This is a genomic window from Thermosynechococcus sp. QS41 (assembly GCF_031583515.1).
Taxonomy (GTDB): Bacteria; Cyanobacteriota; Cyanobacteriia; order Thermosynechococcales; family Thermosynechococcaceae; genus Thermosynechococcus.
On sequence record NZ_CP134181.1, the window covers coordinates 916,362 to 1,370,201 of the forward strand.

Genomic DNA, 453,840 nt, shown 5'->3' on the forward strand with positions numbered 1-453,840 from the left:
ACTGGGCAGCAGTTAATCTGAATCGATGCCCCACAGTGCAAACAGGTGAGGTAGTGTTGATCCTGCTGCACGAGGCTATAGACCAATTCGCCACTGGGCAACGCCCGTGCTTGCACCTCACCATTGATGCGCAGACTATCGAGGGTGCGATAAACCGTTGCCAGTCCTAGGGGAGTTTGCCGCTGCCGTAGTTCCAAAAATAGTTCCTGTGCCGAGAGCGCTCGGCCACTGGCTCTAAGGGCATCGAGAATAATGACTTGGCTACGGGTGCGTCGCGGCGGCATAGCAATAGGACAACATTACCTTGATTTTACCGTTCCGCTCCGGTGGCAGATGGCAAAAAATAGCAATCATCCCATCCCACGCATTTTCACCAAGGTCAACATCCCGCAGATCGCAGTGATTAGGTAGTAATGGCGACTCCCCGTTCTTGAGCAAGGCGCTGGGCTTTCGCCAGTCCTAGGCATCCCCAGCCGTGACGGCATATCCCTGTTGGGCAAGATAGACGGCATTACGCCCTTCCCCTTCGGCGAGGGAGAGAATTTGCCCTTGGGGCACAAAGTCATGGGCATGGGCTTTGAGGAAATCGTTTGGCTCTGTGCCGTAGAAATAAGTGTCTCCTTGAAAGCGAGTGTCCCACATCAATTATGAGTTCTTTCCCAAAACGCCAGCAATTAAGTAAAGGGAGCCACAGACCACACAGCGATCGCCTGCCCTATCGAGTGCCTCAGTCACCTCCTTAAAAAGACGGCATTCCCCTAACTCAGGGCAACAGGTGTAGGCAAGTGCCTTCAAGTCCTCTAAGTCAGCGCTAGCGTGATCCGGTACGGGTACCAACCACAGGCGATCGCCCCCTCGCAGGAGATGTTTGAGAATCCCCTCATGATCCTTATTGGCGAGCATCCCCACCACCCATGTCACCTCTGTCCAGCCCAGTTGATCCACGTATTGCCGTAGGTAGGCGGCGGCAGGAGCATTGTGGGCACCATCAATGAGCAGTTTGCGCCCTTGCCACTGTAACCATTGCAGTCGTCCCGGCCAGCGGGTTTGTGCCATTCCCTGTTGAATCGCTTCTCGGGAAATCTGCCAGCCTTGAGATTGTAACTGTTGTAGCGTGGCGATCGCGATCGCTGAATTGACCAACTGCATTTCTCCAGCCAAGGGCAAGGGGTACTCCATCCCCCTCCAAATCGCCCATCCCGGCCGCTTTGCACACCACTGCGCTGGTTCTGGCCAGATCGCTGGGCACCCCAAAGCTTCCAAACGCTGCGCAATCACCGCCTCTGCCTCGGGGGGAACAGGGCCAATGACGGCTGGCACGCCCGGCTTGAGAATACCTGCTTTTTCGCCAGCGATCGCCCCCAAGGTATTGCCCAACCGCTGCCAATGATCCCAACCGATGGAGGTAATCACACTCACCAAAGGGGGCTGACATACATTGGTCGCGTCCAAGCGCCCCCCCAAGCCCACCTCTATCACCGCCACATCCACCCGCTGCTGGGCAAAATACAACCATGCCGCCGCCGTGATCACTTCAAACTGACTGGGGGGATAAGCCACCTGTGGCAGTACCGCTTCAATGTGTTGAATCAAGGTCAAAAAGACCTCAGGGGCAATGGGTTCACCATCGACACAAATGCGCTCACACCAACTCAACAGATGGGGTGAAGTATAACGCCCCGTGCGATAGCCCGCCGCCCGCAAAACACTATCCAAATAGGCACACACCGACCCTTTGCCATTTGTCCCCGCAACGTGGATCAAGGGCACCTGTAACTGGGGAGACCCCAAAGCACTCAGCAGCGCTTGGATGGGTTCAAGGCCAAGGCGCACCCCAAAGCGGGCGTAGGGACTTAGCGCCGCCGTCAGCGGATCACTCACAGCCTGATTGAAGCAGATTAGCGGGGTTCGCGGCGACCATTGCGCCATGTGGCCACAATGCGGGAGCCATCTGGTAGCGTAAAGACCCCCTGTCCTTCAAATAAGCCATTGCGAAACTGTCCGGCATAGCTTGTGCCATCTCCGAAGGAGAGCGTTCCAGTTCCATGATACTTGCCCGCTAGAAACTGCCCCTCATAGCGGGTACCGTCGGGAAAGGTGAGCACCCCCTCCCCATGGTATTGACCATTGAGAAACGTGCCCTCGTAGCGTTGACCATTGGCCAGTTGGAGAGTGCCCTTGCCATTGAAGATGCCATCCACAAACCCCCCTTCGTAGCGTCCCCCATCGGCATAGGTGAGCACCCCCTGACCGTGGTAGCGGCCATTGCGAAATTCCCCTTCATAGCGGTTGCCATTGGCCATTGTGAGGATACCTTGGCCATTAAAGCGACCATTGAGCAATTCCCCTTTGTAGGTGCTGCCGTCGGGAAGTGTCATGGTAACATCCCCGGTGACACGCCGCCCTTCATAGACGGCAATTTGGGCAGTTACAGGAGCTAAGTGCAGGGTTGCACATCCTAAACCAACAAGGCAAGAACTCATCACCCAGCGGTAAATAACAGCAGGATTTGGGTTGTACAGATGAGTCATTACTGGACACTCCACAAGGGTGGACAATTGCAACTTCTCTAACTGGCACAGCTTGTCTCCTATGCAAACTTGGGGAGGAAACTCAAAGCTTTGTCTTGGAATCGGTCTCTGTGCCTGCAGCACCTTGAATAAGCAAGTCCTCAGGAGGGTGGTCAAACACTGTCTTGCGAGACGCAAAGGGTGGTATAGTGCTCCCTTGATAGCGTCTTGAGCAAAATCTTGATTGCAAGGATGTCCTCAAGCGCCCTCCCAACCCCCTGAGTGGGGCAGATCAATCTCTATGAAAGGGGGAAGGAGAATGTACCTCACTGGCAGTTAAAGCAGGGATGAGGGAGAATTGGACATGCAGCTCTCAAGAGGCTGGCTTTCCGAAGGGCGCAGGGTTTTGTTTGGGGAGCGGAAGGTTGTGGATGGGCTGAAACGGCTCTTGGGCAGGGGTCACTCCTTGGGGTTGACCCTAGTATTGACATTGGGGGCGTTGCTGGTTCTCAGCCCCCTACTGGTGGTGCTCTGTACGTCGGGCTGGCCACCGGGAACCCTACCTACCCAATTGTTGCCACCCCAAGGCTGGACATGGCAGAGCTATCAGGCAGCATGGCAGCAGGGACACTTTATCTTGGCCTTTGCCAACTCAACGTTTGTGGCTTTAGCGGTAACGGCGCTCCAGTTGGTGACCTCAGCCCTAGCGGGTTACGCCCTTGCGCGACTTTCGTTTCCGGGGCAACAGACGATTTTGCTGCTGATGCTGGCAACCCTAGTGATCCCATTTCAACTTTTGGTGATCCCAATTTTCCTCATCCTCAAGGCGGGTCATCTGATCAATACCTATGGCGCCTTGATCTTGCCGACGGCGGCCAATGGCTTTGGCGTCTTTTTGATGCGGCAGTTTTTTCTCACATTGCCCGTTGCCCTTGAGGAGGCAGCCCTCTTGGATGGGGCAAATCGCTGGCAAGTCCTCTGGCATATTCTCTTGCCCCTGAGCCGACCGGCCTTGGTCACACTCTTTATCTTTACCTTTATTGGGGAGTGGAATGACCTCTTTAAGCCCTTGGTCTTTACCACTAAGCCAGAACTGATCACAGTGCAGCTTTCCTTGGCCAGTTTTCAGGAGCAGTTCACCAATGATTGGCCGTTGATGATGGCGGCGGCGGTGATTGCCACTGTGCCGGTGATGATTTTGTTTATTTTGGGTCAGCGGCAACTGATTCGCGGCATTGCCACGACGGGACTAAAGAGCTAAAGTTCCGTTCGGAAAACCGTACTGCAACAGGAGTTGCGATCGCCAACCGTCTCTCGCTACATTAGCACTCGAAGGGTGAGAGTGCTAAACAACTGCAAGTGATGCTCTTGCCCCCCAAAAACTGCGCGATGAGCCGTGCAGTGAGTGCTATCAATCCATACTCTTACAATTGGGAGAACAGTACGCTATGGCAGCCGTATCTCTAAGCGTTTCAACTGTGAAGCCGTTGGGCGATCGCATTTTTGTCAAAGTCAGCGAAAGTGAAGAACGTACCGCAGGGGGCATCCTCCTGCCCGACAACGCCCGTGAAAAACCCCAAGTGGGCGAAGTGACCGCCGTCGGTCCTGGCAAACTCACTGAAGACGGCAAGCGTCAGCCCATGGATGTGAAAGTGGGGGACAAAGTGCTGTACTCCAAATATGCCGGTACTGAAGTGAAACTGGCGGGCGAAGACTACGTTCTCCTCTCGGAAAAAGACATCTTGGCCATTGTTGGCTAAGTCGCTGACACTCCTTACATTTCTGTGCGATTTTTCATCACTGTTGAACGATTGAGGTAGGAAACACCTATGGCGAAGCGCATTATCTACAACGAAAATGCTCGTCGTGCCCTCGAAAAAGGGATGGACATCTTGGCTGAATCCGTGGCCGTGACCCTTGGTCCTAAAGGACGGAACGTAGTTCTGGAGAAAAAATTTGGCGCTCCCCAAATTGTCAACGACGGGGTGACGATCGCCAAAGAAATTGAACTGGAAGATCACATTGAAAATACCGGTGTGGCGCTGATCCGCCAAGCCGCCTCGAAAACCAATGATGCTGCCGGTGACGGTACGACTACGGCAACGGTTCTTGCCCATGCCATGGTGAAAGAGGGGCTGCGCAACGTGGCTGCCGGTGCTAACCCCATTGCCCTGAAACGCGGGATTGACAAAGCCACCCACTTCCTTGTGGAAAAAATTGCTGAACATGCCCGTCCGGTGGAAGATTCCAAAGCCATTGCCCAAGTGGCAGCGATCTCTGCCGGTAACGATGAAGAAGTGGGTCGGATGATTGCCGATGCCATGGACAAAGTGGGCAAAGAAGGCGTGATCTCCCTCGAAGAAGGCAAATCCATGACCACCGAACTCGAGGTCACTGAGGGGATGCGCTTTGACAAGGGCTACATCTCCCCCTACTTTGCCACCGACACCGAGCGCATGGAAGCGGTGCTTGATGAACCCTTCGTGCTGATCACCGACAAGAAAATCACCTTAGTGCAAGATCTGGTGCCGATCCTCGAACAAGTGGCTCGCGCCGGTAAACCGCTGGTGATCATTGCTGAAGACATCGAGAAAGAAGCCTTGGCGACCCTCGTGGTCAACCGTCTGCGCGGTGTCTTGAATGTGGCTGCGGTGAAAGCTCCCGGCTTTGGCGATCGCCGTAAAGCAATGCTCGAAGATATTGCCGTCCTCACAGCGGGTCAAGTGATCACCGAAGATGCCGGTCTGAAGCTGGAAAATACGAAGCTGGATATGCTCGGTAAAGCTCGCCGCATCACCATCACCAAAGATCACACCACGATTGTGGCCGAAGGCAATGAAAAAGCCGTCAAAGCTCGCTGCGAGCAAATCCGTCGCCAAATCGAAGAAACCGACTCCAGCTATGACAAAGAAAAACTGCAGGAGCGGTTGGCCAAACTGGCCGGTGGTGTGGCCGTGATTAAAGTCGGTGCTGCCACTGAAACCGAAATGAAAGATCGCAAACTCCGTCTGGAAGATGCGATTAACGCCACCAAAGCCGCTGTTGAAGAGGGGATTGTCCCCGGCGGTGGTACCACCTTGGTGCACTTGGCGCCTGAGTTGAGCAACTGGGCGGCTGAGCACCTGACGGGTGAAGAACTGATTGGTGCCAACATTGTTGAGCGTGCCCTTAGCGCTCCCCTGCGTCGCATCGCTGAAAACGCGGGTCAAAACGGTGCCATCATTGTCGAACGGGTGAAAGAAAAACCCTTCGATGTGGGTTATGATGCTGCCAAAGATGAATATGTCAACATGTTCGATGCTGGTATCGTTGACCCTGCCAAAGTCACCCGCTCGGCTCTGCAAAATGCGGCCTCTATTGCCGGTATGGTGCTGACCACCGAGTGCATCATCGTTGACAAACCCGAACCCAAGGACAACAATCCTGCGGGTGCCAGTGCCGGCATGGGCGGTGACTTCGACTACTAAGCCCAACCCGTCGGTGAATCCTTCAGACTCACTGGGTTCACCGCAAGTAACCTAAGTCACACTCACAGCGGGGAAACCACACCCCGCTTTTTTATTGCGTGGCGCCAAACGGGTCTGGCCGCGTTGCTATAATAACGCTCAATGTAACGTTTTTTAACATTCGCAGTTTGCAGCATGGGCGATCCAGTGCCTACGGGTGAAATTCGGGTTCGGGGTGCACGGCAGCATAATCTGAAAAACATTGACCTCGATCTGCCCCGCGATCGCCTGATTGTGATGACAGGGGTTTCTGGTTCCGGTAAGTCCTCTCTGGCCTTTGACACGATTTTTGCTGAAGGGCAACGCCGCTATGTGGAGTCCCTGAGTGCCTATGCACGGCAATTCCTCGGTCAGTTGGATAAGCCGGATGTGGATGCCATTGAGGGGCTGAGTCCAGCGATTTCCATTGATCAAAAGTCCACTTCCCACAATCCTCGCTCGACGGTGGGCACGGTGACGGAAATCTATGATTACCTGCGGCTGCTCTATGGCCGTGCGGGTGAACCCCATTGCCCCCATTGCGATCGCTCGATTCGCCCCCAAACCATTGATGAAATGGTGGATCAGGTGATGCAGTTGCCCCCTCAGACGCGCTTTCAAGTTCTAGCTCCTATTGTCAAGGGGAAAAAGGGCACGCATAAAAAACTGCTGTCGAGTCTTGCTAGTGAAGGCTTTGTGCGGGTTCGCATTAATGGCGAGGTGCGCGACCTCAGTGATGCCATTGAACTGGATAAAAACCATGCCCACACGATTGAAATTGTTGTCGATCGCCTTGTGCTGAAGCCGGGGATTGAGGAACGCTTAGCGGACTCGCTGCGAACTGCCTTGCACCATGCCAATGGTACGGCAATGGTCAGTGTGGTACCCCGCGAGGGTGAGGCTGAGGGTCAAACGCTCCTATTTTCCGAAAATTTTGCCTGTCCGGAGCATGGGGCAGTGATGGATGAGCTATCGCCGCGGCTCTTTTCCTTTAACTCCCCCTACGGTGCCTGTCCAGAGTGTCATGGCTTGGGCTATTTGCGCAAATTTAGCCCGGAGTTGATTGTCCCCAATCCTGAACTACCGGTCTATCTGGCGATCGCCCCCTGGGCCGAGAAAGAACACGACTACTACCTTGCTCTCCTCTGTGGCATTGCTGAGGCCTTTGGCTTTGACATCAATACACCGTGGTACCGCCTCACGGAGTTGCAACGGGAAATTATCCTCTACGGCACCGATACCCCAATTCTGGTTCCTGCCGATTCCCGCTATCGCAAACGGGACTACTACCGCCAATTTCAAGGGGTGATCCCAATTCTAGAGCGGCAGTACCGCGAGACCACCTCCGAAGCCTACAAGCAAAAATTGGAAGAGTACCAAGTCAATCAAACCTGCCCCGCCTGTGGTGGTCAACGCCTAAAACCCGCCGCCCTAGCAGTGCGCTTGGGGCAATATCGCCTCACGGATCTCACCAGTGTCTCGATTCGCGAGTGTTTAGCACGGCTGCGATCGCTCCAACTGAGTGCCCGCCAACAGCAGATTGCGGAGCTGGCTCTGCGGGAAGTGACCGCGCGATTACAGTTTCTCGTGGATGTGGGGCTAGATTACCTGACGCTGGATCGCAGTGCGGCCACCCTCTCTGGTGGTGAAGCCCAACGCATTCGCTTGGCCACTCAAATTGGCTCTGGCCTGACGGGAGTGCTCTATGTCCTCGATGAACCCAGTATTGGCTTGCATCAGCGGGATAATGATCGCCTCCTGCAAACACTGTTTCGCCTGCGGGACTTGGGGAATACGCTGATTGTGGTCGAACACGATGAGGACACGATCCGCGCTGCCGATCACATTGTTGATATTGGCCCAGGGGCGGGGATCTACGGCGGCCAGATTGTGGCTCAAGGCAGCCTAGAGGCGATTCTCAATCATCCCGACTCCCTGACGGGGGCTTATCTGTCGGGGCGCAAGCGCATTGAAACTCCCAGCGATCGCCGGCCGGGGAATGGTCAATCCCTGATTCTCAAACAGGTATCTCGCAATAATCTCAAGAACATCACCGTAGAAATTCCCCTCGGTAAGCTGGTGTGTCTGACGGGGGTATCGGGGTCGGGGAAATCCACCCTCATGCACGAAGTCCTCTATCCTGCCCTGCAGCACCATCTTGGTCACAGTGTGCCGCTCCCCAAGGGACTTGGCGAGATTGAAGGCTTAAATGCCATTGACAAGGTGATTGTCATTGACCAGTCTCCCATTGGTCGTACCCCCCGCTCGAACCCTGCCACCTACATTGGGGTGTTTGATGTTATCCGTGAGGTCTTTAGCCAAACCGTGGAGGCCAAGGCACGGGGCTATAAACCAGGGCAATTTTCCTTCAATATCAAGGGCGGACGCTGTGAAGCCTGCGCTGGCCAAGGGGTCAATGTGATTGAGATGAACTTTTTGCCCGATGTCTATGTGCAGTGTGAAGTGTGCAAGGGGGCACGCTACAATCGCGATACCCTGCAAGTGAAGTACAAAGGCTGCTCGATCGCCGACGTTTTGGATATGACCGCCGAGACGGCACTGGCCTTTTTTGAAAATATCCCCAAGGCAGTGAGCAAGCTGCAAACCCTCGTGGATGTGGGCTTGGGCTATCTCAAACTAGGGCAAACGGCACCGACCCTCTCTGGGGGCGAAGCCCAACGCCTCAAATTGGCGGCTGAACTGTCGCGGCGTGCCACGGGCAAAACGCTCTACTTGATTGATGAACCCACCACCGGTCTGTCCTTCTACGATGTGCATAAACTCCTCGATGTATTGCAGCGTCTCGTGGACAAAGGCAACTCGATTTTGGTGATTGAGCACAATCTGGATGTGATTCGCTGTGCCGATTGGATTATTGACCTTGGACCAGAGGGGGGCGATCGCGGCGGAGAGGTGGTTGCCGTCGGCACCCCTGAAGCGGTGGCACTGGTGCCCCAATCCTACACAGGGCAGTACCTCGCCAAGGTGTTAAATCGCGCCGCCAGTCCTCAGCAGTAGTAGAATACAGGTTGCTCTGCCTTGCTTTATTCCCTTTATTCCTATGTCCATGCCCACCATGACCCTCTGCATTTCCTGTCCTGATCAGCGGGGGTTAGTGGCCAAGTTGGCGCAGTTTGTCTATCGCTACAACGGTAACATTGTTCATGCTGATCACCACACGGATGCTGTCGCGGGCATTTTTCTCTCCCGCCTCGAGTGGGAACTAGAGGACTTTGAAATCCCCCGCGATCAGATTGCTGCCACATTTATCAACTATGCACAGCGGGAAAAAGTCTTTGCCAGTTGGCAAGGGGTGCGCTGGCAGTTGCGGGCGTCGGATATTCCCTATCGCTTGGCCATTTGGGTGAGCCGCCAAGATCATTGCCTGTGGGATTTGCTGCTGCGGCAGCGAGCGGGGGATCTCTTTGCGGAAATTCCCCTGATTATCAGTAACCATGAGCATTTACGTCCCATTGCCGAACAGTTTGGCATTGACTTTCACTATATCCCCGTGACACCAGAGACCAAGCCCCTTGCCGAAGCCAAGCAGCTGCAACTGCTCAAGGACTACAACATCGATCTGGTGGTGCTGGCCAAGTATATGCAGGTACTCAGTCCAGAATTTATTGAGGCCTTTCCCCAAGTGATCAACATTCACCATTCATTTTTGCCTGCCTTTGCGGGGGCGAATCCTTACCACCGTGCCTATGAGCGGGGGGTAAAAATCATTGGTGCCACGGCCCACTATGCTACAGCGGATTTGGATGAAGGACCGATTATTGAGCAGGCAGTTGTGCACATTAGCCATCGCGATACGGTGGCAGATCTGATTCGCAAGGGCAAGGATTTAGAACGGGTGGTCTTGGCACGGGCAGTACGGCTGCATTTGCAAAATCGGATTCTGGTGTATGGCAATCGCACGGCAGTCTTTGCCTAGGCGCTAATCAGGGGGCAGTTGCCTTTTTGCTGAGGAGCTTGAACTTTGGAAGCTGTTGGACAATCTGGAGCGTTTCGACGCTCACTCGCACCACGCGCTTCAGTAAGTCAATAATGTAGCGGGGATCTGCTGACCAGTCGTTGGGGTCATTGCGAATTTGGCTGTCTTTATCCACAGTGACTTGATAGCGATCCATCACCCACTCGATGGCAGGCTTGCCATTCACCACATATAGCTATTCCAATAAAAAATGAGATATCATCCAGCACAATACTTGCGAATCACTTCATCAATCGAACTGTTTGACCCTGCATACATCCGCGCTCGCTTCAGCGCACTGAAGTCGTGCTCAATCACATTCAAATCAGGAGAGTATTTCGGTAAAAATAACACCTCGTGACCCGCCGCTTTCACCACTGCCTGAATCGCCCCTTTTGGATGAATCGGTGCATTATCCATCATCAACAACGACGGTCTCTTTAACGCCGGCAAACAGTACTGACTCAGCCAGCTCACAAACCCTACCGCATTCAAGTATCCGCAAAACAGCATTGGGGCGATGAAGTCTTTCTGGTGTCTATACCGTCCTGCGACTCAACTCTCTCTTTTCTGACGCTTCCCCGCTCGCTCTCCATCAATCGGGATGGGCAGCAACATCGGCTGCTAAGGCCGCCCAATCCAGTTTCCAAGGACGACGGGGGACAACCGTGGGCGCTAAGTCCTCTCGCTTCAGCCAGCGATGGATAGTGGCGCGACTGACCTGGAAGATTTGAGTTGCTTCACTGATTTTGCCACCTTGCTGGATATAGGAGACAACCCGCTCTCGTCAGTCCAAGCTATAGCTCATATTCTTGAGTAAGATTCATGACGCTTTGAGTATAGCCTATGCCTCTTGAAAATATCTCACTCCCTTTCGAAATAGCTATAAATCTTCAATTGACAAGGCAGGGATGTATATCTTTGATCGCAAGGTGAATTTTTATGCACGTCACCCCCAACGCCAAATTGACCGTAAAATCGTGATTTCGCCAATGGTAGATGATCGGGCACGACCGGTTGCCGCAGCATTGGGAATAGAAATTTATCGCTATGCCGATGCCGTAGAGGGTCGATAGGCTCTCCCGGACACTAACAAGGGGAAGAGGGGGGCACAGAGTCATCGTGGGGATCGGGTACAGGGTCATAGCCGCCGGCGGCAAAGGGATGGCAGCGCAAAATACGACGAATAGCTAAATAGGTTCCCTTGACTGCTCCAAATCGGGCGATCGCCTCAATCGCATAGACAGAACAAGTGGGCCTATAGCGACAGGTGGGCAAAAATAAGGGCGAAATCCAATGCTGATAAGCGCGAATCAAAAAGATCAGTGCTTTGCTTAGCCAGTTGTCCACAGCCTTTGCCTACAAGGTATCCCAATTATACGCAGGTTAATGGGGGCGAAATAGATGGTGATGTTCTGGACTATAGAGGCAGGAGCGCAATGAGCCATGGCCTTGATGTTGTACTGCCAGTGCTGGACTGATCAGGTAAAGGGTGGTGCGCGTCAAGCGCTGCTGCTGACTAAACGCCGCCATTTCAGCCAAGGGAACCAGCCACAACTGCTCATCGGGCCATCCCAAGCGGTAGCCCACAGCAACTGGGGTTTCGGGTGGATAGTGCTGAAGCAAATCTCGCTGGGCACGGTGGACACAATTCGCACTCAGGTAGAGGCAAAGGCTGGCTTTGTGGGCGGCTAGACTGGCCAATTCTTCTGTTGGTGGGACGCGTGTACGGCCACTGGCACGGGTGAGGATAATTGTCTGTACCAATTCGGGTAGGGTGAGTTCGGCATTGAGGCGGGCGGCGGCCAATTGATAGGCACTGATGCCGGGGACAACTTCAACGGTAATGCCTGCTTCGGTGAGGCGGGCAATCTGCTCGTGAATGGCACTGTAGAGGCTCGGATCTCCCGATTGCAACCGTACCACTTTTTTACCCGCTTGGACTGCTTCAACCATCAGCGGAATCATTTCTTCAAGAGTCATTGCGGCTGTGGGAATACAGGTGGCACTCGGCGGTGCAAACTGCAAAATCCCCGTCGGCACAAGAGAATCGGCATAGAAAATCACATCGGCCTCTTGGATCAGCCGTTGTCCCTTGAGGGTGAGTAATTCTGGATCACCGGGGCCAGCACCCACAAAGTAAACCCCAGCCGAGGTCTGTCTTTTTAGCACTACACTGCACCTGATTATTCCCCTTACTAAGATTAACTTTTGCCGGTAACACAAGTTATGTCAGGATCAAGACAGGTCAGTTTAAGAGGCAGCGAATCATGAGCGGCAAACGGATTCTCATGCTTGTGGGTGACTATGTGGAAGATTACGAAGTGATGGTGCCGTTCCAAGCCCTCCAAATGGTGGGTCATACCGTGCATGCTGTCTGCCCTGATAAAGTCGCTGGGGACATTGTTCGCACGGCAGTTCACGATTTTGAGGGGGATCAAACCTATAGTGAAAAGCGGGGACATAACTTTACCCTCAATGCCACTTTTGCAGAGATTGACCCCGTTACCTACGATGCACTAGTGGTGCCGGGGGGTCGTGCCCCAGAGTATTTGCGCCTCAATCCACGGGTCCTAGAAATCACCAAGCACTTCGGCGAGACCCAAAAACCGATTGCAGCCATTTGTCACGGCCTCCAACTGTTGGCGGCAGCAGGCGTTATTGCGGGCAAAACCTGTACGGCCTATCCGGCCTGTGGCCCTGAGGTCGTGAGTGCTGGGGGTAACTTTACCAGTGTGGCAGTGGATGCAGTCGTAGTGGATGGCAATCTGGTCACGGCGCCCGCTTGGCCTGCCCATCCCCAGTGGTTGGCGGCATTTTTAGAGATTTTGGGAACAACGATTAGCCACCAACCCTTGGCAGCAGTGTAGGATCACCGTGGCATGGCGATCGCCCTCAGCCAAATTGCCCAATATCTCCAACGGCACCAACTGAACTATCGGTTGAATGCGGCCAACCACCAAATTATTACGGGCGTCAACGGTGATCACCTTGAGCGATTTATCGTCGTCATTGAGCTAGATGAGGGAGGCGAGTTTTTTAAGCTTTATGCCCCCAATCTTTTGCCGGGGATTAAAACCCACCAGTTTCGTGATGCCATTTTGCAAACGCTACTGTGCATTTCGTGGCAGACAAAAATGTTGCAGTGGGAGTACGACCCCAATGAGGGTGAAGTGCGTGCCATGATTGAATTCCCCATTGAGGACAGCACCCTCACCGAACGGCAATTTTTTCGCTGCTTGGGGGCACTCGTGGAAATCGTTGACAATACAGTGCCGCGACTGCGAGAGTTGGTTGAACACGAGCCTCCGCCGCTCGACGCGGATCTGGCCATGGGCGAACGCCTATTGCTGACGATTCAGGAAGAAGCACCGGGGCTATTGGATCTCATTGCCCAAGCTCTTGAAGCCCGTCGCCAACGGGGTCGGGTCAGTTTGAATTTAGAGAATTTAGACACCTAAGTCAGACATCTAGAGTTCTGTTTAGATTCAGATTCAAGACGAGGGGGGTGCAGGGGGCGTTTGCCGCGCGTAGAAGCGGCCATTCTTCATTTCAATCAACCCTTGACACTTTTCACAACTAAAGCGCCACAGCTTACCGACCGGAACTTTCAGCGGGTGATGACAATGGGGACACTCGCCACTCCATACCTCCTCATCCCCAAGCATCCACATACTGCCCACGACCATCGGCAGACCGATGATGGTTCCTAATCCCGTGGCACAAAAGCCCAGACCCATGACTATGCCGGCAAGACCTGCCACCTTTGATTGATGATCGCGGGGGACTTTTTCAATGGTGGGAATGGTGTAAATCTCGGATTCAGAGGGGGGCTGGGGGGGTTCTGTGGCGGTTTCAGGGGGTGGTGGGGGTTCTTGTGTCTTATCTGCCTGAACCGGTGGCTCAGGCTCGGCCTCTAACCAAGGATCCCGTAGGGGAGGATAGTTGGCGGCTTCTTGGTGTTGGGGAAGGGCAGAAGATTCTGAAGGAACTGGGGGTGCAGTGGGCAACATGTCTGAGACTGCCCAAGGATCCTCAACAACAGAGGCAGCGTCTGGGGCGATCGCCCCCTCAGGCGAGGATTCAGCTTCAGCCGTCATCTCAGCAGTCATGGCGGGCTGGGGGTCGATCTCCGCCTCTAAGGCTTCTAGGGCGGCAATATCCTCAGTCGTCGGTTCAGGGAAGTCGTATGCTTCAAGGGTCGGTTGCTCTAGGGTAGCTTCAGAGAGTTCGGGTGCTGGTTCAGGGATCTCAGCAATACTGTCTTGGGCTTCTGGTGTTGCAATGCTCTCTTCTATGGACTCAGAAGCTTCTGGAGGTGGTTCAGCAGCGACTTCGAGGACTGGCAATTCCCATTCCCCTGAGAACCCCCCAACGGTACTGGCTTCAATGTGTTCTTCTTGCAGCGAGGGCGACTCAGATGGAGATTCTTCACGGTCAGTATTGGGTTCTGGTGAGGGTGGGTTGGGGTCAAAGGCGGCAGCTAAATCTGCCAAACTAATGTCCTCATCAGGATCGATTTCTGGAATCTCATCTAGGAAACGCTCTTGCGGCTCACTGATGGGTTCTGCCCCTGTTCCATTCTCAGTGACTTGCTCTAGGGGAGGAGCTACATCCCCATATTCAGGTGTGCTCTCTACTGGAATCGGGTGTTCCTTCTCTTCGGGCGATCGCGCCACAGCATCCTGACTTTCAGGTGTGGCAGGTACCTCGGAGGTCATAAAAGCAGACATTAAATCCAGCAGCGTGGGTTCAGGGGAGGGTGGCTCAGTCGCTGCCGTTTCGGTGCCCCATGGATCCTCGACCACGTCTCGATGGGGTTGGGTGGGTGGCAGGACTTGGAGCTGAAAATGACTTTCCCAGAGAGGGACGCCCAACACCCGTGACTCAATGAAAACCCGTTGAATCTCTGGCAAGTGCAATTTTTCTAAGGCAGTGCGGATCAAGGTTACGGCTGCCCCCTGATTGAGTATTTTTTCTGAATGCAGCGTGATCATTAACTCCTCGGCCTGACGTACCACAGTGGCCTTTACCCGCTTTGGCAGGAGGACAGCATTCAGCAGCGTACCAATGGCACGGGGGTCGCCCTGCCGCGCAATATCCAGCAAACGGGAATCACTCATAAACCGATCAATAGAATGGAACGGGGTGCCGCTAGTTCTAGCCTACTGCGATTTCAAAAGAGTGATAGGGAGCGGGTGGCGATCGCTTGACTATCCTACGTATCAACGACCAAGCTAACCTACACCCTAAGTTTAGAGCGGTTGAGAAGCTTGGAAAAAATCCCTTCGGCATCAAGGACATCCATACCATTTTCTGAAGCGGCGGCTACAGGATCCTTGATTTGTGCGTTACCCTTTCGGCGTAACTTACCTTTTCGGGGATTTCAGTGGGGCTATGCGGGGGATTAATAGCCCGAACTACCTTTAGTGTAGCTAAGGGATGGCCAGATGACAACTCCCTAAAGCGTGTAAATTGTTACAAACAATTACAAGCACCCACTAGACTGGGAAAAAGGATGTTCACAAATTTCAGCAGGGCATGACAGCGGCAACACGCTCCACGGATTGGCAACTTTTGCAACGACTGATTCCTTACCTCAAGCCCTATCGCTGGGGACTGGTGGGAAGTGGCTTGCTCTTGATTCCCTTGGCGGCAGCAGCAGCATTACAACCGATCATCATTGGTCAGGCGATCGCCTTCCTCAAAGGCGAAGAAAGTACCTATAGCTTTTTGAAACCTTTGACCCTGACCCAAGGGATTGATCTACTGAGCATTGCACTGCTGATTACCGTGGTGCTGCGCTTTGGGGTGCAGGCGGTGCAGGGGTACTGGATTCAAAAAATTGGCCAAAACATTACTGCCGATATTCGCCATGACTTATTTGACCACGTGCTCCGGTTATCGTCGCGCTTTTTTGACCGCACCCCCGTCGGTAAGCTCATTACCCGCTTGACCAGTGATGTGGATGCTCTGGGGGATGTGTTTGCCACTGGCGCCGTGGGGGTTCTCAGCGATGTCTTCTCAATGCTGGTGGTCATCCTGACAATGTTTTTCATTGACCGCCTCCTAGCAACGCTGCTGCTGGCCTTGGTACTGCCGATCACTGCCCTGATTATCTATTTTCAACATCGCTACCGCGTGGCCAACTACAAATCCCGCGAGGAGCTGTCGCTACTGAATGCCGATCTTCAGGAAAACATCGTTGGCATTACCGTGGTGCAACTGTTTCGCCGTGAGGCCTTTAATAGCCAACTGTTTCGGCGGCGCAATCAACGCTACATCAAAGAGGTGGATCGGACGATTTTCTACGATTCGGCAGTATCAGCAACGTTGGAGTGGATTGCCTTTGTGGCGATCGCGGGGGTTCTCTGGCTGGGCGGTGCCTTGGTGGAGCAGCGCACGATTGACTTTGGCACTTTGGCCACGTTTATTCTCTTTTCCCAGCGCGTTTTTGATCCGCTGCGGCAGTTGGCGGAGAAATTTACCACGGTGCAAGCGGGCTTAACCGCCATTGAGCGCATCCATGATCTGCTCTCAGAACCGATTGAAATTCAGGATCCCGATCGCACCTTTTTGCGTTTGCCCAAGCCAGAAAATACAGCCGCTGCCGTTGAGTTTCGCGATGTCTGGCTGGCCTACAAAGACGATGACTATGTCCTCAAGCAACTTTCCTTTCAGATCCATGCTGGCGAAAAGGTGGCGATTGTTGGTCCTACGGGTGCAGGTAAAAGTTCAATTATTCGCTTGCTTTGTCGCCTCTATGATCCAACGCGCGGTGAAGTCCTTGTTAGTGGTCGCAATGTCCGCGACTTTACCCAAGCAGAACTGCGGCAGCACATTGGCGTGATTTTGCAGGATAGCTTTCTCTTTTCAGGGGATGTGAAAAGCAACATTGCCCTCGGTGACAACTACACCCTTGCCGAAATTCAGCGGGTGGCCGCCGAAATGAACATTGCCGACTTCATTGAGCAGTTGCCCCAAGGCTATGACACTCCCCTGCGGCAGCGGGGCACGAATCTATCAGCGGGGCAGCGACAACTTTTAGCCTTTGCGCGGGTAGCGATTCGCAATCCAGAAATCCTTGTCCTTGATGAGGCAACCGCCAATTTGGATGTGGGTACAGAGGTAATGATTCAGGAGGCCTTGAACCGCCTGTTGGTGAATCGAACCGCCATTATGATTGCCCACCGCCTCGCCACGATTCGCCATGTGGATCGCATTTTTGTGCTCAAACGGGGACAACTGGTGGAGCAGGGCACCCACAGTGAACTCTTGGCCCGCAATGGGGTGTATGCCCATCTCTACCGGTTGCAAGCACTCGCTGAAGAAGCAGCCCCTAAGCAGGATGCCTCGCCCCTTGCCTAATCCACAATAACAGTGGCAGCCCTAGCAGTTGTAGCCCTACCGACACCAATACTAACAGCCCCAAGGAGCGATCGTAGAGCACTCCCATGAGGAAACTGCCGAGAAACCACGCTAAGCCATAACCAGTGCTAAAGATGCCATAGGCTGACCCCCGCCGCTCTGGGGGGACGAGGTTGGCGACGATCGCCCGCACAATGGATTCTTGGGCACCCATGCCAATACCCCACAGCACCATGCCCCAAATCACCGCAGAACTGAGGAAGACCAAGGGAGCAAAGCCTACCGACAGCACAACCGCAAGGATCAAGGCCATGATGCCAATGCGATCCAGTAAGTACCCAAAGAGCAGCGCAGCCACGGCATCAACCCCCATCGCCAAGGCGTAGAGCAGCGGGATTTGGCTCGTTTGCAGACTGTCTCCCTGCTGTAAATGAAAAGCAATCAAGGGGAAATCCACATAACCGGCGCCCAGAAAGGCCACGGCCAATAGATAAATCCAAAACAGTGTTGGTAGTCTTTTGGTATTCAGATCCTGCACCACCGTTTCAAAGTCCCGTGGCTCTGGGTACCGCCGCTGCGTCACCAATAAAACGACCAGCCCCATCAGGGCAGGGATGGCGAGGACGGCAAAACTCCATTGATAGTGCTGGGTGAGGGCAAAGACGCCGGCCACCATCAGCGGCCCAACAACGGCACCAATTTGATCCATCGCCTCATGGAGACCAAAGCCAAAGCCGCGACCCACTTGGCGAGCACCGTAGGAGAGCAACACATCGCGGGGGGGTGTACGAATCGCTTTACCGGTGCGCTCAGCAATCATGAATCCCGCTAGGACTTCCCAACGATGGGTCAAGGCCATGAGGGGCACAGCTAAGGTATTGATGGCATAACCAAGGGTGGTAATGCGCCAATAGGCACGGGTACGATCGCTGAGATAGCCAATCCCAAGGCGTAGACCATAGCCGATGAATTCCCCCAAACCCGCTACGAGGCCGACAACGGTACCACTGGCACCCAATACTCCTAAATAGACCCCCGTAAGACTGCGGGCGCCTTCATAGGTGGCGTCGGCACAGAGGGAGACCACCCCTAGGAGCACGACAAACCTGAGGGCGGAGCCTTTTTGGCAAACCATGACTCAACTCCTGTATTTAGGAATTTAGGAATGTCCACAGTATATTGAGTGGAGAATCGTTAAGGGCGATCGCAATGGCGGATGCACTCAGCGCAGCTAGCCCCTTAGTCATTTGGACAAGTCTGGGGTTCATCTGTGGCCGTTGGTTGCCGGCAGTGATTCCCCAATGGTTGGGACGCGGCCTCTATTGGGTCGGAGTACCCATTCAAATTTTTGCTTTGGTGCGGCAAACCAACTTCGCGGGGTTAATTTGGTTGGCACCGGTGCTGGCCTTTGTGGCGCTCATTGTCGGCTATACCCTTGCCCAAGGCCTTTACTATTGGCAGCAACGCTACTTTCAGCCCCAATGGCTCCAATATACTCCTCCCTTCCTGACAAGTACAGTTCCCGAAGGAGAAAGTCGCCGCTTTCAGGGGAGCTATCTGATTGCCAGCATTCTCGGCAATACGGGCTTTGTCGGTTTGGGGGTCACGATTCCTCTCCTGAGTGCCACGGCATTGCCCTGGGCAGCCTTCTATGCCATTACCCAAAATGCCCTCGGCACCTATGGATTGGGTTCATTTCTCGGTCAGTACTACGGTAAGGGCAATGATCAACCTTGGTGGCGCGCCTTGGCGGTGATTCCAACCGTGCCGACCCTTTGGGCCTCCATGGCCGGCTTTGCGACCCATGATCTTTCCTTTCCCGAGGCGATTGAAAAGTTGTGTGAGATGGATATTCACTTGGTGATTCCCTTTGCCTTTGTCCTCACTGGAATTCGTTTGAGTCGGCTCCCCGGCTGGCAAAGTTTTCGTATGGGGTTGCTGCCTATGTTAGTGAAGACGTTGTTGCTGCCATTGACGATGATGGCGATCGCCTATGGTTTGGGCTTGCGGGGCGATACGTTGCTGGCGATCGCGATTATGACTGGTACGCCCACCGCCTTTGCCGCGCTAATTTTGGCAGAGGAATACGAACTCAATACCGAACTGCCACCGGCGGTGATTGCTCTGAGTACCCTGAGCTTTGTGGGGGTGTTACCGCTGTGGGTGTTCCTGTGCCGCCAAGTTTTAACATAACGCTAACGACTGCTCTCCTTTTCCAAGAACAGTGGCACACTGAAAATACCTGATCCATTGCTAGCCCTCTCACGAGTTTCCCTATGACGAATCCCCAAAGTCCTCCTCCTCCACCGCCACGTGTTCCCAATTCACCCCCGATGCCACCGCCCCGGCCGCCAATGGGGGCGGGTGTTCCGCCGCTGCCTCCCCAACCGGGAATGGCGCCTCCCCGTCCTGCTGCCCCCCCACCGCCTCCCCAAGGGATGCCCCCACAGCCCGGCATGCCGCCTCGACCCATGCCACCACAACCGGGGATGCCGCCACGACCAATGCCGCCGCAGCCGGGAATGCCCCAACAGGCAGTACCGACCCAACCGATGCCCACACCAGCCGCGCGGATCTCTGGCCCGACAATGGAACAACTGGTGCGGGAGGCTTTTGAGCACGGCTATTCCGATATTCATGTTGGGGTTGGCGAAGCGCCGCGCTTTCGCGATCGCGGACGTTTAGAAATTACCAACTATCCCGTTACTGATGAGGAAACCTTTAACTACTGGCTGAATGAACTGCTGACCCCCCAACAAATTGAGCAGTTTCGCACCCACCTTGAATACGATGGTGCCTATCAGTACGAAGGGCTATGCCGTGTGCGGATCAACATCTTTGTCGCCCTCAAAGGCCCCGCCATGGTGCTGCGCTTGATTCCGGTGAAGATTCTGACCCTAGAGCAATTGAATTTGCCGCCGGTCTTCAAGGATCTCTGCCACTACCACAAGGGTCTGATTCTGGTGACAGGGCCAACGGGTTCCGGGAAATCCACCACCCTTGCGGCAATGGTGGACTATATCAATACCGAAATGCCGAAGCACATTATCTCCATTGAAGACCCGATTGAGTTTGTGCACCAAAGTCGCCGTGCCCTGATCCGCCAGCGGGAGGTGGGTATCCATACACTGAAGTTTGACAATGCTCTGAAGGCGTCATTGCGGGAAGACCCCGATATTATTCTGATTGGGGAGATGCGCGATCGCGAGACAGTGAATACAGCCCTAAAAGCAGCGCAAACGGGTCACTTGGTCTTTGGTACGTTGCACACCAACAGTGCCGTGAAAACGATTGAGCGGATCCTCAACCTCTACAACCCCGATGAACAAGGACCGATGCGGATGCAGGTGGCGGAGTCGCTGGTGGCAGTCATTGCCCAAGCCCTTGTGCGTACGACGGATGGTAAGCGGGCAGCGATTCACGAGATCATGATCAACACCGATGCCATCAAGGACTACATTTTGCGGGGTGAAGTGGAGGAAATTGAGGCGATTATTCCGCAGTGTCGGTATGACGGCATGTGCACGATGAACCAATGCCTCTACGAACTCTATGAGGCGGGGCGCATTGATGAGGAAACCGCCATCGAAAACTCCCCCAAACCCAACGAAATGGCGCAAATTCTACGGGGTCGTGTCTAGGGCAATGGTTGGCCTCAAGCCTGTCTTATACAAGGGGTTGGCCCTCTTTACACCGGGGGAGGATGTGGTCTTTTGCCGTGACCCATCAAAACAGGGGCATTGGCATCAGTCGCTTTGTCAAGCCCTGCAACAACTGTTGGATTTGGAGGAGCCGCCCCTTTTCCTATCCCCCTGCTACACAGCGGCGGTAGATTACTGGTTTGATGAGGAGCAGCAATGCCTGCGAGTGGCGGCGGAGGTCTATCCCTTGGCATGGCCCCATCGTCCCCTATTGAATGCCCTCTTTGCCCCTGCTCATCAGCCCACATTGCCGTGGCAGTTGGTACAGGATCCGCAGCATCCCTGCGATGTCCAAGCCCTAGAGGCCTACCGCAGCAGCTTTCCCCAACTGTGGGAGCATCACCAACTGATCTATGATTTGCAGGAAGCCACCCCCCTGAGCAGTTTTGCACCGCGTCCTTCGGAACCCGATCGCTATGTCTTTCGCCTCTATGTGCGTGGAGAAACCCATGCCACGGAACTTGCCCTGAAGAATCTCCATGACTTGCTGAGTCGCTTCCTCAAGGTGCCCTATACGCTCAAAGTGGTGGATGTCACCAAGCAACCCGATCTGGCGGAGGAGGATCAAGTGCAGGCCACGCCAACCTTAGTGCGGGTCTATCCCCAGCCGGTGCGCCGCCTTGTGGGACACTTGGATAATCGCGATCGCCTGCAACGTTTGTTAAGCCCTTAGACCGATGCCAAATTCTGCTAAAGATCTGCTCGCGGCTGCTGCTGTGGAGCGAATGGCGGGAACTCGTGATGCCTATGTGCCCTATCTGCGCCAAGTCTTTGCCGATGTGGTGGGGGCGGATGACGCGGTCAGTGAAACCCGTGGTGGCTTAGCAGCAGCCCAAGAGCGTTTGGCCAAGATACAGCCTCTACGGTATGGCAAAAGTCGCAACTTTTTGGCGGGGGCAGTAACGGGGCTTTCGGCCTATTTGCGCCATGGGGTGATTAGTTTGGCAACTGTGCGCGATCGCCTGCGGGAAGTGGTGTCTCACCCCCATCAAGCGGAAGCCTTACTGCAACAACTGGCGTGGCGAGACTATTGGCAGCGCCTCTATGCCCGTTGGGGCGATCGCCTGTGGCAGGACATCGAACCCTATAAAACGGGTTGGCAAGCAACCGATTATCAAACCGACTTACCTCCTGCACTCATCGCAGCGGAAACGGGACTGGCCTGTATGGATGCCTTTAGTGCCGACCTACAACGAATGGGCTACTTGCATAACCATGCGCGGTTATGGTTGGCGGCCTATGTGGTGCATTGGTGTCGGGTGCGCTGGCAGGCGGGAGCCGCTTGGTTTTTGCAGCATCTCCTCGATGGCGATCCGGCCAGTAATAACCTCTCGTGGCAGTGGGTGGCCAGTACCTTTAGCCACAAGCCCTACTTTTTTAACCGTCAAAACCTCGAGCGCTATAGCGATGGCAAATACTGTCGCCAGTGTGCGATGGGCGATCGCTGTCCCTTTGATGCCACCTACGAGGAATTGGCAGCCCGCCTTTTCCCCCACAAGGAATAGGGTTATTGGGGAGTCGGCTTCACGGTTTTGCGCAGAATCAAACAGTTACCCGTATTGCCCACGCGCTGATAGTCCAATTCATCCATGATGGTTGCCAAGAGGCGTAGGCCGCGTCCCCCTTCGGCATCGAGGGCAATTTGGCTGGGGAGTGTTGCCAGTTTGGCCATCAAATCAAAGGGATCCCCTTGATCCCAAATGCGCAATTCAATCACAGTGTCTGCAAGGGAGAGATCAATGCGAATGGGGGTATCGCTGGCGCGATCGCGATGGGCATGGCGCACAGCATTGGTAAACCCCTCGGCAAGGGCGAGTTCCAATTTCAACCACTCTTCGATGGGCAGCGTCGTGGGGCGATATTGATTGAACCATGCCAAGAGAGCCTCCAGTTGGGTCAGGTCACTGGTCAGGGTTAGGGAAACCGTGGTGAAGGGAGGCGTCATAGGCTGAGTTGTCCTTGCTGGGGTGGAATCAGTTGCAGAGCTTTAGGATCGGATACCAAGAGGTCAAAAACAGCTCCGCAGCTCGCCCTGCCCACTGAATGTAAAGGATGCAAATGGAGCCATGACGAATAGACGTTTCGCCGCTGGAGGGCTGCTGAGATGGGCTGCAGGAGAAAGAGGGTTCAATGGGGCAACGCAGATGGGACATGAAGCAGCCAAATGCAGGAGGCCTGATTACATTTTCCTCGTTTTGTTGCCCAATAGGGTGCACCAGAGCGATCGCCAGTTGGGAGGCTGGCACAACCCCTGGGGAAAGAACCGTGTGCCGAGGATAATCAGCAACCCATAGAGCATCAGACGGCCATCGCGGAAAAAAGTGGCCACTGCCACTGGCAAATAGGGTTGATCGGCGAGTCCCCGCAGGAGTTCAGGCAGAGCTGTAAAGAGCATACCGCCAGCGATCGCCCCCACAAACGTGCGATTGCCCCCCACCAGCACTGCTGTCAGTGCCAACACCCCCATATCAAACGTGCCCTGACGCGGATTCCAAGTATTCAAAAGATGGGCCGCCAAAACTCCCGCCACCCCCGCTAGAATTGCCCCCAAGACAAAACCCAAAACCTTGTAGCGAGTGGTATCAATACCGAGGGTCTGTGCCACCAATTCATCGGCACGAATGGCCTGCATCGCCTTGCCCGCACGGGTCTGTTCCAAGCGACCGATGGCGATCGCCACCATGACCAGCAAGGGCAGCGTCAGCCACAAATAGCCCAAGGGTGTACTAAAGGGTTGGGGAATGCCAAAGATGCCGATCGCCCCCCCGGTCACCTCCAGATTGAGTGCCAACACCCGCAGCACCTCAGAGAAAGCAATCGTGGCAATGGCAAAATAAATGCCCCGTAACCGCAGCACCGGCACCCCCAAGCCCCAGCCCACCACACCACAGACCACAGCCGCCAACACCATTTCCCCCAGCACCAAGGGCACGGGATAGGGGTTCAGGTCAGGAAAAAGACGGGTTGAGACCAAGGCAGCAATATAGCCACCCATGGCATAAAACGCTGGACTCGCAAGGGAGAGTTGGCCACTCATCAGAGGCAAATAGAGCGACAAGGCCAGCATCGCCCCCAAGGTCATTGAAACCAGTAGGAAGTCGTACGTGCCGAGCCAACCCGCCATAATTACTGCTAAGCATCCATTGCACAGGCCGGCACGCTGGCCGCAGCAAGCTGCTGCAACTCCGCAATAATGGCTGCTTCGAGGGCGTTATCCCCAAGGCGAATCGTCAGACGCGACAGCCGCAGGGAGGCCGTAATCCGACCGCTAGGGAAATCGAGCCACACCAACTGTTGAAATTGGCGACAGCGACCACCATGGCGCTGGGCAAGGGTAGTGAGTTCCTCGTTGGTGGGCGATCGCCCCAGATCCACATCAACCACCCATGTACCGCCACATTCCCGCCGTTTAGAGAGTTGAATTGGCATTCTCAGAACTGAACTTATAGGCGTTGAGCATAAAATTCACACCAAGGATCGCCCTTTTCCCGCGCCTTCACCTCTGCCCCTTGAAACACACCGCCCCGTTGAAAGAGACGATTGTAAAACGCCTCATCTAAGACAGGCTTCTGTTGAATGCGCCCGTTATAGACAATGTTCATCATTGCCGGTACCGCCCCTTGGGCAAAATAGCAGGCCGGTTGGGCAGCATGGGGATAAGAGGCTAAGAAGTAGTTGGTTTCGTAGTTGCCATCAATCGCCACCCGACAGGATTCATTCCCGACCACCTCTAGGGCTTGCCAACGCCCCCATCCCAAACTACTGGCAACAGCATACCCCCCGTGAATCCAATCGGTATCGGTTTTTAACATCGGGCCAACGACTGTTTCCCACTCCAAAGACTCCATGATATTGCCAAAGGTGTAAAAGACACAAACATGGCCTGATTCACGGATCAAGGCCTGCCCCACCTCTAGAAGCTGCGGATCTACCTTTTGCAGCTCATCAAGGAAACGGTACTGAATGCGGTTGTAGTAGTTGGCGGGCATGCGCGTCAGCAGCACATTAAAGGCACGAATTTGACCATTCGCATCCCCTTCCAGGGGCAGTCCCCAGAGGGCTTCGTTCACCGCATCGTAGTCCACACTGGTTTCTGGCTGCGGCAGGGGCGCCAGTTGATCAATGAGCTTGCCCATTTGCGGACTCGGTGTTAGGGAGCGGCGCACCGGTGCTTTGGTCACATGGATCATGCAGTGATCCTGCCGCGTCACCGCCATACAACTGGTTTCTTCAGCCACATAGGTACCCAACGCCGCAAAGGTGGCATCTAGGGCTGCGGCCACATAACCCACCGCCAAGTGATCAATGGGTTTCGTGCGGCTCACCTGCTCACCGTATTTTCCAAGCCAGCCCTCTGCATAGTGGGAGTGGGTTAATTCCACTTCACCCCCCTCTTCTGTCACCTCAAAGTTGAGGCGGCCGAAGCCCAAAAAGCTAAAAATCTGGGCGGCGGTGGCAAGGCGTTCCGCTGGCGTTTGCACTCCCAACGTATTAAAGGCATTGGCGAGCAAGCTATAGAAAATCTCTTGGGCTGAGGTCTGTAGGATACTGACGCCATCAATCCAGTCGGGGTCTTCAATGGTTTGCTGGAGAAATAGGTTGTAGTGGTGGCAGTGGAAAATCACTGGTTCGTCAAAAAAAGCCACCAGCTTGCGGGGGCGATCGATACGGAGATGCTCAAACATAGGGCCAATCTTTTGTTAAATGGTGAAGGGTGAGTCAAATCAACCTAGGGAAGGGCAACCGGCAGGCGTTCCACACCCAAGATATCGGCCACGCCCTTGTAGAGAATGCGCACTTCCCGTTCATCCAACTGGCCTTTTTCCAATCGCTCGCGGTGCAAGCCCGTTTTCAACGACAGCCGCAGCGCCACAAAGTTGGGATCCGGCGCATAGCGACGGGCATAGCTAAGCAGCAGTTGAGCGACGGAGGTGGTGTTGTCTTGGACAGGCGGCAACAGGGGCTTGCCATCCGCCAAGATCGCCTTGATCCGCTCAAAGACCAGCTTCAGGTTCGTGCTACCCTTGGTGAGAAAGAGGACAAAGTAGGGAGTTTTGCTAAAGGCTTTGATGACCAATCGCACCTCTGCCGAACCCGCTAGCAGATAGTCTGCCTCTGAGGCCGGATCCACCACTTGGCACACGCGATTGTTGGCTCGCAGCAGATCGCTGGCATAGGCACCCAAAGAACTCAAGGACTCATTTTCAAGGCTATTGCCACTGTAGTTAATTTCGGCAATGGTTGCTCCATCCGTCGTGCGGCCAATTAACACAGCTAACACGCCCGGGACTCCGGCAATATGTTGCTCTAAAACACTCTTGAGTGTACGCACCAGCATTGCGAATTTCCCAATCAAGATTAAGCTTTGACTAACTCTACTTTATAGAGGTAATCAATTGTTGCGCATCCGTAGAATTTCTGATATTCTAGACTTTTATTAAAAATTAACAATTGTATCCAAAAATACTTTTTACACTATTTTGCAGCGGGTCTGCAGCGGATCCCTTGCCTATGGCGCCGATCAAAGAACTGCCTATCCCCGATTTTTTTGATGCCACTAAGGTTGCTCAAGTGTGGCGCGTTCCCTACCAAGAGCGAGCAGTGCAGGCGCGGCAATGGGCACAGCAGTATCAAATTCCCCCTGCCGCTGAGGATCGGCAGCGTACGATCCTTTTGCTCATTGATGTGCAAAACACCTTTTGCCTACCCGACTTTGAGCTATTTGTCCAAGGGGCGGTTGCGGATAATCAACGCCTCTGCCGCTTTATCTACACCCACCTTGCCCACATTAGCGAGATTATTGTTACCCTCGATACCCATACCGCCAGTCAAATTTTTCATCCCCTCTTTTGGAGAGATGCTACCGGGGAACCGCCGCCACCTCTAACCACGATTACCGTTGACGATGTTGAGCGGGGGCGATGGCAACCCAATCCCCATCTGCTAACCTCCCTCGGCATGACTGATCAAGAGAGTTTGCAGGCCTATGCCTGGCACTACGTTGCCCAGTTAGCCGCCAAAGGCAAATTTCCGTTGACGATTTGGCCTTACCACTCGATGCTGGGGGGGATTGGCCATGCACTGGTGTCTGCTGTGGAGGAGGCCTGTTTCTTTCATACTGTGGCGCGACAGCAGCAAACCCGCATCGAACTCAAGGGGAGCCACCCCCTGACGGAGAATTATTCGGTGTTGCGTCCAGAGGTGAGCCATGACCTCCAAGGGCGTCCTTTAGTGGCGGTGAATAGCGCTTTGATTGAGCATCTGCTGGCGGGCGATCGCCTGATCATTGCCGGTCAAGCCAAAAGTCACTGTGTTGCTTGGACGGTGGCCGACCTGCTCAGTGAAATTCAGCAGCGCGATCCCCAACTCGCCCAGCGGGTCTATCTCCTTGAGGATTGTATGTCCCCTGTGGTGGTGCCGGGGGTCGTGGACTTTAGCGAAACTGCCAATGCAACCTTTGCCGAGTTTGCTGCTGCCGGCATGCACCGGATCACCACTAGCAGTGCTCCTTGGAATCTTTAGTTGATCTAAAGACTTACCACTTCTGAAAAGAGACAGTTTAGGATCGGGGCTAGATGCATCCTCACTAGGGAGGGGCTATGACTGATTTTGCAGCCCACGAACAAGCCCTCGATCGCGATTGTTTGACCCTATCTCGGCACGTTCTCCAGCAACTCCAAAGCTTTGACGCCGCTGCCCAAGACCTGAGTGCCCTAATGAATCGCATTGCCCTTGCTGGCAAGCTCATTGCCCGCCGTTTGAGTCGAGCGGGTCTCATGGAGGGGGTGTTGGGCTTTACAGGGGCAGTGAACATCCAAGGGGAAGACGTCAAAAAAATGGATGTCTATGCCAATGAAGTCTTTATTGCGGCCTTCAAGCAAAGTGGCTTGGTGTGTCGCCTTGCTTCTGAGGAAATGGAGAAACCCTATTACATTCCCGAAAACTGCCCCATTGGCCGCTACACGCTGCTTTACGATCCCCTCGATGGTTCCTCCAATGTGGACATTAACCTGAACGTAGGCTCCATTTTTGCGATTCGCCAGCAGGAGGGCACTGATCTAGACGGCACCGCTGCTGATCTTCTACAAGATGGCCACAAGCAAATTGCCGCGGGCTATATTCTCTATGGCCCTAGTACGATGCTGGTCTATTCCCTGGGCAGGGGCACCCATGTTTTTGTCCTTGACCCTAGCCTCGGCGAGTTTATTCTGGCGATCGAGAACCTGCAAATTCCCGCTAGTGGCTCCATCTACAGTGTCAACGAAGGCAACTTCTGGGCATGGGAAGAATCCATTCGTAACTATGTCCGCCATGTCCATCGCCAGCCCGGCTACAGTGCCCGCTACAGTGGTGCCCTTGTCGGCGATATTCACCGCATCCTCATGCAGGGGGGGGTCTTTCTCTATCCGGGCACCCAGAAAAATCCCGCGGGGAAGTTGCGTCTACTCTACGAAGCGGCACCGATCGCCTTCCTCGTGGAACAGGCCGGTGGCAAAGCCAGTACCGGCACCCAACCCCTCCTCGATGTCGTGCCTGATCATCTGCACATGCGCACACCACTCATTATTGGCAGCCCTGAGAACGTTGCCCTTGTGGAATCCTTTATTCAGCCTACCCCTGCCAACGCAACTGTGACACAGGTGTAACCCATGGTAATCCTATTTGAAAATCCCCTGCGGGTCGGATTACGCCAAGAGCGCACCCCAGAACCACTGATTCTAGTGATCTTTGGTGCCAGTGGAGATCTCACCCAGCGCAAGCTCATTCCCTCCATTTATCAACTGAAACTGGAACGCCGTCTGCCCCCAGAACTCACGATTGTTGGTGTGGCGCGTCGCGACTGGAGTGATGACTATTTTCGCGAGCATCTGCGCCAAGGGGTCGAGGAATTTGGCGGTGGCATTCAGGCGGAACCCCTGTGGCAGGAATTTGCCCAAGGCCTGTTTTACTGCTCTGGCAATATGGATGATCCCGCCGCCTACACCAAGCTGAAAACCCTGCTGGCTGAGCTGGATGAAAAGCGCCAAACTCGCGGCAATCGCGTCTTTTACCTTGCGGTCGCACCGAACTTTTTCGTTGAAGCGATTCAACAACTAGGGGCAGCCGGTCTATTGAGTGATCCCCAAAAGCATCGCCTCGTCATTGAAAAGCCCTTTGGCCGCGATCTCACCTCTGCCCAAGCCCTCAATGAAGTGGTGCAGTCGGTGTGCAAAGAGGAGCAGGTTTACCGTATTGACCACTACCTCGGCAAAGAAACCGTTCAAAACCTGATGGTGTTTCGCTTTGCTAATGCTATTTTTGAACCCCTCTGGAACCGCCAGTACGTAGATCATGTGCAGATTACCGTTGCCGAAACCGTGGGGGTTGAAGACCGCGCGGGCTACTATGAAACTTCGGGTGCTCTGCGGGACATGGTGCAAAACCACATCCTTCAGTTATTGGCCTTGACCGCCATGGAACCCCCCAATGCCCTCGATGCCGATAGTCTGCGCAACGAAAAGGTGAAGGTGCTCCAAGCCACCCGTTTAGCAGATTTGGATAATCTCGATGCCTGTGCTGTCCGCGGCCAATACCGAGCCGGCTGGATGAAGGGCAAACCTGTGGTGGGTTACCGCGAAGAACCGGGGGTGAGTCCCACCTCCACCACGCCCACCTATGTGGCACTCAAACTGGTGATTGATAACTGGCGCTGGCAGGGGGTGCCCTTTTATTTGCGCACGGGTAAACGCTTGGCAAAAAAAGTGACGGAAATCTCGATTCAGTTTCGCGATGTGCCCCTGCTGATTTTCCAGTCGGCCGCCCGCCAAACCAACCCCAATATTCTAACAATGCGTATCCAGCCGAATGAGGGGATTGCCCTGCGCTTTGAGGCAAAGATGCCCGGTGCAGATCTGCGCACGCGCACGGTGGAAATGGACTTTAGCTACGGCTCCTCCTTTGGAATGGCAACGGCGGATGCCTATGCGCGGCTCTTGCTGGACTGCATGCTCGGGGATCAAACCCTGTTTACCCGGGCGGATGAGGTGGAAGCGGCTTGGCGGGTGGTGATGCCGGTGCTCAGTGCTTGGGATGCCCCTACGGATCCAGACACGATTCCCACCTATGAAGCGGGGACATGGGATCCCGATGCCGCAGAAGCGATGATTAATGCCGATGGTCGGCGGTGGCGGCGACTGTGATCTTTATCCATCATGGGAAGAGATGGGAATCAAGGCCGAACTTCATTCACAGATAGGTACCTAGGTATGGCAACTGAATCAACTCCCCTCGTAGCGCTCCAAGATCCCGTGGATGTCTCATTAGATGATATTGAGCAAAGTTTGCGGCAAATTTGGCTCAGCCATGGCGGGGATGGTACGGCGCCAGCAGCAGTGCGGGCAACCACCTTTACCCTAGTTGTCTATGAGGCGGATGATACCCAACAATTGCTAGCGGCCTTGGGCTACTACACAGGCCCCATTGATGGTATTCTTGGCCCCCGCATGCAGTCGGCGATTCGTGCTGCTGAAAAGAATCACAACTTGCCCTTGACGGGTCGAGTCACGCCCCAACTGCGGCAGGCCTTGCAGGCAGAATATGCTCAGGGAACCCCTCGGAGCGATCGCTATGCCGTGGATATGCGCGGTAGTGGCATTGCTGACGCGATCGCCAGCCAAAATCCCTGTCGGGTGATTGCCCTGTGTCCTACCCTTGGCGAAGATACGGGAATTACTGCTCAGGTGGCGGCCTACTGCCCGATCAACAAAAAGATGCGCAGTTCCCTCGTTTGCTGTGAATACATTACCCTCAAGGGCACCCATAGCGCCTTCCAGCGGGTGGAACCCCTGTTGCAGTCTTTAATCATTCGCGAACTCCCCCGCTTTTTGTGGTGGAAGGGGGACTTGTTCAATAACTTTGAGTTGTTTCAAACCCTTGCGCCCCAATTTAGCCGCGTGATTGTGGATTCCAGTGAATTTCTCGATCCGCTGCGGGGCTTGCGGGCAATTGCCCCCCTCCTTGAACAACCGCTTCCCCTAACAGATCTAAACTGGCGCCGTCTGGGGGCATGGCAAGAACTGGCCGCCGAAGCCTTTGATCCCCCCGAACGCCGTTTGGCCATTCAGGAAATTGATCAGGTGGTCATTGACTACGAAAAGGGCAATCCCGCCCAAGCTTTAATGTACCTTGGCTGGTTAGCTTCCCGGCTTCAGTGGCAGCCGCGCCAGATCCGCCACGAGTGCGGTGACTATGATGTCTATCACGTGGAACTGGTGGCCTCCGATCAACGGTTGATTAAGGCAGAATTAGCAGGCATTCCCACGGGTGATGCTGGCCTCGTGCTGGGGGATTTAATTGACCTCAAACTCACCTCCTCCAATCTCCAAGCCGATTGCTGTACAATCATTTGCTCAGAAACCCGTGGCTGTATGCGCATGGAGGCCGGGGGCAGTGCCCAATTGTGTCGCACCTATCATGTGTCTCCCCTGAGTGATCTCACGGCTGAGATCCTCTTGAGTCAGGAGCTGCAACGCTGGGGACAAGACTTCCTCTACAGTGAGAGTTTTGCCGTTGTGGCTCAGATGCTAGCCTTGATGCCCTAGCATGAGATCCCATGACTGAAGATTTTCGCCTTGTCATTGACCTCAGTGTGGTACTGGGGGCAGCGGCAGTGGGGGGTGTGTTGGCGGCTTTGCTGCGACAACCGATCCTGCTGGGCTACCTTTTGGCCGGTATGTTGGTCGGGCCAACGGGCTTGGGACTCCTCAAGGAAGTACCTCAAGTGGAAGGTTTGGCACAACTGGGGGTGGCCCTTTTGCTCTTTGCCCTAGGGGTGAGCTTCTCCCTCGGTGAAATTCGCAAAGTTCAAGGGGTTAGCTTGGGGGGCAGTGCCCTGCAAATTCTCCTGACCATTGCAGTTACAACGCTCATTTCCGTTGGGGTTGGCTGGGTAAGTTCCCCCAATCAGGGGATTTTCCTCGGTGCTGTCCTCTCCCTCTCTTCAACAGCAGTGGTGCTGCGCAGCCTCATGGATCGCAATGAGCTGGAGTCGATCCAAGGGCAAATTATGCTGGGCATCTTGGTGGTGCAGGATCTGGCGGTGGGCTTGATGATTGCCGTCTTACCCGCCCTGAACAAACCCCCAGAGGAGTTGGGACTTGCCCTCGGCCAAGCAGTCTTGACCATTGCTTTGATTGCCGTGGGGGCGATCGCCGCTGGGATGTGGTTGCTGCCCCCCTTGCTACGGCTACTGGCCAAAACAGAAAGTCGTGAGCTTTTCCTTTTAGGCGTCGTTGCCCTCTGTTTGGGAATTGCCCTGCTGACCCAGTATTTGGGGCTTTCAATTGAGATTGGTGCCTTTATTGCCGGTCTGATGATCTCCGAGGTGGAGTATGCCGATCAAACCCTCGATTACGTGGAATCGATCCGCGATGTCTTTACCACGCTCTTTTTTGCTTCCATTGGTATGCTCATTGATCCAGTATTTCTCTGGCAGCACTTGGATCGCATTATTGAACTGGTCAGCCTAGTGATTCTGGGTAAATTCCTGATCACCACCCCCATAGTCAAGCTCTTTGGCTATTCGTGGAAAACGTCATTACTGGCGGGGATTGGGCTGGCTCAGATTGGGGAATTTTCCTTTGTGCTGCTGACGGCAGGGCGGGGCTTGGGATTGGTGTCCCAACAAGTTTATCTGCTCACCCTCGGCACGACAGCAGTGACGTTGCTGGTGACGCCCTTTTTGTTAAAGCTGGTGCCTGTGCTGTTGGAACTGCCCCTACTGCGCCGCATCCTCAAGGAAGATGAAATCCTCGACATGGATTTAACGGGGTTGCCGCAGCGGAATCATGTGATTGTCTGTGGCTATGGTCGGGTCGGCAAGAGTGTGGTGAAACTCCTCCAAAAACAAAATTATCCCGTGTTGGTCATTGAGCAAAGTGAAACGGTGATTAACGAAGTGCGCGATGCCCAACTGCCCTACATTTACGGCAATGCCGCTAGTACCACCATTCTGGCCAAAGCAGGCGTCGATCAAGCCCTTGGTATGGCGATCGCCCTCTCGGATAGTATGAGTACCCGCCTCTGTCTCAAGCGTGCCCTAGAGTTTGCCCCGGAACTGGATGTCATTGTGCGCGCCAATAGCGATCGCGACATTGAGTTGCTTTATCAACTGGGGGCACGGGAGGTGGTGCAGCCCGAGTTTGAAGCCAGTCTGGAGTTGGCCGCTCATCTATTCTTTACGCTAGGCATGGGTGAACGCCACATTCAGCAGCAGGTACAACAGGTGCGCGACAGCCACTACGCCAATTTGCGCGGCGATACTCCCCCTGAGGGAACCGCCCGTCTCCTGCGGCAAGCAGCTCAGGATATGAATAGTCGCTGGCTGACCGTCCCTGAGGATTCCCCCATTCGGGGCATGAGTCTTGCGGAAATTCAACTGCGCCAGTTGACGGGGGTGACTCTGTTGGCCATTGTCCGTGCCGATGGTACTGAGGTGGATTATCCCAGTGGTGAAACCTGTCTTGAGGGGGGCGATCGCCTCCTGATTGTTGGTCAGCCAGCAGAGTTTGCAGCTTGTGAAGCCCTGATCAATGGCCGTGTCAGTGTGCCCCAAGGGGAAACCTTATTTCTTTGGATCATGTTGCCCAAAGAGATTGGCGAACAACATCGCACCATTGCCGATCTGCATCTGCCTGAGACCGTCACCATCCGTGCCCTGCGGCGAGAGGGAACGCTGCTCTTGGAACCCAAGGAGGACTGTCCCCTAATGGCGGGCGATCGCCTCCTCCTCACTGGCTCTATGGCTGCCCTACAGCGCATTGGCGATCAACTGCAAGCGCGATCCACTCCGCTGCCACCGTGAGCACGCAGTAGCCAGCACTGTAGAGATACTAATGATCCTTGACTATAGACTATAGCTAGAAAACTCACCCCGACGTGCCCCAAATGATCTTCTGTTCAGCCACAATCTCACTGCTAGGAGCATAGATCCAACTCTTGGATCATTTTCAGACCCAACAGTACCGCCAATGTCATTTGCCCAAACTTAATAAACTCTATTACTAACCAAATTAGCTTTAGCTTCTGTTAATAAGAATCAGCGCCTAGTATAATCTTAGACGAAGAATTATTCCTCCTCTAAAAACGGATATACAAGAAGTCATGCTACTAAATCAATCTTTGTCAAGAGGGATTGAGAAAACGATCAGGGCTATTAGACTGTTTCTGATTGCACCTGCAAGAAACCCAATTACAAAACTTGAGTCTTACCTATATTTGCCCTACATAGAAAAGAATGCAAACATACTTCAGTTTGACCGGGATATTAATATCGTAGATATCCCTATGAGAATTTGCTATCACTTAGTTCCGGAAGAATTTTCACAAAACTCACTCTATGGTATATCCAAAATAATCAAGCATTACGTTGGCATTCAGCCTAAAAAAAAGCTTCTGGCGCCTATCGAACATGGTTGCTATCTAGATGATTCCGGAGCACCTGACGATGATCCCTTTGCAAGGGCAATTATTACATTCAGTGAGTTTAGAAAAGAAGTTATTTTAAAGTATACAGAGAGGAAAGTATTACCTATAGGGCCATATATACATTACGCAGAGTTAATCGATATTGAAACACTAAAGGATTACAAGAAAAAACTTGGAAAAACGCTACTATTTTTCCCTGCACACTCAACCCATCTAATTAAAACTTCATTCAATCATTTACAGGCTATCGAATGGCTTAGAAGAGTATCAAAGGATGATCAGTTTGAATCAGTACTTATTTGTTTTTACTGGAAAGATTGCCGTCCTGAAATTGTAGAACTCTACCTGAATGCAGGGTTTCACTGCACAACAGCAGGTCACATTTATGATTGGAATTTTCTGAATCGTCTTAAATCAATCATCTGGCTGTCAGATGTCACTGCTTCTAACGCTATTGGTACTCACATTGGGTACTGTATTTACATGAATAAACCCCATTGGCTATTTGAACAACAGATAATCTGTACAGCAGATGTTCTGATCAACATTCCCTTGAAAATCAGGGTAGAGAATGGTATAAAATCTTATCAAGAAAGAAAAACATATCAATCAATTTCATCACATTTAACGAATTTATTTCGCGATATCTCACTGAGTGTTACACATGATCAGTATGAAGCCTGTAACTATTTTTGGGGATTTAACTGTATCAAGACAGCAGAAGAAATGAAAAGAGAATTGACTCCATTAATTGAATAAAACTGAGTAACCCCGATAGTGACAAACGATTGTTTCTTTTTCTTTTCTTGAGGTAGCCATTCCAAAACAGCGTCATCGGCAAGATAGTAGTGGATTGTTTCTTCCACAGGGATTTGGGCACGACCATAGACCTTGGCGGCGGTAGCCGCTGTCAACCATCCACTCCGCTGCCACCGTGAGCACGCAGTAGCCAATGCAACTGATAAACATATCGCGCGGTCGTTGCCACTTCTCGGGCAAATTGTTCGCTTTCCAGAACCCCCAAAGCAGTGCCAATCACGGGGATCAACTCGCCACTCAATTCTTCGCTCAACATCACTAATGCGCGACTCAACACCGCCTCCACCGTGTTGTCGGTAAAAACTTCAAAGGCACTGTCTTCCAAGAGGCCGGCGATCGCCCCCCGTTCACTGTCCTCAGAAGGATGCAGCAAACTCAACAATAGATGCTGACGTTCCTTGGCAGTGCCGGCAAAACTGATCCCCAATGCGCCCCAGATGATGTGCTGTTCAACTGTGGTCTCACTGCCAAAGCCATAGCACAAGCCCACCGCTTGAATGGTTTTGAGACCCAATAGCAGAGTCAACCCCACATCCACCAGTTCGCCCAGAAAGTCAAAGGGAGCAGTGATCAGGGCTTCCAAGGCAGCGTTGGTCAAGGCCGCACCGGCAACCCTAGCTTGCAGGCGATCGCACACCTCTAGGGGTTGATCCTTGAGATCCTGCCAATGATCGACTGGCATCCGAGTGTTCCCCAATCGCTGTTTCAGGTGTTGCCAAGCCTGATCACTATTGGCTAGTAGGCGATCGCCCGCCTTACGCAGAATCGCTAGATGTTCAGGGGACAACATCCGACTGACATGACGCTCGACTGTGGCATTGACCGATTGCACCGCCTGTTGCAGAGGGTTCGTTTCTTCCCGCAGCCAAGCACTGATTTTTTGAATTTGTTGCCGCTCATAATCCGTAAGAGCAAGATTGCGGGTCATCGTGGCCACACCCGGGAATAACAAACCGTAAGATGAAAACCTTGCTCCTGCCGCAGCAATTGCCAAGCCGCCACAAACCAGCGCCATAATTCCCCCATAGAGTAACCGCGATAGCGACAAACCACTCCACGAATCAGGGCACTGACCTAGGGCGCGCCAAGCCTCGACACTCATGCTGGGGAAGGGCAGTACGAACGGCAGAGCCGTCCTATAATAGAGAATCCCTAATCCCAAATCAAGGTGAAATCCATTACAAAGTTAGGCAACAGGGGCTCTCCTGAAAGACAAGGGGGATGTTCCAAAACCTGCACAGCTTGCCCAGATCGATAACAGTAAACCTGTCGCATTTCGGGATCAACTAACCAACCCAGTTGGGCACCATTGTCCACATACTCCTGCATCTTGACTTGGAGAGCAGCCAAATCATCCGTTGGCGACTTGAGTTCCAACACAAAATCAGGACAGAGGGGGGCAAAGCGGCGCCGTTGCTCAGGGGTGAGGCGTTGCCAGCGACTTTTTTCAATCCAAGCAGCATCAGGGGAGCGAATGGCGCCATTGGGTAAACGAAAACCAGCGGAGGAGTCAAAGGCTACACCCAGCTTTGTTTGTTGGTTCCAGTGCCATAACTGGGCACTGAGACTGAGGTTTTGACGGCTACTTTCACTGCCGGCAGGCGCCATGGCAATCAATTCTCCCTGAGCGCTACGCTCTAGCCGTAGCTCAGGGTTACTACGGCAAAGTTGCTCGAAGGCTTCATCAGTTAATTCAATCGTGGGACGCAGGTTCAGAGCAATCATGGGTTTGTTTTGCAAAAAAGGGAGCTTTTGGCCAAGGGAGATGCTTGCTCGCTTCCCCAACTGGGTTGCCAGAAGTATACAGGGGAGCTTGATGTCTGACATAGGACAACTCTAGTTCAGCCGGCCACACGGTTCTAGCTCCCCACCGCCGTTAGGGATTGCCGCTGCTGTTGCACTTGGAGATAGACCAAAAGGGCATTAATATCTGCCGGGTTGACCCCACCAATACGGCTGGCTTGACCAATGGTGAGGGGGCGGATGGTACTGAGTTTTTCCCGTGCTTCCATTGAAAGGGTGGGGATGGCAAAGTAATCCAAATCCGCAGGGAGCGGACGCTGGTCTTGACGGGCAATCTGCTCAATTTCCCGTTGCTGCCGTTCAATGTAGCCGGCGTATTTAATGGCAATTTCAACCGCCTCTTTCTCTTGGGGAGTCAGATCGGGATTGCCAAGGCCATGGCGATCCAGTAGGTCGTAATGTACCCCCGATCGCCGCAGCAACTCATCAAGGGCAATGGCACTCTTAATCGCTTGACCCGTCGCGGCCACAATCGCTTCGCCCACGGGTTCATGGGCTTTAATGCGCGTCATTTGCAGGCGTTGGGTCTCCGCCGCAAGGCGCTGTTGCTTTGCTTGAAACACTTGCCACTGGGCTTCACTCACCAAGCCAATCTCGTGCCCCAAGGGGGTGAGCCGCTGGTCAGCATTGTCCGATCGCAACACCAAGCGATATTCCGAGCGGCTGGTGAGCATGCGGTAGGGTTCCCGCAGTTCCTTCGTGCACAGATCATCAATCAGGGTGCCGATGTAGCTCTCTTGGCGTGGGAAGGTGATCATCGGTTTCCCCTGAACAAAGCGAGCCGCATTGATCCCGGCCACAATCCCTTGGGCGGCGGCCTCCTCATAGCCGGTGGTACCGTTGATTTGTCCGGCACAAAACAGCCCCTGAATCTTTTTCGTCATCAGGGTGGGAAAGCACTGGGTTGCCGGCAAGTAGTCGTATTCCACTGCATAGGCCGGACGCAGCATGATGCAGTTTTCTAGCCCCGGCAGGGTGCGCAACAGTTGCAATTGCAGCGGTTCCGGTAGCCCCGTGGAAAAGCCTTGGATATAGAGTTCTGGTGTATCGCGGCCTTCGGGTTCAATGAAAATTTGATGGCTTTCTTTGTCAGCAAAGCGGACAATTTTATCCTCAATACTGGGGCAGTAGCGGGGGCCTTTGGCATCCACCCAACCGCCATAGACGGGCGTCAGGTGCAAATTTTCGCGAATGAGTTGGTGGGTAGCAGCGGTGGTGCGCGTCAAGTAGCAGTTCATTTGGGGTCTTTCCACCCATGCGGTGGGGTCAAAGCTAAACCAGCGTACCTGCTCATCTGGGGGTTGCGGTTCCATCTTGCTGTAGTCCACCGATCGCCGATCCACCCGTGCGGGTGTTCCTGTTTTCAGGCGATCCACCTCAAAACCGAGCCGTGCTAAGGTTTGGGAGAGTCCCTCAGCGGCAAATTCGCCAGCCCGACCAGCGGCCATGGATTTATTTCCCACCCAAATGCGGCCACCGAGGAAGGTTCCCGTTGTCAGGATCACTGCTTGACAGCGAAAGGCGACGCCAAAGTAGGTTTCAACCCCAATCACCGTGTCATTGGCATCAAGGACTAAATCCGTGACCATGCCTTCGCGCACGAGCAAGTTGGGCTGATTTTCCACCACCTGCTTCATGACGGCGCTGTATTCGCGCTTATCGGTTTGCGCCCGCAATGCCCAGACCGCTGGCCCCCGTGAGGCATTCAGGAGCCGCTTTTGCAGATAAGTGCGATCGGTCACACGCCCAATTTCGCCCCCAAGGGCATCCACTTCATGCACCAGTTGCGATTTTGCGGGGCCACCCACGGCAGGATTACAGGGCTGCCAAGCAATTTTATCGAGGTTGAGGGTCAGCAAGAGGGTACGACAACCCAACCGTGCCGTTGCCAAGGCCGCTTCACAGCCGGCGTGACCGGCACCAACAACAATGACATCAAATTCATCCTGAAACGCAGGCAGCGTTGACATGGCGATTGCACCCTAGGCTAGTGATGGTTTAGAAGAACGTGGCGCTACTGGAGAACCCCGATAAGAGTTGGACAATAAATTGCAAGAGGAAGAAGGCAATAATCGGCGAAAAGTCAAGGCCACCGATGGGGGGAATCAGGCCACGAAAGATATTCAGGTAGGGATCCGTTAACTGACTGAGAATCGAAAAGGGCGGATTGTACCAGTTGATATTGGGAAACCACGACAGCAGAACCCGAATCAGCAGCACAATTAAGTAGATCTGCAAAAAGTTCGCAATCCCCATCAATAGAATGGGCAATACAGGTGCCTCGGTCATTGGTCTTCCCCTTGCAAATTCAAGTGCATCCCTTATTGTACCAATGCTGGCAAGAAGCTAGCCCCAGCGGTCATTCTCCCTCGCTAGACTAGGAAATAGAAGTTTCTGCATGCATTCCCATAAAGTTATCGCTGTGCCCCTGCATAGGGGAGCGATCGCCAAAGGATAAAGAGATAGAGGCCTGTCCGACAGCGGCTTTGACTGTTTTGGGCGGGTTCCATCCTTGGGAAAAGGGCTGTATTCTGGATGGCGGCGTTTTCATTGACATTCAACTGAAGTTCAGGGGTTCAATATGTTACAGATGTCGGCCACGGGTCATATATTGGTGGGCACCTATGCCCTGATTGGATTTACCATCTCTGGCCTATCGTTTTTGCGGGCTTGGGTACAGCGGCAGTACAAGGGTTCTGTGCAACGTTTGAAGGAAGAGTGCGATCGCCTGCACCGAATTGTCAGCGAACAAGCCCAGCGCATCGAAGGGCTAAAGGAACTGGTCAGCCGTAGTGAACAGGAGCGCGATCGCCAGCGCCAAGAAATTGAGCAATTGCGCTCAGAGGTGGAACGGTTGCAAAACCGCTGTCAAGAGCTAGAAGACCAACAACAGCAACTACACACTCAAGTTAGTGACTATCGCCAACAGGTGGTGGAATTGACGCATGCCCTCAACACTAGCCAAGCGGAAAACGAAGCCCTACGGGACAATTGCGATCGCTATCGCCAAGAGCTAGAAGACCAACAACAGCAACTACACACTCAAGTTAGTGACTATCGCCAACAGGTGGCGGAATTGACGCATGCCCTCAACACTAGCCAAGCGGAAAACAAAGCCCTACGGGACAATTGCGATCGCTATCGCCAAGAGCTAGAAACCGCCTACCAGCGCAGTAGCAGCCTCGAAGAAGAATACGCCAGTCAAACGGCGACATTGACCGCTTCTCTGACCACGATTGAAGCCACCTGTCGCGAAAAAGAGGCAGAACTAGCGGCTTGTCATGCCACAGTCAGCGAGCGCGATCGTGAAATTGACGGGCTACGCCATGAGATTACAGATCTTAACCAAGAAGTTGAGCAGCTTCAGCAAACTGTTGAACACCTGCAAACACAGAAGCAAGGAGCAAATATCTACGCCCAATGGCTGACATGGCTCAGCAGCACCGTGGCGATCGCAACTCTAGTACTCAACCTTGGGCCTTGGAGTCCGCTGTGGACAGCCATCTATTCTCACCTGCCGATGTTTTCCTAGAGATTCAAATTGTTCGCTATAGTTTGCTGATACTAGGGGGCATAAAACTGCCCCTTTTTTATTTGCGGGTTAAAACAAACTAAGCTGAACATAGGGATTTGACAGCTTTTCTATAGCAAATGGAATTAAGTTAGAAAGAGGATAAATAAACGCATCTTCTGTAAAATCTATTATTTCCTTAGCGATAAAAGACCGATCAAAGAATTTCAACATTCCTCGTTGCTGAGGGTTATTAATTTCGTTATAAAAGTTTGTTGTTGCAAAGCAAATAATCGGAACTACTGACGATCGATAGGAGATATTATATTTTTCGCATAATTCAGGGCTATGTAGAGCAACTTTCATTAGGAGTTTCCACTTATAAGTTTGAGCCGCCCTTTCCCTTAAGGATGTTTTAAGAGACAAAATGATATAGCTTTCAGGTGTATGTTTTTGCTTAATATTATTATTTGCATAAATCACAATATCCATATCTGGTTTTTGCACTTCATTTTGGATATTGATATTAATTGACTGCCTGAAATTTGGAACACTTGATAGCTGAGATGTTATGAACATCCATTCAGGTATGTTTTTGCAACACTTGTTAACAAGAAATATGTAAATTAAGGCGTTTGAAAAAGCATTGCCAGCAATGCTCTTTATTGCTTGATTTTTATTCTCTATTTTCCCCTGTTGAACCTTTTGATCTAAAAGTATTTCCACATCAATCTGAGAAGCTCGTATGATGTCGTGTAACTGGTTAAGCACTAATAGCCATGCTTCCTTAATGTTTTTCTGACTAGCAACCCATTGATTAATTCTCTTAACAATAGGCTTCATGTAATACTTATTGCCTGAACATATCTTTCTTAAAACTTTCTTTTCCTGCTTGCTTAAAACCTTGAATGACATATCTGAACTAAAAGAGCGTAAGCTGCCTAGTTTGTTTTAATAATTTTCCCTGCTTTAGGGATTTTAATATCTCATCAGCAATAACTTTCACCAGCGGCACCACAACTGAATTGCCAAACTGCTGGTATGCCCTTGTATCACTCACCACAATTTTGAAAGAGTCGGGAAACCCCATTAAGCGGGCACATTCCCTTGGCGTCAGGCGGCGGGGATTCTTGTTTTCTTGGGGAATGAGGATTTCCGAGCCATCTTTGTAATACCTTGCGCTTAATGTTCGGGTTAATCCCTCTAAATCAACTAGCCCATAGCCAAATCCATTACCACGGGCACGATGCTTTTCAGCATAGTTTTGCAAATACTGCCACAGATGATTGCTCAACGTATATTTAGCATCTACTGACGGTTCCAGAATATCCCTAACTCTATGTTGCTGAATTGGTACCTGAGGAAATGTAAATTCAAGGGGTTCTCTAAAACCCACAATAAAAATTCTTTCTCGATGCTGGGGCACAAAATGAACAGCATTGATGACTTGGTAATAGATGTAGTATCCCAAATCATTTAGAATTTCTTGAATCCTTTGAAAGGTTCTACCGCGATCGTGGCTTTGAAGATTTTTAACATTTTCTAGCAAAAAAGCCCTAGGACGTTTATCGTTGATGATCCTCGCAATTTCAAAAAATAGATTGCCTTGAGTCGGGTGCTGAAAACCATGATTCATTCCTAGGGCATTGTGCTTGCTGACACCCGCAATGCTAAAGGGCTGACAGGGAAAACCCGCTAATAATATGTCATGGTCAGGAATCCTCTCCGAGGGGATTTGAGTAATGTCTCCTGCTGGCACTTCGCCAAAGTTTGCTTCGTAGGTTATTTGGGCAAACTTATTCCACTCTGAGCTAAAAACACAGCAACCACCTGCTTGGCTAAAACCGAGCCGCATGCCACCGATGCCAGCAAATAGATCAATGAAGGTTGGCTGCCCCATAGCAGTCTAGGGTTAGGTGTCGTCTCTATTTATCCTAAGGCCTAGGTATTGGCACTTAGCCATGTGATGGCTTCCCGTAGCCATGCCTCTGGATCGCTATTCTTGGCGAGGGTGCTCGTTTGGCCGATGGCAGTAAGGGCAGCTTCAATCTCGCGATCGCTATAACCCAAGGCTAAAAGAGTCAACTCCAGTTCTTCACGCATCGCTTCCGTGGGCAGGCCAGCGGGAGCCGTTGTTAACCCCGTTTCCTGTCGCCAAGCACTCAGGGCGGCTTTCAGTTCCAAGGCAATGCGCTCAGCGGTTTTATTGCCGACTCCGGGCGCGCGGCTGAGACGACGGGTATTGCCACTGACGATCGCTTGGACTAGCTCTGGCAAAGGTAGGGTATCCAGCAACGATAGCGCCATCTGTGGCCCAACCCCATTGACACGGATCAAACGCAAAAAGAGATCCCGCTCCGCTGCCGAGGCAAAGCCATAGAGGAGCATCTGATCCTCACGGACACTGAGATGGGTAAAAATCTGCACCACCTCAGCACTCGGTGGGTACTGCCGCAACAGATGGGACGGGACCAGTAAGCGATAGCCGACCCCATTCACCTCTAGGATGAGGGCAGAGCGATGGCTCCCCTCCGATTGATGGGCAACAACAGTTCCTCTGAGGTAGGCAAACACAGTCTGTTCCTGCTCGCAGACGATTGGAAATGGGTGAGCCAAGCCGATGATGAGATTCGAACTCACGACCGCTCGATTACGAATCGAGTGCTCTACCACTGAGCTACATCGGCATTCAAAGCATTTCTTATGTTAGCACGATCGCCCCTAGGACGGGCAGGGCAATGGCAAAATTTTTGCGATCGCGCGCTTGTGTGCATTTGCCCCAAGGGTTACAATAGACGATTGTGTTAATTAACGAGTTAAGAAAATCACTTGGCAAACGTCGTCGTTGTTGGTGCCCAGTGGGGCGATGAAGGCAAGGGTAAAATCACCGATCTCCTGAGCAAGTCTGCCGATGTGGTAGTCCGCTATCAGGGCGGTGTCAATGCAGGTCACACGATTGTCGTCAAAGACCAGACCCTAAAATTGCACCTGATTCCGTCAGGGATTCTCTACCCCGATACCCAGTGCATCATTGGGGCGGGAACGGTGGTGGATCCTAAGGTGCTCCTTGAGGAACTCGAACAACTGGAACAGTTGGGGGTGAGCACTGAGAATCTGCTGATTGCAGAAACAGCCCATGTGACGATGCCCTACCATCGCCAGTTGGATATTGCTGCTGAGGAACGGCGTGGCTCACGGCGCATTGGTACCACAGGACGCGGCATTGGCCCCACCTATGCCGATAAATCGGAGCGCACGGGGATTCGCATGCTGGATCTGCTGGATGCTGATCAGTTGGCCGCCAAGCTGGAGTGGGCGATCGCCCAAAAGAATTTGATCCTCGAAAAGCTCTACGGACTGGCGCCCCTTGAACCGCAGCCGATCATTGAAGAGTACTGTGCCTACGGTGAGCGCCTGCGATCGCACATTGTCGATGGTTCCCTCGTGCTGGATGATGCCATCCGCCGGCGGCGCAACATTCTCTTTGAAGGTGCCCAAGGTACTCTTTTAGACCTTGACCATGGCACCTATCCCTACGTCACCTCCTCAAACCCTGTGGCCGGGGGTGCTTGTGTTGGGGCGGGGATTGGTCCAACGATGATTGACCGCGTCATTGGTGTGGCCAAAGCCTATACCACGCGGGTCGGCGAAGGGCCTTTTCCAACGGAATTACTGGATGAGGTGGGAGAACTCTTGGGCGATCGCGGTGCTGAATTTGGTACCACAACTGGACGGCGCCGCCGCTGTGGCTGGTTTGATGCCGTGATTGGCCGTTATGCGGTGCGCATCAATGGTCTCGATTGCTTAGCAATTACGAAGCTCGATGTCCTCGATGAGCTGCCAGAGATCAAAGTCTGTGTTGCCTACGATATTGACGGTGAGCGCTGCGAACACTTCCCCAGCAATGCCCTCAAATTTGCCCGCTGTCGTCCCATCTATGAAACCCTGCCGGGGTGGCAGCAATCCACCCGTCATTGCCGCTCCCTTGATGATCTGCCCAAGGCGGCATTGAACTATCTCAAGTTTTTGGCTGAAATTATGTCTGTGCCCATCGCCATTGTCTCGTTGGGGGCAGAGCGCAGCCAAACCATCATTGTTGAGGATCCGATCCATGGTCCGAAACGGGCACTCCTCAAGGATGATGGTACCCAAGTCCATCCCGTTTTATCTTAATTGGAGTTGCAGCAATGTCTCGTTCCTTAGCTATTGAGGGGCACCTACGCCCTGCCGATGCTAAACCCAATGCCCTACGCCGTGAGGGCAAAACCCCTGCCGTCCTCTACGGCCCGACGATTGAGTCTTCGATTTCCTTGGTGGTGGATACCCATGCCGCCGAATTTTTGGTGCGGGATGCCCGTCTCCAGAAAACCCCGATCCAGCTTTCGATCCCCGATTTGCCGTGGCAGGGAACGGTGGTGCTCCAAGAGGTGCAAGCCCACCCCGCCAAGGATACCCTTTACCACCTCTCCTTTTTAGCCAAAGCTGAAAACTAGGCTGCGAGGGGGAATTTGCTATAGTGGGGATATGTTAAGTGATTGTTAACAATGCCAGCCACGCTACTTCGTTCTGCGGATCTTGCCCACCTTAGCTATTCCCCCGAAGGCGATCGCTTTGATGGCTCTTGGGAATCTCCCCTCGCTACCCTCCTTGGCCTTGGGCGGGCGGCTGGCGCTGATTTTGTCGAGATTTTCCTTGAGCGCAACCATTACCTCAGTACTCTTGTCGAGGACGATCGCCTGACGAGTGTCTCCCCTCGCTTGAGTTTAGGGGCGGGTATTCGCGTTTTTCGCGGTACTAGTGATTGTTACGTGAGCACCAATGACCTCAGCTTTAAGGGGTTGCAGGCAGCTTTAGAGAAGGCTCTGGGCTTAATGGGGTTGCTCTTACCCAGTCCGCAAGCTTACGTGCCTGAAATCCACCTTGAATTGCTGCGGGACTATGCCCAAGGCCGCAAGGAAGGCTGGCTAGCCGCCTGTAGTTCTATTGCTGAAGTGGCCGATATTCTGCTGGCGGGGAGCGATCGCCTGCGCCAGAAAACCCAGCATCTGCAATCCCGCCGCCTCAGTTATTTTCGCGATTGGCAAGAGGTCATGGTGGCCGCCAGTGATGGCACCTTTGGTCGCGATATTCGCCTCACCCAATCAGCAGTGGCCTCTGTTCTCTGTGCGGATGGCGAGCACCGCGCCTCCATTGGTGAGCGCAATGGCGATACCAGTAATCCAGACTTTTTGCGCCAGTGGGACTACACCACGTTGGCCGATACCGTTGCTGAAGCGGCGGGCAAAATGCTCTATGCTGACTATGTGGAATCGGGTACTTACCCGGTGATCATGGCCAACCAATTTGGCGGGGTGATCTTCCATGAAGCCTGTGGTCACCTCTTGGAAACCACTCAAATTGAACGCGGTACGACCCCCTTTGCCGATAAAAAAGGCGAAAAAATTGCCCATGAAAACTTGACCGCTTGGGATGAGGGAATTACCAGCGGTGCCTTTGGCAGTATTGATATGGACGATGAGGGGATGCCGACGCAGCGCACGTTGCTGATTGAAAATGGCATCCTTAAGAATTTCCTGAGCGATCGCGCGGGTTCGATGCGCACAGGGCACCCTCGCACGGGCAGTGGCCGCCGCCAAAGTTATACCTATGCCGCCGCTTCGCGGATGCGCAATACCTACATTGCCCCCGGTGAATACCGTGTTGAGGACTTAATTGCCTCCATTGATCGCGGCATTTACTGCAAACGCATGGGGGGCGGTAGTGTCGGTGCCACAGGGCAATTTAACTTTGCCGTTGAGGAAGCCTACTGGATTGAACATGGCCAAATCAAACAGCCCCTCAAGGGAGCCACACTGATTGGCGAAGCCAAGGAAATCATGCAGCGAATTTCAATGTCTGCCAACGATCTCGCCCTTGCCCCCGGTTTCTGTGGCTCGATTAGCGGCAGCATCTACGTCACCGTTGGTCAACCCCACATTAAAGTCGATGCCATTACCGTCGGTGGCCGCTAAACTGATTACCTGCGGTTATGGGTTTGAGTAGAAATGCCTAAAGATTTTATATGTGAATTTTTGTGACTCTCGCTACATTATCATGGAAGAAGAAGGGGAGCTAAGGCAGTGCAGCTTTTTGATCGCCCTCACCGCTTTGTGTACGCCTTGACTTCTCTTCTGAGACAAAAACATTGGACTGAATGACCAGTAATCCGCTGGTCTTTTTTTTGGCGGTTTTGCAGCTCCCTTGGTTAGGCAGCGGTTGGGGTTTTTACTTGGCTCAGTAGTTCGTGGAGTTCTTCGCCCTCAATCACTTCTTTTTCCAAGAGTTTTTGGGCGATCGCTTCGAGAAGGTCACGGTTCTCCTTAAGAATACTGAGCGCCTGCTGGTGAGCTGACTCGACAATTTCTTTGACTTCGCGATCGATGGCTTGAGCGGTTTCCTCACTGACTGCCCGTAGCATCATGCCATTATTCGTCAAAAAGCTCGCCTGCTGTTGCTCAAAGGCAAGAGGACCAAGGACTTTGCTCATGCCGTAGCTGCGCACCATCCGCTCTGCCAAATCTGTGGCCCGTTGTAGATCATTAGCGGCTCCAGTTGTGATCGTGCCAAAGACAATTTCCTCTGCCGATCGCCCCCCTAGCAACGTGGCAATTTGGGCGCGCAATTCTTGCTCATCAAGGAGGAAGCGATCCTCCGTCGGCAACTGCAATGTGTAACCAAGAGCCGCCATGCCACGGGGCACAATCGAGATTTTCTCTACCCGACCACTGCCCGGCAGCGCACAGCCGACAAGGGCATGACCGACTTCGTGGTAGGCGACAATTTTCTTCTCCTTGTCGTTGAGGACACGGCTTTTTTTCTCAAGGCCAGCCACGATGCGTTCAATGGCTTCGGCAAAGTCCTGCTGCGTCACCACTTCCCGTTGATTGCGCGCCGCCAGTAGGGCTGCTTCATTGACTAGGTTGGCCAAGTCTGCGCCAGCAAACCCCGGTGTACGGGCAGCGATCGCGTGCAGATCCACTTCAGGAGCCAGTTTCACCTTTTTGGCATGGATTTTCAAAATTGCCTCCCGACCACTCAAATCGGGGCGATCGACCAAGACTTGGCGGTCAAAGCGTCCAGGGCGCAGCAATGCCGGATCAAGGGTTTCTGGGCGGTTGGTTGCCGCAAGGACAATCACCGTTGCCCCCGTAGCATCAAAGCCATCCATTTCTGTGAGCAGTTGGTTGAGGGTTTGCTCCCGCTCATCGTTCCCGCCATAAAAACCGGCACTGGAACGGGACTTACCAATGGCATCTAACTCATCAATAAAGACAATACAGGGGGCTTGCTTTTTCGCCTGCTCAAAGAGATCCCGTACGCGGGCAGACCCGACACCCACAAATAGCTCGACAAACTCCGAACCCGAAATGGAGAAGAAGGGGACATTGGCTTCGCCAGCAACAGCTTTGGCCAGCAGGGTTTTCCCTGTTCCCGGTGGCCCCACCAGCAGCACCCCCTTGGGAATGCGGGCACCAATTTGAATATAGCGTTGGGGATTTTTCAGAAAATCAACAATTTCGACCAGCTCCGCCTTAGCTTCCTCAACCCCAGCCACATCATCAAAGCGGATGCCCGTGTTCGCACCTTCGACATACACCTTAGCGCGGCTTTTGCTGATGGAGAGAACCCCCTGAGGACCACCGCCCGCTTGGCGACTGGCAAAGAATTGAAAGATGAGCACAAACACAATCGGCGGAATCACCCAGCCCAAGACATTCAACAACCAACTGTTGCGCGGTGGGGGGGCAGCGGCAAACTCAACACCTTTTTCCTGTAGGAGTTTCGGTAGCTCCAGATCAAAGATTGGCGTTGTCGCTAGTACTTGGGGCGGTTTATCTCCCTCTGGCTTTAATTGGTAGAGAATTTCATTTTGGCTGACATAGGCACGCGCCACTTTCCCCTCTTGCACCTGATGGATAAACATACTGTAGGGAACCTGAGGTGGACGGGGGGCAAAAAGTTGGGGGAAAAGTAGGTTCAATAGGAGAAATCCCAACCCCACGAAAAGAAGCAGATTACCAATCCAGCGATTACGGGGTACTTCGGGCGGGTTCTTGATGGCCATAGGTTAGATTCCCCAGAGTTCACCTACCGATCATGGTGACACTTGGAAGGGACTCAGGGCAAGGGTAAGAAGCTTAACATTCGGTCACTCAACCCCGAAGCTAGCCTAGAAATGCCCGACGCTACAGTGAGGAAGCGGGCAAGCCTTTGATAAGATATCAACAGAATTCCTCTCTTTTGCATCGTAGAATGATTGATTTAAGTACACTCAAACGCGATTTTTCTTTGTTGCGCGATCGCCTGGGTCATACCCAGGACTATCTTTGACCCGGCGGCCTTAAACGCCAAGATTCACGACCTTGAGCACACCGCCGCTCAGCCAGACTTCTGGAATGATCAAGCGATCGCCCAAGTTACACTCCAACAGTTGACCGAAGCCAAAGACGCCCTCAACCAACTTCAGCAGTGGCAAAAAACGATTGAACACGTGGAAACGGCACTGGAACTGCTGGAGCTAGAGCCGGATGAAGGGCTGGTGACAGAGGCGACTACGCTGCTCAAGGATTTAGACGCCCAGTTGAGTCGATGGGAACTGGAACAACTCCTCAGTGGCCCCTACGACAAAAACAACGCCATTCTCACGATCAATGCTGGTGCTGGCGGGACTGATGCTCAGGATTGGGCAGAAATGTTGCTGCGAATGTACACCCGCTGGGCGGAGCGCCATGGTTACCAAACCCATCTGGCCGAGTTATCGGAGGGGGAGGAGGCGGGCATTAAGTCAGCCACCCTAGAAATTCGGGGGCGCTATGCCTACGGTTATCTGCGCTCTGAAAAGGGCACCCATCGGCTGGTGCGCATTTCTCCCTTTAATGCCAATGGTAAACGGCAAACCAGCTTTGCCGGCGTGGATGTGATGCCCGAACTGGATCAATCCGTTACGGTAGAGATTCCCGAAAGCGACTTAGAAATTACCACCTCTCGCAGTGGCGGCAAGGGAGGACAAAACGTCAACAAGGTGGAAACAGCCGTGCGCATTGTCCATAAACCAACGGGCTTGGCCGTCCGCTGTACGCAGGAGCGATCGCAACTACAAAACAAGGAAAAAGCCCTTGCCATTCTCAAGGCCAAGCTATTAGTCATTGCCCAAGAACAAAAGGCCAAGGAAATTGCTGATATTCGCGGTGATGCTGTTGAAGCGGCTTGGGGCAACCAAATTCGCAACTATGTCTTCCATCCCTATCAACTGGTCAAAGACCTGCGCACGGAGGTGGAAACGACAGCCATTCAAGAGGTCATGGATGGTGACCTCGATCCCTTTATCCAAGCCTACCTGCGGCAGCAAACGGAGGAAGCCAGTTAAACAAAAAACTCCCCCTAGGGGGAGCAATTGCAGTTCAGCAAATCAGGGAAAGAACCTAAATCTCGACCACGCCCCCTGCGGCCTGCAAGCGAGCACGGGCACGACGAAAGGCTTGGGTGGCTTGAATTTTAGCCTGTTTAGATTCCCCCTGTTCGGCTTTAGCGAGGGCGGCCTGTGCTTCAGCAAATTCGGCCTTGGCTTTTTCGAGGTCAATTGTGTCCCCGCGCTCAGCACCGTTGACAAGAATGGTCACTTCGTTGTTTTCAACTTCGGCAAAGCCCCCCATGAGGGCGATCGCCACCCATTCGCGGTCTTGGCGCACCCGCATCACGCCCGTTTCCAAGGCGGTTAAGAGAGGGGCATGATTTGAGAGAATACCCAATTGCCCCGTTGTGCTGGGCAAAATCACTTCCTCAGCGGGGGCATCCCAAACGGTTTTATCGGGTGCAATTACCCGGACGGTCATCACCATAACGCTTCCCTTGCCACTCAATGATCAAAGGGCGGGTTGCCCCACCCTGTATGGACACCTGTGAAACCTAGGCTTTGAGTTTTTCAGCCTTAGCTTTGGCTTCTTCGATATTGCCCACCATGTAGAAGGCTTGTTCGGGCAGATCATCCAGCTCACCGCTGAGGATCATCTGGAAGCCTTTGATGGTTTCTTCGAGGGTGACGTATTTGCCGGGGGCACCGGTGAACACTTCCGCCACAAAGAAGGGCTGAGACAGGAAGCGCTCAATTTTGCGTGCCCGCGCCACGGTTAGACGGTCTTCCTCTGAGAGTTCATCGAGACCCAAAATGGCGATAATGTCCTGCAGCTCTTTGTAGCGCTGAAGGGTCGCTTGCACCGCCCGTGCCGTTTGATAGTGCTCCTGACCCACAATGTCCGGCTGTAACATGTTGGAGGTGGAGCCAAGGGGATCCACAGCGGGGTAAATCCCTTTTGCGGCTAGACCACGGGAGAGCACTGTTGTTCCATCCAAGTGGGCAAAGGTCGTGGCCGGAGCAGGGTCAGTCAGGTCGTCCGCAGGCACATAGACCGCTTGAATCGAAGTAATCGAACCTTCCGTGGTCGAGGTAATCCGCTCTTGTAGGGCACCCACATCGGTACCGAGGGTGGGCTGGTATCCCACCGCAGAGGGCATCCGACCGAGTAGCGCCGACACCTCAGAACCGGCTTGCACAAAGCGGAAGATGTTATCAATAAACAGCAGCACATCCTGCTTATTGACATCGCGGAAGTATTCGGCCATCGTCAGCCCCGACAGACCCACACGCATCCGTGCGCCGGGGGGTTCGTTCATTTGACCGTACACAAGGGCGATTTTAGATTTGCTGGGATCGTTTTTGTCGATCACGCCCGATTCAATCATTTCGTTGTAGAGGTCATTGCCTTCGCGGGTACGTTCGCCCACGCCAGCAAACACCGACACTCCACCGTGTTGGGTCGCAATGTTGTTGATCAGTTCCATCATGATCACGGTTTTGCCGACGCCCGCACCGCCAAAGAGGCCAATTTTACCGCCACGGCGATAGGGGGTGAGCAGGTCAATCACCTTGATGCCCGTTTCAAACACCGAGGGCTTGGTTTCCAGTTGCGTAAAGCTGGGAGCAGGACGGTGAATGGGCAGGGTTTCAGTGGCACTGACAGCGCCTTTTTCGTCCACGGGTTCACCCAGCACGTTGAAGATGCGACCAAGGGTGGCTGTCCCTACGGGCACGCTGATGGGGGCACCGGTATCTACGGCTTCCATTCCCCGCACTAAGCCATCGGTGCTGCTCATGGCAACGGCACGGACGCGGTTATCGCCAAGGAGTTGTTGCACTTCACAGGTTACAGCCACGTCTAAGCCGGCCTCGTTTTTGCCTTGAATCCGCAGGGCGTTGTAAATGGCGGGCATTTTGCCGCTGGGAAATTCAATGTCAACGACAGGGCCAATGACCTGAGTAATAAAGCCTACATTGGTTCGTTCTGCTGATATGACCATGGACGTTTGCCTACTGTCTAGGTAAATTCATTTGCGTTTTTTCAGAGGGCGATCGCTCCCCAAGGGGCACAACGATCGAGACTGAAAGTGGAATGCAGCGTTTGGTGCAAGCGCACCACAATACAACGTACCACTAATGCAGCCTTTTTCTATCGGATTCAGTGGGATCCAAATCTGAGGTCTTATTGACCCCGCTCAGTTGCTGTGAAAAAGGCGGCAGGGCAGGAATTAGCCGACGACTTCAATTTCGTCCTCAAAAAACCAAGTGCTGGAGCGATCGTCAAAGGTGACAATGACGCCAACCCCACTGCCATCGGTCATCTTAAAACCAGTAATTTGACCCACTTGGCCGAGTTTTTGAATGATGTCTTGGGCGACGCGATCGCGAATTCGACAGACGCGCACTTTTTGCCCCACGTCCATAGCAACTCCCAAACTTTGTATAATCCTTGAAAATCGTACCAAGAAACCGTCACATTCACACGGGTTTGTCCTATGGGTCGTCTGCGGGTCGGGCTATTGTTTGGAGGTCGCTCACGGGAGCATGAAGTTTCGGTGGTCTCGGCGGCAGCGATCGCCCAAGCCTTTACCGAGGGCGACAATCGCGATCGCTATGAAGTGATTCCGATCTACATCCAAAAAGATGGCCGCTGGCGCTCCACAGACCATGTTGGCATCCCCGAGGGCGCAGCACCAGAGGACTCCCTGTGGCAGTTTCCTGCGGTTGCCGAAACCATTGATGTTTGGTTCCCGATTCTCCACGGCCCCAATGGTGAAGATGGTACGATGCAAGGCCTGCTGCAATTGATGCAACGCCCCTACGTGGGTTCGGGGGTGGCTGCCTCGGCCATTGGTATGGACAAAATCTTGATGAAAACGGTCTTTGGGGCTGTGGGCTTACCCCAAGTGCGCTACGTAGCCCTTCAGCGCAGTGACCTGTGGTCGGATCCCTGTCGTTACAACCATTTGTGCGATCGCATTGAAACCGAATTGGGCTATCCCTGCTTTGTCAAACCTGCCAACCTTGGCTCCTCCGTGGGCATCTCCAAGGCCAAAAATCGCCAACAACTGACAACTGCCCTTGAGGCTGCTGCCGAACTGGATCGCCGCATCATTGTGGAAGCGGGTGTGGTTGCCCGTGAGCTAGAGTGCGCGGTGCTCGGCAATGATAAACCCCAAGCTTCGGTGGTGGGGGAGATTACCTACAGCAGCGAGTTCTATGACTACGAAACCAAATACACCGATGGCCGCGCTCAACTCCATATTCCTGCGGAGATTCCCCCAGCGGTGAGTGAGCAGATCCGCACGATGTCCCTACAGGCCTTTCAAGCCCTTGATGCCGCTGGCCTTGCCCGCTTTGATTTTTTCTATGTACCCAGCACTGGCGAAATCCTGATTAATGAAGTGAATACCCTACCGGGGTTTACCGCCTTGAGTATGTACCCCCAACTGTGGGCGGCGAGTGGTGTGCCCTTTCCGGAATTAGTCCATCGCTTGGTGCAATTGGCCCTAGAGCGGCACGGCTAGCTATTGCCTTGAGCAACGTAAAGAGTCATGAAGACACTGCATCTAGGCCTTGATTTTTTCTACCAAATAACTCTATAGTCATATAAGACTATACGACTAGGCAGGTTATGAAGCGATCGTTGAGGGGCAAGCCCAGTCAGTGGGCAATGATTTGGCTATTTTTTCTAATTGCGATCGGTGGCCTCTGGTATCCTTGGTTGGGGTACCTCATGCTGGCCATGATGCTGGGTATTCCTGTGCTGGCCTATTTTCGCAGCCGCTATTGGTGTGGCAACCTCTGCCCGCGTGGCGCGTTCCTAGACATTGTGCTTTATCACTTTAGTCCCCACCGTCCCTATCCCAAACTCTTCAAAAAACAAAGTTTTCGCTGGGCGGTGTTTAGCTTCATCATGACGGTTTTTGCCCTTCGCATGACATTGGCATGGGGCAACTGGGTGGCGGTGGGTGGCCTCTTTGTCAATATGTGCGTCGTCACCTCCATTGTTGCGATTCTCTTGGGGGTGATCTTTAATCAGCGGGCATGGTGCGCGATTTGCCCGATGGGCACACTCCAAGAATCCTTGGGTAAACTGGGAAGTGGCCAGACGAAGGCGAAAAAGGCCAGTGCGAAAGCCACAAAATTGTTGCCCCCTGTGGAATGAGCGCGCGATCGCTAGAATTGAAGATATCCACCAACAGCGGCAACCAAGGTGAATAAACTGCAGGAGTGGGGCTTCAGCAAAGACTGGTGGCGCAATCAACGGGGAGAATTTTGGGTCATTGGCCAAACGGTACTCAGTATCGGCTTTATTCTCTTGCCAGTGGTCCGAGTGGTTAGCCTGCCCTTGGTGGTGCGCCTAGGATTGACCCTTGGCTTGGGTCTGATTGGCCTTGGTCTAGGCATTGCTGGCTTGTTTCACCTAGGGAACAACTTGACGCCCCTACCCCATCCCAAGGAGGACAGTCAGTTAGTGACCACGGGGGTTTATGGTTGGGTGCGCCATCCGATCTATAGCAGTGTGATCTTTTTGGCCTTGGCCTATGGTGTATGGCAAATGAGTCTTTCCCACGGGCTGGGGGCGATCGCCCTCTTTATCTTCTTTGACCACAAGGCCGCTCAGGAGGAACAGTGGCTGTTGGCCAAGTTTAAGGACTATGCCACGTATCGGCAAAGGGTGAAGAAACTGATTCCCTTCCTGTACTAAAATACTTAACACTAATTTTTGTACTCATTTATTGCCTAGGCCACTAAGCTACGCTATGATTGCAATCCCCTTGCGGAATCTTTGATGGATGTTGTCCTTTGTCATCAAATTGCTGATTTTGACACCCTTGGGGCAGCCGTCGGTGTCACACGCCTTTATCCGGGAACCAAAATTGTCTTGACTGGGGGAACCCATCCCAAGGTGGGGGAGTTTTTGGCCTACCATCGCGATGAATATCCCCTCATTGAAGCAAGAGCCGTTGACCCCAGTCAATTGCGCCAGATTTGGGTGGTGGATACGCAGTGGCGTCGCCAATTGGGGCAAGCCGCAGGATGGCTGGATCAACCCCAAGTCCAAATTGGCCTGTACGATCACCATTTGGAGATGACGGGGGATATTGTCTCCCAGCAGCAATGGTTAGAACCCGTTGGAGCCACCAGTACTATCATTTGCGAGCAGTTGCAGACCGCAGAGATTCCCCTCACACCCACAGAAGCAACGGTTCTTGCCCTAGGGATTCACGCCGATACGGGTTCCTTGACCTTTGAGCAAACCACGGTGCGGGATGTGCAGGCCTTGGCATGGCTGTTGAGCCAAGGCGCCAATCAGCGGGCGATCGCCACCTATTCCGAGGCTGGCTTGAGTGCAGACCTGCAACCTTATCTACGCCAAGCATGGGCAAATCTCCAGCAAGTAGTTTATCAGGGCTATCGGCTGGGCTGGGTGCTGCTGCACACGGCGGAGTATCTCCCCGGCCTCTCGCGGTTAATCACCCAATTGGCGGATCTCAGTGAATGCGATGCCATTCTTCTGGGGCATAGCTATCGCCAACATCATCTCGCCATTATTGCCCGCAGCCAAATTCCCAATGTCAATGTTGCCCATTTGCTGGCTCCCCTTGGCGGGGGTGGCCATGCCCAAGCCGCCGCAGTGACGATGACCACAGACCAGCCAGAGGCGGTGCTCAAAGAGATATTTACAGCGCTTCAAGCACAGATTCCCCATCCGCCAACAGCGGCAGAACTCATGTCCTCACCCGTACGAACAGTACGTCCAGAAACCCCCATTGCCGATGCCCACCGCGTCTTGCTGCGCTATGGCCACTCTGGTCTGTCGGTGGTGAGTGCTGCAGGGGAATTGCTGGGGATTATTTCACGGCGAGATTTGGATGTAGCGCTGCACCACGGCTTTGCCCATGCCCCGGTCAAAGGATACATGAAAGCACCGGTGCGCACGGTTTCCCCGACAACGCCACTGCCAGAGATTCAAGCCCTAATGGTGCAGTACGATATTGGGCGATTACCAGTGGTGAATAAGCAAGGTGATCTTGTGGGAATTGTCACCCGTACCGATGTGCTGCGCCACCTCTATGCCCTCAGCCGCGAAACGGAAACGGTCTGCCCCTTGCCAACCCTAAATCTTTACGAGGCACTGCAACAACGGCTGCCGGAGCAACTGTGGACACTACTACAACGGGCGGCAGCGATCGCCAAGGAACGCGGCTGGCAACTATACCTTGTGGGTGGCGCAGTGCGGGATCTGCTGCTGGCGATCGCCCAAGGAAATCACCATTTACCGACACGGGAGTTTGATTTGGTGGTGGATGGGGTGCAACAGGAGGAAGCTGCTGGCGTGCATTTGGCACAAGCGCTCCATGACCTCTACCCAGAGACCGATTTACAGATCTACGGTCAGTTTCAAACCGCTGCACTTCACTGGCCGAAGGCCTTGCCCTTAGCCGGGTTTGCTGTGGATATTGCCACCGCCCGCAGTGAGTTTTATCCCTATCCAGCCGCGCATCCGGAAGTGGCTGCCAGTTCGATTCGCCAAGATCTCTACCGCCGCGATTTTACCATCAATGCCCTAGCCATGCGCCTAACACCACCGCGCCATGGGGAAGTCCTTGATTTTTTTGGCGGACGGGAGGATTTGCAGCGACGACTGATTCGGGTGCTCCACCCCAATAGTTTTATTGAAGACCCGACGCGGATTTTTCGAGCCGTGCGCTTTGCTGTGCGCCTTGGCTTTGACCTAGAGCCGCAAACCCGCCAGTACATTGAATATGCCCTCACCAGCGGTGTCTTTGCCACCCGCGATCGCCCCACCTCAAAACGGCCTTCCCTGCAAAGTCGGCTGCGCAATGAACTGCGCCACATCCTTGAACTGCCCCTTGCGCCAACGGAACACTTTGGCGGTGAGCGTGCCTTGACGTTACTCGCGGAATTGGGTGCCCTTGAGTGTTTAGATCGCCAAGTGAGGTTTGATCAGGCGGCCAAGGTGCGCTTGAAATTGGTTTGGGAGTGGTGGCCAGAAGTGCCTGAGCGGCGAGAGTGGCAAACCTTTCCCCTGTGGGAGCTAGAACTCTTGGCCTTGATTGTGACTGTCCCCACGGCGGGGGCGATCGCCCGTCAACTGCAACTGGGGGAGCACATCTGTGAGTGGCTGGACACTTTTCCTCAATGCCAACAGGAGTGGCAGAGATTGCGGCAGAGCCAGCAACAGCGCAGTCGCTACTGTGAATTTTTAGAGCGTCAGCCCCTACCCGTCATTGTGCTTTTGGCCGCAGTACAGCAGGCAAAAGGTAGCGCAGCCGATTTAGGGGATGTCGCCCTATTGCGGGAGTATCTCTGGCATTGGCGATTGCAAAAGCCGCCCCTAAATGGCCATGATCTGCAACAGTTGGGCTATCCTCGCGGACCGCAGTTACGGCAAATTCTCCTTGCCCTGCGATCGGCAATGCTTGATGGCCTTGTCAGCGATCGCCCCAGTGCCATTGCCTATGTTGCAGCCCATTTCCCCAAACCATGAATTGGTTTCGCTCCGTCATTGGTCAGCCAACCGCTGTGCAACTCTTGACCCATGCCCTCGATCGCCAGCGACTCGCCCCCGCCTATCTCTTTGTTGGACCTGAAGGGGTAGGCCGTGCCCTCACTGCCCGCTGTTTTCTGCAAGCAATTCTCAACGAGGCCAGTGATCTCAGCAACCACCCGGATGTCCTCTGGATTGAACCCACCTACAGTGTCCAAGGGACGCTCTACACCCGTCGCCAACTCCTCGCCGCTGAGAAGGAGATTCCCCGCAGTGCCCCCCAGATTCGTCTAGAGCAAATTCGCCAACTCAGCCGTCACCTCAGCCAACCGCCGATGCGTGCGTCGCGATCGCTAGTGGTCTTGACCCAAGCTGAAACCATGAACGAAGCCGCCGCCAATGCCCTGCTAAAAACCCTCGAAGAACCGGGGCGTGCCACGTTGATTCTCATTGCTCCCAGTCCGTCAGCACTCTTGAATACGATAGTTTCCCGTTGTCAGAAAATTCCCTTCTATCCCCTCAACCGTTCCGATCTCGAACAGGTCCTGCGACAGGTCGCCCCCCCTGAATTTTGGCAGGAGGTTAGCCCCGCCCTCTTTGACCTAGGAGCTGGCTCCCCAGGAGCAGTTCTGCAAGCGTGGCAAACATGGCGAGAGATTCCTGAGCCGTTCCGCCACCTCGGCAAACAACTGACCACACCCCTCCCTTTACAAACTGCTTTGGAATTGGCACGAGATATTAGCCAATCCCTTGATGTGGAACGACAGCTCTGGCTCCTCGGTCTAATGCAGCAGCAAATTTGGCAAGGGGGATCGTTCCCGCAGAAGGTGTCTATGCTTCAGCAATTGGAGCGTGCCCGTCAGTATTTGCAGCAGTACGTTCAGCCTCGCCTTGTCTGGGAGGTGTTACTGATGCAGTTGGGGACGGTGTGATAGGCTATCGGCAGCAGTTGGGAAGATAAATAGACAGATGATGGCGAAACAACAATGGCTGGGGGCGATCGCGATCGCGGTGCTCTTGGGGGGATGCCAGTCGGCAATAAATCGCTTAGAATCACCGGCAGTCGCGCGTCCGGAGAGTGAAGGGGTTACTGCTGATGTGGCGGTGGCACGCTTGGAACGGCTGGAAACAGGCTCAACCCTGACAGGTACCACTCGCCCCTACCGTGAAGTGATGGTGCGATCGCAGGTGGAGGGACAAGTTCTTCACCTGAGTGTAGATGTGGGCGATCGCGTGCAAGCGGGGCAACTGTTGGCGGAGGTGGATCCCGTTGTCCTCAAAAATGCCGTCTTTGCAGCAGAGGCAGAACTGGCTGCCCGTCGCAACGAGGTGATCCAAGCCAAAGCCGCCGTCAATCGCGCCCGTACAGCCGTCGAAGAAGCCCGTCTTACCCTCCAACAGGCGGAAAGTGACGCCCGCCGCCTTGAAACCCTGCTGCGGGATGGTGCCGTCTCAGCACAAGCAGCGGAACAGGCACGCACAACGGCGCAAACAGCACGGCAGGTACTGCGGTCTCGTGAAGCAGAGGTGGTGACCGCCCAACAGGGGGTGGCCGTTGCCCAAGGTCGGGTGCAAGCCCAAATCGCCTTTGTCCAACAGGCACGGGCACGGTTGAATCAAGCCCTCCTGCGATCGCCCCTCAATGGCGTGGTGCTAGAGCGACTGACAGAAGTGGGCAACCTACTGCAACCGGGGGGAGAAGTTCTTCGCCTTGGCGATATTCGTCAACTCAAAGTTGTTGTGGAAGTCTCGGAACGGGAATTAGCGAGATTAGCTCCCGGCCAAGGGGCAACAGTGACGTTTGATGCCGTGCCCAACCGCACCTATGAAGGACGGATTACGCGAATTTCACCTGCCGCCGCCGCTGCCCGTCTGATTCCTGTGGAAGTCGTGATTGACAATGCCGATGAACGCCTGGGCAGTGGTTTACTGGCACGGGTGGCCTTCCAAGGAGCGAATGCGCCGCGCTTGATGATTCCGCAATCCGCCCTCAGTGGTTTTGAGGAGGGGCAACTATCCTCACGGCAAGGCAGCGTTTTTGTGGTGGTTGGCGATCGCGTGCAGGAGCGGCAGGTCACCCTGGGCCAACGGCGGGAGGGCAAAGTGGAAATCCTCAGTGGTTTGAATGCTGGCGATCGCTATGTCGTCCGTTCGGGTCGGCCCCTGCGGGACGGAGATAAAATTCGCCCCAGCATCCTCTCTGAAGGCTAACTAGAGGTTTATTGGCGCACAATTGTCTCGTAGGGGTGCCACGAGTGCAGTGCCCGCAGTTGCGGTGTTTTCTTCTGCTGGTGGGCTTCCATGCGGGCAAGGACATCATCGAGGATATCTACTGCCAGTCCCACATAGGGGCCTTTGTTGAGCATGACACACTCCGCTCGCTCCGCCATCGCTGCATCCGTGATTTCTGCACGGGAGGGCACGCCTTTTTTCACCAAGTTTTCAAGGACTTGGGTGGCCCAAACCACGGGCACATGGGCGGCTTCACAGAGCCAGAGGATTTCCTCCTGCATTTCTGCCAAGCGTTGGTAGCCAATTTCAACCGCGAGATCACCCCGGGCAATCATGACGCCAAAGGGTTGCCGACCCGCCGCTTGGATGATCAGTTCTGGCAGTGCTCGAATTGCTTTCGGGGTCTCAATTTTGGCAATGATGCCCATCTGGTCGGCGCGATCGCCACAACAATGCTCCAGTTCCCGTTGCAGTAGGGCAATATCCTCGGCGGACTGGACGTAGGAGTAGCCAATGATGTCGGCATGGCGGCAAGCAAAGGCCAGATGCTCGCGATCGCTCTCGGTCAGAGGACACAGGCGCAAATCACTGTCGGGGAAGTTCAAGCCTTTGGCCACTTTCAACCGCTGTCCTTCTTTGCAGTGGGTGATAGTCAGTTCCACCCCTTGCTCATCTTTGCTGACAATGCGACCGCCAATGTGGCCATCATCAATCCAAACCCGCTGCCCCACCGCCAATTGCGGCAAAATTTCTGGCAAGGAGCAGGTGAATTGCGGTATTTCTCCACCATCAGGGCAAATTTCCGTTGTCAGCCGCAGGCGATCGCCGCCGTGGACGCGCACCGTTTCCGGAAAAATGTCGGCAATGCGGGGTTTTGGCCCCCCCAAGTCCATGAGAATTTTGCAGGGTTGACCCGTAATGTGGCTTGCCGCTTGCAGGTGCTCAATCATCGCTTCCCAAGTGGCAGGGTCATCGTGGGCACAGTTGATGCGGGCACAGTTCATGCCCTTGCGCAGCAGGGTAATGCTCCATTGGGGGTCAGTCGCCGCCTCAGGGGGCAGGGTCACCATGATGCGCCCATGGCGTTTGCCGCGAATGGGTCCAAAGAGTTCTTCCGTCTGGCGGCGCAGTTGGCGATCGCCCGCAAAAAAGGCATCTAAGGGTGGGCGGGGGGGCAGTGACTCATGGGTATGGCACAGGGCGCCCAAAGTATTGATCACCGCATCCAAATTGGGGAGCACCCGCGACTCGATCCGTCCTAAGGACGATAACCCCCAAGGCATCAAGGCCATTTGAATCGCCCGTAGATCCCGCCAGCGCAAGGCCAAATAGTAGGCAAGATTGCGAGCACTAGGTATAAATTCGGATCGCTTAATTTTTGATTGCCACTGTTGAAAACGGGCTTCCCCCTCTTTAGTAATTTCCTGCCGCAGTTCTAACAAGCTATGGAGCAAGGCAACCGGTGAAACCGGTACAGTCGGTGCCTCCAGCAACATAACCGCCTCCTAGATGGTTTTTAAGGGATTTCATGATTGGTTTGGACTCATGGCAAAGCCAGATTTCATGGGGATTTACGGGAAATTTAGTGATTCTTGAAAACCATGAATTGATGGCTTAACAATACCCCTCACTGCAAAATATAAATAAACACTTCTTTACATCACTCGGCTGCAACGAACGGTGGTGTAGGAACCGTTGTGCTTTCTGACACAACTCTATCTATCTTTCAGTATATCTGCTGACCTCTTTCGGGAATCTTAATTTTCTCCCAAGCAAAAGGATTAAGAGTTACTACAAGGGTTCCAAACCGATTTCCCAGTTCTGTTATGTTCTCAATAGAGATGTTCATTGTCTTGCCCTGACCAGTGCCCCTATGGATCGTCATCCTTCGTTGCAATTACTCAAATACTCCTATCAGTCCGCAGTGGCCTGGTGCCAAGAACATGGCTGGACAGATCTCTTTATTGAGCAGTACCAGTATTGGGCGTTTCCCCCTGGCGGCGTGATGCCCTTACCTTTGCCCACCGATGGCTTGCAATTCATTGACCTGCCGGCTGCCCCATCCCCGCAGCAACGCCGCCTACAGATGTTGGCACTGGCGATCGCCCTAGTCACCACGGGCTTGAGTGGCTGGCTGCAGTCTTTGCTCCCCCTCGTCATTGGCTTTAGCTGCTGTGCTCTTTTGATTGCCGCCCAAGAACCCTAGGGGGGATTCCTGATACACTGAGAAGCTGGCCTGCACGTTAGCGCATCCCCTTGATTGGCTCAGATTCAACAATAGAACAGCCACCGGTCTTGGTGAGTGGGACTCAATTCTACAGTCCCGGCTATTCATTCAGCTATGAGGTCATGGGTGCCTGTTGTCGCCTTTTTGACCGCGAGCAGTTACCGTGGCCCTGTTGCCGCATTGCTTGGCGCAGCAAAGAACCCAGTTGGCGGCGCATTGGGCGGCGGCTTGTTCTCGACAGTGCCACAAAACGGCATCCCAGCTATTGGGTGCGCCACCTCGAAACGGGGGCAATGATGGTGATTACGCTCTATTGGGTGGAGTTATCCCCTAGCGATCGCCAGTGGTGGTACAGCAAAGACTTAACTTATTGCAACTAAATTGCAAAAACAAAGCCATCGTCCTAGAATATTTCTCAGATTGCATTTAGGAGAAATTCTTAACTATGCAGAAAGTCGGTCGCCGTGTACTCTTGGGCATGGGCGCTGGGGCAACGGCCTATGTCGCCCACCACCTCTGGAACCAAAAAGCAGAATCGAGCAATGCCCAACAGCGGCAGGCAGGGGGAGTAATCAATGTCTATTCGGCACGGCACTACGATACCGACAAAGCCCTCTACAACGGTTTCACCGAGCAAACTGGCATTCGGGTCAATCTCATTGAAGCTGAGGCTGATGCCCTAATTGAACGGATTCGCAGTGAGGGCAGTCGGAGTCCTGCCGATGTGTTGATTACGGTGGATGCCGGTCGCTTGTGGCGAGCCCAGCAGGCCGGTCTTTTGCAGCCGATTCAGTCAAGGGTACTCAATAGCGTGGTGCCAGCCAACCTGCGGGAGCCTCAAGGACACTGGTTTGGTCTCTCGCGGCGGGTGCGTGTCCTCATTTACGATAAATCCAAAGTGAATCCCAATCAACTGTCCACCTACGAAGACTTGGCCAATCCTAAATGGCGGCGGCAGATTCTCACGCGCAGCTCCAGCAATGTCTACAATCAATCCCTGACGGGGTCCTTGCTGGCCATTCATGGTGCCCAAAAAACGGAACAATGGGCGAGAGGACTAGCCCAAAACTTTGCCCGTCCCCCGGAGGGAAATGATACCGCCCAAATTCGTGCCTGTGCCGCGGGGGTTGGCAGCATTGCAATTGCAAATCACTACTATCTAGCACGGTTGATTGCCTCAGATAAAGCAGAAGATCGTGCAGTTGCTGAGAAGGTGAGCTTGTTTTTCCCCAATCAGCGCGATCGCGGTGCCCACGTGAATATCTGCGGTGGTGGCGTGGTGGCGGGTGCCCCCAATCGGCAAGGGGCCATTCGTTTTCTCGAATACTTAGTGAGTCCCAAGGCGCAGGAGATGTTTGCCATGGCCAACTTTGAATATCCCGTGCGCTCCGGGGTACCCTTGCATCCGGTTGTGCGGCGCTTTGGCAACTTCCGTGGCCAAAATGTCAATGCTGCAGTGTTTGGCCGCAACAATGCCGACGCTCTGCGGATTATGGACCGGGCGGGGTGGCGCTAAGGTTCTAAAATGAGCGATCGCCCCCGTTGATCGTTCCTGTGTCTTGCGCCTTCATTGCCTACACGATTCTTCTGGCTGCTGCCCTCCTTGACTTTGGCCTTGGGGATCCGTGGGGCTGGCCGCATCCCGTGCGCTGGATGGGAGCCTATATTCAATCCCTTAGCAACGGGTTCAACTATGGCCAAGGCTGGCCAGTTTGGGGACAGCGGTTGGGGGGGGCGCTGCTGACACTGAGCTTAATCGTAGGTTCTGCCCTCATCAGTTGGGGGGTGGTGACACTGGGAATGACGATTTCGCCCCTCCTCGGTTGGGGGATTGCAGTCGTGGGCACCGCCAGTGGCTTTGCGGGTCGTAGTCTGCGGGATGCAGCGGCAGAGGTATTGGCACTTCTGGCGGCTAGCAATCTTGAGGGGGCACGCCAGTCCTTGGCTAAGTATGTGGGTCGCGAGACTGCCCACTTAGAGGCGCCTGAGATTCTGCGGGCGGTTCTGGAAACGGTGAGTGAGAATACGACTGATGGCATGATGGCACCGCTGTTTTATGGGGCGATCGCCACCCTTGTCGTTCCGCAACTGACCCCCTTGCCCCTCGTCATGGCCTACAAAGCTGCCAGTACCTTGGACTCAATGATTGGCTATCGCGAGCCACCCTACACCCACTGGGGATGGTTTGCTGCCAAAACCGATGATGTGCTCACGTGGTTGCCCTGTCGGTGGTTCGTCTTTCTGGTTGCCCTTTGCTCCGGGCAGTGGCAGCGAGTGTGGCAGTGGTGTTGCCGGGATGCGCCCAAGGATCCCAGTCCCAATTCCGGTTGGAGTGAGTGTGCCTATGCAGCTGCTTTTGGCGTACGGCTGGGGGGTACGAATATCTATCGCGGCACGGTGAAAGTGAAACCCTTTTTAGGAGAACCGCTGCACCCCATTGATCAAGGCACGATTATTGCAGCTCTGCGGCTCAGCCGTTCCCTCTACCTGATCACCCTTACAGCCACAGGCGGCATCGTTTTGGTGTGGCATAAAGTGTTTTCCATTTAGCAGTTCATCTTGGCCAGAATCGTTTAGAGTAGATGGATTAAGAAATAAAATTTAGAAACATTGGCCGTGGTTCAGCCCTCTCCTCTGCAAGGCCAGACACTGGCCGCTTCCTCCCTCTCCATGACCGATCGCCTGTTGGAGATTCTTTTTAACTACAGTGCCCAAGGGCTACTACTGATTGGTGTTTCTGCCACCCGCCCACCCCAATATCAAGTCATTAGCGCCAACAGCATTGGCCAGCAGCTTTTGGGGGATCACCTCTCCGTAGCTTCACTGCTTCAGGATGGAGCACTGCTAACCTTTTTCGACCCCCTGACGGAGATTCCCCAGGCCATCCATAAGGTGCTGGGTCTTTTGGGGGAAATGACGGAGGCCGATCGCGCTTACCTCTTTGAACGTGACCCCGGTACCCAAGGGAGCTTTTCCAATACCTACGAATGGTGCGCCCCCGGCATTGAACCTCAGCAGGAACAGCTTCAGGGGATTGTGACTCAAGACTATCCCCGTTTTTTCGAAGAAATTCAGAGCCAGGATCATGTCATCTGGCCTTGCATCCAAAACCTGCCCAAGGATTCCCCTGATCGCCAAGGTCTAGACGTCCAGCAAATTCAGTCCCTCCTTGTGGTTGCCCTCAATCGCGGTGAGGAGTTGATCGGCTTTTTGGGATTAGACTTTGTACGTCAGGCTCATTCCCACCTAGAGACCCTCCTACCACTGCTGCAAGTGATGGGTCAAGTATTTACCAATGTGCTAGAGCGCCAAGAGATCGAGCGATCGCTCCGCCTTGCCGAGAGCCAGTACCGCAGTATTTTTGAAAATGCCACAGAGGGGATCTTGCAATCTAGTCCCAATGGTCATTACCTCAAAGTCAACCCCGCCTTGGCTCGCATCTACGCTTATGACTCCCCAGCGGATCTACAGGCTCACATCACTGACATTGCTGGTCAGCTCTATGTCAATCCGCGTCGCCGCGAAGAGTTTATCCAAGCCCTCACCGCCACTGGTACTGTTACCGACTTTGAATCGCAGGTCTATCGTATAGGTGTGAGAGCAGCATCCCTTGTGGAGTTTTCCACATAAGGTTAGGATGATGAATCGATTGGCCACTCCGCTTCCCTACATTGCCGCGCCTTAACCCCCACCTGCGATGCGAGGATTAGGGAGTGCAGGCTAAACATGTTCAAGGTCTGCTTATGCGTTTCTATTGGCTGAGTGCGGCAAGTTGTCTGAGTCTGATGTTTTTGGCAGTGGGCTGTCAAGCGGCAACGGTTCCCTCAGCACCAGTAGAAGCATCTGCAACGGTTACAACGTCCCCTGTGGCTGTATCTCCCCTGTACACCGTGCTGGATGAGTTTGGCCAGCCCCAGTTTCAAGTGGATGGGCGGAACCTGTTTCGCGATCGCCCCCTGCCCGCCCACCGCATTAGCACCGCCCCGATGAAGCTGCTGCAAGTGTTGCGTAGCACTCGCCAGTATTTTCAAGACTTTAGGGAAACAGACCCCATTACCCAGCGGGAGGGCATTCTGGCGATTCAGGGGGTGACGCTGCCCCAAGTCCTCGACACCCTAGACTTTATGATTGCGACGCTCACGGAGGATATTAGTCGCAAGCGCCCAATTCGTTTGCAAGACCCCGCATTTATTAATCGGCACTTTCGCGTCATTCAATGGCTGCCCCACAACCCCCGCAATCCGCATCAAACTAAGGAATTGCGCCTCACCAACTATGCGGTATTTACCCATCGCGGATCACGCACCCGCACAGAGACGTACAATACGGCGCTTTATGCTCTGCCGCCCCGTGTTCCCGATCAACCCGAGGACTTATTTTATAAGCAACTGACAAAGCAACAGGTACTGGAAGGGATTTTTGAACCGGGTGGCTCCCTCTATGGACGGGTGAAGCCTTTGGCCTACTTGACGAGGAGAGGGCTTGAGGATGCCCTGATGCAGGGGACGATTCTGGTGCAATTTACCGATGGCACTGAAGCCTTTTTCAATGTGGATCGCAATAATGATATTCCCTTCGTCAAGGGGGTTGATCCCTACGAGCAGCGACGCTACTGGTATTTTCGTGAAGTCCCTTTCCTTAAGGGCTATGGCAGCACCATTGAAAACAAAATCAATACCCAACCTGAGGTGACCTTTGCGGGGGATGTCTGGAATATCGGTCTTGGGCGAGTCATTGTGGTTGAAGATACCCAAGGCGGTCAGCCTAAACTGCGCCTCGGCGTGATTGCCGATACGGGGGGAGCCTTTATGCCCAATCTCTATCAGTTGGACTTTCTAGCGGGAATTTTTCCAGACCGTGCTACCTACCAAGCGGCTGCCCGTCGCATCCCCAATTATGTCCGTGCGTACATTTTGATTAAAAAGTAATTAAAAAATACCCCTAGCGCTGGCCGAGATATTTATGGGTTTGGGGGACGACGCGCACTTGGGTCAGCTGTGCCTTCAATTGCGCTTGCCACCTGAGGAGTTGTTCCGGGGTGGGTGGGGGGGTACAGCGACCGGTACCTACGGGCGTTACAGGTTGGAGAAAGACCGGGATATGGGGATTGACGCTGGCCACAAGGGTAGCGAGGCGGTCTAAATCAGCAGGATCCGTTGTTTGGGAAATAATCACTTTGCAAAAGACCTCGACAGGGGCGCGATCGCACAGGCGCAAAAAGGCTTCATGGGCTGACCAATGGCACTCACCACTGACGCTGGGGAGCTTAATGTCCATGCCGACACTATCGAGATAGGGAAGAATTTGCTCCAGTGCTTCTGGATGGTGTCCGCCAGTTTCAAGGTAGAGGGGCAGGGAGCTATGGGCTTTGAGGAGGGGCAAAAATAGTGCCAGTGTTGCAGCATGGAGCAGCGGTTCGCCGCCGGTGAGACTAATACTGTCGTGGATGGGGGGAGTATTGAGCTGCTGTACGGCTTCGAGAATATGGGCGGCAGTGACGGGATTGGGTACGGTTTGAAAGTAGCGATCGCCCGCTTGTGCTTCAATTAGGGCATGGGGGGGAACAAACCATGTGTGGGCACTGTCACAATAGGTGCAGCGGAGATCACAACCCGCCAAGCGAATAAAAATTTGCCGACACCCCACATTAGCGCCTTCCCCTTGAATCGCTGAGAACATCTCCACCAAGGGAAGCGTGATCGGCGCAAGGGAGGAATGATTGCTCGTTTGCTGCTCTTTTACGGAAATCACAGGGGATGTGCAAGCCTGATCACAATCGGGTTTTCTTTCCGATAGTACCTTAAAGATAGTTAGCATGTTCAGTAGGTAAGTGCTATGTCTACCCACCGTTTTGGCCTTTCGTGGCTGCTTGTCGGTACCTTGGCAATGGGGATGGGTGCCCTGCCAGTTATTTTGCCATCGTTACCTGCTGTTGGCCAAACTTCCCCTAGCGAAGCCAGTGAGTTCGATCGCTACATGCAGCGGGGGTATCAACTCACCGCCAAACGCGACTATCCATCCGCCTTGGTGAATTTCCGCCGTGCCCTCAGTCTGCGCCCCGGTAACCGCTATGCCCTCACAGCGATTAGTAATGTCGAGGCCTATATTGCTCGCGATCGCTACGCTGCCCAATCGAGTAATCGTCTCACCTTTGTACCCTCAAATCGCGGCATGCCAGGGCAACGGATCGCAGGCGCCACCCGCTTTGGGGAATGTACCCAAGGCTCTCTGACAAAAATTGTTGCTCTTGTGCCCGATAACAACTTGGGGATGACCGCTGCGGCCAATCCCAGTCTCTTTTTCTTTGTTCCCCAAAGCACGGCCAAATCGGCGGAACTGATGCTGCTCTCAGAAGCTGGCGATCTGCTCCTCACCCAACAAGTGCCCCTGAATGGTAAAGCCGGCATTTTACCTGTGACAGTGGATGCCAGTAAGGCGAAGCTACAACCGGGGCAAAAATACCAGTGGATCTTCTCCCTCACCTGTAAGTCCAATGAACCCGATGCCAATCCCTTTGTGACGGGCTGGATTGAGCGGGCTGAGCTGGACAGCAACCTTGCCCAGGTAATTACCACCATGCCGCCAGCCGATCGCCTGCCCCTTTTGGCCACTAGTCAACTCTGGAACGATACCTTGGCAACCCTTGTGGAGTTGCAGCAAAGCAATCCCAATGACGCTGCCATCAAACAGCAGTGGCAAGATGTGCTCAAGAGTGCCGGTATTGATCCCCAAATTGTTAATATGCCGCTGTTGCGATAGCTGCCCCTGTGCCGATATTGAGGGCGGTTGGCTGACCCCAAACCCCACATCAAGTTGCAGTAGGATGGAGAGTAGGCTGCATTGACAGGAGCGTGCGCCATGCTAAAGATAACTCGATCGCCATTTCCCCTTTGGCTAACCAGTATTGTGCTTCTTGGAGCGATCGCCCCCCTCCCTGCCTTGGCACAGCGGGCTGCGGGCGACATTGTGATTATTGGCAACTCTCCCTATGAGTGGGGACGCAATCAACGCTACTGGAATCATTTGCTCAACCTTTCTGGCGCAACGGCAGCCGCTTCTACGCCAACACCATCAGAGACGCCCCAAGAAGTCGATCCCAAAGTGCTGGAACAACAGCTCCTACGCAATATCCGCGTGGGGCAGCCGCAGCTTCAACCTGTACTGAAGTTACCAGGCTCTTCAGTGGTGACCGGTACCGTGACGAACAATAACCGCCAACCGGTAACGATTCAATCCGTTAACTATGAGGTCGTGGGGCCTAATGGCCAAATTCTACAAACGGGTGCAGCAACACCAGAACCGGCAACTGTTGGTCCCGGTCAGACAGTGACCTATCAACAAATGCTCCCCACTGTGCCAGCGGATATTGGGGCACGGGTGCGCTTAATGCAGCCAGCGGTGCGGCTCCAAGGGGGTGTCTAGACCGCTTCGCCTCGGTATCACGGGGGGAATTGCCTGCGGTAAATCGGTGGTGGCTGCCTATTTGCAGCAGCAGTATGGTGTGCCTATTGTCGATGCCGACCAGTTAGCGCGGCAGGCGGTTGCCGTCGGAACGCCCATTTATCAAGCGATTCTCGATCGCTATGGTGTTGAGATTTGCCGTGATGATGGCAGCCTCGATCGCTCCCGTTTAGGGGAAATTGTCTTTGCCCAACCCCAAGAGCGCCACTGGCTAGAAGCGCAAATTCACCCTTGGGTTATTGCCCAGATGCAGCAAGCCATTCAAGCATGTGATCAGCCCCTGCTGACCCTCGTGATTCCCCTATTGTTCGAAGCCCACCTCGAAGGGTTAGTGGATCAGATTTGGGTCGTTGCCACCACACCTGCACAGCAGTTAGCTCGCCTTCAGCAGCGCGATCGCCTCTCTGGAAAGGCAGCCGCCCAACGCCTCGCTAGTCAATTGCCCCTAGAGGAAAAAATTCGGCGGGCAGATACAGTGCTCTGGAATACTGGTTCTCTTGAGGAACTTTACCGTCAAGTGGATCAAGCCTTTTCCCTACTGGGCAGGGATCGCAAGGGAAGTTAGCCCCATCGTTACCTGTTGCAGAAAACTTTCTGGATGAATGGGCAGAGAAATGTGGCGATCGGCCCCCCGATAAGGGCGCTCTGATCCCAAAATAAAAATCTTCAGTTGCTCAGGGGTACAGCGTTGCCGCAATTGATCTACAAGCTCCTGCAAATCCCCAGAGCTAAAGGGTTCTGCCAAAAGAACGGCAATGGGAGTCAGTGCCAGCAACCGTTCCACTTCACCATCGACGAGCCAAATCACCTGATAGCCTGCGGTCGTCAAAATAGAACAGATCAGTGTGGCAGTGGCCTCATCCTCACTCACAAGCACAATTCGCCCCTCAGGTTCGACCAGTACATCCGTTGTGGCGAGGGGCGGCACATCCAATTTGACTTTGGTCGGCTCCAAGAGGGTGTCCGTAGAGGTTGCAGGTAAGCCAACGGTGAAGGTGCTGCCTTTGCCTTCAGTGGACTCAACTTCAATCCAGCCATTGTGCAGATCCACCCATTGCTTGGTGAGGGCTAAGCCGAGACCAGCGCCGGTATAGGCACGGCCAAAGGAGCTATCCAACTGCTGAAACTTCTGAAAGAGCAAGGGTTGCAGGTGCGCAGGGATGCCGATGCCATTGTCCTGCACTTGGAAAATCAGTTCATCCTCTTTCCACCATGCCCGCAGAATCACTTCCCCCATCGCAGGCGTGAACTTAATGGCATTACTGAGCAGGTTAATGAGAATTTGCTGGATGCGGCGGTAGTCTCCCCAAAAGCGATCGCGACTTGGCGGGATCATCAGTTGATGCTGCAAGTGAATTTGATGGCGCTGGGCTTGGGATTTGACCACTTCGAGGCAGTCGGTACAGAGTTGTCGAATCGAAAAGGCACTGTAATGCAGCCGCGATCGCCCCAATTCCGCTTGGGAGAGATCAAGAATGCTGTTAATTAACTCCAGCAGGTGCGTGCCACTCTCATGGATAATTTCCAAATACTCCCGCTGTTTTTCCGTTAGCGGACCGAGGGGCCAGCGCAAGAGGGTGGCCGAAACCCCAATCACACAGGTGAGGGGCGTGCGCAACTCATGACTCATGGTGGCCAAAAAGTCATTCTTAATCCGATGGGCGGCTTCCATGGCACTCAGGGCTTCCCGCAGGGCTTGGGTGCGTTCATTCACGCGCTGTTCAAGGGTAGCCTTTTGCTGTTGCAGCTCGCTGTAGAGTTGCGCTTGGTAAATGGCAATACTCAGGTGTTGACTCAAATGGGTCAAAAACTCAACTTCTTGGGGTTGCCATTGGCGGGGGCGATCGCACTGGTGGGCAATGAGCACTCCCCAAAGTTTTTCTTGAACAATGATTGGCACAATTAGCCAGGCCTTGATCTGCCAGCGGACGGCAAAGGCCTGTAGGCAGGGAACCTCTTGATAAAATTCGTCAATGTCACTGACTGTGATGGTTTGGCCACGACTGAGACGCTGATAGCTACTGCTGGGTAGGGCAGACCACTGCCAGCAGTCATCCCAGAGCCCAAGAACCGACGGAATTCCGCCATGGCGGCAAGATTCGTAGGCAATTTGCCCCTGCAATTGACCAGTAGAATTGTAAAACTGTCCCACCAGTAGCCGATCGGCACCTAAAAATTCGCGAATCCGATCCACTGCCATCTTCAACAGTTCTGGTAGCTCCAGACTTTGGCGAATTTGGGTGGTGACCTGATGCAGCAGGCGCTCTTTGGCCTGTCGTTCGCTCAAGGCAGCAGTGACAAGGGGGGCACAATTTTGACACTGCTGAGCCATGTCTTCGCTGAGCACATTCATCAGCGAAAGGGCCAAGTCGGCGGGCAACGTTTGGTCTTTGGCGGTCAAGGGAATCAACTGCTGCAAAACTGAGCGGATCAGGGAACGCTGGCCTAGGGGTGTCTGGCTGCGAATTTTGCGCAGAAAGCGAGCGATCGCCACCGGCTCAGTGAGGATTTTCACCCGATAGGCACTCATCTGCGGTACGGTTTCTGCCTGCAACAGCAGCGCAAAGGTCTCTGCCACGACGACGAGAAAAGGGGCATCGGCAGACGCTATCACCTCTTCACGGGTAAGGACAGTTGCGCCGCGATGGCTAGCTTCTGCGAGCAGGACTGTGGCGATTCGCTCGTAGAAAAATGCTGGTAAAATTCGATCAAAGACGGGCTGGCGCATAGTTTTTGAAGTTCAATCCTTGATCGGTTCATCACAGAAAGTGGCATTGCCATGCGGGTTGCGATCGCTAGAGGCTTTTCCCATTAATTTCTGTTGTAGCGGCTCAAGGGGGACAGGGGGGAAAACCCACCAGTTTCTTTAATGATTGTTGTCAACGCATGCATCGAATTCTTACATTAAATGATCTGACTGTTGCCACAGATAACAGCGATGTTGCATTTCTACAGCAAAGCAGTGCTCCCGTTATTATTTTAACGGCAGCGGATACGGATATTGCCCTGCTGGCTCAAGCCTACAAGCAGCTACCCGAGAACTTTCCCCCTCTACGCTTGGCGAATTTACTGCATTTACAAGCAGCAGCAGCCATTGATGACTATGGCGATCGCGTCCTAGCCAAGGCCGACGTGGTCGTGATTCGCCTTTTGGGGGGACGGGGCTATTGGAGCTATGGCCTAGAGGTGGCGCAGCAAATGGTGAGCGATCGCGGTGGGCAGTTGATCTTATTGCCGGGGGACGATCGCCCCGACTTAGAACTCATGAGCCTCTCCAGTTGGCCGCTGGCCCAAGTTGATCGCCTCTGGCAATACTTCCGCGAGGGCGGACAGGAAAATATTCAGCGTGCCCTAGAGTTCATTGGCCACTACGGTTGCGGTTGGGGTCAGCCCCCCCCACCCCCCCAAAGGATTCCCCGCTGGGGCAGCTATCCGATTGCGGGGCAGATAGCCAGCGACTGGCCGCAGGTGGGGATTCTCTTTTACCGTGCCCATTACTTAGCGGGCAATACGGCGGTGATGGATGCCCTCGCTCAGGCCTTGCTGCAGCGGCAATTGGCACCTGTCCCCCTGTTTGTCTCCTCGCTGCAAGATCTAGACATTCAACGGGAACTGCTGGCGGCATGGCGGGGCAAGGTGGAATTGATTCTCAATACGACGGGGTTCGCGATCGCCAAGCCCAAGGAGGTCAACTTTTGGCAGCAATTGGATGTCCCCGTGCTACAGGTCATTCTCAGCAGCAACACCCACGAGACTTGGCAACACCATCCCCAAGGACTGACGCCCCGCGACCTTGCCATGCACGTCGTCCTGCCGGAGGTGGATGGCCGCATCATTACCCGTGCGGTGTCCTTTAAGGCGGTGTCGCAAATTCAAACAGATGTGGAAACCACCGTGACCACCTATGCCCCGGCGGGCGATCGCCTGCACTGGGTCAGTGATCTGGCAGCCAACTGGCTGAAACTGCGCCACAAAGCCCCCCATGAGCGCCGCATTGCCCTGATTTTAGCCAACTATCCCTGCCGCGATGGTCGTCTTGCCAATGGCGTCGGTCTCGACACCCCCAACAGTACGGTGGCACTCCTGAAGGCATTGCAGCAGGCTGGCTATGATCTGGGTACTGACCCGTTGCCCAAGGATGGCGATGCCCTGATCCACCACCTCAGCCGCTACCGCACCAACGACCCCGAAGGCAATCACTGGCGGCAGCCCCGCTACACCCTTCCCCTTGAGGCCTACCAGCACTATTTTCAGAACCTACCAAGGGCAGTACAGGCGGCCATTAACGAACGCTGGCCGTCGCCCACCACAGACCTCCCCATTGCTGGTGACTGTTGGGGCAACATTTTTGTCGGTGTCCAACCCAGTCGGGGCTACGATCGCGACCCCAGTTTGAATTACCATGCCCCCGATTTGGAACCCACCCCAGCGTATCTCGCCTTTTACTTTTGGCTGCGCCATGTTTTTGGGGTGGATGCGATTGTCCATGTCGGCAAGCACGGCAATCTAGAATGGCTCCCTGGCAAAGGCATTGCCCTCAGTGACACCTGTTTTCCCGAAATTGCCCTTGGCCCTGTCCCCCACTTTTACCCCTTCATTGTCAACGATCCCGGTGAAGGTGCCCAAGCCAAACGCCGTGCTCAAGCAGTGATTTTGGATCATCTGACTCCCCCCCTCACCCGTGCTGAGCTGTACGGTGGTCTAGAGACCCTCAGCCACTACATTGAGGAATACTACGCCGCTGAGCAGTTCGATCGCCCCCGTTTGAGTGTGCTGCGGCAGCAGATTGAAGCCCTCGTCAAAGAACTCGATCTCGATCAAGAAATTGGTGCCCCCAATCCTGAGGAAACCTGGACGGCGTGGCTAGCGCGCACCGATGGCTACCTCTGTGATCTGCGGGATGCCCAGATTCGCGATGGCCTGCATATTCTTGGCCAATGCCCTCAGGGACGGCAGTTGCGAGATCTGATGGTGGCGATCGCCCGCAGTCCCAGTGGCCAGCACATGGGTCTCACTCGTGCCTTAGCAAAGGATCAAGGGGTTGATTTAGATCCCCTGACCGCTAACCCAACCGATCCAAGTCCTGTACCTAGATACCGTTCCGTTGGTGAGTGGCAGCATGCCCTCGAGGAAACCGCGGCAAAACTGGTGGAGGACTTACTGAAGGGCACCCCTGATCTCCCCTGTGGCCGTGCAACTCAGCAGGTACTGGATTGGATTCGTACGGTGCTCTACCCTGCCCTGCAACAGACCCGCCAAGAAATTGACCACTTTCTCCATGGCCTCAATGGCGGCTATGTTCCCAGTGGCGCTGCCGGTGCCCCCAGTCGTGGTCGTCCGGATGTCCTACCCACCGGACGGAATTTCTATGCAGTGGATTTGCGAGCGGTACCGACGGAAGCTGCTTGGGCATTGGCGGAGCGATCGGCGGCAGCCCTCATCGAACGCTATTGTCAAGAGCAGGGAGAATTTCCCCGTACCCTAGGTCTTTCGGTATGGGGAACCGCAACCATGCGCACCGGGGGCGACGATATTGCCCAAGCCCTTGCCCTGTTGGGGGTACGCCCTGTCTGGGAGGGCGCCTCGCGGCGGGTGGTGGATTTGGAGGTGATTCCCCTGTCGCTGTTGGGACGACCGCGTGTGGATGTCATGCTGCGGATTTCTGGCTTTTTCCGCGATGCCTTTCCCAACCTGATTGCTCTTTTTGATGAAGCGGTGCAGCGGGTGAGCCAGTTGGATGAACCTGCGGATCAAAATCCCTTGGCAGCCCAAGTGGCCAAAGAAACGGCCTATTGGCAACAGCAGGGTCTCTCCCTGAATCAAGCTCAGGAACGGGCACGCTTTCGCATCTTTGGTTCCAAGCCCGGTGCCTATGGGGCGGGACTCCAAGGACTGATCGAAGCCCAAAACTGGCAGGGGGATGACGATCTTGCCCGCGCCTATATTCACTGGAGTAGCTATGCCTACACCGGCGAAGCCCACAGCCACAATGCAGCGGAAGCCCTAGAGCAGCGGCTGAGTCAATTGCAAGTGGTGCTGCAAAACCAAGACAACCGCGAGCATGATCTATTGGACTCCGATGATTATTACCAGTTTCAGGGGGGCTTGACCGTTGCCGTGCGATCGCGATCGGGGCAGCAGCCCACGGTTTACTTTGGCGATCACTCACGGCCAGAGCAGCCGAAAATTCGCACCCTCCAAGAGGAACTGCTGCGAGTCTATCGCTCCCGCGTCATTAATCCCAAATGGCTAGCCGGCATCAAGCGCCATGGCTACAAAGGTGCCTTTGAAATGGCCGCCACAGTGGATTATCTCTTTGGCTATGCCGCTACGGCTCGCTGTGTGCCCGATTATGTGTTTACAGGCATTACTCAGACCTATTTGCTTGATAGCGAAATGCAAGCCTTTGTGGCGCAGCATAATCCTTGGGCACTGCGGGACATGGCCGAGCGACTCCTCGAAGCTGCCCAGCGTCAACTGTGGCAAGCACCGGATCCGCAGATCCTAGACCGCCTGCGAGCGATCGCCCTAGAGGCCGAAGGTTTAATTGAAGGCAAATTTTAATGGTTTAGCTTTAATACAGCAAAATCAAGCGCAACACCCGCGCGATCGCTGCCACCAAGCAGACAATCACCAACTGCCCTGGCAAGGCAAAAAGCGAATACTGCTCTAGTAGCTCCACCAAGGGTTGACTCAACTGCCCTGCAAGAGCCAGACCACTGAGGTAGAGGGCACCGCAGACATGAATGAGCACCAGTCCCCCTAGGCCACTCAAAGCAAGCCATTCTAAACTCACTCGCTTTTGGGGGCGAAAAGCCAGCCAACCACAGACCCAAGCCCCCGGCACAAAACCCAAGAGGTAACCGAATGTCGGTTCACGCCAGTAGTCCAGACCTCCCCCTTGGGAAAACACCTGAAACCCGCTGAGACCCAGAATCAGATAAGCCACCTGAGAGAGGGCGGCGGCTTGCCGTCCCCCCATGCAGCCCACTAGAAGAACCGCCGCAACTTGATAGGAGACGGGTAACCCATACACGGGAACGGCGGCCCATGAACTGGGCAAAACAAATTGCCCTTCCTCATTGAGGAGGTTGGGGAGGGCGATCGCCGCCTCCATGAAGGTTCCAGCCACTGTCAGCAGGAGGCCTAAAATGGCCCACAAAAATTCATCGAGGGGTGACAGGTTGGTTCTCAAGAGCACTGCAACACATTAGGCGGGACAGACGGGGTCGGACTTGTATAGTGAAACGCGAGATCCGTATCCCCCATCATAATAAGGTCTCCATGGTATAAGACTCGCTCCTCCGACAGGGGTGTACCGTTAATTAATGTGCCATTGCGACTATTGTTGTCACGGATCAGGTACACTAGGGCATTGCCCCGAGGGCGTAGTTCAATAGTTGCCTGATGTCGGGAAATATAGGGGTCGTGAATAATAATGTCACAGTCGCTGGCGCGGCCAATTTTCCAGAACGCCTTTCCTGCGAGGTGATACTTGCCGACCACCGTACCTTGGGAGCGCACAATTAGCCATGCTTGTTTGTCAACGTCTGGAAGGTGGGTCATAGGGGTCTGCCACGGATACTTTTATCATACGTACTCTATCCATACTTTTGGGGCGGGCTAAGGCTCTGAAAACCTGTGGTAATCGAAGATTGGATGTCTGTCAGCTTCAGTAGTTGTACGGATAACAAAAGGTTAGTGAGTATGTTTAGATGAAGCTAGTAAAAAAATATTCAAGACTCTTTAAGGTTCAATTGTGAGGGAAACATGAGGCGTTTTTAGCACAAAGCTTTTACCTGTCAATTATGCAAAATAGCTGGGCGATTTTATTCACTTTAATTGACTTGTTGTGAGTTTTCTATGAAAAAGCCAGCTTCAGATTCTGCATCTAGTTTAAGCCAAGTCTCCCCTTTGACGGAGATTAAAAATCAGGTTGTACCGACTCAGCAACTGAAGCTACGGCGATCGCTCCTTGCCAATTTGTTAGTGTTCGCAGCCGGGTGTGGCATCCTTGCCTTTGCAGGGGTGTTTCTCTACCAACATTTGACAACGGTTCGCAGTCGTGATGCGGTCATTAATGGCGTCATTGTGAATGTGCGGGCTCCGGAGGAAGGAACCCTCCAGCAACTGAGGGCAAAGGTGGGGCAATTTATCAAGCCAGCGGAGGAGACGCCCCTAGCCGTGCTAGAAAATGACTACCTTAGCCAAGGCGACCTCAAGGAAGTTGAAAAATGGCTCGAACGGCGGCAGGGTGAACTAGAAGCCGCTCAGGCAAAACTGGCTCAGTTGCAGGGACTCCTCGCCTCTGCCCAAGGGGATGAACGCCATCAACAGCTGCTTGAGGTGAAACAAACCAATCGCCAAGTGGCGGCTGCCCAAGCGGAACTAGGGGCTGCTAGAGCGAATCTGGCTGATGCCAAGGCACGCTATCAACTCGCAAAAATTAACTACCAGCGCTTTAGCCAGTTGGCGCAGCAGGGAGCGGTACCCCAAGCCCAAGCAGATGCGGCTCTAACGGAATTGCAGCAAAGCCAAGCGCAAGTGGCTGCTCGCCAACGGGAAGTGGAGGCTGCCGCTGATAGGGTAGAGGCGCTCAAGGCCGATGCCCGTGCCGCTGAATTGGGACTGACCCTGCGCAACACTCGCAGTAATTATGACCCCCGCCTGCGGCTTCAGGAGCTAAAAATTCAGATTAGCGAACAGCAGGCGATCGTCCAAGGGCTGAAACGGGAAATTGCGGCTCAACAGCGACAGGTTGCCCAAGCCCGGCAGGAGGTTGCTCAGCGCAAGGTGGTGAAGGTAACGGCTCCCATTGCCGGCTATGTCTGGCGGGTGGATGCCCGTCCGGGGATGTTTCTCGGCAAAGGGGATCAAATTTTGCAGTTATTGGATTGTCAACGGCGCTGGATTGATGTGTTTGTAGAGGAACAGTCCCTGCGGCTAATCCACCCCGGTACCAAGGCCAAAATTGAACTCTATGGCAGCAAAGGCAAGGTGGTTTGGGGCACAGTCACCAACATTCGCTCTGGCTTGGGTCGCCTCAACCCCGGCGACGATCAGGTCATTCCCATTCCCGAAAACTATCCACGTCAAAGCCAAGTGCGCGTTGAATTAGACGCTGATCAAGACTGGGGCGAAGGCAATTTCTGTTATGTGGGCTACACCGCACGAGTGACCTTTCAAATTTCCCCCTAAGCTTTTATAGCTATCCTAAACAATGCTCAATCCTTCATAGTTGCCTTTTATCTGGGCAATAAGGGATATTGATGCAACTTTATTCTTGACCCTGTGAAGTGCAGTACCGTTCATAGATAAGATTAAATCTAATTAGTCTTGTCCATAGGCATAAGCGGGGTTTATGTTGCAATCATTTGCGGACACAGTATGGCTCATTCCCTTTTACTCGCTGGCGGGAATGGTGCTGTCCTTGATTTGGTCACCGGGGATTACTCGGAAAACGGGACCTCGTCCAGCGGGCTATTTGAATCTCTTGCTCACGTTTTTCTCCTTTGTTCATGCACTGTTGGCCACGGTGGCGATCGCCAACCAGCCGCCGCAGTCTTTGCACTGGACGTGGCTTGATGTTGCAGGCCTGCACTTTGACGTTCCCGTTGAAATTTCGATTTTGACGACCACTGCCCTGATGCTGATCACGGGCTTGAACCTCATGGCTCAGGTCTTTGCGATCGGCTACATGGAGATGGATTGGGGCTGGGCGCGCTTTTTTGCCCTATTGGCTCTGTTTGAAGGGGGGATGGGGGCGCTGGTGCTGCTGGATTCTCTGTTTTTTAACTATGTCATGCTCGAAATTCTGACCCTAGCGACCTATTTGCTCATTGGCTTCTGGTTTAACCAACCGCTGGTGGTGACCGGTGCCCGCGATGCCTTCCTCACCAAGCGGGTGGGAGACTTGGTGCTGCTGATGGGGGTGTTGGCGATTTATCCCCTTGCTGGCTCTTGGAACTACGACGATTTAGCGGCTTGGGCAGCTACGGCTCAGGTGGATCCCACCCTCATTACCCTAATTTGTTTGGCGCTGATTGCTGGGCCAATGGGGAAATGTGCCCAATTCCCATTGCACCTGTGGTTGGATGAAGCGATGGAAGGGCCGATTCCCGCTTCGATTCTCCGGAATGCCATTGTTGTAGCCACGGGGGCATGGGTACTCGTTAAGCTAACCCCTGTCCTGACTCTTTCCCCTGTGGCTCTGACGGCGCTGTTGGTGATTGGTAGCGTCACTGCCTTGGGGGGAACCCTGATTGCCATTGCCCAGGTGGACATTAAACGCGCCCTCTCCTATTTGGTGAGTGCCTACATGGGCTGGGTGTTTATTGCCGTTGGTCTCAAGGAGCCGGGCTTAGCCTTTGTCTTTATCCTCACCTACGGCGTGGCCATGGCACTGCTGATGATGAGCATTGGCAGCATTATTTGGAATAGCATTACCCAAGATCTGCGCCTATTGGGCGGGCTGTGGTCGCGGCGCCCCATTTCCGGTATTTCGTTTCTCGTTGGTTCTGCAGGGTTGCTGGCGGTTCCCCCCTTGGCCAGCTTTTTCCCACAGGCAGAATTGCTGGATACGGCCTTTGCCCAACTGCCTTGGGTGGGGGTGGTGCTTCTATTGATGAATGCGTTTGCTGCCTTTAGTCTTGGTCGCACGTTCTGCCTGATTTGGGGCGGTGAGGTCAAACCAATGACGGCGCGATCGCCCGAGGTCTTTTGGCCGATGATTTTGCCGATAACCGTTGATCTGGGTCTGGTGCTGCACTTGCCCATTCTCATGGGGCGCTTTGATTGGGTGATTTGGACAGATCCTTCCCTAACCACAGCAGCTGCCCTGACGGTAACCGCTATCTTGGGCTGGGGAGCAGCCGCATGGGTCTATCTCGGCAAAGCCATTCCCAAGCCGGTGCAGTTTCCGCTACCGTCGGTACAGGATCTGCTGGCCTACGATTTCTATACGCCCAAGCTCTACAAAGCCACAGTGGTGGGAGCAGTGGATATGATTTCCCGCATGACTGCTTGGTTTGATCGCACGTTGGTGGATGGCACTGGCAATGCCTTTGGCGGAGCAACCCTCCTAGGGGGCGATCGCCTGAAGTACAGTACAACGGGTCAATCCCAAGCCTATATCCTCACCATTTTGATGGGGGTCGCCCTTCTGGTGATTGCCATTTGTTGGCCACTGCTGGCTTAGTGCTCCATTCCTTGAGGTTCTTGCCCTATGCTGACGCTGTTAATTGTTTTGCCTGTCATCGGTGCGCTGCTGATGCCGCTGCTGCCAGAACGAGCCTTGCGTTCGGTTGCTTTGGTGAGCGCTGGTGTCACCTTTGCCCTGTCCCTCTGGATGCTGACGCAGTTTGATGTCCAGCAGACCGCACTACAATTTACGGAATTTGTGCCGTGGCTGTCGCCCTTGGGATTGAACTACTCCCTTGGTGTGGATGGGTTGTCCCTCCCGCTGATTGTCTTGGGGACGTTCTTAACCCTTGTGGTCGTGTTCACGGGTGAAAAAAGTGGCCATCGGCTCTTCTATGCCCTTGTTCTTTTGGCCAATGCGGGAATTACCGGGGCGTTAGCAGCACAAAATCTGCTGCTGTTTATTCTCTTTTACGAAGTTGAGTTGGTGCCCTTTTACCTGTTGATTTTGATCTGGGGCGGGCAGCGTCGCGAGCAGGCAGCGATCAAGTTTCTGATCTATACGGCAGTCTCAGGAATTCTCGTGCTAGCTGCCTTTTTGGGGATGGGCTGGCTCACCCACGCTCCTAGCTTTGACTATCAAGATATTCAGGTTGCTGGCTTGGCACCGACGACCCAAGGGATTCTGCTGCTGCTGTTGATCCTAGGTTTTGGCATCAAAATGCCCTTGGTGCCCCTTCACAGTTGGTTGCCCGATGCCTATGTGGAAGCCTCAATGCCAACCGCCATTCTCCTTGGGGGGATCCTAGCTAAGCTGGGTGCCTATGGCCTAGTGCGGTTTGCCTTAGGCTGTTTTCCAGAGGCTTGGGGGCAGTTTTCTGGCCTGCTGGCCCTTGTGGCGGCTCTTGGCATTAGCTATGGAGCACTGGCTGCGATCGCCCAAAAGGACATTAAACGCATGGTGGCCTATAGCTCCATTGGTCACATGAGCTACGTATTGTTGGCGGCAGCAGCCCATACTCACCTCAGCATCGTCGGCGCCATTGCCCAAATGATTAGCCATGGCCTGATTTTGGCATTGCTGTTCTATTTGGTCGGCGTCATTGAAACGAAAGTTGGCACCCGCGAACTCAATGTGCTCAATGGCTTGCTCAATCCTCTGCGGGGGTTACCGACCACCAGTGCTCTCCTCATTTTGGGGGGGATGGCCAGTGCCGGTATTCCAGGATTAGTGGGGTTTGTGGCGGAATTTTTAATCTTCCAAGGCAGCTATGGTACCTTCCCGATGCCAACTCTAATTGCGGTGGTGGGCACCGGCCTCACGGCTGTTTATTTTGTGATTTTGATTAACCGCACCTGCTTTGGCCGTCTTGACAATGCCACTGCCTACTACCCACGGGTGGTTTGGTCAGAGAAGTTCCCCGCTATGGTACTGACACTGCTGATTCTGGTTCTGGGCATCCAACCAACATGGCTGGTGCGTTGGAGTGAAACCACCAGTGCGCAGCTGGTTGCCGCTATCCCTACTGCCACCGAAACCGTTGCCAGTTTACCCCTATAGCTCAGCGAGGAAACCATGGTTGAAACAATTGAGCGTCCCAGTTCGGCAAAACTGCCCCCCTTGGATCACCCCCTAGCCGACATTATTTACCGCCTTGAGGCGGGGGGTGCCCTCATTCCCGACACGCCAGTGAACCTGATGAAGATCATCGGTATGTACAAGGCCTACGCCATTCCGATGGACTTTTACTGGCGGAATTTGCTGTACCTCGGCGAGCGGGTATTTATCCATCCTTTTCCCTTCTTCAAGTATTTTCCAACCAAGGACTACTTTGAGTTGGCCAATCACTATGCTGGGGATACAGCGGATCTGCGGATTTGGCGTGGCCCTGCCCATGCCCACCCCGAACTGATGGAATTTATTGCAAAGGGGGAAACAGGGAAAATGCCGCGTCTGCTCCACCACCTTTGGCACGACCGCATCAACATGGAGTTTTCCGAAAGCTTGGCGCGCTCAATGATGTGGCATCGCATGGGGGGGCAGCTGGATATCTACCTTGACTCTGAAGAGTACAAAGCCGCCGCCGATAGGGCAATCCGCGCCTACTTCAAAGGCAACCCGCTGATGCTCGGGCTGTACAAGCTCTTTCCCGACCTCTTCTTGGAGCAGGCTCGCCAAGCTACCTACATGAACGTGCTGGGGCTATTTTGGGAAGTGATGGCACCCGTCTTCTTCGAGATGAGCGATCGCTATGACGAGGGCAGCATTACCAGCGTCAAGGATGCCATGAACTTCTTGGTCAATGGAATTTTTGCCATTGCCGGTCGCCCGATTTACCACCACGTCTATATTGATGGCGAGGTGCATGTCCTTGTGCCCAAGGAAAAGGGCTTTATGTGGCTCTATGAAGCGGCCTTCCCCTATGTGGAAGCGGTCTTTTACCGCACGGCGCCCTTCCGGGGAACCAAGTCCTACAATGCCCAAGCCAATCAGGTGCCCACTGATCAGGTGGACTTCCACTATGGCATTCTCTTTGCCGATAAATTCCCTGTGGGGACGGCGGGCATTCCCCCCACACTGCTGCATCAGGACATGTATCACTTCCTACCCCAATACCTGAAGGATTACTTCCACCAGCACTGTCGCGGCGAGGATGATATTTTGGTGCAGTTGGGAATTGCCTTCCAGCACGCCATGTACACGGTGACCTCCGCTGTTTTGCAAGCAACCCGTGCCGCCTTCTACTACCCCTTAGATGATCCCAATCCGGAGCATCTCATGGCCAACCGGCGTTTCTTTGTGGCTCAGATGGATCGCTTCTTGCGACCGCAGTACGGCATTGCTGAAGCCTGCAAAATTCGCAATGTCCAAGATCCCAATTATTTGTAGGGAGTTGTAGGACAGGACACTAGGGAGAGGGGGTGTGTCTCTTCTCCCTTTTTGCTAGGCTGGAATCAAAGTGAATTTTTGTAACGAGGTAAAGCCGTGGCCAACGTGGAAATTTATACGTGGTCTCGTTGTCCTTTTTGTATTCGGGCAAAGCAATTACTGACGCGCAAAGGGGTGAAATTTACCGAGTACGTCATTGATGGCGATGAAGCGGCTCGTGCTGCAATGGCCCAACGTGCCCATGGCCGGCGATCGCTCCCGCAAATTTTTATTAACAACGAACACATTGGCGGCTGCGATGATCTCTATGCCCTAGAGGCACAAGGCATCTTGGATACGCTCCTGCAAGCGGCAGCCTAGCGGAATGGCCGTGGATATTGCCTTTATTATTGACCCGATCGCCCGCCTTGACCCCGGCCACGATACCAGTGTGGCCTTGATGGAAGCAGCGCAAGCGGCAGGCGCACAGGTGTGGGTAACGGAAATTTCCCAACTGCTGATCCGCGAAGGTCAGGTATGGGCAGCGCTCACCCCGATCCAGTTATCGCCCGTGCAACTAGTGGCCAGCCAGTGGCAGATTCCCCAACCTTGGTTTCAGACGGGGGCAGTGGAATGGCGACCCCTCAACACCTTTCGAGCCGTGTGGATGCGCAAGGATCCCCCAGTCAATACCGCCTACCTCTATGCCACGTACTGTCTTGATTTAATCGATCCCCAGACCACCCTTGTCCTCAACTCGCCCGCAGGGTTACGCCACGCCAATGAAAAGATGTATGCCCTGCAATTTACGAGTGTGATTCCCAAGACGATTGTCACAGGAGATAAGCAGCGCATTCGGGAATTTGTGCAGCAGCAGGGCATGGCGGTGCTCAAGCCCTTGGGGGGCAAAGCCGGAGAAGGCATTCTCTTTTTGCAGGCGGGCGATCGCAACCTCAATTCCATGATTGAAATCAGTACCCAACGCGGACAACTGCCCGTGATGGTGCAAGAGTATCTACCCGCGGCCAAGGAAGGCGATAAACGAATCATTCTCCTCAATGGGGAACCCATTGGTGCTGTGAATCGGATTCCCACAGGGGATGAATTTCGGGGCAATATGGCCACAGGGGGACGGGTGGCAGCAGTGGAAATTACCGAGCGCGATCGCCAGATTTGTCAAACTTTAGCCCCTGCCCTACGGCGCGATGGCCTGTACTTTGTGGGGATTGATGTCATTGGTGGCTATTTGACAGAAGTGAATGTCACTAGCCCCACGGGCGTTCGTGAGATTGATCGCCTCAATGGGACTTGCCTTGGTCAACAGGTGATGGCTTGGCTATTAGGTTAACATTGAGTCATGCTTAGCCACTCAGGGGATGTGATTCAAACCAGTAATCAAGTTTTGATAAAGCGATATGGTTCACAGCAAAGAACGCGCCCCCAGAAATAGAACAATTACGTTGACCGAGCAAGAACAAGCGAAGTATCGACAGCGACTCCTACGGTTGAGTCATCCTGTGAGCCTATCAGAAATCATTAACCGCACCATCCATCAAGATATCTTTGAGGTCATCAAGTTTCTCCCAAGTCAATTTGTTGATTTGCTGTTTATTGATCCACCTTACAACCTGAACAAAGTATTTAACTCAATTAGCTTCAAGAAAAAAAGTTTAGAGGATTACATCAACTGGCTAGAGTCTTGCTTGTCGAGTCTTGAAAAAATTCTAAAACCAACTGCATCTATTTACATTTGCTCTGATTGGGAATCCTCAACTGCTGTATTTGAAGTCATTAAAGACCGTTTTCAAATCCGCAACCGAATTACATGGGAGCGCGAGAAAGGACGAGGAGCAAGCAAGAATTGGAAAAATGCCTCTGAGGATATATGGTTCTGCACTGTTTCTAATGAGTACACCTTTAATGTTGAGGCTGTTAAGCTCAAGCGTAAAGTCATCGCTCCCTATAGAGTCAATGGACATCCCAAAGATTGGGAAGCCACGGAAGAAGGAAATTACCGCCTAACGCATCCTTCTAACCTGTGGACAGACTTAACTGTGCCCTTTTGGTCAATGCCAGAAAATACAGATCATCCCACCCAAAAGCCCGAGAAACTACTGGCTAAGGTCATTTTAGCTAGCTCCAATCCAGATGACATTATTTTTGATCCGTTCCTCGGCTCCGGAACAACCTCTGTCGTTGCCAAGAAGCTCGGTAGGCGTTTTTTGGGGGTTGAACTGGATGAGACTTATGCTTGCCTAGCGGAGAAGCGCCTTGAAATGGCTGAAGTAGATGCTTCGATTCAGGGCTATGCTGATGGCGTGTTTTGGGAAAGAAACACATTAAGTGAGCAAGGACGTTTTACGCAAAAGCAGTATCAGTGCGAAAAACTATTTCACCAACCAGAGCTTTTTCCCTAGAGGAAACATAAGAATCAATGGAAAAAAGACATATTTTCTATGGTGATCAGATTGGTCAAATCGAAGAAAACATCAAAGAACTCTTAAACTCACAGGAAGATTTCTTGTCTGCTGTGACAATCAATAGCCCAAGAGCTGTTGGCGATGCTGTTCAGCAAATTCTTGCCAATCATCTACAGGCGGTTCTTGGTGAAGAGATTTGTAAAAACTATTCAGCACATTTTGCCCGTAGAGCCATGGCTGATCTCGCTTTCAAGGATGATCAAGGATTTTACTATGTCATTGACGTGAAAACCCACAGATTGAGTACACAGTTTAATATGCCCAATTTAATTTCTGTAGAACGCCTCACTCGTTTCTATCAATCAGATGAAAATGTTTTTGCAATTTTGCTGATTGCCTATGAGGCTCAAAGAACTCGTATCGGTATTGAAAATGTTCAATTTCTGCCAATCGAGTTTTTGGGGTGGGACTGCTTAACAATTGGCGCTTTGGGTTGGGGGCAAATTCAGATTGCGAACTCTAATGTTTTAACGATTAACCGTGGCTACTCCCGTAAGCAGTGGATGCTTGAGTTGTGTGATGCATTAGCTGAATTCTATCCCCGTGAAATTAGCAAAATTGAAGGGCGGTTGAAATACTTTACAAAGGTTCGCGAGTTTTGGCTTAATCATAGCGATTAAAGCTTTTTTCATAAAGTTAAACATCATAAACCAAGCTGCAACATGGCTGTGATGTGACTGAAAACGGATAGTTGCCTTGTATAATCACTGTACTGAATCTCTTCCTTTTGCTTATAATTGATAGGCTGGATTTTTTCACGAGTCTATGAGTCGCGGCACACTCTTTGATAAGGTTTGGGAACAGCACACGGTGGCGACACTGCCCTCAGGGCAAACGCAGCTCTTTATTGGCCTGCACCTGATTCACGAAGTGACGAGTCCCCAAGCCTTTGCCATGCTGCGGGAGCGGGGATTGGCGGTGCTGTATCCGCAGCGAACCGTGGCGACGGTGGATCATATTGTGCCGACAGATACGCTGGCGCGTCCTCTCCAAGATGCCCTTGCCGAAGAGATGCTGCAAGCCCTTGAGGCGAATTGCCGTGCTCACCATATTCCTTTCTTTGGGATTGGCTCCGGTCGTCAGGGCATTGTCCATGTGATTGCTCCCGAGCAGGGGTTAACGCAACCGGGGATGACGATCGCCTGCGGGGATAGCCACACCTCTACCCACGGTGCCTTTGGGGCGATCGCCTTTGGGATTGGCACCAGTCAAGTGCGGGATGTGTTGGCGACTCAGACCCTCGCCCTCAATAAGCTCAAGGTTCGCAAAGTAGAAGTGAATGGCTCCCTTGGCTCTGGGGTCTATGCCAAGGATCTCATCCTCCACATTATTCGCCACCTTGGTGTTAAAGGCGGTGTTGGCTATGCCTATGAGTTTGCTGGCAGTACCTTTGCCCAGCTCTCAATGGAAGAGCGGATGACCGTCTGCAATATGGCCATTGAAGGGGGAGCCCGCTGCGGTTATGTCAACCCCGATGAAACCACCTTTGCCTATTTACGAGGCCGCCCCTTTGCTCCCCAAGGCAAGGCTTGGGATGAGGCGCTGGTGTGGTGGCGATCGCTCGTCAGTGATGCCGATGCTGAATACGATGATGTTGTCACATTTGCGGCTGCAGATATTGCACCGACGGTCACTTGGGGCATTACCCCCGGCCAAAGCATTGCGGTGGATGAGACCTTGCCCACCCTAGAGAGTTTGCCCGAGGCAGAACGGGCGATCGCCGCTGAAGCCTATGCCTACATGGATCTGCAACCGGGGCAGCCCATTCAAGGCACCAAGATTGATGTCTGCTTTATTGGCAGTTGCACCAATGGTCGCATTAGTGATCTGCGGCAGGCTGCCAAAGTTGTCGAAGGGCGCAAAGTCAAACCCGGTGTCAAAGCCTTTGTGGTTCCCGGTTCAGAACGGGTGAAAGCGCAAGCCGAAGCGGAGGGTCTCGATGTCATTTTCCAAGCCGCAGGGTTTGAATGGCGCAATCCTGGTTGCTCGATGTGCCTCGCCATGAATCCCGACAAGCTGCAAGGGCGTCAGATCAGTGCCTCATCTTCCAATCGCAACTTCAAAGGACGCCAAGGATCAGCAGCGGGACGGACACTCCTCATGAGTCCAGCGATGGTGGCCGCCGCAGCTATTACGGGTGAAGTTACAGATGTGCGGGCATTTCTTTGATGTCCTGCTTAATAGATATCAAGTTCTTTATCAGCCCTGTCACATTCCCTAAAGTATGAAATTATCCTCCTAGACAATGACAATAGAGACAAGGGGAGGAGCGGTTTATGTTTCCAATCTTTCCAAAAGGAGGCTGTCTATGAAAATGTTACAGGGCTTGCTAGGCGCAGTGGTTCTGGGTATGGCCTCTATTTTGCCTGCTGCTGCTGAGACGCTAGTTTCTGATAGCGGGCTGACTGAAATTTACGGCTACCAGCTTAGCCCCTTGCCGGGAGATATCTTGCCCTACACCACCAAAGTCAATGGACGAGTTTATGAGGGCACCATTAACGTCACGGCAAGCGGCAATGGCTTCGTGCGCGGCTTTTTTAGCGATCGCGATCTTGGCGGTAATTTTGGCTGTAGTGGCGAAGTAACCATTCAATGGGTACGGGATAATCGCTATATTTCCGTGTGGCGAGTTGGCGGTACTTATACGCCGCGTCTGCAATGTCCGCAAGCGGGCACCACGGCTCGTCTGAATATGCGCCTCTATCCCTAGAGAAATCAACCATACTCCTGCTCTGTAATGCGCCAGCGCGCCGAAAGAACACTGGGTTCTAAACTCAAGCGGCTCACCAGCCCTTCTACAAAGTCATCATTGCGCTCTTGACTGAGGAGTTCTGCTTCAATATGGACGCGATCGGGGGTGTCTTCAATATCCTCGCTGAGGAGCGATCGCAACTTCAGCCGACTGCCAGCTAATGACTGCAACAGCAGTGCCCGCAAATGAGCCTCTGCCTCAGCACGGCAGACAATATCACAGCGATAGCACAACTCCACTTCGGTGCCCTTGAGGGGCTGCTGATTGATGCGATAGCCGAGGGGACGCAAGAGCAGATTGGCCATGAGCACTGCCACTGCTCCTAAGGTTGCCTGATAGAGTAATCCCGAACCACACAGTGCCCCCACCGCCGCTGCACACCAGAGAGTAGCGGCCGTATTCAAACCCCGTACTGAGAGGCCTTCCCGCAGGATCACGCCCCCGCCGAGAAACCCAATACCAGAGACAATTTGGGCGGCAATCCGCGTTGGACTCGCTTCCCCCGGCGTCAAAGCCGAGAGCATGACAAATAGTGCTGCCCCCGTTGCCACGAGGGTATTTGTGCGCAGACCGGCCATGCGTTGCCGCCATTGTCGCTCCAAGCCGAGGGCTGCCCCAAGACAAAAGGCTGCTACCAAACGGACAATAAAATCACTCGTTGACATCGGTTAAAACGACAGCCCTAGGAAGACACTCACCAGATAGAAGTAGAGCAACAGCCCTGTAAAGTCCTTGATGGTTGTGATAAAGGGATCCGCCGCTGGCCCGTGGTCAAAGCCCAACTTCAGCAACACCCAAGGAAGCAATGCCCCTAAGATCGCCGCGAAGGTAATTACAACAAAAAGTGAAATCCCTACAGCCAGTCCCAGTTGGGGAATGTCGTTGGGTAGCCCTTGCCAGAAGAAGGCAATCAAGCCGCCAGCAGTTCCCAAGATAAGACCCATGATCGCACCAATGCGAAACTCGCGAAAGAGATAACCGCCATAGCGACGAATATCAATGTGCTGCCAAGCAAGACCACGGGCAAAGACAGTGGTGGATTGGGTACCGACATTGCCTCCCATGTCCATGACCACAGGAATGAAAATGGCTACGGCAACGACGGCTTCCAGAACTTCCTCAAAGTACTGAATCACGCCGCCAACAATCATACCGCCAATGAGGGTAATGATCAGGCAGATAATCCGCAGTTGCACTGCATAGCGAATGGGACCGCGCACCAGTCGTTCACTCCAAGCTTGATCGCGGTTGAGCAAGTTGCCCACACCTGCTTGCGCCAAAATGGTGCTCGTTGCCTCCTCCTCAATCAGGTCAATCACATCATCAAAGGTGATATCGCCCACCAGTCGCCCCTCTTGATCCACCACAGGAATAGCAGGGACATCGTATTCCTTGAGGAGTTTGGCTGCGGATAGTTCCGGCGCGGTCACAGCGATCGCCAGTTCCTGTCCTTGCACCAAATCTTGAAGCGGCTGGTGGGGATTTGCTTTCATCAACTGGATCGGCTGCACAAAGCCACGATAAAAGCGCTGTTCATCAATGACAAAAATAATGCTCAGGTCATTAATATCCAAGGAACTCTCACGGATAGCGGCGATCGCCTGCTCCACGGTCAAGTCTTGCCGCAGCGCCAAGTAGCGCAGATTCATGCGCCGACCAATTGTGCCCTCAGGATAGCCCAACAGCAGGTTCACGGCGTCGCGGGATTCTGAGCTTAACTGGCTGAGCAACCGTTTGGTGACCTTGGCAGGTAATTCCTCAAAGAGACGCACCCGTTGATCGGCCTCAAGGGCTTCTAGAAAATGCAGAATCTCAGGATCCGTCATCCCTTCAATGAGGGTTGCCTGCTCATCGGGAGTCAGGGCTTCAAAGACTGCGATCGCCTTGTCTTTTTCGAGGAGGCGAAAGGCCAATACCCGCTTATGGGGGTCAATTTGGCGCAGGGCGCGCACTAGCTCAGGAATCGTCAGTTGGTTGGCTGTCCGCTTGGCAGCACCGAGACCCTGCGGATAGGTCAGCAGATCATCGAGGGGATTGATTACCATCGCATTGCTCCTTCTATGGTTGACAATTTAGGGTGGGTGAGACAGGGGCATAGGCTTCGCTCAATTGATGCCAGAGATCAGCCAACTGGTTGTAGGCTTCGGATGTAGAAAGTTTCCCACTCGTATGGAGAGCAGCAATAAACCCTGCTCGTTGAGCAAATTTCTGCAGGTAGGCATCAAAGGTCAGCGCGTCTAGGGTGACGTGCCCACGGTAAAGGGTATAGGGGCACAGAAATGCCTGCTTTGCATCGTGGGTTATCATGGTTCTAAGCTCCATTGAGAAACGACAATAGGATGTTTTAGGGTTTAACGAGACAACTCAAAGGGTGAGAACTCTCCCAAGTGGGCGATCGCTTGGCTCATGACCGTAATCATCAGGTGGCCAAGGGCAACACCCAGCACTTCCGAAAGGGTAATTCCCAGCATTTCGGCCATCATGCTGAACAAACAAACTTCAAACATAGAAACTCTCCGTTGCTAATGGTTTTGCCACGCAACAACTTGAGCGATGAAAAGTAGTCGTTCAATAAAAACGCTTGACTACGGGCGATCGCTCTCAACAACAAACAGATTTGAGCCAGCCAACCTTAGGCAGACTCAGGTAGATACGAGACTGAGACCTATTGACCAATTTGCTTCGTGATCCATCTCCATTTGCAGATCGACTGCCTTGGAACGCGCGGAGATGAACCAGAAGTTCAAGCCATTAGGCAGCAGACAAGTCTGAATTCACCTCGGCGATCCTTAGGGGAGAGAGGCTCCACCTATGGCAGGGATCTTCATTAGCGGAGATGGGGTCACCAGAAGCAGCATTACAGTGACTCCTACTAGACTCCATTAAGAAAATCTCCAAAAATAGACAAATGCCAGCAGCCTAGGAAATCTTCCAACTGCCAATAGGCATTTTAGGGGGTGAGCAAGTCTTTGTCAAGGATCATATGAACAGCTAGGGCATTGCAGTGGGGCATTTCTGGTCGTATCGCCCTTTTCACAGCGATCGAACACCCTCACCCCGGTAAAAGCCCCGATGGCAGAGCACCGCACTCCCGTTATGTCGCTGATATTTCAGGAAAGGGCTGTCATTCGCTAAAATTGTTAATCATTACTTAAAGTTTTATAGTGTAAAACGTCCAGAAGTATCTTAATGCGTGATAAAAATTGTGGATTCTAGCGAATGATTATAGATGAATTTGAGCACTTTACTGAATTATTGGTCAACTACACCGATGATCTCATTTGCCTGCACGAACCGGATGGCAACTATTTATATGTGACTCCCTCCAGCAAAACCCTTTTAGGCTATTCTCCTGGAGAACTGATTGGTAAGAGTCCCTACACATTATTTCATCCTGAGGATGCAGAGCGCATTCGCAGTGGTGCCCATGCCCTCGCCCTGCAAGGCAGTGTGAATGTGATAGAAACCTATCGCATCCGCAAAAAGCATGGCGGATATGTTTGGTTGGAAACCCTCACGCACCCCATTTGTGATGCAGGGGGAAATGTTTTATTTTTAGTCTCCACATCGCGGGATATTACCCGTCGCCGTCAACTCGAGCTAGAGCTACAAGCCAAGCAAGAACTACTGGAAGCCTTTTTTCAACAATCCCTTGAGGCCTGCTTCTTCATGATGTTGGATCAGCCCATTCGCTGGGATGACACGGTCAACAAAGAGGAAATCTTGGAGTATGTCCTTGATCATCAGCGGATTACGCGTGTCAACAGTGCCTTTGCCCAGCAGTATCAATTACCGCCGCAGGAGCTGATTGGCCTGACGCCGCGCATTTGCTTTAAGGATGATCTGGAACTCGCCAAACGGCTGTGGCGAGCACTCTTTGATCTGGGCTATTTTCACATTGAAATTGAACTGCACCGCCGCGATGGTAGCTCCTTTTGGGTTGAGGGGAATTATGTGTGTCTCTACAACCAAAATAAGGAAATCATTGGCCACTTTGGTGTGCAGCGGGACATTAGCGATCGCATGCGTCTGCAAGCAGAAATTGCCCAAAAAACGGCTGAATTAGAGTATTTCTTTGGCTCCTCCCTAGAGCTATTTATGATTGCCGATAGTGAGGGACGGCTGCGGCGGGTGAATCAACACTGGCATACCTGCTTGGGCTATGACCTGAATCGGTTGGCAGGGGCAAAGTTTGAGGAATTTCTCCACCCCGGCGATCGCCCCCGCCATCGGGAGATGCAGCAACGTCTCCTTGCTGGGGAGCAAATCAGTAACCACACAATTCGCCTGCGCACCCAAGGGAGAGACTATCGCTGGTACGAATGGCAAGGCCTGCTCAGTCAAGGGCGCATCTATGGTGCTGCACGGGATGTCACGGAACAGCGCCAATTTAGCGATCGCCTGCAAGCGGCCTACAACCAAGTGACTGATATTTTGGAGAGCATGTCGGATCACTTTTTTGAAGTGGATCGCGACTTCACAGTTATCTATGTCAACGGGAATTTTTGCCGTCTAGTGGGGAAATCTGCCTCAGAGATGCTGGGGCAAAACCTCTGGGATCTCTTTCCCGATGAGCGCAACTCAATTTTTGAAAGCCAAAGTCGGCGGGCAATGGCAGAGCAAACTCCCGTCCAATTTGAAGCCTTCTATGAGGGGCTGAACCAATGGTTTGCGGTACGGGCTTTTCCCACTGGCCGAGGCCTTGCCGTTTTCTTCCGGAATATTACGCTTCAGGTGGACTCCACTACTTCGTTACAGCGACGGCAAACCCAAGCGGAACTCCTGCATCGGCTAACCTTGAAAATTCGCCGTTCCCTTGATCTGGAAACAGTTCTTAAAACCGCCCTTGAGGAAGTGCGTCAACTGCTGGGGGTCGATCGCACACTGCTTTTCCAGTTCTATGCCGATGGCCGGGGTGAGGTGGTGGCTGAATCGGTGGCGGCACCGCAGTTTTCTCTCATGCACCGCACCTTCTATGACCCCTGTTTCGACCGTGAGTCTGCCGAAGCCTATCTTCAGGGACGGGTACTGGCGGTTGCTGATATTAACACCGCTGAAATAACCCAGTGTCATCGCGACTTTCTCAACCAATTGCAGGTGCGTGCCCTCTTAGTGGTACCGATTATTGAGGAGGAACGTCTCTGGGGATTACTCCTGTGCCACCACTGCTCTTCTCCTCGACCTTGGGCAAGTGACGAGGTCGAATTGATCCGCCAACTGGGCGAACAACTGGGCTTTGGCATCAACCGCGCCGAACTGGTGACTGGGCTGCATCAGGAAAAAGAACGCTATCGGCGGGTGCTGGAGGCTCAAACAGAACTGCTCTACCGCTGTACCCCTGAAGGACACCTCACCTTTGGCAATCCCGCCTTCTTTCGCTATCTTGCTGCTGCGGGCATCAATTGTGATCTGGGGGATGTGCTCCAGCATCCCTTTGATGCGGTGACGCAGCAACGCTTCCAACAGCATCTGCAAGCCCTCACACCAGCGCAGCCCCTCAGCACAATTGAGTGTGGGGTGACATTGCCCCAAGACCAGATTCTTTGGTTTGAATGGACAACCCGCGCTTTTTTTGATCACCAGGGTCGCTGTGTGGAGTATCAATGTGTGGGACGCGACATTACCCGCCGCAAGCAAATGGAGGAGCAGCTGATTCACGATGCCCTCCACGATGCCCTAACGGGACTGCCGAACCGTACGCTGCTCCAAGACCGATTGCAGCATTGCTGGCGGCAGTATCAACGCCATCGCGATCGCCCCTTTGCGGTTGTTTTTATTGATATTGATCGCTTTAAGCGGGTTAACGATAGCTTGGGACACCAAGCAGGAGATCAGGTGCTGATTACCCTTGCCCAGCGGATGCAAAGTGTGGTGCCGGAGGGGGATACCTTGGCTCACCTGAGTGGCGATGAGTTTGTGGTGCTGTGTGAAGATCTGGATCCTGAGCAAATGGTGGCTCAGGTAGAAGCACGGGTTGCCGATCTAGAGCGGGTGATTCAGGAGCCCTTGGTCATTGATGGCCATCTGTTAAGTCTCAGTGCCAGCATTGGCGTCACCTTTAGCGATCGCGCCGACACCTCGGCCACTACCCTGTTGCGGGATGCCGATATTGCCATGTACCAAGCGAAAAAACAGGGGCTGGGGCAGTATCGGATTTTTGACCCGCAAATGCACACCCAAGCCCAGAGTTGCTTTACGCTGGAGAGTCAACTGCATCAGGCGATCGCCAACAGTGAGCTACAGGTCTATTTTCAGCCCATTGTTGAACTGGAGACGGGGGCGATCGTGGGTCTTGAGGCTCTGAGCCGTTGGTTTGATCCTGAAAAGGGTGAAATTCCTGCCGCCGAATTTATTGGCCTTGCGGAGCAAGCCGGTCTCATTGTTAGCCTTGGCCGACAGGTCTTTGAACGGGCGATGCAGGAATTCAGCCAGTGGCGGCAACAGGACAGCCGTCGCCAGACCATGACCTTGGGCATTAATATCTCGCCTCAACAACTGGTGGATGCCAACTTTGTCAGTGATATTTTGGCGGCGCTGCGCCGTGCCCAATTGCCCCCTCATCTGTTGCATCTGGAGATTACGGAAACGACCATGATCCGCAACCTTGAAGCCACATTGCAGGTGGCCGAGGAACTGCAACAACTGGGGGTTGCCCTCAACATTGATGACTTTGGCACGGGCTATTCCTCCCTGAGTCGGTTGCATCAGTTACCGATCCACGCCCTGAAAATTGATCGCTCCTTTGTCCAGAACTTAGAGAAAAGCCAAGCGGCACGGGAAATTATTGGTGCCGTGATTGCCCTCGGTAAAAGCCTGCGCTTAGATGTGGTGGCAGAGGGGGTGGAGACAGCAACCCAAGCCGCCCAATTAATCGACCTCGGTTGTCGCTATGGCCAAGGCTACCTCTTCTATCCACCATTGCCGATTAATCGCTTGTCCTAGGACTTGCTGCTGGTATCCTCATGGGGAAGAAAGGGCAGGCTTTCCCACCAACTTTGATAGTTTTTCGTCATTTCCTGCCACCAGTCGGCGGGCTGTTGCAGTGCCTGTTGCAGGCGATCGCGCTCCTGTTCGAGACGTTGAAGGTTCATCTCCAGTTGGTGATAGGTGGTTTCTAGGGTGGTGAGTTGAGCATTGAGGGCTTGGTGTTGCTGTTGCCAGTAATCGCTGCCTGCTCGCAATTGTTGATTTTCGGCGGCTATTGCCTGAAGTTGGTGCTGGAGTTGATTGCAGTGATCTTGCAGTCGCACGACTTCGGCTTCGAGGGCGGCTTTTTGCGAGGGGTGTTGTAGCGATCGCAGAATTGTCCACAGCAGAATCAGGGTGGCAACCACGCCATAGCTGGCCAGTGCCCAAGTCCCCTGTGCAGATAATGCCGCCCACACCATGGATACACCCTAGGAAAGAGATACCGCTAAGGGGGGGGCGATCGCCTCTGCAAGATATTGCCGCAGCACCATGGCCAGCCAATCGACATCGGCAGCGGTGGTCTCTCGCCCCAAGGTAATGCGTATTCCCGCTTTGGCGGTTTCAGGATCGTAGCCCATGGCCAAGAGGGTGGGACTGGGTTGGGTTTGACCACTTTGACAGGCGGATCCCGCACTAATGCCAATGCCCGCAAGGTTGAGTTGCCGTACAAAGGTTTTGCCATTCAAGGGCTGGCCGTGGCGATCGCGCACGATCAAACTCAAATGATGGGGCAACCGCTGCCATGGATGCCCTGTTCGTTCCACTTGCGGATGATCCTGCAACTGCTGCCACAGGCGATCGCGCAGTTGAGCAAGGCGCATCGGTTCTGTCGCTAGTTCAGTGGCGGCCCATTCCGCTGCCACCCCAAAACCCACCAAGGTTGGCACTGCTTGGGTTCCCGCCCTGAGGTCCAGTTCTTGTCCCCCGCCACGCAAGAGCGGTTCTAGGGGTACCCCCGATCGCACATAGAGCGCCCCCGCTCCCTGAGGGCCATAAATTTTATGACTGGACAGCGAGAGTAAATCCACCCCTAGCCGTTGCACATCCAAGGGAACTCGTCCGGCCACTTGAACCGCATCCGTATGGAAAAGCACCCCCGCCTCTTGGCAAATGGCTGCGAGTTCAGCAATGGGTTGCAGCGTGCCCACCTCACTTTGGCCGTAGATGATCGAGACCAAGACCGTGTTCGGTTGCAGGGCCTGCTGTAGTTGGGCGGGTTCCACCTCTCCCCAGGGATTCACCGCTAAGCGGGTCACTTGCCAGCCTTGAGCTTCAAGGGCAGCCGCCGGTTTGGCCACCGCTGAATGCTCGACCGCCGAAATAATTAAATGCTGAGGTTGGCGATAGCGTTGGCAAATTCCCCACAGGGCAAGATTATCCGCTTCTGTGCCCCCAGAGGTAAAAATGATTTCATCCGCTTGGGCATGAATCAGTGCTGCCACCTGCATCCGTGCCTGTTCAAGGGCGATCGCTGCACGTTGCCCCCACTCGTGAATACTCGATGGATTACCCCACTGCTGTTCATAGGCCGCCACCATCGCTGCAATAGCCTCTGCTCGACAGGGGGTTGTTGCACCATAGTCGAAATACAGTTGCATGGGCAGGAGCAGCTCCCAAAAACCAATGGCGGAACTGTCATAAAACCCAGTCCCTTAAGCCAATTGTAACCGATTATTCCCTAGCTCCTTTTTGCTGCCAAACCGCTGAATCTGAGAGATGACTTGAATTTCCCCCGCAATAATCCCCGTAACCAGCTCCTGCATTGCTTGATATTCCGTGGCGCTCAGGGAACGCTGCCACAACAATTCATTGATCTGCCGCTCTTGAGCAGGGGTTACGATCCGAGTCGCCTGAATACGGCGGATTAGCTCCAGCAGCGTCATACACCAATCCCCTTGCAATTTGCGTGTATGGTCTCAACTATGCCAGTGCTTCACAAAGCTTAACTGTGATCAACAGCACACAAAGACGTTGATCTCAATCACAAGTTCCTATTTGAGACTGAAAATAGTTGCTCTTTAGAACTCCACGTTGAGGGTGTCCCATGCCACCTGCGGATACAGGCGTTCGAGTTCCTCTAGGCAGGTAAACTTTTGCTGCCGCCGCCGCTCCAAAATCGCATTGGCTGTAGCAGCGTCAATTCCCAGTTTCTGCTGCATCTGCTGGCGCGTGGCACGGTTGATGGCGATCGCGGGGGTATTTTTCTGCGCCACCTGATCTGCTGTTGGCTCCCCTTTGTCTACACTGGGCGTTGCCAGTACTTCTGGATTGCTGCAGGAGACTTCCTTGGACATCACGCCATTGCGGGGAATCTCATAGCGCAGGAAATCACGCGCCAGACGAGTATTGGGGAAAATGGCTTGTGCTTCCGCAAGCAGATCCTCCACCTGCACGGGATTGCCGGGGGCGTAGCGGGCACTAAAGTGGGTGAGGAAGAGCAATTTCACTTGGGCAAAGGTCGCCACCTGAGCCGCCATCGTGGATGTAGAATGCAGCCGTGCAAAAGCCAGATCCGCCTCCTGATGGGAAAATGTCGCCTCGTGGATGAGGACATCCGCCTGCTGGGCTAACTCAACCGCGCTTTCACAAAAGACTGTATCGGTGCAATAAACCATACTGCGCCCCCGCTGCGGTGGATCACAGAAGTCGCGGCCATCAAAGGTGCGGCCATCTGCGAGGGTGATCGTTTTGCCCTGCTTGAGTTGACCATACAGTGGCCCAAAGGGAATTCCCAAGGCTTGGGCTTTTTCCACATGAAAGCGACCGGGGCGATCGCTCTCAGTGACGCGGTAGCCAAAGGCAGGTACTCGATGATGCAGCAGCCGACAGGTCACCGTAAACTCGCCATCACTAAAGACTTCCCCCGGCTCGACGGTATGCACCTGCAACTTGTAGGGAAGCCGCATCACAGACCAGCGCAAACAACTGGCAATGTAGCGATCCAATGTCGGCGGGCCATAGACATCAATTTGACTCACGGTTCCCGCAAGGCCACAACTGGCAAGCAAGCCCATCAGGCCAAAGATGTGATCGCCGTGCATGTGGGTAATGAAAATGCGGCGGATCTGACTGGTTCGCAGGTCACTGCGCAGCAATTGGTGCTGGGTGGCCTCACCGCAGTCAAAGAGCCAAATTTCCTTGCGCTGAGGCAGCCGCAGAGCCACACTGGAAACATTGCGGGTGCGGGTGGGTACCCCAGAACTGGTGCCTAGAAATGTAATTTCCACGCTTAGTCGTCTAGGAGTTGCAGGTCATCAAAACGAATTTCCACGGTGCTGGTTTGGCCATTTTCATGGGTGCGCACCACCTGCCGGCTCATCAGGTAGTAATTGCCGACGGGCACATAGGTATCCTCAAACTCCATTTGCCGCAGCACTTCGTTGGTTTGCGGATTGCGGAAGACAGCCACATAGTTGGTGGAAATGTAGCCTGCACCGGTATCAAGGGCTTCACGGTGGGTAATGGCAAAGGCAACTCGCCCCATGACACGGCTGACATAGACAATTTGATTGTCCCGCACCTTGTAGTTCGACCCCATGGCGTCACCGCTAACGAGGATTTCCACTGCCCCACTGGCGTCGGTTTCCCCAGTTTGGAAGGTGTTTTTGCCGTGGGCCTCTTCAAAACGGTTGCGCTTGCGGTGGACAATCACATCCCGCAATTGGTTGTAGAGGGATTCGCGAACTTGTTCGTCTTCTATGCCACTCACTTCAACGGCGTAGTCGCGGCTCACTTTTACCTGCCCGTGGTACGTGCGATCGCCCTCAATGAGCGTGACCTTGGCCGTAAAGCCGGGAAAATTCTCATCCCATGTGTAACGATTTTCGTAGGCAGCGCGAAAGAGCGCCTCAGCATCAAGAGCCTGTGTCGCTGGCATGGGGGCATCCTCAGTAACAGTCACATTGTTTTAAGATAACTCAATTTTCTGACCCCTTGACGACCACGTATATCTAGTGTTCACTAGGGTTAAATCATTGCGCACTACACTAGATGTATAACCCCTAGGGGGTCGTTCTCCTTTTTAACTGGACAGGAACACGATGGTGGCACAACTCGCGGTTTCCGTTTCTGAGGCAGGCTTGCCCCTAACCTATGGTATTGAGGGAGTGGTGCAGGTGTTTACCTGTCGGCAGCGGCACTTTTTCACCACGGTCATGGCGCAAGCGTTGCGGGTAGCTGCTCAAGGCAGCAGCGTCATCATTGTTCAATTGCTCAAGGGGGGAATTCAAACGGGGATTGAACACCCGATTCAGTTGGGACAGCATCTCACGTGGTGGCGACCGGCGCTGCAACGCTGTTTAGGAGAAACGGACACCCTGACTCCTCAAGAAAAGGCGGCAGTACGTGAGCTATGGCAGCATCTGCAAACGACGGTGCAAAGGGGGGAGTATCGTCTGGTGGTCTTAGATGAGGTGAGTGTGGCCATTCAACTGGGGGTGCTGAGTGAAGCGGAGGTACTGGATTTTCTCCAGAATCGCCCACGTACTCTCGATGTCATGCTGACAGGACCTGAAATGCCAGAATCGCTGCTGGCGATCGCTGACCAAATTACACAGTTGCGGCGTTTAATTTAGGTTGGTTTAGGTCTAATTTAGGGCAGCAGAAACGGTCTCTAGCCACTCTAGCAAATACTCATTGACCAAATCGGGTTGCTCCTGCTGCACAAAGTGGCCACAGTAGTCCAAGTATTGAATTTTCAGTTCCTTGACGTAGGCTTCCGTGCCGTAGGTGAGTTCCATACCCAAGGTGGGGTCTTGGCGCCCCCAGAGCATCAAGGTTGGTACATCTAGGACGCCCCACTCCCGACTCCAGAGACTTTGCAACCCGGCACGGTAGTAGTTGAGCATTCCCGATAGGGCACCCCGTTGGGCGGCCGCATCCTGATAGCGGGCAATGTCCACCGCCCGAATTGCCTGCTGGTTCACCGCTGCCCAGCGAAAGATTTGGGCGATCGCTCCATAGCCCCCCCACTCCAAGAGCAGCTCCGGCAGCCACGGCAGTTGAAACAGCAGCATATAGCTACTGCGCAACCATTGCTCGAAACTCAACAGTTGAAACTTAGCAGGATGGGGACAGGCTAGCACACTCAGGGTTTGAATCCGCTGCGGCACCGCATAGGCCACGCCCCAAGCCACCATCCCTCCCCAATCATGCCCCACCAAATGACAGCGACGATAGCCAAGGCCGTCAATGACACCAACAATGTCGAGAATTAACTCGTCAAGAACATAGCTAGCGGTATCTTGGGGTTTATCGCTGAGATTATAGCCGCGCAAATCTAGGGCAACGACTTTGTGCTTTTCCGCCAAGACAGGAATTTGATGTCGCCAAGAGTACCAAAACTCGGGAAAGCCATGGAGCAGCAGCACTAACTCCCCTTCTCCTTGGGTGACATAGTGGAGACGAATCCCATTGGAGACAATAAACTTATGGATCCACGGGCCTTCAATCATATGCACCTTGGGGGCTGGCACTTTACCACTATAACCAAGGGAACGCCAAAGGATAGGGTTGCCCCAACCTCGAATATCAACCCCCCCAAGGAATGCGCCGTGAGGGTAATATGTGACCTCAGGAGTCAGAATGCTCCTCGTATAGGGGCAAAGCTTACAATTCTTACCAATTTTTAATAGGCAAGGGTTTCGAGAGCCTGACGCAGGTAAGCGGTAACGCAAGCATCAAGATCCGTGGGCTGCTCAACGACAACACTGGCCTGCTTTTCGCTCAGCCAACGCTGAAAACCCGAACTGTGGGCGATCGCCCGCTTCAGGGAGTTCCAAACCTCGGCGGAGGCTTGCGGATTGGGAACCGTAACGCTATCCATAGATACTCTCCTAGTCGGTTTGGAGTGAGGGCAAGGATTCACCTATGGTTCTACGATAGCGTAGGAAACTCCCCCTGTCTGTATGCCATGTTACGATTTATTTCACAATTGGCTCACAAATCAGAAAAAGACACGGTGTTGCAGGCAGGGCATTTGTTGACGCACTTGCTCAAGGCGGCTGGGTTCAATGGCCGCAATGGCGAGGCCGGGGCGATCGCCGGCATCCGCCAAAATGGTTCCCCAAGGGTCCACAATCATGGCATGGCCATGGGTTTGCCGCCGCGCATAGTGAATTCCCGTCTGAGCCGGTGCAATCACGTAGCAGGTATTTTCAATCGCCCGCGCTTGTAGGAGAACTTGCCAGTGATCCTTACCCGTGAAGGCGGTAAAGGCCGCCGGCACAAACAGCACCGTTGCCCCCGCTTGGGAGAGCGCGCGGTAAAGTTCTGGAAAGCGAACGTCGTAGCACACCGACAAGCCGATATTCCCCAGTTCCTTACTGGGATAGACAGAGGGCAACTGCCGTCCCGCTAGCACTGTGCCCGATTCGTGGTAGATATTGCCATCGGGCAAATCGACATCAAATAAATGTACCTTTTGGTAACGGCTCAATTCTTCTCCGCTAGGACCAATGAGGACTGCTGTGTTATAGACTTTGCCTGCAGTTGCTGGTACTGGGTAGCCACCCCCCACTAAGGTAATCTGAAATCGCTGCGCCATGCGTTTCAAAAAAGCCTCAGTCCGCTCAGCGATTGTTGCCGCTTGGGCGACCTTCTCGCGATCGTCACCGAGAAAAGAAAAGTTTTCTGGCAACCCTACAAGTTCTGCACCCCGTCTCACCGCCAGTTCAATCAATTCCTCTGCCTGTGCTAAATTTGCCTCAAGATTCGGCTGGCTCGTCATTTGTACTGCGGCAGCGAGATAGGATTTCATGCCCATTGAAAAAAAGACAGCAATCCCTCATTCTATCGTCACAATCTGCCTAGGGCAAGTCTAGCGAGAACGCAGGTTCCGGAAGATCGGATTGCGTTGGGTCGGGAGCTGATGCTCATGGGCAGTGCGGTAGGCCCAAAAGACATAGCCGGCAATAAAGAGGTTCAACAGCACGACTAGCAGTAGCTTGGGACCACTAATGGGATGCAAGCGCGGCGTTTTTTGCCGTGTTTTTTGGGGTAAGAATTGAACGGCCATGGCTGCTCTCAGAACGCAACAGTTCCAGAGTCCACCATCATTAGTCGTTGTTCACTCTCAATTTGTCTTCTCTGGCCAATAATGGCGACGTTCCGGTTGCCCCTACTATAGATCGCTACCCCATTCGCCACCCAGCATCTGAAATGTTTTTTAATGCCTAGTCACAAAACTACACTATCGCTCAGACGCCCCAACATGCCCCTAAAAAGCCATCCGCCCCCAAGGAAGGCCTTAGGAGCGGTCTGGTGGTTATCGTGGGTATCAACTGCTAGGAGAAGTGGCCTCCTAGGTGTGATTTCAAATCAACAGATGGAGAACAACTCTTCCCTAGAGCTGAGCTACTCCAAAACGACGACCCAAGCGTTTACTACTATCTGCCATGGGCATCACCTCCATCTCCCTGAACGGTAGTTTGCAAAACAACTGGCTTTAAGATAGCACACTCAAACGGTATTGTGGCAAGCGCTGGGCAAAATGAGCATGGCATCGCCAAAGGAATAGAAGCGGTACTGGCGATCGATGGCCTGTTGGTACAACTGAAGCAACCGTTCGCGGCCAATAAAGGCACTGACGAGCATCATCAAACTAGAGCGGGGCAGATGAAAGTTGGTAATGAAGCCCTCGACTATCTTGGGCTGATACCCCGGATAGATATAGAGATCACTCTTGCCACAAAAGGGCTGAAGGGTGCCGGATTGGGCTGCCGTTTCTAGGGAGCGAATAACAGTGGTGCCGACGGCAATAATCCGTCCTCCGTCAGCTTTGGCGGCCTGAATCCGCTCGACGGTAGCAGCCGGTACCTCAATCCATTCTTCGTGGAGATGGTGATGGCGAATATCGCTGGCCTCCACAGGACGAAAGGTGCCAATGCCCACGTGGAGCGTCAAAAAACAATGATCAATGCCGTGATAGGCCAACTTACTCAAGAGTTCGGGGGTAAAGTGCAAGCCAGCGGTTGGCGCAGCCACAGCACCGGGACGGCGAGCATAGACGGTTTGGTATTGTTCAGTATCTTCAATGGGGTTGTCAATGTAGGGAGGTAAGGGCACTTCCCCTAGGTGATCAAGATAGGACCACAGGCGATCGCCCGGCGGCAGGTCAAATTCAATCACCCGGCCTCGGGTCTCCTCATCAATGGCCTGTACCGTTGCTTGCAGTGTGCCGATTTGAATCACGGCTCCAGGGCGCAATTTTCGTCCCGGTTTGACAAGGGCTAGCCACTGGCGATCGCTCAATTCTTCGAGAAGAAACACCTCAACGGTACGGCCAGAGCCGCCCACTTTTTGACCCCTCAGCCGTGCCGGAATCACCCGTGTATCATTGAGTATTAGCAAATCCCCCGGTTGCAACAGTTGCGGTAGCTCATAGAAGTGGTGATCGGTAGCAGTCTCCTGTGCCACCACCATCAGGCGGGAATGATCGCGGGGAGAAACGGGCTGTTGGGCAATCCGTTCCGGAGGCAGGTGATAGTCGTAGGCGTCGAGGGAAAAATCGTCAGAACTCGGCATTATTGGGGTGGGGTCAACGGTGAGGGGGATGGCTCTACCACAGAGCGATTCATAGAAGTGATCACAGCCAGAAAGCCAAGGGCAGCGGTGGCAACGCCCACAGCCACCAGCAGTAGCAGCCACGCTTGGAAACGAGACCTTTGGGCTGGCGGCGGTTTAGGTTGGGGTTGAGGGGGTTCCACAATCTGGGAAACCGTCAGGTCGAGATCCGCTGGATCGGGTGGGGGGACGTAGCCCATTGTAATGTCTGTCACCTCTGGCAACTCCCCTTGACAAACAATATCGCTGTAGTCCAAGTCAATGACACCGGATGTATTCTTCACCCGACAGTGAATGAGCACCACCGTCACATTGTCATGGCCATTGAGGCGATTGGCAAGATCAATGAGTTGTTCAGCCGCAGCAGTGAGGGCAAGCTGACCTTGGAGCACAGGCAGGAGGTACTGTGGCCAGTAGGTTTCGACACGATTAAAATCACTGAGGCCGTCGGAACACAGCAAAAGAATTCCCTCTTCATCCAGTAAAAAGCGTTCTACTGTGGGGTGCAGATGCTGGGAGGGTGCCATCCCCAACGCTTGCACCAAGGAACCACCGTAGGGCAGCTCAAGGGCTTGATGGTAGGTACTCATCCCCAAGCGCACATCACGGCTGGCCACGTCGTCATCGAGGGTGAGCTGGTAGCAGCCCCAGCGGTTGATCCAGTAGGCGCGGCTATCGCCAATGTGGGCAAGGTAAAGATGGGCGTGTTCAATCAGGGCACCGACAACTGTGGTTCCCATGCGCTGGCGTTCGTGGCGCTGCTCCGTATCATTGCGTTGATTGATTGCATCATTGGTGCGGCGAATAGCGGTTTGAATCGCCTGTTCAACTGTAGCAGGGGACATCTCCAGCAGCTTGAGGGGGGTTAGCGTCTCCTCAAGAATGTCAATGGCCAAACCGGAAGCGACATCGCCCCCTTCATGCCCCCCGACGCCATCACACACGAGGGCGAGCACCTGTGATTGGCTCGTGAGATCGCGCTCTGGAAAGCATTTGTCCTCATTGCGAGTCCGACTAGGCCCTTGGTCGGAGCGGCTAGCAATATCGTAGTGGTACTCATAACCGAGGCTGTCGAGGGCCTGTTGAAAGAGGGTCTCTAGGGTGTCACGAATAAATTCAGGGGTGGTTTCCTGAGGATCCTGCATGTGTTGACACAGGATCGTGAAGGCCTGCTGAAAGTTTTCCCCTTGGTCGCTAAAACTGAAATGGGTTTGCCAGAATTTGCCAAGGTCAGTCAAGGTGGGATTATGGCCTGCTTGCAGTTGCAGCAGCCGCACAAGGGATCCCTCGGCTCGCAAAAGCTGGGGATTGAGCAGTGTGAGAGCCACATTTTCTGCCACCAAGGCTGGCCAAAGGGAGATGATTTGCCATAACCAGTTGAGGCGGCGTACTAAATTGGCTTTCTCCCAGATGGTGGTGAGGGGAGCGGCATGGGTGAGACCGGGGGCAACTTTGGCATCGGCAATGTCAATGCAACTGACGGGGGCATGCTCAAGGAGCAACAGTTCACCTTCAGGGAGGGAAAGGGCGCCAAATAATTCCGGGACATGGGGACGCTTGGGAAAGAGGCGCAGATAGGGACGGTAGAGCTGGGAGGTGTTGTCCACACTGGGCGCTGGCTCCCCCGGCAATAGGTCTAAGAGCAAGTGTTTGCCTTGCACTAGATAGCGATCGCCCAACAGTTCACCCACCCTGTAGGGATCCAAACCAGAACCGATCGCCCACAAGTAGCGTTTCAGGAGTGGCACCTGACAGTGGCAACACTCAACTTGGTGAATGGAATTTGCAGTGCCACACTCTGGGCAAATGAGATTAGGCGCAGGTGGATTCATCGCTTCAATCCTGAGGGGGCTGCCGCAGTCACAATCACCCGCAGCAGGTACGCACAACGTCTCTGATCCAGTAATTCGCTAGTCCATAGCAGCAGCGAATAGAATACATTCAATTCCCTATCCTAGCTTTTCTCCGGCAACAGCGGAATATCCCAGTGACAGCTCTTTGGCGATGGATCGAACACACTCAAAACGGTGAAAGCCCCTACAGAAGAAACTCACATCCCATATTTTAGACAAGGGCTTATTCAGCCCTGTCAACATCCCTGAGGTTGCCACGAACTATCAAGATAGAATTAGAATAATTAATCCGCGGTAAAAAGGATCACAATTAGTGATACAAACTTTTGTAAGTCTTGTTTTTATTTGCCAGAACGATTAAAAACGATAGACACAACTTTAGACATTATTTTAACAGTATATCTTGGCGAAAGAGGGGCACTATGGAGCAATTGAATTCAGGCTTAAATTTGCAAGCCTTGGTACAGGCTCAGTTAGTGACGATCGCTCCAAGGGGTTCCTTCAATGAGATTCTCCAAGGATTACAAAGCAACCAAGGATTGGGTTTAGTCGTCGAAGAGCAGGGACAGTTTCGGGGCTTGATCACCCAACGGGAAGTGATCCGTGCCCTTGGTAAGGGTTACTCGCCACAGGCGATCACGGCTGCCCAGATCATGCTGCCATCGGATTATTGCCTGCGCCTCAGTGATCTGGATGATCCACTGGCGATTTTAGGGCGTTTTCGCTACTTGGGCGTGGATGCCCTTGCCGTGGTCAATGAATCGGGACGGGTTGAAGGACTGCTGACCCGCCAAGCCTTTCGGGAGAGCCTGCGCCCTGTGGATCTCCTGCGAATTAAACGGGTGGCGGAGGTGATGGTACCCGATGTGGCCACCATTGCAGCGGAAGCTTCGCTACAGGAGGCCGCTGTCCTGATGACCGAACGGGGGGTCACCAGTTTAGTGGTTCCTGAGACATCCGCCTCGGGTGTGCTGCCGCGCGGCATTATTACGGAAAAGGATATTTTTGAGGCACTGCAGGGCCAAGGGGGAGTGCTCACAGGAACCGTTGGCAGTATTATGTCTCAGCCCGTGCTGACCGTGAAGCCCAATCAAAGTTTGTGGCAGGTGAATCATTTCCTCAAGGAGCACCAAGTGCGGCGGGTGGTGGTTGTGGACGATGATGGTCAAATGGTGGGGATTGTGACCCAAAGTAATCTTTTGGCGGCCATTGACATTACGGAAGCTCAAGGGGTGATTCAGGTGCTAACCCAAGAGCTCAATAAGGCCACGGCGGAACTGCGCTGGCAACTGTCACGGCAACAGGCGATTACGGTGGCGATTACGGAGAGCGAACAGCGCTATAACACTCTGATTAGTCATTTGCCCGTTGCGATCTATCGGCGCGATCGCGATCGCCTGTGGCGGTTTAGCTATGTTAGCGATCAGATTTATCACCTCACGGGTTACTTTCCCCAAGATTTACCGGATCTGCGCCAGATTATCCCAGCGCCGGATTTGGCCTTGGCGGAACGGGATATTGAACAGGCGATTCGGCAGCAGCGTGCCTACAGTACCACCTATCGTATTCAACACCGCGATGGTTGTTTCCGCTGGTTGAGCGATCGCGGGCAGCTAGATCCCCAGAGTCACATGCTCCATGGGGTGCTGTTAGATGTGTCGGAGCAACAGCGCACAGAAGAGCGGCTAAAAACTGCCCTAGAGCGGGAAATGATTGTCAGCACAATCATTCAGGACATTCGCCAGTCCATTCGCTTAGAGGACATTTTGCAGCGGGCAGTCACCAGTATTCAACAACTGCTTCTGAGCGATCGCGTGCTGATTTACCGCTTTTTAGCCGATGGCAGTGGCGTTGTGGAAGTGGAAGCCACCACCTCGCCGCAGTATTCAATCCTAGGTCAAGTGATTCACGATCCCTGTTTTAGTAAAGAGACAGCGCAGCGGTTTCTAGAAGGACGCACTGTAACCATTAGCGATGTCAATCAAGCGCAATTACAGGATTGCTACCGCGAGCTACTACTCAGCCTGCAAGTTCAGGCCAATCTCGTGGTGCCACTACTTCAGGGGCAAGACCTCTGGGGACTGCTGATTGCCCACCAGTGTCGTGGCCCTCGCCTCTGGCAGCGGGAGGAGCTGTTCCTACTGCAACGGATTGCTGAACCCCTAACAGTAGCACTGCAGCAGGCGGAGATGTATGCCGCGTTGGAAGCCGCCAATGCCAATCTGCAGCAGATGGTGTACATTGACAGTCTGACGGATATTGGCAATCGCCGCTGCTTTGATGAACTGTTTGCAAAGGAATGGCGACGCTGTCAGCGGGAGCAACAACCGTTAAGTTTAGTGATGCTGGATATTGATTGCTTCAAAGCCTACAACGATCACTACGGCCATTTGCAGGGCGATCAAATTCTCAAGCAGGTAGCAGAAATTTTAGAAAGCCATCTACAGCGGGCGGGGGATTTGGCCACGCGCTTTGGTGGGGAAGAGTTTGCCCTCTTGCTGCCCAGTACCGACCAAAGGGGAGCTATCCATATTGTTGAGAAGATTCAGGCAGCGCTGGCGGAGGCTAATATCACCCATGCTAAAAGTACCGTTGGGCCAAAGCTAACGGCCAGCTTTGGGATTGGAACGACGCTGCCCACTCCAGAGCATGAGCCAGCCATGTTGTTGCATCTGGCGGATCAGTGTCTCTACGAGGCGAAGACCCTTGGGCGCGATCGCTGGGTCGCCAAGGAACTATAGCGAAGTCAGAGGCAGATAAATACGCAACCATGCGCCGCCATAGTCGGGATGATTCGCCGCCTGCATATAGCCGCCATGGCATTCAACAATTTGGCGAGCAATGGCTAATCCTAGGCCACTACCACTACCGACGGGGGGCATCCGCCCTTCACTATCCGTAGGAATCACAAAGCGATGCCGCCGTGCCTGTGCCCGATAAAAGCGTTCAAACACATAGGGTAAGTCCTTGGGGGGAAAGCCACTGCCCGTATCAATGACTTCGAGACACAGATAGCCCCCCTCGCGATCGCTCAGCAGCCGCGTCAGCACTTGACCACCCACAGGGCCGTATTTAATGGCGTTGTCATAAAGATTGACCAGGAGCCGAAACAGTTGCGATTCATTGCCGCAGTAGGAAAATTGCTCTGGGCCTGTGTACTCGTGGTGAATGTTTTTAGCCGCAGCGAGGGGGGCGAGGGATTGCCACGCAGTATCAATGAGTTGGACAAGGTCAAGGGGATGCCGCTCAAGGCTATCGGCGGGAGTGTGACTCAGGCGGTTTAACTCTAGGAGTTCTTGAACAAGGAGGCTGAGGCGAATAATTTCCTCAAGGAGGCGATCGACCCAATCCCGTAAGGACTCCGGCACCCGTTGTTGTAGGGTTTCAGTCACCAAGCGCAGGGAGGTCAAGGGGGTTTTCAGTTCATGGGCGACATCCGCTGCCCAGCGATCGCGCTCATCCCGCAGCCGCACCACCTCTTCGCAGTCCTCAATAAATACACCCACATGCCCCTCGCCAAGGCAGAGTCCCCGTGCCCGCAGGGGTTTGCGCTTGGTTTGCCCCGTCGGTGTGAGGTAGGCATAGAGCCATTCCTGCTCCCGCATCGTTTCCTCTTGGCGCACCTCTTGGATGAGACAGTCCAATTCATAGGAGCGCACCAGTTCCAAAACAAGGCGGCCTTCGGGATGCACCAAACCAAGGAGCGATCGCGCCGCCTCGTTACAGCAGACCACGCAATTGGCCTCATCCACCTCCAAATAGGCAATGGGGGCATATTCAAGGAGCGTTTGACAGCGCAGCATTTTCTGACGGCAGCGTTCCTGTTCCTGAAGCTGTTGGCTGAGTAGGGTTCGCAAGCGTTGCCACGGTGAGGATTTGAAGGGGCGAGCCGCGTACTGCTCAAGGAGCGTCTCCAAAGCGTGTCGCACTTGCTGCCACTGCCAGAACCAGACCATTAGCCCCAACAGCAGGCCAACCCCAAAAAAGATCAACTCCATGCCTAAGTGTCAGAATCGCCTCTATTCTAGGATTATTCCGAGTTGGTTTGCCCTGTGATGTCATCACCCCTTTTGCGTGTGGAAGCACTTACCGTTGACTTTCGCCAAGCCGATCAAACCCTACGGGCAGTGGATGGCATTTCCTTTCGCTTGGAGCGGGGTCAGACCCTTGGCATTGTCGGTGAGTCGGGGTCAGGGAAGTCGGTGACCTGTTTGGCACTTTTGCAGTTACTCCTGCCGCCGGGACAGATCAGCCACGGCGAAGCGTGGTTTCAGCCAGAGCCAGAGGGGGAGGCCATTGACTTGCTGCGCTGCACCCCCCGCCAAATGCAACAGATTCGGGGTCGCCAAATCAGTATGGTCTTCCAAGAACCGATGAGTTCTCTCAATCCGGTCTATTCCATTGGCTTTCAACTGGCAGAGGCCATTGATCCGCAGCAACGACTGCCCCAAGGGCAATGTCAACAGCGGGCGATCGCTCTCCTTGAGCAGGTGCATCTTCTCAAAGCGGCAGCCCCCCTGGAGGAGAAAAAGCGGTTTCTCCGTCGCTATCCGCACCAACTCTCTGGGGGACAGATTCAGCGGGTCATGATTGCCATGGCCATGGCCGCTTCGCCAGCGCTTTTAATTGCCGATGAACCCACCACTGCCCTCGATGTCACTGTCCAAGCGGCGATCCTACGGCTGTTGCGGGAGTTGCAGCAGCAGTACCCTCTCTCATTGATTTTTGTCAGCCATGATTTAAATCTGATTGCGGAATTGGCGGATCAGGTCGTTGTCATGTACCAAGGGCAAATTGTTGAATCGGGGACAGTTCAGCAGGTCTTTCGTCACCCCCAACATCCGTATACCAAGGGGCTACTGGCTTGTCGTCCCCGCTTGGATCAGCGTCTGGCGATTCTGCCAACAGTGGCGGATTTTCTAGCGGCCACGCCCCCGCGATTAGAAGTGATTTCCGCAGCGCAGCAGCAGGAACGCTTGGCGCATTTGGCGAGCCAACCCCCCTTGGTGCGGGTTGAACATCTCTGGGTCAAGTATCCCGTGGCGGGCAAGCAGCGCTTTGTCACTGCCGTCAGGGATGTCTCGTTTACGATTCGCGCCGGGGAGACCCTTGGCTTGGTGGGGGAATCGGGCTGTGGCAAAACAACACTGGGACGGACCCTCTTGCGCCTCCTAGAACCCGCACAGGGAAAAATTATCTTTGGCGATCGCGACATCAGCCATTTATCGCCTCGCCAATTGCGTCCCCTGCGGCAACGGATGCAACTCATTTTCCAAGACCCCTATAGTTCCCTAGATCCCCGCATGACCATTGGCGAGTTGGTGGCAGAACCCCTGCGGATTCACCGCCGTCATCAGTCGCAACGGCAACACCAAGAGCGGGTGGCCTATCTCCTTGAACGGGTGGGCATTGACCCCCAAGCCCAGAATCGCTATCCCCATGAATTTTCCGGGGGGCAGCGGCAGCGAATTTGTATTGCCCGTGCCTTGGCCTTGAATCCTGAGTTTGTCGTTTGTGATGAGTCAGTGTCGGCCTTGGATGTGTCGGTGCAGGCGCAAGTCCTGAATTTGCTCAAAGAACTCCAGCGGGAGTTTCAACTGACCTACCTCTTCATTTCCCACGATCTCAGTGTGGTGAAATTCATGAGCGATCGCCTCATGGTTATGTACAATGGCGAAATTGTGGAAATGGGTGACGCGGAAACCGTTTACCAACAGCCACAGCACGACTATACTCGCACGCTAATTGCCGCGATTCCCCGTGGTCTTTCCCTTGAGGCAGCCTAGATGTCCCCCGCCCTTGATCTTGAGAATACCCTTGCCACCCTGCGCCCGCTTCTTTGGCAAGCCCTTGAGCAACTGCGCCAGTTTTACCGTCAGGTGCAGGATCTAGCGGTGCAGGACAAAGGCGGTGATCCTGTCACCCTTGCCGATGAAACGGTTGATTGCTTTTTGCGCCACGCCCTCCAAGCTCATTTTCCGCCGACGCAGTTTGGTTATTTAACCGAAGAGACCTACACCCCAGGGCAGCCCTTGCCCCAGCCCTACCAGTGGATCATTGACCCCCTCGATGGCACCTACGACTTTTTGCAGCAAACGGGGGAGTATGCGATTCACGTTGCCCTTGTCCATGAACATCGCCCTTGTTTAGCCGCTGTCGTCTGGCCAGAGCAGGAGGTGATCTACACTGCCATTGCCGGTGCAGGTGCCTATCGAGAGACGCGCCAAGGTGCGACGCGACTGCGGGTACAACCCCCCACTGAGGGGCAGTCGTTGCGGGTGGTGATGAGTCGGAGCCACGGCGGAGAGCGCCTACAGGCCTTTTTAAGAACCCTAGGATGCGTACAGCAAATTCCGATGGGGAGTATGGGCTGTAAAACGGCGAGTATTTGCCAAGGGGATGCAGATCTGTACGTCAACCTCACAGGGCGCAGTGCCCCGAAGGACTGGGATTTAGCGGCACCGGATTTGATCATGCAGGAGGCGGGGGGAGCCTTTACCTATGCCAATGGTGAGTTGCCCCGCTACAATCGCGCCGATGTGCAGCATTGGCCGCCCCTAGTGGTGTGTCATCCAGCTTTGAGTCGCACGGTGGGCGATCGCCTGCAAGCCTTTTTACACGAAAATCAAGGCTATTCTGGGAAATAGGCAAGTTCAGTCGCACAGAGGATAGGCCATGGTTTTTAATTGGTTTCGACGCAAGTTTGGTGGCAGTGGTGAGGAGCCATCGCCCCCTGCAGAAACCCCAACGGCAGCGCCATCCGCAGAATCCCCGCAATCTACAACTGAATCCACTGCTTCCCCCGGCATCCTCAACTGGGCAAAAACGGCACTCCAGTCGATTCAAGCGCGACAGCAATCGGAGAGTGCCGCGACGATTGAAACCATTGAAACCGCTGAAGAAACTCAAGAAACACCGCCTGCCGATGATGCCCCCGTTCCCGTCTCTATCGAGTCTGAAGAGACCGCTGTTGCTGAACCTGCCCCTGTCCAGCCCGTTGTGGAAGCTGAGTCGGTAGAACCAGACTCCTCCCTTGTCCTTGATGAGGGCTTTTTGTGGTCGGCGGAGGTGCTTGCCGCCCAAGGCCGGCGCCCAGAGGAGGTGGATATTGAGGAAATTACTTGGTTGCAACGTCTGCGCCAAGGTCTGGGCAAAACCCGTCGTGGCCTAGTACATCAACTGCGGGCGATCGTCGGCCAAGGCCCCTTAAGTCGGGATGCCGTCGAAGAAATTGAGATGCTGCTGTTGCAGTCGGATGTGGGGGTCAAGGCCACGGATCAGATTATTGCGGCGCTGCAAACAAAAATTCGCCAAGAAACACTCCCTGCCGATCAGGCGATCGCCTACCTGAAGGAAATTCTGCGGGACATTCTCGATCGCCCCTTTGAAGCCGGCTACCGCCGCGACTTTGCTCCGAAAAAAGGCACGCTGAATATCTGGTTGATTGCCGGTGTCAACGGCGTTGGCAAAACCACCACCATTGGTAAACTGGCCCACATTGCCACCCAGTCAGGCTATCGCTGTCTGATTGCAGCGGCAGATACCTTTCGGGCAGCCGCCACGGAGCAGGTGAAAATTTGGGGACAGCGCTCCGATGTCGAGGTGATTGCCAACCCCGGCAAAAATACCGATCCTGCTGCTGTGGTCTTTGATGCCATTGGCGCTGCCCAAGCCCGAGGCACAGAATTGCTGCTAGTGGATACCGCTGGCCGCTTGCAAAACAAGGCCAACCTGATGGAGGAACTCAAGAAAATCCGTCGCATCATTGATAAAAAAGCGGGTGATGCTCAAATTGAATCGCTACTGGTTCTCGATGCCACCCTCGGCCAAAATGGCTTGCGCCAAGCACAGGTGTTTGCAGAAGCAGCGCAACTCACTGGGGTGATCTTAACCAAGCTGGACGGGACGGCCAAAGGGGGAGTGGCCTTGGCGGTAGTGCAGGAATTGGGACTACCGATTCGCTTCATTGGTGCGGGCGAGGGCATTAAGGATCTGCGCCCCTTTTCCAGTTTTGAATTTGTCGAGGCCTTGCTCTCCAGTGAGGTGGAGGTGGCAGCATGAAGCTGGCCGATCGCCTGCGGTATTTCCAAGGCAATGTCTTTGACGCCATGGATCGGGCTAAGGCGGCGGTGGCGGCCACGGGACAGCCAATTGTTGATCTCTCCTTGGGGTCTGCAGATCTACCGGTAGCGGATCATATTCTTGCAGCCATTGAAGCCTCGGTGCGTGATGCCAGTACCTACGGCTATCAACTCTTTGCCAGTACAGCGGCCTTTCGACAGGCAGTGGCCACTTGGTTTGAACGCCGCTTTGGCCTCAGGGTAGATCCCGAGCGGGAAGTGCTGACGCTGATTGGTTCACAGGAGGGGACGGCGCACTTGCCCCTTGCAGTGATGAATCCCCAAGAGTATGCGCTAGTGCTTGATCCGGGGTATCCCTCCCATGCGGGGGGGGTGTATCTTGCGGGGGGACAACTGTATCCCTTGCGCTTGCGGGCAGAAAATCACTTTTTGCCGGATTTAGAGGCCATTCCGTTGCCGGTGCGAGAGCAGGCCAAACTTCTCATTCTCAGCTATCCCCACAATCCCACCACGGCGGTTGCGCCCTTGGACTTTTTCAAGACAGCAGTTGAGTTTTGCGATCGCCACGGGATTTTACTGGTGCATGATTTTCCCTACATTGATCTCGTCTTTGATGCGGAGCGGGCACCCTCGATCTTTGAAGTGGATCGCGATCGCCAAGTGGGCATTGAATTCTATAGCCTGTCTAAGTCCTACAACATGGGTGGGTTTCGCATTGGCTTTGCCATTGGCCGTGCCGACATTATTGCTGCCCTGCGCCAAATTAAATCGGTGATTGATTTTAACCAATACGCTGGCATCCTGCGGGGTGCGATTGCCGCCCTCACGGGAGATCAAACCTGTGTCCAGCAAACGCGGCAGATCTTTCGCCAGCGGCGTGATACCTTTGTCCAAGCGCTTTGCGACCATGGCTGGCCGGTGCCCCTCCCGCCAGCGACAATGTACGTGTGGGCAAAACTCCCTGACCCTTGGCAGCGGGATTCCCTGGGATTTTGCCAAGCCCTTGTTAAGGCAACAGGGATTGCCGCCGCTCCAGGCTCTGGCTTTGGTCAAGGGGGAGAGGGGTATGTGCGCTTTGCCCTCGTGCGCGATCGCCCCTGTTTAGAAGTGACGGCTGCCCAAATTGCCGAATTTAGCCAAACGGTCGTTCAGGTGTCGGGCGCTAATCACCCATGATCCATGCCAAGAGTAGGATCAGGCCGCCCCAAAGGAAAATTGCAGGAATATGAATGGAGCGCAACACCTCTAGGGGAGTTAAAACTAGCACCTCCGTAAAGAGATGGGTAACCATACAAAGAAGAATGAGCAAAATGATAAAGAACATGGCAACTCGCTCTAGGCATTGCCATAGATGGGAATCACGGCACCACTGATCGCAGCCGCTCCCTCGGAAATGAGATAGGCAATCAGGTCACCGATCGCCCGAGGACTCACCCAATTGACCGCTTGCGCTTCGCCCATCGCTGCCCGATTGGCAGGGGTATCGATAATGCTGGGAAGGATGACATTGGCGGTAATGTTTTTGCCTTTGGTTTCGGCAGCGATCGCCCGCGTGAAGGCCACGACTGCGGCTTTAGCAGCACAATAGGCAGCCAGTTCAGCCGCTGGTTCAACTGCACCCCGTGAGCCAATGGTGACAATGCGCCCATATTGCTGAGTCTGCATACGTTTGAGGGCGTGCTTACAAACCAAGAAGGTGGTCTCGACATTGAGGCGAAAACTCTGCTGCCAATCACTGAGGGCAAATTGTGCCGTTGCGCCCATGCTAAAGCCACCGACAAGGTGAACCACGGCATCCAATTGCGGCATGCGCTCCACGAGAGCGGCCACTTCACTTTCATTGTTCAAATCCGCTGCCACAAACCGCACGTTGGCCAACTCCGCTGCCGCCAATTGCTTTTCGAGGGCGTCTCGGGCAGCCGCATCAATGTAGGGCACCGTCAGCGTATAGCCTTGACTGAGGAGAACCGGCACTACCCCTTGACCGAGTCCGCCTGTGCCGCCTGTCACTAAAACCGCGCGATGGGCAAATCCCCTCATGGCTGATCCCTCGGTGTGAGTTGTCGTGCTCTGTAGAAGGTTTGCAAACTGTGGCGATCGCCAACGAATCGCCAGTGCCAAGGCTCATAACTCACCCCCTGCGGGTTATGACGGGGAAAGGACAGTTCAAAACTAAAACGCGCTGCATTTTTTTCCAGCCAGCGAAAGGCGGGGGTGTCCTCAAAAGTCTCCTTGAGATGGGTGTCTGGCCGGGCGCCATCGCCAATATCAATGGCATAGCCCGTATGGTGTTCGCTATAGCCGGGGGGCGCACTCACCAATGCCCGCTCACTTGCCCGTTGTGCCCGTTGCTCCTTGACCTCAAAAAAAAGATAGTCCTGATCCTGTTTGGAGCGAAATCCAGAGAGGGGCATCAACACCACCCCCTCCTGCTGCGCAGCGGCGACCATCGCCCGGAACCGTTCTGCTGCGGCTCGCCGTAATTTAATTTGGCCATCGGCACTCACCGGTTCAAGTTCTGAGAGGGGCGCCTCTTCATAGGGCAGATGTCCCAGCAGATTTTCTGTTGGCGTTAGCGTTGGCTCCGTTTCCGTAGCCGTTGGCGATTCCGTGGGACGATTGAGGAACCACACAGCTCCCACGCCCATTAGGCCCACAAGGACAAGGGTGCTGGCGATCGCCCACCCCCCTCGCCGAGGTTCTACTTTGCCCTGAGTGATTGGTTGTAGCCGCTCCGCAACAGGAATATCTTGATCCATGACGCAGTCCCCTGCCTTTTTATGAGAATAGACGATTTTTCCTAGGGCTGGGCATACAGTTGCCAGTAGTTCCAGTAGTTCTCCAAGACACTCTTGACATAGCCATAGGTCTCAGGAAAGGGAATCGATTCCACAAAGCGATCGCTATCGGTCATATCAAAACGCTGCAACCACTGATTGACATTTCCCGGCCCGGCATTGTAACTGGCCAAGGCTAAGAGCGTGTTTTGATTGTACTGATTGTGGGTGTAGTCAACGTACCATGTGCCCAAGCGGATATTGTCCTCTGGATCCACAAGGGAATAGCTCTCTAGGTTCAACTTTTCGGCAATCCAAGCAGCCGTCTCTGGCATCAACTGCATCAACCCCGTTGCCCCCACCACTGAGCGGATCTGCTTTTCAAAGCGAGATTCTTGGCGAATCAAGGCCATCACCAATAGAGGATTTAAGTTGCGAGCTAGGGACCACTTTTCCACTAATTCCCAGTAGGGCAGGGGGTAAAGGGCATACCAGAAGCGGACATCGCGGCGAATGGGCGCAAAGAACGTTGCCACCTCCGGTTCACTGGCTGAGCGCGTAAACAAGTTTTGCAGCATAAAGATGCCATCGAGGTATTCCCCAACGCCAAGGCGAATCAGGCCATCAGTGAGTTGTTCTGCCGCTGTCGGTGTCACCCGATTGTGGAATTCCCACTGCCAGCGCTGCCAAGCCTCCTGAAATTGCCGCAGCAGGTACAGTTCGCGTAGGGTGGCACTCCCCGTGGCCAAGGGAAGGAGGGGCTTGCGATCGCTCGCCACTGAGGGTCGCTGTTGTCGCAGGGTTGTAAAGGTGCCCACGGGTTTCTTGAGCAGACTGGCGGCTCGCCAAGCATAGTAGGTGTGGGGATAGCGCTCCGTAAGCCATTGCCAGGTTTGGCGCTGCCCTTGGGGTTGTCCTGCTTCCCCTTGCCATTTTCCTTGCCAAAAGGCGGCTCGCGGTGCCAGCTCACTCTCAGGGTTCAATCTGAGAATTTCGCTAACCCACTGTTGTGCCTGAGACCACTGCCGTTTTTGGGCAGCCCCTTGGGCCAGTTGCCAGCGCAGTTCCGCTGCGGCGCTGCTTTGGGGATAGGTCTTGAAGAGTTGTTGTTGGCTTTGTTGTGCCCCCTTGGTGTTGCCTAGTTCCTGATGAGCTTGGTACTGTGCCAGAAGGGCATCGGCAGCGATCGCGGGTGCTTGATTTTGCCTCGCTAACTGAAGACACTTGGCCAGCAAAGGGAGACGCTCCGCCGGTGTTTTGACTAAACGGGCAAGGCGCAGTTGGGCAAGGGCTGCTTCGGAACTTTGGGGAAAGCGGTTGATCAGGGCTTGATAGGCGGCGATCGCCCCAGAGGTGTCCTCACTCAGTTGGCGTCCCCGGCCCACCCGATAGAGATTCAAAGGGGTTGGTGGTGCCTTGGCATAGGCCGCTGCTGCCCGAGCATACTGCATTTTCTCCCAATAGCCAAAGGCGATCGCTTCCCAATCGGCGGGCGTCAGTTGATCGGCGTAGCGCTGCCGCAAAATTTCAAGGTAGGTGCCGTATGCCTTAAGAAAGAGGCCGTGGCGTGCCACCAGCTTCAGGTAGGGCACTTGATCGGGATTTTTCTCTAACTGTTGCGCCACATAGTTGACGACGGCAGGATGCTGTGGAAAGCGTTCGATCGCCTTTTGCGGTTGATTGAGGCTCAGGAGTGCCACTGCCGCTTCAGGTTCACTGCCATACTCCCGTAGCAACTGTTCCCACGTTTCCTTCGCCTTGCGGTTATCTCCCCGTTGCCGATAGGCCTCCGCTCGCAGCAGGAGAATGGGTGCGGCCATGGGACGGTAAGTCTGCTCAAGATCTTGGAGCCACTGAAGTGCAGCTTGGGGTTGCTGTTGACTCAGGCTTTCTACGGCCAGAAGATAGCGGGCGCGATCGCGCTTGAGGGGATCCGCAGACTCTGCCCATTGCTTTAACTCTTGCGGACTTTGGGGCGGCGCTTCAACAGTCAGCGTGTAAAGGGGCGAAGGCGATCGCCAATGGTACCAACTGAACAGCCCACCGCCAACCATCAGTGCCGCCAACAACAGCGACACCAGCCAAGGCCGTATGCCTCGCCGCTGCTTTCGTTTTGGGAGTGATTTAACCATAATTTGCAATTCCAGCCAGCAACCCCGCTCTCCAATCTCCACAGTAAACTAGGGAGTACAACCCTATTCTTATTAAGTATGTGGCGGTCTTGGATGCAGCAGTGGCAACTGGGTGCTAGCGAGGGGCGATCGCGCTGAAGGAAATCGAATTAACGACCTCACCCGCACATCGCCCTCCACTATGGCAATCTATGAAAAGATAAACCAACAATCGTAAACTTCGATGCCCCCTATGCCACGAATGGTCTGGATTGTGATTGGCTGCAATTGCCTGATTGCGCTAATTGCCCTGTGGTTGGCATGGCAGTTGGTCAAGCTGCGCCAGATTCTGCGGGGGGTGTCCCGTGCGCTACTAGATGCGGAGCGGAGTACCCACGGGGTCTTAGGCGGTGCCCCTGAGGTGATTATCATTGGCCAGCGGGGGGTGTCGGGCTTGCGATCGCAATTGCCCAAATGGCGGCGGCAACAGCGCAATGTTCGTCTGTTTTTAACCTTGATAAGCTGGATAGGGCGACATGGTATCCGCCTGCAAAGGAGAAAGCGATGAGTCAGCAACAGGGTGGCGGTGGTGCTTTTTGGGGGGGACTGCTCCTAGGGAGCGCGATCGGGACAGTCGTGGGGCTGTTGATGGCTCCCCGCTCTGGCAAGGAAACCCGACAACTCCTGCGCAAATCCGCTGATGCCCTGCCCGAACTGCTCGAAGACATTACTGCGAGTTTTGAGCAACATCGCGATCGCCTCTCAGAAACCACCCAAGAACGCTGGCAAGCCACCTTAGAACGGCTCAAGGAAGCGATCGCCGTCGGTATCGAAGTCACGCAGCAGCAGCGGCAAACCCTGCGGCGCGAAGCCAATGGCATGGCCTTGAGTGACCCTGATGAAGAGGATGCTGTCAATCAATAGCCTGCGGTGGGTCATGAGTCAAGAAATCATGAGCCAAGATAATGAGGAGTTATCCCTTTATCAAACAATCTCGACCGAGGGAGAACCCACCGAGATTTTCCAAACAAAACGTAATACAATCTTGCCATCACGTTTTTTGGTAACAGCACTGTTACAACCAACAGGATTCAAAGAAGGGGTACACCATCGTGGGAGTATTTAGTCGCCTATCACGAGACATCGGCATTGACTTGGGCACAGCCAACACCTTGGTTTATGTGTCTGGGCGGGGGGTGGTTTTAGAGGAACCGTCCGTTGTTGCCATTGATCAAAATACCAAACAACCCCTTGCCGTTGGCGTTGAAGCAAAGCGAATGCTGGGACGGACACCGGGCAATGTGGTGGCCGTACGTCCCCTGCGGGATGGCGTCATTGCCGATTTTGAGCGTGCCGAACTCATGCTGAAGCACTTTATGCGCCAAGTGCACGGCGGTAAGAATTTGTTTGCCCCCCGTGTGGTGATTGGTATTCCCAGCGGCGTTACCGGTGTCGAACGCCGTGCCATTGAGGATGCTGCGCGGGGTGCTGGGGCACGGGAAGTGCATTTGATTGATGAACCCGTCGCCGCCGCCTTTGGTGCGGGTTTACCCGTGGAAGAACCGACGGGCAACATGATTGTGGACATTGGTGGTGGCACGACCGAAGTGGCGGTTCTCAGTTTGCAGGGCACCGTTTTGAGTGAATCCGTCCGCGTTGCTGGGGATGAAATTTCTGAGGCGATCGTCCAGTATTTGAAAAAAGTACACAACCTGATCATTGGTGAACGCACGGCTGAGGAGATCAAGATTCGCATTGGCTCTGCCTACCCCAATGACAGCTATGACTCCGAATCCATGGAAGTGCGGGGGCTGCACCAACTCTCTGGCCTACCACGCACAGTTACGGTCAAAGCAGAAGAAATTCGCGAAAGCATGGCTGAACCCCTCTCGGCGATTATTGAAGCCATTAAACGCACCCTTGAGCGGACGCCCCCAGAACTAGCCGCAGACATTGTCGATCGCGGGATTATGCTGGCTGGCGGTGGTGCTCTGCTACGGGGTCTCGATACCCTGATTAGCCATGAAACGGGCATAGTTGTTCACGTAGCAGCGGATCCCCTGCGGTGTGTGGTCATGGGTACCGGTCGGGTACTGGAAAACTTCAAAGACCTCGCTCGTGTCTTTTCCACACAATCGGCAGTGATTGGTTAAGGATCAGCAGCTATGGCTTTTCTGCTGCGCTGGTGGGGACGATATGCAGGTGGCTTAGTCCTTGTTGCTTTGGTACTCACAAGTGCTTGGATTTTGCGCGAGACCAATGGGGCAGCGATTCGTGAACTGTACCGCCTTCTTAGTTTGCCCTTTCAAGGCACAGTGGACGATCAGCAAGCCTTGATTCAAGCCCGTACGTGGCAACTGGAGCAGCAACTGGCAGCGGTTCAAGCGGAAAACCAGCGGTTGCGGCAAATGCTGAATGCACCGATGCTGGCCAATTTCAATGGCCGCGTTGTGCCGGTGATTGGTCGCAGTTCCGATCAGTGGTGGCGATCGCTCCTCTTGGGGGAAGGCAGTCGTCAGGGTCTCACCATTGGTTCAGTCGTGGTGGGCAACGGGGGCCTTGTGGGGCGCATTACCAGCATTACTCCCAATACCAGTCGGGTGATGTTGCTCACGGATCCCGCCAGTCGAGTGGGGGTTGTGGTGGGTCGGACGCGGCAGATGGGGATTCTGCGGGGACAACTCAACCAGCAGGTGATTGTCGAGTTTTTAGAGAAAGACCCGAAGGTACAGCCCAAGGATGTCCTCTATACCTCAGCCTTGAGTAGTCTCTATCCGGCAGGCATTCCCATTGGTGAGGTGCAATCGGTGGAACTGAGCGATCCCACCCGTCCCCATGCCACCGTTATTCTGGGCGCACCGATTGATCGCCTTGAGTGGGTCACCGTCATTCCCTATGCTGAACCGACAGACACGTTTACACCGAACTAGCCTCAACGCGCTGATTACCATTGGCTCTGTGGGACTTTGTGCCCTGCTGAGCTTTATTCACTTACCCAACCTGCATCTATTGGTGCCCGACTGGTTTTTAATCTGGGTGGTGGTGTGGAGTGTCAAGCGATCGTGGTGGCAAGGGGTACTGGCGGGTATTGCCCTTGGCTGGATTCAAGATGGCTTGGTCAGTGCTCATCCTAGCCACGCAGTCAGCTTAGCTTTGGTGGGAGGGCTGACCGCCCTGATGCAAAAGCAGCGCTTTGTTTCTGAGGATTTTATTTCGGTTGCTTTGATTACCTTTGCAATGGCCATTCTTCAGCAAACGGTCATGGCAATGCAAATGAGCCTTGGCAGTGGCTTTCCCCTCGAGGAGATTTGGCAGCACCATCGGCAAGTCGCGCTTAGTTCAGCCATTATGAGTAGTCTTTGGGCACCCTTGCTCTATGCCCCCCTGAATCGCTGGTGGACGTGGTTGCGACAGCAGGAGTAGAGAGCGCAACAATAAACCCGCCTCATGCCCAACTTGCGGCAGCCACTACTCAATCGCTGCTTGCACTTCACCCATAAAGCCGAATGCCCATTCGATGCCCCTGTTTGAGCTTGCCCACCTTTTTGAAGTTCGCCTCAGATGCGCCAGACATTTCTGTTGCCCTTTCACCTCATCACCGTTGTACACGCTGAAGTCATCCAAGACGAGTACCCCTGCAAATCCCTCACCTAATAGGGTCTCTAACTCTGCTCGTAAACGGCTGCCCGCCGCGTGGAATCAGCAAAATCCCCAGTCTCCGAGTGCTTCTACCGTTGGCTTCACGCTTTCTGCTGCTCTGGCATTCGTCTGTTGCAGTATCCCCACTCGGACAGTCGGCGTTCTGAGCGTTTATGAAGGTCACTGAATGGTGGTTTTGATGAAATTCAACTGAAGTTGTATAGCTACTCCAATAAGGAATGAGATATCATCCAGCACAATACTTGCGAATCACCTCATCAATCGAACTGTTTGACCCTGCATACATCCGCGCTCGCTTCAACGCACTAAAGTTGTGCTCAATCACATTCAAATCAGGAGAGTATTTCGGTAAAAATAACACCTCGTGACCCGCCGCTTTCGCCACTGCCTGAATCACCCCTTTTGGATGAATCGGTGTCTTTCTGGTATCTATACCGTCCTGCGACTACACTCTCTCTTTTCTGACGCTTCCCCGCTCGCTCTCCATCAATTCGTTGGCCTTGCGCTGACCACCCATACTCACACTCTACTCGAGAGTCAAACCCCGTCTCATAGACTACCGTTTCCTCCCCATGGCTCTCTACCCATGTGTCGAGCTGCTGTTGATACGCTTGCCGCTCTTCTTCACACCGTTCTTGGTAACGCATCTGTTTTTTTTCGGGTGATGCCCATCTGGGCGAGGGCATAACTAATGGTGGAAACTTGAACGCCAAATCGCTGGGCACGGTCGATTAAACGGTCATCGGGATGGGCAGCAACATCGGCTGCTAAGGCCGCCCAATCCAGCTTCCAAGGACGACGGGGGACAACTGTGGGGGCTAAGTCCTCTCGCTTCAGCCAGCGATGGATAGTGGCGCGGCTCACCTGAAAAATTTGAGTCGCTTCACTGATTTTGCCACCTTGCTTGATATAGGAGACAACCCGCTCTCGTCAGTCCAAGCTATAGCTCATATTCTTGAGTAACATTCATGACGCTTTGAGTATAGCCTATCCCTCTTGAAAATATCTCATCTCCTTTCGAAATGGCTATATTAGTCGCACCCGATTTTCAGTACTAGCTCAATATATCCAGCAACAATCTGAGATTGAGTGACTGCTCCCTCCGGTCGCCCGCCGCCTCACCACCACCTAACTGTTTTGCGGTATAGACGGAGCACTGCGGCGAATTTTGGTAGATTTATATTTCTTAATACTTATAATTTCTTAACGTAAATTTACAATATTCCCAAGTGCCGATAACGTCATGGTTTCCGTGATCTAAATCACATCTAAAAGCGCTTTTACGTGGAATTACGCATGATCCCCAAGTTGCGAAGTTCATAGAATAATAACGTACAGTAAATCAATCCTTAACGAGCAGCTATATCCCCTGTTGATCCCCCACAAAATTTGCCCATGGGTGGAAGTGGACAGCGGGAAATCAATAGATGCTGACATAAGTAATTGGGGGAACACAACATGACAAAATTATTGCCCGTTACTGCCTACACAATTCGCCGTCTGTTGCGGCAATACCAAGGGCAGCTCAAATCCGTGGTGGTGGAAGGGGCTTGCTTAGTTGCTGATCCCGAAGCAGACTTGAATGCGGTGCTCGAGAGCCTTTATTTAGATGAGGAAGAAGTCTGCACCCAAGTGGCTGAAATTGAGAAGCTGATGATGACCCATCAACTGCTGTTGAAAGCAGGGGCAAAAGAGCAAGCAGCAGCCATCGAAGATCAAATCCTCTGGATTTTTGGCCTGAAGCGGATCAAGAATCAAGCCACCCAAGAAGCAGCCCCTGCAATGCCGATTATGATGGCCGTGGGCATTTAAGGCCCCGCAAAAATGGCTTCCTCCACCTCGGCACGGGGGCAGGAGTACTTAAAAGAGCGCTGAATCACACTGCCCTCAAGGCGATCGTGATAGACCACCTGTAGCTCCTCAATATCCAAGCAAATCCGAGCTGACCACTGGGGATACTCTAACTCCCAACAGTGGATATCCGTTTCGTCCCGCACACAGCCCTTTTGCTGTAGCCATGCTTCAATTTGCGGCAGGGCATGGTTGTAGAGGGGGGTTTGGGGATTAGGCAGAGTGTTCATCCAAGTTCTGAGATGCGACTGACAATTTGCAAGATCCATTCTTGCCCCTGTTGGGACAAACCGACAATTACCGCCAGAACCAGACAGCCGACAAACGTGACCCCCAAGATAAACAGAGCAAATAGCTCCCCCGGCGAGAGGGGGCGATCGTCGGGTGGCACAGCAGTAGAGCGAACAGACCCCTGAGAGCGAGAAGAGGCACCTATCCCCATCGTGCTTGACTGTTTTGACTGTGCTCGCAGGCGTAATTGCAAGTCATACCACTGCCGCTGCTCTGGATTGGTCAGCACTGCGTAGGCCTCATTGAGGCGATGAAACTCCTCGCGGGCGATCGCCACCGGCAACGTCGTCGTATCAGGATGGTAGAGCTTACTCTTTTCTCGATAGGCACGGCGAATCTCCGCCAACGAGGCCGTGGGTGCCACCTCGAGAATGTCGTAGTGGGTTCGCGACGGGGACAGATGTGCCATGGCAAGGCTTACTTGACCAGATCGAAGATCTTGAACATGGGCAGGTACATCGCCACCAGAATTGACCCTACCATACCCCCTAGCACCGCAATCATCAAGGGTTCCATCACACTTGTTAGGGACTTCACCGCCTGTTCCACTTCATCTTCATAGAAGTCGGCCACCTTCATCAGCATCTTATCCAGTTCCCCTGTCTCTTCGCCCACGTTAATCATCTGGGTCGCCAGCACTGGAAAGACCCGTTCCTGTTGCAGGGCAAGGCTGAGCATTCCTCCCTTCTGCACTTCCTGTGCCGCTCGGTCAATGGCATTGGAGATCACTTGGTTCCCCGCTGTGGCACTGACAATTTCAAGGGAACGCAAAATCGGTACCCCTGAACGGGACAGCGAACCAAATGTGCGGCAGAACCGTGCCACCGCTGTTTTTTCCACCAAATCACCAAAGAGGGGTAGCTTCAACAGCAAGCCATCAATCATCAGCCGGCCAGCCGGGGTCTTGTAATAAAAGCGAATCCCCAATACCAAGCCCACCACACAGATAATCAACAATGCCATATACTGCGGCGTGCGCAGGAATTCACTAAGCGCCACCATCATGGCGGTAAAGGGCGGCAATTCCCCCCCCAACTGTTTGAAAATACCCTCAAACACAGGGATCAGGAAAATCACCATCCCCAAGAAGATGCCCACCGCCAGCAGGCCTACCACCACGGGATAGGTCAGAGCGGACTTGATTTGGTTATTGAGGCGGGCTTGATCCTCCAGCAACTTCGAGAGACGGTTGAGTACCTCATCGAGCACCCCCCCCGTTTCCCCCGCTTGGATCATGGCTACAAACAGGTTATCAAAGGCCTCAGGATGGGGACGCATGGCATCAGCAAGGCTGCTCCCCTGTTGAATATCATTGTTGACGGCCATGAGGATTTTTTTCAGTTTCGGGTTGGTACATTGATCCGCCAATACACCGATTCCGCGCACCAAGGCCACACCTGCATTCACCAGTGCCGCAAACTGCCGCGCAAAGATCGCTCGATCTTTCACCGTAATTTTGGAGAGGAAGCTGAGGTCGAGGTCGGACTTGAGGGTGAGTTTTTTGGCCTCCTTGACCTCTAGAACCTGTACCCCTTGCAATTGCAAAGCCATGCGTGCTTCCCGTGGTGTCGAAGCTTCCTCGCGGACGGTCTTGTATTTGCCTTGGGCATCCCGTATCCGCACTTCATAGGTTGCCATGACTCAATACCCCTTCTTTTTATCAATAATTGCTAACTAGCGTGCTGCTGCCGCAGGTGTACCCGTACCAATCAGACGTTGCAACTCGTCCTGACGCGAGGACTTGGCCATTGCTGCTTCATAGGTGATGATGCCCGCACGATAATAATCGGCCAAGACTTTTTCAAGGGTCTGCATCCCCAGCTTGCCGCCCGTTTGAATTGCCGAATAAATCTGCGAGGTTTTGCCTTCGCGAATCAGGTTGGAGATAGCAGGGGTCACCACCATAATTTCTTGCGCCATAATCCGCCCAAATTCACCGGGCTTGGGATTTTTCTTAGGAACCAGCGTTTGGCTAAAGACCGCCACCAACGAGTTCGACAACTGGACGCGAATTTGCTGTTGCTGCTCTGGCGGGAACACATCCACCATACGGTCAACGGTTTGGGCGGCTGAACTGGTGTGCAAGGTACCAAAGACCAAGTGCCCTGTTTCCGCTGCTGAGATGGCAAGCTGAATTGTTTCCAAGTCACGCATCTCACCCACAAGGATGATATCGGGGTCTTCCCGCAGCGCTGCCCGCAGAGCATTGGCAAAGCTCTTGGTATCTTCCCCCACCTGCCGTTGGTGGATCAGGCTCTTGATGGGTTCATAGACAAACTCAATGGGGTCTTCAATCGTCAGGATATGCTCAGCGCGGGTTTTGTTGATCAAGTCAATCATCGCCGCCAAGGTTGTGGTTTTCCCTGATCCTGTCGGCCCAGTCACCAGAATCAAGCCCCGTGGCCGCTCACTCATTTCGCGGACAATGTTGGGCAATCCCAACTGCTCAAACGTGGGAATTTTGGAACTGAGTGCTCGCAAGCAAGCAGCATAGGTCCCCCGGTCTTTATATACATTGACGCGGAACCGGGCGAGGCCACGTACACCATAGGAGCAGTCCAACTCCCAGTTTTGCTCTAGGTGCTTGCGTTGGGTATTGTTGAGCATGCTGAAGATCAGGCGCTGGCATTGCTCTGGGGTGAGGGGTTCGTAGTCCGTCGGGGTTAATTTGCCGCTAATGCGAATGTAGGGGGGTAAGCCAGCGGAGATATGCAAATCGGAGCCACCATTGGCCACCACTTGCTCCATTAGGTCTTCAATCATTAGCTCCATAGGGTGTTCCTCGTCTAAGCAGTTTGGTCAACAACACGAAAGTTCATCACTGACATTAATAATCTTGTTAATCCACAAAGCGGGGTGTCATGCAATAGGGGCATTCTAACCATTCGGGCTGCGCCTCGGCACCGCAGGTACGGCAGGTTAAAGAACTCTTACGTTTGGCCTTGAGTTCTGATTCGAGACCCGTGTCCGTAAAGGTGACGCGCTCGACTTCCTCGAGGGTGGTGACCCCTTCTTTGACAAGGTTCAGGCTATAGGCCAACAGGGTTTTCATGCCCTCTTCGACGGCCGCCTCCTTGATTTGCTCGGTGGGGGCACCCTCAGTAATCAGGCTTTGCAGGCGCTCCGTCACCCGCATAATTTCGTAGACGCCGACCCGTCCTTTATAGCCCAAACCACCACATTTACTGCAAATGGGTTGGCCAGTTGCCTTAGCCGCTTGAATCTGCTCGGGTGTCAGTTTATTGGCTTTGTAGAGGGTGAGGTTGACATCCTTGGAGGCAGACAAGCCAAAGCGCGCCAGTTCCTCACGGGTGGGTGTATAGGGAATCCGACACTCACTGCATACCCGCCGCATCAGCCGTTGGGCAACAACCCCAATGAGGGAGGCGGAAACCATAAAGGGTTCAATGCCCATTTCCGAGAGGCGGGCAATTGCACTGGGGGCATCGTTAGTGTGCAGGGTTGTCAAGACCAAGTGCCCCGTCAAAGCCGCTTCAATGGCGGTTTTTGCGGTTTCTTTGTCACGGGTTTCGCCCACCAGAATTACATCGGGGTCTTGGCGGAGAAAGGCTCGCAAAATTGAGGCAAAGTCCATGCCTTTTTCGCGAATAACCTGTACCTGCGTTAGGCCGGGGAGCGTGTATTCAATCGGGTCTTCCGCTGTACTGATGTTGACACCGGGACTATTACATTCAGCCAGCGCAGAGTAAAGCGTGGTGGTTTTCCCTGAACCAGTGGGACCTGTAACGAGGATGAGGCCAAAGGGGCGCTTGGTCATCTCCCGCACAATAGCAAGGCTCTCAGGGTCAGTAATCAGCTTGTCGAGACCGAGTTGGGTGGCGGAGTTATCGAGAATCCGCAGTACGACTTTTTCGCCCCAGCGGCTGGGGAGGGTATTCACTCGGAAGTCCACCCGTCGCCCTTGGAACATTTTGCGGATACGACCATCTTGGGGGGCACGCCGCTCGGCAATATCAAGGTCAGCCAAGATTTTGAAGCGGGAAACGACGGCTGGCACGATTTTCTTCGGCAGTGGATCAAAGGCTTGGTGAAGCACCCCATCTTTGCGGAAACGAATCCGCAGGTATTCCTCTTGAGGTTCGATGTGAATGTCGGAAACGCCTTCGGTGAGGGCTTTGGCCAAAATTTTGTTGACAAGGGCAATAATCGGAGCATCTTCTGCACCTTTCAGCGCCTCAGCAAGGTCAACCTCCTGCTCCCCTTCCAGCTCTTCGAGGCCGCCCATGGCTTCGATGTCTTCTTCGATGTTGATGTCACCGATCGCAGCCGGGGCGCTTTTGCTAGCGGTGGTTTCAGCTACCTGTTTATTGAGAATCGGGTCAATGAGGCGTTGGTAATCCTCTAGGGTGATCACCATTCGCTTGAGGGTGAGGTTGTGGGCGCGGAGTAAGCGGGTGAGGTTGTCAATGGCTTGGAGGTTATCTGGATCCACCATCGCCACGAGCAGATAGGGGGGATCAGCGTCGAGGTGCTTGGCAATGGGGATGACTTGGTAGGTGCGGCAGGTGTCAATCGGTACAATCGTGTTGATCAGTTCCTCGATTTGCTCGGTGGGGAAACGATTGAGTTCGGGATCGAGGCAATCAACCCCGTAGATCACTTTGAGTTCAAAAAGCTGTTGCTTGTGGTACTGGCGTAACACATCGGGGGGCATGGTGGTGCCCGTAATCTCCTGCAACACGGTTACGAGGGACTTGCCCGTTTTGCGGGCGGTGTTCATGGCTTCCCGCACCTGATCGATACTGGCGTAACCGGAGGCAACAATGGCTCGTTCTGTGGGGCTAGCGGCTCTGCCGCGCACGGTAAGTGCTTTCCGAGAAGAAGATGACGATGTGTTGACCATAGGGCGCGTTGGGGTCTGGATGGCTTGCCTACTATAGTAGCAACAACCTTCCCAGAGATTTCATGGGTATTTTCACGGTTTATGTTTATTGACATTTTTGTTGACAATTCTTGTTATAGACGCTTTGTAACCGCGATCGCCCTCTTTTGCATAGGCTGAAAATTATTTACAATCCTGCGGCACATTAGAAACTATTAGTTATCTGTTCTCCCTGTTAGCGCGTCCTCTTGATTCCGCCATCATCCTGTGGAGGTTTGCCCTATGCGTGTCAAAGACTTGATTTTGCCTGTGCTGGTGGTTGGTTTGGTCTTTGTTGGTTTTGGCGATCGCTTTTTGCCGGCACCTTTGAGTACGGCCAGTGCCAGTACCCGCGAGCAACTGAATGACTTTCTTAAGGGCATGTTTACGGGGTTTTCTGTCTATAACCGCTACCATAAGACGGAGGAGATGATCCGCCAAGCGGAAGGGAAGTAAATGCGCCGCTTTTTGCTCTTTTTACTCTGGATGATCAGCAGCGGGGCGATCGCCCTCTTTTCGGTACAGAATGCAAAAGCGGTGTCGCTGCGATTTTTGTTTTGGCAATCCATTGAGATGCCCCTTGGCTTGCTCTTGATCTTTGTGGCTGCGATCGCCCTCTGGGTGCCCTATTTAGCCCGTCCACTGCGGCGATGAAGTGGCCACACGCGCTGCTCATTCTACTTGTGATTGTTTTGTGCTTGATGGGGCAACCAAGAATTGCGGCCATTCCAGCCTCACCCCTCACCCTAGAAGTCAATCCAGCCGATCCACAAGCCAGCGATGCCGTAACCCCTTTCCGTACGATTGCTGCTGCTTTGGCGTGGGCACAGGCGCACGATCGCCCCAGCGACATTTACATTCATGGCGGCATTTATCGGGAGGCATTGGGAACGATTCATCATCGGCAGATGCCCCTGCGACTGGTGGCTCAGGCGGGCGAACGCGTGATTGTGCGGGGCAGTCAACAATGGTCAGATTGGCAAGAAGTCTCCAGCACCCCTAGGTTCACCATTTACCGTCACCCTTGGACACTGGCTTGGGGCTTTTCGGGTAACCCGTGGACAAACTATGGCATTGAGTTACCCCTCGTAGCGCAGCGGGGCGAACTGGTGTGGTGGCGGGATACTCCCCTGCGGCAGCGACTTTCATTTAGGGAATTGCAGGGGGATGATTTCTACGTGGATGATACGGAGCAACAACTGTATGTGGCTCTGTCTGTGGGCATCTCACCCAGTGAATTGGAAGTAGCCGTTCACCGTGAGGCCTTACGCATCTTAGACAGTGGTTTTATCAGTTTGGTGGGCCTACGCTTTGAGCACTATGGCGGCACATTTAGCCAAGCGGTGCGCATTGAACGCAGCCATGACATTGAGGTTAAAGACTGTACTTTTTGGGGCAATAATTGGGGCGGCCTCGAAAGTCATCAGAGCGATCGCCTGCGGGTGGAACGAACACAGTTTCTGCAAAATGGCTGGCGGGGCATGGCGGGGGTTCATTTGCGGGACTTCACAGTGCAGCAGGTGCTCGTTCAAGGGAATAATTGGCGGGGGGCATGGGCAGGCTTTTACGATTGGGATGCGGGGGATAAGTACTTTCATTTGCGCCGCGCCGTCTTCGATCGCTACCGCGCGATTGAGAATCAAGCGGCCGGTCTGTGGCTTGATACTGATAATCAAAACGTTGAGATTCGGCGATCGCAATTTCTCGGCAATGCCGTTGTCGGTCTTTTCCTCGAGGCGAGCACAGGTCCAGTGACCATTGAAGATTCCTTAATTGCCTATAACTACAGCATTGCCCCGAACTATCTACAAACCCCCGGCATTTTTGGCTGGGCGGCTGCCCATGTTACCCTGCGCCACAACTGGATTTGGGAAAACCAAGGGGCACAAATTGGCGTCCGCGATCCTTCGCCTCGAACCATCACCCTACCCGAAACGGGTGAGGAAGTCACGATGACCTCTCAAGATTGGTACCTAGAGGGGAATTGGATTGGTAGCCGCCAAGAGCAACTCCTGACCACCCTCAAGGGGGAACCCTTCTTGCAAACGCTGAAATTGCAGGATAACCACTGGTGGAGTGAAGCGGCCTATCCCTTTCGCCTAGAGGGGGAAAATCTCACTTGGTCGCAGTGGCAGGAGCAATACGGCAATGCCAGCGATCGCTGGCTCATCCCCTAGAGGCGATCGCGTAACTGATTGACCATCGCTTGAGCCGAGGCCTCATCGACAAACATCCCCAGTTGAATCTTGGTTTGGTCGCCGTTGCCCACCAAAAAGGCATCAGGCACCACAGCTTGGACTTTTTCTAAGTCCGCAGGTTCCTTGTAGGGAGCCAGCACATAGTAGCGACCATTGGGCATTTTTTCCACAAAAAGCTGCGTCGTATGTTCAGGTTCAGCCGGGGTTGGGCTGGCCGTAGGGGTGGGTGAGGCACTGGTTGATGGACTCGCCGCAGGTTCCAATTGGGCAAGGGTGCTGCGATTGACATCGGGAAATTCCCGCGCAGTCATATCAGGGCCGACGGGGGGCGTGGGTGATGCTGCTGTTGGCGTTGCAGGTGATTCAGTGGCAACGGGGGCAGGTCGGCGGTTGAACCACCAGAGGGCTGCGCCACTAAAGCCGGCCAGAATGCCAACCACAATTAACCAGCGTTGCACCAGATGTTGACTATTGCTTTCACGCCGTTGGAACCAAGGCCGCTGTTGGTTTTTTCGGGCCTGCTTGAGCAGCTCGCGGGTAGAGGCAAAGGGGCGCTTTGTTCGGGTTGGCGTTTGCGGGGCAGGGGGATCGCTGGCATAGGACTGGGGCAAGAGTTCTGCTAAATCTATGGGATCAAACTCGAAAAATGGATCAGCCAGTTCTTCATTGGTGCGTTCATCGGTGGCTGCTGCTGTCTCAGGGGTGGGGGTCAAAGAATTGACAACGGGAGGAACGGTTTGGGAAGCTGTTTCTGCGGCAGCAGGGGTGACACTCGGTTCTGGGGAAGTTGCAGACTCGGGAACCGGCGGCGCTGCAAAGGGGGAATGGGCTTGTACCATGCGATGGCAGCGATATTGAGTGAGTTCTGCCTCTAAACTAAGGTTGAGGGAAGCCAAAGCCGCTTGCAAACGTTGGCGATCGACGGTGGCAGAGGTCATAGCAATCGCTCCGAAAACAGTGCCCTACAGTCCCTTCACTTAACGCACCACCCCGATGGATTATGCAGCACCCTGTGCAGGTTCCCAACAATGGCACAAGCACCCCTATTGAGCATTTGCATTCCGGCCTATAACCGTCCCCAAGGATTGGCACAAGCGGTTCGCTCAGTTGTCGCAGCCTTGCTCCCTGAGAGCCACGATCCGGTGGAAGTCATTATTATCGATGATTCTGCCACCCCCACAGCAGTAGAGGATTTACTGGCTGGATGGTCAGGCCGCTGGCACTACCAGCACAATGGGCAACGCTTAGGAATGGTGGCCAATTGGAATGCCAGTTTAGCGCAGGCCGCTGGGGAGTTTATCCTGCTGTTGCACGATGATGATTACCTGTTGCCCCAAGGGATCACAACGATTCTGGAAACCCTCATCCAATATGGTAGCCAGTTTGATGTCTTTCTCTTTGGCGTGCATTTGGTGGATTCGCATCAACGCTGTTTGCGACGGCAGATACCCCGGCAGCAAACATGGCTCTCCCCAGCTCAAGCCCTTAGGCAATTGCTGCGTCATTCCTCGTTTGTGCGATTTCCCGCCTTGATCTGGCGGCGATCGCTCCTCGACGAGGTGGGCTATTTTGATCCCGCCTACGGCGAAGCCACAGACCTCTACCAATGGCTACGCTTCTTTGCCCAGAAGGGGGTTTACACGGTTCCCCGCGCCACTGCTGCCTACACGATCCACGATCAAGCCCTGACAATGGGAATGTTTCAAGCCCAGACCTTGGCTACCCTAGGGAATATTTTTGCCGCCGCTGCGAATTTATCGATTCTCTCACCAGCGGAACTGCGGCAGTGCCAGTGTGACTTTTTTCACCAGTTTATCTTGGCGGGAACGTGGCGATTTTTGCGGCGACGGCAGTGGCAACGGGCAGAGGCAGTGTACCAGCTGTTTGATCTACCAGAGGTGATTGCATTGGGGCGATCGCGCCGCTGGCAAGGCTGGCGTTGGCTCTTTGGGGCTTGGCTTTGGCTACTGCGACGGGTTAACTAACTGCCCACCGCACATAGGGCAGCCGCGCTGCCACGTCGTGAATTTTGTCCTGATTGGCCAACAGTTGACCACAGGCATCCCATTGACCCGAAAGGAGCATTTGCCGCGTACTTTCCGCCATGGTTAAGGGAATCACTTGATCGCCTGCTGTCAAGGTCAGCGCCTGTAAGTCTAGGGTCAGTTCCGTAGTGGGCTGCTCTTCTAAGAGAGTTTGCAGTGCTTGTACCTGTTCTGGAGCTGCCGTCAGACAGGGAACCCCCATTGCCAAGCAGTTCCCGGCAAAGATCTCGGCAAAGCTTTCGCTGACAATTGCTTGAATTCCCCAACGGGCGATCGCTTGGGGGGCGTGTTCGCGACTAGAGCCACAGCCAAAATTGGCATTCACCACCAGAATCCGTGCCCCTTGGTACTGAGGCAGGTCAAAAGGGTGTTGCCCCGACTGGCGATCGTCAGCAAAAACGTGTTCCCCAAGGCCATCAAAAGTGACACAGCGGAGAAACCGTGCGGGAATAATGCGATCCGTATCGATATCGTTGCCCCGCAGAGGAAGGCCACGACCGGTAATGCGTTCAATCTTGCTCATAGGTCTATCTTACTGGATTGCGCAGCCTGCCAGTGCATTTTGGGGGGAATTGCCCTGAAGCAGGTTACTCAACAGTAGGGTCGGCGGTTGCGCATGGGGCCAAGCAAAGGCATGGCGAAAAGCGGCTTCCTGACAGGCTTGTAACTCCTTGAAGTTGAGGATGTCGTGGGTGAGCAAGTTTTCGTACTCAAAGGGCAGCCGCACGTTGTGCAGACCCGCGTTGTCAGTACAGATGGCCACGTCTACCCCCGCTTCAAAACAGCGTTCAAAGACGAGGCGTAATTGCGCGTAGCTCTCAAGGGTACCCGTTTGAAAATAGGTGGTGGGGCACACTTCGAGGCATTGACCGGCTGCCGCCACTTCCTTGAGCAGCTCTGGATAGCGCAGGGGAATTTGAATGCCATGACCAATGCGTTGCAGGTAGGGTAGCAATTCGGGATAGCAGCCATTCACCGTTTCGTAGAGGTGGCCAGTGGTTTTAAGACCGCGATCGCGGGCATAGGCATAGAGTTCAATAAATTCCGCCATGCGATCGCCATAGACGCTATCGCCCCCGGCCAAGTCAATGCCACAGACAAACTGCGGAAAACTCGCCGCCAGATCAACAATGGCACGGTTCACCGCATAGGGTAGCCGCGTGTGCATACAGAGAATTTGGCTCGTGACAATCGGGTATTCTGGTACTTGGCAAGCCAGACCCACCGTTTTAACAATGTCGGCCATCTGCTCAATGCGATCGCTCTGGGATCGCTGCGGATCCGTGCGCAGATAGGGGGTATAGCGCAGCTCTAGATAGGCCAAGTTTTCAAAAATATAGGCGCCGCGAATCAAGCGAAAGATGAAATAGGGCAAAGTTTGCGGCGTTTGCACACTCTCCACTAGGGTGTGGAGTTCGAGGTATTCTTCAAGGGATTGGCGGGGGCGCGTATAAAAGGTTTCAAATTCCTCATAGTCAGGAAAGCGATCTGCAAGGGCGCGATCGTTCCGCTGAAAATACCGCCAAAGAATACGCGGTACAACTGAGCCACCCAAATGCCGATGTAGTTCTGCGTACAGTGCCATACGTGCTCCTTGAACTGGCCAAAACGCAATCAATACCTAAGCTGCCCAGAGGGGTCAATGCCCGCACCTCAGCCATCGAAAACAGAACGAAAACAGTGATGAACGAAGGATTAAATTGTTCTAATGTTAACAAATTTTACAAAGGTGGCGCAGGAACCAATGGGCGCAAACGCTAGGATCATTTCGATCTCCAATTGGTTGGGTATCGCGAATGTGGCCTTTTCGGCGGCGAGGACGGCTTCCCCATTCTCTCTCTAGCGGCAATGTAGTCACGATTGCTTTGCAGCTGTACCGTCATCAGGGCAATCGCTACTTTCTTTTGAGCCTTTTTGCCCATGCGTGGTTTTTTCTGCTCACCATTACCGCCGTGCTGATCGTGGCCGTAGCACTGATTGTTGGGGGGATTCTTGCTGGGGCGATGGATAATGTTGCCCCCTTTCTCTGGCTCACAGGCATTAGTGTCCTCGTAGCTTTGCCCTTTTATCTCTTTGGTTGGACACGGCTAATGGCCAGTGGTGCGCTGCTTTCTCGCCGTATTTACGCTGTCCTGACGGCCCTTGAGGAATCAGAATCGGCAGCCCGCAGCTTTATTTTTCCCAAGATGCTGAATTATTTGCTGGCCACTCTGATGGTCGGTGTCATTTTGCTCTTGGTGTATGGGGTCTTGGGGGCGATCGGCTACTTAATTTATTTGGTGGCATCCCCCTTAGTGCAATTCCTCGAGCAGAATATCCAAACGGAACCCGCAAGAAGTCTCTTCTTTTTAACTTTTCTGCTCAGTATCCTGTTGCTAGTGCTCCTTGCGCTGTTGGTGATTAGCTACTTTATGGCGCGGCTCTCCCTTGTTGATGTGGTCTTAGCCCTTGAACCCGACTGTACGCCCCTCAAATCCGTTCGGCGCAGTTGGCAACTGACGCAGGGACAGGCATGGCATACCCTAACGGTATTTTTTGTTGCTTTCCTTGCAACGATTCCCGCCAATCTCCTTGGCAGTATTATCAACAGCGTGGTGATTCTTCCCGTTGCTGGCCTCTTTGTAGGGGTTTTGCTCCTGCCCCTCTGGCAAGGAATCAAGGCAGTTCTGTATTGGGATCTGCGAGTCCGCAATGAAGGAGCAGCGTTTCAAGTCCGCCCTGAAGCAGTGAATCCCCTGCGCTGGTTGCGGCGGGTCACACTACGCACACCGGAAAGCATCGAGTTGGACTTTGCCCTAGCAGGAATTGGCAGCCGCGTTTTGGCTTGGCTGATTGATCAGGTGATTCTCTACACGGCACTTGTGCTTTTTTCGCTGGCGGCAGGGTACATCTACTTCTATGCCCTTTACCCGTGGCTGATTGAGGTGCTACCCGCTAGTGGCCAAAGTATTGAGGCTTGGAGTTTGGGCATTTACCTATTGGTGATGTTTGCCTTCTACAACGGCTATTACATCTTCTTTGAAACCTACTGGCAGGGACAAACCCCCGGCAAGCGCTATGCAGAAATTCGCGTTGTTCAAGATAATGGCCGCCCCATTGGTCTGCGGGAAGCGACCTTGCGCAGTCTGCTGCAACCCATTGATTTTGCTTTTTTTGGTATAGGGGCACTCCTAGTGGCGTTATCTCGATCAGAAAAACGTTTGGGAGATAGGGTGGCGGGTACCCTTGTGATTCAAGATGAACAGGCGACGCGGTTGGCACCTAAAGCTACAACCGGTCAGCAACCACAGGCGGCTTGGGTGCAGGAGTTGCGATCGCTCGCCCATTGGGAACAGATGACTCCCGAACACTATCTCCTAGTACGCAATTACCTCAACAATCGCGATCGCCTGAGTCCTGTCGGTCGCTATCAAGTGGCTCAGGAGCTGCGCCAGCAATTAGAACCCCTGTTGCTGCCCACCTATCCCGCCCACTGGCCTGCCCTCAGTGCCGAGGACTTCCTAGAAGGTCTATACATGGCCTATCGTCAACAATACCAGTCATCCCCCTAGTGTGAGGCCGTTATGCGTTTGCTGCTGACCCTTGGTTGTAGTCTGACCCTTTTGGGCGCTTTTCCCCTGCTCATAGGTCGGGCGAGTGAAGTGACGATTCAGGCTGCTGCCCCTGTCCCCCAACGCTATCAACTCCTAGGCTTATCCTTTGAAACACCCCTACAATTTTCGCCACCCACTTCTTTTGGTGAAAATGGCGTTGCTGTGGTCTATCCCGCCAATGCCGTACCGGGGGAGCACGAGTTAATGGTGAGCCTGATTAGCCTACCCAAAACAAGTGAGGTACTGGGGGAACTTTCCGATCAGGAGTTGCGCAGTTGGCTACGGTTTACCCAAGTGGGGGGTCCTCTCTCAGCAGCCCCCGCACGCATTGAGCGGCGAATTTTGGGACGGCGAGTCCGTGGTGAACTGTTTTATTATCCAACCCCCCGACCGATTCACCAAGAGTTATATTTGATGCATCTCCAAGGGGGGCAGCGGCTGGTTATTCTCTTTGAAGCCGAAGATCGGGTGCCCTTACCCGTGGTGGAGCAGGTCTTTAACCACGTGGCAGCATCATTGCAGGAATTACCCCCGCGATCGCGAGAATGGAAACGTAGTTTTGAATGGTGGAAAAACCGTTAGATCTTTGAGGGGCAATAGCTATGCACCATGCTCCCCCCGTGTATCTACCCAAAACCCTTCAGTTCACTGAAGAGCAATTCGCAGAGATTATCAAAGCCAATCCTAATCTACGGTTTGAATTAACTGCTGCGGGAGAATTGGTTGTTATGCCCCCTACAGGCGGCGAAACGGGTCGCTACAATGCCGCCCTCACGGCTGACATTAGTCTTTGGAATCGCCAAACTCAACTAGGTGAGGTCTTTGACTCCTCAACGGGATTTCGCCTGCCCAATGGCGCCATTCGCTCACCCGATGTTGCATGGATTACCAAGGAACATTGGCAGCGCCTAACCCCAGAGGAACGCCAAGGCTTTGTGCCTCTTTGCCCCGATTTTGTGATTGAACTCGCATCTGCTAGTGATGACTTGTCCCATTTAAGGGCAAAAATGCAGGAATACATGGACAATGGTTGCCGCCTTGGCTGGTTGATTGTCCCCCAGCAACAAATGGCAGAAATTTATCGCCCCCAGCAAACACCAGAGAGCGTGTCTCTGCCAACAACGCTTTCAGGAGAGGAAATTCTTCCTGACTTTTGCCTTGCATTTTCTCCCTAAGGCCAATGGATAAACCAGTGGAATCTTCGCACTGGAGATATCAATCATGGAACAGACCGTTGCCTGCGCTGAAACGGAAACACTGCGCGTTAGCTCTCTGCGTGCTTTTGCCTACTGTCGGCGGCTATTTTATCTCGAAGAAGTTGAGGAGCTTTATACCCAAAATGAATCCGTCTTTGCGGGGCGGCGGCTCCACGCTGAGCTACAAAAACTAGAACGGGAAGACTGGCAGGAATTTAATCTGGAAAGTGTAGCCCTTGGCTTACGAGGGCGGGTTGATGCACTGCGTACCTTGGAGGGGCATTTGATTCCCTACGAGCACAAAATTGGCCGTTCTTATCGCGATCGCCAGCAGCAGCCCCAAGCTTGGCACAGCGACAGGGTACAAATTCTGGCCTATGCCTGTTTACTAGAAACCGTTCTCGGCGTCACTGTCCCCGAAGGCCGCATTCACTATCACCGCGATAACATCACTGTACGGGTTCCTGTAGATGAGGCAGGCCGCCAACTGGTGCGGGACACAATCGAGCAAGCGCGTCAACTGCGTGCTTCCCTAGAACGTCCCCCTGTCTGTAGCAATGAAAAACTCTGTCTCAACTGCTCCTTGGCACCTGTTTGCCTGCCTGAAGAAGCCCGCCTCGCCCGAGATCCTGAGCATTTACCCCTGCGGTTATTTCCGCGAGATGACGAGCGTGAGATTATCCATGTCACGGCTGGCAAATCGGTAATCAGGCGAGCTGGCGAGCAGCTACGGATTGCCATTGACGATGAACCTGAGCAAAAGCTGCCCATTCAGCAGGTGGGTCAAGTTGTTATCCACAAATTTGCCCAAATTACCACCCCAGCCATTCATCTCTGTGCCTATGAGGATGTCGGTGTTCACTTCATCAGCAGTGGTGGGCGCTATATCGGCAGCATTGACAACCGCAAGGGCAGTATTCAACGGCGTATTCGTCAATATCAAGCCCTGACGAACCCAGACCAATGTTTACGTCTTGCCCAGTTACTGGTGAATTGTCGCGGACAAAGTCAGCGTCGCCTGTTACTCCGAGGACAGCGGAATCGCCAAGATGCTCTGCCTGCATTGCAAGAGACCACTACGCAAATGGATCGGCTCATTAGCAGCATCTCCCACGCCAATTCCCGAGAGGCTCTACGCGGCATTGAAGGCAATCTCGCTGCCCTGTATTTTTCGGGATTGCCCTATCTTCTAGGGGATCAAGTCCCGAAGGAGCTGCGCTTCAACGGTCGCAATCGCCGCCCCCCGAAAGATCGTTTTAATGCGCTGCTCAGTTTTGGCTATGGCATGCTGCTCAAAGACGTAATGAATGCCATTCTTACGGTTGGTCTTGAACCCGCCTTTGGCTTCTATCATCAGCCGCGTACCCAAGCACCACCCCTTGCGTTGGACTTGATGGAAATTTTCCGCGTCCCCCTTGTGGATATGGTCGTTATTGGTTCGATTAACCGTATGCAGTGGAACCTTGACCAATGCTTTGAGGTACGCCGAGATCACGTATGGCTGAGTGACTATGGCCGCCGCAAGTTCATTGAACTCTATGAAGCCCGCAAAGGTGAAACGTGGAAGCACCCAGTAACCAACTACTCGCTCACTTATCGGCGACTCTTGGAGCTGGAAGTGCGTTTGCTTGAAAAGGAATGGTGTGGGGAAGCAGGTCTATTTGGCAAACTCATTTTGCGTTGACCTATGGGTGAATCCAAAAATTGGTACCTCATCTGCTACGACATCCGCGACCCCAAGCGCTGGCGACAGGCTTATAAGCAGTTAGAGGGCTATGGTGAACGATTACAGTTCTCGATTTTTCGCTGTCGTCTCACGCCACGGGAGCGGGAAAAGCTGCGCTGGCAACTGGAAAAAATCCTCACCAAGGAAGACAGTCTCCTAATCGTAGGATTGTGCAGCCAATGCGTTGAGCGGGTATGCGCTTGCAACCGAGCGGGGACATGGCCAATGTCGGAGCAGAACTTCAAAATCTTTTAGCATGCAAGCACCTCTGGACTCAAATATTCTCCGAACGCACTGATATTCAAATACAGCCCCTTGACTAGGTTTGAGAGTTTTTGTTAGATTTAGAGGTGCTTGAAAATCTCTGAACCTATTCCCCAGAGCGGGATCGACAACTGAATACTGACCGAGGCTAAAAATTTTACAGTCACAAAAAAACGAAGTGCCTGAGGTGCTTGAAAAGTGACTGTGCTAAGCTAGTCATAGAGGCATTTCTAGGGCGCCGCTGTGCCTCTACCTTTGATGCCGTAAGGCGTTGAGCACGGAGAAGATCGATAATTTCGCTTCTGTGCTTGCGGTGCCTCTACCTTTGATGCCGTAAGGCGTTGAGCACAAACATTTTGTGTTTCATGTCTAAATTTACGTTGTGTGCCTCTACCTTTGATGCCGTAAGGCGTTGAGCACCCTTTGCCGTTGGCGTTCCTTTGCGTTGGCGTTCGTGCCTCTACCTTTGATGCCGTAAGGCGTTGAGCACAACAAGATGGTGCCTTTATTACCCTCAAACTTCCTGTGCCTCTACCTTTGATGCCGTAAGGCGTTGAGCACCTTTCCTTTGCTTTCCTTGCGGGATGCCTCTGCTTGTGCCTCTACCTTTGATGCCGTAAGGCGTTGAGCACTACGTCACAAGAACGTCAAAATCCCGTTCGTTCATTGTGCCTCTACCTTTGATGCCGTAAGGCGTTGAGCACGTATGTGCATGAAAAGAACACAACCACTCCATGGAGTGCCTCTACCTTTGATGCCGTAAGGCGTTGAGCACGCAAAGAGAAGGCAGAGCAAATAAAGCGATCAGCAGGTGCCTCTACCTTTGATGCCGTAAGGCGTTGAGCACGTATCGGGAAAAAGCGATGAACGACAAAGACTTTCAAGTGCCTCTACCTTTGATGCCGTAAGGCGTTGAGCACGCTCTTTCCTCTTTCCTTGCGGGATGGCTCTTTGTGCCTCTACCTTTGATGCCGTAAGGCGTTGAGCACTTCCTATTGCAGCCCCTAGTTTTTGTGTGCCTGTTAGTGCCTCTACCTTTGATGCCGTAAGGCGTTGAGCACGGACTGGCATTACTTTCTTCCCATCGATCCTTAGTGCCTCTACCTTTGATGCCGTAAGGCGTTGAGCACTTTATCCTAAGCGGGGGGCTAATCCTAAGCGGGGGGGGTGCCTCTACCTTTGATGCCGTAAGGCGTTGAGCACGCTCAGGCAGTGGCAGTGGTTCAAATAGCGGCGGTGTGCCTCTACCTTTGATGCCGTAAGGCGTTGAGCACTTTCCTGTTCCATAATTGGTTATCTCCTATAAACTGTGCCTCTACCTTTGATGCCGTAAGGCGTTGAGCACAAGGAGAGGCGCCTCGTAAAATTAAACATCCTTCTCGTGCCTCTACCTTTGATGCCGTAAGGCGTTGAGCACGCGCTAGTCGCAACAACGGCATCCAAAGTTTGGGTGTGCCTCTACCTTTGATGCCGTAAGGCGTTGAGCACTAGCTGAATTGACCTCTTTTTAGAGTGTTTCTAACGTGCCTCTACCTTTGATGCCGTAAGGCGTTGAGCACTTGAATCCGACAGTAATCACATACATTAGCTGCAAGTGCCTCTACCTTTGATGCCGTAAGGCGTTGAGCACCTTGATTTTGGAAATGTAGGTCAAGCTAAACAGGTGCCTCTACCTTTGATGCCGTAAGGCGTTGAGCACATAAATACTCGTTTTACTTAAAGGTTCTATTTGAGTGCCTCTACCTTTGATGCCGTAAGGCGTTGAGCACTTGAATAGCATCCATTTCTTGCTGAATATTATTGGTGCCTCTACCTTTGATGCCGTAAGGCGTTGAGCACCGGGATGCCTCTGATGCGGGATGCCTCTGATGGTGCCTCTACCTTTGATGCCGTAAGGCGTTGAGCACCTCGCCTGATTGCCGTTCTCTGAATCTGTTTGATCGTGCCTCTACCTTTGATGCCGTAAGGCGTTGAGCACGCTTTCCTTGCCGTGGCTTTCCTTGCCGTGGTTTTGTGCCTCTACCTTTGATGCCGTAAGGCGTTGAGCACCTTGGAGTGCGGGCTGGCTTCCTTCGCGGGCTGACTTGTGCCTCTACCTTTGATGCCGTAAGGCGTTGAGCACTACTCAAACATAAAAGGCTTTTTGAAAGCCTTCAGTGCCTCTACCTTTGATGCCGTAAGGCGTTGAGCACGTTAATGCGGCTTGGGGGAGGTAGTTATATTTTAAGTGCCTCTACCTTTGATGCCGTAAGGCGTTGAGCACCAGCAAACGCAAGATTTGCCGCAAATGGATCAAGTTAGTGCCTCTACCTTTGATGCCGTAAGGCGTTGAGCACCGTCGTTTACGATTACTAGGCGTTCAACATGCTGTGCCTCTACCTTTGATGCCGTAAGGCGTTGAGCACTGGCCTTTGCCCTCTTTGTGGCCTTTGCCCTATGCGTGCCTCTACCTTTGATGCCGTAAGGCGTTGAGCACCATCGTTAGGCGATGCATTTGCATTAGGCGATGCATGTGCCTCTACCTTTGATGCCGTAAGGCGTTGAGCACACGCTGTTCTTTTGTCACCTCCTCATAGGGAACATGTGCCTCTACCTTTGATGCCGTAAGGCGTTGAGCACTGGCCGGGCACTACGCAAGGCAAGCCTTACGGCAGGCCAGGTGCCTCTACCTTTGATGCCGTAAGGCGTTGAGCACTCCCCATGGACCTTACTGGTACGCTTACTGGAAATGTGCCTCTACCTTTGATGCCGTAAGGCGTTGAGCACCCCTCTCCGATTTGCCCTCTCCGAGCCTACGACTGTGCCTCTACCTTTGATGCCGTAAGGCGTTGAGCACGTTGTCGATGCCTACTGGTTGCCTACCGATGGCTGTGTGCCTCTACCTTTGATGCCGTAAGGCGTTGAGCACAGCAAGGCGCGGGTGACTTTGCGCGCCAAATTGAGGTGCCTCTACCTTTGATGCCGTAAGGCGTTGAGCACTTGAGGATGCAGACTGTGTACTTGGCAACAGTTCTTTAAGTGCCTCTACCTTTGATGCCGTAAGGCGTTGAGCACTTTCCTGATAACTTTATTATGCTGCAGCCTCACTAGTGCCTCTACCTTTGATGCCGTAAGGCGTTGAGCACTTTTGCCAGAGGACGTTGTGGACAAGATTAATAGTGATTAATACTGCCTCTACTCCTAGCGCTGTGGGCTAGCCCAGTGGTTGGTTAACTTTCTTGAATAAAAATAAAAATTTGTATCCAAAAGCTTTTTTGCTCCTTGTGGTTACCTACAGTAGAAGTTAAAATTTTTGTAAGTTGACAACTATAAGCCATCCATTAGCATGATTCTTGAAACTAGACAGTGGCTACCCTTGGCAGTGCTCCAGAGACCCATAGTTGAGGGAAAGCATTCAGATTAGGCGGGGATAATAAGATAGCGTTATGACTAGCCACAATCACTTTCTTGAAATCCATTACAGCTTGCGTGGAAGAACACTGCCAGCAGATCATGGCTATGCATTGTACTCTGCTATTAAAAAACAGTTGCAACAATCGGGGCGGCCAGATCTACCTTCAGATATACCAAGTGATCTTCGCCTTAGTAGTATTGCTGGAATTCCTAACGGTGAGGGAATGATTTATCTAAATCGTGCTTCACGCTTTCGCCTTCGCTGTCCTACAGATCAAGTGCAGACGTGGTATCGCTTTTTCCAGAACCAAGTGTTGGATATTCAGGGGCATCTGATTCGCCTTGTGCAACCTCGAATTACATTGCCAGAGCCTTCAGGAACCCTCGCAGCTCGCCTAGTCACTTTCAAATTAGAAGCAATTGATCACCTAGAAGTGCCCCGCTATTTTTTGGAATCTTGTCAAAAAGGCCTAACTCATTTAGGCATTCAGGGAAAGGTATTTATTCCTTCTGATCCGAATGGTGATTTAGCACGGCGCACGATTCAAGTGAAAGGCAAAAAAGTCGTAGGCTACCGTGTGATTGTTGAAGATTTAACTCCTGAAGATTCTCTAAAGTTGCAGTGGCATGGATTAGGAGGACGAAGACATTTTGGCTGCGGCTGGTTTTACCCGGTCAAGGAGGAAACAGATGCCGCCTAGTTCTCCACTCCCAAAACTAGACCCAGATATTTTGTTGGCAAAATCTTCACTCCCAAGCAGCGCCGACTGGAGAGGAACGTATCATTTAGCTGGTCATACCGCGGCGGTTGTGAAGTCAATTACCACTTTGGTTGATGCCTTGGGCACAGAGTTGCTCCAGCAGTTTGGATTTAGCAACGACACTAGGGAAACCCTGAGGGCAACGGCACGGCTGGCAGCCTATTTACACGACTGGGGCAAGGCCAATCACCAATTTCAAGGGGTGGTAAGGTACTCCCTCAGGGGTTCAACTCCATCTGTGCAGCCTCAACAGAACCCCTTGCAATACCCACAACTAATCCGTCATGAAGTGGGGTCTGTCTTGCTGGCGTGGGAGTTCCGAAACTGGCTTGGCCAATGCCCCAATGCTGACTTGATGACAGCGATCGCCGCAGCAGGAGGACATCACCTCAAATTAGGCGGTCAGCAGGGGCGAAACACCGGTGCACTGGGGGAGATCCGCGAGGGCAGTGGCGACCCTTACCTGTACTGGTATGTCCATCATCCTTCCTTCCACAAGCTGCTTCGCTATGGGGTGAGAACCCTAGGGCTGCCTCAAATCATTCCTCCTTTTGCGTTCTCATCGCGATGGGATATTAAAACAATCAAAGATAAGCGTGACGAAGTCTTGAATGCTTTCATCGAATGGGAACCAGATCTAGCGTTTCTTGCCGTTGTTAAAGCGCTACTGATTGCAGCAGATGCCATTGGTTCTGCCTCGGCGCAGGTTTCAACGAATATTCAGGAGTGGATTCGATCAGAGCTAGAGAATACCCTCACGGAAGCTGATTTACAAAAGGTCATTGATGCGCGTCGGGGGGAATATCCACTGCGCCCATTTCAGATTGATCTTAAAGACAAGTCGAAACGGGTAACATTGGCACGAGCAGGTTGCGGTACCGGCAAAACCTTGGGGGCTTATAATTGGGCGCTCCGCCACGGCATTGGACGCAAGTTATTTTTCTGCTATCCAACAACCGGCACCAGCACTGAGGGCTTTCTGGGCTATGTTCATCACCAAGTAGAGTCAGAGCTGTTGCACTCTCGGTCGGCTATTGATTTGGAGTTGGCTTACACAGGAGAAGAAGAAGACAATGGCGATGGAGCGGTTAATGAGGCCGCTCAGAAATTAGAAGCCTTCAAGGCTTGGGGGGCAAAGGTTAATGTTTGCACTGTGGATACCGTTTTGGGACTCCTGCAATGTCATCGCCGTCCCCTGTACTGCTTTCCAGCTCTTGCCAAGGCTGCTTTCGTCTTTGATGAAGTTCATTGCTATGACGATGCTCTCTTTGGTGCCTTACTGCGATTTCTCAAGGTTGTTAAAGCGCCGATTTTGCTGATGTCTGCCTCATTTCTACCGGCGCAGGTGGCGGCGATTCAGCAGGCAGTGGCAGAGGAAATTGCAATAATTCAAGGCCCTCAAACGCTAGAAGACCTGCCCCGCTATCGTTTCCATGAGCTAGCACAGCCAGATTGGGAGCGGGTTCAGCAAGAACTTGACCAGGGCGGTAGAGTTCTGTGGGTTTGCAATCAGGTCGATACAGCGATCGCCATCTACCAAGAGGCAAAAAAGAGGGGCTTGACGCCTCTCCTTTATCACAGTCGCTTTCGCTATGAAGATCGGGTGAAACACCATCGTGCCGTGGTGGAGGCTTTCCAGCAAGATCAAGCTGTTCTAGCAATTACGACCCAAGTGGCAGAAATGTCTTTGGATCTATCTGCAACCCTCCTTGTGACTCAAGTGGCGGATCCCGCAGGGCTAATTCAGCGATTGGGGCGACTAAATCGCCAATACTGTGGTCATTCCTGTGATGCTCTCTTTTACCCTGACGAAAACGTTGGTTTTCCCTATAAGCAAGGGGACTTAGAGGCAGGCTGGGCACTGGCACGCGCCTTCAAAAAACAAGATGTGAGTCAAAGGCAACTGTCAGACTGGCTCAAGCAAGTGAATATTAACACCAAGCCAAAGGAGCACTGCATCTGGCTAGACGGTCGCTGGCAAACCTACTCTGCTCCCTTGCGTGAAGCAGGCTATACCATTACTGCACTCCTCGAACAAGAGCTGGAAAAAATTGCCCCACTGAAGTCGAGTGAATTGCCGCGCTACACCCTTCCCCTCCCTACTAAGAACATCAAAGGTTGGCAGCGCCATAAGAGCGGTTATCTCATTGCCCCTAGAGAGCAGTGGCGCTATTGCCCAGAACTGGGTGCTGTTGAACCTAAGTAGGAGGTGAGTGAGCTTTGAGTCAGTTTACCCTGTCCCTTTTTGACCCTAATTTCCTCCTCCCCCATCGCGCAGGGGTTGCAGGATTGGCTCTAGCCTTATCTGAACTGGAGAACCAACGCAATGATGCTCCATTGGCGTGGAACATTACTGATGAAGCAGTTGAGTTGACATGGAAAGACAGTGATCAAAAGGTTGTGACATGGCTGCTAAAGCAAACCTATCAGATTAATCACCAAGGCTATCTAGAGGTTCCTGCCCTCAAGCTTGATGCACAGGGGCAATACACGTTTACCCAAGGGGTACTCACCACATTCCTCCAGCACAATACGCAGCGCAAACTCAGCAACACTTCTGTCACTCGCACGTTCTTAATTGAGCCGGATCAACCAGAGATCTCGATTGAGGTGAAGCCCCTAGAGAGCTGTTATTACACCAGCGACATCAAGGAGGCCTTTAACAATAAGGGAGCCTTCAAAAAAGAAATTCCCCTGAAGGGAAATCATCTGCCCGGACTGGTGGAATGTTTTGTCAATGGTCCCTATCAAGAATCGCCGCAGGGCTTTCTGGCGTTGCTTTTTTTGCCCCTTGCCTGTGGCTACTACCAACTTCCTCCCCAAACTGTTGGTGGCAAGCTCTCTGCCCGCTCAGCACTGGTGATTCCTGAAGTTCAAAATCTAAAGCACTGGGTTAAGCGCCGTCGGGCGATGTCGGGGTGCACCTATCGAGACTTTCGTAGCAGTGGCGCTGGTGAATCTGCTTTGCACTTTCTACTGCAAGAGAAGGCAATAGAAGAGAGTCAGCAGTTTGGCGGGCACTACTGCGAGGTTTACCAGTTGGGGAAGCAAGTCTGGGATGCCCAGCAAGCTTACCTGAAACAGGCGGTGTATCGCGTAGAGGTTACGGATGAAGTCCTCGAATTGTATGAAGTCGCCCGCCAAGTCTTTCCTGCTCGTGTGCGACAAAAGGAGAATGGTGAAACTTGGTTAGCTCTTTCTAAAGCACTGCCTTGGATTTGTGACAATTTAATTGGAGGTCAGCCTTGGTATGCAGGTTTCTTTGAGTTTTACAAACGTAATAAGGCCTATGAACGTGAAGGGTTGGTAAAAATGACTGAATACTTGAATCCTGATGAGCGAGTGCTGTTTGAGGTGGTCCAAGGTGCCTTTAGCGTATACCTGTCTGGGCAATTCAAACAGGCTCAAAAGCAAGGTCGCAACTTAGACTATGGGCAAGTGACCGATAAGGTTATCTACCGATTCCAACGTCCGAGTACGCAACAGGAATTTGCTACTGCATTGGTGGATTTCCTAAGCCAGTTTCGCAGCAAGGCCGCTCGCGATAAGGGCCCGCAAATTGTTCACTGGATTCACCGTGAGGAAAACTGGCGGCGAGCAAGAGATCTGGTACTGCTGGCGATCGCTACCTACCGCAGTAAGAGAGGAGACTCTCTCAACGGTGTCGATATCCCCTTGGAATCAATGGCTGAAGGGGATGTCACAGAAGATGAAATGTTTTCCTTCGCCGATGAATAGTTTCTGTCTCTAATTCAGGAGAAATAACAATGACGAAACATCTTTTTGCAACAATTGTAACGACCACTGCTGTCGCAGCCAACAACCGCGGGGAAGGGGATGGCAGCACCCTCTCAACTTTGCAAAAAATCACCCGTGGCAATGATCAATACACTACTGTGAGTGCAGAAGCGATCCGTTGGGGATTGCGGGAGTATTTTCAAAACCATTACGAAAAAGAGACCAACCGTACATTTAACCCTGAAACCGATCGATATAGCTTCAAAGATGAAAAGTTCAGTGCTGAGAAATATATTGATGATGACTTGTTTGGCTACATGGACGCCAAAAAGGGGAAGGATAATGAAGATGCCACGACCAAACGGCGTGGTGCCCTAGAAATTAGTCGCGCTATGAGTCTGGATCCCTATTGGGGGGATATTGCCTTTGGCTCGAAAGGGGGGGAAAAGGGCAAAACCTCGATTCACAGTACAGAGGTGCACTGCACTGCCTATCAGTACACGATCGCCCTCACGCCAGAAAGTCTTAAGAAACCGGAACGGGCACTACTCGCCTTGGATGCTATTGGCGCTGTCCGTCATGTGGGCGGTAACCATGCCCGCTTTTTGTACGACTTTCGTCCAGAGTCCATTGTGCTTCGGATAACCGATGATCCGAGTCCTTGGATTATGGACGTGTTTAAGCGCATTGGCGAATCGGTGGGCTGCCCGCGGCTAGTGCGACTAGTGGAAGTGGGGGATGTGAAGGCTGATGAGCTAATCGTTGGCGGTGAGATTGCCGATACCCCCTATGGTCAGCAGTTAAAGGCGTTAGGGGTTCAGGTCTATCGCGGGGTCAAAGAAGCGATCGCTCACGCCAAAGAACAATTAAAGCAACAACTCAAGCTTGAGGTACCTGTCTAATGCAACTTTACATTGATTGTCCCTGTACCAGTTTTCCCCGCAGCTTTGCCCGTGACTTTAAGGAGACCTACCGCTATCCACCCCCCTCCACGATCTATGGCATGCTCCTTTCCCTGATCGGTGAAGAGAATTTGGATCAACATTGGGGTGTCAAACTGGCCATTGGTATCGTTGGTGCTGACCCGCCCATTTCGCGAATTTTACGCAAACAGCGGCATCACAAGTTCAGTAAGAATCGCCTCGGCACCTATTCCACGAGTAAATTCTCCAAGCCGAATCACCATGAACTGCTCACAGATGTGCAAGTGGTTGTCAAAGTTGATTCGAGTGAGGAAAATGCACCACTGAAGCTGGTTGATCGGCTGGCGATCGCCCTCACCACACCCCAGCAAATTTCCCGCTTTGGTGGCCTGAGTTTGGGGGAGTCGTGGGCACTGGTCAATGGTGTACGCCCCTATCGGGACAACGATGGCTCGATCCGCTGGCTCATTAAAGACAATCGAGGTCTCATTAGCCTGCCCATCTGGATTGATCGTCAGAGCAGCCAAGGAACCTTTCAACGCTTTCGCTTAGGCAACGAATTTGAAGACCATTGCTGGGTCAGGATTCCGCAGCTAACTGTGCCAACCCCAAGATCGCGACCCTCCGCCGCTCGCAGATCTTGATGCCAATCGAGCAAATTGCGGTTTGTTAACAACCTTAGCCTGAGCTGGCCGTCTAGGAGCACTGATTAAAGGCATTGATGCGCCACCAGCGGATATTTTCTGCCTCAAAGCGGCCATCTAAATCCACTCGTACTGAAAAGTCAAACCAAGCAGCGGGGGGAATTTCCATCCCCCACAGGCGATCGCTCCCCAACACAACACTAATCAGGCACTGCAAAAAGCCGCCATGACTAATACACCAAACACACTGCTCATCCCTGTGGCGTCGGAGTTGTTTCCAAGCCTGTTTTGCCCGCTGCCAGGCCATGGCCATTGACTCTGCCTCTGGTACGGGAATCAGGTAGTCACTCTCTTCAAGTTTTTCACAGAGATCGGGATGCTGCGCCTGCGCCTGCGCCCACGTGAGTCCTGTGAAAATGCCCTGATCAATTTCAATTAACTCCGCCAACTCTTGAACCTTTAGGTCAGGACGAGGATTCATGAGCATCGCCGTATCGTGGCAGCGTTGCAGCGGACTCGTGTAAATGGCATTCGGCGGTGGGAGTTTTTCCCGCAGGGCAAGGGCTTGCTGCCGTCCCCGTTCTGTGAGGGGCACATCTTGCCGTCCTAACATGACACCTGAGGCATTACCCACAGCCTCACCATGGCGGATCAAAATTAAGCGCATTGTGTAGCTCTCCCCTAGGGCGGCAATTGGCAAGTGCAACCCCTGATCGCTAAAATTATCGTACTGTGTGGCTGCGCTCTATCCTCAGCCTCAAATTTATTCATATTTCTTGACTGCGTACCTGTGCCTGTAACACTCTCTGCTCCCCCCATCCGTCCTGCTTGGCATGGCCTGATTCACGCCTACCGTGACTTTTTGCCCGTGAGCGATCGCACTCCAGTAGTTACGCTCTATGAAGGCAATACACCACTAATTCCCGTGCCTCAAATTGCTGCACGGATTGGCCGCAATGTCTCGGTTTATGTCAAGTACGATGGCCTCAACCCGACGGGGAGCTTCAAAGATCGCGGCATGACGATGGCCATTTCCAAGGCCAAGGAAGCGGGAGCCGAAGCCGTGATCTGTGCCAGCACAGGCAATACCTCAGCCGCTGCTGCCGCCTATGCCCGCCGAGCGGGACTGCGCGCCTATGTCTTGGTGCCCGAAGGCTATGTTGCCCAAGGGAAACTCGCCCAAGCCCTCCTGTATGGTGCCGAAGTCATTGCCATTGAGGGCAACTTTGATAAAGCCCTAGAGATTGTGCGCCTAATGGCGGAAACTTACCCCGTGACGCTGGTCAATTCCGTCAATCCCTATCGGCTAGAAGGACAGAAAACAGCCGCCTTTGAGGTGGTGGATAGCTTGGGCAATGCCCCCGATTGGCTGTGTATCCCTATGGGTAATGCAGGAAACATTACCGCCTATTGGATGGGCTTTTGCCAGTATCGTGAGCAAAATCGTTGCGATCGCCTGCCGCGCATGATGGGCTTTCAAGCAGCGGGATCTGCCCCCCTTGTCAAGGGTGAGATTGTCACCCATCCGGAAACGATTGCGACGGCCATTCGTATTGGTAATCCTGCCAACTGGCAACGGGCGATCGCTGTCAAAGAAGCCAGTCAAGGAACCTTTGAGGCCGTCACCGATGAGGAAATCCTCAATGCCTATTGCCTGCTGGCTTCTGAGGAAGGTATCTTCTGTGAACCTGCTAGTGCGGCTTCTGTGGCGGGTCTCTTGAAATTGGCCGATCAGGTGCCCAGTGGTGCCACGGTGGTTTGTGTACTGACGGGCAATGGTCTCAAGGATCCAGAAACAGCGCTCAAGCAACAGAGCGATCGCTTCCACCGCCACATTGAACCCACTGAGCAAACCGTAGCCAAGGTCATGGGCTTTTAGAAACCGCGTTCCGCTCGCATCAGGTGGCGACTGGCCTTCAAGAGTTGTACTGCGGCTCGATTGGTGGCTAAGCTGGCAACATTGGCGGTGGTGGGTGCAGCTGCTGTCAAGCTGGCAGGTTGAGCTAACTGCTGAGCACGGCTAAACAGATCGCGCACGGTGGGATTGCCCCCACGAAAGTAGGCCATTTCTGCTTCGGTGCGGGTCAACTCACGACTCACTTGAAAAGGCGCATCAAAGTAACTGCGGGAGAGATCCGCTTGACCCGTGCGAGCCTCACCGAGGTTGCGAGCAGCTTCATAAATACGGGTGGCTGCTTTGGCCGTTTCCTTGGCTTGGAAGTAGTTGCCGCTTTGCTGAAGTTGCTGGGCTGAGGCCAGTAGGCGATCGCCCAAGCTCAAGAGACTGGCATCTACCCCACTCATGGACTTTGCCCGCATCCCTTCATATTGCGCTTTGGCGAGGTCTCGAAACGCACTCCGCGCCTCCCGTTCCACAGAGCTAGATGAAGGAGAGCCGGGACGTGCCATTGCGGCTGGAGCGATCGTCAGCGGTAGGAGAATTGCTGCAACAGTGGTTGCCACAAGAGGTTGCCATCGTAGAGTCATCATCCTATCCTCCAATTCAACTTGAGTAAGCAGATCTGGCGCTTGGAGCAGTGGTTTGTGCCAGATCCAGCTTGAGAATATCAAGTGAAAGTGACGTAAAAGTGACAGCCTATCCTAGGGAGCAAGGGGCAATCTGACGGTAAAGGTAGAACCTTGATTCTCTTGGCTGTGAACTGTGATGCTGCCCCGGTGAAGATGGACGATTTGGCGCACAATCGCTAGTCCTAGCCCTGAACCGCTAATGCCCTGTTGTCGCACCCGCTCATCCCGATAGAAATAATCAAAAATATGGGGCAGGGCCGCTTCACTAATTCCCATGCCTGTATCACTGACGTGAATCACTGCTGAGCTTCCCTGCGGTTCTAACCGAAGCGTAATCGTGCCTCCCTTGGGGGTATAGCGATCAGCATTGGTGAGCAGATTGAGGATCACTTGCTTGAGCATCTCGCGATCGCCCTGAATAAACATAGGAACCGATGGCACTTCGAGATAAAAGTGATGACTAGCTGTGCCTGTTTCCTGCCATTCTTGGACGACTTGCTCGATGAAGGGCACTAAATCAAAGGATGTGGCAAAGTCTGGGGGAGATACCCCCTCATAGCGAGCCAGAAAGAGCAAATCATTTACCAGTTGTCCCATGGCCTTCGCCAGCGTGGCCACTTTTTCTAGCCGAGGTAGGGACTGCTCAGGGGCTTGTCGAGCCAGCAGGAGTCCGACTTGGGCATGGCTGAGAATTGCTGCAATGGGTGCTCGCAGTTCGTGGGAAGCATTGGCCGTAAATCGAGCTAGGCGATCGCAGGCGGCCTCAAGACGCTGTCCCCGCAGATCCACTTCCTGATAGAGTTGGCAAAACCAATGAATTGCTAAACCACTACTGCCCAACCCCACCACCACCGCCAATAGGAGCACAACGGTATTGATCTGCCGCAGCGCCTCTAAATGTTGTTGGCGATCGGCCAAAAGGCGATCTTCTTCGCTCATGAAGGCGTTAATAGCAACACGGGAACGATCCATTGCCTGTTTTGCTTGCTCCAATTGCCGATAAAAGTAGAGTCGTTGCTCCGTCTCTGCTAGAGAAAGGTTGGGGGCGTCCTCCAGTTGCTGTGCTAACAAGTGAAAAGTTTCTTCTACTAAGGATTTGAAGTGCCGAAAGTGCTCTAACTGGTGTGGGTTATCGCTGATCAGTACCTCTAAATTCTCAAGGGTTAAGGGCAATTGGGCGGCAGCAGTGTAGTACGGTTCGAGAAAGCCCACCTGTCGCGTGAGATGATAGCCGCGCACCCCTGTTTCAGCATCAATGAGGTGATTTAATAGCTCCCGTCCCTCAAGCTGCACCCGTTGCGTATGGCGCACCCATCCTTCGTAGTCCGCAATGCTAGCACTGAGCCAAATCAACACCCCCACAGTACTCAAGAGACAGCACACAGGTAGGGCAATGATGACAATGCCCCGTTGGGTGGGGGGCAGTCGCTGCCATCCTTGAACCTTTAGGCATAATCCCTTCAGCATCGTTCTAGGAACTGGCTTGTAGGCGGTAGCCCATACCGTAGATGGTCTCTAGCCAATCGGCACACCCCAGCTCCCCTAGGCGCAGGCGCAAGCGGCGAATTTGGGTACTGACGGCGTTACTTTCTGGTTGATTGTCCCACTCCCAAAGGTTCAGTTCCAGTTGTTCGCGACTAATGACTTGCCCCGGATGACGCAGAAAAAACTCCAAAAACTGGTATTCCCTTGTGGAGAGCACGATCGTGCGATCGCCCCGTTGGAGTGTCATTGAGGGCAAATCTAAGACTAAATCTTGCAGATACAATTGATCGCCTAGCCATTGGGGCGATCGCCGGCCAAGGGCACGCACCCGCGCCAACAGTTCCATCACATCCACGGGCTTGATCAAATAATCATCGGCACCCGCATCTAGCCCCATCACTTTGTCAGCAGTGGTATCTTTGGCGGTGAGCAACAGTATGGGTGTGCTCTTCCCCTGTTGACGGTACTGGCTACACAGTTCGAGGCCACTGACTTTCGGTAGCATCCAGTCCAAAATCAGCAAGTCATAGGTTTTTTCCTGCATCAGCCATTGGGCTGTTTCTCCCTCCTGAACTCCATCCACCAGATGCCCCACGTGGGAGAGGGCAGTGCTCAGCGGCTCTAGTTGCTCTGGATCATCTTCTACGAGGAGAATGCGCATCCAACCAAACCCTGAGTCAACCTAGAGACACTACTCTAATAATTTTAGTTCTTGGCCTTTGTTGAATAGCCGCAACACCAGTTTCTCTAGCTCCACCCACACAAAGACAAGGGTGCTAAAGCCGATGCACACGGCTAGCTCAGTTCCCGAGAGCAGATAGGTACCAAAGAACCGTCGCAAGGGGGAGGCGTAGATCAGCAGGAGTTGCAGAATCGTTGTCAAAATGACTGATCCCCAAACAAAGAGGTTGGAGGTGGGGCTCATTTCAAGCGTCAGCCGTGTACTGGAACGGGCGGCAAGGGCATGACCCATTTGAGCGAGACAGAGGGTGGTAAAAACCATGGTTGTCCAACGTCTTGGATCGAGTCCTCCTTCCAGATGTTCAGCGGTGTAGCTGTAGGCCCATACCATCAGGGAGATGCCGACGATCGCCAAGATCAAACCGACACGAATCATATAGGAACCCAAGCCACGGCTGAAAATACTTTCATTGGGTTTAACCGGAGGACGCTTCATGACATCGGGATCCCCCGGCTCAACAGCAAGGGCAAGGGCAGGCAGGCCATCCGTCACCAAGTTCATCCAGAGGATTTGCAAGGGCGTTAGAGGCACACCTCCTAGTCCCAGTAGGGGTGAGCAGGCAATCGTGATCACCTCACCAATGTTGGAGCCGAGAATGTATTTAATAAAGCGACGAATATTGCTGTAGATCACTCGCCCTTCCTCGGTAGCGGCGACAATGGTGGCAAAGTTATCATCCAAGAGCACCATATCGCTGGCTTCCTTGGTGACATCCGTCCCCGTAATCCCCATGGCTACGCCAATGTCGGCCTGTTTGAGGGCAGGGGCATCATTGACGCCATCACCGGTCATGGCCACAATTTCACCGTGACGTTGCAAGGATTTCACAATCCGCAGTTTGTGTTCTGGAGACACCCGCGCATAGACATTGACGGTCAGGGTTGCTGCATCCAGTTCTGCGGGACTCATTTTTTCGAGGTCTCGACCGGTTAGCGCCTGATCGCCCCACTGACAGATACCAATTTGACTGGCGATCGCCTGTGCCGTCAGTTGATGATCCCCCGTAATCATAATCGGGCGAATCCCAGCAGTGCAACAGGTGGCGACGGCCGCCAGTACCTCTGGACGGGGGGGATCAAGAATGCCCACTAGCCCCAACCAGATCAAATCCTGCTCACTGGTGTCTACACTCTCCGCTGGTGGCAGCGCTGACCAGTAGCGATGGGCAATGCCCAAGACCCGCAGCCCTTGAGCGGCAAAGCGATCGTTTTGGGCGAGAATCTCTTGGCGATCGGCCAGTGTTAGGGGTTGAATGTCGCGACCCACCTGCCGCCATTGACAGCGTTCCAAGGTCAGTTCGGGTGACCCTTTGGTAATCATCCAGTAGGGTTCCTTGGCGGCAATCGCAGGAACGGACTCACTGCGGTAGAACGTACTCATGCGCTTGCGATCGGCATCAAAGGGAAACTCCGCGACCCGCTCCGCCGTTTCCTGCAATGCTTTGAGGTCAATCCCCCCTTTAGCGGCCAAGGGCAGGAGAGAGCCTTCGGTCGGGTCGCCGAGAATCACCCATTCGGCTGCGTGTTGTTTGAGCAAGGCATCATTACACAGTGCCCCTGCCAGTAGCAGTAGGTGCCGTTCGTATAATGCTGAGGCGTCATCGGTATTGGCGTCGTAAAAGTCGCCCTTGGGTTCATAGCCATTGCCGCTCACCTTGGCGCGATAGAAGGTAGTAGCCACTGCCTGCACCACCATTTTGTTTTGGGTGAGGGTACCCGTTTTATCCGAGCAGATCGTTGTCACACTCCCCAGTGTCTCCACGGCCGGCAGCCGCCGAATCAGGGCATGGCGTTTCACCATCCGTTGTGTTCCCAATGCAAGGGTGACGGTAATCACGGCGGGCAAGCCTTCGGGGACGACGGCCACCGCCATACTGAGGGAGACTTCAATGAGATGCGGCAGCAGTGAGGGATCGTAGAGACCCCCAGCAATCACGACAATGCTCACCAGCACCAACGCAATGGCGACTAGGCGATTGCCCAGCTCGGTCATCCGTTTTTGCAGGGGTGTGGGTTCCTGCTCCACCCCTTGCAGGGCAGCGGCAATTTTCCCTAGTTCAGTGTCCATGCCGATCGCGGTGACGATGGCGGCTCCTCGCCCTTGGTTGACCTCTGTGCCCGCAAAGACTAGATTGGCGCGATCGCCCAGTTCCGTATCAAGGGGCAAGATTTGCGCAGCATTTTTACTGGCGGCTTCTGCTTCACCGGTGAGTGCTGCCTCGCGGATTTGCAGGTTGACCGCTTCAAGGAGGCGACCATCGGCAGCTACTTTGACCCCCGCTTCCAAAAAGAAAATGTCCCCAACCACCAGTTCAGGGGAATCAATTTCCATGACCTTGCCCTCGCGCAGGACACGCACCTTGGGCGCCGCCATACTTTTCAGCGCAGCGAGTGCCTCTTCAGCACGGGCTTCTTGGACATAACCTAGAATGGCATTGAGAATCACCACCACCAGAATTGCAGTTGCGTCCTTGGGGAAGGGGATGGTGTTTTCTTCGAGGGATTCGAGAATCTCCAATGTGCCAGAGATGAAGGCCACCACGAGCAGCATGATCAGCATGACATTGCGAAACTGATCAATGAAAATCTGCCAGCGCGGGCGGCGGCCATTGTCAACGAGTTCATTGCGGCCATATTGGGCTTGTCGCCGTTGCACTTCTGCAGAACTCAGTCCCTGTTGGCGATCGCTCCCCAAGCGGCTAATGACTTCATCAGCACTCAGAGCATGCCAAACTGATTCACGATCCATGGGGGAGGAGGCATTGGAGGAGGTCATGGCGGGTGAGGAGATGAACAGTTTTTATCCTTTCTTTATCTTCGTCTATTTTTCTGGAACCATACCAAAGCGCTGCCAATAGTCCTCATAGCGCGCCATCAGCGTCAGAGGTGGCTCAGGCTGTGTCCAAAACTCTACGAGGGTGTGTCCCGTTGCCCAAGTGTCTTGATTGAGGGGGCTACGACGTTGTAGCAGCAAGGGAGCCAAGGTTTTCAGATCAAAGGGGCGCGTTGGTACCTCGATGCGATCGCTGGCATTTTGCAACAGCGTGTAGAGTTCATAGGCCAGTTGCAATTTACAAAGAATCACCGGCAGGTGTTCTAGGGGCAGTTGTTCAGCGAGGAGCCATGCAGCGGCGGGAGACCCCGTGAGCATGGTCGAAAGAAACTGGAGCACTGGTCGCTTGAGCAAATCGGTAATGCCCTGACTGGTGGTGATGCGGTGGCAATAGGTGTCAATGAGGCGAGAAGCAGCGTGAAGCCGTGTCTGGCGATCGCTAAGCCAGCGAGCCATGCGGATCTGCTTGGCGGGGGCAATTAAATTCACAAGGGTATCACTGAGGGCATCGAGTCCCCAAGCCATGCGTTCTTCAGTGCCGTTGACAATCGGCAAAATATGGGGCGTATAGGTGCCCAACTGTTCTTGGCGATAGGCCACCGCCTCGCGAATACTCACTTCCTTGGGACGGGTACCCCGTTGCCAGTCGTAGGGGGGATGCCATTCCCGCAGGGGGCGTAGCCGATCCACTTGGGTGACCGCCACCACAATCGGCAAGTCCCTCACCTCTTGGCGAATCAATTGCAGGGCGGTGATGTCCGGGGCAAGGGCAGGATCCAGCGCTGGGGTCAGCAGCAGCACTACATCCATGCGCGGCAGTAATTCCCGCAGGCGAGCTTGAATATCGGCACCGCGAATATCTTCGTAGCCGGGGGTATCCCACAGGGTCAAATCCTGCTGCCAACGGTATTGCCGGATCTCGTTTGTGTTGGGCAAGGGGGAAACACGGGTGGTGGGGGCAGCAAATAAACTATTGATCAGGCTACTTTTGCCTGCGCCGGTGCGACCCACGAGAAAGACGTTCACAGGCTCAGTTTCGGCACGGGCAAGGGGCAGACTCTGCTCTAAAATGTCCTGTAATGTGCCTGTATCTGTGCGCGGGGTGGGTAATTCCAGTTGGGTGAGGCTGCCACTGTAGAGGGCGATCGCCCGCAGTCCCAAGGCCTTGAGCACCTGTTCCCGCAGGGTGAGCCCCAAGTTAGCAATCAGGGCTTGATTGGCCTTTTGCTGCTGCTCTTGGGTAAAGGTTTTGGTAATCGCCACACTTGGATTGAGGAGCCACTGCGCCCAATTCCAAGCCGTAAAGCCCCAACGCGCAACGGGTGCCACCTGCCGTGAAAGTTCATAGGCGCGCACTGCCTGCCCCACAGTTACCCGCGACAAAATTGGGTTGAGGGTTTCCAGCCAGCGATCCACATCATCAATCGTGTCCCGCAAGAGGCGGTAGGCTTGGGGCACATAGATTTGCAGCAGGGGACGCTGAGCATTGGGATAATAGACCTTGGCAATCTCACTGACGAGGGTTTGTGCCCGCTGCCAAAAGAGTGGCCAATTTTCCCAAGGGGGTGGGTCTTGACGACTCTGCTCAAGGGTGTGTTGGAGAATCTTCAGGGCGCGTTGAGCCGTTTCTGAATCACTGCTTCTTGGCAAATCAAAGGGACGGGGGTCAATCTCTGTCGGCTGACCCTTGAGCCAATGGGCAACCCCCCACCGCCACAGCAGCAGAATCAGCACGACTACTGCCCAGACCCAACTCAGTCCCCAAGCATGAATTTGTATTGAGGCCGCGGTGAGGATAAAGCTGGCGATCGCCACCAGTGGCAAGATCAAAAGAATCCACTGCCACCAAGAGGGCTGCATCGGCTAGGTGGTCACTAGTGACTCAAAGGGAATGCGTTGGGCGTGGCCCCAAAAGGCCTCAAGGTTGTAGTATTGACGTTCCTTGGGCAACTGCACATGGACAATCACATCACCGTAGTCCATCAGCACCCATGAACATTCCGCTTGGCCTTCAATATGTTGGGGTTGGCGTTGGCAATGTTCAAGAGCCGCCTCCTCAATCCCTTGATAAATGGCGCGCACTTGGGTTTTTGAGAGTCCCGTAATGATCACAAAGTAATCGGTGAGGTAGGACACACCACTCACATCCAAAAGGCAGATATCCACTCCCTTGCGATCGTCGGCGGCATAGGCTGCGGTCCATGCTAGTTTAAGGCTAGGGTCAGCAATTGCGGCTACCCGTTGCATCTGTTGAATAGTCAGGCTGCTGTCTCCTAAACGCACTCCTTTATCCTTTGATTTTACCTATTGGTTTAGGGAGGGGTAGGACAAATTTGTTACAAAACCTTACGAGTATTGCCCCCCACTGGCTGTGGTATCCCCACAACGGACAATGGCACATTGCTACCGCCAGACTCCTCGAGCAATTAGCCAACTATCAAGAGCAACTCCAAGAGCAACAACCCACTCTCCTCGTTCTCGCAGAACCCGATCCCCTCTCGTTTCTCAGTGGTTTTCTCGCAGCGCTCTCCACAGGGACGCCTCTATTACTGGCCAATCCCCACTGGCAGTCCCAAGAGTGGCAGCAGGTGGCAGCGATCCTACCCCAGAATTTCATGGCTTGGGGAACGGTGCCCCCCCTCGACCCCCAAGGTTCTGGAGAACCATTGCCCCAGGGCTGGATTCTGATTCCCACTGGCGGCACTCAAGGGCGGTTGCGCTGGGCAATTCACACGGTGGCGACCCTTCAGGCGGCAGTGATGGGGCTGCAACGCCATTTGCAACAAGGGGCGATTTACTGTCTGAGTATTTTGCCCTTGTACCATGTCAGTGGTCTCATGCCCGTGGTGCGATCGCTCTGGAGTGGTGGAGAACTCTATCTCGGTACCCATCTACGGGATCTACGGCAAACGGCACCTCCTGCCAATGTTGATCTGTGGCTGTCTCTGGTACCGCGGCAACTGCAACAGGTGCTTGCAGACCCTCTGCCATGGCTAGCGGATTTAAGGGGCATTTTCGTGGGCGGTGGCCCCACTTGGTCGCAACTATTAGAGGAAGCAGCAACCCAGCGCTTGCCTCTATGTCTCAGTTATGGCATGACAGAAACTGCTGGCATGATCTGTGCCCAACGGCAGGGGGAATTTTTGGCGGGCGATCGCTCCTGTGGTCAGGTCTTACCCCATGCCCAGATTGCTTTAACCCCTACGGGCGAGATTCAGATTCAGGCCGCCTCCCTTGCCCTCGGCTACTACCCCCAGGTATTTCGGGAGAAAATTTTCCAAACAGACGATCGCGGCGAATGGCGGGGCGATCGCCTCTACATTTTGGGACGCAGCAGCCGCAAAATCATCAGTGGTGGCGAGAATATCTACCCCGAAGAGTTAGAGACCTTACTCCTTAACAGTGGCCTTGTCCAAGACATCCATATCTATGGCGCACCCGACCCCCTCTGGGGCGAACAAGTCATTGCCCTCTATGTGGGAGACTCCTCCCCTGAGGAACTCAGCCAATGGCTCAAACAGCAGTGCAGCGCCTACAAATGCCCCAAGAAATGGATTTCTGTGCCCCAAATTCTCCGCACGCCCCAAGGAAAAGTGCGACTATCCTCGATTGAGACCTAGCCACTCTAAGAATGGCAAGAAATCTTCTAGGGTTGCGAAGAATGAGGCAGGATTATTGGGGTTCTCCTTTACTGCTCTGCGAACATCCCAATTCTCATCCATAGCAAGGGTTCTCAAAACAGAAGCAGGAGTATTGGGGTTCCCCGCTACTGCTCTGCGGACATCGCTATCCTCATCCTCAGCAAGGGCTTCCAAAACAGAAGCAGGAGTATTGGGGTTGCTCGCTACTGCTCTGCGAACATCCCTATCCCCATCCTTCGCAAGGGTTTCGAGGGCAGAGGCAGGAGTATTGGGGTTCCCCGCTACTGCTCTGAAGCAGGAGTATTCGGGTTCCGCGCTACTGCTGCGCGAACATCCAAATACCAATCCTTCGCAAGGGTTTCCAAAACAGAAGCAGGAGTATTCGGGTTGCTCGCTACTGCTCTGCGAACATCCCTATCCCCATCCTTCGCAAGGGTTTCCAAAACAGAAGCAGGAGTATTCGGGTTCCCCGCTACTGCTCTGCGGACATCGCTATCCTCATCCTCAGCAAGGATTTCCAAAACAGAAGCAGGAGTATTGGGGTTCCCCGCTACTGCTGCGCGAACATCCGTACAAAAGTGGCTAGCTAGCTCTGCTAGTTGGATGGTATCGGTGTCGTTGCTCTTAGCCTCCTCAATCAACGAAACAATTTCAGGTCTTTCTGCTACTGCTCTGCGGACATCGCTATCCTCATCCTCAGCAAGGTTTTCCAAAACAGAAGCAGGAGTATTCGGGTTCCGTGCTACTGCTGCGCGGACATCACTATCCTCATCCTTCGCAAGGGTTTCGAGGGCAGAAGCAGGAGTATTGGGGTTCCGCGCTACTGCCACGCGGACAGTCCAATCGTTCTCCTTCGCAAAGGTTTCCAAAACAGAAGCAGGAGTATTAGGGTTCCGCGCTACTGCTGCGCGAACATCCGTACAAAAGTGGCCAGCTAGTTCGGCTAGTCGGTCTGTAGAAGTGTTGCCACTGTTAGCTTCCGTGATTAAAGCAGCAATTTCAGGTCTTCTTGCTACTGCTCTGCGGACATCACTTTCCTTATCCTTCGCAAGGGTTTCCAAAACAGAAGCAGGAGTATTGGGGTTCCCCGCTACTGCTGCGCGAACATCCAAATACCAATCCTTCGCAAGGGCTTCCAAAACAGAAGCAGGAGTATTAGGGTTCCCCGCTACTGCTCTGCGAACATCGCTATCCTCATCCTCAGCAAGGGTTTCGAGGAGTGAGACGGGGGTATTCGGGTTCCCCGCTACTCCTGTGCGGACATACTCCTCCATATCCTTCGCAAGGGTTTCGAGGAGCGAGACAGGAGTATTCGGGTTCAACGCTACTGCTCTGCGAACATCGCTATCCTCATCCTCAGCAAGGATTTCCAAAACAGAAGCAGGAGTATTGGGGTTCCGCGCTACTGCTGCGCGAACATCCAAATACCAATCCTTCGCAAGGGCTTCCAAAACAGAAGCAGGAGTATTAGGGTTCCCCGCTACTGCTCTGCGAACATCGCTATCCTCATCCTCAGCAAGGGTTTCGAGGAGTGAGACGGGGGTATTCGGGTTCCCCGCTACTCCTGTGCGGACATACTCCTCCATATCCTTCGCAAGGGTTTCGAGGAGCGAGACAGGAGTATTCGGGTTCAACGCTACTGCTCTGCGAACATCGCTATCCTCATCCTCAGCAAGGATTTCCAAAACAGAAGCAGGAGTATTGGGGTTGCCCGCTACTTCTGCAAGGGTTTCGAGGGCAGAAGCACGAGTATTGGGGTTTTCCGCTACTTCTGCAAGGGTTTCGAGGGCAGAAGCACGAGTATTGGGGTTCTGTGCTACCGCTTCACGAACACTACTCTCCTCATCCTCAGCAAGGGTTTCGAGGGCAGAAGCAGGAGTATTGGGGTTCCACGCTACTGCTTCACGGACATACTTATTCTTATCCTTCGCAAGGGTTTCGAGGAGTGAGACAGGAGTCTTCGGGTTCCCCGCTACTGCTCTGCGAACATATGTACAAAAGTGGCTAGCTAGCTTTGCTAGTCGGATGGTAGCGGTGTCGTTGCTCTCAGCCTCCTCAATCAACGAAACAATTTCAAGTATTTCTGCTATTGCTATGCGGATTTCTGCTGATATTATGCGGCCAATCCAATCGTTCTCCTTCGTAAAGGTTTTGAGGAAGTGGACAAAATATTTGTTCATCTTCGCAAGGGTTTTGAGGAGTGAGACAGGGGTATTGGGGTTCCGCGCTACCACTCTGCGAACATATCTATCCTCATCCTCAGCAAGGGTTTCGAGGGCAGAAGCAGGAGTATTGGGGTTCTGTGCTACCGCTTCACGAACACTACTCCCCTTATCCTTCGCAAGAGTTTCCAAAACAGAAGCAGGAGTATTGGGGTTCTGTGCTACCGCTTCACGAACACTACTCCCCTTATCCTTCGCAAGGGTTTCCAAAACAGAAGCAGGAGTATTGGGGTTCCCCGCTACTGCTCTGCGAACATCGCTATCCTCATCCTCAGCAAGGATTTCCAAAACAGGAGCAGGAGTATTGGGGTTCCCCGCTACTGCTCTGCGAACATCCCTATCCTCATCCTTCGCAAGGGTTTCCAAAACAGGAGCAGGAGTATTGGGGTTCCCCGCTACTGCTTCACGACAATACGAATCCTTCGCAAGGGTTTCCAAAACAGAAGCAGGAGTATTGGGGTTCCCCGCTACTGCTCTGCGAACATCCCTATCCTCATCCTTCGCAAGGGTTTCGAGGGCAGAAGCAGGAGTATTGGGGTTCCCCGCTACTGCTGCGCGAACATCCGTCCAAAAGTGGCTAGCTAGCTCTGCTAGTCGGATGGTAGCGGTGTCGTTCCTCTTAGCCTCTTCAATCAACGAAACAATTTCAGGTCTTTCTGCTACTGCTCTGCGGACAGTCCAATCGTTCTCCTTCGCAAGGGTTTCCAAAACAGAAGCAGGAGTATTGGGGTTCCCCGCTACTGCTGCGCGAACATCCGTCCAAAAGTGGCTAGCTAGCTCTGCTAGTCGGATGGTAGCGGTGTCGTTCCTCTTAGCCTCTTCAATCAACCAAACAATTTCAGGTCTTTCTGCTACTGCTTCACGAACACTCAAATACCAATCCTTCGCAAGGGTTTCGAGGAGTGAGACAGGAGTATTGGGGTTCCCCGCTACTGCTGCGCGAACATCCCTATCCTCATCCTTCGCAAGGGTTTCGAGGGCATAGGTAGGCGTCTTCGGGTTCCCCGCTACTGCTCTGCGAACATCCCTATCCTCATCCTTCGCAAGGGTTTCCAAAACAGAAGCAGGAGTATTGGGGTTCCCCGCTACTGCTTGGCGGACATCCGTACAAAAGTGGCTAGCTAGTTCGGCTAGTCGGTCTGTAGAAGTGTTGCCACTGTTAGCTTCCGTAATTAAAGCAGCAATTTCAGGTCTTCTTGCTACTGCTTCACGACAATACCAATCCTTCGCAAGGGTTTCCAAAACAGAAGCAGGAGTATTGGGGTTCCCCGCTACTGCTTTACGAACATCCGTACAAAAGTGGCTAGCTAGTTCGGCTAGTCGGTCTGTAGAAGTGTTGCCACTGTTAGCTTCCGTAATTAAAGCAGCAATTTCAGGTCTTCTTGCTACTGCTTCACGACAATACCAATCCTTCGCAAGGGTTTCCAAAACAGAAGCAGGAGTATTGGGGTTCCGTGCTACTGCTCTGCGAACATCGCTATCCTCATCCTCAGCAAGGGTTTCGAGGGCAGAAGCAGGAGTATTGGGGTTCCGTGCTACTGCTCTGCGAACATCGCTATCCTCATCCTCAGCAAGGGTTTCGAGGGCAGAGGCGGGAGTATTGGGGTTCCGTGCTACTGCTCTGCGAACATCGCTATCCTCATCCTCAGCAAGGGTTTCGAGGGCAGAGGCGGGAGTATTGGGGTTCCCCGCTACTGCTTGGTGGACATCACTCTCCTCATCCTCAGCAAGGGTTTCCAAAACAGAAGCAGGAGTATTGGGGTTCCCCGCTACTGCTTGGCGGACATCGCTATCCTCAGCCTTCGCAAGGGTTTCGAGGAGTGAGACAGGAGTCTTCGGGTTCCCCGCTACTGCTTCACGACAATACGAATCCTTCGCAAGGGTTTCGAGGAGTGAGACAGGAGTCTTCGGGTTCCCCGCTACTGCTTCACGAACATCCGTACAAAAGTGGCTAGCTAGTTCAGCTAGTCGGTCTGTAGAAGTGTTGCCACTGTTAGCTTCCGTGATTAAAGCAGCAATTTCAGGTCTTCTTGCTACTGCTTCACGACAATACCAATCCTTCGCAAGGGTTTCCAAAACAGAAGCAGGAGTATTGGGGTTCCCCGCTACCGCTTGGCGAACATCCAAATACAAATCCTTCGCAAGGGTTTCCAAAACAGGAGCAGGAGTATTGGGGTTCCCCGCTACTGCTGCGCGAACATCCGTATAAATATAAAACGTATAAAAGTGGCTAGCTAGCTCTGCTAATCGGGTGGTAGCAGTGTCGTTGCTCTTAGCCTCCTCAATCAACAGTCTTTTTGCTACTGCTATTGCTATGCAGCCAATCAAATCGTTCTCCTTCGCAAGGGTTTCGAGGAGTGAGACAGGGGTATTCGGGTTCCACGCTACTGCTTCACGAACATTACTCTCCTTATCCTTCACAAGGGTTTCGAGGAGTGAGACAGGGGTATTCGGGTTCCCCGCTACTGCTTGGCGGACATCACTCTCCTTATCCTCAGCAAGGGTTTCGAGGAGTGAGACAGGAGTCTTCGGGTTCCCCGCTACTGCTTCACGACAATACGAATCCTTCGCAAGGGTTTCGAGGAGTGAGACAGGGGTACTCGGGTTCCCCGCTACTGCTTCACGACAATACCAATCCTTCGCAAGGGTTTCCAAAACAGAAGCAGGAGTATTGGGGTTCCCCGCTACTGCTGCGCGAACAGCCCAATACTCATCCTTCGCAAGGGTTTCCAAAACAGGAGCAGGAGTATTGGGGTTCCCCGCTACTGCTCTGCGAACATCACTCTCCTTATCCTCAGCAAGGGTTTCCAAAACAGGAGCAGGAGTATTGGGCTTCCACGCTACTGCTCTGCGAACATCACTCTCCTTATCCTCAGCAAGGGTTTCCAAAACAGGAGCAGGAGTATTGGGCTTCCACGCTACTGCTCTGCGAACATCACTCTCCTTATCCTCAGCAAGGGTTTCCAAAACAGAAGCAGGAGTATTGGGGTTCCCCGCTACTGCCGCGCGGACATACCAATCCTCAGCAAGGGTTTCCAAAACAGAAGCAGGAGTATTGGGGTTCGCCGCTACCACTTGGCGGACATCCAAATACAAATCCTTCGCAAGGGTTTCCAAAACAGAAGCAGGAGTATTGGGCTTCCACGCTACTGATGCGCGAACATCACTCTCCTTATCCTTCGCAAGGGTTTCGAGGGCAGAGGCAGGCGTCTTCGGGTTGACCGCTACTGCTGCGCGAACATCCTGAGCCTCGTCCTCAGCAAGGATTTCGAGGGCATAGGTAGGCGTCTTCGGGTTGCCCGCTACTGCCGCGCGAACATCCTGAGCTTCATCCTCAGCAAGGATTTCGAGGGCATAGGTAGGCGTCTTCGGGTTCCCCGCTACTGCTGCGCGAACATCCGTACAAAAGTGGCTAGCTAGCTCTGCTAGTCGGATGGTAGCGGTGTTGTTGCTCTTAGCCTCCTCAATCAACGAAACAATTTCAGGTCTTTCTGCTACTGCTTTACGAACATCCCAATCCTCATCCTTCGCAAGGGTTTCCAAAACAGAAGCAGGAGTATTCGGGTTCCCCGCTACTGCTGCGCGAACATCCGTACAAAAGTGGCTAGCTAGCTCTGCTAGTCGGATGGTAGCGGTGTCGTTGCTCTTAGCCTCCTCAATCAACGAAACAATTTCAGGTCTTTCTGCTACTGCTCTGCGAACAGCGCTATCCTCATCCTTCGCAAGGGTTTCCAAAACAGAAGCAGGAGTATTGGGGTTCCCCGCTACTGCTCTGCGGACATCGCTATCCTCAGCCTTCGCAAGGGTTTCGAGGAGTGAGACAGGGGTATTCGGGTTCCCCGCTACTGCTGCGCGAACATCCTGAGCCTCATCCTCAGCAAGGGTTTCCAAAACAGGAGCAGGAGTATTGGGGTTCCCCGCTACTGCTCTGCGGACATCGCTATCCTCAGCCTTCGCAAGGGTTTCGAGGAGTGAGACAGGGGTATTCGGGTTCCCCGCTACTGCTGCGCGAACATCCTGAGCCTCATCCTCAGCAAGGATTTCCAAAACAGAAGCAGGAGTATTGGGGTTCCCCGCTACTGCTTCACGAACATCCAAATACAAATCCTTCGCAAGGGTTTCCAAAACAGAAGCAGGAGTATTGGGGTTCCCCGCTACCGCTTGGCGAACATCACTCTCCTTATCCTTCGCAAGGGTTTCGAGGAGTGAGACAGGGGTATTCGGGTTCCCCGCTACTGATGCGCGAACATCCTGAGCCTCATATTCATCCTTCGCAAGGATTTCGAGGGCATAGGTAGGCGTCTTCGGGTTCCCCGCTACTGCCGCGCGAACATCCTGAGCTTCATCCTCAGCAAGGATTTCGAGGGCATAAGTAGGCGTCTTCGGGTTCCCCGCTACTGATGCGCGAACATCCGTATAAAAGTGGCTAGCTAGCTCTGCTAGTCGGATGGTAGCGGTGTCGTTGCTCTTAGCCTCCTCAATCAACGAAACAATTTCAGGTCTTTCTGCTACTGCTCTGCGGACATCGCTATCCTCATCCTCAGCAAGGATTTCCAAAACAGAAGCAGGAGTATTCGGGTTCCGTGCTACTGCTGCGCAAACACCCGTATAAAAGTGGCTAGCTAGCTCTGCTAGTCGGATGGTAGAGGTGTCGTTGCTCTTAGCCTCCTCAATCAACGAAACAATTTCAGGTCTTTCTGCTACTGCTCTGCGGACATCGCTATCCTCATCCTTCGCAAGGGTTTCCAAAACAGAAGCAGGAGTATTGGGGTTCCCCGCTACCGCTTGGCGAACATCGCTATCCTCATCCTCAGCAAGGGTTTCCAAAACAGAAGCAGGAGTATTCGGGTTCCCCGCTACCGCTTGGCGGACATCGCTATCCTCATCCTCAGCAAGGGTTTCCAAAACAGAAGCAGGAGTATTGGGGTTCCTCGCTACTGCTCCGCAGACAATCAAATCGTTCTCCTTCGCAAGGGTTTCGAGGAGTGAGACAGGGGTATTCGGGTTCCGTGCTACTGCTGCGCGGACATACCAATGCTTCGCAAGGGTTTCCAAAACAGAAGCAGGAGTATTGGGGTTCCTCGCTACTGCTCTGCGAACATCGCTATCCTCATCCTCAGCAAGGGTTTCCAAAACAGAAGCAGGAGTATTCGGGTTCCCCGCTACCGCTTGGCGAACATCGCTATCCTCATCCTCAGCAAGGGTTTCCAAAACAGAAGCAGGAGTATTCGGGTTCCCCGCTACCGCTTGGCGGACATCGCTATCCTCATCCTCAGCAAGGGTTTCCAAAACAGAAGCAGGAGTATTGGGGTTCCTCGCTACTGCTCCGCAGACAATCAAATCGTTCTCCTTCGCAAGGGTTTCGAGGAGTGAGACAGGGGTATTCGGGTTCCGTGCTACTGCTGCGCGGACATACCAATGCTTCGCAAGGGTTTCCAAAACAGAAGCAGGAGTATTGGGGTTCCCCGCTACTGCTCCGCAGACAATCAAATCGTTCTCCTTCGCAAGGGTTTCGAGGAGTGAGACAGGGGTATTCGGGTTCCCCGCTACTGCTGCGCGGACATACCAATGCTTCGCAAGGGTTTCCAAAACAGAAGCAGGAGTATTCGGGTGCCCCGCTACTGCTCTGCGGACATCGCTATCCTCATCCTCAGCAAGGATTTCCAAAACAGAAGCAGGAGTATTCGGGTTCCCCGCTACTGCTTCACGAACATCCAAATACAAATCCTTCGCAAGGGTTTCCAAAACAGAAGCAGGAGTATTCGGGTTCCCCGCTACCGCTTGGCGGACATCCCTATTCTCATCCTTCGCAAGGGTTTCGAGGAGTTCAGGAAGAATCGTTGTTGCCCTAGCCGCCTGCTGTCTTACTTTTGCGCTTTGACGCTGAACTGCAACTGTCAATGCCCAAGTCGGCGGCTCTGTAAGCTTTAATATTCGTATTAAGGTTTCATCACTAATGCTCTGTCGTTCACTGTCTTGGAGCACAAGGAGTTTCATCCCAGGATTGCGAGCTACTGCCGCCGGAAATTCCTCAGCTAGTTTATAGAGGGTCGCTGGAGGGGTCTGGGGATTCATCGCCACTTTACGGCGGACATTGGCCGCTGGATGTTGTGCTAAAGTTGTCAGGAGAGTATGGGATGCACTGAGGTTCTGGGCAAGAGCTTTTGCTAACGGTTTATTGCTTTGAGCTTCCGATAGCCAAGCCTCTAGGACTTCAGCAGGGGTATTGCCATTGGCAGCAACCGCAAGGCGCACTTTTTCATGGGGGTCATTGGCCAACATCCGCAAAATGTTTGGTGAAGTAGTAGCAGACTGCGCTACCTGCCGACGCACACAAGGGTCAGGATGCTGAGCTGCAGTAGTCATCGAATTAAGATCAAAGTAATCAATATCCATTGCGCGCCACAGTTTTTATTTGCGACATTGGTACTAGTCAGTTATTGTAATTCTAGCTTTAGTTGTTAACTATGGTTGAGTTGCTTCCTAATCAGTTGAACGTGTTGAGGGGTTATTGCTCGGCAAGAAATCAACTGAAAGCCCCCGAGCGTTTCAACGCTAGCTAGCGCAGCGGCAACAAAAATAAACGGGCAGGGATGCCCTACAAAATAGGCACCTTCTCCTGCCCAAGGGGCTTGATGCTAGCCAACCACAGAAGCGGTGCTGCGACGCCGCCGAATTCCTGTCGTCACAGTGGGGGTGACTTCGATGGGTTGCAGAAGCAATAGGACTGAGGCATTGCCCTGAAGTTCACGGCGCACCAGTCGCACCAGTTCCCGTTCAATGTGGGCTTTGACCCCTGCCCAATCGATATCGCCGTTGCGGGCATATTCACTCCAGCGATCGCTCAAAGCAGTTTCGACCGTGGCATGTACCCAAGCCTGCCAAGCCTGTGGCTCAATCGCCGTGACCACACCCCGCAGGTGGACTTCAGGAGTAGCTTTCAGACTGCCATCAGTACCCACCGCCACCGCCACGGTGATAATGCCTTCCTCAGCCAGTTGTTGTCGCTCTTGCAGCACATGGGCTTTGACAATGCCACCGCGATCCAGTAACTCAATACCAGCAGGCACCTTATCGACGACCCGAATCGAGTCACGGGTGAGTTCCACCACATCGCCGTTGTCAATAATCACCATATTCTCCGGGGGAATGCCCATGCTCTGAGCCGTTTGGGCATGTTTCACCAGCATGCGGTGCTCGCCATGTACGGGCAAAAAGAACTTGGGCTTCGTCAAGGCCAGCATTAGCTTTTGATCCTCTTGGCAGGCATGGCCAGAGACGTGGATGCCCTGTTCGCGACCGTAGATGACTTTGGCGCCTTGCATCATCAGGCGATCGATCATGTTGACCACGGCAATCGTGTTCCCCGGAATGGGGTGAGCCGAGAGAATCACAGTATCGCCGGGGCGAATTTTAATTTTGTTGTGTTCCCCTTTGGAAATCCGCGTCAGAGCAGACAGAGGTTCCCCTTGGGAGCCAGTGGTCAGGTACATCACCTGATGATCGGGGTACTTGTGCATCATGTGCAGTGGCACAAAGAGATCGTCTGGGCAGTGAATGTAGCCCAACTGCCGCGCATGGGCAATGACATTGAGCATCGATCGCCCCAAGACCGAAACCACGCGGCCATGCTTTTGCGCCAATTCCAAGGCCATACTGAGGCGATGTACCGAAGAGGCAAAGGTGGTAAAAATAATCCGCCCCTCTGCTTGGCTAAAGGCACGATCCAAGTTGGGAAACACCGATCGCTCCGAGGGGGTGTGGCCGGGCACTTCCGAGTTGGTGGAGTCACTAATGAGACAGAGAACCCCCTTTTCTCCATGTTCTGCCAGCCGCTGAATGTCAAAGCACTCGCCATCAACGGGGGTAAAGTCAAATTTGAAATCCCCGGTGTGGATAATCACGCCAATGGGGGTATGAATCGCCACGGAGAAGCTATCGGCAATGGAATGGGTATTGCGGATATACTCCACAAGGAAGTTTTTGCCCAAACGCACCATCTCCCGCGGCTGTACCGTGCGCAGTTCGGTGCGATCGCCAACCCCTGCCTCTTCGAGTTTCCCTTGCAGCAACGCCATGGCAAGGCGAGGGCCATAGATGACGGGAATATCAAACTGCTTGAGATGAAAGGGGATGCCACCAATGTGATCTTCATGACCATGGGTCACAATCATCCCCTTGATTTTTTCGCGGTTTTGCCGCAGGTACGTCATATCGGGTAAGACGATATTGACCCCATGCATGCCATCAGTGGGAAAAGCTAACCCTGCGTCCAGCAAAATAATTTCATCTTGGAATTCAAAAACACAGGTGTTCTTGCCAATTTCGTGCAGCCCACCGAGGGGAATAATTTTTAGGGCAGCAGTTGCAGCGGATTGACTCATAGGTCTCCTTACGATGAAACAACAAAAAAGGTGCAGCTTGGGAAATGCCCAGCGTTGTCTTAAGACTTCAGTAGGCCAAGAGCATCTAAAACAGGCTTCAATTGGTCAATCACAGCGTCACTCGCAGACGTGAGGGGCAGTCGGGGAGCACCCACCGCCCAACCTTGCAGGCTGAGGGCAGCTTTGATCGGAATCGGATTCGTCGTCACAAATAAAACCTTGAACAGGGGCAATAGTTGACAATGAATAGCAGTCGCTGTTGCTGTGTCGCCTTGGATAAAAGCTTGGATCATCTCTTGAATCCGTCGACCAACAAGGTGACTGGCCACACTGACGACACCATAACCACCCACGGCCAGCAATGGCAACGTTAGGGAATCATCCCCAGAGTAAATGCGAAAATGTGGCGGCAGCTGGGCACGAAGGGTGCTGGCTTGGTCAAGGTTGCCACTGGCCTCTTTGATGGCAATAATGTTGGGATATTCGGCAAGGCGGATGACGGTTTCAGGGAGTAGATTTTGCCCTGTACGGCCGGGGATGTTGTAGAGCATGAGGGGAAAGTCCGGCACTGCCTTGGCGATCGCCTGAAAATGGGCATAGAGTCCTTCTTGGGGGGGTTTGTTGTAGTAGGGTACCACCAAGAGGGCACCATCGAGGCCGAGTTCTGCGGCCTTTGCCGTGGCATGAATGGCTTCACGAGTGGAGTTGGAACCCGTACCTGCAATCACCTTGGCTTTGCCTGCCACAGCCTGCTGCACTGTTTGAAAGAGTTGAAATTCCTCTTCCCAAGTGAGGGTGGGGGATTCGCCGGTAGTGCCGCAAACAACAATACCATCGGAACCGTTGGCCACAAGGTGCTGTGCCAGTTCTGCCGCCACATCGTAGGCGATCGCGCCATCCTCTGTAAATGGCGTAATCATGGCGGTAATCACACGTCCAAAGTCAGTCACAGTCCACCCTCAGCCAAGTCCCGTTGTAGTTGCCCAATGGTAACCGCGCGGCTGTACACGCGCCGGCGATCGCCCAAGGTTTCTAAAATAATGGCTCCGCGTCGCCAGCTTTGGGGCGATCGGTAAATCGCCAAATTATTGTCGGTCTCTACACTTCCATAGCCGTTATTCCTCAGCCATGCCTCCAGTTGTGGCATTTGTGGCAGTGACACCGCCAGAACTTTCGTGTGATGCCAATAGGCCGCGATCGCTCCCACGACGACCCCCACGACTAGTCCCCAACGGTAGGGCAGGGGAGACAACAGACTCCAGTGGCAAATTTGGCTCAAACTCAAGGCAGTGATGGCAGTGACACAGGCAAAGTAGTCAATGAACACCACCTTCACATCTAAGCCTTCAATGGCGGGGGGGTCAACGGTTGTGGCAGAGTTGGGCATAGGCACTTAGTTGAGGGCTTGGGCACGCTCGTAGGCCGCTTTTACCGTTTGCATGAGGGTTCCACGCACACCAGCAGCTTCCAGTACTTCGAGACCCGCAATGGTTGTCCCCGCAGGACTGGTGACCGCATCCTTGAGTTGCGCCGGATGCAGCCCGCGCTCATTAAGTAATTGTACTGTGCCTGCTATTGTGCCATAAACGAGTTCCTGTGTCAGCGATCGCGATAGCCCCACTGCCACCCCCGCATCGCATAGTGCCTCCACCATCAGGGCAACGAAGGCAGGCCCTGAGCCAGAAAGTGCGGTGACTGCGTCCATTTGCCCTTCACTGACAGCCACCACCTGCCCCAGTACCCCTAACAAATTCTTAATCTTGCGAATCTCCAGTTCACTGGCGGCACTATCGCTAACAAGGGCAATCACGCCGGCGCCCACTTGGGCTGGTGTATTCGGCATCGCCCGAAAGATCAACCGCTGGGGAAACAGTCGCCGCAGCCGCCCACTGTTGATCCCTGCCATAATGGAAAGGGCAACGCCAGTGCCCTGAGCTACCGGCGTATCCGCCAGTTCTGACTCAATATCGGCAAAGACCTGTGGCTTGACCGCCAGTAGGAGCGTTTCAGCTGTAGCGACTTCTAGGTTCGTTGTCACCCTGACCCCATAGGTGTGGGCTAGATACTGCTGCCGCTGAGGCGATCGCGCCGATACCCACACCTGCTCTGGCAAGAGACCATCTGCCAGCAACCGCGAAAGCATTGCCTCCGCCATGCGGCCACAGCCAATGATCCCAAGAGCCGGCACCCTAGGCACTACGCTGTTGTTGGGCATTCATCCCCCAAGCGGGTGGGGGGGCAACAGGTGTGGTAGCTGGGCGAACGCCACCCACTTGCGTACTCACTTGCACACAGCTCGGTGTAAACAGGAAAATGCTTTCACCAATACGCTCTTGGTGACCATCAATCGTGAACGTGGCACCGGCAACAAAATCCACTGAGCGTTGGGCTTGCTCCGGCTCCATCAAGGTCAGATTTAGCACCACAGACTTCCGCTCTTTAAGAGCCTTGATCACCTCAGGCATTTCACTAAAACTGCGGGGCTGCATCACCAAAACTTCCGCCACTGCCCCCCACCAACGACCGGCATTGGGCATCCCAATCACATTCGAAGGAGCTGATCCCGTCGGCACTGAACCAGTGGCAACTGAGGGAGACGGACTAGTGTCAAAGTCATGACTCAGGGTTGGCCGCGATGCGGGCAGCGGTTCCACCTCCGGTTCCGTGGTTAGCGTTCGTGCCGTTCCTTGAGGGTATTCCTCATCGTAGATGTCAGTCTCTGGGGTTAGACCCATGAGGTCACGGAGTTTGCCCAACATAACGACTCACTATTGCTCCTAATAAATAAATGTATGAGTTGTAAGAGTTTTCTGACGTGCCGTAGCGGAGTCACCGCGACAGGTCAGAGGGATAAAAGCCAGATGATATGTTTCATGTCTTAACAATCCTAGTTTCGTGGCTAAAAGGGAACCTATGCACAAACGCCCACGAGAGTTGAGTTAAAACAGAAAGGTTCAACTGGCCATTTTACAGGAAACCGGGAGAAAACGATGAAGTTGGCCTTAAGTCTCTCGCTTTTCCTTGGGTTTGTCAAGGGTAACAATGCTCTAAATTGGGTTGGCTAAGGGAATCCGAAACCAAAACGTCGCTCCCTGCGCATCGCCCTCTTTGACGCCGATTTCACCCCCATGAGCGATAATAATTTCTCGGCAGAGATACAGACCTAAACCAATGCCCGTGCGATGCTGGTTTGCACCGCCACGATAATAGAGATCAAAAAGGTGCGATCGCTGGTCAGGGCGGATGCCGACGCCATTATCCTTGACGGTGCAGTAAAGGCTATCTCCCTGTTCCTCTGCCGTCAGGGTGATGGTGATCCCGGGACGATTGTGTTTGAGGGCGTTGGTGATCAAATTCTCATAGACTCGCCGCAGTTGCATAGGATCAACAGGCACAAGGGGCAACGTGGAGGGGATATCAAGTTTCACGGTGGCTTTATTTTTCTGGAGCAGGGGTTGTAGCTCCACCAAGATCTCCTTGACAAGCGTGGCTAAGGATGTGGGCGCGATCGCCAAAGAGAGGGAAGGTTGCTGATCCACGTCAATATGCAGCAGTGTTTCAATCAGATGTAGTTGCCGCTGCTGGCTATGCTGAATACAGGTCAAGGTGCTGCGGGGCACAGGAATCGTGTCGCTGGTGTTGTTCTGCAAGAGATGGTTAATGACCATCAGGGTACCTAGGACAGGGGTGCGTAAATCATGGGACACGGCGTGCAAAAAGACATCCTTGAGGTGGTTGAGTTCCTCTAGTTCACGCATTTTTTGCTGCAACTGCTCGGTGCGTTCTGCCACTTGGTGTTCCAAATTGGCATTCAAGGCCGCCAGTTGTTGATAAAGTTCTGCTTGTTGCAGGGCGATCGCCACCTGAGTCGCCAACTGCTCCAAAAAAGCGCGCTCGTAGGGCTGCCACTGTCGCGGGCGGTCACATTGGTGGACTCCCAGTAAAAAGCACAGGCCCTGGGGCTGATGTTGGATCGGAATCAGCAGACAAGACTGGATATGGTGCGCTGCATACACCTGTCGCAGATGGGGATCAAGCATTTCTCGCTCGCAGGAGAGTGTGGCCGGTGTGGTCAGCAGCCGTGAACGGTAATGCACGTTTTGCAGGAGAGCCTCAAGATTCGTGTGCCACTGGGGCGCCATCGCCGCCGCCACCACTTGAATCTCCTCTGTCCTCGGATCAAAAGAGACAATAAACACGCGATCGCTGAGGAGATAGCGGCGCACTTCCACCACCGTGGTATTGAGAATCTCTGGCAATTCCAGCGTTTGGCGAATGCGCAGGGCAATTTCCGCCAGCAGTTGTTGCCGTTGGGCAGCCAATTGTACGTTCTGTTCAGCGGTTTTGCGTTGGGTAATATCCCGTATTCCCACCACCCTCGCCCAGCGCCCCCGATAGAGAATGGATTTTCCCTGAACCTCAACAATCAGTGCTTCACCACTTTTGGTGCGAGCAAGGGCTTCAAAGGGAACATCAATGGGCTGCTGAATTCGCTCTAAAATCAGCGATCGCGCCTCTGGATGGGTCAGCAACAACACCGACTGCCCCACTAGTTCTGAAGCCGTATAGCCAAACAGCCGTTCAGTTGCGGCGTTGACATCAAGAATTGTCCCCTGCTCATGGATGATTACTGCCTCAGAGGTGGCTTGAAAGAAGGTGGCTAAGCGGGCTTCACTTTCCTCTAGTGCTCTGAGGGCACGGTGGCGATCGCGACTTTCTACCACCAAAGACACCAGATCCGCGAGGGAAGCGGCAAACTGCTCTTCGGCAATAGTCCACTGGCGGGGTGAACCAATGTGTTCGTGGCAGAGGATGCCAATCATGCTCCCTTCAACCCAAATCGGCACATCCAACAGCGAGGTAATGCCAAGAGGTTCTAAATAGGTCTTGCGAAACTCCCGCGTGCGGGGATCGTGCCAAGCGTCATGGGCCGTAATGGTGCGCTCCTGTTCAAGGGCAGCAAAATACTCGGGGTAATGACTAGCGGTGAGGGTCATCCCCACCGTAAAGGCCTGGGGCGACTGCTGAAACAACTGCACACATTGAATTTGCTGGCGATCGCCCGAATAAAACCACAGACTCACCCGTGCCACATTGAGACTGCGGGCACTCGTCCAGAGAATGTCCTGCAAAATCTCCTCAAAGTTTGCTCCGTGGAACGGCTGCCGCCGCGCCAGTTCTACCAAAATGCGGTTGAGACTTTGCAGTTGTTCAATCACGGGGGTCATCAAGAGGCGGCAGAGTCAGGGATAAATTCCAGTGCCGCTGAGTTAATGCAGTAGCGCAGTCCCGTGGGTGGCGGGCCATCCTCAAAGACATGGCCAAGGTGGGCATCACAGACATTACAGAGAACTTCTGTGCGCACCATGCCATGGGACAGATCCCGCTCCATGCGGATATTTTTGGGGTCAAGGGGTTGCCAAAAACTCGGCCAGCCACTGCCAGAGTCATACTTGGTCTCAGAGCGAAAGAGCGGCGTGCCACAGCAGACACAGCGATAGAGTCCGGGCTTTTTGTTATTCCAGTAGCAGCCCGTAAAGGCGCGCTCCGTTCCCTTCTTGCGGGTGACATAGTACTGCTCAGGGGTAAGTTGAGCTTGCCATTCCGCATCTGTTTTCACAACCTTAGCCATGTTTGCCTCAGAAATAGACCGTGATCCTACTCCTCAGCATACTCAGGCAGACAGGGAAGTTCCAGTCTTTTTGCCAAAGGTTCCCTGCCAAGGGGAAAATGTAAGGGCAATCTTGACCTTGTTTGGTTATGCCCGTTTCGCTGCCCCTTACTTTTGATTTGGCCTCTGAGTCCGAGTTTTATACTCAGGTCAGCGCTGGAATGCAGGCAGCACAGCAGGCCAATTGTCAGTTCCTCAGTTTAGGCATCTCCTTACCCACCGTTGATCCCCTGATGCTGTTGGCTGGCCTGATGCAGGTCAGTGGCGAAAGTGAGCATTTTTACCTTGAGCAAGCGGGAGAGATTGTTGCTGCCTGTGGTGCGGTGGCGACCCGCAGTGTTCAGGGACATCAACGGTTTGGGGAACTCCAGCGTTTTAGTGAACAAATCCTCAGCCGAGTGTGGGCGATCGCTCCAGCCGAACCGCGCCTGTTCTGTCAATTTAGTTTTTGGGATCACCTAGGCTCTAACTGGGGGTTCTTACCCCGCTGGCAGGTGATTCAGCGTCTGGATCAGGTTTGGCTCACCCTTAGTTGTGCCTTAGAGACCAGTACACCCCATCGCCTCTGGCAAGACTGGCAACTAGTGCAGCGGGCACTGACCCACATTCTGGCTGATCCGCCCCCCTGTCCACCACCACTGGCGATCGCCCTACCGCCTCTAGCTGAGCAATACGGGCAATTTATTACCAGTGTCCAGCAGGCTCTCAAGCTCCTTGAGGAGGGAGACCTCGAAAAATTGGTTTTGGCCGCTGCCCTCACCCTAGAGCAGCCTCACGGGTTCAACTGGCTGGGAACGTTGCAAAATCTGCGTCAGCAGTACGCCAATTGCTACATCTTTAGTGTTGGCCAAGAGGGGCAGCAGGTCTTTTTGGGGGCGAGTCCCGAACGCTTGGTCAAGATTGCCGATGGCGTTCTCTGTGCCGATGCTTTGGCGGGTTCCCGTCCCCGTGGGCAAACCCAACAGGAGGATCAAAGCCTGCGCAATGGCCTTTACCACAGCCCCAAGGAACGCTACGAGCATCAGGTCATTGTTGAATTTCTCTGCCAAACCCTCCAACAGTTGGGCATGACCTGTGAGGTGCCTCCCAAACCGCACATCCTTGAGCTAAGTCATATCCAACATCTGCAAACGCTGATTCAGGCTCCGCTGCCGCAACCCATTCATATTCTCCAAGGGGTGGCGGCCTTACATCCAACGCCCGCAGTGGCGGGGTATCCTGCTTCACGGGCACAGGACTGGCTGCGGCAACTGGAACCCTTTGATCGCAATGGTTATGCTGCTCCCCTTGGTTGGGTGACACCCAGCGGAGAAGGGGAATTCATTGTCGGAATTCGCTCTGCCCACCTTCAGGGCAACCATGCCCATCTTTTTGCTGGGGCGGGGATTGTCAAAGGCTCTCACCCGGAACGGGAATGGCAGGAAATCCTGTGGAAATTTCAGACGATGATCTCGGCTTTGGCTTAGCGCAGGGGGGGCTGTTTTTTGCTCATCGTCAGCATCGGCAAGGGCTGGGAGGATTGGGGCGGCAGCGCATACTGGGGCACTTTCTCAGGGAGAGGACGTTCGGGCGATCGCTGGAGCAGGCGATAGAGCAGCGCGCTGCCCATCAAACCTAGACCCAATAGCAGCAGACCGTTGTAGCCCCCCAAGCCACCAATGGTTGAATCCACACCTCCCATTAGCAGAAGGAAGGCGGAGATGGGTTCTTTACGGTAGGCTTTGCGCAGAAAGCGAGGATAAATCATAGGCGATCGCTGGGTACTCACCATTAGAAGAATACGAGAATGCTCATGACTTGGCGTTAAATAGGTTACATTTTAGCGACCCTACGCCACACATTGATTTCTCAGTAACAGCTCGATCAGGTGATTTACTTCTATCCTGACAGATCCAAAGGGCACTTGGCATTGAGGAAAAAAGGGGGCGATCGCCCCCCAACTGATCTCCCTAGTAGGTTTCCACGTGCCAACGGCCTTCTTTTTTGAGCGTGCCCTTGAGGAACTCTTGCCAGTCGGCACCATTTTTGGCAGCCACTGCTGCCATTGCTTCATCAATACCCGGCTCCATCCCCTTCAGACCACAAATATACACATGGGTGTTTTTCTTCTGCAGGAGTTGCCAGATCTCATCCGCATGCTCAGCAATGCGACCTTGGATGTACATCTTGCCGCCGTCGGGGGTTTTCTGCTCACGGCTAATGGCATAGGTGAGGCGGAACTGATCGGGATACTTCGCCTGCAGTTCTTCTAACTCATCCTTATAGAGGATATTCGCGGTATAGGCAACGCCAAAGAAGAGCCATGCCAGACCCTTGAATTGATAGTCTGGATTATTTTCTTTGAACATGCGCCACAAAAAGGCACGGAAGGGGGCAATCCCCGTTCCTGTTGCCAACATAATGATCGTTGCTTCTGGATCATCGGGCAGGAGCATTTCCTTACCCACGGGCCCAGTGATTTTCACTTCATCGCCAGGTTGCAGTTGGTTCAGGTAAGAAGAACAGACCCCATAGATGGTTTCGCCGGTTTCTTTGTCCTTGTACTCTAGGCGCCGCACACACAGGGAGACGGTTTTGTCATCTTGAAAGTCACCGTGGCGGGTCGAGGCAATCGAGTAGAGGCGCAGCTTGTGGGGTTTGCCGTTGGCGTCAGTACCCGCAGGAATAATGCCAATACTTTGGCCTTCGAGATAGCGCAACTCAGTACCAGAGATGTCAAAGATGATATGCTTGACGGTTCCCTCGCCCCCTTCGCGCACCAACTCTTCATTGGAAATGACCTTACCAATGCAGGGATTATTGGGACGATAGATATTGACGGGAATATCAACTTTCTTTTCTTTAACTGGGGCAGCACTATTATTGGATACGGGTTCCGTGGTGGCAGCCAAGGGCGCAGCCGTACCATCGAGGGGTTGAATGCTGACAATTTTGCCCCCCCAGCGGGTAATCTGCTGCATAAACTGATTCATGCGGTCATAGGGAACGTTGAAAAATTGACTGCCACTGTTGCGGATGGCATAGTCGGTTTTATCGGTTTCGGCATTTTGTCGCAGTCCCACCACTTCATAGCGAAACATCCGACTGCCAGAATTCGTCGCATTGTACATGGGCTACACGATCTCCAAAAATTTACTCAGCTTTACATTCTGCAACACAACGTCCCAACCGCGATCAACTATCACGTTTTGGCTAGGGGATTGCCGTGCTTTGGCCACCCACATTATATCTAGCAGAGGCAGCTACAGGGGCTTTCCCTAGGGGTAGGGCTGAATTTCTTGGCTGGAAGAGACAGGCGCACTCATCCAAGCATAGGTTTGTAACACATAGCGATCGCGCCCTGAGCGTTTGGCCTCGTACAAGGCAGCATCAGCAGTCGCTACCAGCTCCGCCATTGGGCAGTCCCTAAGGGTGGCGCTCACGATGCAAATGCCGGCACTGACGGTGAGGTAGGGTTGCACTGGTGAACTGGCATGGGGAATCCCTAGGCTGCGAATGTAGTTAAAAATCCGCTCTAAAACACAAATGGCAACATCATGGTGGGTGTGGCGCAACAGGAGAATAAACTCTTCACCGCCATAGCGAGCCACGAGATCAGCTTCCCGCACTTGGGATTTAATGGCATGGGCTACCCGTTGCAGGGCGCGATCGCCCGCCAAATGGCCGTAGGTGTCGTTATAGCGCTTGAAGTGATCAATATCCAGCAGGGCAATGGCAAAGGGGGTATGGGTGGTGGCCGATTCCCGCCAAGCTGTCCGCAGACAGGCTTCAAAGGCACGGCGATTTGCCAATTTAGTCAGGCTATCTTGCTGTGAGACCCCCTGTAGGTGGCGATTTTCCGCCTCTAGCTGTTTTTGCCGCTGCTGTAGCTCCACAATTAGAGCTGTTTGCCGGGCCATTTGCTCTTGCAAGCGCTGAAACTGCTGCCGTTGGACGATGAACTGTCGCAGAAAACGGGGCTGGCGAAACAGGCGCAGGAGAATCAAGGGGGGCTGGCAACGGTGGATACCCACGGCTTCCACTTCGATTTTTTGGCCTTGGTGGCTGCGGAGGCTGCCGGGTACCATTTGGGTGGCCTGTTGCCAGAGGGGCAGCCATTTATTGAGTTTCTCTGGGGGAGTGGCGACCAGTTCCCTAAGGTTGCGATCAAGTACGCTGCTGCCAAAAAATTCACGGCCACTGGGGTTAATGGCCACAATTTGGCCTTGGACATTCATGACCAGCGTTGGCTCTGGCAACAGATCGATCCATGCGCCAATATCGAGTGTAAAGTCGCTCATCTTAACCCCGCCGGAATGTAAGGACTTGACTGGCTTAGACTGACTCAATGCGATAGTATTCTCGCCCCTTGGCCGCTGAGGCCGCAGCAGTAGGTTGGGTATAGATCACCACGTGGCACCCTTGATCCCCATTGGCGATCGCCTTTTCAATACAGACCTTGGCATAGCCCAAATGGTGCGCCACAATCACGCCAAACACATTTGAGGTCATCATGCACAACGAGGGATGACCCACCACGCCACTGCCAAGGGGGCAACGCTGATTCCCTAAGATAATACGTTCCTCATCCTGCTCAATCAGGAAAAATCCCCCTTCAATGCGATTTTTGAGATCCACAAGAATTTGGGCAACCGTCTTGGCATCAAGGGGGCGATCGCCAAGGGCTTGAGTGTAGAGAGCGTTGATTTGATTGCCCATTTGCTGCCCTACAAGGGCAATAAACCCAGAGGCATCATCGAGACCCACGACATCTTCTAGCGTCTCCGCTACCAACCCCAGCAAATTTTGCAGAAAGCTCGAGGACTGTAGGCTGATTTGCAGATTCCCTATCTCTATGGGAGTCTCAACAGGGGACGGTTCAGTGGCTGTCATGGGTAGTGCCCTCAGGGAACGGCGGTTAAGCGACCCTCACTGCCCGAGTGTATAGTAAATAAATCGAGAAAAGCAACTGGAATTCATCAAGAATTCTTTATACTTTTTTGATTTTTTAATCAGAAGCTGCTCCTCGTCTCAAGGGGTGCGCTCACTCGGCATTTTGCGATCGCTGAGCCTGATAGGCCTGCCAACTCTCGACCACACGACCAAAATTGGTGCGAAACTCTCGCCAGCCGAGCCAACTTCCCTGCTCGTGCTCATCCCAAGACGCAGAAAGAATGCCATAGCTCAGTCCCAGCGCCCCAAGGCCAAACAGGCCTAAGCTAACGATAACCACTGCCACATTGGGCAACTTGAACCAGCCCTCGTGGACGACCAAATAGCTCAGGGGAAACGTCATCAATCCCAAAAGCGTGGGGGTACCGCAGCAGATTGCCATCCGGGTAACCATGCGTTGGCTGACAATTTCTGGAATACCTGTACTTTTTTTGGCTGGCTTGGCTGGGGATTTTGGGGTATTAGAACGGACGGCTGCGGCAGCAGGAGCTTTGGCAGACTTGGTTGCTCCTTTTTTCTTTTTAGGCTCAAAAGGCAGATCCAACCGTTTTGCCATCGTCTTTAACCCCGAATTCCTAGACGTTCAATGAGTTGGCGATAGCGCTGGGCATCGTGGCGATGGATATAGGCCAGTAGCCGCTTGCGACGGCCAATAATTTTCAGCAGTCCTCGGCGAGAGGCGTGATCTTTTTTATTCGCCTTGAGATGCTCAGAAAGCTGCTTGATCCGCTCCGTGAGGATGGCAACTTGGACATCCGCAGAGCCAGTATCGGTACCGTGGATCTGGTAGGTGTTGATGATTTCTTGTTTAATGTCGTGTTGCAGGGCCATGGTCATCAGTTATGAACAGCGCGATCTATTATCATACTCCGATCTTTTGAAATAATAAACTCTCCTGAGCGCGACTATTCTGCCTGTTGGCTGCCACTGCGTCGCCCTAAGAATTACTGACATTGGTGCTGTTTTCCTCAAGGGGGGCGATCGTCAGCAGTTCCTTAAGGGGTTTTTCACTATCGGAGATGGGGGACTTGGCCGTTGTCAGTTCTGTATCAATGGCAAAGGTGGCAAATTGGGTGAGAATTTCACGGCAGAAGACCTCGGCTGCCCGCGATCGGTAGCGATTGGGATTGGTAATCAGTGACAGGGTGCGTTTCACCACCACATTTTCGATACCCATCCGCCGTAGGCTCCCCAGTTGTAACTCCTTCTCAATGGCGGAAATGGAGACAAAGGCAGCCCCCAAGCCCGACTGCACGGCGTTTTTAATGGCCTCAATGGAATTCAGCTCCATCTCCACCTTCAGGCGGCGAGGGTCAATGTTGGCGCGCTGCAGTACCTGATCAATCACCTTACGAATGGTGGATTGGGCATCGAGAGCAATAAAGCCCAGCTTGTACAAGTCTTCTTTGGTGAGGGTTTCGGCACTAGCCAAGGGATGATCCACGGGTAAGACCAGTGCCAGTTCATCCTCAGCATAGGGGGTGACGGTAATTTGCTCGCTGAGTTCTGAGGGAACTTCACCACCAATAATTGCCAGATCAATTTGACCGTTGACCAAGCTCCAGCAGGTGCGGCGGGTGGAATGCACATGCAGTTGAACAGCGACTTCGGGATATTTGCTGCGAAATAGCCCAATCATGCGGGGCATCAGGTAGGTGCCGGTGGTTTGGCTGGCTCCAATGATCAATGTCCCCCCCTGCAATTTTTGTAGGTCTTCGATGGCACGGCAGGCTTCATGGCACAGGGAGAGAATTTGATCGCCGTAAGCCAGTAGGAGTTGTCCGGCTTCGGTGAGTTGGGCGCGGCGTCCTCCGCGGTCAAATAGGGGAACATCCAGTTGGCGCTCAAGGTTTTGCACCTGTAAACTCACTGCGGGTTGGGAGACGTAAAGGCTGTCAGCGGCTCGCTTAAAGCTTCCTTCGAGGGCGATCGCCTTCAGGATGCGCAATTGATCAAGGGAAAAGGGCAGTTCGGACATAGGCATTGAGGCCATAGGCGTGCCACTAAGAGGCGTTTTTCTGAACTTATCAGGAATCATGCCCAATTGATATCTATCCCCGCACAAGAAAGCTGAGTTTGGCTTGCCAGTGACGCAAAATAGCACATCTGAAACCTATTGTAAGGGTTCAGTTTCCCCCGCGCGATCGCTGACTTTTGTTACATGTTGTTACATTATTGCGCTGGGGAGCGAGCGATCGCCATCTAGCACCAAGAATCTAGCACCAAGAGAACAGTTGCCTCTATTGGCTGCTTCTTAACCCCCTATCCCGTTGCTCATCCCCTAGCAGCAGCGGAAAGGGAAGATGGCGGTTCGCTAAAATCGGTCTAGCGATGCTCTCAAGGCGCCGCTGCACAATTGCGCGAGGAGTTGAAATCGTGCCCTACCCTTGGCCAAAATGGCTGCCGATGCCGGTTGTTGCCACCACACTGGGAGTAGCCGCTGTGGTGATCGGTGTGCGCCAACTGGGACTGCTTCAGCCGTCGGAACTGAGTCTGTATGACTTCTATGTGCGATCGCAACCCGCCCGTGACCCTGATTCGCGTATCCTGACAGTGCTGGTGACGGAGCAGGACATTCAAGCCCAAAAAACGTGGCCCCTGCCGGATGCTACCGTTGCCGATCTCCTCACCCGCCTCAATGCCGCTAGCCCGCGTGCCATTGGCTTGGATATTTTCCGCGATTTGCCCCACCCCCCCGGCCACGACGAGCTGCAAAACATGATTCGCATCAACCCGCGCATTATTCCAGTGTGCAAATCAACGGGGGAAACAGCGGAGCAACCCGAAGTGCCGCCACCACCCAGTATTCCCGCAGCACAGGTGCCAGAGCGAGTGGGCTTTGCCGATATCCCCCTCGATAATGATGGTGTCATTCGCCGCAATCTATTTGTGATCAGCAATCCTAAGGCGCAGCGGTGTACAACGCCCTTTTCCTTTGCCCTGATGCTGGCACTGCGCTACCTAGAACAAGACCCCGCTCAGACTATCAAACTCGATGACAAGGGTTTGACGCTCAATGATGTGCATTTTCCCCTCCTCAGCAGCGATGCCGGTGGCTATGTGGGGGTGGACGATCGCGGCATGCAAACCCTGCTGAAGTACCGCTCACGCACCGCAGTGGGGCCAACGGTTTCCCTAACGGATGTACTGACTGGACGAGTGAGCGAAGACCTGATTCGCGATCGCGTCGTTTTGATTGGGGTGTCTGCGCCGAGCATCAAGGATATTTTCCTCACCCCCTATAGCGGTAGTGATGCCGTGACGCAGCAAATGCCGGGGGTGGTTGTCCATGGCCAGATGGTGAGTCAATTCCTGAGTGCGGCCCTCGACGGCGAAAGTCCCATTTGGTATTGGCCGCTGCCGGTGGTGCTTGGCTGGATTCTGCTGTGGGCTGGGGTGGGCAGTGTCCTTGGCTGGTGGTTGCGGCAACCGCTGTGGTTGGGGGGCGCGGTAGTGGGGGGACTCATTCTCCTTTTTGGTGGCGGCTTTGGCATTTTTGTGATCGGGAGTGGCTGGATTCCCGTGGTGCCGCCGGCGATCGCCCTGGTGCTCAGCAGTGTCGGCATGGTTGGCTATGTGAGTTATCAAGCGCAGCAGGAGCAAAAATCTTTCCAAGAAAAAGTACAGGAACAGGAAAAAGCCTTGGCGCTGTTGCGATCGCTGATGGCCGAGGATACGGCAGCCCTCAATGCAGCCCTGCGAGAACCCACAGAAATTACCGGCAAACCCCGTTCTCTCCTCAGTGGTCGCTACAAAATCCAAAAAGTCTTGGGGTCAGGGGGCTTTGGCCGCACCTATTTGGCTCAGGATACCCAGCGACCGGGGAACCCCCTCTGTGTGGTCAAGCATTTGCGACCGGGACGCACCGATGAGCGCTTTATGCAGGTGGCGCGACGGCTCTTTCATACCGAAGCAGAAATCCTTGAAAAGTTAGGACGCCACGATCAAATTCCCCTCTTGCTGGCCTATGTTGAGGAAAATCAGGAATTCTATCTAGTGCAGGAGTTTATTGATGGTGCTTCCCTAAGTGAGGAGCTGAAACGCAAACACACGGAAGCCGAAGCCACCCAACTCCTACGGGAAATCTTGGAAGTGCTGAGTTTTGTCCACAGTCACTATGTGATTCACCGCGATATTAAGCCCGACAATATTATTCGCCGTGCCAGCGATCGCAAGCTGGTGCTGATTGACTTTGGAGCGGTGAAACAAATTCAACCCCAAGAAGTGAAGCAAACCCAAGGGAGCACCGTGATTATTGGCACAATGGGCTACGCCCCCCCCGAACAACTCTCTGGACAGCCCACCCTCAGCAGCGATATTTACGCTGTGGGTATGATTGTGCTGCAGGCTTTAACGGGGATTAAACCCCGCGACCTTCCCCGAGACCCCCGCACGGGTGAAGTGGATTGGCAACAGTGCGTTACAGTCAGTGAGCGGCTAGCGGCAGTGCTAAATAAAATGGTGAAGTTTAACTTTAGCGATCGCTATCCCTCCGCCAAGGAAGCCCTTCAGGACGTGCGGCGCTTGGGAACCCCTGCTGCATCTGTTTCATGAGGCGGTCTGTGTTGCTGTCTGAACTGCCCCTTGGGACGCTGGCACGCATCACTGCCATTGAGGGAACCCCCGCTTGGCAACGCCGCCTTGCAGCCGTGGGATTGACGGTCGGCCAAACCGTCACCCTGTTGCGTCGTGCCCCCTTCAGTCAAACCTTGGCCGTACGGGTGGGTGCCCTGACCGATGTGGCCATACGGGCAACAGATGCTAGCACTATCCTTGTGGAACCGCTACGAAATCTAGAGGCTTGGGACTAACTGGGCATCCTCACGGTTAGAATCCTTGGCTGCTGCTGCCAGCAAACCGTAAAAGAGAGGATGAGGCGCATTGGGACGGGAACGAAACTCGGGGTGAAACTGCACCGCAATAAAGAAGGGGTGAGCCGGATACTCGATAATTTCTACTAAGCGGCCATCAGGCGAGGTGCCCGTAATTTGATAGCCCGTTTCCAAAAAAAGGCTGCGATAGGCATTATTAAACTCGTAGCGATGGCGGTGCCGCTCGTAGATGACCGTCTCCCCATAGAGCTTTTCGGCAAGGGAATTGGGGGCTAGGCGGCAGGCATACAAGCCCAAGCGCATCGTTCCCCCCAAATCCACAATGTCCTGCTGTTCGGGCAACAGGTGAATCACGGGATGGGGGGTATTGGCATCAAACTCAGCACTGTTGGCATTTTCTAAGCCCGCAATATGGCGTGCCCACTCAATGACGGCACACTGCATCCCCAAGCACAGCCCTAAAAAGGGAATCCCCTGCTCACGGGCGTACTGAATAGCCGCAATTTTCCCTTCGACCCCGCGGATGCCAAAGCCCCCCGGCACAACGATGGCCGCCACATTGCTGAGGGCATTTTCCACACCATTTTCAACCACTTCTTCAGAGTTGACCCAGCGGATCCGTAGTTCTTGATCAAGGGCGATCGCCGAGTGCCGCAGGGCTTCCACCACCGAAAGATAGGCATCACTGAGGCGGACATATTTGCCCACAATCGCCACCTCTAAGGGGGTATGGGAACGGTAGAGCCGCTCCACCAGAGCCTGCCACTGACTGAGATCCGGTTGCCGTTGCTCCAAGTTCAAAAGACTCAAAACTTGGGTGGCTAACCCTTCGCGCTCAAGCAGCAGGGGCACTTCATAAATACTTTTGGCATCCGGCGAGGGAATGACACATTCCACAGGAACATCACAAAATTGGGAGAGCTTTTCTTTAATGCCGGGGACAAGGGGGCGATCGCAACGACAGATCAGAATATCCGGCTGAATCCCAATGGAGCGCAATTCCTTCACCGAGTGCTGGGTGGGTTTGGTTTTCATTTCCCCTGCCGAGGGAATCCAAGGCACCAAGGTTACATGCATAAACAGCACATGGTGCCGCCCCACCTCCGTGCGAAACTGACGGATGGCCTCTAGAAAGGGCAGCGACTCAATATCGCCAACGGTTCCCCCAATTTCAATGATCACCACATCGGGGTTTTTGTCCTTCGCTACCCGCAGAATGCGTTCTTTAATCTCATTCGTAATGTGGGGGATGACCTGCACTGTTCCCCCCATATAGTCGCCGCGTCGCTCTTTGTTAATCACCGCTTGGTAAATGGATCCCGTCGTGACGCTATTGAGGCGGGACATGGGGGTATCCGTAAAGCGCTCGTAGTGCCCCAAGTCCAAATCCGTTTCGGCACCATCGTCGGTGACAAACACTTCCCCGTGCTGGAAGGGACTCATCGTGCCTGGATCCACATTGATGTAGGGATCCAGCTTGAGAATTGACACGGAATACTGCCGCGATTTCAAGAGGCGGCCCAGACTGGCGGCAACAATTCCCTTACCAATGCTGGAGACAACACCGCCGGTCACAAAAACATATTTCGTCATTGCTAAATGCTAGTGGTGAGCCGCAAAGGGCATACTCGTAACACGTACGCCACTATTCTCGCATATTGGGGCATGGCGCCTAGGAGAAATTGTGCACCAATTCCTTGACCATTTGGGATTGCTCTTCAATCCGCTGCTTCAGCCGCTGACACACCAGATCACACAGCGGAAAGATCGTCGGGTCAGCAATTTCGTAATAGACGGTAACCCCTTGGGGCTGGCGCCGCACCAGACCTGCCTGAGCAAGGGTTTTCAAGTGCTTTGAGACATTGGCCTGCCCCAAGCCCGTTTCCTGAATAATCTCCGAGACATTGCGTCGTCCCTGTTTCAGGGCACAGAGCACTTGCAGCCGACTCGGTTCCGCCAGCACTTTGAAATAGTCGGCAACGTGGACGAGTAACTCAGGGGAAGGGAGATCAACCATAGGGGATATCGCACACTAGAGACACAGATCAAGATAACTTAGCTTAATGATTCTATTATATGACTGTACAGTAAATAAAGCAGCCCACCCTAGGGATGGGGAATGCTGCGAGGAGCGTTAGCGCAGCTTCACTGGCAACTTGATGGCCGATTTGGGTGAGGTGGCCGTTGTGTTTTTTTGCCGTAGCCGTTGGGCATAGAAGGACGCCGCCTCATCCCCACGGGCACATTCTTGGGCAAAGTTAATCAGATGATGCCCCACCACACCCACGTGGATCACTTGTTCAATTTGGCCTTTTTTCAGGGCCGGCCCTGCCAGTTTCCAGAAGGTCTTGCGGTAGCTGCCCCAAAGCCCCACGTGCCAGAGGAGATTTTTCATGATCCGCAGTCCCCGCAGGATATTTTCGCGGCTGAGGCGAGCTGGGCTATTCGGCACTGCAATGCGGTTGGGATAGGTGTGTTCCATTTGATAGGCAAACCGCTCGTAGAGAAATTCGGGTTCATAGGCTGTTGTGATGGTGCGGCGCCACATTTCCACCACCTCTTCGTAGGGCATGAGGAACTCAACATTGGACTCGCGGTTTTCATCATGGTTGAGGCGGCCTTCTGCTTCCAGCCGGCGCCAGAGAGGCGTACGCGGTAGAGCGTGTAGCAGGTTAATTGTCAGAGTGGGAATGTGGGAGGCGCGAATAAACTCAAGGATGCGATCGCCCGTTTGGGGTGTATCGGTATCAAAGCCAATAATGATCCCAGAAACCACTTCCATGCCGTAACGATTGAGGGTTTGCACCGCCTGCAAAATCGGCATACTTAGATTTTGATCCTTGTGGATGGCGTGGAGGGCTTCAGGTTCCGGGGTTTCAATGCCACAGAAAATGGTACAGAAATAGGCCTCCCGCATCATTTCTAGGAGTTTTGGGCTTTGGGCAATGTTCAGGGTCGCTTCGCAGGCAAATTGCAGCGGGTAGCCATTGGCCCTTTGCCAGTCAATGAGGTGCGGCAGTAATTCGGTCACCGCGCGGCGATTGCCAATAAAGTTATCGTCAACGAAATAGACCGCCCCCGGATTCCCAGAAGCCAGCATTGTATCCAGTTCCTTGAGGATTTGCTGCGGCGTTTTCAGGCGCGGATTGCGGCCATAGAGTTCGGGAATATCACAAAACTCACAGCGAAAGGGACAGCCACTAGAAAACTGCACACTGCCGAGGAAGTAATTTTCCATGCGCACGTGCTGGTAGGCAGGCACAGGAAATTCACTCAGGGGTAACCGTGCCGTGGTTTCAAAGATCAGTTGTTGGGGCGGGCGCTGGCTGCCGTACTCGTCAAAGTAAGCAATCATTTTATCGGTGGCATCCCCCAGTTCCCCTAGGTGGAGAATATCCACATCGGGATAGTATTCCGGACAACTGGAGACCGAAGGCCCGCCGAGGGCAGTGAGTTTACCGTGACGATGGGCAATGTCGTTGATTTCTAAAATTTGTGGCCGCTGAATGTGCATGCCGCTAGTAATGACAATATCAGCCCAAGCATAGTCAGCATCGGTTGCTGGCCGTACATTTTCATCAATCAGGCGCACTTCCCAAGATTCTGGAAGATAGGCGGCCACCAACAAAATCCCTTGGGGTGGCATAAAGGCGCGCACCGTGCCCATGAGGGGGTAGGCGTGGTGAAAGGTGCCAAAGGAGCGGCTATAGCGGGGGAAAATGCAGAGAATACGGCGATGATTGCGGGGGGTATAGGGGACTCGACCACTGGTCATCTCGGGAACCGGTTTAATCTCATCGGTGCTCCGACTGAGGTTCATAGCCCACCACTCCTACCTACACGCACTTTTCAATAGGTATAGCCTACAAATGTGGCTATCGCCTAGGTTTTAGTACCCTTTGGCACTAAAGTCCAATGTGAGGGGAATCTCAACCCGCTCAATGTGGGTTCTAAAGGTGCCATCGGGGTATAACGACAGATGACGAAAACCGGGACCAATGGGTTCAAGGGAAAATTCAGGAGCGCGAGGCAAAAACTGGATACAGGTGGAGGGGCAGCCGAGATACATTACCCCTTGCCGCTCGGTGGCAAATTCCTGATGAATATGGCCAAAGAGGACGAGTTTGACTTGAGGGTGGCGATCCAACACAGCAAAAAGGTGCTCAGGGTTTTGTAGGCGGCTACTATCAAGCCATGGGGCACCGGTCTCAAAGGGGGGATGGTGCAGGGCAATGAATGTGGGGCGATCGCCCCCGCGACTCAAGGTTGCCTCTAGCCAGCTTAAGGTTTCAGGACGCAATTCACCATGGACTTTGCCATCCGCTTGGGAACTGAGGAGCAGGCCTTGCCAAGTCCCAAGATTGATCTGGCGATCGCCCCTCAGCGGCGGACGTTCCAGCGCCGGCAGCATTACCCTTGGTTCATCATGGTTACCGGGAATCCAATATACGGGACAGGTAAAGTCCCTGAAAGCAGTGGCCAAACGGTCGTAGGTGGTGGCAACGGGTTCCTGTGCCAAGTCTCCCGTCAACAGCAGGGCAGCAGGGGCATGACGGTGAATTACCCCTAAAACAGCAGCTAGGGATTGAGCCGTGGGCAGGCCAAGGAGTCTGCCTTCATCTGTGGCAAATAGATGCAGATCTGATAACTGGATCAGGTGAAAGGGATCATTCATAGACTTGCTGGGGTGTGGGGACGCTGGGCAGGAAACTGACCTATTTGACTGAGGTTAATCGACTACTTTTGATCGACTACTTTAACGCTGACCGAAGTTGCTGATTCCCGCAAGCGGGCGGGTAAGGGGAGTTGTTGCCACCACCGCCCAAGCACTTGGCGCTGATTGATGATGTAAATGCTCATGAGCGTTAGCCCCACCCCCACCAACTGAACCTGACTCAGGGTTTCCCCTAAGAACCAATGCCCAAAGGTGAGGGCAAATACTGGGGTGAGAAAGGTCAGGGCACTGAGACTAGTCAGATTCCCCTTGGCAGCGAAATAGAAAAAGACACCGTAGGACAGGGCACTACCGAAGAGGGTGGCATAGCCCAAATTAAAGACATCCGGCCACTGTAGAGCCGCCCAAGGTGCTGGGGTATTCAGGCTCGGCAAGAGCAAGAGGGGCAACCCGCCCAAGACCATGTGCCAGCCGGTAGCCACAACGGGATCCGCATAGCGTGCCAAGGGACGCATGAGAATGGTTCCCACGGCCATTGAGAGGGCAGCCAACAGCATCCACAGTTCACCTCGCTGCCACCACTGTCCCCAAGGAATACCTTGCCATGCGCTGGGTTGATGGAGCAACGTCAAGAGATCATCGCCTAGACCAATACCACTAATGCCCACTAAGCCAAGAAATAACCCCAGCCAGCCCCAGCCGCCAACGCGCTCTTGATATAGCCAGCGGGACAGCAATGCCACCGCAAGGGGTTGGGAGTCAATCATGACAGAACCCAGCCCGGCTCCCGTTTTTGCTAAGCCAGTGGCCAGAAACCCCTGAAATAAAAAGCCATCCACAAGGGCAAAAAGACTAATCCATCCCCACGCCCGTAAGCTATTGGGTTGGGGCTTACCGAGGGCGATCGCCACCGCTAAAACCAACAGGCCTGCGGGCACAAGGCGCACACCGGCAACCCACAGCGGCGAGGTATGGGGCATCACCTCTTTCATGGCCACCATGGCAGTTCCCCAAAAGAAAAAGGGGGAAATTAAAATCAAGCGTTGCCAGAGTGCGGTCACAGGCGTTGCAAAATCAGGAGAAATGTTAAGGATTATTGCGATTCGTATCCTTAAATTATAATCCTGCCGTGGGAAACGGCAACTTCAGGAGGGAATTGCCAAGTTGATTTGCTATAACAAGTTCTAACGACCTCCCTAGCATCCTAGGGAAATTGCAGGCAGTGGGTGAGGAGCCGCAGCAGGAAATGAAAGCACTAGAGGTTTGGCAACGGTGGTTCCGGCGGGTTCCTAAGTCAGCGGAGCTAGCGATCGCCCCTGCGGTAACAACAGCTGTTGAATCTATTCCCTCCCGCTGGCAAGCCTATCGTCAACAACTCATGGCATATGAGGGGTGGCCTTGGCTCATCCCCTTTTTAATCTCCGGCGTAACCCTGATGACCGCCAGTGCTTGGCTATTGGTTTTACCCCCCTTGCCCGATTGTCGTCACTCCGGCCTCGTCATGAGCGATGGCGATCGCCTCTACTGTGCCGATCAAGCCGCCCTCCACGGCAACTTACCCTCTCTGGCTCAAGCCATTGAAACCGTCAGTCAGTGGCCCGAAGATCACCCCCTGTTTCCCCAAGCAAAGCGGCGTGTGGATGAATGGTCAGCCGCCCTACTCGTGATTGCCCGCCAACAGTTGAGCCAAGGCAATATTGATCTGGCAACGCTGCTCCTGAAAAAAATCCCCACCACCGCAGCGAGCTACTCCCAAGCTCAAGAGCTACTGACCGCAACGAATGTGGGAGAAGGGGGAAACTTGTTGGCCACGGCAGAGGCGGCGCTGCGCCAGCAGGACTGGGGGTTGGCATTACTGCAAGTGAAACTGATGAACCAGTTGGGCACCGACTACTGGCGCGAACAGGCACAAAAGCTCTCGGTGCGTATCTCCCAAGAACAGGATGCGTGGGTTCAATTGGTGCAGGCACGGGATTTGGCGGCTTGGTTAACAGCCAATGAACTGGCCGAGGCGGTCATGCTGGCTCTGCAAATTCCCCCCGAGGCGGTTGTTTATTCCCAAGCCCAAGCGGATATTCGCCGTTGGATTCCTGAAGTGTTTGTGTACGCTGAAGAACGCTTAACGGCCGGTGATCGCGAGGGTGCCCTAGCACTGATTGAAAAAATTGCCCCCGCTCTCGATGTGTCCTACCACGATCGCCCGATTGTCATCTTGGGGCAGGCCAAAGCCCTTGCGGCCAAGGGAACGGTTTTGGGCTACTGGGAAGCGATCGCCCGCGTGCAGCAGATTCCCACCACGGATCCCTTCTATGAATCGGCTCAGGCCTACCTCAAAACATGGCAGCAGCAGTTGCGCAACCAGCAGCATCTTCAGTGGGCATCGTGGCTCGCCAATTCTCATCTGCGCTGGGGGTATGCCTTGGCCATTGCTCAAGCTCGGCAGGTGCCCCTTGGTCAGCCGCAACGGGGCCAAGCCCAAGGTTTGATTGCCCTTTGGCAGCGGGATCTGCGTACGATTAATGAGCAGCCCTTGCTCCATGCGGCGATCGCCCTCGCAGAACAGAAACAGTATCAGGCCGCCCTAGGGGTTCTGCAATACTTCCCCAGCAATGCTGTGCTTGCTTCTGTAGTGGCCAACTACCGCAACGAGTGGCAGGAAAAACTGGAAGAAATTGAGGATCGTCCGATTCTGGATCGAGCGATTCGCTTGGCACGGGAAGGCAAACTAGAGGAAGCCATTCAAACCGCTGAGCAAATTGGTCGCGATCGCGCCCTCTACCGTGAAGCTCTCAATCGCATCTGGCAGTGGGACTATGAACTCAGTGTGCGCCAACGGCAACAGGCAGCACCCACGCCCGCTTGGTGGGAAAGCCCCCCCAGTACTCCTGAAAGGACTTCTGAACCAATCACCGAACCAGAATCAGCTCCGCCAGCAACACCAAGGACTTCTGAACCAGTCACCGAACCAACATCAGCTCCGCCAGCAACACCCACGCCAGAGGCTGCTACCCCTGCACCCACCCCTGAGGCATCTCCCACCCCTGAAACCACGGTTACCCCTGCCAGACCTGCACCGACACCTGAAGCCACTGCTGCCCCGACGCCGACACCTGTTCAACCGCCAGCAGCGGATCCCGAACCAATGGCTACCCCCTAGCGATCGCTGGTCATCGTAAAATAGAGGCTCTGTGCAGTATCGGTAGCCCAGCTATGCGTCTCTCGCAAATGCTTTTTGTCACGCTTCGCGATGATCCAGCGGAAGCAGAAATTCCCAGCCACAAATTATTGCTGCGGGCGGGATATATTCGGCGGATTGCCAGTGGCATCTATAGCTATCTGCCCTTGATGTGGCGAGTGCTGCAAAAAGTGAGCGCCATTGTCCGTGAGGAAATGAACCGCAGTGGTGCTTTGGAATGTTTGCTGCCGCAATTGCAACCCGCTGAACTGTGGCAAGAGTCGGGACGCTGGGACACCTATACCAAGGCCGAAGGGATTATGTTTTCCCTCACCGATCGCGCTGAGCGGCAGTTGGGACTAGGGCCGACCCATGAAGAGGTCATCACCACCCTCGCTAAGGACTTGATTCGCTCCTATCGTCAGTTGCCCGTTCACCTGTACCAAATTCAAACAAAGTTCCGCGATGAGATTCGCCCGCGATTTGGTCTGATGCGGGGACGAGAATTCATTATGAAGGACGGCTACTCCTTCCATGCCGATGTGGCCAGCCTCAAGGAAACCTATCAGGTGATGTACGACACCTATAGCCGTATTCTTCAGCGCTGTGGCCTGACGTTTCGAGCCGTGGAGGCGGATTCGGGTGCCATTGGCGGATCGGGATCCCATGAGTTTATGGTGCTGGCTGCCGCTGGCGAAGATGAAGTGCTCTATACGGCTGACGGCCAATATGCCGCCAATGTGGAAAAGGCCGTTTCGCTGCCCCCTGACGCGGTGCCCACAACTTACAAAAAGGTGGCGACACTAGATACCCCCAATACAGCAACCATTGATGCCCTTGTTGAGCACTTGCAGTGCCATCCGACGCAAATTGTCAAAAATGTCCTCTATCGAACGGTTTTCGATAATGGGCGGGTGGGTCTGGTGTTGGTGAGTATTCGCGGCGATCAAGAGGTGAATAGCGTCAAGCTGCACAACACCCTCACTTCCCTTGCGCCCAACTACGGGGCAACGAAATTGCTGGATCTGCGGGTGGCGGATGCCAATACCGCCCAAGAGTGGGCAGCCACCCCCATTCCCTTTGGTTACATTGGCCCTGACATAGAGGACGGCGTTATTAAAGCCGATCCCCAGATCATTCCCCACTGGATTCGCATTGCCGATCACACCGTAACGGAGTTAAAGCGGTTTATTACAGGAGCCAATCGCGATCAACAGCACCGTGTCGGTGTCAATTGGGGCAAATCCTGTCCATTACCGGCCATTGTCGCCGATGTTCGCAAAGCCCAAGCCGGCGATCGCGCCTGCCACGATCCAACACAGCACCTAGAGACCGCCCGTGGCATTGAAATTGGCCATATTTTCCAGTTGGGGACAAAGTACTCTGAGGCAATGAAGGCCACCTACACCAATGAACAGGGGGAAGAGGTGCCACTGGTGATGGGCTGCTATGGCATTGGGGTTTCCCGCTTGGCTCAGGCGGCGGTGGAGCAGCACCACGATCCACAGGGCATTATTTGGCCGCTGGCGATCGCCCCCTATCAAGTGATCATTGTCGTTCCCAACATCGAGGATGGGCAGCAAATGCAGGTGGCCACTGACCTCTACGATCAGCTTCAGGCGGCAGGAATTGAGGTGCTCTTCGACGATCGCGATGAGCGGGCAGGGGTGAAATTCAAAGATGCGGATCTCATTGGCATTCCCTATCGCCTAGTGACGGGGCGGGCGATCGCCAATGGTGAAGTGGAACTCGTGATCCGCGCAAGCGGTGCCAAATCCACCCTCCCTATAAGCGAAGTTGTTCGTTATCTTCAAAAGGAGATTGCTCAGCAGTTAGGTCGATGATTCTCAATCCCTACCAGCGCACGAAACTGGATAGCCGCAGCGATGATCTCTTTTACGCGGCACCGCGCTTTGTTACCCACGTGGATGATTTCTTTCTTGCCCGCCTCACGGATCTCTACCGCGAATACCTGCAGCCACAAATGCGGGTTTTGGACTTAATGAGTAGTTGGGTGTCCCATCTACCACCAGAGCTATCCTTTGCGGAAGTGGTGGGCCATGGGATGAATGCGGCGGAGCTAGCCCGCAACCCCCGCTTGGATCGTTATTTCGTTCAGAATCTTAATGAAGAGTTGGCCTTGCCCCTAGAGGATGCCAGTTTTGATGCTGTCTTGATGGCGGTGTCGGTGCAGTACCTCCAGTATCCTGAGGCCACTTTTACAGAAATTGCCCGTATCCTCAACCCCCAAGGGGTGGTCATTGTCAGCTTCTCGAATCGCATGTTTTTTGAGAAGGCGATTCAGGCGTGGCGCGAGGGTACCGAGGGCGATCGCCTGCGCTTGGTGCAAACCTACATTGATAGCATTCCCTCCCTCAAGGTGGTAGAAACCCAGCTGCCCCGTCGCTGGCCTTGGCTGGGATTTACTGATCCTTTCTATGCTGTCGTGGGTCAAAAGCAGTCGGCGTGATGGTCAGAGGAGGCGTCTATGAGCAGTTTCGCGGTGCCCTCCTTGGACTTCTGTGGGGCATCGCTAAAGAGGATATCTATCTAGCCCAGACACTACCCCACCAATGGTTAACCCCCAACCAAGGGGAGTGGCCCGTTCAGCTGCCGCAGTTGTTGGCATCATGGGATCAACCTTTGATCTCAGTCCCCGCGGCGTTGCAGGAGATTCAGACCCTACTCCATGAATACCTCGCGGCGGCTTGGGCACCTGAGCCTTTGGCCGTACCTCTAGAGAGAGGAGAGGTGATCCGCTATGCCTTGGCGATCGCCCCGTGGGACTTAGAATTAGCCCATGAAATTGTTATCAAGCAGCAACCCAGTGCTGGTCTTCTCTTAAGCTGTCTTTTTGGTGCCTATTGGGGGGCATTAGCCTTACCCCTCAGAGCCTGGGAGTATTGGACGCCGACAGTGGCTGCAGTGCTGGGGAACGTGATGATGCAATGGGCAGGGGGTATGGGAACCGAGATGGCACTTGCCCCCAAGGACGGACTAAAACACTGGAGAAGGGGCTGTACTCGGAACATAACGCTCTAGCTGTGCACCCAAACCCCGCAGCTTGGCTTCAATTTGCCAGTAGCCCCGATCTAAGTGCTGCAAGCCATAGACGTGGGTTTCGCCGTGGGCAGCCAGTCCAGCAACGACTAAAGCCGCTGTGGCACGCAAATCCGTACCTGTTACCGGTGCACCCGAAAGATAGGGCACCCCTCGGATGGCAGCGTGATTTCCCTTGACGCGAATATCAGCGCCCATGCGATTGAGTTCAGCCACATGGCCAAAGCGATTTTCAAACACCGTTTCGCTGACTAAACTATTCCCCTCACTGATGGCCAGCAACGCCATCATCAAGGCCTGCATATCCGTGGGAAAGCCAGGGTAGGGGAGCGTTTCAATGTCGGTGGCACGATAGCGCTGCGCAGGGGTAAAGCGGACACGGGTGGGATCGGGAAATTCAATCCTCGCTCCCATTTCTTCCAGTTTGGCAACCACAGGTGTTAGGTGACTGGGAATGACCGGTGCCAATGTAATGGCCGAGCGGGTGACGGCAGCCGCCAAGAGAAATGTGCCCGCTTCAATGCGATCGGGGATAATTTCGTATTCAGTGCCGTGGAGGCGATCGACCCCAACAATGGTAATCGAATTGGTGCCTGCCCCATAGATTTTTGCCCCCATGGCGATACAGAAGTTGGCCAAATCCACCACTTCCGGTTCTTGAGCGGCATTTTCAATCGTGGTTTCCCCCTCGGCAAGGGTGGCGGCCATCATCAGGGTTTCCGTTGCACCAACGCTGGGATAGTCCAAATAGATGCGGGTTCCCTTCAGTTTGGGGGCACTGGCGGTAACAACACCGTGGTCAATCGTGACTTCGGCTCCCATCGCTTGCAGACCGCGCACATGCAGTTCCACCGGACGAGCGCCAATAGCGCAGCCGCCGGGCAAGGGAACACGAGCAATCCCCAACCGTGCCACCAATGGACCAATGGCAAAGAAACTCGCCCGCAGTTGGCTGACCAAACTATAGGGGGGATCATTGGTATTTAATTCCGTGGCATCAATGGCGATCGCTTCACTACCGAGGCGGTGTACCTTGACCCCCAATGCCTGTAAAATTTCCCCAAGGCGACGAATATCCGCCAAGTCAGGCACTGCACGAAGAATGGTTGTATCCGCTGCTAAGAGTGCCGCCGCCATCAAGACTAATGCTGAATTCTTGGCTCCGCTAATCCTCACCTCCCCCGATAACCGATAGCCCCCCTGAATCTTGAGGTGTGCCTGCTCTGTGGTCAGCGGCGTTGCGGTCGAGGTTAGCATATTTCACTCTCACAGCCAAAAGAATTCCAAGCGATTATATCCTATCAGTGCGAATTTTATGCAAAGATCAGTATTAACAAAAGAGGGACAAATGCACGCCTGTTGTTTTGCAAATAATTTAAGGATTGGATGGAACACCAAAACCTCAGCGATTTACTGCGGCAAGAGGCAGCTAAACAGCGTCAAGCGCCCAGCAAGCGGAGTCGACACCAGCCCACCAAGGCAGAACTAGAGCAAGAACTGGCCGCCCTCAAAGCAGCGTTAGCAGCGGCAGAAGCTGAGAAAACCGCTCACAGTACCCAGATAGAGCAACTGCAACAGGAAGTGCAAACGTGGCGCGATCGCGCCCAAGCCCTCGAAACTGAGCTTCAGAACCTCCAAACCCGCCATCAGACCCTAGAAGCCGAATTTGAAGAGGCCAAAGAAGTCATTCGCCAACTCACGGCGCCTCAGCCCTACCGCTTTGAGGATGTGGGATTTAAGCCCCTTGTTAATGAAATTCCCATCCCCAATCCCAATGCCTCTCCCCTTGGGGATGCGGAAATTGGTTGGTTTGATTAGGGATTGCCCAAGGGATTGGCAAACTCTTTGAGAAGATTAAAAAAATGTAAAGGCAGATAAATCAATTATTAAAATTCCCGCAGCGGTAGTCTAATGTACATTTCACAAATCTGTATTAGCCTTAAGTTAAGTGATTGCCGATTCCTTCAGAGCTACAGGTTGCATGAATAATTCCGCCACGCCCAACGGTCATCCTGTTCATTCAGTTTCCCACACCAACCCTACTGCCAACGACGAACACTGCGATTTGTATATCGAGAGCGATCGCACAGGGATGACCGTGCAAACCCTGAAGCGCGCCTTTGTTGATAACCTGCACTACATCCAGGGCAAGGATGCCATGTTTGCCACGCCCTACGATTACTTCATGGCACTGGCCTACACGGTGCGCGATCGCCTGCTGCATCGACGGATTAAAACCGCCCAAACCTATTTTGAGCAGGATGCCAAGGTGGTCTATTACCTGTCGGCAGAGTTTCTCATTGGTCGCTTGCTTCTGAATAATCTGATTAACGTCGGCCTCTATGAGCAAACCAAACAGGCCATGACCGACTTTGGCTTAGATCTCAATGAACTCATGGATCGCGAACCTGAACCAGGCTTAGGAAATGGCGGCCTAGGACGGTTGGCGGCTTGTTTCCTCGACTCCTTAGCCACCCTCGAAATTCCCGCCGTTGGCTACGGCATTCGCTACGAGTATGGGATTTTCGAGCAAATCATCACCAATGGCTGGCAGCACGAAGTCCCCGACAACTGGCTGCGCTTTGGCAACCCTTGGGAGATTGCCCGCCCCGACTACAATGTCGAAGTTAAGTTTGGCGGCCACACCGAAGCCTACACCGATGTCCAAGGGCACTACCGCGTGCGCTGGATTCCCAGTACCACCGTCTTGGGCACCCCCTACGATACACCAATTCCAGGCTATGGCAAAAATACGGTGAATACGCTCCGTCTGTGGAGTGCCCGCGCTGCTCAGGATTTTAATTTACAGGTCTTCAACGCCGGCGACTACACCCAAGCGGTCTCGGAAAAAACCTTTAGTGAGAATATCTCGAAGGTTCTTTACCCCAACGACAACACTCCCCAAGGCAAGGAGCTGCGCCTGCGGCAACAGTATTTCTTTGTCTCCTGTTCGTTGCAGGACATTATTCGCCTTTACCTGCGGCGGCACACCAGCTTTGATGCCTTCCCCGACAAAGTAGCCATTCAGCTCAATGATACCCACCCCGCCATTGGGGTGGCTGAACTGATGCGATTGCTGGTGGATGAGTACCAACTCCCGTGGGAAAAAGCGTGGGACATTACCCAGCGCACTTTTGCCTACACCAACCATACCCTGCTGGCGGAAGCCCTTGAACGCTGGTCGGTGGAACTTTTTGCGCAACTACTGCCGCGCCACCTTGAAATTATTTACGAGATTAACTACCGCTTCCTCAACGAGATTCGCCAACGCTATCCCGGCAACATTGCCCGCTTAGCACGCATGTCCTTGATTGAGGAAGGTCATCCCAAGCAGGTGCGCATGGCGCATTTGGCCTGTGTCGGCAGCCATACGGTCAACGGGGTCGCCGAACTGCACACAGAGCTGATCAAGCAGGAGCTGATGCGGGACTTCTACGAGATGTACCCCAACAAGTTCCAGAACAAAACCAATGGCATTACCCCCCGCCGTTGGCTATTGATGAGTAATCCCCGCTTGGCCAGCCTGATTACCGAAACACTGAAGAGCGATCGCTGGATTACCCACCTTGAAGACCTGCGCGGCCTAGAACCCTACGCCACGGATCCCGCCTTTCAGGCCAAGTGGCAGCAAATCAAGCAAGTCAACAAAGAACGCCTAGCGGAGTACATTTGGCGCCACAACCAGATTGAGGTGGATCCCTATTCCCTGTTTGACATTCAAGTGAAGCGGATCCATGAGTACAAGCGGCAGCACTTGGCGGTGCTCCACATTATTACCCTCTACGAACAAATCAAGGCCAACCCCAACATTGACATTCAGCCGCGCACATTTATTTTTGGCGGCAAGGCAGCCCCCGGCTACTTCATGGCCAAGATGATCATCAAGCTGATCAATGCGGTGGGGGATATGGTCAACCATGATCGGGATGTCAATGGCCGTCTGCGGGTCGTGTTCCTCAGTAACTATTCCGTTTCCCTTGGGGAAATGACCTATCCTGCGGCTGATCTTTCAGAGCAGATCTCCACCGCTGGTAAGGAGGCCTCCGGCACCGGCAACATGAAATTTGCCCTCAATGGTGCCCTGACGATTGGTACTCTGGATGGGGCAAATGTGGAAATTCGCCAAGAGGTGGGGGCAGAGAACTTCTTCCTCTTTGGTCTGACGGCGCAAGAGGTAATGAGCCTGAAAGCTGAGGGCTACAATCCCTGCGAGTACTACAACAGCAACCCAATGCTCAAGAAAGTGATTGACAGCCTGATTTCCGACTACTTCAATCCACGTGAGCCGGGGCTATTTGAACCGATTGTCAGTTCCCTGCTCAACGAAGATCCCTATATGCTGTTGGCGGACTACCAATCCTATGTGGACTGTCAGCAACGGGTTGCCCAAGCCTTCCGCGAGAAGAGCCACTGGACACAGATGTCTATTCTTAATGTGGCGCGCATGGGCAAATTCTCTAGCGATCGCACGATTGCGGAGTACTGCAAAGACATCTGGCACGTCAAACCCGTCCCCGTTTCCCTAGATACCTGTCGGCCCGCTTTTCGCCCCAGCCGCATCAGTCAAGCCAGTAGTCTTTAGGTGACTGCCCCTTTTGCTCTACACTAGGGCAAGTCTCAAGCAGGGAAACGACATGAATGGCGGGAATCGGCGCAGCTCTACGGGTGTTTCAAAGTCGCAAAATGGCAGCACTGCTCTTGCTGGGCTTTTCCTCAGGGTTGCCCCTGTTTCTCACCAGCCGAACACTGCAAGCATGGATGACCGTTGAGGGCATTGACTTGACCGCTATTGGTCTCTTTAGCCTCGTGGGGTTGCCCTACTCATTGAAGTTTCTCTGGTCTCCCTTACTGGATCGCTATACGATTCCCTTTTTGGGACGGCGGCGGGGCTGGTTACTGCTGATTCAGGTGCTCCTCTTGGGGGCGATCGCCCTAATGGCGGTACAGGATCCCAGTACGAGCCTACGGCTATTGGCAGTGAATGCCTTCGCCATTGCCTTTTTGAGCGCCAGCCAAGATATTGCGGTGGATGCCTACCGTGCCGATGTCCTAGAACCCCTTGAAATGGGGGCGGGTGCGGGTATTTACGTCCTTGGCTATCGCATTGCGCTCTTGGTCACGGGTTCCCTAGCCCTGATTCTTGCCGATCAACTGCCTTGGCCCGTGGTTTACGTCCTGATGGCGCTGCTGATGCTCGTGGGCATGGTCACGACCCTTTGGGCACCGGAACCCGAAGTCCATCCCCCGGCTCCTCCTTCATTGGCGCAAGCCGTGATTCGCCCCTTCCTTGATTTTTTCCAGCGCTACGGCTGGGGAACAGGGCTGATTATTCTGCTCTTTATCTGCCTCTACCGCTTGGGGGATGCGCTCACAGGGAACATGATGACCCCTTTCCTGTTGCAGCAGGGCTTTAGCCAAACCCAAATTGGTGCGGTGCAAGGGGGTGTCGGGCTGATTGCCACGATTGTTGGTGCCCTTGCCGGCGGGGCGGCCATCAGTCAAATCGGTATTCACCGTGCTCTTTGGATCATGGGGGGATTGCAAGCTTCTAGCAATGTCTCCTACTTTGTTTTGGCCAATGCCGGTGCCAATCCAACGGTGATGGTGGCCGCCATTAGTATTGATAACTTCTGTGCCGGACTGGCGATCGCTGCTCTGACGGCTCTTTTAATGAGCCTCTGCAACCCTCAATTTAGCGCAACGCAGTATGCCCTGCTCTCTAGCCTTTTTGCCTTTAGTCGAGACGTGCTAGCAGCCCCTGCGGGCAAAGCGGCAGAGATCATGGGGTGGCCGCTCTTTTTTCTCTTTACAATTGGCGCTGCCTTACCCGCACTTCTCCTCCTGCCGTTTTTTGCCCCTTGGCAAGCGAAGCCGGCCTTTCCCCGCCCCGGCAGTGATGACTGAAAATACTTAAAAATACTTAATGTAGTTGTCCCCAGCAAATCCGACAATGACGACGCTGATTCCCGTTCCCCTTGGTGAGCACGCCTACCGAATTGCCATTGGTGCCAACACACGGCGGCAGTTGCCTGCACTGTTGGCCGAATATACGCCCTTGACGCCGAAAGCCCCTGCCCTCATCGTTTCCAATCCGCAAATTTGGCGGCACTACGGCACGGATGTGCAAGAGGCATTAACGCAAGCGGGCTGGCAAGTCACCCCTTGTATTCTCCCAGCAGGGGAACGCTACAAAACCCTCAGAACCGTTGAAAAGATTTATGATGCTGCCCTGAGTCAGCGTTTAGAGCGGGGTTCTACGCTCTTTGCCCTTGGTGGTGGCGTCATTGGCGACATGACTGGCTTTGCGGCGGCGACTTGGCTGCGGGGGATTGCCGTGGTTCAGATTCCCACCAGTCTCTTGGCGATGGTGGATGCGGCGATTGGTGGGAAAACAGGGGTGAACCATCCCCAGGGCAAAAATCTCATTGGAGCCTTTCATCAACCTCGTCTTGTGGTCATTGATCCCGATGTTTTGGCAACCCTGCCCTCCAGAGAATTCCGGGCTGGTATGGCAGAGGTGATTAAGTACGGGGTGATTTGGGATACTGAGCTGTTTGATTTGTTGAGTCAGCTGCCGCGCTTGGATCGCATGAGTGCCTTACCCCCTGACCAGTTGATGCAAATTCTTCAGCGCTCTTGCCAAGCGAAGGTGGATGTGGTCAGCAAGGATGAGCGGGAAGCAGGTCTGCGAGCCATTTTGAATTACGGGCACACCATTGGCCATGCCCTTGAAAGTATGGGCAACTATCGTCTTTTGAACCACGGCGAGGCTGTGGCCATTGGCATGATTGCCGCTGGGGAACTGGCGGTGGCCTTGGGGTACTGGTCAGCAGAAGCCGCCGCTGCCCAACGGGCATTGATTCTCAAGGCAAAGTTGCCGACCATGATCCCGGCTCACTTTGATGTGGAGGGACTGCTGGCACTCCTAGAGCATGACAAGAAAGTTCAGGCGCAACAGGTGCGGTTTATTCTCCCCACCGCCATTGGCCATATGGAAATTTTTGATCAGGTACCGACAGAACTGATCCGGGAGACGCTTCATCGCCTCCAAGCCTAGCTAGGGGGCGCAGTATCTAGCAGCGCTTTTTTGGTTGCTTTCAGTTCTTTCCAAAGGCGTTTAATTTGCTCATAGGCTTCCTGAGGGGAAAGCTTGCCACTGTTTTCCAGACCGGAAATGTAGCTCACTTGGGTCGCAAACTCCTGTAAGTTGGCATCAAATAAAAAGTTTTCGGGTGTAAACTCACCGTGGTAACGGCTGTGGGGATGTAAAAATTCGTATTTATTCATTGCTTACCTATCCTTTTTTCTCAGGGGTTAACCTATTCTTAACTTCATTTTAACCGTTTTCTCTCGGATAACCGTAGCTGCCGTAACAAAACGGTGATCTCGCTGGTGGCAAAACGGCGCTTTGTTAACAACTATGGGCAAAAGATTAAGCATTATTAACTTTGATTGATCAAATAAAGGAGACTTATCACACTACATATACAAGAGTGATCCCTTGCGATCGCCAGATATCAATGCTGTGATTTAGGAAATGGATAAATGATGCACGGACTCTCCTTGGCTCCCCGTTATCGCTTAGATGATGTTGATCCTTGGCTTCTGGGAATTGATCCCAGCCGTCATTACTGGCTGCAAGTCAATGGGGATCCCCAGCAGCGGGTGGCCATTCCGGGGGTCTGTGTCCAGAGCATCTCGGAACTACGGGAGATTATGGAGGCGGTGCGATCACTCCTACCGGGGCAGCAGTTGCAAATTCAGCGAGCAGCCACCTGTTTAGAAATTCACTGCGTGGCTGAAAATCTGCTGGCGATCGCCCACCCTGTTGACGGTGCCCCTGTTTGGCATCTCTTTGATCGCGAAACCCTCGAAAGTTTAGTGATGAGTGCCCATCCCCACTGGCAATGTCGGCCTGAGGATGTGGAATTGGGGCGGCAGCAATTGTGGCAGTCGTTTCAGTTACCAGTGGCCGCTTGAGCCGTGTCAAGGGCTTCACTGATCCGCCGCAGCACACCATTGATAAAGCGATGACTACCCTGATCGCTGTAGCGTTTGGCCAGTTCGATCGCCTCGTTGATGGCCACTGGCTTGACCACGTCAAGATAGCGCATCTCTGCGACGGCCATTTCAATAATGGCGCGATCTAAGTGCGTCAGTCGCTCCAGTTGCCAATCCACCATTGAGCGATTCACCAGTTCTTGAATCTCCGTTTGGTGTCGCTGCAAACAGCGCAGTAGGGCGATCGCGTAGGCTTGAACTTCCTCTTGATGGGCAAAGTAGAGAATTTCGGGTAAATCGAGGGCAGCACCTATTTTGTTCAAGCCCTTTTCCGCCCGCTTGAGGGCATCTTGAAGCACCATCTGTGCCTTTTCGAGGTGGGGCAACTGAAACTCGCTATGGTTGAGCAGTCGCTGACTTTCACTAAGTTCAGTGCCGGCCTGTTCGAGGGTATCGCGCACATCACTCGCCAGCGTCCGTACCGCCATCAGGATCAAGCTGCGGCAGTCACTTTCATCGAGCAGTTTCGGTTGGCGTAACACTTGAGCGGCACTGAGCAACGCCAATTCACGGGCAACACGACGAGCAGTAATCATGGGTAAATCCTCAAAAACGAGTTCTTAACGCAACGACGCAGGGGCGGGGGGCAGGGTCGAGGTCGGAACTGATCCCGGTGTAACAATCCCCCCGGAAATAATCAGCTTAAAGGCATCCTCGATCGAAATATCCAAATCTCGCACATCCCGCTCACTAGCAATCACATACCAACCGGTGGTGGGGTTAGGCGATGAGGGGATAAATAGACTCAACATTGGCTCGGAAAAGACCGTTTGCAATGAACCATTAATCGTGCCAGTGACAAAGGCCACGGCCCACAGACCCGGCCGCGGGTATTCTACGAGCACCACTCGGCGAAAGCGATCGCGCGAGTCCCGCAGAATTGTCTCTAGGAGTTGTTGCAGCACCTTATAAATGGTGCCCGCCAAAGGGATGCGCTTGAGAATGCTCTCACCTGTGTTCAACAGCCACTGGCCAAAGATATTGCGTGCCATCAAGCCAATGAGCAAGATCCCTGTTAAGGGCACCAAAATCCCCACCGCCACATTGAGCAGATCCACCAACAGGGGGTGCCATGTTTTGAAGGGGTTCACCTGCTTAGGAATACGGGTGAGGAGATCCAAGACCCAACTGGAGACAGAAATCGATAGCCAAATCGTTGTTGCCAGCGGGATCACCACCAGCAGACCAGCAATGAGATCATTTTTAATTGCTTGTTGGAGTCGGTGCAACACAGATACTCGCACGAGCAGACGTCTGTTTCTAGCTTAGCGGTTGCTGCCACTGCGGTCACGGTGAAAGGCCAAACTGCTGTAGAGCATGAAGGCGGCATCCCAAGGACTGTCTTCACGGCGAAAGAGGTTAATGTGGGGGGGAATTTTACTCAGGAGTTCGCTAAAGTCCAAAGCAGTTTCAGCAAAACTGGTAAAGTCTTGCCACACGGGGCGATCGCCACAGTGCTGCTGCCACAGACTCGATAACTGCCGCCACTTCACCCATGAGGTATTTTGATCCAACTCCAGATCACTCTGGATCACCTCTGCCACTTGATTGAGGAGAATCCCTTGGTGAAACTGGTAACCGCCGCGATAAAAGCGCAGGATTTGATTTTGCTGAAACAGGTGAAGATCACAGCACTGGGCATGATCCTGAATTTGTTCTTTACGGGTGACTTTTCCTTGGCGATCGCGATCGAACACTTGCTCAAAAATCGGCAGCAACCCCTCTACCCGCTGGCTGACCTGTGACCAAGTAAACGTTAACTCCACTGGCTCTGGCGAGAGCGAACTGGTACACACCACACGCGGCTGTGGCTCCAAGGCCACAAAATAACGCACCTGCAAGACGGGTGTGGCTGTCAGTGCCTCAAAGGGGACACAAAAGAGGGTAAACCCCTGCTGTTTCAGTTCTTGGCAATAGACGGTGAGTTCCGCAAAATTGCCCGTGCGGATCAAACGCCAGCCCCGCGACGGAATCAACAGTCGCGCCGTGTAGGGGTCAATCTTAAACATGGTGGCCAAAAGACGGGCAAGGATCGTCCGCTGCTCAGAGGCAGCCACCCCCTCCAAAACCAGAACGCCCTGCTGCTCGACTCCCACCACGGCATGGGTTGCTAAAATCGCCTGTTGCCGCTGCTGTTGGCGAATTTGCTCAATTTTTTCAAGGCCGCGCCGAGCCATTTGCGTCAGCTTGGGGCCACAGTTCAGCCGCAGTAATTGGCGAAAGTCTGACTCCGCCTCCTCTAGCCGCTCTGTCTTGAGATAGAGTTGACCTCGGCACAGGAGGACACGGGGGTCCTCAGGAGGCAAGGTGGCCAGCAATTTTTCTGCCTGTTGGAAATTTCCTTGATCCAGTGCTGTCAAAACCTCAGTCAGCATGGCCAGCGCCCCCAACGGTTTTTTCTATTTTAGGCAACGCGCCCTAACCACCAAATAAGCTGCCGAGGAAGCCCTCTAGACCGCCTTTGCCCATACGCTCGCCGCGAATCTTGGCCAATTTCTCCAGCAGTTCTCGCTCTTCATGGGTGATATGGGTGGGAATTTCGACATCAACGGTAATGAGGTGATCGCCCCGCGCCACGGGATTGCCCACACGGGGGACGCCTCGGCCTTCTAGGATTAACACCGTACCGGGTTGGGTGCCTGCGGGAATCTTCAGTTCTGCTTCGCCATCCACGGTACTCACGGGAATCCGACAGCCGAGAATCGCTTGCAGGTAGCTAATTTTAATCCGCGATAGGATGTTGTTGCCTTCGCGCTGAAACTCAGGATCGGGTTCGACAAACAGATACACATAGAGATCGCCGGGAGGGCCTCCGCGCAGACCGGCATCTCCTTCCCCTGAGACCCGCAGCCGGGTGCCATTGTCCACCCCCGCAGGAATCGTAATTTTCAATTTTTTGCTGACTTGGATGTGGCCTTGGCCACCACAGGACTCACAGCGAGATTCAATCACTTCCCCCGAACCGCCACAGGTCGGACAGGTGGTCAATTGGGTAAAACTGCCGAAGGGGGTTCGTGCCGATCGCCGCACTTGACCGATGCCACCACAGGTACTACAAGTGACTGGCCGTGTGCCGGGTTTGGCCCCTGTGCCTTGACAGGTTTTACAGGTTTCCAAATGATTAATGCGAATTTCCTTCTCACCGCCAAACACCGCTTCGCGAAATTCTAGTTTGAGGTCATAGCGCAGATCTTCACCGCGGGTTGGCCCCTGCGACCGCCGCCCACTGCTGGTAAATCCACCAAATCCACCCCCAAAGAAGGTTTCAAAAATATCGGCGAAGCCGCCCATATCACCAATGCCAAAGTCACTGAAGCCAGCAGCCCCGACGCCACTGACCCCGGCTTCACCAAAGCGATCGTAGTTGGCTCGCGCTTGGGGATCCGAGAGCACCTCGTAGGCGCGGTTGATTTCCTTGAACTTTTCTTCAGCGCCCGGTTCTTTGTTGACATCGGGGTGATACTTGCGAGCCAAGCGCCGATAGGCTCGTTTTAATTCTTCAGCATCCGCAGAGCGTGAGACACCTAAGATCTCATAGAAATCACGAGCCATAGCCACCGTTACCTAAATTAATCAACCGCTTCATAATCTGAAACAACTGTTTCTTCATTATCGCTGATTATTGTGGCATCACTATCTAAAACTTGAGTGGCTTGGGAACTAATCGTAGCACCCCCCATTGTCGGGGTTGAGGTCATCATGGAACCGCCTGCGGTTTGTTGATAGACCACCGTTCCCAAGGTCACCAAGGCCTGCTGCAGGGCTTCCATCCGCTTGCGAATTTCATCGGGGGTAATATTGTCATCCACCATTGCTGCCTGCATACTCTGAACCACCGGCTCAATCCGTGCCCGTAGATCGGGAGTTAATGCGATGCCATGGTTTTTGATGGTTGATTCATAGCTGTACAGCAGGGCATCGGCTTGGTTGCGCAATTCGGCAATCTCTTTCTTGATTTGGTCAGCTTGGGCATAAATCGTTGCCTCTTGGCGCATGCGCTCGATTTCCATACTGCTGAGGCCACCGCGATTGGTAATGCGCACACTTTGTTGGCGACCGGTGGCGCGATCGACGGCAGACACACTCAGGATACCGTTGGCATCAATATCAAACGTGACATCAATTTGCGGCACGCCGCGAGGGGCAGGGGCAATGCCCGTGAGCTCAAAGCAGGCCAGTTGTTTATTGTCTTTTGCCATCGGGCGCTCCCCTTGATAGACAGCAATTTCCACGACCGTTTGGCCATCGGTAGCGGTGGAAAAGGTCTGCGTCTTACTGGTGGGGAGGGTGGTATTACGTTCGATAATTTTGGTAAAGACACCGCCAAGGGTTTCCAACCCCAGAGACAGCGGGGTGACATCTAGGAGCAGGAGATCTTTGACCGTTGTTTCCTTGCCCAGAATGCCGCCTTGAATGGCTGCCCCTACGGCAACGGCTTCATCAGGATTAACGGAGCGATCGGGAGTTTTGCCACAGAATTGCTTCACCAACTGCTGAATGGCAGGAATACGGGTTGAGCCACCGACAAGTAACACCCGATCAATCTCTTGAACCGTCAAACCGGCATCGGCGATCGCCTGCTGCATGGGTTCGAGGGTGGCCTGAACCAAGTGGGCGCAGAGTTCCTCAAACTTACTGCGGGTGAGTTCCATTTCAAGGTGCTTAGGCCCTGTTTCATCAGCCGTAATGAAGGGCAGGTTAATGGAAGTGCTCAGGGTGCCCGATAACTCCACCTTGGCTTTTTCAGCCGCTTCGCGGAGGCGTTGCAGTGCCATTTTATCTTTCGAGAGATCGATCCCCTCCTGCTCCTTAAAACAGGCCAAGAGCCAATCAAGAATACATTCGTCAAAATTATCGCCCCCTAGGTGGTTATTCCCCGCTGTGGAGCGCACCTCAAAGACGCCATCCCCCAGTTGCAGAATCGAGACATCAAAGGTGCCCCCGCCCAAGTCAAAAACCAAAATGGTTTGATCTTGATCCTGCTTGTCGATGCCGTAGGCCAAGGAGGCCGCCGTTGGCTCGTTGATAATGCGCATTACCTCAAGGCCAGCGATCGCCCCCGCATCTTTAGTGGCTTGGCGTTGCGCATCACTAAAATAGGCTGGCACAGTAATGACGGCTTGGGTCACGGGTTCCCCCAGATAGGCTTCCGCATCCTGCTTCAGCTTTTGCAGGATCATGGCAGAAATTTCTTGGGGGGTATAGGTGCGATCGCGAATCTGCACATCCACCATGCCATCGCGACCCGGCACACAGGTATAGGGCACGCGCCCCCGTTCTTCAGCGGTTTCCTCCCAGCGGCGACCAATAAACCGCTTGATACTGAAAATCGTGTTCTCGGCATTGGTGACAGCTTGCCGTTTCGCCAGTTGACCCACCAACCGTTCGCCCGATTTGCCAAAGGCAACAATACTGGGGGTGGTGCGCCCACCCTCGGCACTGGGAATTACGACGGGATTCCCCCCTTCTAAGACTGCCACACAACTATTTGTGGTTCCAAGGTCGATGCCAATGACTTTACCCATAGCCGTAATCGCCGTTTCCAAAAATGCGTTGTCAGGAGGAGACTGCTTGCAAAAAGTCTTACTCTTTAGGTTAGAATGCCGCAATGATGATGCTATCGTAACACCTGAATTCAGGGCAAAACGGTTCACCAATCATCTTAGGCAACTGGAACAGGGTTGACCACAGGCTTACTCGCGAATCAGCGCCACCGCCACACGGTTGTTTCCCTGATCCGTCATGCTTACCCGAATATTGGGGCCAAAGAATGTCTGCATCTTGGCTTGCTTCGATTGCCACACCTCAAGGGGAACCGCCGGAGAGTCAAATTCTAAAATTAATGTATAGGCACCGTCTGTTAAGGTCTCGGCGATCGCCACCAAGACAGGACGCTCAGCATCCGAGGGACTCAGGCCTAAACTGGCCAATGTGCTATCTAGGTGTGCTTCTTGACCGTAACGATAACGGGTGACATCCTTACGGATTTGGGTTTGGGTGGGGGTTGCTTGGGCACGGCCAGCGATCGCCTCTGGGGTTGGGGCTTCACGATAGGGCACCGGCTTGAGTTCCGCCGCTTTGAGTGCCAAGCCGCCCAAGAGTAGGGGCACACCGTAGAAAAAGCCAGCCAGATTCAAGGTAGCATTCCCCGTGGCATAGGCCACCACTCCCACCACCGTCAGCAGTGAACCGACAATTAACCCCAACGTTCCCAGCGATACAGACCCCAACATGACCCTTTAACCCCTAGCGGTAGTTCGTAAATTGTAATGGCACGGGGTAATCCTCAGTTTTCAGGCGTTGGATCACTGCTTGTAGATCATCCTTTGATTTGGCACTGACCCGTACCGCATCCCCTTGGATCGAGACCTGCACCTTCTTAAATTCATTGCGGATAAGCTTGCTAATCTCTTTGGCTAGTTCTGAATTGATCCCGCGCCGCAATTTGATCAACTGTTTGACCCGTTGACCACCCGCTGCTTCCACAGGCCCATAGTCAAAAATTTTCAGAGACAACTGCCGCTTCGCCGCCTTCTGTTGCAGAATCGTTTGCACTGAATTGAGCGTAAATTCACTATCGGTGTGAATTGTCAGTCCCTCTTTTGTCAGTTCAAGGGTGGTCTGGGTATCCTTGAGGTCATAGCGGGCTTTGATTTCTCGCTCCGTTTGATCCACTGCATTGACCAGCTCTTGCCAGTCAAAATCACTCACAATATCAAAGGAAAATGTGCTTGCCATGCCTAGGGTTTTTGGGGATTCACTTGACCAATTACCTTTAATTTACCGTCATCCGTGACCTGCCAAATGTCATAGACCCCGACAACATCGCCATTTTCATCAATATCGACATTGCCACTGGCGCCTTGATAGTTGATTTCTTTGCCTTCCCGCAGTAAAGCCAGTCCCTTGCACACATCATCCACTTCTTCCCCCGGTGCGTTGGCCACATCGCGCAATTTGCTGCGAATCCCTTCACCCGTATTTTGTCCTGCGGCCTGTGCAGCTAGTACAAGGAGCGCGGCGGCATCCCAAGTCTGAGCACCAAAGGCCGGCAGATCGCTCCCTTTTTTAGCACGCCACAGTTCTCGCAGGCGACTCAGGGCTTGACCATCGGCGCCGGGAACCGTTCCCTTGGCACCGGCAATAATGTATTTGCCATCGGGAGTACGGCCCACTTGCTCAGGGAAACTTTCGGACTTGACGCCATCGGTGAGGAGAATGGCCACGTTTTGGGTGAGACCTTGCTCAAAGGCGGATTTCAGGAGCAGGCTACCCGTTTCCGGATACAAAATAGCCACCACCGCATCGGGGTTCCCGCTAAAAGCGGCAGCGGCTTCTGTTGTGAAGGTGGTTGCCCGCTCATCATAACGGGTGGGGCGGTCTTCATTGATCACGGTTCCCCCTAGGGCTTTGAAAGCGCGGGTAAATTCCTGCTCAAAGCTGCGGCCATAGTCATTGTTGATCACCACGGTGGCGACTCGTTGATACCCCTGTTCTTTGGCCAGTTGGGCAAGGGCTTGGGCTTGGTAATTGTCGGGGGGAGCAGTGCGTGCCCAATAGCCGTTAAAGTCTCCTTTCTTGGCGCGTTCAGTCAGGAGTGTACTCGTACTGCCGGGGGAAATTAGCATCACTTGACCGCGGGTGGCAATATCGGCGGCGGCATTGGAGACACTACTGCCAAAAGAACCAACGACTCCGGCAACTCGGTCAATCTCCACCAACTTCGTCATCGCTTCTGCCCCAGAGGCAGGATTGGATTGATCATCAGCAGCAATAAGCGTGACGGGCTGGCCATTAACACCACCACAGGCATTCACCGTTTCCACCAGCAGGGGGACAACTTCAGCTATAGGGGTTCCCACCGAGGCTAAGTCGCCGGTTGAGGGCAACAATGAGCCAATCCGCAGCCCCTCACCCGTTGGGGTTGTGGTGGTGGTGTCCGCCTCGCAGGCGCCAATGGTAAAGAGGAGGAGTAATCCTGCAAAAATCTTGGCAGCTGCCCATCCGCTTGACGGCTTCTGACCCATAGCTATACACCCTCACAATTTGTCAGCATGCTACTGCAACTGCGGGAATCTTGCAATGCGCAGAGAGGATACCTTGCACAAAAAAAGGGGCATTCCCACATCAACAGCCCCTTTACATCCAATGCTCTGTGGATGAGTTTTCCTAGGTAGAGGGACGAACTTGCCGCGCCATATTCAAGAAGGCAGCCATATTAGCCCCCGGACGACGCCGCGCAAAACGGGTGTAGGGAACACTGGGGGTGACAGGGGTGGGGGTGGGTTCTGCGGGAGCTGTGGCAACGGGGGTGGGTGCGGCGGCAACGGGTTGAGCGGGTTGAGGAGCAGGAGCAGGTTCAGGGGTCGAGGCAGGTTCTGCCGCTTTAGTAGGGGTTGGCGGTGCAGCAGGGGCAGCCGTGCTCTTATCTAATTCAATGTAAAACTCGCCCTTTTTGCCCAAACCAAAGAGTTTCGCGATTGCCCCCAATAGGCCAAAAATCGCACCAAAGAGTTTCTTCAACAGATTCATCTCAAAGCCTCCCAAGCGGTCGTTGTGAGTAAGGTAGCAGAGGAGACAGCCCCAAGTTAGCATCCTGAAGCTGTTGAGACTTTATTATCGGACGCTCGGTGGCGCCAATCAACCTGAGAGTGCCGGTAACTCAATATGGAAAGTCTGAGAGGGCATATGTTACATTTTTCAAAGTAAAGCAGCGGTTTCGCAGGACTAATCACTGTTATGAACAAAGTTTACGACTGGTTTGAGGAACGCCTCGAAATTCAGGCGATCGCTGACGACATCACCAGCAAATATGTGCCGCCTCACGTAAACATTTTTTACTGTCTGGGTGGCATTACCCTCACCTGTTTTTTAATCCAATTTGCCACGGGCTTTGCCATGACGTTTTACTACAAACCGACGGTGGCTGAAGCCTTTGCCTCTGTGCAGTACATCATGAATGAGGTCAACTTTGGCTGGTTGATCCGCTCCATTCACAAGTGGTCGGCCAGCATGATGGTCTTGATGATGATTCTGCATGTCTTCCGCGTCTATCTTACCGGTGGCTTCAAGAAACCCCGCGAACTTACTTGGGTGACGGGTGTGGTCTTGGCGGTGATTACCGTCAGCTTTGGGGTCACGGGCTACTCCCTGCCTTGGGATCAAGTAGGCTATTGGGCGGTCAAAATCGTTTCCGGTATCCCTGCGGCGATTCCCGTGGTGGGCGATCAACTGGTGGAACTAATGCGCGGTGGTGAAAGTGTCGGTCAAGCCACACTCACTCGCTTCTATAGCTTGCACACCTTTGTGCTGCCGTGGTCAATCGCCGTCTTTATGCTGATGCACTTCCTGATGATTCGCAAGCAGGGCATTTCGGGTCCCCTGTAAGCCAAGCATCAAGAAATGTAACAGAGCCTGCTCTTTTCGGCGGTTCCACTTGTTATGCTCCAAGTAATCTCCCCCCTTGCTGACCCTCTAGGAGAACGATTCATTTATGGCAAAAGTTTTGAAAAAGCCTGATTTAACGAATCCGGCGCTGCGGGCAAAACTGAAAAAAGGCATGGGCCACAACTACTATGGCGAACCCGCTTGGCCCAATGACCTGCTCTATATCTTCCCCGTGGTGATTATGGGCACGATCGCCCTTGTGATCGGTCTAGCGGTGATGGATCCTGCCATGGTCGGTGAGCCAGCGGATCCCTTTGCCACCCCCTTGGAAATTTTGCCGGAGTGGTACCTCTATCCCACCTTCCAGATTTTCCGGGTGGTGCCCAACAAGCTGCTGGGGGTGCTCATGAATGCCTCCATTCCCTTGGGCTTGATGCTGATTCCTTTCATTGAAAGTGTCAACAAGTTCCAGAATCCTTTCCGTCGTCCTGTGGCCATGACAGTCTTCCTCTTTGGCACATTGGTGACGCTATGGCTGGGGATTGGTGCTGCTTTCCCCTTGGATAAGTCGCTGACTCTCGGCCTGTTCTAGGCATCTTAAGAAAACACCTCATTTGCTTGCGCATCTGGCGATCGCTGGGTGCGCTTTTTAGTTGGGATTTTGCGAGTCAGTTTTTTCAATAAAGGGCCGAATTTCGTTCAAATCAATGTAGCGATCGGTGGCATTGCGCAGCTCACGGGCAATCATGCCTTCGGTGGAAACAACCGTAATGTGGGTGTTTTTGGAGCGCAGGAGTTCGATCGCCCGCTCAAAATCGCCATCGCCACTAAAGAGAACGACGCGATCGTACTGACCGACGGTGTTGAACATATCAATCACAATTTCAATGTCTAAATTGGCCTTTTGGTAATACTTGCCTAGGGTCTCGTCGTAATATTCCTTCAACAGTTTTGTGCGCACCGTATAGCCAAGGTTAATGAGGGCATCGCGAAATGAACGCTGATCTTGCATGTCCTTGAGGCCGGTGTACCAAAAGGCATTCACCAATACAATGTTGGGATCACGGGTGAAGAATTCGAGAACACGACGGGGATCAAAAAACCAGCCATTTTTCTGCTGGGCATAGAACATATTATTCCCATCGATAAAAATTGAGAGCCGTTCTTGATGGGGAAGCATAATTAGGGAGAACCTATAGATCAGTGATGTATGTGTAATAGAAGAACCGTTGATAGAAGTTTGAATAGGCGATGGATTTTATACATTCTATAGGAGAGAATTTGACAGGATTCAAGGGAGCAAGAGCTAGTCCTTCAACAGGTAACAAGATAAAAAGAAGGTAAAAAGAAATATACGATAAGTTTTGCGATCGCTCGTAATCAGAAAAGTAAAAGTTCGCTAATGGTTCAGTGGGAACACTTTTAAGAAAAAGAAAAAATTTATTAATGCTTTTTAACCACTGCAATCTATTTTAACCACTGCAATCTATTTTAATGGAACTGCATAGCGGATGCTATAGTTTTTTCCTTGGCGATCGCCCCTTAAACACCAAAAAAGGGGGCAGTGCCCCCAATCCTTCATGTTTTTCACTGCGTTTAATACAGGGCACGTACCGGCGGAGCTGGCATCACCGCTGGGGGGGGTGGGGGGGCAAAGAAGGGTTGTTGCGGCGGTGGCAGCGGCGACTCCACCATCAAATTGCAGGGAAAGGGCGTACCGTACATCGAGGTACAGAAGGGACTATCAAGATCACGGGTGCGCACAGGGGGTTGATTGCTTTGCTGATACCACGCATCCGTAGAAACGTAGTTGATCCGCCGTGCCCGATTCACAATGTCATTATCCCGATAGGTGGGAAGCCCAAACGTAAAGGCCGCGTCGCCAGCGATCGAATCATCTTGCCAGTACCCCTGACTGCCATCAATACGATCAAAAGCCTGCGGCAAGGTGGGCTGACTGACAGGAAATTGTTGGGGATTGATGGGTTGGCGGCGGCTTTGGGCAGTTGCCGGAGCGACCACCGCTGCCAACATTGCCACGCACACCAGCGGCACAAATTTCATGCCCATAGGTTCATCTCCATAAGCGTTTTACACTTCGGCAACAGTGATAGGCCTAAAGGGTCTTAGGCATCCTAGGATTTCTTGCTTAAAATTATTCTAAATTCACTCCTCTTGCTGTTCCCAGAAGACTGTGCCGCTTTTTGCAACGCTGAGACTTCTCATCAAGGCTTAAGCCAGTGCAATGCCGGATGCCGATTTAGATCTCATACAGGCCGCCCTACAACAATACTGGGGCTATTCTGAGTTGCGATCGCCTCAAGCAGAGGTGATGACGGCACTCTTACAACGGCGGGATGCCTTAATTGTCCTCCCTACCGGAGCGGGCAAAAGTCTCTGTTTTCAATTGCCAGCAGTGCTTCAGGGCGGATTGACGCTGGTGATCTCGCCGCTGCTTGCCCTCATGGAAAATCAGATCACTGAATTGCGGCAACGGGGTCTTGCGGCAGCGGCCTATCATAGTGAACTGCCCAGCCGCCAACGCCGCCAGATTCTCTCGCACCTAACCCACTACCGCCTGCTGTATCTTTCGCCAGAGTCCCTATTTTCCACCCCCCTTTGGCAGTGCCTCTGTGCAGCACCGATTCAACTCAATGGCTTGATTGTGGATGAAGCCCATTGCCTTGTACAGTGGGGCGATCGCTTTCGACCCGTTTATCGTCGCTTGGGAACGGTGCGGCCTGCCCTGCGCCAATGTAAACCGCTGCACCCCCGGCTGGCGATCGCTGCTTTTACTGCTACCGCCGATCCCAATGCCCAACGCACCCTCATTGAGGTTTTAGGTCTAGAGCAGCCTGTGCAGATGATTCACAGCCCCTATCGTGCCAATCTCCATTTAGCCGTACGCTCTGTGTGGAGTCGGGGGTATCGCCGCCATTGTCTCCAGCAATTTCTCAAGCAGCAGGGCAGAACCTCAGGCTTGATCTATGCCCGCACTCGCCGCGACTGTGAAACCTTGGCCACTTGGCTTCAGGAGCAGGGGTACCGCACCACCGCTTACCATGGCGGACTGCCGGCAGCACAGCGACGCCAAATTGAGAGCGATTGGTTGCAGGATAAGCTACCCTTTGTGGTCTGTACCAATGCCTTTGGTATGGGGGTGAATAAACCCAATGTGCGTTGGATTTGCCACTATCAGCCACCCCTGCAACTCAGTGAATACCTCCAAGAGGTGGGACGCGCTGGGCGAGATGGCCAACCAGCACAGGCACTGGCCTTGGTGAGCGATCGCTGGGGTTTAGATCGCGAAGATCAACAGCGTTGGCACTTTTTTCAGCGCCAAAGTCAAGATACTTACAATCGCGCCATGGCACTTCAGACGCATCTGCCCCTCAGGGGTAATCTTCCGCAACTGCGACAACACTTTCCTGAGGTGGAACTGACCCTAGCATTACTGCATCAACAGGGGGCACTCCGCTGGCAAGACCCTTTTCACTATTGCCGTCAACCCTTAGCACAGGTGCCACCGCCGCCCAAAGACACTCAAGAACAGTTGATGCAAGAGTTTCTCTATCACCGCGGCTGCCGCTGGCAGTTTCTCCTCCAAGCCTTTGGTTTTGCCACTGAGGCAGGGGGATTGCGTTGTGGCCATTGCGATCGCTGTCGGCCTGCGAACCGTACCTGTAAAATACCGTGAATTCACAGATTGGTATCACTGGGACTTTGTGTACACTGGCACATAGAACGGTAGGTTTACCATCGGTAGGTACAGGTTTCCCAGCAGTCATTCTGTTGCCACGGGGTAGGGGTTCGGGCATGGGGCTACTACAAGTTGAGCAAATTCGCGAAATCCTTCAGGATGTGCTTTCAGAACATGCCGTTGTGGTTCAAGTCAATCAGTTTCGCAACCAATTAAACATTGTTTTGAATAAGCCCCCCGGCACCGTTGCCCACTATTCTGCCTTGGTGGATCTCCTCAAATCCCGCTTGGGACAGTTTCACCTCGACGATATTGCTCGCATTAAAATTATTGGCCGCATTCAAGGTTCGCCTAAACCCGATTGGGAAGAGGTCATTGATCTACGCCCCCCCAACCCAGCCCTAGCTGCCCCTGTGTATGCTTCCTCGGCTCCGTGGGTGGTCGCGATCGCCGCTGGGGTTGTGAGTTTACTAGTGATCTTTAGCTATCATCTCGGTCAGTGGCAGCAACAGCAACGCATGCAGCACTTGATTGGCGGTACCCTTGCGCAACAAGGCGTCACTATGGCCGATTTTAAGTGGCACATCGAGGGCGGTGCACCGTTTATTGTGGGCGTTCTGAAAAACTACAGTGAAGAGCACTTGCGCATGATTCAGGCGGACTTTGAACTTTTTGACAAGGCAGGGCAGCGGGTCGGCGCCGTTTCGGTACAGGTTTATGGCCTTGGCCCTGAGGAAACTTGGCACTTCCGTGAACCCGTGGGCAATCATCAGGCAGTGCGAGCACGACTGGTAAAATTACAGTCATTCCATTAAGTTTTCCCCTAAAAGGGGTAGAGTAAAAACCCTCTATGGCTCACCTCAAAGCCCTGATTTTTGACGTGGATGGCACCTTGGCGGACACTGAGCGGGATGGCCATCGCATTGCCTTCAATAAAGCCTTTGCTGCGGCAGGCCTAGATTGGGAGTGGGATATTCCCCTCTATGGTCAACTGCTGGCGGTGGCGGGGGGTAAGGAGCGCATGAAGTATTACCTTGATCGCTTTCGTCCCGATTGGCCACGTCCCCAAAATTTGGATGCCCTGATTGCCGACCTGCACAAGGCGAAGACCCGCTACTATACGGAGCTATTGGCAGAAGGGGCGATTCCCCTGCGGCCGGGGGTGAAACGGCTGCTCACTGAAGCCCGTGAAGCAGGATTACGTTTAGCGATCGCCACCACAACCACCCCTGCCAATGTCACCGCACTCCTTGAAAATGCCCTTGCTGCTGATGGCGTCAGTTGGTTTGAGGTGATTGCCGCTGGGGATGTGGTGCCCGCCAAGAAACCTGCGCCCGATATTTACTTCTACACCCTTGAAAGAATGCGCCTCTCGCCCCAAGAGTGCCTTGCCTTTGAGGATTCCGCCAATGGGATTCAGGCAGCCACCGCCAGTCGCCTAGCGACCATTATCACGATCACCGACTACACCAAGGATCATGATTTTCGGGATGCAGCGCTTGTCTTGGATTGCTTAGGGGAACCCGACTACCCCTTTCAAGTGATTCGCGGTGAAGTGGGCTGGACCACCTATGTGGATGTGCCCCTATTGCGATCGCTCCACCAACAGTGGACAAGTACGTTGAGTCACCGATGATTTTCTGGCCACAGCGTTTTACAGTGAAGAATATACGAACCTAGCCTGAGTGATTAAAGAACGCAATGTACACGATTGATTTAATTCTGCGTCATGTCCCCATGCCCGTGAGCATTGAACGCAAGGAAAGTGCCGCAGCGACAGCAGTCTATCAGCAAATTCAGCAGGCGATGGCCAGTGGCACCCCGACTGTCCTCGAACTGACGTGCGATCGCCAAGTGGGCAAGAAGTTAACTGTCCTCACCTCAGAAATTGTGGCTGTGCAAATAGCTGATAAGGATGCTCCCTCCAGTGTGACTAGTCGTGGGGGATTCTTTGCCCAGCTCGTGCAGCAAACCAGCAACTAAGGGAAAATCTCTCAACAAAGTTTAATTTTTCTTCGCAATGGTGAGTCTTTGCCGTTAGGATACTAAGCAGACTGATCCGTAGGGGAACGTTGAGCGAATCCTCCCCGTCTGAAAGTCAGGTATCTGTGGTGTGTCGTAATAGGGTTGTCTATGGTGAAGCGTTTCCTACCGGTTCTGATTCTGTTGGGGTGTAGTCTTGGTCTTGTGACCCCTGCCCTTGTGCGAGCCCAAGTCAATCAGGGTTTTACCTTCACTTGGGGAGATGGTCCCAGTGGACGGCAGCAACTCCAGTACCATTTAGAAAACGGTACGCCCGGCTTTATGGGCGATCGCTACTGGCTGCGCTTGGGTGAACAAAAAGTCGCGATTAATCGCATTAACATTACTTATCCCGATTACTACAACGGCATTATTGATCCTAGGGGTATCGAGGTACGGGTGGGGGGCGATCGCGGGAATCGCTTTTTTCAATTCCGCCGTAATCTTGGCCAAAAAATTGAACTAGCGGAGGTGTCCCTTGACCGCGATAACCGCGTCATTGACATCGTACCCGCAGAGGTCATTCCCGCAGGCACGCCCGTGCAAGTGATCCTCAACAATGTGCGCAATCCCAATCATGGCGGGATGTACTACTTCAATGCGCGCATTGGCTCCCCCGGCGATATTCCCCTGATGCGTTATATCGGGACTTGGATTCTGAGTATTGCCAATAACTAAGCCAATAACTCACTGGAACTCAATTTGCCAATTTGCGAACTGGTTCGCCATCCCTAGCCAGATTCGGGCGATCGCCCGAGGCTAGTCTTTGTGTGTCACAGCCGGTTCACTCTTCACGCCTGATGCTAGATTCTGTCAAGTCTTCATTCCCCCACATTTCGCCTCTCCTCACTCCCCTGATGTACCGTCTGGTGGGGGATATTGTCCTGCGGCGCTATTTTCGTACCCTTGAGGTGCAAGGGCAGGAGCAGATACCCAAAAGGGGGCCCGTGATCTTGGCACCCACCCATCGTTCCCGTTGGGATGCGCTCATTATTCCCTATGTGACGGGACGGCGGGTGAGTGGACGCGACCTCTACTACATGGTCTCCCACGATGAAATGCTGGGACTGCAAGGCTGGGTAATTGGTCAGTGTGGTGGTTTTCCCGTCAATACCCAAGCGCCTTCGGTGAGTGCCTTGCGGACAGGTGTGGAACTTCTGCGGCAGGGACAGGCCTTGGTGGTCTTTCCTGAGGGCAATATCTTTCGCGATCGCCAGATTCATCCCCTAAAGCCGGGCTTGGCGCGTTTAGCCCTTCAGGCAGCTCAGCGCTGTCAAGAAGCGATCCAGATTCTGCCGATTTTACTCGATTATGCTCAGCCCTATCCGCAGTGGGGAAGCGAGGTCAAGGTGATCATTGGTGCTCCCTTGAGTACGGGCAATTACGATGTTACCCACCCCAAAAGTGCTGCCCAAGAACTGACGAGTGATCTTTTGAGGGCACTGCAGCAGCTTCAAGAGGGGCGATCGCTCCTGTGTTTGGCTTGAATCCCTCTAAGAATCCGTAGGCACAATTAGCGCTTCAAATTGCTGGCGAATCTGGTCAGTGACTTCCTTAACGGCCTGTCGTGCCCCTTGGCGATCGCGCCGATACAGCGGCCAATAGGTCTCTAGATTCAGCGGTTCGCCAACACTGAGGCGCACTTGGCGCAGACCCACCAAGCGATTGACATTAGGGCTTTTTCCCTCTAACCAATCAAACGTCCGCCAGAGGATCAGTGCCACATCGGCAAAGCGATCAATCGTGAATTTCTCACGGATATAGCTACCCGTAATCGAGGTAAATCGCTCCGCAAGACGCATATGACGTAATCGCACATTGGCTTCCTCGGCCAACCAATCGGCTAAACAGCGCTCTACGGCAGACAGTTGTGCCAAATCACCGCGAAACATCCGTTCCCAAGCGGCCTGTTCAATCCGTCGGCAGCGACTCACAAAATCTTCACTGGCCTTAAGACCAAAGTAGGACTCTGCCACTACAAGGGCACTGTTGAGGAGTCGCTGAATCCGTGCTGCCAATTCGGCATTGGGGGAGTCAAAGGGGGGCAGTTCGGGAAAATCTTGGCGGTAGGACGTGGCATAAAAGGTCTCTAGGCGATCCAACAGGTGCATCGCTAAATTGAGCAGGCGGCGGTAGAGATCCTGCGGTTCGGTACTCTGAGAATTGGTGGGGCAGCCAAGGCGGTTCTCCAGTTGTGCCATCAGCATGGCCATGCGTTCCCAAGAGGGCTGACTGAGGCTGTACTGAATGCCAACGGGGAGAATGACCACAGGGAGCGATCGCCCCGCCTTCGTCAAATCTTCCAGACACCAAAATCCCAGTTGTGCCACGCCCGGCTCTAAAGGTGCGACCAGTTCATTGTGTTCATTCGTTGCCCCCTCCGGCGCTGCTGCTAGGGGAAATCGTCCCTCCAAGAGTAACTCCCGTGCCGATCGCAGGGCTTGGCTATCGAGCTTGCCGCGCATGATGGAAATCCCCCCCAACCGTGAGAAGAGCCAACCAATTTGCTCCCCTGCCCAGAGGGGAATCCCGCGATCGTAGAGAAAATAACCATTCGTGGGAGGACGCAAGCGAATGCCCAGCCGCCGTGCTGTTTGCGGCAATAGATGCCACATCAAATAGCCCATCACCAAAGGATCATCCGTACAAGGATGGCGAAAGGCAATGAGGAGCCGCACCTGTCCCCGCTGAAACTGCTCGTAATAACGGGCAAGGGTCTCGACATTCACCCCTTCCACCCGATTGAGACCAAGGCCGTAGCGGATGTAAAAGGGCAGGAGCCGTGCCGCCGTCCACCAAACTGGATAGCTAAATCGCTGGGGGAGAAAATGCAACGGGGGTTGGGCAGTCGCAACCACACTGGACATGACGCAAACTCCTCAGAAACAAGGGTTTAGACTGAGGCAGTGGCCAACTCCGCAATCAACTGTTCCAACATCGGCTGATCCGCCCAATAGACAGCATTACAGAACTGACAGGTGGCTTCCGCCTTCGCCTCTGTGGCTAGAATATCCTTTAATTCTGCCTCCCCTAGGAGCTTGAGTGCCGCTAGCATCCGTTCATGGGAACAGCCACAGTGGAAGCGCACCATTTGCCGTTGGGGCAAGAGTTGCAAGTCCATATCCCCAAGGAGTTCCTGAAAGATATCTGGCAGTGTCCGCCCCGCCTGTAGCAGGGGTGTAAAGCCCTTGAGATTGGCCACCCGTTCTTCAAGGGTGGCGATCAGGTGTTCATCATTGGCAGCTTTGGGTAGCACCTGTAACATCAACCCACCGGCGGCAGTCACCCCGGCCTCTTCAACAAAAACGCCTAACATCAGGGCTGAGGGGGTTTGCTCTGAAGTGGCGAGGTAGTAGGTGACATCTTCGGCAATTTCCCCGGAGACAAGCTCCACCGTACTGGAATAGGGATAGCCGTAGCCAAGATCGTGGATGACGTAGAGATACCCCTGACGCCCCACTGCCGCACCCACGTCCAGTTTGCCCTTGGCATTGGGGGGCAGTTCAACACTGGGATACTGCACATAGCCGCGAACCGTGCCATCGGCACCCGCATCCGCGAAAACCGTTCCTAGGGGGCCATTGCCTTGAATGCGCACATTCACCCGTGCTTGGGGCTGTTTGAAACTAGAGGCGAGAATTAAGCCAGCGGCCATGGTTCGTCCCAAAGCAGCCGTGGCAACGTAGGAGAGTTGGTGGCGTTGGCGGGCTTCATCGGTGAGTTGAGTGGTAATGACGCCCACGGCACGGATGCCTTCAGCCGCAGCCGTTGCTCGCAACAGAAAATCTGCCATGATTAGCCTAAAGAAATGTTTCGTTACACTTAGTTTATCTCCTTTCAATTGACCCCAAGGGCAGCCACCTGACGGGCAACATTTGGGAGACCCCTAGCAAGAACATCAGGAAATTGGCGATGATAGGCAAACAATCGTGATGCAGCGTCCAGTGATTGCGCCTATGGCCATGTCCTTAACTGTTTTGTCGGCGGCAACTGTCTTGGCAGAAGCAACAGAATTGCCTGAAGGGGGTCTGATTACGGAGATTCCGACGCTGGCGATCGCCCACCGCTTAGCACACCACCTCCGCCACCACTGGCCTTTAGAGACACCCTTGACACTCATTGACGCCCAACACCAGAGCACACTCCTCACCCTTGGCGAATTGGCAGAACTAACAGAGGCCACCTGCCCGCTACAACTGTATGTGCCACCCCCCCTACCAGAGGCACTGATTCAGTTTCAACGCTTGATTGACGTGGTTCGAGAACTGCGCCATCCTGAGCGAGGCTGCCCTTGGGATTTGCAGCAAACACCCACCACCCTCATTCCCTACGTTCTTGAGGAGGCCTATGAAGTTGTCCATGCCCTTCAAGAGGGAGACACCGGAGCGATCGCCGAAGAATTGGGAGACCTGTTGCTGCAAGTCGTGCTCCAGAGTCAACTGGCTCAAGAAGCCGATCAATTTACCCTCGCCCAAGTTATTCAAGGGATTACCAATAAGCTGATCCGCCGCCATCCCCATGTCTTTGGTGAAGTGGCACTCACCACTGCGCAAGAGGTGCGCGATCAATGGGAGCAAATCAAAGCGGCTGAAAAAGGGACTGAAGACCGCCTCCCCCTGAGTCAAAAGCTGCAACGCTATGCCCGTACCCTGCCCCCCCTGATGGCGGGTATGAAAATTGGTGAGCGAGCCAGTCGCGCTGGCCTAGATTGGCCAACCATTAGCGGTGCATGGGAGAAATTTTACGAGGAGCTGGCGGAGTTTCAGGAGGCCCTTTTGCAAGGGAATGCCGAGCAACAGGCTGCGGAATTGGGAGACCTGCTCTTTAGTGTGATTAACCTTGCCCGCTGGTGCCAACTAGATCCTGTGAATGCCCTGCAACAAACCTACCAACGCTTTATCCAACGCTTGGAGTGTATTGAGGCGGCCATCGATCGCCCCCTTGAAACTTACACCCTAGAAGAACTGGAAGCCCTATGGCAACAGGCCAAGGTACAGTTAGCCGCAGACAACCGAACCGAAGTGCCACCGGAGACCAAACCCGAAGAGGCCTAATCCATGGCTGCCATTTCCACTTTCAGTTCATCGAGATTCCACAGGGCACCCCCCAGCGCCGTGGGATTCGCGCCCACCACATGATTGCGAAAAGCCGTGAGGGAGAGGGGATTCACCAAGTAGATAAAGGGGAGATATTCCTGAGCCAGCCGCTGGGCTTCAGCGTAGATTTGCTTGCGGCGTTCTAAATTGAGTTCCTGTGCTCCCTGCACATAGAGATCACTAATGCGCTGCTCCCAGTCGGCCACCACTCGACCCGTGATCGGCGGTTGGTTGGGTGCCGGTTGCTGATTGAACGTATGCAAAAGGCCATCCACGCGCCAGATATTGGCACCGCTATTGGGTTCATTGCCACCCCCCGTAAAACCGAGGATATGGGCTTCCCACTCTAGGGAATTGGAGAGACGATCCACGAGGGTGCCAAAGGCCAAAAATTGCAGATCCACCTGCATGCCGATCGCCCCCAAGTCCTGCTGAATTTGTGTCGCTATCGCCTCACGGATTTTGTTGCCCGCATTGGTAATCAGTGAAAAGCGGACGCGGTTCCCTTGAGCGTCAAAGAGGCGACCTTGATTGTCGTAGCGGAAGCCTGCCTCTTGCAGTAATGCCTTGGCTTTGGCCACATCGTAACGGTAGGTGGGCAGTCCCTGCTCTGGGGAGAAGTAAAAGGGGCTTTGTACGGGAATCGTTGAGTGTTGGGGCGCCCCTAGGCCTTGGTAGATGTTGTTAATCATCCGCTGGCGATCGAGGGCATAGGCCACTGCCTGACGGAACCGCACATCGTTAAACCACTCGGACTTCACGGGATCCACAAGGGGCTTGCCATTGCGGCGACCGCGATTGAGATTAAAGGAAAGGAAAAGGGTATTGGGACTCGGCCCACTGTTGTAGATGCGAAACTGGCCGCGCTTTTCCTCGCGTTTCAAAAGAGCAAACATCTCAGGGGTAACGGCAAATAGATCCAGACCGCCCGAGCGAAATTGCAGCATGGCGGTGTCGGTGGATTCCACAATTTGCCAAATAAAGCGTTCCAGATGGGGCAGGGGCGATCGCCAGTAGAAGGGATTGCGCCGAAAAATCAACCGCTGGCTATTCACATAGCGATCCATGACAAAAGGGCCATTCCCCACAATCTGCCGCGGATCAGTATCTGTGCCCCACATGGACAAAAACTTCAACCGCCCTTGGCTATCCCGTTCTCGTACCGCTTGCCGCAGCAGATGGGCGGGTAAAATCGGCAAGCCAGTATTGCGTAAAAACGGCGCAAAGGGTTCAGGGAGCTTAAACGTCACTTGGCGATCGCCTTGGGCGGTCACTTCGGGCAGCAGCCCCTTCTGGCCAATACGGAGAATATCGCGGCTACTGGTGGGAATCTCAGGATTGAAATAGATCTCATTGTAGGTGAAGACCACATCCTCACTGGTGAGGGGCATCCCATCCGACCATTTCAGATTCGGCTTGAGTTGAAAGACAATCTCGAGGGTTTCAGGCTTAATTTGCCAAGATTCAGCGAGGGCTGGCTCCAGCTCACCCGTGAGGCCATTTTCTTGAATTAACCCTGTATAAAGGTAGCTAAAGACATTGGGGGACTCTTGGCTCAGGGCATAGTTAAAGGTTTTTGGGTCTGAGGTGACGGCGGTCACCAATTGGTTGCCACGCGGCGTAATTAGGCCAGCACAGCTTCCGAGGCTGAGGGTGCATAGACAAACCAGTAGCGCAATTAGAGGCCATCGCCACCCGCGCATCAGCCGCCACCGACAATCGTGACAATTTCCAAGCGATCGCCCGCCTGCACATAGGTGGTTTCCCAAAACTGCCGATGTAAAATCTCACCATTGTATTCAATGGCAACAAGGCGGGGGTGAATATTGAGCAAGTCACAGAGTTCTGGAATCGAGAGCGATCGCCTCAGGGTGTGAGGAGTGCCATTGACATGGATGACGATCGCTGGCTCAACAGGAACCATAACAGTAGGGGCAAATTCGACCTACAGGAACTGCTCAAGGGTCGCTTCAATTTTGGTTTTGGGTACTGCACCCACCAAAATATCCACCTTTTGGCCGCCCTTGAAAATCATCAGCGTCGGGATGCTGCGAATACCGTAGTCGGTGGCCACCTTAGAGTTTTCGTCAGTGTTCACCTTGACAACCTTGACTCTGCCCTGGTACTCATTGGCAATTTCATCAACAACGGGTGCTACCATGCGGCAGGGTCCACACCAAGGTGCCCAAAAGTCTACCAGTACAGGAATATCGCTATTTAATACTTCTTCTTCAAAGGTGGCATCTGTAACGGACAATGCACTGGACATAAACAGAACCCTTATAACGAATCAGCAGCCTTAAAAATATACTCTAGCAACCTTTAGGCTGCCCTTGGGCTTCGGATTATTTTTTGATTTTCCAGACCCTAGGCAGTCTAGCTCGTGGCTAGGTTTGATTTGCAGTATATCACGTCGCCCTCGGCATACAGGAGACTATCGGCGTATAATAGAGTTGCCGTTTCCTATCCAGAGGATGTCAACTATGGCAACAAAATCTGCAAAACCCACCTACGCTTTCCGTACCTTTTGGGCTGTGCTGCTGTTGGCCATTAACTTCTTGGTTGCCGCCTACTACTTTGGCATCCTCAAGTGACGCTCATCCCGCTAGTGAAAGTCCCTGCGGGGGCGGGCAATCTGTTCATGCAGCTTCGCCACTTTCTGTTGAATCTTCTTCCAGTTGGCTGACCCAATCTGTTTCCGCTTCAGTCTGCGTTGCAGCAATTGAAGCTTGCGTAAGCATCGAGGGGGCACCCTAGCCCCCCATTACTGGTAATCACCTCAACTCACGGCCAAAGGGCAGTAATCCTAAAATCATCAGCTTGAAATGCTGCTGCGCAAAGGGCAGGCCAATAATCGTCACCGCCAAGAGCAACCCCCAAAAGAGGTGATTGAGGGCAATGCCCCAGCCCACAACCAAAAGCCACAGGATATTAAAGATCATCGTTAGGGTGCTGTTGGCATCGGGCGCTTCAACAATTTGCTTTCCAAAGGGCAATAGAGCACTCCAACCCAGTTGAATCGCTTTAATCCCAAAGGGAATGCCAATGATCGTCAGGCACAGCGTCACACCGCCCAGCATATAGCCAATGCCCGTCAGGAAGCCGCCAAAGATTAGCCAAATGATATTGCCCAGAAGACTCATGATCCGCTGCTCCAAACATTACCTAAGCCTAGCCTAGCAAGTAGCCAGTCGAGGAATTCTGCATAGGCAATCTGAGTCTGGAACCATGACGGTGGCAGTTGTCCAAAATAGGTCATCGCAAACTCAACTCTCACATCCCGTTCACGATTGTAGCGCTGTTGGGGTTAAGTGCATTATCTTGGGGGGAAAGGCGCAGGAGTCGCTGCACCCTCTCGGCTGGAATTTCCTTTTGGAACTGTGGTGCTTGGTAGGCATAGGCACTGTAGAGTTGAGGTCGCTCTGTAGGAAGCAGCGCTAAGCACCACTGCTGAACGATTTCTCGACACTGAGGTATCTGCTCCTGAAGAAGAGCGTGCGCTTCTTGAACCACTGCTAGGGAACCTTGCTTCAGTAATAGTTGTGACTCAAGTGTTTGACAATTTGACCCATTGCAGCCTCACGGATCACTCCTCCTGTGCGTAGCAACTCACCACTAAAAAGCCCATTCAGAATGTCTGGAGTAACGTCAAAAGTGACTGTGAGCGGAAATTGTATGATGTTACCCTACCTTAGTAAAGTACCGATCAATGATTTCAGGATCAACTGCTTTTGAAATCTCTTCTACCGTTGCATTACCAACTAACTGAGAAAGTGCTTCTTCTAAATCAATCAAGCTTTTTGCTTTATTTCTGAAATCAATCGAGGAAACACTAGGATCTAGCTTGATTTTGACTAAAAAGAAATCTGTTTCCCTACAGTCTTTTTCATTTATTATTTTTTTATTTGTCCAAATTATATCGCAATCTTGGTTAGAACAGTTATAGATATATTTCATTTTCCGAAGGAGAAGGTTACAACTTTGCTTATCTAGAGATTTACTAATATTCTCAATAAATTTACGATCTGATTCGCGAATTGCTAAAATCAGAAATAGATTTCTTTCAGAAGGCAAGTTGTTTTTTATGATATCTAATAAAATACTCCCAGCAACTAAAACTAATACTACACCTGCACTAATCACTAAAAGATTGAGACTAAAACTGAAAAAATTCATACCCTTAACCTTCATATTTAGAGTTTGTTAACGGATTCAATGACTTGGGCTATTTCGGTAGCGTAATGCGGAAGCCGGGGGGGAGATAGTCATCCCCTAAGTAGTTGCTGGGAATCGTGCTGGTGTTGCCATCCCGCAGTGCCAAGTAGCTTGGTGACATGATTTCGATACCCGCTTCGTTGCAGGCGTCTTGGAGGTTTTGATGCAATTCAGAAATGGTATAGCGCAGCCCCTTCCAGTTACGGGTGTAAACATTCAGCTCATAGGCGATGTGGTAGTCATTGAGGGCAGTTTGCAACACAAAGGGGGCAGGATCATCGAGGATGTTTGTAGTGCGGCGACCCGCCTCAATCATGGCTGCATAAACGTCGCGCCAAGGGACATCATAGCCAAGGGTAATCGTGGTTTGCAAAATCAAGGGCTGACCCATTTCCCGAATGGCTACAGCGTAATTGATGACTGTGCTGTTGAGCAGTGACGAGTTGGGAACTGTAATCACTTGATTATTGAAGGCACAAATACGGGTGACAAGGAGCGTTTTTTGTACCACAATCCCCTTAACATCGCCGATTTGAATGAGGTCGCCCACCTGAAAGGAGCGAGTATAGATGAGAATGACGCCACCCACCACGTTGGCGATCGCCGAGGTGGAACCCAAGGAAAAGAGAATCCCCAAAAACACAGAAATACCTCGGAAGGCTGGGGAGTCAAAGCCGGGTAAGTAGGGAAAGACAACGACTGCCGCCAAAGCAATAATTAAAATTTGCAGCAGGTTGTAGGTGGGTTTTGCCCAATCGGTGTAGAAGCCCGGAATGACCAAACGCTCGGTTTCAAGGGCATAAAAAATCGCCCGCACCCCTTTCAAGATGTAGTAGGTGATAGCCACAATGACGGCGATCGCCACCAGATTAGGCAGATAGTTGCCAATACTCGTGAGAATAAATTCAAGGGAACCCAAGAAGTGATTGAGAAAATTCTTGCCAAAGGCGCGTGTCCAAGGAAAGAGATTGAAAACAAACGTCAGGTACAGATAGAGGATAAATAGCAGCAGCGCCAACCGCGTAAACTGCAATATCCGCAATAGCCAAAGCTCAACCGTTTCCTGAGAAATAATCTCAAAATTTTGCAGGCGTAAAGGGGGAATCCGCTCGCCACCCCAGCGGCTTACCGGCGGGAAAATCTTACCGGAGATGCGAATAATCACTGAACAGAGGATCAGGGTGAGAATCGTTGTTAAAACTGCAAAAACAGTATTTTTGAGCAGGTTTTGGGGAACGCGATCTTGGCGATAACGGGTAATGGCCTCACGAATGCGCTGGGCGAGTTCAATCGCTATTTCTTCTTGCGTTTCTAGGCGATCGCCCACATCGGCTTTTGTAATGGTGACGAGCGGGCGGTTGTCTTGAACCACGCTGACATTGTCGCGATCGCCCACTCTTTTGATGGTAATGCTCTCAACGGGAATATCTTCATCCTCTGCCACTTGCAGGATACGGCGTTGAATCGCTGCCGCCCGTTCCTCGGGGGTAAAGGAGCCAATGCCTTCACGCACCTCAAACAAAACTTCGCCATCGAGGATCACTGGGTATTCCTGAATCTCAGCCGCCGCTGGGGGTACTTGGGCATCTTGCGCCATTAAAGGCCACTGTGCCTGCCCCACCACCAGTAAAAAAGTGAACAATAGGCACAGGAAAAAGCGTGTCCAAAAGCGTGGCTTTGTCATAGATGGCGGGGATGCAGGCAGTTCATTCTCCATTTTTGGGTGAAATCCTTGCCTGCCGCTGCTTTAGCGAAGATCCTTAACAATTGGTCGCTAGGTACTCTGCCAGTGCCTCCGAACCGCCAATGTATTGGCCGTCAATAAAGACTTGAGGAACCGTTGTTGCCCCTGTCACTGCTTGGAGCGATCGCAGGCTAGCCCCCTCACCGATGACAATCTCATCGTAGTGAATGCCCTTTTGCGCCAGCATGGTTTTGGCGTTGGCGCAGTAGGGACAGCCCCGCTTTGTAAAGAGAGAAACACATTGCCGCTTGTAGCTGGGGTTGAGGTAGCAGAGCATCGTTTCCGCATCCGAGACCTTAAAGGGGTCGCCGGGTTCTTCGGGTTCAATGAACATTTTCTCGATGACGCCATCCTTCACCAGCATTGAATAACGCCAAGAGCGCTTGCCAAAGCCAAGGTCTTCCTTATCAACAAGCATTCCCATGCCGGCGGTAAACTCACCATTACCATCGGGAATGAGGCGCACATTCTCGGCTTGCTGGGTTTTGCCCCACTCATTCATGACAAAGGCATCATTCACGGAAATGCAGAGGATGTCATCCACGCCACAGTCACGAAATAGGGGTGCCAATTCGTTGTAGCCGGGGAGATGGGTTGAAGAACAGGTAGGGGTGAAAGCGCCCGGCAAAGCAAACACAACAACGGTTTTGCCATTGAACAAATCATTGGTGGTCACATTGACCCATTGATCGCCTTCACGGGTGCGAAAGGTGACGTCGGGAACTCGTTGCCCTTCACGGTTGGGTAGCATGGTGGAGTCCTCTACATAACGTTGCTTTCTAAAGCGTAGTCGTTATGACTTTAATTTGTCAAGCGACAATGGCTCGTTTTTGATCTCAGGTGCTCCCCTCTAGCCTAGGAAGTGATCTACAGCCTTCTGATATGGTCTCCTGATTGACAGGCTATTTGGAAAACTTTGTGGCTTGACTCAAGTTTGCTATCGTACAGGTAGACTTACTCAGCGTACGATTACGACCATAACCTTTGGCGAGCTTCTGATGGAAGAACTGCTTAAAACCAGCCAAGAACTAGCTGAACTGTTCCCTGACGGTGCGATTTTTATTGGCGGAATCGCAGTTTATCTGCACAGCAAATCCCAAGGTCTATTGCATCTTGCTGAAAGCAGTCATGATGGAGACTTCTACATCTCCCTTATTGATTTTGCAGATTTACGAGATTTGGAAGAGATCACACCAAACCGGCGCTTAAATAAGTATCAGCTCATTAAGAATGGATGGGAATTTGATGTCTATGTTGAAAGAAATAATCATCTCGCTATACCCTTCTGTGAGGTCAATGCAGAAAAAATAGTTATTGATAATTTGCCCTGTGCGTGTTTAGAGCATCTATTAATTCTTAAGTTAGATGCTTATTCTGACAGGTTTCATTCATCAAAAGGCGATAAAGATAAGCGAGATATTATTCGCATCTTAAACATGATGAAAAGTCCAAGAATTGATATTTTGAAAAACTACTTAGATCAAGAAAAAATAAAACTCATTAAATTGGCAATTAGTGATAATTCAAAATATCTAGAAATGTGCAAAAACAATTCTCAACAAGCAAGTGCATTACGTAAGTCAACACAGAAAAATAGTCAAATTTTGCTCGATTTAGAAGTATGAGAAAACTATATCGCGTTTTTATACCACCGCCAAAATATGAGAAAAGGTGTTACTCCTATGAAATGATTTATACACTTGAGGAAATATGTGAAAAAGCGGGCTACAAATTAAAAGTAACAGGATGCCTAACACCGAAAATAATTTTAGCAGAAAAAGAAAATACAATTGCTTTTGATCGAGAGGGAAATCCAATCTATATCGTAGATGTTAGAGGTATTGATTTGTCGAGACCTGAAGGGTGGGAAATGATTTTGGAAACATTAGCCTATGGCTTTATGGATTACGCCACACGAGAAACGGTGCGTCACCTGTCTTGATTGAACTTCACGGGAGCGTTGATGGAGCAGCAAATTGTCCATGCCACAACAGGACGGGTGCGATTTCGGGTGCCGCGTGTGCAGCGAGATTCGGCCTACGGAGAGTTATTGGTGCAGTTGCTGGAGTCTTTGGCCATTGTCGAGCGGGTACGGCTCAATCCCCAAGCGGCAACGGTGGTGGTGGAGTATCAACCCCATTTGCTCCATGAAGCGGCGGTCTATGAAAGTTTGAATCACTGTTTTCAGCAAGCCATGGTGGCCATGCCGCAGCCCTTGCCGGAGAGTGCGGCTCCTGCGGATGCGATCGCCCTTGAAGATTACGAAGCACAAGTCGAGGCCGATGCTCGCCTTGAAACCGATTGGGAACGCTTGGGACTGCCCTTAGTGGCCTTGGGAGTCTCGCTCCTTAGTGTGCCCTTGGAATTGCCCTTCGCGGTGGTTGGGGCAACGGTCTTGGCCAGTGCTTGGCCTTGGTTTCAGCGGGTGGGGCATCAAATTAGTCAGGGGCATCCTCCCAATGTGGATTTGCTCGATAGCCTCTGGATGGCACTGCATACCGTCAATGGCCAGTTCTTAGCGCCTGCCTTGAAGACTGCCCTAGTGGGGGTACGGGCAGATGTGCGCGATCGCCAGCGACGACAACAGTTGCATCGATATCCCAGTGTCTTGATGGCTCACTACGAACACCTGACGGTGGAACGCCAAGGACATTCCCTGACGATTGAAAGTCAGGAGTTACAAGCGGGGGATCTCCTGTGGCTGCGGCCGGGGGATGTTGTGCCCGTAGATGGCAGTGTTGTTGCTGGATTGGCGGAAGTGGAGCCTGCCCATTTTGAATTCTCGCGACAGGTGTGGGTGTGTCGTCCCGGCGATGCTCTCTATGCCGGCTGTCAAATCCTGACAGGACAAGTCCAGCTGCGGGTAGTGCGTACTGGCTGGCAAACACGCCTTGGCTTGATCACGGATCTCCTGCACACTGAACCGGTCTATGACAGTGCTCTTGCTCACCAACAGGGGGAATTTGCGCGCCATGCGGTGCTGCCAACCCTTGCCCTCAGTGGTGCCCTCTGGTTGGCTACGGGAGTCTATGGGCCAGCGATCGCCCCCCTACAATTTGACTTTGGCAGTGGTGTGCAACTGTCGCTGCGGACGGTAATGCTCTCGGCGCAGGTATTTGCTGTGCAACAGGGGATCTATTTACCCACCGCTGGTACTTTAGAGCAACTGGCACAACTAGAGAGCTTGGTGATTGATGCTCGCGCAGGTCTTCCCCAGCCCCAACGGGCACAAATCCTGATTCAGCAATTGCGACACCTTGGCCTTCATATCTATCTGCTGCAAGATCAAGGCTCGCCCCTTGAGGGCACCACCGATCTCACGAGCGATCGCCTCACCGATCTGCAGGCCTACCTCGTGGGTAAGCGGCGGCGGGTGGGTTGGATTAGCTTTGGTGACACCTGCTCCTGTCCTGAAGCCACATGGCTACCGATTCGCTGGCAGCCCCCTACCTTTGCCCCCAATGCCAAAGTGGTCGTTCTCTTGGATGGCGACTGGTCTGCCCTTGGCCGTGGCATGGCCATTGCCCGCGATGCCCTAGAGCGCACCTATCACAATGTTGCCTTGATTTCTCTGCCCAATTTAGCCGTTACCTTTGGCGGCATGTTTTTGGGCTTGCATCCTGTGGTCAATGTCGTCACCAACAACGCCACTGCCTTTATGGCCGAGTTTTGGCATGGAAACTCACCCCAGTTTCGTACCGCCCTATTGCCAAGTACACCAACGACCGTCCCCCTGCAACCGCTGCCCCTAGAATCCCCGCAACTAGCGGTGGCCTTATAGAGCGAGGCTATCCAAGCGTCAATAGCGCTGCTTCAAGAAGGTGAGCAGCGACCAAAGTCCCGTAAACCAACTGGCAATCGCAAGGATTAAGAAAATTCCCCCCGGCAGCATCGTCAGCCAACCGGTTCCTCGCAAGAGGTAGAGAATGAGGAAGACGGTGAAACAAGTACCAAAAGCATAATAGGCACGGCGCACGGCAAATTAGGTAATGAAGTGTTATAGTGATCTCGTAATGTAAGGGCATGGGACTTGTCAACAGTGAAACAATTGACGTTGATGGGCTATCCCAACATCACCACTTGGTATCTCGAAATGGGGTTGCGCCAACGGCGAGCAGCCATCCCTGCACTCTCGGTTGTGGATAATTGCGAAGGACCGAGTATGAGCTGATCGGCCTGCAAGTGTTCACCCCTGTGTGAACTGGGTCGATCAGAAGTGTTGAGCGTATTCATCACTGTTACTGCACTTCAAGTTTTTAACAACTTCAACCCATTAGACACCCCTCAGCGGGTCTAGTCATGTTGCGGTTAGGAATGTTCCTGACTGGGCGGCTGCCCCTGCTGTGGAATTAGCTTGCGAGGAACGACCAATGTCTGCATTTGCTACCCCCATTACCCCTGCACCCATTCCCGACAATATCACCTTAACAGAACTTATTGATAAATACTTTACGGCCTACAACTCGGCACGCTTGCGGGAAATCTGCCAACTTCTGAGCCAACGGGTCTTCCAGCCAGAAGTGACGGTTGGCCTCAGCCTCTCAGGGGCGATGACCCCCACGGGATTGGGCATCTCTGCCTTAGCGCCTTTAGTGCGGGCGGGATTTGTTGATTACATTATTAGCACTGGGGCAAACCTCTACCACGATATTCACTATGCCCTCGGCATGGATCTCTATGCGGCACATCCTTTTGTCGATGATGTGCAACTGCGCAAGGAAAGCAAAATCCGCATCTATGACATTATCTTTGACTACGATGTGCTCCTTGAAACTGACGCCTTTTTGCGGCAAGTGCTGCGCAGTGAAACCTTCCAACGCCGCATGGGCACCGCCGAGTTTCACTATCACCTAGGGCGCTATGTCCGCGAACTGGAAGTGCAGCGGGGACAAACCCATTCCTGTCTCTTGGCCACGGCCTATGAGTGTGGGGTGCCCATTTACACCTCCTCCCCCGGTGATAGCTCCATTGGTATGAATGTGGCGGCGATCGCCCTCGAAGGGTCGAAACTGATCATTGACCCCGCCATTGATGTCAATGAAACCGCTGCGATTGCCTACTTTGCCCGCGAAGCCGCTGAAGGAAATGGTAAGAGTGCCGCTCTCATTATTGGTGGCGGGAGTCCGAAAAACTTCCTGCTGCAAACCCAGCCACAGATCCACGAGGTTTTGGGATTAGAGGAACGAGGGCACGATTACTTTATTCAGATTACCGATGCGCGGCCGGATACGGGTGGCCTCTCGGGCGCTGTGCCCAGTGAAGCCGTCAGTTGGGGCAAGGTGGATCCCCAAGGGTTGCGGGATACCGTGGTCTGCTACACCGATAGCACGATCGCTCTTCCCATCCTTACCGCCTACTGCCTCAATCGCTGTCAACCCCGTCCCCTCAAACGCCTCTACGATCGCCGCGGCGAAATGGTCGAACGCCTGCAGCAGCTCTACCTGCAAGCGCAACTTCAGCACAAGGTGAAAGACCTGCCCCCTGCAGCACCTGTAGCCACCTATCCCTGTGGTACGCCGATTCGTCGGGGCTAGTCACAGCGGCGGGGGATCCGCAGGGATCCCTCGAAGGCTCGCGCGAGATTTTCAGGGGTAAAGACCTCACTGGTGCGGCCATAGGCTAGGATGCTGCGGTTCACCAGCACCACCTGATCACAAAAGGTGGTAATCGAGGAGAGATCATGAGTGGAGATGAGAATTGTGTGCCCCTTCTCCCGCTCCGCCATGAGGAGATCAATAATCAGTTTCTCCGTTTTTACATCCACACCCGCAAAGGGTTCATCCAAGAGCAACACCTGTGCTTCTTGGGCAAAGGCGCGGGCAAGGAACATTCGCTTCTTTTGTCCGCCGGAGAGTTCGCCAATTTGGCGGTGCCGCAAGGGCCACAATTCCACCTGTTCTAGACTTTCCCGTACCCGCTGGCGATCGCGCGCGGTTGGTTGGCGCAGCCAGTTCATTTTGCCATAGCGCCCCATCATCACGACATCCCAGACCCGCAGCGGAAACTGCCAATCGACATCTTCACTTTGGGGCACATAGGCCACCAAGGACTGCCGTTGTACCTGCTGCAGGGGCAACCCATGAATGCACACCTGACCTCGGATCGGCTTGACAAACCCCATGATGGCCTTGAAAAGGGTGGATTTGCCAGCCCCATTCATGCCCACCACCCCACAGATCGTGCCGGCGGGCAGTTGCAGCGTTGCCCCATGGAGGGCAAGATGGCGATGATAGGCCACCGTCACATCTTGTAAATCAATGGCAGGGCTAGAAATCATGAGGCTGTCCTCCCGGTAAGACCGCGAATCAGGGTGTGGATGTTGTAGCGCAGGAGTTCAAGATAGGTGGGGGCATTGCCCTCAGGAGGCGATAGGGAATCCACATAGAAGATGCCGCCAAAGGTAGCGCCAGACTCCCGTGCCACCTGTTGTTGCGGACCGGCATTAACCGTACTTTCACAGAAAACAGCGGGAATTTGTTGGCGCCGCACAATGTCAATCACCCGTGTCATTTGTCGCGGCGTCCCTTCCTCATCGGCATTCACAGGCCAGAGATACACTTCCTCAAGGTCATAGTCCCGCGCTAGGTAGGAGAAGGCGCCTTCACAGGTGACGATGTAGCGTTTGTTGGCGGGGAGGGCTGCTAGGGCTTGACGTAGCTCTTGATCAAGGGCGCGAATTTGGGCTTTATAGGCTGCGGCGTTGGCGGCATAGATCTCCGCGCCAGCAGGATCGAGGTCTGTGAGCGCTTTGCGAATGTTGTCAACATAAATCAGGGCATTTTGGGGTGACATCCAAGCATGGGGGTTGGGTTGTCCGCGGTAGGCATCCTCTTGAATGGGAATGGGGGTAATCCCCTCTGTGAGCGTGACGCGGGGCACATTCGGTAGGCTGTTGTAGAAGCGATCGCCCCAGCGTTCGAGGCCAAGGCCATTTTCTAAAATGAGAGCCGCTTCCTGCCCCCGCACCAAGTCACTGGGAGTAAATTCATAGCTGTGGACTTCAGCTCCCGGTTTAAGGAGGGATTCCACTCGCAGGCGATCGCCCGCCACCTGCTGCGCCATATCCGCAAGGACTGTAAACGTGGTCAGCACCAAGGGGCGTTCATCCCGGTCGGTTTGCATTTGACCAGTTGTTTCCCGCTGCTCAGGCGCAAGAGCGGCACATCCCCCCACTACGAGTACTCCCACCAATAACCAACTCAGTTGTCGCATTGCATTTTCCATTTTCATAATTCTTTCATAATTCTCAGCCTAACACAGAAGCTTCAAGAAAATGAAATAAAAATGAAAAGCTCCCCCTTGGAGGGCGATCGCCCTGTCCGATACACTGGGGGGAGACGGTCATGGGAAGAAACGGTGAAACGACGCAAACGCTGGCTTGCTGTTTTGGTGATACTACTCCTCTGGTTGGGAACCTTCCTGCTGCCGCCACTGGCGATCGCGCTGCCTGTTGACCATCCATTAATTGCTGCCCTGCCCCAAGGGAATGCCATTACTGATCCCAAAGCGCTGCTCCGTTGGGCCTTACCGATTGACAATCCAACGGTACGAGAACTGCAAAAGGATCTAGAACAAATCTCTTTTTGGGTGCGGGGCAAACAGTGGTCAAAAATTGCCAGTAACATCAGCAAGGCGAAAGCCATTGTTCGCGATCGCGCCAATGAACTGCTCAAAAGTATCCCTGCCGAGAAACAGGAGGCGGCCAAAACCCTCTTGGCGCAGTTAGAGGAATCCCTCGACACGCTGCAGGAAGCCGCCAAAACCAAAGATCGCAGCCAACTCTTGCCCGCTAAAGCCGCTGCCCTCGACAAAGTGGGGGACTTGGAGGCCATGATGGTACAAAACGTGAGCTATACGCCTCCCAAGGGCTACGAGCACCTGCCGCGATTGCTGGGGCGTGCCACCGTGGAAATGGAAACCACTAAGGGGAACCTGACGATTGTTGTCGATGGTTACAGCGCCCCCCTGACCGCCGGCAACTTTGTGGATTTAGTACAACGCCACTTCTACGATGGCCTCCCCTTTACCCGTGCTGAGGAATCCTATGTGCTGCAAGCAGGGGATCCCCCAGGGCCAGAGGTGGGCTTTATTGATCCAGAAACGAACCAATACCGTGCCATTCCCCTTGAAATTCTGGTGGAGGGCGACAAGTATCCCCTCTATGGCATCACCCTTGAGGATGCGGGTCGTTACCTCGAACATCCTGTGCTGCCGTTTGCTGCCTATGGCACCGTTGCCTTAGCCCGACCCAGTGATGATCCCAATGGTGGTTCCTCGCAGTTTTTCTTTTTGCTCTTTGAACCGGAGTTGACCCCCGCAGGACTGAACCTTTTGGATGGTCGCTATGCCGTCTTTGGCTATGTCGTGGAGGGAGAAGAAACCCTGCGGCAACTGCGCCAAGGGGATAAAATTCTCTCGGCTAAGGTGGTGGATGGCCTTGAAAATCTGGTACAACCGGCGTAGGTTAGGATGTCCAGTATAGACACCGTTGAGAGAGTGCGATGATTGCCAAGGTTGCGCCTGCCCTTTTCCTGCTCCTAGTCAGTACCCCTGCTTGGGCCGCCAATCCAGCCCATTTAGAACAACTGCGGCGCACGGGCAACTGCCCCAACTGTGATCTCAGCTATGCCCGCTTACGGGGGCGGAATCTTCAGGGAGCGGATCTGCGAGGAGCCAACCTCAATGCGGCTAACTTGCGTGGTGCTAACCTCAGCAGCGCCAACCTCAGCGGGGCTGTCCTCAATAACGCTGATTTAACGAAGGCCAATCTCACCAATGCCAACCTCAGCGGGGCAAGCCTACTCATCACCCGTTTGGATCGAGCCATTCTCGGGGGGGCAAAGTTAGTGGATGCGATTCTCGGGGGGCGCGATCGCCTAGCACGGGTACGGACATTCCGCGATGCCACCTTGCCCAGTGGGGAAAAGGCCTTCTTTTTAGAAGAACCCAGCCGCCGTCGCTAGCCTATGGGGATTGCGATCGCCAGCTTTATTATTTTGTTCCTGCTCAGCGAAGCCGTATTGCACCTACGGCAGTGGGTAATTCCCTTTCCTGCCGTCTTAATTGCTGCGGTTGGTTTAGTGGTGGCCTCCAATTGGTCGCTCTTTCGCCGTGAGTAGCCTCCCTATCCTAGACATAACGGCTAAATGTCTAGAGGAACTTCTCGCGTGGCATCAGGTGCACCATCCCCAATTGAGTGCCCAATGGCAGCCCCTCTATGAGTTGCGCGATCGCCTCCACCAGAGTGCATGGCACATTGTTGTCTTGGGTCAGGTGAGCCGCGGCAAGTCCGCCCTTTTGAATGCCCTCTATGGCGAAGCGATTTTTCCCGTGGGCGCCCTTCATGGCACGACTCGATGGCCGCGAACGGTTCGCTGGCACTGTCAAGATCAAATCGTTGATCTCACGGATACCCCTGGGCTGGATGAAGTCGCGGGTAGTGAACGGGAAAAAATGACATGGAGTGCCGTTGAGACTGCCGATCTTGTCCTTTTTGTGACCCAAGACAGCCTTACCCCCGTCGAATGCCAAGCCCGCGATCGCCTAAACACCCTTAGGATTCCCCACAAGCTCATTCTCACCAAGGCGGATCTCTACCCGCCAATGGCCGAAGGTATTGCCGTGAGCAGCACAACAGGTCAAGGCATTCCAGAACTGCGACAGCTTCTTCAGCAGTGGTTACAACAGGAGGCTCCCCAAGCCCGTGCCCTGCGAATTCTCCACCAAGCCAGCCAAGTTGAACAGAACCTCGGGGCAGCTCTTGGCACGCAAGACACGTCGGCATGGTCTTGGTTAACCGCACAGATGGTGGGTAGCCTGCTGCTGCCGGGGGGATTTTTCGATGTCCTGCTGGCGATAATCAGTACCCTTGCCTATATCCGCAAAGCGTGCCAAGCCTATGCCGTGCCCTTTCCCCTACCGGCCTTTGGGAGTCTGAGTCAGTTTGTCTTACTGTGGTATGCGGCGATTTATCTTTCCAGTTGGCAAGGCTTGACCTTCGGCAGTGAACTCTGGGGAGTCAATACGACTGTTGTCCTCCAGGGGGGAGTGATCTTCTGGGGCTACCAACAGATTCGCCGCCGCCTAGACCCCTATCTTCAGCAGGGCTATCAATGGGGACACCATGGACCCCAACGGCTGTTGCAGCAACTCACTCAAACCCGTGCCAATGTGACGGCCTCCGGCTGATCTTGGTATTTGCCCCGCCGCGTTTCATAACTGACATCGCAGGGTTCACCCTCAAAAAAGAGCAATTGCACCACTCCCTCATTGGCGTAGATGCGACAGTCTGCACTGGAAGAATTTGAGAATTCTAAGGTCAGATGGCCTCGCCAGCCCGCCTCTGCCGGTGTCAGGTTAGCAATAATCCCCGCACGGGCATAGGAGCTTTTACCAATACACAGAACCGTGACATTTTCAGGAACCTGTAGGCGTTCTAGCGCCACCCCAAGACCGTAGGAATGGGCGGGCAAAATAAAGAAGGCACCATTGGCATCTTCATGGAGGGGCGCAGATTCCAGATTTGCCGGGTTAAAGTTTTTGGGATCCACCACCGTCCCCGGCACATGGCGAAAGATACGAAACTCCTTCGGGCTGAGGCGAATATCGTAACCGTAGGAAGAAAGGCCAAAACTAATCACGGGCTGCTCAGCCACCCGCCGCACCAGTGTCGGTTCAAAAGGCTGAATCATGCCCTGAGCCGCCATGGCTCGAATCCAAATATCATTTTTAATCATTGTGCTGTCGCGATCGCACAAACAACCAATGTATCTTACAGCCCTTTTCCCATGAATAGAACAGGCTCAACACTGTGAAGAGACTTAACGCTTTGCTTCCCACTGACCCCAGCGATAGCCGAGTTCAAACCAGATCAGCGAATTCACAAAATAGATCGCGACCACCGTTAACCCTTGCCATAGTTGACCCAACTCAGGCCAAAGCCACGGCAATAGGCCCAAACCCACGGCGATACCCCCTAGCAGACCGAGACCTGTCCCCCCTGCCATGACGAACATGATGAACAAAGCGCCCAGTTCTAGGCTGTTGGGTAACTCACGGCGAAATAGCCGAAAATAACACTGCATGAGATACATGTGCGGCCATATCAGCAGGAAGATCACCGCCAGCAAAAGGTTAGAGAACAGGCTTCCCACACTCTAGAAAATTCCAGAAACAACAGTGGTGCTGCGCCCCAGTCTAGCGAGAAGGCGCTAAATCCGATCCAAAACCCGAATCCCCAGTAGGGATAGTCCTAGCTTCAGGGTCTGAGCAGTGAGATAGGCAAGGGTGAGACGGGATTGCTTCGTTGGCTCAGTTGCCGAGAGGATGGGACAGCGATCGTAGAACTGGTTGAAAAGCTGGCTCAGTTCAAAGAGGTATTGGCAGAGGCGGTTGGGCAATAGCTCAGCGCTCACAAGGTCGAGGGTTTCCTCCAGTTGCACAAGGTGCTTGGCCAAGTTTTGCTCGGTCTCATCCTCTAGGAAGAGGGGGGTATCTGGTGAGAGGGTGCGCCAATCAATGTCGCCGCGCCGTGTCAGTCCTTGGACACGCACATAGGCATAGAGCAAATAGGGAGCAGTATTCCCCTGTAGGGAGAGCATCTTGTCGTAGCTAAAGACATAGTTACTGTTGCGGTTTTGGCTAAGATCTGCGTATTTGACAGCACCGATACCGATCGCCCGTGCCACGGTGTCAATGAATTCTGGAGATTCACGACGGCCTTCACTGGCAAGGCGTTGTTCTAAATCCGCTCGACTGCGGGCGATCGCCTCCGTCAACAAATCCATCAGGCGAATCGTTTCCCCAGAACGGGTTTTCAAGCGTTTGCCATCTTCCCCCAACACTAAGCCAAAGGGGACATGGGTTAACGTGACATGGGGCGGCACCCAACCCGCGCGCTGCGCCACTTGAAAGACTTGGGCAAAGTGGGTGGACTGCCCAACATCGGTAACATAGATAATCCAATCTGCTCGGTCTTTGTCAATGCGGTAGCGCAGGGCGGCTAAATCCGTGGTTGCGTAGTTGTAGCCCCCATCGGACTTCTGAATAATTAAGGGTTGGGGCTGCCCCTCTTTATTGGTGAAGCCTTCCAAGAAGACGACCTTTGCCCCCTGATCCTCCACCACGAGGCCAAGAGCGGCTAAGTCCTCAATCACCGCGGGCAAAAAGGGATTGTAGAAGGACTCCCCTCGTTCGGTGAGTTCAATATCCAGCAGATCGTAGATCTTTTGAAACTCGCGGCGGGATTGCTCACACAGCAGTTGCCAAGCGCGGCGACTCTGTTCTTCTCCCTGCTGGAGTGCCACCACCTGCTGCCGTGCCTTCTGCTGAAAGTTTGGATCGCTGTCAAAGCGTTGCTTGGCCTTTTTGTAGAATGTCACCAAGTCACCTAAGTCAAGGGCATTGGCGGTTGTGAGGGCGTCGGGATAAACCTCCTCAAGGTAGGCAATGAGCATGCCAAACTGCGTTCCCCAGTCCCCCACATGGTTGAGCCGCAGGACATCGTGGCCTTGAAATTCAAGAATGCGGGCAATGCAGTCACCAATAATCGTGGAGCGCAGGTGACCCACGTGCATTTCCTTGGCAATGTTGGGGCTAGAAAAATCAACCACCACCCGGCGTGGCTCTCGCGCTGGCGGAATGCCCAAGCGATCGCTCCCAATAGCGGCTTGCAGGCTGCGCGCCAGAAAGTCTGGCTTGAGACGAAAATTGAGAAAGCCCGGACCAGCAATTTCGACGGGTTGACAGAGATCCTCAACATTGAGATGTGCCACCACCTCTTGGGCTAGCTCACGGGGTGCTTTGCCCACCTGCTTGGCGAGGCTCAGGCAAACATTGGATTGATAGTCGCCAAACTTGGCTTGACTGGCCGGCAGCAGGAGCGGCTGGGGATAGGTATCTAAAGGAAGTGCGGTTTGCAGGGCACTGAGGAGGCGATCGCCCAAAAGCCGTAGAGGAGCAACCATTAACGCTTGCGCCCCCGTCGTTGTTCTTTTTGCTCTGCTTGCAGCCGCCGGCGATCGCGCCACTCCGCAAAAGTCAGATAGCCAATGCCACCAGTGACGACAATCAGCAGCAGCAAGGCCACCAGAACCAGAAGATCCGCCAATGAAACCGTCATTGCCCCAGTCCTAGGTGGCTACATGCCGTGGCGACCCCACACCACAAAGGCGATCGAGAGCGTAAAGACACTGAGAACACCCACCCAACCGAGCGTGATAATATCCATTGCATGCGATCCTGAACTCAATGCAGACCTCATTTTAACTCAGATAGATTATCTTTTCTTTATTAGAGGCAGGCTACAGGCAATGACGCAGGGGATGACAGCAATTGAAACCGCCATTGAGCAAGGAGACCTGACCGCTGTCCAGGAGGCGATCGCCAACGGTATCGAGTTGAAAACGGAAGCGCTGGCACTGGCAGCAGAACTGGGGCACACGGAGATTGTCAATGCCCTGATTGTCGCCGGCGTCGATGTTAACCAAGGGGACAGCGAGGGTTGGACACCATTGATGGCTGCTGCCGGCGGTGGACATACCGCCATTGTGGAGAAACTGTTAGCCGCCGGTGCCAATGTCAACGCTCAAACGACCTTTGGTTTGACCCCCTTAATGGCCGCAGCAGCCAAAGGACAGACGGCTACGGTCAAACAACTGATTGCAGCAGGTGCAGATCTCAACGCCAAGGATCAGAATTCTTGGACAGCTTTGGTGTGGGCGTTGGATGGAAAACATGCCGACGTGGTGGCAGTCATTAAAGCCGCTCGCGCACAATCTTTAGGACCATGATGAAGTACCTCAGTTTATTTTTAGCAGCAGCCCCTTCAAGTATTCTCATTGCTCAACTGGCGCGAACTCAACGGCTGCGGGTCGCGCTCATTGAAGCGGCTCAAATTGTGGGGATTGTTGGCATTGCGATGCTCACGGACTGGCTCCTGCTGAACTTGGGGATTCATCAACTGCAACAGCGGCTTGACCAAAAAGCCAGCCAACAATCCCAGCCTTGGCTCTCCCTTGGCGCTAGTCTATTGCGCCTGACGCTGCGGATTTTACTCTGGGCACTCGTTTTATCTTGGATTCTGCAATCGGTTCAAAGTCTTTCCCCTTGGCATGAGCGCATCGATAGCACGATTCAGTTTCTCCTCGAACGGGTGGCCGTGGTGTTTAACACCCCCTTTATGGAGTTGGGGCGGACGCAAATTACCCTAAACTTTCTCTTTTTAATTCTCTTTCTCTCCCTCGCAGTGATTTTTACCTCCCGCTGGGTGAGCGAGTGGCTCAAGAGTCGGATTCTCATGCAGTTACGGGTGGATCGCGGTAGCCAAGAAACCATCACCCGTGTGGTTAGCTATAGCCTCAGCTTTATTGGCTTTATTGTTGTTCTGCAAACCGCGGGCATTGACCTCAGTTCCCTGACGGTGTTAGCGGGGGTCTTGGGGATCGGTTTTGGTTTTGGTTTGCAAACCCTCGCCAGTAACTTTATTAGCGGTTTAGCGATTTTGTTGGAACATCCGATTAAAGTCGGCGATTTTATTGAAGTGGATGGCCTGCTGGGCACGGTGGAGAAAATTTCAATTCGCGCTACGATTATCCGCACCAATGATAGCCAGTACGTGATTGTCCCCAACAACCGCTTTATTGAAAAGAACGTCGTTAACTGGAGTTACGGTAGTCCCGATAGCCGTATCCATATCCCTGTGAGTGTCGCCTATGGCAGTGATACGGTTCTGGTGACCGAAGCGCTCCTCAGTGCCGCCCGTCAGGATCCGCGCGTCCTGCTCACCCCACCCCCCAGCGTTTGGTTTCGCGGTTTTGGCGAGAATGCCTACCTCTTTGAATTGCTGGTGTGGATTAACCGCCCCCAAGATTCTGAACCCATTAAAAGCGCCCTCAATTTTCTCATTGAGCAGGAATTACGGCAGCGGCAGATTGAAGTGCCTTTTCCCCAGTTGGATTTGCGGTTGCGCGACTTGGGGGAACTGCGCTCCTTGGCTCATTACTACCACCGTTCTGTGGCCAGTGTGCCCGAAACCGCAGCGGTGAGTGAGCCAGTAGCTCCTGAAATGGTCAAAACCGAACCCTCCCTTGCTGATTTACTGCGCAATATCAGTTGCTTTTCCCGCTGCTCCAATGCGGAATTGCAAATGCTGATTGAGTTGGGCAATCGTCAATTTTATGGTGTGGGGGAAATTATCTGCTCTGAGGGCGATCCGGGGGATGCCTTTTACATTGTCCTTGAGGGATCCGTGGAAGTCCGCTCCGAGCACCTGAATCAGATTTTAGCCACCCTCTATGAGGGGGAGTTTTTTGGTGAAATTGCCGTGCTGACGGGGATGCCGCGATCGGCCACGGTGCGAGCCTTGGAAGAAACAATTCTGTTTGTGGTGCATCGCTCAGCCGTACAACGACTGCTGCAAGCTCAACCCCAATTGGCGGAAGATATTGCCCACGAGCTAGCGGCACGACAACAGGTTCTCCAAGAACTCGGCCTCGTGAACTCCCAAGAAATCAAAAGCCTGCCCCCCTTGCAGTGGATTCGTCGCCGCTTGCAAACGCTCTTTAATGTCTAGGGCGTCAAGCGTTCAATGAATCTCTGGTGCTGAGGAAACTGCTGCTGCAATTGCTGGCGATCGCCCAATTCAAAATCGCGAAAGTCAAATCCCGGCGCCACCGTACACCCCACAAGACTAAAACTGTCTGGCGCATCCACCGTTGCTCCAAACCATGCTCCCGCTGGTACCACCTGTTGCCATTGCTCCCCCTGATCGATATTCATCCCCAAGCGCAGGGGCTGATACTCGCCCGTTGGTAGAATCACATGAATCGTCAGGCTACTGCCCGTGTAAAAGTGCCACAGTTCATCACTGGCAATGCGGTGCAGTCGTGAACAGGCCGTGGAGGGGAGCAAAAAGTAAATACTCGTACAGTAGGCGCGATCGCCCCCCTGAAAGCCTGAAGGCAAAACCGCTGCGGGAATACTCCCTGCTGAGCGATAGACCTCACGGAAATAGCCCCCCTCTGGATGGGGTTGCAGATCAAGTGCCTCAATCCACGCCTTAGCTGGCCAAGTATTCATACATTTGCTGGCGCCGCCGCCGCAGGTGATCGAGGGCTTGCCGCTCCAGTTGCCGCACCCGTTCACGGCTGAGGTTGAGTTGCTCACCCACCTTGGCAAGGGACAGTTCTTGGCCATCCCCCAAGCCGTAGCGCAGGGTGAGGACTTGCCGTTGTTGCGGGGTAAGTTCCGCCAGCCACAGGTTGACATCATCGCGGAGGGACTCCACCGTGGTAAATTGCTCTGGCGAAAGACTATCATCCTCGAGCAGTTCACCGAGTTCAGTGTCCTGATTGTCCCCAACGCGCAGATCAAGGGAAACGGGTTGGCGCGCAAGGGTCAGGTATTCACGGATTTGCTCCGGTTCGAGTTCTAGGGCTGCTGCCACCTCAGCAGGGGTTGCACTCCGTCCCAATTTTTGCGCCAATTCGCGTTGGGTGCGTTTGATCTTGTTCAGCTTCTCGGTAATGTGGATGGGCAGCCGAATTGTCCGCGCCTGTTGGGCGATCGCCCGCGTAATGGCCTGACGAATCCACCAGTAGGCATAGGTAGAGAACTTATAGCCCCGCGTGGGATCAAACTTTTCCACACCGCGTTCAAGGCCAAGGGTGCCCTCTTGCACCAAGTCCAGCAATTCAAGGTTGCGTTTTTGATACTTCTTGGCCACCGAAACCACCAGCCGTAGGTTGGCTTCAATCATTTTTTGCTTGGCGCGTTCGCCGCGCTTAAGGAGATTGCGCAATTCCGTCGGCGTGAGATGAGAGGCCGCCGCCCATTCTTCAAAGGTTGGTTCACGTCCCAGTTCCTTGGTGAGAGCCTCGCGTTTTTCCCGCAGTGCCATCATTTGCTGCACCTGTTTACCCAGAATAATTTCCTGCTCATGGGTCAGCAGCGGCACGCGCCCAATTTCCTGTAGGTAGGTGCGCACCATATCGGTGCTAACAGTGGGTGTAGGGGATGGGGTTTTGGAAGCGGAGTTCATCATAGCGGCTCAGATTCTAAACAGTATTTGGCAAGGAAGAATGTAGATAAAAGATTTATCGCGATGAAGATGACGACTCGCACTGATGAAGCTGAGGTTTGTATAGCGTTAGCCTAGCAGGTGAGAGGGAGTTGGCCTGTATCCTAATCTACTTAGACTTAAATTGTGCCCCGAAAGTTGCCAATTCATAACAGCCGATTCCTGAAATAAAGATTAAAGTTTGTCAACTAGAGATGGGGATCAGGAGATCGGCAAGGGCTTTGGGGGCAAATTCGAGGGCAAAAACACGGCCAAAGGACGTCACAAACTGCTGGCGCACCTCCTCTAAGGTAATGTCGGCACAAAACTGCCGTAGGTTCCCGACGGGGCGATCGCCAATGCCACAGGGGACAATGCGACCAAAGCCCTTTAGATCGTTCACCACATTGAGGGCAATGCCGTGGAAGGTAATCCAGCGGGTCACCTTGATCCCAATTGCGGCCACCTTGTACCCCTCTACCCAAACACCCGTAAGGCCAGCAACGCGCTCCCCTTTAATGCCATAGTGCCCTAGGGTTTGAATCACGACTTCCTCCAACTGGTGGAGATACCAATGCAAATCGCAGCGGTGGCGGCGTAAATTCAAAATCGGGTAGGCGACCAATTGGCCGGGGCAGTGGTAGGTGACATCGCCTCCGCGCTCAATGCGCAAGACCTCAATGCCCGTAGCCACAGGATCAAAGTGAAGGTGGGCGGTGGTTGCCCCTTGCCCAAGGGTGTAGATGGGGGGATGCTCCAAAGTGAGTAGGACATCTCGGGCAGTGGGATTGTGGCAGCGCTCAGCCACCAGTTGCTGTTGCCAGCGCCAAGCATCGCGGTAGGGAATGATCCCCAAGGCACAATGCCAACCAAGGGCAGTTTTCATAGGGGGTGCCAGATTGTCAAGAGCTAGAGGATAAGAATTATCACAGAACACGAATAAAGGTGAAGAGCCTCAAGATGCCCTGTAATCCCCGATACGAAGATGTTAGGGTGGAAGTAGATCAGCCTTAGATGTATCTGTTTTGCTCAGGGGAGGCAACCCTATGAGGCTAGTGATTCATGGTAAAAACATTGATATTACGGATGGCATTCGCAGCTATGTGAACCAAAAAATTGAGCGAGCCACCAGTCATTTCCAAAATGTGATTAACGAAGTTGATGTGCATCTGTCCGTGGCTCGTAACCGTAGCACTGCTCCCAAGCAAACCGCTGAAGTAACCCTCTTTGTTAATGGCTGCGTCATTCGCGCCGAAGAAAGCAGTGAAAATCTCTACGCCAGTATTGATCTCGTTGCCGACAAAATTGCGCGCAAACTCCGTAAACTCAAAGAAAAACGCCAAGACAAGTCCCGCGCTAAAGACACCAATAGTGTGGTGGAGCCCACAGTGGTGACCGACTTAGTGGGCGATCGCACACCGCAACTGCCCGAACAAGTGGTGCGCATGAAATACTTTGCCATGCCGCCGATGACGATCCAAGAAGCCCTTGAGCACCTAGAAATGGTGGATCACGACTTCTACGTCTTCCGCAATCGCGATACGGGAGAAATTAACGTGGTCTATGAACGCAATCATGGGGGCTATGGCGTCATTCAACCCCGCCCCACCTCCCAAGAGAATCATCACGCTGCTGCTAAACCCATGGCGAAAACCAGCCACTAGCAGCGATTCAGCGGGCCATTGAAGAGGCTAATTTGCATCGCTGTTTGTACAAGCCTTGGCACAGCGAGGAACTGGTGGAAACCATCCGTTCGGGTCTTTCTTCAGAGGCCTCCTAGGGACGCAGGATCAACTGCCATTCCTGCGTTTGGCGATCGCGCTGAAGTTCGCTATTTTCACCAATGACATAGGGCCCCCAGTAGCGTTTGGAACCATCGAGGGTAAAGGCCAAGACAATATCCCCCGATTGGAGGGTGAGCTTACCTTCGGGCAGCGTTAATAGTAATCCCTTAATATTGCCTTCCATAGGAGCAAAATCCCAGTGAACGGCGCCCTGATCAGGATGGGCGCGATCGCGGGCAGCGAGCAACACCACGCGCACCGGAAAGGCCGTTTGATTACTGATGCGTAGCCCATTCGGTTGCGGGTTGGCTGGCGTTTGGGGAGGGGGTAAGGGCTGAACAGTGGTGGTTTCTGGTTCTGCCTCGACAATGGGGGGCGGTTGGGTCAGCAGGTCTGGCTCCCACCAGAGCGCAAAATGTAGTTGTGAAAGAATAATCGCACCCACCACCCCGACCAGCACTGCCACGAGGTAAGGAAGAAATTTAATTCGGATAGACATAGAGATAGGTTACTGCGGATGCCGCGCCTTTCTTTCCAGTTTAGAGAGTTGTGGCAGAAACCGCAGTGGGCAAAAAAGTTTGATCTCAATTGCCAGTGCCCTGAACTTCGGAGGAAAGTCGCTCTTGCAAGCGTTGCAAAGAAATCTGGGCTGCCGTCGCCACATGGGGATGCTCATCTTTAGCGAGGTATTCCAAAGCGGCTTGGGTTTTCGGGCTAGGGAGATTGCCCAGAGCTTCAGCGAGCCGTTGCCGTACCAACCAATCCTCTGTGGTCACAAAGGGCAAAATATCTTCGACAACACTGGGATCGCCAATTTCCCCCAGAGCGGCGATCGCCCCTTGGAGCATCACGACTTCCTGACTTTTCAGCGCCGAGCGCAATACATCCACCGCGCGGGGATCCTTAAGATTGCCCAGCGCCACAGCAGCACTAAAGCGCACTAACCAATCGGTGTCTTCATAAAAGGCGCGCACTAGCGGTTCAAAGGCACGCCCATCTTCGAGATAGCCCAAGGCACCCGCAGCATCGGCACGAATACCATAATCCGGTTCACTCTCGAGCAACTGCACCAGAATGTCAAAGCACTCCGGTGTGGATTTAACCCCAAGGGCAAACACAGCCATTGAGCGAATCTGTAGATTTTCGTCCCAAAGGACTTTTTTAATCAGGGGTACGGCATCCGCAGAGGGGACATCCCGTAGCGCGGCTAGCGCCAGCAGGCGATCGCGGGAATTGGGACTTTCTAGTTGATGGGCAAGCTGTTCGAGGGAAGGCATGGCAGTAACCTGAAAGCTAATTTACAAAAGTTAACAATATACTTCCTATTATAAAAAAGTCTCCCCGAAGTAAAACCAAGATCACACTTGGTCTGGTTCCTTGGGGAGCGCTTGCCCAACAATTTCACAGAGGATACAGCCGTATCAATGTCCTAGGCTGCTTTGGCTTTTTGCAGGAGCTTTTGAAACTGCTTGACAGCATAGGGCAGAATGTTACGAACTGCCCAACCCGCAGCCAGTAGGACAGGTAACAGGACAATCAGGACACGCCAATCCATACCCATAACCTCCCAAAACGTTTTCTGAAAACTTTATGAATTATTGTACAGCCTTCTCTAAGGAGAGAAGGGGGGGACACGATGCAACAAAGAAAGATTCTACCGACAGAGCTTTTCTAAACATCGACGGGCTATCCGATCCCAATGCTGACGTTCACAGTTTTGGGTGTGTTCTCCCCTTGGAAAAAGGTCTGTATGATTGGTTTAACTCCTTTAAGGCCAAATCCTGATGGGCGAAGACAAAATGACCCTCCGTGACAACCAAACGGCGGCTGCTTTGCGTCTCAGTAAAGTGTTAGCCGCTCGTAATCGTTGGCGCACGGGTTGGCAGTCTCTGCGTTCGGTGTTGATGCCGATCGCCATGGTCACTGTCTTGCTGGCTTGGGGACTCGATTGGGATGCGGTGGGTGTGGTGGCTGCTTTGGTGCTGGGGGGACTGAGTTTCCCCTTGGTCTGGACTTCGACCTATCACTGGTTTACTGAAGATCTCACGGAACAGCAACGGCAGTTCATTTTGGCCTCACTGGGCCTGAGTTTGACGGTGGTGGCACTCATTGCCATGACTGGCGCCATGGACTGGATTCGAGGACGCTTTCAAGGTACGAATTGGGATGCGGTGGGGGCACTGGCGGAGGGCTTCGGTGCCTTGGGACAAATTTTGGTGGCGCTCTTGGCCGCCTATGTCGCTTGGCGACAATACGTGATCTCGCGGGATTTGACGACACAACAAAACCGCATTACCCAACAGCAAACGATTGACAGTTATTTCCAAGGGATTGCCGATCTCATTCTTGACGATGAGGGGTTATTGGAGGATTGGCCGCCGGAGCGGGCGATCGCCGAGGGACGCACTGCTGCCATCTTGGGGGGGCTCGATGCCGAAGGCAAGGCCAAAATCATTCGCTTTTTGTCAGGCGCAAAGTTACTCTCGCCGCTGAAGCGCGATCGCCGACTGGGACGGGCGATTTTTGATGGGCTGGGTGGCTATGAGGAAGACATTGAGTATGGTGTGCGGGTGATTAACCTTGGCAGTATGCTAGCGGGCGCTGATCTCAGTGGTACCGATTTGCGCTGGACCGAATTGAGTGATGCCAATCTCACAGGCACCCTCTTTCGCAACTGTAATTTGACGCGAGCCAACCTAGCAGGGGCAATTTTGCAGGGGGCGGATTTCACCAATGCCGATCTCAGTCGGGTTCGCTTCTTTTATGGCACCGCTGATCAGGCCAGCCCCCGCGATCGCCTGCATCCTCCCAACTTTCGCACTGGGGCGCAGACGGGTGCAGTGGTCGAGGATGTCAACTTTACCAATGTCAAGAACCTCTCCGAAGAACAACGCTACTATTGCTGTGCTTGGAGTGGTAGCCGTTCCCGTGAAACGATTCCCGGTGGCTGTGAGGGCATTCCGAATAAACTAGGACGCTAGCGCCTCGGTTAGTAGCGCGATCGCGGGCGATGATTCGCCACGGAGAGCACCATCCCTAAGCCAAGATAGGTCGCCAGCAGGGCTGAGCGGCCATAACTCACCAGCGGTAACGGCATTCCTGTCACGGGGAGCAGACCAATGGTCATGCCAATATTCACCACCACTTGAAACAGGATCATGGCAAATAGACCGATCGCCAGCAACGAGCCAAAGTCATGACCGGCACTATTGGCAATTTGCAATAAGCGCAAACCGATTAACCAAAAAAGGCATAGGAGAACTAAACTGCCAATGAACCCCGTTTCCTCAGCGATCGCTGAAAAAATAAAGTCTGTATGCTGTTCGGGAATAAATCCCAACTGGGTCTGGGTGCCTTGAAAAATGCCCCGCCCCCATAGCCCACCAGCACCAATGGCAATCCGCGATTGAATCAAGTGGTAGCCAGCCCCAAGGGGATCCTTGTCGGGGTCAAGAAACATAAGAATACGGGTTTTTTGATAGTCCTTGAGCACGCTCCAAAGCAGTTGTCCCAAGCCAGCCCCCCCGAGATTGAGCACCAGCCCCCCCAAGCCACCGACCCAGCCCAAGGGCAAGCTCCGCCATGCAACGACGGCCATCGCCAGTGTCCACACCAACCAGAGGATCAGGTTCAGTTGGTAGGGCAGAGGCAGGGCAACGAGAATCGCTGCCACCAAAGGGGAAAGCATCAAGACAATCCAGCTGCCGGGGGTATTCGCCCAGTAGAGCATTGTCAATGTAATGGCAATGAAAACAAGGGACGTGCCCAAATCCGGCTGCGTCAAAACTAGGAAAAAAGGGGGGGCGGTGGCTGCAAAGACACTGAGAATGCCCTTCAGAGAGTGGCCTGAAATGCGGTGCAACAGTGCCGCTTGGGTAAGAATGAGGGAGATTTTGGCAAACTCCGAGGGTTGCAGGTTAAAGCCGCCAATCGCCAACCAGCGCTCTGCTCCCTTGGCCTCGACCCCCACGAGATCAACCGCTAGCAGCAGGGCACAGCTCAGGCCGTAGATGACCCAATGACTGCCCATAAAGACCGATTCCGGAACGCGGGCAAGGATCAGGGCAAGCATCGTACCCATCCCTCCCACCAATAAATGCTGGAGACTATCGTTTTCCTCTGGGTGTAGTTGACTACTGTGGATGAAGACCGCCCCAATGACCGTGGTTGCCCAAACAGCCCCTAACAGCAGCCAATCCACGCCTCGCCATGGATAAAACCAGCCAAAAGTCCGCCGTCGGGGTACTCGCCAAGTCATCAGCCACTGTCCTGTCTCTCCTAGGGGGTTAGTCTATCGGCTGGCTCAAAAGGTTGCAAACGGCCAGCGCGGACAACCGACATGGCACCTTGCCTTGGTGTATTATCCGAAAGGTTGGGCTTCTATTCCGACAAGGAGCGATCGCAGTGGCAACCCTAGGGGTCAACATTGATCATGTGGCAACGATTCGCCAAGCGCGGCGCACAGTTGAACCCGATCCCGTAGCCGCAGCCGTTTTGGCAGAACTGGGGGGAGCTGATGGCATTACCGTACATCTGCGGGAAGATCGTCGCCATATTCAAGAGCGGGATGTGCGCCTGCTGCGGCAAACGGTACGCACCCATTTGAACCTAGAGATGGCTGCCACTTCCGAAATGGTGGCGATCGCCCTTGAGATTCGCCCTGATTATGTCACCTTAGTGCCAGAGCGGCGCGAAGAAGTCACCACCGAAGGGGGGCTAGACGTGGTGGGTCAGCAGGAACCCCTGACCCAAGTGGTGAAAACGCTGCAAGGCGCAGGAATTCCTGTGAGTTTATTCATTGACGCGGATTCGGCCCAACTGGAAGCCGCCGCCAAAACCACGGCTCAATTTATTGAACTGCACACCGGTCGCTATGCTGAAGCCAAGGGGGAAGCGGCGCAACAACAGGAGTTAGCAATTTTAGCTCATGGTGTCCAACAAGCAAAATCCTTAGGCTTGCGGGTGAATGCAGGCCATGGGCTGACCTACACCAATGTGGGGGCGATCGCCCGCCTTGAAGGCATTGAGGAACTCAATATTGGCCACACGATTATCAGCCGCGCTGTTCTTGTGGGCATGGTGCAAGCCGTACGGGATATGAAAGCCCTCATTAGCTCTTAAACTCAGCCCTGAGGGCGTCATCATAGTCATCAGCGAGTGTCGCCACAATCGTAATTAGGCGGGAAATTTCACCCGCAGTAATCCCCCCTAGGGTGCGGGTAGCCACGACTTGGACTTGGTCTTCAGCAATGGCAAAGTGTGCCTCGAGGGTGGTGAGCCAGTTCAACGTCAGGAGCTTACGATAGAGTGCCAATTCATCCGCTACGGGCAGAGGCAGTACCGGTGACCAAATGGTGAGAAAGTCTTCCGCCGTATGGCCACTCAACTGCACAAAGACCTCGGCACTGCCATAGCGAAACATCCAAATTTTGCCACTGTCCGTTTGGCCAACGAGGGGGGCGTCCCCTTGGTGGAGACTAGAAATCACCGTTTCAATAATCTCAACCGCATTTTCTAGGGGCGCGTCAAGGGATGCTGCGGGGACGGGCTGCACTTCACTGACCATGGTCATTCCTTTCGTGAATCAGGACAACTTGTTAGAGGACTTGGTGGGTGTAGGCGTGTTGTTTGACATTGTCGGCAGTGGTAACGATACGCTCGGAGTTGAGCACCCGTTTGCGTTCTGTGGAGGTATTAAAGTTGCGGTAGGTTTCGCCAAGGGGAATATGGCGGGTACTTTGGGGACGGGCAATGTAGGTGCGTGCCGCTGCTGCAAGGCGATCGCCATAGTCATCACACAGATGGGCACTGGGGGGAAAGTGCTGCTGCACCTGCTGCGGATCTTGGGCTGTGCCATAGGTGAGGGCATGGGCTTCACTATAAGAAGTGGGCAAGCCATGGAGCAAGGCTTCCAACGCCGCTGAGGGAATCGGCTCAATCACCTCTACGGGCTGGAGTTTTCCCTCCACCTGCACAAAACAATGAGCCAGTCCAAGCACCACATAGGCTTCTGGGGGGGGAATCTCTTGACTCATTGCAACCTCACAATCATGTGGTTCTCCTCAAGTCTAGCCTGCTTTTCGAAAAATCAGCGCAGTGGGCAACATATAAGAAGAGGCGGCAGTCGTCAGTGGAGAAACGGCTAAGATCGTTTAGGCCTATTTCACCATGAGTCCTGTCATTATTGCTGTATAGTGAGCACTCTAGAGAGTATGGAAACGGCAAACTCAATGCCAGCAACAATCGAATCCCCTGAAGTTGAGCTATTACCTCCGATGTTGGCAGCACTGCCCGACCCCCAAGGGGTGAGTGTGTGTCCTCGGCGGGCACGTTGGCAATTAGACTTATTGTTGCTTGCCCTAGAGTGCGTTGATTTGCATGCCTCTGAGTTGATGTTGCAAGTGCTGCGAGATCTGCAACTGCAAGTGATGATCCCCAATCGGGTCGTATTTTGGCAAATTCGCTGCACCAATCCCTTTCGCCAAATTACCCAGCGTACCCCCTTGCCCTTAGCGGAAACAAAGGCACTCACCGCAGTGGTTGTGCAAGTGGCGCGGCGGCAGACGGCAATCCTGCGGCATTTACTTTTGGTGTTGGATCAATTGCAGGCGCAAAATTTGCCCCCGGAAACCTATGCCCCCTTGGCGGAGTATTTAGACCGCTTTCGCCGCCATTTTCGCAAACGCATGAACCTCCAGCGCTCGGGTCTCTTTCTCTACAAAAATAACCAAGCCCTCAATGAGTTGGGTCTAAAGCTGTTGGCACAACTTCTGCTCTGTGCAGGCACAAAGGGCATGGAACGCCTTTGGTTTAGTTTATTTGACGGGGAAGTAAGTTAATGCTGCTGCAACGCCAGTATTCATTGCCCAATTGCACACTGCGAATTGAAGGGCTGAGTGGTCAAGCCGGCGCAGAGCAGTTGGATATTGTCACCCTCTGCGAGTGGGAGATTATTGGCCAGAATCAGCGGGTCAAGGGCGGGAAAGAATTCCTTGTGGCATTGCTCAATAGTGTGCCCGCAGCAGCGCAAACGTGGTTGAGTGGTGTTAAGTTACGGCGATCGCCCCAGTACCCGATTCAGGTCGAGATTCAGGCCTCTAATCAGGTAGTGCTGCATATTCCCCGCCAGCTATTGCAAGGCTCGCCTACAGAAAATGCCGATACCCCTGCCCAGAATGGCGCTGGTGAAACCCTAGAAGTGCAGCTCACTTGGTTGCAGCTAGCGGATTTAGTGGAGGCATTGGATCAACTCTGTAGTGATAGCCAAACACTGCCTACCCTGATACCAACATTCCATTCCCTCCCCCGGCAGGCGATCGCCCCTGCTGTGCCTTTGCGCAAACAACTGATGCCCTTGGGGATTGGCGCTGCTAGCTTAGCCGTCATGGCTGCGATCTTTTTCCATCTACCAGTGCCCGAACGCCGTCCCCCGCGCGAGGAAACCGTGCCCCCCACCCCCGAAGCCGTCACGCCCTCACCGGCACCCACGACACCAGCAACCCCGAATCCGTAAGCCAATTTCAGACTTACCCACAATTTGGCAACTGTCGTTTAGCTTTTTGATGCTTGGAATCAACCATGGTAATCACTGCCCCTAGTGCTTTTTGGCCCCCCGTTGCCAGCGATCGCGCTGCCTTTATTGCCCCCAATGCCACCCTTGTTGGCGATGTCCGCTTGGGTGAAGGCTGTAGCATTTGGTATGGCGCTGTTTTACGCGGTGACGTGGCGTACATCGAGATTGGTGCCCACACCAATGTTCAAGATGGCGCCATCCTCCATGGTGATCCGGGACAACCCACGATCCTTGGGGAAGAGGTGACGGTTGGGCATCGCGCGGTGATTCATGGCGCAACCGTTGAAGATGGCTGCTTAATTGGCATTGGCGCCGTGATTCTCAATGGCGTTCGAGTTGGAGCGGGCAGTATTGTCGGTGCAGGGGCAGTGGTGAGCAAAGATGTCCCCCCCCGCTCTTTGGTTGTGGGCATTCCCGCTAAGGTGGTGCGGGAAGTGAGTGACACTGAAGCCGCCGATCTACGTCAGCATGCCCGTAAGTATGAACAACTGGCCCATGTCCACAACGGCACAGGCACTGATCTAGGGTTCCATCCCTAGAAGTTGCATCCAAGGCTGTCCTACACTGATTCCGACGGTGTTGGCTGTTGGCCATTCTTAGGAAAAGGGCTGTCATCTGCTAAAATTCTGAAGGATTTTCTCGTAAGAGTTCAGCCAATGACTCGTGCACGGATTGCTGTGGATGCCATGGGGGGTGACTATGCTCCCGATGAGATTGTTGCCGGTGCCCTCAGAGCCAGTGAAGAATTAGATGCCGATATCCTCCTTGTGGGTGATCCGGTGCCCATTCAGCGCTACCTCAATGAACATGCCCCCACAGCCAAGCCCCAAATTGTCGAAGCGAGTGATGTTGTGGAAATGGGGGAAGAACCCCTGACCGCCCTGAAAAAGAAACCCAAGGCCTCAATTAACGTGGCGATGGATCTGGTCAAAGCGGGTGCGGCTGATGCGGTTGTTTCCGCTGGTCACTCAGGGGCAGCGATGGCTGCGGCACTATTGCGCTTGGGTCGACTCCCTGGCATTGATCGCCCCGCCATTGGTGCCGTCTTACCCACCCTCATCCCCGGCAAATCCGTTCTTGTCCTCGATGTCGGTGCCAATGTGGACTGCCGCCCGAAATACCTTGAGCAATTTGCGGTCATGGGTTCGATCTACAGCCAGTACGTCTTGGATGTCGAAGATCCCAAGGTGGGCTTGCTTAATATTGGCGAAGAGGACTGCAAAGGCAATGATCTGGCCCTAAAGGCACATCAACTGCTGCGGCAAAATCGCCAAATCTCCTTTTTGGGCAATGCCGAAGGCCGCGATGTCCTGTCGGGACAATTTGATGTCGTGGTCTGTGATGGCTTTGTTGGCAATGTTCTGCTTAAATTTGCTGAATCCTTGGGTAGTGTCCTCGTCCAAATTCTCCGCGAAGAGCTACCTCGGGGCTGGCGCGGGCAACTGGGTACGGCGCTGCTGCGTCCCAATCTCCGCAAAATTAAACAGCGCATTGATCATGCCGAACATGGCGGTGGCCTCCTCTTGGGCGTGGATGGCATCTGCATCATTAGCCATGGCAGTTCCCAAGCACCTTCGATTTTTAATGCCATTCGCTTGGCCAAAGAAGCGGTGGATCATCGCGTTTCAGAGCGGATTCAAGCTTGTTACCAGCATGCCGTTGCCGTTGAGGATCAGGCTTAGTGGCTGTGCAGGGCGTTAAATTTAGCGGCGTGGGCGCGGCAATCCCCCGTCAATGCTTGACCAATGCCCACCTCAGTGCCCTTGTGGATACGTCTGATGAGTGGATTCAATCCCGTACCGGCATTCAAGAACGGCACGTGGCAGCTCCTGACCAGCGCCTTGTGGATTTGGCCAGCGAAGCAGCAGGCGCAGCCCTACAGATGGCCGACCTAGAACCCACAGCAGTCGATTTAATCATCTTGGCTACCTCTACGCCCGATGATCTCTTTGGCACCGCCTGCTTGGTGCAAACTCGCATTGGTGCGCTAAATGCCGTGGCCTTTGACTTAACGGCTGCCTGTTCTGGCTTCCTTTTTGCCTTGGTTACGGCGGCTCAGTATTTGCGCACCGGTGCCTACCGCAGTGCCTTGGTCATTGGTGGTGATATTCTGTCGCGCTGGGTCAATTGGGGCGATCGCCGCACCTGCATTCTCTTTGGCGATGGCGCCGGCGCGATGGTCTTGCAAGCCAGCGATGCTGATCAACTCTTGAGCTTTGAATTGCGCAGTGATGGTCGCCTCAATGAGCACCTTACCCTTGCCTTTGCTGGTACTCCCCAGACCTTAGGGAACCATCTCGCGATCGCCCAAGGGGGATTTGCTCCCATTGCCATGAATGGCCGTGAAGTTTATCGCTTTGCCGTCACCCAAGTCCCTGAAGTCATTGAGAAAGCCCTGCACCGCGCGGGGTGTACGGTTGAAGACATTGACTGGCTGGTGTTGCATCAGGCCAATCAACGCATTCTGGACGCGGTTGCCCAGCGTTTGGGCATTCCTCAGGAGAAAGTGATTAGCAATGTGGGTCAGTATGGTAATACCTCCGCCGCCTCGATTCCCCTTGCTCTGACGGCTCCGATTCAACAGGGGCATATTCAACCCGGAGACTTAATTGCCACCGCTGGCTTTGGTGCGGGGTTAACTTGGGGAGCGGCCCTGTTCCGCTGGCAATAGCCTATGCAAGGGGACACTGACCTGCGTACATTAACGATGCGGGTGGAGGCCATTCTCTACCTGAAGGCGCAGCCCCTCACCCTTGCTGAACTAGCAACCCTCGCCGCCACTGATCCTGAGGCCGTTGAACTGGCACTGATTGAGCTACTCAACGACTATGCCCATCGCCAAACGGCCCTTGAAATTGTCCAAATTGACGATAGGTACAGCCTGCAACTCAAGCCCGCCTTTCAAGAATTGGTTCAGTCCCTTGTCCCCGTTGAATTGGGGGTTGCGGCACAGCGCACATTAGCCCTGATTGCTTTTCGTGGCCCCATTCGCCAACCAGAGGTGATTGAACTGCGGGGATCCAGTGCCTACCAACACATTCAAGAACTCCTCACCCTTGGGTTTATTCAGCGGCGGCGGGATAGCCAAAGTCGCTCCTACATCCTCCAAGTCACTGAGCGCTTTCACCAGTATTTTCAGGTGGATCAACTGCCAACTATTCAGGGGGAAAGGGCGGACGATTGACATACTCACTGAGCAACTGGGAGGGCAAATCATCATTGGTCGCCAATTGCAGATTCAAGAGAGCCACTGCGAGCTTGTCTTGCTCTAGTTTGTTGCGTCCCAAGGCCTTGAGAATGCGCCGTAATTGAGCCGCAATTTCTGCCCCAAACATGGTGAGATTTTCATCGGGCAGTGCGGGCAGCCAATCAATTGCCCCATGTTCTACTGCCCATTGTCGCTGCATGGGGGAAATGTGGTTGTCGTAGCGGTCAATAATGAAACTGCGCAGCTTGGGATAGGTTGCCTTGATCCAATTCAAAAGGTTACCAATATCCGGGGTTTCCAGTTGCGAATCAAGGAGCAACAGGTCAGGGTTGCGCTGCATCACGGTCACAAAATCACTAATAATGCGGCGGCTATTGATTTGCCCCGATTCAACGATAACTTCTAACCCCTGACTACGCAGCAATTCTTGCCAAATTTGTACTTGAATGCCGGGGGGTTGAATGATGAGAATGGTGGGTTGAAGGGCAAGAGGAGCATCCGGCGGGGTGGTGGAGACAGCCTCATCGGTACGAAATTCAAGGGTTGTTTTGCCGATAATAAAGCGATCGCCCGTTTTGAGGAGCGTCGGCACCTGAATCATTTGACCATTCAGCACACAGCCATTGCGACTCCCCAAATCAATGAGATAATAATCATCATTATCCAGACGCTGAATCATGGCATGGCGACGGGAAGACCAGCGATCCGCCAAAACAATTGTGCAGTCTTTACCTCGACCAATCACCCATGAATTGCCTTGGGTAAGAGGGACGATATAGGTGCTGGCCTCTGTGGAGATGACCAATTGTGGATACTGTGGTAACAAGGTGATCCCTCTTCCAACTCCCTGTAGGAATAAATTTGGTCTCTCAGTCCTTTATTCAAAATGATAATCGGGACATTGAATGGCGGCTTCAGTAGCTGCCCAATCGGGATGTAGTGAACACTTGAGGCGATAGTCTCCTGAAAAGAAACGACAGCGCGAACAGGGAATTTGATGTAAGCGGCGGGCGATCGCCAGCCCTTCTTGGGTGAATTGCCACACATTCCACGCCATGATTGCCAGCAGCAGCCAAGCAACACAAAAACAAATTGGTACTAGTAATGGCTCTACGGTATGTAAAAAAGATGACAACCAAACAACCATAGGCTGCAACAGAAGAAGAAATGAGAATGATGTGGGCGACTGCTAGCCTTTAATTATTTCCTACGACAATTTTACCACTTGGCTATACAGGTATGAAGATTTCGTAGGATTTGGCAGTTCTTTGCAACAGTTCTCATCGTTATCTTAGCGTTACCGCCTTTTTCTAAAATATGGACTACCTACAGTGCAAAATTGCCCCTGCCCTTGGCAGTTCCTCGGCATATACTAAATTTGAGTGGGGGAGTGCCCCTACAGCAATTACAGCGGAAACACGTATGGGGATTCAAGAGATTGTTGAACAAGCACTGCGCAATGGTTATCTCACACCAACGCAGGAGGCAGAAGTCGGACGCATTTGCGACAAAGCCACCGAACTCTCCGTGGAAGACTATATGGCGTTGGATCGCCTTATGGGTGCTCTCTTGACGGGGCAAGTGGTGGCGGTTCCCCGCAAGCAATTTATCAACGTTATGGAAGAATTGGTGCTCACCGAGGCAATTACCCGCATTGCCGCCATTGAAGCAGAGCAAGAATGCGCCCTTGATTTGGGAGATATTGCCGCCTACGCCCTCAACCGCCTTCCCCCGCTCTACGCCACAACCGAAGAGGGCGCACAGTATCAACGCCAGCGGGCTGAAGAGGAACTCATGGATCTGATTCGCGCCCAAGTCCAAGAGGCCATTAACCGCAGCATGGCACGGCCACAATTTCATCCGGAGCGATCGGCCATCGGCAAAACCTCCGGCAAAGAGGTCTTTTCCCAAGTCAGTTCTTTGCTGCAAGCCTACGCCAATGACTATGAGCGTCCCAAGGGAGAGTCAGCACAGTGAAAATTTGGCTGTACGATACCACCCTGCGTGATGGTGCCCAGCGGGAAGGTCTTTCCCTCTCCCTCGAAGATAAACTGCGGATTGCTCGTCAACTGGATCGCCTAGGGATTCCTTTTATTGAGGGGGGCTGGCCGGGCGCCAATCCCAAGGACGTACAGTTTTTTTGGCAGTTGCAGGAAACGCCCCTCCAACAGGCAGAAATCGTTGCTTTTTGTGCTACTCGTCGCCCCGGCCGCAAGGCCGCAGAAGAGCCAATGTTTGAGCCGATTCTAGCGGCCGGTACCCGTTGGGTGACACTCTTTGGCAAATCTTGGGATCTGCATGTCACCGACGGCCTCAAGACCACCTTGGCCGAAAACTGCGCCATGATTGCCGATTCCATTCAGTTCCTGAAATCCCATGGGCGACGGGTGATCTACGATGCCGAACATTGGTTTGACGGTTACTTTGCCAACCCCGACTATGCGCTACAAACCCTTGAAACCGCTTTAGCGGCGGGTGCCGATTGGTTAGTTCTCTGCGATACCAATGGCGGTTGTCTGCCCCATCAAATTCAGGCAGTGGTCGCCGAGGTGGTGGCGCATTTTGGTGCCTTGGACTGCTTGGGCATTCACACCCACAACGATGCTGGCACAGCCGTAGCCAATGCCCTTGCGGCGGTTCAAGCGGGGGTGCGAATGGTGCAGGGAACGATCAATGGCTATGGCGAACGCTGCGGCAATGCCAATCTGTGCACCCTGATTCCCAATCTGCAATTGAAACTGGGCTATGACTGTGTCACCCCAGAGCAGTTGGCAACCCTCACAGAAGTGAGCCGCCACGTGAGTGAAATTGTCAACCTTGCCCCCGATGATCACGCGCCCTACGTGGGGCTGTCGGCCTTTGCCCATAAGGGGGGAATTCACGTCAGTGCCGTGCAGCGCAACCCCCGTACCTACGAGCATATTGAGCCGCATTGGGTGGGCAATCAACGGCGCATTATTATTTCTGAGCAGGCGGGCATCAGCAATATTTTGGCGAAAACCAGTGAACTTGGCTTTGAGTTGGATCGGCAGCATCCCCTGAGTCGGACAATTTTGGAGCGGATTAAGCATCTCGAAAGCGAAGGCTATCAATTTGAAGCGGCGGAAGCGAGTTTTGAACTCCTGATTCAGGAGGTTCTAGGGCAACGCCAGCGACCCTTTACCCTCAAGGGCTTTGATGTCTTTTGCCGCACCGATTCACGTCAACTGGAGGCCACGATTCGCAGCCAGTCTCTGGCCACGGTCAAAGTTGAAGTCAATGGGGAGGAGATGCTCACGGCGGCAGAGGGCAATGGTCCTGTCTCGGCATTGGATCAGGCGCTGCGCAAGGCCTTGATGTCCTTCTATCCAGAGATTGCCGAGTTTCACCTCACGGACTACAAGGTGCGGATTTTAGATGGCCATGCCGGCACGGCAGCCAAAACACGGGTGCTGGTGGAATCCAGTAATGGGCGCGATCGCTGGGCAACAGTGGGTGTCTCTGCCAATATCATTGAAGCCTCCTACCAAGCGGTTGCCGAAGCCCTCGAATATGGCCTACAGCGCACTCGGCGATCCCAACCGTCCCCTTTGGTGGCCTCCTGAAGCCTCTTAGACCTTGGCAAAATCCGCTAAGATCAAAACTGCTGTTTAGGTTGCATCACTGCCAAGGAGCCGCGTGTGCTCAGCACCCTCAAAGCAGATTTCCAAATTATCTTTGAGCGGGATCCCGCTGCCCGCAATTGGTTAGAGGTTGTTTTTTGCTATCCCGGACTTCAGGCCATTGTTCTCCATCGGTTGAGCCACTGGCTTTGGCGGCGGGGTATTCCCTTTATCCCCCGCTTTATTTCTCACATTGCTCGCCTGCTGACGGGGATTGAAATTCACCCCGGCGCCACGATTGGCAAGGGCGTTTTCATTGATCACGGCATGGGGGTCGTCATTGGCGAGACTGCGATTGTGGGCAATTACTGTTTGATTTATCAGGGAGTGACCCTCGGCGGTACCGGTAAAGAAACGGGAAAGCGGCACCCTACCCTCGGTGAAAATGTGGTTGTCGGTGCTGGGGCAAAGGTGTTGGGCAACCTCACGATTGGGGACAATGTGCGCATTGGCGCGGGGTCTGTGGTGCTGCGGGATGTGCCCTCGGATTGTACCGTGGTGGGGATTCCCGGGCGAATTGTCTATCGTGCAGGTGCCAAAATTGCCCCCTTGGAACACGGTCAACTGCCAGACTCTGAGGCCGAAGCAATTCGCTATCTCTTGGATCGCATTGAACTCCTAGAGAAACAGGTGCAAACACTGCAACAGCAGGAAAAGGTGCCTGCTCTGGCGCAAGGACATTTGCAAGCCTCCCAAGGTCAAGCCTGCCGCCTCAGCGATCGCCCCATTGAGGAGTTTCTCAACGGCTCTGGCATCTAGGCTGGCCGCATATAACACAGGCCACAGAGTCCCCAGCGCTGCAATTCTTTGATGGGTGTAGGGCACTGACAGCGGGGGCAGAGGGGATAGTCTCGCGATCGCTGACGCACTTGGGCTTGCCATCGTTGAAAAGCCTCTTGGGGAGTGGCGGCAGGTGTCACATTGGGAAGATGCCCGACTTTCGGTAAGGCCTCATGGCTAGCGATCGCCGAGCGTTGGGGGTGCCAGTCCCGATTGGAAAAGCGAATATCGCTGAGGACAATGCCAAGGGTCTGCTGAATTTTGACCATGAGGGGCGATCGCGAGAACATCAGATGGTGCGCCCAAGTACTACTGGCAACGGCCACATGTAAAACCCCTTGACTGGTGAGTTCCACAGGAACAGCGTGCTCAGCGACGACCGCCCCCACGAGCTGCGGCCACTGCTCCAAGAGACGCAAGAACCGCTGCGGCTGCTGCCATTCAGGAGCCTGCTGCCATTGCTGAAGTACCGTGGCCAGTGGGACATAGGCCATCGTGGACTATTCCCGACTATTCGTGATCGTATTCCTCTTGCTTCTGCCGCTGCTCAAGGCGAATCGGTTGTTGCTCTTCCCAAGGATCGGCAGTGGGTTCCGATTCCGGCAGTTCTACGGGCATGGCTTGAGCTGGAGGTTTAACTTGACGCGAGCGGGGACGCTCTTCATACTCATACTCCTCCTCATACTCCACATACTCAGGCTGGCGACGCCGACGCCGGGGAGCGGTTTCCCAATCGGCTTCGTAATCACTGCGGCTGCGTTGGGGGGGATAGACGGGCGATCGCGCTCCGGAGGGCAATTGATTACTGCTCGGCGTAACGGGCTGATAGTACTCGTCCTCGTCGCTTTCCCAAGGGGGTGCCCCCAAGCCGACCCGTTCTAAGAGACCCACTGTTAATTGCCGCAGGCGGGTTTCTGCCCCTTCAAAGACAATAATGCGATCAGGGCCGGTGCTGACAATTTCCTCAATGGGCAACTCGTAGGTGCTAATCAGTTGCGCCGGAATCCAAGGCAAGCCAATGGAAGCTAAAATCAAATCCGTAATGTCGCCCGTTTCAGGATCAAACTTAAAGCCCCGTACCTTACCCAGCACTTCGCCGGTTTCGGTGACAATCTCACTATCAATCAGTGTGCTGTAGTTGTAGGTATTGAGAGCTTCGGTGACATCATCATCGTGCTCAACGAGAATGACATCGCCAATTTGGCGAATACTGTCGAGAAGAATGTAGCGTTGCTCCCCTGTAAAGAGGGTATTGCGTACCCCCAAGGCCACCACTTGCCGCTGGTCAATATCGACCCAAACTTGATTAATGACGCCTAACTTCCGACCAGTATCACGGGTAATTACCTGTGTACCGATCAAATCTGCCCGTTGCAGCAATTGCGCCGATATGGTCATGCCTTTGTGTATCCCAATGAATCTTAGTAATACTATAGCGGCGAATACCAATGGTACGCCAAAGGCGATCGCAGGAGTGATAAATTGCCCCGTGCAATCGGTGCTTCTAGGCTAGCGCATTTTTGCCACACTGCTGAGTGGGGTGAGTCTATTCCCCTAGGATGGACTGGGTCAGTGCCATCACAGGCTGCATTAACGGTGTTTCCTCACCCGAGAGCACTTGATTGACCACTTGGGGCAGGACTTGGTACGTTACTTGTGCCACCTTCTCATCCTTGAAGGCCTTAATGATCGTGCGGTACCACAGCAAGAAGCCATCCCGCAGGGCATCCAAATCGGCAAATAACATCGCCGCTGCCGCTAGGCGTAGTACATGCTTGCGATCGCGCCGACACACGGCGGAATAGTCGTGATTGCCCTTACGGAAAATATGGGGACTTTTGGCGCGCAGTTGCTGCTCCACCTGATCTAGGATTTTCTCTTCAGCATCGCGGATTTTTTCGTAGGCACGAATGCGCTGCTCCGCTGCCGCTAGATAATTTCTGAGAAATTCCAGTTCCTTGGCACTGGCATAGCGGCCATCGGCCTCAAGGCTGAGTTTTTCTAGTTGACGCAGCATCAGTCCCACCCCACAACAACTCTATTCTGACAAAATTGAACTGCCGAGGGCAAGGACAGGCTGCATCACCCGTTGTTCTTCGGGCGTGAGCAGTTGCTTTATCATATTCGGCAGGTACTTGCCATAGGTGGAGGAGGCAGTTGCTTCGTAGTTAAAGGATTTGACAATGGTGCGGTACCAAAGTAAGAAATTATCCCGCAGCAAGTCCAACTCCGCAAAAAGCATGGCCGAGGCACACAGACGAATGGTATCCACTAAATCACGACGGCAAATTTCTGAGCGATCGCCATTGATGAAATGGAAGCAGCGGGGATTTTCTGCCTTTTGCATGGATTGAATTTTATCCACCATCATTTCCGCCTCAGTGCGGATTTTTTCGTAGGCACTGATGCGACTCTCCACCGAGGCCAAGTACTCCCGCAGAAAATCTAATTCCTCGGCCCGGGCATAGCGACCATCGGCAACAACAGTTAAGTGATTCAACTGACGGAACATAGGGCAACCCTCGCTAGAAAATAAATGAACACACTCGCTTGTGGCTTATCGTTTCACCAACTCCCCTTGGCGCAGGCGTTTTTCAATATCCCGTGCCGTAGCCCCTTCGTTTTGCCAGAAGGCAGCAGCATCAATGCGATCCTGTTTACCAACGAGAAACTTACAGTAGGTTTCCCCCATGGCATAGCACTGCAACTCGATACAACTCAGGGGCTTTTGAATCAATCCCGTAAAGAAGCCCGCAAACAGACCGGCATAGATGTAGCAGACGGGCTTACCCACATCCCCAAGGGTGCGCGCCACCACGGAGTCAAAGATATTGATGAACATAAAACCATTCTTTTGCTCCGTGAGATCCACTTCCCAGTTGCCCCAGCCTAGGGTTGTCAAGGGCCACCACCAAGCCTCGAGGATAAATGTCAAGGTGGCCTTGCGTAGTTCGCGCTGGTACTCCTGCTCAAAGTGTTGCTTAAAGACAACCGCATCGCGTTTGCCCCACTCTTCGCCAATTTTGTACATGACGAGGGCAGAGGCAGGGCCAACTTCCTCTTCGAGACCTTCCACTAGGCCAATGACAAAGTCTTCTGTCGCTAGAGCGATCCGCTGATCATACCAGTCGGTAATGCTGCCCCGTTGGCGATCAAATTGCAGATAGTCCCGCAAGCTATAGTGATTGGTGCGCATCGGATGAGTTTGGTGTAACTGATGCTGATAGTCCTGAGCACGGGTCATAGCATTGGCACTCCCAGCAGGTTGAGACGGCGTGACAGAAACCATAGATCAGCGAATTGCCCCCTATTGTGCTTGAACGTTAGGTACTGAGCAGCCACACTTTTTAGGCTAAAAGATTTTTCAGGGTCGTGGCTCCGCACTCCCACTGATTTTTTGTCTAACGACACATTTCTATAAGTTCTGTTTCATTGATGCAGGGGATGCCCAATTCTTGAGCGCGTCGCAGTTTACTCCCCGCTTTTTCGCCCACCACTAGATAATCCGTTTGCCGACTGACACTCTCACTCACTTGACCGCCATGTTGCTGGATCAGCGTTTTGGCTGCTTCACGGGTGAGGCTGGGCAGGGTGCCTGTAATCACAAAACGTTTGCCCGCAAGGGATTGTCCAGTCGTTGGTGCAGTGGCGATCGCCGCCGCCAGTTGTAGCCCCAAGGCTTTGAGATCAGCAATGAGGGTTTGGTGCGCTGGGTCTTGGAACCACTCGTGAACCGCTTGGGCAATTTCCTGACCAATGCCATAGACCCCACACAGATCGGCGACGGTAGCAGCGGCCAGCTCCTCAACAGACTTGAATTGATCGGCAAGCACTTGGGCATTGACACTCCCCACATGGCGGATGCCTAGGCCATAGAGCACCCGTGGCCACGGTTGTTCTTTCGAGTCAGCGATCGCCTGCAACAATTTAGCAGCGGACTTTTGACCCATGCGCTCGAGGCGCAACAGTTGTGCTGCCGTCAGGCGATAGAGATCCGCCGGAGTGTGCACCAACTCCTTGGCCACCAATTGCTGTACTAGCTTTTCCCCTAACCCTTGAATATCCAAGGCATCCCGACTTGCCCAGTGGAGGATTTGGCCGCGCACGATCGCCGGACACCGCGGATTGACACAGCGACTCACCGCTTCGTTGGCAGGGCGCACCACCGGCTGATGACATTCAGGACACACGGTGGGCATCGTAAAGGGTTGAGCCGTTGGCGATCGCAATTCGGGAAAGACCCGCACAATCTCTGGAATGATTTCGCCGGCTTTGTGGATCACCACCTTATCGCCAATGTGCAAATCCAATTCGGCAATGTAGTCTGCATTGTGCAGCGTTGCCCGTGATACCGTGGTACCCGCTAATTGCACTGGCACCAGTTCAGCGACTGGGGTGAGCGCACCCGTGCGTCCCACTTGAATGGTAATGGCCACCACATCAGTAATGGCCTGCTCTGGTTCGTACTTCCAAGCAACACAGCCGCGGGGAAACTTTTGCGTAAACCCAAGGGTCTGTTGCAGCGTTAAATCATTGAGCTTGACCACAATGCCATCGGTCAGATAAGGCAGTTGGTGGCGGGCGGTTTGCCAGTGGTCGTAGTAGGCTTTCACCGCCTCTAGGTCAGGGCAGTCGGCATTGTGGGGATTGACCCGAAAGCCAAGGCGTTGCAGCGCATTGAGCACTTGCCGCTGCGATTGGGGTTCCCCTGCTTGGTTCTCATCCCAAGGAACGCTACCCCCTTCAGGTAAATGCAGCGCATAGGCAAAGAAGTCCAGTTGGCGTTGGGCAACAATGCGCGGATCCAGTTGACGGAGAGTACCAGCGGCGGCATTACGGGGATTAGCAAAGGGAGCTTCTCCTTGGGCTTGGCGTTCTTGGTTGAGTTGATGGAATCGCGCCAAAGGCAAAAAAGCTTCCCCACGAACTTCAACGATTGGGGGTGGGTTCTCGATGGCTAGCCGCAGGGGAATGGTGCGAATCGTGCGCACATTGCTGGTAATATCCTCACCGCGTTGGCCATCGCCCCGAGTTGCCCCCCGCACCAATAACCCGTTTTCATAGGTCAAAGCAAGGGCCACGCCATCCATTTTGAGTTCGCAGACATATTCCGTCGGGGGAATTGGCTCCTCTCGCCGTAGGCTACGCCAATAGCGCTGCCAGCGTTCCTGCCACGCCACCATATCGGCAAAGGTAAAGGCATTTTCGAGGCTATAGAGGGGAATGCGATGGCTGACACTCTCAAATTGACTGACGGGAGCTTCGCCGACCCGCTGGGTAGGGCTGTCGGGGGTGATGTACTCAGGATGAGCCGCTTCGAGTTCCTGCAGTTCGCGATAGAGCTGGTCATAGACTTCATCTTCCATGATCGGCTGATCGAGGGCATAGTAGGCGTAGCTCGCCCGCTGAAGCAGGTGCCGCAGTTGTTGAATCCGTTCGGCTGCTGTCGTCATCGGGGGTTCCTTCGAGACCATTTGCCCCAGGGATTTGGACTATTCTTGACTATTCTTGGGGCGTGGTTTGGCCACATGGGGCAGTCCCCAGCCCAGTTTTTGCCGCAGCACATGGAAGAATTCTGGCGCACGCAGGCGAATGAAGCGGGCACGGTAGGGGGCACGTTGTACAAAAACTTGATCCTCCGGCTGAATGTAGCAGCCCGCATTGCCATCCACCACCAGAATGAGGTGCTTGAAGGGGTTCGCCGGATAGATCCACACTGGTTCGCTGTTGGCAAAGACAAGGGCACGGGAGGCTAAAGAGTGGGGACAAATGGGCACCAATTGTAAAGCCGCCACACCGGGGGTAATCACAGGGCCACCCGCCGAGAGGGCATAGGCCGTAGAACCGGTGGGGGTGGAGAGAATCAAGCCATCAGCAGCAATATCCACGCGGGCATGGGCACCCACATCCACTTCAAAGTGGCACATTCCCGTCAGGGGTTCTTTGTGGATCACCATTTCATTGAGGGAGAGGGCTTCCCAAATAACGGTTTGATCGCGGAGAACTTGAACCGTGAGCATCGTGCGATCTTCAATCGTGTAGTCGCCGCGCAGCACTTGATCAAGGGCAGGTTCTAAATCGGCGACATAGCCCTCGGTGAGAAAGCCCAAGTGGCCGGTGTTGATGGTGAGCAGCGGAATCTCACAGGGAGCCAACTGGCGAAAGGCAGAAAGCACAGTGCCATCGCCGCCAAGAACAACCGCAAAGGCCATGGAAGCATCAAAGCCGGGGGGCACCAGTTGATCAATGGGGGTATGGCAGACGGGACTATCGGGACGGGAATAGCCAAGAATGCCACCAATCCCCGTGGCCATGTGCACTTCCCAGCCCTGAAGCTCTAAGATTTGACGGACATGGGTAGCCAATTCGACCGCAAGGGGTTTGCCTTCGTTGTAGATGATCCCCGCCTTCACAGCAACTCCTAGGGGGTGGACTTAAAGGGACTGCGTTTTTTGCGTCCAGATTTTTTCTGTTTGGCTTTTTCGTAATCCAATTCTTTGAGTTTACGCAGAATTCGGGTGAAATAGTCCTGTAAATAGGCCTCAAGGGTCAGGGTTTCGCTGGGATCGAGGTCAAAGGTGCGATAGACTTCCTCCATCGGGGCATTGAAGACTTGACCACTGGCAATCACTTCCGTAAAGGCAAGGCGATCGCTAATGTTCCATGTCCACTGAAACCACTGGGTGGCCTGCCGTGCGGCTCGCAAAACCCCAATGGGCAAGCGAGTAATTTTTGCCTCCTGCCCTGAGAGATTTTCACATAGCTTAATAATTTCATCGGCTGTCCAAGCGCGGGTGCCCGCTAGATCAAAGGTTTTGCCATAGGTGGCAGGCCGATCAATGGCACGCACGGCAAATTTGGCCACGTCCTGAGTATCCATGTAGGCAATGGCGGTGGACTCTCCCAAAACCCAAATGGATTGATTTTCCAGAATCGGGATCGCATATTGGCCAATCAAGCCCTGAAAGAAGCCACAGGGACGCAGGATCGTGTAGTTTAGCCCTGATTCGCGCAAGAAGTCTTCGGTACAGTGTTTGATTTGCATCAGGGGCACGTGGGGATAGTCCTGCGCTCCCATAATCGAGAAAAAGATCAGGTGCTCAATATCAGCAGCTTGGGCAGCCTGAATCAAGTTGACTTTGCCTTGCCAATCCACTGCTTCGATGGTTAGGGTATCGGTGGGGCGAGTGGCAGAGGCATCAATGACCACTGAGGCCTTGGCGTACTGCAATGCCTCAAGAATACTGTCAGCAGCACAGAGGTTTCCCTGCAGAATGGTGGCGCCCCATTCCCGCAGAAACGTGGCTTTGGCTGGACTGCGGACAAAACAATAGACCTGATGTCCTTCATCTAAAGCGCGGCGCACAATTTGCCGCCCTAGGGTACCCGTACCGCCAACAATAAAAACGTTCATGAAAAACTCTAGTCATAAATCTTAACTTTTGTAATACTTTATCAGAATTCCCGACACGGGCGATCGCGCAGCGTGTCCTACGGACAATCGCGGGGATCATCTTGAGCAAACGCAGACGGATTAAGTGGCAAAGTCTTCACAGTGGAGCGTTTCCCATGTTTTGCGCCCCGTCACGGGATTAGTGCCACTGGCAACGTTGCAGAGCTTGCGTTGGGCGTCTTCCCGCAGTTCCACATCGGTAAAGTCAGCACCGGTAATAATGGCATCGTCAAAGTTGGTATTAAAGGCAAAGGCACCTTCAAGGATGGCATTGGTGAGATTGGCCTTGGTCAGCCGTGCGGTGTCCAATGTGGCGTAGCGTAAATCGGCACCTTCAAGGTTAGCCGTTTCCATGTTGGCACCAAAGAAGCTTACCCCCTGAAGATTGGTGTGGCTGAGGTTACTGTGGAAGAGGTTGGCTTTTGTGAATTCCGACCCCCGCAGATCCCGCCCGGAAAAATCCATATTGATCAGGGCTTCTTTCGTGTAATCTTCGGCGATCGCTCCCGTGGGGGTGAGCAGAATCCACAGGATGGCCAATAGCAATGCTACACACCAGCGCCAGTAACGGCTAATGGTTGTCGTGACAGCCGAGGATGAGAGTAGCATAGGCAACACTAGAGTTAATGTGAAGTGTCTATTGTTCAGATTATCAGCAGCATGGAGATTTCTGAGGCCGAGTGGGTACGCGATATCTTTATTGATGATGGCTATGCCGAAGGCTACTTTCTCATGGGGGAAGGCGATCACCTAGAGTGGTACACCAGCCGCCAGCGGGCATTGATTCCCCTCGATGAGCGGTTTTGCTATCCGAAGTCTTTGCAGCGGGTGCTCAATCAAAATCGCTTTCAAGTTGCGATTAACCGGGACTTTGCTGCTGTGGTTGAGGGGTGTGCCGATCGCCCGAGCACATGGATAACACCCCGTCTTAAGGACGTGTACCATCTGCTTTACGCCACAGGTTGGGCAGTAAGTTTTGAAACGTGGCAGGGCGATGAACTGGCAGGGGGCATTCTCGGTATTGTGATTGGCGGCGCATTTATCGGCGAGTCCATGTTCTATCGCATCCCCGACGGCTCGAAAGTGGCGATGGTGAAACTGGTGGAGCATCTGCGGCGTCGCGGCTTTCTGCTGTTTGATGCCCAACTGCAAAATCCCCATCTTGAGCGCTTTGGGGCGTATGTTGTCAGCGATCGCGAGTATCGGCAGTTATTGGCACAGGCAATTCGTCAACCCTGTCAATTTCTCTAATGCTCTCAGACCAGTGCTTGCGTCAATTATCTATCAAAAACAATTAATCTATTCTTAAACCAAACTTAGTCACCAATTAGTCATCAATACACACATTATTGAGAATGTTTTTGAGCAGAAAAGCTATACTGTGATTCAAGACGCACTCCCTTCAAAAAAATGATGACTTTGCGCTGGCGAAACCGCCCTTTGTTGCTGATCCTTTCTGTGGTGGCCGGTTTGATGTTGACGCTGGCGCCGTCGCCGATTCAAGCCTATGTGCGCTTCCCTGATTTACCCGATACCTACGTCAACGATCTAGTGAAGGTGTTAGAGGATCTTCAGCGGGAACAGGTTCGCTCCGAACTTCAAGCGTTTCATCAACGCACGAATCAGCAAGTCCTACTGGTAACGATTCCTTCCTATCGCGACTACAGCAACCAACACCCGAGTTTTGAAGCCTTTGCCACGGATTTATTTAACCATCGGGGCGTGGGTAGCCGTTGGCGCAATGATGGCGTGATGATGTTGGTTGCCCCTGGCGATCGCAAGGTGCGGATTGAATTGGGCAGTGCCTATGGCAGTGGTTGGAACCCACGCATGCAAACCGTGATTGATCGCTATATGCTGCCGGACTTTCGCCGGGGCCAGATGGCGCAGGGCATCATGAATGGGGTGCGTGCTCTGCTCAATGAACTGGGGACCAATCAGTTGACCACCTCCAGTAGCTCTGTCCCCTCAACTTACACCAGCACTGCCGGCGGGGACATTATTACGGGCATCTTCATCATTGTTGGTCTGATCATTCTTATTCCTTCCAGCATCATTTCTGCGATCGTCAAGTTTATTTTCAATAGTTCCTCCAGCTATGACGACAGTTACTCGAGCCGCAGTGATGATGAGGGTGGGCATTCCTCAGGTGGGGGGGCTTCGGGCAGTTGGTAACTGGATTCACCCCTACTAGAATTGAAGGCCAAAATGCTAAAATAGCGTCGTTCCGTAGCATATGAGACACGCTCTTGACGCAGGCGACGAATCTTCCGGGCATTGATTCCCCCCAAATTGATGAGTTTTTGCAGGAATTAGCGACAATCCAAGACTCTGGTCCGAAGCGGATTGCGCTCCTTGGCTCGCGTCACGTCCCGATTACGCATCAGCACCTCATTGAAATGATGAGCTATGCCCTCGTGCTGGCGGGTAACCGCTTGATGACCTCAGGTGCGGTGGGAACCAATGCAGCGGCAATTCGGGGAGCCATGCGGGCAGACCCCAATTTGCTAACGGTGATCTTGCCCCAAAGTCTTGAGCGCCAGCCTCGCGAGTCCCGCCAACAACTGGATAAGGTGATGCACTTGGTGGAGAAGCCCGAAAACGATCACCTGCCCCTCGCAGAAGCCAGTTCCCTCTGCAATCAGGAAATTATTTCCCGCTGCCAGCAACTGATTTGTTTTGCTTTTCACGATAGCCACACACTGCTGCAAACCTGTGAACTGGCGGAAGAGCAGCATAAGGTGGTGACGCTCTTTTACTTTGATTAACCGCGGACGGTTTTCCCCACCTAGGGCCATTGAGTCCCTATGCCAGAATAGGAGCAGGATTCAAGGTTGATACGCCATGAGCGGCTTCTACAACTGGTATCGGAATGTGTTGCGGCATCCTAAATATCGCTGGTTGATCATTGCCGCCAGCTTGATCTATTTGCTCAGTCCTCTGGATATTTCACCCGATCTAGTGCCGATCATCGGTCAATTGGATGATGTCACGGTCATGGTGATCCTTGCCAGTGAGCTAACGCAATTGCTGGTGGAGCGGATTAAAAGCCGGCGATCGCCCAACATCACCACCACGGTAGATGTGGAAGCAGAGCAAGTTTAGGGATTAATCCCGCGATCGCAAGTCACTGCCAACAGAGCGCAGCAGCCAGCGGTTTTGCACATAACTCAGGGCACCGTTAATGAGTGCGGCGGCCATCAAGATGCCAATCGCAGGCATAAAGAGGGGTTCCCAGAGGCTGATCCAGAGATCAAAGCCAAGGGGTAGCGCCAAGGAGCGCCCTACAAGGGTAACCACAAACCAGCCAAAGCTAGCCAAGACAAAGAAGGTATCCGCCACCAAGAGCCAATTGATCACGTCCCGCAGCCGTGCCATAGCTATCCCCCCAATACCCACTGTTTGACGCGGGCAAGGGTCTCCCAATCGGGTTTGCGCTGCAGGCCGTCGGCAAAGTTATCGATGACCTCTTGGCGCAGCTCAGCGACAGCAGCAACCACAGTTTGCGCCAATTCAATGTGGGGACGAACCCCCTTTTGGCCTGTTTCTAGCATCGCTACCGCAAGGTTAATGCGGGCTTGGGGGTCTTCAGGATTTAGCTTGACCGCTTTTTGGGCGGCCTTCAGGGCAGATTGGGGCTTGTCATCGAGGAGATAGAGCCACGCTAAGCACGTCCAAGCGGCGCTACTTTTTTGAGCACGCTGGCAAATCTCTTTGAAGGTGGGAATCAGTTCTCCAGGCGGTGCCCCTTCTTTGTAGCGGGCGATCGCCGCCTCAAATTGACGTTCAACGTCACTCACCGGTTGAGATGTGGTCAAGGGCAGGACTCCTTAGGCAGAAAATGAGGTACCACAGCCACAGGTTTGGGTGGCATTGGGATTCGTAAACTTAAAGCCGCCACCAATGAGGGCGTTGCTGTAGTCGAGCACCAAGCCATAGATGTAGAGCATACTCTTGGGATCGGAGACCACTTTGAAGCCATCATAGTCAAAGACTTCATCATCGGGACGGATATTGGCGGGGTCTTCAAAGTCCATCGTGTAGGACATGCCGGAGCAGCCACCCCCTTTGACGCCGACCCGCAAACATAGGTCTTTGCCGTGCTTATCGCGGAGTTCAAGCACGTGCTTGAGAGCAGCTTCGGTCATCATGATTCCCTTGGCGGGCTGTGTGGCCTGTGTCATCACCCACTCCTGAAAGACTCCAAACTTTATCGTAGCAAGTTCAGCGGTGGCTCACCATCTCGTGGGCACGCTTAAAGGCTTCGTCAAGCACCTCCGAGAGGGTGGGATGGGTGTGGACATTAAAGGCTAAGTGGCTCACGGTTTGGCGATCGCGAATGGCATTGGCGGCCTCTTGAATTAAATCCGAAGCATGGAGACCAAAGATATGCGCCCCCAGTAGCTCGCCCGTATCCGCACGGAAGATCACCTTGGCGAGGCCATCGGTTTCCGTTTCCGCCAGTGCCTTGGAGTTGCCCTTAAAGTAGGTACGTGCCACTTGTACCTCAAAGCCTTCTTTTTCCCCTAGCTCACGGGCTTGGGGTTCCGTCAAGCCGACAAAGCTCATTTCCGGATGGGTAAAGGCCGCCGCAGGAATACTGCGATAATCCACTTGGCGCGGCCGCCCGACAATTGTTTCAACAACAGCAATCCCCTGCGCCGAAGCGGCATGGGCAAGCATCATTTTCCCCGTGGCGTCACCGATCGCCCACAGGTGGGGAACGGGTTTCCCTTTTTTCGTTACTGCCAAATACTCATTGACGGGGATAAAGCCACGCTTATCGGTGTTGACGCCCACACTCTCTAGGCCAATATCTTGAGTGGCGGGAATGCGACCGGTGGCCACAAGGCAGGCATCCACCTCTAGAACCTCCACCACTTCTTTGGTTTTGGCATCCGCCAATTCAATGACCACTGGACTACCGGGAATCACCCGCTTGGCTAGGGTACCGCTGTAGGTTTCAATGTCGCGAGGGGCAATCAAGACCCGCTGTGCCTGTTTGGCAATATCTGGATCAAAGGTGGGCATGAGTTGATCCAGTGCCTCAATCATGGTCACTTCGCAACCCAAGGCGGTGTAAATATCGGCAAACTCTAGGCCAATATAGCCACTGCCAATGATGGCTACCCACTGCGGCAACCAATCCAGCTTAATGGCATCATCACTGGTATAAACGGTCTTGCCATCCACTTCAATGCCGGGGGGAACCCAAGGGACTGAGCCGGTGGCAATAATGATGTCCTTGGCCGTAACCGTTTTCTCACCCGTGGGGGTGGTAATGCTGACTTTCTGACACTCCGCTACTTTGCCCCGACCAATAAGGGTGTCTACGCCAAGGCGCTTGAGGCTGTTTGTCAGATCACTGCGGATTTTTTGTACCAAATTGGCGGCATGGGCAGCCACACCCGCGCGATCCACATTCACCTGCCCCAGTTGAATCCCCAAGGCTTGCCAATGACTGGCTTGACGCAGTTCCCGTACCCGTCCGGCTGCCGCAAGGAGTGCTTTTGAGGGAATACAGCCGCGATTGACGCAGGTGCCCCCCATTTCTGCGGCTTCGACAATGGCCGTTTTCAGACCGACGCTGACGGCATGCAGGGCAGCCCCATGACCCCCCACACCCGCACCGATAATGACGAGATCGTAGTCAAAGCTCAAGGACGGTTCTCCCCAACAGCATTTTCCTAGCTTATCAAAGGGCGTCCCCGCTGAGAACTTAGACCTTTTGGCTATAGGCGGTTAGGGGTTCCTTGATCCAGCGAATGTAGAGGTGTTTGAAGGTGGACTTGAGGACACGCGGCGCGCCAAAGTCAATGGGCATCATCTGCTGGGGTAGTTGCCAGTCTCGAACAGCTAATTCGTGGGGCTGTGCCAAGGGAAATGTCATCTCACTCAGCTCATAGTTGTAGCCAAGGGCGGTGGCGGCACGTTGGGTAGGAATGCGCTCAGGATCCACATTCAGGATAGCCACGAGGGCGCGATCGAGGGCAAAGACATCACGACTGGCACCCAAAATATTCAGGGGGCGCGGCGTTCCCCCACTGGGGCCATTGCCTTCATGGCCGATAATGCCATCCACAATCGTGAGGTCGGGGGCGATCGCCCGTGCAGTTTCGACGAGCATGCGGCCAAAGCGATCAGCATCCTTACCCGCTTCCATATGCCACCATGCCTTCATTTTGCCGGGGACACAGCCAAAGAGATTCTTGACCCCAAGGGTGAGGGTGAGTTGCACATGGGATTTCACCTTGGGTAGGTTAATGACGACATCGGCAGCCATCGCTTCTTTGCTCAGGCGCAGGTGGGCAAATTCAGGATTGTCCGTAGCATAGCGATCGCCATGGAATTCAATGACCGGTAAATTCAATTCCTGAATAAAGGGCAAATAGCCATTGTTGCGGGCGACCCCCAATGCCGAGCCAAAGGCAGGTCCATCCCCTAGGAAGGGTTGTCCCCCCACCGCCTGCACCATTTTGGCAACGCAATAGACCAGTTCTGGGCGAGTGACGCATTCGTGTTTTGGTCGTGCGCCGGTGAGTAAATTCGGCTTGAGCAGCACGCGATCGCCCGGTTTGACGATCGCCGCCATTCCCCCCAAGGGCGCTAGGAGTTCCTCAAGGGATGCACTGAGACGGTCAAGGTCATAGGATGTTGCCCGCAGTAAACTCACGCTTGGCATCGGAGGCTCCTTGTCACTGGCATTGTTTCTCAACAGTGTGCCACAAAGATAAAATTGAGGCTTTGCAATCCCTGCCCAATGATCCTCTCAAACCAACATTAGATGATGAAAAAGCTGCAAAAAGATACGATAGAGAAGAGACATGTCTGCTAATGAGCGATCGCGAATGCCCCAAGGCCTTGAGTCAGAATTTCGGCAGCAGGTGGATCGCCTGCATCGCTTTACCGTTCTCATGCGCTGGAGTGTAGTGCTCTTTCTTTGGCTGACGGTTGGCACATTGAGTCTCTGGGGCTTCCGTTATGAAATTAGCCTGATGCGCGAGCACTTTACGTGGGCAGCGTTGCGTTATGGCATTCTCTTCAATCGGCTGCCGGCGATCGGTTTGGCGCTGTGCATTGGCATGACCCTGAGCGTTCTCTACTGGCAGACCCGCAACATTTTCTGGGGCAGATCCCCCAAGTGGCAGCAACGCCTAGAAAAACAAGTCCTGCGCATTCGTCAACAGGGGCAACGCCATCCCCTATGGCATTGGGTGTGTCGGCAGTAGCAAATCCCCCAAGGGTGCCGGCACCGGCAAAATAATGAGCAATAGCAACACCAGTGCCATCAAGCCAAGGGCATCGCGCCAGTTATCCAATTCACTGACATCATTGAGGGCAGGTTCATCAAAGGCAGGCATAAAGAAGAGGATCAAGGCCCAGACAAAGAGCCACGGTTGAATAAAGGAGAGAATCAGCACCAGTAAACGGCTGACTTGGCCAATGACTGCCCCCGCCCGATGACCATACATCGCATGGACAATGTGCCCCCCATCCAATTGACCCACCGGCATCAAGTTCAAAGCCGTCACCACCAAGCCCAGCACTCCCGCCACTGCCATCGGATGGAGGTGTAGCGCACTATCACTCTTGAGGGCAGCGCCAAAAATGGCTTTGGCAATCAGGGCAAAGAGAATCGAAATGCGGGGACTAAACACTTGGGGATTGAGGGGCTGCTCGGAAGCATTGGCGGGCAGTTGTACCACCTCGGACTGCTGTAGTCCCCAAACTAGAATCGGTAGGGTCACGAGCAATCCCGCAAGGGGACCCGCCATACTGATGTCAAAGAGGGCACGGCGATGGGGAACGGGCGATCGCATCTGGATAAAAGCCCCCAGTGTGCCCATGGCAAAGGGTAGAGGAATAAAGTAGGGCAGCGTTGCTTTGACGCGGTAATACCACGCAGTGGCAAAGTGTCCCAGTTCATGGATGCCCAAAATCAACAGCAGACTGACACTGTAGGGCAACCCCTGCCAGAGCAAACTGGGATTGAGTCGCAGTTCCGCCGCCGTCAGCTCAGGCGCCACGAGTGCCAAGCCAGCAACGGTGGTGGTGAGAAAGGTTAAGGCAAGTAGGCCAAGGCTAAGACCGGGACGAAACAGCTGTTGGGGCTGGGGCAAGCGATCGCGGGGAATCAAGGCAAAAAAGGGCTTATTACTCAAACCCATTTGAAACATGACCAGAAAGCGATCGCCAAAGCGTTGGGCAATATTGCGCTCCACGGTTTCATAGACTTGGTTCGCATCCCCGCGCATTTGCCCCCGGCAGATCACCGCCTGCGGACGATACTCAATTTGTTGCAGATAGTACATGCCCCAAGGGAAACAGCTCTGCAATTGCGTTTCTTCATCCTGATTGAGGAGCTTGCCATTTTCCGTCGGTGTGGGCGGTGGGGGTGTGGGTGGTGCCGCTGGTAAGGAGGGCTGGCCTCGGCGCAAAAGCACAAGATAGAGCACCGAACTGGTGACAAAAACAAGGATCAACCATCCCGACGGCACAGGGGTATTCCCTAAAAGCAGCATCCAACCCCCAATAAAAAATGCTGGCAACATCAGCACCAGCCATAGGAGCCACCAAGGGGTTTGACTGACACGGGCAGCACTCTGGCGGACAATAAAGACCAAGATCAAACCCAATACAATAAGGGAAATCCATGTCATGATTTCGATACCTGTGGCTCAACAACAGAAACCGCCCCGCCTTGTATTGCCCATGGTTTACGGGTTTCCACCAAACCGCGAGACGCTGGGAGGCACTGCTTATCTCATTGTAGAAAATGATGGCAATACCCTTATTGATTCCCCCCCTTGGACAGAGAGCAGCCAAAATTGGCTCAGGGAGCAGGGTGGCGTTCAGCGCCTCATCCTTACCCATCGAGGGGCGATCGCCCGCGTTCGTGAGCTGCAGCGCACCTTTAACTGTGAAGTAATCATCCATGGTCAAGAAGCCTATCTTCTACCCCAAGTGACCGTAACCCCGTTTAACCACCATCTAGCGATTAGTGAAACCCTCGAAATCCTCTGGACACCCGGTCACTCCCCCGGCAGCGCCTGTGTCTATTGGTCTGGCCAAGGGGGTGTTCTCTTTAGCGGTCGTCACCTACTCCCTACGCCGACGGGAGAACTGGCCCCCATCAAGACCGCCACCACCTTCCACTGGCCTCGACAACTGCGCAGTGTTGAGACATTAAAAGCCTTTTGTCGGCAGAAGTCCCTGAGTTATCTCTGTCCGGGGGCAAATATTGGTTTTCTGCGGGGGACACTGGCGATCGCCAACGCCCAAAGTGTCCTGCAAAGCCTCACCATTGATAACCTACTCTCTAACAAAGTTTAATGTTTACTTAATTTCCCTTTTAGAATAATTCTCCGTGCTACAGGTTCGGAAACAGGAACTTGTAGAGATCGTTAAACCCCACTTGGATCAAAACTTGCATCCTCTATAGTGAAGGTAGGCAGAGGGAATAAGCCCAAGCAATACCAAGGCAAACAAAAACAAAGTTAATTGTTGGTGCTGTTCTCTCTGTAAATCATCCCGTGGGCAATCTAAAACCTTAAGGAATACAGGAGGATCAGCGTATGGCACTCGTTCGTTGGGAACCGTTCCGCGAAATCGATGCGCTACAACGCCAAATGAACCGTCTATTTGATGAATTGATTCCCTTGACCGAACGTCGCAGCGATCTCAGCTTCTTGCCGGCAGCCGAACTCGAAGAAACGCCTGATGCTTTGCTTCTAAAAATTGAACTGCCCGGCATGGAGGCCAAAGACCTCGACATTCAAGTCACGGCGGATGCCGTCTCTGTCAGTGGTGAACGCAAATCTGAAAGCCAAAGCGAAAGCAATGGTATCAAACGCACCGAATTCCGCTACGGTAAATTCCAACGGGTCATTCCTCTGCCAGTGCGGATTCAAAACACCGATGTCAAAGCCGAATACAAAGATGGCATCCTGCACCTGACCCTGCCGAAAGCGGAAGAAGAGAAAAACCGCGTCGTCAAAGTGAACCTTGGCTAATCCGCCACTTTCTCGGCCAAACGGTCAAGGTTGTTGAACAGATGATGAAGCTCCCCCAGCAATGGGGGATTTATTTTGGGCGTCAGTGAAGGTGAGAAAAAACTATGAAGCTAAGGCCACCTCAACCAGTTGTTGCAACTCACCACTTTGGTATAGCTCAATGAGAATGTCCGAGCCACCAATAAACTCACCATTGATAAACACTTGGGGAATCGTTGGCCAGTTGGAATACTCCTTAATCCCTTGGCGAATCTCAAAATCCTCAAGGACATCCACCGTTTCATAGGGAACACCGAGGGCATTCAGGATTTGCACCGCATTGTTGGAAAACCCGCATTGGGGCATGAGCTTGCTGCCCTTCATAAAGACAATGATTTTGTTGCTTTTGACGAGGTGATCAATTTTGGCGTGGAGTTCGGGTGTCATCGTTGGCTTTCCCTCTTGAGTTCACAAGTGACAAAAGAACAGCAATAGATTGCATTCTAAATCACTGGCGTTGTGCCCATTGCTGGGGGGTATAGGTCTTGAGGGCAAGGGCGTGGAGTTCATTGCTAGCCATGAGATCCTTAAGGCTGCTATAGACCAATTGGTGCTGCTGCACCAGTCGCTTACCCTCAAAGGCGGCAGAGACCACTACAGCTTCGTAATGATCGCCACCCCCGGTCAAATCTTGCACTTGAACAAAGGCATCGGGCAAGCTGGATTGAATTAAGGTGGTTAGTTGTTCAGGGGTAACCATAGATAATTATTTATTCCTAACTGGAATCAAGAACCACTTAATCTATCTCCTTTAGTCTATCGCTAAATGTTAAGTTGTTGAGGTCTGGAGGGGATGGCACTGACGGAGGGCACGCACCAAGTCTTCAAGGTTAATGGGCTTGCTCACATAGTCGTCCATACCGGCATCCAAGCAAAGCTGGCGATCGCTCTCCATGGCATTGGCGGTCATGGCAATAATTCGCGGACGGGGTTGGTTCAGCTGTTGAAACAGATTAATCACCTCACGGGTAGCCGTTATCCCATCCATCTCCGGCATCTGCATATCCATCAAAATCACATCGTAGGGCTGCCGTTGCACCGCATCCAGCACCTCCAAACCATTGGCAGCAATATCACCGCGATAGCCCAATTTTTCTAAGATGCGCAGTGCCACCATTTGATTGACTTTGTTATCCTCGGCAATGAGAATCCGCAGCGGCGGCAGACCGGCTTTTAAGTCTTCAAAGGATAGGGCAGCCGCTGGCTTAGGCGATACCGTTGTCGGCTTTTTGTCAAATAAATGGTTAAGGACATTGTACAGGGTGGACTGTTTGACCGGCTTGCTGATCAGGGCAGAGAATAAAGCAGTTTCCGACTCTGGCAGTGTATTGCCTAGGGAGGTTAGCAGAACCAGGGGCAATTGCGTGTAGGTGGCGCGAATTTTACGAGCAAGGGAAATGCCATCCATCTCCGGCATTTGCAGATCTAAAATGGCCACATCCGGCAGGGCTTGTTGTTGAAGAAGCACAAGGGCCTTGGGGCCACTCTCAGCCACAAGGGGGTGCATTTTCCAGTTTTTGGTTTGTAGGGCCAGAATTTGCCGGTTAGTAGCATTGTCATCCACAATGAGCACGCGCCGATTTTCAAGATGGCCGACCCCCCTGCTCTCTTTGGAAATGGCCCGCGGATTGACGAGAAATTTGACAGTAAAGTAAAAAACAGAGCCACTTTCTTCAATTGGGATCGATTCATAGTTGGCTGGGGGTGTGCCGCCAACGGCCAAAGGATCTGTGGCCGTTTTACTTTCTACCCAAATTTGCCCCCCCATATGCTCCACAAGGCGTTGACAAATGACAAGGCCCAAACCTGTGCCGCCGTAGTGCCGAGTGGTCGAGGCATCCACTTGCATAAAAGGCTGAAAGAGGCGAGCCATGCCCGTTGGCGAAATGCCGATGCCCGTATCCTGAATGGCAAACCAGTATAAGTAATAGGGGGGCATAAACTCATACTGGCTCATTGGTGCAGGCATGCCCTTAAGGTAGAGGGTCACATTGCCACCTTGGGTAAATTTGATGGCATTGCCCATGAGATTCACCAAGACCTGCCGCAGCCGCCCCATATCACCAATGACCTCATAGGGAATCCCTGGCTCAATATGGGCAGCTAGTTCCACTTGGCGATCGCTGGCTCGACCGGCCAAAAGGTCGAGGACTTCTTCGACGCAGTTACACAGGTTGAAGGGATAGCTCTCTAACTGTAGCTTGCCCGACTCAATCTTAGAAAAATCGAGAATATCATTGATGATGGCAAGTAGGGCGTCACCACTGAGGCGAATGGTGTTGACAAATTCCCGCTGTTGGGGATTGAGGGGGGTATCCAGCAGTAATCCAGTCAGGCCAATGATGGCATTCATTGGGGTGCGAATTTCATGGCTCATGGTGGCCAAAAATTCACTCTTAGCCCGGCTGGCTTCCTCAGCAGCCCTGCGCGCTTGCTCTAGGAATTCCTGTTGCTGGATCATTTGGGAGATGTCTTCCCAAGTGCCGACAAAGCGATCTTTGCCACGGCTTTGCTGCAGAGGAATAATCCGCGCCCTAATCCAGCGACTGCTGCCGTCTTCTTTAACCACCCGGAAGCGCTCATTGAGGGGTACCCTTTTTCGCTGGCAGACAGCCCATGCCTTCAAGACCCGATCGCGATCCTCAGGGTGCAGGCGTTCTATCCACTGTTGTTCGGCTTCCTCCAGACTGTTGACGCCCAACAGGTCTAGGAGTGCCTGATTCAAAAAGGTAGGTCGTCCCTCGGCATCTAGGGTAAAAATGCCCACCGGCGCCATTTTGCTGACGCTACGAAAGCGCGCTTCACTTGACCTTAGGAGTTCCCGCAATTGCTCTTTGCGCTGGCGATCGCGGGCAATGATCAAGATAGCACCAGCCGCCAAAACGGATAGGGCAGCAAAGAGGACAAGGAACTCCTGGTGGAGGCGGCGGCTGTATTGCGCCAACCGGGTGTCAGAGAGCCGCGAAACCAGCCACCAACGGGTGCTGCTCGAGTCACGAGCTGAATTGGTTGCCCGATCGGCAGAAAGGTAGTTGGCCTTTAGGGGAAAAAAGGCTTGATAGATAAATAGCCCCTGGGCGCTGAATAGGCTGCCTCGAGGCCGTCGTTGCATTTGTTGCCACAGCAGCGGATATTGATTACGGATCGTAAACTGCTGTCGCTCAGGATAATAGAATCCCCATTCCTGGTGATGATTTTCTGCAATGAACCAATAGCCTTGGTCATCCGCTAGGAGGCAGCTGCTGTTCCCTAGATTGCAATTGTTGGTCAACTGATTGAGAAGGTGGCTGGCGCGGTAACGAACCAGCAAAATCCCCCTTGGTGCTGCTTTTTGGTACAGGGGTACCCCAATATACAAAACAGGTTCAGCCAAGCTGAAACCGGTGCCCTCTATTAAATCCAAGGGGGAAACAAAAATCTGGTTGGGGGTCAATCGCTGTAGGATAGGCCAGTAACGGTCAATGGTCTTGGTCGCAGCGGCATCCGTCGCTTTGGGTATGGCATGCCACTGAAAACGCACGCTGCCCTCTGGATCAAAAAAATAAAATTGATCATAGTGCTTTTTGAGGTGTTGCCATGCTGCCAGTCCTGCCTTTGCCTTTTCGTGGGCCTCTTCCCCAGCAGAAGCCTCCATTAAATGAGGCAACACCTGCAGTGCCATCAAAGCTCTCAACTCTTCAACCGCGTCATCTAAGATCATTCTTAGGAGCAACCGGCTGCGCTCTAGTTTATACTCCTCCTGCAGTTGTAAGTCCTTCAGAAGGGCGTGGCGTTGACTAAAATACAGGGGTGTTAACAGAGCGGCAATGACTGCTGTTGTGGGCAAAAATAACTTAATAAAAGAGAAAAGAGGAAAGCGAAACATGGACGTTCTCGCTGGCGGTGAGGATGATTTTTCCTGATCAACAGGGAGATGCCGATACAGCGCCCATTCATTAGTGTATCGTGGGGAATGGAGTTGATGGTTAAAAGGGGTGTAAGGCTATGATTGAACCTTTACTGTGCGGCATTGTGCTGGGGCTAATTCCAGTCACATTGGCGGGGTTGTTCTTTGCTGCCTACCAGCAGTACAAGCGCGGCAGTCAATTTGAGACCTAGGTTGAGGGGTAAACTCAAGCCTGATTCTGCGAACAACACGCCTATGGCTTTGCCTGTTGTTGCCGTTGTAGGACGCCCCAATGTGGGCAAGTCCACCTTTGTCAATCGCTTGGCCGGGGAACGGGATGCCATTGTCCACGATCAGCCCGGTGTAACCCGCGATCGCACCTACCGCCCAGCCTTTTGGCGCGATCGGGAGTTCTTGGTGGTGGATACTGGCGGACTCGTCTTTGACGATGACAGTGAGTTTCTCCCCCTGATTCGCCAACAGGCGGAACTGGCTCTGCAGGAGGCAACAGCTGCAATCTTAGTGGTAGATGGCCAAGCAGGACCCACTGCCCTAGACTATGAGATTGCGGCTTGGTTGCGACAGCATCCTGTCCCCGTTTTGGTGGCGGTCAATAAATGCGAATCTCCTCAAATGGGTCAGGCGCAGGCGGCAGAATTTTGGGCGCTGGGTCTAGGGGAACCCTACCCCATTTCCAGTATTCATGGCAGCGGTACGGGGGAATTGCTGGATCAGTTGATGACCTACTTACCCGCAGCGGCAACACTCCCCGAGGCGCCGGAAATTCAGGTGGCCATTGCTGGGCGTCCCAATGTGGGGAAATCCAGTTTGCTCAATGCCTTGATTGGGAGCGATCGCGCCATTGTCAGTCCGATTTCAGGTACCACCCGTGACGCCATTGATACCGTGATTGAACACAATGGCACCCAGTACCGCTTCATTGATACCGCCGGCATTCGTAAGCGGAGTCATGTGGCCTACGGGCCTGAGATGTTTAGTGTGCATCGCGCCTTTAAGGCGATTCACCGCTCCGATGTCGTGCTGTTGGTATTGGATGCCCTCGAAGAAATTACGGAACAGGATCAGCGCTTGGCGGGGCATATTGCCGATCAGGGGCGTGCCTGTGTCCTAATTGTGAACAAGTGGGATGCCGTTCCCGAAAAGGATACCTATACGATCAATACCTATCGCGATCGCCTGTATCAGCGATTGAATTTTCTGGAGTGGGCAGATGCCCTCTTTGTCAGTGCCCATACGGGTCAACGCCTCGACAAAATTTTTGCAGCAGTAGATGCAGCGGTTGAACAACATCGTCGCCGCGTCAGTACAGCAGTAGTCAATGAAGTGATTCAAGAAGCCCTACGCTGGCATACGCCCCCCGCGACTCGCCAAGGCCGCCAAGGAAAAATCTACTACGCCACCCAAGTGGCCACCCAGCCGCCAACATTTGCGATTTTTGTCAACGATGCCAAACTCTTCAAGGACAACTATCGCCGCTACATTGAAGGGCAAATTCGCCAACAACTGGGATTTCGAGGCACCCCCATTCGTCTCCTTTGGCGCAGTAAGAAACCTCGTGAAGCTGCCGAATTAGCAGTCCGTTAGGGTTGGCGTTCAACTTTTTTCACCAAACTAAACTTCCCACTCTGGCCATCGTCACTCATCTCAATCTGGCCAACGTAAAAGAAGCGTTGCAGCACTTCGCCTTCAGGGGTAAAGCGAATTTCCCCAAGGGGAGTTTCATAGACTCCCTTGAGAATCTCTTGATTCAAGGCCTGACGCAAATCGGCAAGGGGCAATTCCGACAGGTTCTTTTCTTGAGACAGTCGTGCCAAGGAGTCCGCAAAGACTTGAACTGCCGTAAAGGCTTGAGCACTGAATTGAGAGGGGGCTTGACGATATTTGGCTGCAAAGGCGTCGCGAAACTTGACATTCATGGGATCGGGGTTTTCGGGATTATAGGCCTGCGCCACCAGAACGCCATTGCAGAGGCGACGACAAACGGGGAAGAGGTTGACTGTGTTGACGCCATTCCCGCCCAAAATTAGGCCTTGGTAGCCCAATTCCCGTAGTTGGCGAATCAAATTGCCGCCGTCGGCTGCTAAGCCGGAGATAACAATTAAATCAGGTTTGAGATTGAGGGTGGCATTGATTTGGGCTTGGAAATTGGTATCCGTGGTTTGGGTCTGCTGGACAGTCACCAGTTCAAGCTTGGGGTTCTCGCGAATGGCCTTTTGAAAAATCTCGGTTTCTGAGCGACTAAAGGCATCGTCTTGGGCAAAAAAGACCGCCACTCGGCGAATGTTGGGATTAATCTCAAGGGCTGCTTGAATTGCCGTGGGTGCCACCACATCCACCCCTGCGGAAACGCGACTAATGAAGGCACCGATTTCGGGAATGCCACGGGCGGTATTGGAAGGAGCCACCACGGGGACACCAGCCTGCTCGGCAATAGGATCGGCACTAAACGCCTGCTGCGAGAGGGTGGGGCCAACAATGCCAATCACGCGATCGCGATTGATTAAGGTTTGAAAAACATTCACTGCCCCCGCTTCATCACTGCCGGTATCCTGAATCACCAGCCGTAGGGTCTGCCCCTTGATCTGGCCGGCTTGGTTGAAAAACTCCCCGGCGACTTGCACCCCCTGTAGAGCCTCTTGGCCGTAGAGAGCGGCATTACCGGTTTGAGCGAGGGCAACTCCAAGGGGTAATGCATTGTTGCTTACTGAGGGAGACTCCGTTGCGGTACAGCTACTGAGGGCAATCGCCCCTAGTGCAAGTAATAACCAGCGATACTTCCCCGCCAATTAGACCCGTGCCTCCAAGGACTTTAGGTATTCCGTATTCACCCCCGACTCACGCACAAGGGCAATTTTACCGGTGCGGGCAATTTCGCGAATCCCAAATTTATTCAGCATTTGGACAATGGCCACCATCTTGCCGGGGTCACCGGAGACTTCAATGGTCAGGGAATCATCGGACACATCCACCACCTTGGCACGGAAGATTTGTACCAGTTCCAAGATTTCAGAGCGGGTGCTGGCGGTGGCATTCACCTTCAGGAGCATCAGTTCCCGTTCCACACAGGGAATCGTGGTAATATCCTGCACCTTGAGGACATTGATCAGCTTGTAGAGTTGCTTGGTCAATTGCTCAATGATGGCATCGTCGCCGGGCACCACCATCGTAATGCGGGAGATGCCAATTTGCTCCGCAGGGCCTACCGCTAAGCTCTCAATGTTAAAGCCACGCCGCGCAAATAAACCGGCAATGCGAGTGAGCACACCCGCCTCATCTTCCACTAAAACCGATAGGGTATGTTTCATAACTGGGATTGAATCTTGCTGCCATGCTGGGATGCTGATTCTCTCTAGTTTAGCGGACAAGCTGACACTCTGCGAAGAGGCGCTGGGCAATGCGAAAGAGTTCCTGCCCAGTGTGCAAATAGCGATCGTCGTAACTGTGGCTAAATTGCTCTAGCTCATCGAGACCATCCACCAGTTGATTCAAACAGTAATAGAGGTGGGCTGCCACCTTGGCCACAGCAGTGGGGTTGGGTTGGGCTTGGAACGTATAGCGGGCGCGGGTGAGGGCGCGACGACAGTCCTGCAAGTAGGTAAGGAAATGATCCATGAGGTCATCATCAAAGGGATCAGCTGCAAGGGCATCAATCTGGCGGGGGAGCGATCGCAAGACCGCCTCAATAATCCGACTCACGGGGTTGTAGGTGAGGGTCAGCCATTGCTCTAGCTCGCGATCGGCAGCTTGGGAACGCTGCACATCAGGCTGAGCGGTTGTTTGCTGGACACGGTGCTGGGCATCATAGGCCTGCCGACACTGCTCATCCCCCAAGATTTCATAGGCGGCATTAATGGCGGCCATCCGCTCATGGCTGGAGCGATCGCTAGGATGGTAGTCGGGGTGATACTGCTTGACTAAGCGGCGATAAGCGGCCTTAATCTCGGCTTGGGTAGCCGTTACTGCCACCTGTAGTGTCACGTAGGGATTGGGCTGGGACATCGAAATGGTGAGAAGACCTCCATATTTAGGTTAAAGTGCTGATTTGGCGGTGTCGAGAAATGGTTATCTATGGAACTGCAAGAACGCCTTGGAGGAGTCAATATCTATCTTGTGGGCATGATGGGTGCCGGTAAAACCACCACAGGTCGCATCTTGGCGCAACGCTTGGGCTACAGGTTTGTGGATACAGATGCGGTGATTACAGAGTTTCGCCAACGACCCATTCGCGAAATTTTTGTCCAAGAGGGGGAGGCTGCTTTTCGGGAGTTGGAACAACAGGTCTTAGCACAAGTCTCTAGTTACCATCATTTGGTCGTGGCCACCGGTGGCGGCATTGTCCTCAACCCGATGAACTGGAGTTATTTGCGCCATGGCATTGTGGTCTGGCTTCATGTCCCCCTTGCGGTGCTCTGTCAGCGCCTGCGCCAAGATCAGGAACGTCCCCTGTTGCAGGATCAGCCCCTTGAGGAACGCTTGAGTGAACTGCTGCAAGCGCGTCAATACCTCTATGCGCAGGCGGATTTAGAACTGGCGATTACGGCTGAGGATACCCCGGAAACGGTGTGCGATCGCCTGTGGGAAACCCTCCCCAATATCTTGAAACCCATAGAGCCATCATGCTAGAAGTTCTAGCGATTCTTTCAGCAGCAGCGGCCGGCGGGCTACGACTGGCACTGCCCCTCCTGTTGATTGGTCTATTGCAGGGGGAACAACTGTGGTCACAGGTGCCTTTACTGCGCCATTTTTCCCCCTATGGCGTGGTTGGTGTGTTAGCCGCTTGGTCGTTTCTGGAGATCTTCCTGTCCCGCAATGTCTGGGGCTACCGCCTGATTATCCTTGTACAACTGTGCTTTAGCCCCCTTGTGGGTGCCCTCCTTGGCATGACCGTGGCAACAGCAACAGAGACACCTCAGTGGCTCATTGGTACCCTGAGTGGTCTTTTTGCCTTTGTGTTGCAATTGGTGCAGGTGGGTTGGTTTTATCGGCTGGGGAAGTTACCCCGCTGGGTGATTGTCGGGCAGGATATCCTGTGTATGCTGTTAATTTTATTTGCCCTCAGGGCACCCAAGCAGGGCGGGTTAATTGCCTTACTCCTGTTGTGGTTGGCCGTTCGCAGTGCTAAGGATTGGCAACAACGACATCAGCGCTCCCGCCGCCAACGGCTAAATTCCTAGGACTTGTGCTAAAGTCTCTCTAGCGTGGCAGGAGGATGTGGATGTGAACCAGCAAGCGTTCATCGCAACAGCAATGATTAGTGCAGCGCTTACCAGCGGTGCTGCTTTTGCCATGCCCTCCCCCATGCAGCAACTGGTGCAAACCAATGCTTGTCCCGGCTGTGATCTGCGGAATGTCGATTTACGGGGCTATAACTTAGCAGGGGCAAATTTGCGCGGCGCCAATCTTCAGGGCGCCAACCTCCAGGATACTAACCTCATGGTGGCCAATTTGGTCGGGGCAAATCTGAGTAATGCCAACCTCACCGCCGCTTATTTAGAACGAACTAACCTAGAACAGGCCAATCTCAGTGGTGCTAACCTGAGCCGTGCGATTTTGCGCCATAGTCGTGCCCGCCGTGCCAATTTCAACAACAGCAACTTAACGGGAGCCGATGTCCGCTATGGGGATTTTCGCCGCGCCAATCTCAACGGTGCCACTTTTGAGCAAGCCAATATGCAGTGGGCACGGTTAAACAATGCCACGGTTAGTCAGACCAACTTTAGCGATGCTTACCGTCCCCGTATGCCCTATCGCCTCAATCTCCACTAGGCGCTAGGGGTAGCGCTCATCAGTTCGTAGGGCACCTTTGTGCCCCCAAGGCCGCAGTAGCCATTGACATTGCGATGGAGATATTGCTGGTGGTAGGGTTCGGCAAAGTAAAATTCGGGCGCTGGTAGAATTTCAGTGGTGATCGTGCCATAACCGGCGGCTTTTAGGGCTGCTTGGTAGCGATCGCGACTGGCCTCGGCAAGGGCTTTTTGCTCAGGGGAATAGTAGTAAATACCGGAGCGATACTGCGTCCCCACATCGTTGCCTTGGCGCATACCTTGGGTGGGGTCATGGTTTTCCCAAAAGACCTTGAGCAATTCCTCATAGGTCACCTTCTGGGGGTCAAAGACCACGCGCACCACCTCGTTGTGACCTGTCATGCCCGTACACACCTCTTCATAGGTGGGATTGGGGGTATAGCCGCCAGCATAGCCCACAGCGGTGACATAGACCCCCGGCACCTGCCAAAACTTGCGCTCAGCCCCCCAAAAACAGCCCATACCAAACATAGCTAACTCCATGCCTTCGGGATAGGGAGGGGTGAGGGGATGACCATTCACAAGATGAGCCTCTGGCACGGGCATGGGTTCTGCTCGGCCGGGTAGAGCGGCACTGGGGCTAGGCATTGTCAACTTTTTGAATCCGAAGAATCCCATGGCTGATGTTTACTCAATAGTTCACTACGCTTTTATATTCTGACGAGCTTTTGGGGAGTCGTGCCAGAAGTCACAGCGTTCTAGTTTGCTGCTTGCTGACGCTCCCATTCCTGTAGGGGGCGCTGGAGGGCATTTTTAAGATCAAGGGGCACGAGGGTCACCGTCATTTTTTCGCGCGGTTCCGCTGGCGGGTCAATTTCCGCGTAGAGCTTGAGGCCGTCAAAGGTGGTGTCTCCCAAGTGTAAACGGTGCTGCTGGCCATCTTTAAGGGTGATATCCACAGTGGCCATGGGGGGAGCAAGGCCATAATCCCCGGCACGTTCAGTAGGTACATCGAGAGAGCGATCGCGCTGACCCGTGGCCAATAAGTTTAATAAAAAGACAACCGTGCCCTCTTCTGCGGGGGTTTGCTTTGCCCGATCAATCACCCAGTCACCTGTAGCCAACTTTTTCAGGTTGAGGCGGTAATCAGGGGCAATAATTTTCAAGGCCACAACATCCGCCTCTTGAAAGTTAAAGAGGGGTTTTGGAGTTTGCGTATGACTGCTGTTGGGCGTGGGTAGTTGTTGCTCAAATAGAAAGAGACCGCCCCCTAAAATGGCCGCCGTTGTTAAAAGAACGAGTGTTTTTGTGCGGATGCCACTTGCCATAGCCTATCAATTATAGACTCATTGATAGGGGAGACTCTCAAGCCCCCTGGCGCAACTTATCCAGCACTGAGCGATCTTCCAATGTTGAAGTATCCCCAGATACCTCTTGGCCAGCTGCAAGGGAACGCAGGAGCCGCCGCATGATTTTGCCCGATCGCGTTTTGGGCAGGGCATCGGTAAAGCGAATCTCCGCCGGCCGTGCCAAGGCACCAATTTCATTGACAACGTGCTGCTTTAATTCCTGTTGGAGGGCATCGCTGGGGGTAGCCGATCCTTCAAGAATCACAAAGGCAACGATTTCTTCCCCTTTGACCTCGTCGGGTTTACCAACAACGGCTGCTTCAGCAACAGCAGGGTGAGAGACCAATGCCGATTCAATTTCCATCGTGCCCAAGCGGTGACCGGAGACATTGATCACATCGTCAACCCGTCCCATCACCCAAAAGTAGCCATCTTCATCCTTGCGGGCACCATCGCCAGCAAAGTAAACGTATTGGCCATCACGAGGCGGAATGTGTTCCCAATAGGTGCGGCGGAAGCGATCGGGATCGCCATACACCGTGCGCATCATCCCCGGCCAAGGGTGACGAATCACCAGATAGCCGCCCTCGTTAACACCGACAGGGTTACCCTCGAGATCCACGACATCAGCCAGGATCCCCGGAAAGGGCTTGGTGGCAGAGCCGGGTTTCATGGGAATCGCCCCCGGCAGTGAGGTGATCATGTGCCCCCCTGTTTCTGTTTGCCACCATGTATCGACAATGGGGCAGCGTTCACCGCCAATGACCCGGTAATACCACATCCATGCTTCGGGGTTAATCGGTTCACCCACGGTTCCCAAGAGGCGCAAAGAAGAGAGGTTCCGTGCGCGGGGCAAGTGTTCGCCCATTTTAATGAAGGCACGAATAGCCGTGGGAGCTGTGTAGAAAATAGTCACCCCATACTTCTCAATCACATCCCAGAAGCAACCGGGATTGGAGGCGCGGGGTGCCCCTTCATACATGAGGGTGGTTGCCCCATTGGACAGCGGCCCATAGACAATGTAGCTGTGACCCGTAATCCAGCCAACATCAGCGGTACACCAATAGACATCGGTATCTTGGAGGTCAAAGACCCATTGAGTGGTGATGTGGGTGTAGAGGTTGTAACCCGCTGTGGTGTGGACAACGCCTTTGGGTTTGCCGGTGGAGCCAGAGGTGTAGAGAATAAAGAGTAAATCTTCGCTGTCCATGGGTTCGGCAGGACAGTCAGCGCTGACCCCCTTTTGCAGATCATGCCACCAGTGATCGCGACCGGGCACCATGGTCACTGGCTGCTGCGTGCGCTGCACCACCAAGACATGTTCAACGCTGGGAACTGCCTGATTGGCTAGGGCTTTATCCACTTGATCCTTGAGGGGCACAATGGCATCTTTGCGCCAGCCACCGTCAGCCGTAACCACCAGCTTGGCTTGGGCATCAATGAGGCGATCGCGCAAAGCTTCGGCACTAAATCCCCCAAAGACCACTGAGTGGGGGGCGCCGATCCGCGCACAGGCCAACATGGCAATGGCTGCCTCTGGAATCATCGGCATATAAATACCGACGCGATCGCCCTTTTTCACCCCCAGTTGCTTGAGGACATTGGCAAATTGGCAGACTTCGCGGTGCAGTTGGGCATAGGTGAGGGTGCGGCTATCACCAGGTTCTCCTTCCCAGATCAAGGCTGCTTTATTCTTGCGCCAAGTCTTGAGGTGGCGATCCAAGCAGTTGTAGGTGATGTTGATTTTGCCATTGACAAACCACTTGGCATTGGGGGGCTGCCAATCCAGCACCTGATCCCAAGGTTGAAACCACTCTAATTCCTGTTGTGCCAATTCGCCCCAAAAGGCAGCGGGATCGGCTTTGGCCTTTTCGTAGAGGGCATTGTAGGCCTCAAGGGAATTGATCCGCGCCTTGGCCACAAAATCAGCGGGGGGATAAAAAAGGCGGTTTTCCTGAAGAATGGATTCAATCGTGGGATGACTCATCCGTTTTATCCGTGGCAGCAAGATCTATCATAGGGGCGATCGCTCCCCTACTGAAGATGACCCCTGCTTATCCCCGTTGAATCCAATCCAAACCAATCCCCCGCGCCATCATCGCTGCTAAAAAGGGAATGGCACTGAGAAAGGCCAGTTCAGCCCGAATCACCCAAGTCAAACGCTGCACCGTTGGTAACTCGAGGGTGGGAGCCTTCTCTTCCCGCAGCGGTTTAATCCACAGTAGAAAAGAGATCGTTGGATACAGCGACAATAGCCCCACCAAAATAAATAAGCCCACCTTGAGGTGAAAGATGGGGTTGGCCAAATAATATTCAGTGCCTTTGCCAAAATAGAGAACCCGCAAAATGCCCGTGACAAGAACAGTCACCGCAGCAATGCCATAGAGGGCATCCGTAATCACTAATCGCCAAGCCTGTTTAAGGTCTATATCCTTGCGTAGGGTGAGGTGCTCCACCACAAGGGCAGCAAAAGCCACCATAAAGCTGAGGTAGTGCAGATAGGCGATCGCGGCACTGCTCCAAAGGGTGTTCATCCGATAGCGTTCCTTGGCGAGTGAGAGACTTTGCAAAAAGGGCTGTATTGATCCTAGGGGGCAGCCTTGGGATGCGCAAGTGCCAACCCCCACAAGTTTTTAGGCTTTAGCCACGGCGTAGATCTTTGGCCATGGAGCGAAAGCGGTCTAAGCTGGGATCACTGCGACGGCGTTCCTGTTCTTCCACTGGGGGCGTTACCACATCACTGACACTGGGTTCGGGTTTACCTTTGTTTTCTGCCTCTGGATTTACCCTTTCGATGGCGGAGACCAACTCCACCACTTCTACCTCTTCTTTGGCACCGCCGGTTACAGGGAACGTTTTTTTCACGACCTTGGCGGTACGCATGTACTCAATGTTGCCGTAGGTCTTGGCTGCATCGGGATCGAGAAAAAAGTCTTTGCTGGGTTGGGCGTCAGCTTGCTTGCCCCGACGGAAAAGGCCATCAAAGAGTCCCATAGCGGAATTGTTACCTTTTGTGAAGAAACCGCTGATCAGTTTACAATAAAAATCTCAAGGGGGGTTATCAGAAATTCCGCAAATGAGGGGCGATCGCCAACCCTAGTAGCAATTTTTGTCCCCGAGGTTTTCCAAGACCTGAATCCTCATGGTAGGTTAACGGTGGAAATGCCACAGGATGCAGGACCATGCACGCCAAAACCAAAGGGGAATCGCTCGTCCGCTTACTGGATGTGGGTAAGGCCTACCGTCAGCCCAACGGTCAGGTCATTAGCATTATGGAAAATATTAACCTTGAATTGCGCACGGGGGAAATTGTTGCGCTCCTAGGGCCATCGGGATCCGGTAAGTCAACCCTGATGCGCATTATTACGGGTTTGGTTGCGCCTACGTCTGGGCAGGTCTTGTACCGCGAGCAGCCAATGCAGGGCCTAAATCCGGGGGCTGCGATTGTCTTTCAAAGTTCGGCGCTCTATCCGTGGCTAACGGTTTTAGAAAATGTGGAATTGGGGCTAAAGGCTCTAGGAGAAGGCCCGCGATCGCGCCGCCGCAAGGCACTGCGGATGATTGACATTATTGGCTTGGATGGCTTTGAAAACGCCTACCCCAAGGAACTGTCGGGGGGAATGCGGCAGCGGGTGGGATTTGCCCGTGCTTTGGCGGTGGAGCCGGAACTCCTGTGTATGGATGAGCCATTTTCCGCCTTGGATGTGCTGACAGCAGAGAACCTGCGCTTTGAACTTCTCGATCTGTGGCTAGAGCATAAAATTCCTACCCAGAGTATTTTGATTGTCACCCACCACATTGAAGAAGCGGTCATTCTCGCCGATCGCATTATTGTTTTGGGGAGCAACCCCGGTCGCGTCCGCGCTGACTTTCCAGTGACATTGCCCCACTATCGCGATCGCAAGAACCCTGAGTTTCAAGCCACCGTGGATCGCATCTATAAAATTCTCACCAATCCCCATGTGGATGAATTGGAGCAACTGGAACCCAAGCCAGCTACCCTGCCCACGAGTCAAGAACCGCGTTATCCGCTGCTCCCCCATGTGCGCATTGGCTCGATCGCCGGTCTATTGGAACTCTTAGAACACCGCAAAGAAGACCTCTACCGCATTGCCCAAGAGCTGCAACTGGAGCTAGATGATATTCTGCCCATTGTCGAAGCCGCCCAGATGATGGAACTGGTGGAACTCAAGGAGGGAGACATCAGCGTGACCCCGATTGGCAATGCCTTTATTCAGGGGGACATTGACCAGCGCAAGCTGATTATTCGCCAACAACTCCTCAAGCATATTCGCCTTGTGCAGCAAATCCACACTTTCCTAATGGCCAAGCAAAACCACCGCATTCCCGAAAGTTTGGTGCTGGATATTTTAGAGCGGCACTTTACGCCGCAGGAGGCCGATCGCCAGCTCAATACCGCCATTGACTGGGGACGCTACGCCGAACTCTTTAGCTACGACGAACCGGCCAAAGAAATTTTCCTTGAAGTCAGTGAACCCGAGGAGCCATTGCCCCTTGAAACGACAGCAGTCTGAGGGGAATTTCCTAATGGGTCTGCGCTTGGGTAAACTCCTCTAGCGCCTCCATCACATGGGTGGCATACATCAAGGCAGGGCCGCCATCCATGGCTACAGTCACCATGAGGGTTTCCATGATTTCTTCAGGGGTTGCGCCTGCATGCAAAGCAGCACGGGTGTGGAAGGCAATGCAGCCGTCACAGTGTTTGGCAACCCCAATGGCTAGGGCAATCAACTCTTTGGTTTTGGTATCAAGAGCACCGGGGGTTGACGAGGCCCGACTCAAGCTATAAAAGGCCTTCATGGCATCGGGCATCGCTGCCGTTAGCTTTGCCGTGTAGGATTTGATGTGGTTAATTTGCTCGGTGTACATCGCTGTTCTCAAACAATCGTGTTACGCCTATCATCGCCGCTGAAGGAGGCTACCCGCCCGAAACTTCAACGTTTTTTCTTCTTCATTGGTCTATTGGCAACTCCGCTTCGCTACATTACCGCGCCCTAACCCCCACCTGTGACGCGAGGATGGGGGAGTGCAGGCTAAACATGTTCGACGGTCACCGCCCTTGGTGATGAGCATCATCGGTTGCGGGTGAGAAACGCCACGGATGTTCTTAGTCAGCCCCCCTAGGATAAGAGTATTCACCCCATAGGGGCTAGACAAAACTGTTCTCTCCATTCACACAAAGGACACCCAAATGCTGAATCAAAAAGGTTTACTCCTCGCCTGCCTCGCCGTTGCCCTCAGCCCCGCGGTGAGCCGTGCTGTACCTCTAGCTGCCACCCAGACCGTGCAATTGCAACCCCCAAGTAATGTACGGGTGCGCCCTACGATTATCGGCAAGATCAATAAATCTCCTTCTATCTCCTGCAATGAGATTGTGATTAATGCCACACTGCATCCTCCCGGCGGCTTTCCAGTGGGGGGTGCCACCGCTACTTTGTCCCCTGCTGGTAGTCATGGTTGCAGTTACAAAATTACCGTTCCGCCCGAGCTACTCGGTAAGAAGGTTCATCTCTGGGGAACGTTCAAGAGTCCCTCACCCCTGTTGTCAATTCAACCCGTGGGCTGGCAAAGTCCCATCTCTCTGCCTCAGCAATTAGGGATTTCCCAGAGCTATGACTTTGTTGCTAAGGACACCGTGATTCATTAAGCCTAAATAAAGGAATTCTGAGAGCGCCACTAGGAGTGACTGGTTTCTAGCCAGTCAAAGATGCGGTCAAGCTGCTCAAGGCTCACCAAGCCATACTGCCAGAGAACAACGGGCAACAGATTCACCTGCTCATCGCAGTGCTTAAGGCCGAAGTCAATGGCAGCGGTGGGCAGTGCCATCTCCCGCTGTAGGAAGTCAATGAGTCGTGTCCAACGTGGCGTTTTCATGATTCCTATAACTACCACACCTTACCCTCTATCCTAGGGATTAATCTGAGAAAATGCAACATTTCGTTACAAAACCACAGAAAGTGAAATAATCAGCCTGCTATTTGGTATGATGCCTGCTATTTTCGGGGACACTCTCCCCAGAGACTTCCCCCACCAGAGGGAATTTATAGGGGGATTGCCGAATCATTGGTCTTGGGAAAAACGCTCTAAGTAAAGATACTCAACCGTAGCTCGTTATACTAAAGTCTGATGGGTGTTGTTCAAGCTCAGCCTAGAGAGAACAGCAGCCGAATCAGTTGTTTTACGGATGTGTTCATGACCCAAGCCACCGTTGCCAAACCCCCCATTGCCTGGCCTACGGCGACCTTTATTATTTTTGTGCACCTCGGTGCTCTTCTTGCGTTTTTACCCGGCATGTTTAGTTGGAAGGCAGTCCTGCTGGCGCTTGTACTTCACTGGTTGACTGCTGGCATTGGTATTACCCTTGGTTGGCACCGCCTCGTTACCCATCGCAGCTTCCAAGTGCCCAAGTGGTTAGAGTATTTCTTGGTCTTTTGCGGCACACTCTCAATGCAAGGGGGGCCGATTTGGTGGGTTGGGCTGCACCGCCATCACCATCTGTACTCCGATCAACCCAATGATCACCACGATTCCCGTAAGGGCTTTTGGTGGAGCCATATTGAATGGATGTTTCGTGAGGTGCCAGCGGAGGCAGAGATTCCCCGTTTCACCAAAGATATTGCGGATGATCCGGTGTATCAGTTTCTTGACAAGTACTTTCTACCAATTCAGGTGGTCTTGGCCATTGTTCTTTACCTCTGGGGCGGTTGGCCATTTGTGGTTTGGGGAATTTTTGTGCGTCTTGTAACGGTCTATCACACCACTTGGCTGGTGAATAGTGCCACCCATGCCTTTGGCTATCGCACGTTTGAAACCACGGATCACTCAACGAATTGCTGGTGGGTCGCCCTGTTAACCTTTGGCGAGGGTTGGCATAACAATCACCATGCTTATCAATATTCGGCACGCCATGGGTTGCAGTGGTGGGAACTGGATCTGACGTGGCTCACCATTCGCTTGTTGCAATTGCTGGGTTTGGCTACGAAGGTGCGTTTGGTAGAAGCACCAGCAGCCTCTTCCCAAGAATAGAGCGCAATGCGGGTTCTCATTCTCGGTTGCGGTTATACGGGAACGTGGTTGGCGCGATCGCTCCAAGCCCAAGGCATTGATGTGGTCATTACCAACCGTCGGGGAGAGCCGCCGCCAGAACTCAGCACTGTTCCTTGTTTTCCCTTTACATGGGAGCAGCAGGGGGAGCCAGTCCCCTTAGCACCAGCCGCCCTTGAAGGGGTAACCCACATCCTCAATAGTATTCCTCCCGATCGCCAAGGGGAGGATGCGGTTGCGCTGGCACTGTTGCCGCAGTTAGAGAAACTGAATCTGCACTGGTTTGGCTACCTTTCGACAACGGGGGTCTATGGCGATCGCCAAGGGGGCTGGGTAGATGAAACCACACCCGTCAATCCCCAAAATTTGCGTTCACAACACCGCGTCAGCATTGAGCAAACCTTTCTCAACTCCAATCTGCCCACCCATATCTTTCGACTCCCCGGCATCTATGGCCCCGGAGAAGGACGCAATCCCATTGCTCGTATTCTCAAGGGTGATGTGCAACTCATTGATAAACCGGGGCACTACTTCTGCCGTATTCATGTGGTCGATATTGTCCAAACCCTTGAGCGATCGCTGGTACAACCCACGCCGCAGGAAATCTATAACCTCAGTGATGATCAACCCTCAGAGTCGATCCCTGTTCTACTCGAGGCCTATCGTCTTTTGGGTCGCCCAGCCCCACCAGCCATCCCGTTAGAGGCAGCCAATCTGAGTCCAATGGCTCAGTCCTTTTGGCGCGAATCCCGCCGAGTCCGCAATGACAAAATCAAGCGGGTTTTAGGCGTTCAGCTCCGCTATCCTTCCTACCGCGAGGGGTTACTAGCGATCGCCCGCGAATTAGGTCTTTGAGACGGCCTGCCATCCCCTGTTAGAAATAGGCACCTTTAATACCTAAGGATTCGGTCGCCGTCGCTGGAGAAACTCAGGAATGTCTAACTTCGGCTTGGCTTCAACCTCTGGTTGTGGTGCGGGGGTTTCCGGGGGAGGCGATGCCGTCGTTAGGGGGCGGTTCGTTAGGGGTGTCGTTTTGGTTGTGGCACGGGTGCGGCTAATGGGTTCACCACTAAAGCCAGTGGCAATAACGGTGACTTGAACTTCCCCTTGCATTTGGGGATCAATCACCGCACCGAAAATGATATTGGCGTTAGCATCGGCCACATTGTAGATCACCTCGGCAGCGGCATTGACCTCATGGAGGGTGAGATCTGTGCCCCCCGTAATATTGAAGACAACGCCCTTGGCACCCTCAATCGACCCCTCCAGTAGGGGCGAAGAAATTGCACTGACGGCAGCTTCCGTAGCTCGTGACTTGCCAGAGGCAATACCAATACCCATCATGGCAGAACCGGCATCAGCCATCACCGAACGAATATCGGCGAAATCAACGTTAATCAGCCCCGGCAGGTTAATAATGTCGGAAATCCCTTGAACCCCTTGGCGCAGGACATCATCGGCCACTCGAAACGCATCCTGAACCGATGTTTGCTCCGAAATCACTGAGAGAATCTTGTCATTGGGGATCACGATGAGGGTGTCAACACGACTTTGCAGGGCTTCGATTCCTTCATCCGCTTGGCTCGCTCGACGACGACCCTCAAAGGTAAAGGGACGGGTGACGACTGCAACAGTTAGGGCGCCCTGTTCCTTAGCCACTTCAGCCACAATTGGGGCAGCGCCAGTGCCGGTACCACCCCCCATGCCGCAGGTAATGAAAATCAAATCGGCATCCTTGAGTGCCGCAGCAAGGTCTTCGCGGGATTCTTCAGCCGCTTTTTGACCAATGGCGGGGTTGCCACCGGCGCCGAGACCACGGGTGAGTTTCTGGCCAATTTGCAGGCAGCGGTGGGCCTGGGATTGGGCGATCGCCTGCGCATCAGTATTGACGCACCAAAATTCAACACCCGCCACATTACTGGCAATCATGCGGTTGACTGCGTTGCCACCGCCCCCACCGACACCAATCACTTTGATGCGCGCTGCTGAAGTTTCCACCAAGCTGTCATAACTCCTTAACACATCGGTTGGTGCGCCATGGCCATTGTCGCCAGATGCAATGCCTACCTCTCCCGAAACAAAGGAGGCGGGGACTTCAGAGGGAACAGGTTCCGTAGGCCACTGTTGATCTGACTCCATAACGCAACTGTCTTCACCCATGATAAATATGGGGCAACTATATCATGAACTCTAGCAAAGGCATCGGCAACACCCCACAAAATAATCCTTAAACCTAACTCAGGGGAGAGCGGGCTTTGGCCAACAGACCGTGCTTGGGGGCAAAAATCATCGCCAGCAAAAAAATCACTGTTTGCAGGACAACAATACAGCCACCTGTTGACGCATCGAGATAGTAACTGAGGTAGGTTCCCAATAAACTGCCAAGGCCACCCACCGCCAAGGCAATGAGTACCATGATGCCAAAGCGATCGCTCAGCAAATAGGCCGTTGCCCCCGGTGTAATTAGCATCGCCACGACGAGAATAATGCCCACGGTTTGCAGGGCAGCCACGGTGGTGAGGGACAGCAGCGCCAGCAGGAGATAGTACAGCAGCGTCGTATTCAGGCCAATGGTGCGGGCATGGGTCGGGTCAAAGCAAAAGAGAATCAAATCCCGATGCAGTAGGGCGATCGTGATCAGTGTCATGAGGCTCACAATCACTGTTTGCCAGAGGTCGCGATCGCTAATCCCCAAGACATTCCCAAAGAGAATATGCATCAGGTCAACACTACTGGCGGTCTTCGAGAGCAACACCAACCCCAAGGCAAAAAAGCCCGTAAACACCAAGCCAATAACCGTATCCTCCTTCACCCGTGTCTGCTGCTGAATAAAACCAATCAGGGTCACGGCCATCAGACCAAAGACAAAAGCCCCCAAAGCAAAGGGCAGCCCTAGCCAATAGGCCAAGATCACACCGGGTAGCACTGCATGGGACACCGCATCCCCCATCAAGGCCCAGCCCTTTAGGGTTAAAAAACAGGACAATACCGCACACACACAACCCACAAGGGTGCTTACCCCCAGCGCCTTAACCATAAATGCATGTTGCAGTGGCTCCAATAGCCAAGTGATCATCATTTGTCCTCTATGCCTGAAAAGTATGATAAGGTGCTGCCAGTACAGTCGGAGTGCGGTTCTCGTGGATGGCATCCTTTTGCTGAACCCTTGGTGGATAGGTATTTTGCTCAATACCGTCCTTGGGGCGATCGCCCTCCTTGCACGGCAAAAATTACTCACTCTAGCAGGTCTCTTCCATGCGTGGCTCCTCGGCGTGCTGATTTGGGGCACCTTAGGCTGGCAGGGCTATCTGATTGTCATGGTTTATTTCCTTGTGGGTTCAGCCGTCACCCGCATCGGCATGGCCGAAAAAGAGGCCGCAGGCATTGCTGAAAAACGCGCCGGCGCGCGCGGGCCAGAGAATGTCTGGGGATCAGCCTTTACAGGCACCCTCTGTGCACTCCTTGCTCTCCTGCTACCCCAATGGCGGGAGTTATTTTTGGTGGGGTTTGTGGCCAGTTTTAGCACCAAGCTCTCAGATACCTGTGCTAGTGAAGTGGGCAAAGCCTATGGCCAGCGCACCTTTCTCATCACCACATTACAACCGGTGCCCCGAGGGACAGAGGGAGCGGTGAGTTTAGAGGGAACACTGGCCGGTCTAATTGGTGCCACCGTGATTGCTGTGCTAGGCTGGAGTCTGGGCTTGATGGGGGCGATCGCCCTCCCCATTTGTATCCTTGCTGCTTTCCTAGCCAACCTTGTGGAGAGTCTCGTGGGAGCCACCCTTCAGGAACGCTACACTTGGCTGAGCAATGAAATCGTTAACGGCATCAACACAACGGTGGGGGCTTTGGTGGCAATGGTAGCCGTTTTTATCGCTTCGTAAGCGTTGTAAGCGGGCTGTTAGTGACCTAGGGATTTACCTCGTTTGATTTATTGACATTTATCAAATTTTTCAGGTATGAACAAAGTTTTAGACTGGCTTGACTCATTGCTAATTCAAAACTCATTTCAAAGAGAGGTTCGTCGCTGGTTTCGAGATAAAGGCGATAGTACCTTGCGGCTTGATTATCCACTTGATGCAGAGAGCATTGTCCTAGATGTGGGGGGATATAAAGGAGACTTTACTGCTCTCATTCATGAGAAATTCAATTGTCGAGTATTTGTTTTTGAACCGGTTTCAGTCTTCTATCATATTTGTAAGAAACGGTTTACTGGTAATGCAAAGATTATTGCCCTGAATTATGGACTGTCTGACGCCGATGAAATTTCTCAAATTCACATAGCTGAGGACTCGTCAAGTTTTTATAAAAGAAATTCAAAAACATCAGAGGAAATAGCCCAACTACGAAACTGTGCTACTGTTTTCAAGGAGCTTGGTATCGAAAAAGTAGATTTGATGAAAATTAACATTGAAGGAGGAGAGTATAATTTAGTGAAAAAGCTCATCAATTCTGATTTAATAGAAAAGATAAAATATCTTCAGATTCAGTTTCATAATTTTGTTGAGAACGCAGAGGAAAAGCGTCAGAATTTACGCTCTCAGCTAACAAGAACTCATATTGAAATGTGGAATTATGAATTTGTTTGGGAAAGCTGGCGCTTAAAGAGCATTTGAGTTTTAACCTAGAAAATCATGCAATGACAAAGCAAAGATTAACTGGTCTTTTTGTCTATCCTGATATTCCCACAGCCGTATTTTTTGATCCGAATGGATCTCCAGACGGGCTAACACAGCCTTGGGTTGCCCTGCGGGAGGGGTTTCGTGCTCAAGGCGTTGAACTTGTTGGCCTTGATGAATGCTGTCATGACCCCGATTTTGAACTCCATCTTAATGTTCAAGCTCCCCGCTCTAAGTCTCCAAAGTTTGTAATTCTCGCTGAACATCCCTTGATCTATCCAGCCAATGGGCAGCGGTTCTTATTGCGTCGCTATCAAAGTGTGTTTACTTGGAACCCTGACCTAGCTATCAAGCAGGCTCAGCAAATTCAACTGCCTCACCCGTTCAAGATAACAGGTGGTGTAGATGGCTATGGGCAACGTCCTCAGTTGATTGTTTTAATCAACAGTAATAAGGCTTTGGCTTGGTGGGCTCCGTATCAAGATCTCTACCGCGAGCGGGTCAGAGCTATTCGCTGGTTTGAACGTCATGCACCACAGGACTTTGCCCTTTATGGTCACGGTTGGAATCATTCAGCCCAACAGCCCGTGGTAGGAGATATCATTCACGCCTTAGAAAAAAGGTGGATTCACAGACCATTGCCCCCGTTTCCGTCTTGGCGGGGCATTGTGCCCACAAAGAGTGAAGTATTACGACAGTCCCGCTTCTCGATTGTCTATGAGAACGCGATTTTTCGTGGTTACATCACAGAGAAAATTTTTGATGCCTTTTGCGCCGGGAACGTGCCGATCTACTGGGGGGCACCAGACATTACCGACTACATTCCTAAGGCTTGTTTTATTGACCGTAGAGAGTTTTCTTCCTACGACTCTTTATACAACTTTCTCAAGACGATGCCAGAAGAGATCTATAAAGGCTACCAGCAAGCGATTTGGAATTTTCTGCACTCTCCTCAAGCACAGCGGTTTTCTATTGCTCACTTTGTGCAGACCATTGTTCACGGCATTTTGGATCAAGTCAACGCTAGTCATAAACACTCGGAATGATGATCTTTGTCAATCTTATCGGTGGCCTTGGCAATCAGATGTTCCAGTATGCTTTAGGAAGGGCTTTGTCTATGACTAGGGGAGTGCCCTTGCGTTTAGATATTTCCGATTTTGCAAGTTACCAGCTTCATCAAGGGTTTGAGCTACATCGTGTATTTTGCTGTGAGGCTCCGATTGCTTCTCTTGAGGATTTGAAGTCTGTTTTGGGGTGGTGGGGGGTACCAAAAATCAGGAGAGCGATCGCCAACCTGCAACTTTCAGCACTATGTAAGGGACGACTAATTCTTGAACCTCACTATCACTATTGGGAACAAATTCACTCTATCCCCAGTACTGCCTACCTTCAGGGTTACTGGCAATCAGAAAAATACTTTAGCGAAATTGCTGACGTTCTACGGGAAGATTTCAAGTTTAGGCAACCCTTGTCAGAAATAAATGCTCAATGGGCAGATAAAATTACCCAGTGTCATTCAATTAGTCTCCATATTCGTCGTGGAGATTATGTTTCAAATCCTATGACCCATAAAGTTCATGGCGTCTGTCAGCTTGACTATTACTATCGAGCCATTGAATATATCACGTCACTTATAGATGATCCTGTATTCTTTGTTTTTTCAGACGAAGCTGAATGGGCAAAATCAAACTTGAAAACTTCTTATCCAATTTTTTATGTAGAAAATAATACTGCTCAAGAGAGCTACAATGATATGCGCCTCATGAGTCTATGTCGTCATCATATTATTGCCAACAGTACATTTAGTTGGTGGGGAGCTTGGCTAAATAATAGCCCTGAAAAAATTGTAATTGCTCCTCAAAAATGGTTCGCCACATCTGATAAAGATGATTCGGATTTAATTCCAAAGACTTGGATTAGAATTTGAGATGATTTAGTTATTGTTAATGATGAATATACACAACAGTCCGACTATTTCAGTTATTTTACCAGTTTTTAATTCTGACCAATATATTGAATTAGCTATAAATTCTATTCTTAATCAATCCTTTAATGATTTTGAACTCATTGTTATTGATGATGGTTCTTCAGATAATTCCTTTGAAATTTTATCAAATTATGCAAAACTTGATGCTCGTATTCATTTAATTCGTCGGGATAATCAAGGTTTGATTTATACACTGAATCAAGCAATTGAACTTGCTAAGGGTCAGTATATCGCTAGAATGGATGCAGATGATTTGACTTTACCTAACAGGTTAGAAAGTCAACTTGAATTTCTAGAAAAAAATAAATTACATCTTTGTGGCTCATCTGTTCAGCTCATTGGGGCAGCGATTGGTTCTTGGCACTATCCTCCTTCCCATGAAGGTTGCGAAATTGAATTGTTATTTGGTGTACCTTTTGCCCATCCATCTGTAATGGGTCACTCCAGTGTTTTCAAAGAACTGAGGTACTCCTCTGAGTGGTCACTGGTGGAAGATTATGATCTCTGGCAGCGGGCATGGGCGGCAGGGTTCAAGATGGGAAATGTCCCAGAGGTACTTCTCCAATATCGAGTACATCGCAAACAAACCTCCAGCCTTTATCGTTGGCAGCAAGCTCAAAATAGTCAACGGATTCGTTCGCGCCACTGGCAGCAACTCCTAAGTGCCAAGCTAGGAATTTCACCAACTGAGGCTCAAGAAGCAGAGAAAGACTTGTGGAAAATATTCCAACTCCTGCGGCAGTTAAAGCAATGTTATAAAGGAACAGAAGCAGAAAAAATTCTCCACCATGCCTTCCTGCGCCTTTGTTCCCACCGTCTCCATAGTTGGGTTTTAGATAGAACAAGCTAGTTGAGTAGCTCAAGACCACATTTCTGGAGTGACCATGTTTTTTAGTGTCGTAATTCCTACCTATAATCGCTTGCCCATTCTAGAAAAGTGTGTTCGCGCGATCGCCCATCAAACGTGGAATCCAGACTTAGGCATTGAGGGCTATGAGGTCATTATTGTTGACGATGGCTCAACAGACAACACCATTGAGTGGCTTGAGGCACATCGTGAAGCGTTTCCCTGTGTCCGCTGGTTTCAACAGGAACATCTGGGTCCTGCGGCTGCCCGTAACTTGGGGCTTCAGGTGGCTCAGGGGGACTGGATTATCTTTATTGATAGTGACTTGGTGGTGACGGAAACGTTTTTAGAAGCCCATGGGAAGTGCTTAACTCAAGAAAAAGAACGTCTTGGCATTGAGGATATTGCTCAGGTTCCTGCTTTTTCCTATGGTCGTGTGATTAATACCTGTAATTTTGAAAACCCAACCTCAGAACCCTACAAAATCATTGATTTTTCAGCCGCCTATTTTGCAACGGGAAATGTGGCGATCGCCCGCCATTGGTTGGAAAAAGCAGGCCTCTTTGATACCCAGTTTCAACTCTACGGCTGGGAAGATTTAGAACTAGGGGTGCGCCTCAAGAAATTGGGTTTGCGATTACTGAAGTGCCCCACAGCCGTTGGCTACCACTGGCATCCCCCCTTTTCCCTCAGTCAAGTGCCCACCCTGATTCAGAAAGAGATTGAAAGGGGACGAATGGGGGTCTTGTTCTATAAAAAGCATCCCATTTGGGAAGTGAAGCTCATGATTCAAATGACGCCCTTTCACTATTTCCTTTGGGCCATCCTATCCCTCGGCGGCATTCTCAATGAAAAAACACTGGCGCCCCTGTTGCAATGGCTGATTAACATCGGTCGCCCTCAAGATGCCTTGGAAGTGGCTCGCATCTTTTTGAACTGGTATAATGTGCGGGCAGTCTATTCAGCCTATCAAGAGCAAACACCGCAGCAGCAGCATTGAGCTTTCGTGGGAGTTATGTTAACCCTGTCTCCAGAGCTAAAAGCCCGTTTGGCAACGCCATTGCAGATTGGCTCTGTTACAGTCAATAGTCGGGTCTTGCAGTCCCCGTTAGCCGGGGTAACTGATTTGGTGTTTCGGCGATTGGTGCGCCGTTATGCCCCCGACTCAATGATGTACACGGAGATGGTCAGTGCTTCGGGGTTGCACTATCTGAAAACATTGCCCCGGATCATGGAAGTGGATGCCAATGAGCACCCCATTAGTATTCAGCTTTTTGACTGTCGCCCTGATTTTCTAGCGGAAGCAGCGATAAAGGCGGTGGCTGAAGGGGCGGATACGGTAGATATCAATATGGGCTGCCCTGTGAATAAAATTACGAAGAATGGCGGTGGTTCTTCGCTGCTGCGGGATGTGCAAACGGCAGCAACAATTGTGCGGACGGTCTCCAAGGCGGTGCCTGTGCCGGTTACGGTCAAAACCCGCATTGGTTGGAGCGATCAGGAGATTAATATCCTTGACTTTGCCAAGGCGATGGAAGATGCTGGCGCGGCAATGATTACGGTTCATGGGCGAACCCGTGCCCAAGGCTTTAATGGCCCAGCCCGCTGGGAGTGGATTGCGCGGGTGAAGGAGCGCGTCAGTATTCCCGTGATTGCCAATGGCGATATTTTCTCGGTGGAAGCGGCAGTGCGCTGCTTGGAGCAAACCGGCGCAGATGGTGTGATGTGCTCGCGGGGAACGATGGGTTATCCCTTCTTGGTGGGGGAAATTGATCACTTTTTGAAAACCGGGGAATTGCGGCCTGCGCCAACGGTGGTTGAACGTCTGCACTGTGCGCGGGATCATCTCATTGCCCTCTGGGAATACAAGGGGGAACGGGGGATTCGCCAAGCGCGTAAACATTTGACGTGGTACGCCAAGGGCTTTGCTGATGCCGCAGAACTGCGCAGTGAATTGTGTCGCATTGAAACCCTAGAGGCTGGTTTAGCCCTGCTGGATGCAGCAATTGAGCGCTTGCAGGTAAGTTCAGACACCGAGGCGATCGCGGCCTAAATACCTAAACAAATGAAAAAAAGATTTGTGTTGCGCAACAATTCCGCAAAAATTTCGTAAAAAAAGCCCCTAGAACCCACGGGTTATAATGAAAGTGTAGGTGTGAGCAGGCCGAAAAAGAGTGATGAGGCTTGGCCTACAAAAAGTTCATTTGCATTTCTCGTTTGATCGCAATCGCTTAATCTCTTGCGTGTTTTCTAGCATTTGCAGTTAGCAGGTTCTTGCTGGTTTGAAGGGGCGATCGCTATCGGTGAAGGGCGATCGCGAGAAATTGCTGCACACTTGATGAGGAACATTGATTATGAACTGTACACGCTACACAGAATTGCCCGAAGCGGCATGGCGAGAATTTACGGGTGGTGATTGGGTCGATCGCATTGATGTGCGCGACTTTATTCAACGCAACTATACCCCCTACGCTGGGGATGCCTCCTTCCTCACAGGCGCTAGCGATCGCACCCAACAACTGTGGGCAAAAGTGCGCGACCTGATGGCACTAGAGCGCGAAAAAGGGGTGCTCGATGCCGATACCAGTGTCCCCTCTTCGATTACAGCCCACGCACCGGGCTACATTGATCGCGAGTTGGAGCAAATCGTTGGCCTGCAAACCGATCAGCCCCTGAAACGGGCGATTATGCCCTTTGGTGGCATTCGCGTTGTCGAAACCTCCCTCAAGGCCTACGGCTACGAATTGGATCCGCGCACGAAGGAAATCTTCACCAAATATCGCAAAACCCACAACGATGGCGTCTTTGATGCCTACACACCCGAAATGCGCCGCTGTCGTAAATCGGGGATCATTACGGGACTGCCGGATGCCTATGGCCGCGGTCGGATTATTGGTGACTATCGCCGCGTGGCTCTCTATGGGGTAGATCGCTTGATTGCCGACAAACAGGCACAGCAGGCTTCCCTAGAAGTGGATGTCATGGACGAAGAAACCATCCGCCTACGGGAAGAACTCTCAGAGCAAATCAAAGCCCTCAATGAACTCAAGGAAATGGCCGCCAGCTATGGCTTTGATATTTCGCGGCCAGCGGCCAATGGCAAAGAGGCGATTCAGTGGCTCTATTTTGGCTACCTTGCGGCTGTCAAAGAACAAAACGGCGCCGCCATGTCCCTTGGGCGGGTCTCCACCTTCCTCGACATTTACTTTGAACGGGATTTGCGCCACGGCACAGCCACAGAAGCTGAGATCCAAGAATGGATTGACCACTTTGTGATGAAACTGCGGATGGTGCGCTTCCTGCGGACGCCGGAATACAATGAACTCTTCTCTGGCGATCCCACATGGGTCACGGAATCCATTGGTGGCATGGGTCTTGATGGTCGCCCATTGGTGACGAAAACCAGCTTCCGTATTCTGAATACGCTCTATACCCTTGGGCCTGCCCCCGAACCCAACTTGACGGTGCTGTGGTCGGAAAACTTGCCAGAGGCCTTCAAACGCTTCTGCGCCCAAGTTTCCATTGACACCAGTTCGATCCAATACGAAAACGATGACTTGATGCGTCCCTACTGGGGCGATGACTACGCGATCGCCTGCTGTGTCTCAGCGATGCGGGTCGGCAAACAAATGCAATTCTTTGGGGCACGGGTGAATTTAGCCAAAGCCCTCCTCTACGCAATCAATGGCGGTCGGGATGAAGTCTCTGGCCAGCAAGTGGCACCGATGTTTGCGCCGATTACAGGCGACACCCTGAAGTGGGAAGAAGTGCTGCCGCGCTTTGAACAGATGATGGCTTGGTTGGCGAAGGTGTATGTCAATACCCTCAACGTCATCCACTACATGCACGATAAGTACTGCTACGAGCGGCTGGAGATGGCGCTCCACGATCGCGATGTCTTTCGCACCATGGCCTGTGGTGTGGCGGGTCTATCGGTGGTGGCGGATGCCCTCTCGGCCATTAAGTACGCCGAGGTGAAAGTGATCCGCAATGCCGAAGGGTTGGCGGTGGACTACGAGATTAAGGGTGATTTTCCGAAGTACGGCAACAACGACGATCGCGTGGATAGTCTCGCGGTGTGGGTCGTGGAAACCTTCATGAATGAAATCCGCAAACACAAAACCTACCGCAATGCCGTGCCTACGCAGTCAATCCTGACGATTACCTCCAACGTCGTCTATGGCAAGAAAACCGGCAATACTCCCGATGGCCGCAAAGCCGGTGAACCCTTTGCGCCGGGCGCCAACCCCATGCACGGTCGCGATACGAAAGGGGCGATCGCCTCACTGGCATCCGTGGCCAAGTTGCCCTATGTCCATGCCCAAGATGGCATCTCCAACACGTTCTCCATCGTGCCCAGTGCCCTTGGCAAGACACGGGAGGATCGAATCAGCAACTTGGTGAATCTGCTGGATGGCTACATCCACGACCAAGGCTTCCACCTCAACGTCAACGTGCTTAACCGCGAAATGTTGTTGGATGCCATGGATCACCCTGAACTGTACCCCCAACTCACCATCCGGGTGTCGGGCTATGCGGTGAACTTTATCAAACTCACCCGCGAACAACAGTTGGATGTGATTAACCGCACCTTCCATGAACGCTTTTAGGCTCATCTTTAGGCTCTTTAGGCGAACTGCCGCCTAGATGAACGTCGCGTCCTCTACCTCGGTTGCTCTGGCGATCGGGGTAGATTTTTTATGGTGCTAGCGTGTGGTGTTTGCGTACATTGGTGAATCTCGTTAATCTTCCCTTTTTCTATAGCCATGCTGCGGGCGATCGCGCCTGCTTGTTACTCCATGGCTTGGGGGGTGGGGTTTATGAACTGCAACTTTTGGGAGAGGTTCTCTACAAAGCAGGCTGGACGGTTCAGGGCATCCTCTATCCGGGGCACGATCGCCCCAGTGCCCAAATGCCCGCCTCGACATGGCCGCAGTGGTATGAGGCAGTAGTGACAGCCTTTAAGACCTTACGAGACAGCCATCGCACGGTTGCCGTGGTGGGCTTTTCCACTGGGGGAACGCTAGCCCTTCATCTTGCCTATGAGTATGCCGTTGATTCTCTTGTACTCCTTGCCCCCTTTTTGCGCATCTATCGGCCTTGGTTTTGCCCCGTCGCTCCAGAGAGGCTTGTGCAGTCCGTTGGCCAGTGGATTCCCTTTGTGCCTCGGCGCAGCCTACCAATCCGCGATCGCCCCCTACGCCAAGCAGCAGAAGCCGCCTGCTTTTTCAAAAGTTTCAACCTGCAAGCGGTGCGCAGTGCCCTTGAGCTGATTGCCCAAGTGGAGCGGGAACTGCCGCTGATCACAACGCCAGCACTGATTCTGCAAAGCCTTGCTGACACGGTCGTTGACCCCCAAGGGGCACAGAGAATTTATGAACACCTAGGCAGCCCCGAAAAGGAATTGCACTGGTTCAAGGAGTCGGATCACTTGCTCCCCCTTGATGTCGAGCGAGAACAGGTATTCGCCAAGGTGGTCGCCTTTTTGGGAAGATAGTTGCAGTTGGTTACTTGCCCTGCCATGGAAACATTGGATCTACGGGGAACGCCCTGTCCTTTGAACTTTGTGCGCACAAAACTGCGACTGCAACAGTTGCCCCCCCAGCAGCCCCTTGAGGTGTGGTTGGATGCAGGAGAACCCATTGAGCAGGTGCCCGATAGTTTGCGCATGGCGGGCTACGATGTCCTTGGGATTGAGCCACGGCAGGACTATTTTGCCCTTCAGGTGCAGCGTCCGGCATGAGTGATCTAGTGGGCTTGGTGCGGGCTGTTCAGGCCAATTACTACCGTGTCCGCCTGCGGGAAGCCACCAATGGTATTGAGGAGTTACTGTGTGTACGCCGCGCCCGCCTCAAGAAGATGGGGCAACAGGTGTGTGTGGGGGATTGGGTAGTGGTGAGCCATCCCGACTGGCAAGGACACCGCGGAGCGATCGCTGAGATTTTGCCCCGCCGCAATCAATTGTCACGCCCAGCGATCGCCAATGTCGATCAAGTGTTGCTCCTTTTTGCCTTGGCTGACCCTCCTGCTGATGTCCATCAAATTAGCCGCTTTCTCTTGACCGCCGAGGGATTGAATGTCGAGATTCAGGTGGTTTTTACGAAAGCGGATTTAGTCGCCAAAGCGGAACAGGAGCAGTGGCGCGATCGCCTGCATCAATGGGGCTATCACTGCCATGTCCTCAGTCTCACCCAAGGAAGCGACTGGCAACATCTGCATCCCCACCTCGCTGATAAGATTACAGTTGTCTGTGGCCCGTCGGGGGTAGGCAAAAGTAGCTTGATCCGCCATCTGACACCTCGGGAAGATATTCGCGTCGGTGCGGTCTCGGATCACTGGCACCGGGGGCGGCACACCACTCGCCATGTGGAACTCTTTCCCCTGCCAGCGGGGGGCTGGATTGCCGATACACCCGGCTTTAATCAGCCGGAACTGCCCCAAGACCCCCAGCAATTGGCGGCGGCTTTTCCGGAGATTCGCCAACGGCTGAGCAAGGATCGGTGTCTCTTTGATAACTGTCGCCACGATCAGGAACCGAGCTGCTGTGTACGCGGTGATTGGGAGCGCTACCCCCTCTACATTGAGTATTTGCATGAGCTAGAAACAATGGCCAGTTCAGAGCCATCCTTAGGGAAGGCACCCCCAGTGAAGGCCAAGAGTGACCGCCAAGGGCAGCAGCGCCTTGAACCCCTCTTGGATCCGAAAAAATATCGCCGCCGATCGCGCCGACAGCAGCATCAGCACCTCAACCCTATGGCTGAAGAAGTCCTCGATAGCGAACTGTGATGACGATGCCCCTTGTGTTAACTCTCATCCTGTTGAGTGTAACGGGTCTTTCCTTGGTAATCTGGTTGGTTTTGCTGCTGTTTTGGGGACAGTTTTGGCGCCCGGATCAGCGGCTACAGGGGGGAGACCTCAGGGTTTGGCCAAGGGTGGTGGTTGTCATTCCAGCTCGCAATGAGGCGGCGGTGATTGGCACCAGTGTGCGATCGCTCCTCGAACAGGACTATGCTGGAACCCTACATCTGATCTTGGTGGACGATCAAAGTAACGATGGCACAGGGGACATTGCTCGCCAAACGGCTTTGGAACTGGGCAAGGGCGATCGCCTAACGGTGATTGAAGGCACACCGCTCCCCCCCGGCTGGTCAGGTAAGCTCTGGGCGCTGTCCCAAGGCATTGAGGCCGCCCGAGCGTTTGATCCCGATTACTTGCTGCTCACAGATGCCGATATTGCCCACGATCGCCAAAATTTGCGCCAATTGGTCGCCCACGCCCGTCAGCAAAACTGTGCCCTTGTCTCGCTGATGGTGAAACTGCGCTGCCAAAGTATTTGGGAAAAATTGCTGATTCCCGCCTTTGTCTTTTTCTTTGCCAAGCTCTATCCCTTCCGCTGGATCAACGATCCACAGCGATCAACGGCGGCTGCAGCGGGGGGGTGTATTTTGATTGATCCTCTGGCCCTGGACAAGATAGGAGGCATTGCCTGTATTCGCGATGCCCTAATTGATGATTGTTCCTTGGCAGCAGCGGTAAAGCGCGCAGGCTACCGCATTTGGCTGGGATTAACACCGACAACAGTGAGTTTGCGGGCCTACAATACCCTCAGCAGTATTTGGCAGATGGTGGCTCGCACTGCCTATACGCAGTTGTCCTATTCACCGCTATTGCTGGTGGGAACCGTGATTGGCATGACACTGGTGTATTTGTGGGCGCCCCTTGCCCTTGCTATCGGTCTGATCGGTCAGTCGCTGCCCTTAGCCGTCATGGCGGGACTCACTTGGGGGAGCATGGCGATCGCCTACGGGCCAACGGTGCGTTTCTATGGCCTCAATAGGGCTTGGGCGCTGACACTGCCGCTGATTGCCTTCCTCTATACGCTGATGACACTGGATTCGGCGCGGCGCCACTGGCAAGGCCGGGGGGGGGCTTGGAAAGGACGGGTTTATCCCCGCAAGTCATAGATGGGGCGATAGGCCATGACAATCAGCGTGTCAGTGGGGTCAAGGCTCTGAAAGTCTAAGGGACGAGGGTTGAGCAACACCTGCTGATTTTGGCGGCGAATCCCGATCAGGAGCAGCGGGTTCTCTGGATGGCGACTACTGTACTCACTCATCCAAGCACTGAGGGCAGCAAAGGAGAGGCCACAGAGGGTAGTGGGATAGTGCCCTGGCTCAATAAAGTAAAACTCATTGGTGTGATCAGAATAGGTCAGGAGTTGGCGATAGACCTCGGACATTTGGCGAAAGAGGGCACTTTGGGCCAGAATCCCAGAACTATAGTCCTGACTCAAAATCACTTCATCCACCCCCGCTTCCTTGAGGTGGCGCTGGCGATCGCTATTCACCAATTCGGCCACCACATGAATATCCTGCTCTTGGCCAGGGGTTTTCTCTAGGTGCTTTACCGCAAGGGCAATGAGGGCATTTTTTTCATCGGGAGCTTCCATGTCGGCATCGGCAAGCAGAATAATGGCTTTGGCTTGGGGGGCATTGAGGCGCTCTAGGGTGCCATGGTGGGTAGGATCCCCTTGCACTACAAAGACATCCGGGCGCCCTTGGAATTCAGGATCCAGTGCAATCGGTTCAGCACATAAAAGCACAATGTCACGGGGATGGTAGGCGTTGGCGGCAATCAGTTGGCGGAGCACAAGGGGCGCCTTGGCATTCCAGTTGCAAATAATGATGTGGTTGCTAAAGGGTTTCATGGGTAGGGTTTGGCTAAGAGCTTGGGTGACAAAGTAGGCGGAAAATTTGCCAATCAGGGCACCAAAGGCAAAGGTGCCAAAAAGCAGTAGCACTAGCTGCAGGACTTGCCCTAGCAGGGTGCGCGGGCGATCGGGATACTCCCCCACCAAGGTAATCACTGCATTACTGAGGGTCTCCCAAGCTCGGCTCGGCGACTGAAGTGCCTCTTCGCTCCAGAGGAAAGCCACAATTAACAGCACCAGAATCGCGATCGCCCCTAGGGTAAGGAAGCGTTGAAGTCGCTCGTGCATTGGTTGGCGAGGGAAACATCACGTCTATTCTAAGATTCCGCCCCCTTGTAGAGTCTCCCAGATTCCAGTATCCTGACTGCTATACAACCCTTTTCCCTAAGGATGGAACCCCCTCGAAACAGCCAAAACTGCTTAATGACCCAATCACATCCCCTCAACAGGTCGATATCACTGGCAGAGGGGCGATTTATTCAGCATGATAGAAACAACATCGGCAGTAAAGGAGCAGTCTCTTGAATAAGCCTGACGACCCACAATGCCGACTCAGACTGTATATCTGGGGTTCCCCCTAGAAGAATAGCTGCAATGTCTGCCGCTGCCTTAGAAATTTTACTTGTGCTGCTGCTCATCATCGCCAATGGCATTTTTGCTGGTGCTGAAATCGCAGTGGTCTCTGCACGCAAGGTTCGTCTTGAGCAACTGGCAAAACGGGGTCAACGCAAGGCGAAGGCGGCTCTGAAACTTGCCAACTCCCCGAATAATTTTCTATCGGCTGTACAAATTGGGATTACCCTGATTGGGATTCTCAGTGGTGCCGTGGGCGGTGCCACCCTTGCCCAGCGGTTACAGGCTGCCCTCAGTCCCGTGCCATGGTTGGGGCAGTATAGTCAGCCTTTGAGTATTGCCCTTGTGGTGACGGGGATTACATACCTTTCCTTGGTGATTGGCGAACTGGTGCCCAAGCGCATTGCCATGACGTACCCTGAGGCGATCGCCTGCAACATTGCCAAACCCATGACATGGCTGACGAAATTAGCGGCTCCGATTGTGCATTTACTCAGCGTCTCCACAGACACCATCCTGCAAGTATTGGGCATTACCACCATTGCTGACCAAACGGTTACAGAGGATGAAATCAAAGTCCTGATTGAACAGGGGGCACAGGCGGGTCTCTTTGAGGTGGCGGAGCAGGACATGGTGGCGCGGATTTTCAACTTGGGCGATCGCCCGATTCAGTCGATCATGACCCCCCGCACCGATATTGTGTGGCTGGATATTGAATCTTCCCTTGAAGAAATAGAAACAGAAATTCTGGCCAGTTCCCATTCGCGGTTTCCCGTGGCCGAAGAGACCATTGATCACTGCTTGGGAATTATTTCAGCCAAGGACTTTTTGGCCGCCCGTCTCACCCAGCAAAGCATTGACCTACGCCAGCTTTTGCAACCAGCGCTCTTTGTCCCCGAAGGCCTACCTGCTCTCGAGGTGCTTGAACTCTTTCGCCAGTCGAGTCAACACATTGCCCTGATTACCGATGAATACGGGGGTATTGAAGGGCTAGTGACGCTCAACGACATCACTGAAGCAATTATTGGCACCCTGCGTCACGAGGAGGGCGAGGAACCGCAAATTATTCAGCGGGAGGATGGCTCGTGGCTATTGGATGGGTTGCTCTCCACCTATGAACTCAAGGAATTGCTGCGGCGGGAAACCTTGCCGGAGGAGGACACGGCCAACTACCACACCCTTGGCGGGCTAATTATTACGCTATTTGGGCGTATTCCCCAGTCGGGAGATTACATTGAAACCGATGGCCTGCGCTTTGAAGTGGTGGATATGGATGGCAACCGCGTGGATAAGGTGCTGGTGACCGAACTAGTGAGCGATGATGTCCTCGCCGATGACAGCCCCAAGGACAAGGATTAACGACGGCGCAGATCCGCTACCGTGCGTTGCAGCGATCGCCAGCGTTGTTGTCGCAGTTGATTCAGGGCGCGTTTCAGGGGTGGCAAGGGGGGCTGATCACCACCATAGCGCCAAGCCACATAGGCCTGCGTCAGGGTTTCAATGGCTCGCTGACTGACGGCATCAAGACGGCCAGCGGTTTGCAGCGATCGCGCGTATTCCCACGGAGTTTGATTGGGTCGCTTCGGTAATCCCTGCTGGGCGAGACCATCGAGCATTTGTACATAGAGGCGGGCGATCGGCGGCAGTTTTTGCAGGCGTTGACGATATCGCCACGTCTGGAGAGCGTACCACAAACCCCAGACCACAATGACGCCACCAAAGAGAATCAAAATCCCTTGGACAATCCCCCCCAGCCCTTGGCTAAACAGATCAAAGAATTTTTGCAAAGCAGTTTCGAGGGTAGCAAAGATAATGCCAAAAAATCCCGTCACCGGGGTCGGCAACCATCCCGTGACCCACTGCCAAAACTGCTGGAGGACGCTAAAGGTCTGATCTACCTCTAGGGTGGCTGGATAGAGATTGTGCCCCGGAATTGGATCAAAGAGAAACCAGCCCAAATTGGGAAAGTAGGCTTCCGTCAGGGCATAGGCATCGGTATTGCGCACCACATACAAGCCCGTGAAGGGGTTAAATTCCCCCGTTCCTAAACCGGTGACCAAGCGCGTGGGAATGCCAATACTGCGCAGTAGCAGCGTCAACGCCGTGGAAAAGTGATCGGGATAGCCGCCGCGCCACTCAAACAGAAAGGCTGCGACCAAGTCTTGATCTTTGCCTAGTTCGGGAATATCGGTTTTCAGGGCATAGGATTGCTTCAGGGCTTGGGTGAGGTAGAGAGCTTGCTCGTAGGGTTCGGGAATCGAGCGATCGGCCTTGGCAAGGAGGTCTTTGGCCAGCGCTTGCAGCCGTGGTTTCAGGTCAGGGGGGACTTCAAGGTAGGACTGATAGCCTACGGTGTGATTTAATTTTGGCGCTCTGCGCAACAGGGAGCGATCGCGCACGGGCACTTGGGAAATCACAGAATAGGTCAGCCCCTCGGGCAAGGGCACCGGCGCACGCAGGCCACCCTCGGGGTCACGGGCAATTTCACGGGTGGGAAAATAGAGTTCGCGGGGTTCGTAGAGATGGGGAATCAGGTTACTAAACTCAGAGACAATGGTATAGGTCTGAATCACTTCCCGCGTCGGCATTTGGGAGAGTTGCTGTGGCAGCAGATAGCGAAAACTCCAAGGGGAACGCCGCAGCACTTCTGCCTTATCGTTGCGACTAATGCGCCAACCCCGCCCCGTATATTCATCAAAGGCAAGGACGCGCCAAAAGCCGGGGGCTTGCGATCGCACCCGCATTAACTCCCTAGGCGTCATGATCCCGCCCAAGGTCTGATCAATCTCAGAACCAAAGCCATAGTAAAAGTTCGGGTCAAAGGTTTGATTGGCCAGTTCCTCGCCAACACCACCACCACCACGGCCACTGACATAGCCCGGATTGATCACCCGGGTTTGGTCAAACTCCCCTGCCACTTGAATTTCAGCACTGACAGGCAAGGTGCGAATTTGATAGCCGGGGAAGCGCGGCAGCAGCACAAAGACCACCATCCCCAAGCCGAGAATCAGGGCAAAGAGGCCGACCCACTGCCGCCAAGGCAAGCGCAGGGATTTCAGGGTGGTGGAGAGTAGGCCAAGGCGCGAGCGGTAGTCAAGGACGAGTACGGGTAGGGCGATCGCCAGAAAGATCACAAGAAACAGCCCAAAGGTCATGGTTTGACTGAGGGTGGCCGCCACACTAATTAAAATCAGGGCAATGACCATTGAGTAGCCCAAATCTTTGCGGCGGGGCAGGTCAAAGCTATGGAGCACTTGCAGTTGAATCAAGAGTTCCGTCAGCAAAATCCGTGAATCCTGGTTCAGTGCTGCCAACCGCGCCAAAAAGACCGCTAATGCCGTCAACATCCCAACGGCGATCGCCAGCTTTGCCACCACATTTCTTTGCCGCCGTGCCCACCAACTCCAACTAAAGCCCGCAATGGAGAGGGGAACTGCCCAGAGACTATTGGCAGTATCCGCCGCCACATCAGTTGCCACTAGGCCAACAATCACCATGCCCAAGACCCCTAGGCGCAGCAGCAGGGAATCCTCAACATCTTTGGCGGGAGCTAGTATCGGGGAATTGGCAATGGGCTGTAACCAAGACTGAACCATCGAACAGCAGCGGCAAACAGTGCCCTGATCCTAACAAATCTCTTCCCAAGAAGCGGTGGATACCTTGGCGGCGATCGCGTCCTCTATCAGCGGCTTGCAGCATGGCTTAAAAATCAGCCCCTGACGGCGCAAATCTACACCGAAGAGGAACTCCAATCGCTTTTGGGTCTCTCCCTTCCCCCAGAGCTAAAATCAGGGTTCAATCATCTCAACAGGAGCAAATTCCTCTTGCTTAGCCGCCAGCGATCGCGGGAATGATGCTGACTTCGTCGCCATCCTTGAGGGGCGTTTCAATGCCATTGAGGAAGCGAATATCCTCATTGTTGACGTAGAAATTGACAAATCGCCGCAGTTGGCCACTTTCATCGCAGAGGCGCCCTTTAATGCCGGGGCAGTCCTGCTCTAGCTTTTCCAGAAGCTCAGCGATCGATTGGGCTTGACACTCCACCGTTGCTTGATCGCGGGTGAGCTTTTGCAAGGGCGTCGGAATCAAAACAGTAACAGCCATAGACCTCTACAAACCATCCATAAATTTCAACACAGCGTCGGAAAAACCGACTAGACCAATACCGGTTGCCAATCCAACCGTTCGAGGGTGCGCGATCGCTCCAAGGCACGCTCAAAGCTAGCCAACTTGGGTTGGATCGTCAGGGGTTGACCAATGTCGTTTTGCACTGCCTCTTGGGTTTTCAGGCCGTTGCCGGTGATATAGACCACCGTCACCTCTTCGGGGTCAATTTTGCCCGATTCCACCAATTTTTTAAGAACGGCAATTGTGGTACCGCCAGCGGTTTCCGTGAAAATACCTTCCGTTTCCGCCAGCAGCTTAATGCCTGCCACAATTTCTTCATCGGTGGCCGCAGCGATCGCCCCATTGGTTTTGCGGGCAATCTCTAGGGCATAGACCCCATCGGCGGGGTTACCAATGGCAATGGACTTAGCAATGGTGTTGGGCTTCACGGGTGCCACAAAATCCCGCCCCTCGGCATAGGCTTGGGCAATGGGGGAGCAGCCCACCGCTTGGGCACCACTACAGCGCACGGGTTTATCCGCCACCAGACCCACTTCCACAAATTCGCGGAAGCCCTTGTAAATTTTCGTGAACAGAGAGCCAGAAGCCAAGGGAGCCACAATGTGGTCAGGAAGCTGCCAGCCCAACTGTTCAATCACCTCATAACCGAGCGTCTTTGACCCTTCCGAATAGTAGGGGCGCAAATTGATATTGACAAACCCCCACCCGTGGGTATTCGCCACTTCCGAGCACAGGCGATTCACTTGGTCGTAGTTGCCCTCAACGGCCATTACCGTTGGCCCATAGATGAGCGTCCCCAAGACCTTACCCGCTTCCAAATCTGCTGGAATAAAGACACAGCAATCTAGCCCTGCATGAGCCGCGATCGCCGCCGTTGAATTCGCCAAATTGCCGGTACTGGCACAGGAGACGGTCGTAAAACCCAATTCCCGCGCCCGCGTCAACGCCACCGATACCACCCGATCCTTGAAGCTCAAGGTGGGCATATTCACGGCATCGTTTTTGATGTACAGATGCTTGAGTCCGAGTCGCCGAGCCAGCCGCTGGGCTTTGACGAGGGGAGTCATCCCTGTGCCCACATCAATGGGGTTGGGCGATGTCACAGGCAAAAAGGGACGGTAACGCCAAATGGACTTTGGCCCCGCCTCAATCGTGCTGCGCGTTACGGCTGCCGCCAATTGGCTCAGATCGTACTTCACCTCTAGGGGGCCAAAACAGTATTCGCAGACATGAATGGCTTGGGGTTCGTACTCGGCGCCACACTCTTTGCATTTGAGGTGGGTAAAGTAGGCGGTTGCGGTGGTGGAGCTAAGGGTTGCGGTCATGGGTGTCAGACTGCCTCAGACAAGTTGTTGACCATCCTAGCAGGGGGCGATCGCCCTGTCAAATATATCCGACTATTTTTATCGGGATTTGAATGACCATAAAAATTCTCCCCGTTTTCCTTGGAGATGTGCTGCTAATCAGCGATTGGCGCTATCCTAGGGCTTTTTGAGGCTTCAGCGAATGGGGGTATGCACGGTCACCCGCTTCGTGCCATCGGGAAATGTTGCTTCGACTTGTACTTCTGTGGGCATTTCTGGCACCCCCTCCATGACATCGTCACGGCTGAGCAGCGTTGTGCCATAGTTCATCAAATCAGCAACTGTGCGCCCCTCCCGCGCCGCTTCCAAAATGGCAGCAGAAATATAGGCCACTGCTTCGGGATAATTGAGCTTGAGACCCCGTGCTTTACGACGTTCGGCCACAAGAGCGGCGGCAAAAATCAGGAGCTTGTCTTTTTCTTGGGGGGGACAGTTGCATCGTTCCTCAGGCTAAACACTCACTTTGGCCTCTATCTTAACTTGTGGCTTTGGTGCCCAGAAAATCAATGAGCGATAAAGTCAAACTGCGACAACACTATCTTGAATGGCGGCAGCACCTGAGCGATCGCGAGTGGCAAGATCGCAGTCAGCGCATTTGTCAGCACTTGCTTGATCATCCCCAGTTTCAACAGGCAACCACAGTGTTGACCTATGTGCCCCATCGCCGCGAACCCGACTTGCGCTTCCTCTGGTCACTCCCGAAACAGTGGGGCTTGCCCCGTGTCGTGGGTCAGGATTTGCGGTGGCATTGTTTTAATGGCAACCAAGACACTCTCCAGCAAGGACGCTATGGCCTTTGGCAACCGCCCCCCGAAGCGCCCCCGATTGATCCAGCGTGTGTTGATCTCTGCCTAGTGCCTGCCGTTGCCTGCGATCGCCAAGGCTACCGTCTCGGCTATGGCGCCGGTTTTTTTGATCGCCTCTTTGCCCACCCCGATTGGCAGCACGTGTGTCGCTGGGGAATTGTCTTTGAGTCAGCCCTTCTAGCAGAATTGCCCCGTGACCCGTGGGATCAGCCACTGCAAGCTATCTGCACTGAATCAGGCCTCTTGGCAATCAGCTAAAGCCCCAGTTTTGCCAACACCGGTTGCATTGAAACCACGTGTTTTCTCAAACCCAGTTCCTCAGGACGCAGGCCAAGGGCTAGACCCACCAGTTGCGGCAGATGGAGAATCGGCAAATTGAGGGTAACTCCCACCTGCTGGGCAATTTCTGGTTGGCGAGCATCCAGATTCAAATGACAGAGGGGACAGGGGGTGACAATGCAATCCGCGCCATGGGCGATCGCGCTCTGGAGTCGTTGTGCCGCCATGGCAAAACTGGCCGCCGTCGCATAGCTGGAAATGGGCCAACCACAGCACTGGGTACGTCCCTCATACTCGATGGGGGTAGCCCCAACTGCCTCAAACACCTGTTCCATTGAGGTGGGGTGAATTGGGTGATCAAAGGGCAGCCTCTCTTGGGCACGCAGCAGATAGCAGCCATAAAAGGCCGCACAGCGCAGTCCCTTGAGGGGACGACGGACGCGATCGCGCAACTCGTCAATGCCCACATCGCCGATAATCGCCCAGAGCAAATGCTTCACTTCTGTGGTGCCTTGGTAAGGAGCGCAGCCCTGTTGCGTCAACACTTGGTTAATTTCTGCCACGTACGCCGGGCGATCGCGCTGAAAGGTCTTGAGGCGTTCATCCACATGGCCAATCACCCCCTGACAGGTGCTGCAATGGGTCAACAGGGGCAAAGCCAACTGTTCGGCAAGGGCAATGTTGCGGGCATTGACGGTATCTTCTAGCAGCCACGAATTCTCCTTAAACGTGCCTGAGCCACAACAACTGGCTTCCTTCAGTTCCACCAGCTCGATATTCAACAGGGGGGCGATCGCCCGCGTTGAGAGGTCTAATTCCCGACAGGCCCCTTGAGCCACACAACCGGGATAATAGGCATAGCGTAAAGCAGACATACAACTTGAAACGCCTAAAATCTGCCCCTAGTCTAGCCAATCATCACAATCACTCGTGTGTCCTACTGCTCAGGTATAATCCTAGGATTTAGAAACCAATCCTTGTTTTTTAGTCAAAAGTCCGTGTTACCATAAACCAATTTCTTGCAGTTCTTTCAACAACCCATGCCATAGGAGTGTTATCTTGCGTTACTTATTTAGTTCGGAGTCCGTCACCGAAGGCCACCCCGATAAGATTTGCGACCAAATTGCCGATGCCATTCTGGATGCGCTGCTCACCCAAGACCCCCAAAGTCGCGTTGCCGCTGAGGTCGTCGTGAATACGGGTCTGGTGCTGATTACTGGGGAAATTACCACCAAAGCACAGGTCAACTACGTCAACCTAGCACGGCAGAAAATCCGTGAAATTGGCTACACTGATGCTGAAAATGGCTTTGCCGCCAATAGCTGTGCCGTTATCGTTGCCCTTGATGAGCAATCCCCCGATATTGCCCGAGGGGTGGACACGGCTCAAGAAGCACGGGAACGTCTCAGTGATGCCGAATTAGATCGCGTTGGCGCCGGTGATCAGGGCATTATGTTTGGCTATGCCTGCAATGAAACCCCTGAGTATATGCCCCTGCCCATTAGCTTGGCTCACCGCATGGCGCGTCGCTTGGCTGCTGTCCGCAAAACGGGTCAACTTCCTTATCTGCGTCCCGATGGCAAAACTCAAGTCACTGTCATCTACGAAGATGGCCAGCCGGTGGGCATTGATACCATCCTGATTTCCACCCAACACACGGCCACCATTGGTGACATCAGCGACGAAGCCGCCGTTCAAGAAAAGATTAAAGCCGATCTATGGGAAGCCGTCGTCAACCCTGTCTTTGCGGATCTGGCAATTAAACCCGATGACAAGACCCGCTTTCTCGTCAACCCCACGGGCAAATTTGTCATTGGTGGTCCTCAGGGGGATTCGGGACTCACAGGACGCAAACTGGTGGTGGATACCTACGGTGGTTATGCCCGTCACGGGGGCGGTGCCTTTTCCGGGAAAGACCCCACCAAGGTCGATCGCAGTGCTGCCTACATGGCTCGTTACATTGCCAAAAACATTGTGGCCGCAGGCCTAGCCGACAAATGCGAGTTACAGATTAGCTATGCCATTGGTGTGGCTCGCCCCATGAGCCTCTTTGTGGATACCTTTGGCACGGGTAAACTTGCCCCAGAGCAACTGCTGGAGTTAATTACAACCCACTTTGATCTGCGCCCCGCTGCCATTATCCAAACCTTTGGTCTGCGCCACTTGCCCCAGGAGCGCGGTGGTCGCTTCTACCAAGATGTGGCTGCCTACGGTCACTTTGGGCGTCATGACCTCGACCTACCTTGGGAAAAACTCGATAAAGTCGCCGATCTGCAAGCCGCTGCCGCTCAATTTCTAAGCGCAGTCTAGGAACATATTGGGGGGGATTTCTCCCCCCTGCACTACTGGGTGACTCGTTGCAGGCAGGTTTGTGCCGTGTTGGTGAGCATCTGGCGCACTTCGGGAGTGACATTGGTCTGTACATCTTCACCGATCGCCTGAAATTCTGCCAAGGTGAGCGAGGATTGCAGTTCATTGATCACACAGGTACAGTAGGCATTGCCGTATTGCGCCATTTGCGGCACCTGTTGTTGCAGGGCAGTCGTACATTCACTGGTAAATCGGGAAACCACTTCTGGGGGGTAGGGAGCAGCGATCGCCCCCCCGCCGAGGGACACCGCACTTAAAACCGTCAAAGAGATGGATGATTTTTTGAGTAAAGACATTGTTTCTATCCTTCGTGTATCAAAGTTTCATGCCCATTCTTTAGGGACTTCTCTAGTCTAGGCAGGTTCCAGAGAATGTGCCACTTTGGGCGATCGCCACAAAACGCAGATTTACATTCCTAGGGGCAAACGTTAAAGTAGAGGATTGGACTACTACAACACCGTTCACCTTAGCCCTATGACCCTATACAACCCCTCTTTGTACGAAGAACCCATTTCCCAAAAGAACTTAACCACTGCGGGTCGTTCCGATCGCTCCATTTTGGAATGGTTACAGCAAACGGGTCGATTAATTGCCCGTGATGCCAATGAGACAGACCCGATCGTGGATAGCACCCTCGATGATATGGGTGAAATTGAGGAATTTGTTGGTGACTCCTTGGGCGATTACGACGAAGAAGATGACCTAGGGCTTGAGGAGTAGGGCACCAATCCCCCTATTATCGGAGTGATGTGCTAGAGCTATCCCCATGCCCTCCACCAAAACCACGGCTGCCATTGAACCCCGTTGGCTGACAGGACAGCGACTTTTTGGCCTTCTCGCTATTGGCCTGCTCATGGCTAGCATTGCCTACGATACCGGAGCAAACCACTGGCAACAGCCGTTGAAAACCTTGACACTGCCTTGGTTGGTGAGCTTTGCCATCGTTGTAGGGCTAGGGATGGCGGTGGTGCCCCTGTTGCGGCGGTTGAAAACTGGGCAGATTATTCGCGAAGATGGTCCACAATCTCACCTGCAAAAATCGGGCACACCGACAATGGGGGGAATCTTTTTTGTGCCGACGGGGTTAGGTCTAGCCCTCCTGTGGACTGGAGTTGCGCAGGGGAAAGTATCCGCAACGGTGGGGGCGATCGCCCTCCTTGTTCTCTGGTATGCCGCCATTGGCTGGTGGGATGACTGGCAAGTTCTGCGGCGCAAATCCAACAAAGGGTTATCGGCGCGGCTGCGGCTCCTCCTTGAGGGCATTGGGGCAGCTCTTTTTTGTGCTTGGCTGGTGGGCAGTGATCCAACGGCAGCGGTGGTGACCGCGCCTTGGGGGTGGGTTTGGCCTTTAGGGATCGCCTTTATCCCTTTGGCGATTTTTGTGCCGATGGCGGAAGGGAATGCCCTCAATCTCACCGATGGTCTCGATGGTCTTGCCGCGGGCACGGCGGCGATCGCCCTCCTCGCTTTAGGCATGATTCTGACCGCCCATCCCGATTTGCAAATTCTGGCAGTGGTCATGAGTGGTGCCTGCCTCGGCTTTCTCTGGCACAATCACCATCCGGCACGGGTGTTTATGGGGGATACGGGTTCCCTAGCCCTTGGGGCACTCCTTGCGGGCATTGGCTTGGCCAGTCATCACCTCTGGGAACTGTTGATTGTCAGTGGTCTTTTCTTTGTGGAGTCTCTCTCAGTCATTGCCCAAGTGCTCTACTACAAAGCAACCAAAGGTTCCGATGGCGTGGGCAAACGGCTGCTGCGGATGGCCCCTCTACACCATCACTTTGAATTGGGGGGCTGGTCAGAACTGCGGGTGGTGAGTACGTTTTATGGGGTGGTTGCCCTCTTGGGACTGCTCTGTGGCCTCCTGCAATGGTTGGCTTGATGGGGGAAGTGCAATGAAAGCAGCAGTACTCTACGGCAAAGAAGATGTCCGCATTGAAACCGTCGCCGATCCCACGCCCGGTCCCGGAGAAGTGGTGATTCGTGTTCAGGCTGCCACTACCTGTGGTACCGATTTGAAGGTATGGCGGCGCGGCGGTCATGCACGGATGCTAACGCCACCGATTCTCTTTGGCCATGAAGCGGCCGGGGAAATTGTTGCCCTTGGGGCTGGGGTGACCGGCTGGCAGGTGGGCGATCGCGTGGTAGCGAATAATTCTGCCCCCTGTGGCCAGTGTTTTTACTGCCAACGCCAAGCCTTTTCTCTCTGTCCCCATCTGGAGTTTAACAATGGCACGTTTGCCGAGTATCTAAAAATTCCCGCCAGCATCGTCCGCCAGAATCTGCTGCCTATTCCGGCGTCCCTCTCCTTTGCCTTAGCTGCCCTCACCGAACCCCTCGCCTGTGTCCTCCACGGTGTGGCTCGCTCTGGCTTTGACCCCGCAATGGTTGAAACGTGGCCAAGTCCACCGCAAATTGTGGTGCTGGGGGATGGTGCCATTGGCCTGATGTTTATGGGGGTTCTGGCACAGCAGGGAGCACGGGTTCTCGCCTTTGGCGGTTCCGATCAGCGGCTGGCGATCGCCCGCACATTCGGGGCAGAGCAGATAGTAAATCATCACCAGTGCAGCGATATTCCTGCTGTGGTTAAAGACTGGACCCAAGGACGGGGTGCCGATATTGTCATTGAAGCCACTGGCGTACCTGAAGTCTGGGAAACGGCGATCGCCTGTGGTCGCCCCGGTGCCACCATTAACCTCTTTGGTGGCTGCCCCCGCGAAACTTCGATCCGCGTTGATACCGAACGCCTGCACTACGAAGAACTCACCCTCAAGGGGGTCTTTCACAACACACCCACATTTGTCCGCCAAGCCTTGCAACTGATTGCCAGCGGCACATTGCCTTTCGAGAAACTGATTAGTGGCCAAGCCCCCCTCACGGAGATTGAAAACGTCTTGCAAGCAATGAAGGCGCGCCAAGTGATTAAAGTAGCGCTGCAGCCCTAGCTATTCCCGCAGGAGCAAATAGTACAACTGCCCCGGTGTATTGATCAGACCCGCCCGCGCTTTGGCCACCTCCCCCGTGCCCATGAAAATATCGACACGACCCGGCCCGCGAATGGCACTCCCCGTATCCTGATCCAAAACAAAACGGCTGACGGGGGTTTGCTGCCATTGGCCTTGGGCTTTGAGGGGAATTTTCGTGTTGATCACCGCCAAGGCACCCGGAGGCATCAGGGACTTATCAGTGGCGATCGAACGCTCTGGAATCACCGGCGTTGAGAGACTGCCCGTGGGGGGGCGCCCTTGGGTATGTTCAAAAAAGACAAAGCTGGCATTGCGAGGTAAATAGCGATCTAACTCAGCGGGGTTGGCCTCAAAGTAAGCCATGAGGCGCGGTAGCGTCAGTTCCTCACGGGGAATTTTGCCATCGCGAATGAGTTCTTGGCCAATACTCGTGTAGGGGTGATTGGTCTTACCGGCATAGCCCACCGTAAAGCGGCGACCATCGGGCAGTTGCAGCTCAGCCGACCCTTGGACGTGAACCAGAAAGGCCTCTAGGCGATCGCGCAAATAGACCAGTTCCAGACCCCGCAAAGGCCCATTGCGCCACTGCTGACCATCCGCCCCTTCCAGTTCCAAGCGGGTTGGGTGCGGCTCTCGCCACTGCTCAAAATTGGGGGGGCGACGAAATAGGGGATAGCGGTATTCTGCGGTGGGCACTAAGCTGGCACGATACGTCGGTGCATAATAGCCCGTGAAATCCACTCGCCCTTGGCCATCGGTGCCAATGGATTGATAAAAGACAAATTCTCGCTTGACAGATGCTTGCAGTTCTGCCGCAGAGCGACGGGTTTGTACCAGATGGCGAAAGCGTTCGAGGGAGCGGATCACTCGCTGATGGAGATTGGGGCCAAGGGCGGCGCCGGGTTGACCGGGAGCAGTGTAGGCGGCGTAGTCGCGGCGCGCTTTATCGGTGCGCAGGTAACGCAAACTATGATCAATGGCTTGCAGCAGTCGTGCTCGTTCCCTGGGGGATTGCCAGAGGGCCGTATCTAGGGCAACCCTTGGGGGCAGTTGGCTTTGGCGCGTTAAGGGAGCAACCGTTGGTGCTGTGGCGATCGCGCTTGTTGCGAGGATCACGACCCCCTGAACCCATCCTGCGAATAAACCCGCCATAGACGTTAGGCAAACCGATCCACACTAGAGGCAAACACGGGTTCTACCCGAATTGCAAATACCTTTGAGGGGCGCACCACCATGTATTCCCCTTGAATGTTTTTAATGGGAACGGAAATAAAGTCGTTGGAATCTGCTTTGGCCACTAACTCGTTGCTGTACCACTTCTGGAAGTCTTGAATGGTGGGGAAGCGCACCTCCTCACGGTGACCGCCATCCAGAAATAAATGCACCGCAAATTCAGAAGGGGTTCTGGGCATAGGCGCGATCGCTCATCCTCATCATGCACATTATTCCCCTATTATCGCCGCAATCGGTGGCTTCAGGCACTAGGGACCGCCAGTGAGGGGACGGGGGGCGCGATCGTAGTACTGGGCTGTCATCGCTGGGTTGAGAGCGCGAGCACGCTCATAGTCCCGTTGCGCCAATTCCACATTGCCACTATCGAAGTGAGCCATGCCCCGACTATAGTAGGCAGCAACAAATTGCGGATCCCGTGCTAGGGCAGCATCAAAGTCGGCAATCGCCGCTGTGTAGTTTTGCAGAGCCAGATAGGCCATGCCGCGGTTGTAGTAGGCGGCAATAAACTGGGGATCGTTGCGCAGCGCAGTGCTAAAGTCCGCGATCGCCCGCTGCATATCCCCTTGGTCATAGTAGGCTAGGCCGCGCGCAAAGTAGTAGTCAGCACTGGGGTTGAGTCTGATTGCTTGGCTAAAGGCATGAATGGCAGCGGCCAGATCACCCGTACCTTGGTGCATTAATCCCACGTTGTAGTAGTCCTCGGCACTGCGGGGCACGAGGCGTTGCAGTTCTTGCAGTTCAGGAGGTGTGAGGGTGGCGATCGCCATGGGCTGTGCCACAGCAGCACTGCTGAGACCAACAAAAGCAGCTAAAACTGTCAAAGCACTGAAGAGTTGTTGGCGCATCGTCGGCCTCCTTTGGGCATCGCTCAGCCTTACTTCGATCCTAAAAGAAAATGAAGAAATCGCCCAGCAAACGATAACAGTTGTAATAAGTCGCTCGCTCCGACCCTTTTCTTGGCTACATACACAGCATTGCGCTCTGGAGTCGTAGTGCATGCCATGCTTGGGAAAGGGCTGTATGTTGATATCTTTAAGTTTTTCTGCGCAGAGGGCAGTGCGCGAGCTCTTGGATCAGATGTGATCTAGGGCACTGGCGCCGAACTCAAAGTCATGTTCAAAGGAGCTTGTAATTAACGATACGCCCAAAACTCTCCGGCTGCAAACTAGCGCCACCCACTAGCACCCCATCAATTTCTGGCTGCGCCATGATCGCATCAATGTTGTTGGCATTGACCGAGCCACCGTACTGAATGGGGACATCGGGATTCTGTAACTTGCTGCGAATCAGGCCAATGACACGGTTGGCTTCCGCTTCTTCACAGGTATCGCCCGTACCGATCGCCCAAATGGGTTCGTAGGCAATCACCAAATTGCTCTGATCGACATCCACCAAGTCCAGGGTCAACTGCTGAAGGATGTGGTTTTCAGTTTCCCCAGCATCCCGTTGGGCTTTTGTTTCACCGACACAGAGAATGGGGGTCAGGCCATAGTGTTGGGCAGCCTTGAGCCGTTGGTTGACCGTAGTATCGGTTTCCCCAAAATACTGCCGCCGCTCACTGTGGCCAACAATCACGTAGCGCACGCCCAACTCCACCAGCATCGGTGGCGAAATTTCCCCTGTAAACGCCCCTTGATCCGCCCAGTGGACATTTTGGGCACCCAGCTTCACCCGCGTTCCGTGCAGACTCTTGGACAATACACTTAAACAGGTGTAGGGAACACAGAGCACCACCTCGCGATCGCTGGGGGTGTCCACCAATTTCCCTAAGAACTCCTGTAGGAAGGCCACCGCCTCCTGTTGAGTTTTGTGCATTTTCCAGTTGCCAGCAAGAACTTTTGGGCGCACTCGTCCTGACTTTCCTCTGCGAAACTTAGCGTAATTAAGCGTACCACACGAGTTGCCTCATATAATTAGAGGTTTAACTGAGGAAGTGGCTCAGACTTAACCCAGCTTGTCCCAAACCGCCGCAATTCGGGGAGATTGACGCTTGGGTTGCACGCGCGGAGTCCGCCGTCCGAGTTTGACTTGGTAGGTGTCGTTGTCAACTGTCACATAGCCGAGTTGGCGAACCTCTGCGAGGGTGGCACTGACCTCTTCCGCAGACCACTGCAACTGCTCAGCCAATTCTGGCACGGTGAAGGGCGTTGGCTGGCGCATCATCAGTGTCAAGAGCGATCGCTGGCGATCGGGCAAAACCAACAAATCTGCTGGATTGAGACCCCCACCGCAAGCACTGCTAGCATTTTGACTGTCTATCATTGGCAATGTTCCTCAATGGCAGTGACTGGCAGTGGCACTCGAGAAGGATCAAAAGGATCAAAATTCAGTCAGTCTCCTTACTCCTAGGCTACCCTAATCCAACAGATGCTGCACAACACTCCTGACAACGAGACTGTAGGGATGCTCAGGGTAGCGTAAACAGAAAATATCGCTGCTCCCCAGTTGAAACATTTCTTCACAAACAGGCAAGATACCCGCAACGGGCACACCATAGGTCGTTTCCACCTGCTGCTTGAGGGAGTCCTTATTAAAGGCGCTGGGGACTTTGTTCACCACCATCACCATTTTGGGCACATCCAGCTGCCGCGCCACATCAACCGTGACCGCTGTTCCTTGAAAGTCTTGGCGATCGGGTCGCAGAATCAGCACCAAGGCATCGGAGACTGTAATCGAGAGCAGCGTTTCCTCATTCAGCCCTGGGTGGGTATCAATGAGCAAAAAGTCGAGATTCAGCCCTTGGAGCAACTGCTGAAAACCATCATTGAGCAAGCCGACATCGTAGCCTTCCCGCAGCACACGGGTAATTTCACTGGTTTTGAGGCTAGAGGGAATGAGATAGATTGCTCCTTTGGCTTGCTGGCCGTGAGCCGTAATCAGATGGCTGACATCCCGCGCCACATCAGTAATTTCACAGCGTCCCCACAGGTAGTCATTCAGGGCATGTTCCGTATCTTCCGACTCAAGGCCAAAGAGCACATGGATACCGGGGGATTGAATATCCGTGTCCACGATCGCCACCCGATAGCCCAAGGTTGCCAAGGTACAGCCCAGATTTGCTGTTGTATTTGACTTGCCTGTGCCACCACGAAAAGAATGCACAGAAATAATGCTACCCATGAGCTGTCCTCGCTGCTCTGAACAATTCAACGTCTATTTTCACATCCTGCCGTCGAGGAAACATCTCATCCCAAATTCAGAAGATAGAATCCAAACGGCCAGCCCATCAGACAAGGGGTCATTCCGCGTCTTGGAAATACTGCTGGGCGTAGAACTGGGCGTAGCGGGCAGACTGGGCAAGTAGTTCTTGATGGCTGCCACTTTCAATGATCCGCCCCTGCTCTAAGACAAGAATGCGATCGGCGCGACGAACCGTGGCCAAACGGTGGGCAATAATAAAGACGGTGCGCCCCTTCATTGCCTTTTCGAGAGCACTTTGCACCAAGGCTTCCGATTCAGAGTCCAAAGCAGAGGTGGCCTCATCCAAGATCAAGATACGCGGATCGGCATAAACTGCACGAGCGATCGCCAGTCGTTGGCGTTGACCCCCAGAGAGATTAATCCCCCTTTCCCCGACCCATGTCTGATAGCCATCGGGAAACTGAGTAATAAAGTCATGGGCATTGGCGATTTTGGCGGCCTCAATCAGTCGCTGCCAATCCGGTTCAGAGTAACCAAAAGCAATATTTTGGGCAATACTACCTGAGAAAAGAATCGTTTCCTGAGGAACAATGCCAATTTGCCGCCGCAGGCTTTTCAGGGTCACAGTTTTAATATCAATGCCATCAATCAACACTTTTCCCGCTTGGGGGTCATAAAACCGGGGCAACAGGTTAACAATGGTGGATTTACCTGCTCCTGAATGTCCCACAAGGGCAATCACCTCGCCCGGCTCCGCCAAGAGATTAAAGTCCTTGAGCACGGGACGCTCTAGATCATAGCCAAAGCACACATCTAGGTATTGCACTTTGCCAGAAATGGGGGGTAGGGGCTGCGCATGGCTCATTTCCTTGATCGTGGGTTCGAGAGCCAACAGGCCAAAGCTACGCTCCACCGACGCCTGTGCCATCTTGAGTTCATTGTAATCAGCAGAAATCATATTAATGGGTTCCATCAGTAGCGCTACTGCAGCAACAAAGCTGAGGAACTGTGGCCCTGTGAGATGACCGGCATTGATTTGCCACGCCCCCAAGATAAACAGCAGCATAATGCTCAGAGCCTCAAGAAACCCCACCACCGGGTATTGCATTGACTTAATGCGTTCTGCACGGTAGCGAGCACGACGGTTCATATCAGCCTGCTGTTCAAACTGCTCTACAGCATAGTCCTCAGCCGCAAACGCCTTAATCAGACGAATCCCCGAAAAAATCTCCGTGAGGTGGGAGGCCAAATCCGCAATGCGGGCTTGACTCAGGCGCGACTGTCGCAACAACCGATTGCCAAACCAAGCGATGAGAAACGTCATCAGTGGCGCAATGATCATCGTCCCCAATGTCAGTTGCCAGTTGAGGTAGAACATATAACCAATGACGGCAACCGTGGTTAAAGTTGAGGGGATGAGGCGATGAAAACTGCTATTGACCATGACGCCAATGCGATCCACATCCTCAGTGAGGCGGTAGGTGAGATCGCCGGTCGCTGCCTTTTCAAAATAGTCCACCCCCAAACGATGCAGATGACGGTACAGCCGCACCCGAATGTCATAGACAATCCGTAGGGAAATATCGGACATTAGGACATCTTGGCCAAATTGGCAAAAACTACGACCGACAAACAGCAGCGAGGAGGCGGCACACCATTGAATCAGGCCTATCAAATCCCCTGCCCCGATGAGCTTCGCCGCTTGGCCAATCAGGTAGGCGATCGCCGGCATGGTCGAGACGTAGCCGAGGGTACACAAAAAAGCGACCAGCAACCGTCGCCGATAGGGAAGGATATAAGCAAGTAACGGCCGGTAGCTGGTATTCCAAAGCATGGGCTATTTTCCAATGCAAAAACGGCTAAAGATTTGTTCTAGCACAGACTCCGTCACCTCTTCCCCGGTTAGGGTACCAAGGGCACGAGCGGCAGCATGCAGGTCAATTGTCCAAAAATCGAGGGGGAGTTGGGCATCAATGGCCGCAAGCACATGATTCAGGGATTGGTGAACCTGCTCCAAGAGCGCGGCTTGACGTTGGTTGATGGCAAAGTCTAGGTTGGCGGCGGTAACCCCTTGGCCTTGGACAAGGTCTAAAATGGCGTCCTCGAGAGACTCAATTCCCCTTTGACTGAGGGCCGAGAGCAGCACAGTGGGAATGGGGGCAATGGGCAATGGAATATCTTGAACCTCTACGGTTTCGCTGAGGAGATCAGCTTTATTCAAAACCACCAAGACGGACTGAGGCGCTTGCTGCCGCCGCTGCTGCAGCTCGAGTTGGTCGTAAATCTCCTGATCGGCGGCTGTCCACCCTTGACTGGCATCAATGACAAGGAGGATGAGATCAGCACTGGCTGCGGCTTGGCGCGATCGCTGGACGCCAATTTGTTCGACAAGGTTATCGGTCTCGCGAATGCCTGCGGTATCAAGTACTTGGATTGGAATGCCACCGACAACCAATTGGGACTCGACAATATCGCGGGTGGTGCCGGGTAAATCTGTCACAATGGCGCGATCGCTACGGCTCCAAGCATTGAGCAGACTCGACTTACCGACATTGGGGCGACCCACAATGGCCACTTTTAGCCCAGTGCGGATCAGTGCTCCCCGTTCTGCTGTGGCCAAAAACGCTGCCACTTGGTGTTGCAGCTGGCGAATGTCCTCAGCAATGGCTGCGGGGTCAAGGGGGGGTAGCTCGTCCGTAAAATCGAGTCGCGCTTCAATTTCCGCCAAGAGGGATAAACAGGTCTGACGAATCTGCTTGAGGGGGCGGGCGAATTTTCCTGTCAGACCCGCCAAAGCAATTTGAGCGGCGGTTGTGGATTGGGCAGCCACCAGTTCAGCCACACTTTCGGCTTGGGTGAGATCAAGGCGACCGTTGAGGAAGGCGCGTAGCGTAAATTCCCCCGGCTCGGCGAGGCGTGCCCCGGCGGCGACACACAGTTGCAGCACGCGCTGGACAGGGATGAGGCCACCATGACAGTGAAATTCCACCACATCTTCGCGGGTGTAGGAGCGGGGCGCCAGCATTAACAGCAGGAGCGCTTCATCGACCCGTTCCCCAGTTTGGGGGTCGCGGACATAACCATAGAGAATGCGATGGGATTCCCAAGGCTGCTTGCCGGGGGCTTCAAATAAAGACTGAGCGATCGCGACTGCTTTGGCGCCTGAGAGACGGACAATGCCAATACTCCCTTGCTGGGGCACAATAGCCGTGGCGATCGCCACAATCGTGTCATGAAGGGATTGCACTAGCGTTGGCGCTATGACGCCCTAGAGACTCATCTCGGCGGCTTGCACTTTCTCGACCTGTTTCTTCTTCAGAACCAGCAGAATCTGCGAGAGGGTGATGGCGGCAAAGAAGACCAACAGCCACTTAATGCGGTTGGGATCCTGCAGGACAATTTCCGTATCCTTTTGCCCAAAACCACCCACATTGGGATTGTTGGTGAGGGCTTCACCCGCTGCCACCGTTTGGCCTTCACTGACAATGAGGTCAGGGCCAGCGGGAATGGTCTCTGTCACTGCTTCACCACTCTCGGGGGTGATCACCACCGCAGTACTGCCATCGGGGTTAGCGGTAATACTGGTAATCGTGCCCGCGATCGGTGCAGTAAAGACGTTATTGTTGCTCTTTTCACCATTGGGATAGACTTGGCCGCGACCGCGGTTGCCCCCAGCGTGAACGGAGTATTTACCGAAGTGGATCGATTTATCCGTGGCAGGGTTGGGGGCGAGGACGGGGAAAACAATTTCCTGATACTGCTCACCCGGTAAGGGCCCCACCAGAATAATGTTTTGCTTGTCCTCACTGTAGGGCTGGTAGTAAATGCCGCTGGTTTTGGCTTGTAACTCCTCGGGAATGCGATCGGGAGGAGCAATTTTGAAACCCTCGGGCAGCATGAGAACTGCACCGACGTTCAGACCGCCCTTAGAGCCATCCCCCAACACCTGTTGCACACGGGTGTCGTAGGGAATTTTCACCACGGCTTCAAAAACGGAATCGGGGGTGACGGCTTGGGGCACTTCCACTTGGGTGGGTTTGGCGGCGAGGTGACAGTTGGCACAGACAATTCGCCCGGTCGCTTCGCGAGGACTGTCATAGCCCTGCTGCGCATAAAATGGATAGGCCTGTGCTTGCGGTGACCAAAGAAGCACACTGGCGGCAAGGGCGATCGCCAGCGTCAACGATTTGAAAAAGCGTTTCATACCACTCCCTAATTTCTTTTTACGTCCACCAAGGTTCTTTGCCCGTGCGGAAATCGGTTTCCGTCCAAGGGGTAAACACCAGTTTGTCATCTTCGGTAACCGTGGCATTCACCAGTGCCAAGGAGAGGGGAGCAGGGCCACGCACCACTTTACCCGTGCTGTCGTATTGAGAGCCGTGGCAGGGGCAAATGAACTTGTTTTCACTGACATTCCAAGGCACCACGCAGCCAAGGTGAGTGCAGACGGCATTCAAGCCGTAATTGGCAATTTGGTGATCCTCAGTAACAATCACGTAGGTGGGATCCCCTTTAATCCCTTGAGCAAGGGAGCGATCGCCCGGCAGGTGCTTCGTCAGGTAGTCGGAAACCTTAATATCGTTGCCTAATGCATCCTTGGCAACTACACCACCACCCGTGCCGCCACTGGAGGGCGGAATGAAATACTTGACGACAGGGTACAGAGCGCCCAACGCTGTACCGGTAATGGTACCAAACGTCAGCAGGTTCATAAACTGTCGCCGCCCCATATCGGGCACATCAGACATTCCAGAAACTTGAGCCATGGTTTACGCTTATTTACTAAGGAATCGAAACGAACAGCCGTAAAATAATTACGTTTGTTAACTATTATCACACTGTCCGAGCCGTCCTAGCCGCAAGGGCTGAAATTCTTGCCAATGCTGACGCCCCTCACTGGTGATGAACTCCATGCCTTGCTCCTGCGCAAATGGGGGCGCTCCTTTGACCTTCAGTTTCGCCGCGTGGGCGATCGCATCTTTTTGCAAGTGATGTGGCGTTACCTCGAGCAGGCCTCCTATCCCGATACGCCTGAAGATTATGCCGCCCACCTTGGGGCGATCGCCCAGCACCTCAATGACTGGGGCTGTGCCCAGCAAGTTTGCACCTTTATTGAGACCACCCGTGAGAAACCCCGCCTCGGCAAAGCGGTGAATATTCCCCTCAACCTTGGCACCCGCATTATCGAATGGCTGGAATAGCTGCCCTTAGCAGATTTTTGAAAAAATGTTAAGAATGTTAAAAAGGATTGCGATGATGTGGGAGATGTCCCCCCTATGCCTGAGAATGTTTGCGGAAGGTTACGTCAGCCCGTCGGGTCCATCGCCGTACCTATCTCTCCTACAGGAGTGCGGTGAATCGTAACATTCCAATGGCAAATGCCACATTATCAAGACCCTTGTTTTACAATTCCAACTTTGGAGGAACTCAATGAGCGTCGTCACGAAATCGATCGTGAATGCAGATGCCGAGGCCCGTTACCTCAGCCCCGGTGAACTGGATCGCATTAAAAGCTTTGTCAGCACCGGCGAGCGCCGTCTGCGCATTGCCCAAACCCTGACCGAAAACCGCGAGCGGATTGTCAAGCAAGCGGGCGATCAACTCTTCCAAAAACGGCCTGATGTGGTCTCCCCCGGTGGCAATGCCTACGGTGAAGAAATGACCGCCACCTGCCTGCGTGACCTCGACTACTACCTGCGGCTTGTGACCTACGGTATTGTTGCGGGTGATGTCACCCCCATCGAAGAAATTGGTTTGGTGGGTGTGCGTGAAATGTACAACTCCCTCGGCACCCCCATTCCTGCCGTGGCCGAAGGGATCCGCGCCATGAAGAACGTCGCTTCCTCGCTGCTGTCTGCAGAAGATGCCGCTGAAGCCGGTTCTTACTTTGACTTCGTGATTGGCGCCATGCAGTAGGTCGCCTCAGCATCCTTCATTGATCCATCATCCAAATCAGTTTTTGAGGAAAAAGAACTATGCAAGACGCGATTACCGCTGTCATCAACGCCTCTGACGTGCAAGGCAAATACCTCGACACCGCCGCCATGGAGAAGCTGAAAGCTTACTTCGCAACTGGCGAACTGCGGGTGCGTGCTGCGACCGTGATCAGCGCCAATGCCGCCAATATCGTCAAAGAAGCAGTGGCCAAATCTCTGCTCTACTCTGACATCACCCGTCCCGGTGGCAACATGTACACCACCCGTCGCTATGCGGCCTGTATCCGCGACCTCGACTACTACCTGCGCTATGCCACCTATGCCATGCTGGCTGGGGATCCTTCCATCCTCGATGAGCGGGTGCTCAATGGGTTGAAAGAAACCTACAACTCCTTGGGTGTGCCCATCGCTGCCACTGTGCAAGCCATCCAAGCCATGAAAGAAGTCACCGCCAGCTTGGTGGGTGCCGATGCCGGCAAAGAAATGGGCATCTACTTTGACTACATCTGCTCTGGCTTAAGCTAAGTACAGCTCTCCAGTCGCACATCTGTCTGGGAGTTAGGGGTTAGAGTGTCAGCCTGTCATGGCAATTGTGCTTAAACAGTCTGAGTCTGGCCTTTAGCTCCCAGACGTGTAATCACCCCACACAGATTTGGAGTCCCATCCCATGCGCATGTTCAAAATTACCGCCTGTGTGCCGAGTCAAACCCGTATTCGCACCCAGCGCGAACTGCAAAACACCTATTTCACAAAACTGGTGCCCTACGAAAACTGGTTCCGCGAGCAACAACGCATCCAAAAAATGGGTGGCAAAATTGTGAAAGTGGAACTGTTTACGGGTAAGCCGGGGGTCAACACTGGTCTAGCCTAGGTACCCCTCTAAAACTGTTTCCTAGCGATTTTGAGGCTTCACTGTTGAGATAGTTGATTGGGGGGTGCTCCCTTCTGAGGCAATTATCTGGGCGGTGGAGCTTTGCTCATTAGAGAAGCTTTAGAGAACTTTTCCCAAGGCTGCTAAACGAGAAAACGCTCCCAGCCATCGCCATATTGGAACCGCATTTTCGGGAAAACGGCCTCTAAATTCTCGTGGGGGCGCGGGATCACCGTTGACGACAGATAGAGCGTTTTTTCCTTAGGACTTTGAGCTGGAATTTTCTTGGCGGCTTCCACACCCGCTGCAACCGCAATTTGCACTTCAGAAACGTCGCCGCGCACAATAATCGTCAGGCGAGCACCACTGACCACTTCATAGCCCACAAGGGTAACACGCGCCGCTTTCACCATGACATCGGCAACGGCTAAGGCAGGGGGATGACCCAGTACTTCTACCATCCCAAGGGCAATGGGCATGAAGACCGCTCCTAAACACAAAAATTTGTTAAAGTAATGCCATTCTTGCGATCGCGAAGGGATGCACTAATTTGGCAACATCAGCATATCATCTCTATTGAGAGCCTTGATAAGTTCGAGGGGCGATCGCGATAATTGATTTTTATCGCCAAAATCATCTTTTCTGATTGAGTCTTTTTTGAGGGTATTGCAAGTTTAAGCCTCAGAACGCCCCACCCCCATCAGCTTGGCCAAGCCAATCCCCGTAAAGTAGAGGGCAAGCAGAGCACCCGCCAACAGTCCTTGAGTAATCGGATCAATGGAGGGGGTCAAAACCGCTGCCACGGCTACGGCAATAATCACCACGTAGCGCCATTGGCTGAGCATTTGCGGGATGGAAACAATGCCGAGGGCAATGAGTACCAACTGGAGAATCGGGACTTGGAAGGCGAGGCCGGTGGCAAGGAGCAATAGCAAAATAAAATCCACATAGCGATCGATCGACCACAGTTGCTCAACCACATCTGCCCCATAGTTAATGAAAAAGCCAAGGGCTGCGGGTGCCAAGAGGGTATAGGCAAAGGCCAAACCGGCAATAAAGAGAATGGATGAACCAAAAACCACCGGTGCCAGCAAGCGTTGCTCACGTCGTGTCAATCCCGGCAGGATAAAACGGATGGCTTGGTAGAGAATCATCGGCGTCGCTAGGAGGATGCCACTGTAGGCCGCCGCTTTACAGGAGACAAAAAAGTACTCCCCCGGACTTAGTTGCAGGAATTTCGCACCATGGGCTGGTTTTTCAAGGAACTGAATGATCCAGCGGACTTGGGTAAAGCAAAGAACAATGGTGACAGCAACAGTGCCGAGGACAACAAAGAGCCGCTGTCGCAACTCCTCAAGGTGATCCCAGAGGGACATTTCCACTTCATTAGGCAGTTCATCCTCAGGGTCAATGGGGTCGCTTGCCTCAAGGGTGCTGTCAACAATCGCTGAGGATTCTGGAGCCGGACTCTCAATATCGGGCGATCGCGTCATTCAATCTCTGCAATTCCTACTCTTTCACAATTATGAAGGAAGTGCCCACGGGGTTCCACCCTCTCTTCAGCAGTGATGTAGCTCTTTTTACAGGGATGGCACACACTGAAAACAGCCAAAGCGGCTACCAAACAGGAGCATCCCCCCTTCTTTACCCCCTAATTGTCGAAAAGCGCTTTAGCTAGAGTTTTCTGAATCCTTGTCCTGCTTTTTACAATGATAGGAGAGCGTAAGAATTATAATGCGTTAGCGCTGCCCCAAGGGGTCGCAATTCAATTCTGAAGTCTTGATCACCTGCACTGACACTCGTCTATGTCCTTAATGGCAATTCCCCGCAGTTGGGGTAAGCTGCCGCTGACGGCTGAACTGCTCAGCAAATTACAACACCAACGGGAACTGGTCCTCACGGGGATGCCCCGCCTTGTCAAGGGCTTTGTGGCCACCACATTGGCGCAGCAGAGTCAGCAATCGCTGTGTGTGATTACTTCCACCTTAGAGGAGGGGGGACGCTGGGCGGCGCAATTGGAACTCATGGGTTGGGAGGCGGTGCTCTTTTACCCGACATCGGAGGCCTCTCCCTATGACCCCTTTGACTTGGAAGCGGAGATGGTCTGGGGGCAACTGCAAGTTCTAGTCGAGAGCGATCGCCCCAATATTGCAATTGTCACCACGGAACGGGCACTGCAACCCCATTTACCCCCACCAGAGCAGTTTCGTGCCGCCTGTCTAACTTTAGAGGTGGGTCAAGAGCACTCCCTAGGGGAAGTGGCCACCGCCTTGGCAGCCCTTGGTTATGAGCGGGTTTCTCTCGTGGAAACGGAAGGCCAGTGGAGTCGGCGCGGCGACATTGTGGATATTTTCCCCGTCTCGGCGGAGCTACCGGTGCGCTTGCAGTGGTTTGGCGATGAGATTGAGTCCATTCGCGAGTTTGATCCGGCCAGTCAACGCTCCCTACACACCGAGGGCGATCGCCTTGATGCCCTTGCGCAGGTAACCCTGACGCCCATTAGTTTTACTCCCCTGATTGCCCAAGCCCTGCGGGCAGCAGATCACGCCCATCTCATTTCAGAGGATCAAGAGGGATTGCGGCGCTATCTGGGGGTGGCTTTTCCGCAACCGGCTTCGCTCTTGGATTATTTGCCTGCCCAAACCCTCATTGCCGTGGATGAGCCGCCCCTCTGTGCTGCCCATGGCGATCGCTGGTATGAGCACAGTCAAGCCTACTGGCAAAGCCTTGAAACGCCACCCCCCCCCATTCATCGTCCGTGGTCAGCCAGTGCCCAAGCCCTCGAGCGGTTTCAACGGGTGCACCTCTACGAACTGGCCAGTGAGGGACTCGGTCTCAATTTATCAGCACGGGCGGTTCCAGCCATTCCCCACCAATTTGGTCGCTTGGCGGCAACCCTGCGGGAGGAACGGGACAAGGGGTACACCGTGTGGTTGGTCTCTGCGCAGCCGAGTCGCTCTGTAGCCCTGTTGCAGGAGCATGATTGCCCCGCCCAGTTTGTGCCCAATCCCAAGGACTTTCCGGCCATTGATAAGCTGCAACAGCAGCGACTGCCCATTGCCTTGAAGGCCAGTGGTCTAGCGGAAATTAGTGGCTTTATTTTGCCTACGTTCCGCACGGTGCTGGTGAGCGATCGCGAGTTCTTTGGCCAGCACAACCTAGTCAACCTTGGCTATGTGCGCAAACGCCGCCGCGCTGCTGCCAAACAGGTGGATCTCAACAAGCTTCAGCCAGGGGACTACGTCGTCCATCGCCAACACGGCATTGGTCAGTTCCTGCGCCTAGAAACGCTAACGATTAACAACGAAACCCGCGAGTATCTCGCCCTGCAATATGCCGATGGCATTCTCCGCGTTGCTGCCGATCAACTCAACAGCCTCTCCCGCTACCGCAAACAGAGCGATGGCGTTCCCCAACTCAATAAGTTAACGGGCAACACTTGGGAACGTACCAAAGCCCGGGTGCGCAAGGCCATTAAAAAAGTAGCGGTGGATCTGCTGCAACTCTATGCTCAACGTGCCCAACAACAGGGCTTTGCCTTCCCTCCAGATACACCGTGGCAGCAGGAAATGGAGGACTCGTTTCCCTATCAGCCCACTCCGGATCAACTCAAGGCCATCCAAGAGGTCAAGGCCGATATGGAGAGCGATCGCCCCATGGATCGGCTGGTCTGCGGTGATGTTGGCTTTGGCAAAACCGAAGTGGCCATTCGTGCTATTTTCAAAGCCGTGATGGCAGGCAAACAGGTGGCCGTTCTTGCCCCGACGACAATCCTAACGCAGCAGCATTACCACACCCTCAAGGAACGCTTTGCCCCCTATCCGATTCAAGTGGGGCTGCTCAACCGTTTCCGCACCGAGAGTGAGCGGCAAGAGATCCTGCAAAAGCTGAAAACGGGCGAAATGGATGTTGTCGTGGGCACCCATCAACTCCTGAGCAAAACCGTTAAATTTCGGGACTTGGGGCTACTGGTGGTGGATGAGGAACAACGCTTTGGCGTCAACCAAAAGGAGAAAATCAAAGCCCTCAAAATCCAAGTGGATGTGCTCACCCTCAGTGCAACGCCAATTCCCCGCACCCTCTATATGGCCCTGTCGGGGGTTCGGGAGATGAGCCTGATCACCACACCACCCCCCTCGCGGCGCCCGATTCAAACCCACCTTGCCCCCTATGACCCAGAAACGGTGCGCAGTGCGATTCGCCAAGAACTGGATCGAGGCGGTCAAGTCTTCTATGTCGTGCCGCGGGTTGAGGGAATTGAGGAGGTAGCGGCAAAGCTGCAAGGGATGGTGCCCAGTGCTCGTATTCTCATTGCCCACGGTCAGATGGCAGAAGGAGAACTGGAATCCACGATGCTTGGCTTTAGCAATGGTGAAGCCAATATTCTGGTGTGTACGACCATCATTGAGTCCGGCTTGGATATTCCCCGCGTCAATACGATTTTGGTGGAGGATGCGCAGCGGTTTGGCTTGGCACAGCTTTATCAACTGCGGGGTCGGGTTGGCCGAGCGGGCATTCAAGCCCATGCGTGGTTATTTTACCCCCGCCAAGAGGTGCTGACTGAAGCGGCACGCCAACGATTGCGGGCAATTCAGGAGTTTACCCAACTGGGATCGGGCTACCAACTGGCAATGCGAGACATGGAAATTCGCGGTGTGGGCAATCTCCTAGGGGCGGAGCAGCACGGTCAACTGGACAGTGTTGGCTTTGATTTGTACGTGGAACTGCTCGAGGAGGCGATCGCTGAAATTCGTGGCCAAGAGATTCCCACCGTTGACGATACCCAAGTGGATCTCAATGTCACTGCCTTTATTCCCGCCGACTATATGCCCGATTTGGAACAAAAGATGGCCGCCTACCGTGCGGTGTCCGCTGCAACGACAAAAGAAGACTTGATGCAATTGGCGGCAGAGTGGAGCGATCGCTATGGGGCATTGCCCAAATCAGTTCAGCAACTGCTGCGGGTTGTGGAACTCAAACAACTGGCACGGCAGTGTGGCATTAGTCGCATTCGTCCCGAAGGGAAGCAGCACGTCATCCTTGAAACCCCGATGGCGGAGCCAGCATGGAAACTGCTCCTAGAGCAACTGCCCACACATCTCCAAAATCGGTTTGTCTATAGTCAGGGCAAAATTACCGTGCGGGGTCTAGGGACGCAACCGGTGGAGAAACAACTGGCGCAACTCATCGACTGGTTCAGCCAAATGAAAACAACCGTTGCGACAACCCCCTAAAGCACGGATTGCGGATCTAGTTGGTCTAAAAGGGGCTGAAGAACCGCTTCCCAAGGGGGGAGGGGAGTCCCCAAAACCGCCTCCAACTTCTCGCAGTTGAGGGTGGAAAAGACAGGCCGCTTGGCCGGTGTCGGATACTCACTGCTGGGAATCGCCTCTAGGGTGGCAGTTGCATAGCCCTTGGCACGCAGGTGATCAAAAATTTTTACCGCAAAGCCATACCAACTGGTACTGCCGCGGGGCGTCAGGTGATAGAGACCGCTCAAGGAGGGATCCGCCTGCCAGCGTTCCAGCAGTTGATAGGTGACTTGGGCAATGAAGGGGGCAGCCGTGGGCGTACCGATTTGATCGGCAACGACCCGAACCACAGGACGGGTTTGGGCAAGGCGAACCATGGTGCGCAAAAAGTTCTTGCCCCGCAGGTCATACACCCAACTGGTGCGCAAGATCAGGTGGGCGGGGTGATGGGTGGCGATCGCCTGCTCTCCTAGCCACTTACTATAGCCATAGGCATTGAGGGGGGCAGTGGCATCCGTTTCGCGATAGGGTCGCGACTGCGTACCAGCAAACACATAATCCGTCGAGTAGTGAATCAACAGCCCTCCCAAAGAGGCCATCGTTTCTGCCAAAAGACCCACAGCTGTGCCATTAATCCGTTGTGCCCGTTCCGGTTCCTGTTCCGCCTGATCCACGGCAGTATAGGCCGCCGCATTGATGACCACATCGGGGCAAAGGGTTTTTACTAGGTTGGGAATGGCCTCTAAATCTTCCAAGTCCAGTGTTACGGCAGTGCCTTGGCGAGCAATGGGAATGACTTCTACCCCTTGGGGAGCCTGCTGCACCAATTGCCAGCCCACCTGCCCCGTTGCCCCCAAAATCACTAGCCGCATTTTCCGCCCTCCCTGATGATGAACTGATTGTTAAAATACTTTAAGAGTTTGCGCGACTGCCCATGAATACGGCAATTGTCCCCAGTGATTCCGCGCCCCAAGAGATTGCGATCGCGGCTGAAACCCTTCCCAATGATCCGGAGACCTTTCAACCCTATGATCCCGTGGCCATTGGTGCCTACTACCGGCAGCGACCTTTACTGGTCTTCAGTCGCTGGTTGCGGATTCTCTGGCCAGTGTTTTGGCTGCTCTTTAACCGTTGGTGGGACAGGGTCACAGGCCAAAGTAAACAAAATCAACACCAGCGAGCGATCGCCCTGCGGGAAACCCTCACCCGCCTTGGACCAGCCTATATCAAAGTGGGGCAAGCCCTCTCCACTCGTCCGGATCTCTTGCCAGCGGTCTATTTGGAAGAATTAACAAAACTCCAAGATCAGTTGCCACCCTTCCCCAATGAAGTGGCCTTTCAGTTTATTGAGGAGGAACTGGGCGCCCCCCCCAGTGAGCTTTTTGCTGAACTGAGTGATCATCCCATTGCGGCTGCCTCCTTGGGACAGGTGTACCGGGGCAAACTCCACAGTGGCGAAGAGGTGGCCGTCAAAGTCCAGCGTCCCGGCTTGGCAGAAAGTATCACCTTGGACATTTACATTCTGCGGGGGGTGGCCTATTGGGCAAAACGCCTGATCAAGGAGATTCGCAGTGATTTAGTGGCCATTCTCGATGAATTTGCTGGTCGCCTCTTTGAGGAAATGGATTATACCCAAGAGGGACGGAATGCCGAACGCTTTGCCCGTCTCTATGGCCACCTCACCGATGTCTATATTCCCAAGATTTACTGGAATTATACGCGGCGGCGGGTGCTCACCATGGAGTGGGTGACGGGGGTCAAACTCAACCAACCGCAGCAAATTCAAGCCTTGGGGATTGATCCGCGCTACATGGTGTATGTGGGAGTGCAGTGCTCCCTGCGGCAGTTGCTCGAACATGGGTTTTTCCATGCTGATCCCCATCCAGGGAATCTGCTGGCCATGCCTAGCGGCAAATTGGCCTATCTCGACTTTGGCATGATGAGTGAGATTGCGCCAGAGCAGCGCTATGGCTTGCTGAATGCCATTGTCCACATTGTTAACCGTGAGTACGAAAGCCTTGCCTACGACTATGTTCATTTAGGGTTCCTAACCCCCGATACAGATCTGGAACCGATTATTCCGGCGCTGGCCTTGGTCTTTGAGGATGCCTTGGGGGCGAGTGTCTCGGAACTAAATATCCAACGCATTTTCGATCGCCTGTCAGAGGTGATGTACGAGTATCCCTTTCAGGTGCCTGCCTATTATGCCTTGATCGTGCGATCGCTCCTGACCATGGAAGGGATTGCCATGGGCGTTGACCCCAACTTTAAGGTACTCAGTGCCGCCTATCCTTACATTGCCAAACGACTGCTCACGGATCCTGCCCCAGAGCTGCGCACAAGTCTCACGAACCTGCTCCTCAAGGATGGTCAATTTCGCTGGACGCGCCTAGAAAATCTGCTGCGCAATGCCCGCGAGAGCCGTGACTATGACTTTAATGTGGTGCTGGAGCAGGCTTTAGATTTTCTCTTTTCGGAGCGGGGAGCGGAGTATCGCGATCGCCTAGCGGATGAAATTGTCAAGAGCCTTGACACGTGGGCACGGACAACCATAGGGCAATGGAACTTGGTGCAACTCTTACCCCTCGTCACCCGTCCCGTACCAGCAACGGCAAGTTCTAATATCGTCAGTGAAGCCAATGCCCTAGAGCATTTGCGTCGCATTTTCAGCATTTTGCAGGATACCCCCGGCTTTGACTGGGGCAAAGTCATCCCTGCAATTCTGCGGATTATTGTGCGCCCAGAGGTACAGCAAATGGGTCAGCGTATTGTCAACGGCCTCCTGCAACGGGCGATCGCCCGCTTTATTCGGGAGATGTTGCTGGCGGACTCGCAGCCGGCGCTTCAGACGACGAGTTTGTCTCGCTAGGTTCTGGGGATACGGGCGGTGGTGCTTCTTCAGTGGGGGTGGGTGCTGGTGAGGCTTCACTCGCAGGGGATGGTCTAGCCTCTGGTTTTGGTGTTGGTGGTAGCGTTGCCGGTGCTGGCATGGCAGGCTGTGGTCTTGGGGTGGCAGCAGGTTGCTGACCTCGGCACACTTCGGGGCGATACTCAAAAGCAAAGGTGAGCGCTAGGGCTTGGTACTGCCCTGTGGCCTCAAAGGATTGCTGACGTACCCGTTCTAGGGCGGCTTGATCGAGGAGTACAGAACCACTGCTGCGAATAATCTGGGGATTGCGGGTGAGCAAACCCGTTTCTGGGGCGGCATTGGCAGGCAGCAATTGCCCTTGGGGAGTGACCACCACCGCAACGGTTGTTTCCCCCTGCAGGCGATCGCCACAGGCCTCTTGGGGATAAAAGTCCGTGATCCGCTGGGCTAAATTCACTTGTAGATTCGTCGTATTGAGGGTCAATCGCGTTTGATTAAACCACCGCGATAACGCTGCTGCCGCTTCGCCTTCTGTGGTTGCTAGGGGTTCTTCAGGGGTGGGTTCAGGCGTAGGCGTCGGTGAGACGAGTTCCGGCGCAACGGCCACCTCTTCATTCGGGGTTGTCGGGATAACGGGTAAGGGGCGGGCGGGCGGGGGCAATTGCCATAGCGGCGGCAAAGGTTGCAGCGGTACTGGATTGGGTAGGGGCGGCAGTTCCGTCAGCGGCGGCAAGGGGGGCAGGGGTGCCAAGGGGGCAAAGGAAAGAGGGGGTGGCTCAATGCCTGTAAACGGTAGAGGCGGTGGTGCGGTCGTGGCAAGGGGCGGCAGTTCCGTGGGCAAGAGCGGTTCAATCGAAGGTAAATCCGCTTCGAGTTCCGGAGAAAGGCTGACCAAGGGCACCAGTTGATCACTGGCCAACTCTGGCGGTGTGGGTTCGGGCACCCGCACAAAGGAAAGAATCACAGCGTGCAGCAGAATTGAACTAGCGATCGCCACCCGTGTTGGCTCCCACACCGGCCACTGGGAAACCCTTTGCCAAATGGGTTGCATTGGTAGCCGCAGCACCCCAGATCCTCCACACCGATATTCATGACAATTGTATCTCAGCTGCTTAAATTTGTAACAAGACTTGCTATAATCATCCACATTTGCATTCTCTGTGAATCATGTTCGCCCAATTTCCAGAAGTTGAAGTTATACTCAATCGTTTTTTTGTGAAAAATCTGACTCAACAGGATCTCAGATTTTATGAATACCAATGCCAATTTACTCAAGTGCCAGAAGAAGGTAGCGAGCAAAAAGCCCTTTCCAGCATTTGCTACAAACTAGGTGTAACCGCTGTTCGACTAGGGAGACACATTATTACAAGGCAGCCTATTGATACTAGTAGGAGGCAAACTCAGGATTGGCAGTTACAAGAAATAGAATGTAGAGATCTGAGTTGTCAAAAAGATCACGAAAGGCAGGCACTGGAATCCTTTGAACGCAAAATCCTAGAGTGCAAATTAAAAGAAAAATTTAACAAAACCAGAATTGAAAAAGATTACGAAGTCGGATTGATTTGGTGGATTCCTGCTGAAGAAGGGGTAGAAAAAAGGGGGGATGGCTGGGAAGTACATAGAGGTAGAGCAATCAACGTTAGAATTGAGCCAGATGGAAAATTATACTTGGAAATTGATATTCATCATCGCTTTTATACTCCATTTACACTTGAATGGTGGCTCAACGAATACCCCGATATTCAGATCAAGTACGTCAGAAATACTTATGAAGATAAAAAAGTTTGGATTCTTGAAGATTTTTCGAATAAAAGTCCAAATGACGTAGAAATAAAAGAACTCGGAATCAGTTTAGCGGATTACCACCGTCGAAAGGGTGCATCTGAAGAAGAAATAAATGAATCACGTGTTGTAATTGTTAGAAAAACTAGTGACTATAAAGCTAAGCCAGTATATCATCTATCTCAAAGACTATCACCAGTTCTCACAGTGGAAATTTTAGCACAAATTGCTGAACAAGGCAGAGAAAAAAGTGAAATTCAAGGTGTGTTTGACTGCATTAGGAAAAACATTAACCTGCGTTTGTCGGAATCCCAAAAAACAGCCGAACTCATTTTCAAACACATCTATAATCTTAGTTGTCAACCAGAGCCGATCAAAGTTAACGGGTTTGTCATGCCTCGCGCAAAACTATTAGCTCGCAATAATAAAGAAATTGACAAAACAGCTAAAATTAGCTCCTTTGGCTGTGCAAAAATTGGTGAAAAGAAATTTGGTTGCCTTAATCTTTCTGATGATAAAACTGAATATCCAGAAGAAGTACGAAAATGCTTACTGGAAATAGCGAAAAATAGTGGCACCCAGATACAAATAGACTCCTATTTTACCAAAAGCGAATACCCGGAAGGTTATCTGGCTCAACAAAGATTCTGGCAGCAATGGGCTGCTCAAGAAATTAAAACTGTCTTAGTGGTGATGCCTTGGTCACCCAATGAAGAAAAACAGAAATTGCGAAATCAAGCATTAAAAGCAGGTATAGCAACTCAGTTTATAGTGCCAGTTAATGTAAATAATTATAAATCTCTCAATGTTTGCCTAGGGCTGTTGTGTAAAGCCAAGTGGCAGCCTGTCTATCTAAAACCATTAGATCATCCTGAAGCTGCTGACTTGGTTATCGGTTTTGACACAGGTACAAATGGAAGACTGTACTATGGCACTTCTGCTTTTGCAGTTTTAGCCAATGGTCAAAGCTTGGGTTGGGAGTTACCACATGTGCAACGGGGAGAAACTATCTCTGGCCAAGCAATTTGGCAAGTTGTGTCTAAGCTAGTGCTTAAATTCCAAGACAATTGTCATTCCTACCCTAAAAAGATACTACTGATGCGTGATGGCCTTATTCAAAAAGGGGAATTTGAGCAAACAATCGAAGAACTAAATAAAAAAGATATTGCTGTCGATATTCTCAGTGTCCGTAAAAGTGGCTCAGGCAGAATGGGACGTGAGATTTGTTCAACTGATAGCAAAGTAACCTATCAGGACGCTGCAGTGGGTACTGTTGTCTTGTTCGAGGAAACGAACTCATTTATTTTACAAAGTAGCGAGGAGGCAAGCAAGAAAAAATATGGAGGCAGTGCTAGACCGTTGCGCGTTGTGCACACCCATGGCAAGACCCCTTTAGAACTACTGGCTTTACAGACCTATCATTTGACTCAATTGCATCCTGCTAGCGGATTTTGCTCTTCTCGACTGCCTTGGGTACTGCACCTCGCCGATAAAAGTAGCAAAGAGTTTCAGCGCATCGGTCAAATCAGCGTTTTACAGAATATTGATCGAGAAAAGTTAATTGCTGTTTGATGGAACAATAGATTTTAATCTAGCAAAATACAGGAAAACATTGAAATACCTTATGCAGTCTGCCCAAACGCCGGCAGAACCCTCTTAATCAAGCAATCAGTCTATGAGAAGATGACTGGTTTTAGATAAAATTCTATGGGTTAACCGATTCGTATTGACTTGTCTTGGGTTGAAAGGGGTGTCAAGGGCTTAGAATTAGATTTGATAATATGAGAAACTAGAAAAGATTATCAATCATTATATTGTCAAAAGAAACCCCTCACCCTATGCTTGTTTTAGAGATAAAAAGACGGTGATTAACGTCACGATAACAATCGGCTATCCCGTCATTATTTTCTGTAGCGATCGCTCTGATTGCAACTCTAGCTTTTGTACTGCTTACCCTTATTCTAATTTAGGAGAGCTTACTCATGCCAATTGCTGTGGGAATGATTGAAACGCGCGGATTCCCCGCCGTCGTCGAAGCAGCAGACGCAATGGTAAAAGCCGCTCGGGTCACCCTAGTGGGCTACGAAAAAATTGGGAGTGGTCGGGTCACCGTGATTGTGCGGGGTGATGTCTCCGAAGTGCAAGCCTCAGTAGCTGCTGGGGTTGATTCTGCCAAACGTGTCAATGGCGGCGAGGTACTGTCCACGCACATCATTGCTCGTCCCCACGAAAACCTTGAGTACGTATTGCCCATTCGCTATACCGAGGCAGTGGAGCAATTCCGAAACTAAGGGGTTGAGCAGTTGGGTGGAGTTTTCAGTTGCATCGCTTATCGATCCTCTGGTTCTTTTAGTTCTTTAGTTGTTTGACGTTTAGGAGTTATTACAATGGCAATTGCCGTCGGTATGATTGAAACCCTTGGTTTCCCTGCAGTGGTGGAAGCCGCAGACGCAATGGTGAAAGCCGCTCGCGTTACCTTAGTGGGCTACGAGAAAATCGGCAGTGGTCGGGTGACCGTGATTGTCCGTGGTGATGTGTCTGAAGTGCAGGCTTCGGTGGCGGCGGGGGTCGAAAACGTGAAGCGTGTGAATGGGGGTCAAGTGCTCTCCACCCACATCATTGCTCGTCCCCACGAAAACCTCGAATACGTCCTGCCCATTCGCTACACCGAAGCGGTGGAACAATTCCGCGAAAGCGTTAGCGGTATCCGCCCGATGGGTCGCCCATAGTGAAAATCGCGCGAGTGTGCGGCACCGTTACCAGTACTCAAAAAGAAGACACCTTAACGGGAGTCAAGTTTCTCGTCTTGCAATATTTGGGTGAGGACGGCGAATTTTTACCCGACTACGAAGTGGCTGCGGATACGGTGGGTGCAGGACAGGATGAGTGGGTATTGGTAAGCCGAGGCAGTGCCGCCCGCTGTATTATCAATGGCACCGACAAACCCATTGACGCAGCCGTTGTCGCCATTATTGACACCGTAAGTCGGGATAATTATTTGCTCTACAGCAAACGTACCCAGTATTAGCATTGGAGACTTCTCCCTATGGCGGTTCAAAGCTATGCGGCACCTCCGACGCCGTGGTCTAGGGATTTAGCGGAGCCAGAGATTGCCCCCACGGCTTACGTCCACTCCTTTAGTAACCTCATCGGCGATGTCCGCATCAAAGATTATGTTCACATCGCACCCGGCACGTCCATTCGTGCCGATGAAGGAACGCCCTTCCACATTGGCTCCCGCACCAACATCCAAGATGGCGTTGTCATCCACGGCCTCCAGCAGGGACGGGTGATTGGCGATGATGGCCAAGAGTATTCTGTCTGGATTGGTGATAATGCCTCAATTACCCACATGGCCTTGATCCATGGCCCTGCCTACATTGGCGATGGCTGTTTCATTGGCTTTCGTTCGACGGTCTTTAATGCTCGGATTGGCGCGGGCTGTGTGGTGATGATGCATGTCCTCATTCAGGATGTGGAGATTCCACCGGGAAAATATGTGCCTTCAGGAATGGTGATCACGACGCAGCAGCAAGCCGATCGCCTGCCGAATGTGGAAGAGTCGGATATTCACTTTGCCCAGCACGTGGTTGGCATCAATGAAGCACTGCTATCGGGGTACCACTGTGCTGAGAATATTGCCTGTATTGCCCCGATTCGGAATGAACTCCAGCGTCAAGAAGACCCACCCATCCTACACGTTGAAACGCTCACCGGGGAAAAGAACACTATGACCGCAGATTATGGGACTCATGTCCGCCAATTGTTGCAGCAGGGATACCAAATCAGCTTGGAATATGCCGATGCGCGGCGGTATCGTACGAGCTCTTGGCAGAGTTGCCCGACGTTGACGGGACGGCAGGAGTCTCAAGTGATGGCGGCGATCGCCCAACTCCTCAAGGAACACGAGGGTGAGTATGTACGCCTGATCGGCGTCGATCCCAAAGCCAAGCGTCGCGTTTTCGAGGAAATTATTCAACGCCCCGGTCAAGCACCTGTGGCCAGTACCAGTCCCTATCGTCCCAGCGCAACCGTGAGTGCAGCCCCAGTGGGTTCCCTCGATCCTTCCGTTGTGGCTCAGGTGCGGCAGTTGCTCCAGCAGGGCTATCAAATTGGCACAGAGCACGCTGATGCCCGCCGCTATCGCACCAGCTCTTGGACCAGTTGTGCTCCGATTCAAGCAAAGCAGGAACGGGAAGTGCTCGCCGCCCTTGAAGCCTGCCTCCAAGAACATGCAGGGGAATATGTGCGCTTGATTGGTATTGATCAAAAGCAAAAGCGGCGCGTCCTTGAGCAAATTATTCAGCGGCCCGATGGCGCGGTGGCGATCGCCACAAAAGCAGCAACCCCAGCGGCTACTAGCCCTGTCTCCGTCAGTTCGGCCAGCAATGAAACCGTTCTCAGCGCCGATCTCCTGAACCAAATTCAAGACCTGTTGCGCCAAGGCTGCCAAGTCACCACCGAGTATGCCGACCAGCGTCGCTTCCGTACCAGTTCTTGGCAAAGCGGCATCAAAATTACCTCAGCGCAGCAGCTCAATGACCTCAGGGCCTTCCTTGCCGAGCACCAGCGGGACTATGTCCGCCTCGTAGGTGTCAATCCCCAAGCCAAACAGCGGGTACTGGAAACGATTATTCACCGCCCCAATGGTAAAGCCGCCAGCAATGGCAGTAGCACCCGTGGTCAAGGGTTCGCACCGCGCCCAACCGCCTCTAGTCAAGGAAGCACTAGCAGCCACAACCTCAGTCAAGAGGTCGTCGAACAAGTACGGCAACTGCTACAACAGGGCTATACCCTCGGCCTAGAACACGTGGATGCCCGTCGCTACCGCACCAACTCTTGGCAAAGTGGCCCCCGCATTGAGGCCAAAAATCTCAATGAAGCCCTTGCTGCGATTCAGGCTTGCCTCCAAGAATACAGTGGCGAGTACGTGCGGCTGATTGGCATTAATCCTGCCGGTAGGCAGCGGGTGGCCGAAATCCTGCTCCAACAGGCTGCTAAGTAGCCCTCCCTGTGAGGTGCCCCAATGCCCCTGCCGCCTTTAGCCCTGCCCCCTTCACCTGCGGTTCGCATTGTTGGTGATGTGGTGGTGGATCCCCAAGCCGTTTTGGCACCCGGGGTGTTGCTTTGGGCAGAAGCAGGGGCTTCAATTCGCATTGCCGCAGGTGTCTGTATTGGTATGGGCAGCGTCATTCATGCCCACGGCGGCACCATTGAAATTGGCGAAGGGGTCAACATTGGCGCGGGCGTGCTGCTGATTGGGGCAGTGACCGTTGAACCCCATGCCTGTATTGGCGCCAGTACCACCGTGATGCAAACAACGATTCCGGCTGGTGCTGTGGTGGCCGCTGGTTCGCTTCTTGGTGATAGTAGTCGCCGTTGGCAGCCCCCCACAGAAACGAGTCCCCCCCAAGAGAGTGTCGTTTCCTCTGAGGATCCTTGGCAAGAGCCATCAACAACTGCCGATACTGCAGAGAATTCCACGCCAGAGCAGCAGGAGTCTACAGCCTCTCCCTCTAGCCCTCAGGAAAGTCCAACCGCCGCGCCACCAGAGACAAGCACTTCGCCAACACCTAAGACCAGCGTGGTCTATGGCCAAGCCTACGTTAGCAAGATGTTTGCCAAAATGTTTCGCGTAGAGCCAATCCAACCCACTGGGGAGAATCCTGCCCTAGGAAGTAGTCAGTAAAGCAACCGTTTCTACATGGGCTGTTTGCGGAAACATATCGAGGGGCTGAATTTTGGTTAGTTGATAGGCACCGGTAGCGCAGAGGTGAGCCAAATCCCGTGCCAAGGTGGCAGGGTGACAACTGACATAGAGAATGCGCGGCGGACGGTGGCGGAGAATCGCCTCAAGAACGGGGCGATCGCACCCTTTGCGCGGTGGATCAAGAATTAGCACATCCACAGCCTGATCGGACTGGGGTAGCCACTCTTCTGCTCTGGCGCAGAGAAAGCGAGCATTGTTAATACCATTGTGCTGGGCGTTGGCGATCGCCTGTTGTACCGAAGCAGGATGCACTTCCACACCAATCACTTCAGCGACAGCGCCGGCAAGGGGTAGGCTCAGTGTCCCGACTCCACAGTAGAGATCCAGCAGTCGTTCGTGACCCGTTGGGGCAATCCACTCTCGCAGGGTGCTAACCAGTTGCTCCGCTTGCGCCGTGTTGACTTGAAAAAAGGTGGTCGAAGCAATCTGAAACCTCACCCCTGCCATCTCTTCCCAAAGGTACGATCGCCCCGCCAATACCTGGGTCTCGTCACCAAAGATGCGATTGCCCACTTGATGATTGAAGTTGACACAGACCCCCACCACCCCTTGAAACTGCTGTAACCAACCTTCTGCCTCTGCCTGCAAGCCAGCGGGTAATGCCCCCGCGAGCACGAGGGTAATGAGCTGCTCCCCGGTACGCTGACCAATGCGCAAGCCCAAGTGGCGCAACCCCGGTTCATGGGTCTGCTCGTTGTATATCGGCCAAGGTTGTAACGCTTGCTTCAGGGCAGCCAAGAGCGGATTGAAGCGCGGATCTTGCACGGGACATTGATTCAGGTTCACTAGGTGATGGGAGCCTTTTTGGTAATAGCCCGCAACCACGGTACCATGGCGGCGACCGAGGGGGTACGTCACTTTATTGCGATAGCCAAAGCGGTTAGGGGCAGCCACAATGGGCAGAAAGGTTTGCGGCTCTAGATGAGCAATGCGGGCGATCGCGTCCTTCACCAGTTGTTCTTTGGCCGCCAATTGCGCCCCATAGGCCACACACTGCCACTGACAGCCGCCACACTTATCAGCGACAATACAGCTTGGCCGCACCCGCTGTTCTGAGGGCTGCACCACCTCCAAGACCTTGCCGTGGGCATATTGCCGCTTGACATGGGTCAGTCGCACCCGCAGGCGATCGCCCGGAACCGTATCCGCCACAAAGACCACCCGATCCTGCCAGCGTCCTACCCCCTCCCCCGTGTGGTTCAAGGAGTCAATTGTTAGCTCAATGGTGGCGCCCTGCTGCCAAACGCTCATCAATTTACGTCTAAGCCTACTAAACGTTAGGGATAAGTTAAGGAGAGCCAGCAAGCTCTATTTTCGCTGCTATACTGCTAGCGGTGCAATCCGACGTTTGTACTGAAGTGATTTTGGAGTCGATCCCCTATGCTGAAGCGTCTTTCGCCTTGGTTACTGGCACTGGCACTACCCGTGGGTGCCCTTTTCACCACCCCTGCCAAAGCAGCTAACTTTGTCTCCCTCACCTATGGTCCTTTTCAGCGCTCCTTCCCGATGTCGGAGCTAGAGGAATTTGTGTCCACTCAAGAAGCTACGGGAGAATTGCGAGCATTGATGCGGATGGTTTCCAAAGATGACCAAGCCAAGCTCCTTGAATTCTTGGGTATGCGGCTGCCCTTTAATGTTGTGCAAACCAATAAAATTTTGAGTAGTCCCATTGGCAAAGATTTACTCAAACAATTTTCTCAGGTCACGATTCGCCGCGATAAAGCCGGTGAAGTGGCTCTCCGTGGTGCCATGCTCACTGCCGCTGCTTCTTCGGAAGGGTTGAGCATGATGTCGTTTTTGAAAAACTATCCTGCTGAAACCATCAACCTTGATTTGCGCAAGCTCAACCAAATGCTCAAGAAACAAGATGGCATTATGAGCATGCTCGGGAAACTGCGCCCATAGTGCTAGACGATTGACGAAGAGTTAAAATTAACGATTCCAGTGCAGGGGCAAAGAGGCTCCTGCATTTTTTAGCAATCTACCAAAATTCGCCGTAGTACTCCGTCTATACCGCAAAGCGGTTAGGTGGTGGTGAGGCGGCGGGCGACCGCAGGGAGCAGTCACTCAATCTCAGCTTGTTGCTGGACATATTGAGCTAGCACCGAACATCGGGCGCGACTAATAGCTATAGTCCACTCATGCTCACCCTGACGTACGAGTACAGGCTAAAACTAACCCAGCAGCAGGCCAAGCAGATCGACCACGATCTAGACGTGTGTCGCCAAGTTTGAAATGATGCGCTGAGGGAGCGCAAAGACTGGATTGCTTCGCGCAAATGTCCAGTCAATGCCTGCTCTGTGCGTAGCGAGTACATCATCCCAGCGGATGCCCCTTACCCCAGCTTCAACGTGCAGTGCCAACGATTAACCCAAGCAAAGCAGACCAACCCTGATTTAGCGTCGGTTAACGCCCAAGCATTGCAGCAAGTCTTGAAGCGGGTGGTTGGCCTCGATTGGCTTGGAATACTTTCTCTCCACCTCGGACGGACTTCAACTAGCACGGCCTAGGTTTTTCGTAGAGATGCAACGCAAGCTTCAATTGCTGCAACGCAGACTGAAGCGGAAACAGATTGGGTCAGCCAACTGGAAGAAGATTCAACGGAAGGTGGCGAAGCTGCATGAACAGATTGCCCGCACCCGGAGGGACTGTCACTTCAAGGTTGCCCACCAACTTTGCGACGGGGCTGATGTGATTGTGGTGGAGGATTTGAATCTGATTGGCCTCAGTCGTGGGACGCTGGGCAAGCACATGCTGGATGCGGGTCATGGGCCATTCCTGAACTCGGTGTTGCCTTGGGTGACCTGCAAGCGTGGCAAGGTGGTTGTCACGGAGAAAGCAGCGGGCACCTCTCAAGAGTGTCCCAACTGTGGCGAAGCAGTCCGCAAAACGCTATCAATCCGTTGGCATGAGTGCCCCTGTGGCTGTTCAATGCCTAGGGATATTGCCGCTGCATTCGTGTTGCGGAATCGATTGATAGGCGGTGGGGCGTACCGTCTTGAAAATGCCCCTAGAGAGGTTCTGGCGGGGATGACTTTCAGGTCATCTAGTCAAGACTCTGTGAACGGGGAATCTCCTGCTATACGCGTTGGCCTAAGCCTGCCGTTAGGCATAGCGTTACCGGGATGAGCGTCAACTCTGGTGGCGTAGTTGTTGAATGCTGTGGTGAATCTGCTGAAGCGCTAAATCAATCTCGGTCTCTGTGGTGGTACGTAATAAACCAAATCGCAGCGAAGCATGAGCAAGGGTGGGCGATCGCCCCAAGGCAAGCAGAACGTGAGACGGTGTTGGTTTGTCGCTACTACAGGCTGCCCCCGTTGAGAGGGCAACATGGGGATAAATCGACTGTAGGAGGGCATTGCCCTCAACCCCACCAATACTGACATTGAGACAGTTGGGTAAACTCTGTTGCCAATCACCATTGAGATAAATGTCTCCAAGGGAGGCTAAGCCCTGCCACAGCCGTTCTTTCAGGTGCCGCAGATGGGGAATATCCGTGGCTTGACGTTCCTGAGCGAGTCGTACTGCTACCCCAAAGCCGACAATGAGGGGGGTGGCCAAGGTTCCGGATCGCCAGCCCTGTTCTTGACTGCCACCATGAAGTTGAGGCGCAAGTTGGACGCGGGGGCGATCGCGCCGCACATAGAGGGCACCAATGCCCTTTGGTCCGTAGAGTTTATGGGCAGTCAGGGACATGAGATCCACCTGAAGCGCCTGAACATCCAAGGGAATTTTGCCCAAGGCTTGAGCGGCATCGGTGTGGAAGAGTACCCCGCGATCGCGACAGCGGCGACCAATCTCGGCCAAGGGTTGGAGCACCCCAATTTCATTATTCGCGGCCATCACGGATACCAAGATGGTCTCATGGGTAAAGGCTTGCTCTAACTCCGCCAGATCAATGAACCCTTTCTCATTCACCCCTAGATAGGTCACCCGAAAGCCAAGGGACTCCAAATAGCGACAGGGAGCGAGCACTGCATTGTGTTCTGTCTGCACGGTAATGATATGGCGACCGCGACTGTAGTAGGCTTCAGCCACCCCCTTGATTGCCAAGTTGTCTGCTTCAGTGGCACCACTGGTGAAAATGATTTCTTCGGGATGGGCATGGATGGCTGCGGCAATCGTTTCACGGGCAAGATCAATGGCGGCGGCGGCCTCCCAACCATAGGCATGGGCACGATTACTGGCATTGCCGGGGCGATCGCTAAAATAGGGCAACATGGCTGCCAGTACTTGGGGATCCACCGGTGTGGTTGCCAGTCCATCTAAGTAAATTGGCTTCATCCCCAGTCTTCTTGAAACCCCTTCTCCTTTAGCCTAGCAAGGAACCCCGCACTCAATGGCCATTCAGACCATCTGGCGGTAGAAAGCGCCAAGTGGAACTATATTGAAAAGTGATAGGCATTTTCCCAGGGTTGGCCGAGCGGATGAGGCAGCGAACTCATAATTCGCCATAGGCTGGTTCAACTCCAGCACCCTGGATCTTTTAATCCAGTCAGCGCCGATCCAGCGATCGCCTTCCGCTAAACTGAAAGAAGTTTCGTGTCGCAAATTTTGCCATGAGTAGCACCTATAAACCGCAACAGGCCTCCGACAAAAATCTTGAAGCCATGCGCAAGTTTGCGGAAACCTATGCTAAGCGCACAGGAACCTACTTTTGCTCAGATTTGGGGACAACGGCGGTTGTTCTGGAAGGATTGGCCAAGCATAAAGACGACTATGGCTCTCCCCTGTGTCCCTGCCGCCACTATGAAGACAAAGAAGCAGAGGTAGAAGCGGCCTACTGGAACTGCCCCTGTGTGCCCATGCGCGAACGGCGGGAGTGTCACTGCCTTCTCTTTTTAACTCCGGATCATCCCTTTGCGGGTACAGCTCAGGAGATTTCCTTTGAACAAATTCGCGAGGAAACCAATCGCTTTACGGTTTCTTAGTATTCCAGTGTCACTACAATCGTATCGCTGTAGATGCCCGCAGGCACAAACTGCCGGGTGGGGATGCGACCAAAAATTTCAAGGGTTGTAGGGGCATGATTCACAGGCACTAAGGTACGCAAACTGCTCCCACGGGTACCATCCCCCCAGATTTGGGTGCGAGCGGCATCAATGTAAAGGTTGTAGTCAAGGCGCCCCCTGCCAGAGGTCATTTGTCGAGGGGTAAAACGACCGGCATTGCCAGTAGGCGCCAAGGTTTAGGCCAGTCACGCTGTTAATGGTGCAGTTTGCAAAAGTAACTGTCGGTAGAGCTAGGCCGCTGGCGATCGCGAGCAGGATACTGAGATGTGGCTGCACCACTCACAGGTATTTAAGAACAACCTACGCCAATCATAGTTCATCCGTGATTTCCCTTGGCAGACATCCCCCTAGGGGGGATATAGTAAACGTGTGGGTTCTGAGGTGGCCACCATGACCTTTCAACTTCCTCCCCTGTTGCAGTGCCTACGGAATCGAGCCTTTGCCGGTCTCTATACGGCGCAAACGATCAATCTGATTGGGGATGCGTTCACATGGCTCGGCTTAGCACTCCTTGCTTTTGAGTTAGCAGGAGAGAATTCAGGACTGTGGCTCTCAACTGCCTTAACTCTGCGGGTCACCATTTTTGTGCTATTGGCTCCTATTGCTGGTGTCTTAGCAGATCGATTGGATCGCAAGGGATTGATGGTGACTACCCATCTTGTGCGGATGGTTTTGGTATCCTTCTTGCCGTTTGTTACTGACGGCTGGCAACTGTATCTCGTAGTGGCTTTGCTGAGTGGCTTTCACGCCCTTTTTACCCCAACCTACACGGCCACATTACCCTTGATTACGACGGCTGAGGAGTGCCCACCGGCGATCGCCCTCTCGAATGCCACGTACCAACTCCTGAGTGTTTTAGGCCCAGCCCTCGCAGGTAGTGTTGCGGCGTTATGCAGTACCCGTTCAGTGTTCTTTTTGGATGCTTTGACCTTTTTGGTTGCAGCGGTGTTGATTGCTGGGCTGCCCACTGCTTTGATCGTACCTAGAGCAGGATCAGTCCCCCCCCGTAGCGGATTTCTTGAGGAGCTAAGTGTTGGTAGTCAGTGCCTTTGGTGGGATGCAGCAATTCGCTATGGATTACTACTGCAATTGGTGGCGGCGATCGCTGGCGCGGAAATTTTGGTGAATACCGTCGGCTATGTTCAGGGCACGCTACAGGCAGGAAGTCAGGCCTACGGCTCAATCATGGCGGCATTTGGTGTGGGTGCTACTTTGGCTGCGGTGATTTGGGGTTCTTCCTGTCGCAGGATGAGTGCAGTGGTGGTGATGGCCCTAGGGGGGATACTGACGGTGCTGCCGTTGCTGGCTGCCTATAGTGCCAATGTCCCTACCCTCGCTCTGTTGTGGGCGATCGCGGGTATCGGTAAAACCCTCGTCAATGTGCCTATGCAGACGGTAATTGCTGAGAGAGTGGCCGTGGACTTGCAGGGTCGGGTTTATGGCGCTCAGTTTGCTTGGAGTCATCTTTGGTGGGTCTTGGCCTATCCCCTAGCGGGATGGTTCGGCAGTCAGTTTCCAGCCCAACATTTTTTCTATACTGGCCTCAGTAGCATGGTGCTTTTCATCGCTTTTGTGGTGTTGACCCAACCGTGGCACCTGCGGCATCTCCCCGCTGGTTTTTGGCACACTCATCCCCATGAGCACGACAGCGAGCATGATCATTGCCATCGGCTACAGGCTCATCAGCACCTACACTTTCATCTCCAGCCAAGCCACGGCAATTAACTAACACCATCCGCAGTCAACAGGGCTTTGTAGAGGCCGGGTCGGCGATCGCGAAAGAAGCCATAGGCCGCCCGTAGGTGCTCAATTTCCTCTAAATCAAATTTATGGACAAGCACTGCTTCTTGGGTGCGATCAGCCTCGGCCACCAGATCTCCCCTTGGATTAGCAATAAATGAACTGCCATAGAATAGTTGTCCCCCCTCATCACCCACACGGTTGGCTGCCACCACTGGAATCACATTTGCCACTGCATGACCAACCATCACCCGCTGCCACGGGTCTTTGGTGTCCAGTGTGGGATCGTGGGGTTCACTACCAATGGCAGTGGGATACACGAGCACTTCTGCTCCCATCAGGGTCATCACCCGTGCAGCCTCTGGAAACCACTGATCCCAGCAGATGCCGACACCGATTTTGCCGTAGCGGGTACGCCAGACTCGAAAGCCTGTATTTCCGGGGCGGAAGTAAAACTTTTCCTCATAGCCGGGGCCATCGGGAATATGACTTTTGCGATAGACACCGAGGTTGACACCCCCCGCATCAATCATGGCCACACTGTTGTAATAGACGGTGCCCGCCTTTTCAAAAAAGGACACTGGAATCACCACCGCCAGTTCCCGCGCCAAGGCCTCAAAGTGAGCAATTGTTGGGTGGTTTTTCACGGGGTGTGCCCGCTGAAAGTGACTCTCCCGCTCTTCCTTACAAAAATAGTGACCTTCAAATAGCTCTGGCAGGACAATGACCTGTGCCCCCTGCTGATGCGCCTGCCGCACTAGATCACTGAGGTGCAGAATATTGGTCTCAACATCATCGGTCAGTTGAGCTTGAATGGCAGCAACGGTCAGTGTTCTCATAGTTCCTGCTGAGTAATGCAATGGAAGGCGCCTCCCCCTTCTAAAATCGTCCGTGCGGGAAGGCCAACAGTTTTGCGACTGGGAAAGAGCTTGGCGATCGCCTCAACCGCTTTGGCATCCGCTTCGACACCATAGGTGGGGACGACAACGGTGGTATTGGCAATATAAAAATTCACGTAGCTAGCGGGCAAAATCTCCCCCTTGCGACTCGTCACCCGCCCCGGCGAAGGCACTGGGATCACCTCTAGGGAGCGCCCCTTGGCATCCGTTAGCGTTTGCAACTGCTCATAAATCGTCAGCAGGACATCGTAGTTCGGATCCTCAGGGCTGTCGGGCAGCATACAAACCACGGTTGCCGGAGCCACAAAACGCACCAGCGTATCGATGTGACCATCGGTGTGATCGTTGGCCAGTCCCGATTCAATCCAGAGGATTTTGCTCACGCCAAGGGCGGGCTTGAGGCGGGCTTCCACTTCTGCGCTGTCTAAATAGGGATTGCGGTTGGGGTTGAGGAGGCACTGGCGGGTGGTGAGGCAGGTTCCTTCGCCATCCACTTCGATCGCCCCCCCCTCCAAGAATAACGGCACCGCCCCATAGGGGAGGCCGATGGCTAGAGCAAGGCGCACAGCCAAGTCACTATCGCCGGGAAGTTGATACTTCTTGCCCCAACCATTAAAGGGCAAACAGAGGAGTCGGCGCTCCCCTGCCTCATTGATTAAGCCCACAGGAGCGGTATCCCGCAGCCAAATGTCACCAAAGGGGAGCTGATAAAACTGTGGATTCAGATCCCCGAGATAAGAACGAGCAGTGGCTTCTCCCACCTCATCTAGCACCAGAATCTTCAGTTGCTCCCCGCGGCACTGACCTGTTACGGGATCGGGGTCAGCGATCGCGCGACACAGGGCAGTAAATTCTAAACGCACCTGCGGTAATAGTTCTCCCCAAAAATCCTCGTGACTGGGGAAAGCTAACCAACAGGCGCGATGCGGCAGCCACTCAGCCGGCTGAAAAAAGGGGGACATGAAGAGCGATTAGCCCTTTTTGTTGGTTTTGGGTGCCGGTTTAGCGGCAGCTTTTTTCCCTTTAGCAGTTTGCTGGGGTTTGGCACCGCTGTATTTCCGGCGGAAGCGTTCCACCCGCCCTTCAGCGTCAACGATTTTCTGAGTACCCGTGAAGAAGGGATGGTTACCTGACCAGATATCCACGTGCAGTTCGGGTTTCGTGGAACCCACGGTCATCACCACTTCACCGTCACAATAGACTTTGGCTTCGGGATACCACTGGGGATGAATGTTCGGTTTTGGCATAGGCGTCTCACCACAAACGAGAAGTAAAAAACAAACATCTTAGCGTTTTGAGTATTGGGGGGCTTTGCGGGCTTTGCGCAGACCGTATTTACGCCGCTCCTTGGCACGGGGATCGCGGGTGAGATAGCCTTCCGTTTTCAGAGGCTTGCGGTTTTCGATGTCCAGTTGACACAGGGCGCGGGCAATCCCTAAACGAATGGCATCTGCTTGCCCCGTCAAACCACCCCCCGTGGCATTGACATAAATATCATAGCTACTTTCAAGGCCAAGGGTTTCAAGGGGGGCTTTCACCAAGTTGAGATAGGTGGGGTTGTTTTGCAGGTAGTCAGCCCCATTGCGGCCATTGATCAACAGTTGACCGCTACCGGGGATCAGGCGCACCCGTGCCACCGCCGACTTACGGCGACCGGTTCCCAAATAAACTACCCGCTTAGACTGATCAGCAATTTGCATGTTAGGCTCCCGGAATCGTGTTAATGGTCAAAGGCTGGGGTTTTTGCGCTTGGTGGGGATGCTCTGGCCCAGCATAAACTTTCAGCTTGGTAAAGAGTTTACGGCCAAGGGAATTTTTCGGCAGCATCCCTTTGACAGCATGCTCAATAATCCGCTCGGGAATGCGGGCTTGCAGTTGATCAAAGGTTTCAATTTTCATGCCGCCGGGGCGTCCCGAGTGACGACGGTAGAGTTTTTGGGAGCGTTTTCTGCCGGTGACGGTGACTTTCTCGGCATTGATGACAATCACAAAGTCACCCGTGTCCATGTGGGGGGTGTAAATGGCTTTGTTTTTGCCCCTGAGAATACGGGCAATTTCTGCGGCTAGCCGACCCAAGCGTTGATCAGCAGCATCAATGACATACCACTGGGAAGCAAGGTCATCCACGGCGGGCAGTGGTGTCTTTACGGTACTGGTCATCACAAACTCCATGATTCTATGCAATGGACAATTCAGGGCTAATGGAGGCTAACTGAAACTGGGGCATCGCCTCGGTGCACAGGGCAAGGGGGAAAGGCGATTCAGGATAACCCACCCCCAATAGACAAAGGCCTACAGGGGGGGCAGCATACTTGACGAGGTGGCGTTGCTCCTGCTGCCAAATTTCCGTAAAACTGGCGGGCGATCGCTGGCCTTGCCCCACCTGTACCAAAAGTCCCACCAACAGGCGCATCATGCCGTAGAGAAACCCCGAAGCTTGCACCTCAATTTCCACAAGGGCACCGCGCCGCTGGCAGCTCACCGCCTGCACCTCCACCCAAGAATGGGCACGATTCGAGCCAGAACGGTGAAAGGCACTGAGGTGATGCCGCCCCAACAATGGCTGAAGCACGGCTGCCATTTTTTCCACATCTAAGGGGGCATAGTAGTAGTGCCATGTCCAAGGGCGCAAAAAGATATTGGGGCAGGGATCGGTATAGAGGGTATAGCGATAGCGACGCCACAGTGCCGAGAAACGGGCATGCCAGTGATCGGGCACCACCGCCGCCGCACGAATCACCACATCGGCGGGCAAGCGAGCATTGAGAATCCCCGGCCAACGATGAACGGGAATGGGCGAGTTGACCGTGACGTGAGCCACTTGACCAGCAGCATGAACCCCTGTATCAGTGCGACCTGCTGCGACAACAGAGACGGGATGATTGACAACACTGGCGATCGCCTGCTCAATCACCTCCTGTACTGTGCGCTGTCCCACCTGCCGTTGCCAGCCGTGGAAATGGGTGCCCTGGTACTGAATAAGCAGTGCCAAGCGTTGGCCGCTCTGAGGAGGTGCGATCGCCGTCATCATTGCCTGCTACACCAGTTCAATGACCGCCAATTCGGCATTATCACCCCGCCGCCGCACACTGCGGATAATGCGGGTATAGCCACCCTTGCGATCGCCATAGCGCTCTGGAGCTTGGGCAAACAGAGCATGCACCAGTTGCTTATCGTAGAGATAGCCAAGGGCACGCCGCCGTGCCGCCAAGGAGCCATCCTTTGCCAAGGTGATCATCCGCTCCGCCTCTGCGCGTACCGCCTTTGCCCGCGCTTTGGTGGTGGTAATGCGGCCATGGCGAATCAATTCAGTGGTCAGTGCCCGCAGCAGTGCTTTTCGTTGATCGGCTGGCAGTCCTAGCTGGGGAACCCGACGTTGGTGACGCATAGACAAACCTCATTCAATCTCTCTAGTTACGGGCAGCTTTTTGGGGCGGTAGCGTAATGCCCAAGTGTTTTTGCAGTGCTTCGATCACTTCCTCGGCAGACTTTTGACCGAAGTTTTTGATCTCCAGTAGCTCTTCTTGGGAATACTCAAGGAGGTCAGCGACCGTATTGACTTGGGCACGCTTGAGACAGTTGTAGGCACGCACCGACAAATTGAGTTGCTCAATGGGAATTTGTCCCGTTTCGTCATGCTCATCGGTGGTAGTGGCCTCAGAGGTGTGCAGGGGCACTTCCTTCAAGGGGCTAAAGAGATCCACGAGAATCGTTGCCGCCTGATTGAGGGCGTCTTGGGGGGTCAAGCTGCCATTCGTCCAGATTTCCAGTTTTAGATAGTCTTGGAGCTGGCGATCGCCCTCTGCACCCGCACTGCGCACCGAATCAACGGTATAGTTCACCCGCCGCACGGGCATAAAGACCGCATCCAATTGCAGATAGTCCAAGGCAAGGCGATCGTCCCGTACCCGCTCCACTGAGCGATAGCCGCGATCCTGTTCAATCTTGAATTCCATCTCCAAGGTTGCCCCCGGCATCAGCGTGGCAATATAGTGGTTGGGGTTGACCACTTCCACTTCAGAGCCAAGTTGCACCATGCCAGCAGTAACCGTCAATGGCTCATTCTCAGGGGCTTGGGCAAAAAGGCGACCCATTTGGGGTTCTGAGGTGTGGCTGCGAATCACCAACTGCTTCATTTGCAGCAAAATGTCCATGACATCTTCGCGCACACCGGGAATTGTTGAAAACTCATGATTCACACCAGCAATGCGCACCGCTGTCACGGCACTACCGGGTAAGTTGGCAAGAAGAACCCGCCGCAGGGCATTCCCCACCGTAATCCCTTGACCGGGGGCGAGGGGGTACAGCGCAAATTGGCCGTACTGCCCTTGATCCTCCTCAACCCGTGTTTCCAAACATTCAATTTGATATGCCATAACTGTGCTCCCAAGTGACCCAAACGAACCTAAACCCGCCGCCGTTTGGGGGGACGGCAACCATTGTGGGGAATGGGGGTCACATCCCGAATGAGGGTAATTTCTAGACCTGCGGCTTGCAACGCCCGAATCGCTGTCTCGCGACCGGAACCGGGACCACTCACCATGACCTCAATTTGCCGCATTCCCTGATCAATGGCACGGCGAGCTGCATTATCAGCAGCAGTTTGAGCTGCAAAGGGTGTGCCTTTTTTGGCACCTTTGAAACCACTGGAGCCAGCGGAGGCCCAAGCAATCACCTCACCATTGGGGTCGGTAATTGAGACAATCGTGTTATTAAATGTGGACTGAATGTGGGCAACGCCACTGGGGACATTGCGCTTTTGCTTACGAGGGCCAGAGCGTTTTGCAGAGGGTGCCATAATCTATCCAAACCGTGAATCAGGTAGTAGGAGCGGAAAAACTTATTTCTTAGCAGCGGGTTTTTTCTTACCCGCCACAGTGCGACGACCACCACGACGGGTGCGCGCATTGGTACGGGTGCGCTGACCACGAACCGGCAATCCAAGGCGATGCCGCCGCCCGCGGTAGCAGCCAATGTCCATGAGCCGCTTGATATTCATGGCCTCGAGACGGCGCAGATCCCCTTCCACTTGGTACTCGTCAATCGCAGCCCGCAGTGCCGCAATATCGGCATCCGTCAAATCGCGAGTGCGGGTATCTGGGTTAACACCCGTTTTTGCCAAAATTTCCTTGGAGCGGGTCAAGCCGATGCCATAGATGTAGGTGAGGGCAATTTCAATGCGTTTGTCGCGGGGTAAATCAACACCAGCAATACGAGCCATGAATCTAGTTCCTATGTGTGCAACAACAGTGGGTTACCCTTGGCGCTGCTTGTGTTTCGGATTGGTGCAGATCACCATGACCCGACCACGTCGCCGAATGACGCGGCATTTTTCACAAATACGCCGTACCGATGCTCTTACTTTCATATCAGTTGCTCATGTAGTCGCAAATTTTATATCTTAGCAGAGTGGCCAACAAAGATCAAACTACTTTTTGCGCAGGCGATAGGTAATCCGCCCCTTGGTCAGGTCATAGGGGGTCAATTCCACCTTCACGCGATCGCCCGGCAAAATTTTGATGTAGTTGCGGCGAATCTTACCGGAAATATGGGCAAGGACATTAAACCCATTGTCCAGATCCACCCGAAACATGGCGTTGGGCAATGACTCGGTCACTGTCCCTTCAATTTCAATAGCATCCTGTTTAGACACGGTTCACCTCCCCAATACGTGCTTGAATGGCAGCAGTTACCTCTTCGATCGTACGTGTTCCATCAATGTGCACAAACTTGGGATGACTCATGTACTGTTGAATCATCGGTAGGGTTTCCCGCTCATAGACCTGTACCCGCTTGAGGATGGTTTCAGGGGTATCATCGGAGCGCTGCTGACCATTGGCCGCTTGCTTGGCACGATTGAGGGCGCGTTCCTGGAGAATCACAGCAGGCACATCTAAGAAGAGCAAGTAATCATAGTCTTGGTGAATGCTTTTGAGCATCTCCTCAAAGACTGCTGCTTGTACCACATTGCGGGGAAAACCGTCCAAAAGCCAACCCGCAGCCGTATCTGGCTGTTGCAAGCGATTGGCCACCATATCCACAATCACCTGATCCGGTACCAGTTCACCGCGATCCATGTAGCTTTGAGCCTGTTGACCGAGGGGGGTGCCCGCAGCTCGCTCTGCCCGCAGAATATCCCCTGTAGAAATATGGGGAATCCCCAAAAGTGTGGTCAGAATTGCTGCCTGTGTCCCTTTACCCGAACCAGGGCCGCCAAACAAAATTAAGCGCATTACTGCTTCACCATCCCCTCATAACGTTGTGAAATCACATAGGTTTGAATCTGTTTTGAGGTGTCAATGGCCACCCCCACCAAGATCAACAGGGAGGTCGCCCCCAGCCCTTGAAATGTTGTTACTTTGGTTGCACTTTCGACTGCCGTGGGAATAATCGCCACCAGACCCAAAAAGATCGCCCCTAGGAATGTCAGGCGGTTGAGAACCCGCTCTAGGTAATCAGAGGTGGCTTTCCCCGGTCGAATTCCCGGAATACTAGCGCCCATCTTTTTCAGGTTTTGGGACATATCCACAGGGTTGACAATCAAAGAAGCGTAAAAGTAGCTAAAGAAGAGAATCAAGAGCAAGTAGAAAATCACATATGCCCATGGGGTAGGGCCTGCGGGGGAAACATAGCTGGCCAGTCGTGCCACGAGTTCGTTGCGGGTAAACTGCGCCAAGGTGGAAGGGAGAATGAGTACCGCTGAGGCAAAGATAATTGGCATCACCCCCCCTTGGTTTAAGCGCAGGGGCAGGTAACTGGTTTGCTCGCGGTAGAGCTTGCGCCCCACTTGGCGACGTGCCGAAACAATGGGGATGCGGCGAGTCCCCTCTTGCACAAAGACAATGCCGACAATCATGGCCAAAAAGACAGCCACCAAAATAACGATGCCGCCAATATTGCCACCACTTTCGGCGAGGGCGATCGTCTGACCCACTGAGGCAGGCAAGTAGGCAACAATGCTCAAAAAGATCAAGAGTGAGGCTCCATTACCCACGCCCCGCTCAGTAATCAATTCCGAAATCCACATCACCACCATTGAGCCAGCGGTCAGGCCAAGAACAATTTCAGCAACAAACCACACCCCCGGATGCAAAGCCGCACCGGGAATGGAACTGACAAAAATGGCAATGCCAAAACTTTGCAGAACTGCCCAGCCCACAGCCACGTAGCGAGTAATTTGGGAAATTTTGCGGCGGCCGGCTTCTCCCTCATCCTTTTGCAGCCGCTCCAAGGAGGGGAGAGCAGCAGTCAGCAATTGCATGATGATGGAGGCGTTAATATAGGGCAGAATGCCGAGGGCAAAAATCCCAAGGGCAGAGAGGCCACCGCCTGAAAAGATGTCGAGGAAGCGAATCACGGCATTATCTTGGACGCTCTGGGCAAAAACGGCGCGATCGATCCCCGGAATGGGTAGATAAATCCCCAGCCGTACCAAGATCAATAGCCCAATGGTGATCAGGAGTCGCCCCCGCAGACCAGCCGCTTGAGCCATCTGCATAAAGGTTTCTTGGGCAGTGGGTGCCTTGCCGCGATTCACAATCATATTGGGGTTCCTCTATTCACTGTCGGCAGCAACGGAGGTCTCCACACATACCCCACCAGCAGCTTCAATCTTGCTGCGGGCACTGCCACTAAAGGCAGCGGCATGAACCTCTAGCTTGACGTTTAGCTCACCATCCCCCAGCACTTTGAGGGGATATTTGGCGGTGGTGAGAATGCCAGTCTCAAGGAGAGACTCAACCGTCACTACACTATTGGCGGGTAGGGTATTGAGACGACCCACGTTGATCGTAGTGTAAACCTTCCGGTTGACGAGGGGAAAGTGCTTGAGTTTGGGGAGACGACGGTAGAGGGGGTTTTGACCGCCTTCAAAGCCGGGACGGGTGGGGCGACCAGAACGGGATTTTTGCCCGCGCATGCCAAAGCCACCACTTGCCCCTTGACCTGCGGCAATGCCCCGACCAATCCGCCGTTTGCGTCGTCGCGATCCCGCTTGGGGGTGCAGATCTTGAAACCGCATGGACAACTCCTACCTATTTGCTATAGAGGTTTTCAATGGGGATTTCCCGCTCCTCGGCAACTTCTTGGAAGGTGCGCAAGGCCGCAAGGGCTTCGAGGGCGGCGCGGGCATTGTTGAGGGGGTTGCTGGAGCCTAGTTGTTTGGCCAGCACGTTGCGTACCCCTGCTAGTTCTAGAACGGTGCGCACAGAGCCACCAGCAATTACCCCAGTTCCCGGTGCAGCGGGGCGAATCATGACGCGGGCAGCACCGCCTTCGCCAAAGGTGGGGTGGGGAATAGAGTTGGATTTGGTGATCGGGACATCAATCAGGTGCTTTTTGCCATCGGCCACGCCTTTGCGCACCGCACCAATGACATCGGCAGCTTTACCGACGCCCACACCCACTTGGCCACGCTCGTTGCCAACAACCACAATGGCGCGGAAGCTCAGTTTCTTACCGCCTTTGACTACTTTGGAGACGCGGCGGATCTGGACGACCCGCTCTTGCCAGTCGGTTTCTTTTTCAACTTTGCGGGGGTTTTTACGACGATTTGCCATCGGGTCATCCTCTAAAAGTCTAGTCCAGCTTCACGGGCGGCATCCGCCAAGGCCTTGACACGACCATGGTAGAGATTGCCACCGCGATCAAAGACAACGCGCTCAATGCCAGCGGCTTTGGCACGCTCTGCAATTAGTCGCCCCACTTCAATAGAGGCGGCACAGGTGCTCCCTTTTCCTAGTTTTTGCCGCAGTTCTGGCTCAACACTGGAAGCGGCCACAAGGGTATGGTGCCGGGTGTCATCAATCACCTGGGCATAGATATGCTGATGAGAACGAAAGACAGCGAGGCGGGGGCGATCGCTGGTACCTTTGACTTTGCGGCGAATGCGCTGATGCCGACTTTGGCGAGCCGCAGTACGAGTTTGTTTCATCTATTTCTTCCCTGTCTTACCAACTTTACGACGCACAAATTCACCCATATAGCGAATGCCCTTGCCCTTGTAGGGCTCAGGGGGACGTACGGCGCGAATACGGGCAGAGGTGTTGCCGACTAGTTCTTTATCAATGCCACTGACAAGGACAATCGTGCCCTGCTGCACTTTTTTACCTTGGTTGTCCTCAATTTCTAGGGTAATGCCCTCGGGTGGCACAATCTCAACGGGGTGGCTGTAGCCCATACTGAGGACAAGGGTTTTGCCTTGGAGTTGGGCGCGGTAACCGACCCCTTGAATCTCCAGCTTTTTCGTAAACCCTTGGGAGACGCCTTCCACCATGTTGGCCAGTAGCGTGCGGCAGAGGCCGTGGCGTTCTTTAGCAGGTCGAGAATCATCGCGGCGTTTGACAACAATACTTTCCCCCTCTTGGGCAACATTCACCTCGGGCGGCAAAACCCGACTCAGTTGACCCTTGGGGCCTTTGACCGTGACCTGCTGCCCGTCTAGGGTGAGGGTGACATTTTTGGGCAGGGGGATGGGACGCTTGCCAATACGAGACATGTGGGACTTCCTCCGAGCTTACCAAACGTAACAGAGTACTTCGCCGCCAATGCCCTGCTTCCGTGCCTCGCGATCAGTCATGATGCCGCTAGAGGTGGAGATGATGGCAATGCCGATGCCACCGAGCACCCGGGGCAACTCACGGGAATTGGCATAGACGCGCAGACCGGGTTTGCTCACCCGCTTGAGCGCAGTAATAATCGGCTGGCGCTGCTTGCCGCGATATTTTAGGGAAACCACAAGATGCCGTTTGATGCCGTCCCCTTGCTCTTCAAAATCGCGAATAAACCCTTCCGCTTTCAGCACCTGCGCAATACTGCGGGTCATGCGCGTGGCCGGAATGGTGGTGGTTTGATGACGCGCAAGGTTTGCGTTGCGGATGCGAGTTAGCATATCGCCAATCGTGTCATTTACTGCCATAGTTGCTCCTTAAAAATCTGCCTCCGGCGTTAGTTCTCACGGAACGGCATGCCCATTGCTTTGAGCAGGGCGCGTCCTTCTTCATCAGTATTGGCAGTGGTGATGATTGAGACATCCATGCCGCGAATTTGATCAATGTCGTCGTAGTTGACTTCGGGGAAAATCAGTTGCTCGCGCAAACCTAGGGTGTAGTTGCCCCGGCCATCAAAGCTTTTGGGGTTGACACCGCGAAAGTCACGGATCCGTGGCAGTGCCAAGTTAATCAAGCGATCCAAAAAGGCATACATGCGATCGGATCGCAGCGTCACGGCCACACCAACGGGCATGCCTTTGCGAATTTTGAAGCCCGCGATCGCCTTCTTGGCGCGGGTAACGACGGGCTTTTGGCCGGTAATCGTGGCAATTTCTGCCAGTGTGGCTTCAAGGGCTTTGGCGTTTTGTGCCGCTTCCCCCAGACCGCGGTTGACGGTTATTTTGACAATCTTGGGCACTTGGTGAATGTTTTTGTACTGGAATTGCTGCATGAGCTGCGGCACAACGGTTTTGTTGTAGTGATCTTTGAGGCGTTGGGACATGGGGCTTCTCCTAGGGGCATTCTCTGGGCTGGGTCAGAGAGGGAAAACGGGTTAGACCTAATCAATGATTTCGCCAGTTTTCTTGAGCATGCGCACCTTACGGCCATCTTCGGTGTAGGTGTAACAGATGCGGCTGGCCACGTTGTGCTTGGTGGAGTAGAGCATCACTTTACAACTGTAGATGGGAGCCTCCTTGGTGATGATTTGGCCGGATTCTCCCTCTTGGCGGGGCTTCACATGTTTGGTTTTCAGGTTCACCCCTTTGACAATCACCTGACTGGTTTTGGGGAAGACCGCAAGGACTTCGCCGACTTTAGCTTTGTCGCTGCCAGCGATGACTTGAACCGTGTCCCCTTTTTTCACGTGCATGCGATAGCGCACTGGCTTTTTGTTTGCTTTCTTGGCCGCCATTAGAGTACCTCCGGTGCCAATGAAACAATTTTCGTAAAGTTTTTATCCCGCAGTTCACGAGCCACAGGACCAAAGACACGGGTACCGCGAGGGTTACCCTCTTGGTTGATCAAGACAGCGGCATTGTCATCAAAGCGAATGCTCATGCCACTTTCACGGCGGATGGTTTTGCGGGTGCGCACAATGACAGCGCGAACCACATCGGATTTTTTCACTGCCATATTGGGGGTGGCATCTTTGACGGTGGCAATGATCACATCGCCAACACTGCCGTAGCGACGGTTACCGCCGCCGAGCACACGGATGCAGAGGAGCTTTTTGGCGCCGCTATTGTCGGCAACGTTGAGATAGGTTTCCTGTTGAATCATGGCTGGCTCTCCTTAGGCAGTGCGAGGACTGAGAATTTCGGCAATGACCCAACGCTTGGTGCGACTCAGGGGACGGGTTTCCCGAATGCGCACGCGATCGCCCACTTTGGCTTCGTTATTTTCATCATGGGCTTTGTAGCGGCGGGTTTTGACGACAATTTTGCCGTACTTGGGGTGGGGGGCGCGGTTTTCGACGGCAACGACGACGGTTTTTTGCATTTTGTCGCTGACGACGACGCCAACACGTTCTTTAACTGCCATTAGTCTTGGCCTCCACTGCGGCGACGTTCATTCTCAAGGGTTAAAAGCTGTGCCAACTCGTGGCGCAGATGCTTAAATTGATGGGGCTTGACCTCTTGGCGGGTGGCTTTTTTGAAGCGGAGATCAAAGAGTTCTTTTTTAATGGCGGCAATGCGATCGCTCACCTCTTGATCACTCAGTTCCCGCAGGTCTTTCATTTTTGTCAGTGCCATTCTTAACCCTCCTGTTGTTCCTCTTCTTGATTGCGCACCAGAAAACGGGTCTTGATCGGCATTTTGTAGGCAGCAAGGCGCATGGCTTCGCGGGCAACCGCCTCCGGCACACCGGCAATTTCATACATAATGCGACCGGGTTTGACCACTGCCACCCAGTATTCCGGTGAGCCTTTCCCTGACCCCATCCGCGTTTCGGCAGGCCGCATTGTCACGGGCTTATCGGGGAAAATGCGAATCCAGATTTTGCCACCGCGGCGGATATAGCGGGTCATGGCACGACGGCCAGCCTCAATTTGCCGTGAGGTGATCCAAGCGGGTTCAAGGGCTTGAAGGGCATAGTCGCCAAAGTGGATAGAGTTACCGCGACTGGCAACCCCCGTCATGCGACCCCGCTGCTGTTTGCGAAATTTTGTACGCTTTGGACTTAACATCGCTGGCTTCCCTGTTAGTTAGAGCGATTTTCAAATTGGGGTAGGCGGCGTTGGGGACTGCGGCGACTGGGTTCCCGTGTTACGGCTTCGGTTTGTCCCGGCAGTACCTCACCTTTGAAGATCCACACTTTCACGCCCAAAATGCCGTAGATTGTGCGGGCGGTGCGGTAGGCATAGTCAATGTCTGCCCGTAGGGTATGCAGAGGAACGCGACCCTCCCGTGTCCACTCGGTACGGGCAATTTCCGCCCCATTCAGGCGACCCGCCACTTGGACTTTGATCCCCTCAATGCCTGCTCGCTGTGCCCGCTGAATGGCTTGGCGCACGGCGCGTCGGAAGGCCACCCGTCGCTCTAGTTGCTGGGTGATGTATTCCGCCAAGAGGCTGGCCTCAGCATCGACACGGTTGACTTCCACCACGTTCACTTTGATCGTGCGGTTGCTAGGGAGCATCTGCCGCAGTTGCTTGCGCAGTTCCTCAATCCCTTGGCCGCCTTTACCAACGACGACGCCGGGACGAGCGGTGCGAATTTGCAACTCCACTTGATCCGCTTTGCGCTCAATGCGCACTTCCGCAATGCCAGCGTTGGCCAGTTGCTTGTTAATAAACGTGCGGATGCGGTGATCCTCCTGTAATAGCTCAGGATAGCGATCGCTATCGGCGTACCAGCGGGAGCGATGTTCTTGTGTAATGCCGAGGCGAAAGCCAATTGGATGAATCTTCTGTCCCACGATGGTATCCTTCTACGATTCGTCAGCAGTGTTTTGGGGCGCCACAGCAATCGTGATGTGGCAGGTGGGCTTGCGAATTTGGTAAGCGCGGCCCTGGGCGCGAGGGCGAAATCGCTTCAGGCAAGGCCCTTGATCGGCATAGGCTTGACTAATTACCAAGGTGGCGGGATCCAAGCCTAAATTGTGGGTGGCATTGGCTGCCGCCGATCGCAAGACCTTTGTAATCGGCTCACAGGCACGATAGGGCATAAAGCGCAGCATAATCAGGGCATCGCGGTAGGTGCGACCCCGCAGTTGATCCAGTACCCGCCGCACCTTGTGGGGTGACATGCGGACATACTTGGCGCAGGCACGGGCAGTAGGAGAAGAGGTAGAAACCATAGACGGCTATCCCAGACGCGAACAAGAGAATCAATGGCGGGCTTTTTTATCGCCCTTAACATGACTGCGGAAGTTGCGGGTGGGGGCAAATTCCCCCAGTTTGTGACCCACCATCTGCTCAGTGATGTACACGGGCACGTGCTGCTTGCCGTTATGGACGGCGATCGTGTGGCCAATCATTTCTGGCACAATCGTTGAGGCACGCGACCACGTTTTGATCACTTCCTTGGCATTGCGCTCATTGAGGGCTTCAATCTTGCGTAAGAGATGATCCGCCACAAAGGGGCCTTTTTTTAATGAACGTCCCATAACCTAACTTCTCCGCAAAAACCTAAGACTGACGACCACCGCGACCCCGCTTGGAAGACTTCTTACGACGCCGCACGATGAGAGCATCGCTGAGTTTTTTCTTCTTGCGAGTTTTGTAGCCAAGGGTGGGTTTACCCCAAGGCGTGACAGGCCCAGGACGACCAATGGGGGCGCGTCCTTCACCCCCACCGTGGGGGTGATCCACCGGGTTCATCACCGAACCGCGCACCTTCGGACGACGACCTTTCCAGCGATTGCGACCCGCTTTCCCTAAGCTGATGTTGTTGGCTTCAACATTCCCCACTTGGCCAATGGTGGCATAGCACTCCTTGCGGAAGAGCCGCACTTCACCCGAGGGAAGCTTGAGGGTGACCATATCCCCTTCTTTGGCCACTACTTGTGCCATCGCACCAGCAGCTCGCACCATTTGCGCACCGCGACCGGGGATAATTTCCACATTGTGCACACTGGTACCCAAGGGAATTTTGCCCAGAGGAAGGGAGTTACCCACTTCAATAGGGGCATCGGGACTGGCAATAACCTCGGTGCCGGGGGTCAAATCTCGAGGATGGATGATGTAGCGTTTCTCGCCATCGCGATAGTGGAGCAGAGCAATGCGGGCATTGCGGTTGGGATCGTACTCCACAGTTGCCACTTTGGCGGGGACATTGAGCTTGCTACTGCGGCGAAAATCCACAATACGATAGCGACGCTTGTGGCCACCCCCCCGCCGCCGACTGGTAATGACACCGCGATTGTTGCGGCCTTTGTCGCGCTTGAAGCCACGGGTCAGCGACTTTTCGGGCTTGTCGGTGGTAATTTCAGCAAAGTCAGAAACAGTTTTTTGGCGAACGCCGGGGGTGTAGGGTCGGTAAACGCGAATGCCCATGATCTACTCCGTTAAACTTCGGGGAAGAGAACGATCTTGCTGTCGGGGGCAAGGGTGACGATCGCCCGCTTGTAGCGAGGACGATGACCAACAAACCGACCCACACGGCGCTCTTTAGGGGGCAGATGATAGGTATTCACTGCCGTAACTTTGACGTTAAAGAGTTCTTCAATCGCAGCCTTGATTTGCGGTTTGGTGGCGCGCCGGTCCACATCGAAGCTGTATTGATTGTTTTCCAATAAAATCGTGGCCTTCTCTGTGATGATGGGGCGCTTGATGAGATCCGCAAGAGCGCGGGGTTGGACTTTAGTCACCGTACACCTCCTGAATTTTGGCGATCGCGCCAGTGGTGGCAACAATGCGATCGGCATAGAGTAAATCAAAAACATTCAATTGATCGGCACGCAGGAGTTTCAGGGTGGGCACATTTCGCGCCGAGAGTGCCACCATTTCGGCAATGTCTTCCACCAGTAGCAGCACCTTTTGCTCTGGCTCAATGCCCCAGCGTTGCAGCGCCGTCACCAGTTCCTTGGTTTTGGGACGGGGCAAGTGATCGGCAAAGTCTTGAACCACAATCAAGTCTTCAACACGGCTCATCAGGGCTGTGCGCAGGGCAAGCCGCCGCTCCTTACGATTCATTTTTTGGCTGTAGTCGCGGGGCTTAGGACCAAAGATCACACCGCCACCCCGCCAGAGGGGAGAACGAATCGAACCAGCACGGGCACGCCCTGTTCCTTTTTGCCGCCAAGGTTTGCGACCGCCGCCGCGCACTTCGGCACGGGTTTTGGTGGAAACGGTTCCCTGCCGAGCATTGGCTAACTGCCGCACAAGGGCACGATGAACAACATGACTGGCGGTTTCAGGTTTTGCCGTCGTTAGATCAAGGGTGGCTTCACCACTGTCGGCACCCTGCCAGTCTTTAACCACACATGCAACCATAACTACTCTCCAGCCCTTATTTGCGACCGACAACCTTGGCGGGGGTAATGCTCACCAGTGCCCCCGGTTTACCCGGTAGTGCCCCTTTGATCAGGATTAAGTTGCGCTCAGGATCAACGCGCACCACCTGCAACTTGCGAATGGTGACTGCCGTATTGCCCATGCGACCGGCCATCCGCTTGCCGGGGAAAACCCGACCTGGAGTGGTTCCTGCCCCAGTGGAACCGGGCAGACGGTGGTTTTTCGAGCCATGCGCCATTGGACCGCGCTTAAAATTGTGGCGTTTTTGATAGCCCGCAAAGCCTCGGCCAATGCTGGTGCCGTGGACATCCACAAGCTGCCCTGGACTAAAAATGTCAACAGTGATGGCCTGACCCAATTGATAGGCAGAGGCATCTTCGAGGCGAAATTCCCGCAGATGACGCATGGGGGGCGTTTGCGATTTGTTGAGGTGGCCGCGCTCGGGGCGACTCAGGTTTTTCTCCCGCACTTCGCCGTAGGCCACTTGAATGGCCGTGTAGCCGTCGGTTTGGGGGGTTTTGATTTGTGTGATCGGACACGGCCCCGCTTGTACCACCGTAATGGGGACAGATCGACCCGCCTCGTCAAAGATTTGGGTCATGCCCAACTTTGTCCCTAAAATACCAACTGTCACGATCGCGTTCCTTAAAAATACGAATCACAACAAAACAGCGAGAGGCAGCCCGTAGGCTACACCTCGGCAGATTCCTACAGTTAGGAATGGTGGATTGACCCAGCAGTTACACGGTCAAGACGATGACGCTCAAGGCGCATCCATCGTTGATCAAGGACAGGCGCAGGTAAAGATGGCAAGGCTATGATTGCAAGTTGCGAACACGCTGCCACCCTTGGATCAGTGGAACCAAGGACTTAAGGGGGTTGAGGCGATCGCGCCCACTCAGTATCCGTTTTTGGTCACAAGTTTTAATCATAGATCAGCGATTGTGGGTTTGTCTAGGCATTTGGTAACATTTTTTACGCCTTCTTGTGGATCCAGCAGCGTGTTTGAATTTGTCTGCCAGCAGGACTGTGCCCATACCCAAGCGCGGGCAGGCCTGTTTCACACCCCCCATGGCGCAGTGGCAACGCCGCGTTTTATGCCCGTGGGTACTTTAGCGAATGTGAAAACCCTCACCCCAGAACACCTCAAGGCGGCGGGCGCTCAAATGGTTTTGGCCAACACCTACCATTTGCACCTGCAACCGGGGGAAGACATTGTGGCCGCAGCGGGGGGGCTGCACCGTTTTATGGGCTGGTCAGGGCCAATTCTCACGGATTCGGGGGGGTTTCAGGTCTTTAGCCTCAGTGAAATGCGGCAAATTTCCGATCAGGGGGTGGTGTTTCGTTCACCCCACGATGGTCAAATCATTGAACTGTCACCCGAGCGGGCGATCGCCATTCAAGAGGCCTTGGGGGCAGATGTGATCATGGCCTTTGATGAGTGCCCCCCCTATCCTGCGAGCCGGCAGGCAGTGATCCAAGCGACGCAACGCACCCTGCATTGGCTAGAGCGCTGCATTTCTGCAAAGCAACGATCCGATCAAGCCCTCTTTGCCATTGTGCAAGGGGGAGTGTATGCCGATCTGCGGCGAGAATGTGCTGCGGCGATGCTGCCCTATGACCTGCCGGGCTATGCCATTGGTGGCGTGAGTGTGGGGGAACCCAACAGTGCCATGCATGAAATTGTGGCGGTGACGGCTCCCCTCTTGCCTGCCCATAAGCCACGTTATTTGATGGGGGTGGGAACTCACTTAGAAATGTTGCGGGCGATCGCTGCCGGGGTCGATCTCTTTGACTGTGTGATTCCCACCCGCTTGGCCCGCCACGGCTGTGCCATTGTCCAAGGGCAGCGCTGGAACCTAAAAAATGCTCGCTTTCGCCGCGATTATGAACCCTTGGATCCCACCTGTCCCTGCTATACCTGCACCACCTTTAGCCGAGCTTACCTAAGTCATTTAGTGCGTGCCAAGGAGCTACTGGCCTACACCTTACTCTCGATTCATAATGTGACGGAACTGATTCGGTTCACCCAAGCAGCACGCCAAGCCATTTTAGAGGAGCGATTTGTGGCGTTTGCGGCAGAATGGGAGCAGCGACTGTTGGTGAATGCCGAGGAACCGGATGCTGCGCTTCTCTGATGCCGTTTTATCGAAACAGGAACGCTTGAGCCGCTGGGGCTTTTTGGGACTGACCACAGCACCTTTAGTGGGAGCGGCACTCTTTAACCATACGGGGACGCCGCCTTTTTTACTGTGTCCCTTTCGGGCAACAACGGGCATTCCCTGTCCAGGCTGCGGTCTGACCCGTTCCTTTATGGCGATCGCTCGCGGCAATGTTGAAGATGCCCTGAGAATGCATCTCTTTGGCCCTGTGCTCTTTCTCGCATTTACGGTGATGGCGGTTTTTATAGGCCTAGAGCTGAAAACTGGCCGGCGATTGCAGCACACCCCCTTTCGCTACATCAATGAACGCATTCAAAACTGGTGGTGGCTAGGGGTGATTTATCTTGGCTACTATGGCCTGCGACTGTACAGCCTATTTCACACCGGGGAATTTTATATCAATCCCCTAAAAAACATCTTTCTGAGGAGTTAATCAATGACTATCTCCATTCATTACGTTGATCCCAAGACGAAAGCACCACTTAGAAAGGATCATACTGCGTACTATAGTGAGACGGGTTCTGTTTATCCAATTGTTAATCAGATTCCTAGATTTGTAGATTCAAGCCAAAACTACACCCAAAGTTTTGGTCTGCAATGGAATAAGTTCTCAAAAACACAAATAGATGATACAGATCAAAAACAATCTGAAACTCGATTCTTTGCAACAACACAATGGAAACCTGAGGAGCTTGCTGGCAAAAGTATTTTAGAAGCCGGTTCTGGTGCAGGTAGATTTACACGGGTTATCCTAGAAAAAACGTCTGCTTATCTTTGGAGTTTTGATTATTCAGAGGCGGTTGAGGCAAATTGGCAAAATAATTCTGATATTGCTGGCGGAAGATTACACCTATTTCAGGCGAGCATCTATGACATCCCTTTGCCTGAAGCCTCTTTTGATAAGGTATTTTGTTTTGGGGTTCTACAACATACACCTGACTTTGAAGAATCTGTAAAAAATCTGATTAAATACGCAAAAATCGGTGCTGAGATTGTGGTTGATTTCTATCCGATTAAAGGTTTTTGGACAAAAATACACGCAAAATATCTTTTAAGACCCTTGACAAAAAAGATGTCACACCAAGCTCTGTTGAATTTAATTGAGAAGAATATCGATGGTTTAATTACGTTATTTGATTTTTTAGTGAAAGTTAAACTAGGCGTACTGACTCGATTTTTACCAATTGTTGATCTACGAACAATTCCTAGTACTGTGGATCAGCAAAAACGCCGTGAATGGGCAATTTTAGACACCTTTGATATGTTCTCGCCGGAGTATGACAATCCCCAAAGAATAAAAGATGTTGCTGCTATGTTTGAACGTCACGGCGCTAAGGTTACTTTTGCCGGATTTGTCAAATCAAGTGCTGGCACTAGCGCAGTGGTCAGAGGCGTTCGCGAAACTTAAAGTAAAGATCACGGGAGTCGTCTTTAGCAAGGGTCCCTTTCATGGGATATTGAAATCGGTTGTGTGCGATCGAGAACCGGAGATCCATGAGATTACATCGCTTGCTTTATCTCAGTTGTGCCACAGATGGCCTGTCCTACCCAGACCTGCGGGATATTATGGCCAAGTCAGAGGTGAACAATCTCCGCGATGGCATTACGGGAATACTGTGCTACGGCAACGGCATGTTTCTGCAAACCCTAGAGGGCGATCGCCAGAAAGTGAGTGAAACCTACGCCCGCATCCTCAAGGATCCCCGCCACCACAGCGCTGAGATTATTGAATTCAAAGCGATCGCAGAGCGCACCTTCATCAATTGGTCAATGCGTCTGGTGCAGTTGGGCGAGATGGACAGTGATAAAATTCGGTACCTGCGGTTAAAATACTCACCAGCAGCAACCTTTCAGCCCACCTCAATGACGGCTGAGCAATGTTTTCACTTCCTCAAAGAACTCTATGAAATGAGCCAAGGAACTTAGTGTGAGCGATGCCCACTGGCTAAGTATTCCCGATCTACTGCGGCTGCCCGCCCAGACCTATGAGTGGCGGGTTGATACCGATTTTCCAGACTTGGCAACGCTAACTCCCGTGCAAGGAATGGTGACTGCCAGTCACCGCCACACCTACTTAGAAGTCAGCGCCAGTGTGCAGACAATTGTCACCCTCTCTTGCGATCGCTGTTTGCAGTACTATAACCATCGCTTGGTGTGTACCACTACGGAACTCATTTGGCTTGCAGAAACCCCAGCCAGTCAGCCCGACGATGATCTGGTGGAAACCTTGCCCGCCAACGGTCGCATTGATCTTGCGGATTGGCTCTACCAGCAACTCTGCCTTGCCCTGCCCTACCCCCAATACTGTGACCCCAATTGTGGCGGTATTCACCCCCCTGTCCCTGCGGATCCCCCCATTGATCACCGCTGGGCAATGCTTGCGCAACTACAATCGGTTCTGGAGCGTTCGGAACCATCGCCGTGAGTGCTCAGTCTGACCTTGAACTGTTGCTGCGGGCACGCTATCCCCTGTTGTATGTGGCCACAACAGAGGAAGAACGCCTTGAGGCAACACTGCACACAATTAGCGATCGCCTGAATCAGCGCCCCATCTACATTTGGGATTTTGTGGAGGGGTATCAGGGCAATCCCAATGATCTGGGGGTCGCCAAGCGCAATCCCCTCAGTGCCCTTGAATTTGTTGAAAAACTACCGCCACCGGCAGCGGCCATGATTCTGCTGCGAGATTTTCACCGCTTTATTGAGGATGTAGCGGTCTCTCGCAAACTGCGTAACCTCGCGCGGCAACTCAAGTCCCAGCCCAAAAACCTGATCCTGCTGGCTCCGACGGTGCAGTTGCCCCCGGAACTGCGGGATGTGATTACCGTTGTGGAGTTCCCTTTGCCCCAACGGGAGGAAATTCGCCTTGAACTGGTGAAGCTCTGTCAAAGCCTCGGCAACATTCCCGCAGAACCCATTCTCGATGAGTTGATCCGCGCCTGTCAGGGCTTGACCCTAGAGCGGATTCGCCGCGTCATTGGTCGGATCATTGCCCTCCACGGTGTGCTGGACGGCAGCCATGTGGATCTGGTCTTGGAGGAAAAGCGGCAGATCCTGCGGCAAACCCAAATTCTCGAGTTTTACCCCACCCAAGAAACCATTGCCGACATTGGTGGTCTTGATAACCTCAAGGAGTGGTTGCTGCGGCGCGGCGGTGCTTTTTCCGAGCGGGCACGGCGCTATGGGCTGCCCTATCCGCGGGGGGTGCTGCTAGTGGGAATTCAGGGCACCGGTAAATCCCTAGTGGCAAAGGCGATCGCCCACCAATGGCACTTGCCGCTGTTGCGATTGGATGTGGGGCGACTCTTTGGCGGCCTCGTGGGGGAATCCGAAGCACGTACCCGCGAGATGATTCAAATTGCTGAAGCCCTAGCCCCCTGCGTCCTCTGGATTGATGAGATGGATAAAGCCTTTGCGGGCATTGATGGCCGAGGGGATGGCGGTACCAGTAGCCGTGTTTTTGGCACGATTATCACTTGGCTAGCGGAGAAAACCTCTGCTGTTTTTGTTGTGGCCACTGCCAACAATGTGCAGGTCTTGCCCCCGGAACTGCTGCGTAAGGGTCGCTTTGATGAAATCTTTTTTGTCGGACTACCCAATGTGGATGAGCGGCGAGCGATTTTTGAAGTGCACCTCAGTCGTGTGCGGCGCGATCGCCTGCAAAACTATGATTTAGAGCGGTTGGCCTACGAAACCATTGACTTTTCTGGGGCTGAAATTGAGCAGTGTATCATTGAGGCAATGCACCTTGCCTTTAGCCAAGACCGCGACTTTACCACCGAAGATCTGCTGCACGCGGCCAGTGAGATTATCCCCTTGGCACGCACCGCCCGTGAGCAAGTGCACCAATTACAAGAATGGGCGGCCTCCGGGCGGGCACGGTTTGCCTCACGAATCCTGTCTCCCCCCACAGGGCGTTAGATCATGAAACCAGTGGTGCGTGTGCTGCAATGGCTCCTAGGAACCTTTTTGGGTTTAGGTCTGATTACCCTTGTGGCCGCTGCTATCATTACACCCCTCGTCTTTAACTTGCTCTGGCCACCCCCCCGCCCCGAGGTCGAAGCACAAAATTCGCCACCGCCTACGCCACCAGAGTCGTCACCGAATTCCCCCTCACCCCCTCCTGAACCAACCCCGACCCCCTCACCGCAGCCAAACTCTGAAGGGCGGGTGATCTATGGCGATGGTTTACGGTTGCGCGATCGCCCCAGTCGCGAGGCAAATGCCCTAGGTGGTGTGGCCTTTGATGAAGTGGTGACGATCCTAGAGCGCAGTGAGGATGGGGAATGGCTGAAGATTCGCACCGCCAACAATCTTGAAGGCTGGGTACTGGCCTTTGGTGTGCAGGAAACAACAGCTCAATCCCCCACCTCCAGTGAGACGCCCCAGTAGGCGCTATTGGGAAAATTCCTGCATTTGCTGAAACGAACGGTACTCGCGATCGCCACTCAGCCATTCCACGAGCGTGATTTTCACCCGCCCCCCCGCATTGGGAGTTGCCAGAAACTCCGCCTCTCCTTCGCTATTAATCACGCGATTGCGCAACTGGGTGGCGCCAGCTTCGAGCAACCGTTGACTGACTGGATCGTAGATTTCATAGTAAATCTGGACATTACGCACTGGTGTCGCTGTTTCATTGCGCACGCGCCCCGTCAGGCGGTGGTACCAGACACCCGCAATATTCTCGCTCTGCAATTGGACATCGGTGACGCGCACCACTTTGGGCGCTTCGCGACGGCGGGCGATCGCGGGCATGTCATCAAGAGATACGAACCCGACACTAGTCGTCAACAGCAGACCGCAGAGCCAAATTGTGCGTAAGCTAGGCATTGTTCTCTACCCGGTGTGACAATAATAGAGTCTAAGACGCAACATTTAGCGGGAGCGATCGGCCTCATTGGCCTTGAGGATACCACCTTAGTGACCGCTGCCCCGAGTCTGTACCTGCTGGATTGGATTCACCCCACTTAACTATGCCAACTGTTCATGTGATTGGTCTTGGTCGCTCTGGCATCGCTGCTGCCCGTTTACTGAAACGTCAAGGCTGGCAAGTGGAGGTGAGTGATAGTCGTCAAACCCCTGCCCTACAATCCCAGCAGCAACTCCTAGAAGCCGAAGGCATTGCTGTTCAACTCAACTACGACTTTGATTTACAAACCCTCGCCAGTGTGGGTCTGCGTGTCCCAGCGGAAATTGTCATTAGTCCCGGTGTCCCTTGGCAGTCTCCTGCTCTGATTGCCGCTCGCCAAGCGGGCATCCCCGTTCGGGGGGAAGTGGAAATTGCTTGGCAGACCCTCGCCCATCTGCCGTGGGTATGTATTACGGGCACCAATGGCAAAACAACGACCACCGCACTCACTGCCGCCATTTTTCAAGCAGCGGGGTACAATGCTCCCGCCTGTGGCAATATCGGCAATAGTATTTGCGAAGTGGCTTTGACCGCTAGCGCCCTTGATTGGGTGATTGCTGAGATCAGTAGCTATCAATTAGAGTCTAGCCCCCCCCTGCAACCCCAATTTGCCCTTTGGACAACCCTCACACCAGATCACTTGGAACGCCACGGCACCCTCGACGCTTATGTCGAAACCAAAGCTCACCTCATGAATGGTGCGAAACAGGCGATCCTCAATGGGGATGATCCCTACCTGCGTCAGCACATGGTGAATCGTTGGCCGCAAGCTTGGTGGATCAGTACCCAAGGGGCGGCAGCCCTACCCAAGGGGATTGAACAGGGCATCTATATTGCTAAGGATCAAGTGTGGTTTCAAGATCAACCCCTGCTGCCCACCCATGTCCTGCAAATGCCGGGTCAACACAATCAGCAAAACTTTCTTCTAGCCGTGGCAACGGCCCATTTAGCCGGTATTCCTGCCGAAACAATTGCCAAAGCGGTGGCAGGGTTTGCCGGTGTGCCCCATCGTCTAGAGCGGATTCGCCAATGGCGACAGGTGGAGTGGATCAACGACAGTAAGGCCACCAATTATGACGCCGCCGAAATTGGGCTGCGTTCTGTGACAGGGCCAGTGATTCTCATTGCCGGTGGACAGGCCAAAAAGGGGGACGATCGCGCTTGGCTCAAGCTGATTCAGGAGAAAGCCGCTTGGGTGCTCTTAATTGGTGAAGCAGCACCGCAGTTTGCGCAGCGCTTAGAAGCCACGGGCTTTACAAATTATGAGATCATGGAGACACTGGATCGGGCGGTGGCGGCGGCTGCTGAACTGGTGACCCAGTACTCGATCAAAACCGTTCTCTTTTCCCCTGCCTGTGCCAGCTTTGACCAGTACCAGAATTTTGAAGAACGTGGTGATCACTTTCGTCAACTGTGCTTAGAGCTATGAGCCAATCTGCGGCCTCGGGTCACTGGTGGAATCGCCTCTCCATTGCCAGTCGGTTTCTGATTATTGGCTTGGCAGGGCCTATCCTGACGCTGAATTTCTGGGCCTTTGCGACCATTCTCAAGTTTTTTGGGCCGCTGGTGGCGGTTCTGGTGCTGGCTTCCCTGTTTGCCTTTTTGCTGAACTATCCGGTGCGCTGGATGGAGGAGCAGGGAAATCCGCGAGGCCCCTCAGCCATTTTCGTCTTTCTGCTGGCCTTGGTACTGATTGCCATTATTGGCTTGGTGGTGGTACCCAATGTCTTTAATCAGGCACAACAGCTCATTGCCCGCTTGCCCGAATGGTTTAACTCCAGCCAACGGCGACTCTTGGAATTTGGCCAGTGGGTGGACTCCCTGAACCTGCCGGTGACGGTGGATGTGGATGCCCTTGCCAACCAACTCTTGGAAAAACTCAAGGATCAACTCCAAAGCTTGGCCCGTGAGGCTTTGAATTTAATCTTGGGCACCCTCAGCAGTGCGGTGGATGTGCTCATTAATCTGATTTTGACCGTTGTGCTCACGTTTTATTTGCTGCAGCATGGGGATGAATTGTGGGATGGCCTCCTCAGTTGGTTGCCAGATACGCTCCGCCCCACGGTTTCAGAAACGATACGCCGCAGTTTTGAGAGTTATTTCATTGGTCAGTTGGTGCTGGGGCTGTGCATGGGGATTGGCTTGACGACGATTTTCATTTTCCTCAAGGTGCCCTATGGACTGCTCTTTGGTGTCATTATTGGCGTGATGGCCTTGGTGCCCTTTGGCGGTACGGTGGGGATTATTTCAATTAGTTTGCTCGTCGCCCTTCAGGATGTGTGGTTGTCCCTCAAGGTGGCGGGATTTGCGTTTCTCTATCAGCAGTTTTTGGAGAATGTGGTTGCCCCTCGGATCATCGGTAGCTTTACGGGCTTAAATCCAGTCTGGGTTTTCTTGGCGATCCTGACTGGGGCTAGGGCTTCGGGGTTAGTCGGGGTTCTCATTGCGGTTCCGATCGCGGTAGTGATTAAAACGTTCTTGGTGAGTGTGCGATCGCGCCTCAATGCCGAGGATGTGGAGGAGACGGTCGCGTTGCCCAATAATCCACCCCCCTTGCCCCCTGTCTCTTCGTCAATGAAACCATCCTCAGTGGAGTAGAACGATGCTACGTGCCCTTCAACCCGGAGTTCTCACCTCCCTTGTGCTGATCAGTACCACAGCTGCCATTACCCTAGTCACGGCTTTTATTGGCTACCACCTAGGGCGAGAGTCATTGCGCGGTGTATCCCAGCCCGTCGTGAATCCGATTCTGGGCAGTGCCGTGAATGCCAATGATCAAACCCAAGGGGAGCGATCGCCCATTCTTGACGAGGCACAGATCATTGCCCAAACCAAAGCCCGCATTGCCGAAATGACTGAAGGTGCCAGCGATCGCGAGATTGTGCCTGCCCCCACCACTGCCAATGACCCCCCAGCAGCGGAACCGGCGACGAGTCGGACACTGCCCATCGTTGCTGAGGATAAGGGGGTGCGCCTAGAAATTAGCCATGTGGATACCATTGGCCAAGATTTAGCCCTGCACGTCAGCTTGAAAAACGACAGTAGCCAAGGGGTGCAGTTTATCTACACCTTTCTTGAAATCAAAAATGATAAAGGTACCCTTTTGAGTGCCCTCACCGAAGGCCTACCCACGGAATTACCCCCCGGTAGTGATCTGGTCAAAGGCACAATTTTGATTCCCAAAAGCCTCCTTGACAATGCAAAAACCTTGACCCTGCGCCTTGCCAGCTATCCGAATCAGGATGTGCAATTGCAGGCTGCCCATATTCCTGTGGAGTAGCCATGCCCGCCGCTGAATTTGTTCAAAAATGGTTGAGTGCTCGCGATTGGGTGCGGGTACGGGCAGATTTGACGGGCAAGACCACGTTTATGGCGTGGCAGGGAGCGGTGTATAGTTTTGTTCCCCAAGAGCGTCGCCGTCACCTCTTCAACATTGTTGGCATGAGTGCCGCTCGCTGTTTGCCCCATCCCGAGGGCGGGTGGTATTTTCTCTCCCGTGAATTGACGTTTTATCTGGATCCAGAAAAGCAATCCCTGTGCGATCGCTGGCACAATCCTTGGACAGAGGACGTGGTTCCCGTGATTCCCGTTGCTAATGATCCCGTGCAGGGGCTATTTCGCCGTGAGGTGCCTGCCCAAGTCAGTGAGCGAACCACTACGTTTCAGTTTGATCTATTTCCCTACTATGACAATCCCCTTGCGGGTGAGGAACGGTTTCAGGCCTACAGCCCCCAGCCGATCTACCAAGCGGCAGAACTCTTTAAGCTAACGGTGGCCACCGCCGATTTACAACAAGATACGGAGACGATTGCCGATGTCCATTTGTGTTGGAGTCGGATTGGGCCTTGGTTGCCTTGGATGAAGATGGGCGATCGCCCCGGTTATCTCATCTACAGTGCGACTGGCTGCAAAGCCCTGACCGTCGAAGACTTGCCCTCCCTCCTACAAGACCAATTAGAGCGACTGCCCCAATACCGTGAAGCCCCCACTGAATACCGCGAGGGTGCTGATATGACCTCTTGGCTGTATTTTCAGGAGCACTTTGAAGCCTATTTGGAGGGTGCACTGTTTCCAGTGACTTGATGAATACCAACCTGTTCCTATTCCCGTGGGGGCAGGCTAAAAAGCGGCAACTCGGTAAACTGTGGTTCTACAGGACGGGGTGAACGGGGGGTTGTTGGCGGAGCATGCGTTGACTGGGAATTTCGACGCGAAAGTGATCTCCCTCCAGAGAAATGGGAGCGCCAAAATTGCTCGCTGGCTTACTCATCGGGGATGCTACTGATACACGTCGTCGTGGGAGAGATTCAACTCTAGCTCTTTGGTAGTCTGCCCGACACCCTTGAGGACGAATGGATTGACAACATCGAGGAACTCGCAGACCTGATGGACAAGTACCTCCACCTACGCCAAGAAGCCCGCAATGCTTTTGAATTGCGCTATGAACGCCATGTCAGCGACGATCCCGATCAGTGGCGCAACTGTGCGCGGGTAGTGGCACGGCAGGACATTCTCAATGTACTCAGTCAACCGTGGTAAGCTCTTTGGGCTTAGAGGAGTCCTTGGTCAATCAGAGATTCAGCAATTTGCACTGCATTCAAGGCTGCCCCCTTGCGAATTTGATCGCCACACAGCCACAGTTCAAGGGCATTGGGTTCAGAAATATCTTGGCGCAGCCGCCCCACTAGCACTGGGTCTTTACCTGTGGCCTCTAGGGGCATGGGGAAATAATTGCGCTGCCAATCTTCAACAAACTGGACGCCTGCGGCCTGTTGCAGGCGATCGCGCGCCTCTTGCAGCGGAAAAGGCTCAAAGAACTCAACATTCAACGCTTCCGAATGGGCACGCAGTACAGGGACGCGCACACAGGTGGCCGTTAGCCGCAACTCTGGGGCATGGAAAATTTTGCGGGTCTCATTGACCATCTTCATCTCCTCTTGGCAGTAGCCCTGCTCATTGAGGGGAGAATTGTGGGGAAAGAGGTTAAAGGCCAAGGGATAGGGAAAGGCTTCTGTGCGTGGTGGTTGCCCCTTGAGAATATCGAGGGCTTGATCCTTGAGTTCTTGCATGGCCTTTGCCCCCGCCCCACTGGCAGACTGGTAGGTAGCCGCCACAATTCGCCGAATCGGTCGCACCTGATGCAAGGGCCATAGCGCAACCGTCATCAAAATCGTCGTGCAGTTGGGATTGGCAATGATGCCTTGGTGGGTTTTTAGATCTTCAGGGTTGACTTCGGGCACCACTAAGGGGACGTTGGGATCCATGCGATAGGCACTGGAATTATCAATAGCGATCGCTCCCCCTTGAATGGCGATCGGTAGCCACTGCCGTGACACACTTGCCCCCGCCGAAGCCAAAATCAAATCCAGTCCCTTGAGGGTCTCCTCACTCACCGCCTGCACGGGCAGCACTGTCTCACCAAAAGAAAGGGTTTGACCGGCGGAGCGGGGCGAAGCCAACAGCCGCAACTCTGCCACTGGAAACGAGCGTTCCGCCAAAATGGCCAAAATTTCCGTGCCAACCGCACCTGTCGCTCCTAAAATGCCAACCCGTAATCCCTGTGCCAACGTTATTACTCCTAGGAAGATAAGCTCATTTTACGATCGTCGGGGATTGAGAAATTAAGAAAGCGTAGCATTTTGGAAATTTTACTGCCATATCTATAATGGCTATAGCCAATTTCCACCACAGCCTCTGCACTCCCCCACAAGAGTCGCCAGCGGCAGGACTCGATAAATCATCTGGAGGCTGGGATCATGAAAACTCTCCAACAGTACCTATTTTCCATCACCTTAGTCTTTTGGGGACTGTTGAGTGGCAACGTTTACAGCCAGATTACCCCAGCCACCAATGGCACTGGTACCACCGTCATCCAAAATGGTCAACAGATTGATATTGGTGGTGGCAGCCTATCGGGGAATGGCCAAAACCTCTTTCACCTGTTCCGTGACTTCAATATCAGTAACGGCCAAGTTGCCAACTTTCTCTCTAATCCGCAAATTCGCAACATTCTTGCGGGGGTCAATGGTGGCAACGCCAGTTACATCAATGGCTTGATTCAAATTACGGGTGGCAACAGTAACCTTTATCTGCTCAACCCTGCGGGAATTGTCTTTGGCCCCAATGCCCGTTTGAATCTCCCCGCTGCCTTCCATGCTTCTACCGCTCAACGGGTGCTGTTTGAGGGAGGGACCTTTGATGTCAATGGCCAGAATCTCTATCAATCCCTCAATGGTCAGCCCACAGGTTTTGAATTTCTGAGTAAAGGCCTCATCATCAATGAAGGTGAGCTGAGGGTGGGTCGTGGTCAAACCCTCAGCCTAATGGCACACCAAGTGATCAATACGGGTACACTCGCAGCCCCTGCAGGAAATATCCACATTGCGGCTGTACCTGAAACAGGAATGGTGCGCGTCTCCCAAGAGGGAATGCTGCTCAGCCTTGAGATTCCTCAAGAGCGACTACCGACTGGGGGAGCGATCGCTGCCGTGGACTTACCCAGCTTACTCACTGGCAATGGTTCACAACCTGTCAACAGCGTCATTCAAAATCCCGACGGCACAATTCGCCTTGTCCATGACCCCAACAAAATTCCCACCACAACGAACACCGCCGTCATCAGTGGCAGCCTTTCCGTCGCCAATCCCATCGGTATGGGTGGCCAAATCACGATCACTGGTCAAAATATCGCCCTCATCAATGCCAACTTAACCGCCTCTGGTCAACTCGGGGGTGGCACGATTCTCTTGGGGGGCGATTACCTAGGGGGCACCACTGGCACTAACCGCTTGCATAGCAGTTTCAATGCCCAGAATCTCTTTATCAACAGCGGCAGTGTGATTGCAGCGGATGCCTTCAATCAAGGCAATGGTGGCACTGTCATTGCATGGGCAGATAACAGCACCCAATTTGCCGGCACGATCAGCGCACGCGGCGGGCAACTTAGCGGTAATGGCGGCTTTGTGGAAACCTCTGGGCGAGAATTACTCAGCGTTCGGGGAACAGTAGATGCCAGTGCAGTCAAGGGTCAGCCCGGTACATGGCTCCTTGATCCACGAAATGTCACCATTTCTAACTCCCCTACGAGTGGCGGGAGTTTCTCTGGGAGCAATCCTGATGTCTTTACCCCCACCACTGATGATGCTTTTGTTGTGAATACTGCCATTGAAGCTGCTCTGAATCTCGGCACTAGCGTCATCATCACAACTGGTGATACTGGAACCCAAGCAGGGGATATTTCTGTACTTGCCTCGATTACCAAAATAGGCGGCGGCGATGCCTCCCTAACCTTGCAAGCTGCAAATAACATTCTTGTTGCCGATGACATTCGCTCAGAAGCAGGCCGACTGAATATCATTCTCCATGCCGATGCCGATAACAGTGGTGCAGGAGCAATTAGATTAGACTCAGTTACACTCATTACCAATGGTGGCAATATTATTTTGGGGGGTGGCTCTAATCCCTTCACCAGTCCAGCAATCGGTGTCAGCACTGCTGGGGTTAATATCGGAAACTCTACTCTCAATGCAGATGGCGGCCATATTAGGATTCATGGCAGCGGTGCAACAACTGATGGCCAAGAAGGGGTGCTGATCGGTGGGAGTTCAATCCTCACCTCAGGGTCTGGAGAGATCACCATTCTAGGGACAGGTAGTTCTAGTGTTTATAGCCCTGTGGATGGTATCTCGATTCAAAACTCCTCCATCAGCGCCGAAGCTGGCAATCTGACCTTAACGGGTACTGGGGGCAACGTCTCCGAAGGAGTTTCCAACGTTGGCATCCATCTTGAAGAGTCAGGAATTCGAACCACGACTGGAAATATTACCCTGACGGGTACTGGTGGTACGGGCTTTGCCTTCAACCAAGGAGGTATTCTGAGTCGCTTCACAAGTATTACCAGTCAAAGTGGTGACATTATCCTGAGAGGTACAGGGGGTGAATTCGGTGCTGGTCTTGGCTTTAGGGCAGCAACTGACACAGAGTACTCTGCTGAGGTCAGAACGGCTGGAAATGGGAAGATTCTCATCGAAGGTCGCGCCACTGACGGCAATCCTGGTCTGGTCATGGAAGTCTCTGACGCCCTGACATTAGCTGTTCAAGATGGCATGCTCACATTAGCAGCTCAGGGGGGGATTGAAGTCTCGGGTGATTTTCCCTCTCTGCTAGATATCCATAGTGCCGGGGCAGGCCGCCTTGTCTTTCAACCGATTGATGCGCATACTCCCGTCGGCATTGGCGATGGTGCAACGGGTAACTTAATCATTGATCAGTCTCTCCTCAACCAAATCACGGGTGGATTTTCTTTGGTGACCATTGGTCACCCTAATGGTACTGGTCTCATTGATGTTCGTCCCTTCAGCCTCAACTACAATCTTGCGCTGCAAACCCCCGGCGTAAGTTCCCTAGGTATTCAGTTCAATGGCTCTGGCACGACGAATCTCAATGGTCGCAATCTCACACTCAATAGCGGTGGCGGCGTTACTCAGGGCAGCCATGTCATTTCTGCGGGAACGCTGCAACTTCTTGGACAGGGGACTTTCACCCTCAACAATGTCAACAATAGGTTTCAAACACTCTCAGGCAATGTCAGTGGAAATGTGAACTTGAGTCATCAAGGTGCCCTAGGTATCGTTAGTTTCAACAATGGTGTCAATGGCCTCACCACTGGCATCAATACCAACGGCAATACCCTAATCCTCAGCTTAAACAGTGGGAACCTAACGCAAAGTGCACCGATTCGAGCAGGCAACTTGGGTTTAACTTTACAAAATGGCAGTGCAATCCTAACCAACCCCAATAACCAAGTGGGGATCCTAGCTGCTGAGTTGAACAGTGCGAGTGATTTGCAATTTGTCAATAACAGTACCCTTACCGTTGGCAGTGTTAACCCAACAGGCATTACAGGGCGCAACATTTTCCTACAAACACTAACAGGCGATATTGTTCTCAATGCGCCAATTTCTGCCGTTGGGACTGGGGATGCGATTGTCCTTGCTGCCGAAAATAACTTTATTAACAACTATGGCTCTAGTGTCTTTAGTACCCCCAATGGTCGCTGGCTAGTTTATTCGACTGACCCGAATCTCAATATCAACGGCGGCCTCACAGGTTCAGAGCAATTCAACACCACCTATCCTGAGCTTGCCCTATTTTCTGGTTCTGGGTTTCTCTATCGGGTTTCTCAAGCACCGCCAACTCCACCCACGGAGCCATCCACACCGCCAACACCGCCAACTCCACCCACGGAGCCGTCCACACCACCAACACCTCCAGAACCCCAAACTCAAGAGAATCTGGGTCGGATTTTATTGGGAGAGGAGATACAAGGCACTCAACTGCCCCAGAATACCGCTCAAGTCATTTACTTCCCCGGAGTTGAGATCATTCGTCAGCAAATCAGTACGGCTTTTGATCAGGGAGACTACAACAGTGCGATCAAACTGCTTCAGCAGCTTTATTCCTTTGAGTTTAGTGAGTACTTTGATGAATTTTTCAGCACTCCTAGTCAAGAGGGACTACAGTTCCTTGACATTGAGCAAATCAAGGAATTATTGGGGCGTATGGCTGAAGAAACAGGTCAAAAACCTGCCCTGAGCTATGTCTTTTGGCGACCTGAACAACTAGATATATTTATCATCACACCGGAAGGGGAACCGATTTACCAACCCGTTCGAGTGCCCCAAGAAGCAGTGCGCCGCGTCATTGCTGCTTTTAATCGTGAGGTGCGAGACCCAACGAAAACCAATAGTGAATCCTATCTACCCTTTGCGCAGCAGCTCTACCAATGGATCATGGGCGGCATTGATGCTGAATTGCAAAATCGAGGCATTAATACACTGGTTTTTGCCCTTGATCAGGGGTTGCGGAGTGTGCCGATCGCTGCTCTGCACACGGGGTCAAATCTTATTTCCTCGACGGTCAGCGATAGTCCAATCGGTCGTAATGGTCAGTTTCTAGTGGAACGCTATAATCTGGGTCTCATTCCCAGTATCAACTTGGTGGATACCCGCTACCAGCCGTTGCAAAATGCTTCTGTACTGGCAATGGGTGCCTCTCAGTTCACAAAGCAAAGTCCTTTGCCAGCGGTTCCCATCGAGCTGCAAACCATTACGCAACTGGTAGGACGAGGGCAAGTATTCCTCAATGAAGCTTTTACGGTCTCAAACTTGGAAACCCAGCGGCGGCGCAGTCTCTATCCTATCCTACACTTAGCGACCCATGGTGAATTTAATGCGGGTAAGCCACAAAATTCCTATATTCAGTTTTGGGATAGCCAGCTTTCAATGGCTCAAGTGCGGCAGTTGCACTTATTCCGGCCACCCACAGAGCTAATGACGCTGAGTGCCTGTCGTACAGCGGTAGGAGATACCAATGCAGAACTTGGGTTTGCTGGACTGTCACTCCAAGCGGGTGTAAAGAGTTCGGTTGCTAGCCTTTGGTATGTCAGTGATGAAGGGACACTGGCTTTGATGACGGCATTTTATGGACAGTTGAGAACTGCTCCGATTAAAGCAGAGGCCTTGCGACAGGCGCAGCTTGCCCTGATCCATCAGCAGGTTGTGATTGAAGAGAATCACCTGCGCAGTGCTGGGGTGCGGGGAGGGCTTTCAATTCCTTTGCCCCAAGAAGTTCAAACTGGGGGTGGGCGTCAACTTTCCCATCCCTATTTTTGGGCAGGATTTACGATGATTGGCAGCCCTTGGTAGCCCTAGGAAGCAATTTCTGCTTCACCATTTGGATTACCCATCAGCGAGAACGGGGGTACTGGGGCTGAGTTTGGCTGTGGGTGGATTGATGCTGCTGGGCAGGGTTTGCATCAGGTTTGCCATTTCGAGGGCATTGAGGGCATATTCCCAACCTTTATTGCTTTTAATGCCAGCGCGCTCAAGGGCCTGTTGCATCGTGTCGGTGGTAAGAATGCCGTAGATAATGGGCACACCCGTTTGCATAGAGGCCGTGGCAATGCCTTTGGTGACTTCAGCAGCCACATAGTCAAAGTGGGGAGTTTGGCCACGGATGACTGCCCCGAGACAAATAATGGCAGCATAGCGACGACTGGCTGCCAGTTGAGCCGCCACAAGGGGAATTTCAAAGCTACCGGGTACCCAGGCGTAGTCCACCTGAGAACCATGGGGATTGGGATCAACACCATGGCGGCGCAGACAATCTTGGCAGCCCTCTAGCAGCTTGGTGGTAACCAAGTCATTGAAGCGGGAAATCACAATCCCAAAGCGAGGCGTTCCCAGAACGTGATAGGTGCCTTCAAAAACAGCCATAGGTGGAGGTGCCAAATCTTACCCAAAAGAGTATAACCTGCAATGGCCTAGGAGGAGCGATCGCCCTGCTCCACAAGGAAGTCTTGGGACTGCCACTGCTGCACAATACTAGTTAACTTGGTAACAAATGGGTCAGACGCTAAATCAGGGTGAAATTCACTAATTTTTATATTGGTAGGTGTCTCTGAAAGGCGAGAGGGAGTAGGTTCCGGCACACTAATGGGCAATGACTGGCAGATAATGGCTTCAAACTCACTGTTGAAGTGATAAATCGGTTGCTCACGCCGTTGCCATAGCTCTAAAATTTGCTCTACGGAAATGGCTTTATAGCGCCCCAGATAGAGGGCTTCAATGAGGGCAAGACGAATCCAGCGGGGAGGAAAATGGCGCAACCAGCGATCTAGGATGACCTCAACTGAGGAGCCATCCAAATCAAACCCATATTGACGTAGCAGGCGATCGGCAGCCTGAATGGCGGCATTGTTGCCAATATGTGCCATGCACCAACTGTTGCACTCCCAAGGTTATGGTGCCTCTATGATGCCACAAGTTTTCCAAGGTCGCAGCAGCAGAGAGCGTAACCCTGATATGGTAGAAAGGCAAACTCTAGTGCTTTTCACTTCACAAGTGCATCATGGTGACTGCGCCTCCTCCTGAGCTGCTAATTGAAGATGCCCCGCTAACAATCGCCGGGCGGCAGTTTCGTTCACGCCTGATGACCGGTACGGGCAAGTATCGTTCCATTGCGGATCTCCAGGCCAGTGTTGCCGCGAGTGGCTGTGAAATTGTTACGGTAGCCGTACGTCGCGTTCAAACCAATGCCCCCGGTCACGAAGGCCTCGTGGATGCCCTTGACTGGCGTAAAATCTGGCTGCTGCCCAACACCGCTGGCTGTCAAACCGCTGAAGAGGCGATTCGCGTTGCCCGTTTAGGCCGCGAAATGGCCAAGCTCTTGGGTCAAGAGGACAACAACTTTGTCAAGCTAGAGGTGATTCCCGACCCGAAATACTTGCTGCCCGATCCCTTTGGCACGCTTGCTGCCGCAGAACAACTGGTCAAAGAAGGATTTGCGGTTCTTCCCTACATCAATGCAGATCCCCTGCTGGCCAAACGCCTTGAGGAAGTGGGCTGTGTTACTGTGATGCCGTTGGCCTCCCCCATTGGGTCGGGGCAAGGTCTGCGTAATGCCGCCAATATTCAAATCATTATTGATCAAGCCAGTGTTCCCGTTGTGGTTGATGCGGGCATTGGCACGCCCAGTGAGGCGGCCGCCGCGATGGAGTTAGGGGCAGATGCACTCTTGATTAATACCGCGATCGCCCAAGCGGGCAATGCGCCGGCAATGGCCAAAGCCATGGCACTCGCAACCACGGCGGGTCGTCTTGCCTACTTAGCGGGTCGGATTCCCGTCAAAGCCTATGCCAGTGCCAGTTCCCCCTTGACGGGGACGATTGCGACAGCACCATGATGGTTGCCCTCATTCTCCTGAGCCTGCTGAGCCTCACGGGAAGCCTGTTCTACATTGTTGCCGCTGCCCTCACCTATCAATTTTTCACCCCCCAGCGGACGACTCGCCTAGAGTCCTTGCCGGCGGTCTCGATCTTGGTTCCTGTCTGCGGCTTAGAAGCAAGGGCTTGGCAAAACTGGTCTTCACTGTGCGAGCAAGATTACCCCCTCTACGAAGTCCTCTTTGGGGTTCAAGACCCCAGTGATCCAGCCATACCGGTGTTAAAGGCCATTTGCCAGACCTATCCCCACCGGGCTCGCTGGTATCTTTGTCAGCGGATTTGCGGGCTGAACCGTAAGGCCAGCAATGTCGCCCAATTGTTTACCCATGCGCGCTATGGGGTAATTGTTGAAACCGATAGTGATGTGCGCGTTAGACCCCATTACTTAGCCACTTTGGTGCAACCCTTGGCGGATCCCCAAGTGGGGGTCGTTACCTGTGGTTACATTGATCACCATCCGCGCCGCTTAGGAGCTGCGTTTCTGGCCATGGGGCGATGCCTTGACTTTATCCCCAGTGTGCTTGTTGCCCGCTTCCTTGATCGGGGGCTGCGCTTTGCCATTGGGCCAACCGTGCTGCTGCGGCGGGAAGTCCTAGAAAAAATTGGTGGTTTTGAGATTGCACTCAATCGCATTGGTGAGGACTACCAACTGGGGTATGCAGCGTGGCGTGCTGGGTATCGCGTGGAGTTATCGTCCTATATTCTTGACAATGACTGCGCTGATGAGTCCTTTTTGAAGGCGGTGCAACGGGAACTGCGCTGGTGTCGCAGCATTCGTGCCAATCGCGGCAATCAGTATTTTGGCATGGTGTTTATGTTTGGCACCGTCTATAGTGCCCTGCTGTGGGGACTATTTCCAACCCCATGGACTCTCAGCGTCTTTCTGGGGGTTCAGGGCCTTCGCTGGTTGCAGGCGATCATGAGCATGGTCTTGATGGGTACCCCTCGGCTACTGTTGTGGCTCTGGCTATTGCCCCTGCGGGATGTGATGAGCTTCCTGATTTGGCTGGGGGGCTGTTTTGGCAATCGCATCTACTGGCGCGGTCGCTGGTTGCGGGTCTATCGCCACGGTCAATTGCAAGAAATTGTTAAGGATTCTCAAGACTCGTAAAGTTCGCTTGTTAGAATAGCTGCACTGTAACGCTGAATTGAGGTTTGTTTCGATGCGCTATACCACCGATGAGGGCGGTCGCCTCAACAACTTTGCCATTGAGCCTAAGGTCTATCAAGCACAGCCTTGGACACCGCAGCAAAAAGTACGGGCAGCCCTGTTGGTTGCGGGCGGATTGCTCTTAGTGGCTGGCTTGGTGGCGATCGCCGTCGGAGTGAGCTAAGCTGCTTTGTCTTGGTTTTGATACCAGCGATGCCACCCTAGTGGCAGGCCTCTATGACTTGGGGGCAGATCAACTGCTGGAGATGAAAACATGGCCCTTGGGTCGAGAACTGGCCAGCCAACTTCACCCTTGCCTTGGGGAACTGATGGGTCGCTACACTTGGGGTGAACTAGGGGCGATCGCTATTGGCTGTGGCCCGGGCAGCTTTACGGGAACGCGCTTGGGGGTCGTGACTGCCCGCATCCTAGCCCAGCAACTGGAAGTTCCCCTTTTGGGTCTGTCTAGCCTTGGCACAATGGCGTGGCACTATCGTGATGAACTCATAGAACAGGATGGGGTGGTGTCGCGTCGTGCCCAGCAGGGGCATCAATACCTTGGCATTTACCGTTATCAGGGGGGGAGTCTCAACTCTCTTTGGGGCGATCGCCTGCTGGCAGACCACGAAGCAGAAACGCTTTTAGCCACTTGGCCTCACCCCTACAAACACCTGAGTCCCCCTAACCCCACCGACTATGGCCGCGCTTTGCTCACATGGGCAGCCCAACAGTGGCACGATACACTAAGGGCAGGGGAGAAACTTCCCCATTGGTCAAGCGTGGTGCCCCTCTATGGCAAATAACTGGGAACTTGGTCGCTTTCTCGATACACTGCGCTTTTTTCAAGCCCTTCCCTTTGTGGGAACCCTAGAACCTCTGCGCCCTGTGCTGTCACCCCTTTTACCGGATCTCTTTAAGCCGCCCGCCTATCGGGGCAGTGGTCTTGTTGTGGTGATGGGGGCAACGGGTCGAACCGGTCAAGCGGTGGTGAAAACCCTCTTGAGTCAAGGCTATGCGGTGCGGGCAGGGGTGCGCGATCGCGCCAAGGCGGAGAGTGTACTTCCCTCAGACCCTTTTTTAGACATTGTTGTTGCCGACGTGACTCAACCCTTGCCTGCCGATCTCTTGCAGGGCAGTCGGGCGGTGATCAACTGTGTTGGGGCAAAGGTACAGCCCAATCCCAACGCGCCACCCCCCGGCCTTGAAATTGTCGGTGCGAGTCCAGAGGCGGTTGAATTTGAGGGCATGCGGCATTTGTTGGAACGTGCCCAACCCTATTTTCAAAGTCAACCCAACACCTATCCCCTCTTTGACTATCGCTATCCCACGCCCCCCCTGAAGGAAGTTTGGGGTGCCCTCGATGATGTGGTCATGGGCGGCGTCAGTGCCAGCCAGTTTTACCTCAAGGATCACAGTGCCCTCTTCACGGGGCTGGTTTCTACGGAAAATTCTGGGGGGTTTGTCTCGATTCGCACCCGCAACCTCACCCCAGCCCTCAATCTCCAAGGCTACACGGGCATTCAACTCCGGGTTCGCGGCGATGGGCAGCGCTATAAATTTTTCCTACGCAGTGACCCCGCTTGGGATGGCGTCGGCTATGCCATGTCCTTTGATACGGTGGCCGATCAGTGGATCACGGTTGAATTGCCCTTTAGCCACTTTATTCCGGTGTTTCGGGCCCGCACCGCCACCAATGCGCCGCCTCTGAATGTGGGGCAAATTTACTCGCTGCAACTGATGCTCAGCAAATTTGAGTATGACGGTGCCCTCAACCCCCACTTCCGCCCCGGCACCCTCAGCCTTGAGATTGAGTCGATTCAAGCCTATGGGGGGTTGCCCTTGCCCCGCATGATTCAGGTGAGTTCTGCGGGGGTGACCCGTCCGCAACAAGCGGATCTTGACCTGAAGGGGCAGCCCCTAGCGGTTCAATACAACGACCAATTGGGGGGCATCCTCACCTGGAAACTGGCGGCAGAAAATATGCTGCGCCAAAGTGGCCTCCCCTACACCATTGTCCGTCCCTGTGGTTTGACGGATCAGCCCGGTGGCAAAGAGCTGCGCCTTGATCAGGGCGATCGCCTGACGGGTTCTCTGAGTCGCGAAGATTTAGCGGCGTTTCTGGTCAGCTTACTGAATTTGCCCGTGGCCTGCTATCGCACCGTAGAAGTGGTGGCCACAGATCAAACCGCCGAGGCCTATCCCAATTGGGCAGCACGCCTTGCCCAAATCCCTAGCGATCGCCCCTAGGAGACAGTGCGAAATGGTGCGTTTTCTCCATGTTGCCGATGTCCACCTTGGCTTTAACAAGTACCGCCAAGAGAATTCCAATCGCACGTTTGATTTTTTCACCGCCTTTGACAGTGCCCTGCAAACCTACGCCATCGAGGCACAGGTGGATTTTGTCCTGATTGCCGGTGATCTGTTTGAGGAGCGGATGATTACCCCCGGCATTCTCAATCAAGCGGAATACGTCCTCGACAAGGTGCGATCGGCGGGGATTCCCGTGCTGGCGATCGAGGGTAACCACGATAACTGCCCCTACGGTGTCAAGTCCAATTGGCTCCGCTACCTCTGTGAAAAAGACTATCTCTATCTACTGGAACCTGACGAAAGTGGCCAATTACAGCCGTGGGACGCCGAGGCAGCGCGGGGTGGCTATATGGATCTCCCCTGTGGCGTGCGCGTCATTGGTTCCCAGTGGTATGGTGCCAGTGCCCCCCGTGCCATCCAACAGCTGGCCAGTCAAATTCAGGCACTACCGCCCGCTGCTGGTGCGACGATTTTGCTCTTTCACCACGGCCTTGAGGGGCAAGTCTCCCGCTACCAAGGGGCATTGCGCTACAACGATCTTTTGCCGTTGCGCCGAGCCGGTGTTGATTACTTGGCCTTGGGGCATATTCATCGCCACTACGCCGTTGAGGATTGGATCTTTAATCCTGGCTCCGTCGAGGCCAATTCGATTCAGGAAAATCAGCAGCAAAATCCGCGGGGGGTTCTCTTGGTTACCCTCGATCAGGGGCCACCCCAAGCGGAACTGAAGCGCGACTATTGGCAGCGTCCCATCCATCGCTACACCCTCACCCTCACCCCCAGTGACACCGTGAGCCATGTGGAGAGCCAACTCCAGCAGTTGGTGCAGCGGCATCGCTCAGACATGGCAGAGGCGATTGTTGAAGTCACCCTAAAAGGCGAAGTAGGGTTTGAGCGGGGCGATTTGTCTGTGCGATCGCTCCAAGAGCAACTGCAAGAGGCAGCCAATGCGTTCATTTTTCGATTGGGGTTTGCCGCAACCCCTGTGGCCTATCAAACCTACCGTGATGCGACGGCTGAACCACCCCCCCGCGCCCAGATTGAAGAACAGGTATTTACGGATCTGCTGGCCAGTGTTGCTGAGTATCGCGATCGCGCCGAACCCTTGGCCAAGGTGCTGATGCACATCAAAGAAGATCTGCTGCAACCCAACGCCAATATTCCTGACCTTTACCAGTGGCTGGCAGACCTTTCCCTAGAGAGTTAGGGCTGGGGTGGTAAGGGGATGAGGGGTTGATTCGCCACATTGGCCAACTGGACAGCGGCAGACTGCAACAGGGCTTGCCATTTTTGCTGAAGTTGGGCATTCCCCGGCTGCGCTAGGCGTTGTTTGGCCAGTTGATTGAGGGTGTCGTACCAGTAGCCCGCCATGGCAAAGGCATCCGCCACATCTTTAGCTTGCACGATTCGCTGCTGTTGGCTTGGCGATAAGGGCATCGGTCGAAACCAACTGACGGTTTTGACGGCTGTGGTGCCATTGGTACAGGTGAGGGTGAGTTGCCACTGGTAATCCACACCATTTTTGAGGGCAACATTCTCCACAGGCCAGCCAATAATACCCGCTTCCGTGGGGGCAAGACGCTCTTGGCGATAGACTTCTGTGCCTTGGGGATCCCGCAGCGTCAGGGTTAGGGTGGCCCCCTTGTTGGCGGGAATGAAGCTATAGAGGGTAGGGGTGGGGGTGCTGCTAAGGCCATTGTTATCCTTGGGCACGAGGGCAACCACAGTTTGTTTTGGCTCAGTTAGACAGCTTTCGATGCCACCAGTACTTTCCCGCAGTAGCATGGGACGGGCAATCCGCGTTGCAGCTCCCTCACGGTTACCGGGGCGGCCAATATTAGCGGGTGGACGATAACTTGCCCAAGAGGCATGGGCGATCGCCCCAATCATGACCACTGCCAAACTTAGGGGAACGGCAAGGGGGCGGATCCTCAATCGAGTAGCCATGGCCACTAACCCCGTTGCTCCGAGCGTCGCACCCCTCACCCATGCGTAGCTCATCATACTTCCTACCTGACGACACCGATAGGACGATTCTAAGGGGCAAATTGTTGCCTTGCCAGTGATGGTGATCAGTGATTTTTTGTGCGTTGGGTCAACTTCCGTACCATTCTGTTTAGGCTGCTAAATGGGATGCGAGAAAGGCAATCACCTGATCTAGCCCAAGGCCAGTTTTCAAGTTCGTCATCACATAGGGGCGATCGCCCCGCATTTTCAGGGTGTCCCGTTTCATTACCTCTAAATCAGCACCCCCATAGGGGGCAAGATCAATTTTATTAATCACCAATAAATCCGACTTGGTAATCCCCGACCCGCCTTTACGGGGAATTTTATCGCCAGCAGCCACATCAATCGCGTAAATCGTTAAATCCACCAGCTCTGGGCTAAAGGTCGCAGCCAAGCGGTGTGGGGACATCCCCCGTTTCAACACTGAGAATTCGCTCGGGGGGAAGGGCTTGGGAACGCACCAAAAACTGGGCATCCACAAGGGCGGTTTTACCTGACCCCACAGGCCCTGCCACACCCACTCGCAATGCTGTCTCCATCGGCTTAATCCTTCTCAATGCGATAGCCCAACTCCGCCAAGCGCAACCGATCCTGTCGCCAGCGGGGGCGTACCTTGACAAACAGTTCTAAGTAAATCTTGCCACCAATGAGGGTTTCCATTTCTTGGCGGGCAGCGGTGCCCATTTGTTTGAGCAACTGACCCCCTTGGCCGATAATAATCGCCTTTTGGGTTGGACGCTCCACATAAATCACGGCGTGGACACGAGTCAGGTTGCGATCTTGCTGCACCTGTTCAATCGTCACGGCCACCGAATGGGGGACTTCCTCGCGGGTGTGATGCAAAATTTGCTCACGGATCAATTCCGCCATGATGAAGCGCTCCGGCTGATCGGTGACCATCTCTGGCGGATAGTAATAGGGGCCAAGGGGCAACTGCGCTTCAATCGCCGATTGCAATACACCAACTCCCTCTCCCGTGAGCGCCGAGCAGGGATAGGCTGGCCAAGGGCCAAGGGTTTGATAGTCCTGTTGCCGCTGTGGACGCTCCCCTGCCGGCAAGAGGTCAATTTTATTGATGGCCAAAAGCACAGGGGATTTTACTTTAGCCAGTAATTCTGCTACGTAGCGATCGCCCCCACCGGGGGCACTTGCCGCATCCACCACAAAGACAATGGCATCCACCCGATTGAGAACGCCCTTGGCATTATGCACCAGCACTTCCCCAAGGCGATGGTGAGGCTTATGGATGCCGGGGGTATCCACAAAGATCAATTGCGCCGTTGCCGTTGTCAGGATGCCCCGCAAGCGATTGCGGGTGGTTTGCGCTACGGGAGAGGTAATGGCGACCTTTTGCCCCAAGAGATGGTTAAAGAGGGTGGACTTGCCTACATTGGGACGACCCACTAAGGCGACAAAGCCAGAGCGAAAGCCGTCTGGGGCAACAGGAATACTGGAAATGGGTTCCACCGTCACTGCCTATGGCTTAGAGGGTATGGGTTGATCGTTGGCTGGTGGCGAGGGGAGAGGGTTAGGGCGGGTCTGTGTACTCAGCACCGGTTGTTCGACGGGTTGCGTGGCCAAGGCCACACGATTGCCCCCGAGCGATCGCAGGAGATCCAAGACTTGGATGACTTCGTTGTAGCTCACCACCTGTGATGCCCGCAAAATCACCATTCCTTGGGGATTCGTTTTCAAGTAGGTGGCCAAGCGTTCATAGAGTTCACTGCGGTTGACGGGGTCTTTATCCACAAAAAGTTGCCCCGCCGGATCAATGCTCACCACCAACATCTTTTGCGACTGCGCTTGACTGGTGCTGGCTTGGGGCAGATTCAAGGTAATCGCCTGCTGCCGCGTCAGACTCACCGCCGCCAAAATAAAGAACGTGAGGATACAAAAGACCACATCAATCAGCGGCAGCATTTCAATGCGAGCATTTTCACTCTCACTGGGCAAATGAATCTTCACGGCCATTCCTCAACCACGCTGCCTTAATGATAAAACTCTGAGCAAACAGAGTAGGATCAAAAAGTTTCCCCCCCGTGCAGTTATGACCAGTGCAACGCCCCAGCCCGGACAACTCATTGTGATTACTGGCCCTAGTGGGGTCGGCAAAGGGACGCTTCTACGGCAACTGCGACAGCGACATCCCGAACTGGCACTTTCGGTTTCGGCAACGACCCGTCCGCCACGCCCCACGGAGGTTGAAGGGGTGGATTACTATTTTGTCTCTGTAGAAGAATTTAAGGGAATGATTGCTGCTGGGCAACTCTTGGAATGGGCAGAGTTTGCTGGCCACTACTACGGCACCCCACGCAATCCGTTGCTGCAACTCATTGCCCAAGGAAAAACCGTCATCCTTGAAATTGAACTGCAAGGGGCACGCCAAGTTCGCCAGTCCTATCCTCAAGCGCGTCACATTTTTATTCTGCCGCCATCTTTAGCGGAACTTGAACACCGTCTGCGTAGCCGTGGCCAAGATAGTGAGGAGGCCATTGCCCGCCGTTTAGCTCAAGCGGAAACCGAAATTGCTGCGGCCCCAGAATTTGATGTTCAAATTGTCAATGATGATTTGGAAAAAAGCCTGATTGCTCTCGAAACAGCAATTTTTAGCCCTGTGCCCTAAGGCTCTGCCCGCACAATTCCGAGGTAGAGTTCCCCCACTTTAGGGTCATTGAGTAGTTCGCTGCCCAATCCCTCATAGCGATCTTTGCCCATTTCTAAGACATACCCGCGATCGCTCATGGCAAGGGCTTTCCGTGCATTTTGCTCCACTAGAATAATAGCGGTGCCTTGGGCATTAATTTCCTTGATTTTGGCAAAGACATCATTGACGAGGGCTGGGGAGAGAGCCGCGGAGGGTTCATCCAAGACCATAATTTGCGGGTCTAGCATCATGGCGCGTCCCATGGCCAGCATTTGCCGTTCTCCCCCGGAAAGTGTGCCTGCCCGTTGCTGTCGGCGCTCAGCCAAGCGGGGAAAGGTGTCATAGACCCGCTCTTTGAGGGCCTTGAGGTTGCCGCTTTTCGTAAAGGCACCCATCTCCAGATTTTCTTCAACCGTCAGGGTACGAAAGACATTGGCAATTTGCGGCACGTAGCCAATTCCCTTTTTGACAATTTGGTTGGGACGCAAGTAGGTAATATCTTCGCCGGCGAGGGTAATTGTGCCGAGGCGGGGCGTCAGTAACCCAGCGATCGTTTTTGCCAAGGTTGATTTTCCCGCGCCATTGGGGCCAATGACCGCCACTAGCTCGCCGGCTTCGAGACGAAAATTAACGCCCCGTAGAATATCCACATCGGGAATATAGCCGGCATAGACATCAGACACTTGGAGCAAGCTCATGGTGCAAAGGACATCGCCAGAGGTTCAACATCCTCAGTATAGAGGTTTCGCGCTGTGTCCCTAATTTTGCTCCTGAAGGCAAAAGATTGCTGTTGTGAATTGAGATCCTTGAGGGCTTGATCAAGCACCTCTGGACAAAAATATCCTCTTGGCTCGGCAATTTTCTCAAACCCAGTCTCCACAACGCTTTGAGCAATTTCTAACAGCTTTGGAGGTGCTTGAATTTTCCCGAAATTCAGTTCCAGAGTGACTTTCACGTCCTGTGACCCTGCGGATCTAAAAATTTTACAAAAACAAAAAAATGATCCCGTCTAGGTGCTTGAAAATGACCTGTGCTATAGTAGTCGTAGAGCACCTTCTAGGAGGGTGCCGTGCTGGGATTCTTTCCCAGCCGAATTAATGGAAACACAACAAGGATACAAAGCTTTACAAGAAGAGCTTGTGCTGGGATTCTTTCCCAGCCGAATTAATGGAAACGATTAATAAACTTAAGCTTAGTCTGCGCACACCTTCTAAGTGCTGGGATTCTTTCCCAGCCGAATTAATGGAAACGATTATTTGCGCTGTGGTTTTTTAGCCACAGTGGAATGTGCTGGGATTCTTTCCCAGCCGAATTAATGGAAACACGTTGGGAGCGTGTTTAATAATGATTCACGCTCGTGCTGGGATTCTTTCCCAGCCGAATTAATGGAAACGCTTCGGCCTTGTTCCTTCTTGTTCCTTTGGCCTTGTGCTGGGATTCTTTCCCAGCCGAATTAATGGAAACTCTTCCAAACTTTGGTAAAAAAAGCAAAAAAAGACTAGTGCTGGGATTCTTTCCCAGCCGAATTAATGGAAACTTTTGCTGAATAAATAGCGCAAACACTGGCAAGTTTAGAGTGCTGGGATTCTTTCCCAGCCGAATTAATGGAAACTTTGAGTACGTGGATATTTGTAATGAACTTGATGGTGCTGGGATTCTTTCCCAGCCGAATTAATGGAAACTTAAGAACCCTCCAAAAAATTTACAAAAACAAAGTGCTGGGATTCTTTCCCAGCCGAATTAATGGAAACTCTCAACAATCCAAGACTGCTTAAGCCCCGCCCGTGTGCTGGGATTCTTTCCCAGCCGAATTAATGGAAACACGTAAGAGGCGCTTTTGGATATGCTGCTACTTAAAAAGTGCTGGGATTCTTTCCCAGCCGAATTAATGGAAACTTAGAGCATTAGAATCAATTGCACGCACAATGGAAGGGTGCTGGGATTCTTTCCCAGCCGAATTAATGGAAACTTGTTGCTGCCACCCTGTTGATTATTCACAATGTGTGCTGGGATTCTTTCCCAGCCGAATTAATGGAAACGCATTGGAATATTTTCCTCTTTCCCACGATTGATATGTGCTGGGATTCTTTCCCAGCCGAATTAATGGAAACATTACAAGTGCCAACGGCTCGAGTACTACCTGAGTAGTGCTGGGATTCTTTCCCAGCCGAATTAATGGAAACAGCCCATAGTAAACTCCTACTAACTAACAACACTAGGGTGCTGGGATTCTTTCCCAGCCGAATTAATGGAAACGAAATGGCTTCCCGTCACTAAACTCGACGGGATGGTAAGAGGTGCTGGGATTCTTTCCCAGCCGAATTAATGGAAACACTTCCTCCTAAAAGGGGGCTTCAGGGGGGGAGATCAGTGCCTGAACCTGAGGTGGCAAGCAAGGTCGCGGAACCAGTAACAAGCATCCCTGACCTTTAGGGCGGGCAGTGTGTCAAAATTGGTGTTAAGTCGTGCACCCAGCGGAGTCAACGGAAACGCAGCAACAATGAAAGCCGTTGCCATCACAGAATTTGGTGACCCCGATGTTTTAGCGCTGCGGGAGATGCCTGAGCCGCAGATTCAAGCTGCCAATGAGGTGAAAATTCAACTGCGGGCGGCCAGTGTGAACCCCATTGATACAAAGCTGCGACAGCGGGGAACATTTTTTCCCGATCGCCGGCCCGCCATTCTCGGCTGTGATGGCGCAGGGGTGGTCGTGGCTGTGGGTGCAGCGGTGCAGCGGTTTCGCGTAGGGGATGAAGTTTATTTTTGCTATGGGGGCTTGGGCGATCGCGGCGGCTGCTATGCCGAATACACCGTTGTTCCTGAAGTTGCCGTTGCCCACAAGCCCAAAACCCTTTCCTTTATTCAGGCCGCTGCCTTGCCCCTAGCAGTGATTACGGCCTGGGAAGCCTTGGGCGATCGCGGGGCAGTCCCACCTTTGAATGTCCTCTCCACCGCAAAAACCGTTCTCATCCATGCCGGGGCGGGCGGGGTGGGGCATCTCGCTATTCAACTGGCGCGGCGATCGGGGGCAACAGTTGCCACAACGATTAGTTCCGCAGCCAAAGCCCGTTTTGCTGAACGTCTCGGAGCCACCCTTGCCATTAACTACACCACCAGTGATTGGGTACAGGCAGTCTTGGACTGGACAGAGGGCAAAGGAGTTGATTTTGCCCTTGATACCGTTGGTGGTACCACCTTTAGCGACACCTTCAAAGCGGTGCGTCCCTATGGCACCCTCGCCACCCTCTTGGAACCCGCCGCCGATACGCCGTGGAAAATTGCCCGCCAACGCAACCTCTTGATCCAACTCACACTGATGCTGACGCCGCAACTCATGGGGTTGAGTGATGCCCTTGCCCATCAGGGCAAAATCCTTGAGCAGGTGGCCACCCTCGTGGATCGCGGCGAACTAGAGGTTGTTGTCGATAAAACCTTTCCCCTCGGTGCAGCGGCGGATGCCCATCGCTATCTCAGCCAACGCTTGGTGCAGGGTAAGGTGGTACTCGTCCCATAATTGGGGATTTTCTGATGGTTGCTCAGATTCTTGGCGCCCTTCTCATCGGGCTGGAACAGGCTCAAGGGGTGCCGACATGGCTCAGCCAAACGCCCCGCAGTGATGTTTATCGGGTTTGCCGCATTTTTAACGGACGCCTTAGCTATTGTGGCCGTTGGTTCACAGGGGAAACGGTGCTGTTGCAGAACAACTTCTATCGCACCTGCCGCATCTTTAATGGGCGCCTCAGTTATTGTGGCCGGTGGTTCACGGGGGAAGCAGTACTGTCGGAGCCTCGACGCTAACTTATTCTGGCTGCGAAGAGGGATACAATTCTGGTGGCATTGGCTCCGGTTGCAGGCTCACGGTTTGCCGGCGATCGCCCCGTTGAATCTCTAAGGTAATGGTCTGCCCTAGCTTTGTTTGCTCAACCACGCTTTGCACCTGTTGCGGGGTGGGTTGATTGAGATCGTTAATTTTGGCAATCCAATCTCCCACTTGCAGACCCGCTTTAGCCGCCGGCGAATTGGGGGCAATACCAACGATTAGCGTCCCTTGGGTTTGATTCAGTGTCCAGTTGGGCTGATCTTGACGGATTTGGGCAGCCACTTCTGGCGTCAATTGCACCATGCGAATCCCCAGATAGAGGTGCTGGGCGCGCCCCGTAGTAATAATCTGTTCAGCAATGCGATAGGCCGTATTGATGGGAATGGCAAAACCCAGGCCCTGCGCTTGGGAAATCACGGCGGTATTGACGCCCACCACTTGACCAGCAGCATTCAGAAGAGGGCCCCCGGAATTGCCCGGATTAATCGCCGCATCCGTTTGAATGAAGCTCACCCGCTTATCGGCAGCGCCAATTTCATTACTGGCACGCCCCGTTGCACTAATAATGCCGGCGGTTACGGTGTTACTTAGCCCCAAGGGGTTACCGATGGCGATCGCCCACTCGCCCGGGACAAGGGTATCCGAATTCCCCAGCTGTACGGTGGGTAAATTTTCGGCATCAATTTGAATAACAGCCACATCCGTCAGGGAATCTGCACCCACCACCTTGCCATCATACTGGCGACCATCGGGGAGCGTGACTCGCACGGCACTGGCGCCTTCCACCACATGGGCATTGGTCATAATCTTGCCATCGGGGGTAAATATAAACCCAGAGCCTTGACCTTGGCGCAGCGGCACATCTGGTATTGGAAAAGGATTGAGAAAACTATCCTCTTGACTGCGGGGCAGTCGTAGGGTATCAATGCTCACCACCGCTGGCCCTGCCTCAGCAACCACCTTGGCAATGAAATTCTCCCCCGTATTGGGTCGCTCCGTGGGGGCAAGGGGAGGCAAAGATGCCCCCGTATTGCGATCGGGCAAACGCAATGGACAGCCCGTCAGTGCCACAAGGGCGATCGCCATCCCAACGAGACTCAAGCGCGTGCGAACCATACTCAACTCAACTCGGCAGCAGATCCACTCTAGCCTTATCCTGAAAATAGTGAGTTTGTCGAACCTCTGCTGGCATGCTGACTGTGATTAGCTACCTCGAACAGCCCATGACCTTTGATAGTTTCTTTGGACCTGTGACCCTGCAGCCCGGTCGCAATGAAAATGTCGATGAGCGGCGCTGGCGCAACTGCAAAACCCACAATGCTGACCTGCAAGCGCTGCTCAAAAAGGGGCTTATTGTGGTCGAAGACGTGGGGGTCAGCTCATAGGCCATGACGGATGCAGTCGCTGCCCTCTTTCAGCAAGGGCAACAGGCCTTCGAGCGGGGAAACTACCAACAATCGATTGCTCTTTTAGGACAGGCGGCGGCGCTGGCGGAGGGAAATGCGGTGCGATCGGGGGAAATTAACCTCTGGTTAGTCACGGCCTATAGTGCTGCTGGCGATCAAGGGGCTGCCGTCAGCCTCTGCCGTCAACTCCAACGACACCCAGATCATCACACGCGGCAGGAAAGTCGTCGCTTGCTGGCGATTTTGGAGGCTCCCCAACTCAAACGCCGTCCGGAATGGTACAGCGAAATTCCCGACCTATCCCATGTGGGCGATCGCGCCTACACGTCCCCCTACAGCCGTTCCCCGAAAAAGCCATCGGCTGCCACCCCAAAACCCCAAGAACCACCGCCCCCTGCTACGCCTTTACCGAATGCCTTCATCTGGCTTGCCCTCACGGGCTTGGGCGTGGTCACACTCTTAGCAGCTTGGTTATAGTAAACTCCCCACCGACTAAAGTCGGGGGCTTTCAGTATCGGAATTTAGGAACACATGGGTAGAGAGCCACGGCAAGGAAACGCTGGTGTATATCGATGAAACGGGGTTTGACTCTCGAGTGGAGTGTGAGTATGGGTGGTCAGCGCAAGGCGAACGAATTGATGGAGAGCGAGCGGGGAAGCGTCAGAAAAGAGAGAGTTGAGTCGCAGGATGGTATAGACACCAGAAAGACTTCATCGCCCCAATGTTGTTTTCAGGATATTTGAATGCGTTAGGGTTTGTGAGTTGGCTGAGTCAGTACTGTTTGCCGGCGTTAGAGAAACGTTCGTTGTTGATGATGGATAATGCACCGATTCATCCAAAAGGGGCGATTCAGGAAGCGGTCAAAGCGGCGGGTCACGAGGTGTTATTTTTACCGAAATACTCTCCTGATTTGAATGTGATTAAGCACGACTTCAGTGCGTTGAAGCGAGCGCGGATGTATGCAGGGTCAAACAGTTCGATTGATGAGGTGATTCGCAATTGTTGTGCTGGATAATGTCTTATTCTTTATTGGAATAGCTATATTTGCCCACTTGTGCATCAGTGGAACCAACAACGTGTCTTTTCATCCGCCTAAAGTCACTAAAGAGGGGTATCAGCGCAGACCGGCCTAGGCGATCGCTCGCTGCAGATGATTTTGCAAGGTTTTAGTAGGCAGGCCACTCTGGAGATGCTGCCACGGTAAGATCGTCTCCTCTGGCCAATGGGCAGTGACGTAGGCTTCAAAGTCGGGCAACTGTCCGCGCAGTTCCTTAAATGCCCGGCGATAACTGCCCAAGGAAGTGCCGTAGTGGCGTACCTGCTCAAGCAGGGGAGCAAGCCGGCGATCGCCCCGCGAAATTAAAGCTTGAATCAGCGAGTCATTATAGGATTCAGGACGAAACTCAATCCCCAATTTGGCCAATTCTTTTTTCAGGAACTTCAGGCGTTTTTCGGCCACGGGTTGCACGCCCCACCACTGAAAAGGAGTATGGGCCTTGGGCACAAAGGTACTACAGCCAAGGGTGAGTCGCAGGCGCGGCGCTGTTTTTTTCAATTGGCGAAAGAGATCCACCGTAGCTGCAACATCGGCATCGGTTTCTGTGGGCAGTCCCACCATGCCATAAAACTTTAGCCCCTTGAGGCCGCCGGCTTGGGCATGGCTGGCAGCAGCAAGAATCTCCTCAGTCTCAAGCTTTTTGTTGATCACTTGGCGCAGACGCTCAGACCCCGTTTCGATGGCGATCGTCAGGGATTGACTGCCCCGTTGACTCAAGAGTTGGGCAAGGGATTCAGTGACCGTATTTGTGCGCACAGACGCTAAACTCACCCGCACATGGTCAAATTGTGGTTGGCCTAGATGCTCAATCAAGGCGGGAAATTCGGGATGCTGGGTAATTGAGGCACCCAAAAGCCCTAGGCGATCGGTGACCGCTAGCCCCCGCTCAATGGCAGGAATCAGTGTTTCGAGACTGGGCGTGCGAAAGGGCAAGGTCAAATAACTGGCCAAACAAAAGCGACATAGCTCTGGACAACTACGCACCACCTCCACCATGTAAATCTTTTCCCAAGCGGCGAGGGGGGTGACCACCGTTGAGGCAGCAAGGGTATTGCCGCGATGGACTTGTTTGGTCACTGTGGCGGGTACCGTGGGCTTTCGGGGTTCAATTCCTTGAATCGGGCCTGTGGCACTGGCATAACTGACGGCATAAAGACTGGGGACATAGAGGCCGGGCACTTGGGCAAGGGTTTCCAACTGTTGCGATCGCGGGGCAGCGCGCACCTGTGCCATGGTCGTCAAAAACGGCTCAAGGAGGGGTTCGGCATCCCCCAGTAAAATCACATCGAAAAAGTCGGCAAAGGGTTCGGGATTGGCCGTCAGCACTGAACCACCGCCAAAGACCAAAGGATGGCGATCGTGGCGATCGCGCTGCCAAATGGGAATGCCCAACTGCTCCAAGAGCGCCAATAGATTGGCGTAGTCCAACTCCCACGAGAAGGAAAAGCCCACCAACTGCGGATCCCGAGGCAGTGGCTCCTGCACATCGGTAAAGAGGCGACTCACGGCCACATCAGGACGGCTGGCCAGTTGTGCCCACACTAGTTGATACCCTAAGCTGGTAATGCCAACGCTGTAGGTATTGGGAAAGCCATAGATGACCCGCAGTGCCTCTGGCCGCGGGCGGGATCGCTCAAAGAGGAGGGTTTCAGCAGCAAAAGGGGAATTCACCTAGGTTTCCGTTGACTTACGGCGGCTGGTTTTTGCGGTCTTGGTGGCCGTCTTTGTAATGGTCTTTTTGGTGGTTGATTTTGGTTTCGGGGCAGTGGCTGTTGCGCTGCGGCGGGTTTTCTTCGGTGCTTTCTCCGCCAATAGGGGCAGGGCTTGCTCAAGGGTCATGGTCTCTGGACTCACCCCTTCCGGCAGTGAGGCATTCACCTTGCCGTGGTTGACATAGGGACCATAGGGACCATCCAAGATCTGCACCGGTTCGCCATCCTCTGGGTGAGTCCCCAACACCGCGAGCACCTGTTTTTTGGCACGGCCACGACTCGCTTTCGGGGTCGCCAGCAGCTCCAAGGCACGCTCTAGGGTAATCGTATAAACATCATCCTCCCCCTTGAGGGAACGATAGTCCTTCTCACCGTCAGGGTCATGGACAATGTAGGGGCCAAAGCGACCTTGATTGGCCTGAATCAGCTTGCCCGTTTCGGGATGAACTCCCAATGTGCGGGGCAGCGACAACAGCGTAATCGCCAAGTCTAGGGTAACTTCGTCGGGACTGACCCCCTTGGGTAGAGAAGCTCGTTTGGGTTTTGGATTGGCCGCTGTGGCTTCTCCCAACTGTACATAGGGACCAAAGCGCCCCGTGAGTAAGAAGATCGGTTCCCCGGTTTCAGGATGCACGCCCAGCTTGTCGGGACCCTCTAGTTTTTGGCGAATTAATTGCTCCACTTGTTCGCGGGTGAGGCTACCGGGAGTGGCATCTTGGGGCAAGGAGGCTTTAATCGGTTCGCTGCCATTGCCATTTTGATAGACGACAAAAGGACCAAAGCGACCCACCACCACTTCGGCATTCAGTTCTGGCAGGGCGATCGCCCGGGCTTCTGTGGACTCAATTGTGCGCTCCCGCTCTTTGACCTGCTGCTCAAGGCCGTTTTCACCCAGATAGAAGGATTCAAGGTAGGGCTGCCACTGCACCTCCCCCGTGGAAATATCATCAAGGGTTTGCTCCATCCGCGCCGTGAAGTTAATGTCCACTAAGTCGGGGAAGTATTTCTCCAGCAGTGCCGTAACCGCAAAGGCAGTAAAGGTGGGTTCAAGGGCATTGCCCCGCCGAATGGCATACTCGCGGTCTTGGATCGTGCTGATGATGGTGGCGTAGGTGCTGGGACGCCCAATGCCGGCTTGCTCGAGGGCTTTAACAAGGCTGGCTTCGGTGTAGCGTGGCGGCGGCTGGGTTTCGTGACCGACACTTTCAAGGGCTTGGCAGCGGAGAATATCGCCCACCTGCATCAGGGGCAGCATCACCTCTTGGCTTTCGAGGGCGGCATCGGGATCATCCGACCCTTCCACATAGGCACGGAAAAAGCCGGGAAAATCAATGCGTTTACCGTGGGCACGGAAGAGGGCATCCCCCGCCGTAATCGAGACCGTTAGCAGGGTGACGCGGGCATCGGCCATTTGTGAGGCCACTGTGCGCTTCCAGATCAGTTCGTAGAGTTCCAGTTCCCGATCCTTAAGGCCAGTTTCTTGGGGGGTACGAAACTGACTACCCGCAGGGCGAATCGCTTCGTGGGCTTCTTGGGCGCCCTTGGTTTTGGTGGTGTACTGCCGCGGCTGGGGCGACAAAAAGGCTTTGCCATACATGGCTTCCACACAACTGCGAGCGGCAGCGATCGCCTGCTCCGACAGATGCACCGAGTCCGTGCGCATATAGGTGATATAGCCCTCTTCATAGAGCTTTTGGGCAATGCGCATCGTATCCCGCGCCGAGAGGTGCAGTTTGCGGTTGGCTTCCTGTTGCAGCGTCGAGGTGGTAAAGGGAGGAGCCGGTTTGCGGGTTTGTTGGCGCTCCTCTTGTTCAGTGACCGTCCATGTTTCCGTCAGCAGGCGATCGCGCAGGGCATTGGCCGCCGCCTCATCCAAGAGCAAGACCGCCTCAGGGTTGCGCACCTGTCCTGTAGCAGGATCAAAATCATTGCCCGTGGCCAAGCGTTGACCGCCGACACTCACCAAACGGGCTGGAAAGAGGGTTCCCCGTTGATCCAGCGTGGCCTTGAGATCCCAAAATTGCCCCTTGCGGAAGGCCAGCCGTTCCCGCTCCCGTTGCACCAATAGACGCACTGCCACCGACTGCACCCGCCCCGCCGACAGATGGGGAGCAATTTTCCGCCACAGCAGGGGCGACAGGGTATAGCCCACTAGGCGATCGAGGATACGCCGCGTTTCTTGGGCACGCACGAGTTGTTGATTGACATCGCGGCAATTGCGCAGGGCTTCTTGGATGGCCTCTTCCGTAATTTCATGGAAGACCATGCGCCGCACGGGCACCTTTGGCTCCAACAGTTGCAGCAAGTGCCAACTAATACTTTCGCCTTCGCGGTCTTCATCGGTCGCAAGCAGGAGTTCATCAGCAGTTTTCAGGGCCGTTTTCAGGTCTTTGACAACTTTTTGCTTGTCTTTGGGGACAATGTAGAGGGGTTCAAAGCCAGCAGCGACATTCACCCCTAGGGTTGCCCACTCCTCCCCCTTGAGTTCAGGGGGCACATCAGCAGCGCTGCGGGGCAGATCACGGACATGACCCATCGAGGCTTCAACGCGATAGTCCGGGGGCAGAAATTTGCGAATGGTACGGGCTTTTGTCGGGGATTCAACGATAACAAGGGTGGACATAGCAGATGCTGCGGGATGGGTTTTTCGGCACTCTCAAGTTTAGCGATCGATCATAGAATTGTGTTCTCCCACCGTATCATGGGGAGCAAGGAGAAGCACTTCCTTATATTGATAACCCTAGCCTAACCAAGAGGCGATGCAGAGAATCTGTTTAGTCAGCATAACGGTTTTTAGGTAGCAGCGATGACTCAGCGTGGGGCAGCCCCAGAAATCGTGATCCAAACCCGCCACCTCAATAAATATTTTGGCGATCGCCACGTCCTGAAGGACATCAACTTCACCGTTGCTAAGCAAGAGGTGGTTGCCCTCATTGGCCCCAGTGGTTCTGGCAAAAGCACCTTGCTCCGCTGCTTGAATGGGTTGGAGACGTACCAATCGGGGGAGATTCTCATTCTCGGTCATTACCTGCCCCCAGTGCCAACGCCGCAACAACTGCGGGTGATTCGCCGGGATGTGGGTATGGTCTTTCAGAACTTTAACCTCTTTCCCCACATGACGGTCTTGCAAAACATCATCGAAGCGCCGATCCTTGTGCGCAAGCTCCCCCGCCGCGTGGCTATTGAAATGGCTGAAGGTTTATTGACCAAAGTAGGATTGCTGGACAAACGGGATGCCTATCCTCGGCAACTCTCCGGGGGGCAACAACAACGGGTGGCGATCGCCCGTGCCTTGGCCATGCAGCCGGAAATTCTCCTCTTTGACGAACCCACCTCTGCCCTTGACCCGGAACTAGTGGGGGATGTCCTCGCCGTGATGCGACAACTGGCCGAAGAAGCAATGACCATGGTGGTGGTCACCCACGAAATGCAATTTGCCCGTGAAGTCTCTTGCCGCGTTGTCTTTCTTGCCGATGGCCAAATTGTTGAGGAAGGATCGCCCCAAGAACTGTTTCGTCGTCCGCAACAGGAGCGAACCCGCCTCTTTTTAGAGCGTGTGCTGGTTAGGCACTAGCCTTTATAGGCCTTGATGCATTTTTCAACAAGGGGCTGCACCGCATCCACATCCTGCCAGCCAAGAATTTCAGTCACTTTCTTTTGCAGATTCTTGTAGGTACGGAAGAACTCAGCGATTTCTTCGAGGCGGTGGGGCGCAATGTCCTTGAGGGACTTCACCTCGGCATAGCGAGGATCATCAACAGGCACACAGAGAATTTTCTCGTCGCGATCGCCACTGTCAATCATCTCCAGCATGCCAATAGGACGGGCAGGAATCACACATCCCGGAAACGTCGGCTCATCCATGATCACTAGACCATCGAGGGGATCGCCATCATCCGCCAGTGTATTGGGAATGAACCCATAATCATAGGGATAGGTCACCGCCGAATAGAGCACGCGATCGAGGGCAAAGACGTTCATTTCCTTGTCAAACTCATATTTATTACGACTGCCCCCCGCAATTTCCACCAGCACATTGACAACACCCGGCTTGGGCTGGGCAGGAATACGGCTCAGATCAATACCCATAGAATCATGTCCACGCAACAAGTCTCCATTTAATCGAGATCGGGACATTGAAGCAAGCACTGGATTGATCCCTTGGGTCGCTTTCCGCTAAGGTTTTGGGGAGTCCCTTGTCAGCTTTGCCCTATGTCTCTAAAGCGGTTGGTGCTTGCAGCCCTTAGTGTCGTGGTCGCTGCCCTCATGACGGTGTCGTTGCTGGGCAGTTATTTAGAACCCCAAGCCCAAGGGCAAATTAACCTATTTCAGACCAATTTGTCACTACAAGCCCGAGAATGGCAGGGTCTGGGAGATGCCACAACCCGCGATCGCCTTGTGGGGAATGTGGAAAGCGCAATCAAAGCCTATGAAGAGGTACTGGCCACACCCACACCACAAAACCAACCGCTGCGTCTTCAATTGGGACTGCTCTATGCCGATGCCGGCCAGCGCGATCGCGCCCTCAACACATGGCAACTCCTCATTAATGAGGCTCAAGGGACAACCCGCAGTACCGCAGAAGTGCTGATGGGATTGTGGACCGATCCCCCACAATTGCTGCCAGATGCCGAACCATTGATTAAAAATACACTCCAAGGCTGGTTTCGCGATCGCGCCCTCGAACGCCTCTATGAACTGCAACAGCGATCCGACGCCCTGATGACCTTGACCCGTGCAGAACAAAATCGCGCCCAAGCAGCCTTCTATCGCCTTGCCCTGATTGGCACGACTCCTCTGCTCGGAAGTTTGATTGGGATTGTTCTTTGGATGGTCTGGATCTATCAACACCTGCGCCGCCGCCATCAAGGGAACACTCTGCCACCCCTGACCCCCGTGACATGGGGCTGGGAAACCCTCTGGGAAGGCATGGTAATCTGGTTTGCTCTCTTTTTTGCCATTAGCTTGGTGCTCATGCCCTTGGTGCGCTCCCTGATTGGCATGGGACTGCCGCTGCCCTCTGCGATGGCTCAAACGCTGTATGCCTTAGTGAGCTACGGGATGATGATGGTTGCTGGCTTGGGCTGGCTGTGGTACTTTCTGCGTCCCTTTGGTAAGCGCCCTGCGGATTGGTTATGTTGGCAAGGGGGGTTAGGGGGTGCTTTGCGTTGGGGGGTCGGCGGTTATTTGGCGGCACTGCCCTTAGTCGTGGTCAGTTCGCTGATTAGTCAAGCCCTGCTGAAAAATCAAGGGGGCGGCAATCCCCTACTGGAAATTATTTTACAAAGCCGCGATTACACCACCTTTGCCCTGCTTTATATCATGGTGGCAGTGATGGCGCCCTTCTTTGAGGAGATTCTCTTTCGGGGATTCTTCTTTCGTTCGGTGCAATCCTATCTACCCCTCGGCACTGCCATGGGGGTGACGGGACTCCTCTTTGCCATTGCCCATCTGAATTTAGCCGATCTATTGCCCTTGACGGTTTTGGGAACCGTGCTCAGCTACATCTACTGGCGATCGCACAATATCGGTGCAGCCATGATTCTCCACAGCATCTGGAACAGTGGCTCCTTTTTGGGCTTGCTCCTATTGAGCGGGGGGACGGAAGCGGGGTTCTAACTGCTGCACCAACCACTGGCGGGGCACCAACCGACCAGCAAGGGCAAGGAAGCGATTGGCGGGCTGACCGGGAATGACCGTGGCCACATCGGTTTGCAACGCCGCAAGGGTTTCGGCAACCACCTGTTCGGGAGTGTCCTGCCGGGCAATGAGATCCGAGTTGCGGGTCATATCGGCACGCTCAAAGAAGTTGGTGGCAGTGGGTCCGGGACAGACGGCAAGTACCCGAATACCCAAGGGTTTGACTTCTGCCCACAGAGCTTCGCTGAAGTGGCGAACAAAGGCTTTGCTGGCGGCATAGACGGCGAGATAGGGCAGGGGCTGAAAGGCAGCAATGGAGCTAACGTTGATAATCGTGCCTTGACGACGGGGGCGCATTTCTTGGAGCACGAGATGGGTGAGTTCTACTAGCGCTGTGATGTTCACTTGGAGCATGGCCGTCAATTGCTGGCGATCGCGATCGCCAAAAGCACCATAATCCCCAAAGCCGGCATTATTGATCAGCAGATCTACGCTGAATCCCAAGGCTTGAATCTGCCCATAGAGGCGACAGGCAGCACTAGGTTCACTCAGGTCTTGGGGAATACACACCACCGACACCTTTTGGCTCAGGCGCGTCTTGAGTGCCTCTAGGGTGTCGAGGCAACGCCCCGTTAGGATCAAATTGTGCTGGCGATCGGCAAAGGCTTGGGCAAAGGCTCGCCCCAATCCTCCCGTTGCTCCTGTAATGAGTGCCGTTGGCATAATTGTTACGAAACGTAAAGATCGCTATCTTAAAAGGTAATACACTTTGCAAAAAGGGATTGGGCAGAATGACCTCTACGCTCCCACCAACAACCGCATTTCCCACCGCCGACTGGCACTGGCGGGGTCATCGCATTCGCTATGGGGTTAATGGCAGTGGTGCCCCAATGGTGTTGGTTCATGGTTTTGGTGCCTCTATTGGTCACTGGCGCAAAAATATCCCTGCCCTCACCGCCGCAGGTTACCGTGTTTATGCCCTTGATTTACTGGGTTTTGGTGCTTCGGCAAAGCCGGATTTAACCTACAGTTTGGATCTGTGGGCCGAGCTACTGGCGGACTTTTGGCAAGCCCACATTGGGGAACCCGTGGTTTGGGTAGGGAATTCCATTGGTGGTCTGCTGTGTCTGATGATGGCGGCTCGCTATGGCCACACCTGCCGTGCGGTGAGTGTTCTCAACTGTGCCGGGGGACTCAACCACCGTCCCAATGAACTGAATTGGATGCAAAGCCTCTTTACGGCCATCTTTCGCACCTTGGTCGCCTCTCCCGGCATTGGTCATTTGATCTTTAACCAGATTCGGCAGCCGGAGCGCATCCGCAAAACCCTGACCCAAGTCTATGCCAATCCCGACGCCATTACCGATGAATTGGTGGAACTACTGCATCGGCCCGCCATGGATGCCGGCGCCAAGGAAGTGTTTGCCCGTGTGATTTCAGCACCGCCGGGACCGAAAATTGTGGATTTGCTGCCAGAGATTCAAGTGCCGATTCTGGTGCTCTGGGGTGAGGTGGATCCTTGGACGCCGGTGTCGGGGACTCAGCACTTTGCAGCCCATCAAGATCGCTTGCCGATTCGCATTGAGCGACTGCCCAATACTGGCCACTGCCCCCATGACGATCGCCCGGAGCTGGTGAACCCGATCCTCATTGAGTGGTTGCAACAGTTGGGACACGCCTAACTCAAGAGGCAAGCAAGGGCATCGAGGCTTTCTGGCAACTGGGGCAAGAGAATGCGATCGCCGACCATGGCAGCACACAGCAGCATCATATAGAGAATCGAGAACTTAAAGAGGCTGCGTGCCTGTTCTTTGTCCTCTGGGGCTTGGGTCAACTGCCACGCGCGGTAAATAAACCAACTACCAAGGGCGATCGCCACCACACCATAGCCCCAGCCCACGACACCGCAAGGGTAGATTAACAGCAGACTGGTGGGCACCAGTGCCAAGGTGTAGAGAAAAATTTGCCGTGCCGTGACGCGATCGCCGTTAACCACCGGCAACATCGGCACCCGCACACGGGCATAGTCCTCTTGAATCAGCATCGCCAACGGCCAAAAATGGGGCGGCGTCCAGATAAAGATAATGGCAAACAGCACCCAAGCTGCCCAACTCAGTTCTCCCGTCACCGCTGCCCAACCCACCAAGGGGGGAATCGCCCCAGCCGCACCGCCAATCACGATATTTTGCGGCGAAGACCGCTTCAGCCAGTGGGTATAGACCCCCACATACACCGCAATTCCGGCCATAGCAAGGCAGGCACTCAGGAGATTGGCAAAGACCGCCAAGAGGCTAAAGGCCGTTGTTGCCAAGAGCACTGCTAGAAACACCGCTTCCCAAGGAGCCACCCGACCCGCTGGCAAAGGGCGATGGCGCGTCCGCTCCATAATGGCATCAATATCGCGGTCATAGAGACAGTTGATCGTATTCGCTGCCGCCGCTGCACAGGCACCACTGACAAGGGTTATCAGGAGCAATTGGGGAGCCACCCGACCTTGGCTTGCCACTTCCATTGCTGCCGCAGTTGTAATCAAAAAGAGCAGAATTAAGCGCGGTTTGGTGAGTTGGACATAGTCCACTAATTTTGTCGAGAGATCCCCCGTTGAGGAGGAAAGTCTGGCTAGGAATGTCATGCGAGCCTCAAGATCGTTCAAAACTTATGCTTCAGGGAACCGGCTTGGCGATCGCGCCATGCCAATGTGGAAATGGCAACCAACACCCCCAAAAGGGTGGCGCCAACCATTTGATGGGCAACGGTGAGTGCCGGCACCTGTAGCTTTAGTTGTAGGGTGCTCCAGCCCAAGGCCACTTGCAGAGCCACCACCGGCAGAAGCGAGAAACTCAGTTGCCGCAAGAGGGGAGCCAAGGCTGGGCTACGCCACGCCACCATCACCACCCCTAAAACGCTCAGGGTGGCTGGGACAACACCGATCAGATGGCTATTGAGGACTACACACAGGCGATCGCCATAGAGGCACTGATGCACTGCCCACTGCGAAGACACCAAGCCCCCTAACAAACTTTGGCCATAGACACATAGCGCGGCAATCACTGCGGCAATCCGCAACCAACGGGCGCTCCCCGTACCCCGAAAGGGAGCTAAACCAACGGTGATGGCTGCCAAAAGGCAAAAGAAGAGCAGTCCTGTGCCCAGGTGAGCGGTAACAATTTCAAAGCGCAGCAATTCAGTCACCGTCAGGCCACCGAGAATCCCCTGCACAATCACAAGGCACAGTGCCGCCGCAGCAGCAGAGGGCACCCAAGGGGGCAGAGCTTGCCGCCAAGCCACACTCAATCCTACAAAGGCGATCGCCATCAGCCCTAAACTGGTGGCCAGCAGGCGGTGAAACCACTCTAGGAAGATCTGCAAATCCATTTGCGGTACTAGGGTGCCAAAGCACAACGGCCAATCGGGACAGGCTAAACCGGCATCCATCACCCGTGTGGCACTGCCCACCGCCATCAAAAAGAGGGTAAAGACCGTCATCAGCAGCACGAGGCGAAAAATCCACTGGCGACGGACACTGGGATCACTGCCTAGGGTCAAGGGTGAGACATGAAAGGGCCCCAGCACGGATTTTTCCTCGACAGCAACAACTTCTTCATGGTAAAGAAGCTAAGGGGGGGATCAGGGCTGGCGTGAAAATCTATAGCTTTTCTTTAAGTTTTCGCTAGAGTATAAATTTTTCTTGCATTTGATTGCCGAGTTTGAAGGTCTAAAACGATGGCTCTCCGGCACTGGGTTGACGCTGCAAAAAGTGGAGAAAATCCAACAGTTCTTCATCGCTCAGTTGCTGGCGCGATCGCTTGCCATAGCGTTGCAGCAAACAAGCCCGCCCTTCGGCCTCTGTCCATCCCAAGCGTTTCATTTCCACGGTAGTTTGGGCAATTTCATCCGCTAAATCCACGGGTTCGCGCTTAGGGGGGGGCTTCTCGCTAGCCGGTTTGACCGCTGGCTTACTGCGGCGGGAATTGGCAGGAGTGGTGGGTTCCAAGAGCAGATCAGTATTGCTGGCCTCTGACCAAGGAGCTGCCTCGAGGACTGCGGGGGTGCGGGGAATCAGTTCCGCCTCCGTTTGCACAGGGAGGTGAATACCGAGAAGTTGCAGGGCACGCTGGCGAGCACTATCTTCCGCCTGTTCTAGGGTGGGGGCAGCAGCCATCCCCGTGGCTAGAATCGTGTCGCCCACAAGGAGGGTGGTTTTGACAATAAAGAGGCCGTCATGGATTTGCAATAAATCACTGACAATGCTGCCGGTGGGATAGCGGCGGTGGAATTCGCTCATGGGGTTGCCGCAATAAAACGACGCATCGAGTTGATCTTATCCTATCCTTGCTGAAGGGCTGGCCTAGAGGAGATTCAGTACTGCCTTGTGAACCGCAGCCGATTGCAGGTAGGGTTGATAGTCGGGCACGGGGGCTGCGAAGGTGTGTTGCCATTGGTGGATCAAGGCAGTGGGGTCAGGGGGCAATGCTGCTAGTTCAACCCCCGCCATACCCGTATCGGCCATGAGGTAACTCACCTTGGGATCATAACTGAGGGCAAAACAGCGACAACCCACACTAGCCGCCATAATCAGGGCATGGAGGCGCATGGCGATCGCCCCCGCCGTTGTCGCCAACAGTCCCTTCATCTCGCGGGGATCCTCACAGGACACGAGTTGCGTCTGCTCAGGGACTAATGCCCCATAGAGATCCTCAGCCAAGGGCAAATCCTGTTGGGGCTGAAAGGGCAACAGCAAAAGCGGTACCCCCGTCTCTGCCTGCCACTGCCGCAAGGCCATTTTCAGAAGCTGCCAGCGATCGCCCGTGAGGTGTCGATGGGGACGTAAACACACAGCAATGGGCGCCTTGTCCTTGGGAGGTAGCACAGGACGGGCTGACATCAGCCACACGGGATCGGCACCCTGTTGATGGGGAATGCCCCACTGCCGCAAGAGAGCCGCTGACCCGGAATCGCGCACCGTGACTGCAAGACAACGCCGCAGAAGGGCCCGTGTCCACCAACGATAGAAAGGCGATCGCAGAGGGCCAATCCCCTGTGCCCAAGCAATAGTGCGACAACCAAAGCGCTGTGCAAGGGTCATCAAACCAAGGTAATAGAGGGGGCTGCGCCAACTGGTGACATCCTGAATGAGGCTCCCACCACCCCAAATGAAGGCTTGGCTCTGTTGTAGGGTGCGCAGCACCTTTGGCCACTGGCGGCGATCGCAGGTAGCAACGCCATAGCGGGCTGCTGTGGCTGTAGGATTGCCGCTGAGGACAACCGGTGAAACGTGGGGCGGCAACTGTTCGAGGAGCGTTGCCAAGAGGGCTTCATCCCCGGCATTGCCATAGCCGTAGTAGCCACAGAGAAAGACTTGACTCATGCGACAGGCTCCACTAGCGGCACTGCCTGAAGAATGTCTTGAAGAACGTTGATCAAGGCGGGGGTGGGTTGAATGGCTGGCACCAAGGAAACAGCGTGGTGGGGATACCTGACTTGCAATGTCGCCAGTTGGCTGTGGACCTGATCAACGGTTTTACCGCCGAAGAGAAAGTAGCCATAAATTTTGCTACTGGTATACCCCTGAGCCATCCGCGTCTCAAGGGCATGGTCTAAACTTCCCACTTCGGTCAGCAGCGCTGGACGCACACCACAGGTCTGACACAGTTCCTCAAACCAAGGGTGAACTTCAGGCCGACGACTGCCGTGGCCAAGGAGAATATCGGCGGCTGCATCGGCGATCGCCTGCCGTAACCACGCTTGAAACAGGGGTTGCCCCCCTAAGAAGGTCAATAGTTCTAAAGGTAAAGGCGAGTCAGTACTCGCGATCGCCTGCGGCAGATCCACCACCACATGGTTGCCCGGTAGTAAAAACAGGGGTAGAATGACTACCCGCTGAGCGCCTTGACGTTGCGCTTGGCCACTGAATTCCTGAATCTTGTTAGGTAGTGGTTCTTCCTCAAGGGTGCCCCAGCCCACCATTCCTAGGCGGGTGAGTTGCTGACACAAAAAGGCCATTGCCGCCTGTGGCTCAGGGGCAGGACTGCCGTGGCTAATGAGAAAATAGGCCATCATGATGGGGCAGAAAAGCGCGATCGCCAAGTTTCGCTCAACAGTTCCTGTTGCGGTACCAAGACCTGTTCCCCAGAGGCCAGCCACTTCAGCTGTACTGTGCCATCGGCCGCTTCGCTCTCGCCAATCACCAAACAAACGGTGGCACCGACGCGATCGGCGCGTTTGACCTGTTTACCAAAGGCACTGCCGCTGAGATCCATTTCTACGGTATAGCCTTGATGCCGCAATTGCTGTGCCAAAATCAGGCCTTGGCGTTCGGCAGCTTTGCCACGGGTCACCATATAAAGGTAGGGTTGATCACGCGGCGGCAACGGGCGATCGCGCAGGAGTAAAATCAACCGTTCCAGTCCCATCGCCCAACCAATGGCGGGGGTGGCAGGTCCCCCTAATTCCTCGACAAGGTGATCGTAGCGCCCCCCTCCACAGACGGTTCCCTCGTTGCCCAAACGCAAATCCTGAAATTCAAAGGCGGTATGGGTATAGTAGTCGAGGCCGCGCACAAGGGCAGGATTTATCTGGTAGCGGATGCCCAGATCCTGCAAGAGGGATTGCACCTGCTCAAAATGGTCGCGCGATCGCGGACTGAGATAATCCAACAGCCGCGGCGCTTCCTTTACAATCGCTTGGGTGTGAGGGTCTTTGCTATCGAGGATGCGCAAGGGGTTGCGGTGCAGACGCTCTTGGGAATCGGGGTCTAACTCTGCCTTGTAGGGGGTGAGGTAATCCACCAAGGCCTGACGATATTCACTGCGATCCTCGCGATCGCCCACGGAGTTGAGCATCAGGGTTAACTCCTTCAGTCCCAAGGCCTGCAAAATATCTAAAGCCACAGCAATGACTTCGGCATCGGCACGGGGATCGGCACTGCCTAAAACTTCCACCCCCAACTGGTGAAACTGGCGATAGCGACCGGACTGTGGCCGCTCGTAGCGAAACATGGGCCCTAGGTACCACAGGCGTTGGACGCCCCCTTGGCTGTGCAAACCATGTTCAATATAGGCGCGCACCACCCCCGCCGTGCCCTCTGGCCGCAGCGTCAGCGACCGTTGACCGCGATCGCTAAAGGTGTACATTTCCTTACTGACAATATCGGTGGCTTCGCCAATGCCCCGCTCAAACAGAGGGGTTTGCTCAAAAATGGGAGTGCAAATTTCGCGGTAGGCAGCGCGATCTAAAATCTGGCGAGCAATGGTTTCTAAATACTGCCAATAGACCCGCTCAGCGGGCAAAATATCGCGAGTTCCCCGTGGTGCTTGCAAACCCATGTGTGGTCAATGCGCAAATGAAACAGACGTATTATACCTGCCTAGCTTCCTAGTAACTTCTCCACCCGCTCTAGAACCTCGCGAATGTGCTTTAATTCCCCGAGAATTTCCTTGAGGAGATCATCTGTCGGATTGGGGGGCGTGGTTTTTAATTCCACTTGGAGGGTAGTAATGCCCATCACGTCACGGGCAAAACGAGCCACTTCATTGGGGTGAAACAGCAGCGGTTCACGGCGGCTTTTGCGATGCTCTGGATTGAGGCGTTGGGGATCAAAGGGGGGATTCATGGTTTCATGATTGGTGTTGACATAACGATAAATAGACGCACGGGAGCGGCGGAGAGTTTGCTGCACTTGATCAATGGTCATTAACTCATCCCCCCCCGCAGGATAGGAAGAACGCTGCATTGAGAACGGCCAAACGGTAATGTTGCTATCAAACTTATTTTACTGTAAGGATATGGACATCAAATCGTCAGGTTTTCATGCTAATTCCTTCGGCGTTAGGCGGAAAGGGGCGTTGTTGCTGTGCCAATAGGCCACTGGCAAATGACAGTGCCATTGCCGAGCGATCGCCCCCCGCTAAATCCGCAAGGGCTTGGACACGTGCCTCACTGGTTAAGTATTGCACACGAATTACCGTTGTGGCGGTACTGGGATCAATGTCCTTTTGCACCAAATAGTGATGATTAGCCGCTGCCGCAATCAAGGATTGATGGGTAACGCACAACACCTGATGGGTTTGCCCCAATCGGCTTAAACTCTCGGCGATCGCCCCCGCGACGCGGCCAGAGACCCCGACATCAATTTCATCAAAAATCAACGTTTTCGGTGTTTGCTGTGTCGTCAAGCAGGTCTCCAACGCCAGTAAAAATCGGCTCATTTCACCGCCAGAGGCCACCTCCCCAAGGGGTTGCAGGGGTTGACCGGGGTTGGCGCTCCAGAGAAAGGTAATCTCATCACTGCCGCTACTACTGGCTTCTGTGGTCGTCAACTGCACGGTAAAACGGGCTTGGGGAAGTCCAAGGGGGCAAAGGTGGGTAAGGAGGTCTTGTTCGAGGCGTTCTGCTGCCCTTAGTCGTAATTCGTGAAGTTCAGCACTGGCTTGTTCAAGGGCCTGCCGCAGTTGGGCAACTTCTGCCGCTAGGCGCTCTTGGCTGGTGGATTCTTGACTCAGCATGGCTAATTCTGCTTGGATGCGATCGCGATAGGCAATAACACTGGCCAAATCAGAGCCATACTTGCGACACAGGCGTTGGAGTTGGTGAATGCGCTGACCTAGGGCATCGAGCGTAGCTGGATCCGCATCGAGGCGATCAGCATAACTGCGCAGTTGGCGGGCGGCTTCTTCGGTGTGGGCGATCGCCCCCTCTAACAATTCGCTCATCGGCTGAAGCGCTGGATCCCAGTCGACAATGGATTGCAGTGCCCCTTGGGCTTGCGCCAGCAACGTCACCACACTGGGTTCCCCTTCGTAGAGGAGGTAATAGGCCTGTTGGCTTTGGCTTTGCAGTTCCTGCACATGGCTGAGGCGTTGGTAATCCTGTTGCAATTGGGTCAGTTCTTCAGGGTCGTCTAGGGCAGCCGGCAGCAGTTCTTGCAGTTGAAAGTGCAGTAAGTCGAGTCGCTGGAGCCGTTGCTGTTCCTGAGCGGCAAAATCCTGCAATTCCCGTTGCCGTTGTTGCCATACTCGGTAGGCGTCTGCCACCCGCTGCCGCTGGCTCATTAAGGCCTCGCCCCCATAGCGATCGAGCCAATCCCGCTGTTGAGAAGCGCTGGCCAGTTGCACTGCCTGTCCTTGAGCTGTCAGGCGCACAAGGTGCCGCCGCAATTCCTGAAGTTGCTGGCGATTCACTAGCACACCATTGACCCGGCTGCGACTGCGAAAGGTTTCCCCCTTGAGACTAAACTCGCGGCTACAGATCACCTCATCCCCTTCAGCATCAATTTCTAGGGTGGCCAGCCAGTCTCTCACTGGGGGGGTCAGGGTGAAAATAGCTTCGATACAGCCCTGCTCTGTCCCCGATCGCAATTGCCGCGCCGAGAGCTTCCCCCCAAGGAGAGCATCAATGGCATCGAGGAGAATCGACTTGCCTGCCCCCGTTTCCCCCGTGAGGACATTCAACCCCCGCTGAAAGGTCACCTCTAGCTCCGCAACGAGGGCAAAGTTCTGAATCCGCAGCGTTTGTAGCATTGTGGCTCCACTAGAGCAACGGTTCTAGGGCCATCCTTGAGCAAAGGGCGGTGACCCACTTTTGGGATCGTGCGACTTGATTTTGTACCGCTGATTAGCCTACATAGTATGAAGGTAACATTTTGCAACAATGTGAGGAGCGACCGCGCGGATGATCACGGAGGCAGCGATCCCGGCCACGGTTCCCAAGGAATTTTTAGGTCCACCAGTGGGCTTTAATCCCACTTTAGTGATGTTTTTTGCCGCATTTGCGATCGCCATTCTATCCACTTGGGGCTACTTTCAGGGTCACTGGCCGGGCTGGGTCTCATTTGTGGCCAATATGCTGGCCTTGCACCTCATGGGCACAGTAATCCACGATGCCTCCCACAATGTTGCCCACAGTAACCGCATCATGAATGCAATTATGGGTCATGGCAGTGCCCTGATGTTGGGCTTTGTTTTCCCTGTCTTTACGCGGGTGCACATGCAGCACCATGCCCATGTCAATGATCCAGAAAACGATCCCGACCATTATGTTTCCAAAGGGGGGCCCCTGTGGCTAATCGCGCCCCGCTTTTTCTACCACGAGGTTTTCTTTTTTAAGCGGCAGCTTTGGCGGAAGTACGAACTCCTAGAGTGGTTTCTCAGTCGCTTGACGCTGGTGGGCATTGTCACCTTTGCGGCGCTTAATGGCTATTTAGACTACGTGCTCAACTATTGGTTTTTGCCCGCTGGGGTGGTGGGTCTGATGTTGGGGCTATTTTTTGACTATTTTCCCCATCGTCCCCATACCGAGCGCGATCGCTGGCACAATGCGCGGGTCTATCCCAGTCGCCTCCTGAACATTCTCATTTTTGGCCAAAACTATCACCTCATCCATCACCTCTGGCCGAATATTCCTTGGTACAAAGTGCAGCCGGCCTACTACGCCGTTAAACCGCTCCTCGATGCCCACGGCTGCAAACAAACCCTTGGTATATTGGAACCAGGGAATTTCTTGCCCTTTCTCTATGATGCTTTGGTGGGTTTGCATTTCCATCGCCCTCGTTCTTCCTGAGGTGAATCTCCGATATGCTGGCTGACGCTGCGGGCGATCGCCCCCCTGTGGTGGCGGTTGAGAACTTACAAAAGTCCTACCGTAGCGGATTTTGGCTGCGGACGGTGCTCACGCCCCTCAAGTCTGTCTCGCTGCAAGTGCACCAAGGGGAAACCTTTGGCCTGCTGGGACCCAATGGTGCCGGTAAAACCACCCTGCTGAAGATTCTCTTGGGGCTAGTGCAACCCAGTGCAGGGCAGGGTACGCTGCTGGGACATCCCTTGGGCGATCGCGCTGTGCGACAGCGGATTGGCTACCTGCCGGAAAATCCCTACTTTTACGACTATTTAACCGCTTGGGAGTTTCTAGAGTTTACGGCGGGACTCTTTGGCCTCAGTGCTGCCACCCGCAAGGAACGTATTCCTCTGCTGTTGGAAATGGTGGGCCTCAACCTCAAGGATGCCCGCAAAAAGCAAATGCGCCGCTACTCGAAGGGGATGGTGCAGCGGGTAGGATTGGCGCAAGCCCTGATTAACGATCCCGAAGTGGTCTTTTTGGACGAACCCATGTCGGGTCTCGACCCCCTTGGCCGCTACCAAATTCGCGAGATCATTCTTTCTTTAAAACAGCAGGGTAAGACTATCTTCTTTAATAGCCATGTGCTGGCGGATGTCGAGGCCATTTGCGATCGCATTGGTATTTTGGCGCAAGGGCAATTGATTTGCGCAGGCGGTGTGGATGAACTCCTTGGCAGTAGCGAAGCTTATCACGTGGTGGGCAAAGGCGGTCATGTGGATGGCCTTCAGGAATGGCTCTATTCCTTAGAAATTCAGGGCGATCGCTGGCAAGGCGTGATCAAAATTCCCCTCCAACGCTTCCTCACCCTCGTGGAAGAGATGGGCGGCAAAATCCTCCAACTGCGCCTTGCGCGCCCCACCCTCGAAGAGTTTTTTGTCGAACAACTGCGTCAACAGGGGATTCAAGTGACCCATTAGGGAGCTTGGGATAGCGACAATCCGTCTGAAGCTCTAGTGATCTAAGGGTTGATTCATGCTGAACTGGCGCCGTTTTCTCTGGTTGAGTTGCCTAGCTGCTCTTTTGGTGGTTGCCTGCGGTACCTCTGCCTCTTCTGTGGCCACTGATGCCCTCAGCCAGCAAATTGAGCAATTGCGACAGGCGCCCCTCACCGTCGTTGTTGAGAATGGCCAAGGCCGTCCGATTCCCCATGCCCGCATCCAACTGCTGCAGCAAAGCCATGCCTTTCCCTTTGGCATTGCCCTCGATACGGAGATGTTTCGCCCCACCCCACCCGCGGCTGCGCCTTGGTACAAACAAACGGCTCAGGCAAACTTCAATGCGGCGGTTCATGAAAATGCCCTCAAGTGGTATCAATTGGAGCCAGAGCAGGGCAAGCTGGACTTTACCATGGCTGACACCATTTTCAGCTGGGTGCAGGCCCAAGGCTGGCCAATGCGGGGGCATACCCTTTTTTGGGAAGTAGAGCAGTTTAATCCCCCATGGCTGAAAACACTGCCACCAGAGCAATTGCGCGCAGCGGTGAAAAACCATGCCATTGCCGTGTGTCGCCACTATCGCGGTCGGATCAACGAATTTGATGTCAACAATGAGATGCTCCATGGCAATTTTTTCCGCAGTCGCTTGGGTGAGGGCATTGTCAAAGAGATGTTTGCATGGTGCCGTGAGGGCAATCCCGATGCGATTCTCTATGTCAACGACTACGGCATCATTGAGGGCGATCGCCTGAATGACTATGTTGAGCAGATTCGTCGTCTCTTGGCGCAAGGGGTGCCCCTTGGCGGGATCGGTATTCAAGCCCATCTGGAATATCCCTTGGATGAGGCCAAAATGCAGCGTGCCCTCGATACCCTCGCCCAGTTCAATCTGCCCTTGAAAATTACCGAAGTGAGTGTGAGTTTGGCGGACGAACAACAGCAGGCCCAGACCCTGCGCCAAATTTACCGCATTGGTTTTGCCCACCCCGCAGTCAAGGAAATTTTGCTTTGGGGCTTTTGGGCGGGGAACCATTGGCGTCCCCAAGCCGGACTCTATCGCCAAGACTTTTCCGCCAAGCCAGCGGCGATCGCCTACCGCAAACTCCTTTTTGAGGACTGGTGGACAAGGGTGAATGGCCAAACCAATGCCCAAGGCCAATGGCAGGGACGCGGCTATCTTGGTCGCTATCGCTTAACAGTGACAGCCCAAGGCCAAACCCGCACACAGGAGTTGACACTGCCTCAAGGGGGGACAACCGTCACCGTTCGGCTATGAGCCTAGCCCCGCATCGCCGCCATCAAGAGGGACAGCCAACCCAAGGGATTGCCGCCAGCGTAAATGTCCATGACCGCCTGCGCCAGTTGGGGTAGGCTGCGATGGCCATAGAACCAAGGGGGCGTGACCGGTAACTGGAAGGGAACACGAACCACGGCTTTTTCGGGATAGTCAAACAGAAAGCTATTGTGAACCACGCCCACCCCAGAACCAATGGCCGCTGGTGTATGTCCGGGAAAGGCTCCCCAAGGGGTACAGCCCAACCCATAGGCCAAGGAAACCCATGCATTGATGGCAATAGAACCGTAGCGCAGTTGGGCGATCGCCTGTTCCAGCACTTCTGCATAGCTGGCCTCAGTACGCGGATCAACGATTAGACTACAGCCGAGGGTACCCCAGAGCCGCTCATTGACAAAGGGCACGGCAGTGGTGAGGTAGGCGGCGGCATCGCTAACGGGCAATTGCACCTCTGCCAACAGACCACAGAAGACCTCCTCTTGGAAAATGCGGGGATTGGCCGTGGGGGTGAGGCCTTCAATCAGGGTCCAGGGAATCGTGCCTTCAACAGCGGGACTCAGCACTGTGGCTTGGGGATAATCCGCCAGAAACGACTCATAGCGGGCGATCGCTCCCGGATAATAGGCAGGGCGAGGGGGAATCGCTTGCAGTTGTGCCTTGAGAGCCGTCAAAAATGCCTCCCGCTGCGGCCAGCCAGCAGCAGTGACCAGAATCTGCGCGGCAATGCAGTTAAAGCTGGCGTTATGGACAAGGGCACTGGCCACTTGGCGGGCTTGATACGCCAGTTCAGCCTCTGTCCATTCACCGGGGACAATCAGCAAGGGGGTCACATTGCCCAGTTCTGCTGTTATCGGTTTGGTCAGCTTGGGTTGTTGGCGGGCTTTGCGGATGGCCTGTTCTGCAGCGGTTTCCCCCCAAACTAGACGATTGTAGGTGTGGTGGGACCCAGTAATATGAATGTGCTGCGTCAATGGATGATGGCAGAGGGCTTCCCCTAGGGCGGCATCTCCTTCAACAATCTCAAGGAAACCCGCCTCAATTAAGGGCGCACAAATCTTGCGAAAACACTCCGTCAAAGGCGCCAAGAGGGGATTCATCTTCAGTAGTGCCACTCGATTGGCCGCCACCAGTTGATAGAGGGCATCCGCCAAGCACAATGATGTGATATTGCCCGCCCCCAGCACCACAGCGACCCCCGGCGGCGGTGGGTTACGGTGGGCACTGCCCTGACTTGGGGGTTGATCGGGTTGGAGCCAAACTTCGGCTTTCACCCCAAACCAAAGTAAACGCTCTTGCCAATTGCGCGGCAGAATGTCAGCGATCGCCTGACCACTGGGGGCGGTTCGCCAGCGCGGCACTGGAGGAGTTGCCTCGTGACGCAGGGCATGGAGATAGTGATCGAGCTTGAGAATTAAGCCCAAAGGGCCTGTTGTCCATTCTTCCCCTGCCCAAACCCCCTGGGGGTCAATACCTTTGATTTGACAGGCCAAGGTCACCCATTCTGGAGCATGGCGACGGGCAAGGGTCTTCATGGCTTGAAGATAGCCCATGCGCTCTCGCGGTGCGAGGCATTGCCAGCGGCTGGCCTGCTGATGGAGGCGTTCAAGTTCGGGAATGGTGCTTGTTGAGAGTGTCATAAAAGGTGGTTGATTTTCTCCTGTGGGCATGGTTTGACAGCGGTGCCGGTGTACTGTTGTCGTCAATACTCCTCTGCCAAGAAACTCAATCGCGATCGCCAGCCCGCTGCGCTACATTAAAGAATTATGAACGATGCAAGGGAGGTAAGGCGTGATTCGTCCCGACAGCGAAGTCATTTTAGAGGTGCGTGATCTCACGGCCAGTGTGGAGGACACCCCCATTCTCAAAGGCCTGAATCTGACGATTCGCGCTGGGGAAATTCACGCCATCATGGGTCCCAATGGCTCCGGCAAAAGCACCTTCTCCAAAATTCTCGCGGGTCATCCCGACTACACCGTAACTGGTGGCGAAGTGCTCTACAAAGGCAAAAATCTCTTGGACTTGCCCCCTGAAGAGCGTGCCCGTGAAGGCGTCTTTTTGGCGTTTCAATACCCCCTTGAAATTCCGGGGGTGAGCAATCTCGACTTTTTGCGGGTGGCCTACAACGCCAAGCGCAAGCATCAAGGTCTCGAGGAACTGGATGCCTTTGACTTTGATGATCTCGTGCGACAGAAAATTGAACTGGTGAAGTTGGATGAAGGCTTCCTCAATCGCGGGGTGAATGAGGGTTTCTCCGGCGGTGAGAAAAAGCGCAACGAAATTCTGCAAATGGCGCTCTTGGAGCCAACCCTTGCCATTCTTGATGAAACCGACTCTGGGCTTGATATTGATGCCCTGCGTATTGTTGCCAATGGCGTCAACCAACTCACTCGCCCCGATAACTGCATTCTCCTGATTACCCACTATCAACGGCTGCTGGACTACATCGTGCCTGACTATGTCCATGTGATGGAGGGGGGACGGATTATCCTCACTGGCTCGAAGGAATTGGCACTAGAACTGGAAGCGCGCGGTTATGACTGGGTTCGCGAAGAGGAGGGGGCTGTATCATGACCATTACAGTCAACGCCAATTCCGATCAAGCGGATCTGCCCAAGGCCAGTCGCACGAATGAACTCAATAATGAACTCAATGATCTATTGAACTGCGCACCGCCCCCGCGCCATGCTGAGTTAGAATCCCTGCGGCAAGCGGCCCGCGATCGCCTCCATGAGCAAACCTTGCCCACCCCCCGCGATGAGGATTGGCGCTTTACGGATTTATCGGCTTTACGGACGCGATCCTTCCAAGCCCCCATTGCCCCCCTCAATCCAGAAATTGTTGCCGAAGTGCGGCATCTGCTGTGCGAGCGCAGCTTTCCAACCGTTGCGCAAATTGTTCTGATTGATGGCTATTTTTGCGGAGAACTCTCCCGTGTGAATGCCGCTGGGGTTGAGCTATTGCCCCCTTCCCTGCCAGCGATCGCGCCGCCAGAGGTCTTTAGCGATCTCAATACAGCAATGCTGGCTGATCGCGTTTGCCTGCGTCTATCGGGGACTCTCCCTGAACCTGTGGAGGTGTTCTGTGTCAGTAGTCGGCAGCAGCAGAGTGTGGTGTCACCGCGTCTGACGGTTCAAGTTGCTGCCCAAGGTGAAGCTACCCTGATTGAACGCTTTTTGTCCCTCACGGGCGATCAACAGTTCACCAACAGTGTCACGGAACTCTCCCTAGGAGCCAGTGCCCGCCTGCGCCATGTGCGGATTCAACACCAATCACCAACGGCGATTCACATTGGCTGTACAGCGGTGTGCCAAGCCCAAGACAGTGACTACGAGGGGCACGCCGTTGATTTGGGGGGATGCTTGAGCCGCCACAATTGGCAGGTGCAGATCCAAGGCAGTGGCAGCCAGACAATCCTGAAGGGACTGGCGATCGCCATGGATAGCCAAATTATGGACACCCACTCGGCAGTGTTCTTTAATGCTCCCCATAGCGGTAGTGAACAGATTCACAAGTGCATTCTTGGCGATCGCGCCCACGGTATTTTTAATGGTCGCGTTGTTGTGCCCCAAGTGGCGCAGCTCACGGATGCTAGCCAACTCAATCGCACGCTGCTGCTCTCCGACAAAGCCCGCGTGGATACCAAGCCCCAACTAGAAATTGTGGCTGATAACGTCAAGTGCTCCCACGGTGCCACTGTCAGTCAACTGGCTAGCGAGGATCTGTTCTATCTGCGCAGTCGTGGCCTTGATGAGCACCAAGCGCGCGATTTACTGGTGAAGGCCTTTGCCCTTGAGCAACTGGTGGACATTGAGCCAGACCCCCTGCGGCAGGAAATTGAAGAAGCGCTCTTGGCTAAGCTACACTAACCCCTGTTCTTTGGGCAGCATGAATCTTGGCCAAGAAGAATCAGGTGGCGATCGCGCCCCCAGCGGAGCCGCTGTTGCTGACGCAGTTGGTGGAGTAAGCGGGTTACGGTCACCCGAGTAATGCCTGTGTAGCGGGACAGTTGGGCATGGGTGAGCCGCACAGGGAGGCGAACACCCGCGGGGGTGCTGACGCCAATCATTTGCCCCAAAACCACTAAAACTTCATACAATCGCTGCACAGCAGTGGGATAATGACCGGCCTTCAGTAACAGATCACTGTAGTACTGCCGATACTGTTGCCCCTCGCAAATGAGGCGTGGTAAGTGTGCAGATGCGTGTACCTCAGCGGCCGTAAATGAGAGGAGGCGACTTGGGCTTAGCGCCTGTATTTCATAGCAAAGATCAGGGGAGCCACAAACGGCCATTCCCGCCGTCCCTAACCCAATAAAACAGAGGTTGCCGTCGCTGTCGACGAGGTTGATCTCAATAATCCCTGTTTGAATCAGCCAAACACGCTCCCGCAGCACGAGGGATGCGTTGCGGCCTAGTTCAGAAGCTGGGTAGGCTTTCGCCACAGTTGTGGCTGGATCAATAGGTGTATAGAGGGGGACGGACATCATTCCCATACCCAAAAACGGAATGATTACTATTATCAAAATTCAAAAGAGAGGCAACCCCGCATTCACTGAGTTGCCCCAAAACCGTCTAGAGACCAAACTCTTGCTTGAGTTGTGCGACCCACTGCTGAACGCGTTGATCCGTAAGATCGGACTGGTTGTCTTCATCAATGAGTAGACCCACAAACCGATCTCCCCGCAGCGCTTGGGAGGCATTGAATTCATACCCCGCCGTCGACCAGTATCCTACCGTCTCACCACCCCGTTCACTGATTTTTGCCTCAAGAATACCAATGGCATCGCCAAAGTTGTCAGCGTAGCCCACTTGATCTCCTGCGCCAAAGTAGGCCACTTGTTTGCCAGTGAAATCAATGCTGTCTAGCTCCTCGTAAAAGCCCTCCCAGTCGGCTTGAAGTTCGCCCACATTCCACGTTGGACAGCCGATAATCAGACGATCATAGGCCTCAAAGTCAGAGGGACTTGCTGATGCTATATCATGCAGTTCTACCACCGCAGCATTGGCAAAGGCGGACTGGATTTTCTCTGCAATCATCTGGGTGTTGCCAGTTTGGGTTCCATAAAATAAGCCAATTGTTGCCATCGATAACATCCCCGTAAGAATTGTTTGCCGGCGTTCTCCTTGAAGGTTCTGGGGCGATCGGCAGGATTGGGGAGCCTGTGAACACTGTCGTGCTCCCCTATTTATTATTGCAAATTTATTTCAACTGGAAACCTGTTTTAGAAGACTCGCTGTTGATCGTCCAAAAATTTCGAGCCTCTGTTCAGCACCGATTGTGCCCTCAATGGAGTCGTCGTAGTTGGCAATCAAAGCTCCCTTGTCCTGAAGCAGCTATGGTCAAGAGGCCAACCAAGGGCAGAAGGTTCTTAGGAATCTGAGTAAGCGATCCCCACCATCTAGGCGGTGCTGCTGGCGAGATCACCCGAAGCGCTGACCGAGCATTTTCCAACCCGTTAAAAACATCAGGAGCAAGACGCCACTGAGCGCCAAGATGTAGAGAGGCTTGAAGGCGACACCCAAATAGGCTCCTTCATGGATCTGGAGTAAGACAGCCAGCTGCTGTTTTGGCAAATGCAGCCACTGTTGACTCAAGTGGTAAGCAACTCCTGTGATGGCACTCACCAAAAGCGGCAGCAAGACAACAGTAGCTCCATACTGATGGATGAGTCTCAGGGTGCTGCTTGGCTGAGCTAGCCTGCGGTACTGCTTGAGCCGTCTGGGATTGATTAACCTAAAACCACTGACGGTCAGTACGACCACACCTAACCCCAAGCAGAGCACATAGAGCAAACTGAAGGACTCCCCCAAAAAGGTGCCCGTGTGGATTGTCATCATCAATTTGCCAAAGTCTTTGGATAGTCCTAACCAACTGCGACCCAACCGATAGGCCAATCCGGTACACATCACTAACCCCAAGGGCAGCCACAGCGCGATCGCGACTTGACGATGCAGTTGACGTATTTTCATTCTCGCCCGTCTCCATTCAACTCAGTAGATTCCTGAAAGGAATACCTTGGCTTAAACATCTGCCCATTTGCGCAGTAAATTGGCGTGCACCTTGCAAAGCAGGTCAAACTCAATGGTTTTTCCCTGTTTTTCAAAAATGCTGCGACGAACAGTATCCAGTTCAAACAGCAGTTCTCGTTCCAAGGGATCTCGAACTAAACTTTGCACCCATGTGACTGCTACAAGGCGAACACCCTGACTCAGTGGTTCCACTCGATGCAAAAAGATGGCTGGATACGCAATCATTGAGCCCGCAGACAACCTAAAGGACTGTTCGCCCAAACTGGTATCGAGAACCAAGGCTCCCCCTTCATAGGTACAAGGATCACTCAGAAAGAGGGTGAGGGACACATCAGAGCGACTCAACTGCTCACCGCTACCCATTAGGGCATTATCCATATGGCTGCCATAGACCATGCCGGGTTCGTAGCGGCTAAAAAGGATGGGACGGATGACCTTAGGTTGTACATAGGCTTGGAAGAGATGATTCCTTGTTAAGGCTGCAAGCACGATTTCTGAAGCCAGCGCATACGCTTCACTGTCTTGCGCCAATTGTTGATTGTCTTTAACCGTTCTTGCATAGAGCCCGGCAGTCAATTTGCCATCTACAAAGACCCCTGACTCAAGGATGGCATTTAGGCGATGCAGTTCTTCAGAGGTTAAGACTTGATGGACTTGCAGTAGCATTGGCTCGCTTTCCTAGGGGCTGACCCATAAAGACAGCAACTTGGGGGGAGGAAAAACAAGGTTAACATCCTCCCCGGCCTGAAGGTTGTAGATTCCTCACCTCGGAATTCGGACTTCCTGCTCTAACTTTACGAATGGGAATAGGACCACCAGCGTCGGCGTCGATAACGACCCTCTCCACCTTCCTCGCCTTCGCCCCATTCACCTCCTTCGGCCATCAGGTAAATGCTGGAGCCAATGGTTCGGTTTTTCGTAGCAGCGACAGCAGAAGCACTGGCAGCCGGCGCTGGAAACTCATAGGACACCCCTCCCTCTTCACCACCGGCACTGAGATTGCTGCAACTCGCCATTGTGCTTGCCAATCCTAGGGAGACAAATAGGCAGAGGGCTTTTGAACCGTAACTATTCATAGGTTGCTCCTTGTTCAATGGGCTTTTACCCCATGATTGTGCTCAAGAAAAGTAACAATCTAGGGAAGGTTGCTATACTTAGGAGCGTGCGGGGAGCTTGACTGTAAATGTGGTTCCCTGATGCCGCTGACTCTGGACGTCTACCGTGCCCTCATAGTGCTCAACAAGCGCCTTCACCACTGCTAAACCTAGCCCTGAGCCTTGGGCATGGTACAACTGTGCCTCCTGAGAACGCCAAAAGCGATTAAACACTCGGCAGATGTCTTCGGGAGGAATACCGATGCCAGTATCCTGAACCTCAACAATCGCAAACGCCCCCCTTTTTTTGAGGTTAATGGTTACAGCCCCATGGCTAGGGGTATAGTGAAGCGCATTATCCAAAAGATTGCTAAAAATCTCATAAATTTGTTCAGGATTGCCATAGACATAGGCATTGGTATCACAGTGATAGGTCAGATGAATCTGTTTTTTCTTAGCGCGATCGTACTGTAGCTCAACGAGTGACTCCAATAGCTCATCCAAGTCAAGATTGACCCATTGACTCTGATCAAGTTTATGATGATCCATACGCGCTAAGAGCAATAGCTGATTGATCAAGGTATTCATCTGGTAACAGGCGGATAAAATTACTTTGAATTTATTTGATTGGGATGGTTCAAGATTCTTGGAGTATTGCTCTAGCAAGGAAATCGAAGATTGAATTGCCGTTAGGGGATGTCGCAATTGATGGGAAGCATCTGCAGTGAATTGTTTCAATTGATTGAGTGAAATGAGAATCGGTTGAAGACTTTGATTAGTTAACCAAAATGCTGCCAAAAGCGTAATCATACTAATGCCGAGAATATTTAATAGAAAGATAGATTTTAAGTATTCTAGCTCCCGATCTACCTCAGCGGTTGATTCTATGACACAGACATAGCCAATGGCTTGGCGATGAGGCTCCATTTTGTTTGCTCTGGCATATACCGGCAGAAAGAAATAGCGATATTGATCTTCTTTGACAATTGTTCCAGCGTCAGAAAGATGATTCGGTATACTCACTTTGTCCATCCTTCTGCCTTCATAAACAATTAATTTCCTATCCTTGTCATACCATTGAACACTCTGAGAAAAATGACTGGGGAAGTTTGTCATGACTTCATAGACAGACTCAAAATAATACTTGCCCATTAATTGAGAAACTGTAATTGGTTGCAAGTCTCCTGAAACATTTTTAGGAACATACCCTTTATATTTTGGTTCTTTCTTTAACTCTTCATACTCGTGCTGCAGGATTTCCAAGATATTTGCAGACTGGGTGCCTACTTCTTTTAGATGATCGTCGAGTTGATTGTAGCGGTGATAAACAATCAGAGAGTAAATTGAGAATGAAGAGATAGATAAAATTCCAGTAATCACCAAAAAGTATATAAAAAATAGGCGATGCCGCAGATTGCTAACTCGGCGATTCAAAGTTGGGATTAAGCCGATAGCCAAAACCATAGACAGTTTCAATAAAATTAGGAGGAGCCCCGCCTGCGTTCAGTTTGTGCCGCAGTCTCTTTAAGTGTACTTTAACGGCTTCTTCCCCTGGCACTTCCTCCAATGACCACGCATGATCGATAATTGCTGAGCGGCTAAGGATGCGACTGCCGTTACGCAACAACACCTCCAAAATGGCATACTCTTTGGGGGTCAGCTGGAGCTCTTGGTTGTTATAGGTGACTTTGGCTTTGTCTAGATACAGGGTGAGGGCGCCCCACCTAAGAACAGAGGAAAATGGTAACGACTGACGCCTCAGTAGGGCACGTACCCTGGCCAACAGTTCAGCCAGATCAAAGGGCTTGACTAGGTAGTCATCGGCGCCGGCATCAAGACCCATGACTTTGTCAGTACTGGTATCTCGAGCCGTTAGGATCAAAATAGGCAGCTGGTAGGCTCTCTGGCGAAGGATTTGGCATAGTCTTAGGCCGTCCATGCGCGGTAAGCCCAGATCTAAAATCAGTAGGTCAAAGGCAGTGGCCTCTAAATACTCAAGAGCTGATTCGGCATCATGTACCACTTCAGGGGTGTAGCGCTGATGGGCTAGGGATTCGGCAATTAAGTTGGCGATGGTTTGATCGTCTTCAACAATTAAAATTTTCATTAAGGCCGGCGGCGTGGGGACAGCCCTGTGTTCGTTGCCCAGCTGTAGGACTAGGTGGTGTACTCGGCATTAATTTTAACGTAATCATAGCTGAGGTCACAGCCCCAAGCGACACCTCGACCACTGCCATGACCAATACTGACTTCAATCACCACCGGCTGTTCGAGGGACTGCTGGCCACTGGGATCGCTACTAGCGGCGGCTTGATTGACTAAGTAGGCATTGGCAGCGGCGCGATCGAAGGGTAAGGGTTGACCTTGGCGCATCATGGCAATCCCCCCAAGGGAAATGGCCAGATTACTGGCATCAAAGGGCACCCCAGCGCGGCCAGCAGCGGCGGCAATGCGTCCCCAGTTGGGATCCCGTCCATAGATGGCTGATTTGACAAGCATTGAACCCGCAATGGTTCTGGCCACTTGACGGGCAGCGGCATCATCACTAGCACCACTCACCTGAACTTCAATGAGACAGGTCGCCCCCTCGCCATCACGGGCGATCGCCTTGGCTAAATGGACACAGACCGCCGTTAACATTTCCTCAAGGCGGCTGGCCGCTGCGCCCGGCGCCGTAATCGCAGGGGTGCGCGATTGTCCATTGGCCAAAGCAATCACACTGTCATTGGTGCTGGTATCGCCATCAACGGTAATTTGATTGAAGGAGCGATCGCAGGCACGTTGCAGCATCTCCTGCCACAGAGGGGGCGACACAGCAGCATCACAGGTAATAAAGGCCAGCATCGTCGCCAGATTCGGGTGAATCATCCCTGACCCCTTGGCCATGCCACCAATGCGAATGGGCTGCCCCTCCCATAGCGCCTCAAGGGCAATTTGCTTGGGCACCAAGTCTGTGGTCATAATCGCCCGCGCCGCGGCATCTCCACCTGCATCACTCAAGTTCGCTGTCAGTGTCGGTAGAGCTTGGCGCATTTTCTCAAGAGGAATGGGTTGACCAATGACCCCCGTCGAAGCCACGAGCACCATCTCTGGACTTACCCCCAAGGCCGTTGCCACCATATCTGCTTGGGCGAAAACCGCCTGCCAGCCCTGTTCTCCCGTAGCCGCATTGGCCTGACCGGAATTACACAAAATCGCCTGCGCTGTTCCCTTCGTTTGTAACCGCTGACGACAGTAGGTGACAGGTGCCGCACACATATGGTTTGTCGTAAATACCCCAGCGGCGATCGCCGGCACATCGGAAACAATCAAGGCCAAATCCGGTGCCCCCGAAGCCTTCAGTCCTGCCGCAATGCCCGCAGCTCGATAGCCTTTGGCGGCAGTCACACCACCCGTAATCTGTTGCCAGTGGCTCATAGCGTCGTCAATAAAAGAGTCGTTGCGATTATATCAAGGGTCTTTCCCAAAACAGCCACTATTAACGGTTTTTGCAGAAGTCTAGGGGAAAATACGACTCAAGGGGAGCCGTTGTTCAGTGATCGGCAGGGCGATCGCTCCCGTCGCGGGCACAATTCGCCGATTCAAATACCCAAAGGTTGTCGGTGTAATTTGCGCTGGTTCACTATAGGCTTCGAGAGTGCGATCCACCAAGTTAAAAAGCCAGTAGTGGGGAATCCCTGCCTCGGCATAGAGCATCAATTTCACAGTGCGATCGTACTCTAGGGAAGAGTCCGCCACCTCAATTAGCAATTGCACTGCCGCTGCTGTCGGATGCGCCGTGGCGTAATCATCCTCCCGATTGTCAACAAGGGTAATGTCTGGCTCAGGTTCACTGTGATCTGCAATTACAATCGGCGATTGACAGCGTAGGGTTGCCCGCTCACCCACCATTGGCATTAAGACCCGCAGGAGTCGGGTGATACAGGTTTCGTGGGCTGTCCCCTTAGCCGCCATCTTAATCAGTTCCCCCCGCACTAATTCGATGGGATCATCCTCGCCCAAAAAGCCGAGTTCAGCTAAACGGTGATAGTCCTCAATGCGGAAGTGCAGCGGGGATGGTGTTAATGTGCGAGTCGTCGGGTTCATGATTGTTTAGCCCGTATTGCGCATACCTGCCGCCACACCATTGATCGTCAAGAGAGCGCCCCGCAGCAACTCACCCCGGCCATAGCGGGAGCGGAGAATCGCCCCAGAGGTGGTTTGGCTGTTGTGCTGGCGTAGCCGTTTCAGGAGAGATACTTGCAGGAACCCCAAGGGAACAATGGTGCGATTGCGCAGTTGCACCGATCGCTGGAGCGCCGGATCGCCATCGAGCAGCCGCTCATGGCCAGTAATCGTGAGCACCAGTTCCGTGGTCAGGCGATGTTCCTGAGCAATCTGATCGTAGAGGCGGAAAAAGGCTTCACAGTTTTGGGGTTGGCTGAGTTCTTGGACATAGTAGCGGGCAATCTCTAGATCCACTTTGGCAAGGGTCATCTCAACTTTGGAGATCACCATGCGGAAAAAGGGCCATTTGTAGTAGAAGTAGCGCAACAGGGAGAGATGCTCAGCGGGTTTTTCCTCAAGGAATTCCTTCAGGGCAGTGCCCACACCATACCAAGCCGGCAGTAGGAAACGGGTTTGCGTCCAACTAAAGACCCAAGGAATTGCCCGCAAACTCTCAAGGGTTTTCTTACCTCCCCGCCGCGTGGGTCGGGAGCTAATTTGCAGTTGGCTAATTTCTTGAATCGGAGTAACTTCGTTAAAGAACTCAATGAATTCTGGCTGCTCATAGATGAGATGACGATAGCATTGGCGCGATCGCGTGGCCAACTCCTCCATAATCTCGTGCCAAGGCTCAATTTCATCAATACTACTGCGCAGCAAACTCGCTTGGATCACCGCTGTCGCCACTGTTTCGAGGTTAAAGAGCGCCAATTCCGGCAATGAGTATTTAGAGGCCAGCACCTCGCCCTGCTCCGTAATCTTGATTCGTCCTTTGATCGTTTGCTCTGGCTGTGCCAAAATGGCTGCGTAGGCAGGCCCACCCCCCCGTCCCACAGAGCCACCCCGGCCGTGGAAAATCCGCAGTTGGAAGCCAAAGTTTTCAGCAATTTTTTGTAGCCGTTGCTGTGCTTTATAAATTTCCCAGTTGCTGCTGAGGAAGCCCGAATCTTTGTTGCTGTCGGAATACCCCAGCATCACTTCCTGTAAAAAGGGAGTGCTATGACTGCCTAGATAGCTGTGGCAAAAGGGGAGAGAAAATAATTCCGTCAACACCGCTGGGGCGTGCTTGAGATCCTCAACGGTTTCAAACAAGGGAATGGCCTGAAGGGTACTTGTCCCGGTAGCTGGGTCGAATAGCCCCGCCTCCTTGGCAAAGAGGAGCACCTCCAACAGATCGCTGACCTCGTGGCTCATGCTGATGATGTAGGTATTGCACAAATCCGTGCCAAACTCTTGCTGAAGTTGCCGCACCATGCGGAACGTTTCAATGATTTCATTGGTGCGATCGCTAAAGGGGAGTTCCCCCGGAATCAAGGGGCGACGGGTTGAGAGTTCACTGAGGAGCCAGCGAGTGCGTTCCGTTTCCGACAATTCCGTATAGGGACAGGGGAGAATGCCCAAATAGGCGGTAATTTCATTAAGCGCCTCAGCGTGACAGGTGCTTTCTTGGCGAATATCCAAGGCTGCCAAATTAAAGCCAAAAACCTCGACTTGGCAAATCAAATCATCCAGTTCGCGGCAGGCCAGTCCCGTTTCCTTGAGGTTGCGCTGAATTAGCAGCAGCTCCGCTAAAAAATCTTGACCATGGCGATAAAATTGACCACTGTTGAGATCTTCGGCCTCATGGCGGCGAATACAGTAGGTTTGCAGCGCTCGGTTGCGATCGCGGGTATTTTGCAGCCGTTTGAGCACATAGGTGAGTTTCAGACGGTAGGGTTCCTGCCGATAGCGCACGGCATACTGGTCATAGACGCTAGGGAGTTGCCGTTGATCCTGCTCAAGGGAATCCAGTAAATCCGGCAGCACATCACACCAGTGCAGGGACAAGCTCAGCAGATTAATCAACCGCTCAACGGATTTAATATATTCCTCAAGAACTAGGTTGCGCTGATAGCAGGCGGTTTGCCACGTTACTTCTGGTTTGACGTAGGGATTGCCATCGCGATCGCCCCCCACCCAAGAGCCAAAGCGACAGAAATTGTGCCGCGGGGGCTGCAAATAGGGAAATGTTTCATGGAGCGATTGCTCAAGGCGGCGATAGAGCTTGGGAATGACGGCAAAAATCACCTCTTTGAAGTAGTGGAGCGTGTATTCCACCTCATCGAGAACCTCTGGCTTAAATTGGTGCAGTTCATCGGTGCGCCACCAGAGGCGAATTTCTTCCATCAGTTGTGCCCGCAGGGTTTGGGCATTCCAGTCTGTCAGGTGCGGAGAAGCCCCCTCTAGCACATCCAGTTGCTCGAGTAAGCGGGCAACCCGCCGCTGCTTATCGCGAATCGTTTGCCGCACAATCTCTGTCGGGTGAGCGGTGAAGACCAGCTTGATGTCGAGTTGATCCAGCAGCTTTTGAATATGGCGCGGCGGTACATTCAGTGTATGCAGCCGCGGAAAAAGCCAAGCAAAGGAACCATACTGCTGAGTGGCGGGAATGGCTTCGTAGAGACTATGCTCTAGGCGTTCACTCGGTCCACTGCGCACGTCCGTTGCATTGGCAGCATGATGGGGCAAGGGAAAGCCTTCACCACTGACACCGGAAATCGGTTCACTCATGACACTGCGGCGGCACAGTCCCTCTTGGGCAGCTCGTTCGCGATTGTATTGTTGCTCGTAGTGCTGCTCGACAATGTTGATAATTTGAAAGTAGAGGTTAAAAGCACGCGCTGCTCTGATCGCTTGATTGAGTTCGAGGGATTCAATGACCTTGAGCAGTTCCCCTTCTGGGGCATGGAGCGCATGGCCTTCTGGCGAAGAGAGGGCACCCAAGCGCCGCAACAGATCAACCAATTCTTGACCGGATTCTGCCGCCAAGACATCTACCAAGACCTCTTCCACCAGTCGCAAACGTGCCTGTAGGGTGCGGGCTGCTAAACTTTCACTTTCAATCAAGCGATCGCGAGTGGTCGCATCGAGGACTGATGTCATATTTACCCCAGTCTGCAAACATAATACTCCCTACTTTACCCAATCCTGAGCCAGGGCAGTACAACAATTGATAACAGGCGTATTAAGGATTTGTTAACAGTTCTAATCTTTTTTGCTGCTGAGAATCAGTTCTAGGTGTTGCAAGCGATCGCGCACGCCATAATTCACCAAAGTCATGCTTTGCAGACGTTCCAGCCAGCCGGCACTGATGCCATTGAGATACTGAAGTAGCGGCCAACGCTGGCTCAAGGGAGCAAATAGCTCTGGCCAACGGGCATAGACCAACCCACGAATCCCTTGCCGCTGTCGCAGGAGGTTCTCCGGCAGCCAAGACACCTTTTTATGCTGGCTAGGGAACAGTACCGATAGGGAGGAGGCCAAGATCAGGCGATCGCCCCGTTGCTCATAGGCCGCGGCCACATCAGAGACCAAGCCTTCACTGGTCTGTGGGTCAAGAATTAATTTCACCCAAGCAGTGACGGGTTCTTTATTCAAGACCAAGCGATTCACCTCATAGCCATTGGCTCGGGCAAGATCATCCAATTGTTGCAGCACAGTTGCCGCCTCTGGGGTATTGCGCGTCTGCCACCACCATTGCCACTGTTCATCGCCTTGGCGCCAAAGGGCAAGGCTAAAGCGATCGCTGGCCAAGGGAAAAATTTGCCTCGTCACGTCCAGCGGTATCTCTGCCGTCAAATCCCGCAGCAGTTGGCTGGCAATCTCATCCCCTTGGGGCGTTCTGCCAAAACGGTAATCCGCCAAAGCCTCAGTGAGTTGGCTATAGCCCTCTGGCAAGTGGGAACCCGCAACCACCACCGTCGGCAGCGATTCTTGGGCACGGCGGAACTCAAGGTCAAGGGGATCAGCAGCCAATGTCGGATCACTGGTGCGGTGCAGCAGCGTTTCCAGATGCAGCTCGTTGTTTTGCGCCTTCACGGCCAACAGCAGGCGATCGTAGGTGGGTGCCAGTTCACGATCCTCACGACTTAGGGATTGCAGGTTGGCATAGTAGAGGGCCGTAGGTTGAGCGTCTAATTGAGATCGCGCCGCTTGATAAAAGCTCAAACCCGCCAGATTGCCATCCGCGGTTACTGCTGACCCCAAGCTAGCGATCATGGTCTCCACATCGGCAGCGAGGAGCAGGCGATCGCCCAGCCGTGCCGTCACCAAGTCCTTACCCACTTGGAGGGGGATATTTTGATAGACTTGCGCCTCAAAAGGATGGCTCTGCCAGTAGGTCTCTAAGAAAGCCGTTGCTGCATCTGGCCGCTTCAGGGGCAGAATCCACAACTGCCGCGGAGATGGACACACTTCAGGACAGGGGAACTGGGCAACCGTCACCCCCTCTCCCACCCAAGTACTGACCTCAGACCACGACCAGCCCCAATCAGCCAGTTGGGATACCCCAAAACGCTCCCACAAAAAACGCAACGGATCGCTACTGGGACGTTGATTGAGCTTGAGGACACTCTGGGCTTGGCGGGGGACAAAGATCAGGTCATCGCTATCGGCAGCGAAGGCTGGCTGGCCACAGGTGAGAACCAACCAGCAGAGGATAAAGACCAAAAACGATGACCATAGCGATCGATGGTGCGGTTGCATCAGTGCCCTCAATGTGGCAGGCCAAATTAGCGGTTGGTGACAGTGGCCACATCCCGCGAGGTCAAGCGCTCATAGGTCGCCCGCATTTTCAGCCCCGTCAGCACTTGGAACAGACCCGAACCATTATCGGAACCCGGATAGTCACGGTGCTTCAGCAGCAGTTCCGTCATTTCACCATAGTGCTTGGTGGAGGTATTGCTCAGGTGGCTTTCGATGTAGATCAGTTCATCGAGTTTTTCAAAGCGACCGTCCACTTCTAACACCGAAACGGGGTGACCATAGTATTCATCAGGCCCGTAGCTGAGGCGGATGCCCGGATAAGAGCAGGTGAGCTTACGACCGCAGGGAATCCAAGTAATCGTGGAGCCTTCATCAAAAAGATAGACTGGCTCAAAGCCGGGGATGCCTTCCCGTTGCAGCATCCGTACCCGCAGGATATTGCCGACTTTTTCCTCTTTGACCAACTGGGTCGGCAGAATTTGCAAGACCACGTCAGCGTACTGCTTTTGGGGATCGATATAGGCCATGAAGTCGGGGCGACGGGCATTGATGGAGGCAATCACGTCTTCGTAGCTGTGACCCCGCTCGGCCATGTCGCGCTTGATCTTCCAAGCAATTTTTACATCGTCGCTGATGTCGAGATAGACACTAAAGTCAATCAGCGATCGCACCCGTTCATCGTAAAGGGGATGCAGCCCTTCAATCACAATCACGTGGTTGGGATCAACCCTCTCTGGCGGGTCAATCGTCCCCGTTTCGTGGTTGTAGATGGGTTTCATGATTGATTCGCCATTTTTGAGAGCTTTGATCTGCTCATACATCAGATCAAAGTTGTTGGCGCGGGGATCAAGAGCCGTAATCCCCGTTTCTTTCCGCTGCTTGCGATCCAGACTGTGATAGTCATCCAAGCAAATCACAGTCATAAACTCTTCGCCAAACAGATCGGCCAGTCGGCGCAAAAACGTTGATTTACCACAGCCGGAGTCTCCAGCAACGCCGATGAGAACCACACGGTCTGGCTTACTGCTCATAGCTGACGATTCCCTTTGCTCGTAGAAGTGGACATCCCCTGATGGGGTGGTTCAGTATTCCCTTACTGATATTACAAGGGTGGTGTCCCTCTGTGATAGTTTTTTGGGCAAAAAGAGGAACATTGCCCTCCATAGGGGGGAGCGGTGGTTGCCCTAGGGAAGCGTTTGGGATACACTAGTAGATTGCGAAAGTTAGTCCTAGGGATCATCATGGCCTGCCCCAAGAAGAAAACCTCGAAGTCCAAGCGTAGTATGCGTCGTGCGGTCTGGAAGCGCCAAGCTGCCCTTCAAGCGCAACGTGCCCTTTCCATTGGCAAGTCTATTTTGACCGAGCGCGCCCAAGGCTTCTACTTCCCTGAAGCTGAAGAAGAAAACGAAGACGAACAGGAGTAATCCATGGCCACTCCCACGGAGCCAAGCCGCACCCCAAAACTGGAAACCCCCAAGTACGGCTTTAATACCTTTGCTGAGCGGATCAATGGTCGTGCTGCTATGGTCGGTCTTGTGGCTCTTTTGTTATGGGAATATTGGACAGGAGAGGGCTTGCTCCACTGGTTGGGCTGGGTCTAGGGGACGCATTTAGCACTTGTTTGCATGATTCCCTACAACCTCAGTGACCCCCGCCTCTTTGGCATTATGGTTGGGGTCATGTTTTTGATGGTGGTCAGCCGCCTCGTGCTGGTGGCCGGCTTTTTTTCACTTGTATATGTGGTGGCTCGCTGGACGCCCCTGAGGAAACGGCGGGTCAATTTGCGCCCCTACCAGCGGGGACAGTTTTGGCAGGAGTTTGGCTGGTCGTTGGTGACAGCGGCTATTTTTGCATTGGCGGGGGCGATCGCCGCAGTGATGTGGCAGCGGGGCTGGACAGCGGTTTATCTGGAGTTAAATTCCCTCTGGGACTACATTTACTTTCCCTTGAGTATTGGCCTTGTGCTGCTGCTCCACGAAACCTATTACTATTGGCTCCATCGCTGGATGCACCAACCGAAAATTTATCGCCGTGTCCATCGGGTGCATCACCATAGCATTGTGGCCTCGCCTTGGACGGCCTTTTCATTTCACCCGTGGGAAGCGCTTCTACAGGCCATTTTCCTGCCGCTGATTATTGTGCTTGTGCCGCTGCACCCCTACGCGATCGTGATTCAGCTCAGCCTGATGACGGTCTCCAGTGTGATTAACCATTTGAATTTAGAGATTTATCCCCGTGGCTTTGCCGAGCATTGGTTGGGACAGTGGTTGATTGGCGCCACCCACCACAGTTTGCACCATAGTCAGTTTCGCTGTAACTATGGCCTCTATTTCACCTTTTGGGATCGCTGGCTGGGGACAGAGAGCCGCGATTACCTTCCCCTGTTTCGCGATCGCACCCAAGGCTAAGGCAACGATGAATTCTGCATAGGCCAATCGGCAAAGGCGTAGGACAGTTCGTCTAGTTCAGTGGCAGTGAGATGGTCAAGGCACTTTCCTTTCCGATGATGGCGGAGCGGCAACATCCTTTAATTCAGCCGCTACTCACTTGGTCTGATGAAGCACTGATCAAAGCCTTTCAGGAGGAGCGCGATCGCGGCTGCTACTTTGTTGCTCTGTATTGTCGCTATGCCGCCCTTGTCTATAGTGTGCTGCAACACCACGGGCGATCGCCCGTACAAGTGGACTATCTGTT

460 protein-coding genes, 2 tRNA genes, 6 pseudogenes and 2 CRISPR repeat arrays (2 of these 470 running past the window's edge) are annotated in these 453,840 nt (G+C 53.5%); of the genes and pseudogenes, 215 read left to right on the plus strand and 253 right to left on the minus strand.

What is annotated here, in order from left to right; all coding sequences use genetic code 11:
* From RHJ80_RS04320 to RHJ80_RS04335, 4 genes are all read right to left on the minus strand, one after another.
* Positions 1-284 carry the 5' portion of a Fur family transcriptional regulator gene (locus RHJ80_RS04320; protein ID WP_206201216.1) on the minus strand. It extends 109 nt beyond the left edge of the window, so 284 of the gene's 393 nt are visible here — the first part of the coding sequence; the start codon lies at positions 282-284; the stop codon falls past the left edge of the window.
* A gap of 175 nt (positions 285-459) precedes the next feature.
* The gene (locus RHJ80_RS04325; RefSeq protein ID WP_310801539.1) at positions 460-642 is read right to left on the minus strand and encodes a hypothetical protein; all 183 of its coding nucleotides are present in this window, start codon (positions 640-642) and stop codon (positions 460-462) included.
* Positions 643-645: 3 nt separating this feature from the next.
* Complete coding sequence (locus tag RHJ80_RS04330; protein ID WP_310744313.1) at positions 646-1,929, minus strand: folylpolyglutamate synthase/dihydrofolate synthase family protein; 1,284 nt, start codon at positions 1,927-1,929, stop codon at positions 646-648.
* The gene (locus RHJ80_RS04335; RefSeq protein WP_206201218.1) at positions 1,899-2,531 is read right to left on the minus strand and encodes an MORN repeat-containing protein; all 633 of its coding nucleotides are present in this window, start codon (positions 2,529-2,531) and stop codon (positions 1,899-1,901) included. The genes RHJ80_RS04330 and RHJ80_RS04335 overlap by 31 nt, the downstream gene beginning before the upstream one ends.
* A 415-nt stretch (positions 2,532-2,946) precedes the next feature.
* On the opposite strand from RHJ80_RS04335, the gene RHJ80_RS04340 reads away from it, so the two are divergent.
* The 5 genes from RHJ80_RS04340 to purU all read left to right on the plus strand — a co-directional run bounded on the left by RHJ80_RS04340 (position 2,947) and on the right by purU (position 9,932).
* Complete coding sequence (locus RHJ80_RS04340) at positions 2,947-3,771, plus strand: carbohydrate ABC transporter permease (RefSeq protein ID WP_225901698.1); 825 nt, start codon at positions 2,947-2,949, stop codon at positions 3,769-3,771.
* A 187-nt stretch (positions 3,772-3,958) separates the two neighbouring features.
* Positions 3,959-4,270, plus strand: coding sequence for a co-chaperone GroES (gene groES / locus RHJ80_RS04345; RefSeq protein WP_149820030.1), 312 nt, complete (start codon positions 3,959-3,961; stop codon positions 4,268-4,270).
* 69 nt (positions 4,271-4,339) lie between these two features.
* Positions 4,340-5,977 carry a chaperonin GroEL gene (gene groL / locus RHJ80_RS04350; protein WP_206201221.1) on the plus strand — a complete coding sequence of 546 codons (1,638 nt, stop codon included), beginning with the start codon at positions 4,340-4,342 and terminating at the stop codon, positions 5,975-5,977.
* 174 nt (positions 5,978-6,151) lie between these two features.
* The gene (gene uvrA, locus RHJ80_RS04355; RefSeq protein WP_310801540.1) at positions 6,152-9,013 is read left to right on the plus strand and encodes an excinuclease ABC subunit UvrA; all 2,862 of its coding nucleotides are present in this window, start codon (positions 6,152-6,154) and stop codon (positions 9,011-9,013) included.
* Between the two features lie 43 nt (positions 9,014-9,056).
* A complete protein-coding gene (purU, locus tag RHJ80_RS04360; protein WP_310801541.1) occupies positions 9,057-9,932 on the plus strand; it encodes a formyltetrahydrofolate deformylase in 876 nt (291 codons plus the stop codon).
* A 7-nt stretch (positions 9,933-9,939) separates the two neighbouring features.
* On the opposite strand, the gene RHJ80_RS04365 is transcribed toward purU, so the two are convergent.
* Positions 9,940-10,158 (minus strand): type ISP restriction/modification enzyme, encoded by a 219-nt coding sequence (locus RHJ80_RS04365; RefSeq protein WP_206201224.1) that lies wholly within the window; start codon positions 10,156-10,158, stop codon positions 9,940-9,942.
* 32 nt (positions 10,159-10,190) lie between these two features.
* A pseudogene (locus RHJ80_RS04370) lies at positions 10,191-10,737 on the minus strand (transposase).
* A 121-nt stretch (positions 10,738-10,858) separates the two neighbouring features.
* On the opposite strand from RHJ80_RS04370, the pseudogene RHJ80_RS04375 reads away from it, so the two are divergent.
* A pseudogene (locus tag RHJ80_RS04375) lies at positions 10,859-11,047 on the plus strand (hypothetical protein); the annotation flags it as partial.
* A gap of 13 nt (positions 11,048-11,060) precedes the next feature.
* On the opposite strand, the gene yidD reads toward RHJ80_RS04375, so the two are convergent.
* On the minus strand, positions 11,061-11,321 hold the full coding sequence (gene yidD, locus RHJ80_RS04380; RefSeq protein ID WP_206201226.1) for a membrane protein insertion efficiency factor YidD: 261 nt from the start codon (positions 11,319-11,321) through the stop codon (positions 11,061-11,063).
* 36 nt (positions 11,322-11,357) lie between these two features.
* The gene (cobM, locus tag RHJ80_RS04385) at positions 11,358-12,143 is read right to left on the minus strand and encodes a precorrin-4 C(11)-methyltransferase (RefSeq protein ID WP_206201227.1); all 786 of its coding nucleotides are present in this window, start codon (positions 12,141-12,143) and stop codon (positions 11,358-11,360) included.
* A 98-nt stretch (positions 12,144-12,241) separates the two neighbouring features.
* On the opposite strand from cobM, the gene RHJ80_RS04390 reads away from it, so the two are divergent.
* Together RHJ80_RS04390 and RHJ80_RS04395 are read left to right on the plus strand one after the other, a co-directional pair.
* Entirely contained in the window at positions 12,242-12,841 is a 600-nt protein-coding gene (locus RHJ80_RS04390) for a DJ-1/PfpI family protein (RefSeq protein WP_310744872.1), read from the plus strand.
* A 12-nt stretch (positions 12,842-12,853) separates the two neighbouring features.
* Entirely contained in the window at positions 12,854-13,432 is a 579-nt protein-coding gene (locus RHJ80_RS04395) for a hypothetical protein (protein WP_302678954.1), read from the plus strand.
* Positions 13,433-13,465: 33 nt separating this feature from the next.
* Here the strand turns inward: RHJ80_RS04395 and RHJ80_RS04400 are convergent, their stop codons facing one another.
* The gene (locus RHJ80_RS04400; protein WP_310801543.1) at positions 13,466-15,094 is read right to left on the minus strand and encodes a hypothetical protein; all 1,629 of its coding nucleotides are present in this window, start codon (positions 15,092-15,094) and stop codon (positions 13,466-13,468) included.
* 418 nt (positions 15,095-15,512) lie between these two features.
* Between RHJ80_RS04400 and RHJ80_RS04405 the strand changes: the two genes are divergently transcribed.
* On the plus strand, positions 15,513-17,339 hold the full coding sequence (locus RHJ80_RS04405) for an ABC transporter ATP-binding protein (RefSeq protein ID WP_310801544.1): 1,827 nt from the start codon (positions 15,513-15,515) through the stop codon (positions 17,337-17,339).
* Here the strand turns inward: RHJ80_RS04405 and RHJ80_RS04410 are convergent.
* On the minus strand, positions 17,311-18,474 hold the full coding sequence (locus tag RHJ80_RS04410; protein WP_310743438.1) for an MFS transporter: 1,164 nt from the start codon (positions 18,472-18,474) through the stop codon (positions 17,311-17,313). The two genes, RHJ80_RS04405 and RHJ80_RS04410, sit on opposite strands and share 29 nt — an antisense overlap.
* Positions 18,475-18,548: 74 nt before the next feature.
* On the opposite strand from RHJ80_RS04410, the gene RHJ80_RS04415 reads away from it, so the two are divergent.
* From RHJ80_RS04415 to RHJ80_RS04430, 4 genes are all read left to right on the plus strand, one after another.
* Positions 18,549-19,532 carry an AEC family transporter gene (locus tag RHJ80_RS04415; protein ID WP_310801545.1) on the plus strand — a complete coding sequence of 328 codons (984 nt, stop codon included), beginning with the start codon at positions 18,549-18,551 and terminating at the stop codon, positions 19,530-19,532.
* 83 nt (positions 19,533-19,615) lie between these two features.
* A complete protein-coding gene (locus RHJ80_RS04420) occupies positions 19,616-20,980 on the plus strand; it encodes a type IV pilus twitching motility protein PilT (RefSeq protein ID WP_302678959.1) in 1,365 nt (454 codons plus the stop codon).
* Between the two features lie 4 nt (positions 20,981-20,984).
* Entirely contained in the window at positions 20,985-21,713 is a 729-nt protein-coding gene (locus RHJ80_RS04425; protein WP_310801546.1) for a circadian clock KaiB family protein, read from the plus strand.
* Positions 21,714-21,765: 52 nt separating this feature from the next.
* Positions 21,766-22,545, plus strand: a complete 780-nt coding sequence (locus RHJ80_RS04430; protein WP_310801547.1) for an FAD-binding domain-containing protein — start codon at positions 21,766-21,768, stop codon at positions 22,543-22,545.
* Positions 22,546-22,547: 2 nt separating this feature from the next.
* Here the strand turns inward: RHJ80_RS04430 and RHJ80_RS04435 are convergent, their stop codons facing one another.
* From RHJ80_RS04435 to RHJ80_RS04455, 5 genes are all read right to left on the minus strand, one after another.
* Positions 22,548-22,985, minus strand: coding sequence for an ATP-binding protein (locus RHJ80_RS04435; protein ID WP_149817272.1), 438 nt, complete (start codon positions 22,983-22,985; stop codon positions 22,548-22,550).
* Between the two features lie 234 nt (positions 22,986-23,219).
* Positions 23,220-24,164 (minus strand): branched-chain amino acid ABC transporter permease, encoded by a 945-nt coding sequence (locus RHJ80_RS04440; protein ID WP_206201237.1) that lies wholly within the window; start codon positions 24,162-24,164, stop codon positions 23,220-23,222.
* Between the two features lie 8 nt (positions 24,165-24,172).
* Positions 24,173-24,469: a hypothetical protein gene (locus tag RHJ80_RS04445; RefSeq protein ID WP_206201238.1), complete on the minus strand. Its 297-nt coding sequence runs from the start codon at positions 24,467-24,469 to the stop codon at positions 24,173-24,175.
* A gap of 14 nt (positions 24,470-24,483) precedes the next feature.
* Entirely contained in the window at positions 24,484-25,725 is a 1,242-nt protein-coding gene (locus RHJ80_RS04450; protein WP_310801548.1) for a hypothetical protein, read from the minus strand.
* A gap of 44 nt (positions 25,726-25,769) precedes the next feature.
* Positions 25,770-26,378 (minus strand): hypothetical protein, encoded by a 609-nt coding sequence (locus RHJ80_RS04455; protein WP_206201240.1) that lies wholly within the window; start codon positions 26,376-26,378, stop codon positions 25,770-25,772.
* Between the two features lie 173 nt (positions 26,379-26,551).
* Here RHJ80_RS04455 and RHJ80_RS04460 point away from each other — a divergent pair, with 173 nt between their 5' ends.
* From RHJ80_RS04460 to RHJ80_RS04485, 6 genes are all read left to right on the plus strand, one after another.
* Positions 26,552-27,562, plus strand: a complete 1,011-nt coding sequence (locus RHJ80_RS04460; protein ID WP_310801549.1) for an isochorismatase — start codon at positions 26,552-26,554, stop codon at positions 27,560-27,562.
* Between the two features lie 77 nt (positions 27,563-27,639).
* Positions 27,640-28,686, plus strand: coding sequence for a class 1 fructose-bisphosphatase (fbp, locus tag RHJ80_RS04465; RefSeq protein ID WP_206201242.1), 1,047 nt, complete (start codon positions 27,640-27,642; stop codon positions 28,684-28,686).
* Positions 28,687-28,689: 3 nt separating this feature from the next.
* Positions 28,690-30,219, plus strand: coding sequence for a glucose-6-phosphate dehydrogenase (gene zwf / locus RHJ80_RS04470; RefSeq protein WP_310801550.1), 1,530 nt, complete (start codon positions 28,690-28,692; stop codon positions 30,217-30,219).
* Between the two features lie 66 nt (positions 30,220-30,285).
* A complete protein-coding gene (gene opcA, locus RHJ80_RS04475) occupies positions 30,286-31,620 on the plus strand; it encodes a glucose-6-phosphate dehydrogenase assembly protein OpcA (RefSeq protein WP_310801551.1) in 1,335 nt (444 codons plus the stop codon).
* Between the two features lie 11 nt (positions 31,621-31,631).
* Positions 31,632-33,881, plus strand: a complete 2,250-nt coding sequence (locus RHJ80_RS04480; protein WP_310801552.1) for a cation:proton antiporter — start codon at positions 31,632-31,634, stop codon at positions 33,879-33,881.
* Between the two features lie 299 nt (positions 33,882-34,180).
* Positions 34,181-35,263 carry a hypothetical protein gene (locus tag RHJ80_RS04485; RefSeq protein ID WP_310801553.1) on the plus strand — a complete coding sequence of 361 codons (1,083 nt, stop codon included), beginning with the start codon at positions 34,181-34,183 and terminating at the stop codon, positions 35,261-35,263.
* A gap of 151 nt (positions 35,264-35,414) precedes the next feature.
* Here RHJ80_RS04485 and RHJ80_RS04490 read toward each other — a convergent pair whose 3' ends face one another.
* The 4 genes from RHJ80_RS04490 to RHJ80_RS04505 all read right to left on the minus strand — a co-directional run bounded on the left by RHJ80_RS04490 (position 35,415) and on the right by RHJ80_RS04505 (position 39,415).
* Entirely contained in the window at positions 35,415-36,251 is an 837-nt protein-coding gene (locus tag RHJ80_RS04490) for an EcsC family protein (protein WP_310801554.1), read from the minus strand.
* Positions 36,252-36,475: 224 nt separating this feature from the next.
* Entirely contained in the window at positions 36,476-37,048 is a 573-nt protein-coding gene (locus RHJ80_RS04495) for a Uma2 family endonuclease (RefSeq protein WP_310801555.1), read from the minus strand.
* Between the two features lie 134 nt (positions 37,049-37,182).
* Positions 37,183-39,096 (minus strand): tRNA uridine-5-carboxymethylaminomethyl(34) synthesis enzyme MnmG, encoded by a 1,914-nt coding sequence (gene mnmG / locus RHJ80_RS04500; RefSeq protein WP_206201248.1) that lies wholly within the window; start codon positions 39,094-39,096, stop codon positions 37,183-37,185.
* A gap of 28 nt (positions 39,097-39,124) precedes the next feature.
* Entirely contained in the window at positions 39,125-39,415 is a 291-nt protein-coding gene (locus tag RHJ80_RS04505; protein ID WP_149817300.1) for a YggT family protein, read from the minus strand.
* 292 nt (positions 39,416-39,707) lie between these two features.
* Between RHJ80_RS04505 and RHJ80_RS04510 the strand changes: the two genes are divergently transcribed.
* Positions 39,708-40,658: a hypothetical protein gene (locus RHJ80_RS04510; RefSeq protein ID WP_206201249.1), complete on the plus strand. Its 951-nt coding sequence runs from the start codon at positions 39,708-39,710 to the stop codon at positions 40,656-40,658.
* A gap of 69 nt (positions 40,659-40,727) precedes the next feature.
* Here the strand turns inward: RHJ80_RS04510 and RHJ80_RS04515 are convergent, their stop codons facing one another.
* The 4 genes from RHJ80_RS04515 to RHJ80_RS04530 form a co-directional block, all read right to left on the minus strand.
* Positions 40,728-41,480 (minus strand): BsaWI family type II restriction enzyme, encoded by a 753-nt coding sequence (locus tag RHJ80_RS04515; RefSeq protein ID WP_310801556.1) that lies wholly within the window; start codon positions 41,478-41,480, stop codon positions 40,728-40,730.
* A gap of 79 nt (positions 41,481-41,559) precedes the next feature.
* On the minus strand, positions 41,560-42,537 hold the full coding sequence (gene dcm / locus RHJ80_RS04520) for a DNA (cytosine-5-)-methyltransferase (RefSeq protein ID WP_310801557.1): 978 nt from the start codon (positions 42,535-42,537) through the stop codon (positions 41,560-41,562).
* Positions 42,538-42,578: 41 nt separating this feature from the next.
* Entirely contained in the window at positions 42,579-43,211 is a 633-nt protein-coding gene (gene ruvA, locus RHJ80_RS04525) for a Holliday junction branch migration protein RuvA (protein WP_310453314.1), read from the minus strand.
* Between the two features lie 41 nt (positions 43,212-43,252).
* A tRNA-Thr gene (locus tag RHJ80_RS04530) sits at positions 43,253-43,324 on the minus strand.
* Between the two features lie 142 nt (positions 43,325-43,466).
* On the opposite strand from RHJ80_RS04530, the gene RHJ80_RS04535 reads away from it, so the two are divergent.
* Genes RHJ80_RS04535 through RHJ80_RS04545 form a run of 3 tightly spaced genes read left to right on the plus strand, consistent with a single transcriptional unit; the run spans position 43,467 to position 46,648 of the window.
* Positions 43,467-44,810 (plus strand): adenylosuccinate synthase, encoded by a 1,344-nt coding sequence (locus tag RHJ80_RS04535; protein WP_149817309.1) that lies wholly within the window; start codon positions 43,467-43,469, stop codon positions 44,808-44,810.
* A gap of 14 nt (positions 44,811-44,824) precedes the next feature.
* The gene (rplY, locus tag RHJ80_RS04540) at positions 44,825-45,130 is read left to right on the plus strand and encodes a 50S ribosomal protein L25 (protein ID WP_206201253.1); all 306 of its coding nucleotides are present in this window, start codon (positions 44,825-44,827) and stop codon (positions 45,128-45,130) included.
* Positions 45,131-45,181: 51 nt separating this feature from the next.
* Complete coding sequence (locus tag RHJ80_RS04545; protein WP_310801558.1) at positions 45,182-46,648, plus strand: TldD/PmbA family protein; 1,467 nt, start codon at positions 45,182-45,184, stop codon at positions 46,646-46,648.
* Between the two features lie 233 nt (positions 46,649-46,881).
* Here the strand turns inward: RHJ80_RS04545 and ftsH4 are convergent, their stop codons facing one another.
* Positions 46,882-48,741, minus strand: a complete 1,860-nt coding sequence (gene ftsH4 / locus RHJ80_RS04550) for an ATP-dependent zinc metalloprotease FtsH4 (protein ID WP_206201255.1) — start codon at positions 48,739-48,741, stop codon at positions 46,882-46,884.
* A 188-nt stretch (positions 48,742-48,929) separates the two neighbouring features.
* Between ftsH4 and prfB the strand changes: the two genes are divergently transcribed.
* Positions 48,930-50,043, plus strand: a protein-coding gene (gene prfB, locus RHJ80_RS04555; protein ID WP_206201256.1) for a peptide chain release factor 2 whose coding sequence is annotated in 2 segments (ribosomal slippage) — positions 48,930-49,004 and positions 49,006-50,043 — 1,113 coding nt in all. Because the reading frame shifts where the segments join, the coding sequence is not laid out codon by codon here.
* 55 nt (positions 50,044-50,098) lie between these two features.
* Here prfB and atpC read toward each other — a convergent pair.
* The 3 genes from atpC to RHJ80_RS04570 all read right to left on the minus strand — a co-directional run bounded on the left by atpC (position 50,099) and on the right by RHJ80_RS04570 (position 52,454).
* Positions 50,099-50,515, minus strand: coding sequence for an ATP synthase F1 subunit epsilon (gene atpC / locus RHJ80_RS04560; protein WP_149817321.1), 417 nt, complete (start codon positions 50,513-50,515; stop codon positions 50,099-50,101).
* Between the two features lie 67 nt (positions 50,516-50,582).
* On the minus strand, positions 50,583-52,031 hold the full coding sequence (gene atpD, locus RHJ80_RS04565; RefSeq protein WP_149817323.1) for a F0F1 ATP synthase subunit beta: 1,449 nt from the start codon (positions 52,029-52,031) through the stop codon (positions 50,583-50,585).
* 228 nt (positions 52,032-52,259) lie between these two features.
* A complete protein-coding gene (locus RHJ80_RS04570) occupies positions 52,260-52,454 on the minus strand; it encodes a DUF2862 domain-containing protein (protein WP_149817325.1) in 195 nt (64 codons plus the stop codon).
* Positions 52,455-52,526: 72 nt separating this feature from the next.
* Between RHJ80_RS04570 and RHJ80_RS04575 the strand changes: the two genes are divergently transcribed.
* From RHJ80_RS04575 to RHJ80_RS04600, 6 genes are all read left to right on the plus strand, one after another.
* The gene (locus RHJ80_RS04575; RefSeq protein ID WP_310743450.1) at positions 52,527-53,558 is read left to right on the plus strand and encodes a D-alanine--D-alanine ligase family protein; all 1,032 of its coding nucleotides are present in this window, start codon (positions 52,527-52,529) and stop codon (positions 53,556-53,558) included.
* Between the two features lie 107 nt (positions 53,559-53,665).
* On the plus strand, positions 53,666-54,199 hold the full coding sequence (locus RHJ80_RS04580) for a 4Fe-4S binding protein (RefSeq protein ID WP_206201259.1): 534 nt from the start codon (positions 53,666-53,668) through the stop codon (positions 54,197-54,199).
* Positions 54,200-54,247: 48 nt separating this feature from the next.
* Positions 54,248-54,742 carry an isoprenylcysteine carboxylmethyltransferase family protein gene (locus RHJ80_RS04585; RefSeq protein WP_310801559.1) on the plus strand — a complete coding sequence of 165 codons (495 nt, stop codon included), beginning with the start codon at positions 54,248-54,250 and terminating at the stop codon, positions 54,740-54,742.
* 84 nt (positions 54,743-54,826) lie between these two features.
* Positions 54,827-57,550 (plus strand): CBS domain-containing protein, encoded by a 2,724-nt coding sequence (locus RHJ80_RS04590; protein ID WP_310801560.1) that lies wholly within the window; start codon positions 54,827-54,829, stop codon positions 57,548-57,550.
* Positions 57,547-58,482: a DNA polymerase III subunit delta' gene (locus RHJ80_RS04595; protein ID WP_302676660.1), complete on the plus strand. Its 936-nt coding sequence runs from the start codon at positions 57,547-57,549 to the stop codon at positions 58,480-58,482. Before RHJ80_RS04590 ends, RHJ80_RS04595 begins: the two co-directional genes overlap by 4 nt.
* 37 nt (positions 58,483-58,519) lie before the next feature.
* On the plus strand, positions 58,520-59,761 hold the full coding sequence (locus RHJ80_RS04600) for an efflux RND transporter periplasmic adaptor subunit (protein ID WP_310801561.1): 1,242 nt from the start codon (positions 58,520-58,522) through the stop codon (positions 59,759-59,761).
* Between the two features lie 8 nt (positions 59,762-59,769).
* Here RHJ80_RS04600 and RHJ80_RS04605 read toward each other — a convergent pair whose 3' ends face one another.
* Positions 59,770-61,278 carry a pyruvate kinase gene (locus RHJ80_RS04605; RefSeq protein ID WP_206201263.1) on the minus strand — a complete coding sequence of 503 codons (1,509 nt, stop codon included), beginning with the start codon at positions 61,276-61,278 and terminating at the stop codon, positions 59,770-59,772.
* A gap of 377 nt (positions 61,279-61,655) precedes the next feature.
* Between RHJ80_RS04605 and RHJ80_RS04610 the strand changes: the two genes are divergently transcribed.
* From RHJ80_RS04610 to RHJ80_RS04635, 6 genes are all read left to right on the plus strand, one after another.
* Positions 61,656-61,988: a hypothetical protein gene (locus RHJ80_RS04610; protein WP_206201264.1), complete on the plus strand. Its 333-nt coding sequence runs from the start codon at positions 61,656-61,658 to the stop codon at positions 61,986-61,988.
* Positions 61,989-62,080: 92 nt separating this feature from the next.
* Positions 62,081-62,389, plus strand: a complete 309-nt coding sequence (locus tag RHJ80_RS04615; protein WP_310743454.1) for a hypothetical protein — start codon at positions 62,081-62,083, stop codon at positions 62,387-62,389.
* Positions 62,390-62,454: 65 nt separating this feature from the next.
* A complete protein-coding gene (locus tag RHJ80_RS04620) occupies positions 62,455-63,525 on the plus strand; it encodes a Fe(3+) ABC transporter substrate-binding protein (RefSeq protein ID WP_310801562.1) in 1,071 nt (356 codons plus the stop codon).
* A 38-nt stretch (positions 63,526-63,563) separates the two neighbouring features.
* The gene (gene cbiB / locus RHJ80_RS04625; protein WP_310801563.1) at positions 63,564-64,559 is read left to right on the plus strand and encodes an adenosylcobinamide-phosphate synthase CbiB; all 996 of its coding nucleotides are present in this window, start codon (positions 63,564-63,566) and stop codon (positions 64,557-64,559) included.
* 66 nt (positions 64,560-64,625) lie between these two features.
* A complete protein-coding gene (locus RHJ80_RS04630) occupies positions 64,626-65,639 on the plus strand; it encodes a PAS domain-containing protein (RefSeq protein ID WP_310801564.1) in 1,014 nt (337 codons plus the stop codon).
* 113 nt (positions 65,640-65,752) lie between these two features.
* Complete coding sequence (locus RHJ80_RS04635; protein WP_206201267.1) at positions 65,753-66,937, plus strand: hypothetical protein; 1,185 nt, start codon at positions 65,753-65,755, stop codon at positions 66,935-66,937.
* Between the two features lie 13 nt (positions 66,938-66,950).
* On the opposite strand, the gene RHJ80_RS04640 is transcribed toward RHJ80_RS04635, so the two are convergent.
* Complete coding sequence (locus tag RHJ80_RS04640) at positions 66,951-67,688, minus strand: 7-carboxy-7-deazaguanine synthase QueE (RefSeq protein WP_225901699.1); 738 nt, start codon at positions 67,686-67,688, stop codon at positions 66,951-66,953.
* A 156-nt stretch (positions 67,689-67,844) separates the two neighbouring features.
* Here RHJ80_RS04640 and RHJ80_RS04645 point away from each other — a divergent pair, with 156 nt between their 5' ends.
* From RHJ80_RS04645 to coaE, 3 genes are all read left to right on the plus strand, one after another.
* Complete coding sequence (locus tag RHJ80_RS04645) at positions 67,845-68,768, plus strand: DUF928 domain-containing protein (protein WP_206201269.1); 924 nt, start codon at positions 67,845-67,847, stop codon at positions 68,766-68,768.
* 99 nt (positions 68,769-68,867) lie between these two features.
* Positions 68,868-69,431, plus strand: coding sequence for an FxLYD domain-containing protein (locus RHJ80_RS04650; RefSeq protein ID WP_206201270.1), 564 nt, complete (start codon positions 68,868-68,870; stop codon positions 69,429-69,431).
* Complete coding sequence (coaE, locus tag RHJ80_RS04655) at positions 69,424-70,035, plus strand: dephospho-CoA kinase (RefSeq protein ID WP_310801565.1); 612 nt, start codon at positions 69,424-69,426, stop codon at positions 70,033-70,035. The genes RHJ80_RS04650 and coaE overlap by 8 nt, the downstream gene beginning before the upstream one ends.
* Here coaE and RHJ80_RS04660 read toward each other — a convergent pair.
* Positions 70,006-72,198 carry an ATP-binding protein gene (locus RHJ80_RS04660; RefSeq protein ID WP_310801566.1) on the minus strand — a complete coding sequence of 731 codons (2,193 nt, stop codon included), beginning with the start codon at positions 72,196-72,198 and terminating at the stop codon, positions 70,006-70,008. The two genes, coaE and RHJ80_RS04660, sit on opposite strands and share 30 nt — an antisense overlap.
* Positions 72,199-72,356: 158 nt before the next feature.
* Here RHJ80_RS04660 and cobN point away from each other — a divergent pair, with 158 nt between their 5' ends.
* The gene (gene cobN / locus RHJ80_RS04665; protein WP_310437872.1) at positions 72,357-76,034 is read left to right on the plus strand and encodes a cobaltochelatase subunit CobN; all 3,678 of its coding nucleotides are present in this window, start codon (positions 72,357-72,359) and stop codon (positions 76,032-76,034) included.
* Between the two features lie 10 nt (positions 76,035-76,044).
* Here cobN and RHJ80_RS04670 read toward each other — a convergent pair whose 3' ends face one another.
* Both RHJ80_RS04670 and RHJ80_RS04675 read right to left on the minus strand, forming a co-directional pair.
* Positions 76,045-76,587, minus strand: coding sequence for a biotin transporter BioY (locus tag RHJ80_RS04670; RefSeq protein ID WP_302677817.1), 543 nt, complete (start codon positions 76,585-76,587; stop codon positions 76,045-76,047).
* Positions 76,588-76,661: 74 nt separating this feature from the next.
* On the minus strand, positions 76,662-77,036 hold the full coding sequence (locus tag RHJ80_RS04675; RefSeq protein ID WP_206201274.1) for an FHA domain-containing protein: 375 nt from the start codon (positions 77,034-77,036) through the stop codon (positions 76,662-76,664).
* Between the two features lie 297 nt (positions 77,037-77,333).
* Between RHJ80_RS04675 and RHJ80_RS04680 the strand changes: the two genes are divergently transcribed.
* The 10 genes from RHJ80_RS04680 (at position 77,334) to RHJ80_RS04725 (ending at position 88,668) form a co-directional block, all read left to right on the plus strand.
* On the plus strand, positions 77,334-78,668 hold the full coding sequence (locus tag RHJ80_RS04680; protein ID WP_310801567.1) for an HlyD family efflux transporter periplasmic adaptor subunit: 1,335 nt from the start codon (positions 77,334-77,336) through the stop codon (positions 78,666-78,668).
* Between the two features lie 163 nt (positions 78,669-78,831).
* On the plus strand, positions 78,832-80,667 hold the full coding sequence (locus RHJ80_RS04685; RefSeq protein ID WP_310801568.1) for an NAD(P)H-quinone oxidoreductase subunit F: 1,836 nt from the start codon (positions 78,832-78,834) through the stop codon (positions 80,665-80,667).
* A gap of 27 nt (positions 80,668-80,694) precedes the next feature.
* Positions 80,695-82,170: an NADH-quinone oxidoreductase subunit M gene (locus tag RHJ80_RS04690; RefSeq protein WP_310743460.1), complete on the plus strand. Its 1,476-nt coding sequence runs from the start codon at positions 80,695-80,697 to the stop codon at positions 82,168-82,170.
* Between the two features lie 15 nt (positions 82,171-82,185).
* Positions 82,186-83,499 carry a CO2 hydration protein gene (locus RHJ80_RS04695; protein ID WP_310437868.1) on the plus strand — a complete coding sequence of 438 codons (1,314 nt, stop codon included), beginning with the start codon at positions 82,186-82,188 and terminating at the stop codon, positions 83,497-83,499.
* A gap of 96 nt (positions 83,500-83,595) precedes the next feature.
* Positions 83,596-83,859, plus strand: a complete 264-nt coding sequence (gene grxC, locus RHJ80_RS04700; RefSeq protein WP_206201279.1) for a glutaredoxin 3 — start codon at positions 83,596-83,598, stop codon at positions 83,857-83,859.
* A 10-nt stretch (positions 83,860-83,869) separates the two neighbouring features.
* Positions 83,870-84,826: a glutathione synthase gene (gene gshB, locus RHJ80_RS04705; RefSeq protein WP_310801690.1), complete on the plus strand. Its 957-nt coding sequence runs from the start codon at positions 83,870-83,872 to the stop codon at positions 84,824-84,826.
* 67 nt (positions 84,827-84,893) lie between these two features.
* Positions 84,894-85,895 (plus strand): DNA methyltransferase, encoded by a 1,002-nt coding sequence (locus tag RHJ80_RS04710; protein WP_315863346.1) that lies wholly within the window; start codon positions 84,894-84,896, stop codon positions 85,893-85,895.
* Between the two features lie 17 nt (positions 85,896-85,912).
* Complete coding sequence (locus RHJ80_RS04715) at positions 85,913-86,578, plus strand: hypothetical protein (RefSeq protein ID WP_310801570.1); 666 nt, start codon at positions 85,913-85,915, stop codon at positions 86,576-86,578.
* A 145-nt stretch (positions 86,579-86,723) separates the two neighbouring features.
* Entirely contained in the window at positions 86,724-88,127 is a 1,404-nt protein-coding gene (gene leuC, locus RHJ80_RS04720; RefSeq protein WP_206201283.1) for a 3-isopropylmalate dehydratase large subunit, read from the plus strand.
* Positions 88,128-88,266: 139 nt separating this feature from the next.
* Positions 88,267-88,668 carry a hypothetical protein gene (locus RHJ80_RS04725; protein ID WP_206201284.1) on the plus strand — a complete coding sequence of 134 codons (402 nt, stop codon included), beginning with the start codon at positions 88,267-88,269 and terminating at the stop codon, positions 88,666-88,668.
* 5 nt (positions 88,669-88,673) lie between these two features.
* On the opposite strand, the gene RHJ80_RS04730 is transcribed toward RHJ80_RS04725, so the two are convergent.
* Genes RHJ80_RS04730 through RHJ80_RS04745 form a run of 4 tightly spaced genes read right to left on the minus strand, consistent with a single transcriptional unit; the run spans position 88,674 to position 91,217 of the window.
* Positions 88,674-89,375, minus strand: a complete 702-nt coding sequence (locus tag RHJ80_RS04730) for an MgtC/SapB family protein (RefSeq protein WP_206201285.1) — start codon at positions 89,373-89,375, stop codon at positions 88,674-88,676.
* Between the two features lie 3 nt (positions 89,376-89,378).
* Positions 89,379-90,755 carry a magnesium transporter gene (gene mgtE / locus RHJ80_RS04735; RefSeq protein WP_302676640.1) on the minus strand — a complete coding sequence of 459 codons (1,377 nt, stop codon included), beginning with the start codon at positions 90,753-90,755 and terminating at the stop codon, positions 89,379-89,381.
* Positions 90,756-90,768: 13 nt separating this feature from the next.
* Positions 90,769-91,017, minus strand: a complete 249-nt coding sequence (locus RHJ80_RS04740; protein WP_310453268.1) for a hypothetical protein — start codon at positions 91,015-91,017, stop codon at positions 90,769-90,771.
* Between the two features lie 44 nt (positions 91,018-91,061).
* Positions 91,062-91,217, minus strand: a complete 156-nt coding sequence (locus RHJ80_RS04745; protein WP_206201287.1) for a hypothetical protein — start codon at positions 91,215-91,217, stop codon at positions 91,062-91,064.
* 712 nt (positions 91,218-91,929) lie between these two features.
* On the opposite strand from RHJ80_RS04745, the gene RHJ80_RS04750 reads away from it, so the two are divergent.
* Entirely contained in the window at positions 91,930-95,652 is a 3,723-nt protein-coding gene (locus RHJ80_RS04750; protein WP_310801571.1) for an EAL domain-containing protein, read from the plus strand.
* Here the strand turns inward: RHJ80_RS04750 and RHJ80_RS04755 are convergent.
* From RHJ80_RS04755 to RHJ80_RS04775, 5 genes are all read right to left on the minus strand, one after another.
* Positions 95,649-96,098, minus strand: coding sequence for a hypothetical protein (locus RHJ80_RS04755; protein ID WP_206201289.1), 450 nt, complete (start codon positions 96,096-96,098; stop codon positions 95,649-95,651). The two genes, RHJ80_RS04750 and RHJ80_RS04755, sit on opposite strands and share 4 nt — an antisense overlap.
* Positions 96,099-96,107: 9 nt before the next feature.
* Positions 96,108-97,277, minus strand: a complete 1,170-nt coding sequence (locus RHJ80_RS04760) for a cysteine desulfurase family protein (protein ID WP_302678992.1) — start codon at positions 97,275-97,277, stop codon at positions 96,108-96,110.
* A 54-nt stretch (positions 97,278-97,331) separates the two neighbouring features.
* Positions 97,332-97,562: a hypothetical protein gene (locus RHJ80_RS04765; protein ID WP_149817400.1), complete on the minus strand. Its 231-nt coding sequence runs from the start codon at positions 97,560-97,562 to the stop codon at positions 97,332-97,334.
* Positions 97,563-97,697: 135 nt separating this feature from the next.
* Entirely contained in the window at positions 97,698-98,906 is a 1,209-nt protein-coding gene (locus RHJ80_RS04770; protein WP_310801572.1) for a ribonuclease Z, read from the minus strand.
* A 2-nt stretch (positions 98,907-98,908) separates the two neighbouring features.
* On the minus strand, positions 98,909-99,556 hold the full coding sequence (locus tag RHJ80_RS04775) for a DUF3386 domain-containing protein (RefSeq protein ID WP_302678993.1): 648 nt from the start codon (positions 99,554-99,556) through the stop codon (positions 98,909-98,911).
* A 163-nt stretch (positions 99,557-99,719) separates the two neighbouring features.
* On the opposite strand from RHJ80_RS04775, the gene RHJ80_RS04780 reads away from it, so the two are divergent.
* Positions 99,720-100,253, plus strand: a complete 534-nt coding sequence (locus RHJ80_RS04780) for a P-loop NTPase family protein (RefSeq protein WP_310801573.1) — start codon at positions 99,720-99,722, stop codon at positions 100,251-100,253.
* 12 nt (positions 100,254-100,265) lie between these two features.
* On the opposite strand, the gene RHJ80_RS04785 is transcribed toward RHJ80_RS04780, so the two are convergent.
* The 6 genes from RHJ80_RS04785 to RHJ80_RS04810 form a co-directional block, all read right to left on the minus strand.
* Positions 100,266-101,132, minus strand: coding sequence for an alpha/beta hydrolase (locus RHJ80_RS04785; RefSeq protein ID WP_310801574.1), 867 nt, complete (start codon positions 101,130-101,132; stop codon positions 100,266-100,268).
* 173 nt (positions 101,133-101,305) lie between these two features.
* Positions 101,306-101,503 carry a hypothetical protein gene (locus RHJ80_RS04790; RefSeq protein WP_206201295.1) on the minus strand — a complete coding sequence of 66 codons (198 nt, stop codon included), beginning with the start codon at positions 101,501-101,503 and terminating at the stop codon, positions 101,306-101,308.
* Between the two features lie 120 nt (positions 101,504-101,623).
* Positions 101,624-102,436, minus strand: a complete 813-nt coding sequence (locus RHJ80_RS04795) for a carbon-nitrogen hydrolase family protein (RefSeq protein WP_310801575.1) — start codon at positions 102,434-102,436, stop codon at positions 101,624-101,626.
* Positions 102,437-102,496: 60 nt separating this feature from the next.
* Positions 102,497-102,694 (minus strand): hypothetical protein, encoded by a 198-nt coding sequence (locus RHJ80_RS04800; RefSeq protein WP_206201297.1) that lies wholly within the window; start codon positions 102,692-102,694, stop codon positions 102,497-102,499.
* A gap of 443 nt (positions 102,695-103,137) precedes the next feature.
* On the minus strand, positions 103,138-104,202 hold the full coding sequence (gene queA, locus RHJ80_RS04805) for a tRNA preQ1(34) S-adenosylmethionine ribosyltransferase-isomerase QueA (protein ID WP_206201298.1): 1,065 nt from the start codon (positions 104,200-104,202) through the stop codon (positions 103,138-103,140).
* On the minus strand, positions 104,202-106,073 hold the full coding sequence (locus RHJ80_RS04810; RefSeq protein ID WP_310801576.1) for a serine/threonine-protein phosphatase: 1,872 nt from the start codon (positions 106,071-106,073) through the stop codon (positions 104,202-104,204). The genes queA and RHJ80_RS04810 overlap by 1 nt, the downstream gene beginning before the upstream one ends.
* 443 nt (positions 106,074-106,516) lie before the next feature.
* Here RHJ80_RS04810 and RHJ80_RS04815 point away from each other — a divergent pair, with 443 nt between their 5' ends.
* Complete coding sequence (locus tag RHJ80_RS04815) at positions 106,517-108,835, plus strand: diguanylate cyclase domain-containing protein (protein WP_310801577.1); 2,319 nt, start codon at positions 106,517-106,519, stop codon at positions 108,833-108,835.
* Here RHJ80_RS04815 and RHJ80_RS04820 read toward each other — a convergent pair.
* Complete coding sequence (locus tag RHJ80_RS04820; protein ID WP_206201301.1) at positions 108,830-110,092, minus strand: PAS domain-containing sensor histidine kinase; 1,263 nt, start codon at positions 110,090-110,092, stop codon at positions 108,830-108,832. The genes RHJ80_RS04815 and RHJ80_RS04820 overlap by 6 nt on opposite strands.
* Positions 110,093-110,149: 57 nt before the next feature.
* Between RHJ80_RS04820 and RHJ80_RS04825 the strand changes: the two genes are divergently transcribed.
* From RHJ80_RS04825 to RHJ80_RS04840, 4 genes are read left to right on the plus strand one after another with little or no spacing between them, the layout of a single operon-like run.
* A complete protein-coding gene (locus RHJ80_RS04825) occupies positions 110,150-111,880 on the plus strand; it encodes an ABC transporter ATP-binding protein (RefSeq protein WP_310744896.1) in 1,731 nt (576 codons plus the stop codon).
* Positions 111,881-112,741 (plus strand): 3'(2'),5'-bisphosphate nucleotidase CysQ, encoded by an 861-nt coding sequence (locus RHJ80_RS04830; RefSeq protein ID WP_302678997.1) that lies wholly within the window; start codon positions 111,881-111,883, stop codon positions 112,739-112,741.
* Positions 112,742-112,769: 28 nt separating this feature from the next.
* Positions 112,770-114,155, plus strand: coding sequence for a signal recognition particle-docking protein FtsY (gene ftsY, locus RHJ80_RS04835; protein ID WP_206201304.1), 1,386 nt, complete (start codon positions 112,770-112,772; stop codon positions 114,153-114,155).
* Positions 114,152-115,351 (plus strand): LL-diaminopimelate aminotransferase, encoded by a 1,200-nt coding sequence (locus RHJ80_RS04840; protein ID WP_310801578.1) that lies wholly within the window; start codon positions 114,152-114,154, stop codon positions 115,349-115,351. The genes ftsY and RHJ80_RS04840 overlap by 4 nt, the downstream gene beginning before the upstream one ends.
* Here the strand turns inward: RHJ80_RS04840 and RHJ80_RS04845 are convergent.
* Genes RHJ80_RS04845 through RHJ80_RS04860 form a run of 4 tightly spaced genes read right to left on the minus strand, consistent with a single transcriptional unit; the run spans position 115,338 to position 119,084 of the window.
* Positions 115,338-115,499, minus strand: a complete 162-nt coding sequence (locus RHJ80_RS04845; protein WP_310801579.1) for a hypothetical protein — start codon at positions 115,497-115,499, stop codon at positions 115,338-115,340. The two genes, RHJ80_RS04840 and RHJ80_RS04845, sit on opposite strands and share 14 nt — an antisense overlap.
* Before the next feature lie 11 nt (positions 115,500-115,510).
* Positions 115,511-116,215 carry a 3-oxoacyl-ACP reductase FabG gene (fabG, locus tag RHJ80_RS04850; protein WP_206201306.1) on the minus strand — a complete coding sequence of 235 codons (705 nt, stop codon included), beginning with the start codon at positions 116,213-116,215 and terminating at the stop codon, positions 115,511-115,513.
* Positions 116,212-116,934 carry a M15 family metallopeptidase gene (locus RHJ80_RS04855; protein ID WP_302678998.1) on the minus strand — a complete coding sequence of 241 codons (723 nt, stop codon included), beginning with the start codon at positions 116,932-116,934 and terminating at the stop codon, positions 116,212-116,214. Before RHJ80_RS04855 ends, fabG begins: the two co-directional genes overlap by 4 nt.
* 41 nt (positions 116,935-116,975) lie before the next feature.
* Positions 116,976-119,084 (minus strand): transglycosylase SLT domain-containing protein, encoded by a 2,109-nt coding sequence (locus tag RHJ80_RS04860; RefSeq protein ID WP_310744170.1) that lies wholly within the window; start codon positions 119,082-119,084, stop codon positions 116,976-116,978.
* 232 nt (positions 119,085-119,316) lie between these two features.
* Here RHJ80_RS04860 and RHJ80_RS04865 point away from each other — a divergent pair, with 232 nt between their 5' ends.
* From RHJ80_RS04865 to mreD, 5 genes are all read left to right on the plus strand, one after another.
* The gene (locus RHJ80_RS04865) at positions 119,317-119,631 is read left to right on the plus strand and encodes a hypothetical protein (RefSeq protein ID WP_302676622.1); all 315 of its coding nucleotides are present in this window, start codon (positions 119,317-119,319) and stop codon (positions 119,629-119,631) included.
* On the plus strand, positions 119,628-119,987 hold the full coding sequence (locus tag RHJ80_RS04870) for a YtxH domain-containing protein (protein WP_206201310.1): 360 nt from the start codon (positions 119,628-119,630) through the stop codon (positions 119,985-119,987). The genes RHJ80_RS04865 and RHJ80_RS04870 overlap by 4 nt, the downstream gene beginning before the upstream one ends.
* A 188-nt stretch (positions 119,988-120,175) precedes the next feature.
* Positions 120,176-121,216, plus strand: coding sequence for a rod shape-determining protein (locus tag RHJ80_RS04875; protein ID WP_310801580.1), 1,041 nt, complete (start codon positions 120,176-120,178; stop codon positions 121,214-121,216).
* Positions 121,217-121,228: 12 nt separating this feature from the next.
* A complete protein-coding gene (mreC, locus tag RHJ80_RS04880) occupies positions 121,229-121,993 on the plus strand; it encodes a rod shape-determining protein MreC (protein ID WP_302676619.1) in 765 nt (254 codons plus the stop codon).
* The gene (mreD, locus tag RHJ80_RS04885; protein ID WP_310801581.1) at positions 121,959-122,486 is read left to right on the plus strand and encodes a rod shape-determining protein MreD; all 528 of its coding nucleotides are present in this window, start codon (positions 121,959-121,961) and stop codon (positions 122,484-122,486) included. The genes mreC and mreD overlap by 35 nt, the downstream gene beginning before the upstream one ends.
* A gap of 45 nt (positions 122,487-122,531) precedes the next feature.
* On the opposite strand, the pseudogene RHJ80_RS13175 reads toward mreD, so the two are convergent.
* A pseudogene (locus RHJ80_RS13175) lies at positions 122,532-122,702 on the minus strand (hypothetical protein); the annotation flags it as partial.
* Positions 122,703-122,949: 247 nt separating this feature from the next.
* Positions 122,950-123,632 (minus strand): annotated as a pseudogene (locus RHJ80_RS04890) (IS630 transposase-related protein).
* A 549-nt stretch (positions 123,633-124,181) separates the two neighbouring features.
* On the opposite strand from RHJ80_RS04890, the gene RHJ80_RS04895 reads away from it, so the two are divergent.
* Positions 124,182-124,535 (plus strand): hypothetical protein, encoded by a 354-nt coding sequence (locus RHJ80_RS04895; RefSeq protein ID WP_206201314.1) that lies wholly within the window; start codon positions 124,182-124,184, stop codon positions 124,533-124,535.
* Here the strand turns inward: RHJ80_RS04895 and RHJ80_RS04900 are convergent.
* The 5 genes from RHJ80_RS04900 to RHJ80_RS04920 all read right to left on the minus strand — a co-directional run bounded on the left by RHJ80_RS04900 (position 124,532) and on the right by RHJ80_RS04920 (position 129,729).
* Entirely contained in the window at positions 124,532-124,804 is a 273-nt protein-coding gene (locus tag RHJ80_RS04900; protein WP_149817855.1) for a DUF3143 domain-containing protein, read from the minus strand. The genes RHJ80_RS04895 and RHJ80_RS04900 overlap by 4 nt on opposite strands.
* On the minus strand, positions 124,801-125,274 hold the full coding sequence (locus RHJ80_RS04905) for a J domain-containing protein (RefSeq protein WP_310801582.1): 474 nt from the start codon (positions 125,272-125,274) through the stop codon (positions 124,801-124,803). Before RHJ80_RS04905 ends, RHJ80_RS04900 begins: the two co-directional genes overlap by 4 nt.
* 8 nt (positions 125,275-125,282) lie before the next feature.
* On the minus strand, positions 125,283-126,503 hold the full coding sequence (locus RHJ80_RS04910; protein ID WP_310801583.1) for a type II secretion system F family protein: 1,221 nt from the start codon (positions 126,501-126,503) through the stop codon (positions 125,283-125,285).
* A gap of 36 nt (positions 126,504-126,539) precedes the next feature.
* Positions 126,540-127,637, minus strand: coding sequence for a type IV pilus twitching motility protein PilT (locus RHJ80_RS04915; protein WP_149817851.1), 1,098 nt, complete (start codon positions 127,635-127,637; stop codon positions 126,540-126,542).
* 67 nt (positions 127,638-127,704) lie between these two features.
* On the minus strand, positions 127,705-129,729 hold the full coding sequence (locus RHJ80_RS04920) for a GspE/PulE family protein (protein ID WP_310801584.1): 2,025 nt from the start codon (positions 129,727-129,729) through the stop codon (positions 127,705-127,707).
* 261 nt (positions 129,730-129,990) lie between these two features.
* Between RHJ80_RS04920 and RHJ80_RS04925 the strand changes: the two genes are divergently transcribed.
* From RHJ80_RS04925 to RHJ80_RS04935, 3 genes are read left to right on the plus strand one after another with little or no spacing between them, the layout of a single operon-like run.
* Positions 129,991-130,203, plus strand: a complete 213-nt coding sequence (locus tag RHJ80_RS04925) for a hypothetical protein (RefSeq protein WP_206201319.1) — start codon at positions 129,991-129,993, stop codon at positions 130,201-130,203.
* Positions 130,204-130,401 (plus strand): lipopolysaccharide assembly protein LapA domain-containing protein, encoded by a 198-nt coding sequence (locus tag RHJ80_RS04930; RefSeq protein WP_206201320.1) that lies wholly within the window; start codon positions 130,204-130,206, stop codon positions 130,399-130,401.
* Complete coding sequence (locus tag RHJ80_RS04935; RefSeq protein WP_310744171.1) at positions 130,398-131,924, plus strand: right-handed parallel beta-helix repeat-containing protein; 1,527 nt, start codon at positions 130,398-130,400, stop codon at positions 131,922-131,924. Before RHJ80_RS04930 ends, RHJ80_RS04935 begins: the two co-directional genes overlap by 4 nt.
* On the opposite strand, the gene RHJ80_RS04940 is transcribed toward RHJ80_RS04935, so the two are convergent.
* Positions 131,921-132,883 carry a hypothetical protein gene (locus tag RHJ80_RS04940; protein ID WP_310744172.1) on the minus strand — a complete coding sequence of 321 codons (963 nt, stop codon included), beginning with the start codon at positions 132,881-132,883 and terminating at the stop codon, positions 131,921-131,923. The two genes, RHJ80_RS04935 and RHJ80_RS04940, sit on opposite strands and share 4 nt — an antisense overlap.
* Positions 132,884-132,973: 90 nt before the next feature.
* Between RHJ80_RS04940 and RHJ80_RS04945 the strand changes: the two genes are divergently transcribed.
* On the plus strand, positions 132,974-133,930 hold the full coding sequence (locus RHJ80_RS04945) for a glycosyltransferase (protein WP_310801585.1): 957 nt from the start codon (positions 132,974-132,976) through the stop codon (positions 133,928-133,930).
* Here RHJ80_RS04945 and leuD read toward each other — a convergent pair.
* Complete coding sequence (gene leuD, locus RHJ80_RS04950; RefSeq protein WP_302679005.1) at positions 133,923-134,513, minus strand: 3-isopropylmalate dehydratase small subunit; 591 nt, start codon at positions 134,511-134,513, stop codon at positions 133,923-133,925. The two genes, RHJ80_RS04945 and leuD, sit on opposite strands and share 8 nt — an antisense overlap.
* A 9-nt stretch (positions 134,514-134,522) precedes the next feature.
* Entirely contained in the window at positions 134,523-135,575 is a 1,053-nt protein-coding gene (locus tag RHJ80_RS04955; RefSeq protein ID WP_149817839.1) for an adenosine deaminase, read from the minus strand.
* 211 nt (positions 135,576-135,786) lie between these two features.
* Here RHJ80_RS04955 and RHJ80_RS04960 point away from each other — a divergent pair, with 211 nt between their 5' ends.
* The 10 genes from RHJ80_RS04960 (at position 135,787) to cas5 (ending at position 150,228) form a co-directional block, all read left to right on the plus strand.
* Positions 135,787-137,541, plus strand: a complete 1,755-nt coding sequence (locus RHJ80_RS04960) for an RDD family protein (protein WP_310801586.1) — start codon at positions 135,787-135,789, stop codon at positions 137,539-137,541.
* A gap of 12 nt (positions 137,542-137,553) precedes the next feature.
* Entirely contained in the window at positions 137,554-138,165 is a 612-nt protein-coding gene (locus RHJ80_RS04965) for a hypothetical protein (protein ID WP_310801587.1), read from the plus strand.
* Positions 138,166-138,185: 20 nt separating this feature from the next.
* A complete protein-coding gene (locus tag RHJ80_RS04970) occupies positions 138,186-138,758 on the plus strand; it encodes a Uma2 family endonuclease (protein WP_149817833.1) in 573 nt (190 codons plus the stop codon).
* Positions 138,759-138,804: 46 nt separating this feature from the next.
* On the plus strand, positions 138,805-140,463 hold the full coding sequence (locus RHJ80_RS04975; RefSeq protein WP_302676608.1) for a type I-MYXAN CRISPR-associated endonuclease Cas4/Cas1: 1,659 nt from the start codon (positions 138,805-138,807) through the stop codon (positions 140,461-140,463).
* A 3-nt stretch (positions 140,464-140,466) separates the two neighbouring features.
* Positions 140,467-140,760 (plus strand): CRISPR-associated endonuclease Cas2, encoded by a 294-nt coding sequence (gene cas2 / locus RHJ80_RS04980; protein WP_149817829.1) that lies wholly within the window; start codon positions 140,467-140,469, stop codon positions 140,758-140,760.
* A gap of 252 nt (positions 140,761-141,012) precedes the next feature.
* Positions 141,013-143,973: direct repeats of the CRISPR family, unit length 36 nt; unit sequence GTGCCTCTACCTTTGATGCCGTAAGGCGTTGAGCAC.
* A 221-nt stretch (positions 143,974-144,194) separates the two neighbouring features.
* Positions 144,195-144,863 (plus strand): type I-MYXAN CRISPR-associated protein Cas6/Cmx6, encoded by a 669-nt coding sequence (gene cas6, locus RHJ80_RS04985; protein ID WP_310453400.1) that lies wholly within the window; start codon positions 144,195-144,197, stop codon positions 144,861-144,863.
* 109 nt (positions 144,864-144,972) lie between these two features.
* On the plus strand, positions 144,973-147,129 hold the full coding sequence (cas3, locus tag RHJ80_RS04990) for a CRISPR-associated helicase Cas3' (protein ID WP_310801588.1): 2,157 nt from the start codon (positions 144,973-144,975) through the stop codon (positions 147,127-147,129).
* Between the two features lie 83 nt (positions 147,130-147,212).
* A complete protein-coding gene (gene cas8a1, locus RHJ80_RS04995; protein ID WP_310801589.1) occupies positions 147,213-148,661 on the plus strand; it encodes a type I-MYXAN CRISPR-associated Cas8a1/Cmx1 in 1,449 nt (482 codons plus the stop codon).
* Positions 148,662-148,690: 29 nt separating this feature from the next.
* Positions 148,691-149,563, plus strand: a complete 873-nt coding sequence (gene cas7i / locus RHJ80_RS05000) for a type I-B CRISPR-associated protein Cas7/Cst2/DevR (RefSeq protein ID WP_206201331.1) — start codon at positions 148,691-148,693, stop codon at positions 149,561-149,563.
* Positions 149,563-150,228 (plus strand): CRISPR-associated protein Cas5, encoded by a 666-nt coding sequence (gene cas5 / locus RHJ80_RS05005; RefSeq protein ID WP_302676603.1) that lies wholly within the window; start codon positions 149,563-149,565, stop codon positions 150,226-150,228. Before cas7i ends, cas5 begins: the two co-directional genes overlap by 1 nt.
* A gap of 52 nt (positions 150,229-150,280) precedes the next feature.
* Here cas5 and RHJ80_RS05010 read toward each other — a convergent pair whose 3' ends face one another.
* The gene (locus tag RHJ80_RS05010; RefSeq protein WP_206201333.1) at positions 150,281-150,895 is read right to left on the minus strand and encodes a histidine phosphatase family protein; all 615 of its coding nucleotides are present in this window, start codon (positions 150,893-150,895) and stop codon (positions 150,281-150,283) included.
* A 123-nt stretch (positions 150,896-151,018) separates the two neighbouring features.
* Here RHJ80_RS05010 and thrC (RHJ80_RS05015) point away from each other — a divergent pair, with 123 nt between their 5' ends.
* Complete coding sequence (thrC, locus tag RHJ80_RS05015) at positions 151,019-152,107, plus strand: threonine synthase (protein WP_206201334.1); 1,089 nt, start codon at positions 151,019-151,021, stop codon at positions 152,105-152,107.
* Here the strand turns inward: thrC (RHJ80_RS05015) and RHJ80_RS05020 are convergent.
* From RHJ80_RS05020 to rsfS, 6 genes are all read right to left on the minus strand, one after another.
* The gene (locus RHJ80_RS05020) at positions 152,104-152,718 is read right to left on the minus strand and encodes a hypothetical protein (protein ID WP_310743477.1); all 615 of its coding nucleotides are present in this window, start codon (positions 152,716-152,718) and stop codon (positions 152,104-152,106) included. The genes thrC (RHJ80_RS05015) and RHJ80_RS05020 overlap by 4 nt on opposite strands.
* Positions 152,719-152,829: 111 nt before the next feature.
* Positions 152,830-154,224 (minus strand): ATP-binding protein, encoded by a 1,395-nt coding sequence (locus tag RHJ80_RS05025; protein WP_310801590.1) that lies wholly within the window; start codon positions 154,222-154,224, stop codon positions 152,830-152,832.
* Between the two features lie 4 nt (positions 154,225-154,228).
* The gene (rppA, locus tag RHJ80_RS05030) at positions 154,229-154,903 is read right to left on the minus strand and encodes a two-component system response regulator RppA (RefSeq protein ID WP_149817808.1); all 675 of its coding nucleotides are present in this window, start codon (positions 154,901-154,903) and stop codon (positions 154,229-154,231) included.
* Positions 154,904-154,933: 30 nt separating this feature from the next.
* Positions 154,934-157,732, minus strand: coding sequence for a cation-translocating P-type ATPase (locus RHJ80_RS05035; protein WP_310801591.1), 2,799 nt, complete (start codon positions 157,730-157,732; stop codon positions 154,934-154,936).
* A 72-nt stretch (positions 157,733-157,804) separates the two neighbouring features.
* Entirely contained in the window at positions 157,805-159,676 is a 1,872-nt protein-coding gene (locus RHJ80_RS05040) for a GTPase (RefSeq protein ID WP_310801592.1), read from the minus strand.
* Between the two features lie 3 nt (positions 159,677-159,679).
* Positions 159,680-160,099: a ribosome silencing factor gene (gene rsfS, locus RHJ80_RS05045; protein ID WP_206201339.1), complete on the minus strand. Its 420-nt coding sequence runs from the start codon at positions 160,097-160,099 to the stop codon at positions 159,680-159,682.
* Between the two features lie 50 nt (positions 160,100-160,149).
* Here rsfS and RHJ80_RS05050 point away from each other — a divergent pair, with 50 nt between their 5' ends.
* A complete protein-coding gene (locus tag RHJ80_RS05050) occupies positions 160,150-161,436 on the plus strand; it encodes an AMP-binding protein (RefSeq protein ID WP_310801593.1) in 1,287 nt (428 codons plus the stop codon).
* On the opposite strand, the gene RHJ80_RS05055 is transcribed toward RHJ80_RS05050, so the two are convergent.
* The 9 genes from RHJ80_RS05055 to msrB all read right to left on the minus strand — a co-directional run bounded on the left by RHJ80_RS05055 (position 161,416) and on the right by msrB (position 177,695).
* The gene (locus RHJ80_RS05055) at positions 161,416-161,802 is read right to left on the minus strand and encodes a HEAT repeat domain-containing protein (RefSeq protein WP_302679016.1); all 387 of its coding nucleotides are present in this window, start codon (positions 161,800-161,802) and stop codon (positions 161,416-161,418) included. The two genes, RHJ80_RS05050 and RHJ80_RS05055, sit on opposite strands and share 21 nt — an antisense overlap.
* A complete protein-coding gene (locus RHJ80_RS05060) occupies positions 161,739-170,045 on the minus strand; it encodes a hypothetical protein (protein ID WP_310801594.1) in 8,307 nt (2,768 codons plus the stop codon). The genes RHJ80_RS05055 and RHJ80_RS05060 overlap by 64 nt, the downstream gene beginning before the upstream one ends.
* Before the next feature lie 272 nt (positions 170,046-170,317).
* On the minus strand, positions 170,318-172,063 hold the full coding sequence (locus tag RHJ80_RS05065; protein ID WP_206201342.1) for a ribonuclease J: 1,746 nt from the start codon (positions 172,061-172,063) through the stop codon (positions 170,318-170,320).
* Between the two features lie 59 nt (positions 172,064-172,122).
* Positions 172,123-173,013, minus strand: coding sequence for a 4-hydroxy-tetrahydrodipicolinate synthase (dapA, locus tag RHJ80_RS05070; protein WP_302679018.1), 891 nt, complete (start codon positions 173,011-173,013; stop codon positions 172,123-172,125).
* The gene (locus tag RHJ80_RS05075; RefSeq protein ID WP_302676591.1) at positions 173,010-173,450 is read right to left on the minus strand and encodes a hypothetical protein; all 441 of its coding nucleotides are present in this window, start codon (positions 173,448-173,450) and stop codon (positions 173,010-173,012) included. Before RHJ80_RS05075 ends, dapA begins: the two co-directional genes overlap by 4 nt.
* A 6-nt stretch (positions 173,451-173,456) precedes the next feature.
* On the minus strand, positions 173,457-174,278 hold the full coding sequence (proC, locus tag RHJ80_RS05080; RefSeq protein ID WP_206201345.1) for a pyrroline-5-carboxylate reductase: 822 nt from the start codon (positions 174,276-174,278) through the stop codon (positions 173,457-173,459).
* Positions 174,253-174,822 (minus strand): cell division protein SepF, encoded by a 570-nt coding sequence (locus RHJ80_RS05085; RefSeq protein WP_206201346.1) that lies wholly within the window; start codon positions 174,820-174,822, stop codon positions 174,253-174,255. The genes proC and RHJ80_RS05085 overlap by 26 nt, the downstream gene beginning before the upstream one ends.
* Positions 174,823-175,110: 288 nt before the next feature.
* Positions 175,111-177,291, minus strand: coding sequence for a GAF domain-containing protein (locus tag RHJ80_RS05090; protein ID WP_310801595.1), 2,181 nt, complete (start codon positions 177,289-177,291; stop codon positions 175,111-175,113).
* Entirely contained in the window at positions 177,291-177,695 is a 405-nt protein-coding gene (gene msrB / locus RHJ80_RS05095; RefSeq protein ID WP_206201348.1) for a peptide-methionine (R)-S-oxide reductase MsrB, read from the minus strand. The genes RHJ80_RS05090 and msrB overlap by 1 nt, the downstream gene beginning before the upstream one ends.
* Before the next feature lie 128 nt (positions 177,696-177,823).
* On the opposite strand from msrB, the gene RHJ80_RS05100 reads away from it, so the two are divergent.
* A complete protein-coding gene (locus RHJ80_RS05100) occupies positions 177,824-179,200 on the plus strand; it encodes an isochorismate synthase (protein ID WP_310801596.1) in 1,377 nt (458 codons plus the stop codon).
* On the opposite strand, the gene RHJ80_RS05105 is transcribed toward RHJ80_RS05100, so the two are convergent.
* The 7 genes from RHJ80_RS05105 to RHJ80_RS05135 form a co-directional block, all read right to left on the minus strand.
* Entirely contained in the window at positions 179,197-179,481 is a 285-nt protein-coding gene (locus tag RHJ80_RS05105; protein ID WP_149821604.1) for a hypothetical protein, read from the minus strand. The genes RHJ80_RS05100 and RHJ80_RS05105 overlap by 4 nt on opposite strands.
* 202 nt (positions 179,482-179,683) lie before the next feature.
* Positions 179,684-180,844: a ferredoxin--NADP reductase gene (gene petH / locus RHJ80_RS05110; protein WP_310438441.1), complete on the minus strand. Its 1,161-nt coding sequence runs from the start codon at positions 180,842-180,844 to the stop codon at positions 179,684-179,686.
* Between the two features lie 147 nt (positions 180,845-180,991).
* The gene (locus RHJ80_RS05115; protein ID WP_310438440.1) at positions 180,992-182,014 is read right to left on the minus strand and encodes a diguanylate cyclase domain-containing protein; all 1,023 of its coding nucleotides are present in this window, start codon (positions 182,012-182,014) and stop codon (positions 180,992-180,994) included.
* 34 nt (positions 182,015-182,048) lie between these two features.
* The gene (locus RHJ80_RS05120; protein WP_302679025.1) at positions 182,049-182,606 is read right to left on the minus strand and encodes a methanogen output domain 1-containing protein; all 558 of its coding nucleotides are present in this window, start codon (positions 182,604-182,606) and stop codon (positions 182,049-182,051) included.
* Between the two features lie 151 nt (positions 182,607-182,757).
* Complete coding sequence (locus tag RHJ80_RS05125) at positions 182,758-183,222, minus strand: PAM68 family protein (RefSeq protein WP_310801597.1); 465 nt, start codon at positions 183,220-183,222, stop codon at positions 182,758-182,760.
* 5 nt (positions 183,223-183,227) lie between these two features.
* Positions 183,228-183,497 carry a 30S ribosomal protein S15 gene (gene rpsO / locus RHJ80_RS05130; RefSeq protein ID WP_206201355.1) on the minus strand — a complete coding sequence of 90 codons (270 nt, stop codon included), beginning with the start codon at positions 183,495-183,497 and terminating at the stop codon, positions 183,228-183,230.
* A 106-nt stretch (positions 183,498-183,603) separates the two neighbouring features.
* Complete coding sequence (locus RHJ80_RS05135; RefSeq protein WP_206201356.1) at positions 183,604-184,644, minus strand: LysR family transcriptional regulator; 1,041 nt, start codon at positions 184,642-184,644, stop codon at positions 183,604-183,606.
* A gap of 398 nt (positions 184,645-185,042) precedes the next feature.
* Here RHJ80_RS05135 and RHJ80_RS05140 point away from each other — a divergent pair, with 398 nt between their 5' ends.
* The gene (locus tag RHJ80_RS05140) at positions 185,043-187,220 is read left to right on the plus strand and encodes a CHASE2 domain-containing serine/threonine-protein kinase (protein WP_310801598.1); all 2,178 of its coding nucleotides are present in this window, start codon (positions 185,043-185,045) and stop codon (positions 187,218-187,220) included.
* A complete protein-coding gene (locus tag RHJ80_RS05145) occupies positions 187,217-187,477 on the plus strand; it encodes a FeoA family protein (protein WP_310744192.1) in 261 nt (86 codons plus the stop codon). The genes RHJ80_RS05140 and RHJ80_RS05145 overlap by 4 nt, the downstream gene beginning before the upstream one ends.
* On the opposite strand, the gene RHJ80_RS05150 is transcribed toward RHJ80_RS05145, so the two are convergent.
* The 5 genes from RHJ80_RS05150 to RHJ80_RS05170 form a co-directional block, all read right to left on the minus strand.
* Entirely contained in the window at positions 187,460-189,091 is a 1,632-nt protein-coding gene (locus tag RHJ80_RS05150) for a CTP synthase (protein WP_302676581.1), read from the minus strand. The genes RHJ80_RS05145 and RHJ80_RS05150 overlap by 18 nt on opposite strands.
* A gap of 79 nt (positions 189,092-189,170) precedes the next feature.
* Complete coding sequence (locus RHJ80_RS05155) at positions 189,171-189,515, minus strand: helix-turn-helix transcriptional regulator (protein WP_206201360.1); 345 nt, start codon at positions 189,513-189,515, stop codon at positions 189,171-189,173.
* A 117-nt stretch (positions 189,516-189,632) separates the two neighbouring features.
* On the minus strand, positions 189,633-191,318 hold the full coding sequence (locus RHJ80_RS05160; protein WP_310438437.1) for a B12-binding domain-containing radical SAM protein: 1,686 nt from the start codon (positions 191,316-191,318) through the stop codon (positions 189,633-189,635).
* 69 nt (positions 191,319-191,387) lie between these two features.
* On the minus strand, positions 191,388-192,173 hold the full coding sequence (cpdA, locus tag RHJ80_RS05165) for a 3',5'-cyclic-AMP phosphodiesterase (protein WP_310453415.1): 786 nt from the start codon (positions 192,171-192,173) through the stop codon (positions 191,388-191,390).
* A gap of 62 nt (positions 192,174-192,235) precedes the next feature.
* Positions 192,236-193,174, minus strand: a complete 939-nt coding sequence (locus RHJ80_RS05170) for a DMT family transporter (RefSeq protein ID WP_399364969.1) — start codon at positions 193,172-193,174, stop codon at positions 192,236-192,238.
* Positions 193,175-193,395: 221 nt separating this feature from the next.
* Here RHJ80_RS05170 and RHJ80_RS05175 point away from each other — a divergent pair, with 221 nt between their 5' ends.
* From RHJ80_RS05175 to RHJ80_RS05190, 4 genes are read left to right on the plus strand one after another with little or no spacing between them, the layout of a single operon-like run.
* Positions 193,396-195,330 (plus strand): hypothetical protein, encoded by a 1,935-nt coding sequence (locus tag RHJ80_RS05175; RefSeq protein ID WP_310801599.1) that lies wholly within the window; start codon positions 193,396-193,398, stop codon positions 195,328-195,330.
* A 53-nt stretch (positions 195,331-195,383) separates the two neighbouring features.
* Positions 195,384-197,192, plus strand: a complete 1,809-nt coding sequence (locus RHJ80_RS05180; RefSeq protein ID WP_302679031.1) for a proline--tRNA ligase — start codon at positions 195,384-195,386, stop codon at positions 197,190-197,192.
* The gene (locus tag RHJ80_RS05185) at positions 197,189-197,818 is read left to right on the plus strand and encodes a methyltransferase domain-containing protein (RefSeq protein ID WP_310801600.1); all 630 of its coding nucleotides are present in this window, start codon (positions 197,189-197,191) and stop codon (positions 197,816-197,818) included. Before RHJ80_RS05180 ends, RHJ80_RS05185 begins: the two co-directional genes overlap by 4 nt.
* Positions 197,818-198,390, plus strand: coding sequence for a hypothetical protein (locus RHJ80_RS05190; protein ID WP_310801601.1), 573 nt, complete (start codon positions 197,818-197,820; stop codon positions 198,388-198,390). Before RHJ80_RS05185 ends, RHJ80_RS05190 begins: the two co-directional genes overlap by 1 nt.
* Here RHJ80_RS05190 and murA read toward each other — a convergent pair.
* The gene (gene murA / locus RHJ80_RS05195; protein ID WP_302679034.1) at positions 198,346-199,665 is read right to left on the minus strand and encodes a UDP-N-acetylglucosamine 1-carboxyvinyltransferase; all 1,320 of its coding nucleotides are present in this window, start codon (positions 199,663-199,665) and stop codon (positions 198,346-198,348) included. The two genes, RHJ80_RS05190 and murA, sit on opposite strands and share 45 nt — an antisense overlap.
* 129 nt (positions 199,666-199,794) lie before the next feature.
* On the opposite strand from murA, the gene RHJ80_RS05200 reads away from it, so the two are divergent.
* The 4 genes from RHJ80_RS05200 to aroB all read left to right on the plus strand — a co-directional run bounded on the left by RHJ80_RS05200 (position 199,795) and on the right by aroB (position 205,465).
* Positions 199,795-200,226 (plus strand): hypothetical protein, encoded by a 432-nt coding sequence (locus RHJ80_RS05200; RefSeq protein WP_310801602.1) that lies wholly within the window; start codon positions 199,795-199,797, stop codon positions 200,224-200,226.
* 163 nt (positions 200,227-200,389) lie between these two features.
* On the plus strand, positions 200,390-202,990 hold the full coding sequence (locus RHJ80_RS05205) for a glycogen/starch/alpha-glucan phosphorylase (RefSeq protein ID WP_310801603.1): 2,601 nt from the start codon (positions 200,390-200,392) through the stop codon (positions 202,988-202,990).
* A 56-nt stretch (positions 202,991-203,046) separates the two neighbouring features.
* Positions 203,047-204,312 (plus strand): AmpG family muropeptide MFS transporter, encoded by a 1,266-nt coding sequence (locus tag RHJ80_RS05210; RefSeq protein ID WP_206201371.1) that lies wholly within the window; start codon positions 203,047-203,049, stop codon positions 204,310-204,312.
* A 46-nt stretch (positions 204,313-204,358) separates the two neighbouring features.
* Entirely contained in the window at positions 204,359-205,465 is a 1,107-nt protein-coding gene (aroB, locus tag RHJ80_RS05215; RefSeq protein WP_310801604.1) for a 3-dehydroquinate synthase, read from the plus strand.
* Here aroB and RHJ80_RS05220 read toward each other — a convergent pair.
* Positions 205,462-205,695 carry a hypothetical protein gene (locus RHJ80_RS05220; RefSeq protein WP_149817738.1) on the minus strand — a complete coding sequence of 78 codons (234 nt, stop codon included), beginning with the start codon at positions 205,693-205,695 and terminating at the stop codon, positions 205,462-205,464. The genes aroB and RHJ80_RS05220 overlap by 4 nt on opposite strands.
* Positions 205,696-205,953: 258 nt before the next feature.
* Between RHJ80_RS05220 and RHJ80_RS05225 the strand changes: the two genes are divergently transcribed.
* Entirely contained in the window at positions 205,954-206,388 is a 435-nt protein-coding gene (locus RHJ80_RS05225) for a hypothetical protein (RefSeq protein ID WP_310801605.1), read from the plus strand.
* Here RHJ80_RS05225 and nusB read toward each other — a convergent pair.
* The 9 genes from nusB to RHJ80_RS05270 form a co-directional block, all read right to left on the minus strand.
* Positions 206,367-207,005, minus strand: a complete 639-nt coding sequence (nusB, locus tag RHJ80_RS05230; RefSeq protein ID WP_310801606.1) for a transcription antitermination factor NusB — start codon at positions 207,003-207,005, stop codon at positions 206,367-206,369. The genes RHJ80_RS05225 and nusB overlap by 22 nt on opposite strands.
* Positions 207,006-207,029: 24 nt before the next feature.
* Complete coding sequence (locus RHJ80_RS05235) at positions 207,030-207,701, minus strand: DUF502 domain-containing protein (protein WP_310801607.1); 672 nt, start codon at positions 207,699-207,701, stop codon at positions 207,030-207,032.
* Between the two features lie 33 nt (positions 207,702-207,734).
* Positions 207,735-208,844, minus strand: a complete 1,110-nt coding sequence (locus RHJ80_RS05240) for a tetratricopeptide repeat protein (RefSeq protein ID WP_310801608.1) — start codon at positions 208,842-208,844, stop codon at positions 207,735-207,737.
* Between the two features lie 43 nt (positions 208,845-208,887).
* A complete protein-coding gene (gene dnaJ, locus RHJ80_RS05245) occupies positions 208,888-210,021 on the minus strand; it encodes a molecular chaperone DnaJ (protein ID WP_302676564.1) in 1,134 nt (377 codons plus the stop codon).
* Between the two features lie 17 nt (positions 210,022-210,038).
* Complete coding sequence (gene dnaK, locus RHJ80_RS05250; protein ID WP_310801691.1) at positions 210,039-211,994, minus strand: molecular chaperone DnaK; 1,956 nt, start codon at positions 211,992-211,994, stop codon at positions 210,039-210,041.
* 168 nt (positions 211,995-212,162) lie between these two features.
* Entirely contained in the window at positions 212,163-212,702 is a 540-nt protein-coding gene (locus RHJ80_RS05255) for a DUF2854 domain-containing protein (protein WP_206201380.1), read from the minus strand.
* 13 nt (positions 212,703-212,715) lie between these two features.
* Positions 212,716-213,207 (minus strand): YajQ family cyclic di-GMP-binding protein, encoded by a 492-nt coding sequence (locus RHJ80_RS05260; RefSeq protein WP_310801609.1) that lies wholly within the window; start codon positions 213,205-213,207, stop codon positions 212,716-212,718.
* Between the two features lie 2 nt (positions 213,208-213,209).
* The gene (locus tag RHJ80_RS05265) at positions 213,210-214,496 is read right to left on the minus strand and encodes an ABC transporter substrate-binding protein (RefSeq protein WP_206201382.1); all 1,287 of its coding nucleotides are present in this window, start codon (positions 214,494-214,496) and stop codon (positions 213,210-213,212) included.
* A gap of 142 nt (positions 214,497-214,638) precedes the next feature.
* Complete coding sequence (locus RHJ80_RS05270; RefSeq protein ID WP_206201714.1) at positions 214,639-215,001, minus strand: hypothetical protein; 363 nt, start codon at positions 214,999-215,001, stop codon at positions 214,639-214,641.
* A 207-nt stretch (positions 215,002-215,208) separates the two neighbouring features.
* Here RHJ80_RS05270 and petB point away from each other — a divergent pair, with 207 nt between their 5' ends.
* Positions 215,209-215,856 carry a cytochrome b6 gene (gene petB / locus RHJ80_RS05275; protein WP_011056639.1) on the plus strand — a complete coding sequence of 216 codons (648 nt, stop codon included), beginning with the start codon at positions 215,209-215,211 and terminating at the stop codon, positions 215,854-215,856.
* Between the two features lie 106 nt (positions 215,857-215,962).
* Positions 215,963-216,448, plus strand: coding sequence for a cytochrome b6-f complex subunit IV (gene petD, locus RHJ80_RS05280; RefSeq protein WP_011056640.1), 486 nt, complete (start codon positions 215,963-215,965; stop codon positions 216,446-216,448).
* A 57-nt stretch (positions 216,449-216,505) separates the two neighbouring features.
* On the opposite strand, the gene RHJ80_RS05285 is transcribed toward petD, so the two are convergent.
* Positions 216,506-217,036 (minus strand): NYN domain-containing protein, encoded by a 531-nt coding sequence (locus tag RHJ80_RS05285; RefSeq protein WP_206201383.1) that lies wholly within the window; start codon positions 217,034-217,036, stop codon positions 216,506-216,508.
* A 416-nt stretch (positions 217,037-217,452) separates the two neighbouring features.
* Positions 217,453-217,926, minus strand: a complete 474-nt coding sequence (locus RHJ80_RS05290) for a hypothetical protein (RefSeq protein ID WP_206201384.1) — start codon at positions 217,924-217,926, stop codon at positions 217,453-217,455.
* Between the two features lie 175 nt (positions 217,927-218,101).
* Here RHJ80_RS05290 and RHJ80_RS05295 point away from each other — a divergent pair, with 175 nt between their 5' ends.
* From RHJ80_RS05295 to RHJ80_RS05320, 6 genes are all read left to right on the plus strand, one after another.
* The gene (locus tag RHJ80_RS05295) at positions 218,102-219,553 is read left to right on the plus strand and encodes a RecQ family ATP-dependent DNA helicase (protein ID WP_310801610.1); all 1,452 of its coding nucleotides are present in this window, start codon (positions 218,102-218,104) and stop codon (positions 219,551-219,553) included.
* A gap of 119 nt (positions 219,554-219,672) precedes the next feature.
* Positions 219,673-220,371, plus strand: coding sequence for an FxLYD domain-containing protein (locus tag RHJ80_RS05300; RefSeq protein ID WP_310744917.1), 699 nt, complete (start codon positions 219,673-219,675; stop codon positions 220,369-220,371).
* A gap of 35 nt (positions 220,372-220,406) precedes the next feature.
* The gene (locus tag RHJ80_RS05305) at positions 220,407-221,192 is read left to right on the plus strand and encodes an HAD family hydrolase (RefSeq protein WP_310744918.1); all 786 of its coding nucleotides are present in this window, start codon (positions 220,407-220,409) and stop codon (positions 221,190-221,192) included.
* A gap of 65 nt (positions 221,193-221,257) precedes the next feature.
* Positions 221,258-221,539, plus strand: a complete 282-nt coding sequence (locus RHJ80_RS05310; RefSeq protein ID WP_310801611.1) for a hypothetical protein — start codon at positions 221,258-221,260, stop codon at positions 221,537-221,539.
* A 150-nt stretch (positions 221,540-221,689) separates the two neighbouring features.
* Positions 221,690-222,256 carry a DUF2808 domain-containing protein gene (locus tag RHJ80_RS05315; RefSeq protein WP_206201389.1) on the plus strand — a complete coding sequence of 189 codons (567 nt, stop codon included), beginning with the start codon at positions 221,690-221,692 and terminating at the stop codon, positions 222,254-222,256.
* Between the two features lie 122 nt (positions 222,257-222,378).
* Positions 222,379-223,065 carry a 1-acyl-sn-glycerol-3-phosphate acyltransferase gene (locus tag RHJ80_RS05320; RefSeq protein WP_286649818.1) on the plus strand — a complete coding sequence of 229 codons (687 nt, stop codon included), beginning with the start codon at positions 222,379-222,381 and terminating at the stop codon, positions 223,063-223,065.
* Positions 223,066-223,071: 6 nt separating this feature from the next.
* On the opposite strand, the gene RHJ80_RS05325 is transcribed toward RHJ80_RS05320, so the two are convergent.
* Positions 223,072-224,445: a 1-acyl-sn-glycerol-3-phosphate acyltransferase gene (locus tag RHJ80_RS05325; protein ID WP_310801612.1), complete on the minus strand. Its 1,374-nt coding sequence runs from the start codon at positions 224,443-224,445 to the stop codon at positions 223,072-223,074.
* A gap of 26 nt (positions 224,446-224,471) precedes the next feature.
* Positions 224,472-225,371: an Hsp33 family molecular chaperone HslO gene (hslO, locus tag RHJ80_RS05330; RefSeq protein WP_206201392.1), complete on the minus strand. Its 900-nt coding sequence runs from the start codon at positions 225,369-225,371 to the stop codon at positions 224,472-224,474.
* 139 nt (positions 225,372-225,510) lie between these two features.
* On the opposite strand from hslO, the gene mazG reads away from it, so the two are divergent.
* Positions 225,511-226,632: a nucleoside triphosphate pyrophosphohydrolase gene (gene mazG / locus RHJ80_RS05335; protein WP_310742773.1), complete on the plus strand. Its 1,122-nt coding sequence runs from the start codon at positions 225,511-225,513 to the stop codon at positions 226,630-226,632.
* Here the strand turns inward: mazG and RHJ80_RS05340 are convergent.
* From RHJ80_RS05340 to trxA, 3 genes are read right to left on the minus strand one after another with little or no spacing between them, the layout of a single operon-like run.
* Positions 226,629-228,377, minus strand: coding sequence for an ABC transporter substrate-binding protein (locus tag RHJ80_RS05340; protein WP_315863349.1), 1,749 nt, complete (start codon positions 228,375-228,377; stop codon positions 226,629-226,631). The two genes, mazG and RHJ80_RS05340, sit on opposite strands and share 4 nt — an antisense overlap.
* Positions 228,377-228,598 carry a sulfur carrier protein ThiS gene (thiS, locus tag RHJ80_RS05345; RefSeq protein ID WP_302679041.1) on the minus strand — a complete coding sequence of 74 codons (222 nt, stop codon included), beginning with the start codon at positions 228,596-228,598 and terminating at the stop codon, positions 228,377-228,379. Before thiS ends, RHJ80_RS05340 begins: the two co-directional genes overlap by 1 nt.
* A gap of 21 nt (positions 228,599-228,619) precedes the next feature.
* A complete protein-coding gene (trxA, locus tag RHJ80_RS05350) occupies positions 228,620-228,943 on the minus strand; it encodes a thioredoxin (RefSeq protein ID WP_310801613.1) in 324 nt (107 codons plus the stop codon).
* 214 nt (positions 228,944-229,157) lie between these two features.
* Here trxA and psaX point away from each other — a divergent pair, with 214 nt between their 5' ends.
* On the plus strand, positions 229,158-229,268 hold the full coding sequence (gene psaX / locus RHJ80_RS05355) for a photosystem I protein PsaX (protein ID WP_081711791.1): 111 nt from the start codon (positions 229,158-229,160) through the stop codon (positions 229,266-229,268).
* A 180-nt stretch (positions 229,269-229,448) separates the two neighbouring features.
* Here the strand turns inward: psaX and RHJ80_RS05360 are convergent, their stop codons facing one another.
* From RHJ80_RS05360 to RHJ80_RS05375, 4 genes are all read right to left on the minus strand, one after another.
* Complete coding sequence (locus RHJ80_RS05360) at positions 229,449-229,817, minus strand: YccF domain-containing protein (RefSeq protein ID WP_310744200.1); 369 nt, start codon at positions 229,815-229,817, stop codon at positions 229,449-229,451.
* A gap of 538 nt (positions 229,818-230,355) precedes the next feature.
* The gene (locus tag RHJ80_RS05365) at positions 230,356-230,865 is read right to left on the minus strand and encodes a hypothetical protein (RefSeq protein ID WP_310801614.1); all 510 of its coding nucleotides are present in this window, start codon (positions 230,863-230,865) and stop codon (positions 230,356-230,358) included.
* Between the two features lie 34 nt (positions 230,866-230,899).
* Positions 230,900-232,573, minus strand: coding sequence for a mechanosensitive ion channel family protein (locus RHJ80_RS05370; RefSeq protein ID WP_310801615.1), 1,674 nt, complete (start codon positions 232,571-232,573; stop codon positions 230,900-230,902).
* Positions 232,574-232,649: 76 nt separating this feature from the next.
* A complete protein-coding gene (locus RHJ80_RS05375) occupies positions 232,650-233,384 on the minus strand; it encodes a glutathione peroxidase (RefSeq protein WP_310744922.1) in 735 nt (244 codons plus the stop codon).
* A 247-nt stretch (positions 233,385-233,631) separates the two neighbouring features.
* On the opposite strand from RHJ80_RS05375, the gene RHJ80_RS05380 reads away from it, so the two are divergent.
* From RHJ80_RS05380 to RHJ80_RS05390, 3 genes are all read left to right on the plus strand, one after another.
* Positions 233,632-234,258, plus strand: coding sequence for a hypothetical protein (locus tag RHJ80_RS05380; RefSeq protein ID WP_149817687.1), 627 nt, complete (start codon positions 233,632-233,634; stop codon positions 234,256-234,258).
* Between the two features lie 62 nt (positions 234,259-234,320).
* On the plus strand, positions 234,321-234,575 hold the full coding sequence (locus RHJ80_RS05385) for a hypothetical protein (RefSeq protein WP_310744204.1): 255 nt from the start codon (positions 234,321-234,323) through the stop codon (positions 234,573-234,575).
* A 21-nt stretch (positions 234,576-234,596) separates the two neighbouring features.
* Positions 234,597-236,414, plus strand: coding sequence for an HMA2 domain-containing protein (locus tag RHJ80_RS05390; protein ID WP_310801616.1), 1,818 nt, complete (start codon positions 234,597-234,599; stop codon positions 236,412-236,414).
* Between the two features lie 18 nt (positions 236,415-236,432).
* Here the strand turns inward: RHJ80_RS05390 and RHJ80_RS05395 are convergent, their stop codons facing one another.
* Positions 236,433-236,609 (minus strand): hypothetical protein, encoded by a 177-nt coding sequence (locus RHJ80_RS05395; protein ID WP_310801617.1) that lies wholly within the window; start codon positions 236,607-236,609, stop codon positions 236,433-236,435.
* Between the two features lie 63 nt (positions 236,610-236,672).
* Between RHJ80_RS05395 and RHJ80_RS05400 the strand changes: the two genes are divergently transcribed.
* A complete protein-coding gene (locus RHJ80_RS05400; protein WP_255451698.1) occupies positions 236,673-236,804 on the plus strand; it encodes a hypothetical protein in 132 nt (43 codons plus the stop codon).
* 199 nt (positions 236,805-237,003) lie between these two features.
* The gene (gene speY, locus RHJ80_RS05405) at positions 237,004-238,167 is read left to right on the plus strand and encodes a homospermidine biosynthesis protein (protein WP_149817679.1); all 1,164 of its coding nucleotides are present in this window, start codon (positions 237,004-237,006) and stop codon (positions 238,165-238,167) included.
* Here the strand turns inward: speY and RHJ80_RS05410 are convergent.
* Complete coding sequence (locus RHJ80_RS05410; RefSeq protein ID WP_310801618.1) at positions 238,164-238,910, minus strand: metal ABC transporter ATP-binding protein; 747 nt, start codon at positions 238,908-238,910, stop codon at positions 238,164-238,166. The genes speY and RHJ80_RS05410 overlap by 4 nt on opposite strands.
* Complete coding sequence (locus RHJ80_RS05415; protein ID WP_310801619.1) at positions 238,907-239,857, minus strand: metal ABC transporter substrate-binding protein; 951 nt, start codon at positions 239,855-239,857, stop codon at positions 238,907-238,909. Before RHJ80_RS05415 ends, RHJ80_RS05410 begins: the two co-directional genes overlap by 4 nt.
* A gap of 60 nt (positions 239,858-239,917) precedes the next feature.
* On the opposite strand from RHJ80_RS05415, the gene RHJ80_RS05420 reads away from it, so the two are divergent.
* Genes RHJ80_RS05420 through RHJ80_RS05435 form a run of 4 tightly spaced genes read left to right on the plus strand, consistent with a single transcriptional unit; the run spans position 239,918 to position 242,821 of the window.
* Positions 239,918-241,096 carry a peptidylprolyl isomerase gene (locus RHJ80_RS05420; protein WP_310801620.1) on the plus strand — a complete coding sequence of 393 codons (1,179 nt, stop codon included), beginning with the start codon at positions 239,918-239,920 and terminating at the stop codon, positions 241,094-241,096.
* A 38-nt stretch (positions 241,097-241,134) separates the two neighbouring features.
* A complete protein-coding gene (locus RHJ80_RS05425) occupies positions 241,135-241,596 on the plus strand; it encodes a pentapeptide repeat-containing protein (protein ID WP_206201404.1) in 462 nt (153 codons plus the stop codon).
* Between the two features lie 3 nt (positions 241,597-241,599).
* A complete protein-coding gene (locus RHJ80_RS05430; RefSeq protein ID WP_310744930.1) occupies positions 241,600-241,752 on the plus strand; it encodes a hypothetical protein in 153 nt (50 codons plus the stop codon).
* The gene (locus RHJ80_RS05435) at positions 241,745-242,821 is read left to right on the plus strand and encodes an Era-like GTP-binding protein (protein ID WP_310801621.1); all 1,077 of its coding nucleotides are present in this window, start codon (positions 241,745-241,747) and stop codon (positions 242,819-242,821) included. The genes RHJ80_RS05430 and RHJ80_RS05435 overlap by 8 nt, the downstream gene beginning before the upstream one ends.
* On the opposite strand, the gene dcd is transcribed toward RHJ80_RS05435, so the two are convergent.
* The 5 genes from dcd to petN form a co-directional block, all read right to left on the minus strand.
* The gene (gene dcd, locus RHJ80_RS05440; protein ID WP_181496856.1) at positions 242,788-243,369 is read right to left on the minus strand and encodes a dCTP deaminase; all 582 of its coding nucleotides are present in this window, start codon (positions 243,367-243,369) and stop codon (positions 242,788-242,790) included. The genes RHJ80_RS05435 and dcd overlap by 34 nt on opposite strands.
* 84 nt (positions 243,370-243,453) lie before the next feature.
* Positions 243,454-243,717: a hypothetical protein gene (locus RHJ80_RS05445; RefSeq protein ID WP_206201406.1), complete on the minus strand. Its 264-nt coding sequence runs from the start codon at positions 243,715-243,717 to the stop codon at positions 243,454-243,456.
* 126 nt (positions 243,718-243,843) lie between these two features.
* Positions 243,844-245,598, minus strand: coding sequence for an arginine--tRNA ligase (gene argS, locus RHJ80_RS05450; protein WP_310801622.1), 1,755 nt, complete (start codon positions 245,596-245,598; stop codon positions 243,844-243,846).
* Positions 245,598-245,753: a hypothetical protein gene (locus RHJ80_RS05455; RefSeq protein ID WP_149817663.1), complete on the minus strand. Its 156-nt coding sequence runs from the start codon at positions 245,751-245,753 to the stop codon at positions 245,598-245,600. Before RHJ80_RS05455 ends, argS begins: the two co-directional genes overlap by 1 nt.
* An 18-nt stretch (positions 245,754-245,771) precedes the next feature.
* Positions 245,772-245,861, minus strand: coding sequence for a cytochrome b6-f complex subunit PetN (petN, locus tag RHJ80_RS05460; RefSeq protein WP_011056671.1), 90 nt, complete (start codon positions 245,859-245,861; stop codon positions 245,772-245,774).
* A 94-nt stretch (positions 245,862-245,955) separates the two neighbouring features.
* Between petN and RHJ80_RS05465 the strand changes: the two genes are divergently transcribed.
* Both RHJ80_RS05465 and RHJ80_RS05470 read left to right on the plus strand, forming a co-directional pair.
* A complete protein-coding gene (locus RHJ80_RS05465) occupies positions 245,956-246,423 on the plus strand; it encodes an ankyrin repeat domain-containing protein (RefSeq protein ID WP_310438420.1) in 468 nt (155 codons plus the stop codon).
* Positions 246,420-248,204: a mechanosensitive ion channel domain-containing protein gene (locus RHJ80_RS05470; RefSeq protein ID WP_310801623.1), complete on the plus strand. Its 1,785-nt coding sequence runs from the start codon at positions 246,420-246,422 to the stop codon at positions 248,202-248,204. The genes RHJ80_RS05465 and RHJ80_RS05470 overlap by 4 nt, the downstream gene beginning before the upstream one ends.
* On the opposite strand, the gene RHJ80_RS05475 is transcribed toward RHJ80_RS05470, so the two are convergent.
* From RHJ80_RS05475 to lipB, 3 genes are all read right to left on the minus strand, one after another.
* Complete coding sequence (locus tag RHJ80_RS05475) at positions 248,201-248,710, minus strand: cupin domain-containing protein (RefSeq protein WP_310801624.1); 510 nt, start codon at positions 248,708-248,710, stop codon at positions 248,201-248,203. The two genes, RHJ80_RS05470 and RHJ80_RS05475, sit on opposite strands and share 4 nt — an antisense overlap.
* Positions 248,691-249,674: an RNA polymerase sigma factor, RpoD/SigA family gene (locus RHJ80_RS05480; RefSeq protein ID WP_149817655.1), complete on the minus strand. Its 984-nt coding sequence runs from the start codon at positions 249,672-249,674 to the stop codon at positions 248,691-248,693. Before RHJ80_RS05480 ends, RHJ80_RS05475 begins: the two co-directional genes overlap by 20 nt.
* Before the next feature lie 220 nt (positions 249,675-249,894).
* Positions 249,895-250,575 carry a lipoyl(octanoyl) transferase LipB gene (lipB, locus tag RHJ80_RS05485; RefSeq protein ID WP_310801625.1) on the minus strand — a complete coding sequence of 227 codons (681 nt, stop codon included), beginning with the start codon at positions 250,573-250,575 and terminating at the stop codon, positions 249,895-249,897.
* 160 nt (positions 250,576-250,735) lie between these two features.
* Between lipB and hpf the strand changes: the two genes are divergently transcribed.
* On the plus strand, positions 250,736-251,353 hold the full coding sequence (gene hpf / locus RHJ80_RS05490; RefSeq protein WP_310801626.1) for a ribosome hibernation-promoting factor, HPF/YfiA family: 618 nt from the start codon (positions 250,736-250,738) through the stop codon (positions 251,351-251,353).
* A gap of 2 nt (positions 251,354-251,355) precedes the next feature.
* A pseudogene (locus RHJ80_RS13090) lies at positions 251,356-251,469 on the plus strand (response regulator); the annotation flags it as partial.
* Here RHJ80_RS13090 and RHJ80_RS05495 read toward each other — a convergent pair.
* The 3 genes from RHJ80_RS05495 to RHJ80_RS05505 form a co-directional block, all read right to left on the minus strand.
* The gene (locus tag RHJ80_RS05495) at positions 251,466-251,972 is read right to left on the minus strand and encodes a hypothetical protein (RefSeq protein ID WP_206201414.1); all 507 of its coding nucleotides are present in this window, start codon (positions 251,970-251,972) and stop codon (positions 251,466-251,468) included. The pseudogene RHJ80_RS13090 and the gene RHJ80_RS05495 sit on opposite strands and share 4 nt — an antisense overlap.
* 85 nt (positions 251,973-252,057) lie before the next feature.
* Complete coding sequence (locus RHJ80_RS05500) at positions 252,058-252,750, minus strand: HEAT repeat domain-containing protein (RefSeq protein ID WP_310801627.1); 693 nt, start codon at positions 252,748-252,750, stop codon at positions 252,058-252,060.
* Positions 252,751-252,902: 152 nt separating this feature from the next.
* The gene (locus tag RHJ80_RS05505; protein ID WP_149817644.1) at positions 252,903-253,034 is read right to left on the minus strand and encodes a photosystem II protein Y; all 132 of its coding nucleotides are present in this window, start codon (positions 253,032-253,034) and stop codon (positions 252,903-252,905) included.
* 238 nt (positions 253,035-253,272) lie between these two features.
* Here RHJ80_RS05505 and RHJ80_RS05510 point away from each other — a divergent pair, with 238 nt between their 5' ends.
* The gene (locus RHJ80_RS05510) at positions 253,273-254,454 is read left to right on the plus strand and encodes a pentapeptide repeat-containing protein (protein ID WP_255521508.1); all 1,182 of its coding nucleotides are present in this window, start codon (positions 253,273-253,275) and stop codon (positions 254,452-254,454) included.
* Between the two features lie 8 nt (positions 254,455-254,462).
* Here the strand turns inward: RHJ80_RS05510 and rodA are convergent, their stop codons facing one another.
* Positions 254,463-255,731 carry a rod shape-determining protein RodA gene (gene rodA, locus RHJ80_RS05515; RefSeq protein WP_310801628.1) on the minus strand — a complete coding sequence of 423 codons (1,269 nt, stop codon included), beginning with the start codon at positions 255,729-255,731 and terminating at the stop codon, positions 254,463-254,465.
* A 146-nt stretch (positions 255,732-255,877) separates the two neighbouring features.
* Between rodA and RHJ80_RS05520 the strand changes: the two genes are divergently transcribed.
* On the plus strand, positions 255,878-256,594 hold the full coding sequence (locus RHJ80_RS05520) for a pyridoxine 5'-phosphate synthase (RefSeq protein ID WP_310744934.1): 717 nt from the start codon (positions 255,878-255,880) through the stop codon (positions 256,592-256,594).
* On the opposite strand, the gene RHJ80_RS05525 is transcribed toward RHJ80_RS05520, so the two are convergent.
* Positions 256,584-257,039: a YbjN domain-containing protein gene (locus tag RHJ80_RS05525; RefSeq protein ID WP_310743497.1), complete on the minus strand. Its 456-nt coding sequence runs from the start codon at positions 257,037-257,039 to the stop codon at positions 256,584-256,586. The genes RHJ80_RS05520 and RHJ80_RS05525 overlap by 11 nt on opposite strands.
* Before the next feature lie 31 nt (positions 257,040-257,070).
* A complete protein-coding gene (locus RHJ80_RS05530; RefSeq protein ID WP_310743498.1) occupies positions 257,071-257,508 on the minus strand; it encodes a hypothetical protein in 438 nt (145 codons plus the stop codon).
* Between the two features lie 195 nt (positions 257,509-257,703).
* Between RHJ80_RS05530 and RHJ80_RS05535 the strand changes: the two genes are divergently transcribed.
* The 6 genes from RHJ80_RS05535 (at position 257,704) to scpB (ending at position 262,230) form a co-directional block, all read left to right on the plus strand.
* Positions 257,704-258,312 (plus strand): DUF3038 domain-containing protein, encoded by a 609-nt coding sequence (locus RHJ80_RS05535; RefSeq protein WP_225901665.1) that lies wholly within the window; start codon positions 257,704-257,706, stop codon positions 258,310-258,312.
* Positions 258,312-258,986, plus strand: coding sequence for a DUF4335 domain-containing protein (locus RHJ80_RS05540; protein WP_310801629.1), 675 nt, complete (start codon positions 258,312-258,314; stop codon positions 258,984-258,986). Before RHJ80_RS05535 ends, RHJ80_RS05540 begins: the two co-directional genes overlap by 1 nt.
* 65 nt (positions 258,987-259,051) lie before the next feature.
* The gene (locus RHJ80_RS05545; protein WP_310801630.1) at positions 259,052-259,585 is read left to right on the plus strand and encodes a gamma carbonic anhydrase family protein; all 534 of its coding nucleotides are present in this window, start codon (positions 259,052-259,054) and stop codon (positions 259,583-259,585) included.
* 117 nt (positions 259,586-259,702) lie between these two features.
* Positions 259,703-260,728 (plus strand): phosphate acyltransferase PlsX, encoded by a 1,026-nt coding sequence (plsX, locus tag RHJ80_RS05550; protein WP_149817628.1) that lies wholly within the window; start codon positions 259,703-259,705, stop codon positions 260,726-260,728.
* The gene (locus tag RHJ80_RS05555; RefSeq protein WP_310801631.1) at positions 260,728-261,717 is read left to right on the plus strand and encodes a beta-ketoacyl-ACP synthase III; all 990 of its coding nucleotides are present in this window, start codon (positions 260,728-260,730) and stop codon (positions 261,715-261,717) included. The genes plsX and RHJ80_RS05555 overlap by 1 nt, the downstream gene beginning before the upstream one ends.
* 3 nt (positions 261,718-261,720) lie before the next feature.
* Positions 261,721-262,230 carry an SMC-Scp complex subunit ScpB gene (scpB, locus tag RHJ80_RS05560; RefSeq protein ID WP_310801632.1) on the plus strand — a complete coding sequence of 170 codons (510 nt, stop codon included), beginning with the start codon at positions 261,721-261,723 and terminating at the stop codon, positions 262,228-262,230.
* On the opposite strand, the gene RHJ80_RS05565 is transcribed toward scpB, so the two are convergent.
* Complete coding sequence (locus RHJ80_RS05565; RefSeq protein WP_225901666.1) at positions 262,202-263,080, minus strand: FHA domain-containing protein; 879 nt, start codon at positions 263,078-263,080, stop codon at positions 262,202-262,204. The two genes, scpB and RHJ80_RS05565, sit on opposite strands and share 29 nt — an antisense overlap.
* 51 nt (positions 263,081-263,131) lie before the next feature.
* Entirely contained in the window at positions 263,132-263,311 is a 180-nt protein-coding gene (locus RHJ80_RS05570) for a hypothetical protein (protein WP_302679063.1), read from the minus strand.
* A gap of 365 nt (positions 263,312-263,676) precedes the next feature.
* On the opposite strand from RHJ80_RS05570, the gene RHJ80_RS05575 reads away from it, so the two are divergent.
* From RHJ80_RS05575 to cysE, 3 genes are all read left to right on the plus strand, one after another.
* A complete protein-coding gene (locus RHJ80_RS05575) occupies positions 263,677-264,231 on the plus strand; it encodes a late competence development ComFB family protein (RefSeq protein ID WP_206201625.1) in 555 nt (184 codons plus the stop codon).
* Entirely contained in the window at positions 264,228-265,838 is a 1,611-nt protein-coding gene (cimA, locus tag RHJ80_RS05580) for a citramalate synthase (protein ID WP_206201427.1), read from the plus strand. The genes RHJ80_RS05575 and cimA overlap by 4 nt, the downstream gene beginning before the upstream one ends.
* 75 nt (positions 265,839-265,913) lie before the next feature.
* The gene (gene cysE / locus RHJ80_RS05585; RefSeq protein WP_149817618.1) at positions 265,914-266,654 is read left to right on the plus strand and encodes a serine O-acetyltransferase; all 741 of its coding nucleotides are present in this window, start codon (positions 265,914-265,916) and stop codon (positions 266,652-266,654) included.
* Here the strand turns inward: cysE and RHJ80_RS05590 are convergent.
* From RHJ80_RS05590 to RHJ80_RS05630, 9 genes are all read right to left on the minus strand, one after another.
* Positions 266,651-267,169 carry a DUF721 domain-containing protein gene (locus RHJ80_RS05590; RefSeq protein WP_302679064.1) on the minus strand — a complete coding sequence of 173 codons (519 nt, stop codon included), beginning with the start codon at positions 267,167-267,169 and terminating at the stop codon, positions 266,651-266,653. The two genes, cysE and RHJ80_RS05590, sit on opposite strands and share 4 nt — an antisense overlap.
* Positions 267,170-267,185: 16 nt before the next feature.
* On the minus strand, positions 267,186-268,073 hold the full coding sequence (locus tag RHJ80_RS05595) for a PRC-barrel domain-containing protein (RefSeq protein WP_297050936.1): 888 nt from the start codon (positions 268,071-268,073) through the stop codon (positions 267,186-267,188).
* Between the two features lie 148 nt (positions 268,074-268,221).
* Positions 268,222-268,692 (minus strand): allophycocyanin, encoded by a 471-nt coding sequence (locus tag RHJ80_RS05600; protein WP_302676525.1) that lies wholly within the window; start codon positions 268,690-268,692, stop codon positions 268,222-268,224.
* 21 nt (positions 268,693-268,713) lie between these two features.
* Positions 268,714-269,187 carry an allophycocyanin gene (locus RHJ80_RS05605; RefSeq protein WP_310744211.1) on the minus strand — a complete coding sequence of 158 codons (474 nt, stop codon included), beginning with the start codon at positions 269,185-269,187 and terminating at the stop codon, positions 268,714-268,716.
* Between the two features lie 45 nt (positions 269,188-269,232).
* A complete protein-coding gene (locus RHJ80_RS05610) occupies positions 269,233-269,919 on the minus strand; it encodes a V4R domain-containing protein (RefSeq protein WP_302679065.1) in 687 nt (228 codons plus the stop codon).
* A gap of 157 nt (positions 269,920-270,076) precedes the next feature.
* Positions 270,077-272,149 carry an NAD-dependent DNA ligase LigA gene (gene ligA / locus RHJ80_RS05615; protein ID WP_315863351.1) on the minus strand — a complete coding sequence of 691 codons (2,073 nt, stop codon included), beginning with the start codon at positions 272,147-272,149 and terminating at the stop codon, positions 270,077-270,079.
* A gap of 18 nt (positions 272,150-272,167) precedes the next feature.
* The gene (locus tag RHJ80_RS05620; RefSeq protein WP_206201433.1) at positions 272,168-273,088 is read right to left on the minus strand and encodes an NAD(+) kinase; all 921 of its coding nucleotides are present in this window, start codon (positions 273,086-273,088) and stop codon (positions 272,168-272,170) included.
* An 8-nt stretch (positions 273,089-273,096) separates the two neighbouring features.
* Entirely contained in the window at positions 273,097-274,089 is a 993-nt protein-coding gene (locus RHJ80_RS05625) for an NAD(P)H-binding protein (protein WP_149817603.1), read from the minus strand.
* A 120-nt stretch (positions 274,090-274,209) separates the two neighbouring features.
* Positions 274,210-274,737, minus strand: a complete 528-nt coding sequence (locus RHJ80_RS05630; protein WP_310453436.1) for a pentapeptide repeat-containing protein — start codon at positions 274,735-274,737, stop codon at positions 274,210-274,212.
* A gap of 51 nt (positions 274,738-274,788) precedes the next feature.
* On the opposite strand from RHJ80_RS05630, the gene aat reads away from it, so the two are divergent.
* From aat to RHJ80_RS05650, 4 genes are all read left to right on the plus strand, one after another.
* Entirely contained in the window at positions 274,789-275,379 is a 591-nt protein-coding gene (gene aat, locus RHJ80_RS05635; RefSeq protein ID WP_310743499.1) for a leucyl/phenylalanyl-tRNA--protein transferase, read from the plus strand.
* Positions 275,380-275,568: 189 nt separating this feature from the next.
* Positions 275,569-276,303 (plus strand): TPM domain-containing protein, encoded by a 735-nt coding sequence (locus RHJ80_RS05640; RefSeq protein WP_310801634.1) that lies wholly within the window; start codon positions 275,569-275,571, stop codon positions 276,301-276,303.
* Between the two features lie 74 nt (positions 276,304-276,377).
* Complete coding sequence (locus RHJ80_RS05645; RefSeq protein WP_024125793.1) at positions 276,378-276,896, plus strand: hypothetical protein; 519 nt, start codon at positions 276,378-276,380, stop codon at positions 276,894-276,896.
* A gap of 76 nt (positions 276,897-276,972) precedes the next feature.
* Positions 276,973-277,233: a YkvA family protein gene (locus RHJ80_RS05650; RefSeq protein WP_206201437.1), complete on the plus strand. Its 261-nt coding sequence runs from the start codon at positions 276,973-276,975 to the stop codon at positions 277,231-277,233.
* Between the two features lie 3 nt (positions 277,234-277,236).
* On the opposite strand, the gene RHJ80_RS05655 is transcribed toward RHJ80_RS05650, so the two are convergent.
* The 5 genes from RHJ80_RS05655 to RHJ80_RS05675 are packed head-to-tail and all read right to left on the minus strand — an operon-like array spanning position 277,237 to position 280,810.
* Positions 277,237-277,506: a hypothetical protein gene (locus RHJ80_RS05655; RefSeq protein ID WP_310801635.1), complete on the minus strand. Its 270-nt coding sequence runs from the start codon at positions 277,504-277,506 to the stop codon at positions 277,237-277,239.
* Between the two features lie 2 nt (positions 277,507-277,508).
* Positions 277,509-277,946, minus strand: coding sequence for a M48 family metallopeptidase (locus tag RHJ80_RS05660; protein ID WP_225901669.1), 438 nt, complete (start codon positions 277,944-277,946; stop codon positions 277,509-277,511).
* A gap of 12 nt (positions 277,947-277,958) precedes the next feature.
* Positions 277,959-278,312: an iron-sulfur cluster assembly accessory protein gene (locus RHJ80_RS05665; protein ID WP_206201439.1), complete on the minus strand. Its 354-nt coding sequence runs from the start codon at positions 278,310-278,312 to the stop codon at positions 277,959-277,961.
* Between the two features lie 40 nt (positions 278,313-278,352).
* Entirely contained in the window at positions 278,353-279,789 is a 1,437-nt protein-coding gene (gene lpdA / locus RHJ80_RS05670) for a dihydrolipoyl dehydrogenase (RefSeq protein WP_310801636.1), read from the minus strand.
* Positions 279,790-279,847: 58 nt separating this feature from the next.
* Positions 279,848-280,810: a DUF362 domain-containing protein gene (locus RHJ80_RS05675; protein ID WP_206201441.1), complete on the minus strand. Its 963-nt coding sequence runs from the start codon at positions 280,808-280,810 to the stop codon at positions 279,848-279,850.
* A 142-nt stretch (positions 280,811-280,952) separates the two neighbouring features.
* Here RHJ80_RS05675 and RHJ80_RS05680 point away from each other — a divergent pair, with 142 nt between their 5' ends.
* Positions 280,953-281,357 carry a hypothetical protein gene (locus RHJ80_RS05680; protein WP_149817595.1) on the plus strand — a complete coding sequence of 135 codons (405 nt, stop codon included), beginning with the start codon at positions 280,953-280,955 and terminating at the stop codon, positions 281,355-281,357.
* Here the strand turns inward: RHJ80_RS05680 and RHJ80_RS05685 are convergent.
* A complete protein-coding gene (locus tag RHJ80_RS05685; protein ID WP_206201442.1) occupies positions 281,331-282,788 on the minus strand; it encodes a site-2 protease family protein in 1,458 nt (485 codons plus the stop codon). The two genes, RHJ80_RS05680 and RHJ80_RS05685, sit on opposite strands and share 27 nt — an antisense overlap.
* Between RHJ80_RS05685 and RHJ80_RS05690 the strand changes: the two genes are divergently transcribed.
* Both RHJ80_RS05690 and RHJ80_RS05695 read left to right on the plus strand, forming a co-directional pair.
* Positions 282,787-283,461 (plus strand): MBL fold metallo-hydrolase, encoded by a 675-nt coding sequence (locus tag RHJ80_RS05690; protein WP_310801637.1) that lies wholly within the window; start codon positions 282,787-282,789, stop codon positions 283,459-283,461. The two genes, RHJ80_RS05685 and RHJ80_RS05690, sit on opposite strands and share 2 nt — an antisense overlap.
* Positions 283,462-283,703: 242 nt before the next feature.
* Positions 283,704-284,141: an Hsp20/alpha crystallin family protein gene (locus RHJ80_RS05695; RefSeq protein WP_206201444.1), complete on the plus strand. Its 438-nt coding sequence runs from the start codon at positions 283,704-283,706 to the stop codon at positions 284,139-284,141.
* A 102-nt stretch (positions 284,142-284,243) separates the two neighbouring features.
* Here RHJ80_RS05695 and grxD read toward each other — a convergent pair whose 3' ends face one another.
* From grxD to RHJ80_RS05710, 3 genes are all read right to left on the minus strand, one after another.
* The gene (gene grxD, locus RHJ80_RS05700) at positions 284,244-284,567 is read right to left on the minus strand and encodes a Grx4 family monothiol glutaredoxin (protein WP_181496364.1); all 324 of its coding nucleotides are present in this window, start codon (positions 284,565-284,567) and stop codon (positions 284,244-284,246) included.
* A 61-nt stretch (positions 284,568-284,628) separates the two neighbouring features.
* Positions 284,629-284,880, minus strand: a complete 252-nt coding sequence (locus RHJ80_RS05705) for a BolA family protein (protein WP_149817589.1) — start codon at positions 284,878-284,880, stop codon at positions 284,629-284,631.
* A gap of 69 nt (positions 284,881-284,949) precedes the next feature.
* Positions 284,950-287,841, minus strand: a complete 2,892-nt coding sequence (locus RHJ80_RS05710) for a response regulator (protein WP_310801638.1) — start codon at positions 287,839-287,841, stop codon at positions 284,950-284,952.
* A gap of 323 nt (positions 287,842-288,164) precedes the next feature.
* Between RHJ80_RS05710 and petG the strand changes: the two genes are divergently transcribed.
* Both petG and der read left to right on the plus strand, forming a co-directional pair.
* Positions 288,165-288,278: a cytochrome b6-f complex subunit V gene (gene petG, locus RHJ80_RS05715; RefSeq protein WP_149817584.1), complete on the plus strand. Its 114-nt coding sequence runs from the start codon at positions 288,165-288,167 to the stop codon at positions 288,276-288,278.
* A 43-nt stretch (positions 288,279-288,321) separates the two neighbouring features.
* Entirely contained in the window at positions 288,322-289,671 is a 1,350-nt protein-coding gene (gene der / locus RHJ80_RS05720; protein ID WP_206201446.1) for a ribosome biogenesis GTPase Der, read from the plus strand.
* Here der and RHJ80_RS05725 read toward each other — a convergent pair.
* The 3 genes from RHJ80_RS05725 to RHJ80_RS05735 are packed head-to-tail and all read right to left on the minus strand — an operon-like array spanning position 289,668 to position 292,086.
* Positions 289,668-290,873, minus strand: coding sequence for an ABC transporter substrate-binding protein (locus RHJ80_RS05725; RefSeq protein ID WP_206201447.1), 1,206 nt, complete (start codon positions 290,871-290,873; stop codon positions 289,668-289,670). The genes der and RHJ80_RS05725 overlap by 4 nt on opposite strands.
* On the minus strand, positions 290,874-291,392 hold the full coding sequence (ilvN, locus tag RHJ80_RS05730; protein ID WP_149817577.1) for an acetolactate synthase small subunit: 519 nt from the start codon (positions 291,390-291,392) through the stop codon (positions 290,874-290,876).
* Between the two features lie 49 nt (positions 291,393-291,441).
* Positions 291,442-292,086 (minus strand): DnaJ domain-containing protein, encoded by a 645-nt coding sequence (locus RHJ80_RS05735; protein WP_310801639.1) that lies wholly within the window; start codon positions 292,084-292,086, stop codon positions 291,442-291,444.
* A gap of 69 nt (positions 292,087-292,155) precedes the next feature.
* On the opposite strand from RHJ80_RS05735, the gene RHJ80_RS05740 reads away from it, so the two are divergent.
* The 3 genes from RHJ80_RS05740 (at position 292,156) to RHJ80_RS05750 (ending at position 293,853) form a co-directional block, all read left to right on the plus strand.
* The gene (locus RHJ80_RS05740) at positions 292,156-292,710 is read left to right on the plus strand and encodes a shikimate kinase (RefSeq protein WP_206201449.1); all 555 of its coding nucleotides are present in this window, start codon (positions 292,156-292,158) and stop codon (positions 292,708-292,710) included.
* Positions 292,704-293,261 carry a DUF4126 domain-containing protein gene (locus RHJ80_RS05745; RefSeq protein WP_149817571.1) on the plus strand — a complete coding sequence of 186 codons (558 nt, stop codon included), beginning with the start codon at positions 292,704-292,706 and terminating at the stop codon, positions 293,259-293,261. Before RHJ80_RS05740 ends, RHJ80_RS05745 begins: the two co-directional genes overlap by 7 nt.
* A 73-nt stretch (positions 293,262-293,334) precedes the next feature.
* Entirely contained in the window at positions 293,335-293,853 is a 519-nt protein-coding gene (locus RHJ80_RS05750) for a pentapeptide repeat-containing protein (RefSeq protein WP_206201450.1), read from the plus strand.
* Here RHJ80_RS05750 and msrA read toward each other — a convergent pair.
* The 5 genes from msrA to RHJ80_RS05775 form a co-directional block, all read right to left on the minus strand.
* On the minus strand, positions 293,850-294,509 hold the full coding sequence (msrA, locus tag RHJ80_RS05755; protein WP_149817567.1) for a peptide-methionine (S)-S-oxide reductase MsrA: 660 nt from the start codon (positions 294,507-294,509) through the stop codon (positions 293,850-293,852). The genes RHJ80_RS05750 and msrA overlap by 4 nt on opposite strands.
* Positions 294,510-294,589: 80 nt before the next feature.
* Positions 294,590-295,159 carry a DUF4340 domain-containing protein gene (locus RHJ80_RS05760; protein WP_310801640.1) on the minus strand — a complete coding sequence of 190 codons (570 nt, stop codon included), beginning with the start codon at positions 295,157-295,159 and terminating at the stop codon, positions 294,590-294,592.
* A gap of 37 nt (positions 295,160-295,196) precedes the next feature.
* A complete protein-coding gene (acs, locus tag RHJ80_RS05765) occupies positions 295,197-297,167 on the minus strand; it encodes an acetate--CoA ligase (protein ID WP_310801641.1) in 1,971 nt (656 codons plus the stop codon).
* Positions 297,168-297,234: 67 nt separating this feature from the next.
* Positions 297,235-297,714, minus strand: a complete 480-nt coding sequence (locus tag RHJ80_RS05770; protein ID WP_310438400.1) for a DUF2214 family protein — start codon at positions 297,712-297,714, stop codon at positions 297,235-297,237.
* A gap of 106 nt (positions 297,715-297,820) precedes the next feature.
* Positions 297,821-298,174, minus strand: coding sequence for a hypothetical protein (locus tag RHJ80_RS05775; RefSeq protein WP_310801642.1), 354 nt, complete (start codon positions 298,172-298,174; stop codon positions 297,821-297,823).
* Positions 298,175-298,362: 188 nt separating this feature from the next.
* Between RHJ80_RS05775 and RHJ80_RS05780 the strand changes: the two genes are divergently transcribed.
* Complete coding sequence (locus RHJ80_RS05780; RefSeq protein ID WP_149817559.1) at positions 298,363-299,715, plus strand: AAA-associated domain-containing protein; 1,353 nt, start codon at positions 298,363-298,365, stop codon at positions 299,713-299,715.
* A 10-nt stretch (positions 299,716-299,725) separates the two neighbouring features.
* Here the strand turns inward: RHJ80_RS05780 and RHJ80_RS05785 are convergent, their stop codons facing one another.
* Positions 299,726-300,070, minus strand: coding sequence for a carboxymuconolactone decarboxylase family protein (locus RHJ80_RS05785; protein ID WP_149817557.1), 345 nt, complete (start codon positions 300,068-300,070; stop codon positions 299,726-299,728).
* A gap of 322 nt (positions 300,071-300,392) precedes the next feature.
* Between RHJ80_RS05785 and RHJ80_RS05790 the strand changes: the two genes are divergently transcribed.
* Positions 300,393-300,848, plus strand: coding sequence for a hypothetical protein (locus RHJ80_RS05790; protein WP_206201455.1), 456 nt, complete (start codon positions 300,393-300,395; stop codon positions 300,846-300,848).
* A gap of 29 nt (positions 300,849-300,877) precedes the next feature.
* On the opposite strand, the gene RHJ80_RS05795 is transcribed toward RHJ80_RS05790, so the two are convergent.
* The gene (locus tag RHJ80_RS05795) at positions 300,878-301,075 is read right to left on the minus strand and encodes a DUF2949 domain-containing protein (RefSeq protein WP_190278154.1); all 198 of its coding nucleotides are present in this window, start codon (positions 301,073-301,075) and stop codon (positions 300,878-300,880) included.
* Positions 301,076-301,393: 318 nt separating this feature from the next.
* On the opposite strand from RHJ80_RS05795, the gene RHJ80_RS05800 reads away from it, so the two are divergent.
* Together RHJ80_RS05800 and RHJ80_RS05805 are read left to right on the plus strand one after the other, a co-directional pair.
* Complete coding sequence (locus RHJ80_RS05800) at positions 301,394-302,227, plus strand: fatty acid desaturase (protein WP_206201629.1); 834 nt, start codon at positions 301,394-301,396, stop codon at positions 302,225-302,227.
* A 6-nt stretch (positions 302,228-302,233) separates the two neighbouring features.
* Complete coding sequence (locus RHJ80_RS05805; protein WP_310801643.1) at positions 302,234-303,100, plus strand: SDR family oxidoreductase; 867 nt, start codon at positions 302,234-302,236, stop codon at positions 303,098-303,100.
* Between the two features lie 42 nt (positions 303,101-303,142).
* On the opposite strand, the gene ftsZ is transcribed toward RHJ80_RS05805, so the two are convergent.
* Positions 303,143-304,384 carry a cell division protein FtsZ gene (gene ftsZ, locus RHJ80_RS05810; RefSeq protein WP_310801644.1) on the minus strand — a complete coding sequence of 414 codons (1,242 nt, stop codon included), beginning with the start codon at positions 304,382-304,384 and terminating at the stop codon, positions 303,143-303,145.
* A gap of 94 nt (positions 304,385-304,478) precedes the next feature.
* Positions 304,479-305,324, minus strand: coding sequence for a metal ABC transporter permease (locus RHJ80_RS05815; RefSeq protein ID WP_310801645.1), 846 nt, complete (start codon positions 305,322-305,324; stop codon positions 304,479-304,481).
* Positions 305,325-305,346: 22 nt separating this feature from the next.
* Here RHJ80_RS05815 and RHJ80_RS05820 point away from each other — a divergent pair, with 22 nt between their 5' ends.
* From RHJ80_RS05820 to RHJ80_RS05875, 12 genes are all read left to right on the plus strand, one after another.
* On the plus strand, positions 305,347-306,129 hold the full coding sequence (locus RHJ80_RS05820) for a TIGR00297 family protein (protein WP_315863352.1): 783 nt from the start codon (positions 305,347-305,349) through the stop codon (positions 306,127-306,129).
* Between the two features lie 75 nt (positions 306,130-306,204).
* Complete coding sequence (locus RHJ80_RS05825) at positions 306,205-306,861, plus strand: FkbM family methyltransferase (protein ID WP_310743505.1); 657 nt, start codon at positions 306,205-306,207, stop codon at positions 306,859-306,861.
* Positions 306,831-307,910 carry a glycosyltransferase family 10 domain-containing protein gene (locus RHJ80_RS05830; protein ID WP_310801647.1) on the plus strand — a complete coding sequence of 360 codons (1,080 nt, stop codon included), beginning with the start codon at positions 306,831-306,833 and terminating at the stop codon, positions 307,908-307,910. Before RHJ80_RS05825 ends, RHJ80_RS05830 begins: the two co-directional genes overlap by 31 nt.
* A complete protein-coding gene (locus RHJ80_RS05835; protein ID WP_310801648.1) occupies positions 307,907-308,791 on the plus strand; it encodes an alpha-1,2-fucosyltransferase in 885 nt (294 codons plus the stop codon). Before RHJ80_RS05830 ends, RHJ80_RS05835 begins: the two co-directional genes overlap by 4 nt.
* 19 nt (positions 308,792-308,810) lie before the next feature.
* The gene (locus tag RHJ80_RS05840; protein ID WP_310801649.1) at positions 308,811-309,701 is read left to right on the plus strand and encodes a glycosyltransferase; all 891 of its coding nucleotides are present in this window, start codon (positions 308,811-308,813) and stop codon (positions 309,699-309,701) included.
* Between the two features lie 34 nt (positions 309,702-309,735).
* Entirely contained in the window at positions 309,736-310,698 is a 963-nt protein-coding gene (locus RHJ80_RS05845; RefSeq protein ID WP_310801650.1) for a glycosyltransferase family 2 protein, read from the plus strand.
* 15 nt (positions 310,699-310,713) lie between these two features.
* Entirely contained in the window at positions 310,714-311,751 is a 1,038-nt protein-coding gene (gene dusB, locus RHJ80_RS05850; protein ID WP_206201463.1) for a tRNA dihydrouridine synthase DusB, read from the plus strand.
* Positions 311,752-312,052: 301 nt separating this feature from the next.
* Positions 312,053-314,308 carry a formate C-acetyltransferase gene (gene pflB / locus RHJ80_RS05855; protein ID WP_310801651.1) on the plus strand — a complete coding sequence of 752 codons (2,256 nt, stop codon included), beginning with the start codon at positions 312,053-312,055 and terminating at the stop codon, positions 314,306-314,308.
* A gap of 101 nt (positions 314,309-314,409) precedes the next feature.
* On the plus strand, positions 314,410-315,195 hold the full coding sequence (locus RHJ80_RS05860) for an alpha/beta fold hydrolase (protein WP_310801652.1): 786 nt from the start codon (positions 314,410-314,412) through the stop codon (positions 315,193-315,195).
* 24 nt (positions 315,196-315,219) lie between these two features.
* Positions 315,220-315,441, plus strand: a complete 222-nt coding sequence (locus RHJ80_RS05865) for a sulfurtransferase TusA family protein (protein ID WP_149817527.1) — start codon at positions 315,220-315,222, stop codon at positions 315,439-315,441.
* Positions 315,438-316,484, plus strand: a complete 1,047-nt coding sequence (gene rsgA / locus RHJ80_RS05870) for a small ribosomal subunit biogenesis GTPase RsgA (RefSeq protein WP_310744224.1) — start codon at positions 315,438-315,440, stop codon at positions 316,482-316,484. The genes RHJ80_RS05865 and rsgA overlap by 4 nt, the downstream gene beginning before the upstream one ends.
* Entirely contained in the window at positions 316,484-317,662 is a 1,179-nt protein-coding gene (locus RHJ80_RS05875; protein WP_310801653.1) for a glycosyltransferase, read from the plus strand. The genes rsgA and RHJ80_RS05875 overlap by 1 nt, the downstream gene beginning before the upstream one ends.
* On the opposite strand, the gene RHJ80_RS05880 is transcribed toward RHJ80_RS05875, so the two are convergent.
* Complete coding sequence (locus RHJ80_RS05880; protein WP_310801654.1) at positions 317,644-318,696, minus strand: TrkA-related ion transporter; 1,053 nt, start codon at positions 318,694-318,696, stop codon at positions 317,644-317,646. The two genes, RHJ80_RS05875 and RHJ80_RS05880, sit on opposite strands and share 19 nt — an antisense overlap.
* A 306-nt stretch (positions 318,697-319,002) precedes the next feature.
* Between RHJ80_RS05880 and RHJ80_RS05885 the strand changes: the two genes are divergently transcribed.
* On the plus strand, positions 319,003-320,340 hold the full coding sequence (locus tag RHJ80_RS05885) for a hemolysin family protein (RefSeq protein ID WP_310801655.1): 1,338 nt from the start codon (positions 319,003-319,005) through the stop codon (positions 320,338-320,340).
* On the opposite strand, the gene RHJ80_RS05890 is transcribed toward RHJ80_RS05885, so the two are convergent.
* The 4 genes from RHJ80_RS05890 to ureA all read right to left on the minus strand — a co-directional run bounded on the left by RHJ80_RS05890 (position 320,337) and on the right by ureA (position 324,878).
* Complete coding sequence (locus RHJ80_RS05890) at positions 320,337-322,577, minus strand: DUF3488 and DUF4129 domain-containing transglutaminase family protein (protein WP_310801656.1); 2,241 nt, start codon at positions 322,575-322,577, stop codon at positions 320,337-320,339. The genes RHJ80_RS05885 and RHJ80_RS05890 overlap by 4 nt on opposite strands.
* Before the next feature lie 232 nt (positions 322,578-322,809).
* Positions 322,810-323,085 carry a MoaD/ThiS family protein gene (locus RHJ80_RS05895; protein ID WP_149817514.1) on the minus strand — a complete coding sequence of 92 codons (276 nt, stop codon included), beginning with the start codon at positions 323,083-323,085 and terminating at the stop codon, positions 322,810-322,812.
* 50 nt (positions 323,086-323,135) lie between these two features.
* The gene (gene thrC / locus RHJ80_RS05900; RefSeq protein WP_310744947.1) at positions 323,136-324,434 is read right to left on the minus strand and encodes a threonine synthase; all 1,299 of its coding nucleotides are present in this window, start codon (positions 324,432-324,434) and stop codon (positions 323,136-323,138) included.
* A 174-nt stretch (positions 324,435-324,608) separates the two neighbouring features.
* On the minus strand, positions 324,609-324,878 hold the full coding sequence (gene ureA / locus RHJ80_RS05905) for an urease subunit gamma (RefSeq protein ID WP_310801692.1): 270 nt from the start codon (positions 324,876-324,878) through the stop codon (positions 324,609-324,611).
* Positions 324,879-324,979: 101 nt separating this feature from the next.
* Here ureA and RHJ80_RS05910 point away from each other — a divergent pair, with 101 nt between their 5' ends.
* A complete protein-coding gene (locus tag RHJ80_RS05910; RefSeq protein ID WP_206201470.1) occupies positions 324,980-325,537 on the plus strand; it encodes a 5-formyltetrahydrofolate cyclo-ligase in 558 nt (185 codons plus the stop codon).
* Here the strand turns inward: RHJ80_RS05910 and RHJ80_RS05915 are convergent.
* On the minus strand, positions 325,534-326,433 hold the full coding sequence (locus RHJ80_RS05915) for a CoB--CoM heterodisulfide reductase iron-sulfur subunit B family protein (RefSeq protein ID WP_206201471.1): 900 nt from the start codon (positions 326,431-326,433) through the stop codon (positions 325,534-325,536). The genes RHJ80_RS05910 and RHJ80_RS05915 overlap by 4 nt on opposite strands.
* 184 nt (positions 326,434-326,617) lie before the next feature.
* Between RHJ80_RS05915 and metK the strand changes: the two genes are divergently transcribed.
* Positions 326,618-327,868, plus strand: coding sequence for a methionine adenosyltransferase (gene metK / locus RHJ80_RS05920; RefSeq protein WP_206201472.1), 1,251 nt, complete (start codon positions 326,618-326,620; stop codon positions 327,866-327,868).
* 32 nt (positions 327,869-327,900) lie between these two features.
* Here metK and RHJ80_RS05925 read toward each other — a convergent pair whose 3' ends face one another.
* Positions 327,901-328,224, minus strand: a complete 324-nt coding sequence (locus RHJ80_RS05925) for a hypothetical protein (protein WP_149817502.1) — start codon at positions 328,222-328,224, stop codon at positions 327,901-327,903.
* Positions 328,225-328,402: 178 nt separating this feature from the next.
* Here RHJ80_RS05925 and RHJ80_RS05930 point away from each other — a divergent pair, with 178 nt between their 5' ends.
* The 3 genes from RHJ80_RS05930 to RHJ80_RS05940 are packed head-to-tail and all read left to right on the plus strand — an operon-like array spanning position 328,403 to position 330,876.
* Positions 328,403-328,648 (plus strand): DUF3134 domain-containing protein, encoded by a 246-nt coding sequence (locus RHJ80_RS05930; RefSeq protein WP_310743515.1) that lies wholly within the window; start codon positions 328,403-328,405, stop codon positions 328,646-328,648.
* 46 nt (positions 328,649-328,694) lie between these two features.
* Positions 328,695-329,813 (plus strand): phospho-N-acetylmuramoyl-pentapeptide-transferase, encoded by a 1,119-nt coding sequence (gene mraY, locus RHJ80_RS05935; RefSeq protein ID WP_302679091.1) that lies wholly within the window; start codon positions 328,695-328,697, stop codon positions 329,811-329,813.
* A gap of 13 nt (positions 329,814-329,826) precedes the next feature.
* Positions 329,827-330,876, plus strand: coding sequence for an alcohol dehydrogenase catalytic domain-containing protein (locus RHJ80_RS05940; RefSeq protein ID WP_310744228.1), 1,050 nt, complete (start codon positions 329,827-329,829; stop codon positions 330,874-330,876).
* On the opposite strand, the gene RHJ80_RS05945 is transcribed toward RHJ80_RS05940, so the two are convergent.
* The 10 genes from RHJ80_RS05945 to petC form a co-directional block, all read right to left on the minus strand.
* Positions 330,877-332,049, minus strand: a complete 1,173-nt coding sequence (locus RHJ80_RS05945) for a murein transglycosylase A (RefSeq protein WP_206201476.1) — start codon at positions 332,047-332,049, stop codon at positions 330,877-330,879.
* A gap of 5 nt (positions 332,050-332,054) precedes the next feature.
* Complete coding sequence (locus RHJ80_RS05950) at positions 332,055-332,309, minus strand: hypothetical protein (RefSeq protein ID WP_149817491.1); 255 nt, start codon at positions 332,307-332,309, stop codon at positions 332,055-332,057.
* Positions 332,310-332,378: 69 nt separating this feature from the next.
* Positions 332,379-332,975 (minus strand): tetratricopeptide repeat protein, encoded by a 597-nt coding sequence (locus RHJ80_RS05955; RefSeq protein WP_302676478.1) that lies wholly within the window; start codon positions 332,973-332,975, stop codon positions 332,379-332,381.
* A 271-nt stretch (positions 332,976-333,246) separates the two neighbouring features.
* Entirely contained in the window at positions 333,247-333,978 is a 732-nt protein-coding gene (gene tpiA / locus RHJ80_RS05960; protein ID WP_206201478.1) for a triose-phosphate isomerase, read from the minus strand.
* A gap of 96 nt (positions 333,979-334,074) precedes the next feature.
* On the minus strand, positions 334,075-334,392 hold the full coding sequence (locus RHJ80_RS05965) for a hypothetical protein (protein WP_310744229.1): 318 nt from the start codon (positions 334,390-334,392) through the stop codon (positions 334,075-334,077).
* A 93-nt stretch (positions 334,393-334,485) separates the two neighbouring features.
* Entirely contained in the window at positions 334,486-335,250 is a 765-nt protein-coding gene (locus RHJ80_RS05970; protein WP_149817487.1) for a MinD/ParA family protein, read from the minus strand.
* A 118-nt stretch (positions 335,251-335,368) separates the two neighbouring features.
* The gene (locus RHJ80_RS05975; protein ID WP_302679094.1) at positions 335,369-337,105 is read right to left on the minus strand and encodes an ABC transporter ATP-binding protein; all 1,737 of its coding nucleotides are present in this window, start codon (positions 337,103-337,105) and stop codon (positions 335,369-335,371) included.
* A 3-nt stretch (positions 337,106-337,108) separates the two neighbouring features.
* Complete coding sequence (gene mnmE, locus RHJ80_RS05980) at positions 337,109-338,518, minus strand: tRNA uridine-5-carboxymethylaminomethyl(34) synthesis GTPase MnmE (protein WP_310438387.1); 1,410 nt, start codon at positions 338,516-338,518, stop codon at positions 337,109-337,111.
* Positions 338,519-338,539: 21 nt separating this feature from the next.
* Positions 338,540-339,475, minus strand: a complete 936-nt coding sequence (gene petA, locus RHJ80_RS05985) for a cytochrome f (protein ID WP_149817480.1) — start codon at positions 339,473-339,475, stop codon at positions 338,540-338,542.
* A 19-nt stretch (positions 339,476-339,494) separates the two neighbouring features.
* Positions 339,495-340,037, minus strand: a complete 543-nt coding sequence (petC, locus tag RHJ80_RS05990) for a cytochrome b6-f complex iron-sulfur subunit (protein WP_149817478.1) — start codon at positions 340,035-340,037, stop codon at positions 339,495-339,497.
* Between the two features lie 114 nt (positions 340,038-340,151).
* Between petC and RHJ80_RS05995 the strand changes: the two genes are divergently transcribed.
* The 4 genes from RHJ80_RS05995 to RHJ80_RS06010 all read left to right on the plus strand — a co-directional run bounded on the left by RHJ80_RS05995 (position 340,152) and on the right by RHJ80_RS06010 (position 342,078).
* Positions 340,152-340,472 (plus strand): DUF3067 family protein, encoded by a 321-nt coding sequence (locus RHJ80_RS05995; RefSeq protein ID WP_149817476.1) that lies wholly within the window; start codon positions 340,152-340,154, stop codon positions 340,470-340,472.
* A gap of 229 nt (positions 340,473-340,701) precedes the next feature.
* Entirely contained in the window at positions 340,702-341,187 is a 486-nt protein-coding gene (gene apcA / locus RHJ80_RS06000) for an allophycocyanin subunit alpha (RefSeq protein ID WP_149817474.1), read from the plus strand.
* Between the two features lie 59 nt (positions 341,188-341,246).
* Positions 341,247-341,732, plus strand: coding sequence for an allophycocyanin subunit beta (apcB, locus tag RHJ80_RS06005; RefSeq protein ID WP_149817471.1), 486 nt, complete (start codon positions 341,247-341,249; stop codon positions 341,730-341,732).
* A gap of 142 nt (positions 341,733-341,874) precedes the next feature.
* On the plus strand, positions 341,875-342,078 hold the full coding sequence (locus RHJ80_RS06010; RefSeq protein ID WP_011056799.1) for a phycobilisome linker polypeptide: 204 nt from the start codon (positions 341,875-341,877) through the stop codon (positions 342,076-342,078).
* A 143-nt stretch (positions 342,079-342,221) separates the two neighbouring features.
* Here RHJ80_RS06010 and RHJ80_RS06015 read toward each other — a convergent pair whose 3' ends face one another.
* Together RHJ80_RS06015 and tatC are read right to left on the minus strand one after the other, a co-directional pair.
* Positions 342,222-342,557 (minus strand): carbon dioxide-concentrating mechanism protein CcmK, encoded by a 336-nt coding sequence (locus RHJ80_RS06015; RefSeq protein WP_024125880.1) that lies wholly within the window; start codon positions 342,555-342,557, stop codon positions 342,222-342,224.
* A 195-nt stretch (positions 342,558-342,752) separates the two neighbouring features.
* Positions 342,753-343,571 carry a twin-arginine translocase subunit TatC gene (tatC, locus tag RHJ80_RS06020; protein ID WP_225901674.1) on the minus strand — a complete coding sequence of 273 codons (819 nt, stop codon included), beginning with the start codon at positions 343,569-343,571 and terminating at the stop codon, positions 342,753-342,755.
* A gap of 312 nt (positions 343,572-343,883) precedes the next feature.
* Between tatC and mfd the strand changes: the two genes are divergently transcribed.
* The gene (mfd, locus tag RHJ80_RS06025; RefSeq protein WP_310801657.1) at positions 343,884-347,312 is read left to right on the plus strand and encodes a transcription-repair coupling factor; all 3,429 of its coding nucleotides are present in this window, start codon (positions 343,884-343,886) and stop codon (positions 347,310-347,312) included.
* On the opposite strand, the gene rfbD is transcribed toward mfd, so the two are convergent.
* Positions 347,309-348,202 (minus strand): dTDP-4-dehydrorhamnose reductase, encoded by an 894-nt coding sequence (gene rfbD / locus RHJ80_RS06030; protein WP_310801658.1) that lies wholly within the window; start codon positions 348,200-348,202, stop codon positions 347,309-347,311. The two genes, mfd and rfbD, sit on opposite strands and share 4 nt — an antisense overlap.
* Positions 348,203-348,264: 62 nt before the next feature.
* Here rfbD and RHJ80_RS06035 point away from each other — a divergent pair, with 62 nt between their 5' ends.
* Complete coding sequence (locus RHJ80_RS06035) at positions 348,265-350,199, plus strand: AarF/ABC1/UbiB kinase family protein (protein ID WP_206201486.1); 1,935 nt, start codon at positions 348,265-348,267, stop codon at positions 350,197-350,199.
* Here RHJ80_RS06035 and RHJ80_RS06040 read toward each other — a convergent pair.
* The gene (locus RHJ80_RS06040) at positions 350,135-351,265 is read right to left on the minus strand and encodes a hypothetical protein (protein ID WP_310801659.1); all 1,131 of its coding nucleotides are present in this window, start codon (positions 351,263-351,265) and stop codon (positions 350,135-350,137) included. The genes RHJ80_RS06035 and RHJ80_RS06040 overlap by 65 nt on opposite strands.
* Positions 351,266-351,366: 101 nt before the next feature.
* On the opposite strand from RHJ80_RS06040, the gene RHJ80_RS06045 reads away from it, so the two are divergent.
* The 6 genes from RHJ80_RS06045 to RHJ80_RS06070 all read left to right on the plus strand — a co-directional run bounded on the left by RHJ80_RS06045 (position 351,367) and on the right by RHJ80_RS06070 (position 357,670).
* A complete protein-coding gene (locus RHJ80_RS06045; protein ID WP_310801660.1) occupies positions 351,367-353,553 on the plus strand; it encodes an argonaute PAZ domain-containing protein in 2,187 nt (728 codons plus the stop codon).
* A gap of 410 nt (positions 353,554-353,963) precedes the next feature.
* Positions 353,964-354,272, plus strand: a complete 309-nt coding sequence (locus tag RHJ80_RS06050; protein WP_011056791.1) for a carbon dioxide-concentrating mechanism protein CcmK — start codon at positions 353,964-353,966, stop codon at positions 354,270-354,272.
* Between the two features lie 96 nt (positions 354,273-354,368).
* Positions 354,369-354,710, plus strand: a complete 342-nt coding sequence (locus RHJ80_RS06055) for a carbon dioxide-concentrating mechanism protein CcmK (RefSeq protein WP_011056790.1) — start codon at positions 354,369-354,371, stop codon at positions 354,708-354,710.
* The gene (locus tag RHJ80_RS06060; protein WP_149817455.1) at positions 354,710-355,009 is read left to right on the plus strand and encodes a EutN/CcmL family microcompartment protein; all 300 of its coding nucleotides are present in this window, start codon (positions 354,710-354,712) and stop codon (positions 355,007-355,009) included. Before RHJ80_RS06055 ends, RHJ80_RS06060 begins: the two co-directional genes overlap by 1 nt.
* An 18-nt stretch (positions 355,010-355,027) precedes the next feature.
* Positions 355,028-356,986: a ribulose bisphosphate carboxylase small subunit gene (locus RHJ80_RS06065; RefSeq protein WP_310801661.1), complete on the plus strand. Its 1,959-nt coding sequence runs from the start codon at positions 355,028-355,030 to the stop codon at positions 356,984-356,986.
* 21 nt (positions 356,987-357,007) lie between these two features.
* Entirely contained in the window at positions 357,008-357,670 is a 663-nt protein-coding gene (locus RHJ80_RS06070) for a hypothetical protein (RefSeq protein ID WP_310801662.1), read from the plus strand.
* Here RHJ80_RS06070 and rlmD read toward each other — a convergent pair.
* Positions 357,653-359,002 (minus strand): 23S rRNA (uracil(1939)-C(5))-methyltransferase RlmD, encoded by a 1,350-nt coding sequence (gene rlmD, locus RHJ80_RS06075; RefSeq protein ID WP_310743523.1) that lies wholly within the window; start codon positions 359,000-359,002, stop codon positions 357,653-357,655. The genes RHJ80_RS06070 and rlmD overlap by 18 nt on opposite strands.
* Positions 359,003-359,131: 129 nt before the next feature.
* On the opposite strand from rlmD, the gene RHJ80_RS06080 reads away from it, so the two are divergent.
* From RHJ80_RS06080 to RHJ80_RS13100, 3 genes are all read left to right on the plus strand, one after another.
* Positions 359,132-359,656, plus strand: a complete 525-nt coding sequence (locus RHJ80_RS06080) for an alpha/beta hydrolase (RefSeq protein ID WP_310801663.1) — start codon at positions 359,132-359,134, stop codon at positions 359,654-359,656.
* Positions 359,657-359,892: 236 nt separating this feature from the next.
* Positions 359,893-359,985: a helix-turn-helix domain-containing protein gene (locus tag RHJ80_RS13095; RefSeq protein WP_315862904.1), complete on the plus strand. Its 93-nt coding sequence runs from the start codon at positions 359,893-359,895 to the stop codon at positions 359,983-359,985.
* Positions 359,986-360,211: 226 nt separating this feature from the next.
* The gene (locus RHJ80_RS13100; protein ID WP_315863367.1) at positions 360,212-360,880 is read left to right on the plus strand and encodes a transposase; all 669 of its coding nucleotides are present in this window, start codon (positions 360,212-360,214) and stop codon (positions 360,878-360,880) included.
* A gap of 3 nt (positions 360,881-360,883) precedes the next feature.
* Here RHJ80_RS13100 and RHJ80_RS06090 read toward each other — a convergent pair whose 3' ends face one another.
* The gene (locus tag RHJ80_RS06090) at positions 360,884-362,035 is read right to left on the minus strand and encodes a cysteine desulfurase family protein (protein ID WP_206201495.1); all 1,152 of its coding nucleotides are present in this window, start codon (positions 362,033-362,035) and stop codon (positions 360,884-360,886) included.
* 125 nt (positions 362,036-362,160) lie between these two features.
* Here RHJ80_RS06090 and RHJ80_RS06095 point away from each other — a divergent pair.
* Positions 362,161-362,233: transfer RNA gene (locus tag RHJ80_RS06095), tRNA-Ile, on the plus strand.
* A gap of 77 nt (positions 362,234-362,310) precedes the next feature.
* A complete protein-coding gene (locus RHJ80_RS06100) occupies positions 362,311-362,682 on the plus strand; it encodes a ferredoxin-thioredoxin reductase catalytic domain-containing protein (protein WP_206201496.1) in 372 nt (123 codons plus the stop codon).
* Here the strand turns inward: RHJ80_RS06100 and RHJ80_RS06105 are convergent.
* On the minus strand, positions 362,679-362,936 hold the full coding sequence (locus RHJ80_RS06105) for a spore coat U domain-containing protein (RefSeq protein ID WP_206201497.1): 258 nt from the start codon (positions 362,934-362,936) through the stop codon (positions 362,679-362,681). The two genes, RHJ80_RS06100 and RHJ80_RS06105, sit on opposite strands and share 4 nt — an antisense overlap.
* 217 nt (positions 362,937-363,153) lie before the next feature.
* Here RHJ80_RS06105 and RHJ80_RS06110 point away from each other — a divergent pair, with 217 nt between their 5' ends.
* Positions 363,154-364,488, plus strand: coding sequence for an MFS transporter (locus RHJ80_RS06110; protein WP_310800560.1), 1,335 nt, complete (start codon positions 363,154-363,156; stop codon positions 364,486-364,488).
* Here RHJ80_RS06110 and aguB read toward each other — a convergent pair.
* From aguB to rplC, 32 genes are read right to left on the minus strand one after another with little or no spacing between them, the layout of a single operon-like run.
* Positions 364,485-365,342 (minus strand): N-carbamoylputrescine amidase, encoded by an 858-nt coding sequence (gene aguB / locus RHJ80_RS06115; protein ID WP_302676464.1) that lies wholly within the window; start codon positions 365,340-365,342, stop codon positions 364,485-364,487. The two genes, RHJ80_RS06110 and aguB, sit on opposite strands and share 4 nt — an antisense overlap.
* Complete coding sequence (locus RHJ80_RS06120; RefSeq protein ID WP_310801665.1) at positions 365,339-366,364, minus strand: agmatine deiminase family protein; 1,026 nt, start codon at positions 366,362-366,364, stop codon at positions 365,339-365,341. The genes aguB and RHJ80_RS06120 overlap by 4 nt, the downstream gene beginning before the upstream one ends.
* A 9-nt stretch (positions 366,365-366,373) precedes the next feature.
* Positions 366,374-366,649, minus strand: coding sequence for a 50S ribosomal protein L31 (gene rpmE / locus RHJ80_RS06125; protein WP_149817874.1), 276 nt, complete (start codon positions 366,647-366,649; stop codon positions 366,374-366,376).
* A gap of 39 nt (positions 366,650-366,688) precedes the next feature.
* Positions 366,689-367,102: a 30S ribosomal protein S9 gene (gene rpsI / locus RHJ80_RS06130; protein WP_149817876.1), complete on the minus strand. Its 414-nt coding sequence runs from the start codon at positions 367,100-367,102 to the stop codon at positions 366,689-366,691.
* A gap of 1 nt (position 367,103) precedes the next feature.
* Positions 367,104-367,562, minus strand: coding sequence for a 50S ribosomal protein L13 (gene rplM, locus RHJ80_RS06135; RefSeq protein ID WP_310801666.1), 459 nt, complete (start codon positions 367,560-367,562; stop codon positions 367,104-367,106).
* Positions 367,563-367,578: 16 nt separating this feature from the next.
* Positions 367,579-368,433 carry a tRNA pseudouridine(38-40) synthase TruA gene (gene truA, locus RHJ80_RS06140; RefSeq protein WP_206201502.1) on the minus strand — a complete coding sequence of 285 codons (855 nt, stop codon included), beginning with the start codon at positions 368,431-368,433 and terminating at the stop codon, positions 367,579-367,581.
* A gap of 6 nt (positions 368,434-368,439) precedes the next feature.
* Positions 368,440-368,790, minus strand: coding sequence for a 50S ribosomal protein L17 (rplQ, locus tag RHJ80_RS06145; protein ID WP_206201503.1), 351 nt, complete (start codon positions 368,788-368,790; stop codon positions 368,440-368,442).
* A 22-nt stretch (positions 368,791-368,812) separates the two neighbouring features.
* Positions 368,813-369,778 carry a DNA-directed RNA polymerase subunit alpha gene (locus RHJ80_RS06150; protein ID WP_206201504.1) on the minus strand — a complete coding sequence of 322 codons (966 nt, stop codon included), beginning with the start codon at positions 369,776-369,778 and terminating at the stop codon, positions 368,813-368,815.
* A 29-nt stretch (positions 369,779-369,807) separates the two neighbouring features.
* Positions 369,808-370,200 carry a 30S ribosomal protein S11 gene (gene rpsK / locus RHJ80_RS06155; RefSeq protein WP_011055959.1) on the minus strand — a complete coding sequence of 131 codons (393 nt, stop codon included), beginning with the start codon at positions 370,198-370,200 and terminating at the stop codon, positions 369,808-369,810.
* Between the two features lie 42 nt (positions 370,201-370,242).
* A complete protein-coding gene (rpsM, locus tag RHJ80_RS06160) occupies positions 370,243-370,623 on the minus strand; it encodes a 30S ribosomal protein S13 (RefSeq protein WP_024125578.1) in 381 nt (126 codons plus the stop codon).
* A 33-nt stretch (positions 370,624-370,656) separates the two neighbouring features.
* Positions 370,657-370,770 (minus strand): 50S ribosomal protein L36, encoded by a 114-nt coding sequence (gene rpmJ, locus RHJ80_RS06165; RefSeq protein ID WP_011055957.1) that lies wholly within the window; start codon positions 370,768-370,770, stop codon positions 370,657-370,659.
* A gap of 60 nt (positions 370,771-370,830) precedes the next feature.
* Positions 370,831-371,055, minus strand: coding sequence for a translation initiation factor IF-1 (gene infA / locus RHJ80_RS06170; protein ID WP_011055956.1), 225 nt, complete (start codon positions 371,053-371,055; stop codon positions 370,831-370,833).
* A complete protein-coding gene (locus RHJ80_RS06175; RefSeq protein WP_310801667.1) occupies positions 371,048-371,635 on the minus strand; it encodes an adenylate kinase in 588 nt (195 codons plus the stop codon). Before RHJ80_RS06175 ends, infA begins: the two co-directional genes overlap by 8 nt.
* Complete coding sequence (secY, locus tag RHJ80_RS06180) at positions 371,635-372,945, minus strand: preprotein translocase subunit SecY (protein WP_310801668.1); 1,311 nt, start codon at positions 372,943-372,945, stop codon at positions 371,635-371,637. The genes RHJ80_RS06175 and secY overlap by 1 nt, the downstream gene beginning before the upstream one ends.
* Before the next feature lie 12 nt (positions 372,946-372,957).
* The gene (rplO, locus tag RHJ80_RS06185) at positions 372,958-373,422 is read right to left on the minus strand and encodes a 50S ribosomal protein L15 (protein WP_206201507.1); all 465 of its coding nucleotides are present in this window, start codon (positions 373,420-373,422) and stop codon (positions 372,958-372,960) included.
* Between the two features lie 13 nt (positions 373,423-373,435).
* Positions 373,436-373,960: a 30S ribosomal protein S5 gene (gene rpsE / locus RHJ80_RS06190; RefSeq protein ID WP_011055952.1), complete on the minus strand. Its 525-nt coding sequence runs from the start codon at positions 373,958-373,960 to the stop codon at positions 373,436-373,438.
* An 11-nt stretch (positions 373,961-373,971) separates the two neighbouring features.
* Positions 373,972-374,334, minus strand: a complete 363-nt coding sequence (gene rplR / locus RHJ80_RS06195) for a 50S ribosomal protein L18 (RefSeq protein WP_310801669.1) — start codon at positions 374,332-374,334, stop codon at positions 373,972-373,974.
* Positions 374,335-374,898 carry a 50S ribosomal protein L6 gene (gene rplF, locus RHJ80_RS06200; RefSeq protein WP_149817896.1) on the minus strand — a complete coding sequence of 188 codons (564 nt, stop codon included), beginning with the start codon at positions 374,896-374,898 and terminating at the stop codon, positions 374,335-374,337. It lies immediately after the preceding gene.
* Between the two features lie 18 nt (positions 374,899-374,916).
* The gene (gene rpsH / locus RHJ80_RS06205) at positions 374,917-375,318 is read right to left on the minus strand and encodes a 30S ribosomal protein S8 (protein WP_149817898.1); all 402 of its coding nucleotides are present in this window, start codon (positions 375,316-375,318) and stop codon (positions 374,917-374,919) included.
* Between the two features lie 29 nt (positions 375,319-375,347).
* Positions 375,348-375,893 carry a 50S ribosomal protein L5 gene (gene rplE, locus RHJ80_RS06210; RefSeq protein WP_250681994.1) on the minus strand — a complete coding sequence of 182 codons (546 nt, stop codon included), beginning with the start codon at positions 375,891-375,893 and terminating at the stop codon, positions 375,348-375,350.
* Between the two features lie 57 nt (positions 375,894-375,950).
* Positions 375,951-376,304 carry a 50S ribosomal protein L24 gene (gene rplX, locus RHJ80_RS06215; protein WP_225901675.1) on the minus strand — a complete coding sequence of 118 codons (354 nt, stop codon included), beginning with the start codon at positions 376,302-376,304 and terminating at the stop codon, positions 375,951-375,953.
* Positions 376,304-376,672 carry a 50S ribosomal protein L14 gene (gene rplN, locus RHJ80_RS06220; RefSeq protein WP_149817900.1) on the minus strand — a complete coding sequence of 123 codons (369 nt, stop codon included), beginning with the start codon at positions 376,670-376,672 and terminating at the stop codon, positions 376,304-376,306. Before rplN ends, rplX begins: the two co-directional genes overlap by 1 nt.
* 12 nt (positions 376,673-376,684) lie before the next feature.
* A complete protein-coding gene (rpsQ, locus tag RHJ80_RS06225) occupies positions 376,685-376,933 on the minus strand; it encodes a 30S ribosomal protein S17 (protein WP_011055945.1) in 249 nt (82 codons plus the stop codon).
* The gene (gene rpmC, locus RHJ80_RS06230; RefSeq protein WP_206201511.1) at positions 376,933-377,145 is read right to left on the minus strand and encodes a 50S ribosomal protein L29; all 213 of its coding nucleotides are present in this window, start codon (positions 377,143-377,145) and stop codon (positions 376,933-376,935) included. The genes rpsQ and rpmC overlap by 1 nt, the downstream gene beginning before the upstream one ends.
* Before the next feature lie 2 nt (positions 377,146-377,147).
* Entirely contained in the window at positions 377,148-377,579 is a 432-nt protein-coding gene (rplP, locus tag RHJ80_RS06235; protein ID WP_149817904.1) for a 50S ribosomal protein L16, read from the minus strand.
* A gap of 14 nt (positions 377,580-377,593) precedes the next feature.
* Entirely contained in the window at positions 377,594-378,310 is a 717-nt protein-coding gene (rpsC, locus tag RHJ80_RS06240) for a 30S ribosomal protein S3 (protein ID WP_149817906.1), read from the minus strand.
* Between the two features lie 12 nt (positions 378,311-378,322).
* On the minus strand, positions 378,323-378,691 hold the full coding sequence (rplV, locus tag RHJ80_RS06245) for a 50S ribosomal protein L22 (protein WP_011055941.1): 369 nt from the start codon (positions 378,689-378,691) through the stop codon (positions 378,323-378,325).
* Between the two features lie 30 nt (positions 378,692-378,721).
* Positions 378,722-379,000: a 30S ribosomal protein S19 gene (rpsS, locus tag RHJ80_RS06250; protein ID WP_011055940.1), complete on the minus strand. Its 279-nt coding sequence runs from the start codon at positions 378,998-379,000 to the stop codon at positions 378,722-378,724.
* 22 nt (positions 379,001-379,022) lie between these two features.
* On the minus strand, positions 379,023-379,889 hold the full coding sequence (rplB, locus tag RHJ80_RS06255) for a 50S ribosomal protein L2 (protein WP_302676458.1): 867 nt from the start codon (positions 379,887-379,889) through the stop codon (positions 379,023-379,025).
* Positions 379,890-379,900: 11 nt separating this feature from the next.
* A complete protein-coding gene (locus tag RHJ80_RS06260) occupies positions 379,901-380,203 on the minus strand; it encodes a 50S ribosomal protein L23 (RefSeq protein WP_206201513.1) in 303 nt (100 codons plus the stop codon).
* The gene (rplD, locus tag RHJ80_RS06265; RefSeq protein WP_206201514.1) at positions 380,196-380,828 is read right to left on the minus strand and encodes a 50S ribosomal protein L4; all 633 of its coding nucleotides are present in this window, start codon (positions 380,826-380,828) and stop codon (positions 380,196-380,198) included. Before rplD ends, RHJ80_RS06260 begins: the two co-directional genes overlap by 8 nt.
* A 16-nt stretch (positions 380,829-380,844) precedes the next feature.
* Entirely contained in the window at positions 380,845-381,483 is a 639-nt protein-coding gene (rplC, locus tag RHJ80_RS06270) for a 50S ribosomal protein L3 (protein WP_310801670.1), read from the minus strand.
* Between the two features lie 367 nt (positions 381,484-381,850).
* Here rplC and tgt point away from each other — a divergent pair, with 367 nt between their 5' ends.
* The 7 genes from tgt to RHJ80_RS06305 all read left to right on the plus strand — a co-directional run bounded on the left by tgt (position 381,851) and on the right by RHJ80_RS06305 (position 387,403).
* Positions 381,851-382,987: a tRNA guanosine(34) transglycosylase Tgt gene (tgt, locus tag RHJ80_RS06275; protein ID WP_310801671.1), complete on the plus strand. Its 1,137-nt coding sequence runs from the start codon at positions 381,851-381,853 to the stop codon at positions 382,985-382,987.
* Entirely contained in the window at positions 382,971-383,444 is a 474-nt protein-coding gene (locus tag RHJ80_RS06280) for a DUF2752 domain-containing protein (RefSeq protein ID WP_310801672.1), read from the plus strand. The genes tgt and RHJ80_RS06280 overlap by 17 nt, the downstream gene beginning before the upstream one ends.
* A gap of 3 nt (positions 383,445-383,447) precedes the next feature.
* Positions 383,448-384,419: a class I SAM-dependent methyltransferase gene (locus RHJ80_RS06285; RefSeq protein ID WP_310744961.1), complete on the plus strand. Its 972-nt coding sequence runs from the start codon at positions 383,448-383,450 to the stop codon at positions 384,417-384,419.
* Between the two features lie 86 nt (positions 384,420-384,505).
* A complete protein-coding gene (locus tag RHJ80_RS06290; RefSeq protein WP_206201518.1) occupies positions 384,506-384,937 on the plus strand; it encodes a BLUF domain-containing protein in 432 nt (143 codons plus the stop codon).
* Between the two features lies 1 nt (position 384,938).
* Complete coding sequence (locus tag RHJ80_RS06295) at positions 384,939-385,436, plus strand: DUF177 domain-containing protein (RefSeq protein WP_302679111.1); 498 nt, start codon at positions 384,939-384,941, stop codon at positions 385,434-385,436.
* Positions 385,433-386,932, plus strand: a complete 1,500-nt coding sequence (locus RHJ80_RS06300) for an AAA family ATPase (RefSeq protein WP_310801673.1) — start codon at positions 385,433-385,435, stop codon at positions 386,930-386,932. The genes RHJ80_RS06295 and RHJ80_RS06300 overlap by 4 nt, the downstream gene beginning before the upstream one ends.
* Before the next feature lie 3 nt (positions 386,933-386,935).
* Complete coding sequence (locus RHJ80_RS06305; RefSeq protein WP_206201520.1) at positions 386,936-387,403, plus strand: SH3 domain-containing protein; 468 nt, start codon at positions 386,936-386,938, stop codon at positions 387,401-387,403.
* Between the two features lie 3 nt (positions 387,404-387,406).
* On the opposite strand, the gene RHJ80_RS06310 is transcribed toward RHJ80_RS06305, so the two are convergent.
* The gene (locus RHJ80_RS06310; RefSeq protein ID WP_310801674.1) at positions 387,407-387,841 is read right to left on the minus strand and encodes a hypothetical protein; all 435 of its coding nucleotides are present in this window, start codon (positions 387,839-387,841) and stop codon (positions 387,407-387,409) included.
* A gap of 15 nt (positions 387,842-387,856) precedes the next feature.
* Between RHJ80_RS06310 and RHJ80_RS06315 the strand changes: the two genes are divergently transcribed.
* The 6 genes from RHJ80_RS06315 (at position 387,857) to RHJ80_RS06340 (ending at position 392,459) form a co-directional block, all read left to right on the plus strand.
* The gene (locus tag RHJ80_RS06315) at positions 387,857-387,982 is read left to right on the plus strand and encodes a hypothetical protein (protein WP_302676450.1); all 126 of its coding nucleotides are present in this window, start codon (positions 387,857-387,859) and stop codon (positions 387,980-387,982) included.
* Between the two features lie 2 nt (positions 387,983-387,984).
* On the plus strand, positions 387,985-389,349 hold the full coding sequence (murD, locus tag RHJ80_RS06320) for a UDP-N-acetylmuramoyl-L-alanine--D-glutamate ligase (RefSeq protein WP_310801675.1): 1,365 nt from the start codon (positions 387,985-387,987) through the stop codon (positions 389,347-389,349).
* Complete coding sequence (locus RHJ80_RS06325; protein WP_225901677.1) at positions 389,346-390,518, plus strand: AI-2E family transporter; 1,173 nt, start codon at positions 389,346-389,348, stop codon at positions 390,516-390,518. The genes murD and RHJ80_RS06325 overlap by 4 nt, the downstream gene beginning before the upstream one ends.
* Before the next feature lie 4 nt (positions 390,519-390,522).
* Positions 390,523-391,200: a hypothetical protein gene (locus tag RHJ80_RS06330; RefSeq protein WP_206201524.1), complete on the plus strand. Its 678-nt coding sequence runs from the start codon at positions 390,523-390,525 to the stop codon at positions 391,198-391,200.
* Between the two features lie 2 nt (positions 391,201-391,202).
* Positions 391,203-392,003 carry a DUF1838 domain-containing protein gene (locus RHJ80_RS06335; protein ID WP_206201525.1) on the plus strand — a complete coding sequence of 267 codons (801 nt, stop codon included), beginning with the start codon at positions 391,203-391,205 and terminating at the stop codon, positions 392,001-392,003.
* 303 nt (positions 392,004-392,306) lie between these two features.
* Positions 392,307-392,459: a hypothetical protein gene (locus tag RHJ80_RS06340; RefSeq protein ID WP_310744237.1), complete on the plus strand. Its 153-nt coding sequence runs from the start codon at positions 392,307-392,309 to the stop codon at positions 392,457-392,459.
* An 11-nt stretch (positions 392,460-392,470) separates the two neighbouring features.
* Here RHJ80_RS06340 and RHJ80_RS06345 read toward each other — a convergent pair whose 3' ends face one another.
* Positions 392,471-393,487, minus strand: a complete 1,017-nt coding sequence (locus RHJ80_RS06345; protein ID WP_310801676.1) for an aspartate-semialdehyde dehydrogenase — start codon at positions 393,485-393,487, stop codon at positions 392,471-392,473.
* A 189-nt stretch (positions 393,488-393,676) separates the two neighbouring features.
* Between RHJ80_RS06345 and RHJ80_RS06350 the strand changes: the two genes are divergently transcribed.
* Complete coding sequence (locus RHJ80_RS06350; RefSeq protein ID WP_310801677.1) at positions 393,677-398,626, plus strand: CHAT domain-containing protein; 4,950 nt, start codon at positions 393,677-393,679, stop codon at positions 398,624-398,626.
* Between the two features lie 33 nt (positions 398,627-398,659).
* Here the strand turns inward: RHJ80_RS06350 and ribH are convergent, their stop codons facing one another.
* Positions 398,660-399,196 carry a 6,7-dimethyl-8-ribityllumazine synthase gene (gene ribH, locus RHJ80_RS06355; protein WP_206201529.1) on the minus strand — a complete coding sequence of 179 codons (537 nt, stop codon included), beginning with the start codon at positions 399,194-399,196 and terminating at the stop codon, positions 398,660-398,662.
* A gap of 47 nt (positions 399,197-399,243) precedes the next feature.
* A complete protein-coding gene (locus tag RHJ80_RS06360) occupies positions 399,244-399,696 on the minus strand; it encodes a hypothetical protein (protein ID WP_310801678.1) in 453 nt (150 codons plus the stop codon).
* A gap of 134 nt (positions 399,697-399,830) precedes the next feature.
* Between RHJ80_RS06360 and RHJ80_RS06365 the strand changes: the two genes are divergently transcribed.
* The 6 genes from RHJ80_RS06365 to RHJ80_RS06390 are packed head-to-tail and all read left to right on the plus strand — an operon-like array spanning position 399,831 to position 405,371.
* Positions 399,831-400,664 carry a thiazole synthase gene (locus RHJ80_RS06365; protein WP_206201531.1) on the plus strand — a complete coding sequence of 278 codons (834 nt, stop codon included), beginning with the start codon at positions 399,831-399,833 and terminating at the stop codon, positions 400,662-400,664.
* A complete protein-coding gene (locus RHJ80_RS06370) occupies positions 400,661-401,815 on the plus strand; it encodes a glycosyltransferase (protein ID WP_310800569.1) in 1,155 nt (384 codons plus the stop codon). Before RHJ80_RS06365 ends, RHJ80_RS06370 begins: the two co-directional genes overlap by 4 nt.
* Positions 401,816-401,867: 52 nt before the next feature.
* Positions 401,868-402,038, plus strand: coding sequence for a photosystem II assembly protein Psb34 (gene psb34, locus RHJ80_RS06375; protein ID WP_206201533.1), 171 nt, complete (start codon positions 401,868-401,870; stop codon positions 402,036-402,038).
* Positions 402,039-402,078: 40 nt separating this feature from the next.
* Positions 402,079-402,657 (plus strand): tRNA (adenosine(37)-N6)-threonylcarbamoyltransferase complex dimerization subunit type 1 TsaB, encoded by a 579-nt coding sequence (gene tsaB / locus RHJ80_RS06380; protein WP_302679122.1) that lies wholly within the window; start codon positions 402,079-402,081, stop codon positions 402,655-402,657.
* Positions 402,647-404,101 carry a CIA30 family protein gene (locus RHJ80_RS06385; protein ID WP_310801679.1) on the plus strand — a complete coding sequence of 485 codons (1,455 nt, stop codon included), beginning with the start codon at positions 402,647-402,649 and terminating at the stop codon, positions 404,099-404,101. The genes tsaB and RHJ80_RS06385 overlap by 11 nt, the downstream gene beginning before the upstream one ends.
* Before the next feature lie 13 nt (positions 404,102-404,114).
* Positions 404,115-405,371 carry an exonuclease SbcCD subunit D gene (locus RHJ80_RS06390; protein WP_399384596.1) on the plus strand — a complete coding sequence of 419 codons (1,257 nt, stop codon included), beginning with the start codon at positions 404,115-404,117 and terminating at the stop codon, positions 405,369-405,371.
* Here RHJ80_RS06390 and RHJ80_RS06395 read toward each other — a convergent pair.
* The 4 genes and pseudogenes from RHJ80_RS06395 to RHJ80_RS06410 form a co-directional block, all read right to left on the minus strand.
* Complete coding sequence (locus tag RHJ80_RS06395; RefSeq protein WP_302679125.1) at positions 405,368-406,168, minus strand: DUF928 domain-containing protein; 801 nt, start codon at positions 406,166-406,168, stop codon at positions 405,368-405,370. The genes RHJ80_RS06390 and RHJ80_RS06395 overlap by 4 nt on opposite strands.
* Before the next feature lie 112 nt (positions 406,169-406,280).
* Positions 406,281-406,710 (minus strand): annotated as a pseudogene (locus tag RHJ80_RS06400) (GTP-binding protein).
* Between the two features lie 4 nt (positions 406,711-406,714).
* Entirely contained in the window at positions 406,715-407,638 is a 924-nt protein-coding gene (gene era, locus RHJ80_RS06405; protein ID WP_310744244.1) for a GTPase Era, read from the minus strand.
* A gap of 9 nt (positions 407,639-407,647) precedes the next feature.
* Positions 407,648-408,142, minus strand: coding sequence for a biopolymer transporter ExbD (locus RHJ80_RS06410; RefSeq protein WP_310744245.1), 495 nt, complete (start codon positions 408,140-408,142; stop codon positions 407,648-407,650).
* Positions 408,143-408,218: 76 nt separating this feature from the next.
* On the opposite strand from RHJ80_RS06410, the gene gmk reads away from it, so the two are divergent.
* Positions 408,219-408,794, plus strand: coding sequence for a guanylate kinase (gene gmk, locus RHJ80_RS06415; protein WP_302679128.1), 576 nt, complete (start codon positions 408,219-408,221; stop codon positions 408,792-408,794).
* On the opposite strand, the gene RHJ80_RS06420 is transcribed toward gmk, so the two are convergent.
* Together RHJ80_RS06420 and RHJ80_RS06425 are read right to left on the minus strand one after the other, a co-directional pair.
* Positions 408,791-409,513 (minus strand): ABC transporter ATP-binding protein, encoded by a 723-nt coding sequence (locus tag RHJ80_RS06420; RefSeq protein ID WP_286626497.1) that lies wholly within the window; start codon positions 409,511-409,513, stop codon positions 408,791-408,793. The two genes, gmk and RHJ80_RS06420, sit on opposite strands and share 4 nt — an antisense overlap.
* Entirely contained in the window at positions 409,510-409,770 is a 261-nt protein-coding gene (locus tag RHJ80_RS06425; protein ID WP_310801681.1) for a hypothetical protein, read from the minus strand. The genes RHJ80_RS06420 and RHJ80_RS06425 overlap by 4 nt, the downstream gene beginning before the upstream one ends.
* Before the next feature lie 114 nt (positions 409,771-409,884).
* Positions 409,885-411,148: direct repeats of the CRISPR family, unit length 36 nt; unit sequence GTGCTGGGATTCTTTCCCAGCCGAATTAATGGAAAC.
* 167 nt (positions 411,149-411,315) lie between these two features.
* Here RHJ80_RS06425 and RHJ80_RS06430 point away from each other — a divergent pair.
* A complete protein-coding gene (locus tag RHJ80_RS06430; protein ID WP_302679130.1) occupies positions 411,316-412,329 on the plus strand; it encodes a zinc-dependent alcohol dehydrogenase family protein in 1,014 nt (337 codons plus the stop codon).
* Positions 412,330-412,343: 14 nt separating this feature from the next.
* Positions 412,344-412,613 carry a hypothetical protein gene (locus tag RHJ80_RS06435; RefSeq protein WP_310801682.1) on the plus strand — a complete coding sequence of 90 codons (270 nt, stop codon included), beginning with the start codon at positions 412,344-412,346 and terminating at the stop codon, positions 412,611-412,613.
* 1 nt (position 412,614) lies between these two features.
* Here RHJ80_RS06435 and RHJ80_RS06440 read toward each other — a convergent pair whose 3' ends face one another.
* On the minus strand, positions 412,615-413,751 hold the full coding sequence (locus RHJ80_RS06440; RefSeq protein WP_310801683.1) for a trypsin-like peptidase domain-containing protein: 1,137 nt from the start codon (positions 413,749-413,751) through the stop codon (positions 412,615-412,617).
* A 74-nt stretch (positions 413,752-413,825) separates the two neighbouring features.
* Here RHJ80_RS06440 and RHJ80_RS06445 point away from each other — a divergent pair, with 74 nt between their 5' ends.
* The 3 genes from RHJ80_RS06445 to RHJ80_RS06455 all read left to right on the plus strand — a co-directional run bounded on the left by RHJ80_RS06445 (position 413,826) and on the right by RHJ80_RS06455 (position 415,056).
* A complete protein-coding gene (locus RHJ80_RS06445; protein WP_149817974.1) occupies positions 413,826-414,020 on the plus strand; it encodes a hypothetical protein in 195 nt (64 codons plus the stop codon).
* Positions 414,021-414,023: 3 nt separating this feature from the next.
* Positions 414,024-414,518 (plus strand): hypothetical protein, encoded by a 495-nt coding sequence (locus tag RHJ80_RS06450; protein WP_302679133.1) that lies wholly within the window; start codon positions 414,024-414,026, stop codon positions 414,516-414,518.
* A gap of 244 nt (positions 414,519-414,762) precedes the next feature.
* Entirely contained in the window at positions 414,763-415,056 is a 294-nt protein-coding gene (locus tag RHJ80_RS06455) for a transposase (protein WP_310800595.1), read from the plus strand.
* Positions 415,057-415,170: 114 nt separating this feature from the next.
* On the opposite strand, the gene RHJ80_RS06460 is transcribed toward RHJ80_RS06455, so the two are convergent.
* Positions 415,171-416,769 carry a radical SAM protein gene (locus tag RHJ80_RS06460; protein WP_310800596.1) on the minus strand — a complete coding sequence of 533 codons (1,599 nt, stop codon included), beginning with the start codon at positions 416,767-416,769 and terminating at the stop codon, positions 415,171-415,173.
* The gene (topA, locus tag RHJ80_RS06465) at positions 416,770-419,433 is read right to left on the minus strand and encodes a type I DNA topoisomerase (RefSeq protein WP_310800597.1); all 2,664 of its coding nucleotides are present in this window, start codon (positions 419,431-419,433) and stop codon (positions 416,770-416,772) included.
* A 183-nt stretch (positions 419,434-419,616) separates the two neighbouring features.
* Here topA and RHJ80_RS06470 point away from each other — a divergent pair, with 183 nt between their 5' ends.
* A complete protein-coding gene (locus RHJ80_RS06470) occupies positions 419,617-420,384 on the plus strand; it encodes an amino acid ABC transporter ATP-binding protein (protein ID WP_310800598.1) in 768 nt (255 codons plus the stop codon).
* Here RHJ80_RS06470 and RHJ80_RS06475 read toward each other — a convergent pair.
* On the minus strand, positions 420,381-420,893 hold the full coding sequence (locus tag RHJ80_RS06475) for an inorganic diphosphatase (RefSeq protein ID WP_286649992.1): 513 nt from the start codon (positions 420,891-420,893) through the stop codon (positions 420,381-420,383). The genes RHJ80_RS06470 and RHJ80_RS06475 overlap by 4 nt on opposite strands.
* A gap of 129 nt (positions 420,894-421,022) precedes the next feature.
* Here RHJ80_RS06475 and RHJ80_RS06480 point away from each other — a divergent pair, with 129 nt between their 5' ends.
* Entirely contained in the window at positions 421,023-422,429 is a 1,407-nt protein-coding gene (locus RHJ80_RS06480) for a type II CAAX prenyl endopeptidase Rce1 family protein (protein WP_310800599.1), read from the plus strand.
* Here RHJ80_RS06480 and RHJ80_RS06485 read toward each other — a convergent pair.
* On the minus strand, positions 422,397-423,173 hold the full coding sequence (locus RHJ80_RS06485; protein WP_310800600.1) for an SDR family oxidoreductase: 777 nt from the start codon (positions 423,171-423,173) through the stop codon (positions 422,397-422,399). The genes RHJ80_RS06480 and RHJ80_RS06485 overlap by 33 nt on opposite strands.
* A gap of 68 nt (positions 423,174-423,241) precedes the next feature.
* Here RHJ80_RS06485 and RHJ80_RS06490 point away from each other — a divergent pair, with 68 nt between their 5' ends.
* A complete protein-coding gene (locus RHJ80_RS06490) occupies positions 423,242-424,132 on the plus strand; it encodes an alpha/beta fold hydrolase (protein ID WP_310800601.1) in 891 nt (296 codons plus the stop codon).
* Here the strand turns inward: RHJ80_RS06490 and RHJ80_RS06495 are convergent.
* From RHJ80_RS06495 to recN, 8 genes are all read right to left on the minus strand, one after another.
* On the minus strand, positions 424,129-425,082 hold the full coding sequence (locus tag RHJ80_RS06495) for a heme o synthase (protein ID WP_302677839.1): 954 nt from the start codon (positions 425,080-425,082) through the stop codon (positions 424,129-424,131). The two genes, RHJ80_RS06490 and RHJ80_RS06495, sit on opposite strands and share 4 nt — an antisense overlap.
* Before the next feature lie 17 nt (positions 425,083-425,099).
* A complete protein-coding gene (locus RHJ80_RS06500; protein WP_315863368.1) occupies positions 425,100-426,020 on the minus strand; it encodes a COX15/CtaA family protein in 921 nt (306 codons plus the stop codon).
* A 145-nt stretch (positions 426,021-426,165) separates the two neighbouring features.
* Positions 426,166-426,735, minus strand: coding sequence for a hypothetical protein (locus tag RHJ80_RS06505; RefSeq protein ID WP_310453534.1), 570 nt, complete (start codon positions 426,733-426,735; stop codon positions 426,166-426,168).
* A 63-nt stretch (positions 426,736-426,798) separates the two neighbouring features.
* Entirely contained in the window at positions 426,799-427,818 is a 1,020-nt protein-coding gene (csaB, locus tag RHJ80_RS06510; protein ID WP_310744372.1) for a polysaccharide pyruvyl transferase CsaB, read from the minus strand.
* Positions 427,815-428,537 (minus strand): CbiX/SirB N-terminal domain-containing protein, encoded by a 723-nt coding sequence (locus RHJ80_RS06515; protein WP_310800605.1) that lies wholly within the window; start codon positions 428,535-428,537, stop codon positions 427,815-427,817. The genes csaB and RHJ80_RS06515 overlap by 4 nt, the downstream gene beginning before the upstream one ends.
* Positions 428,507-429,775, minus strand: a complete 1,269-nt coding sequence (gene hisS, locus RHJ80_RS06520; protein ID WP_310743558.1) for a histidine--tRNA ligase — start codon at positions 429,773-429,775, stop codon at positions 428,507-428,509. Before hisS ends, RHJ80_RS06515 begins: the two co-directional genes overlap by 31 nt.
* A gap of 41 nt (positions 429,776-429,816) precedes the next feature.
* Complete coding sequence (locus RHJ80_RS06525; protein WP_206199471.1) at positions 429,817-430,182, minus strand: resolvase; 366 nt, start codon at positions 430,180-430,182, stop codon at positions 429,817-429,819.
* Positions 430,183-430,249: 67 nt separating this feature from the next.
* Positions 430,250-431,968 (minus strand): DNA repair protein RecN, encoded by a 1,719-nt coding sequence (recN, locus tag RHJ80_RS06530; RefSeq protein ID WP_310800606.1) that lies wholly within the window; start codon positions 431,966-431,968, stop codon positions 430,250-430,252.
* 154 nt (positions 431,969-432,122) lie between these two features.
* Between recN and crtR the strand changes: the two genes are divergently transcribed.
* From crtR to RHJ80_RS06545, 3 genes are read left to right on the plus strand one after another with little or no spacing between them, the layout of a single operon-like run.
* The gene (crtR, locus tag RHJ80_RS06535; RefSeq protein ID WP_399364977.1) at positions 432,123-433,007 is read left to right on the plus strand and encodes a beta-carotene hydroxylase; all 885 of its coding nucleotides are present in this window, start codon (positions 432,123-432,125) and stop codon (positions 433,005-433,007) included.
* A gap of 14 nt (positions 433,008-433,021) precedes the next feature.
* Positions 433,022-433,981 (plus strand): ABC transporter ATP-binding protein, encoded by a 960-nt coding sequence (locus RHJ80_RS06540; RefSeq protein ID WP_302677845.1) that lies wholly within the window; start codon positions 433,022-433,024, stop codon positions 433,979-433,981.
* 55 nt (positions 433,982-434,036) lie between these two features.
* Entirely contained in the window at positions 434,037-435,275 is a 1,239-nt protein-coding gene (locus tag RHJ80_RS06545; protein ID WP_310800607.1) for an endo-1,4-beta-xylanase, read from the plus strand.
* Between the two features lie 2 nt (positions 435,276-435,277).
* Here RHJ80_RS06545 and RHJ80_RS06550 read toward each other — a convergent pair whose 3' ends face one another.
* Positions 435,278-436,930, minus strand: a complete 1,653-nt coding sequence (locus RHJ80_RS06550; RefSeq protein WP_310800608.1) for an aldehyde dehydrogenase family protein — start codon at positions 436,928-436,930, stop codon at positions 435,278-435,280.
* A gap of 151 nt (positions 436,931-437,081) precedes the next feature.
* On the opposite strand from RHJ80_RS06550, the gene sufC reads away from it, so the two are divergent.
* Positions 437,082-437,864, plus strand: a complete 783-nt coding sequence (gene sufC / locus RHJ80_RS06555; protein WP_310800048.1) for a Fe-S cluster assembly ATPase SufC — start codon at positions 437,082-437,084, stop codon at positions 437,862-437,864.
* Positions 437,861-439,159: a Fe-S cluster assembly protein SufD gene (gene sufD, locus RHJ80_RS06560; protein WP_310800609.1), complete on the plus strand. Its 1,299-nt coding sequence runs from the start codon at positions 437,861-437,863 to the stop codon at positions 439,157-439,159. The genes sufC and sufD overlap by 4 nt, the downstream gene beginning before the upstream one ends.
* On the opposite strand, the gene RHJ80_RS06565 is transcribed toward sufD, so the two are convergent.
* The 12 genes from RHJ80_RS06565 to RHJ80_RS06620 all read right to left on the minus strand — a co-directional run bounded on the left by RHJ80_RS06565 (position 439,156) and on the right by RHJ80_RS06620 (position 452,177).
* The gene (locus RHJ80_RS06565) at positions 439,156-439,779 is read right to left on the minus strand and encodes a Crp/Fnr family transcriptional regulator (RefSeq protein ID WP_310800050.1); all 624 of its coding nucleotides are present in this window, start codon (positions 439,777-439,779) and stop codon (positions 439,156-439,158) included. The genes sufD and RHJ80_RS06565 overlap by 4 nt on opposite strands.
* An 85-nt stretch (positions 439,780-439,864) precedes the next feature.
* Positions 439,865-440,377 carry a flavodoxin FldA gene (fldA, locus tag RHJ80_RS06570; protein ID WP_206199479.1) on the minus strand — a complete coding sequence of 171 codons (513 nt, stop codon included), beginning with the start codon at positions 440,375-440,377 and terminating at the stop codon, positions 439,865-439,867.
* 336 nt (positions 440,378-440,713) lie between these two features.
* Entirely contained in the window at positions 440,714-441,262 is a 549-nt protein-coding gene (locus tag RHJ80_RS06575) for a PepSY domain-containing protein (RefSeq protein WP_310800610.1), read from the minus strand.
* 51 nt (positions 441,263-441,313) lie between these two features.
* Positions 441,314-441,988 (minus strand): Fe2+-dependent dioxygenase, encoded by a 675-nt coding sequence (locus RHJ80_RS06580; protein ID WP_310800612.1) that lies wholly within the window; start codon positions 441,986-441,988, stop codon positions 441,314-441,316.
* Between the two features lie 128 nt (positions 441,989-442,116).
* Positions 442,117-442,338: a hypothetical protein gene (locus RHJ80_RS06585; protein ID WP_310800613.1), complete on the minus strand. Its 222-nt coding sequence runs from the start codon at positions 442,336-442,338 to the stop codon at positions 442,117-442,119.
* A gap of 138 nt (positions 442,339-442,476) precedes the next feature.
* Positions 442,477-443,880, minus strand: a complete 1,404-nt coding sequence (locus RHJ80_RS06590) for a HAMP domain-containing sensor histidine kinase (protein WP_310800614.1) — start codon at positions 443,878-443,880, stop codon at positions 442,477-442,479.
* Entirely contained in the window at positions 443,834-444,523 is a 690-nt protein-coding gene (locus RHJ80_RS06595; RefSeq protein WP_149818035.1) for a response regulator transcription factor, read from the minus strand. The genes RHJ80_RS06590 and RHJ80_RS06595 overlap by 47 nt, the downstream gene beginning before the upstream one ends.
* A 50-nt stretch (positions 444,524-444,573) precedes the next feature.
* Positions 444,574-445,833: a bifunctional glutamate N-acetyltransferase/amino-acid acetyltransferase ArgJ gene (argJ, locus tag RHJ80_RS06600; protein ID WP_310800615.1), complete on the minus strand. Its 1,260-nt coding sequence runs from the start codon at positions 445,831-445,833 to the stop codon at positions 444,574-444,576.
* 81 nt (positions 445,834-445,914) lie between these two features.
* Positions 445,915-446,502, minus strand: a complete 588-nt coding sequence (locus RHJ80_RS06605) for a Uma2 family endonuclease (protein ID WP_206199485.1) — start codon at positions 446,500-446,502, stop codon at positions 445,915-445,917.
* A 6-nt stretch (positions 446,503-446,508) separates the two neighbouring features.
* Positions 446,509-449,544 (minus strand): phosphoenolpyruvate carboxylase, encoded by a 3,036-nt coding sequence (ppc, locus tag RHJ80_RS06610; protein ID WP_310800616.1) that lies wholly within the window; start codon positions 449,542-449,544, stop codon positions 446,509-446,511.
* 102 nt (positions 449,545-449,646) lie between these two features.
* Positions 449,647-451,146, minus strand: a complete 1,500-nt coding sequence (locus RHJ80_RS06615) for a DUF3352 domain-containing protein (RefSeq protein WP_310800617.1) — start codon at positions 451,144-451,146, stop codon at positions 449,647-449,649.
* A 26-nt stretch (positions 451,147-451,172) separates the two neighbouring features.
* Positions 451,173-452,177 (minus strand): phosphoribulokinase, encoded by a 1,005-nt coding sequence (locus RHJ80_RS06620; protein WP_149818046.1) that lies wholly within the window; start codon positions 452,175-452,177, stop codon positions 451,173-451,175.
* 210 nt (positions 452,178-452,387) lie between these two features.
* On the opposite strand from RHJ80_RS06620, the gene RHJ80_RS06625 reads away from it, so the two are divergent.
* The 4 genes from RHJ80_RS06625 to RHJ80_RS06640 all read left to right on the plus strand — a co-directional run.
* Positions 452,388-452,570 (plus strand): 50S ribosomal protein L32, encoded by a 183-nt coding sequence (locus RHJ80_RS06625; protein WP_024124949.1) that lies wholly within the window; start codon positions 452,388-452,390, stop codon positions 452,568-452,570.
* 3 nt (positions 452,571-452,573) lie between these two features.
* Positions 452,574-452,747 carry a hypothetical protein gene (locus RHJ80_RS06630; RefSeq protein WP_149818048.1) on the plus strand — a complete coding sequence of 58 codons (174 nt, stop codon included), beginning with the start codon at positions 452,574-452,576 and terminating at the stop codon, positions 452,745-452,747.
* A 24-nt stretch (positions 452,748-452,771) separates the two neighbouring features.
* Positions 452,772-453,554, plus strand: a complete 783-nt coding sequence (gene crtG / locus RHJ80_RS06635; RefSeq protein ID WP_302676412.1) for a 2,2'-beta-hydroxylase CrtG — start codon at positions 452,772-452,774, stop codon at positions 453,552-453,554.
* A 71-nt stretch (positions 453,555-453,625) separates the two neighbouring features.
* A protein-coding gene (locus tag RHJ80_RS06640) for a hypothetical protein (RefSeq protein ID WP_310800618.1) crosses the window boundary here: on the plus strand, positions 453,626-453,840 show its start. Its footprint extends 571 nt past the window's final position; only the first 215 of its 786 coding nucleotides appear in the window; its start codon is at positions 453,626-453,628; its stop codon lies off the right edge, out of view.

Coding starts and splice junctions, on each gene's coding strand:
- RHJ80_RS04325 (WP_310801539.1), bottom strand. CDS start 642: ATGTGGGACACTCGCTTTCAAGGAGACACTTATTTCTACGGCACAGAG.
- RHJ80_RS04330 (WP_310744313.1), bottom strand. CDS start 1,929: ATGGCGCAATGGTCGCCGCGAACCCCGCTAATCTGCTTCAATCAGGCT.
- RHJ80_RS04335 (WP_206201218.1), bottom strand. CDS start 2,531: ATGACTCATCTGTACAACCCAAATCCTGCTGTTATTTACCGCTGGGTG.
- groES (WP_149820030.1), top strand. CDS start 3,959: ATGGCAGCCGTATCTCTAAGCGTTTCAACTGTGAAGCCGTTGGGCGAT.
- groL (WP_206201221.1), top strand. CDS start 4,340: ATGGCGAAGCGCATTATCTACAACGAAAATGCTCGTCGTGCCCTCGAA.
- uvrA (WP_310801540.1), top strand. CDS start 6,152: ATGGGCGATCCAGTGCCTACGGGTGAAATTCGGGTTCGGGGTGCACGG.
- purU (WP_310801541.1), top strand. CDS start 9,057: ATGTCCATGCCCACCATGACCCTCTGCATTTCCTGTCCTGATCAGCGG.
- RHJ80_RS04390 (WP_310744872.1), top strand. CDS start 12,242: ATGAGCGGCAAACGGATTCTCATGCTTGTGGGTGACTATGTGGAAGAT.
- RHJ80_RS04395 (WP_302678954.1), top strand. CDS start 12,854: ATGGCGATCGCCCTCAGCCAAATTGCCCAATATCTCCAACGGCACCAA.
- RHJ80_RS04400 (WP_310801543.1), bottom strand. CDS start 15,094: ATGAGTGATTCCCGTTTGCTGGATATTGCGCGGCAGGGCGACCCCCGT.
- RHJ80_RS04405 (WP_310801544.1), top strand. CDS start 15,513: ATGACAGCGGCAACACGCTCCACGGATTGGCAACTTTTGCAACGACTG.
- RHJ80_RS04410 (WP_310743438.1), bottom strand. CDS start 18,474: ATGGTTTGCCAAAAAGGCTCCGCCCTCAGGTTTGTCGTGCTCCTAGGG.
- RHJ80_RS04415 (WP_310801545.1), top strand. CDS start 18,549: ATGGCGGATGCACTCAGCGCAGCTAGCCCCTTAGTCATTTGGACAAGT.
- RHJ80_RS04420 (WP_302678959.1), top strand. CDS start 19,616: ATGACGAATCCCCAAAGTCCTCCTCCTCCACCGCCACGTGTTCCCAAT.
- RHJ80_RS04425 (WP_310801546.1), top strand. CDS start 20,985: ATGGTTGGCCTCAAGCCTGTCTTATACAAGGGGTTGGCCCTCTTTACA.
- RHJ80_RS04430 (WP_310801547.1), top strand. CDS start 21,766: ATGGCGGGAACTCGTGATGCCTATGTGCCCTATCTGCGCCAAGTCTTT.
- RHJ80_RS04435 (WP_149817272.1), bottom strand. CDS start 22,985: ATGACGCCTCCCTTCACCACGGTTTCCCTAACCCTGACCAGTGACCTG.
- RHJ80_RS04440 (WP_206201237.1), bottom strand. CDS start 24,164: ATGGCGGGTTGGCTCGGCACGTACGACTTCCTACTGGTTTCAATGACC.
- RHJ80_RS04445 (WP_206201238.1), bottom strand. CDS start 24,469: ATGCCAATTCAACTCTCTAAACGGCGGGAATGTGGCGGTACATGGGTG.
- RHJ80_RS04450 (WP_310801548.1), bottom strand. CDS start 25,725: ATGTTTGAGCATCTCCGTATCGATCGCCCCCGCAAGCTGGTGGCTTTT.
- RHJ80_RS04455 (WP_206201240.1), bottom strand. CDS start 26,378: ATGCTGGTGCGTACACTCAAGAGTGTTTTAGAGCAACATATTGCCGGA.
- RHJ80_RS04460 (WP_310801549.1), top strand. CDS start 26,552: ATGGCGCCGATCAAAGAACTGCCTATCCCCGATTTTTTTGATGCCACT.
- fbp (WP_206201242.1), top strand. CDS start 27,640: ATGACTGATTTTGCAGCCCACGAACAAGCCCTCGATCGCGATTGTTTG.
- zwf (WP_310801550.1), top strand. CDS start 28,690: ATGGTAATCCTATTTGAAAATCCCCTGCGGGTCGGATTACGCCAAGAG.
- opcA (WP_310801551.1), top strand. CDS start 30,286: ATGGCAACTGAATCAACTCCCCTCGTAGCGCTCCAAGATCCCGTGGAT.
- RHJ80_RS04480 (WP_310801552.1), top strand. CDS start 31,632: ATGACTGAAGATTTTCGCCTTGTCATTGACCTCAGTGTGGTACTGGGG.
- RHJ80_RS04485 (WP_310801553.1), top strand. CDS start 34,181: ATGCTACTAAATCAATCTTTGTCAAGAGGGATTGAGAAAACGATCAGG.
- RHJ80_RS04490 (WP_310801554.1), bottom strand. CDS start 36,251: ATGACCCGCAATCTTGCTCTTACGGATTATGAGCGGCAACAAATTCAA.
- RHJ80_RS04495 (WP_310801555.1), bottom strand. CDS start 37,048: ATGATTGCTCTGAACCTGCGTCCCACGATTGAATTAACTGATGAAGCC.
- mnmG (WP_206201248.1), bottom strand. CDS start 39,096: ATGTCAACGCTGCCTGCGTTTCAGGATGAATTTGATGTCATTGTTGTT.
- RHJ80_RS04505 (WP_149817300.1), bottom strand. CDS start 39,415: ATGACCGAGGCACCTGTATTGCCCATTCTATTGATGGGGATTGCGAAC.
- RHJ80_RS04510 (WP_206201249.1), top strand. CDS start 39,708: ATGTTACAGATGTCGGCCACGGGTCATATATTGGTGGGCACCTATGCC.
- RHJ80_RS04515 (WP_310801556.1), bottom strand. CDS start 41,480: ATGAAGCCTATTGTTAAGAGAATTAATCAATGGGTTGCTAGTCAGAAA.
- dcm (WP_310801557.1), bottom strand. CDS start 42,537: ATGGGGCAGCCAACCTTCATTGATCTATTTGCTGGCATCGGTGGCATG.
- rplY (WP_206201253.1), top strand. CDS start 44,825: ATGTCTCGTTCCTTAGCTATTGAGGGGCACCTACGCCCTGCCGATGCT.
- RHJ80_RS04545 (WP_310801558.1), top strand. CDS start 45,182: ATGCCAGCCACGCTACTTCGTTCTGCGGATCTTGCCCACCTTAGCTAT.
- ftsH4 (WP_206201255.1), bottom strand. CDS start 48,741: ATGGCCATCAAGAACCCGCCCGAAGTACCCCGTAATCGCTGGATTGGT.
- atpC (WP_149817321.1), bottom strand. CDS start 50,515: ATGGTGATGACCGTCCGGGTAATTGCACCCGATAAAACCGTTTGGGAT.
- atpD (WP_149817323.1), bottom strand. CDS start 52,031: ATGGTCATATCAGCAGAACGAACCAATGTAGGCTTTATTACTCAGGTC.
- RHJ80_RS04570 (WP_149817325.1), bottom strand. CDS start 52,454: ATGGACGTGGGGCAAAAAGTGCGCGTCTGTCGAATTCGCGATCGCGTC.
- RHJ80_RS04575 (WP_310743450.1), top strand. CDS start 52,527: ATGGGTCGTCTGCGGGTCGGGCTATTGTTTGGAGGTCGCTCACGGGAG.
- RHJ80_RS04580 (WP_206201259.1), top strand. CDS start 53,666: ATGAAGCGATCGTTGAGGGGCAAGCCCAGTCAGTGGGCAATGATTTGG.
- RHJ80_RS04590 (WP_310801560.1), top strand. CDS start 54,827: ATGGATGTTGTCCTTTGTCATCAAATTGCTGATTTTGACACCCTTGGG.
- RHJ80_RS04595 (WP_302676660.1), top strand. CDS start 57,547: ATGAATTGGTTTCGCTCCGTCATTGGTCAGCCAACCGCTGTGCAACTC.
- RHJ80_RS04600 (WP_310801561.1), top strand. CDS start 58,520: ATGATGGCGAAACAACAATGGCTGGGGGCGATCGCGATCGCGGTGCTC.
- RHJ80_RS04605 (WP_206201263.1), bottom strand. CDS start 61,278: ATGTTGCTGGAGGCACCGACTGTACCGGTTTCACCGGTTGCCTTGCTC.
- RHJ80_RS04610 (WP_206201264.1), top strand. CDS start 61,656: ATGGATCGTCATCCTTCGTTGCAATTACTCAAATACTCCTATCAGTCC.
- RHJ80_RS04620 (WP_310801562.1), top strand. CDS start 62,455: ATGCAGAAAGTCGGTCGCCGTGTACTCTTGGGCATGGGCGCTGGGGCA.
- RHJ80_RS04635 (WP_206201267.1), top strand. CDS start 65,753: ATGCGTTTCTATTGGCTGAGTGCGGCAAGTTGTCTGAGTCTGATGTTT.
- RHJ80_RS04640 (WP_225901699.1), bottom strand. CDS start 67,688: ATGTTCTCAGCGATTCAAGGGGAAGGCGCTAATGTGGGGTGTCGGCAA.
- RHJ80_RS04645 (WP_206201269.1), top strand. CDS start 67,845: ATGTCTACCCACCGTTTTGGCCTTTCGTGGCTGCTTGTCGGTACCTTG.
- RHJ80_RS04650 (WP_206201270.1), top strand. CDS start 68,868: ATGCTAAAGATAACTCGATCGCCATTTCCCCTTTGGCTAACCAGTATT.
- RHJ80_RS04660 (WP_310801566.1), bottom strand. CDS start 72,198: ATGCGCCAGCCCGTCTTTGATCGAATTTTACCAGCATTTTTCTACGAG.
- cobN (WP_310437872.1), top strand. CDS start 72,357: ATGCATCGAATTCTTACATTAAATGATCTGACTGTTGCCACAGATAAC.
- RHJ80_RS04670 (WP_302677817.1), bottom strand. CDS start 76,587: ATGGAGGCGGCGATCGCCCTCCCCAACCTCCTCAATGAGGAAGGGCAA.
- RHJ80_RS04675 (WP_206201274.1), bottom strand. CDS start 77,036: ATGACCCACCTTCCAGACGTTGACAAACAAGCATGGCTAATTGTGCGC.
- RHJ80_RS04680 (WP_310801567.1), top strand. CDS start 77,334: ATGAAAAAGCCAGCTTCAGATTCTGCATCTAGTTTAAGCCAAGTCTCC.
- RHJ80_RS04685 (WP_310801568.1), top strand. CDS start 78,832: ATGTTGCAATCATTTGCGGACACAGTATGGCTCATTCCCTTTTACTCG.
- RHJ80_RS04690 (WP_310743460.1), top strand. CDS start 80,695: ATGCTGACGCTGTTAATTGTTTTGCCTGTCATCGGTGCGCTGCTGATG.
- RHJ80_RS04695 (WP_310437868.1), top strand. CDS start 82,186: ATGGTTGAAACAATTGAGCGTCCCAGTTCGGCAAAACTGCCCCCCTTG.
- RHJ80_RS04710 (WP_315863346.1), top strand. CDS start 84,894: ATGGTTCACAGCAAAGAACGCGCCCCCAGAAATAGAACAATTACGTTG.
- RHJ80_RS04715 (WP_310801570.1), top strand. CDS start 85,913: ATGGAAAAAAGACATATTTTCTATGGTGATCAGATTGGTCAAATCGAA.
- leuC (WP_206201283.1), top strand. CDS start 86,724: ATGAGTCGCGGCACACTCTTTGATAAGGTTTGGGAACAGCACACGGTG.
- RHJ80_RS04725 (WP_206201284.1), top strand. CDS start 88,267: ATGAAAATGTTACAGGGCTTGCTAGGCGCAGTGGTTCTGGGTATGGCC.
- RHJ80_RS04730 (WP_206201285.1), bottom strand. CDS start 89,375: ATGTCAACGAGTGATTTTATTGTCCGTTTGGTAGCAGCCTTTTGTCTT.
- mgtE (WP_302676640.1), bottom strand. CDS start 90,755: ATGGTAATCAATCCCCTCGATGATCTGCTGACCTATCCGCAGGGTCTC.
- RHJ80_RS04740 (WP_310453268.1), bottom strand. CDS start 91,017: ATGATAACCCACGATGCAAAGCAGGCATTTCTGTGCCCCTATACCCTT.
- RHJ80_RS04745 (WP_206201287.1), bottom strand. CDS start 91,217: ATGTTTGAAGTTTGTTTGTTCAGCATGATGGCCGAAATGCTGGGAATT.
- RHJ80_RS04750 (WP_310801571.1), top strand. CDS start 91,930: ATGATTATAGATGAATTTGAGCACTTTACTGAATTATTGGTCAACTAC.
- RHJ80_RS04755 (WP_206201289.1), bottom strand. CDS start 96,098: ATGGTGTGGGCGGCATTATCTGCACAGGGGACTTGGGCACTGGCCAGC.
- RHJ80_RS04760 (WP_302678992.1), bottom strand. CDS start 97,277: ATGCAACTGTATTTCGACTATGGTGCAACAACCCCCTGTCGAGCAGAG.
- RHJ80_RS04765 (WP_149817400.1), bottom strand. CDS start 97,562: ATGACGCTGCTGGAGCTAATCCGCCGTATTCAGGCGACTCGGATCGTA.
- RHJ80_RS04775 (WP_302678993.1), bottom strand. CDS start 99,556: ATGCCAGCGACACAGGCTCTTGATGCTGAGGCGCTCTTTCGCGCTGCC.
- RHJ80_RS04780 (WP_310801573.1), top strand. CDS start 99,720: ATGGTGGCACAACTCGCGGTTTCCGTTTCTGAGGCAGGCTTGCCCCTA.
- RHJ80_RS04785 (WP_310801574.1), bottom strand. CDS start 101,132: ATGATTGAAGGCCCGTGGATCCATAAGTTTATTGTCTCCAATGGGATT.
- RHJ80_RS04790 (WP_206201295.1), bottom strand. CDS start 101,503: ATGGATAGCGTTACGGTTCCCAATCCGCAAGCCTCCGCCGAGGTTTGG.
- RHJ80_RS04795 (WP_310801575.1), bottom strand. CDS start 102,436: ATGAAATCCTATCTCGCTGCCGCAGTACAAATGACGAGCCAGCCGAAT.
- RHJ80_RS04800 (WP_206201297.1), bottom strand. CDS start 102,694: ATGGCCGTTCAATTCTTACCCCAAAAAACACGGCAAAAAACGCCGCGC.
- queA (WP_206201298.1), bottom strand. CDS start 104,202: ATGCCGAGTTCTGACGATTTTTCCCTCGACGCCTACGACTATCACCTG.
- RHJ80_RS04810 (WP_310801576.1), bottom strand. CDS start 106,073: ATGAATCCACCTGCGCCTAATCTCATTTGCCCAGAGTGTGGCACTGCA.
- RHJ80_RS04815 (WP_310801577.1), top strand. CDS start 106,517: ATGGAGCAATTGAATTCAGGCTTAAATTTGCAAGCCTTGGTACAGGCT.
- RHJ80_RS04820 (WP_206201301.1), bottom strand. CDS start 110,092: ATGGAGTTGATCTTTTTTGGGGTTGGCCTGCTGTTGGGGCTAATGGTC.
- RHJ80_RS04825 (WP_310744896.1), top strand. CDS start 110,150: ATGTCATCACCCCTTTTGCGTGTGGAAGCACTTACCGTTGACTTTCGC.
- RHJ80_RS04830 (WP_302678997.1), top strand. CDS start 111,881: ATGTCCCCCGCCCTTGATCTTGAGAATACCCTTGCCACCCTGCGCCCG.
- ftsY (WP_206201304.1), top strand. CDS start 112,770: ATGGTTTTTAATTGGTTTCGACGCAAGTTTGGTGGCAGTGGTGAGGAG.
- RHJ80_RS04840 (WP_310801578.1), top strand. CDS start 114,152: ATGAAGCTGGCCGATCGCCTGCGGTATTTCCAAGGCAATGTCTTTGAC.
- RHJ80_RS04845 (WP_310801579.1), bottom strand. CDS start 115,499: ATGTTCTTTATCATTTTGCTCATTCTTCTTTGTATGGTTACCCATCTC.
- fabG (WP_206201306.1), bottom strand. CDS start 116,215: ATGAGGGGATTTGCCCATCGCGCGGTTTTAGTGACAGGCGGCACAGGC.
- RHJ80_RS04855 (WP_302678998.1), bottom strand. CDS start 116,934: ATGGATCAAGATATTCCTGTTGCGGAGCGGCTACAACCAATCACTCAG.
- RHJ80_RS04860 (WP_310744170.1), bottom strand. CDS start 119,084: ATGGTTAAATCACTCCCAAAACGAAAGCAGCGGCGAGGCATACGGCCT.
- RHJ80_RS04865 (WP_302676622.1), top strand. CDS start 119,317: ATGCCACGAATGGTCTGGATTGTGATTGGCTGCAATTGCCTGATTGCG.
- RHJ80_RS04870 (WP_206201310.1), top strand. CDS start 119,628: ATGAGTCAGCAACAGGGTGGCGGTGGTGCTTTTTGGGGGGGACTGCTC.
- mreC (WP_302676619.1), top strand. CDS start 121,229: ATGGCTTTTCTGCTGCGCTGGTGGGGACGATATGCAGGTGGCTTAGTC.
- mreD (WP_310801581.1), top strand. CDS start 121,959: ATGCTGAACCGACAGACACGTTTACACCGAACTAGCCTCAACGCGCTG.
- RHJ80_RS04895 (WP_206201314.1), top strand. CDS start 124,182: ATGACAAAATTATTGCCCGTTACTGCCTACACAATTCGCCGTCTGTTG.
- RHJ80_RS04900 (WP_149817855.1), bottom strand. CDS start 124,804: ATGAACACTCTGCCTAATCCCCAAACCCCCCTCTACAACCATGCCCTG.
- RHJ80_RS04905 (WP_310801582.1), bottom strand. CDS start 125,274: ATGGCACATCTGTCCCCGTCGCGAACCCACTACGACATTCTCGAGGTG.
- RHJ80_RS04910 (WP_310801583.1), bottom strand. CDS start 126,503: ATGGCAACCTATGAAGTGCGGATACGGGATGCCCAAGGCAAATACAAG.
- RHJ80_RS04915 (WP_149817851.1), bottom strand. CDS start 127,637: ATGGAGCTAATGATTGAAGACCTAATGGAGCAAGTGGTGGCCAATGGT.
- RHJ80_RS04920 (WP_310801584.1), bottom strand. CDS start 129,729: ATGGTCAACACATCGTCATCTTCTTCTCGGAAAGCACTTACCGTGCGC.
- RHJ80_RS04925 (WP_206201319.1), top strand. CDS start 129,991: ATGCGTGTCAAAGACTTGATTTTGCCTGTGCTGGTGGTTGGTTTGGTC.
- RHJ80_RS04930 (WP_206201320.1), top strand. CDS start 130,204: ATGCGCCGCTTTTTGCTCTTTTTACTCTGGATGATCAGCAGCGGGGCG.
- RHJ80_RS04935 (WP_310744171.1), top strand. CDS start 130,398: ATGAAGTGGCCACACGCGCTGCTCATTCTACTTGTGATTGTTTTGTGC.
- RHJ80_RS04940 (WP_310744172.1), bottom strand. CDS start 132,883: ATGACCTCTGCCACCGTCGATCGCCAACGTTTGCAAGCGGCTTTGGCT.
- RHJ80_RS04945 (WP_310801585.1), top strand. CDS start 132,974: ATGGCACAAGCACCCCTATTGAGCATTTGCATTCCGGCCTATAACCGT.
- leuD (WP_302679005.1), bottom strand. CDS start 134,513: ATGAGCAAGATTGAACGCATTACCGGTCGTGGCCTTCCTCTGCGGGGC.
- RHJ80_RS04955 (WP_149817839.1), bottom strand. CDS start 135,575: ATGGCACTGTACGCAGAACTACATCGGCATTTGGGTGGCTCAGTTGTA.
- RHJ80_RS04960 (WP_310801586.1), top strand. CDS start 135,787: ATGTGGCCTTTTCGGCGGCGAGGACGGCTTCCCCATTCTCTCTCTAGC.
- RHJ80_RS04965 (WP_310801587.1), top strand. CDS start 137,554: ATGCGTTTGCTGCTGACCCTTGGTTGTAGTCTGACCCTTTTGGGCGCT.
- RHJ80_RS04970 (WP_149817833.1), top strand. CDS start 138,186: ATGCACCATGCTCCCCCCGTGTATCTACCCAAAACCCTTCAGTTCACT.
- RHJ80_RS04975 (WP_302676608.1), top strand. CDS start 138,805: ATGGAACAGACCGTTGCCTGCGCTGAAACGGAAACACTGCGCGTTAGC.
- cas2 (WP_149817829.1), top strand. CDS start 140,467: ATGGGTGAATCCAAAAATTGGTACCTCATCTGCTACGACATCCGCGAC.
- cas6 (WP_310453400.1), top strand. CDS start 144,195: ATGACTAGCCACAATCACTTTCTTGAAATCCATTACAGCTTGCGTGGA.
- cas7i (WP_206201331.1), top strand. CDS start 148,691: ATGACGAAACATCTTTTTGCAACAATTGTAACGACCACTGCTGTCGCA.
- cas5 (WP_302676603.1), top strand. CDS start 149,563: ATGCAACTTTACATTGATTGTCCCTGTACCAGTTTTCCCCGCAGCTTT.
- RHJ80_RS05010 (WP_206201333.1), bottom strand. CDS start 150,895: ATGCGCTTAATTTTGATCCGCCATGGTGAGGCTGTGGGTAATGCCTCA.
- RHJ80_RS05020 (WP_310743477.1), bottom strand. CDS start 152,718: ATGATGACTCTACGATGGCAACCTCTTGTGGCAACCACTGTTGCAGCA.
- RHJ80_RS05025 (WP_310801590.1), bottom strand. CDS start 154,224: ATGCTGAAGGGATTATGCCTAAAGGTTCAAGGATGGCAGCGACTGCCC.
- rppA (WP_149817808.1), bottom strand. CDS start 154,903: ATGCGCATTCTCCTCGTAGAAGATGATCCAGAGCAACTAGAGCCGCTG.
- RHJ80_RS05035 (WP_310801591.1), bottom strand. CDS start 157,732: ATGGATCGTGAATCAGTTTGGCATGCTCTGAGTGCTGATGAAGTCATT.
- RHJ80_RS05040 (WP_310801592.1), bottom strand. CDS start 159,676: ATGCAGCCCTCTTGGTGGCAGTGGATTCTTTTGATCTTGCCACTGGTG.
- RHJ80_RS05060 (WP_310801594.1), bottom strand. CDS start 170,045: ATGACTACTGCAGCTCAGCATCCTGACCCTTGTGTGCGTCGGCAGGTA.
- RHJ80_RS05065 (WP_206201342.1), bottom strand. CDS start 172,063: ATGAGTCAATCCGCTGCAACTGCTGCCCTAAAAATTATTCCCCTCGGT.
- RHJ80_RS05075 (WP_302676591.1), bottom strand. CDS start 173,450: ATGCCCAACTCTGCCACAACCGTTGACCCCCCCGCCATTGAAGGCTTA.
- proC (WP_206201345.1), bottom strand. CDS start 174,278: ATGCCCAACAACAGCGTAGTGCCTAGGGTGCCGGCTCTTGGGATCATT.
- RHJ80_RS05085 (WP_206201346.1), bottom strand. CDS start 174,822: ATGTTGGGCAAACTCCGTGACCTCATGGGTCTAACCCCAGAGACTGAC.
- RHJ80_RS05090 (WP_310801595.1), bottom strand. CDS start 177,291: ATGACCCCCGTGATTGAACAACTGCAAAGTCTCAACCGCATTTTGGTA.
- msrB (WP_206201348.1), bottom strand. CDS start 177,695: ATGGCTAAGGTTGTGAAAACAGATGCGGAATGGCAAGCTCAACTTACC.
- RHJ80_RS05100 (WP_310801596.1), top strand. CDS start 177,824: ATGCCCGTTTCGCTGCCCCTTACTTTTGATTTGGCCTCTGAGTCCGAG.
- RHJ80_RS05105 (WP_149821604.1), bottom strand. CDS start 179,481: ATGATTTATCCTCGCTTTCTGCGCAAAGCCTACCGTAAAGAACCCATC.
- petH (WP_310438441.1), bottom strand. CDS start 180,844: ATGTACAATGCGACGAATTCTGGCAGTCGGATGTTTCGCTATGAAGTG.
- RHJ80_RS05115 (WP_310438440.1), bottom strand. CDS start 182,014: ATGAGCGACTTTACACTCGATATTGGCGCATGGATCGATCTGTTGCCA.
- RHJ80_RS05120 (WP_302679025.1), bottom strand. CDS start 182,606: ATGACAGCCACTGAACCGTCCCCTGTTGAGACTCCCATAGAGATAGGG.
- RHJ80_RS05125 (WP_310801597.1), bottom strand. CDS start 183,222: ATGGCAAAACGGTTGGATCTGCCTTTTGAGCCTAAAAAGAAAAAAGGA.
- rpsO (WP_206201355.1), bottom strand. CDS start 183,497: ATGGCCCTGCAACACGACATTAAACAAGAAATCATCAACACCTACCAG.
- RHJ80_RS05135 (WP_206201356.1), bottom strand. CDS start 184,644: ATGTCCGAACTGCCCTTTTCCCTTGATCAATTGCGCATCCTGAAGGCG.
- RHJ80_RS05145 (WP_310744192.1), top strand. CDS start 187,217: ATGAGGCGGTCTGTGTTGCTGTCTGAACTGCCCCTTGGGACGCTGGCA.
- RHJ80_RS05150 (WP_302676581.1), bottom strand. CDS start 189,091: ATGACGAAATATGTTTTTGTGACCGGCGGTGTTGTCTCCAGCATTGGT.
- RHJ80_RS05155 (WP_206201360.1), bottom strand. CDS start 189,515: ATGGTTGATCTCCCTTCCCCTGAGTTACTCGTCCACGTTGCCGACTAT.
- RHJ80_RS05160 (WP_310438437.1), bottom strand. CDS start 191,318: ATGAACCTCAGTCGGAGCACCGATGAGATTAAACCGGTTCCCGAGATG.
- cpdA (WP_310453415.1), bottom strand. CDS start 192,173: ATGAATGATCCCTTTCACCTGATCCAGTTATCAGATCTGCATCTATTT.
- RHJ80_RS05170 (WP_399364969.1), bottom strand. CDS start 193,174: ATGGTGGCCATGAAAGAGGTGATGCCCCATACCTCGCCGCTGTGGGTT.
- RHJ80_RS05180 (WP_302679031.1), top strand. CDS start 195,384: ATGCGTCTCTCGCAAATGCTTTTTGTCACGCTTCGCGATGATCCAGCG.
- RHJ80_RS05185 (WP_310801600.1), top strand. CDS start 197,189: ATGATTCTCAATCCCTACCAGCGCACGAAACTGGATAGCCGCAGCGAT.
- RHJ80_RS05190 (WP_310801601.1), top strand. CDS start 197,818: ATGGTCAGAGGAGGCGTCTATGAGCAGTTTCGCGGTGCCCTCCTTGGA.
- murA (WP_302679034.1), bottom strand. CDS start 199,665: ATGCTAACCTCGACCGCAACGCCGCTGACCACAGAGCAGGCACACCTC.
- RHJ80_RS05200 (WP_310801602.1), top strand. CDS start 199,795: ATGGAACACCAAAACCTCAGCGATTTACTGCGGCAAGAGGCAGCTAAA.
- RHJ80_RS05205 (WP_310801603.1), top strand. CDS start 200,390: ATGAATAATTCCGCCACGCCCAACGGTCATCCTGTTCATTCAGTTTCC.
- RHJ80_RS05210 (WP_206201371.1), top strand. CDS start 203,047: ATGGCGGGAATCGGCGCAGCTCTACGGGTGTTTCAAAGTCGCAAAATG.
- aroB (WP_310801604.1), top strand. CDS start 204,359: ATGACGACGCTGATTCCCGTTCCCCTTGGTGAGCACGCCTACCGAATT.
- RHJ80_RS05220 (WP_149817738.1), bottom strand. CDS start 205,695: ATGAATAAATACGAATTTTTACATCCCCACAGCCGTTACCACGGTGAG.
- RHJ80_RS05225 (WP_310801605.1), top strand. CDS start 205,954: ATGATGCACGGACTCTCCTTGGCTCCCCGTTATCGCTTAGATGATGTT.
- nusB (WP_310801606.1), bottom strand. CDS start 207,005: ATGATTACTGCTCGTCGTGTTGCCCGTGAATTGGCGTTGCTCAGTGCC.
- RHJ80_RS05240 (WP_310801608.1), bottom strand. CDS start 208,844: ATGCTGACTGAGGTTTTGACAGCACTGGATCAAGGAAATTTCCAACAG.
- dnaJ (WP_302676564.1), bottom strand. CDS start 210,021: ATGGCTCGTGATTTCTATGAGATCTTAGGTGTCTCACGCTCTGCGGAT.
- dnaK (WP_310801691.1), bottom strand. CDS start 211,994: ATGGGTAAAGTCATTGGCATCGACCTTGGAACCACAAATAGTTGTGTG.
- RHJ80_RS05255 (WP_206201380.1), bottom strand. CDS start 212,702: ATGTTGGGGTCTGTATCGCTGGGAACGTTGGGGTTAATTGTCGGTTCA.
- RHJ80_RS05260 (WP_310801609.1), bottom strand. CDS start 213,207: ATGGCAAGCACATTTTCCTTTGATATTGTGAGTGATTTTGACTGGCAA.
- RHJ80_RS05265 (WP_206201382.1), bottom strand. CDS start 214,496: ATGGGTCAGAAGCCGTCAAGCGGATGGGCAGCTGCCAAGATTTTTGCA.
- RHJ80_RS05270 (WP_206201714.1), bottom strand. CDS start 215,001: ATGAATCTGTTGAAGAAACTCTTTGGTGCGATTTTTGGCCTATTGGGG.
- petB (WP_011056639.1), top strand. CDS start 215,209: ATGAACAAAGTTTACGACTGGTTTGAGGAACGCCTCGAAATTCAGGCG.
- petD (WP_011056640.1), top strand. CDS start 215,963: ATGGCAAAAGTTTTGAAAAAGCCTGATTTAACGAATCCGGCGCTGCGG.
- RHJ80_RS05285 (WP_206201383.1), bottom strand. CDS start 217,036: ATGCTTCCCCATCAAGAACGGCTCTCAATTTTTATCGATGGGAATAAT.
- RHJ80_RS05290 (WP_206201384.1), bottom strand. CDS start 217,926: ATGGGCATGAAATTTGTGCCGCTGGTGTGCGTGGCAATGTTGGCAGCG.
- RHJ80_RS05295 (WP_310801610.1), top strand. CDS start 218,102: ATGCCGGATGCCGATTTAGATCTCATACAGGCCGCCCTACAACAATAC.
- RHJ80_RS05300 (WP_310744917.1), top strand. CDS start 219,673: ATGGGGCTACTACAAGTTGAGCAAATTCGCGAAATCCTTCAGGATGTG.
- RHJ80_RS05305 (WP_310744918.1), top strand. CDS start 220,407: ATGGCTCACCTCAAAGCCCTGATTTTTGACGTGGATGGCACCTTGGCG.
- RHJ80_RS05310 (WP_310801611.1), top strand. CDS start 221,258: ATGTACACGATTGATTTAATTCTGCGTCATGTCCCCATGCCCGTGAGC.
- RHJ80_RS05315 (WP_206201389.1), top strand. CDS start 221,690: ATGGTGAAGCGTTTCCTACCGGTTCTGATTCTGTTGGGGTGTAGTCTT.
- RHJ80_RS05320 (WP_286649818.1), top strand. CDS start 222,379: ATGCTAGATTCTGTCAAGTCTTCATTCCCCCACATTTCGCCTCTCCTC.
- RHJ80_RS05325 (WP_310801612.1), bottom strand. CDS start 224,445: ATGTCCAGTGTGGTTGCGACTGCCCAACCCCCGTTGCATTTTCTCCCC.
- hslO (WP_206201392.1), bottom strand. CDS start 225,371: ATGGCAGATTTTCTGTTGCGAGCAACGGCTGCGGCTGAAGGCATCCGT.
- mazG (WP_310742773.1), top strand. CDS start 225,511: ATGCAGCGTCCAGTGATTGCGCCTATGGCCATGTCCTTAACTGTTTTG.
- RHJ80_RS05340 (WP_315863349.1), bottom strand. CDS start 228,377: ATGCGCGGGTGGCGATGGCCTCTAATTGCGCTACTGGTTTGTCTATGC.
- thiS (WP_302679041.1), bottom strand. CDS start 228,598: ATGGTTCCTGTTGAGCCAGCGATCGTCATCCATGTCAATGGCACTCCT.
- trxA (WP_310801613.1), bottom strand. CDS start 228,943: ATGTCCAGTGCATTGTCCGTTACAGATGCCACCTTTGAAGAAGAAGTA.
- psaX (WP_081711791.1), top strand. CDS start 229,158: ATGGCAACAAAATCTGCAAAACCCACCTACGCTTTCCGTACCTTTTGG.
- RHJ80_RS05360 (WP_310744200.1), bottom strand. CDS start 229,817: ATGAGTCTTCTGGGCAATATCATTTGGCTAATCTTTGGCGGCTTCCTG.
- RHJ80_RS05365 (WP_310801614.1), bottom strand. CDS start 230,865: ATGAAGGTTAAGGGTATGAATTTTTTCAGTTTTAGTCTCAATCTTTTA.
- RHJ80_RS05370 (WP_310801615.1), bottom strand. CDS start 232,573: ATGACAAAGCCACGCTTTTGGACACGCTTTTTCCTGTGCCTATTGTTC.
- RHJ80_RS05375 (WP_310744922.1), bottom strand. CDS start 233,384: ATGCTACCCAACCGTGAAGGGCAACGAGTTCCCGACGTCACCTTTCGC.
- RHJ80_RS05380 (WP_149817687.1), top strand. CDS start 233,632: ATGGAAGAACTGCTTAAAACCAGCCAAGAACTAGCTGAACTGTTCCCT.
- RHJ80_RS05385 (WP_310744204.1), top strand. CDS start 234,321: ATGATTTATACACTTGAGGAAATATGTGAAAAAGCGGGCTACAAATTA.
- RHJ80_RS05390 (WP_310801616.1), top strand. CDS start 234,597: ATGGAGCAGCAAATTGTCCATGCCACAACAGGACGGGTGCGATTTCGG.
- speY (WP_149817679.1), top strand. CDS start 237,004: ATGTCTGCATTTGCTACCCCCATTACCCCTGCACCCATTCCCGACAAT.
- RHJ80_RS05410 (WP_310801618.1), bottom strand. CDS start 238,910: ATGATTTCTAGCCCTGCCATTGATTTACAAGATGTGACGGTGGCCTAT.
- RHJ80_RS05415 (WP_310801619.1), bottom strand. CDS start 239,857: ATGGAAAATGCAATGCGACAACTGAGTTGGTTATTGGTGGGAGTACTC.
- RHJ80_RS05420 (WP_310801620.1), top strand. CDS start 239,918: ATGAAAAGCTCCCCCTTGGAGGGCGATCGCCCTGTCCGATACACTGGG.
- RHJ80_RS05425 (WP_206201404.1), top strand. CDS start 241,135: ATGATTGCCAAGGTTGCGCCTGCCCTTTTCCTGCTCCTAGTCAGTACC.
- RHJ80_RS05430 (WP_310744930.1), top strand. CDS start 241,600: ATGGGGATTGCGATCGCCAGCTTTATTATTTTGTTCCTGCTCAGCGAA.
- dcd (WP_181496856.1), bottom strand. CDS start 243,369: ATGATTAAAAATGATATTTGGATTCGAGCCATGGCGGCTCAGGGCATG.
- RHJ80_RS05445 (WP_206201406.1), bottom strand. CDS start 243,717: ATGCAGTGTTATTTTCGGCTATTTCGCCGTGAGTTACCCAACAGCCTA.
- argS (WP_310801622.1), bottom strand. CDS start 245,598: ATGGTTGCTCCTCTACGGCTTTTGGGCGATCGCCTCCTCAGTGCCCTG.
- RHJ80_RS05455 (WP_149817663.1), bottom strand. CDS start 245,753: ATGACGGTTTCATTGGCGGATCTTCTGGTTCTGGTGGCCTTGCTGCTG.
- petN (WP_011056671.1), bottom strand. CDS start 245,861: ATGGATATTATCACGCTCGGTTGGGTGGGTGTTCTCAGTGTCTTTACG.
- RHJ80_RS05465 (WP_310438420.1), top strand. CDS start 245,956: ATGACAGCAATTGAAACCGCCATTGAGCAAGGAGACCTGACCGCTGTC.
- RHJ80_RS05470 (WP_310801623.1), top strand. CDS start 246,420: ATGATGAAGTACCTCAGTTTATTTTTAGCAGCAGCCCCTTCAAGTATT.
- RHJ80_RS05475 (WP_310801624.1), bottom strand. CDS start 248,710: ATGAATACTTGGCCAGCTAAGGCGTGGATTGAGGCACTTGATCTGCAA.
- RHJ80_RS05480 (WP_149817655.1), bottom strand. CDS start 249,674: ATGATGAACTCCGCTTCCAAAACCCCATCCCCTACACCCACTGTTAGC.
- lipB (WP_310801625.1), bottom strand. CDS start 250,575: ATGAAAACTGCCCTTGGTTGGCATTGTGCCTTGGGGATCATTCCCTAC.
- hpf (WP_310801626.1), top strand. CDS start 250,736: ATGAGGCTAGTGATTCATGGTAAAAACATTGATATTACGGATGGCATT.
- RHJ80_RS05495 (WP_206201414.1), bottom strand. CDS start 251,972: ATGTCTATCCGAATTAAATTTCTTCCTTACCTCGTGGCAGTGCTGGTC.
- RHJ80_RS05500 (WP_310801627.1), bottom strand. CDS start 252,750: ATGCCTTCCCTCGAACAGCTTGCCCATCAACTAGAAAGTCCCAATTCC.
- RHJ80_RS05505 (WP_149817644.1), bottom strand. CDS start 253,034: ATGGGTATGGATTGGCGTGTCCTGATTGTCCTGTTACCTGTCCTACTG.
- RHJ80_RS05510 (WP_255521508.1), top strand. CDS start 253,273: ATGACCCTCCGTGACAACCAAACGGCGGCTGCTTTGCGTCTCAGTAAA.
- rodA (WP_310801628.1), bottom strand. CDS start 255,731: ATGACTTGGCGAGTACCCCGACGGCGGACTTTTGGCTGGTTTTATCCA.
- RHJ80_RS05525 (WP_310743497.1), bottom strand. CDS start 257,039: ATGGTCAGTGAAGTGCAGCCCGTCCCCGCAGCATCCCTTGACGCGCCC.
- RHJ80_RS05530 (WP_310743498.1), bottom strand. CDS start 257,508: ATGAGTCAAGAGATTCCCCCCCCAGAAGCCTATGTGGTGCTTGGACTG.
- RHJ80_RS05535 (WP_225901665.1), top strand. CDS start 257,704: ATGCCAGCAACAATCGAATCCCCTGAAGTTGAGCTATTACCTCCGATG.
- RHJ80_RS05540 (WP_310801629.1), top strand. CDS start 258,312: ATGCTGCTGCAACGCCAGTATTCATTGCCCAATTGCACACTGCGAATT.
- RHJ80_RS05545 (WP_310801630.1), top strand. CDS start 259,052: ATGGTAATCACTGCCCCTAGTGCTTTTTGGCCCCCCGTTGCCAGCGAT.
- plsX (WP_149817628.1), top strand. CDS start 259,703: ATGACTCGTGCACGGATTGCTGTGGATGCCATGGGGGGTGACTATGCT.
- scpB (WP_310801632.1), top strand. CDS start 261,721: ATGCAAGGGGACACTGACCTGCGTACATTAACGATGCGGGTGGAGGCC.
- RHJ80_RS05570 (WP_302679063.1), bottom strand. CDS start 263,311: ATGGCGTGGAATGTGTGGCAATTCACCCAAGAAGGGCTGGCGATCGCC.
- RHJ80_RS05575 (WP_206201625.1), top strand. CDS start 263,677: ATGGGGATTCAAGAGATTGTTGAACAAGCACTGCGCAATGGTTATCTC.
- RHJ80_RS05590 (WP_302679064.1), bottom strand. CDS start 267,169: ATGGCCTATGTCCCACTGGCCACGGTACTTCAGCAATGGCAGCAGGCT.
- RHJ80_RS05595 (WP_297050936.1), bottom strand. CDS start 268,073: ATGACCATATCGGCGCAATTGCTGCAACGGGCAGATTTGATCGGTACA.
- RHJ80_RS05600 (WP_302676525.1), bottom strand. CDS start 268,692: ATGCTGCGTCAACTAGAAAAACTCAGCCTTGAGGCCGATGGCCGCTAT.
- RHJ80_RS05605 (WP_310744211.1), bottom strand. CDS start 269,187: ATGTTCCGTCAGTTGAATCACTTAACTGTTGTTGCCGATGGTCGCTAT.
- RHJ80_RS05610 (WP_302679065.1), bottom strand. CDS start 269,919: ATGACCCGTGCTCAGGACTATCAGCATCAGTTACACCAAACTCATCCG.
- ligA (WP_315863351.1), bottom strand. CDS start 272,149: ATGGTCTCGAAGGAACCCCCGATGACGACAGCAGCCGAACGGATTCAA.
- RHJ80_RS05625 (WP_149817603.1), bottom strand. CDS start 274,089: ATGAACGTTTTTATTGTTGGCGGTACGGGTACCCTAGGGCGGCAAATT.
- RHJ80_RS05630 (WP_310453436.1), bottom strand. CDS start 274,737: ATGCTACTCTCATCCTCGGCTGTCACGACAACCATTAGCCGTTACTGG.
- aat (WP_310743499.1), top strand. CDS start 274,789: ATGGAGATTTCTGAGGCCGAGTGGGTACGCGATATCTTTATTGATGAT.
- RHJ80_RS05650 (WP_206201437.1), top strand. CDS start 276,973: ATGAGCGGCTTCTACAACTGGTATCGGAATGTGTTGCGGCATCCTAAA.
- RHJ80_RS05655 (WP_310801635.1), bottom strand. CDS start 277,506: ATGGCACGGCTGCGGGACGTGATCAATTGGCTCTTGGTGGCGGATACC.
- RHJ80_RS05665 (WP_206201439.1), bottom strand. CDS start 278,312: ATGACACAGGCCACACAGCCCGCCAAGGGAATCATGATGACCGAAGCT.
- RHJ80_RS05675 (WP_206201441.1), bottom strand. CDS start 280,810: ATGCCAAGCGTGAGTTTACTGCGGGCAACATCCTATGACCTTGACCGT.
- RHJ80_RS05680 (WP_149817595.1), top strand. CDS start 280,953: ATGTCTGCTAATGAGCGATCGCGAATGCCCCAAGGCCTTGAGTCAGAA.
- RHJ80_RS05690 (WP_310801637.1), top strand. CDS start 282,787: ATGATTTCGATACCTGTGGCTCAACAACAGAAACCGCCCCGCCTTGTA.
- RHJ80_RS05685 (WP_206201442.1), bottom strand. CDS start 282,788: ATGACATGGATTTCCCTTATTGTATTGGGTTTGATCTTGGTCTTTATT.
- RHJ80_RS05695 (WP_206201444.1), top strand. CDS start 283,704: ATGGCACTCGTTCGTTGGGAACCGTTCCGCGAAATCGATGCGCTACAA.
- grxD (WP_181496364.1), bottom strand. CDS start 284,567: ATGACACCCGAACTCCACGCCAAAATTGATCACCTCGTCAAAAGCAAC.
- RHJ80_RS05705 (WP_149817589.1), bottom strand. CDS start 284,880: ATGGTTACCCCTGAACAACTAACCACCTTAATTCAATCCAGCTTGCCC.
- RHJ80_RS05710 (WP_310801638.1), bottom strand. CDS start 287,841: ATGGCACTGCAGGTGTTGCCTCATTTAATGGAGGCTTCTGCTGGGGAA.
- petG (WP_149817584.1), top strand. CDS start 288,165: ATGATTGAACCTTTACTGTGCGGCATTGTGCTGGGGCTAATTCCAGTC.
- der (WP_206201446.1), top strand. CDS start 288,322: ATGGCTTTGCCTGTTGTTGCCGTTGTAGGACGCCCCAATGTGGGCAAG.
- ilvN (WP_149817577.1), bottom strand. CDS start 291,392: ATGAAACATACCCTATCGGTTTTAGTGGAAGATGAGGCGGGTGTGCTC.
- RHJ80_RS05735 (WP_310801639.1), bottom strand. CDS start 292,086: ATGTCCCAGCCCAATCCCTACGTGACACTACAGGTGGCAGTAACGGCT.
- RHJ80_RS05740 (WP_206201449.1), top strand. CDS start 292,156: ATGGAACTGCAAGAACGCCTTGGAGGAGTCAATATCTATCTTGTGGGC.
- RHJ80_RS05745 (WP_149817571.1), top strand. CDS start 292,704: ATGCTAGAAGTTCTAGCGATTCTTTCAGCAGCAGCGGCCGGCGGGCTA.
- RHJ80_RS05750 (WP_206201450.1), top strand. CDS start 293,335: ATGATTAGTGCAGCGCTTACCAGCGGTGCTGCTTTTGCCATGCCCTCC.
- msrA (WP_149817567.1), bottom strand. CDS start 294,509: ATGGGATTCTTCGGATTCAAAAAGTTGACAATGCCTAGCCCCAGTGCC.
- RHJ80_RS05760 (WP_310801640.1), bottom strand. CDS start 295,159: ATGGCAAGTGGCATCCGCACAAAAACACTCGTTCTTTTAACAACGGCG.
- acs (WP_310801641.1), bottom strand. CDS start 297,167: ATGAGTCATCCCACGATTGAATCCATTCTTCAGGAAAACCGCCTTTTT.
- RHJ80_RS05770 (WP_310438400.1), bottom strand. CDS start 297,714: ATGAACACCCTTTGGAGCAGTGCCGCGATCGCCTATCTGCACTACCTC.
- RHJ80_RS05775 (WP_310801642.1), bottom strand. CDS start 298,174: ATGGGACTCTTTGATGGCCTTTTCCGTCGGGGCAAGCAAGCTGACGCC.
- RHJ80_RS05780 (WP_149817559.1), top strand. CDS start 298,363: ATGCACGCCAAAACCAAAGGGGAATCGCTCGTCCGCTTACTGGATGTG.
- RHJ80_RS05785 (WP_149817557.1), bottom strand. CDS start 300,070: ATGTACACCGAGCAAATTAACCACATCAAATCCTACACGGCAAAGCTA.
- RHJ80_RS05790 (WP_206201455.1), top strand. CDS start 300,393: ATGCTGAATCAAAAAGGTTTACTCCTCGCCTGCCTCGCCGTTGCCCTC.
- RHJ80_RS05795 (WP_190278154.1), bottom strand. CDS start 301,075: ATGAAAACGCCACGTTGGACACGACTCATTGACTTCCTACAGCGGGAG.
- RHJ80_RS05800 (WP_206201629.1), top strand. CDS start 301,394: ATGACCCAAGCCACCGTTGCCAAACCCCCCATTGCCTGGCCTACGGCG.
- RHJ80_RS05805 (WP_310801643.1), top strand. CDS start 302,234: ATGCGGGTTCTCATTCTCGGTTGCGGTTATACGGGAACGTGGTTGGCG.
- ftsZ (WP_310801644.1), bottom strand. CDS start 304,384: ATGGAGTCAGATCAACAGTGGCCTACGGAACCTGTTCCCTCTGAAGTC.
- RHJ80_RS05815 (WP_310801645.1), bottom strand. CDS start 305,324: ATGATGATCACTTGGCTATTGGAGCCACTGCAACATGCATTTATGGTT.
- RHJ80_RS05820 (WP_315863352.1), top strand. CDS start 305,347: ATGATAAGGTGCTGCCAGTACAGTCGGAGTGCGGTTCTCGTGGATGGC.
- RHJ80_RS05825 (WP_310743505.1), top strand. CDS start 306,205: ATGAACAAAGTTTTAGACTGGCTTGACTCATTGCTAATTCAAAACTCA.
- RHJ80_RS05835 (WP_310801648.1), top strand. CDS start 307,907: ATGATGATCTTTGTCAATCTTATCGGTGGCCTTGGCAATCAGATGTTC.
- RHJ80_RS05840 (WP_310801649.1), top strand. CDS start 308,811: ATGATGAATATACACAACAGTCCGACTATTTCAGTTATTTTACCAGTT.
- RHJ80_RS05845 (WP_310801650.1), top strand. CDS start 309,736: ATGTTTTTTAGTGTCGTAATTCCTACCTATAATCGCTTGCCCATTCTA.
- dusB (WP_206201463.1), top strand. CDS start 310,714: ATGTTAACCCTGTCTCCAGAGCTAAAAGCCCGTTTGGCAACGCCATTG.
- pflB (WP_310801651.1), top strand. CDS start 312,053: ATGAACTGTACACGCTACACAGAATTGCCCGAAGCGGCATGGCGAGAA.
- RHJ80_RS05865 (WP_149817527.1), top strand. CDS start 315,220: ATGGAAACATTGGATCTACGGGGAACGCCCTGTCCTTTGAACTTTGTG.
- rsgA (WP_310744224.1), top strand. CDS start 315,438: ATGAGTGATCTAGTGGGCTTGGTGCGGGCTGTTCAGGCCAATTACTAC.
- RHJ80_RS05875 (WP_310801653.1), top strand. CDS start 316,484: ATGACGATGCCCCTTGTGTTAACTCTCATCCTGTTGAGTGTAACGGGT.
- RHJ80_RS05880 (WP_310801654.1), bottom strand. CDS start 318,696: ATGCACGAGCGACTTCAACGCTTCCTTACCCTAGGGGCGATCGCGATT.
- RHJ80_RS05885 (WP_310801655.1), top strand. CDS start 319,003: ATGTCTGCCGCTGCCTTAGAAATTTTACTTGTGCTGCTGCTCATCATC.
- RHJ80_RS05890 (WP_310801656.1), bottom strand. CDS start 322,577: ATGGTTCAGTCTTGGTTACAGCCCATTGCCAATTCCCCGATACTAGCT.
- RHJ80_RS05895 (WP_149817514.1), bottom strand. CDS start 323,085: ATGGCTGTTACTGTTTTGATTCCGACGCCCTTGCAAAAGCTCACCCGC.
- thrC (WP_310744947.1), bottom strand. CDS start 324,434: ATGACCGCAACCCTTAGCTCCACCACCGCAACCGCCTACTTTACCCAC.
- RHJ80_RS05910 (WP_206201470.1), top strand. CDS start 324,980: ATGAGCGATAAAGTCAAACTGCGACAACACTATCTTGAATGGCGGCAG.
- RHJ80_RS05915 (WP_206201471.1), bottom strand. CDS start 326,433: ATGTCTGCTTTACGCTATGCCTATTATCCCGGTTGTGTGGCTCAAGGG.
- RHJ80_RS05925 (WP_149817502.1), bottom strand. CDS start 328,224: ATGTCTTTACTCAAAAAATCATCCATCTCTTTGACGGTTTTAAGTGCG.
- RHJ80_RS05930 (WP_310743515.1), top strand. CDS start 328,403: ATGACCCTATACAACCCCTCTTTGTACGAAGAACCCATTTCCCAAAAG.
- mraY (WP_302679091.1), top strand. CDS start 328,695: ATGCCCTCCACCAAAACCACGGCTGCCATTGAACCCCGTTGGCTGACA.
- RHJ80_RS05940 (WP_310744228.1), top strand. CDS start 329,827: ATGAAAGCAGCAGTACTCTACGGCAAAGAAGATGTCCGCATTGAAACC.
- RHJ80_RS05945 (WP_206201476.1), bottom strand. CDS start 332,049: ATGGCGGGTTTATTCGCAGGATGGGTTCAGGGGGTCGTGATCCTCGCA.
- RHJ80_RS05950 (WP_149817491.1), bottom strand. CDS start 332,309: ATGCCCAGAACCCCTTCTGAATTTGCGGTGCATTTATTTCTGGATGGC.
- RHJ80_RS05955 (WP_302676478.1), bottom strand. CDS start 332,975: ATGCGCCAACAACTCTTCAGTGCTTTGACAGTTTTAGCTGCTTTTGTT.
- RHJ80_RS05965 (WP_310744229.1), bottom strand. CDS start 334,392: ATGATAGACAGTCAAAATGCTAGCAGTGCTTGCGGTGGGGGTCTCAAT.
- RHJ80_RS05970 (WP_149817487.1), bottom strand. CDS start 335,250: ATGGGTAGCATTATTTCTGTGCATTCTTTTCGTGGTGGCACAGGCAAG.
- RHJ80_RS05975 (WP_302679094.1), bottom strand. CDS start 337,105: ATGCTTTGGAATACCAGCTACCGGCCGTTACTTGCTTATATCCTTCCC.
- petA (WP_149817480.1), bottom strand. CDS start 339,475: ATGAAACGCTTTTTCAAATCGTTGACGCTGGCGATCGCCCTTGCCGCC.
- petC (WP_149817478.1), bottom strand. CDS start 340,037: ATGGCTCAAGTTTCTGGAATGTCTGATGTGCCCGATATGGGGCGGCGA.
- RHJ80_RS05995 (WP_149817476.1), top strand. CDS start 340,152: ATGCTGACGCCCCTCACTGGTGATGAACTCCATGCCTTGCTCCTGCGC.
- apcA (WP_149817474.1), top strand. CDS start 340,702: ATGAGCGTCGTCACGAAATCGATCGTGAATGCAGATGCCGAGGCCCGT.
- apcB (WP_149817471.1), top strand. CDS start 341,247: ATGCAAGACGCGATTACCGCTGTCATCAACGCCTCTGACGTGCAAGGC.
- RHJ80_RS06010 (WP_011056799.1), top strand. CDS start 341,875: ATGCGCATGTTCAAAATTACCGCCTGTGTGCCGAGTCAAACCCGTATT.
- RHJ80_RS06015 (WP_024125880.1), bottom strand. CDS start 342,557: ATGCCCATTGCCCTTGGGATGGTAGAAGTACTGGGTCATCCCCCTGCC.
- tatC (WP_225901674.1), bottom strand. CDS start 343,571: ATGACGCGATCGCCCGATATTGAGAGTCCGGCTCCAGAATCCTCAGCG.
- mfd (WP_310801657.1), top strand. CDS start 343,884: ATGTCCTTAATGGCAATTCCCCGCAGTTGGGGTAAGCTGCCGCTGACG.
- rfbD (WP_310801658.1), bottom strand. CDS start 348,202: ATGCGGCTAGTGATTTTGGGGGCAACGGGGCAGGTGGGCTGGCAATTG.
- RHJ80_RS06035 (WP_206201486.1), top strand. CDS start 348,265: ATGAATACGGCAATTGTCCCCAGTGATTCCGCGCCCCAAGAGATTGCG.
- RHJ80_RS06045 (WP_310801660.1), top strand. CDS start 351,367: ATGTTCGCCCAATTTCCAGAAGTTGAAGTTATACTCAATCGTTTTTTT.
- RHJ80_RS06050 (WP_011056791.1), top strand. CDS start 353,964: ATGCCAATTGCTGTGGGAATGATTGAAACGCGCGGATTCCCCGCCGTC.
- RHJ80_RS06055 (WP_011056790.1), top strand. CDS start 354,369: ATGGCAATTGCCGTCGGTATGATTGAAACCCTTGGTTTCCCTGCAGTG.
- RHJ80_RS06065 (WP_310801661.1), top strand. CDS start 355,028: ATGGCGGTTCAAAGCTATGCGGCACCTCCGACGCCGTGGTCTAGGGAT.
- RHJ80_RS06070 (WP_310801662.1), top strand. CDS start 357,008: ATGCCCCTGCCGCCTTTAGCCCTGCCCCCTTCACCTGCGGTTCGCATT.
- rlmD (WP_310743523.1), bottom strand. CDS start 359,002: ATGAGCGTTTGGCAGCAGGGCGCCACCATTGAGCTAACAATTGACTCC.
- RHJ80_RS06080 (WP_310801663.1), top strand. CDS start 359,132: ATGCTGAAGCGTCTTTCGCCTTGGTTACTGGCACTGGCACTACCCGTG.
- RHJ80_RS13095 (WP_315862904.1), top strand. CDS start 359,893: ATGCTCACCCTGACGTACGAGTACAGGCTAAAACTAACCCAGCAGCAG.
- RHJ80_RS06090 (WP_206201495.1), bottom strand. CDS start 362,035: ATGAAGCCAATTTACTTAGATGGACTGGCAACCACACCGGTGGATCCC.
- RHJ80_RS06100 (WP_206201496.1), top strand. CDS start 362,311: ATGAGTAGCACCTATAAACCGCAACAGGCCTCCGACAAAAATCTTGAA.
- RHJ80_RS06110 (WP_310800560.1), top strand. CDS start 363,154: ATGACCTTTCAACTTCCTCCCCTGTTGCAGTGCCTACGGAATCGAGCC.
- aguB (WP_302676464.1), bottom strand. CDS start 365,342: ATGAGAACACTGACCGTTGCTGCCATTCAAGCTCAACTGACCGATGAT.
- RHJ80_RS06120 (WP_310801665.1), bottom strand. CDS start 366,364: ATGTCCCCCTTTTTTCAGCCGGCTGAGTGGCTGCCGCATCGCGCCTGT.
- rpmE (WP_149817874.1), bottom strand. CDS start 366,649: ATGCCAAAACCGAACATTCATCCCCAGTGGTATCCCGAAGCCAAAGTC.
- rpsI (WP_149817876.1), bottom strand. CDS start 367,102: ATGCAAATTGCTGATCAGTCTAAGCGGGTAGTTTATTTGGGAACCGGT.
- rplM (WP_310801666.1), bottom strand. CDS start 367,562: ATGACCAGTACCGTAAAGACACCACTGCCCGCCGTGGATGACCTTGCT.
- truA (WP_206201502.1), bottom strand. CDS start 368,433: ATGATGACGGCGATCGCACCTCCTCAGAGCGGCCAACGCTTGGCACTG.
- rplQ (WP_206201503.1), bottom strand. CDS start 368,790: ATGCGTCACCAACGTCGGGTTCCCCAGCTAGGACTGCCAGCCGATCAA.
- RHJ80_RS06150 (WP_206201504.1), bottom strand. CDS start 369,778: ATGGCATATCAAATTGAATGTTTGGAAACACGGGTTGAGGAGGATCAA.
- rpsK (WP_011055959.1), bottom strand. CDS start 370,200: ATGGCACCCTCTGCAAAACGCTCTGGCCCTCGTAAGCAAAAGCGCAAT.
- rpsM (WP_024125578.1), bottom strand. CDS start 370,623: ATGGCTCGTATTGCTGGTGTTGATTTACCCCGCGACAAACGCATTGAA.
- rpmJ (WP_011055957.1), bottom strand. CDS start 370,770: ATGAAAGTAAGAGCATCGGTACGGCGTATTTGTGAAAAATGCCGCGTC.
- RHJ80_RS06175 (WP_310801667.1), bottom strand. CDS start 371,635: ATGCGCTTAATTTTGTTTGGCGGCCCTGGTTCGGGTAAAGGGACACAG.
- secY (WP_310801668.1), bottom strand. CDS start 372,945: ATGATTGTGAATCGCGGCAAGGCACCCACTGCCCAAGAAACCTTTATG.
- rplO (WP_206201507.1), bottom strand. CDS start 373,422: ATGCGGTTTCAAGATCTGCACCCCCAAGCGGGATCGCGACGACGCAAA.
- rpsE (WP_011055952.1), bottom strand. CDS start 373,960: ATGGCAAATCGTCGTAAAAACCCCCGCAAAGTTGAAAAAGAAACCGAC.
- rplR (WP_310801669.1), bottom strand. CDS start 374,334: ATGAAACAAACTCGTACTGCGGCTCGCCAAAGTCGGCATCAGCGCATT.
- rplF (WP_149817896.1), bottom strand. CDS start 374,898: ATGTCTCGTATTGGCAAGCGTCCCATCCCCCTGCCCAAAAATGTCACC.
- rpsH (WP_149817898.1), bottom strand. CDS start 375,318: ATGGCAGTAAATGACACGATTGGCGATATGCTAACTCGCATCCGCAAC.
- rplE (WP_250681994.1), bottom strand. CDS start 375,893: ATGTCCCAACGCCTCAAAGATCACTACAACAAAACCGTTGTGCCGCAG.
- rplX (WP_225901675.1), bottom strand. CDS start 376,304: ATGGCGGCCAAGAAAGCAAACAAAAAGCCAGTGCGCTATCGCATGCAC.
- rplN (WP_149817900.1), bottom strand. CDS start 376,672: ATGATTCAACAGGAAACCTATCTCAACGTTGCCGACAATAGCGGCGCC.
- rpsQ (WP_011055945.1), bottom strand. CDS start 376,933: ATGGCAGTTAAAGAACGTGTTGGCGTCGTCGTCAGCGACAAAATGCAA.
- rpmC (WP_206201511.1), bottom strand. CDS start 377,145: ATGGCACTGACAAAAATGAAAGACCTGCGGGAACTGAGTGATCAAGAG.
- rplP (WP_149817904.1), bottom strand. CDS start 377,579: ATGTTAAGTCCAAAGCGTACAAAATTTCGCAAACAGCAGCGGGGTCGC.
- rplV (WP_011055941.1), bottom strand. CDS start 378,691: ATGGTTTCTACCTCTTCTCCTACTGCCCGTGCCTGCGCCAAGTATGTC.
- rpsS (WP_011055940.1), bottom strand. CDS start 379,000: ATGGGACGTTCATTAAAAAAAGGCCCCTTTGTGGCGGATCATCTCTTA.
- rplB (WP_302676458.1), bottom strand. CDS start 379,889: ATGGGCATTCGCGTTTACCGACCCTACACCCCCGGCGTTCGCCAAAAA.
- rplD (WP_206201514.1), bottom strand. CDS start 380,828: ATGGTTGCATGTGTGGTTAAAGACTGGCAGGGTGCCGACAGTGGTGAA.
- RHJ80_RS06280 (WP_310801672.1), top strand. CDS start 382,971: ATGCTGCGCTTCTCTGATGCCGTTTTATCGAAACAGGAACGCTTGAGC.
- RHJ80_RS06285 (WP_310744961.1), top strand. CDS start 383,448: ATGACTATCTCCATTCATTACGTTGATCCCAAGACGAAAGCACCACTT.
- RHJ80_RS06290 (WP_206201518.1), top strand. CDS start 384,506: ATGAGATTACATCGCTTGCTTTATCTCAGTTGTGCCACAGATGGCCTG.
- RHJ80_RS06305 (WP_206201520.1), top strand. CDS start 386,936: ATGAAACCAGTGGTGCGTGTGCTGCAATGGCTCCTAGGAACCTTTTTG.
- RHJ80_RS06310 (WP_310801674.1), bottom strand. CDS start 387,841: ATGCCTAGCTTACGCACAATTTGGCTCTGCGGTCTGCTGTTGACGACT.
- murD (WP_310801675.1), top strand. CDS start 387,985: ATGCCAACTGTTCATGTGATTGGTCTTGGTCGCTCTGGCATCGCTGCT.
- RHJ80_RS06325 (WP_225901677.1), top strand. CDS start 389,346: ATGAGCCAATCTGCGGCCTCGGGTCACTGGTGGAATCGCCTCTCCATT.
- RHJ80_RS06330 (WP_206201524.1), top strand. CDS start 390,523: ATGCTACGTGCCCTTCAACCCGGAGTTCTCACCTCCCTTGTGCTGATC.
- RHJ80_RS06335 (WP_206201525.1), top strand. CDS start 391,203: ATGCCCGCCGCTGAATTTGTTCAAAAATGGTTGAGTGCTCGCGATTGG.
- RHJ80_RS06340 (WP_310744237.1), top strand. CDS start 392,307: ATGGACAAGTACCTCCACCTACGCCAAGAAGCCCGCAATGCTTTTGAA.
- RHJ80_RS06350 (WP_310801677.1), top strand. CDS start 393,677: ATGAAAACTCTCCAACAGTACCTATTTTCCATCACCTTAGTCTTTTGG.
- ribH (WP_206201529.1), bottom strand. CDS start 399,196: ATGGCTGTTTTTGAAGGCACCTATCACGTTCTGGGAACGCCTCGCTTT.
- RHJ80_RS06360 (WP_310801678.1), bottom strand. CDS start 399,696: ATGGCACATATTGGCAACAATGCCGCCATTCAGGCTGCCGATCGCCTG.
- RHJ80_RS06365 (WP_206201531.1), top strand. CDS start 399,831: ATGGTGACTGCGCCTCCTCCTGAGCTGCTAATTGAAGATGCCCCGCTA.
- RHJ80_RS06370 (WP_310800569.1), top strand. CDS start 400,661: ATGATGGTTGCCCTCATTCTCCTGAGCCTGCTGAGCCTCACGGGAAGC.
- psb34 (WP_206201533.1), top strand. CDS start 401,868: ATGCGCTATACCACCGATGAGGGCGGTCGCCTCAACAACTTTGCCATT.
- RHJ80_RS06385 (WP_310801679.1), top strand. CDS start 402,647: ATGGCAAATAACTGGGAACTTGGTCGCTTTCTCGATACACTGCGCTTT.
- RHJ80_RS06390 (WP_399384596.1), top strand. CDS start 404,115: ATGGTGCGTTTTCTCCATGTTGCCGATGTCCACCTTGGCTTTAACAAG.
- RHJ80_RS06395 (WP_302679125.1), bottom strand. CDS start 406,168: ATGATGAGCTACGCATGGGTGAGGGGTGCGACGCTCGGAGCAACGGGG.
- RHJ80_RS06410 (WP_310744245.1), bottom strand. CDS start 408,142: ATGGCCGTGAAGATTCATTTGCCCAGTGAGAGTGAAAATGCTCGCATT.
- gmk (WP_302679128.1), top strand. CDS start 408,219: ATGACCAGTGCAACGCCCCAGCCCGGACAACTCATTGTGATTACTGGC.
- RHJ80_RS06420 (WP_286626497.1), bottom strand. CDS start 409,513: ATGAGCTTGCTCCAAGTGTCTGATGTCTATGCCGGCTATATTCCCGAT.
- RHJ80_RS06430 (WP_302679130.1), top strand. CDS start 411,316: ATGAAAGCCGTTGCCATCACAGAATTTGGTGACCCCGATGTTTTAGCG.
- RHJ80_RS06435 (WP_310801682.1), top strand. CDS start 412,344: ATGGTTGCTCAGATTCTTGGCGCCCTTCTCATCGGGCTGGAACAGGCT.
- RHJ80_RS06440 (WP_310801683.1), bottom strand. CDS start 413,751: ATGGTTCGCACGCGCTTGAGTCTCGTTGGGATGGCGATCGCCCTTGTG.
- RHJ80_RS06445 (WP_149817974.1), top strand. CDS start 413,826: ATGCTGACTGTGATTAGCTACCTCGAACAGCCCATGACCTTTGATAGT.
- RHJ80_RS06450 (WP_302679133.1), top strand. CDS start 414,024: ATGACGGATGCAGTCGCTGCCCTCTTTCAGCAAGGGCAACAGGCCTTC.
- RHJ80_RS06455 (WP_310800595.1), top strand. CDS start 414,763: ATGTTGTTTTCAGGATATTTGAATGCGTTAGGGTTTGTGAGTTGGCTG.
- topA (WP_310800597.1), bottom strand. CDS start 419,433: ATGTCCACCCTTGTTATCGTTGAATCCCCGACAAAAGCCCGTACCATT.
- RHJ80_RS06470 (WP_310800598.1), top strand. CDS start 419,617: ATGACTCAGCGTGGGGCAGCCCCAGAAATCGTGATCCAAACCCGCCAC.
- RHJ80_RS06480 (WP_310800599.1), top strand. CDS start 421,023: ATGTCTCTAAAGCGGTTGGTGCTTGCAGCCCTTAGTGTCGTGGTCGCT.
- RHJ80_RS06485 (WP_310800600.1), bottom strand. CDS start 423,173: ATGCCAACGGCACTCATTACAGGAGCAACGGGAGGATTGGGGCGAGCC.
- RHJ80_RS06490 (WP_310800601.1), top strand. CDS start 423,242: ATGACCTCTACGCTCCCACCAACAACCGCATTTCCCACCGCCGACTGG.
- RHJ80_RS06495 (WP_302677839.1), bottom strand. CDS start 425,082: ATGACATTCCTAGCCAGACTTTCCTCCTCAACGGGGGATCTCTCGACA.
- RHJ80_RS06505 (WP_310453534.1), bottom strand. CDS start 426,735: ATGAGCGAATTCCACCGCCGCTATCCCACCGGCAGCATTGTCAGTGAT.
- csaB (WP_310744372.1), bottom strand. CDS start 427,818: ATGAGTCAAGTCTTTCTCTGTGGCTACTACGGCTATGGCAATGCCGGG.
- hisS (WP_310743558.1), bottom strand. CDS start 429,775: ATGGGTTTGCAAGCACCACGGGGAACTCGCGATATTTTGCCCGCTGAG.
- RHJ80_RS06525 (WP_206199471.1), bottom strand. CDS start 430,182: ATGCAGCGTTCTTCCTATCCTGCGGGGGGGGATGAGTTAATGACCATT.
- recN (WP_310800606.1), bottom strand. CDS start 431,968: ATGCTACAAACGCTGCGGATTCAGAACTTTGCCCTCGTTGCGGAGCTA.
- RHJ80_RS06540 (WP_302677845.1), top strand. CDS start 433,022: ATGCTGGCTGACGCTGCGGGCGATCGCCCCCCTGTGGTGGCGGTTGAG.
- RHJ80_RS06545 (WP_310800607.1), top strand. CDS start 434,037: ATGCTGAACTGGCGCCGTTTTCTCTGGTTGAGTTGCCTAGCTGCTCTT.
- RHJ80_RS06550 (WP_310800608.1), bottom strand. CDS start 436,930: ATGACACTCTCAACAAGCACCATTCCCGAACTTGAACGCCTCCATCAG.
- sufD (WP_310800609.1), top strand. CDS start 437,861: ATGACCATTACAGTCAACGCCAATTCCGATCAAGCGGATCTGCCCAAG.
- RHJ80_RS06565 (WP_310800050.1), bottom strand. CDS start 439,779: ATGATGTCCGTCCCCCTCTATACACCTATTGATCCAGCCACAACTGTG.
- fldA (WP_206199479.1), bottom strand. CDS start 440,377: ATGGCAACAATTGGCTTATTTTATGGAACCCAAACTGGCAACACCCAG.
- RHJ80_RS06575 (WP_310800610.1), bottom strand. CDS start 441,262: ATGAAAATACGTCAACTGCATCGTCAAGTCGCGATCGCGCTGTGGCTG.
- RHJ80_RS06580 (WP_310800612.1), bottom strand. CDS start 441,988: ATGCTACTGCAAGTCCATCAAGTCTTAACCTCTGAAGAACTGCATCGC.
- RHJ80_RS06585 (WP_310800613.1), bottom strand. CDS start 442,338: ATGGCGAGTTGCAGCAATCTCAGTGCCGGTGGTGAAGAGGGAGGGGTG.
- RHJ80_RS06590 (WP_310800614.1), bottom strand. CDS start 443,880: ATGGTTTTGGCTATCGGCTTAATCCCAACTTTGAATCGCCGAGTTAGC.
- RHJ80_RS06595 (WP_149818035.1), bottom strand. CDS start 444,523: ATGAAAATTTTAATTGTTGAAGACGATCAAACCATCGCCAACTTAATT.
- argJ (WP_310800615.1), bottom strand. CDS start 445,833: ATGAGCCACTGGCAACAGATTACGGGTGGTGTGACTGCCGCCAAAGGC.
- RHJ80_RS06605 (WP_206199485.1), bottom strand. CDS start 446,502: ATGAACCCGACGACTCGCACATTAACACCATCCCCGCTGCACTTCCGC.
- ppc (WP_310800616.1), bottom strand. CDS start 449,544: ATGACATCAGTCCTCGATGCGACCACTCGCGATCGCTTGATTGAAAGT.
- RHJ80_RS06615 (WP_310800617.1), bottom strand. CDS start 451,146: ATGCAACCGCACCATCGATCGCTATGGTCATCGTTTTTGGTCTTTATC.
- RHJ80_RS06620 (WP_149818046.1), bottom strand. CDS start 452,177: ATGAGCAGTAAGCCAGACCGTGTGGTTCTCATCGGCGTTGCTGGAGAC.
- RHJ80_RS06625 (WP_024124949.1), top strand. CDS start 452,388: ATGGCCTGCCCCAAGAAGAAAACCTCGAAGTCCAAGCGTAGTATGCGT.
- RHJ80_RS06630 (WP_149818048.1), top strand. CDS start 452,574: ATGGCCACTCCCACGGAGCCAAGCCGCACCCCAAAACTGGAAACCCCC.
- crtG (WP_302676412.1), top strand. CDS start 452,772: ATGATTCCCTACAACCTCAGTGACCCCCGCCTCTTTGGCATTATGGTT.